This window comes from Nocardia sp. NBC_01388 (assembly GCF_045040085.1).
Taxonomy (GTDB): domain Bacteria; phylum Actinomycetota; class Actinomycetes; order Mycobacteriales; family Mycobacteriaceae; genus Nocardia.
In genome coordinates this window covers 8,006,253-8,466,367 of the sequence record NZ_CP109553.1, presented here as the reverse complement: position 1 = coordinate 8,466,367, position 460,115 = coordinate 8,006,253, and the positions used below count along the sequence as shown (strand labels likewise).

Here is a 460,115-nt window from a genome sequence, read left to right as displayed (position 1 = left end):
CGCGGGGGCGGGGACGAAGCGTTCCGCCGTCAATCCAGCGCGGCCGGCATAGCCTCGGGCGACTCCCGGACCGGTCACATACAGTTCGCCGACGACGCCGATCGGCACCGGGCGCAGCCAGCGATCCAGCACCAGCAGGCCCGCACCGGGTACGGGATCGCCCAGCCCCGAATTCTTTCCGGGGACAAGGGCTTTCGTATAGGTGACGGCCACTGTCGTCTCGCTGGGGCCATACGAGTTCAGGAGATCGCGACCGATCCCGAAGCGCGCCACGATATCCGGAGGCGTGGGTTCACCGCCCGAGGACACCGCGCGCACCCCGTCCAGCGCATCCGGTTCCAGGGTGGACAGCACCGCCGGGGTGGAGCAGACCTGGGTGATCCCGTGCTCGCGCACCAGCGTTGCCAGCTCGGCGCCGAGGATCGGATCCGCCTCGGCCACCACGAGTGTGGCGCCCGAGGCGAAGGCCATCAGCCATTCCAGGACGGCGGCATCGAAACTCGGGTTCAGGCACTGCAGCACCCGTGAGCCGGGAGCGACTCGATACGAATCCACTATTGCCGCAGCCAGACCCGAGAGACCGGCATGGGTCACCACAACACCCTTGGGCACACCCGTGGAACCGGAGGTGAATACGACGTAGGCCGGATTCGACAGCCGCGGACGGCCTGGCAGGTCGGTAGCGTCCAACGGCTCGGACGACAGCGCGGCCCAGGCTGTATCGGACAGCAGGTCATCAAGGGCGATCCACCGCACCGCATCCGGAAGATCAGCGACGGCGCCAGCGGTCAACCCCAGCCGGGCTTCACATTCAGCGGCTATGCGCGCCACCCGATCACCAGGCATTCCGGTGCCGAGCGGCACGAAGGCCGCGCCGATCTTGGCCACCGCCCAGAGCGCAACCACCGCTTCAACGGATCGCGGAAGTACCAGCAGCACAGTCGATTCCGGACCTATTCGAGCCGAGGACCCAGCACTCCGCAGCAGCCTGCGCGCCAGCCGATTCGACAGTTCATCCAATTCGCCATAGCTCAGCGACCCACCAGTCCCGACAACTGCCATCGCATCCCGGCCCGCACGCCGCAGTCCCGCCTGCAGAATTTCCGGCAGCACTTGCGGTTCCGGCGCCCGCGCACCATGGGAACCCGCAAGAACCCCCCGCTCGTCCGCAGTGCAGTACGCCAACTCCGCCAGCGGCGTATCGACCTCGGCCCCGAACAACGAATCCAGCAGCGCCAGGAACCGCCGATGATGTCGCCCGAGCGAATCCTCTTCATACAGACGAGGATTCGCCGCGAAGTCGACATGAATCGGCGCACCAGCGCCGTGCTGATAGAAGTTGACGAACAAATCCTCGATCGGCCCGGACGTCAGCACATGCAGACTCGACCGCACCCCCGCGAAGTCGATGCCCACCGGAAACAGCATGATATTGATAACCGGCCCGACAAACCCCCGCCCGACCTTCGGCTGCCCCTCGGCACCCGCCCCCTGCTCAGCGGCAACGAACTCCGGCCCACCGGCCATCCCGTGCTCACTCACCCGAGACTCGCCGGCACCCGGCTCCGCCGCGCAATCCCCCGAAGGCCCTTGCCCAACCCCGTCTGATTCGGCAGTGTTCCGCACAGCCGCCCCCTGCTCGACAGCACCCGGCTCGGCCGCGCAATCGCCCGCAGGCCCTTGCTCAACCGTCTCCGACGCGGCAGCGCTGCGTCCGACAGCACCCGGCTCCGCAGCACCCCGACCCGCATCCTCGGCCTCGGCCTCGACAAGGCTCTGCTCCGCAGCGCCCCAGTGCATGTCCTCGGCGCGGAATCGCTGGTGCCGCAAGGCTCCAGAGGCAGCGACGCGGACCGCGTCCAGGACTTCGCCGACCGTGCCGGTGCGCGGCACCCGTACCCGCAGCGGCACCACATTCGCGATCATGCCGCCGGAGCGGCGGAGCAGTGCGGTGGTTCGGCCGGAGACCGGCAGGCTCAGGACCACGTCCTCGGTGGTGGTGAGGCGGGCGTAGTACAGCGCGACTGCCGCCATCACGACCGTGGCCGAACTGGCGTCGAAGCGGTGGGCCGCGTTCTCCAGGCGCGTGGCGGCGCCCGCGTCCAGCTGGGCGCGAGCTTCCCTTCCCAGTGCGCATGCGGGGGCGGTGGCGGACACAAGGCTGCAGCGCGGGGGCATGCCGGTGGTCACTTCGCGCCAGTACCGCTCGTCGGTCGCGAAGCGGCTCGACTCGCGGTACGTCATTTCGGCCTCGTGCACCACGAGCAGTGATGCGGCGGTTCCAGCGGGGGCGGGCTCGTGGCGGACGGCGGCGTTGTAGAGCTCGGCGACGCGGTACAGCATGGTCACCGAGCCGAACCCGTCGATGAGGATGTGGTGGCCGCGGGTGAACCACAGGTGGTGGTCGTCGCCGACCCGGATCACCGTGGAGATTCCGGCGTGGGCGCCGAGCAGATCGATCGGCGCGGCGACATCGGCGCGCATCCACTCCAGTGCGGCCGCAATGGGTTCCGGTTTGTCCCGGAAGTCCAGGAATCCCACCGCGGGCACCAGACCCGGATCGACCACCTGATACGGCTGATCGTCGATCTCCGCCAGTCGCAGTACGCCGGAACCGAATTCGCGCCCGGCGACCAGTGCGGCGCTCCGCAGCGCGGCGAGATCCAGTGGCCCGCGCATCTCGATGTATTGCGCCTCCGAGAGCGGCACGCTCGGATCCAGTTGCTGCGCATACCACATGCCGAGTTGCGCCGGAGAGAGCGGAAAAACCGTGGCGGTCTGTTCCGCCGCTGATTCGCGCGTCATAACGCCTCATCGAGTCGAACACGGTCAGAAAGGAGAACGGGCGTCCTCCGGCTGTTCGTGATAGGCCGGAACCCAGTTATCGGGGCGAGCTGTCAACCGCCCCACCATGACTGCGCGTACATGTGCGGGCAGCCCAGGTGCGAACTTGCGCACATAAGCATTCATCCATTCCGGTCGGTTCAATAGGAATGGGAAATCAGTTGTCATCATGGATCGAACGACCAGCATCGGCATCGGCGCATCCAAAGGCCGAAAGTCCTTGTTCCACAGGCCCGGCTGATCGCAGCCCGGGTAGAATTGTCCGAGCATCGCACCGCGTTCCACGAATCTGGTCTTGAATTCCAGGTGCATCTCATCGATCAGCGACAAGTCGGCCAGATTCGGGAACACGGTTATCAACGCGCGCAAGACCGATGTGGAACTGCCGTTCCCCGTAGGCAATTCGGAATAAACCTCAAGTGCGTCCTCGATAATTGCGCACAGCCACTCGGGCCGCGGCCGTGCGGACGGAACCTGCGCGATCCACAGCAGATCCCGCCGCATCGACGGTCGTACATACGGGCACACGGGCCCGTCTCTTCCCAGCTCATCACAGGGCTGGGTCAGGAAGGATTCCGCCCAGGATCGGAAGGCCACCGTCGTAGACTCGGCGACAGGACAGGATGATCCGGAATCCCCCAATGAGATCCATTGCAGCCCCGAGCGGGGGCCGATAAAACGCTCGCTCATGACTCACCTCGGCAGATCGAGCACAGCGGCAGTCGCCGTTGCCCAATACATATAAATATGCACCGATCGGGAGCCGTTAACACGAGTAGTGCGATACCTGAATTATTAATCAACGCCCGGATTTTCAGGGGCAACCGAATAAAGAAAAGACCGGTCAGGCATTGACCGGTCCTCTCGGAGTGTCTGGGGTCAGGCGCCGATGAGGCGTGCTGCCAGGTAACCCTCTACTTGATCGAGAGCAATGCGCTCCTGAGCCATGGAGTCGCGCTCACGCACGGTGACCGCATGATCCTCGAGAGTGTCGAAGTCCACCGTGATACAGAACGGCGTACCGACCTCGTCCTGACGGCGATAACGGCGGCCGATGGCGCCGGCATCGTCGAACTCGACATTCCAATTCTTACGCAACTGAGTGGCGAGATCCTTCGCCTTGGGCGAAAGATCCGCATTGCGCGAGAGCGGCAGCACCGCGGCCTTGACCGGAGCCAGACGGCGATCCAGGCGCAGCGTGGTGCGATCCTCCAGCCCGCCCTTGGCGGTCGGAACCTGCTCCACGTGATACGCGTCCACCAGGAAGGCCATCAGAGAACGGGTCAGACCGGCCGCCGGCTCGATCACGTACGGCGTGTAGCGCTCGCCGGTGGTCTGATCGAAGTAGCTCAGATCCTGGCCCGAATGCTCGGAGTGGGTCTTCAGGTCGAAGTCGGTGCGGTTGGCGACACCCTCGAGCTCGCCCCACTCACTCCCCTGGAAGCGGAAGCGGTACTCGATATCCACCGTGCGGGTGGAGTAGTGCGAGAGCTTCTCCTTCGGGTGCTCGTACAGCCGCAGGTTCTCCGGATCGATGCCCAGATCCGTGTACCAGGCCAGGCGCGTGTCGATCCAGTACTGGTGCCACTGCTCGTCCTCGCCCGGCTTGACGAAGAACTCCATCTCCATCTGCTCGAACTCGCGCGTGCGGAAAATGAAGTTGCCGGGGGAGATCTCGTTGCGGAAGCTCTTGCCCATCTGGGCGATACCGAACGGCGGCTTCTTGCGCGCGGTGGTCTCGACGTTCTTGTAATTGACGAAGATGCCCTGCGCGGTCTCCGGGCGCAGGTAGTGCATGCCGTCTTCGGTCTCGACCGGGCCCAGGTAGGTCTTGAGCATCATGTTGAAGTCACGCGGCTCGGTCCACTTGCCGACGGTGCCGCAGTCGGGGCACACGATGAGCTCCATGGACACCGCATCCGGGTCCTCGATGCCCTTGTGCTTCTCGGCGTACGCCTCCTGCAGGTGATCCTGACGATGCCGCTTATGGCAGTTCAGGCATTCCACCAGCGGATCGTTGAACACCGCGACATGACCCGAAGCCACCCACACCTGACGCGGCAGGATGATCGACGAGTCGAGGCCGACCACATCCTCACGGCTGGTGACCATCGAACGCCACCACTGCCGCTTGATGTTCTCCTTGAGCTCGACTCCCAGCGGGCCGTAATCCCACGCCGATTTGGTGCCGCCGTAGATCTCACCGCTCGGGTACACGAGACCCCGGCGCTTGGCGAGGTTGGCGACGGTGTCCACCTTCGACTTGGGTGCCACTGAAGAAATCTCCATCCGGTCCGGAAAACTACAAGGGACGTCCTCAAGCCTATCGGTACGGAGCGAGCCGTTTTACGCCGGGAGCAGGGCCTGCCGCTGCCCCCACTATTCGGGGATCCACCCGGCACCCCCACCGCGAGATAGTGGAATTGCGACCGGTCGGATACGCCGATGTCGACGGGCTGTCGCGGCGTAGACGAGCTGGACCGCGGGGGTCGCTGCCATGCACGGGTTTCCGACCGATCTATCGGACGACAACTGGGCGAAGCGTGTCGAGCGACGCGAGCTCCGGCGCCTGCGGTGGCGCAGGCTTCTCCCCTGGATGGGCATACCCGCGGTGCTGGCGGTGCTGATCACCGCCGCCCTGCTGCATCACCCGCACTCGAACACCCTGAACGTGAACATCCCCCTGACGTCCGCCGCGCCGCCGGCCTTCCAGGTGGACCAGGCCCGGCCCTTCGACAACACGCCCGCCGCGAACTGGGCCTCCGGCGCCGCGGGCATCGTGCTGCCCGCCGCCGCACCGATCGGCCGGTACTCGGCCGCGCAGGTGGAGTCGGCCATGACCCGCGCGCAACAGCTCATCGTGCTCGAGCGACTGGATCCGCATGTGCTGGAGACCGGTGACGCCGAGCCGGTGCTGGCACTGCTGGCGCCCGGGCAGGTCGCCGAGCTGCGGCCGAAACTGACGCCGGGCAATGAGAGCCAGAACTGGTGGGTCACCGCGAAGATCGCGCCCGGATTCCGGCTGCTGCCGGCCGCGCCGCGCATCAACGGTGACATGTCGCCCGCTCTCGACAAGGACGGCGAGCTGACGATCAAGACCAATTACATTGTGGCCTATGCCTTCTCGGCCCCGGATCCGAGCGCGGTGCATGATCCGATGGACATCATCGTGGTGGCGCGGCAGGAGACCGAGTACACCCTCATCGACGATTCCGGCTATGACGCCGCATCGCAGGGCATGTGGTTCGGCGAGATCAACGCCTTCACCTATGCCGGGGATTGCGCCTGGTTCCGGAAGGGGTTCCTGGCGCCCTCACTGGGTGAAGCCGGCGTGGGGCCGGCTGTGCGACCGACCGAACAGTACTTCGACCCGACCATTCCGCTGCCCACCGAACACGATTGCTGACGCGCCGCGCCCGACTCCACCGCGCGCCCATTTGACATGCATATGCTTGCATATAAGAATGGCATCGGTTTCCAATAAGGAGTTGGTTCGATGACCACGGACAGCGGTGCCCCCCTGCGGCGCTCCCGCGTCGCGACCGAGGCACCAGCCGCGATTCCGCACGACCCGTACCCGTACCGGTCGCCCATGCCGCCGATCGTGCCCTCGCGCACCATTCTGGACTCGGCGGGCGAGCTGCTGCGCGCACTGGCCGCACCGGTGCGCATCGCCATCGTGCTGCAGCTGCGGGAGTCGCCGCGCTGCGTGCACGAGCTGGTCGATACGCTCGGCGTGACCCAGCCGCTGATCAGCCAGCATCTGCGGATCCTCAAGTCCGCGGGCGTGGTGCGCGGTGAACGCACCGGGCGCGAAGTGATCTACGAACTGGTCGACGAGCATCTGGCGCACATCGTCATCGATGCCGTCGCACATGCCGAGGAAGGGTGATCGTGGGAACAACCGAGAAGACGGTCGGCGTCCGCAGCACCCGCCAGCGCAGCGCCATCGCCGCCCTGCTCACCGATATCGACGAATTCCGCTCCGCCCAGGAACTGCACGATGAGCTGCGCCGTCGCGGCGAGGGCATCGGACTGACCACCGTCTACCGCACGCTGCAATCGCTGGCCGAGGCCGGTCTGGTCGACGTATTGCGTACCGACTCAGGCGAATCGGTGTACCGGCAGTGCTCCACCGGACATCACCACCACCTGGTCTGCCGCAACTGCGGAAGCACCGTGGAGGTCGAGGGGCCGACCGTCGAAGCCTGGGCCGACTCCGTCGCCGCCGAGCACGGGTTCACCGATATCAGCCACACCATGGAGATTTTCGGCACCTGCCGAAACTGCTCCAGCCGCAACGGCTGACGCCCGAAAACAGCCCGATGTCCAAGGTTCGGGACAACCCGGACATCGAGCTGTCATCTTGTTGCGAACGGATATTCGTTTTAGTTTTGGGCCATGCCCAGAGTCAGCGAAGAACACCTCGAACGACGCAGACTACAAATTCTCGACGCCGCGCAAATGTGCTTCGCCCGCAAGGGAATTCACACCACCACCATGCAGGATGTGTTCGCCGAATCCGGCCTCTCCGCGGGTGCGGTGTACCGCTACTTCAAATCCAAGGACGATCTCATCGCGGCCCTCACCAGCGAGGCGACCGTCGATCTGCGCGCCGCCCTGAGTGAAGCCGTCTACAGCGATCCGCTGCCCACACCGGCGGAACTGGTGCGCTCCATTACCGAAACGATCGTCCGCCTCAGTGGCGCCAGCGGGCCGGTGCGCGTCATTCCGCAGGCCTGGGCACTGGCCCTGACCGACGCCAATATCGGCGACTACGTCCGCACCAGCATCAGCGGTATCCGGCGCCTGTGGATCGACTATGCCATTCGCATGCGCGATATCGGCTGGCTGCCGATCGATGCCGATACCGAGGCGGTGGGCAAGGCCTTCCTCGGGCTGCTTCCCGGTTTCATACTGCAGCACCTGATCCTGGGCGATACCGATCCGGAATCCTTCAGCCGCGGTGTGGCACAGCTGCTGCCCGCCTACGGGCCGATCAGCGTGGTCCCCGAAATCTCGCCCAACTGAACAGGATTCGGCTGGGCGAGATTCGTCAGGGCAGTACCAAACCCTGCCGGGCACGGCCCGCGCCCGAGAGCACCAGCAGCAGCATGGTGGCGAGCGCCTCATCCTCCAACCCGGCGGCCGGGAAGGTGTAGCGCAGGATGATGTCGGCCAGCTTGTCGTGGCCGACAATGGTGATCGAGCCGAACTGCAGTGCGGCATTGCGCTCGGCAACCCGCTTGTGCAACTGCGGTTTCAGCGGTCGGTCCCAGGCCAGCACGCAGGTCAGGGTCAGCACGTCCAGGCCGGGGGCCAGGTTCACGCCGCGCAGGGAGCACAGCGAACCGTCGAATTCGAAACCGAGGCCGCCGCCCTCCTCGACGCGGACGTTCACCTCGTAGCGGGCCAGTGCGGCGCCGGCACGCGCCTGCAGGTCCTCCGCCGGGGACAGTTCGTCGCTCACTTCGCGCCACCGAAACGGCGGTCGCGCTTGGCGTACTCGAGGCAGGCGGCCCAGAGATTGCGGCGGTCGAAATCGGGAAACAACGTTGTCTGGAAAACGAATTCGGCGTATGCCGACTGCCACATCAGGAAGTTCGAGGTGCGAAACTCACCCGACGGGCGCAGGAACAGATCCACATCCGGCATATCCGGCTCGTCCAGGTAGCGGGCGACCGTCGCCTCGTTGACCTTCTCCGGATCGATCTCACCCCGGGCCACCCGGCGCGCGATTTCCCTTGCGGCATCGGCGATCTCGGCGCGACCACCGTAGTTGACACACATGGTCAGGGTCATCACCGTATTGTCCTGGGTGAGTTCCTCCGCGACCTCGAGCTCCTTGATCACGCTGCGCCACAGGCGCGGTCGCCGCCCCGCCCAGCGCACCCGCACACCCATCTCGTGCATCTCGTCGCGACGGCGGCGGATCACATCGCGATTGAATCCCATGAGGAACTTGACCTCATCCGGGCTGCGCCGCCAATTCTCGGTGGAGAAGGCGTACGCCGACAGCCACTTCACGCCGATTTCGATACAACCCTCGACGGTGTCCATGAGGACCGCCTCGCCGCGCTCGTGCCCCGCGGTGCGCGGCAGACCCTGCTCCTGCGCCCAGCGGCCGTTGCCGTCCATCACCAGGGCCACATGCCTGGGTACGAACTCCAGGGGAATCTCCGGCGGCGTGGCGCCGGAGGGATGCGGCGAGGGCGGACGCACCGTGCGCTGGGCTGCGGAAGGCTTGCGAGTACCGATCACGCCCCCCATCCTGCCCGACGCTCCGCACCGCTCGACCACGCCCACGGAATTCGCGCAGCATCTCCACAAATCACCCCGGTTGGGGCCGACCGCACAGCCCGTGTCACTACCGAACAAACCGTCATCGGCGCTGTTCGGTAGCGAAGGACTCTGCGTGATCGCTCGGGTCAGGAGACCGGCCAGGTGTCGAGGTAGGCGCGGTAGGAGCCGAAGGGCAGGGAGGCGTCGTAGACGAGGTCGCCCGAGGGGGTGAATTCCGAGATGCGCGGGACCATGCCCCAGCTGACCAGTGTATTGCCGTTCGGGAGGGCTTGGGCATTGCCCATGGCGAAGGTCGTCAGCTTTTCCGGATGCTGCTGATTGCGGACCAAGGTGGCCTGCTTGGCAACCGGATCGATGTGGATCCACTCGACGCTGGAGGGACCGCGCGACTCCAGGCCGTCGGAATTGTTGTTGAACAGCCGCAGGGTGGAGGCGTCGCTGAACTCGGCGTCGTGCTGGAAGGCGAATTCGATATCCGGGCTCGCGGTGAGGGTCGGATTCTTGCCGCCGAGCTGCCAGAGGATCGTGCCGGTGTGCGGGTCGATATCGTAGACCGCCGCCGTATTACGCAGTGAGACAACCAGATTGCCCGATGGATCGAGGCTGATGGAATTCATGTGGTATGGGTCGTACACATCGCCGCCCAGTTTGCCGGGCGTCTCGGAATCGGCCAGCGGCACATGCTCGGCCGCACTCCAGTGCGAGATCTCCTTACCCGTCGCGACGTCCATCACCACGGCGACGGTGTCGAACATCTTGCCGTCCTGCGGGCCGCCGATAGCTGTGAGATCGGCATTCACCTGCGGATAGGACGTCAGCAGGGCGCGACCGTCCGGGGTCAGCCGGAATTCGTGCACATCCGCGCCCGCTCCACCCGGATCCACCGTGGTGATGACATTGAAGTTCTCGTCCGCGATCACGCCTACACCCGACCCGTGCCCGGCCACGGTGCTGCCCTGCCACCAGGTGAGCACCTTGCGGCCCTGATAGATCTGGCTGCGGAAGTTCGAAACATCCTGTCCCGCAGGCGGAGTGAAGCGCTTGATCTCCCTGCCCGAGCGATCGGCGATCACATTCGCCGGCTGCCCGCCCGGCAGCGCCTGCGCGATGGTCCCCAGTCCGGGCACCAGCGCCGCCGCGCTCACACCGCTGGTGTAGTAGATGTAGCCGTCGGCGATCCCGGGCTGCTGCACCTTGACCGTGTAGGCCGGCCCGCCGAACGGCAGGCTCGGCAGCACCGGATCGGCCGCCGCGGGAACAGCGGCGACAACGGCGGCGAGAGCGCAGACGGCGAGTGGAACCGGCAGGCGGCGAAGCGCGCCGCGCGAGGACTGTCGAACACGGGAGACCAACACGCATTGAACTTTAGGCTCGCTAATGTTCGCAGTCGCTGTATCGAATCTCACTGATCCTGAAGTACCGGCGAGTATCACTCAACGAGACTCTCAGGGCGAAAACGAAAAAGCGGCCAACTCACGCACAAGCCTGGAAGAAATCTCGAGCACAAGCCTGTACCGGATTCAGCTGACCGCGGCGGATTCCACTGCCTCATGGGGGCGGGTGCGTTCGATCAACGGCAGGGTGCGGAGTTGGCGTTCCAGGTGCCACTGCAGGTGGGCGGCGATGAGACCGCTGGCCTGGCGGCGCATATTGTCCGGAATCGCCTGTACGCCGGACCAATCGCCGCGGTTGAGGGCGCTCATATGTTCCAGGACGCCGACCATGGGGGTGGCGGAGCCGGGGGGACGGCAGTGGACGCAGACCGCGCCGCCTGCGGCTACATGGAAGGCGCGGTGCGGGCCGGGGGTGGCGCAGCGGGCGCATTCGTCGAGCGAGGGGGGCCAGCCGGAGAAACCCATGGCGCGCAAGAGAAATGCGTCCAGGATCAGCTCGTGCGGGCGATGGCCGAGGGCGATGGCGCGCAGCGCGCCCGCGGTGAGGGTGTGCAGGCGGGGCGCGGGGGCGCGCTCCTCACCGGCGAGGCGTTCGGCGGTTTCCAGCACCGCGCAGGCGGTGGTGTAGCGGCCGTAATCGGCGACGATATCGGAGGCGAAGGCCTCCACGGTGTGCACCTGGGTGACAACGTCGAGATTGCGGCCGGGGTGTAGCTGCACATCGATATAGGCGAAGGGTTCCAGCCGCGCACCGAATTTGGATCTGGTCCGGCGCACCCCCTTGGCGACCGCGCGCACCAAACCGTGCTGGCGGGTGAGCAGCGTGACAATACGGTCGGCCTCGCCCAGCTTGTGCTGGCGAACCACTACCGCATGGTCTCTGTACAACTGCACCGCAACAGTCTCGCACGCCCTCCCGACCGATTGCGCACGCATCGCTCGCGTCGCCGAAACCGTTGTTCGTGAGGTCAGCGACATGTCCGAATACCGCTGGTCATACCCGGGCGGGGCGCTCACCGGCTACTCCGGCGGACCGGAACACAAGCAGCGCCTGCTCGAACTCGAGCAGGTACTGCTGCCCGTGTGAATGCGCGGCGCCTTCCGATAGCACCTCACTGGACGTGTGACCAGAATCGCGCTACGTTTCCCAGCGAACGGCAGGGAGACGGGACTCAGCATGACGACGGCGGCGGTAAACGAACTCGGGCTGGCGCAACTCGCGGCAGCATTGACACAGGGGAAGATCACCTCGGTAGCGGCGACGACCGCCGCGCTCGATGCGATCGACGCAAGTCAGGCCGGGCTCAACGCATTTCGGATAGTGCGGCGCGAACAGGCGCTGATCGAAGCCGCCGACGCCGACCGCCGGCTCGCCGCCGGGGAGCGCGCGCCGCTGCTCGGAGTGCCGCTGGCCATCAAGGACGATACCGATATCGCCGGTAGCCCAACGGCTTTCGGATGCGGCGGCGACTTCCCGGTGAAAACCGAAGACGCCGAATCGGTTCGGCGACTGCGCGCCGCAGGTGCGGTGATCGTCGGCAAGACCAATACCTGCGAGCTGGGGCAGCTGCCGTTCACCAGTGCGGAGGCCTTCGGGCACACCAGGAATCCGTGGAGCGCCGAGCACACGCCGGGCGGCTCGTCCGGTGGTTCCGCGGCGGCCGTCGCGGCCGGATTGGTGCCTGCCGCACTGGGTTCCGACGGTGCGGGCTCCGTGCGCATCCCCGCGGCCTGGAACAATCTGGTGGGCATCAAGCCGCAGCGCGGGCGCATTTCCACCTGGCCGCTGCCCGAGGCGTTCTACGGCCTCACCGTGAACGGGCCGCTGGCGCGCACCGTCGCCGATGCCGCGCTGCTGCTGGACGCCGCCGCCGGACCGCATCAGGGCGATCTGCATACGCCGCCCGCCGTGCGCGTCTCCGAGGCGATCGGCCGTGATCCGGGACGGCTGCGCATCGCGCTCTCGCTGCGAACTCCGTTCACCGCCATCAAGACCGAGCTCGATCGCGAGGTACAGGCGCGGGTGCACGCGACCGCCGATGCCCTTCGCCGCCTCGGCCACGAGGTCACCATCGCCGATCTGCACTACGGCGTACTGCTCGGTGCGACCTTCCTGCCCCGCTCCATGGTCGGCATCCGCGAGGTCCTGAACCGCATGCCCGGAGCCGAGGTCGACCCGCGCACCACACACAATGCGCTCACCGGCCGTATCCTCTCCCCCGCGCTCTTCGCCGCCCGCCGGGCAGAACCCTTGCTGCGCAAGCGAATCGGCCGCTTCTTCAACGACTACGACGTAGTCCTGGCCCCCACCACCGCCACCCCGCCGCCCGGCGTCCACGACATCGACAACATCAGCTCCTGGGCCACGGATCAGCTCATCACCACCGCCTGCCCCTACACCTGGCCCTGGAACGTCCTCGGCTGGCCCTCGATCAACGTCCCCGCGGGCTTCACCGCCACCGGCCTCCCGGTCGGAGCCCAACTCATGGGCCCCGCCAACTCCGAACCCCTACTCGTCTCCGTCGCAGCCCAACTCGAAGCCGAACTCGAGTGGCACAAGCACCGCCCGACGCCCTGGTGGACCCCCGCCGCCTGACCCACCCCAGCGCATAAGCCACCCCAGCGCATGACCCACCCCAGCGCATGAGTCACCCCGTCGCCTGAGTCACCCCGTCGCATGACCCACCCCAGCGCATGACCCACCCCAGCGCATGACCCACCCCAGCGCATGAGTCACCCCAGCGCATGGGTCACCCCGTCGCCTGAGTCACCCCGTCGCCTGAGTCACCCCGTCGCTTGACCCACCCAGCGCACGCATGACCCACCCAGCGCACGCATGACCCACCCAGCGCATGACCCACCCCAGCGCGTGGGTCACCCCGTCGCATGACCCACCCAGCGCATGGGTCACCCCGTCGTATGAGTCACCCCGTCATCCCGGCGCGCTTTTGGCCGGGATCCAGACCCGATGTGGCTCAGCCGAGTTGGGTGGATCCCGGCCGAAAGCATGCCGGGATGACGGGGACTCCCCGGGGGTGACGGAGGTTCCGGAGGGGTTCCGGACCTCCCGCGGAGCTAGAAGCCGAGCTTGCCGAGCTGTTTGGGGTCGCGCTGCCAGTCCTTGGCTACCTTGACGTGCAGGTGCAGGAAGATGCGGGTGCCGAGGATCTTTTCGATCTGCAGGCGGGCGTTGGTGCCGATCTCCTTGAGGCGGGCGCCGCCGCGGCCGATGATGATGGCCTTCTGGCTGGGGCGTTCCACGTAGAGCAGGGCGTGCACGTCGAGCATGCCCTCGTGGGTGCGGGTGCCGTCGGTGTCGGTGTCCTCGTTCTCCTCGCGCTCGAGCACGTCCTCGATCACGACCGCGAGGGAGTGCGGGAGTTCGTTGTCCAGGCCCTCGAGCGCGGCTTCGCGAATGAGCTCGGCCATGAGGGTTTCCTCGGGCTCGTCGGTGAGGTCGCCGTCGGGGTAGAAGGCCGGGCCCTCGGCCATCTGCGAGGCGATGACGTCGACCAGAACCTCGACCTGCTCACCCTTGACCGCCGAGACCGGCACGATTTCCGAGGCCGGGCCGAGCAGTTCGGAGAGCGCGATGAGCTTGGCCGCGAGCTGATCCCGGCTCACCTTGTCGATCTTGGTGAGCACGCCCATGAGCTTGGTCTTGGGCGCCATCAGGCGGATCTGCTCCACGATCCAGCGGTCGCCGGGGCCGATCTTCTCGTCCGCCGGAATGCACAGCGCGATCACATCGACCTCGGTGTACGTATCGCGCACCAGATCGTTGAGCCGCTGCCCGAGCAGCGTGCGCGGCCGGTGCAGACCGGGGGTGTCCACCAGAATGAGCTGCGCGTGCTCGCGGTGCACAATGCCGCGAATGGTGTGCCGGGTGGTCTGCGGGCGCGAGGAGGTGATGGCGATCTTCTGCCCCACCATGGCATTGGTCAGCGTGGACTTGCCGGTATTCGGCCGTCCCACGAAACATACGAAGCCCGAACGGAATACGTCTTTACTGCTGCTCACTCGAATACCTCCGACTCGGATTCCAGATCGAAGCCCTCGGGGATTCCGGGCCGCGTTGCCGGATCGCCCTCGACCGGCCCCTCCACTACCTCGAATACCGCGCCCTTGGCATCGGTGAAAACGATCCGCGCCGCCGCCGACACCTCGCGCACCGCGGGGACACCGGGATCGGAGAACCGGCCCGCCACCACCACCGCGGCCTCGAAACCCTCTGCGCCACTGGAGATCGCGGCCGCCACCGCCGCCTGCAGGGCGGTCAGCCTCAGACTCGCCAGACCCACCTCACCGGCGGCGTAGGTGCGCCCATCGGTATCGCGCACCGCCGCGCCCGCGCTGCCGCCGGTGCGGCCCATCGCGCCGCGCGCGAGGACCAACAGCTTGTTGTCCTCGGCATCCAGATCAGTCATCGGTCTCTCCATCTTCCAGTGCGCCGTCCGGCTTACCTTCGGCCGCTTCGTTTTTGGTCTTCTCCGGGGCCCGCCGCACCACGACCGTGTGCACCCGCACCCGGCCGCGCGCGTCCGAGCCGCCCTCACCGCGCAATTGCAATCCGTGGATCACGGCCTTGGAACCCGGCAGCGGCACGCGGCCCAGCGCGTGCGCGAGCAGGCCGCCGACGGTATCGACATCTTCGTCGTCGATCTCCAGGCCGAACAGATCACCGAGGTCCTCGACCGGAAGTCGCGCCGAGACACGGTATTTCCCGTGCCCGATCTCCTCGACCGGCGCGGTCTCATCGGTGTCGTACTCATCGGCGATCTCGCCGACGATCTCCTCCAGCACATCCTCGATGGTGACCAGCCCGGCAATGCCGCCGTACTCGTCCACCAGCACCGCCATGTGGTTGCGGACGCGCTGCATTTCGTCGAGCAGCGCATCCAGCGGCTTGGAGTCCGGTACGAAGATCGCCGGTCGCATGACCTCGCGCACATGTACCTTCTTGGCCCGATCCGCATACGGGACAAGGTCTTTCAGATACACGACACCGAGAATGTCGTCGACGTTCTCCCCCACCACCGGAATTCGCGAATGACCGGAACGCACCGCCAGCGACATCGCCTGCGCCGCAGTCTTGTCCGACTCGATCCACACCATCTCGGTGCGCGGCACCATGACCGCGCGGGCGGCCGTCTCGCCGAGTTCGAACACCGACTGGATCATGCGGCGTTCCTCGGCATCCACCACGCCGCGTTCACCGGCGAGATCAACGACCTCACGCAGCTCGATCTCGGAAGCGAAGGGGCCGTTGCGAAATCCCCTACCGGGAGTGATCGCATTACCGACCAGAATCAACAGGCGGCTGATCGGGCCGAGCAGCGTGCCGATGGCCTGCAGCGGCAGTGAGGCGCCCAGCGCCAGCGAATACGCGTGCTGGCGGCCCAGCGTGCGCGGCCCGACACCGATGACCAGATAGTCCACCAGCACCATGACGGCCGCGGTCACCACCAGCGCCGTCACCTCGGGCAGCCAATCCATGAGCACCGCCGCCAGCAGCACCGTCGAGGTGATCTCGCACAGCACGCGCAGCAGCACCATGAGATTCACATAGCGCGGCCGATCGGCGATGATGCGGGCCAAGCGCGCCGCACCCGTCCGATCGGCCCGGACCAGATCGTCCACCCGCGCAGGGGAAATCGTATTCAACGCCGAATCCAGCGCGGCGAACGAACCGCCGGCGGGCACCAAAATTATCGCCAGCAGTAAGAGGACGAACGAATTCACGCGGGATCCAGTGGATCACCGGGTGCGGTGAATCCGGTCTTCCCCAGCAGTTGCGCATCACGCTGTGCATCACGTTCGGCGAGCTCGGCGCGGTGCTGCGCCTCGCGCAGGCTCTCGTACCAGCCTTCGAGCAGCGAGGCCTGCAGCGCGAACATTTCCTTCTCCTCCTCCGGCTCGGCATGGTCGTAGCCGAGCAGGTGGAGGACGCCGTGCACGGTCAGCAGGGCGAGTTCGTGGCCCATGGCATGGCCTGCCTTCTCGGCCTGCTGCGCCGCGAATTCGGGGCACAGCACGATATCCCCGAGCATGGACGGGCCGGGCTCGGCGGCGTCGGGACGCCCGCCGGGCTCCAGCTCGTCCATGGGGAAGGACATGACATCGGTCGGACCCGGCAGGTCCATCCAGCGCATGTGCAGGTCTGCCATGGTGTCGAGATCGACCAGCACCATCGACAGCTCGGCGGCCGAATGCACATCCATCTGACCGATCGCGAACCGCGCGACGCTGATCAGTTCCTCTTCGGATACTTCGATACCCGATTCGTTGGCGATCTCGATACTCACCCGCTCAGCCTATCGGCCGAGCTCAGTGGCGCCCCTCCCGGCTCGCTGCACGCCGCTGCGCCCGGTTGCCCGGATAGTGGGCGACCTGCGGGCGGGTGTCGTTCTCGTAGCGGTCGTAGGCGTCGACGATCTCCCCGACCAGTCGGTGACGAACCACATCACTGCTGGTCAGATAGGAGATCGCAATATCGTCGACATCGGTGAGGATCTCGGTGGCCGCCCGGAGCCCGGAGCGGGCACCGGTGGGTAGGTCCACCTGACTGACATCGCCGGTCACCACCATTTTGGAGCCGAAGCCCAAGCGGGTGAGGAACATCTTCATCTGCTCGGCGGTGGTGTTCTGCGCCTCGTCGAGAATGATGAACGCGTCATTGAGCGAACGACCGCGCATGTACGCCAGCGGCGCGACCTCGATGACACCCGCGGCCATCAGCTTCGGAATGGCCTCGGGATCCATCATGTCGTGCAGGGCGTCGTAGAGCGGGCGCAGATACGGGTCGATCTTGTCGTTCAGCGTGCCGGGCAGGAAGCCCAGCCGCTCACCCGCCTCGACCGCCGGCCGCGTCAGAATGATGCGGCTGACCTGTTTGGCCTGCAATGCCTGCACGGCCTTGGCCATCGCGAGGTACGTCTTACCGGTACCGGCCGGGCCGACGCCGAACACGATGGTGTGCTTGTCGATGGCATCGACATAGTGCTTCTGGTTCAACGTCTTCGGGCGAATGGTCTTACCGCGCCGGGACAGGATGTCGAGGCTCAGCACCTCCGCCGGGGAGTCCGAGGAACCCTCGGTGAGCATGGAATACGTGTGCCGCACGGCTTCCGGCGTGACCACCTTGTTGCGGGCCGTCAGCGCCACCAACTGGGCGATGACACGTTCCGCGAGGGCGATATCGGCAGGTCTGCCGGTGAGTGTGACGGAGTTGCCGCGCACATGGATGTCGGCGTCGAGCAGCCGCTCGAGTTCACGCAGGTTCTCATCGGCCGAACCCAGGAAGCCGAATACCGACTCCGGTTCCAATTCGATGCTGGAACGAACGGTCCGGCCCGCCGGTCCGGACCCATTGTCGCCGACACCGATGCCGGCAGTAGGGGCACTCTGGTCGCCGATTTCGCCTGGTGTTCTCAAAAGTCGCTATGGCCTGCTTCCCGGTCTCGAGCACTACCTCTTTGAGGGAAGTTTACCGCCGACCACCGACACCGCCCAGTGAATAGATCGCTACCAGCTGCGGTGACACGAGACCGTCGCGCCCTCGCGGCCTGGGCGTTATTCGATTCCGGGCCGTACCCGGGCCCAGTCGAAGGTGAAATCCCGGAACCGGCGCACCGCCTCGGACGGCGTCGCGGAGGTCGACCAGACCAGGCCGACCTCGCGCATCGGCTCCGGATCGGCGAGCGGGATCAGCGCGGGATCCGGTTGCGGGCCGCCCATCGGCGGGTACTCCAGCGGCAGAATCGACACTCCGAGACCCACTGCGACCAGGCCCGCGATGGTGTCCAGATTGCTGCATTCGAAACCGATGCGGGGGCGGAAATCGGCTGCGGCACAAAGCTCGTCGAGAACGCGGCGCATACCGAATCCCGGGTGCATGGCGATGAATTCGGCGTCCGCGACCTCCGCGAGGCGTACCTGCCGCCGGGTTGCGAGGCGATGGTCGGGCGGTACGGCGAGCGCCAGCCGCTGCCGCAGCAGCGGCCGCCAGCCCACCCCGGCAGCGGACGGTCTCGGAGACACCAGCCCGAGATCGGCGGTGCCGTCCAGGACCGCGGCGGTCACCACATCGGCGGCGTCCTGGTTCAGCGTGAAGGTGATGCGTCCGGAGAGGCGGCGAAAGCCCGCGATGAGTTCGGGCACCACCCGCGCACCCAGGGAATGCTGGAAGGCCAGGCGAACCACACCCCTGGCGGGATTGGACAGATCGGCGAGTTCGCCTGCGGCGGCATCGAGTTCAGCCTGGGCGCGGCGGGCGTGCTCATAGTAGACACGGCCGAACTCGTTGAGGGTCAGGCGTTTTCCGTGCCGGTCGAAGAGCAGGACGCCGAGGCGGCGTTCCAGGCGGGCCAGCATGCGAGAGAGCGTCGGCTGCGTCAGATGCAGGCGCTCGGCGGCGGCTCCGACGCGTTCGAGCTCGGCGAGCGTGAGGAACCAGTGCAGATCATCACTCGCCACCGCGGCGCCCCCCTCCGATAACCCCGAAACCGTCCGCACCTCGTTGGCCGACCCGGGCTTGACCATGTTGATCGTCACTCGCCGCGGTCGGCCCCGCGCTGATACCTCCACTAATACCGCCAACGCATCAGTTCTGCAATCATTATGCATTTCCTTTCGAAGCACTGCGCGCTCATGCTCGGGATATGACCACCGCGGCCGCTCTCGCCCCTGCCGACACCGCTGCGCACGAACGCCGGATCACGGTCGCGCTCTTCGCCGCCGGGCTGACCACCTTCGCCTCGATGTACAGCGCACAGGCGCTACTGCCGAGTCTGTCGGCGGCATTCGGTGCGACACCGGCGCGCGCGGCCCTGGCGGTATCGCTGACCACCGGACTGCTGGCGGTCACGATCTTGCCGATGAGCGTGCTGTCGAATCGATTCGGCCGGACTCGGATGATGATCGGCTCGGCGATGGCCGCAAGTGCGATCGGGCTGCTGCTGCCCTTCAGTCCCTCGCTGGGAGTGCTGCTGGCCGGGCGGGCGGTGCAGGGAGTCGCGCTGGCCGGGGTGCCCGCGGTGGCGATGGCATATCTGGCCGAGGAGATCGGCGCGGCCGGGCTGGGCGCGGCCATGGGCGTCTACGTCGCGGGCACCACGGTGGGCGGGCTGGCCGGGCGGCTCATCCCGGCCTTCACCCTCGAAGTGGGGTCGTGGCGCTGGGGTCAGGCCACCGTCGCGGTGGCGGCGGCGCTCTGCGCGGGGATATTCGTGCGAATGCTGCCGCCGTCGCGCCGATTCAGCGCCCGGCCGCTCGATATCCGCACGCTCACCGCCGATTTCGCGGGGCACCTGCGGGATCGCACGCTGCTGCCGCTGTTCGCGCTGGCGTTCGTCATGATGGGCGGCTTCGTCTCGATCTACAACTTCCTCGGCTACCGGCTGACCCGTGATCCATTCGGATTGTCCGCCGCCACCGTGGGATTGGTGTTCGTGCTCTACCTGGCGGGTACCGTCACCTCCGCCGCGGCGGGCCGGATGACCGACCGATACGGGCGGTCCCGGGTGTTCGGGGTGGCTCTCGCCGTGATGGGCGTCGGCGTAGCGCTCACGCTGCCCGATTCCCTGCCGATCATCCTGCTCGGCGTATTGCTCTGCACCGCAGGCTTCTTCGCCATTCACGCGGTGGCCAGCGGCTGGGTCGGCAGCGCGGCCACCGGCAATCGCGCCGCCGCCTCGGCGCTGTACCTGTTCGCCTACTACCTCGGGAGCTCGATTGCCGGAGGGGCGGGCGGGATCGCTTACGGCCACTACGGCTGGACCGGACTCAGCCTCTACGTCGCGGTCCTGCTCGTACTCGCGGCCACGCTTGTGGGAGTGCTGGTCACCCGATCCCGCGCGACCAGCGCCGCCGAAAGAGCGCGCGACTGAACAAGTTCCGCGAACCGGGGCAACCAGCGCGGGGCCAAGCCCTACCAGCGCGGCGTCAAGGCCGACCAGCACAGAGCCAAGCCCTACCAGCGCGGGGTCAGGGCACCGAGCGCGCCGAGCGCGACGGCCGCCGCGGTGGAGGTGCGCAGGACGGTCGGGCCGAGCAGCACGATATCCGCGCCCGCCTCGGCCAGTGCCTTCAGTTCGGAATCGTCGAGGCCACCTTCGGGGCCGACAATGAGCACAACCTCGGCCACGTCCTCGAAGGACAGCTCGGTGAAGCGTCCCGCTCCGGATTCGTGCAGGGCGGCGACAATTGCGCCGCCGGACTTGGCTTCTCGTACCAGCGCCACCAGATCACGGGTGCTGTGCAGATCCGCCACATCGGGGATATACGCGCGACGGGACTGCCGGGCAGCCGCCTTCGCGGTGGCACGCCATTTCTCGACGGCCTTGTGCGCCTTGTTCTCCCAGTTGGAGACACAGCGCGAAGCCTGCCACGGAACGATGGCGTCGGCCCCGGCCTCGGTCATGAGTTCGACCGCGAGTTCGGAGCGGTCGGACTTCGGCAGCGCCTGCACCACGGTCACCTGCGGGGTCGCCGGGGCTGCGACCCGGCGATCGAGGACCTTCAGTTCGAGGCGATCCTTCTGGGCCGCAATCACTTCCGAATCGGCGAGAATCCCGTGCCCGTCCGAGAGCGTGATCGGCTCGCCGACCCGGATGCGCCGGACGGTCGCCGCATGGCGACCCTCCGGGCCGTCGAGGACGGCGGTGGCACCCGGTTCGGGGATCTCGTCGAGGTAGAAGACGGTGGCGGCCAACGGATCAGCGTCCGCTGAAGGATGCTCGCAGCCGCGCGAACAACCCGCTGTTGTGCTCGGACTGGGTCGAGAGCACCTCGGTACGCTCGTTCGGGCGCATGGCCTTGTACTTGCGCATGAGATCGGACTGCTTGGAGTCCATCTTGGTCGGCACCACGATATCGAGGTGCGAGATCAGATCTCCGCGCGAATTGGCGCGCAGCTTGGGCATACCGTGGCCGCGCAGCACCGAGACCTCGCCCGGCTGGGTGCCGGCCGGAATGGTGAGCTCGACCGGGCCGTCGAGGATGGTGTCGATGACGACCGTGGTGCCCAGCGCCGCATCCACCACGGGAACCCGGATGGTGCAGTGCAGATCATCACTGTCGCGCACGAAGGTGTCGTGCGGCTGCTCCACGATCTCCACGTAGAGGTCGCCGGCGGGACCGCCGCCGGGGCCGACCTCACCCTGTGCGGCCAGGCGCACCCGCATACCGCTCGCGACACCGGCCGGAATCGGCGCGGCGATCTCGCGGCGGGCGCGCACGCGGCCGTCGCCGCCGCACTTGCGGCAGGGATCCGGAATGGTCTCGCCCGCGCCGCGGCAGGTGGGGCACGGCCGCGAGGTCATGACCTGCCCGAGGAACGAGCGCTGCACCGTCTGCACTTCACCCGCGCCGCCGCAGGTTTCACAGCGGACGGGCTTGGAGTTGCCATTGGTGCCCGCGCCCACGCACACATCGCAGATGATGGCGGTGTCCACGGTCAGGTGCTTGGTGACACCGACCGCGCACTCCTGCAGCGAGAGGCGGGTGCGCAGCAGCGAATCCGCTCCCGGCTGCACCCGGCCGCGTGGTTTGCGCGGGTTGGAGGTGTTCATCCCGCCGAAGAAGGCCTCGAACACGTCGCCCAGACCGCCGAAACCGGCGCCGGAGAATCCGCCGCCACCGCCGCCGGACTCCATGGGGTCACCGCCGAGGTCGACGATGCGCCGCTTCTCCGCATCGGTCAGCACCTCGTAGGCCGTCGACACCTCGCGGAATCGCTCCTGCGCCTCCGGTTCCGGGTTGACGTCGGGATGCAGTTCACGCGCCAGCTTTCGATAGGCGCGCTTGATCTCCTGGTCGGTCGCGTTGCGTGCGACGCCGAGCAGTGCGTAATAGTCCCGTGCCACTTGTGCTCTCTAGTCCGTTTCGTCTCTCCGCTTGCTCACCGTTCGGCGAGCACCTCACCGATATACCGGGCCACGGCCGCCACCGAGGCGATGGTCCCCGGATAGTCCATGCGGGTCGGGCCCAGCACCCCCATACCTCCAAGAACGGTACCGGGCATCCCGTATCCGGTGGACACCACCGCCGTTCCGCGCATCTGTTCGACCTTGGTCTCCTCCCCGATCTGCACGGTGACCGTACCCGGCTGCTGGGCCGCTGCCAGCAACTTCAGCACGATCACCTGCTCTTCGAGGGCCTCCAGCACCACGCGTAGCGAGCCCGGAAATCCGTTCCCGGCGAAGTCGCCGGCATTGCGTGTGAGGTTCGAGGTGCCGCCGAGCACCAGTCGTTCCTCGGGGTGTTCGACGAGCGTCTCCACGAGCAGTGTGGAGACCCGCACGAGGACGTCACGCAGCCGGGCGGGCGAATGCTCCGGTAGTTCGGCCACCGAGGCGGAGGCGGCGGACAGACGCTTACCCTCCATGGCCTTGCCGAGCATGCCGCGCAGGGCGGCCAGATCCTCTTCGCCGATCACATTGCCGAGATCGACCAGGCGCTGATCGACCCGGCCGCTGTCGGTGATGACGACCAGCAGCAGGCGTGCGGGATTGAGCGCGACCACCTCGATGTGCCGGACCGTGGAGGCCGAGACCGTCGGGTACTGCACCATGGCGACCTGCCGGGTCAGCTGTGCGAGCAAGCGCACACCCCGGCGCAGCACATCGTCGAGATCGACGCCGCTCTCCAGGAACTCCATGATCGCCCGCCGCTCGGCATTCGAGAGCGGCTTGACCTCGGAGATGTGATCGACGAACTGCCGGTAGCCCTTATCGGTGGGGATGCGACCGGAACTGGTGTGCGGCTGGGCGATATAGCCCTCGGCCTCGAGCACCGCCATGTCATTGCGCACAGTCGCGCTGGACACGCCCAGATTGTGCCGCTCCACCAGGGTTTTGGACCCTATCGGCTCCTTGGTCGATATGTAGTCCGCGACGATCGCCCGCAGGACCTCGAGCCGTCGCTGCTCCGTGGTCGCCATCGGCCCCACCTCCTCGCTCGCCGTCGGGTTCCACCGCGCAGGCCTGTGGGGCATATTCGCAGGAATTCCCGGATGTTCCCGCCAGTTTAGTTGGCCGTTCGCACATTGCCTGTACGCCGCCGCTCAGCTGCGGGCCGAGGGCGGGCGTCAGGCGAGCAGATCGGTGAAGAAGGAGCGGATATCGGCGGTCAGCAGATCGGGGGTCTGCATGGCGGCGAAGTGGCCGCCGGTGTCGAACTCGGTCCAGCGCACGATGGTATTGAGCTGTTCGGCGAAGCGGCGGATGGCCATATCGCCGGCGAAATTGGCGACCGCGGTCGGAACCCGCGAGTGGGTCGGCTGATTCGGGGAGTGTAGTGATTCGTAGTACAGCTGCGCGGACGAGCCGCCGGTCTCGGTGAACCAGTAGATCGAGATTCCGGCCAGCATGTGATCCCGATCCAGCCGATCCTCGAGCGTGCCCGCGGCGCCGGTCCAGGCGTGGAACTTCTCCACTATCCAAGCCAGCTGCCCGGCCGGGGAATCGTTGAGGGCGAAGGCGAGGGTATGCGGACGGGTGCCCTGAATCTGGTAGTAGCCGCCGCCCTCGGAGAGGAATTCGCCTATGAGCGTGAGCTTTTCGCGTTCCGGCTCGGTGAGGGTGGCGGCGGCGTCCGCGGGCAGCTGGCCGTGCGGGATGAAGCCCCAGGTGGCGGCATTGACGTGCACGCCGATCACGCGGTCGGCATCGAGGCGGCCCAGATCGGGGCCGATGAACGCGCCGAAGTCGCCGCCCTGCACGCCGTAGCGCGGATAGCCCAGGCGGCGCATGAGTTCCGCGTAGGCGAGCGCGATGCGCGGGCTGTCCCAGCCCGGATCCGGTGCGGGACCGGAGAATCCGAAGTTCGGATGCGAGGGAATGATGAGATCGAAAGCGGGACCGCCGTCCTCGGGATCGGTGAGCGGTTCGATCACCTCGAGGAACTCCAGCACCGAACTCGGCCAGCCGTGCAGCATGAGCAGCGGGGTGGCGCCAGAGCGGTGAGATCTGATGTGCAGGAAATGAATTCGGGTGCCGTCGATCACCGTCGTGTACTGGGGATAGGAATTGAGCCGTTTCTCCCAGGCGAGCCAGTCGAAGCGCTGCGCCCAATAGTGCGCCAGGTCCCGCAGATATTCTACCGGTACCCCGCGCGCCCAGCCGACACCGGAAACCTGTGCGGGCCAGCGTGTTTCACTCAACCGTCGGCGGAGATCCCGCAGTCGATCCTGCGAGATCTCGACCCGAAATGGAACAATATCCTCGTCGAACATAGCGATGGACAGCAGCGTAACCCCGCACTCCGGCACCCGTGGGGGATTACCGAACGCGCTCAGGTGAGCAGGGTGCGCACCACCGCGTCGGCCAGCAGTCGCCCGCGATCGGTCAGGATCAGGCGCTCGTCCTGTCGCAGCGCCAAACCGTCGGCGACCACGCGCCCCGCGGCCACGCGGCCATCGGCATCCAAGTCGCCGAGGGGCAATCCGGTCCGCAACCGAGCGGTGAGCATGACGCGCTCGGTATAGCGTTCCGCATCGGTGAGCTCCTCCCACCCCGCCGCCGGCAATCCGCCGTCCGCAACCCGATCCGCATAGCGCGCAGGGTGTTTCACGTTCCACCAGCGCACCCCGCCGATATGACTGTGCGCACCCGGCCCGGCCCCGAGCCAGTCGCCGCCGTCCCAGTACCCGAGGTTGTGCCGGCAGCGCGCACTGTCGTTCGCGGCCCAGTTCGAGACCTCGTACCAGCCCAGCCCCGCCGCCTCCAGCCGCGCATCGATGCGCTCGTAGCGCGCGGCCAGCACATCATCATCCGGAGCGGGCAGCTCACCGCGCCGCACCCGCCGCGCCAGCGCGGTGCCGTCCTCGACGATCAGCGAATACGCGGAGACGTGATCGACCCCCGCCGCCAGCACCGCATCCAAACTGGCATCCAGATCCCCGTCCCGCTCCCCCGGAGTCCCATAGATCAGATCCAGATTCACATGCTCGAACCCCGCCGCCCGCGCCTCCTGCGCCGCCGCGACCGCCCGCCCCGGCGTATGCGTGCGATCGAGCACCTTCAGCACATGCGCCGCCGCCGACTGCATCCCCAGCGACACCCGCGTGAACCCACCCTCGAGCAGCCGCTCGAAGAACTCCGGCGACGTCGACTCCGGATTCGACTCGGTCGTCACCTCGGCATCAGCGGCCACCGTGAAGTTGTCCCGCACCGCACTCATGACATTCGCCAGCCCGTCCCCGCCGAGCAGTGACGGCGTACCCCCACCCACAAAAATGGTCTGCACCGGCGGCGTAGCAGTCGGAAACGCCTCGAACTGCGCGGCGGCCGTCGCCAATTCACCGCGCAGCGCCTCGAACCAGGACTGCGGCGACGCCGAGGTACCCAGCTCCCCCGCCGTATAGGTGTTGAAGTCGCAGTACCCGCACCGGGTGGCACAGAACGGCACGTGGATGTAGATCCCGAACGCCCCGCCCCCGAAGTCGCGCAGCACCGGCGTCAGCTGGTCCGCGGTGGCGGGGTCGGCGATCATTTCCATCCCTCCAGTGTGACGAGTCGCGCCCATCACACCGCATGCGCCTCGACCGTGCGGCGTCTGCGCTCGGTCCCGGCCGATCCGTACGACGTTGTCCACCGCCCCCGGAGATCTCCCCGGAAACACGCTGATCACGAGAACTCCACGCCACGAGAACCGCACGCGTGCGGGAGATCACAAAGCTTCATACTCGAAACGCACTGCACGACATGGCAGATCGATGTCCGGTGCTCTAGCCCTCTCTCCCGAAGGGGAATCCTCATGGGGAGAGATCGTATGAATCTGCTTGTCGTACAAACACGTCCAAGCAAGGTGCGGGAGATCGGCGCAATCGCACTCACGATCGCGGCGGTGGGCGCACTCGCCGGATGCGGTGGCGGCGACAGCGGTGGCGGCATCGCCGAGAGCCCGGACCAGGGCCAAATGGAGTCGAATCTGCGTGCGGTGATGGCCGCGAAGAACCCGAACGACGTCTCGGACAAGTTCTGCGGCCAGTTCGGCACTCTGCTCAAATCGCTGCCAGCGGAAATGATGAGCAATGCTCGGCAGTCGGCTTCAGCTCACCGGCATGGACAAGATCGAATACGTTATGGTGCGCGCTCGCGTGCAGGATCTGAAGAAGAACAAGCAGGTTGTCGGCGAACAGTATCGACGTCGAATCCGAGTACATCCCAAGGGGTTTCATCGAGAATCCGGACTGGATGCGCGCCTTGGAAACCACCAGCGCATAGGGCGATACGACCGGAACGAAGGGGGTCGGGCCGTCGAACTTCGTGGATCGGCACGAATTCGGCGCCTCGGCGGTGAACGAAGGTCGGTCGCGCCGGACGTGTGTGCCGACTGCCGTCACGAGACTCAGGGGCAAGCCATCTATCGGCCACGCGAGGGTCCGAGGGGGCGGTGGAAGACCCCGCGAGGGCTCGAGGTCAAATGTCCAAGATCGAATCGGTCGTGATCTATGAGACCTGTCACAAATCGGGCGTGGTATCCAGGGGATTTCCCTTGAAAGTCCGGAAAATATCGGCGGACGGTCGGAACAGCCTGTCTGAGGTGGCACAATAGGCTCCATGACAGGACTCGGAGTGCGACTCGTGGCGCGGCGCCACGTCGACTTCAAGCGTGTCTGCAGCGCGAGCTGTCTGCCCGGAAGCCTCCGGTAGATCAGCTCCCCCTTCTTCCCGGATCGACGTCCTTCTTCGACGCCGAACTCGCCGGTTCGCTGATATCGGAGGCGTGAGTCAGCCCCTCTCGCCTGCCCGCAAGACCTTCAGGAGCGACCCCTATGACGTCGAGCACCGACGCCGACAGTTCCGGATCAGCTCGTCCCGCCCGGCCGCAACGGCCTGAAGCGGAACGACGCGTGCGTCCGGATCGCCCCCGTTCGGACGCGCCCGCCGCGCCCCGCGAGCGCACCGGAAAGCCGGTGCAGCGCCGTTCGGAAGGGCAGTGGGCGCTCGGCTACCGCGAGCCGCTCAATGCGAACGAGCAGAGCAAGAAGGACGACAACCCGCTCAATGTGCGCGCGCGCATCGAGAACATCTACTCGAAGCAGGGTTTCGACTCGATCGACAAGGGCGATCTGCGTGGCCGCATGCGCTGGTGGGGTCTGTACACCCAGCGTGAACAGGGCTACGACGGCACCTTCACCGGCGATGAGAACATCGATATTCTCGAGGCCCGGTACTTCATGATGCGGGTGCGCTGCGACGCCGGCGCGCTGAGCGCACAGCAGTTGCGCACGCTCGGGCAGATCTCCACCGAGTTCGGCCGCGATACCGCAGATCTGTCGGACCGCGAGAATGTGCAGTTCCACTGGATCGAGATCGAGAACGTGCCGGAGATCTGGCGGCGGCTCGAAGCGGTCGGCCTGCAGACCACCGAGGCCTGCGGCGACTGCCCGCGCGTGGTGCTCGGCTCGCCGCTCGCCGGTGAATCCCTCGGCGAGGTGCTCGATCCGACTCCGGCCATCGACCAGATCGTCGAGCGCTATATCGGCAAGAAGGAGTACTCCAACCTGCCGCGCAAGTTCAAGACCGCCATCTCCGGTCAGCAGGATGTGGTGCACGAGATCAATGACATCGCCTTCGTCGGTGTCGAGCATCCCGAGCACGGGCCCGGCCTGGACCTGTGGGTCGGCGGCGGTCTGTCCACCAATCCGATGCTGGCGCAACGGGTCGGCGCGTGGGTGCCGCTCGACGAGGTGCCGGATGTGTGGGAGGCCGTGGTCTCGCTCTTCCGCGATTACGGGTACCGCCGCCTGCGCACCAAGGCGCGGTTGAAGTTCCTGGTCAAGGATTGGGGCATCGAGAAGTTCCGCGAGGTGCTCGAGACCGAGTACCTGAAGCGCAAGCTGATCGACGGTCCCGCACCGGAGAAGCCGGAGCGTCCCATCGACCACATCGGTGTGCAGAAGCTGCGCAACGGTCTCAATGCCGTCGGCTTCTCCCCCATCGCCGGCCGCGTCTCGGGCACCATCCTGAGCAAGGTCGCCGACATTGTGGAATCGATCGGCTCCGACCGGATTCGGTTCACCCCGTATCAGAAGCTCATCGTGCTCGACGTGCCCGACGACAAGGTCGAATGGCTCATCGAGGAGCTGAAACCGCTGGGCCTGCACGGGCGTCCGTCGCAGTGGCGGCGGAATCTGCTGGCGTGCAGCGGTATCGAGTTCTGCAAGCTGTCCTTCACCGAGACCCGCAAACGGTCCCAGGTGCTGGCGCCGGAGCTCGAGCAGCGGCTGGCCGATATCAATGCCCAGCTCGATGTTCCCATCACCATCAATATCAATGGCTGCCCGAACTCCTGCGGCCGTTCGCAGATCGCGGATATCGGCTTCAAGGGCATGCTCGTCGACGATGGCGAGGGGAATCAGATCGAGGGGTTCCAGGTTCACCTCGGTGGCAGCCTCGGACTCGACAGCGGCTTCGGCCGCAAGCTGCGTCAGCACAAGGTGACAAGCACCGAGCTCGGCGATTACATCGAGCGCGTCGTGCGCAACTTCGTCAAGAACCGTGACGAGAGTGAGCGTTTCGCGGTGTGGGCTGTCCGCGCCGATGAAGCAGACCTGCGGTAGTTGGAGGAGACAGCAATGACCACAACCAAACTCGCTGAAGCAGACCTGCGCGCACTCGCGGAGCGGGGCGCGGCCGAACTCGGGCCGGACGCCACCGCGCAGCAGCTGCTGCAGTGGACCGAGGAGAACTTCGGCGCCAATTACATTGTCGCCTCGAATATGCAGGACGCGGTGCTGGTGCAGCTGGCCGCGCAGGTGCATCCGGGTGTGGATGTGCTGTTCCTGGATACCGGCTACCACTTCGCCGAGACCATCGGCACGCGGGACGCGGTCGAAATGGTGTACGGCGTGAACATCGTGAATGTGCAGCCGGAAAACACTGTGACGCAGCAGGATCAGCTGCTGGGCAAGGATCTGTTCGCCCGCGATGCCGCCGAATGCTGCCGCCTGCGCAAGGTGGTGCCGCTGGGTAGGTCGTTGCAGCCGTACAACGCCTGGGTCACCGGCATCCGCCGCGTGGAGGCCCCCACCCGCGCCAATGCGCCCCTGATCTCCTATGACGAGGGCTTCGGGCTGGTGAAGATCAATCCGATCGCCGCCTGGTCCGACGATGAGATGGCCGCGTACATCGAGGCCAATGGCACTCTCGTCAATCCCCTTGTGGAGGAGGGATATCCGTCCATCGGTTGCGCTCCGTGCACACGGAAGCCGGAACCGGGATCCGATCCGCGAAGCGGCCGCTGGGCCGGCCTCGCCAAGACCGAATGCGGGTTGCACGCCTCATGACAATCGCAGAGACCGACTCCGACGTCCTGGCCTCGCTCGAAGAGTTCGACACTCTCGCGGCGCTGGAGAGCGAATCCATCCACATCTTCCGCGAGGTCGCGGGCGAGTTCGAGCGACCGGTGATCCTGTTCTCCGGCGGCAAGGACTCCACGGTGCTGCTGCACCTGGCGCTGAAGGCGTTCTGGCCTGCGCCGCTGCCCTTTTCGCTGCTGCATGTGGACACCGGGCACAATCTCGACGAGGTGCTCGCCTTCCGCGATCATGTGGTGCAGAAGTACGGCCTGCGGCTGCACGTCGCCTCCGTCGAGGAGTACCTCGCCGACGGACGGCTGACCGAGCGGCCGGACGGCATTCGCAATCCGCTGCAGACCGTGCCGCTGCTGGACGGCATTGCCGAGCACCGCTTCGACGCGGTCTTCGGCGGCGCCCGCCGCGATGAGGAGCGTTCGCGCGCCAAGGAGCGCATCTTCTCGCTGCGCGACGGGTTCGGACGCTGGGATCCCAAGCGGCAGCGGCCGGAACTGTGGAACCTGTACAACGGCAAGCACGCTCCGGGTGAGCATGTGCGCGTGTTCCCGCTCTCCAACTGGACCGAGCTGGATATCTGGCGCTACATCGCCCGCGAGGACATCGAGCTGGCCAGCATCTACTACGCGCACCAGCGCCCGGTGTACCAGCGCGACGGCATGTGGATGACGCCCGGCGTGTGGGGCGGCCCGGCCGAGGGCGAGGAGCTGTCGGTCAAGTCGGTGCGCTACCGCACCGTCGGCGACGGATCCACCACCGGCGCAATCATTTCCGATGCGGCCGACAACGAGGCGATTCTCGCCGAGGTGGCGGCCTCCCGGCTCACCGAACGCGGCGCGACCCGTGGAGACGATCGAGTCTCCGAGGCCGCCATGGAAGATCGCAAGCGAGAGGGCTACTTCTGATGTCCGACCTACTCAGACTGGCCACCGCCGGCAGTGTCGACGACGGCAAGTCCACCCTGGTCGGACGTCTGCTGTACGACACGAAATCGGTGCTGGCCGACCAGATCGACGCGGTCACCCGCGCCTCGGTCGACAAGGGGCTGTCCACTCCGGACCTGTCGCTGCTCGTCGACGGCCTGCGCGCCGAGCGCGAGCAGGGCATCACCATCGATGTGGCGTACCGCTACTTCGCCACGCCCGCACGGTCTTTCGTGCTCGCCGATACCCCGGGGCATGTGCAGTACACCCGGAACACGGTGTCGGGCGCATCGACCGCGCAGCTGGTGATCCTGCTCGTGGATGCCCGCAAGGGTGTCATCGAGCAGACTCGCCGCCATGCCGCCGTGATGGCGCTGCTGGGCGTGCCGAAGCTGGTGCTCGCCGTGAACAAGATCGACCTGGTCGATGATCCGGCCGGGGTGTTCGCGCGCATCGTCGCCGAATTCTCGGAGCTGACAGCCAAACTCGGCTGGGCGCCGGAGGATGTGGTGGAGATTCCGGTCTCCGCGCTGCACGGTGACAATGTCGCCTCGCGCTCGGCGAATACGCCGTACTACACCGGTCCGTCGCTGATCGAGCACCTGGAGTCGGTGCCCGCGGATGCCGACAGCACCCGCCACGAGGTCGGCCTGCGCTTCCCGGTGCAGTACGTGATCCGGCCGCGCACCGCCGAATACCCGGACTACCGCGGTTATGCCGGTCAGGTCGCGGCGGGCACCGTGCGCAAGGGCGACGCGGTCGTCGTCCTGCCGTCCGGTACCCGCACCACCATCGAGCGCATCGACACCCCCAATGGTGAACTGGCGTACGCACAGCCGGGCCGCAGCGTGACGCTGATCCTGGCCGACAATGTGGACGTCTCCCGAGGCGACACCATCGTGGCCGCCGAGGACGCGCCCGAGCCGATCGACGCGTTCGACGCCACCGTGTGCTGGCTGGGCGACAAGCCGCTGCGCCCCGGCGCCCGCCTGCTGCTCAAGCACGGCGCCCGCACCACGCAGGCCATTGTCGGCGCTCTGATCGAACGCTTCGACGAACAGCGCCTGGCCGCCGACCCGAACCCGGAATCGCTGGCGCTCAATGACATCGGGCGCATCGCCATCCGCGTCGCCGAACCCATTGCCGCCGACGATTACAGCGTCAACCGCTACACCGGCAGCTTCCTGCTGATCGACCCCGCGGGCGGCAACACCCTGGCCGCCGGCCTGGTCGGCGACGCACTGACCAAGGTCGAAGTCGGGGCCTGAGATGAATTCGCCTGTCCGCGGCGCTGTTCCAGCGGCCCCGCCGCCGGTCGCGCCGCCACAGGCGAACCTTCCGGCCGGCGTGGTCGCGAATGCCGTGGCCGCGCGGCCGAGCGACCGCCCGAGCGTCGGCGCCCAGGCAAACGGCTTCGCGGAGCAATCGGCGAACATACTTCTCGCCGCCCGCCGGACGGCTGTGGTCGACCCCGGCCGAGACATCGCGAGCGATACGTTCGCCATCACCCAGGCCGCAAGTGGATGTGCTGCCGCGGCGAACCGGTCCGCAGACGGCTCCGGCACTGCGGCAGCGTTTTCCGCCGGCCGTGCAGCACCGCCTGCACCTGCTACGAGCCGGATTGGCGGCCCGCGGCCGGCACTCATCGCGGTGGCGCACGGCAGCCGGGATCCGCGGTCGGCGGCGACCATGTACGCCGTGGTGGAGCAATTGGCTGCCGCGCGGCCGGATCTGGATGTGCGGCTGGCATTCCTGGATTTGAATGCGCCGTCGGTGGATCAGGTCGTGGATGCGGTTGCCGCCGAAGGGCATTCGCACGCGGTGGTGGTTCCACTGCTACTGGGCAGCGCCTTTCACGCCCGCGTGGACCTGCCCGGCATGCTGGCAGCCGCCCGCGCCCGGCATCCCCGGATGCAGCTGACGCAGGCCGATGTACTCGGGGCCGATACGCGAGTGATCGCGGCCCTGCGTGATCGAGTGCGGGAGTCCCTGGCCGTCTCCTCGTTGGGCCAGGTCTTCCCGGCTCGTTCACGACTGGGCATCGCCATGGCCGCGGTAGGTTCCTCCTCCGCGACGGCCAATGCGCGCACCGCACAGATCGCGCGACAACTCGCGGCCATCACCGGCCTGCCCGCCGAGATCTGCTTCGCCACCACCGCACCCAGCCTGCCCGAAGCGGTTTCCGCACTCCGCGCACGCGGTGCGGACCACATCCTGGTCGCACCCTGGTTCCTGGCCCCCGGCCTACTCACCGACCGCCTCGAAGCAGCCGCACCCAGCCTCGTGCACGCTCCCACCATCGGCGCCCACCCCCTCCTGACCGATGTCATCCTGGACCGCTACATCGCAGCTTCGGCACTACCGCTGAAGCTCTCGGCCTGACGCGGGACTACCCATCGATCGGCCGCCACTGCCGGGCCGATCGGCGCCTCAACCGCCGGCCTGAGCGTTCATGAATCGATTCGGGGCGGCGGTTTTGCCGTGCCAGCGGGGTCCGTGACCGTATATGCCGGGTCGCGCCGTGGCCGAAGGTCATCGATCAATGCGCAGCACCGAGATCCCGGCCATCCGGCGCCGCGCCGCCCGATAGGCTGGGCCGATGATCAAGGCTGTGGTGTTCGATGTGGGCGAGACGCTGATCGACGAGACGCGGATCTGGAGCCGATGGGCCGACCGGCTCGGAATTCCCGGCTTCGCGCTACTCGGAGTGATCGGCGGCATGGCGGCTACCGGGCGGCCGCTGACCGACGCCTTCGAACTACTGCTGCCCGGAGTGGATCTGGACAGGGAGCAGGTCAGCTGGGCCATGGACGAGCCCGAAAGCCTGCGCAACAATTTCGACGCCGACGACCTGTACCCGGATGTGCGGCGCGCCCTGGCCGGGCTGCGGGAGCGTGGGCTCAAGGTGATCATCGCGGGTAATCAACCGCCGCAGGCCAAAACGGCGCTGGAGAAGATGAATCTCCCCGTGGACGCGATCTACACCTCCGCGGAATGGGATCTGGAGAAGCCCGATCCCAAGTTCTTCCTGAAGGTCGCCGAGGTGGCGGGCGTCCCCGCCGGCGAGATCTGCTACGTCGGCGACCGAGTCGACAATGATGTGCTGCCCGCCAGTGGCGCCGGCATGATTCCGGTACTGATTCGCCGCGGCCCCTGGGGCTACCTGCACGCGGAGTTGCCGCAGAGCGCCTACAGCATCGTGGTCGACAGCCTGGACGCCCTCGCCGATCTGATCGCCCCGGTCTGACTTTCGCCGGCCACCGCCCGCGGCTACGCCACCCGCTGCCCCGCGACCAGGAACTGGCGGCGGGGGCTACCCGCGCAATGCCGCCACCATTTCCTGGTGATCTTGAAGTACGCGCGGCGCGGTGATGTGCCGCAGCGGATTCCGGCTATCGCCGGGGTGTTACGGAAAGGACCTGGCCCACCCTGCGCCTGGGCACTGAGCGCGGGGTGGGCCGGTCCGTTCGACGTCGGGGTGGGGGTTCGAGGGGATTCCACACCCACCCGCGTCGCCGTCTTCTATCGGGAAAGCTGCGTAGGTTGCCGGGGCACTGGGTAAGTGAGGTCGGCGGCCGTCATGACTCGGCCCGGCCGGAGCGTGTACTCGGCGCGGGTCGCTGGCCTCTGATGCACAGGAGTTGTAGTCGGCGGCGGGTCGCATAGTCGTTCGGGTCCACTCGTTTGGCCGCGAGTTCCGACCACGAGCCGCCCCCGCCACCCGACCGCTCATGTGTCGGCCCGCTAGCGATGACCATCACCGCCTCCGACCGCATGGTCTCCGCCGCGAAGGGCGCCGCCACCGCCACCGCAGGATTGCACATGGCTCGCCCGGCTAGCGATGGCCGCCACCGCCGCCGTGGCCTCCGCCACCACCGGCGCCGTGGCCCGCACCGCCGCCTCCGCCGCCTCCGGCACCACCGCCAGCGCCTCCTCCTGCACCACCACCGGAAGCTGCTCCACCGTGCGCAGCACCACCACCGGTCGCACCGCCACCGCCTGACGTGCCACCGCCGCCGGAACTCGCGCCTCCACCGGAAGTTGCTCCGCCGCCAGCGGTTCCGCCACCGGACGCGCCGCCACCCGACGTCGCTCCACCACCGGACGCGCCGCCACCCGAGGTCGCTCCACCACCGGACGCGCCGCCACCCGAGGTCGCTCCGCCACCGGTCGCGCCGCCACCGGTCGCGCCGCCACCGGACGTTGCTCCACCACCGGAAGTCGCTCCACCACCGGTGTTTCCGCCGCCAGCCGTTGAACCGCCGGATGTCGAACCGCCGCTGGTTCCGCCTCCCGTCGTGGATCCTCCTCCGGTGGTGCCACCCCCTGTTGTGGTACCACCGCCGGAAGTTGTTCCGCCGCCAGTGGTTCCGCCGCCGGTCGCGGAGCCGCCGGTGGTCCCGCCGCCGGTAGATGCCCCGGAAGTCGTTCCGCCAGTGGTCGCGCCACCTGTGGTCGTGCCACCCGTGGTCGCGCCACCGCCGGTAGTCGTTCCACCACCGACGATCCCGCCATCGCCGGGAGTTGTTCCGCCGGAAGAGGTTTCACCACCGGTGCCACCCGCGGCGGTGCCGCCGGGTGCTGTCGTTCCGCCGCCCGTGCCGTCACCGGGCTTGGTCCCACCGTCCGTGGTGCCACCGCCGGTGGTCGTGCCGCCTGTCGTTGTGCCGGGACTTGCCGGGGCGGTTCCGCCGGAATCCGTTCCGCCGGGTGCGGTTCCGGGTGCACCACCGGGCGCGGTCCCCGGTGCGCCCGGGTTGGACTGTCCGGGCTGCGGTGCGCTGTTGCCGGGCTGCGCGGGTGGTCCGGGGAGGGTCCGGGGCAGGCTGACCGACGGGATCTGCCCCGGGTAGGCGCCCAGGGCGAAGGGCGAGGCGAAGGGCAGCGGATTGATGAACTGCGCGGGGTTGGCGTAAGTCGGAATATCCTCTACCACACGGGTTTCGCAATGCCCGCCCGGACCGGCGTCCACGGGGTGACCAGCAGTCCAGTTCTGAGTCACGGTGGCAGGCATCGGGCCGTAGCTGGTGACTACGGCCGCGGTGACCACCCGATGCACGCGGACCATTCCGGCGGGCGCGGCGGTAGCGTCTTCGAGCACCAGGACATCGCCCGAGCCGAGCGCCGGCCCGCCCGCATCGGCGCCGGGAGCCGACTGCAAGGTGGGCGGTCCCGCCACGGGCCCGCCGAGCACGGTGGCCGCAGACATGGCGAGCGCGGAAGCGACTGCGGCGCCGGAGAATACCGCCGCCCGGGGCGCATACCTGCCGATGGCGGAGCCGCTGTCGACGCTGCGGAAGGCCGCGATGGCCGCGCCGACCGCGATGGTATGCGCGGGATCGGGCGACATGATGACGGGCCGCCCCAGATCGGCGAGCACCCGCGCCACCTCGATCGGCCGGGACGCGCCGCCGATGAGCAGCACCCGGTCGATGTCCTCCATGGCCAGCCCGGTCTGATGCACGCAGGCCCGCACCACCCGTAGCGAATTGCGAATATGCCAGCTGCGCAATCGATTCGTATCGGCGGCCGAGACCACCGACGACACCGGCTGCGCCGCATCGGGCGCGATACTGCGGGCGTATCGCGCCAGCAGCGCACCGAGCGGCCGCCCGCCGTAGTCATAGGAGCGTTCGGCGTAGCCGAGAATGCCGCGTTCCTCGCGATCGGCCTCGGTGCGCACCACCGCGACGTCGAGGCAGTTGCCCCCCAGGTCGTAGACGAGGGTGATGCCGGAACTGGAGATGCCGTACTCGTTGTCCAGCCATTCCACCGCCGCAACGGATTCCGGCATGAGCATGACGTCCGCCGCGCCCGACCAGTCCAGCGCCCGGCGCAGCCGCGTCACATGCTTCTCGGTGTAGCAGGCGGGATAGGTCGTCACCGCCGGCGCTTCGGGGGCATTGGTTTCGATGAACCCGTTCACCACCGCCGCGATCAGATCGGCCGGTGACCAGATACGCCCGCCGATAACCACCGGGTCCGGATCGGCGGTGAGATCGGCGAAATCGGTGACCACGGGCGCGAAGCGAGGAATGCCTCCGATGCGAGCTCCGCCCGCGCTGTCGAACGTCACCGCGGTCCGGCGAACCCGAACGGCCGGCCGGTTCGAACCACCGGCAGCAGTTGCCCATACGGAGTTCACTGTGCCGATGCTCATGCCAAATCCAACAGTCATCGCTATCCCGTCAACGCACCGAGACCACGGCCTCACAGGCGTACCAACCATGTGGACGCGGTCGTTTACCAAACAGCTGGTTCAGGTTAACTGGCACATGCCGGATGTGAATATCGAATCCGGAGAAAAGATTTCGCGTCCAGTAGCGAAGTTGGCGAATCTACTGGTCAGGCAAGTTATGTATCAAGATCGAATCGGACTGGACGCCAAGAGAGTTCAAAAACAGGGATGCCGTAGCTACAGTGCAGCGAACGACTAATTCATACCAACCGGTCGCTGACTAGTGTCCGGAAAAGAAAACCGCAACGTCAGTTCGAATGCCTGGATTGCCGATCACTGGTCGGTTGCTGCTGCCGAGTTCCCCACCCGCAGCGCCTCATCGACCGCGATTCAGACTCAAATCGTTCCCACTACCAGACATGTCGTACTGGACAAACGCAGCATTACAACTCGCACAACACAATCCGCACACAAAGAAAAAACCGCCCCGTATGACCTGAGGTCATACGGGGCGGTCGGTAGGTTTACTGCGGGCTAGCGGCCGCGCACCAGCAGCGGCAGTCGCCGTCGCGGCTTGGTCACCGCACCGCCGCGAATCGCGTGCGGCTGACGCTCACCGACCAGTCGGTCGAATTCGTGTGCGCCACGACCCGGTTCGCCCAACCGGCCCGCATTGAAGTCGTCGACCAGCTGCCGCACCGTCTCTTGCGCACAGGACTTATTGGTCCCGATGAAACCGGTCGGCCCGCGCTTGATCCAGCCGGTCACATACGCACCCGGCACCACGGCGCCACCGGAGACCTCCAGCACCCGCCCGTCGAGATTCGGGATCACACTGGTCTTCTCATCGAACGGCAGACCCGCGAGCGGCACACCGCGATACCCGACGGAGGTCAGCACGAGCCCGGTCTCCAAAACCTCGGTGCCGGTGGTGGCCTCGGCCCGCACCACACCGTCGGCGCCGGTGACCAGCTCATTGCGCACCACCTCGACACCGGTCACATGGTCCACGCCGAGGAAGGCGGTGGGCGAGGACAGGTATCGGAAGACGATCCGCTTACGCGCTCCGACCGGCCGATCGGCCAACCCGCGCAACAGCTTCAGCTTCTGCTCGACCTTGAGCGGCATACTCGCCTCGGTCTCCGGGATCTCGCCCTCGACCACGATGTCCACATCCGCCCCGAGCAGACCGACGAATTCCGGCACGGTGAAGGCGGATTCGGCCGGACCGCGCCGGCCGAGCACGACCACTTCCTCGATCTTGCTGCGGCGCAGAGCAGTCAGCGCGCGCGGCGAAATATCCGTACCGGCCAGCAGTTCTGGGTCGGTGGTGAGAATGCGCGCCACGTCCAGGGCCACATTGCCGTTGCCGACAATCACCACCCGCTGCTGCGACAGATCGAAGTACCGACCGGCATGATCGGGATGCCCGTTGTACCAGGCCACGAACTCGGTGGCGGAGACACTGCCGGGCAACCCCTCCCCCGCGATGCCGAGCTTGCGATCACTCGACGCACCGACGGCGTAGATCACCGCGTGGTGATGCGCCAGCAGCTCGTCGTGCGAAATATGTTCCCCGACATTCACATTCAGATACGACCCGAAACCGTGCTGCGCGGAGATCACCTCGAACAGCTCGCCGACCTGCCGCGTGCTGGTGTGATCCGGTGCGACACCGAAGCGGGCCAGACCGTACGGCGTGGCCAGCCGATCGAAGACGGTCACCGAAACCCCGTGCTGCGTCAGCAGTTCATCGGCCGCGTACATGGCCGACGGACCGGATCCGACGATCGCCACCCGCAGCGGCTCGCGCCCGGGCTTGACCTCCGCCGCCGGAATCGGCTGCGCCAGCAGCGGTCGCGGCCGCTCCTCGCGGTAGAAGTCGGCATTGATCTCGATGAAGGGCAGCTGCGCATCGGTCAGCTTCTTCGTCGAGGTGATGGCGTCCACCGGGCAGGCGGTCGCGCACGCGCCGCAGTCCACGCAGGCCTGCGGGTCCACGAACAGCATCTCCGCCGTCCGGAAATCCGGCTCATCGGGCGTGGGATGGATGCAGTTGACCGGGCATGCGTAGACGCAAGACGCGTCACTGCAACACGATTGGGTGACTACGTACGGCACTGTACGTCCCCTGTCCTAGGCGGCTTTGCCGGAGCGGATCGGCTCCGAGCGGTAACGCGAGGCGGTGCCGGCAATGCCGAGCATCTTCCACACCCGCTTGGAGATCGGGTTCATCAGGCCGATCTCGCTCGCCAGCGCGCGCACGTCGATGAAGTAATCGCTGAAGGCCTGCTTGGCATCCTTGGAGCCGTAGAACAGCTCCTTGCGCACCTGCTCCGGCACATCGAACTCATCGAAGAACGCCTTCGGCGGCGTGACGATGGAACGGCCCAGGATGAACATGACGATCGGCATGGCGATCGACAGCACCACCCGGCTGGGCAGATTCTTCTCCGGCACATGGCGCTTGAGGAATTCGTGCGCGAACGAGATGTGGCGCGCCTCCTCCGCGACGTGAATCGCCATGACGCCGCGCATGATCGGGTGCACCTCCTCGCCCGAACGCAGGATCTGCTTCTGGATGTGGTCGATCGGCTCCTCGCCGGCGAGCACGGCCATGAAGAACAGGTTCGGGAACAGCACCGCGACGGGTACGGCGACCTGACGGAACTGCCGCACCAGCGGACCCATACCGGGCACGTCGGCGCCGATGCGGTTCACCATCTCCTGGAACATCAGGGTGTGGTTGAGCTCTTCGGACATCTCGTGCGTGCAGTACCGGAATTCCGGATCACCGTTCGCGAGACCGAAGGTGTGGTTCACCATGCCGCTGATCAGAATCGACTCGAACTGCAGGCCGACCTTGGCCACATTGGCCTGGCGGTACTTGCCGACCTCGATCTTCTGCTCCTCGGAGAGGGCGAGATACCAGGGGTGGCGGCCGATGGTGTCGGCGGAAGCGGGCAGAATCCAGCGCTCGGGCTTCGCGTTCGGATCGAAGTCCGGGTTCTCCCAGTCGATGTCCTCGTACGGATCGAAGCTCTTGTTGACCGATCCCTCGGAAAGCAGCAGCAGCTTCTGCGCGTATTCGAGAGCTTCGGCAACTACGGGGTCATCGACGTGGGTCGCGGTCGGAGACATCGTCGTCACCTCTCCTCTTCCAGCATTGGCGTTATCTGTATCTAATGGTTACACCAAACTGGAGAAGCGTCAACCAGTGCTAGCAAGATGCTTGCACGTGTTGCGCCGCCCCGATCTATGATCGAGGGCAAACCGGCCGGTAACCGGCCGGATTACAGGGCCGCCACCCGGGTGACGCGCCGGAACAGATCAGCTAGCACATGATGGCGATGCGCCACGGAATCCTGTGACCGCGCCGCCTGCCGGGCCACAATGGCCGCACCGTCGGCGATCGTGCGCTCCGGATCGGGCGCCACGCTCACCGGGCGGGCCAGCTCTTCGGCCAGCACATCCGCCACCTCCGGCGGGCGGGCCGCACCGCCGACCACCAGCACCCGATCGACATCGGCCATGGTGACATCGGCAATGCGCAGGCATTTGTAGACCAGCCGCAGCGAACTGCGCACATGTTCGGTGCGCAGCGCCCCCGTATCGGAATCGGAGCTCACCCGGGAGATCACCGGCGCATCCGAGGCATTGCGCAAGCATTTGGCGACCATGCCGCCGAAGGCCCGGCCACCGAAGTCGGCGGAGTGCAACGGCAATCCCACGATCGGATTGCTGGGCGCGCCCGCGCCCACCCGCACCAGCGTCACATCGAGACCGGAACCGCCGAGGTCGTAGACGAGCGCCAGCCCCGGCATGAGCGGATCGCGCTGCGCCGCCAGCCAAGCGGCCGCGGCCACCGGTTCGGACAGCAGCCGCACACTCGGCAGCCCGACACCGTCGAGCGCGGTGCGCAGGTCGTTCACCAGGATCTCGGAGTACCCGGCCGGATAGGTCACCGTAATAGCGGTGTCCGCCTTAGTGTCCTGCCCGGCCGGAGCCTTCCCCAGCACCTCCTCGATCACGCTGTTGGCCACGGTGGCAACAAGATCCGCAGCCGACAGCGCTCGGTGACCGACCCGCGCGACCGGCGCCCCGCGCTGGGTCAGGTCGGCGAATTCGGTAATGACCCGCCCGTGCCGCGGAATGCGGCCTACCCGGGCAGTACCGGAACTGTCGAAGGTGAGGGTGGTGCGCCAGGTTGTGGGCGGAGGGGCACCGCGGCGAGCCGCTGATTGGGCACCGCGGCGAGCCGCTGATTGGGCACCGCGGCGAGCCGACCGATCGGCGGCCGTCACGCACACCGTATTCACCGTGCCGATACTCAAACCCACACCGAACGCCATCACATCCACCTCGATCGACCAGTCGATCCGCGCGGCCGCACTGTCGTCAGCCGTCGTGACCCGACCCGGGATTCATGCAACTCCTGCGCCGAATGCTTGCCAACCACCGGACACGAGGTTGTCCGCACGTGCACCTCCCGCCGCGCACAACCACGCCTGCCAGGCCGGGGACCGCGGACACCCAGCCGGCCACATCGATCGCGAAGTGTTTGCCCGACTTCGGTACTTCGCGAGACACGAGGCCGGAGATACCGGTCGGACGGAAGTGATCGGGAGAGACGAAAATCGCCCCCGCACCGGATGATCCGGAGCGGGGGCGATTCGGTGGAACTGTGCCGCCCGGACTACTTGGCGGCGGTCGGCAGCAGCGAGGTACTCAGCGCGGACACCACGGTGTAGGCCAGGTTGACCAGATCCGAGGTGACACCGTTCTGCCCCATGAGCATCTTGGCCAGCGGGCCGAACATCTTCACAACGGACTGCACCAGACCGCTCATCGATTCGACATCCAAGGCATCGGTCGACTTGGAATTCTTATCGGTGGTGGACGGAGCTTGCGCACCCGGAGCAGCTTGCGCACCCGGAGCCGTCTGAGCACCCGGACTCGTGATCCCTGGATTGGGAATCGCGCCCGGATTGGACTGCGGCAGTTGCGGTGCCGAATAGCCCGGCCCCTTGGGTTCGATCGGGGCGGCAATGGGCCGCACCCCACCCGGAAGACCGGCGGACGCATTGCTGACCTTGAACGGCGCACCCGGAACCGGCGGTACCGCGGGCTGCGCGCCCGGCTGCGCGGACTGACCCGGCAGGGCCACCTGCGGCTGCACCGGACCCTCCGGCGTGGTTGTCGGAGCGACAGTCGGCGCCGGTGCCGGAGCCGCTTGCGGCGGAGCCGGATCCGGCGATGTGGTCGGCGCCGGAGATCCCGACGGGACCGGCTGCGGCGCGACCGGAGCCACGGCGCCCTGCGGCACCGGCGGCTGTGTGGTCGGAACCACGGTCGGCTCCGGGCTCTGCGGCGCGGCCTGCGCCCCGCCCTGCGGCAGCGCCTGCGGACGGACATCGTTCGCCGACGGCATCTGCAATTGCGCGGGCTGTGCGGGCACCGGTGCGGCCGGCGCGACTGCCTGTTCGGCACTGTTCGGCGGGATCGCGACGCCGAGCAGATACGACACCACACCGGTGGTGATGGTGACCGCGTGCCGCAGCTGACCCTCCTGCGATTCCAGCAGGGCCGCATCCTCGGCATTGGCGCCGTTGCCCATTTCGAGGAAGACATCCGGCACGGTGGTCAGTGCCGGTCCGGCGATATCGGCGCGCGTCTGCAGTCCGTCGACCGCACCGTTGTAGGTGGCGACCGGGAATCCGGCCTGCGCGTAGGCATCCCGCATGGCCTTGCTGGCCGCCAGGCCCGCGCCGGACTGGACCTCATTGGCCTTGGAGTCGGCGATCGGAAGCTGCGGGACGATCAGGTGGAAGCCGCGCGCATCGGCGGCGGCGCTGTCGGCGTGAATGCTGACAGCGATGTCGGCGCCGGATTGGTTTGCGGCACGGGCACGTTCATCGACGCATCCGCCCCAGCCGATGTCGTCGGGGCGGCTCATGACGACGTGAGCCCCGAGTCCCTCCAGCGAGGTGCGCACCAATTGCGAGACATCCCAGTTGATGGTGTGTTCGGCGATTCCGTGCAGGCTGGTCATGCCGGTGGTCTGGCATGCCTTGGTGCCGCCGCGGCCGTCGTTCACCTGCTTGGCGACATCCTGATTGTGGTTGGGGCCCTGATGACCCGGGTCCAGGAAGACAGTTTTCCCGGCCAGCCGTTGTGGCAGGTCCGGCAAAACGGGCGATGCGAGAGTTGTCGCCGGGATCAACCCGGCCACTGTCGAAAATGCCGCGGCCGTTACGGCGGTGAAGATACCGGCCTTGACCATGTTCGGCTTCATACGCGGCGGCGCTCCCTGGGCACGGGGCGCCCCTCCCTTCCCACTAGTAACACCAAACCCAGCAGTTCACTGTGGCCCCACAGCTATCATCTGGCAAGCATGGTCATCAAACTGTTACTTGTGGTCAGACGCCCAATATGCATGTGTCGAACCTGTTTTCGACACCCTGGGCAATGACAGAGCTTCGCCACCGTGCGTGGACCGGGGGATCTGCGATCAGAGCTGGTCCGGCCGCACGGAGACGACCGTTCGAATCCGGGTCGCGCTAGCCCGACACGACCGCGTCGCCCTCGACATGCACGGCCCGGGCATCGAGCGCACGCGGTGCGGGCCCGCCGGCGACACTGCCGTCGAGATGGAAGGTGCTGCCGTGGCACGGGCATTTGATCAGCCCGTCGGTGACCTCGCTGACCTTGCAGCCGAGGTGGGTGCAGGTGGAGGAGAACCCGGCGAAGGCGCCGGCGCTCGCCTGGGTGATCACCGTGTCACCCTTGATGACTCCGCCGCCGACCGGCACCTCGGCGGTCTTGGCCAGCTCCGCGCTGCCGTCCTGCTTCTGGTCCGCAAGTCCGTTCGGCTTGTTCCGCACTCCGTTCGGAGCCGCTGATGCCTTGTCACTGACGCTGTTACTGCTACAGGCCACCGCGGTCAGCGCGGTGGCGGCCACTCCGGTCACGACCAGCGCTGTCCGGCGATCCAGCCGGAAGTCGCCGGGCGCCACATGCTGTTCGGTCATGGGCTCACTCCTCGATCGAGGCGGACGAGTGCCGTCCACACACCTTGTGTGACGTGGCAGCCACGCCGGAGGTTCACTAGGCGCTGAGGGGCAGGCGGCGCAGCGAGCGCAGGGCGTAGTGCACGCGGGTCTTGACCGTGCCGACGGGGATGCCCAGATCGGCGGCCACGTCCTGGTAGGCGCGGTCGCGCAGGATGACCTGGACAACGGCGTCGCGCTGCGGTCCGGGCAGGTGGGCGAGGAGTTCGGAGACCAGGAGACCGTCGGCGAGCCGGTCGGTGAAGTCGGGTCCGGCGCAGCGGCCCTCGGCGATATCGGTGATTTCGTCCCAGTTGGCGTCGCCGGGCCGGGCCGTGCGCACCCGGGAGATATCGGTGAGGATATTGCGCTCGATGGTGAGCAGCCAGGTGCGGACGCTGCCGCGGGCCGGGTCGTAGCTGGCGCAGGCCTTCCAGGCCCGCAGCAGAGTCTCCTGAACCGCGTGTTCGGCGAGTCCGGTATCGCCGAGCCGGCGCAGGGCCCGCCAGTGCAGCAGCGCCTTGTCAGAGGTGAGGACGTCGGAAAGACCGGAGTCGGTACAGAGCCGGGCGCAGTCGGTGGCGCAGGTGAGCGGGCCGGTACCGGCGCCGTCCGCGAGCGGGCGAAGACTTCTCATATCTGAATATCGTCGGCGGGGGCAAGAAGAGCATCGAAGTTCGAGACCGATTTCCAGCGACAAATCGCACAATCGAAACCGGTTTGTACGCAATCAATTACGCGGAACGCCCGAAACGGACGCCCGATTTCTGATAGACCCCTCCCGGGAGATAGCGGGGATCGCCCAGACCGTGCGCGTTCGCGAGGCCGCGCCGATTCAGTGAGTTCGAGGAGGGAACACTGTGCGTGCACGCGCGCTCGTGACCGCGGGGGCCATAACTTCCGCACTGTTAATGTCCATGTCCGGAACGGCCGCCGCCACCCCGGCGAACCAGATCCCGGGCGATGGCCTCTACCTGGTGAATGTCGATATCCAGCCGGGTAACTACGTCTCCGACGGCACCGGCAATGCGGACGCCTGTTTCTGGCGGCGGCTGTGGCATGTGCAGACCGATACCGATTACAACGATCCGAACTACTACGTCATCGCCAGCGACTTCACCCGCCAGCATCCCCTGCATATCGTTATCAAAGCTACCGATGTCGCATTCCGCACCGATAACTGCGGCGCCTGGCGACCGGATCCCAATCCATTGAGCACCGGCTCGTCTTAGTGACAATTGTCAATTCATTGCACACGCTCCAACCGAAAACAGCCTCCGAGCAGCGGTAGTCTCATGGTAGTCTGAAGCGTGGCAATCGAGTGGTACTTTGCGCTGGCTCAGGTACTGACCCGCGCCGGGATCGACATCGACGACGTTCTCGATCTGGTGAATGCCTGGCTGGCCGGCGAACGCCCGGTTTGGCTGCGGCCCGCGGACGACCGCGCTACAGGTATCCGGTACGTGGTGCTGTGGGCACGCACCGGAGAGCGTCGTCCGCTCGCGGTCCTGGCTCGCGTCATGGGCCCGGATCTCTACATCTGCGGCGCAAACTACCTACGCCCCGAACAGGTCACCGAATTCGAGAAATGGGAGGCGACCCGCAATGACTGACCCGTACCCCACCAACGCCGACGATATGAACGCCATCATGGATCGACTGAACTACCGCGACGACCAACCGGTGGACGTGCCGGTCCAGACCGGCCAGGATACCGGGGCTGACCTCGTCCCGCGATCCATCAAACTGCCTGGCGAGCTCGACACCCGATGCAAGGCTCGCGCGTTGCGGCTCGGGATGAGCCAGAGCGCCTACATCCGCTCGTTGATCGAACGCGACCTGGCCCAAGACGAACAGCATGATCGTCCGGTGATGTGGTCGGATCTGGCGCGGATAGTCACCGAGCTAGGCCGTACCGCGTGACTGCCGCCCGCGGGACAAGGACGCGAATGGCCTGAAATACCATCCGGGTGCGGCGGCCGCACCGCTAGCATCGGCCCGATGGCGAAGTTCACCACCTGGGACGGCTTACAGCTCAACTACCGCGTGTGGGAGGGCGAGGGCAGGCCCGTTGTGCTGCAGCACGGCGTGGTCGCCGACACCAATGCGAATTGGATGAGCGTGGGCATCGTGGCGGCGCTGCAGGCCGCCGGGCATCACATCATCTCGCTCGATGCGCGCGGGCACGGGCGCTCGGAGAAGCCGCACGATCCGGCGCGCTACTCCTGGCAGGCCATGACCGCGGATATGCGGTCGCTCTTCGACGAGCTAGGGCTGGATGAGGTTGCGCTGGTCGGATATTCGATGGGCGGGATCATCTCGATCCTGGTGGCGCAGGCCGATGATCGGGTCAAGCGGCTGGCGGTGGGCGGCATCGGGTCCGGCGTGGTGGACTGCGGCGGAATCGATTGGCGCGTCATCGAAGCCGCCGATATCGCCGCCGCCATGACGGGCGACGGGTCCACGGCCGCACCGCAGGCGCAGATGTTCCGGATGCTGGCGGACGTGCTGGGCACCGATCGCGAGGCGATCGCCGCACTGGCGGCGGGCCTGAACGAGGCGCCGATCAAGACCGTCGCCGATATCACGATCCCCACCCTGGTGGTCGCCGGTGACGCCGATCCGTTCGCGGCCGAACCGCAGCGGCTGGCGGCCGCGTTCCCGGACGCGCACCTGGTGACGGTGCCCGGCGATCACCTGGTGGCCACCGCCGATCCCGGTTTCGCGGCGGCCCTGGTGGAGTTCCTGCGCTGAGCCGCAACAGCTCTGGACGCGGCGGTCAGTACTGGCGGCGGTGGGGCACGAACTCCAGCGTGAGCAGCGCGACCGCCGCGATCAGCACCTCACGCCAGCGGATCAGGACGAAGCGCTGATCGGCGAAGGCGTTGAATTTACGCAGGAACCGGTACAGCGATTCCAGGCGGATGAGCGGATCACCGAGTCGCACAGCCATATACGCCGCCTGCCCGAGCCGCGAGCGCCCCTTCTCCGCGAAGAGTTCCGGAAAAGCCGCGAAGGCCAGCGAGATTCGGGTGATGCCGCGCGCGCGGGCGTACTCGACGAGGTCGACGATCATGCGTTCGTCGAGCCCGTTGGGTGCGTCCTTGCGCCGCCACGGGACGTCCAGGCTGAACTCGCGGCCGTCGCCGGAGACGCCGTAGCGCTGGAATCCGGCGACCTGGCCGTCGGCGTCGCGGGCCATGACCACCAGCATTCCCGGATGCCGTCCGTCGAGCAGGTGGTCGAGGATCATGGAGAAACCGCGGGTCTGCCGCCCGTGTCCCCATTCGTCGACAATGGCGAGCAGCGTTTCCCGCTGCGGTTCGGTGAGCGCGGCCTCCGGAATCACCTCGGTGGTGACACCGAAGTTGCGCGTGCGGCTGACCGCCTGGCGCAGATTGCGGAAGTGCCGTCCCACCATGTCGAATTTGTCGACCTCGATCACCACGTCGCGTCCGATCGGGACGGCGCGCAGGCCGCGGTGCCCGAGGGCGCGGTGCTGCCAGATCTCGGTGAGTTCCGGGCTCGCGCCCAGTACCGCGATGCGCCAGCCGTGATCACTGGCGAATTCCGAGAATTCGGTGACCAATTCGCGGAATCTGCCCTTGTCACCGATGGGATCGCCCGCGACGACGGCAATGCCCAGCCGGGTCCGGTAGGCGACGGCCGCGGAGGAGTCGGCATTGAAGAAGTAGCTCTTGGACGAGTGCAGCGCGAAGGGCGCGACCGGATCGTCCGTGCTGCGCCGCACCAGTTCGGTCACGCGCGGCAGCTGCTCGGGTTGCGGCTTGCTGTTCTGCGGAGCCATCAGGATCAGCCCGGTCGCGGCGAGGAAGACGAAGCCCACACCGGCGTGGTCGGTGCGGTAGCTGAAGTTCGCGATCACCAGCACGACGGCGGCCGCGGTGAGATGCGGGAGCGTGAGGGGACGCCGCAGGTACAGCCCGCGCGCCACGAACAGTCCGGCAATGGAGACCGCCACGAACCAGCCGTGGTCGTTGCCCTCACTGGACGCGCGTTCGGCCGCCCAGGTCAGCACCAGGCTGGCCAGCACCAATGCACCTATGAGCGGGACGCGGGTGCCCGGTCCGGCGGTGAAAACGGTCTCTCGATAAGCGGTCAGGCCGGAGGTCCGCACCGCCATATTCTCATCAGACATGCCGCTTCCTTTGCTTGCTATGCGGCCCGCTCACCAGTCGTCTCCCCATGGTGATCCTCCTCGGTCCCTCTCAACACACTATGCGGGAGAGACGATTCGAAGCACGCGGTTATTCCGGCCATCCCCGCCACGGGCTCTCGAGTACGGGGTCGGTAATGCCTCCGGGGCAGGCCAGAGCGGGTGCGTCCCAACCAGCGAGACGCGATCCCGCGGCGTAGGCGGAGTGCAGGAAATCCAGGGTCGCGCCCACCGGATCGGCGCTGCGCCGGGCCGCGTCGTAGGCGTAGTAGGCGGCGTGCGCGGAACCGGACGGCACCCAGCGAGCCTCCGGCGGTTGCAATGGAAGTTCGGTCAGCCCTTCGGGTTCCGGTGCGGTGTAGGAGTAGAAGGTGGGTTCGGGCACCTTGCTGTCGCCGAACCAGAATCCGGCGCTGATCTCCTCGCGCGAATACGCTTCGCGCGTCACCGGATCCACGCTGGCGGGCAGCTCGATCTTGCGATCGGAGAAACGCTGCACCGCCAGATCGAAGGTGTGCCAGAAGAGTTGGACCGGGCTGATCTTGCCCGAATAGGTGGCGCTGAACTCTTCGAGAATGCGGGCCACCTGGCTGGTGACGTGGAACGCGCGCTGCGCGGCGACCGGGTCGTAGTGGTGGTGCTCCTCGTCCTCGGCAAAGGGGCGGCCGTGGTCGGGCAGATCGTAGGGCGTGGGATGCGCGATCGTGACCTCGATGCCCAGATTGTCCAGAGCCCGCATGACCTCGCCGTAGAAGCTCGCCACCGACTGGCCGCCGAGCGGGATCTCCTCCTGCGTGCCGCGATCGCTGGAGATCCGCAGCACGTGATCGAAGAAATCGAAGTCGCAGGTGAACACGGGACCGTCGGTAGCGGTGCCCAGCGGCACGGTGGACCATCCGCGCGCGGTGACGCGGTAGGTCATATGCCACCAGTGATTGCGGCGGATGCCTTTGGCCAGGGCCACCTTGCCGACGATCTGCACGAACCGGTGCAGCGTCTCTTTGGTCGGCCGCCACGCGTCGAGCGGCAGCGCGGGCAGCGCCTCCCCCGTCGCCGGGCCCAGCGTGCTGGTTCCCGCGGACTCGCCCATGTCCCTACCCACTTTCGTCGAGACGTTCGTGTTCGAGGCCGGCAGTGCGGGCGGCCGGTATGTGGCAGCCGCCGCAAAGCCTACTCAGCTACTGATTAGCTATAACATCCGTACGCCGATCGCCCCGTACCCGGTCCCCGCCGAGCAGCTGCGCGAAGGGCACCGGATCGTCGTACGGATCGGCGGTCACGCGCCCCGGGCGCAGTGCCACCAGATCGGCGAATTCTCCTGCCGCACGCAGAATTCTGTCACTCAGTCCGGTGTCCGCGCCGGAACTTCCGGACCCCCAATCCTCGGATGCGGCATACACCGACGTCGGCGCCACCACCGCACGCAGATAGGCGAAGAGCGGCCGGACCGCGTGCTCGAGCGCAAGTGAATGCCGTGCGGTGCCACCGGTGGCCGCGATGAGCACCGGCTTCCCGATGAGCGAATCCGGTTCCAGCACATCGAAGAAGGTCTTGAACAGACCGCTGTAGGAGGCATTGAAGATGGGGGTGACCGCGATGATCCCGTCCGCGGTCACCACCTTGTCGACCGCCTCCCGCAGGGCGCCGGCCGCGAATCCGGTGACCAGGTTGTCGGCGAGGCCGTGGGCGTGATCGCGCAGCTCGACAATGTCGAATTCGAGCTCCGTGCCGGTCAGTGCCGCCTCGGTGGCAGCGATCAGGCGATCGGCCAGCAACCGGGTCGACGAGGGCTGCGAGAGCCCTGCGGAGACCACCGCGATACGGGTCATGCCTGCACCTCCGAGGTGTCGGCTGTGGCATCGGCATTCCGCGCGGCCAGCAGCGCGGCGTGGGTGGGACCGTCCGGCACATGCGCCGGACGCAGGGCGTCGAATTCCTTGCGCAGCACGGGAACTACTTCCTCGCCGAGCAGATCCAACTGCTCGAGCACGGTCTGCAGCGGCAGTCCGGCGTGATCCATCAGGAACAGCTGGCGCTGGTAGTCGCCGAAGTGCTCGCGGAAGGTCAGCGTCTTGTCGATGACCTGCTGCGGGCTGCCGACGGTCAGCGGCGTCTGGTCCATGAAGTCCTCCAGCGACGGCCCGTGCCCGTAGACGGGGGCATTGTCGAAGAAGGGCCGGAATTCGCGAATGGCGTCCTGCGAGTTCTTGCGCATGAAGACCTGCCCGCCCAGCCCGACGACGGCCTGGTCGGCGGAGCCGTGGCCGTAGTGCTCGTAGCGGCGGCGGTAGAGCTCGATGAGCCGCTGGAAGTGCCCGGTCGGCCAGAAGATGTTGTTGGCGAAGAAGCCGTCACCGTAGTAGGCGGCCTGCTCGGCGATCTCCGGACTGCGGATGGACCCGTGCCAGACGAACGGCGCGACGCCGTCGAGCGGGCGCGGGGTGGCGGTGAAGCCCTGCAGCGGGGTGCGGAAATTGCCCTGCCAGTCCACCACGTCCTCGCGCCAGAGCCGGTGCAACAGCGCGTAGTTCTCGACGGCCAGCGGAATCCCGTCGCGAATGTCCTTGCCGAACCACGGATAGACGGGTCCGGTATTGCCGCGGCCCAGCATGAGATCGACCCGGCCGTCGGCCAGGTGCTGCAGCATGGCGAAGTCCTCGGCGATCTTCACCGGATCGTTGGTGGTGATGAGCGTGGTCGCGGTGGACAGGATGAGGCGCTCGGTGCTCGCGGCGATATAGCCGAGCATGGTGGTCGGCGAGGAGGGCACGAACGGCGGATTGTGGTGCTCACCGGTGGCGAAGACGTCGAGGCCGACCTCTTCGGCCTTGCGGGCGATGGCGACCATGGCCTTGATGCGCTCGGCCTCGGTCGGTGACCGGCCGGTTGTCGGGTCGGCGGTGACGTCGCCGACGCTGAAAATTCCGAACTGCACGGGGACCTCCTGGGCTCACACCCATTTTGGTGGATATGTCAACCTAATGAACACGGACCCCCGCGACCCTATTCCGCCGGGGTGACCCAGCCCACCCCATGGCTATGATCACACGCAACCAACCTGCGACAACAACGAAACACACAGTAGTGCAATATGTTTCAAGTTAAGCTGAACATTCCCCGCGCAACGCCGGAAAAACCAGGGACCAGGGGGTAGATCCGAATGGCGGACACGAGCGTCGGTACGGCATATGCCGTCGTCGTCACCGCGGTCAGCGACCCGATGCAGGTGGAGGGTCTCGAATGGGAGCGGGCGGTGGAATATCTGCCCAGTCTGGATTCACAGGCCATGCAGAGCTGGGTCCGCGCACAGGAGGCCACGGGTGTGGCAGTGCGGCACGGCGTGGTCATTCCCGGCCCGCAGCGCCGGGTCGCACCACGACATCCGTACCGGGAGGTGTGCGTGCCGCCCGCGGAGTATCAGCTCTTCAGCGCGGCGGTGCGGCACCGACCGGAACCGGCGCTGCGCGCCTAGCCGACCGGCGCACCGCCGCCGGTCGCACAGACGAAACGGGGCCCTGCCGGACGGTCGGCGGCAGGGCCCCGCATTCGCAATTCGCCGCGCAGGCGCGAGACGCGCCGCGAATTACGTTGTGCTACTGGTCTTTACGGTGTGACGATGGCGAAGTTCGGGTCCGGCTTGCCGAAGAGCCCCTTCATCTGGGCGAGCACGGCGGCATTGCCGTCGATCTTGATATCGCCCTTGGCGACCGCGGCCTTCATATCTCCGCCGCCGATCATGTTCTGAATGAATCCGCCGCGAGTGAGCGTGACGGTCGCATCGGGCGCGGCCAAACCGTCATTGGGCCAGCGGTCGTAGTGCACCAGCACGCCGTTGCGCAGTTCGGAGCGGTGCACCTTGTCGTTCTGGTCACTGAACTTCCAGTCGGTGACCACGTGCACATCCCAGGCCTTGGGCCCGTCGACGAACAGTGAGATGGCGTCGAACGCCTGATCCACGGTGAGCGCGGCGAGCAGGCCCTTGGAATTGGCCGAGGTGGGTGTGCCGAAGGAGCCGTTGCGCAGCTCGTACGCGCCGGAGAGGTAGAAATTGCGCCAGGTGGCGTTCTCGGAGCCATAGCCAAGCTGCTCGAAAGCGCTGGCCTGCAGGTCTTTTGCCTTCTTGTTGCCGTCGTCGGCGAAGATCGCGTAGTTGAGCAGCTGCACGGCCCAGCGGTAATCGGCGTCGTCGTAGGCCTTCTTCGCCTTCTTCAGCACCTCGCTCGCGCCGCCCATGGCATCGACGTGCCGCTTGGCATTGTCGACCGGCGGATGCTCCCACAGGTGCGCCGGATTGCCGTCGAACCAGCCCATGTAGCGCTGGTAGATGGCCTTCACATTGTGGCTGACGCTGCCGTAGTAACCGTGTGAGTACCAAGCCTTTTCGATCTCCGGCGGCATCTGCATGGCCTCGGCGATCTCGCTGCCCACCATGCCGGTATTGAGCATGCGCAGCGTCTGGTCATTGAGGTAGCCGTACAGATCCCGTTGTGCGGAAAGGTATTCGACGATCTTGTCGGTGCCCCAGAGCGGCCAGTGGTGCGAGGAGAACACCACATCGGACTGGCGTGCATAGAGATTGATGGATTCGGTCAGGTACTTCGACCACACATGCGGATCGCGCACCAGCGCACCGCGCAGCGTGAGCAGATTGTGCAGGGTGTGCGTGGCGTTCTCGGCCATGCAGAGAATACGGCGATCGGGGAAGTAGAAGTTCATCTCCGACGGCGCCTCGGTGCCCGGGGTCAGCTGGAACACCATGCGCACGCCGTCGATGACGTGCTCCTCACCCGTGGTGTTGATGCTGAGGGTCGGGTCGATGAGGGTGGTGGTGCCGACCGAGGTGGTCTGGCCCAGGCCCGCGCCGATCTGCCCCTTCGGCCCGCGCGGCAATGCGGCGCCGTACATATAGGCGGCGCGGCGCGCCATGGCGGTGCCGGCGTAGATGTTCTCGGCGACCGCGTGTTCGAGGAATCCGGAGGGCGCGACCACTGGACACCGGCCCGCGTCGACATCCTCGCGAGTAGTCACACCCAGCGAACCGCCGAAGTGATCGACATGCGCGTGGGTGTAGATCAATCCGGTGACCGGCTTGTTGCCGCGATGCGCGCGGTACAGCGCGAGCCCGGCGGCGGCGGTCTCATTGGAGATGAGCGGGTCGATGACGATGACACCGGTCTGCCCCTCGATGAGCGTCATATTCGACAGGTCGAGACCGCGGATCTGATAGAAACCGGGCGCGATTTCGTACAGGCCCTGCTTGACGGTGAGCTGCGATTGCCGCCACAGGCTGGGATTGGCCGAGGACGGGCAGGTGCCCTGCAGGAAGTTGTAGGAGTCGGTGTCCCAGACCACCTTGCCCTTGTCATCCTTGATGACCCCCGGCTGCAGCGCCTCGATGAAACCGCGGTCGGCATCGGCGAAGTCGGTGGTGTCGGAGAACGGCATGGTCTCGGTGACCTTTTTGTTCGCCGCGGTGATGGCATCGGCAGGATCGGTCTGTGTGGTGGACGGGTTCACCTCGTCCGAGGTGCCGCAGGCGGTCAGTGCGCCGCCGGCGCCGACCGCCGCCAGCGCCGCCGCGCCGACGCCGAGCATGCCGCGCCGGGACACCCTGGGTCCGGGATTCTCCGGCTGCTGCCCACCGTCATTCCGATTGCCGTCGACCACGTCGATCTCCTGCCTCTTCCGACCGAACGCCCCGCAAGCTAGTCAAGCAGACGTTAGCCACAGGTTCGCCCATGTATTGATAAAGATTCATTCGCGGCCCTGATGACGCATTCCGATGCGCAACCGATGTTTGCCGTCCATGGACACTCTAATCACTATTGCAGTTAGACTGCAATAGCAGGGTTGGAAATCTCTCGGGCCCCATAGACCGCCGGGAGGCGCTGTGATCGGATGCAGACATGAGTGACGGCACCGCACAACCCGTGAGTGACGCCCCCACAGCACCTTCGGGTGATGCCCCTGCGGCGCGCCGGCGCCGGCGCAATCCGGAGCAGACCCGCAGGGTGATCATCGACGCCCTGCTGGCGGCTATCAAGGACGGCAAATTCCTGCCGACCGCAAAGGACATCGCCGAACGCGCGGGCGTTTCCGAGCGCAGCATCTTCGTCCATTTCCCGGGCCGCGACGATCTGCGCATCGCCGCGGTCGAGGCACAGTCGGAGTACGTGGAAACCCTTATCGCCGCACCGGATCCGCAGCTCCCCCTGGACACACGCATCGACGCCGTCCTCGCGCAGAGCGAGGCGATCTTTGCGGCACAACGCAATCCACGACTGCTCGGCCTACTGGAATCCCAATCGATTCCGGTGCTCGACGAGCGCATGCGAACAACCGACGGACGCACCCGCGACGGCCTGGCCCGCACCTTCGCCACCGAGTTGAATCGCGCCGGCAGCACGGATACCGAATTGCTGGATCTGATCGAGGCCACGGTGGGCTGGGCGTATCGGCACCAGCTGGTCGATCGGCGCGGCCTCACCCAGCAGGCGGCCTCCCGGGCGGTCGCACGAGCACTGCGAGCCCTGCTGGCCGGTAAGGACTCCGGCACCGCCTAGCCATCCCGGACACACCGAGACCGCCGATCCATCAGGACCGGCGGTTGACGATGGCGACCTACATCGAGCCCCACGCCTGCAGCAGGTAGGTGATCTGCGCGAGCGTCGAGGTAATGGTGTTCGCCAGGTCGAGGGTGGCCGAACCCAGATTGATGATCGGGAAATTCATTGCGGGATCCTCGCTTTCGTTCGATCACATTGCACCTACACCGTAGAAACAGGAGCAATCGGACAGCAAGCCTTTCAGGACACACTGTTCAGTCAATAAATTCCCTGGTTGATCCCCTTGTTTTGCGGCGAAGCATGAGATACGGACTGAAAGACTATGACCTGACGCACAGAATGGCCATCGGCCAGCAAATCCATCGCCTCATTGATTTCGGCCAGTTCGATGCGCGCCGAAATGAGCCGCTCGACAGGTAGCCTGCCCGCTCGCCACAGCTGTTCGTAGCGCGGAATATCGCGGGCCGGGACCGCCGAGCCCAGATAGCTGCCGACAATGGTGCGAGCCTCGGCGGTCAGGCTCAACGGCGGCAGGGTGATGGTCGCGGACGGCGCGGGCAGCCCGACGGTGACGGTGGTGCCACCGGGAGCCGTAGCCGCATAGGCGGTTTCGAGGGCGGCGGGATGACCGGCGCATTCGATGACATAGCGCACCCGGGCTCCTTCGGCGCGGACCTGCTCCGGGGTATAGGTCTCGGTCGCGCCCAATTCCCGCGCCGTGGCGAGCTTCTCCGGCATCCGGTCCACACCGATAATGCGTTCCACACCGATGGCTTTCGCGGTGATCAGAGCGGCCATACCGACCCCGCCCAGTCCGACGACCATAAGGCTGTCCTGCGGGCGGGGTCGCGCCACATTCAGCACCGCCCCGCCGCCGGTCAGCACCGCACAGCCGAAGAGCGCGGCGACCTCGGGCGGCACATCGAGGCCGACCGGCACCACCGACGCCCGATCCACGATCGCATGGCTGGCGAAGCCGGAAACACCCAGATGGTGGTGCACCCGGCTGCCGCCGCGGGACAGATGCCCCGCATGATGCAGCAGTTCACCGGCATTATTGGTGCGCGTACCCGCCGAACAGGGCAGTTGCCCGTCCCGATCGCAGGCCTCGCAGTCCTCGCAGCGTGGCAGGAAGGACATGACAACCCGCTGTCCCGCAAGGAGATCCGAGACCCGCTCGCCGACGGAGACCACCCGCCCCGCCGCCTCGTGCCCGAGCAGCATGGGCACCGGCCGCTGCCGATTGCCGTCCACCACACTCAGATCCGAGTGACACACTCCGGCCGCCTCGATGGCGACGAGCACCTCGGTCGGCCCGGGATCACCGAGCTCCAACTCGCACACGGTGATCGGCCGGGATTCCGCGAAGGGGCGGGAGCGTCCGATCTCCTCGAGCACCGCGCCGGTGATGCGCATCAGATCTCGACCATCTGGTGATCGCCGACAGCATTGCCCAGGCGGCGCAGATGAGCACTGGAGTCGCCGAGCGTGTGCTCGATGGCGGTCAGCCGCGCGGTGTAGTGGCCGACCGGGTATTCGGCGGTCATGCCGATACCGCCGTGCAGCTGGATGGCTTCCTGCCCGATATGCCTGGCGGAGCGCCCGATTCGCAGTTTGGCGCGGGAGGCGACCACCGGATCGGTAATGCCGTCGGCGAGGGACATGGACGCGTACATGCTCATACCGCGTGCCAGTTCCAGCGAGACGTACATATCGGCGGCGCGCTGGGTCAGCGTCTGGAAGGAACGCAGCGGAACGCCGAATTGCTTGCGGCTCTTCAGGTATTCCGACGTCAGGCGCAGCGCCTCCTCCATGGCCCCGACCGCTTCGGCGCACAGCGCGGCCTGCGCTGCCGCCAGCGCGGCCTCGATCACATCGGTGGCATCGCACACCTCGCCCAGCGGTTCGGCTCGCACACCCCCGAATTCGATATCCGCGCCGCGCAGTCCGTCATGGGTGGCGTAGGTCGTGCGCCGCACGCCGGGGTGGGCCGGGTCGACCAGGAACAGGCCGATGCCGCGTTCCGCACCGAATTCGCCGGGCAATGCCGCACTGACAATGAGCAGATCGGCGCAATCACCGTGCGGCACCGCATGTTTTCGGCCGGCCAGCGTCCAGCCGTCGCCGCGCTGGATCACCTGGGCGCCGACCTCGTTGGACGGCCAGCGCACACCTGGTTCGGCATGTGCGAGGGCCAGCCGTAGATCGCCCTCGGCCACCTTGGGCAGCAGCTCCTTTCGCTGGGCATCCGCGCCGAGCCGGGCAATGAGCCCGCCCGGCAGCAGCGCGCAGTCCAGGAGCGGCTCCGGCGCGAGGCGGCGGCCCAGCTCGGTGAGCACCAGCATGGCCTCGATGGGTCCGGCGCCCATACCGCCGTCTTCCTCGGCGAAGGTCAGACCCAGCAGCCCGACCTCGGCAAAAGTGCTCCACAGCTGTGGATCCCAGCCGAGTTCGGTGCCGGTGACCTCGCGACGGCGCTCCGGGGTGTAGCTGCGGGCCAGCACGGCGCGCACCGTATCGCGCAGCATCTCCTGTTCGGTGGTCAGCTCGAAATCCATGGCGGGCCTCACAATCCGAGGATCGTCGAGGCGATGATGCTGCGCTGCACCTCGTTCGATCCTCCGTAGATCGATGTCTTGCGATAGTTCAGATAGGTGGCGGTGCTGCGGCGTGCCCAATCCGGCTGCGCGGGGTCTTCGACGGGCAGCGAATCCGGCCCGGCGATATCCACCAGAAGTTCGGTGACGGCCTGCTGCAGTTCGGTGCCGCGCAGTTTGAGAATCGAGGAGACCGGGTTCGGCTTACCGTCCGCCGGGGCGGCGGCGACCCGCAGCTGCACCAATTCCAGTGCCAGCAGCTCGTTTTCGAGTTCGGCGACGCGGGTGGCGAAGACCTGATCCTCCAGCAGTGTCCGATCCCCCAGCCGGACCTGCCTGGCATGTTCCTTGGCCAGCCACAGCCGGACCTTCCTCTGGCCGACGGCGGTTATGCCGGTGCGTTCGTTGCCGAGCAGGAATTTGGCGTAGGTCCAGCCCTGATTCTCCTGGCCGACAAGGTTTTCCGCGGGCACCCGGACGTTGTCCAGGAAGACCTCGTTGACCTCGTAGCCGCCGTCGATGAGCTCGATGGGCCGCACGGTGACGCCCGGCGTCTCGAGCGGGAACAGCAGCATGGAGATGCCGGCCTGCTTCTTGGGCGCGTCCGGATCGGTGCGCACCAGGCAGAACATCCAGTCGGCGGACTGGGCGGCGGTGGTCCAGGTCTTCTGCCCGTTCACCACATAGCTGTCGCCGTCGCGGACCGCGGTGGTGCGCAGCGAGGCCAGATCGGAACCGGCTTCCGGCTCGGAAAAGCCCTGGCACCACCAGATATCGAGATTCGCGGTGGGCGGCAGGAAGCGTTCCTTCATGGCCTGCGTTCCGAAGTGCGCGATGACCGGGCCGATCATGTTCGCATTGAAGGTGAGCGGTTCGGGGACCGAGGCGAGCTGCATCTCGTCGTGCCAGATGTGCCGCTGGATGGGCGTCCAGTCCCGCCCGCCCCATTCCACCGGCCAGTTCGGGACCGCCAGCCGGTGCGCGTTCAGGATGCGCTGCGTGGTGACGAAATCGTCCCTGCTCAGCTCCTGTCCGTGCCGGGCCCGGTTCCGGATGCCGGCCGGGATTTCGCTCCGGTAGAACGCGCGCAGCTCGTCACGAAACGCGAGCTCGTCCTCGGTGAGCGCCAATTTCATGCGTTGACCTCCAGTGCAGTGTTCGTCGCGGAATATGATACACAGAGACTCTGATGTCTCAAATAGCCGCCGTAGACTCGATGGCTACAGGAAGGTGCCCCATGCCGGACCAGAACTACATCGGTGACCTCACGACCATCGGCGTCGGCGAATTGATCGCCCACCGACATCGCGAGGGCAGCGCGCCGAAGCAGCGCACCGACGGTCACCGGCTCGCACTGGTCATCGAGGGCGGATCCTCCCGCGGCGCGTTCTCGCACGGAATGGCAATGGCCATAGAGGAACTCGGCGTGCTCTCGTGCTTCGACGCCGTGTACGGCGCATCGGCCGGCGCCCTCAACGGTGCGTGGCTGCTGTGCGGGCGGGCCATGGAATCCGAGCGCGCTTGGCATCCCGAGGTGATCAATCGGGTCATCTCCCCCGTGCGCGCCCTGCGCGGCGGCCCGGTGGTCGATACCCGTTATCTGGTGCACACGGTGTACGAGCGGATCGTGCCGATGGATTTCCCCGCCATCCTGGCCAATCCGGTCACCTTCCATCCCATCGCGACCGATGCCGATACCGGCGAAGCGGTCGATCTGCATTCCGAACTCAGCGATGGCACCGCGGTACAGGCCGCGCTGCGCGCCTCGACCTGCCTGCCGATCCTGGCCGGGCGGCCGGTGCATCTCGGCGCACGACGCTTCGTCGATGCCGGACTCTCCGAATCCGTGCCCATCCGTACCGCTTTGGCGCAGGGGGCGACCCGCGTGCTGGTGCTGCGGACCCGGCGCGCGGACGAACCCATGCGCACGCCTTCGTCCTTGGAGAACCGGGTGGTGGCGCGCTTCCTGGCCCGGCACGCGCCGGGCACCGTGGAACCGTGGCGGACCCGGAGGCAACAGCACGTGCGGGACGAGGAGGACTTCGCCACCGATCCGGCCGTGCTGCAGATCCGCCCGCCGCACAACGCACCCGATATCGGCCGGGTCGACCGCGATCCGCTGATACTGCGGGAGGCGCTGGCGCTGGGCCGGGTGGTGACCGCGCGAACGCTGTCGGCGTACCTGGCCCCTATGCTTTCGGCGTGACGCGCGTGGAGGGAACCAGGACACCGGGGCGACCGGCATCGGCCAGTCGCGACGATGTACTGAAGGCCGCCATCACCATGTTCCTGGCCGGCAAGCGGGTCGACGTGAATGCCATTGCGGCACAGCTCGGTGTCGGCCGGGCCAGTATCTACCGCTGGTTCGGCTCCCGCGACGGACTGCTCGGCGCGGCCATCGCCGGTCAGCTGGAGCGCATGGTCGGCGCGGCCGATCGGCGCTGCCGCAGCAGCGGGGGGCGGCGGCTCAACGACGTGCTCGACCACACCATTCACTGGCTGGTCGAAGACGATTCGCTGCGAACGTATTTCGACAATGAGTCCACCGCCGCGCTGCGCTTGATCACCCGTAGCGACGGGGTTGTGCATCAGGCGGCGGTGGCGATTGTCGAGCAGCTGATCGAGCAGGCGCAGGAGCAGGGCTACCGGCCGCCGATCGAGCGAAATACCCTGGCCTACGCCCTGGTCCGGCTCTGGGAAGCGTTCCTCTACAACGATGCCGTCGCGGGATTCCGGGGCGATGTGGAGCGCTTGCAACAGGTGCAGGCCGCGCTGCTACGCGCTTGAGCCTGCCACCGCCGCATGCGAACCCGGGTGCTGATCGAGGGAGCGCCGCACCCAGAGCCAGCTGGCCGCGAGCATGACCACCAGCGCCGGCTTACCGAGAATCAGTGCGACGGAACCGAGTAGCACCACCTGGTTCCCGACATACAACGGCACCATGACCACCAGGTGCAATGCCCAGAATACGAACCAGGCCAGAGTCACCCTGCGGTGCAGGCGAATTCGCTGCCGCGGGTCGGCATGCGCGGCAGGTTCGAGCCCCACCTTCCGGCTGATCCAGTGCGACAGCGGGCGACCGCCGAGCAAGGTGAGGCCGAAGGCGAGCGTGCCCGCGGCGCAGATGATCAGGTCCGGCAGATAGAACCCGCGCCCCTCACCGGTAAGCCCGACGAAGAGCGAGAACACCACCACGACGGCGACCGAAATGGCCACCACCTTGACCGAATCGCCACGCAGCAGCCGGTAGCCTGCGACCGCGCAGGCCACCACCAGTGCGATGAGCACGCCGATCTTGGCATCGACCGCGGCGTAGCCGATCAGGAAGCCGACCGCCGGCGCGGCACCGTCGACGAGGTGCCCGAGACCGCCGAGGGCACGGAACTTGCCCCACATCTCGGCGGCGCCCGAGCGCTGGCCGATGTGGACCGAATGATCGATGGACTCCACTATCACTCCTAGTCCTGAGGGTGAAGAGCTAATGATCAGCAAAAGCGATTACATCGAGCCCCAAGACTGCAGCAGGTAGGTCATATTGGCGAGCGTCGAGGTGATCGTGCTCGCGAGGTCGAGGGTGGCCGAGCCGAGATTGATAATCGGGAAGTTCATGAGGTCCTGCTTTCTCATCGAGTTACTATTGCAGTCTGACTGTAATAAGCTCGGCGCCGTTGGGCAATACCGATATGGCCCGGTTCGCTACTTCCGATTTCCGTGAGCCAGGACACACGCCTCGACCGAGGAGCGATGGTTCGCTCGCTCAGCGAATCCATGGCTAAGCTCCGGTGGCATTGCCATCCGGACAGATGAAGGAGCGCGACGTGCAGGATCGACTCCCCACCACTCCCCGTTTCTCGCGCCGCTGGGTGCTGGGCATGGGGACCGCCGCCGTGGCGGGACTGGCCCTCACCGCCTGCAGCTCGAACGACGACAAGTCCACGACGGCCTCCACCACGGCGTCGAGTGATCCCAAAGCCGTTGCCGCCGATGCCTATACGTTCGGGTATCCGCTGGTGCTCATGGATGCCACCCGCGCGTCGGGCGGCGCCGTCAACCAGTTCGCGAATGCCGTCCACCTGCCCACACCGGACGACAAGCAGGTGGTGCGACTGAATCTGGACACCCTCTACTCGCAGGCCTGGCTGGATCTGGCCGCCGAACCGCTGGTGCTGCAGGTGCCCGGCATGGAAGCCGACCGGTACTGGCTCATGCAGGTGCTCGACGCCTGGACCAATACCCGCCACAATCCGAGCAGCGTCAGCCCGAAGGTCGCCGCAGGTACCGAGACGCCGCCGTTCACCTACCTGGTGACCGGACCGGACTGGCACGGGCCGGTGCCGAACGGCATGACACAGCTGCCCGTGCCGACGAACATCTCCTGGGTGATCGGACGTATCCAGGTCAATGGCGAAGCGGATGTCGACCGGGTGCGCGCCCTGCAGGATGAGCTGAAGCTGGTACCGCTGAGCGCCTGGCTGCGCGGTGAGACCGACTCCCCCGGCCGGGTGTACGCGGTGGACCAGTCCGCACCCCCGCCGCCCAAGCAGGTGGCGGCCATGGACGGGCCGGCCTTCTTCGACAAGATGTGCGCACTCATGGCCGCCGAGCCGCCCGCGCCGGAAGATGCTCCGGCACTCGAGCGTTTCGCCAAGATCGGCATCAAACCCGGCGCGACCGTGGACAACCTTTCCGCCGACCTACTGAATGCCGGTGTCACCCAGGCGAAATCGCAGGTCACCCAGTTCAATGACCCGCAGTCGAAGAACGAGAACGGCTGGAAGTTCTCCACCGATCTCGGCGCCTACGGCACCAACTACGCCCTGCGGGCCATCACCGCCGTTCAAGCCCTCGGCGCGAACCTGGCCGAAGACGCGGTGTACCCCAGCCTCTTCGGCACCGCCGACAAGAACGGGCAACCCCAGCGCTTCCGCCTGCACTTCCCCGCCGGCCAACTCCCGCCGGTAGCCGCCTTCTGGTCCATCACCGCCTACGACGGCGACAGCTACCTGGTACCGAATACCGCCGACGTCTACGCCGTCGGCCACCAGATCCCCCCGGTTTCCAATCCCGACGGCTCGGTCGATATCGCCGTCCAGAGCGAAGACCCGGGTACCACTGTCCCCCAGGGCAATTGGCTCCCCATCCCCTCAACCGGCAAATTCTCCCTGAGCATGCGCCTCTACGCCCCGAAGAAGCAGGCCCTCGACGGCGACTGGCAACCCCCGGCCCTCGACACCGTCAGCTGACGCACCCCGCACTCAGTCGCGGTTGGGGAGGTGTAATCGCTTGAGAGACAGGGCATTCAAGGCGACTATGACGCTGGAGCCGGACATGGAGAGGGCGGCGATCTCCGGGCGGAGGGTCCAGCCCAGGAACGGTTCGAAGACGCCGGCGGCGATGGGCAGGGCGATGGTGTTGTAACCGACTGCCCAGGCCAGGTTCTGATGCATTTTGCGGAGGGTGCCGCGGCCGATGCGGAGGGCGGTGGGCACGTCCAGGGGGTCCGAACGCATGAGGACCAGGTCGGCGGTCTCGATGGCGACATCGGTACCGGCGCCGATGGCAATGCCGAGGTCGGCGCGGGCCAGGGCGGGAGCGTCATTGACACCGTCGCCGACCATGGCGACTTTCTTTCCGCCGGACTGCAATTCGGCGATTTTATCGGCCTTGTCGCCGGGCAGCACCTCGGCAATCACGGTATCGATACCGAGTTCGGCGGCAATGCGCTCGGCGGTGGCCCGGTTGTCACCGGTGAGCATGACGACCTCGACGCCCATATCGTGCAGATCCTGCACCGCCTTCGCCGAAGTCTCGCGGACCGCGTCCGCAATGCCGATGACCGCGGCCGCCTTACCGTCCACCGCCGCGAGGACTGCGGTCTGACCTCCGGCCGCTACCCGATCACGCGCAGTAGCCAAGTCGCCCAGCGCGATTCCCTCACGCTCGAGCAGCCGGCGATTGCCGACCACCACGCGGCGGCCGTTCACGGTGGCAATCGCACCGTGCCCGGGAATGTTCTCGAAGTCCTGTGCCCGTTGACCATTCGCGCCGTGCCCCTCGGCATAGCGCACGACCGCCGCGGCCAGCGGATGCTCGGATTCGCGTTCCACCGCCGCCAGCAGGGGAATCAGCTCGGCGGTGGTGACCACCCCGTCGGTGACGATTTCGGTGACCTCCGGCTCACCCTTGGTGAGGGTGCCGGTCTTGTCCATGACCACGGTCTGGATTCGCGCCGCACTCTCCAGCGCCATCGCATTCTTGAACAGCACACCACGTTTCGCGCCCAGCCCGGTGCCGACCATGATCGCGGTCGGAGTGGCCAGTCCCAGCGCGTCGGGGCAGGTGATGACCACGACGGTAATGGCGAACAGCATGGCCTTGGCGAAGGTGGCCCCGGCCAGCAGCCACACCACGAGAGTCAGTGCGCCACCGATCAATGCGACCAGCACCAGCCAGAAGGCCGCGCGGTCGGCCAGTTTCTGGCCCGGCGCCTTCGAACTCTGAGCCTCCCGAACCAGATTCACGATCTGCGCCAGGGCGGTATCGGCGCCGACCTTGGTGGCCCGCACCCGCAGTACGCCGTTCTCGTTGAGCGTCGCGCCGATGACCGTCGCGCCCGGATCCTTGTGCACCGGCAGGCTTTCGCCGGTAACCATGGATTCGTCGACTTCACTCTCGCCCTCGAGCACCTCACCGTCGACGGCGATCTTGGACCCCGGGCGCACCAGCAGCACATCGCCGACAATCACGTCGGCCGTGGGGATTTCGACCTCCTGCCCGTCCCGGATCACCACGGCGTGCGGCGGTGCGAGATCGAGCAGCGCGCGAATGGCGTCGTTGGCCCCGCCGCGCGCCCGCATCTCGAACCAGTGCCCGAGCAGGACGAAGGTGGCCAGCATGGTGGAGGCCTCGTAGAACACCTCACCGCCGCCGGTCAGGGTGATGGCGAGGGAGTACAGCCAGCCCGCGCCGATGCCGACCGCGACCAGCACCATCATGTCGAGCGTGCGCGCCTTCAGCGCGGCCACCGCACCGGTGAAGAAGATGGCCGAGGAGTAGAAGATCACCGGCAGGCTCAGAATCAGCGCCCAGATGTCCTGCCGCAGCCCGAACGGGGTCTGCAGATCCAGCCCGAACATATCCTTCGCCATCGGCGACCAGAACATCACCAGCAGCGAGAAGACCAGCGCGACCAGGAATCTATTGCGCATGTCCTTGGCCATCTCGTCCATGGACATGCCGCCGTGCCCGGCGTGACCCATGGCGGCGTGACCCATGGCGGCATGGCCCATGTCCGCATGCGTGGTGTCGGCCATCGCGGCGTGATCCATGGCGGAGTGATCCATCTCGGCGTGACCACTATGCCCGTTCTTCTGGTCCATTCCCTGACCATATACCCTCTGGGGGTATGTGGCCAGTGGATGTGGCGGGCGAGCCACGCGGTAACCGGGATACGTCCTATCGAATGCCCGGCGTCGCGGGATCGGTTCCGAAGCAGCCGACGATGTAGCAGCCGGGCGGCCAATCCGACACCGGGGGCGCCAGCGGTTTGTCGAGGCAGGTCAGCAACCCGCAGCCGGGATAGGCCATGGGCCCCAGACCCAGCGCGGCGAGAGTCGCGTCCGGATTGGAGATCATGGGATCGGACAGGCTGATATCCGGCCCTGCCACATAGGGCCCCGGATCGGGCAGCACCGGATCCCGGAAGGCGGCGGTCAGCGCGCGCATCGCCTCATGCGGGAAGCTCACCGAACCACCGGGCACCGTCACCCCGGTCCAGCTGATCAGCAGGCCCAGGCTCGGCACAATGGTGTTGTCCTGCCGCATCATTCCCGACATCTGCACGGCGTCGGCGGGCATGCCGGGGAAGATCGACCCGCAGTCCGGGCCGTTGACCACGAACAGGAAGCCGTAGCAGTCGTTGGCGGCGATCGGCGTGGTGGCCTGGGTCAGATAGTCGGCGGAAATCACCTGTGTGCCATGCCAATTCCCATGGTTGGCAACCAGGAGTCCGAGCTTGACGAAGTCATCGGGCGGCAGCACCAGATGCGCGTAACCATAGGTGTTGTTGCTGCGATCCCGCGCCCAGTGATAATCGGTGCGCTCGATCCCCAAGGGCTCGAAGAGTTTTCGCTGCGCGAACGCCTGAAAGTCCTCCGCCACCGCCTGCTGCACCACATAGGCCAGCAGGTCGACGGCCCGCTGGCTGTACTGCCACTGGGTGCCCTGCGGGTGCACGATGGGCATGGCCAGCGCCTGCGCCACCACATTCGGATCGAGCTGCACCAGCCCGGTGACCCCCTCCGAGGCCACCGCCACCTCCATACCGGAGGTCTCGGTCAGCAGGCTGCGCACGGTGATCGCGCGATGCGCCGAATCCCCCAGCCCCGCAGGCAGATACCTGTCGATCGGATCATCGATGCGCAATCGCCCCGCATCCACCGCCAGCCCCGCCACCATGGACACCACACTCTTGGTGCTGCTCCACAGATTCCACGGCATCCCGCCCGCGCGTTGATTGTTCGGCCCGCTCGCCACCAGGCAGTTGTTCCGATACACCGAGACCGTGAACCGCGAAGGATCGGCCACGAACCCCATCGCCTGCTGCAAACGCTGCGAATCCAGCCCCACCGCTTCGGGTGCCGCGGTCTCCGGCGTTCGGCCGGAGCTGACCGCACACTGCTGCGGCTCCGCCGGATCGGCCCGCACGCCGGGCGCACCGACCAGCAGCATTGCGGCGGCGACGACCGTCACAATACCGACCGTCCAAGTCCGAATCACACCAAACCACCTCTCCCGAAGTCCCATTCGAGACATCGGCAGGTAGAGCGGTTCGTTATCTTTCCGTGACCCCCGAATTATCGGGGCGGAACTTCCAGGGGCGCACTACAGCGACACTCCCGCTATCGCCGCGGCGGTAAACAGCGGCCTCCCACCGGTTCCCCGTGTTGCGCACCCGCCCGGGCATACGATATGAAGCTGACGATACGTGGTCCGGGGGTTTCGGGCGCGTGCGTACGTAGTCCGCTCAGCCGCAAAGGAATCGCCCGACCATGGCCGCACCGGTCGTCTTCACCAGCTCCTATTACGACGAGTCCAATGACAATGGGTTCCAGTGGGAGTTCCGCTGCGATCGCTGCAGCACCGCCTACAAATCACCCTTCGAACAGAACTACCTCTCGCGCGGGCGCGGCGCGCTGCGCGTGGTGCGAGATCTGCTCGGCGACCACTTCAGTTCGATCACCAAGGTGTCCAACGCCGCCGAGGACTTCTCCAATACCTGGGGTGGCGGCTCGGCCTCGGCCACCAAGGACAAGGCGTTCAACAACGCGGTCGCTCACGTCAAGGACGACTTCCGGCTGTGCAGCGGCTGCGGGTCCTGGGTGTGCGCCCGCATCTGCTGGAACGACCATGTCAGCCAGTGCACCCGCTGTTCGCCTCTGGTCGCCAATCAGATCGCGCAGGCGCAGGCCGAGGCGCGCGGTTCGCAGATCCGCGATGCCGCGCACCAGCAGAATTGGACGCAGAACCAGGATCTGTCCACACCGGCCCGGGTCACCTGCCCGACCTGCGGAACCACCACCACGGGTGGTCGCTTCTGCGGCACCTGCGGCACCGGTCTCGATATGCGCGCGCACTGCACGGGCTGCGGGCACCAACTCCAGGTGGGCACGGCCTTCTGCTCGAACTGCGGTCAGTCGCAGTAACTTCGGGCCCGCATGAGAATGCCCCGTCCGGTCCTCTGGGACCGGACGGGGCCTTTCAGGTAGCGCTCGTTACCCGGCGGAGCCGGTGTTGAACGGAACCGGGAACGGGATGCCCTGGTTCCAGTCGCCCGGGTTGTTCCAGTCGTGGTCGTGGTGATCCCAGTCATGGTGATCGCCATGATGATCCCAATCGTGGTGGTGCCAATCGTGGTGGTGCCAATCGACATCGGTGGCGCTGGGCACGGTGGCATCGGCCGAGGCCGGAATGGCCAGCGCCGTAAGCGGCACCGCGGCGAGGACACCCGCGAACGCAACGCGGACAGCGATCTTTCGGGTCCCGGACGTCCTCATCAGGTTGGAGAGCATCGGAATTCCTTTCTCTCTAGCGATGAATCGCAGCAATACGATTCATTCACCTATCGAACGAGGTATTCCTCGAGGACCCATCCGAGAAGCCTGGCAAGACCCTGGGAATCCGGCTGGCCGGGACGCCGTTTTCTCAGGCGAGCTTCTGCAGCGCCGGCGGCTTCCAGGTGCCGTCGATGACCTTCTGGTCGGGTGCGTAGAGCCGCAGGGTGAGCGAGAACCGGCCCGAGGCCGGGATGGGCAGCCAGTTGCCGGGTGGTACGGCGGTGCCCGGATCCGCGTTCTGCACAGTGATATCCACCGAACCGTCGGCGTTCTTCACCACCGGAGTCTGATGGCCGATCGCGTAGATGCCGGCCGGATTGTCGATGAGGAAACTGTCGGCGTCGTATGCGGTGATCGACCAGAAGGCACGGGCCGGCGGCAGCTGACCGTCCGGGAAGTGCAGGGTGTAGCGAATCGGCGTGCCATTGTCGTCGGCGGTGCTGAAGACGGTCGGGTAGACGGCATCCTTGGCCAGGTTCGCGCCCAGGCCCTGCAGGGCGATATTGGCGCGCAGCAGGTAATCGGTGTCGTAGGCGCCGACATTGGTGGCGAAATCCCAGCCGTTCTCATCCTTCATCTGCGGATTCCGGTAATTGGCGATGGTCGTCTTGGCCGCGGCTTCACCGGCGTTCAGCACATCGGCGGAGACCTTGTCCGCCGTGCCGCCGGGAGCCACGCCGATCTTGGCGAATCGCTCCATGGCCGGGGCGTCTGCCGCGGCGGGCGGATCGGCGACCATGAGTTCGTTCAACTTGGCGAAGAAGGCCGGGCCGTCCAGCTGCGCGACCTGCTGGGACGGATTGACCGACTTGTCACTCGGGGCCGCCGGCGGCGGATTGTCATGATTTCCGCTCTGCCACTGGCTCAGCGGCACCAGCTTCATCTGGCTCTGAACAGCTTTCACATTCTCGACATCGCCGGGCCCATTGACCTGTACGCGGCCCAGCAGCCATGCGGTATCGGTCGGCATGGCCAGCGGGGTGACGTCGTCCGGCAGCGTGCCCGTCCAGCCCGGTCCGGTGATCGCGTAGGTGAAGGGACCGGTCTTCGCGCCCGAGCGCAGCTGCGGGTCGACGCTGCCGGGGTCCTGCTTCGTATTGGACCAGGCATCCAGGAACTGCATGAGCCAGTACCGGTTCGGGTCCATCTCGGGCACCTGGAGGATCACAGGCTCGTTCTTCACATCCAGCCAGGCCTGCGAGTAGAAGGTGTCCAGATTCAACCGGACCACCTGCCGGTCGGCGGGGGTCGGCAGGCTGTCGGCGTGATCGAAGTGATTGGCCGCCGCCGCCGAGGCGCGGGTGGCGTCCATCAGGACCAGCGGATAGCCGAAGGTGAAGGCATCGGCCGCAATGTCTTTCGGATCGTCCGAGGCCGCGGCGGTCGAGGTTGCCGAACTATCGCTCGATGACGAATCCGTACCGCAGGCGCTCAATCCCACTGCGGCCAGGACCACGGAAAGCGTGACCGCTGTTGCTCCCGCCCATGCCTGTCGAGAACCCATGCTGCGAATAGTCATCAGACTCCTTGCCTCAGTGCGACTGGCGCGACACGATCACGAGCGTCGACAGTTTGCCAGCAGCATGCTGGGGCAGTGAGCCGACACTCCACGCTGGCATGATCGGTCAGGAGCGGCCTCACCCGAAGCGGGTGAATTCGCCTCCGGGAGCTCAGGGGGCGTCGCAGTCCAGGAGCGTCAGCGCGATCGAGCACAGCGGCGGTGCGAGGCCGGGCAGCGCGGCCGGTCCGACTGTCTGCATGCATTCCCGAATGCGGTCGTCGATACCGCCGATGAGGAAGTCGTAGACCACCTCCGGCAGCTGCCCGCTGAGCTCGCCCTGCTGCACGGCGAGTTCCCGCGCCGCGCGCATGCGATCGGCGAACACCGTCATCAGACGCCTGCGGTATCCGGCCAGCGGCGGACCCGCGATGAGCGCCTCCACATGCAGCGCCCGCGCTATGGCCGGCTCCTCCGCGAGAATGTCGAAGTACGCGGTGAGCGAGGTGCAGACGAGCTGGCGCCAATCCAGTTGGCCCGCAGCCTTGATCGCGGCGGTGAGCCGCCCGTTCGCCACTTCGACGACCGTTTCGAAGGCCGCGGCGAAGCATTCCTCCTTCGAGTCGAACAACTCGTAGAAGGTGCGGCGGGAGATCTTGGCCCGCGCCACCAGATCCGCGACAGTAACCGGGTGATAGCCGGATTCGGCCACCGCGTCGAGCATGGCGATGAACAGGCGCCCGCGCTGCGATTCGGCTACCTCTGCGCGCGTCAACCGGTGCGGGCCGCGAGGCAACCGGTCGTCGGGAACTGACACCTTCACCTCGACACGATAGCAACCGTGAACTGCGCGATTGTCATGCCACGCCACCCGTAATGAGAACCGGCCCAGTCGTTTTCCTTGCTCTCGATAGTGGGGAACGTTACGGTACCCGATAGATGGTGAGGTACAGCACTGTTTTTATTCACCTCTATAGCGGGTGTCCAACGAAGGGCTGGTCGGGTTTCGATGAGGTTGTTCGCACGATTAGGGGCAGCAAGCGCTGCCGCGGTCGTCGCCACACTGGCGCTGACCACACTGACGGTTCCGGCGGCCCATGCCGATCCGCCGGACAATGACCCCGCCGCCGCGTGGACGGCCGCACAGGACGGGCCGCCGCAGTATCCGGGCGTGCATGTCGACTGGGATGTCCCGATCACCATGAGCGACGGAACCGTCCTGAAGTCCAATGTGTATCGGCCGATGGATGCGGCCGGTCACATTGTGGACACCCCGCTGCCGACCATCGTCAATATGACCCCGTACACGAAACTCGCGTACATGCTGCTGGATTCGGCCGTCTCGATCCCCGGCCTGTTCGACGGCGTCACCGACCTGATCAACCGATTCGATCTGTTCAACCTCAATGGCACACCGCTGTCCAGCCTCGGCGATCAGATCAAGGTCCTGTCCGGAGGCGGGGGACGCGTGGTCGCGGCCGACCGCCATCTGATCCAGAGCGGGTACACCGAGATAGTCGCCGATGTCCGCGGCACCGGATTCTCCGAGGGCGTCTGGCCGGTCTTCGGTGAACGCGAACAGCAGGACACCGCCGAAATCGCGCAGTGGGCAGCGAATCAGCCGTGGTCCGACGGCAAGATCGGACTGGCGGGCGTCTCCAATGGCGGCATCAGCGCACTGCAGGGCGCCGAACAGCAGCCCGAATCGGTGAAGGCGGTGTTCTCCGTCGTTCCCGGCAGCGATCTGCTCCGCGATACCGTCGCGCCCGGTGGTGGATTCGATATCGGGTTCGTCCCGTTCTGGCTGCTCGCCGTCAATACGGCCAAGTGGTTGCCGGATCTGTCCTCGATCGCCACCGGCAACTTCGATTGGAAGTGGCTCGCCGACCGGGTTTCCAGCCCCATCACATTCATCGACACCCTGCTGCGCGCCCTCGTCGTGCCGTCGGTCGACGCGATACCCGCTGATATGAAACAGCTTCTGGATCCCCACGGCCCGTTCCGGTCCGGGATCACCGGACATCCCGATCGGATCACCGCGCCGACCTTCATCGTCGGCGGCTGGCACGATATCTTCAATAACTCGGAATCGACTGCCTACAACGCGATTCCGCTGCCGGCCGATCAGAAGAAGCTGCTGATGGGCGATTGGTACCACGTCACGCTCGGTTCCGGACTGGGTGTCGCCGGTGCGCCGCCGCGCCTGGACGTTCTGCAGCATGCCTGGTTCGACAAGTGGCTCAAGGGAATCGACAACGGTATCGATGCGTACAGCCCGACGACCCTGTTCCAGCAGGGTGGCGGGTGGACCAGCAGCGACCGGTACCCGCGTGCCGGAATGACGTACGCACGCCAGTACCTGTCGGCCGATTCGAGCGGTACCGCGGGCACGGTCGTGCACGATGGATCACTCAGTGCGACAGCCCCTTCGGAGCCGACGACGCTGACCGTCTCGCCCGGCCTGTCCACCGTGTGCTCTCGGGACGGAGCACAGGGCACCGCGGGGGTCCTGGGCATCATCGATGCCTGCGGCAAGGATTCCCGGCTCGCCGAGGTCGCGGCGCTCACGTTCACCGGACAACCCGTCGGCGCGCCCACCGCCATCTCCGGATCGGTGAACGTGCACTTGAACACCGTCCTGGACGCGACCGACGGATACTGGTCGGCCACGCTCAATGATGTTGCGCCCGACGGGCAGTCGACCGTACTGACCACCGGACAGCTCACCGCGTCACTGCGCAAGCTCGACGAGGACAAGAGCAAGAAGTCGCCCAATGGCGATTACACCGCCCCCTTCCCGACCCTCACACTGGAGGATCGGCAGGCCATCGTGCCCGGCGAGCCCACCACACTCGAGGTGGGACTGGAGCCGACCGATGCGGTGCTGCAACCGGGTCACCGGCTGCGCGTCGATATCTACGCCGCCAATTTCCCCAAGGGCATGATGATTCCCGCCCTGCTGCTGGAATCACAGCTCCGGCCACAGCACCTGGTTCTCGACCCCGCCGCACCCAGCTGGGTGAATGTGCCTTCCAGCACGACGTTCTGACGGCTCGCGCCCCGCATCAATGCCCGCTGAGCTGTCAGCGGGCATCGATGCTGTCAGCGGGCATCGACTGTCGCGAAGGCGGCCCAGACGAGCGGTGAGTGCTCGATACCGCCGGTGGCACGCCAGGCCGCCAAGCGGGTCCGCTGCCAATCATTGAGCGCCGCAACAGGATCTGTCTGCTCGTGGGCGGCATCGATGGCGCACACCGCCTCCTGTAGCGGACGGCATTCCGGCCCCGCACCGCCCATCCGCTGGAAAGCCAGATCTGTGGGCAGTGCCCAGCGTCCCGCCGTGACGAGTTCCGCACCGCCGGTGAGCATTGCGGCGACCAGGCCGAGCGCCTCACCGAACCGCAGATCGCCGCCGCTTTCACAGGCGATCAGTGCCACCCGGCTCGGAATCGGCCACAATTGCGGGCCGCTGCGCGGTTCGGCGGACAGCGTATAGGTGCCCAGCAGCAGATCCCGCGCCGAGAGCGGCCGGTGATCACGCTGCGCGGGTGCGAATCCCACGGTGTCGGCCGTGCACGCCAGATGCATGGTGGCGGACTCGCTCTGCCCGGAGGACGGAGGCGCCGCCGTCACATGCCCCACGTACAGCAGTCGCGCCGCACCGGCACGCAGTACCTCGCCGAGCCACACCCGATCCACATCGGTGCGCCGGAACGCGGTGACCGGATCACTCACCTTCGGCACCAATCGATCCCGCGCCGCGAGAGCGGCGACCAGGGCCGCCAGCGGCGCGTCCGCAGCTATCCGCCCGAGTACCGAGCCCAGCGCGGAATCGGCCCGGAATCCCGGCACCCGGGGATCGAGCACGGCGACCACCGGCTGCTCCCGGGTCTGCGCCCAGGACCGCGCCACCCGCGCCGGCGCATGCACAATGCCCGGCGGCGCAAGCAGACTCACCTCGGCGATCTCCACCAGCCGCAGCCCCGGATCCGGCGCCAGCAACTCCCACGGAATCTGCGCCACCCGCGGCGAAGGCTGAATCCGCAATCGCGGCCGCACGCCCCGCACATGCAGCTCGTACAGCGCCACCGCCAGCTGATACGGCAGAAATGTCGCCGAAAGCACCTGCGCCAAGATGTTTTCCGCCTCGTAGGACGCCAATTCCCCACTGGTGAGCGCTGCTTCGAGCCCACCCCCCACCCCCGGCGCCGGCAGCGCCCCGGCGAACCGCAGCACCGCCTTCTCCACCTGCGCCTCGGGAACCACCCCCACACCCCCGGGCGCATCGTGATCGACCCACCGCCACGTCAGATACAAATCCCCCGCGTCCGCCATCCGCACATACGCGGTCGGCTGCACCCCTGTCATGCCCGAACCTCTCGTCCGACAGCGGATACCGTCGCTTCGAACCGCTCATACCGCTGACGGCCTGCCGCCATCCATCCCGATGGATGTCCGCCCCCTGTCACGCACCAGCGACGCACTCTTCGCGACGATTGCGGCCGTAGCGCTGCTCGCATACCCCGGCCGCGCGCGCGATCCGGCCGTTCCGCGACAAATGTTCCGGCCCGCGTCATGCCTGGACGACCCGATCGTCGCGGATGCGGCGGCCGTAGCGCTGCTCGCATACCCCGGCCGCGCGCGCGATCCGGCCGTTCCGCGACGAATGTTCCGGCCCGCGTCATGCCTGGACGACCCGATCGTCGCGGATGCGGCGGCCGTAGCGCTCTTCGGCGGCGGCTATCCAGCCGGCGAGGGCTATGTGGCCGTCGGGGGCGACCGCGACCTGTGGGGGCGGGGTGACCGGGAGCCCGGCGCCGGCGGCGACCGAGGCGAGGGCGGTGCCGAGTTGGAGGGCGTCGTTCACCGGGGCGGAGCTGGCGGGTGGCGGGGCGAGCGGGTCCAGGGTGTCGAGGGGGAGGCGGGGCGGGGCGGCGGAGAGCCTGCCGATATCGAGGGTGGTTCCCGCGCAGGCGGTTTCGATGAGGTCGGCGACCAGCTGGGCGTCACCGGAGAGGTAGGCGTAGCGGAAGGCCAGGCGCAGGGCCGGATCGGCCATGCGGCGGTTCCAGGTTTCGCGCTGTGCGCCGTCGGGGAGTTCGTAGCGGACCGCGTCGAGGGCGAGGGCCGCGGGGATGGCCAGGTCCACGGCTTGGGCGAGCAGGCCGGGCAGCGAATCGATGAGCGGTTCCGCCAATCCCGCGTGCCAGTAATCCAATTGGGCGCACAGCAGACCCAGGCCGTGTTCGGCATAGGTGCTGCGGGCGGCGGCCAATTCGGCTTCGCCCTCCTCCAGCCGTCCGGTGGCGAAGGCGACGGTCGCCAGCCGGGTCCGCACATCGGCGGCATCCACCACCGCACCGGATTCGTCGAAACGCTGCAGCGCCTGCCGGTATCGGGTGACCGCCAGCTCAGGCTGGTCCCGGTCCTCGGCAATGAAACCCATGACCTTCCAGCCGATTCCGGCGCGATGCGCATATCCGGCCGCCTCGAAATACTCCTGCGCGGTGATCAGCAGTCGCTCCGCATCATCGAAACGGCTGGAGCGCGTGTACATCACGGCGAGGTTCTGCCGGGTCTCGGCGACACCGTCGTGATCGGCCGCGGCCTCGAAGGCGACCAGCGCCTGACCCGCGAAATCCTCGGCCAGCTCCCAGCGCCCCGTCTCGAAATGCGCGGTCGCCAGATTCATCAGCGAATGCCCGACCTGCCCGGGCGCGAAATGAATTGCGGCATCGAGTGATTCATTGGCCAGCTCGATCCCGCGCGCCCACTGCTGCCGATGCAGCGCCACCGCGGTCAAGGACACCAGACAGGCGTACCGCAGCTCACCGGGCGCGGTATCGGCGCTCAGCAATTCGCGCGCCTGCTCCAGCGCCTCCTGCGCACCGTCCAGATCACCCAGGCGCTGCAGGGCCTGGGACAGATTGATCAGCGCGGCCGGCCGCATCCGCGGCGCCTCCGGACCCATCAGTCCCAGCGCGTCCCGGAAGCGCACCACCGCACCGGCGTGATCACCCAATTGATCTGCCACACAAGCGGCATTGACCATGGCGCACACCTGGATATCCCCGGTCTCGGTGCGCACGGCATCCTCGAAGATCCGCAGCGCCTCCCCCAGTTCACCGCGCGCCATCGCCTCGGCCCCGGCGCGCAGTACCGCGGATTCGTCGGCGGCCCCCCGGCCGGTTGTGCTCACCAACTCAGAAGTCCGAATCGTCGGCGGCGGCGGCGATCTCGGCGAGCAGCGGGGCATCGGGCGCCCCGTCGACCGAGCCCGGAACGGCGGTGCGCCGCAGGCGCTCCACCGCGAACGCACGAATCCGCTGCCGCATTTCGGCGGAATCGGAGCCGGGGTTCACTCCGAACCCGGGAACGTGAATATCCACGTGCACATTCGGATCCGCGCCGGCCACGGCGAGTTCGCCGACCCAGGCGCCGCCCTCGGCGCGTAGTGCGATCTCCCCCACGCCCGCACCGGTATCGATACGCGCCCACGGCCGCAGATGCGCGGGCACGCCGGCGGGAACTCCCGGGGCCGCCACCGCGCTGACCGCCACGATCGTCGAACCCGCCTCCCGAACCGCCTGCCAGGACACCGCCCGCTCGGACGCATCCACCAGCCCGGGCGGGCACCGCCGCCAATCCCAGCCGCCGACCCCGCGCGCCAGCACCAGCCCATCGGGTGTCTTCTCACCCGCAGCCAATGCGTAATCCGCAGCCCGCAAACGAGTTTCGACCATCTCGGCCACCACCGGAACCAGAGCGTCCGCGCCATCCACCAGCGATTCGCACTCCAGCGTGAGCGCCGCGATATCGCGCTCCAGCAGTCCCGCATCGAGCGGCGCGATCCCATCCAGCGTCGAGGCGGGCCACCATCGAGCCGCCCAGTGCGCGTACGCGAGTCGCCAGGCGCTCACCGCCAGCGCCGGTAGCGCGGGCGCGGCAGTCGCCTCGCCGGCCTGGTCCCGATCGAGAGCGAGCGCGATCGGCGCGCCGTACATGGCCCACACCCACTCCTGCGCAAGCTCCAGATCGTCGATCACCGCCGCCGGAACCGATTGCCCGGCAAGCACACTCCAGCTCAGATAGCCACCCGCGACCTCGAGCACCATGGTGTCCACCTCGGCCGCCGCATCGAGCACCGTCGCGGCGCCGTCGGGCACAATGCCGCTCAGCCCGCCCCCGTAGCGCCGGATCTGCAATGCCGAGCCGCTCATCCCACCCTCGATTCCAGGTCATCGAGTTCGGCCGCGACCGCTGTCGCCGCCAAGGCCCGCTTCACCCGCATACGGTGATCGAGAATCACCGAGCGCGCCACGCCATCGAGCAGATCCCACAGCTCATCCGGCGCGTACACCGGCATTTCCCGCACATCGCGCCCGTGCAGCCGTGGCCACAGCCGGCGCAGATACGGCCGCCAGGGCACCTGGAGATCGGCCGCGATACCCGCCAGCGGTCCCGCCGGCGCATCCGGACGCACCACCATCCTACGAGCCTGCAGGACGTAAGCTTCCCGCTGCCAACGCCCATTGATCACCCGCACGGCGCCCGCCGTCGCGACGGCCCGGGCCTCGTCGATGGGCCGCAGCTGAATGGCGAGTACGGTGCCCGCGGCGGCGGTGACCCGCAGCGATTCGTCCAGCAGCGCCCACGGCGCGCAGGCCCGGGCGATCTCGGCGTCCACCAGCTCCGGAATCGGCGGCAGGTCGGCGCGTTCGCTGGCGGCCTGTAGCACGGTGAAGACCCGCTCGTGAATGGTGCGGTCGAACGGCAGGCCCAGGCTCGCCTTCGAGGCCGATTCCCCCACCCGCGGCGGCTGCGGCAGCGGATGCGTGGTCAGCCCCAATTCCGCTGCCGCACCGCCATTTTCCTCCCGCCACAGCCGAATCCCGCTGTGCGTTCCCATGGACGCCGCCACCAGATCGTCGATATCGACGTCCTTACCGCCGTCACCGAGCCGCGCCGCCGCGCAGCCATCGAGCAGTTCGGCCAGCGCCTGCCCGTGGTCGGGGGTGGCCGTGAGCGGCCGCCGCCGCCAGGCCGTCCCGATCAGCTCGCTCACCTCGCGCGCCCGCGCCGGATCGGTCAGATACTCCTTCAGTGCCTGGGTGGTGCGCCCGGCGGTCAGATCGTGGATCTCCCGCAGGGCGGCCTCGGCCGCGGCCCCGTCCCGCGCGGCGTTCGGCATGCCCGAGACGGTCGCCAGCTCGAAGCAGCGCTGGAAGTACAGATCCTGCGCATTGCCCTCGGTGATGCGCAGCGCCCGCCGGGTCTGCTTGAGCAGGTTGAACCAGGCGGCGGTGGCCCGCAGGACATCGGCGGCGGCGTGGACGCGGGTTGCCAGCAGTACCGCCCCGTCGGCGGTCAGGATCGTGCCCGCACACAGCGGATGCTGCACCGGGCGAATGACCAGCGGATCCAGAATCAACTTCACGGTGCGGCGCAGCGGACCGCCATTCGGCCCGCTCAAGGCTTCGACACCGGCCAGCCGGCGCCAGACCTCATCAAGCACCATTGCCCGCGGCTGTCGCATTCGGGCAGGTTAGCGGAGTTTCCCCTACTCTCGCGCGCTGAAAGTTGGTATCGGTAGGGCGTGGGGTGCTTCCTACGGTTCTCTCATCGGCTCCGACAGCGAACCGAACCAGAGAACAAGGAACCACCATGAACACCAAGTCGATTCGCCTGACCACCGCCGCCCTCGCCGCGACCGCCGCGACCGCGATGCTGGTCACCGGTTGCAGTAGCAACTCCAGCAGCTCACCCTCCTCCTCGGCGGCCCCCACCACGTCGGCCTCCGCAGCCACCTCGGCCGCACCCGGCACCGCCGCTCCCGCCGGAAAGTCCAGCGCCTCCGTCGACGGCAATGCCCTGACCGCCGACTTCACCACCACCTGCGCCAAGCAGGGCGGCACCCTGGCCCTGGCACTGACCGATACCGGCAATTCCACCTACGGCCAGCTCAGCGTGAGCGCCGCCATCGCCGGCGACAACACCGTGCAGGCGGTCGGCATCGCCGGCTCCAAGGGCGGCCAGAACGGTATGCCGTACGCGGTCGGCTACGGCAACGGCGCTCCCGGCGGCTCCGCCACGGTCACCAAGAGCGGCGATACCTATCACGTCACCGGTGAGGGTGTCGGCGCCCCCGACCTCACCAATCCGACTGCCGGAGTCAAGAACTCGAAGTTCGACATCACCTTCGCCTGCTCCAGCATCGTCGGCGGCTGATCCCGCGCAACGGCGATTGCACCCGCCCCGCTCATGCCGCTCCGGGCATGAGCGGGACTCATACTTCCTGCCCAGCAATTGATTTCGAGGAAATCATGAAGACTCCGATCCGTATTGCCGCCGCCGCGTTCCTGGTGCTGTCGGTCGCCTACTACCTGTGGCACGGCCTCACCTCCGATGACTTTCTCCCCTGGGTCGGCTGGCAGATGGGACTCCCGATCGCCGCCCTCACCATCGTCCCCATCGTTCTCGCCTTCACCGGTGACAGCATCATGTCGGCCCTGACCGGCAACAACAGCTCAGAGTTCCGGCACGGCCTGATCGGCCTCGGCACCGTCGAATCGGTGCGCAATACCGGCGTCTCCCTCAATGAGCAGCCGCAGGTGCGCATCGACTTCCGCGTCGAGGGCGTCGACGGCAAAACCTTCCCCGCCTACGCCAAGATGATCGTGCCGTTCACCGAACTGGCCCTGCTGCGCACCGGCGTGGTACTGCCCGTCCGCTACCTGCCCGACCGCCCCGGCCGCGTGGAGATCGACCTCTCCGGCAACAGCGCCGCAGCGCAGGATGCCATGAACCAGGCCATGATTCGCAAGGGCATCACCACCGAGGCCAAGCTGAACATCGCCCGCAACGGCATCCTCGCCCAGGCCGTCGTGCGCGCGCTCTCGGTCCCCGGTGAAATCCGCGACGGCCACCCCCGCCTGGACCTGACCCTGATCGTCACCCGCCCGGACGGCAGCAACTTCGAGGCCCGCACCGAAAAGTTCCTGCCCCCGGCCCAGGTCGGCCTCGTCCAGATCGGCCGGGTGGTGCAGGTGCACTACCTCCCCCAGAACGAACAGGACCTCGTCATCTCGCTGCCGGTCGATACCGGAGCCTGAGGGCAGTGACCGATAACCGAAAAGCACAGCGCCGCAGGCCGAGAGCCTGCGGCGTTCCTGCGTATCGGCCGGAGGCCGTCAGTGTGCCGTTCTGCGGTCGAAGACCTGAGGTCGAGCAACGCGCAGCGCGATGGCTATGGCCCAATGACATCGGCGGCGGCTGCGCCAGACCTGAGTGTCGAGCGACACGCCCCTGATTCCTCGCACACGCGTGGCGGTCCGCCGGCTATCAGCGCACCGCGGAACTGAGGCCTGGGTCACTCTGAAACCGGAGGCAAGCGACATCACATTCGGCGGATGGCGGGGAATCAGCGGGCTTGAGCTATGGTTGTAGCCGTCGAGTAGCGATCTTGCATACTCCACTCCGTCGTGGATGTCTTTTCTTCGCGTCGGCCACGCAGCGAGGTCAGCAAGTGCGGACGACAGTCCGGCACGCCCCTGCGATTCACCCCGATGCTCGAAAGGCACCAGGAACCTTTATGACGACTCCCTCATCCAGCCCCACCACGTCTTTCGCCGCTCTCGGCGTACGCAAAGAAATCGTCGCCGCGCTGGCCAAGGGCGGTATTACCGCACCGATGCCGATTCAGGCCGCCACGCTGGTCGACGTACTCGCCGGCCACGATGTGCTGGGCCGCGGCCGCACCGGTAGCGGTAAGACGCTGGCCTTCTCCATTCCGCTGGTCGAGCGGCTCGCCGGCGGCACCGGAGGCGCTCGCCGCCCGGGCCGCCCGGTCGGTCTGATTCTTGCCCCGACCCGTGAGCTGGCGACTCAGATCGCCACCGCCATCGAGCCGATGGCCAAGGCCACCGGGCTGACGGTGACCACCATTTTCGGCGGCGTCCCGCAGAACCGCCAGGCCAAGGCCCTCAAGGCCGGTGTCGACATTGTCGTCGCCTGCCCCGGTCGCCTCGAAGACCTGATGAAGCAGCGTCTGGTATCGCTGGACGGGGTGCGGATCGCCGTGCTCGACGAGGCCGACCACATGGCCGACCTCGGCTTCCTCCCCGGCGTCACCCGGATTCTCGCGGCGACCCCCGCCGACGGGCAGCGTCTGCTGTTCTCGGCCACGCTCGACAATGGCGTGGACAAGCTGGTCAAGCGGTTCATGCGGAACCCGCTGACGCACAGCGTCGATTCGGCCGATTCGCATGTCCCGGATATGACCCACCACGTCTTCGAGACCAATGGCGCCGATGCCAAGCGCGATCTGGTCTATGCCCTGGCTTCCGGGGCGGGTCGCCGAATCCTGTTCATGCGCACCAAGCATCACGCGCGCCGGCTCGCCAAGCAGCTGACCGCCGCGGGCATTCCGGCGACCGATCTGCACGGCAACCTCTCGCAGGCGGCCCGCGATCGCAACCTGGCAGCCTTCTCCGCGGGCACCGCCCGGGTCCTGGTCGCCACCGACGTCGCCGCCCGCGGTGTGCACGTCGATGACGTCCAGCTGGTCGTGCACGTGGATCCGCCCGCGGAACACAAGGCTTACCTGCACCGTTCGGGCCGTACCGCCCGCGCCGGCAGCTCCGGCGATGTGGTCACGGTGGTCCTGCCCGAGCAGCGCAAGGATGTCGCCATCCTGCTGCGCAAGGCCGGCATCAATGTCGAGCCGCAGCGCGTGACCGCGCACTCCCCCTCCGTGGCGGAGCTGGTCGGCCCCGTCGCCGCCCTCGTAACACCCTCCGCCGCATCCCTTTCCGATGACCGCATCGACAACCCGCGCCGCGCGGACAGCCGTCGTGGCGCGTCCGGTGGTCAGGGCGCCCGCCCGCAGCGGGCCCGCACCCCGGGTGCCGGAGCGTCGCGTGGCACCGGCAACGGCGCGGTACGTGGCACGGGCGCCGGAAACGGCCGCAGTGGTGGTACCGCCGCCGCACGCAGCGCCAATGGCGCTGAGCGCCGTGGTGTCAGCGGGGGCCGCGGCTCCGGCTACGACCGTGGCGCGAGCGCCCCGAGTACCTACTCCACCAGCACGGGCGATGACCGCGCGAGCAGTGGAACCTCCGCTCGCAATGCCGGTTCCACCGGAAACGCACCTCGCGGCGCCAGCGCTGCCGGCACCGCCACTCGCGGCGCCGACCGCGCCCATGCCGCACCTGCTCGCCGCCGCGCCTCCCGCCCCCAGGCGGCCGCGTCCCGCGATCAGTCCGCCTCCCCGCGCACCGGTCGCCGCTGACACCAGCGCCCGACCCGCGGTACTGAAACCGGCCGCCCCTCAACAGGGGCGGCCGGTTCGCGTTTGCGCATACCACCCGCCATCCCGGCACCAGCTCGTCAGGTCGACACCAGCCCGTCATCCCGGCGCGTTGTTGGCCGGGATCCATACGGGCTGCGCTCCAGCGGTTTCAGCGGATCCTGGCCAAAAGCATGCTGGGATGGCGGGGGGGTTACTGCGAGGCGCGGCGTTCGTCGAAGTAGGGCTGCAGGTAGGGCGCGAGGGCGTGTGCGAGGTTGGGGAGGGGCATGCTCTGGAGGCAGATTTCCCCGGGTCCGGTGAGTGCCACGAGCAGGAAGCCGTCACCGCCGAAGAGCTTGTTCCGAATGCCGGGCACCGTGGTCATCTTGAATTGCACGCTCTGGTCGAACATTCCGACATGCCCGGGATGCACCAGCATGGTCTGACCTTTTTCGAGCGTGTAGCGGGTCAGCTCGCCGGAGAGCTCGATCCAGGACCGGCCCTCGCCTTCCAAGCGCTGTAGCTGGAAACCGGTGCCGCCGAACAGCCCGCCGCTGAACCGCTGCTGCAGTGCGAGACTCACATGCACGCCGGGCTGACTGGCCAGCCACCCGTGCCGATGCACCAGAACGCTGCGCTGCGGCGCGATATCGACCGGAATGATGTGACCGGGCAGTTTGGCCGCGAAGGCCACCAGCCCTGTCCCGTCGTTCGCCTGATACCTGGTCACCAGCAGTCCGCCGCCGCCCGCGGCCCGCTTCACGGCTTTCAGCAGCCCGCCGCTACCGGTGCTCGCGGTCTGCGACATGGCGATATTCGTTGTCATCCAGGACAATTCGCCGTGCGGGGTGATCACGGCCTCCCCGGGCTCCAGCTGGATCTCCAGCACCGGGAGGGTACTGCCCCTGACATCTGCCCGCATATCCCGCTCCCCGGCCGCATCGCACTCACCCGAACGCCAGCATACGGCCGCTGCCCCGCCTGCGCCGCGGCCCGAATTCCGATCACCGGGCATTCCCGGATTCGGCGTCGTACAGTGGCGATGGTCGTCATCGGAAGGGCAGGAACCGTGCAACCGAATACCGGATCACCGCTGGAACCGACCGCGAGTGAACGCCTGTCCCATGCGGGGCGGATCTTCACCTCGGACCTGTCGGTCAATGAGTTCGCGCTGCTGCACGGTGCGGGCTTCGAGCCGATCGACCTGGTCATGGGCGTTTCGGTCTATCACGTCGGTTTCCAGTTCACCGGTATCCGCCAGCAGCAGGAGCTGACGGTGCTCACCGAGGCCACCTATCGGGCGCGCTGGAATGCCATGTCGCGCATGCAGGCCGAGGCCGACGCACTGCACGCGGACGGCATTGTCGGGGTGCGGTTGCAGTGGCGTCATGTTGGCGCCGAAGCCAGTCATCTGGAGTTCATCGCCGTCGGCACCGCGGTCCGCTTCACCGGCGAGCCGGGTAAGTTCCGCCGCCCCAACGGCCAGGCCTTCACCAGTCATCTCTCCGGTCAGGACATGGTCACGCTGCTGCGTTCCGGCTTCGCGCCGGTGGCGTTCGTGATGGGCAATTGCGTATTCCACATCGCCGTACAGGGTTTCATGCAGTCGCTGCGCCAGATCGGCAACAATGTCGAGATGCCGCAGTGGACCCAGGGCAGCTATCAAGCTCGCGAACTGGCCATGTCGCGCATGCAGGCCGAGGCGGAGCGTGACGGCGGGGCCGGTGTGACCGGGGTGGAGTTCCGGATCGAGAACTACGCCTGGGGCGCGCACACGGTGGAGTTCTACACGGCGGGAACCGCGGTGCGCCGCATCGGCAGCGGCGAGACCATCACCCCGCAATTCGTGCTCCCCATGGACGGCTAGCCGATGACCCTTCCCGGATTCGATCCGGAGCGCGCCGCCGGTGTCATCGGTTCCGCGCTGCACGGTCCCGGCGGTGTCGGCCTGGTCTTCACGGTGTTCGCCGGGGTGCCGGGCGCGGTCCGCACACCGGCGCGGCGCGGGATGTTCCGCTCCGAACCCGAACGCCTGCAGCTGGGTAGCTGGCGCTACGAGGTCACCGGCGATCAGCGCATCCGTGCCGCGCACGTGGTCAACGGCATCGTGCTCGCCGAGGACGTGCTGACCGCGGCCGCGGTCGGACCACATGTGGCGCGGGCGCTCGCGGATCTGGTCGCGGGTTTCGGCCCGCCGGTACTGCCACAGATCGCCGCGGCGCTGGAAGTTCTGGAAACAGCGGGCTGAAACACAGTTCGGCCGATTCCGGCTATTCGCCGGTGATTTCGCCGCACCATTGCACGATGCACACCTCCGACACCGTTCTCATGCCGCGATTCATCCTCTCGCGCGCGGCAGCGGCGGGTATCGACCCGAACCGGCTGGCGCGCGAGGCGGGGATGCCGACCTGGCTACTGGCCGACAACAAGTCCCGAACCCCCAGCGACTATTACCCGCGGCTGTGGGAACTACTCGAACGTGAAGTGGGCGACCCGAATACGACGCTGCGAATGGTCGGCACCTACCGCGTCGGGGAGCTGGGCCTGTTCGACTATCTGATCTCCACCGCCGATACCCTCGGTGAGGGCCTGGCGGTGGTGGGCCCCTACGTCGGCGCGGTGAGCACGAATTTCCGGATGGACCCGGGCGAGCAGACCGAGACCGAGGCGACCTTCGATCTGCATATGATCAATGCCGAAGGACGCGGCCGGGAGCTGGCCGTGCAGTCCTCACTCGGCATTCTGGTATCGCGCATCCGCCAGGTGACCGGACTGCCCGTCAACCCGGTGCGCATGACGTTCCGGCAGCGGGCGCCGCAGGAGCACAGCGCTTTCGTCGAGCACTTCGGTACCACCCGGCTGGATTTCGGTGCGCCGGTCGACAGCATGACCTACCGGCTCACCGACTTCGAACTGCCGCAGGTCACCGCCGATCCCATGCTGGCCGCGGTGCTGCGCCGGTACGCGGCGAGTGCACCGCCGCCGCCCCCGCACGCCACCGAATGGCCGGACCGGGTGGCCACCGAGCTGCGGCGGGAGCTGCGTCACGGCGAGCCGTCGCTGGATCAGGTGGCGCGCAGGCTCTTCACCAGTCCGCGCACCTTGCAACGACGCCTGGCCGATTCGGGGACGACCTGGCGGCTGGAAGTGGACCGGGCGCGCAAGCGGCAGTCGGAGATGCTCGGCGTCACCGACGATCCGCACGCCGACGCCGAACAGCATTGAGACCGCCACTATCCGGTGAGTTCCGCCGGTGAGTACCCGCTCGGATCGAGCCGACAGCATTCTCATGGCGAGGTTCGTCCTGCGGCGAGCCGCGCGGGCGGGACTCGATCCCGACCGCCTGGCGCAGCGAGCCGGAGTGCCCGGCTGGTCCGGCGGCGGTGAGCGGGACCGGGTCTCCAGCCGGCACTGCCTGCGGCTGTGGGAGTTGCTGGAACAGGAGTCGAACGATCCGGATATCGCGCTGCGCTCCGCCACCGGCACGGACGGTGAGCTCGGTCTGCTGGAGTATCTGTTCCTCGCCGCACCGACTCTCGGTGCGGCGCTGGATGATTGCCTGCGCCTGTCCGGATCGCTCACCACCAGCTACGGCATGCGCATCACCGACCGCAGCGATCGGGAGGTCACCTATGAGCTGCAGTTGCTGGTGGAGGAGGGCCGCGGCCGCGAGTTGACCGTGCATGCGGCCTTCGCCTTGCTGCTGGGCCGGGCTCGTACGGCCACCGGCTGCCGCGTGGATCCGGTACGGGTGACATTCCGGCAGCGCGCACCCGATTCGCGGCTCGCATTCGACGAGTTGTTCGGCACTGCGGCAGTCGATTTCGGGGCGATGAGCGACAGCTTCACCCTGGGTGCGGCCGACCTGGCACTGCCGCTGCGGACCGCCGATCCCGATCTGTCCGCCGTCCTGCACGGCTATGCGGCCACCCTGCCCACGACGCCGCCGTTTCCCCCGACGTGGGCCGACCGCTTGGCGGAAGCACTCGACGCGGCCCTGGCGCAGGGCACGGCCACCCTCGAAGCCATTGCGCGCGAACTTCATACCTCGCCGCGCTCACTGCAGCGCCGGCTGGCCGAGTCCGGAACGAGTTGGCGTCGCGAGCTCGATCGAGCCCGCCGCCGGCGCCTGGATCGCGCCGGGCCGGTCCCGCGCGCCGCGCAGGCGGAGATCCTCGGCTACTCCGACGCCGCCAGTCTCCGCCGTGCCATTCAGCGCTGGCAGGAGCCCGGCCGGAGCTGAAAACTCCCCTGCGAGAGCGCATTCCAGCACCCTCACAGCAAAGTTTGGCGTGTTGCCGACCGAGTTGGCGCTTTCGGTCCTCCCCCGTACCCATGCCCCGAATGAAACTGAATGGAAACGTTTTCGGCCCGGTACTTCGATTGGAGCTCTCCCATGCCCCACAGCGCAGCATCCGCCACCGTCTATGTCATCACCGCACTCGAGGCCACCGGCGCCGCCACCCGCAATGATTTCGATATTCCGGCCATTGTCACAACCACCTACAGCGTCACCGACACCTGGGATTTCGACAGCGTCGACCCGACGATCTTCTGGAATATCGCCGCCACGTTCATCAACCAGTAGAACGGTGGCACGATTGAGGTGTGAAGCGCGACGTCTCCGTACATCTCGACGTCAAAGTCCATGCCTCGACCGTCCTCGAATTCCAGATTGCCGTCGCCCGGCAGCCGGGAATCGAGCTGAACGAATCACTGGTGTTCGAACTCGACGGCGCCACGCTGCAGCCGCAGGAGGTCCTGGGCCCGCACGGCACCCGGATACACGTAATACACAGTGACGCAGGGAATCTGCACGCGTACTACAGCGCGACAGTGTTCGGCGCGGCGGCGCCGGAACCCGTCACCGACTACGACCGCTCGATCTACCTGCGCCCGAGCCGATTCATCGACTCGGATAAGATGCTCGGCTTTGCCGCAGCCGAATTCGGCTGCGGCATAGACGATCCGGAGATGCCGGCCCGAGTCTCGGCCTGGGTGGCCCGGCGCATCTGCTACGCGCCCGGCAGCAGCCTTCCCAGCGATGGCGCGGTGGAGACGCTGCTGTCGGGAACCGGTGTGTGCCGGGACTTCTCCCATCTGGTGGTGGCCCTGCTGCGCGCCATCGGCGTGCCCGCCCGCGTCGCATCGGTCTACCCGCCCGGCTGCTTCCCCATGGATTTCCATTCGGTCCCGGAGGCCTATGTGCGCGGCGCCTGGCAGGTCTTCGATCCCACCGGCCTGGCCCCGCGCACCAGCATGGTCCGAATCGCCACCGGCAGAGACGCTTCCGATATCGCCTTCCTCGGCAATCACGGCGGCGACATCACCGTCAACGGCCTCTGGGTCAAGGCCTTCATCGACGGCCCCCTACCCCGCGACGATTTCAGCCAACCGGCCACCCTCTGGTGAGCGGCTGGTTCCGGCGCCGCGGCTGATACCGAAGCCGACCACCACGGTGCTGATCGCCAGCACCGTGGCGCTGACCAGGAAGGCCAGCCGGAAACCCTGTGTCAGTGCGGTTTCGGGCCGCATGCCCGCCGCCATGAGTGCGGAACTGTGGCGGATCGCCAGCGCGCCGAACACCCCGAGCCCGAGCGCGCCACCGAGTTGCTGCGTGGTGGCGACCAGTCCGGAGGCGAGACCCGTAATGTCCTCCCGGGACCGTTGCTGGAGGACCACGAACGCGACCAGCAGCGCCACACCCGCCGCCATGCGGAGGGCAGTGGTGACGCCGGAAGTCCTTCCGCTGTCGATCAATCCGAGGTCGAGCACCGCGATCGCGGCTGTGATCAAGGCTGCTCCCAGACCGTCGATCCGAGCCGGGGCATTCCCGTGGGGTCGCCGGTCCGGGATGAGCTGCGGTACGACGACCAGTGCGGCGATCGCCACCGGAACATTGATCAGAAAGCACCAGCGCCACGACGCGTACTCGGTGAGCAACCCGGAGAGCACCACACCGAGCGTCGCCGCGAAGCCGCCGAGCCCGGCCCAAGCCCCCAGAGCGCGGCTGCGCGCATGAGCCCGCACCAGGCCCACCCTTGACGGTGATCGGTTCGGCCAGTTGGCGTACGGCCTTGGCCTGCACCGGTGTCACAAGGTTCCGGCGCTGGAGAATCTCGACGCCCAGCAGCGACGCGACCTGTACGCCACACTGCGGCAAGCGCTTTCGACCTGACCGCGGCAGTACTCGGTCGGTCGGTGCGGCTCAGTCGGCGTCGTGCGCGGACTCGTACTCGCTCTCGAACGAGCGCTCGCGGCGGCGTTCGCGCACCTTCCATACGATGAGCGCCACCACCACGATGACGACGGCCGCGATGGCGGCGTCGCGCCCCACGGTCTTCGCGACCTTCTCATAGGACTGTCCGGCAACAAATCCGAGCACCACGAATGCCGTGCCCCAGACAATGCCGCCGAGTGCGTTGAAGGCGAGGAAACGGCGGTAGGGCATCTTGGAGGTGCCGGCGAGTGCGGGCATCATGGCGCGGAAGAAGGCCACGAAGCGGCCCAGGAAGACGGCCCAGCCGCCGCGGCGGGCCAGGAAGTCCTGGGCCTGGTCCAGCCGGCCGCGGTGCCGATCCAGGATGGAGACCTGCAGTAGGCGCGGGCCCACCCGCTTGCCGATCTCGTACCCGACACTGTCGCCGAGGATCGCCGCGACCACCACGAGCAGGATCATCGCCCACAGGTACACGTGCCCCTGACTGGCAGCGACCCCGCCGAGCACCGCGGCGGTCTCCCCGGGCACCACGAATCCGACGAATATCGCGTCCTCGACGAATACCAGCGCCGTGACGATGAGGTACACCCACACCGGGGCGATATCCAGGATCCGGTGCAGCAGCGAGTTCATGACCGCAACGGTACCCAGTACCCGGCGACCCTCCTCGCCCGCAGCCGACTCACTCGGCCGGTTGCGGGCGCTGCGCCCCGGGCCAGCCGCCGCTGGTGGCCGCGTACACGGCCAGCGCCACCATATAGAGCACGAGCGCCACGATCGGCTGCACCAGCCCGATGAGCGCGATCACGTCGAACGCGATGAATCCGATCCACGCCAAACGGCTGTGCACACGCACGAATTCGGCATCGTGTCCCGGCTTGAACAGCGTCGTATCACGCCGCAGCGCCACCCACATGATCAGCCAGGCCATTGCCTGCACCGCGGCGACCACACCGTAGAAGGCGGTCGCGACGCGTGCGTTCCAGGGGTCGCCATCGATATGGTGCGCCAGTGCCGTGGTCGGAAACGGCAGGAAGCCCACACAGAGCAGCAGCAGCATATTGCCCCACTGCAGCAGCGAATCCACATGCTGGATACGGGCGAAGAAATTGTGATGGCACACCCAGATGACCCCGACCGTCGCGAACGAGGCCACATACGCGAAGTAACTCGGCCACAGCGACAGCAACTGATGCAGCAGATTCTCATGACCGTCCTCCGGCAGCCGAATCTCGAGCACCAGCAGCGTGATCGCAATGGCCATCACACCATCGCTGAATGTCTCCACTCGCGCGGGCGTCCACCGGGTACGAACTTCGGCGTGGTCTGTCTCGGCCGTCGAGCGCGGAAACTGCATCGTCGAATTATGGTCGATGATCACCAACCCTGAACATGCCATTTCGAAGCTGCCGAGGGTGCGATCGGCCGTCCGCAACGGATACCGATTCTCCGGACCGGAAAACACTCCCCAGCAGCGTCTTTCGCCCTGCTACCCACCGGAGTGGGACGGCGCGGACATTCCGGACTTCATACGATGCGGCGGTGGCCTGGTTCCAGCCCGGCCACGCGGGGTGCCGGGCTGGAGCCGAGCTGTGGCGCGGTGGCGGTTCGGAGCGGGTTGGTGGTGATCTTCGACAAAGATCTCCAGGGGGTGCGATGATGCTGGTCGGAGATCATGGCCGCTTCGCGATCGAGTACGAGCTCGATCGCCTGCCCGGCGGCTCCGCGGGACTAGGACCGGGGCTGGGACACTGGATGTTCGGTCGAATTCGGTGGTGGTGTGGCGGTGAGAAGATCGGTCGGTATCAGCCGAACACCGCGATCAGAGCTGTGGCGGCCGCGGCCGAACGCATACTGCTGTGCGATAGCGCCCGCCGCAGTCCGGCATTGATGGCGCTGCCCGCGCCCGAGGTGGCACATATCGTCACCGCGGCCCTCTTCGCCGACGACGATCGCTCCGATGAGCAGATCGCGGCGGACGGCGCGCGGTACTGGCCGTTCTTCGTAGGTCCGCGCACCGAATCCTTCGAGCCGTGGGACATTTTCGTAGTCGAGGACGATCTGGCCGCCAGACTCATCTGGGGCCAGGCGGGTCTGCCGGAAGTCCGCGAACGCGGTCTGCGTCGCGGTGAATTCGCCGGGGTCCTACGGGATTTTCTGGGCACACTGGAGTGGGGTGATCGGCAATGACCGGATCGAAGCCGGTATCGACCTCCCGCCTGGCGCGGGGTTCCAAGCTGGGCGCCGTGGTTGCCGTGCAGGCGGTGCGCAAACGCCGCACCAAGCTGTCCATGATCGGCCGTTCCGCCGAGGTCCGGGCGCGGATGGCCGATGAATCGGTGCTGCGCCTGGCCGAACAGCTGGTAGGCGTGTTCGGTGAGATGAAGGGCCTGGCAATGAAACTCGGGCAGCTGCTGTCGCTGCTCGATCTGGAGCTGGTGCCGCCCCGGCAGCGCGAGGAATTCCAGCGCCGCCTGGCGGTGCTGTTCGACCATGCGCCCAGCGTCGAATTCGATGCCATGCGCGAGGTCATCGAGGAGGACCTCGGCGCACCCCTGCGGCAATTGTTCGCCGATTTCGATCCGGAGCCGATTGCCGCCGCCTCGATCGGACAGGTCTATCGCGCAACACTTTTCGACGGCACCGAGGTCGCGGTGAAGGTCCAGTACCCCGGCATCGATCTGGCGGTGCGCGCGGATCTGCGGAACCTGGGGCTGCTGCGCGTCATGCTGCAGCAGGTCGCACTGCCGGGCTTCACGCTCGCGGTGCTCGACGAGCTGCGCACCAATTTCGAGAAGGAGCTGGACTACACCGTCGAGGCGAATACCCAGCACCATGTGGCGACCATGTACGCCGGCCACCCGTTCATCACTGTGCCGCAAGCCTTTCCAGAGCTGAGCAGCCGCCGCGTCCTGGTCACCGAATACTCCCCCGGCATCGACTTCGACGCCATGCGACAGCTCCCCGGTGCCGAACGCGATCGCATCGGCGAGATCATCTACCGGTTCTATGTGGGTTCCCTGTTCGAGCTCGCCGAGTTCTGCGGTGATCCGCATCCGGGCAATGTGCTGCTGCGCGCCGACGGCCGCGTGGTCTTCCTCGATTTCGGCCTGTACAAGCGCATGGCCCCGGAGCACATAGCTTTCGAGGCCACCTGCCTGCGCGCCGCAGCGGAGGATCAGTACGACGAGCTGTTCCGTCTCATGATCGAGCGCGGCGTCATCGACGAGCACTCCGCCGTGACCGCCGAGGAGTGCTACAACTACGTGCTCTCGGCGGCCGAATGGTGTCTGGTCGACGAGGAACTCCCGATCACCCCCGAACTGGCCTCCGGCGCCTTCCTGCACGCCATCGACCCGCGCATCACCGAATTCGACGGGATGCGGCGGCAGAACCTGCCGCCGGAGCATCTGTTCTCGCGCCGCGTCGACTTCTGGACCTGCGCCACGCTGGGCCAGCTGCGCGCCACCGCGAACTGGCACCACATCGCCCGCGAGTGGATCAACGGTGCGGACCCGATCACCGAATTGGGTCTGCAGCACCGGGATTGGAAGATCCGCCGCCAGACCGAGACCACTACCTAGCGGTATCGGGCACCGGCAGATCCCGCCAGACACGGCGCTTCTTCCAGCGCACCTGGATCTCGCGCACCAGCCGGGTCGCATCGACATACGACACCACCGCATCCTGCGGCGCGCTGAATTCCCAGAGCGCGCCGAGCTTGTCGAGCAGTTCGGCCTGGCCGGGACGTTCGCCGATCTCCCGGAAGGTGGCCAGCAATTGCTGCACCAGATCGGCGGCCCCGGCATAGTCGCCGGCCTTGTACCGGACCAGCCCCAGCCCCATGAAGGCGTACACCTCGCCGAGGCGGTCGCCGATCTCGCGGAACAGTGCGGGCGCCTGTTCCACCAGTTCCGCGGCACCGGCGAGATCACCCGCCTGATAGCGCAGCAAACCCAGGCCGATGAACGAATACGCCTGGCTGACACGATCATTGATATCGCGGAAGATCTCCACCGCCTGTTCGGCGAGCTGGGTCGCGGCGGCGAAGTCACCGGTCGAATTCCGCAGAATGCTCAGGCCGCCCAGTCCGAAGGCATGTCCGAAGCGGTCACCGATCTCCTGATAGATGGTCAGCGCCTCCTGCACCAGCTCATCGGTTCCCGCCGCATCGCCGGTGGCGAAGCGCAATCGGCCCAGACTGCTCAGGGCGTAGGCCTCACCGACCCGATCACCGATCCCGCGAAAGATGTCCAAGGCCAACTGCACTCGCTGCACCGCACCGGGCAGATCACCCGCCGCGTATTCCAGTCGCCCGAGACTGCACAGCGCGTACGCCTCACCGACCCGATCACCGATCTCCCGGAAGATCACCAGCGCCCGCCGCATGCGATCGCCCGCACGGTCGTATTCACCACCGGCATAGCGCACCAGCCCCAGCACGATCAGCGTGTAAGCCTGCCCGACCCGATCGCCGATCTCGGTGAAGATGGCCAGTCCCTGCTCCATCCGATCGGCCGCGCCCGCGTAGTCGCCGGTCGAATACTGCACCAGGCTCAGGTCATTGACGGTGTACGCCTGCCCGACCCGATCGCCGATTTCGGCGAAGATGGCCAGTGCGGGCTCCATGCGCCCGGCCGCGCCGGGCAGATCGCCGGTGGCATGCCGCAGCCGGCCGAGACTGCAGAGGGCGTACGCCGCCCCCAGCCGATCACCGACATCCCGATAGATCGCCAGCGCCTGCCGCACCAGCTCGGCCGCATCGGGATAGTCACCGGTCGCGAAGCGCACCGAGACCAGATCCTCGAGCGCGTTCGCCTCGGTGAAGCGATCGCCGATATCCCGGTAGATGGCCAGCGCCTCCTCCACCAGCTGCACCGCGCCCGGGTAGTCGCCGGTCGAATACCGCAGCACGCCCAGCTCATTGAGCGCATGGGCCTCGCCGAAGCGATCACCGATCTCCCGGAAGAAGCCCAGAGCCTGCCGCAGCAGTTCCGCCGTCCCCGGATAGTCACCCGTCGAGTAGCGCACCACGCCGAGCCCGATGAGGGCGTACGCCTGCCCGCGCCGATCGCCGCTTTCCTGATAGATCGCCAGCGCCTGCCGCACCAGATCCGCCGTCCCCGGATAGTCACCGGTCGCATATCCCAGGCGTCCCAGGCTGCTCAGCGCGCGGGCCTGTCCGATCCGGTCCCCGATCTCCTGATAGATCGCCAGTGCCTGCCGCACCAGATCCGCGGTCCCCGGATAGTCACCGGTCGCGTATCGGACCATGCCCAGATCGCTCAGCGCATCGGCCGCGCCGACCAGATCACCGCTGTGTTCGGCAATGGTGGCCGCGCGCCGATGCAGTTTGATGGCCAGCGGCCAGGGCCCGTCCAGCCGCAGCAGCCCGGACAGCACGCTGGTCAGCCCGACCACCCGGGCCGACTGATGCTGGGAGGCAGCGTATTCCAGACAGCCGAGCAGATTGCCCCGCTCGGCCCGCAGCCACGCCAGCGCCTGCGCCCGATCGGAGAAATGCGGTGCGCCGGTATCGGCCGCCGGGCGCAATTGCCCGGCCAGATAGCGGTCCGCACCCTCACCGAGGTGCTGGTAGTGATCCAGCAGCCGCTCCACGACCTCGCGCCGGTCCTCCACCGGATCGGCCGCGACGAGCGCGACCGCGTACTCCCGCAGCAGATCGTGCATCCGATAGCGCCCGCCCGCCGGTTCGTCCAGCAGGTGATCGGTGAAGAGCGCGTCCAGCTCTCGCCGCGCGGCGCTCACCGGAATACTGTCCAGCACCGCGGTGGCGTGCGTATCGATATCGGGACCCGGATGCAGGCTCAGGCGGCGGAACAGGCGCTGCCGCTCCGGCGGCAGATCACGATAGGACATGGTGAAGGCCGCGTAGACGGCCCGCTCCCCCGCCTCGAGCTCGCTGAGTCGATCCTGTGCCGTCGCGACATCCGCGGCCATACCGGTAATGGTCCAGGAGGCGTGATGCGCCAGGCGACTGGCGAGCAGCACGATGGCCAGCGGCAGATATCCGCACAGCCGGACGATTTCGGCGACCGCCGGGCGTTCCGCCGGACCGGGTGTGCGGCGCGCGAGCGTGCAGAACAATTCGCCGGCCTTCGCCGGATCCAGGGTGTCCAGTGCGAAGGGCTGGGAACCGTCCAGTGCCACCAGTCGCCGCCGGCTGGTGATCAGCGTCAGGCAGCCGGGACCGTTGGGCAGCAGCGGCTCCACCTGTGCGTGATCCAGGGCGTCGTCCAGCACCAGCAGAATTCGCTTGCCCGCCAGTCGATCTCGCCACATGCTGCGGCGATTGTCGAGGCTGTCGGGAATGCTGCGGGGGTCCGTGCCCAGATCGGTGAGCAGCCCGGCCAGGACATCGGCGGGTTTCGCGGTGACATGCCCCGGGGTGTGCGCATGCAGATTGACGAAGAAGCGGCCGTCCGGAAACTGGTCCGCGAGCCGGTGCGCGGCCCGAGTTGCCAAGGCGGTCTTGCCGATTCCGGGCATACCGTCGATGGTGTGGATGGACACCACCCGCTCGGCCCCGGCGACCGCGAGAATGCGCTGCAGTTCGTCCTCGCGGCCGATCAGTGTGCCCACATCACGCGGGAGGGTGTCGGTCAGGGTGAGGCGCGGCGGGATCGCCTGCTGCGGGACCGGCGCGGCCACCGATCCGGCGCCGGCCTCCACCAGGGCATCCTCCCAGAGCCGTTGCCAGGCAACAACATTCAACTGCACCCCGGCGACCTGATCGCGCTTCTGCTGCGTGAGATAGATCAGCGTCGCCAGCACCGGTTCCAGTGAGGAGAACTTGGCCGGCACATTCTTCCCGGACCGCCAGTCACTGAGCCGCTGGATCGTCGGCGTTCCCTGCGTGCGGCGCATGCGGACCTTGGTCATCCGCACCACCTGGTCCAGCGTCGGATTTCCCGCCGCCTCGAACAGTTCCGACAACCGCTGTGCGAACAATTCCCGTGCCGAGACGGACTTTCCCTGTGCGCCCGCGCGGGCCGATAGTGCCACGCAAACAGGCTAACCGCGCTGATCATCCACGGGAATGGCCTGGACCGTTCCGCTGCCCTACATCCTTTGTGCCCGTTGCTTTTTCAACGGTTGCCACCGTGTAGCCGAAGTCGTGATCATCATGTGACGACAATCACCCGGTTAACAGTGGGGCACTCCAGGAAGATTTCATTGCGAATAATCCGTCCGGAAGCTCCGGGCGACGCGCACTGAGATTATTGATCTTCTGGGAGGCAGCGTGCGATCGATCATGAAACCGTCGGTTGAGGTGGGGCGAAAGCGCCGTATTTGCACCAGCATCGGCGCAGCGATGCTCATCGGCACATCCGCACTATTACTTACCGCGTGCAATGACAAGGACACCAAGGCGGGCCCGACCTCGGAGGCCGCGGCGCCGATGGGCACCGGCCAGCCGGGGGAAACCACCGCCGCCGCCAATGGTCAGGCCACGGTTCGCACCGTCGGCAAGACCGGCTGGTACGACGGCTTCGACATCACGGTGGACAAGGCGACCATCGTGCCGGACCAGTACGGCGGGGCCAAGGTGCGGATCGACCTCACCTACAAGAACAACACCACCGACAACAAGACGCTGAGCGAAAACCCGTACCTGCAGGTCGGCAAGGAGGTCGATGCGGGGGCGAGCTTCGATAATCCGACCGTGCCCGGAAAGGGTTCGGCCGCAGGTGATATCACCACCTCGGTGCAGAAATTGGGCGATGCCCAGCACCTGCTCGATACCATTTCGGTGGTATACGGTCAGGCCGCGGACAACCAGACCACCATTCCGCTGCAGGCCGACGGCAAGGTGGACAGCATTGCGCCGAAGACCCTCGACGTGAATGGCACGCTGGTTCAGGATCAGACCACCATCCAAATCACCGGCGGCACACTATCTCCCAGTTACACCAAGAACGAGCACGGCAAGATGGATCTCGCGCTGCATATCAAGATCATTGGCGGGACCGGGATTTCGGATGGCGGGCTGAATATCTTCACCGAATATTTCAGCGTCAAAACACCGGACGGCCAGTCCCTCACGGCCGATGATCGCTCGCCGATCAATGAGTTGCTCGCACGGAGCCAAACCATCGACAATGCCAAGGATTTCGTCGATTTTGTGGTCCCCGCCCCGGGCCCCGGCACCTACGTGGTGGCCTACGACGCCACGAAGGGTGCGAGCACGGCGCCGACGTTCCCCTTCACCGTCAGCTGATTCGGCAGTCGCCCCTCGTATGAAGTACAGTCAAACTGCACAGTTTAACTGTACTTCTGTTCGGGCGGAGGCGCCCATGACGGACGAACTGATCGCCTGTGAACTAACGGTAGCCGGGCAGAGTCGCACCTTCAGCATGCGACCGCCGCGCGATCCGGACGCACCGCTGGTGCTGGTGCTGCACGGCAATCAGCCGGGGGTCGCCGGGCGAATCATGCACGAGTGGACCAGTTTCGCCGCACACGGCCACACCTGGCCGAGCACGTCGGTGCCGCCGGAGTGGGTGAACAGCCCGGACGCGGACAACACCCGGGAGTTCGACGCCGCCGTGAAGATCTACCGCTTCGCGCGGCCCCTGCTCGCTCCCGCAGACGCACGAAAACTGTGAAAACCGCTCTATCCCAGGGAGTTTCTCTTGGCCATCATCGGAAAGCTGCTCAAGAACCGGCGCGCGGGCGAGGACGGATTGGCATCGAATCTGCCTGGTCTGGCCGGAGGCAAGACCTTCGAGCTCACCAGTCCCGACTTCGCGCACGAGAGCGTGCTCGACAAGATCCACGCGTCGAAGCGGGTCGGCGGCCAGGACCTCTCCCCCGCGCTGGCCTGGTCCGGACTTCCCGGTGACGCGGCCCAGCTGCTGCTGGTCATCGAAGATCCCGATGCGCCGACCGGTCTGCCCTTCGTGCACTGCGTCGCACTGCTGGACCTGGCGCTCACCGCACTGCCGCAGGGCTCGCTGCACGCCGACACCACGACACCCGGTGTGCGGGTGCTCCGCTCCGGAATGGGTCGCGGCTATCAGGGTCCAGCACCGATCAAAGGGCATGGCCCACACCGCTACACCTTCCAGCTCTTCGCCCTGACCACCCCGATCACGGAGGTCGCCGGCAAGTCCCCGGAGTCCGCCAAGCCCCGCGACGTCCTCGCCACCGCCGAAGCCAATGCACAAGCCCGAATCGACGGCTTCTACGAACGGCGCTGACCCGGCCTGCACATCCACCTACCCAACCGCCCTCTCCGCTCGAGCTGATCGGTCACACCAGCCGATCTCTCGTGCATGAAAGCCGCTCTCCCGCAAAGGAAGCCGCTGGTGAATCATGCGCGGGACTCGGAATCGTGCACGAGGCATAGGCGACTCGGTGCGGTGGCTAGGCCGCCACGACGAGCTGATCCGGAGCGGAATCCGTTGCGACAGTGGGACGCCGCAGCACGGTGACGGCGACGACCAGCGCGGTGGCCAGCAGTCCGGCGGCCACCGCGAAGGCCAGCCGGTAACCGCCGGTCAGTGCCGCCACCTCGGAAGCGCCTGCGGCCAGCTGATTTCCGGTGCGCGACGCGGCGGTGAAGACCGCATTCCCGGTCACGAACATTTTCTTGCGCCCGATCAGGTCACCGAACCGCCCGGCCGGCAGCAGTAGACCGCCGAACGCGATCAGATAGGCATTGACGGTCCAGCTCAACCCGGCGGGCGTGAACCCCAGATCACGCTGGATCGCGGGCATCGCCACGGTCACGATACTGCCGTCGCAGAATCGTCATCAGCGCGGCGGCCGAGAGCACCGCGAGGGCAATACGTTTGGACACGGTCATGGTCTTCTCCTGTTCGAACCCACAAGAGAGACCGTACTAGATAGTTTTGTTGCAGATAATCGCCAACGGACTATTGCCGCGCCCGCCGTGCCGTAGACGCCTCCGCCGCAGTCGAAAGATGACCGTCCACCAGGCGATTCAGCGCCTTCAGCAGAATCTCGCGCTCCCGCACGGGCAGTGCTTCGAGCGCCTCCCGGTGGACGCCGTCGACGATTTTCGCGCTGCGTCCGGCGAGTTCCGCGCCCTTCGGAGTGACCGCGACAATCCGCGCGCGCCGGTCCGTGCTGGACGGCCGGCGCTCGGCCAGCCCCGCCTTCTCCAGCGCGTCCACGGTCACCACCATGGTGGTCTTGTCCATATCCCCCAGCTCAGCGAGCTGCGCCTGCGTGCGCTCATCCTCGAGCGCGTGCACCAGCACACAGTGCATCCGCGCCGTCAGTCCGACCTCCGCGAGCGCCGCCGCCATCCGGGTGCGCAGCACATGACTGGTGTGGTCGAGCAGATACGACAGGTCCGGTTCGGTACGCGCGGGCGCCAATGCGGTCATGCCGCCATCATAGTTTTGTTGCAGATAATCTGCATTGACCTCTATACGACGGTGAAGGAGGTACTACGCCCGCGTGCGTCGAGCCGCCCGTCACCCCAGCTCGCACTGCCGTAGGCATCGATCTCGATGGCATACTCACCGGCGGTCAGCGCCTCTGACAGTTGGAGCGATGTCGCAGGGTGCCGGTCCACTATGTCGAGATAGATCCGCTGCGGCTCAGTTCCCAAGGCCACCAGGAAGATTCGTGCGTACTCGAGCTTCTTGCAGTGCGCACCCGAGACCGTATCCGGCGACCAGCTGACAACGAGTGATCGCGGTGCCGCAGCGGAGAATTCGATGGCGACTCGCAGTGCCGCCGTTCCCCCGAGCCCTGCCCGACAGCTCACGACCGCCTCCTCGAGTAGCTACTGCCGCCCAGCCTCCACAATACGTCCCGCCTGCGCCTGAGCGATGATGGCGGAGCCCATCCAGCGGCGGAGATATCGGCGGAGATCGGCATCGCTGCGCGGCGGATTGCCCGGGGCGATGAAGAACGACTGCATGGTTCGCAGCAGGTATTCGACGAGTTCGTGCAGCGATTCATCGTCGTAGCCGTAGTGCTCCCAATCGACGTCGAAGCGCCGGATCATGGTCATGCCGAAGGCCTGCGCCTCTTCCGAGGTGATGCCTTCGGGATGGACGCTGGAGTAGGTGGCCGAGAGCAGAATGCCCAGGTGCGGGGTCCGGTGCACCTGCGTCAGGGTGTAGACCACGGCTTCGGTCATGGCTTCGACCGGATCTTCCATCCCCTTCACCTGCTGCGTCAGCCGATCCAGGTAGCCGTCGACCGAGGCGATCGCCGAGGCGCGCATGAGCGCATCCGCGCTCGGGAAGTACCGGTACACCGTCTGACGGATGACGCCCAGGGATTCGGCGACATCGGCAATGCTGATTTCCGAGCCGGTGCGGCCGATCAATTCGACTGCGGCAGCGACGATTCGACGCGATGCCTCGTCATCGGTCTCCGGCGGACTGCCGCCCCACCCGCGCCTTCTTGCCACTGCGCCGACGCTACCAGGGGGTTGTCACCACTTCGTCGTATGCCTCGCCGATCGAGGCAATCATACACTTGTACGTTGCGCTGTATGTTTGTATGTTGACCTGATGACTGATCTGGTTGTGCGGAAGATGAATTTCGCCTTCGAGGACTACGACGTCCCCTTCCTCTGGAACGAGGAGAATCCGGCCTTTTCGAGCATGGCCAATGCCGTCTCGTTCCTGGCCATCGGCTTCGAGAAGATGATCGTGCAGCTGATCACGCAGCTGAAGCCCGTGATCACCGATCCCGAAGTCGCCGAGGAAGCCGATGCCTTCATGCGGCAGGAGGGGCAGCACTCCACCGCCCACCGCCAGCATGTGCGCGGGCTGATCCGAAGCCATCCGGGGCTGCAGGAAACGCTGGATGAGGTCATCGGCGAATTCGACCGGCTCACCGCGAATACGTCGCCGAACTATCGGCTGGCCTACACCGCCGATCTGGAGGCGACGTTCACCTCGGTGTTCAAGCTGATGCTCGACAATGAGGCAGCCCTTTTCCGGCCCGGCGACGATCGCGTCGCCTCCCTGTTCATCTGGCACTTCGTCGAGGAGGTCGAGCATCGCAGTTCCGCGCTCATCATCTTCGATTCCGTTGTCGGCAGCGATCTCTACCGGATGCGCATGGCTCCATCGATCTTCAAGCATGTGCTGAAGGTCGTCGCGATCGCCTGTGCGGGCTTCAATAAGCATGTGCCGCTGGAAGATCGGAAGGTCGACGCGGAGGCCATGTTCGCCAAGTACCGGAACAAGCAGCACCTGCGCAGATGGCTGCCCGGCCTGACACCGCAGAACACCGGCCCGATGCTGCGCGCGTTCGACGCTCTCCCCCTCGGCGAGCAGCTCATCGCACTGCGCGGCATCATTCGCAGCCAATTGCCGAAACACAATCCCGCACACGAGAAACTGCCGGCCCTGGCGGATGTGTGGTTCAAGCGCTACGACGCCGGATACGACGTCTCGCGCTGGTACACCGCGGATGCGAAGGTGCAGTGATGTCCGACCATTGCGCACCCACCTTCGACCAGCTGGCGAAGTCGCTCGGGTTCTCCTGTCAGCAGGCCGGTGGACTCGTCGAGTTCCGAAATCCGTTCGGGCTGGAGAACTGGACCCTGCCGGTGCTCGAATGCACCGTCATACTCGGCGCGATCCTGGCGCTCGTGCTCGCCATCGTGCGCCTGCGCCGCGGTGATCCCACCAACCTGGTGCTCTGGTTCGGCGCCACCGCATACCTTTTCATCATCGAGCCGCCGCTGTACTTCCCCGCGGCGTTCGGCATCAGCGGTCACGTCGACACCATGTTCGCGCACAATGTGTTCACGGTGGACTTCCTCTGGGGCCGCCTGCCGCTGTACATCGTGGCGATCTACCCGTTCATGGCCACGGTGGCATACGAAATCGTCCGAATGCTAGGCGTTTTCAAGCAATACGGCGCCTTCGTCGGCGCAGTCTGCGTCGGCTTCGTCCACCACGCCTTCTACGAGATCTTCGACCATCTCGGCCCCCAACTCCGCTGGTGGGAATGGTCCACCGAGAACTCCCTGAACCAGCCCTTCTTCGATTCGGTCCCCCTCCCGAGCGTGGTGGTATTCGCCGCCCTGTGGCCGATGTCCCTGGCCTTCTGCGTCTACTGGTTCGCCGGCCGCCACGCAGACCGAGGCCGCAGCTTCACCGGCCTCCAATTAGTCTGGCGCACAATAGTAATCGGCCTACTGGCCTCCCTGGGCACCTTCATCCTGCCCGTCCCCGCCACCATCGCGGGCTCATTCAGCACCACAGCCGGCGGCTTCCTCTACGCTGCGGAACTGATCATCCTCAGCGTCGTAGCCGCCACAGTCCTGTTCCGCCAATGGCAACGCCTGCGCCAAGCCCCCGCAGACACCGCCCACTACACAAACAACCTCATCCGCTACTACAGCGCGGCCTACCTGGCCGTCTTCGCATTGCTCTGGGCCACAGCCCTACCCGACTTCTTCAACGCAGTCGACGGCAAAACCTCCAACGGCGACCCCATAGGCAACCTCTGGTACACCCTGGCCTGCTTCGCAGTAGCAATTCTCTGCGTGATCGCCACATTCACCGTCCAGCACAAGGCAACCCGAACAACCCCCGCCCTAGCCACAGTCTGACGCCACACAAGATCCGGCCTGAGCGGTCAAAGTTCGCACTCAGAATGCATTTATTGCCGCCCTGAGAAGGTTTGCGACCGCTCAGGCCGGACCAATCGAGCAACCACAGAATGTGCCCGGTTCGACGGTGGGCGCCCAAGGTGGATCATTCGACTTTACCGTTGTGCGAGAGAACATTTTATGTCTTCAGAGGCAGGCCGATAGCTTCGGATTCATGGAATGGAGCTATCTTGCGGTAGAAGAACTTTCGGCCGCGTTGCGGGCCGGCGAAGTGACCTCGGTGGAACTGACCGAGGAGGCGATCGCCCGTATCGAGCGCGACGACCAGGTGATCAACGCGATCTGCGTGCCGGACTTCGATCGTGCACGGGCCGCCGCGCGCCGCGCCGACGAGGCGCTCGCCCGCGGCGAGGAGCGGCCGCTGCTCGGTATTCCGGTGACGGTCAAGGAGTGCTACAACATCGCCGGACTGCCCACGACCTGGGGCATGCCGCTGCAGCGAGACTTTGTCCCGACCGAGGATGCGGTACAGGTGTCGCGACTGAAGGATGCCGGGGCGGTGCTGCTCGGGAAGACCAATGTGCCGTTGGGGCTGCAGGATATTCAGAGCTTCAACGAGATCTACGGCACCACCAATAATCCGTGGGATCACGATCGCACGTCGGGTGGGTCCTCCGGCGGTTCGGCGGCGGCCCTGGCGTCCGGATTCGGCGCGCTGTCCATCGGCTCCGACATCGCCGGATCGCTGCGCACCCCCGCGCATTTCTGTGGCATCTACGCGCACAAGCCGACACTCGGGCTGGTGGCGAACCGCGGTATGGTCGCGCCGCCGGCACCGGCATTACCGGTCGAACTCGACCTCGCCGTCGTCGGTCCGATGGCGCGCACCGCCCGCGACCTCACTCTGCTGCTCGACGTGATGGCCGGACCGGACCCGCTGACCTACGGCGTCGCCTTCGATCTGGCGCTGCCGCCCGCGCGCCACGAGCGGCTTTCCGACTTCAATATCCTTGTCCTCGAGGATCATCCGCTCATTCCCACCGGGTCCGCCGTGCGGGCGGGCGTCAACCGGGTGGCCGACGCGCTTGTCGACGGCGGCGCCCGCGTCGAACGGCACAGTCCGCTGCTGCCCGATCTGACCGAGGCCGCGACGCTCTACACGCAATTGATGTTCGCGAGCTCCATTGCGCGTTTTCCCGTCGAATCGTACGAGCAGCTACAGACCCGCGCCGCCGGACTGAGCGCAGACGATCAGAGTCTCGATGCGACTCGGTTGCGCGCCATGGTGTTCAGCCTCCGCGACTGGCTCGAGGCGAACAACCGTCGCGAACTCCACCGCCACGGCTGGCGGCAACTGTTCGCCGAGTTCGATGCCGTGGTGTGCCCGATCACGCCGACTCCCGCGTTCCCGCACGACCACAACGCCAATCCGCTGGAACGCCGGATCGACATCGACGGTGTCGAGTACCCGTACTTCGACCAGCTGGTGTGGGCCGGTGTGGCGACCATGCCCGGCCTGCCCGCCACCGCCATACCGGCGGGCCGGTCCCCCGAGGGCCTGCCGGTGGGAGTGCAACTCATCGGACCGATGTTCGAGGACCGCACCCCGCTGCGTCTGGCCGAACTGCTCGAGCAGAGGATCGGCGGCTTCCAGGCACCGGAACAGGGCCTCCCGCGCGGCCCGGAACGGTAGTCGGAAGATCAACGGGCAGTAGCCATCCGGCCTCCTCGAAACAGATTCCGTACCGCTTCACCCCTCCAGCCGCTCGCGAATCCGGTGTCAGGACAGTTTCGCCTCGGGTGCGAACGCCGGCAGCTTCTCGAGACTGCTGCGCACGGCCTCGGCGCCGTACTCGAACATCTGCCGCTCGTAGTCGTCGACCGCGCTGAGCAGATCCTGGCGGCCTTCGCCGGCCTGAACGCGAATCCGGTGTCAGGACAGTTTCGCTTCGGGTGCGAACGCCGGCAGCTTCTCGAGACTGCTGCGCACGGCCTCGGCGCCGTACTCGAACATCTGCCGCTCGTAGTCCTCGACCGCGCTGAGCAGATCCTGGCGGCCTTCGCCGGCCTGAATCAGGCAGCGGCGCAACAGGTCTGCATCGCGCAATGCGGTGTTCGCACCGTTGCCGCCGGTTGGGGAAGTGGCGTGGATCGCATCGCCGAGCAGTGTGACCGGGCCGGACGCCCAGCGCGCACCGGGCTTGACCACCCGGATGGACAGCAGTGCGCTGTTGTCGAGATCGGCCTGCTCGATCAGCGCGCGTAGCTCCGGATGCCAACCTTCCATCCTGGACAGCACGGCGTCCTGCGCGGTCAGATCCTCCAGCGAGCCGTTCGGCGGCAGGATCATCGCCCAGCGCACGTAGTCACCGATATCGGGCAGCGTGACTTCGGGGGCCAGCTGTTCGGCGGCCTGCTTCGGCGGGGTGCGGAAGCGCATCGCGCCGAGCAGCAGGCTGACGCCGTCGCCTGCGATCTTCGAGCCGTAGGCCTTGGACAGGCTCGCGAACTCGTCGGTCAGCGGGGTGCGGCCGATGACGAACCGGACGCCGGTGTCGGTCGGGATGGTCTGCGGCGACAGCACGCCGCGGACCGCGGAGGTGACGCCGTCCGCACCGACGAGCAGGTCCGCGATGGCCGGGTCGCGGTGGGCGAACCGGGCTTCAACCTTGCCGTCGGCCAGCAGGTCGTAGCCGGTCAGCGCGGCATCGGTGTGCACGGTGAGGCCGGTCAGCAGCAGGTGTCGCAGCACCTGCCGATCGACGACGATGCCGGTCCGGCCCGCGCCGAGTTTGCCGATCTCGTTCAGCTGCGGGTCCAGGATCAGCTGCTCGGCGGAGGCTTCCATGACGATCTCGTCCAGCAGCGGGTGCCAGCGCGTCGGCAGGCAGTCGCGCACCGCCTGGAAACCGATCTGGTTCAGCACGAGCCGGTAGCCCTGGAACCGGGCGACGATCCCCGGGTCGCGTTCGAAAACCTCGGCCTCGAATCCGGCTCCACGCAGACCCTGCGCGAGAGCCAGACCACCCAGGCCGGCTCCGATAACGGAAACTCGCATCACACACCTCCGGGACATCGCGACGAACTTAGTTCGTTATTGATGAACTAAGTTCTATCGAACGAACTAAGTTCGTGTCAAGCTATAGTTGTCGCCATGCCCGCCGATCCCCGCCAACGCCGCGCAGCTCGCCACGCCCAACCCGCGACGGACGCCGCCGCACCGGCGCCACGCAAGAAGCCGATCACCGTCCAGCGGATCACCGATGCCGCCCTGGAAGTCGTCGCCACCGAGGGGTATGACGCGCTGACCATCCGCCGGGTCGCCGCCGTGCTCGGCACCGGTCCGTCGTCGCTGTACGCGCATATCGTCAACAAGGACGATATCGATGATCTGCTGATCGGCAGGCTCTACTCCGAAGTCGTTCTCCCCGAACCGGACTCGACCGTCTGGCGCGAGCAGCTACTCGAGGTATACACGCAGATCCGCGACCTCTACCTGAGATATCCGGGAATCTCGCGCGCCGCTCTGGCCATGGTGTCGACCAACCTGGAAACGCTACGCGTCGGCGAAGGAATCCTGGCGATCCTGCTCGCGGGCGGCATCGAACCGAAGACGGCCGGCTGGGCCCGAGACGCGCTATCCCTCTACGTCAGCGCCTATGCGCTGGAGCAGTCACTGGTCCAGCAACGGCGCCAACACCAGGACCAGGAATGGGTGCTCAGCCACGAGGAGCTACTGGACCGCTTCACCGCCCTGCCCGCCGAGAAATTCCCCCAAACCCGACGCCACGCCGCCGACCTGATCTCCGGCACCGGACAAGACCGCTTCGACTTCACCCTCGGCCTACTCACGAACAATCTCCGGCCGGCATCCGACTGACCCGCGGCGTGGGCTGAAATCCCTTCAGGCGCCCGTGATCGACCGCCTGCGCCGCCACGGCGCCGCACTCGTGGGCACGGTTGCTCGATACGAAGACATCTACCGGTACTGCTACGTGCGCGGCCCCGACGGCGTCATGATCGGACTGGTCGAGGAACTCCGCTGAACGACACTCCTCGCCGCGAGGCTCCCGGGTGATCCTTTGAGGTCATGACCCGGGTAGTGCCGTCCGGAAGGCGTTGAGGGTGGCCGCTTCTGGGGTTCGGTCCAGTATTGCGAAAGTGATCTCGCCGAAGTGCCCGTCGAACCGCCCACCGTCGGCCAGCAGTGCGAGGAAGACACCGGCCACCAACCCCGGGTCGTTGCCGTACGCGCCGCAGCCCCAGGCGCCCAGCACCACACGCCGGTAGCCGGCGGCTGTTTCGAGAATGCGCTCGGCGCGGGCGGCCAGCACCGCGGGAATTCGATACGCCTCGCTCGGCTGCTCCTGCACGATCACGTTGGTCCGGGGCGCCGGGCAGGTGAGGAAGCCGACCTCGTAGGGACTGTCGAGCAGGATGCCCGTGTCGTCGCGGAAGACGGGCACGGCGGGAGACAGGATCACGCGGTCGCTGTAGAACGGGTCCGGTGTGCTGCGGTGATACTCGTAGTACTGCGGCACTGCCAACAGGGTGTTGTACAGCGCCGAGGCGCGGCACAGGGCCTCTTCTTGAGTGCGAGCGCCGGCGAGGTAGTGGCCGCCGGGATTGCGAGCGGATGCGAAATTCAGGACGGCGACCGGCTCCGGATCGGTGTCGAGCATTCGGCGCGCCGCGGCGAGGCTGCTCTCCGCGGTCACCGTGATGACGGTGGTGGCCTCGCTGCGGGTGATGACCGGGACCGGGTCGGGACCGTACATCCGGGTGCCCTGAACGGCGGCGTGCACCTTCGATGTCAACGACACATAGTGGCCACCGGCCGTCCGGTAACCACCGGCTGCGATGATCCGCTCGTTGTCGGCGGCAATGGCTCGCAGTTGTTCGGTCACGCCCACGATGCTCTCACGGCTCGAGACGCACCGGGCATCACCGCCGGACCCCACACCCGAAGACCAACGGGCTCAGTTGATCTCGGACGCGCGAGAGCACTGAACGGCGCACCCGGTTCAATGGACTCAGTGAGCCGAGGGGTGTGGTTTGATGACGGGGTGATGTTGATGACGCAGTCGTGGTGGCCGGAGTTCCAGCGGCCCTGACCTGCGTTTGTGTCGGCCGCCGCGTATAACGGCCGATACGTCATGGTTCCTTCGGCCGAAGTGCGGAGGTGGCCTCGAATCGAAAGGGTTTGAGGTTCATGTCTTTACAGGAAGTCCGCGGGCAGATCGACGCGATCGATGCCCGGATCGTTGAATTGCTCGGTGCGCGACAGCAATTGGTTTTGCGTGCCGCCGTGTTCAAGCGCAATGAGGACGAGGTCCGCGCACCGGCGCGGCGCGCGCAAATGATGGTTCGCCTGCGCGAGCTTGCAGTCGAGCACGCCGTCGAACCGCTCCTCGTCGAGCAGGTGTACACAACGCTGATCGACGGCTTCATCGAAATCGAACAGCGCCGGCACACTGCACACACCGAGTCGGGATCGGCCACGGACCGACACTGAGACCGCGCCCCTCCGGCGAACCGCACACAGCAGGACCGCCTGAACTGCACCGCCGCAACCCACGTGGGCCGAAGTGGCCCTGCGGCGCGCCGAATACCAACTGACCGAAGACAATCCGTCGGCAACCGTGTTCGAATGGGCCGAGTTCGCCTATAAGGTCCGGTCCGCCACAGCGAAGGCTAGTTTCCCGGCTGTACCGAGCTGCGTTGCTCGGCGATCCGGCGGCGGATCTCATCCCACGACATGGGTAGTTCGCCGGCCGGCGCGGTGAAGTAGACGAAGGTGGCTTCCTTCATGACCTTTCGCTTGCGCTCGACCGTCGACCTGTGCGGCTCGGCGCCCGCGTAGGCGTAGATGGCCGCCTTGTCGGTCCACGCCGAATAGGTCCAGAAGGTGCCCTTCAGGATCTCCGCCTTCAAGGCGACACCCAGTGCTCCCGGGGAACGTCGCGCCTGCCGCCACAGCGCCAGTGAAGCGATCAGGAAGGCGGGTGCGTTGAGCGGGGACTTGACCTCGAGGCGAGAGGCCATGCATTGCACCTCGGGTGCGCTGGGCGTGCCGACTGTCATCCACGGAATCGTGGGCATGGGCCACTCTTTCGATAGAAGGGGGGCGGATCACCGACCGCCCCTACAATACTCCACAGTGGAATGAATCTTGTCAACAGCAAGTTGCATCCGACCGAGCTCGTCGGCCTGAGTGTCAGTGCGGCCGAGCCGGACTGGGAGGAATGCGATCTCTGCGACGAATCGCAGTATCCGCGAACGCTGCGGACGATCTTCGAGGGCCGACAAGGATCTCATCGGCTTCTGGGCCGGATAGCCGCGTACGGACTACGCCGACTCTTGCCGGGGCAGCAGTATCGCGCGCCCGGTCGCCAGTAGCGGCTGCAGGTTCTGACCATCCGGCAGATCGAGGTAGGCCGGGCGGGCACGACGCCAGCGGGTGTGGCCGGGCTGCCGACTCATGACTGCGATCCTCCCGTTGGTGGTCACCACCGTGACGCATTCGGGGCCGCAGCCGCGGCGCTGCCCGCGACATCCTTCCAAACTCCAGCCGACCAGCGTGATCGATTGCGCCCGGCCAGGCATTCCGGGCTGAAAATGCTCCGCCGGCCGGATCCCCGCGTGGGCGAGTTCGGCGATGAACGCGGCGATCTCAGCTCGGATTTTGACCCGGCCTCTGTGCGGGCGGGGGTTTTGGGGCGAGGCGAGATCGGCTGACATATCGGCTCTTTCGGTGAGGCACTCCGAAACAGGGGTGTGGGATGGATTTGCCCCGCCACGATCGAGTCGAAACCGCCCGGGCGCAACCTCCATCGACGTCCACCGGCGCAGCTGTCGGAACAGCGCATTCGGGCAAGGGTCAGGGGTGGGGCGGGAACTGGCCGTTGGCGGTGATGGTGGTGCCGTTGAGGGTGAAGGTGACGACGCCGGGGCCACCCTGGGGGCAGCACATCGGATCGCTGCCGACCGTCCAGTGGTAGGTGAGCGAGATGCTGGTGCGGGTGTGGGCGGTCAGCATGGTGAACATGTACGGGTCGGAGGTGGTGGTGCCGAGGTAGGTGCCGCCGGTGAACAGCAGGACCTGCGTGTAGGGGTGATTGGTGTTGGTGTCGGCCATCATCCAGGACAGCAGGCCGTCGCAGCCGGAGCTGATCGGATCGTTGCTGGTCTGCCCGACGGACCAGGTGCCGATGGGTGCGGCGGGGAGCTTGGCCAGGGCGGATTGCGCGAGGGCGGAATTCGGGTCGAAGCACAGTCCGTTGGCGCTGCCGTTCGGGGCGCTGCGCTGCTGCGCGACGGGGGCCACGGCGCTGGCCGGCTGCGAGGTCGTGGAGGTTGGTGAGCAACCCGTCGCGATCATCGTGACGGCCGCCGCGAGGACACCGATCGCCGCCGGCCGGACTGTGCTGAAGATGCTTCGAGTGCGCGCCACGTGATAGAGATCGCGGCGGTTGCCGATTGTGTTAGCGCAGGTAGAAGGTTCGCGAATACCGGGGGTCGCGGATTCGGGGTGCGGTGTCGTTGAATCGTCTGCGCGTACGGCGGTTTCGCCGACCGGTGAATGAACGGAGACGGATATGACAGGGCGTTTCGATGGCCGGGTCGCAGTGGTGACCGGAGCCTCGTCCGGCCTGGGACAGGCAGTAGCGCAGTCCCTGCAGGCGGACGGGGCGAAGGTGTTCGGCGTCGGACGCGATAGGGAACGCCTGGGCGCCACTCTCGACGGCCCCGAAACCGCCTGGCTGGCAGCCGATCTCACCGATCCCGCCGCGAGCGCCGCGGTGATCGAAGCCTGCGTCGAGCGTTTCGGCGGAATCGACATCCTGATCAATGCCGCGGGTGCCCACACCATGCGTCACACCGCGCAGACCACCGACGCCGACTGGCACCACGACCTCGCCATCAACCTCAACGCCCCCTTCTTCCTCTCCCGTGCCGCCCTCCCCCACCTGCTCGAACGACAGGGCAACATAGTCAATGTCGCCTCCATCGCGGGCCTCGAAGGCCAGGCCTACTCGGCCGCCTACTGCGCCGCCAAACACGGCCTCATCGGCCTCACCCGCGCCATGGCCCTGGAATTCGACAGCCGCGGCATCCGCATCAACGTCGTCTGCCCCGGCGGCATGACCACCCCCCTCCTACAGAACTTCACCTTCCCCGAAGACCCCGACTACACCCTCATCATGAAAACCGCCGCCGCCCGCGGCCTCATGGACCCCACCCAGGTAGCCAACGTCATCACCTTCCTCTGCTCCCCCGAAGCCTCCGCCGTCCACGGCGCCGTCTACACCGTCGACAACGGCAAAATGGCCCTCTGAAGCCGCGAGTCTCAGATCGCGAAGCGGGCGATAGCTACGAAGGCCGCGAGTAGTGGCAGGACTATTCGGTCAGGAGTAGCCGGGGAGGTAGTGGTAGCCCGGGATTCGCTTCTGGCCGTTGCAATTCGGGCATACCAGACGCTTCGGCATTCCACTGGGGTAGCGCTCTGTGTCCGAGTGGACATAGCCCCATCCGGAACAGAGGTCACAGGGGACGATGCCCTCGACACGGCGGACCTGGCCGGTGGCGTTGCAGGTTTGGCAGTGGCCCAGGGGTTTGTAGATGTAGCCGTTTCCGAAGCAGGCGCCGCAACGGACCGGGCGGGTCACCCACTGGGCGGAGGTTTCGAAACCTTCTTGGGTGGCGTACTCGCTCCAGCCCCGTCCATCACACTCACCGCATGGTCCCGAGAGTGTGCGGTGACCCGCCCCGTTGCAGTCCGGGCACTTCATCGAGCTACTAGGCGCTGCCGAATGCACCGAGGATCGCGTTGGCGGCACCGTTGCCGAGACCCCAACCGAGACCATTGACCAAGCTGTTGGCAAACATCTGAATCAAGTTATCCATATCGCTCCATAGCCTTTCGATCCGAAATCTTCGCCGTCATCCTACGCCGAGAACAACGAGTAGATCGGTCTGTTCATGCCGGAGGAAAATTGAACGACCCTTGATCCAGCTGCGGCACAACGGATTCGATCTATTGCACGGTGGTGAAGGTCGCCATCATGGCCATATCCTCGTGCTCCAGATTGTGGCAGTGCAGAACGAACCGCCCCGCATAGTCGGTGAACCGAATAGCGACTTCGGCCACCTCGGTAGCCGCCAGATTGAGGGTGTCCTTCCAGCCCACATCGGTCGCATGCGGCAAATTGCCATTGCGGGAGAGCACCTGGAACTGATTGAGGTGCACATGGATCGGATGATTGAGATCGGTGCTGAACCGCCAGATCTCCACCTCCCCCAGCTTCGGCTCGGCGATGACCTCGTCGACGGCGTACGCACGGCCGTTGATCGTCCAGCCGACCATGCCGCCGACATCGCCGCGGCGAAAGTCGAACAGGCGGGTGCGCACCGCGGCCGCCCGGTCCAGCCGATCGATCGGAACGAGCGCGTCCGGGACCATCGAGGGATCATCGGCGCGCTCCCCCACCACAAAGCGCATGACCTGCGCGGTCTTTCCGGAGCCGAGATCATTGTGAACGGTCACCTGATCGCCCGGTGCGCAACCGGAGAAGTCCACGACCACATCGAAGCGCTCACCAGGCGCGATATCCAACGCCGAAAGATGTTGTGCGCGTTCCAGCAGACCACCGTCGGATCCGATCTGCACGAACCCGCCGGCCCGGCCACCGGGTGAATCGATACGCAGCCGATAGACTCGGGCATTGGACGCATTGAGCAACCGCAGCCGGTAGCGCGCACCCGCAATCCGATGCACCGGCCACGGCACGCCATTGACGAGAACGACATCGCCGAGCACACCCTGCACGTACTTCCCTGTCACACCGGGCTTTTCCATCATCGCCGGGTCCAGCGCCGGATACATGAGCGACCCGTCCGCACGGAACGCCCGATCGGTGATCATCAGCGGCAGATCACGCTCCCCGGAGGGCAGCCGCAACCGGTTCTCCGCCTCGTCCACGATGAGATGGAATCCGGCCAGCCCGTGCCATACCGATGCGCCGGTGAAATCCATCCGATGGTCGTGGTACCACAGCGTGGCCGCCGGCTGCCGCGCCGGATATTCGTAATCACGTTCGCCGGTCATGGTCCGCGCCAGCGAATCACGCTGCATACCAGCCATATCGGCCATTGAATCCGAGCCGGCCGGATACAGCAGATCAGTGGGATAGCCGTCGGAATCGTGCGGCACATGGCCGCCGTGCAGATGGACGACGGTCGGGACGGGCAGCTCATTGCGATGAGTGACAACCGTGCGCCTGCCGCGCGCCGAGACGAGCGTCGGACCGGGAAAAGTCCCGTTGTAGCTCAAAATCGGTGTGGCATAACCGGGCAGGATCTGCGCCATCGCCCGGCGCTGGGTAATGCGGTAGTAGTCCGTATCCGCGTCCCGGCGCTCCGGCGCCAGCACCGCGGGCACCACAAGCGACCGCGTGAACGGTTCGGGCAGTGCCACTTCCGAGGTGAGCTGCGCGCCGACGGTCGCGCTGTCACCGGCGAACCTGAAGCCCGCGGCCACACCCGCCGCGCCCACCACACCGAGCGCCCCGGCCAGCCGGAAGACGTCCCGGCGGCTCATCGCATTCATCTGTCCCCCAGCGCATCAGCGCCGACCAGCACCGGAGTACGCCACGCCTGCACGAGCAGTGCCAGCAACCCGGCGATAATGAGCACACCGAGCGGGACATGTATCGCCAGAATCGCCTTGTGCCCCAGCATGATCTCGATACCGCAGGCCAGGGTGAGTCCCAGACTCGTCCAGAAGGTCCACGAGAGCGCCCCGCGCCGCCAGGCCACCGCGAACGCAATGGTCTCCAGTAGTGAGATGCCCCCGAGAATGAGCCCGTTGAGCGAATGCGCGTCCAGCGCACGGTAACTGCCGGACATGAAGCGCCCCGCGAACATGGCCTGCGTCAGTCCGTCCACCCCGGCGAGCAGCGTCAGCCCGCGCAGCATCCAGTGCAGCGTCCGGTTCATCACGCGCTCTTCCGAGCGGTGAGCAGCCATGACGGGATCGAGGCGGGGCCGCGTCCGGGCAGCGATCCCAGCATCTCGCCGCGGCGCAGCACCTCGATAGCCCAGCCGGTGGCGAACGCTTCGCGCAGTTCGGCTTCGGTAATGCGGCGCGGTCCCGGTCCAGGCGGTGCCGCATCGCTGACCGCCAGGATATGCACTGCTCCAGCGGAATTCGTCACCCGGCGCAGGGCTGCGACATAGCGAACTCGATCCGGTCCGGTGAAGGTGTGGAACAGACCGGAGTCGAGAACGGTGTCGAAACTGTCCTCGTAGCTGGTGAATTCACGGGCATCGGCGGAGTCGAACTCGGCCCGGATGCCCAGTCGCGTCGCCTTCGCCCGGGCATTCGCAATGGCGGTAGCCGCGAAATCCAGTCCGGTGACGTCATATCCGCGGCCCGCGAGATACAGCGCGTTCTCGCCGGTACCGCAGCCGGCGTCCAGCACCCGGCCGCGGATCCGGCCGGTATCGGCCAGTTCGACCACCAGCGGCTGCGGCTGACCGATATCCCAGCCGGCGGCCGAGATGACGGCCCCGGTCGGTGGTTGCGAACGATAGACGGATTCGAAGTACTCCCCGGCTTCCGGCTGCTGTGGACCTGTCATGGCCATCCTCCCGACGCCCCGGCGCACACCGGGATCCAGATAGTTCATATTTAAGAACTATTCAGAAGTTTGAAGTTGTAGAGTGACCCTGTCAAGGACGGATTTTCGAGAGCACAGGGGAGGACGGGTGGCCGAGCCACAACCGGTCAGCGCCGAGGACCGCAGCCGATTGCAGGCGGTCGTGCCGATGATCTCCAGCTATCTGCGGCGCGCACACGGCGATATGCCCCCCGCGCTGCGCGATGCCTTCGAGGCCAATGGGCTCGGCCCCCGGCACGGCGCCGCGCTGGTCTACGCCCTGTCCGCCGGCCCGGTCGGCGTCGGCGATCTGGCGCGCCGGCTGGGCATCGGGCTGACCAATGCCAGCCAGCTCACCGGCGACCTGTCCCGCGCGGGCTGGCTGCGCCGCGACAGCGATCCGGCCGACCATCGCCGGACCCTGCTGTCGGTTCCGGAGGAGCACCGCGCGGATGTCGCGGAATTCGTCGGCCGCAGGTCCGAACCCCTGATGCGCGCCATGGCCCGCCTGACCACGGAGGAGCGCGCGGCCTTCCTCGCGGGCCTCACCGCCTGGGTGGACGAACTCAGCAGCTGAGCAGCAACCCGCGCGAGCCCTCAGTTTGCGGAGATCTCACGTGAAAGTATCGCTGGGATAACGGAATAGGTATGTTGTGGGCTACGGTCGGTCGTATTTGCGTAAGTGCGCCTGACCTTGGTGTAGCCGACAGGATTGACGAAACCCCTATGGCCGTGATGTTTCTCTGGATACTAGTTCCCCTACTTGTGCTCGCCGTCGCCGCGAATGCCTATACCGCGGTGCGTTTGCGCGCGGAGCGGACCCGCGCCAATGATCTGACCGCGCGGGTGCGGGGCTGGGAGCAATTGCTCGAACAGCTTGTCCGCAAGACGCTGCCGTCGGTCGCCGAGTCGATCCGCCGCCCCGGATTGCCGCTGACCGCTCTGGAAGTGCCACCGAGCCTGGAAGATTCGGCGCTGCCCCCGCTGGTGTGGCAGGGCGTGGAATACCATGCGGACGATCTCCGACTGCTCTGCGCGGAAGCCGCGGATCAGGGCAAACGGCAGATCGAGGCGGAGGCCCGGCTCGCAATCGCCAACGCGGAGCAGGCCGTTCGCGCCGAGATGCAGACCGTGCGCGACGCCGCGCAGGGCGCCTCGCGCGATGTGACCGGCGCCGCCGTGCGCTCGTTCGGCACCTCGGTGGTCAGCCTCGGCGCCGACGTCGGCAAGGTGGTCAGCGCCGCCCTGCGCGAGCATCGGGACGACGCGGTGTACGAAACCCTCATCCGCATCGACCACAGTGTGCAGCAGATGATCCGGCAGGCGCAGTCCTATGTGATCGTCAGCGGCGGCCTGCCCGGACGCCGGTGGCCGCAGCAGTCGGTGACCGATGTGGTCGGCGGCGCCACCGGGCGCGTGCGCGACTACCTGCGGGTGCGTTCCACCCAGGCCGATCGGGTGGTGGCCAGCCGCGTGGTGGAGCCGCTGGTGCACACCGTGGCGACGCTGCTGGACAATGCGCTGCGCTATTCGCCGCCGACCTCGTTCGTCGATATCAGTTTCCAGGAAGGTCACCACGGCGTGACAATCCTCATCGACGATGCCGGTGTGCGCATGAGCCCGGAGCAGTTGGAGGATGCCCGCCAGGTCCTCGCGGGCGAGCGCTCGATCGATATTCTCGAGCTCGGCCCGGCGCCGAAGATCGGCTTCCCCAGTATCGCGGCGCTGGTGCGCCGCTACGGATTCAGCGTCTACATCGACGGCCCGAATATGTACGGCGGTGTGCGGGCGATGGTGTACATCCCCGAATCCCTGCTCATGGCACCGCAAGAAGTCAAGGAGGAGCCCGCGGCGACGACGACAGCAGTGTTCCCCGTGGAAGAACCCGCAGCCGACAATGCCGAGATCGCCGCGGCGCTCACCGCGAGCGGACTGGCGAAACGGCGGCGGCGCACCGTGGTTCAGCCGGGGGTGCAGCAATCCTCCACCCCCGCACCGACTCTCCAACTCGCTCGACCCGATATCGCAGTGGCGTGGCGCAGCGGTTCGGTCAGCGGCCGCGTCGCCGCCGCCGAAGCCGACCAGACCGAAGGGATGAACTCGTGAACTCACCGACAGCGACCGGCCCGCACAATGCGGCGCCGTCCGCGAGCCCGGCCGACAGCTCCAACCGGCTCGGCTGGATGCTTTCGGACCTAGATATCCCGGGGGTGCGGTTCGCCGTACTGCTGTCCGAGGACGGCCTGCGAATCGCGCATTCGGGCAATATCACCCGGGACAATGCCGAGCGCTTCGCCGCGGCCGCGTCCGGGCTGCGCTCGCTGGGTAAGGCGCTCGGTGAATTCTGCGGCGGCCCGCACGACAATGTGCGCCAGAACGTCACCGAGTACGACGACGGCATGATCTTCATTACCGCCGCCGGCGACGGTGCGGTCATCGGTGTGTCGGCGACCGTCGAGGTCGATGTGGCGCTGGTCGCGCACCGGCTCAACGAGCTCGCCGCGCGGGTCGGGCACGAGCTCGGCGCTGTGCCGCGCGGCGGCGCTCTGACATGACCGGGCCGCGACGTGATCCCGATCTGGTCCGGGCGTACGTACGCACCGGCGGACGTTCGCGTCCGACACGCCTTTTGGACCTCGTCACCGTGATCGTCGCCGCCGATGTCCCGCTACAGGGCGGGACTCCCGACGGACGCCGCATCCTCGCGCTGTGCCGCAGTGCGCTGTCACTCGCCGAGGTCGCGGCGCATCTCGATCTGCCGCCCTCGGTGGTGAAGATCGTCGTCGCCGACCTGCTCGACAGCGGTCACCTGATAACCCGGACGCCTGCGCACACCATGCCGGACGTCAGCTTGCTGGAAGAGGTACTGAATGGGCTTCGCGCCCTTGCGGTCTGAGTCGGATCGACCGCAATTACAGCCCCCGGGTGTCGAATATCTGCCGCCCACCGTGACCAAATCGGTAAAACTCTTGGTGGCGGGGAGTTTCGGCGTCGGCAAGACCACCTTCGTCGGCAGCGTCTCGGAGATCAAGCCGCTGCGCACCGAGGAGACGATCACCGAGGCCAGTGTCGGCGTCGACGATCTGGCGGGCCTGCGGGAGAAGACGACCACCACGGTCGCCATGGACTTCGGCCGCATCACCCTCAACCCCCAACTGGCCCTGTACCTTTTCGGCACTCCAGGCCAGCGGCGCTTCATTCCGCTGTGGGAGGAGCTGGCCATCGGAGCGCTCGGCGCGCTGGTGCTCGTCGATACCCGCCGGATCGAACAATCCGACGAGGTGCTGTCGGTGCTCGAACAGCGCGCGGTGCCGTATGCGGTGGCGGTCAACGAATTCGAGGGCGCGAAGCGGTATCCGCTCGCCGAGATCCGCGACGCCCTCGACCTCGCCGAGGGCACGCCCCTGACCGCCCTGGACGCACGCGATCGGCGTACGTGCGTGCAGTCGCTCATCACACTCGTCGAGTTCTTGTTTCAATCTCGTCAGGAGTCACAGCTTTGACCACTTCGACCGGACCGTCGACCCTTGTCGAGGGGACGCGCTTCCCGCTGTACTCCGCCGAATTCGCGGCCGACCCGCACGGCTGCTATCGCGAATTGCGCCGCCGCTACGGCTCGCTGGCACCGGTGGAGCTGGCGCCCGGAGTGGCAGCCACGCTCGTGATCGGCTATCACGATGCGGTGCGGATCCTGAACGATCCGGATCATTTCCCGGCCGATCCGCGCATCTGGCAGGAGACGATTCCCGCGGACTGCCCGGTGCGGCCCATGATGGAGTGGTACCCGAATGTGCTGCGCAATGCGGGTGCGGCGCACTGGCGGTACCGGCAGGCGAATGTCAGCGCCATCGACGGGGTGGACCTGCACGGTCTGCACGCCATCGTGGGGCGCGAAGCCATTCCGCTGATCAATTCGTTCTGCGAGAGCGGCGAGGTCGAGCTGATCAGTCAGTACGCGTTCCCGCTCGTCTTCGCCGGTCTCAATGAAATGCTCGGCTGCCCACCGGCCATCGGGCAGCGGGTGGCCCAGGGTATGGCCGCCCTGTTCGATTCGGTCGACGAGAAGGCCGAACAGGGCATGGTGATGCTCAGCGGTGCACTGCTGGAGCTGATCGAGCTCAAGAAACGCGAACCCGGCGACGATATGGTGACCCGGCTGCTGCAGCACGACGCCGGACTCGACGACACCGAGATGCTCGCCAACATCATCAGTCTGTACGGCGCCGGGCTGGAGCCGCAGCAGAATCTCATCATCAATACGCTGCGGCTGATCCTCACCGACGATCGGTTCGCCGGCGACGTGCTGGGCGGAAGCCTTTCCACGCGTGACGCTTTGGACGAGGTGCTGTTCAACGACCCGCCGGTGGCGAACTTCTCCACCTCCTTCCCGCGGCAGCCGATGCTGATCGGCGACACCTGGCTGCCGGCGCACCAGCCGGTACTCATCAGCCTCGCCGCCTGCAATAACGACCCCGCGATCGGCGGCGGTGAACGCATCGGCAACCGCTCCCACCTGGCCTGGAGCCTCGGACCGCATGCCTGCCCGGCCAAGTCGGTGGCCTCGCTGGTGGCGCAGGAGGCGATCGACCAACTGCTCGACGCTTTGCCCGAGCTGCGTCTCGCCGTTCCGGTTGATGAATTATCTTGGCGTCCAGGGCCTTTCCACCGCGCGCTGGCAGCGCTGCCGGTGGTCTTCCCCGCGTGCCCGCCGTTGAATGTGAAGTAGGAGAACAGCAGTGACGATCGAACCCCTGGCGCTGGACCTCACCGGCGTCGACATTCAAGGCGAGAATGCCCGTATCCGCGCGCGCGGACCGGTGACCCTGATCGAGCTCATGGGCGTGCCGGCGTGGTCGGTGACCGATGCCGACGTACTCAAGCGGCTGCTGGCCGATCCGCGGGTGTCCAAGGATCCGGCGCAGCACTGGGCGGCCTTCGGCAATGGCGAGGTCACCCCCGAGTGGCCGCTGTTCCCGTGGGTGGCGGCGACCAATATGTTCACCGCCTACGGCGCGGACCACCGGCGCCTGCGCAAGCTGGTGTCGCCGGCCTTCACCAATCGCCGGACCCTGGCGCTGCGCCCGCGCATCGAGGAGTTGGTGACCGACCTGCTGGACCGGCTGGCCGCGACCCCCGCGGGCGAAACCGTGGACCTGCGTGAGGGTTTCGCCTATCCGGTGCCGATCCAGGTGCTCACCGAGCTGATGGGCGTGCCGGACGATCGCGAGCCCGCGCTGCGCACCTGTGTGGCCCGGTTCTTCGATACCGAGATCTCGCCGGAGGCCGCCGGGGCCAACTACCTCGAAATGTTCGGGCTCATCGAGGAACTCGTGGCCTTCCGCCGCGACAACCCCGGCGAGGATATGACCAGCGTGCTGATCAATACCCGCGATGAGGACGGCGAACGGCTGACCGAGAAGGAGATGGTCGATACGCTCATGCTGGTCATCAACGCCGGTCACGAGACCACGGTCAATCTGCTCGATCAGGCGATCTTCGCGCTGCTCACCCATCCCGAGCAGCTCGCCGCCGTGCGCGCGGGCGAGGTCAGCTGGGACGACGTGATCGAGGAGACCCTGCGGTACGAATCGCCCGTCGCTCATCTGCCGCTGCGCTATGCCGTGGAGGACATCGAGATCGACGGTATTCGAATCCCCAAGGGCGAGGCCATCCTCGCCTCGTATGCCGCTGCCGGGCGTGATCCGAAGATCCACGGCGACACCGCCGACTCCTTCGATATCACCCGGGTGGACAAGGATCACGTGGCCTTCGGACACGGTGTGCACCACTGCATCGGCGCTCCCCTGGCCCGGCTCGAGGCGAGCATTGCTCTCCCTGCGCTGTTCGCCCGCTTCCCGGAGCTGCGACTGGCCGGTGATCCCGCAGACGTAGCTCCTGTCATCGGCTTCATCTCCAACGGGCATCGCGAACTCCCCGTACGCCTCACCGCGGAGTAATCCAGCCCAGCGACCGGCTCGGGCCCGGCAGCTGCCGGGCCCGAGCCGGTTCGGCGACTCGATGCCCTATCCCAGTAGGACTTTCAGGGCCTTTATCCCGGTAGGACTTTCAGGCCGAGGGTGAAGGCGAGGGTGATCGCCTGATCCGGATCGATCACCGCGCGCGCCACCTCCGCGTTGTACGGATCCAGCGCCGAGATATCGCTGCCGCGCAGGTCCGCATCGGAGAAGTCCGACTTCGTCAGCCACGCGCCGGAGAGATCGATCTACGATTCCCGAGTTCGCTCATACGAGAACCGTAGCGACAGCCACCGACCAACATTCGAGATGGAAAGGGACCCGCTGTTCCCGTCCAGTGCGGGCGCTGGACGAGTGCTAGCCGATCGGCAGCGCGCTCAGGACCGGGTCGTAGGCCCAGTTCAGCATGCGCTCGGCGTCTTCCTTCGCGGCTACGCCGCTGCCCGGTGAGCTGTGCAGGACCACGCCGATCAGCGGTATTCCGGCCCGCACCGTCTCGAACAGCAGGCAGGCTCCCGCGGCGTCGGTGGAGCCGGTCTTGATGCCGATGGTGCCCGGGTATTCGCGCAGCAGCAGGTTCGTGGTCCGCCAGACGTGATCGCGATTGCCCGGGCCGGCGGGCAGATGATAGTCCCGCGTTCCCGCGACCTCACGGAACATCGGCAGGTTCATCGCGCGCAGACCGAGGGCCAGCAGGTCCGCGGGCGTGGAGTAGGTGGAGTAGTCGTCCGGGTTCGGCAGTCCGCTGGGATCGGCGAAATTGGTTGCCATCATGCCCATTTCCCGCGCCGTGCCGTTCATCTTGGCAATGAACCCGTCCTGGCCCGGCCCATACCCCTCGGCCAGCGTATAGGCGGCATCGCAGCCCGACGGCAGCACCATCGCGAAGAGCAACTGTCGCGTGGTGAGCACCTCACCGGGCGCCAGCCCCGCAGTGCTCCCGTCATACCTGGCGCAGTAGGCAGCACTCTCCGGCGGCACCGTGATCGTCCGTTCGAGGTCGCCCGCATTGATCACCACCAACGCCGTCATCACCTTCGCGATACTGGCGATCGGCACCGGCGTAGTCGCCTGTCGCGACCACAGCACCGTCCCGACGACCCCGTCGGCCAAAGCCGCCCCCGGCGCCTGCACCCCATCCGGCTCGGCAGTCGGCCAGGGCAATTGAGCGCTCGCTACCGGCGCAGCCGTGACGCCATGACTGACCGCCATTACCAGCGCCCCCGCAACGCTGACCTGCAACAATCGGGCAAATGTCCGCATGGCGACATTGTGCCTTCAACCCCCGCCAACCAGCCGGATTTCCCCGCCCGAATCACCGCGCCGCATCAGAAGCCGGCGGTGCCGCCCCACCGTGGCCTCGTCGAGCGAGGGAGAGTGCGCTCACTGGAGACATGCCACGTTCGAACCTCGAACCGGCCGACAGCACCTGACAAGTCGATCCGAACACCCGTGGAGATAGGCCCGGCTCCGTTCGGCAGGCCCGGCGCACCGATTGCTGGCATATACCGTGCGCCAGTTCGGCCTGATTCCCACCCGTACCGGAACTCTCGCGGTAGCTCTTGCCGCACAACCGGATTCGGGGACGTTCGACGATGCCGCGACGGCACCGTCCAAGATGGCGGTGGTGCTCGCCGAGAATGCCGGCGAGCTCACCGGCGGTCACTGCTCGTGACGCGCCGGACCGAGAACGTCGTCAGTGCATGCCGGACGAGGCCGTCAGTGCATACCGGACGAGGCGCGCAGGCGCTGCATGACCTCCGGCTCGGGATGGTATTCGACGCGATAGCGCTCCGGGTGAATACCCTCGACAGGCCGCAAATCAACTGCGGCAGCGAGTATTTCCCAGGAGACGCCGAAGGTCTCGCCGGTCTCGACATTGGTGAGCGTGACATTGTGCGCCCGGGGCAGCAGGGTCGGAACCGCATCCGTCCACGGGGTGAAAGTCATCTCGGTGCCGTCCTGCTGACGCGCGTGCATGAGCTTCGCGGCCCGGTCCTCGGTCAGGTCCGCATCCAGGTCGGCGCGCAGGTGCTCGTACTGCTGCCCGTACACCGAGGCGGCCAATGTCGATTCCGCGGAACGGATCTCGCGCCAGGCCTGGTGATCACGCGACACCCGATACGGGATCAGCCGCCCGTCGTCGTCCACGGTGTACGGCACCGGCGACACCTCCCGGACCGCATCGTCGAACAGCTGCCGCGCCAGCTGCACCAGGCGCACCACGTGCTGCTCCGAGAATTCGGCGCCGATCAGCACACCGACGTTCTGCGCGATGAAAACTATCGGCCGCGCACCGGCTTTCGCGCCGATACCGGCCAGCCAGCCGTCCACCAGGGGCAGCGATCCGGCATACATATCGCCGTCGTTGTCCGGGATATGCAGTATCCCGGCCTTCGAACCGGGGTCGTAACCGGCAACGGTGTCGAGCGCCGCACCGGCGAGATTGCCACGCGCGGTGGCGAATACGGTGTCGGCGTCGACACCCCACTCCTCGAGATCGCTCGGCCCGACCCGCTTCATGGCGGTCGGCTGATCGATGACCACCGTCTCGATCAGGCACGGCAGAATCGGCCGCCACAGCGTGTGGTCCGCGATCCGCATGCCCTCCATCCGCTGATCGAGTTGGCCCGCCTGGCGGATCAGCGGGCGCAGGCACGGGGCGGCCGCCGCCCAGCCGTCGGGCAATTCGGCGGCGCCGAGCGACGGGGTCATCGTGAGGAAATCCGACAGCATGCGCTCGGTGTCCTCGGCGGAGGCCCCACGACAGCGTTTGAACACGGTGGTCAGATTGATCCGGCCGCGCTCACCGTCATGGGTCCGATAACTGATTTCGAAGGCCGCGGCATCGAAATCCGCTGCCACCACGGTGCTCTGACCGCGCACCACAGCCAACGCCCGCGCACCGAACTGCTTACGATTCGAACCGAAAACCCCACCCAGAAAACTCACGCGCCGGAATCTACGCGATACCACCGACCGGCGCAGAGCAATAGCGGCGTCAGCTGATGGTCGTGGAGGTGCCCAGGGTGAAGGTGTGGCCGTGCGAGGAACAGGTCAGCCCGGCGCCGCGCGGCTGACCGCCGAGGCAGCTCGCGCCCGCGTAGTCGAATCGGGTTCCGGCATAGACATTCCCGTCGGGCCGGGGCACATCGGTCAGCCAGCGGCTGCCCGGCTGCCCGTGCTGACCGCCGAGCCCGAAGGTCGGATGTGCGGGCAGGAACGATCCGTCGATGACGATATCGCTGATCGGCACGATGCCCCACAGCTTGTTGCCGGGAGCGAGATCGCAGCCCACATTGCCGTCGGCGGTGATCGCGCAGTTGTTCACGCCCAGCCAGCCCGAGAAATACAGGGTGTCGCCGACCATGAAGTCGGCATTGTTCGCTTCGATAACCCCGGAATCGGCGGCGGCCACACCATTGCCGGCCAGGGTCACGCCCACAGCGGCAATAGCGGCCCACAGAAATTTACGAGTCATGGTCGCCCACTCTATGGCAACCATGAAAAACCGAAAAACGGTACTACACAATCGAATCCGTATCAGATTCGACTCCTCGGCGAATGCCCCGGATTGCCGGGGCAAGTCCTCACACTCCCCTGATGACCAAGACCACGCCCAGCGGCAAACCAGTGGCGCACAGGCGACCGATCGACCTCGAATCCGGGCCAGCTATCGGACAGAGAATTGGCTACTGTTCGCCTCTATCCCAGCGCCCGTGTCCGTGCAACAGTGGTGCACTACAGCGGGATCGGATAGAACCGGGAAGTCGAACCATGATGTACGTGCTATGGGTCTTCCTACCCGGCGCCGCGCTCGCCTCGTGTATCGCGGGGCATGTCTGGCGCTACCGGACCGATAGGTTCCTCGGCTACCTTTACTGTCCGCGCGCCGATCGGGGACAGCAGTTCGGGAGCGTGGCCTTCCGGCTCGGGGCCGCGGGGATGTTCGCGGCTCGAATCGCCGAAGTGCTGCTGGCCGGACCACATTCACGCACCACCGGCAATGCCCACCTGCTCCTCTCGGCACTGCAGATCATCGCCGTCCCGCTCGCGGTGATCGGCGCCGGTGTCATCCTGATCCCGCCGTTGATCTCCGCCGAGGCCCGCCCCCGGATCACTCCGATCGACCGCATCACCATTCCGGTGGTCGTCGCCGCCCTGCTCTCCTCGGTCCTGATCACCTTCGACCCCTACTCCACCAACGACCGATATCGCACCGCGGAAACGCTTTTCACCTGGTGCCGCTCGCTGGTGGCACTGCATCCCAACCCCGGGGTCATGGCGCACGCACCCGCCATCTACCAGGCGCGCGGCCTGATAGTCATGCTGCTGCTGGCCATTTGGCCCTACACCCGGCTGGCCGGGATCTTCAGCATCCCGCTGCTGCGCCTACTGCGACGCATCGGCCGATCAGCGCAATCGTGGCAGGTCGCGATGCCGAGGCGGCTGCGGCAGTCCGTGTGAGCCGGCATTCCGTATGAGCGCCAAGATCACTGCGCGCGGTACACAACGATTCCAGGAGTCGTCCGCACGTAGTCGCTGAACGACGAGTCGACCACCTTGTTGTTCGCCGACAGCGAGGACGCATTGCGGAAGACCGGGCCGGCGGGAGTCGAGACGAAGATCCCCACGTGCGTGACATCCAGGCCGGGCTGGTCCGCGTACGCGCCGATGTAATCACCGGTGCGGAGCTGTCCGATGACATTGCCGTCCACGGCAGAGCTGGGAATGTAGGTGATTCCCCGGGCCACCACCGGCAGCCCCGGCAGGTAGTTGCTGCCGTCGGACTTCTCATTGAGGTTCTTGTCCACCGTCACCGCGGCGGGACTCAGGGACCCGGTGATATCGGCCGCGGCGATGCGCGGGGCATAGGCCCAATCGCTGAAGAAGTGTTTGCGGTGCAGGAAGTCGACCTGCCCGTCCCGGTACCGCGTCTGAATCAGGTTCGCCACGAACTGATCCCGATCGGCAGATCGGCTGAGCGCCTCCACATAGTCGAGATAGGTGAAGCAATCCACCCCCCGGAAGTCGATGACCAGCTGTTCGGGCTGGCTCGCCGAGCCGATGAGCATATCCGCGGTGTAGGGCGTGCCCAGGAACTGCCGGGACAGCAGCTCGACCAGGTCGCCCTTGCTCGCACCGCTGGTGCGCGCCGCCAGCAGCTCGTCGATCTTCCGCGAGGTGAAGTCATCGATATTCGTCGTGTTCGGTGTGGCCAGCGCGGCGGGCAGGATCGATGCCATCCCGCACATCACAGCCAGCATAACGAGCAGTACCCGAGCAATTCTGCGCAAGACGCCTCCTCAAGGTGAACACGTCGATCGTTGCACACTCCGATCGCCATCTGCCTGAACCGCCCGATCCCGGCACTTCCGCACCGACCGGCCTTGGCGACTCATGGCCGAACGGTGTTCATATTGACCGTTCATCGGCCCGTCACACCGGGGGTTGACACGCGTGCAGCATCTGACCATTCTGAACCTTGTTCAAAATGAACCGCGCTCCATGGCTGTCAACGAATGAATGAGGGTCAACGATGACGTCTCTCCCGTCACCGCCCACGCAACATCCACTGGTTCATCACCCGATCGCGCGGGGGCTCGCCCACCTCGTCGGTCCGCGCGGTCTGCGCGGCGACAGCCGGCTGCGGTCGGAGGTTGCCGGGAAGGTCGTTGTCATCACCGGCGCCTCCTTCGGTGTCGGCGCGGCGACCGCACGACTGTTCGCGGCGGCGGGCGCGACCGTGGTGCTCGGCGCGCGCAGTATGGACGCGCTGCGCGAGCTGGCCGCGGAGATCGACAGGGCCGGCGGTATCGCGCGGGTCTACCCGCTGGATCTGACCAGCGAGCAGTCGGTGACCGAGTTCGCGGCATCGGTCCTGTCCGACCACGGCCACGTCGACCACCTGATTCACAATGCGGGCAAGTCATTACGCCGTTCCATCCACCTGTCCTACGACCGCCCCAAGGATCTCGCGGCGACCACCGGCGCGAACTACCTCGGCCCGATGCGCCTGACGCTCGCGCTGCTGCCCGGTATGCGCGAGCGCGGCAGCGGGCACATCGTGAACATGTCCACGGTCGGCGTGATGTTTCCGATTGTGCCGAAATGGGGCTTCTATCTGTCCTCGAAGCTGGCGTTCGACTGCTGGATGCGAGCGGTCGGCATGGAGGCCCGCGTCGACGGGGTCACCCTCACCACCGTGTACGGCGGATTGATGCATACCCGGATGAGCGCGCCCAGTCGATGGATGCGAACCCTGCCGGGCCAGACGCCCGAGGACGCCGCGCGCGTGATCGCCCGTGCGGCGGTGCGGAAACCACGCACCCTGACACCGATCTACGGGCACCCGTCGGCCATCCTGTCCGCGGTCGCGCGCACCCCGCTCGAGGTGCTGATCGGCTTCGTCTACAGCCACCTCGGCGATACCAGGGAATCGCTCGCGCGGGTGCACACCAGCGCTCCCGATGCCGGGGAGGTCAGCAGCCATGTTCAGTGACCGTGGTGCTGCGCAGCCGTGGCGGGCCGCGATATCGGCACTGCTCAACTCCGGTCTGCTCGGACCGCCCACGCCCGCCCAGGCGACCCGAATTGTGCGCGGGCTGTGGCGATTCGGGCCGACACCGGCCTCCCTGCTCGCCACCTCCGCCGCCCGATATCCGGCCCGGATCGCGGTCATCGACGATGCCGGGACGATCACCTATGCCGAATTGCAGGCCAGAGCCGAAGCGATTGCCGCCGGACTGCATGCCGTTGCGCACGAACCCCGGTCGGTGGGCATCCTGTGCCGCAATCACCGGGGCTTCATCGAAGCCACCGCTGCCGCAGCACAATTGGGCTGTGAACTGATCTTCGTCAATACCGAGCTGCCCGCGGCCCAGCTCAGCGCCGTGCTGCGGCGGCACGGTCCGGACATCCTCATTGCCGATGACGAGTACGACGATGCGATCGCGGCATCGGATTTCGCCGGATCGCATATTCACGCCTGGCGCGACGGGCAACCCGCAACGTCGTGTCCGAGTCTGGATTCCCTTGCCGCCGAGCGGCATCCGCGCCCACCGCGGGTGCGCAGCAGCGTGGGCGTCACACTGCTCACCTCCGGAACCACGGGACTGGCCAAAGGTGTTCCCCGCTCGGTGAATCTGCGATCCATCCTCGAAATGGGCGCCAGCGCAATGGGTATCACCCGCTTGCGGTCCGGGGATACGATCTGGGTAGGGCCGCCCTTCTTCCACGGCTTCGGCCTGGTGGCCATGTTCGGCGGTATCAGCCTCGGCGCAACCGTGGTGTGCCGACGCCGATTCCAGGTGCAGCAGATGCTCGACGATATCCGCACCCATCGCGCCGATGCTCTCATCGCGGTACCGGTGATGTTGCAGCGATTACTGCGCGTACCCCTCGAACAGCGGCAGGACATGTCATCGCTGCGGGTCGTGATGACCGGGGCGTCGCCGATCAGTCCGGCCACCATCTCCGAATTCACCACGGCCTTCGGCCCGATCCTGATCAACGGGTACGGCTCGACGGAGGCCGGGATCGTCTCCATCGCCACCCCGGCCGATCTGATCGAGGCGCCGGGCACGCTCGGCAGGCCCGCGATCGGCGTCTCCGCCCGGGTGCTGCGCCCCGACCATACCGATGCGGCGGTCGGCGAAATCGGGTCGATCTTCATCCGCAGCGGGTTCGTCTACAGCGGTTACTCCCCCGACCCGCAGACGGCGGTGCCAGCGAAAATCGTTGTGCACGACCATGTCGACACCGGCGACAAGGGCCATTTCGACAGGCACGGCCGGCTCTATATCGACGGCCGCAGCGATGACATGATCGTCTCCGGCGGGGAGAACGTGTTCCCCGGTGAAGTCGAGAACGCGCTCGCCGCCCATCCCGCGTTCACCGATGTGGTGGTGATCGGCATGCCCGATCCCGAGTACGGGCAGATTCTCAAGGCCTTCCTGGTGCTGCACGAGAACACGCCGCAGCCCAGCGTCGAAGATCTGAAAACCCATGTCCGCCAACGTCTGGAGCGCTACAAGGTGCCCAAGGAGTTCGAATTCGTTGCCGAGATCCCCCGCAATGCCAGCGGCAAGATCCTGCGGAATCAACTCCGATGACCTGGGTGCCGCGGCGGTTTGACAAGCTCCGCGGCACGCCAGCATTCTGAACCGTCCAGTGATGAGCGGCATTTCGAAAGGCGGGCGATGGCGACCAAATGGGGTGACCGGGACAGCCGCCGCCGGGACATTGTGGCCGCGGGCCGGCAGCGGCTGACCGAAGCCGGTTATGCGGCACTGCAAATGCGGGATGTCGCCCGGGTCGCCGGTATCAGCACGGCCACGCTCTACACCTATTTCGCGAACAAGGAAGCGCTGTTCGCCATGCTCTACGCCGAACGCCTCGACGAGCTCTCCGCCGAGATCGGACCGGCCTGCGAATCGGTCAACGATATGGAGGAGCTGTTCGCGACCGTCGCCACCGCGTATCTGCCCGTGTATCAGGTGTTCGGGCGCGAACTCAATATCTGGGTGCTCATCGCGGGCGAATCCGGTCTGGACCCGGAGGCCGCGATCGCGCTGGCGGGTTCGGCGGGACGACTACTGGGCACGCTCGGCACCACGGTGGGCAGGCTGGCCCGCGAACAGCTCGACGTGCCCGAGGACGAACTCGGGCTGGTGCTGCCGCTGGCCTGGTCCACCATTACCGGCCTGGCCGATCACTTCACCTCCGTGCGGCAGACGCTGCACCCGTACACCTGGGATCAGCTGGTCCGGTTCACCGCGCGCACCTTCATTCGCGGACTGAGCCGGACGGCGGCGGATATTCAGCCGGGCGGGTAGCCCTCGGCCCGGCGAAACGCCGACCGGTCCGCAACGCCTGGAACGCCTGGCGCGGATACGTTGGTATTCGTGGAAGATCGACGGGTAGTCGGCGAGGTTCGCCGGGGGGACGATGCGGAGGCGTTCGACGAGCTGCGGCCGCTGCTGTTCACCATCGCCTACGAGATGCTCGGCAGCGCGGCCGATGCCGAAGATGTGTTGCAGGACAGCTATCTTCGCTGGCGCGAGACCGATCCGGAAACCGTGGAGAATACGCGCGGCTATCTGACGCAGATCGTTACGCGGCAGTCGCTCAACCGATTACGGTCGCTGCGGCGTCGGCGCGAGGACTATATGGGCGCGTGGCTGCCCGAACCGATCCGCATGGAGCACGACGCCAGTCATGATGTGCTGCTTGCCGAATCGGTGTCCATGGCCATGCTGCTGGTACTGGAGACACTCGGTCCGACCGAGCGGGCGGTCTTCGTGCTGTCGGAAGTATTCGGCCACAGCCTGGTCGAGGTCGCCGGCATGATCGGCAAATCCGATACCACCGTGCGCCAGATAGCGCACCGGGCCCGGGAACATGTTCGGGCCCGCCGCAAGCGCTTTCAACCCGACAGCGATACCAGCCGGGCGGTAATCAGCCAGTTCGTGCGGGCCGCCGATACCGGTGATGTGCAGACCCTGATGGATGTGCTGGCGCCGGACGTCGTGCAGATCTCCGACGGCGGCGGAAAGGTCCATGCCGCGCTCCGCCCGATCAGCGGCGCCGCGCAGGTGGCCAATTTCCTCATCCGCCTGGCCCGGACCAGCATGGCGGATATGCGCGCCGAATTCGGCATCTTCAATGCACTGCCCGCGGTCCTGTTGCGATCCGCCGACGGGCGGCTCGATTCCGTCCTCATGGTCGAGTTGACCAATGACCGCATCACGACGCTGTATGCGGTCCGCAACCCCGACAAACTGCATTCGACCGATACCGTGCGCACCCTGCGGCGTGACGGAGACCACAGGTGATCGAATGTCACGGTCGGGAAGCGGGCGGTGTCTCAGGGGTATGGAAACAATCACCGTCGAACGTGTCATCGCCGCCCCGATCGAGCAGGTCTTCGATTGGTGCGCAACAACAACGAACTATGAGCGCACCCGCTGGGTGCTGCGCTGCACCCTGACCCACCCCGGCCAGGACGCGCCGTACGGCGTCGGCGCGATCCGCGTGCACACCTGGCTGATCGGGCGCTTCGACGAGCGGGTCACCCGCTACGACCCGCCCCGCTCCTTCGACTACGTCGTCGACCGCAGCTTCCCCCCGGCCCGGCACAAGATCGGAACCATGACCTTCACGACGGTCCCGACCGGCACCAAGGTGGTCTGGTCGACCACCGTCGAAATGGCGATACCTGTCGGCACCGCCTTCGCCACCCACTGGATCAGCCGACCGGTCATCAGCCACGTCTTCGGCCGAATCCTGCGCGCCTGCGCCGCGGATCTCGAAACGTCGAGGACCCCGGACACCTCGCAGCGGTCTACCGGCAGCGCCCGGTAGGACAGCGCCGGAACTCGGTCGACGCCACGATGGATGATTCGTCCGCGGCCAGCCGGTGGCCGCCGTCTGCTACATGAAGGACGATTCCTTTGTGAGACCGAGGGATTCGTCGCCGCCGGTGATGATCGGCTGGCAGTTGCCGTAGCCGATCGCGCCGGAGGAATCGGTGACGCGAATGACGGTGTCGCGGATCTGGTGGAGCCGGCGGGCGGCCTCGTAGGTGGAGCAGTCGGGGATGCGTTCGCCGTCGATGTGCTGCTGGGGGCCGCGCCAGGATCCGTGGTGCCGGCCGTCGAGGCCGAAGTCGAGATCCAGTCGTCGAACGAGGTGCGCACACCGTCGACGCTCACCCAGCCGGAGGCGGTGCCGATCTGGTGGTAGCGCACCAGATCCGACATCACGCGGTAGCCGCGCCGCATATGGGTGCGGTCCTCCAGCTGCGCGGGCAGGGCGGCCTCGAACAGCCAGTCGAAAGCTATGGGCTGGCAGTCGTTTTCGTCGAGGCGGAACCGAATCTTGCGCAGCGGCTCGATGATCTCGTAGTGGATCGGCCCGATCGAGGTCAGTTCCGGGTCGGGCGCCAGCGTGCGGCTGCCACGCACGGTGATCTGCTCGACGCCCTGCGAGATACCCGCACACGCGTCGAGCACATTGCGATTCTTGTACTGCCCCAGGCCGAAACCGAGCTGCCGCGAACCGTCCGGCGCGCACGCCATGGCGCACACCTTCTCGGTCCAGGCCAGGTCACTGGTGGCCACCGTGGCGACGGTATCGGCGATCTGATGATTGAAGCCTTCATCGGCGGGGCCGAGCGGTCCGATCGGATTCATCCACAGGACGTAACGCACTCCGCGGGCAGGCGTGAAGTAGCGGTCCCGGCCAGCGGACGCCGCGCGATCAGGAAGCCGTAGGCCAGCACGGCGAGGAACACCAGGACGTGAGAGTTCTCCAGGATCGGCTCGCTGTGCCAGGGCTTGGGGAGCAGGAAAATGCCTACGGACACATAGTTTTCGCCCCAGTGGTAGGCCCAGGCGCCGGTCGAGACGAACAGCAGGGCGGCCGCGATCCACCAGCGCGGGTTCGACTGAGCCCGGTGCACGAGGTGCACCAGCAGGGGGACGAACCACACCCAGTGGTGGCCCCAGGAGAACGGGGATACCGCGCAGGCGGTCATACCCGCGATGGTCACGGCCAGCAGCCGCTCACCGCGGCGGTGCAGTGCGGCGGTGAGGGCCAGGCTCGCGATCGCGACCAGGCCGGTCAGCACGACCCACAGCCACAGCGGAGACGCGCCGTCGGTCAGGTGTGCGAGGAGACCGCGAATCGATTGATTGGCCGGATTGGTATCGGGCGCAATGCGATCGGACTGGAAGAACGTCGAGAACCAGTACTGGTGCGAATCTTCGGGCAGGACGATCCAGGCCAGCGCGATGGAGCCGAGCAGTACCGCTGCGGCAATGCAGGCCGAACGCCATTGGCGCAGAGCGAGATACTGCGCGATGAAGTAGGCCGGGACGAGTTTGACCCCCGCTGCCACACCGACGCCGATGCCGCGCAGTCGGCCGTTGTCGGGGCGCGAGAAGTCCCAGAGCACCAGCAGCATGAGCACCAGATTGATCTGGCCGTAGAACAGCGTGGTGCGCACCGGCTCGAGGAAGAGGCAGGTAATCGCAAGCAGCGCACTGATTCCCGCCAGTCGGCCGGTGATGCGGTATCCGAGGGTGCGCCAGCACAGCAGCACACAGCCGTAGAGCACCGCCACGTTCAGCAGCAGTGAGGAGTAGGTGAGCCAGGTCCAGGGCACCACGACAATCGGCAGAAAAACCAGTGCCGAGAACGGCGTATAGGTATACAGCAGCCCGAAGAAGGTCGACTCCGTATACAGCGGCCGCCCCTCCAGTACCCGGTCCCCGCCATCCCGGTACACGTGCGCGTCCAACCCGCCGGCGAGAATCCCACCCGACTCGTTCAACCACGGATCAACCGTGGCGAACACCAGCACCAACGCCACCACCGCACTCACCGACAGCACGAAAACCGTTGACACCGAACATCTGAACTCCCGCAACCCCACTCTCCACACGGGTCTTTACCTTACGTAAAGAACTCGCTGGGTCATGACCCCGAAACTCGGGGTGCCGGGTATGACGGTCTCTCAACTGGTGCGGATCCGCAGTCCCGGATTCTCCGCGACGATATCGGCGACCGCTTGGGCGGTCATGGTGACCTGCGGCACCAGCGGTAGCAGCTGTGTGATGAAGGGGGCGACCTGCTCGAGGCGTTGCGGGCCGATCTGCCGCAGAATGCGCCCGAGATCGATCGGAGGTGCGGGCGAGCCCGGGGTGCCGAGCACTCCCGGCTTGTCATCGGAGAATCCCGGTTCGCTGCTCACGCCGCCCTCGCTGACGAGGCCCATGGCCAGAGTTCCGGAGATGAGCGCGCCGCCGCTGTCGCCGGGCAGGGCAAGTGCGGTGTGCTGGAATCGGATCGGTGGCCGCAGCGGATCGGGCTGATCCACGGCGGTGATCACACCGCAGGTGTATCCGGTGGTGACACCCGACTTACACACCGGAGCGCCGACAACCGGAATCCCGACGCCGGTCACCGCGATCGCGGAGGCGCCGACCGGCCCTCGAACCAGATTGTTGTCGAACGAGTCCCGCGCAGCGTCGTCCAAACGAACAATCGAATAGTCACGGGTCCCGTCGACGACCGACTTGCCGAAGGAACCGAGACGCTCGCCGAGCTTGCGGTCAGGCAAGAGCTGATATGCCTTCTGATCGCTGATATTCGGCTCGTCCGCGAGCGCCAGCAAATTACAGTGCCCCGCCGTGAGCGCCACCGATGTGCCATCACCAGCCGCCGCATTGAACGCCCAGGAGCACAGACTCCCCTTCAGATTCGAACTCAGCGGCACCCCCTCTGGTCGCGCGACAGCGATATATCCATCACCGCCCGCACTCTCGCCGAGGTCAGCAGCGTCCGAAAGCCCGGAAATCCGCTGGTCGATCCGATCCGCACGTGGATCCCACTGCGCCGCAGCGGCATCCGCCAAGTGAAACCCGTTCTGCCGAGCCGCAATGCGAACGTCATCGTGGCCGGGCTCCACCGAGACCACTCCCCCACCACCAGAATCGAGCCAGACTCCCCCCAACGCCCCGGCAGACCGCCTGTTCTGCTCCGCCGCGAACAACCCCAGCCGCTGAGCCACCTCAGCCCGCCGCACATACTCCCCCGGCGACAGTCCCAAATCACGCCCGACCGCCGCACCCAGCGCCGCAGGCAAACCCACCTCCGGCACAGCCTCCCCACCCGCCGAACCGACCGCCGGCGTGGACAAAACCAGAGTGAACAGAGCAACAACCGCACTGTGACACATCATGTTTTTGACCTTCACACCTACGAAAGTACTGCGCCAACCTTGAGTAGTGGCGATTTACCAGTCGGTCCGGCCGCGTCGAAGAGCGGCTGGGTCACGCTAAAGCCGCACTGCTATCGCCCCCCGAAGGCATACGCAGCAACCAATTCAGCCACCAACCCCACAGTCTCCATACCGGTCATTATCGATGGCTCTGGATGCCCGCGGCCGGTCGCCCCGTTGTGTAACCGCGGATACGCAGTGGGTGTTGTCGCGGTGGCAGAACTCTTCTCCGAACGGGGCCAGTATCGGTCTCAGACCGAACGCCGGCCGGATGCCAAACGGACGGCGAGCGTGGACGCAGCAGAAAATGCCGAGACGCTCACCTCGAGCCGGGCTCAGCTCGAAGTCCTGCGCGCCGCGAATCCCGGCATCGACCGCATGCTCACCGCCACCCTGGTCGAACAGGTGCGGCGGCTCTCCGCGAATGTGCGGGAGGCACTGTCTCTTCCGGTCGAGGCGCGGGTGGTGCGCCGACTCGCCAACCTCGCCCGCATCTACGGCGGACCCGCGCCGATCGCCGAAATCCGGCTCACCCAGGACGATTTGGCCTCGATGGCCGGCACCGCCCGGGTCACCGCCAACCGAGTGCTCCGCGATCTGGCGCAGCGCGGCATCGTGGCGCTGCGGCGCGGGCGGATCATTGTCACCGATCGCGCCGGGCTGCTTGTCGCGGCCAACCCCCAGTACTAATCCGAATTCCTCTATCCGCGGCCCATTCTCGGACGACAATCGTGATGTTCCAGGAAATTCCCAGGAGGACACCATGATTCGCAAGATCGCAGCGGCGGCGGCCATCACCACCACACTCCTCGGAGCCGGCGCGGGCATCGCGCAGGCCGAAACACCTGCGGCCGAACCCGTTGCCGTGCAGCCGGTCGCCGCGGGAATGACACAGTCACTCGCCGGCGAGCAGGTCGGCACGGTGGTCGGGACGGTCATCGGCGTCGGTGCGGGCGCAGTCGTGGGCGGCGCCATCGGATGCGTCGTCGTAGTACCCGTCTGCCCCGCCACCACGATCATCGGTATCGGTATCGGCGGCGTGGCGGGCGGCGCTATCGGCGCCAGTCTCGGGGCCGGCGCCGGAGCAGCTCTCGGCGCGCAGATCCCGGGTTAGGCATCCCGCGACTTCTCATGGCTCGAGGCATCCGGTGGGGCGTCGAGCCGGGTGCGCCGGGTGCCGAACAGGAACAGGGCTACCAGTAGGACGCTGAACCAGACGTAGGTGTTGCCGATGATGTGCTGCCAAGGGGTCCAGTGGGATGCACGGTGTTCACCGTCGGGGAGCCAATTCTGCGGGCCGATCACGAAGATCGCGGCGGTGATCGCGATGACCAGGTACCAGCCTGCGGCTCGGCGCCAGGGTAGTCGGGTGGCGTAGCCGACCATTGCCAGGAGGGCGGGGGCAATCCAGATCCAGTGGTGTGACCACGAGATCGGGGAGACCAGGAGTGTGAAGACGGCGTTGATCGCCAGGGCCAGGGGCGGGAAGTCCGCGGCGCGGCGCATGGCGGGCAGCACCAGTGCGAGCAGGGCGGCGCTCAGTACCAGCCACAGGATCGTGAGCAGTGGCTTGTGGATTTCGAGTCGAGCCAGCACGGCTTGAATCGACTGGTTGGTGTGGAATGCCGAACCGCTGAGGCCGGACACATTGCCCAATCCGCCGAACCAGTACTTCATCGACGCGTGCGGCAGGACGGCAAAGGTGAGGGCGGTTGCCACGGCGCCGGTGATAGCGGCGGTGACAGCGGCCTTGTAGTCACGGCGGATCAGGAAGAAGAGGATGAACGCGGCGGGGGTCAGTTTCACCGCAGCGGCGATACCGATCAGCATGCCGCGCCGCCACGTCGGCTTCTCCGCCAGACAGTCGGCCACCACCAGCACCATCAGCAGCAGATTGACCTGGCCGAAATCCAGCGTCGAGTGCGTCGGCTCCAGCAGTAGGCCCAGCGGCGTGGCACAGGCGGCCACCCACAGCCCGAGGCGCCGGCGGCTCTCCCCCGGCCACACCCGCCGCGCCACCAGATAGAAGGAGACCGCCAGCGCGGCCACGGAGGTCACAAAGAATGCGATACGAGCCGCATCCCAGGGCATCAGCGCGAACGGCGCGAGCACCAGCGCGGCGAACGGCGGATAGATGAACGGCAGCCCGATCCCGATGGTGGTCTGCGGCAACTGCCCGTACATATCCCCGCCGTGCCACAGCGCCTGCACGCCCAGCCGATACACCTGCAGGTCTATGAACCCACCTGTGATCTTCTTGAACGGCCACACCGGCAGCATGAGACACAGGGCGGTCAAGCCCACACAAAACGCCGGAACCAGCCACATCACTCGCCCTAAACGGCGGTCCAGCGACTTCGGCACATCAACAGCGGTAGAACTCGTCATCCGCGACTACTTTATCGGCGTCCTCGGCGGGGGTCACACCCGCACCGACCGGGCCCTCCGATGAGGGATCGAGGCCTGGTCGCAGCCGCGGGCGCGAGGGGTCTGGGATCGTCGGACAAAAGGCGGCCACGGTCGCCGATGACCGGTCACCGGTCGTCGAGAATCGTGCCCGCCCGTCCTGCTGCCTCGGGCATATATGTGACTCGGCCTGAGCGGTCGAAGATCGCACCTGGACGGCAAATTTTGACGCCGTGAAGGGGTCTTTGACCGCTCAGGCCGGATGCGCGCCGGAAAGATTCTCTCGCACAGGAAAAATACCCGTGTGCCTCGTCTCGGCGCCGGCTGCCGGACGAGGCACACGGTTTAGTTGTTGTTCTGGAACAGCAGCTTTCCGAGCATGGAGCCGATGGCGTGGCCGGAGCCGGCGGCGCTGCCCGAGCCGAAATCGCTGATCTCGGAGTTCTGCTGAGTGTTGTCGATCGGCTGCAGTTGCACGTCGGCGCCTGCGGTGCCCGCGGTGCTCACGAGGGCGGCGGCGATGGCGGCCGTGCCCAGGGCCGTGCGGACGAGTGCGCTCTTGGTGTTCATGGTTCCTCCCCGTGCCGCCGGTGGGCGGCAAAAACGATCTTGACGCAAGGGATCATGCACTGCCACAACGCTTCTACACAAGCCTTGATTCAGGTCGTGAGCGGGCGAGTCTTGACTTGCCTGAATCAAGATGGTTCGATCTGAATCATCATGGTTCCAGTAAATCAGCCGACACAGGGCGCGACCGAGGCGGCAGCACCTGCCGCGAATTCGGTTGCGTACCAGTCGCGTCCGCGCCAGCAGTTGGCCGCGGAGCTGCGTCGGCTGCGGGACCTGGCCGGAATTTCAGGAAGGGAGCTCGCCAAACGAGTCGGAATCAGTCAGTCGACGTTGTCTCGGATCGAAGCGGGCACCGTTGTTCCACCGCTACCGCAGGTGCTCGAATGGGCCAAAGCGGTTGGGGCGGACGCGGATTGTCAGCAGTCGTTACACGCTCTCACTGAAGCGGCACACTCACCCGAGGTGCATGACTGGGCGGCCTCGCTCGCGGAGCGCCCGCATCTACAGGACGATGTGCGGGCATTCGAAGAGGACGCGCACGTGGTGCGGAACTTCCAGCCCACGCTGGTGCCCGGACTGCTGCAGACCGCCGACTACGCCCGCCGGGTGTTCGCCACTTTCGATCCGCCGTATTCGCCGGACGCTCTGACGGCCGCGCTCGCCGCGCGCCTGCATCGCCAGCGTGTGCTGTACGACCCCGCGAAACGCTTCGAATTCCTGATTACCGAAGCGGCCCTGCGCTTTCGGCCCGGACCGCATCGCATACTGCTCGCCCAGCTGGACCGCATCATCTCGATCGAGACCCTCGATACGGTCGTCATCGGGGTGATTCCGCAGGACATCGAGGCGAGCACCACGATCCCGCACGGATTTGTCATCTACGAGAACGAGGACCACGCGCTGGCCTCCGCGGAACCTATTCCGGGAAGCATGGTCACGCGCGGCCCCGAACTTGTCGATGCCCATCGCCGACGCTGGGTGGCTTTGACTCGAATGGCTTTGTTCGACACCGATTCCCGAGAATTTCTCGCGGAACTCCGGGACGAAATTCACCACATCACAACCCATTGACCAGATTCCAGCGGCCGTCGAGGGGTCGGCCGCATGTGGGGGTGGTGGTGTCGCAGCGAATTCGCTGCGACACCACCAACACATCAGTCGACGAAATCGAAATTGAATTCGCCGGCCCGCACACCTGATACGAACGCTTTCCACTCGGATCTCGTGAACCACAGCGTCGGGCTGTGCCGATCCTTGGAATCACGCAGTGCGATCTGACCTTCGTGGTACGCGACCTCGACACAATCGCCGCCGCCGTAACTGAAGCTGCTCTTGGCGAACTTCGGCCCGCGACGCTCTCCGCGAATCATATTGCAGCTCATAGCATTCATTCCTTCCCCCCGAGGGTCACTCCCCATGACCCTTCTGGTGAATCACGTACGACACACACAGTGCTATCCGAACCACCGGCCGCGCAACTGAATTCGGCCGGGCCCGCCCGCCGGTGGATCGAAATGCTCATAAGGGCAACCTTACGGCGACCCACCGACAAACTGCCGTGCCGACGGAGCCACCACCACCCCTCCGGCCGGACCGATAAATGAGTCGCGTCGGCTCCGGCCGGCGAACGATACTCTGCGGGTGGAGAAGAAGGACCCGGCCCCCGCTTTCTGGGGCACCGGTCGGTGTTAACGTTTTGCTCAAAGGTGCCCGAGCAGGGGTTTCGGGCGGTGATGCGTCGAAGCATGTTGGACCGCAGGTGATTACGCGGATCGGTACGGATGCCGCTACGCAACGAGGGCTGATACGGGTCGATGTGCGGCTTGCGTACGAACGGTCGCAGTGCCGAACTCGAGGGGCTCTCATGCGGACCGAATCACTGATTGTCGCCTGCGTCGCGGCGGGCATCGCCTGGGCCGCCAGCGGCTGCGATCCGAACTCCACACCGGGGTCGATGTCGACCACCACTCCGGCGGCCCAAACCTCGCGGGCTCCAGGCCAACCCGGGCAGCCCGCTCAACCGGGGCAACCCACCCAGCCGGGGCAGGCGACCCAGCCCGGCGGCAGCACCTCCGAAGCCGGCGCCGCGCCCGTGACCGGAGGTCCCGTCGCCGACCCGACGACTGCCGCCGACACCGCAACTCCCAAGTGCGTGACCGCACAGCTCAACCTGGACAAGGGAATCGGCGGCCCGGTCGGAGGTGACTGGTTCCTGAAGTTCATCAACAACAGCTCGCGAACCTGTGTACTGCAAGGATTCCCGGGTGTCTCGCAGACCAACGGGCCCAGCGGTGACCCGGTCGGCGAGCCCGCCGAACGAGACCAGAGCCCGCAGGCGCCCAGCGCCGCCCCCGTCACCCTCGCACCGGGCGGGGCAGCCCGATTCGAGTTCATCAGCTACCCCAAGCAGATCAACGATTGCGCCGCCCTGCGCACCAGCACCCTGCGCGTCTACCCGCCCGACAACACCGAATCGCTATGGCTGCCCTGGGACAACCTGATCTGCCCGAGCCCGCAGCGCATGCTCGTCGTGCGAGCGATCACGCCCATGTAGGCCTGCCGTCCACCTCCGTGGCGGCGGCCGTTAATCTTCCACGGCACCGAATTCACCCCGACGGCTACGGCTGCCGCGAGGAGGACGGCCGCAGAGATCATGCGCTGCGCGGGCGGGCGAGGACGGTGGGCTCGACCCGTCCGCGTAGCGTCACCGATTCGCCGAGTTGCCAGTGTGCTGCCTCCTCCGCATCCGCATCGGTGACGGTCGCGGCGGAGGCCAGCAGTCGGCTCGTATCGTTTTTGGCGAGTTCACACAAGCGTGCGGCCTCGTTGACCGCGTCGCCGATCACTGTGAACTCGTAGCGGCGCCGGGCACCGATATTGCCCGCTACGACGCGCCCTGCGGCGACGCCGATACCTGCGGTGATGTCCGAGCCGGAAGTGCTCGAGCGGTGCTGGATCGAGCGAGCGCAGGCCAGCGCTGCGCTTTCGGCGCAGCGGAGCTGCACGGGTGCACCGAAGATCGCAAGGGCCGCATCGCCTTCGAATTTGTTGAGCAGTCCGCCGTGCTGTTCGACTTCGTCGACGACGAGGTCGAAAAAGCGGTTCAGGATCTCGACGACCTCGGTGGCCGGCCGAGTCGCGGTCATGGTGGTCGAACCGATGATGTCTATGAAAAGTGCGGCCGCCAAGCACTCTTCACCGCCGAGCTCCGAGTCCTGGGTGATGGCCGCCTCGGCGACATCGTGTCCGACGTGCCTGCCGAACAGATCCTGAATTCGATCGCGATCTCGCACCTGCCGCACCATCCGATTGAAGCCGTTCTGAAGCTCACCCAGCTCGGTTCCGTCGTACACGGTGACTTGTGCTTCGAGGTCGCCGTCCTCGACCTGGTGCAGTGCTCGACGTACGCCCCGGATCGGTGCCAGCGCGGCCGACAGTGCCTGGGTCATCAACAGCATGCCGAAGACGAGTGTCGCTGCCCCGAGGGTCAGGACGCAGGTGGCGAGGCGGGTGGTGGTCACCGACCGTTCGAGCAGGGCCAGTACCGCCACGGTCATCGACAGCGTCACCGGCGCTCCGGTTCCGAGTATCCAGGCCAGCACCGAGCGTCCGAAGACGCCGATCCCCTGGTGCCGCCGGGACACCGCTGCGTCCAGCACCCGTGCGGTCACCGGTCGCAATGCGAACTCGGCGGCCAGGAAACTGTTCGCGCACACGACGATTGCGGTGAAACCGATGCCGAGCATCACCTTCGCGATCAGTTCCCGGTCGGTGTGCCCGTACAGGGGCGTCATCACGACCAGGCATCCGAGCCACAGGGCCGCCTCCACGATGACCAGGTGCATCGGTACCGCCGTCGTCGCGGCTTGTTCGAACTCGTCGGGTACCCGATCGGGATCGATCGCCCACTGCAGTGTTCGCAGGCACCAGCGGGTGCCCCAGACGATACCGATCACGACTGCCAGGGCGGCGTACAGCGGGAACACCACAAAATTCAGGGTCAGCAATTCCCTGGTGAACAGCGCGGGCCCCGGCAGCACGAACCCGACCAGAACAACGACCATCGCAATGCCGAAACAGTTTGTGACCACGATCGAGCTGGTCAGCAGCAGTTGGATTCGGATGCGCCGGACGCCGGACTGCTCTGCCGTCGTTCCCAGCAGCCGCGAGCCCCATGGTGTCGGATCTGGTGCCACACGGGCGACGTTGAGGTCGACCATGGATTGCAGCGTACGCCTGGCTACCTTCTGGAACAGCGTCCAGGTGACGGCTGCCACACCGCGGGCGTGTCAGCGCCTGAGGCGCTGCGCAGGGCCTGCAGGGGTCCGCGCGAAACCGGCCCGAACGGATACCCGCCGGGCCGGAACTATGAAAGTGTTTCAGGGGCAGAGTATTTCACCGACTGCCCTGGCTGTCGCGCCTCAGGGGGTGACGATGGGGAAGTCCACATCCGCGGTATCGAGCAGACCTGCGAGGGTGGCGAGCACCTTCGGATCCCCTTCGACACCCACGCCGTCGAGTCCCTTGCCCGCCAGCACACCCAGCAACTGCGGCTTGGTGAGGGTCAGCGTGAGGTCCGCGGCACCGTGATGAGGTGCGTCCTTCGTTGCGGTTCGATGGGTCAGCGCACCGTTCGACATGGTCAGGCGCACCGTCTCGGCGTCGTCGGTGACCTTCCAGTCCATGATGAAACCGGTCTTCGCGGCCTTCGGGCCGTTCACCCGCACGGCCATGGAATCGATGAGCATCTCGACGGTCAATGCCATCGCCATTTCCGGGTTCGCGGTGTCGATCGCGGTGTGCACCACACCCTTTCGCAGTTCCATCGCGCCGGAGAGGTAGAAATTGCGCCACGGCCCGTTCTCCGCGCCCTGACCCAGCTTGTCGTAGACCGCGGCGAGGGTCTCCTTCGCCTCGCCATTGCCGGGCTCGGCGAAGATGGCGTGGTTGAGAAGTGTTGCGGCGAAACGCAAGTCACCGCTGTCGATATAGCTCTTCGCCTTGGTGATCACCGCGTCCACGCCGCCGTAGTCCACGACGTAGCGCTTGGCCTGCTCGACGGGCGGGTGCTCCCACAGGTGTGCGGGGTTGCCGTCGAACCAGCCCATGTAGCGCTGGTAGATCGCCTTGACATTGTGGCTGATCGAACCGTAATAGCCACGGTTGGCCCACCTGCTGTCCAGTGCCTCGGGCAGTTCGAAGGACTCGGCGATCTCGGGGCCGGTGAGTCCGCTGTTGAGCATGCGCAGCGTCTGATCGTGCAGGTACGCGTACATGTCACGCTGGCCGGCCAGCAGGTCGACGAAGCGCTCCCTGCCCCATACCGGCCAGTGATGCGAGGCGAAGGAGACGTCGATCTTGTCGGCGAACATGGCGATGGCTTCGTCGAGGTAGCGCGCCCAGATGCGCGAATCGCGAACCACGGCGCCGCGCAGGGTGAGGATGTTGTGCATATTGTGAGTCACGTTCTCGGCCATACACATTGCGCGCTTGTCCGGGAACAGGAAGTTCATCTCCGAGGGCGCCTCGGTGCCCGGGGTGAGCTGGAAGACAATCCGCACACCGTCGACCGTTTCCTCCTGACCGGTACGGGTGACATCCACGGTCGGCGGGATCAGCGTGATGGTGCCGGTCGAGGTGGTCATGCCCAGGCCGCAACCGATCTGGGAGTCCGGTCCCTTCGGCAGATTCGCTCCGTACATGTACGCGGCGCGACGGGTCATTGCCGTTCCGGCATAGACGTTCTCACTCACCGCATGCTCGAGGAAACCCGACGGAGCGATCACCGGGACCTCGGCATGTCCGTGCGGGAGGACACCGCGCGCGCCACCGAAGTGATCACCGTGCGAGTGGGTGTAGATCAGCCCCGTCACGGGACGGTCCCCGCGATGCTCGCGGTACAGCGCCAGCGCGGCGGCGGCCGTCTCGGCCGAGATCAGCGGATCGATGACGATGACGCCGGTGTCGCCCTCGATAATCGTCATATTCGACAGATCGAGGTTGCGCACCTGGTAGATGCCGTCGGTCACCTCGAACAGGCCCTGCTTATTGCTGAGCTGGCCCTGGCGCCACAGACTCGGGTTCGCGGTCGGAGGGCATTCGCCGTCCAGGAAGCTGTACGCGTCGCCGTCCCAGATGACTTTCCCGTCCGCCATGGTGATGACGGCCGGTGACAGTGCGGCGATGAACCCGCGCTCGGCATCGTCGAAGTCGGTCCGGTCCTTGTAATCCAGCGACATGTCCGCTCCCTCTTCGTTTCGTCCTGATTTACCCCGATCGTTCTCGCAGCAGAGCGCCGCCGCCTCACCCGACACGGATGATTTCCATTCCGGATTCATCACTCGGCGTTCACGTCGGCCTACTGTCCGAACAGCACGAGACCCCGCGATCGATGCAGTTCACCCCTGACGTGTGAGGACGAAAGCGACTCGGCAAGGGAATGTGATTCGACGACTTCTCTGCCCGCAAAACAACAGATCCTGGCCGTGAAACAACAGATTGCGGAGCGAACAATGACAGCTGATACGCCCGACCTGCTGAAGCGGGCGCGGACGAAGCTCGGCCGCCCGAGTAAATCGGATGTCACCGCCGGAATGGCGACCGGCCTTTTCAGCATTCCCGAGGGCATGGCCTATGCGTCGATCGCGGGCTTCAACCCGGTCATGGGCCTGTACGCCGGTGTCGTGCCGCCCATTCTGGGCTCGCTCACCTCTTCGACCGTACTGATGGTCACCACTCTCACCAGCGCGATAGCGCTGACCGGCCAATCCGCGCTGTCGGACGCCGGGCTCGACCCGCAGGACGGCGGCAATATCGCCGCGCTCGGGATCATGGTCGGCGCGATCATGCTGATCATGGGACTGCTGCGACTGGGCGTGGTGCTCAGCTTCGTCTCCAACGCGGTGATGATCGGTTTCTCCACGGGCATCGCCCTGCAGATCGTCACCGGTGTTTTCAAGGACGCCACCGGGTACAAGCCCGGCGGCCACAACAAGCTGGTGCAGCTGTGGAACTGGCTGGCGGGCATCTCGCACTGGCAGGCCACCACCACCTGGGTGGCCATCGCGACCATCGCGGTGTGGGCCATCGCCCGCGCCATACCGAAACTGAGCTCACTGGCGCTGCTGGTCGCCATGGTCGTGGTCAGTATCGCGGTCGCCGTCATGAGTCTCGATGTCGAGTTCGTGGGCGATATCTCGCACATTCCGGGCGCGCTGCCGAGCCTCTCGATCCCCAACCTGGATGCCGTTCCGCACCTGCTGCCGGGCGCACTGGCCGTCGCGATGGTGGCGCTGGCGCAGGCCGCCGGTGTCGCGCCGTCCATGCCCAATCCCGACGGCAGCCGCTCGAATATGAACTCCGACTTCGTCTCTCAGGGAGTCGCCAATATCGGCGGCGGGCTGTTCCAAGCCCTCCCGGCGGGCGGCTCGCTCTCGCGGACGGGCGTCGCGAGCAGCGTGGGCGCGAAAACCCGCTGGGCCGGCGTGATTTCAGGTGTCTTCCTCGCTCTCGTGGTGCTGACGTGCGCGAGTCTGGCCGAGCGCATTCCGGTTCCGGTGATCGGCGGGCTCATCCTGGTCGTCGGTGGCGAGCTGATCTTCGGGAAATTCAAGGACATCGCCCTGGTCTGGAACACCTCGAAACTGTCGGCCGCGGCCATGATCGCCACCTTCGCCGCGACCACCCAATTGCCGTTGCAGCAGGCGATCGTCATCGGCGCGCTGCTGTCGCTGCTGCTGTTCTGCGTGCAAGCCACGCACGGCACCGAGCTGACCTCCCTCGAACGCGACGAGGACGGCGCGTGGACCATCGCCGATGTTCCCGCGACGCTGCCCTCGAACACGGTGACCGTCGTCAACTACGACGGATCGAGCTTCTTCGCCGAACTACCCCGCCTCGAGGCCGCCATGCCGGATTCGACGGGGGCCCGCAATCCGGTCCTGGTCCTGGTCCTGCGCACCATGCCCGACATCCCGTCCTCGGCAATCCTGAAACTGTTCCGGCGCTATGCCGACACCCTGAAAAGCCAAGGTGGACAACTCATCCTGGCGGGCGTGCGCCCGGCTCAAATGCAGGCCATGAATCGCACCGGCATCACCGACCTTCTCGGCCGGGACAACATCATCCCGGCGACATCGGAGCTGCTGGGCCCCCTCGATATCGCCCTGCGACGGGGACAAGAGCTGATCGACCAGGGAGAGCAGTGAATCAGATGGGTTCAGTCATCGGAGATCTACTCCCACTGGCCGTCGGTGTGGCCATATCGCCCATCCCGATCGTGGCCGTCATCCTGATGTTGCTCTCGCGCAATGCTTCCGGCGCGGGTACGGGTTTCGCCACCGGCTGGGTGGTGGGGCTCCTCATCGCTACGGGCGTCTTCCTGCTGCTGTCGGGATCGATCGATAACTCGCACAGTTCGGATCCGAAACCCGCGGTGTCGTGGGTTCGGATCGCACTCGGTGTGCTGCTGCTGGCGCTGGCGGTCAAACAGTGGCGCAGCCGCACGGACACCTCGGCACCGGGATGGATGCAGGCGCTGGACAGCGTCACCTTCGTCAAGGCGGCCGGGCTGGGCTTCGCGCTGTCTGCGGTGAATCCGAAGAATCTGCTGCTCTGCGTCTCCGCGGGCGTCGCCATCGGTACCGGTGGCCTGTCGGGGCCGGCCGAGGTGGGGGCAGTGCTGATCTACACAGCGCTCGCGGCGACAACCGTGCTCGTTCCGGCCATCGGATACCGGCTCGCCGCCGACCGGGTGCGCGGCAGCTTGGAATCGCTGAAGAACTGGCTTCAGGCGAACAACCATATGGTGATGGCAATAGTGATGCTCGTCATGGGCGCGGTCGTTCTCGGCAAGGGGATCGGCGGACTCTGAGACATCCCCTCCCTGCCGAAACGCAGTGCGCCCCCATCTTTTCGGATGGGGACGCACTGCGGTAACGGCTGATGCGTTATTACATCGAGCCCCAGGACTGGAGCAGATAGGTGATATTGGCCAAGGTCGAGGTCACTACATCGGCAAGATTGATGACCGCGGAACCGAGATCGATAATGGGGAAATTCATGAGATACCTCGCTGCTGGTGGTCATATATGACAGCGGGTGCGAAGGACAACAACCCGCGGAATGCGATTCAAAGTCTGGATCGAGCGTCCAGTTCGCGCCTCACCCATCGCGGGTGAAACGTCACCATGGTGTGATCCGACCGGCAAGTATCAGCCGAATCTCACCTGCGCGGAGTTTCTCAAAGTGTTGCTGCCGCCGTCTAGGCTCGTATACGGGACAACGGCCGACCGTGTGAGCGGGCCATTGATTCCCTACGATAACTTCCGGCTCGAGCGTCGGAATTTCGGTCGGGACAGCACAGGAGGCATGGTGATCACGCCGCAGGAGTTCGCGTCGAAAGTGGTGTCCAACAGCACTGACAAGCGATCTGCCGGGCTTCCCTCCCTGTCGTTCCGGCCGATCGATCGACCCGTTCTGCTCGACCGCATCGACCTCGCGATCGCCATGCCCCAGACTCGTGTGCTGATGATTTGCGGAGCTGCCGGTAGCGGCAAAACGGTCCTACTCGCGGACTGGGTGAGCCGCGCGGGCTCGGCACAACCGGGCGCCGAGGTGTGCTGGCTGACGATTACCGAGGACATGGACCAGGGCCACCGGCTCTGGAACGCCCTGCGTGCACGCCTCGCCGTTCCCGATGCCCCGCGTCCCGGGCTCCTCGCGCCGCTCGCCGATGCGGTGGAACTGGTCGACACACTCACCGACCGCGCCGCGCCCGTCGTCCTGGTGATCGACGACGCGCATCTGCTCACCGATCCGATCGCGCTGGCCGGTCTCGAGCACTTCCTGCTCAACGCCCCGACTACGGTCACCACGATCATCGCGGCCCGCTTCGATCCGCCCATTCGCTGGCACAGCCTCGAACTCACCGGACAGCTCGAACGTGTGCCGGCCGCGGAACTCGCGATGACGCAGGAGCAGGTCGCGCAGGTCTGCCGACAGCACCTGCCCAACCTCACCCCCGAGGAACTGCGCACAGTCACTGACCTGACCCGCGGCTGGGCGGCCCTGGTCCGGATCACCGCCATCTACCTCGCTGCGAGCAATAGAGACCGCGCGACCGCGCTCACCGCGCTGGCCCGGCCGGCACAGGCGGTCTCCGATTTCATCGTCGGCGAACTCATCGACACCCTGAGTCCGCAGCTGCGACTCTTCTTGACCTACACCAGCATTCCCGAATCTTTCACCGAACAGCTGGCCGACGAACTGGTCGGCGGCGGAGCAGTACACCGGCTGTACGAACTCGACCGGATCAATTTCCCCTGCACGCACGAGTTGCGCGGTGACGACCTGTGGTTCAGCTACCACCCGATGCTGCGGTCCTATCTGCGCGCCGAGGCCAATCGGCTCGGCAATCGGATGCTGTCCGACCTGCATCTGCGCACCGCGGAGTGGTTGCGGTCGGCTGATCAGCCGCTCACGGCCCTGCCGCATCTGCTCGACGGACCGGGTGAAAGCCATCTGCGATGTTTCCTCGCCGACTCCGCACTGGACCTCGTGCTGCGGGGGCGCGGCGGTGATCTGTTCGCCACGCTGCATCGTCTGCGGCCTGAGATCGCGGACGATCCGTTCATCTGGCTGCTGCGCGGAGCCGACGCACTGCTCTACGGCGACGCGACCGACGCGTTGACGATTCTCGATATGGCGGCTGTCCGGCGCACGAACCGGACGTCGTTCGTACCGGATTCCTGGATCGAGGCGCTGAGCGCGGCGACCGCCGCCTACACCGCGGTCATGACCGGCTCGGCGCCCGAGCGCGTCGTGATTCCGAATCCGCTCCCGCTCACCGGCGAGGCCGGAATCGATTGCTACACAATGATTCAGTTCGCTTTCGTGAAACTCGCCCAGGGTGATGTGGCGGACGGCGAGGAGCTGCTGCACTCGGCGCTGGTACTGGCCGAGCACGGCCCCGGCGGGGCTCGGCTCATCGTGCAGGCGGTGACCCGGCTGGCGACGGCCGCCGGAATCCGCGGCGATATCACCTCGATGCAGGAGTGCTCGGAAAGAGCCGTGGCCATCGCGACCGAGAACGCCGTGCCCGGCAACCCCGATATCACGCTCGCACTGACCATGTCCGCGCTGGCGTCCTACCTGCAGGGCGAGGATCCCGCGCCCGCGCAGGTGGCGGCGGCGCTGGCGGTGCATCCCCGGCAGGACGGCTCCTCCGGCCCGGTCGCGGGCTGGCACGCATTCGTACTGGGCCATCTACTGCAACTCGAGCAGTCGGCCGACATATCCGGCGCTGTCGACGCACTGCGGCACAGCCTCCTGGAATTGCTCGAACGTCAGGCCGTACCGCTGATGAGCGGAGGGCTCGTCCCGCACGCGGTGTGGGCGCTGCTGCGGGCGCACGAACCTCGCACGGCCACACTGCTCGTCGAGCGGGCACGGCAGGTGTTGGGCGATACCGACGACATCGTCGTGGCCCGCGCCGCCCTCGCGCTCACCGCGAACAGTCCCATCGCCACGCGATCGATGGTGCTGCCGCTCATCCGGTCCGACAATGCCGACCGCCCGATCAGCACCATCACCGCATGGCTGCTGCACGCGGTATCGCACATCGATGCGCCGATGAAGGCGCGCGAGGGGCTGGAGAACGCGCTGCGGCTCGCCGCACGAGACCGGCTGATCCGGCCCTTCCTGGATATTCCGCAGGTCCTGCACCTCCTGGATTCGTTTGCCGGGCAACTCGGCCGTCACGATGTGTTCGCCGAGATCGTGCGCCGGCATCCCAAGGCGCGGCGCGACACCGCGCATCACACGCTGACCACCACCGAGGTGACGGTGCTTCGACTATTGCCCTCGGGTCGAACCGTGCAGCAGATCGCCGATGACCTGGGCGTCTCGATCAATACTGTGAAGACGCATCTACGGGGCATTTACGCGAAGTTGGGAACCAATACCCGTGGCGACGCCGTGGGCCGCGCCCGCTTCACCGGACTGATCTGAACCCGTCTGATCTGCGCTTTTCACCCCCAGCGGATGAGGTCCGTCGCGGGGCATCGCGAAATACTCGTTACAGATGACAGTGCTGACACCTGGGCAGACGACCGAGTTTCGACAGGCAGCGAGGTGGTGAGAATGCTCCCGATGCGATACCAGTTCATTATCGAAGGCGAGCTGTCGGACCGGGCGCTGTCCGCGTTCCCCGAACTCGCCACTACCCGCCGACTGCCCGGCACCACCGTGCTGTTCGGCCCCGTCGACGATTCGACCGTATTGCGCGGCATGCTGAGCCGCATCGACAATCTGGGACTCACGCTGCTGGAAATGAGCAGACTGCCCGATTGAGTGATCCTGGAAATCACCCTCCGCGTGTGAGGACACCGTCCGCACGATCAGCGACAGTCAGGCCATGCTGATCCGAGCGAGTCGTCGTGGGTAACGCAATCGGACAGGTCATCGACCACGGAGTCGGAATCGCGATCAGCCCGGCGGCCCTGGTGGCGATGATCGTTATCCTGACGAGCCGGCGCGGCAGGCCGAACGGTCTCGCATTCGCACTCGGCTGGAGCACGGCCATCGGCGTCACGGTCGCGGCGCTCATCGTTTTCAACGGCTACGCGGCGGCCCACCGGGACGGCACGGTCAATCCATGGGTGTTCTGGGTCAAGGGCGCGCTCGGAATCGCGCTGCTACTGCTCGCGGCCCGCCAGTTCCGGCTCAGCCTCGGACGATCACCACGAGTTGTGTTGCCCGCCAGACTGAGAGACGTCAACGGCCTCACTCCGCAGGCGTGTCTGCTCCTCGGTGCGACGATCGCTCTGGCGAATCCGAAGAACGTCACCCAGATCATCTCGGCATCCGTCACCGTCGCCGGAGTCACCCCCGGCCACGGCGAGAGAGCAGTCGCAGCAGCGGTGTTCGTGGCCATCGCATCGCTATGTGTCTTGATTCCGCTGACCCTGCACCTCGCCGACGACAGCCGTGCGTCCGCGACCCTGCGTGCATGGCGGCGCTGGACCGACCGGAACAATTCCGCGATCATGGCGGTCCTGTTCCTGGTCCTGGGCGCCCGATCGCTGGGGGCCGCGATCAGCGGCCTCGCTTGATCTCGTGCCATGCCACCTTCGGTGGAGCTGACGGACCAGCATACGAACGCGCGGTGCTAGTGGACGGGCCGGACATCATGATCCGTGCGGTGGGTACCTGACCGGGCTCGGTCGGCGGCGTCCGATGATCGCGATCACTCCATGTGCCCGACCACAACGAATCACCCGCGGAGCAAATCGCCAACTCATCGACAACGCTCCAGCAAGGCAGCTGTTCCAGTGTCGGCAAGAAGCGCACGATTGTAACGGCAGAACGCGCACAATGCTTGCGGCAGACCGCGCACATCGCTTGCGGCAGAACGCGCATGAACTGTGCGGCAGAACGCGCACAGCATATGCAATAATGCTGCGATGACCTCATCCTTCTCGTCATCGCCGATTGGTCGGATTCTTCCCCGCCATGCCCACTCAGCGGTGCATGAAGCGCTTGTAGATACTCGTGTCGTCCTGGTCAACGGGGCTCGCCAATGCGGAAAGAGCACACTGGTCGCCCGGATAGGCAGGGAGATCGGCGCGACCTGGCGGAGCCTCGACAAGCCGGAGACCCGGCAGGCAGCCGGCTACGACCCCACTCAGTTCGTCCTCGACGATTCCCTTCTGATCATCGACGAGGTCCAGCGAGTACCGGAGCTGCTGTTGGCGATCAAGGAGACTGTCGACGCTGATGGACGACCCGGCCGGTTCCTGCTCACCGGTTCGGCTCACGTCATGGCGCTCCGGAGCGTTCCGGACGCCCTTCCCGGACGCATGGAGACGATCGAACTCTGGCCACTCTCCCAAGGCGAAATCGACGGCGCACCAGACAGATTCGTCGATTGCGCCTTCGAACGCGGACCACAGCTACGGCACGATGGGACCGAGAACCGCGATGACTACATCGAACGGATCGCACGCGGGGGCTTCCCCGAAGCCGTTGCACGAGAAGGCAAACGGCGATCCCGATTCTTCTCCTCCTACGTCGCCGATCTGATCAACCGAGACGTCATGCAACTGTCCGAAATCGGACGAACCGCGGAGATGTTCACCCTGACCAACCTCGTCGCAGCCAGATCCGGTCAACTCCTGGTACCCGGCACCCTCGGCAACGAACTCGGTCTTCCTAAGGACACCGTCGCCCGTTACCTCCGCCTCCTGGAGGAAGTTTTCCTGATCAAGCGCATCCCTGCTTGGTCGCGGAACCTGACCACCCGGGCCGTCGCAACCTCCAAGGTATTCATGGTCGATTCTGGTATCGCCACATATTTGTGCGGTGCCGACGCACGCGCGCTGCGGGCCGTGAACGGCCCGCTCGGCCCACTGCTGGAGGGTTTCGTAGCCGCCGAACTCGCTCGCCAGCTCACCTGGTCCGATCAGGAAGCCCGCATGTTCCACTACCGCACCCGCGACAACGTCGAAGTCGACATCATTCTCGAGAACAACCGACGAGAGGTGATCGCCATCGAGGTGAAAGCCGCCGCCACGGTCAAGAGCGAGGATTTCCGCGGTCTCCGCCACCTCGCAGAACGTCTGGGCGACAACCTCCTCGCCGGATACGTGCTCTACACCGGCACCGAAACCCTCCCGTTCGGACCGAAATTCCGTGCCCTGCCGGTCAGCGCCCTGTGGAACGCACGACCATGATCGCCTCGAACAACGCCAAGTTCGATCATTTCCCGGACCGCCCCCGCGCACAGTTCGACCGACGCGAATCCTCCGTCTCCGGTTCGCGCACTGTCACGAAAAAGCGAGAGCCGCAGGCAATTGACCTGCGGCTTTGCCGTTTTGTGGAGCTGACGGACCAGCATACGAACCGTGCGGTGCCGGTCGAGGGGCCAGACGTGGTCATCCGGCCCGTGAATACCCGGCAAACAACGGGATCGCGACGGCCGGTTGGCGTACAATCTAGTCTGTCTAGACAGACTAGAACGAAAGGGAGCCGAACCGATGAGCTGGCAGATTCAGGAAGCCAAGCAGCGCTTCAGCGAGCTGCTCCGGAGCGTCACCACTGACGGCCCACAGGTGGTGACCCGGCACGGCGAGGCGATCGCAGTGGTGATCGATATTGCCGAATACCGAAGGCTCCGTGGCGAAGTCGCCGATTTCAAGGACTTCCTACGCGCTGGTCCGAGTCTCGAGGATCTCGATCTGACCCGCAGCCGCGAAACACCGCGCGAGATTGATTGGACGGCCTGACTTGGGCTTTCTACTCGACACCAACATCGTGTCCGAACTACGCAAGAAGAACCCCAACCCCAAGGTGCTGGCCTGGTACGAGGGAGTGCACTCCCATCAACTCCATCTCAGTGCCATCACCCTCGGCGAAATCCGGTTGGGTATCGAGCGTCTGCGCGTCCGGGACGCGCCGCAGGCCGAGATCCTCGAATCGTGGCTCGGCACCCTGCGCACCACTTATCGCGATCGTATTGTCTCCGTCGACGCGGACGTCGCCGAGGAATGGGCTCGAATGAACGTCCCCAAGACCGTCCCGATACTGGACGGACTGCTCGCCGCTACCGCCAAGGTGCACGAGTGGACTTTCGTCACCCGCAATGTCGCGGACGTGGCCGGCACAGGCATATCCGTACTCAACCCATTCGACTGATGCGGGATGGACTCGTGCCTATCGCGCTGCGACCGAATCCAGCAACGCCGCAATCACACTCGGCTGCGGATGTCGGCGGTTCAGTCACCCCACGGGCAGCGCAAGGCACCCGTCAGGTTCGCGCATTGCCGGAGATACAACAGAGCCGCAGGTTGATCACCTGCGGCTCTGCGATTCTGTGGACCTGACGGACCAGCATACGAACCAGGCGGTGCCGGTCGACGGGCCGGACATCACGGTTCGCGCGGTCGGCACCCGGCCACAGGTCGGCGGTGATACCCGATGACGGCCACAGGGACAGCACGTCCGCGGCGGCGCGTATGGGTCGGCAGGAGCTCGGTGCCCGAGAGTCGCCACCTCGGTGCTCCCTCTGAATGCCATTCCTCAGTCCTGGCGATCCGAATCGCGGAACATGGGCACGTGGATATGGAAGCTTCCATCAAATGGACTCTTGATTGGATCCGGGAACACGGCTACGACCCGTTCGTCGAGGACGCCATGGAGCTGATCCATACGGTTCGCCTTGGCACCGTTAGCGAGGCCGAGCTACATACTCGGGCCCGCGAGTTCACGATCGAGTGCCAACTTCGGAACGTCGTGTACGAGGTTGCGGACGAGGCAGACGCCTTGATAGAGACCGCATTCGACGAATCGGAATGACGACCACTGAGGACGTGATCGCCTGGTGCCCCGCTACCGTCCAGCACCAGTGGCGAGACGACCGCGACAGAGGGCGGCGCGGTATTCACGGGCCTGCTCTACAGTTCGCGGACGGTGGAACCCGATGACCCAGAATGTTCCACGACCGCGCAACCCGAAGACCACTGGTGGGCCCAGCCTTGCATCGCCGATGGTTGCCGGCGGTTCAGTCGCCCTGGAGCAGGAGTCGGAACGACCGATGAGTGGGCGTCAATGGCCGAACGGCGCGAAAGTCCTTCTCGTCCAACGTCAGCATGTCGTTGGTGAGGTAGCGCTCGGCGAGCACGACATTGACCGCGTCGGCCAGGTCGAGCCGGAGGCCGCGATACTGTTCGATGATCTTCTGGGCGATCCGAAGGTCGTCGCGGTCGACGACTGGGACGAGCACCGCACCCTCCTCTGCCGAGGTGAGCAGGTCGTTGAGTACGAGATCGGCTGTGCGGCGATCTTTTCCGAATCGCGCGATGAGCAGATGATCGATTTCGTCGAGGACGAGTGGCGAGACGACAGCGACGGAGGTGGCGAGGTATTCCCGCGCTTTCTCGTGCAGTTCCGCAGCGCGGTCGTAAGCGGCGATGATGGCCGAGGTATCGGCGATAAAGAAGCTCACTCGCCGTATGCCTCGCCGAGCGCGTCCTCAGTGTTGGCAGCGAACCCAGGATCGCCGGAATCGAACGACGGCCATGGGCGGGTGCGGCGGACGCTGTGCGCCCGCAACAGTACGAGGTCGATTCCCTCTCGAATGAGGTCGGCCTCCGATCGCCCGGTCGTTTCGGCTGCCTCTTTCAGACGGCCGGCCTGCTCGGGATCGAGGTACACGCTCGTCTTGGCCTTCATGAACGTAGGGTACCGCGTAGGGCACCTACATGGTTCGCGCATTGCAAGAAAAACAGCAAAGCCGCAGGTCATTGACCTGCGGCTTTACTGTCTTGTGGAGCTAAGGGGATTCGAACCCCTGACCCCCACACTGCCAGTGTGGTGCGCTACCAGCTGCGCCATAGCCCCGTGCTCGTTAGGCGAGCGACTGGATGAAGTTACCGAGGGAGGGGCGGGAACTGCAAATCGGGTGGGTGGGCGACACGCCTGGGTGGCAGGGCCTTTGGGGTGGCGGTTTCGGTGAGGATGGCGGCATGGGTCGGGTGCTGCGGGAGCGTGCGGGGGTTTTGGGGTGGGGGGCGGTTGTGATGGGTGGGCTGTTTCTCCTGCTTACCTGGCAGGTTTGGGGGGCGGGGTGGGCGGTTGATGGGGATGTGGGGGTGTGGGATTGGTTTGTGGGGCATCGGTCGGCGGGGTGGACGACCTTGGTTCGGGAGTACACGTTTTTCGGGGATCCGGGGCGGGCCAGCCTGATTGCGATCGTGGTCGCGGGGGTTGCCTGGTGGCGGAGGCGGAGTTTCGGGGTGGCTCTGCTGGTTGTGGCAACCGTGCTGATTGCTACGGGATTGAGCACTCTCACCAAATATTTGGTCGGGAGGGAGCGGCCGCCGGTGGCGATGCGGTTGGTGGGGGCGATGCATCCGTCGTATCCGTCGGGGCATGCGACTGCTACGACGGCATTGGTCGGGGTGACGCTGCTGGTGTATCTCGGATCGCGGCCGACGCGGGGGCGGGCTTGGGGCGCAGCGGTACTGGCCGCGGTGCTGGTGGTTGCCATGTGTGCGACGCGGTTGTATCTGGGCGTGCACTGGTTCACCGATGTGGTCGGCGGGGTGTTGCTGGCGGCTGCGGTTGTGTTGTGTGCGGGAGTTGTGCAGATCCGGTGGCAAGTTGGTAACGAACCGACTCCCTGTTCACTGAATCCCCAGTAGGGCAAGGAAATATGGGGAGGCGCTCGCGCGTGGCGCGCGTACACTCGGCGGTGATTTGGAGTCCGCCGGGCTTGGAGGGATCGCACGCGCTTGAGGCTGATCAATGGCCGTTACGAGCTACGGGAACTCGTCGGCAGAGGGGGAATGGCCGAGGTCTGGGACGCGTGGGACAGACAGTTGCGTCGCCGGGTCGCGGTCAAGGTGCTCGATTCCGGGAGTCTGCTACCGCTGGAACAGGATGAACGGATTCAGCAGGAACGGTTCGAGCGCGAGGCGCATATTGCCGCGCAGATGAACTGCGCGAATATCGTCACGGTGCACGATGCCGGCGTTTTCGTCGAAAACCGCAGGCGCTACCCGTTCTTGGTGATGGAGTTCATTCCGGGCGAGAACCTACGCCAGCATCTCCGTCATCCGGAGAACTGGTCGCTACCGAGCCTGCTCAGAATTCTCACCGATGCTCTCAGCGGCCTCGTATACGCGCACTCCAAGCAGGTGGTGCACCGGGATATCAAGCCCGAGAACATTATGATCGGCCCGGACGGCACGGCGAAACTCGCCGATTTCGGTATCGCGATCGAGATGCGCGAGCACATCCAGCGCCTCACCCAGGCCCAGCGCGCACTGGGCACCCAGCACTATTCGGCTCCGGAGTATCTGCACCACGGGCAGATCACCCACCTCAGCGACGTGTACTCCTTCGCCGTGGTCTGCGCCGAGATACTCCCCCGCGCCTACGGCCCCGCCGGAATTCCGGATGACCTCAAAGTTGTACTGGATCGGTCACTTTCCCCGGATCCGGCGCAGCGGCACCGATCGGCGGCGGAATTCCAGCACTATTTCTGCGAGGCGCTCGAACGCGTATCGAACGCCACCCGGACCACCCGGCCCGGAACGGTCCCGGACCAGCTGCGACAGTCCCAGACCTCGGTGCTGACTCCCGGCGCGCTCCGTGAGCCGGGGCTGGAAACCGCTGACCCGCTGCTGTATTCGTCGACCTGGAATTTCTTCCTGATTCCCGCGCTGGCCTCCCGGCAGCGGCTGCTCGCCGGATTGGCCAGGGACGATTACCGCTATGTCGCCGCCCTGTTCGGGGTCGCCGCGACGGCCGGAATCGCGCTCGGCGGACTGGTTTTCCTACTGCTCGCCTGGCTGCTCGTGCAGGTCGGGAAGTTCGTGTGAGGTGAGGTAGTGAGAAATCGACAGGCGGGGATGGCATGGCAGCGGTACGTGTATCCGGGATCGCGTGCGTCGCACTGGCTTTGGACGGCCTTCCGGGTGGGCGTGGTGTTCTTCGCGGGCACGATCGCGATATTCACCCTGGCGGTGCTCACGTGAGGTACCCGGCGTGAGAACCGTCTGCCTGAACTGCCTCAACGAATTCACCTACGACCGCGAGCGCAATCGCTGGTACACCGTGATCCGCCAGCGCAACGGCGGTCACGCCAAGCAGATCGAAACCTATTTCGACAAGCTGAATCTGCGCTGCCCGAACGGATGTGAGATCGATCCGGTCATTCTCGACCATCCGACGAAGGTGATCGGATTCGTCGGCGAATCGGCGTCCTCCAAGAGCCATCTGATCGTATCCATGATCCATTCGATGATGAACGATCCGAAGCTGGCCGCGCGGTTCTCCTTCATCGTCTCGCCCAAATCGGCGAGCCTCTGGACCGCCCTGGAGGCCCGCCTGCTGGACCGGCGTGCGCTCGACGCCACCGGGCCTCGGCGTATGGCCCTGGAGCCGACCCGTCACCTCGACGGCATCTCCACTTCGACACAGCGGCAGACGCAGGGTCATACCTGGGCCGGGCTGGAGCAGCGCAAACCCATTCTGGTGACGGTGTATTCGGTGCACACCGCGAGCGCCGTCAATCTCGCGTTCGTCGATGTGGCGGGTGAGGATATCGCCGACGGTGCGGTCGCCGCGCGGGTGAGTCCGCATCTGGCGGTGGCCGATTTCCTGTGGTTCGTGGTGCCGTCCACGCTGAACAAGCAGTATCTGGCGCTCATGCGGGAGCAGGCCGATCCCGATAATCAGGAGAGCCTGGCCAATACCGTCGAACACTCGCAGACCGTCGGGCGCACCACGCTCATGATCGATCAGATCGCCAAGCTCTGGCGGGCGGCCAACAGCTACCCGATCCAACTGCCGATCGAACCGCCACGGGTACATGTCTCGACCATTGTCGCCAAGACCGATCTGCTGTCGCTCATCGATCTGCCGGAACTGAATATAGTTGCGCCACCAGCGAATTGGTCGGACAGCCCGGTGAGCAGCAATGGTGCGGGCAACTCCTACGATCCGGTGCAGATCGTGCAGCGCAGTGAGATCACCAGAAATCTGGTGCGGCGGCTGTTCCCGGCCGTCGATTCGGCGCTGTCCATCCGCTTCCCCTGGAATATGTACTTCCCGGTGTCGGCGGTGGGTTGCGGAAAGCGCGGCAATGGCACGTATCCGGTGTTCAAACCCTACGGTGCGGCCGATCCGGTGGTCTACATGCTGGACATGATCGAGGAGCTACGGGCCTACCGATGACAGGATTTCCGCAACTGCTGTGTGGGTGGGCACTGGTCAATCTCGAATCCTCGGGGGCCGGAGTCGGTGTCGTAGCGCGGTCCGGAAACTGGCCTGCCGCACTGGGTTCGACGGTGCGCGAGCTCGGATCGCTGGTGACGCTGCCCGACGGCGAGTATTCGGCGACGCCCGAATCGTTCGTACTGGAATTCCGGATTGCCCGGGGGCTGGCTGTCGCGGGTCTGAAGACGCCGTCGGAGGTTCGGCCGGGCACCTGCGTCACGCATCTGATCGCGGGTGAACGTGGTGCGCTGGACGGGATTACGGCGCTACGGCTGCACGAGTCCGGCGAATTGCTGACCTCCTTGAACGGGTCGGTATCGCCGACCGAGCACTGGCCGCTCGCCGATCCGGCGCCGGAAACCGATGAGCGGATCTTCGCCGCGGAGACGCTGGCCGCGCTCGCGGACCCGTGGCTACCGGCGCTCGTCGGCGCGGTGCTCGCACATCTCGCCGGGCAGGGGCCGGGCGTCACCCTGCACGTCGCCGGCCCCCGGGACGCGGTCACCATGCTGCAGGCGCTGTACGGGATACTTCCGCGAGATACCTTGCGGGAGTTGACATTCTCCACCGGCCCCGGACAGCCGTCCGAAGCCCCGTCGATCGTGACCGTGATCGGCCGGGACACCCCGGCACCCGATCGCGTCACCATCAACCCGGACAGCTCCACCGAAGAATCCGCGGACACCTACCCGAATCTCGGCCGGACCATTGTCGAACACCGCCGCGCCGGCGTGGTGCTGCCCGCCGAACTCGCGACGGTGCACGACATCCGGCAGTGGTGTTATCAACAGCATCTGCGCACCGTCGATCCCGCACTGCTCGACGATGCCCAACTGGTGCAGGTGATCACCGATCCGGGGCTGGCGCCGGAGTGGTTCGACAATACGACGGTCGCCCGGCGCGCGATTCGTCTGGCTCTCGACAAGACCGCTGTCACAACGGCATTGGTGCAGCTGGATCATCTGCCGAGCGTGCGCACCGCCTTCGAACAGACGCTGATCGAATGTGTCATGAACGACAATCGCCGCCGCAACCGCGCGACACAGGTCGCCCATCAGCTCGGCTTCGATATCAGCGCGGTCGTGACCGCCTCGGCCTTTCAGCGACTCGAGACCGGCACGCTCACCGCGAGCGATGCGAAAACCGTATGGCCGCAACTACAGCACGACTGGAGCACCGGCGAGACCGCCGATCGGAGTCTGGTCGTCGAACGGCTGCACCAGCATCGCGCCCTGCGCGAGTTCACCATCGGATCCCGTGATCGCGCCCTGGTGTACGAAACAGTGCGCGCCGAGATCAATGATCCGGCCGTGCACACCGGCAGCAGTCAGCTGCTGCGCAGCGCCATGTACACCCATCTGCCGATCGTCGCGCAGCTCATGGTGAACGCGTCCTGCACCAGCCGGGACCGCTACCTGCTCGACCAGCTCATGGCGTGCGCACCCGCGGATCGCCTGGCGCCGTTGATCACCGAGTGCATGCGCTATGCGGGTGTGGACGCCTTCGAACTCATGAAGGCCGTCACCATCGTGCGGTCGGAGCCTGCCGAACTGGTCGAAGCGCTGCAGCCGGCGTGGGCGTCGCTGCGGCGCACCCTCGGCCTGCCGGAAGCGGTGGAGAGCCTGACGGTGCTCGAGGCCGAGCAGCCGGAGCCCGCACGTTCCCGGCTGCGCCACAGCATGTTCCAGCGCAGCCGGAACCGAGGCCACTGGACGAAGACCGAGGTGTCCGGCATCATCCACGCCGCCGCCGACGACCCCCTGGTGATCGAGGAGAACTTCGAGATCCTGCGCGCGGCAATCGATTCCGATATGGAATTCGTCGCGGTCTGCATGGCGGGGCGCTCCGCCACCGCCGAGGGCGAGGTGGTGCTGCACCAGATCCTCGGCTGCACCTCACGCGAACAACTACCCGCCCTCATCACCGCCTGCGCCCAGCAGCGCGATCTCGAACCGCTGACACTGCTGCGCGCGATCTGCGCACTCGAACCGGCTCCGGACGCGCTGGCCGCCATGCTCTCCGGCGGATGGCCCCATCTGCGCACCCACCTCGACCTACCCCGCCGCATCGCCAACCTGGTGAGCCTGGACCCCACCGCGGCCCATCCCCCGCGACTACAACCACTCGATCGCCCGAAAAAGGCGCGGCGCAACCCGTTCGGACGCTAGCGCGGCTCAGGCCCGCAGCACTGCCGCACTGTCATTCCGGCATGCTTGCGGCCGGAATCCACCGAAACCTGTTGGAACGTGGCCTGTGTGAATCCCGGCCAAAGCGCGCCAGGATGACGAGGGTGATATCGCGCCGGGACGACGAGAGTGACCTCACGCAGGAACGACGGTGACCTCACGCCGGGACGACGAGAGTGACCTCACGCAGGAACGACGGTGACCTCACGCCGGGACGACGAGAGTGACCTCACGCAGGAACGACGGTGACCTCACGCCGGGACGACGAGAGTGACCTCACGCAGGAACGACGGTGACCTCACGCCGGGACGACGACGGTGACCTCACGCCCCGATGACGGCGGTGACGCGCCAGAACGGCGGGGCGGTATCACGTATGCGGGGATGCCGCTCAACAGCCGGCGGGGCGGGGGCGGCCGGCGCGGCGGCTGCGGCGGCGGGGTGCGCTGTCGAGCAACGGTGACAGCGGGCCGTCGTACCCGGTGGCGATCAATCGGACTGTGGCGTGGAACTTTTCGACGAACCGCTCGGCGGTATCGCGGTCGAAGAGAGCGGTCGGGTAGAGGAAGGGGCCGTTGATGCCGGTGGGGGCGCCGGTGTGGTCGTAGTGCTCGGTCAGGCCGAATTCCAGGTCGTGTTTGGCGCGCACAACGCCGGTCGGGACCTCGGTCACCGTCAGGCCGCGACCGGTCACCGCTCCGGGCGGATCGGCCTCGGCGCGCTGCAGGATGAGGGTGGCCTGGAAGAGCGGATGGCTCGGGTCCTGCGGGAGGCAGCGCAGCAGCCGGGGATTGGAGGTGTCCGGATTCGCGAAGGCGGCCAGCGCAACCCGGCGCACCTGCTCGAGCAGTTCGGTCATATCGGCGGCGCGGTCCAGGCGGATGCGCATGAGGACGTCGTCGGCCAGATTGCCGACGATATCCGCGAGCAGGGGATCATCACGGCCGGAGACGGCGGTCGCCACCGTGACATCCGAGGATTTCGCGAAGGCCGCGACACTCACCGCGAAGGCGGTCTGGAGCATCATGAAGACACTCGAACCCACCCGCCGGGCGCGGCACAGCAGATCACGATGCACATCGGCGTCGAACTGCACCTGGACGAGATCCCCGGCGGCCTCGCGTCGGACCGAAGACGTTCTGTCATAGGGCAATTCGAGCGGCATCGGCCGGCCGACCAGATTATTGGCCCAGTACCGCAGCTGAGTGCTGGCGCGGCTGCACGGATCCTCGTACGCGCCCAGGTACTCGTGCTTCCACAGCGTGTAGTCGATGTAGTCGACCGGCAGCGGCGGCCAGGCGGGCGCCTGCCGCGCGGTCCGGGCGCCGTACGCGGTGACCAGATCCCGCAGCAGCGGCCCGATCGAGGCGCCGTCCAGGGAGATGTGGTGCACCACCAGAGCCAGCACCATATCCCGCGCGCCGAGCCGGTAGACGCGGGCCCGGATCGGCACCTCGGTGGCGAGATCGAAGGCGTCGCCGCTGAATTCGGCGAGCCGCTCGGTGAGCTCGCCCGCGAAACTGTCCACGACGGCCACCTCGATCCGCGCCACATCGGCGTCCATCACCACCTGGATGGGTCCGTGCGCGGTGGCCGGATAGCAGGTGCGCAGCGGTGCGTGCCGCCGCATCACATCGTCGATGGCGGCGATCAGCGCACCGATATTTACCGCCTGTCCACGAATGCGAAACGCGCGAGCAACATTCCAGTCAGCTGAGTAGCCTGCGGCGGCCGCATGCCACATACGTTCCTGCGCCGGAGCCAGCGGGATTCTCGGTGCGCGTCGCATGTGCCGCAAAGGCTTCGGCTCTGCGATGATTTGCAGGAATTCAGCGACGTCAGCGGGTTTACGACGCACCACCGGGCTCGTCCGGGCAGCAACCGGTGGGGACATCGACGCCGTCCTCTCAGCTGCCACGCATGCAGATCACCGCCGCCCCATAAATCCGGCAGCACTGCAGGACGACAGTCCGGCCACCGTAGCAAAGCCGAGGCTATTCTGGGCGGTCAGAAAAGAGACACAGACCACTAGCAGATGAACGTTTAGCGAGGGACCGTCACCGCGATATCGTCACGCACCGGACCGCCGCGCGGACCCGCGCCCCTGCCGACACGATCGCCGCGCACGATTTCGTCTGTGGTGCACAGAATCTGCTGCGATTTCAGGGACGAGCCACTGCCCGAGAGAAGAATGTGCGCACCGTCGGCCGGCACGACCTCGATCCCGGGCACCGGGCATGTCCATCGCATTCGGATTTTGCGAAATTCTTGCGCAGGTCGATGCTCGCGGTGCCCGGGAGCCTTGATCAGCGCAGGGTGACGGTGGTCGGCAGGCTTGCGAACCCGCGGTTGTTCGAGGAGTGGATGCGGCGCAGGCCGGATTCGTCGATCTCGAAGTCGGAGACGGCGGCGGCAATCTCCTGCAGGGCGATACGCAGTTCCAGCAGTGCCAGATTCGAGCCGAGGCAGTGGTGGCGGCCGCTGCCGAAGACCAGGGAGTCGCTGGTATCGCGATCCAGATCGAAGGCGTCCGGATCGGCGAACACCTCCGGATCACGATTGGCCGAACCGGTGAGCAGCAGCATGCGGGCGCCGGCCGGGATATCCGTGCCGTGCAGCGAAATATCCTCGGTGGTGGTGCGCAGCGCGCTCTGCGTCGACGGATCCCAGCGCATGGCCTCGTCGATCCAGTCCTCGGTGCGCCCGTCCAGGGCGAGACGGCGCTGATCGGGGTGAAGCCAGGCCGCATGCCAGGCATTGCCGAAGGTCAGCATGGCGGTCTCGATACCGGCGCCGACCAGCAGGATGAGGACGCCGACAATCTCCTCCGGCGTGAGCCGGTCATCACCGTCGGCGGCATCGAGCAGCCCGGAGAGCAGATCGTCGCGGCGCTCCTTACTGCGTTCGATGGTGAGCTCGGTGTAGTAGCCGACCAGCGCGCCGATGGCCTGCATGGCCTCGGGCCGCAGATCGGCAGACTCCTCATCGGTGTACATGATCTCCATGCCGAGCTTGCGAATCATTTCGCGATCGGCCTGGGGCACGCCGACCAGTTCGGAGATCACATCGGTCGGGAACGGCCCGGCGAAATCGGTCATGAGATCGAAGCTGCGGCGTTCGAGCAGCGGGTCCAGTACGCCGCGCGCGATCTCCTGTAGTCGCGGGGCCAGCGACTGCACCCGATGGGCGGTGAAGGCACGGGTCACCAGACCGCGCAGCCGCGTGTGCTTGGGCGGATCCATGGCGACGAAGGAGAAGAAGCGTTCCGCCTGCGGCCCCCAGAAGGCGGGCTCCATCCGCAGCCCGTTCACGCTGGAGAAACGCTCCGAATCCCGGAGCGCGGCCTGCACGTCGGCATGCCTGGAGAGCGCCCAGAAGTCGTCGGTATCGTTCCGGTAGACGGGAGCCTCGGTACGCAGCCTGGCATAGTGGGGATACGGATCGGCGTGAATTTCGAAGTCGTATGGGCTGTAGCGCGACATGAGCAAACACTAATCGAATTGGATTGGGAGCGTAGTGAACTCGGAATCGGCAGCGGAGCGCATCGACACCACCAAACCGCATCCGGCCCGGCGTTACGACTATTGGCTGGGTGGTAAGGACAATTACGCCGCCGACCGCGAGTCCGCCGACGCGGTGGCCGAGGCCTTCCCGACCGTCCGGCTGGCCGCGGTGGAGAACCGCAACTTCCTGCGCCGGGTGACCGCGTACCTGACCGCCGAAACGGGTATCCGCCAGTTCCTGGATATCGGCGCGGGCCTGCCCACCGCGGGCAATGTGCACGAGATCGCCCAGGGCATCGCCCCCGAATCGCGCATTGTCTACGTGGACAACGACCCCATCGTGCTGGTGCACGCGCGCACCCTGCTCGACAGCGCCCCCGAGGGCGCGACCGCCTATCTGGACGCGGACCTGCGCGATCCGGCGCACATCCTGTCCCATCCGGATCTGCTGGCCACCCTGGATCTGAACAAGCCGGTGGCGCTGATGCTGGTCGCCATCATGCACTTCTTCACCGATGAGACCCGCCCCTACGAACTGGTGCGCACACTCTGCGACGCACTGCCGCCGGGCAGCCACCTGGTCATGTCGCATGCCACCAACGACTACCTCGACGATGAGGATGTGGCCCGCACGCGCGAGGCCAATCAGCGCAGCGGAGTTCCCTTCCAGCTCCGCTCGAGCGCCGAGTTCGCGAAATTCTTCTCCGGATTCGACATGGTCGCGCCGGGCATCACCTCGGTGACGGCGTGGCGGCCGGACGAGTGGCGGCCACATCCGCGCGCGGAGGCCGTCTCCATGCTCGGCGGCGTCGCGCACATCTCTTAGCTCAGCGCCCGTCTCATGGCTCAGCGCACATCTCTTAGCTCAGCGCCCGTCTCATGGCTCAGCGCCCGTCTCATGGCTCAGCGCCCGCCTCATGGCTCAGCGCCCGCCTCCTGACTCAGCGCCCGCCTCCTGACTCAGCGCCCGCCTCCTGACTCAGCGCCCGCCTCCTGACTCAGCGCCCGCCTCCTGACTCAGCGCCCGCCTCCTGACTCAGAGCCTGCCGACGTCCTTCAGTACCCGCCGGGCCTGTGCGAACAGCATGCCGACATTCACGGTCTTGCGGCAGACGACCACGATGACCACATCTTCGCGACTCTCGGTGCGTACGAACAGGTGGGTCAGGTTATCGCTGTTGACCAGAATCTCCTGGAAATAGTGCCGGTCCAAGCGGACGCCGCGGCGCTCCTTCCAAATGTCCTCGATCATCACCACATTGCGGCCCTGGAACAGATCCAGGGTGGCCGCGGCGAGCAGATCGAGCACCTCCTGTGGATGATTGTCGACGGTCTCGACTGCCAGCAGCATTCCGGTGGTCATATCGATCGCACCGGCGGCCAGGCACTCCGGGACTTCCGAGCGCAGGGTCTTGACCAGAACTCCGATGCGGTCGGACAGACTTCCGGGACCTGTCGCGTTCGAGGTATTCATGGTGTCCTTTCTGATTTCCGCACGATGGCGGTCCGTTGATAACCACGGGTGGCGGGCTGCGGCGGGCGCGGCGGCAGCGTGTCATTGATGCCGCTGGCCCCGCGGTGGCGGCGCGGCAGCATCGATCTGGCCGCACCGGAGTGCGCGGTCTCGGCGGCCGGGGGCTGCGCGCGCTCCGGGGCGGCAATGCCGATGAGGTCGGCGTCGAGCATGCGGACGACCTCCACGGTCACCGCATACAGGCTGCGGCACAGCAGCATTGCGATATCCCGGCAACTGCGGCGGCCGTTCACCCAGAGCAGGATCTCCTGCCGCTGCGCGCTGCCGGGGGCCTCGAGCTCACTGCCGGGGCCGCTGAGCACCGCGCGGCCGCTGTCGGTGAGCACCAGGTGATTGCGATGCGGAGATACCCGGCCGTGCGCCAGCGCGGTCAGCCGCCTATCGGTCTCCAACAGCAATCGGGCCGGTTCGACGCCGGGTTCGCAGGTGTCCGGCTGCCCGGCCGGTTCGGGCAGGTCGTGCCAGCTGCACCCGGCGACCCAACCGGCGGTAATGGCGAAGGCGCCGTCGAGCGCCGCCATCAGGACGACCACCCGCATATCGGCCGCCCCGGCACAGCTGCGCCCGGGCCGGGAAAGTAGTTCGCGCACACCGGGTGCACCGGGCGAATCGACCGTGACAATGTGGCCCAGCCGGAAATGCAGATCTCCGCCCGGTTCACCGGACACACGCAATAGTCCGGTATGTCCGGATGTCGCGGCATTCAGCAATTCCCGCACCAATTCTCGGGTGGATTCCCTACCGAGCGCCGGCAATGCCCCGGACTCGACGAGAGGCCCCGTTGTCATGGTGGAACTCCTGAGAAAATTCAGCACGAATAGCGAAAAGCGCACGCCTGGTATGCATTAAGACGGTGACCCATATCGTGCTGAGTTACCGCGTGCTGGATATCCTGACAGTCCAGCAGTTTTGGAGCAACGGAATCCGGTGAATTGGTTACCAAAGTCCCATGGCGGGAGCGTCAACCGGGGTTACGGCAAAGTTTGCGGAAAAGCCTTGTCCAGCAACAAATACCGCCCGGTCGAATTATCGACCGGGCGGTAAATGGAACAAATAGGACAGTGTCGAACAAATGAGATAGCGCGCTTCAGGCGCTATCGCTCAGTGGTCGCGCTCGACCACACAATCCGCGAGTTGCAAAAGATCCTTCGCACGCCCGCCGTATCCGGAGATACGCGATTTGGCCGCCCGCACATGGCGGATCGATTCGGCCTGCGCCCAGCGCCTGCCACCGGCCCGCGCGATGAGATCGGCTGCGCGCACCGCGGACTGACCGTCCAGCGGCTCGCCCGAGCAGTACAGCTCGGCGAATTCGCGGCCGGCGGCGGTGCCCGATTCGAGCGCCACCACCACCGGCAGACTTCGCTTGTGCCGCAGCAGATCATTGCCGACCGGCTTACCGGTACGCGCCGGATCGCCCCAGATGCCCATGAGATCGTCCACCAGCTGGAATGCCACGCCCAGTTCGCGGCCGAAGTGATCCATGGCCTCGACCTCGTCCGGCCGGGCGCCGGCGCAGAGCGCACCCATGGCACAGGCGCAGCCGAGCAGCGCACCGGTCTTGTGCTGCAGGGTCTCCAGGCATTCGTCCAGTGTCACTTCGGTTTTCGTCTCTGCGGCACAGTCGGAATGCTGACCCAGGCACAGTTCGATGACGGCCTCCTCCAGCCGGGCGATACCGCTCAGCGCCGCGACCGGAGCGCCCGCGAGGGTCCAGATCGCCAAGCCGTGCATGGCATCACCGGCGAGCACCGCATCGTCGATGCCCCAGACCCGCCACACCGTGGGCCGGCCGCGCCGCATCTCATCGCCGTCCATCACGTCGTCGTGGATGAGCGTGAAGTTGTGCACCAGTTCGATGGCGGCCGCGGCATGCACGGCCCCTGTCGACCACTCCGAATCCACCCGCTTACCGGCGGCCCGCGCGGAGGCCAGCACCAGCGCGGGCCGCAGCCCCTTACCCGATTCGGCGACCGCCGCGACACCGGCGGCATTCCACCAGCCCAGGTGATACCCGATCGGAAGCCGTAGCTCCGCGGGCAGCGTATCCACCGCCGCCCGCAGCAGCGGTTTCGTCAATTGGTGTGCGCGAGTGAGGATCTGCGCCGCCCCGTCGCCCCCTTCCCAGGGCGTTCCGGTGTCGAATGCGGGATCCGCCGCTGCCGACGAAGTCATGGCCACCTCCGGTTACTCTTGGAAAACGTTGTCGCCGAATGAATCTCGTGGTCAACGAGTCGGGGATTCCTGGGGAGAAGGGCGAGGGGATCGCTCGGGGTGCGGGGCAACCAGCGGGGACCACGTGCAGGCCTTCATGCTCGGGCCCTCCCACTGGACGGATTGCACTGCTTACTGCACCACCATGATCGGAATCACATTCATGGTAAAGGCCCATTGGCTGTTAGCCAACACCTCGCAATCTCCCCAGACCGACCAGTACCTGCACGAGCGACCACCGGAGAGCGCATCGAGATAGCCTGAACCGGACGTGGCACCGGCCCCGCAACGGCGGAAGCCACCGCTCCGGCGGCACATCGTTGCGCCGCACACCCTTCCGGGTGTATTGCACAGCAACCGACATTCAGGAGGCTCGACACATGTCCGATTCCGCACTCGACCGCGCCGCGATTTTGCGGCGTGTCGGCGCGCACCGCGCCGTTCGCGTGATTGTCGCCGGGGGCGGCACAGGCGGGCACACCTATCCGGCGGTGGCGGCCGTGCGCGCGCTGCGCGATCTCGTCGCGGAGGCGGGCGCGACGGCGACGGTGCTGTGGGTCGGTACACCGGACAGTCTCGAGCAGCGGGTGGCCGCCGAGAACGAGATCCAGTTCACCGGCATCAAGGCCGGGAAGCTGCGACGGGATCGCAATCCGCTGCGCATGCTCAATGCCGCCAATGCCAAGGACGCGGTGCGCGTGCCGTTGAGCGTGCTCACGGCCCAGTCGGTCGTGCGGCGATTTCGCCCCGACGCGGTGCTGTGCACCGGCGGTTATGTCTGCGCGCCCATCGGCATGGCCGCGGCGCTGCGGCGACGGCCGCTGGTGATCCACGAGCAGACCACCGGCATCGGAAAGGCCAATCAGCTACTGGCCCGCGCGGCGGATCGCATTGCACTCAGCTCCGAAGCCTCCGTGGCGCTGCTGCCCGCGAAGGCTCGCGCCCGAGCGCTGGTCACCGGCAATCCCATTCGGCCCGAACTCGCTACCGGCGATGCCAAAGCCGCTGCGCCCGCACTGGAATGGACCGGCTACTCCCCCGAGCTGCCGACCGTCTACGTCACCGGTGGCGCACAGGGCGCAGTGCAGATCAACGACCTCATCGCGGAGATCCTGCCGGAGCTGCTGACCGTCGCCAATGTGATCCACCAGTGCGGACGGCGCTCCTACGATCAGGCGCGCGAGCGCACCGCCGCGCTGCCGGCCGAACTGCGCGACCGCTATCTGGTCCGCGATTTCCTCGGCGCCGAACTCCCCGATGTGCTCGCACTGGCCGATGTGGTCGTATCACGCTCCGGCGCAGGCACTCTCGCCGAACTGACCACCCTCGGCAAGCCCGCGGTCCTGATCCCCTATCCGCATTCCGTCGGCGGTGAGCAGATCCGCAATGCCCGCATTCTCGCCGAGCAGGGTGCGGCCCGGGCGCTCATCGGCGACGAGGCCACCGCCCCCGGACTGCGCACCGCGCTGTTCGAGCTGCTCACCGAAACCGATTCGCGCACCGCGGTTTCCGCCGCCGCCCGCGCCATGGGCCATCCCGACGCAGCGGAGCAACTCGCGCTGGCCGTGCTCGACCTCGCCACCCGCTGACACAACCCGCTCAGCTTCACGCAGTCCCAGCACGCTGACAGTCCCAGCTCGGCGGATCCGCTGACGATGAACAGTCAGTCGCACGGCAGCGGATTCGGCGCGCCCGACCGTGGTCGACTCCAGCTTCGGGTGCTGAACCGACTGCCGCTGAGGGGAATTCGACGGGCCGCCCGCCGAATCGATCAGCCTCCGAGGATCAGGCAGCTGCTTGTGGCGGTGGCGAGCAGGGTGCCTTCGGCGTCGCGAACATCCGCCTCGGCGAAGGCAACTCGTCTGCCCGGCTTGGTGACCCACCCGCGCACGAGTAGTTCACCGGTGTGAGCGTGGATGGGGCGCAGGTAGGTCACCTTGATCTCGATCGAGGTGTAGCCGACGTTCGCGGCCAGCGTCGTGTGCACGGCGCAGCCCGCCGCGGAATCGAGCAGGGTGCAGGCGACGCCGCCGTGCACCATGCCGATCGGGTTGTACATCGATTCGTCCGGGGTACAGGCGAAGACGACCTCACCGAAGCTCGCGCTCACCGCGCGCATGCCCAGCAGTCCGCCGATGGGTGCGCCCGGGATTTCGCCGTTCACCATGGCGGTGAGGTACTCCAGCCCGGTACGACCGGGGGCGGCCTCGAGCGAGACCTTCGGGTCGTGCCAGTACACGGTCTTGCTGCGCGGTTCACCCCAGGAGGCGGGGGCGGTGGCCGGTACGGTCGAGATCGTCATGAGGCCGACCCTAACACCCTGAGTTCATAATGTGAATGCAGATATACTCTGCGCATGGCACGGAACTGTTCGGTGGCGGCCGCACTACAGGTGATCGGCGAGCAATGGGCGCTGCTCGCCCTGCGCGAAGTATTTATGGGCGTACGCCGATTCGACGCCATCCAGGAGGCCACCGGTGCGCCGCGCGCCGTACTCGTCCGCAGGTTGCGCACCCTCGTCGAGGCCGGCGTGCTGGAACTGCACGACTATCGGGAACCCGGCTCCCGCACCCGGCAGGAGTACCGCCTCACCGAAGTGGGCCGGGAACTACAACCGGTCATCACCGCACTCATGCAGTGGGGGGACAAACATCTCGCCGGACCCGGCGGACCGCCGCTGTCGGTCCTGCACGCCGACTGCGGCGCACCCGTGCGCGCGGTACTCTGCTGCGCCGACGGACACCAGCTAGCCGATACCGGGTGGGAGATAAGTCCGGTTGTCAATCGGCAAAACCCGTCGGGGGCAATACCTTCCGGCGCGTCGCTCAAACAGTGATGTTCACAACCAACCGATCGGCCCGAGAGCGGGTAGTGTCGGAGACGTCAGCAAGTACTCGGCTATTCCAGAGTTTGGAGATGCCATGCAAATCCAGGTCTTCGCCGACAAGCACATCGGCGGCAGCGCGCCCCTCATCGAGCAGGCGCAGGACACCATCGGATCGATCCTGACCTATTACGCGGACCATCTCACCCGCGTCGAGGCCCACCTCACGGATGTGAACGGCCACAAGGGCGGGTCGGAAGACAAACAGTGCAATCTCGAGGCTCGGCCCAAGGGGCAGCCTCCGGTGGCGGTCCGCCACCGCGCCGCGACCGTCGAAGAGGCGTATATCGGCGCCGCCGAAAGCATGGCCCACCTGCTGGACAGCCGATTCGGCCGGCTACACCACACCAAGGGCGGGGACACCATCCGCCATATGCAGCCCGCTGAAATTTAGGGCAGGGCTGCAGAACTCAGGGCAATAAGCCCAGGCGGCGGGCTCGTACCACCGCTTCGTGCCGGGTATGCGCGCCGAGTTTGGTCATGGCACTGCGCAAGTAGCTCTTGACCGTCTCGGCGCGCAAGGAAAGCCGCAGCGCCGCTTCGATATTCGTGCAGCCCAGGGCGATCTGGGCGAGCACGTCGAGCTCCCGGGGCGCCAGCGTCACCTCCCGATCGGGGTCCGTCACACCGGACACCAAGCGCGCCAATCGCTCCGTGACGTCCCGTAATTTGTTGCGCGCCTGCGCATCCGAGACGGCGGGGGTGATACCGCGCAATTCCGCGTGCAGATCCCGGAGCTGTTCGGTGACCATCGCATCCGCACCGGACAGCAGCTGGGCCTGCGCCGCCTCGTGCGCCAGGCGCAGCCGGACCCGCCGGTCCACCTCATCGCGGATCGCGAGTTCCACGCTCAACCGGCGTCCGGCCTGCACCATTTCATCGGCGATCCGGTCCCCGATCGGACCGGACTCCCGATTCGCGACATACAGCACCGCGCGCGCCTCACCGCTCACCACCACGGGCACCGCGACCACCGCGCGCAGACCCTCACCGAGCACCGCGCCGTCGTAGTGATGCGTGATCGTCGAGGCCGATCGATAGTCCGCCACCGAGCGCGGCTTGCCCGTGGCCACCGCGCTCCCGCCCAATCCGGAGCTCGGCGCGACCGCCAGGCCCCGCATGCGGTTCGTTCGCGTTCCCACGAACTCGCTGAGCACCAGCGTGCCCGCATGCACCGCACCGCCGAAGACCACCGGCGCCTTGGACAGCGCGGCGAGCTGCCGCAGCTCGGACCGCAGTACGTCGCTGTCACGCGGACGCAGCAGCCCCTCGGGGGTCTGGCTCATCAGGTACCCCTTTCCGGGGGTAGTCGGTGCCGGAGTGTGACGTGAATCCTAGCCAAGTGAGCATGAGCATGGACCGGCTCCCGCCGGTGAGCTATTCCTTCGGGATCTGGGACGCGCCGCTGCTCGGCGATACCATCGGCACGAACCTCGACCGCACGGTCGCCCGGTTCCCGGATCGCGAGGCCCTGATCGACTACGCCACCGGCATCCGGTGGACCTATCGCGAGTTCGCCGCGCAGGTGAACGCGCTGGCGCTCGGGCTGCTGGCCACCGGGCTGGGCAAGGGCGACCGGGTCGGCATCTGGGCGCCGAGCTGCCCGCAGTGGACACTGACGCAGTACGCCGCGGCCAAGATCGGCGCGATCCTGGTGAACATCAATCCCGCGTATCGCGCACACGAGCTGCGCTATGTGCTGGAACAGGCCGGAGTTCACACGCTGATCGCCGCACCCGCCTTCAAGACCTCCGACTACAGCGCCATGATCGACGAGGTGCGGCCGGACTGCCCGGAACTGGAACGGGTGGTGCTGCTCGACAGCCCGCAGTGGCGGCGGCTGTTCGATACCGGGCGAGCGGGGGATCCGGAGCAGCTGACGCTCGCGCAGTCGGCGCTGTCGGCCGACGATCCGATCAATATCCAGTACACCTCGGGCACAACGGGATTCCCCAAGGGCGCCACCCTGAGCCATCACAATATTCTGAACAACGGCTACTTCGTCGGCGAGCTGTGCGGTTATACCGAACAGGACCGCATCTGCATTCCGGTTCCCTTCTATCATTGCTTCGGCATGGTGATGGGGAATCTGGCCGCGACCAGTCACGGTGCGGCCATGATCATTCCGGCGCCCTCCTTCGAACCGCGCGCCACCCTGGAAGCCGTTGCCGCCGAACGCTGTACGTCGCTGTACGGCGTGCCGACCATGTTCATCGCCGAGCTCGCCGATCCGGAATTCGACTCCTACGATCTGTCCTCGCTGCGCACCGGGATCATGGCCGGATCACCCTGCCCGACCGAGGTGATGAAGCAGGTCATCGATCGCATGGGCATGCGCGAGGTGAGCATCTGCTACGGCATGACCGAAACCTCGCCGGTCAGCACCCAGACCCGGGCCGGTGACACCGTCGAGCAGCGCACCGCCACCGTCGGCCGGGCCGGGCCGCATCTGGAGATCAAGATCGTCGACCCGGTCACTGGGCAGACCGTACCGCGCGGCGTCACCGGTGAGCTGTGCACCCGCGGCTACTCCGTCATGCTCGGCTACTGGAACGATCCCGGGAAGACCGCGGAGGCCATCGATTCAGCCCGCTGGATGCACACCGGCGACCTCGGCGCCATGGACGCCGACGGGTATATCGCGGTCACCGGGCGCATCAAGGACATGGTCATTCGCGGCGGCGAGAACATCTATCCGCGCGAGATCGAGGAATTCCTCTACAGCCATCCCGACATACTCGATGCCCAGGTGATCGGGGTGCCCGATGCCAAATACGGCGAAGAGCTGATGGTGTGGATTCGCATGCGCGAGAACACGACCCCGCTCACCCCCGAAACACTGCGCGAATTCTGCGCCGGACAGCTGGCCCACTACAAGATTCCCCGGTACGTGCACGTCGTGGACGAATTCCCGATGACCGTGACCGGCAAGATCCGCAAGATCGAAATGCGCGAGGTCGCCGTCCGGCTGCTCGAGCAGTCCACCGAGGAGCAGGCATGACCGAGTCGCACAGCGCCAATACCCGCGCCTACCGGACCGCCCGCGACCAGCTCGTCGCGGCCGCGACCGATTACCGCACGGCAGTGGACACCTTCGAATGGCCGCAGCTGACCGGCGTATTCAACTGGGCCACCGACTGGTTCGACGTCATCGCCCGCGGCAACGACCGCACCGCGCTGTGGATCGTCGAGCAGAACGGCGATGAGCAGCGCATCAGCTTCGACGAGATGGCCACGCGCTCGGATCGGGTGGCCACCTGGCTGGCCGGGCTCGGCGTCGGCAAGGGCGACCGGGTCGTGCTCATGCTCGGCAATCAGGCCGAACTGTGGGAGGCCATGCTGGCGGTGGCCAAGCTCGGCGCGGTCATCATGCCGACCACCGCCGCGCTCGGCCCGGAGGATCTCGCCGACCGGATCGGCCGGGGCGGTGCGGGATTCGTTCTCGTCAATGCGGCCGAAACCCCCAAGTTCGCCGAGGTGCCCGGTGACTACCTTCGAATCGCGGTGGGAGAGAAGGTATCCGGCTGGCACTCCTACTCAGATGCCGAAACCGTGGAGTCGAGCGGTCCGTTCACCGCCGTCACCGCGGTGGACGATCCGCTGCTGGTGTACTTCACCTCCGGCACCACCAGCAGGCCGAAAATGGTGCAGCACTCGCAGATCAGCTATCCGGTCGGCCATCTGACCACCATGTACTGGATCGGCGTGCGCCCCGGCGATGTCCACCTGGCCATCAGCGCACCCGGCTGGGCCAAGCATGCCTGGAGCTGCTTCTTCGCGCCGTGGCTGGCCGAGGCGACCGTATTCGTCTACAACTACGGCCGATTCGACGCCGCGGCGCTGCTGGAGCAACTGCGCCGGGCGGAGGTGAACACGTTCTGCGCGCCACCGACGGTGTGGCGCATGCTGATTCAGTCCGATCTCGGCGAGCGACCAGCCGGTCTGCGCGAAATCCTCGGCGCCGGTGAGCCTCTCAATCCGGATGTGATCGCCCAGGTCGAGAAGGCCTGGGGACTGACCATTCGTGACGGCTTCGGACAGACCGAGACCACACTGCAGGTGGGCAATATGCCGGGACAGCAGGTCAAGCCCGGTTCCATGGGCCGACCGGCCCCTGGAGTGCCGGTCATACTGGTGGACCCCCTGACCGGAGAACTCGCTGATGAGGGCGAAATCTGCCTCGACCTGGGCTACACTCCGGTCAACCTGATGACCGGATATTTGGGCGATCCGGAACGCAATGCCGCTGTCACGGCGGGGGGCTTCTACCACTCCGGTGATGTCGCCTCACGCGACGACGACGGATATATCACCTATATCGGCCGCACCGACGACGTCTTCAAGTCCTCCGACTACAAGGTGTCGCCGTTCGAGCTGGAAAGCGTGCTCATCGAGCACCCAGCCGTGGTCGAAGCAGCGGTCGTCCCGCAGCCCGACGACACTCGCCTGGCAGTGCCCAAGGCGTATGTTTCGCTCGCCGCCGGTTGGGAACCCGATCGCGAAACCGCCCGCGCCATCCTCGAATACGCCCGCGACCACCTCGCACCCTATCTGCGAGTGCGCCGCGTGGAGTTCGCCGAGCTACCGAAAACCATCTCCGGCAAGATCCGCCGCGTCGACCTGCGCCACCGCGAGGAGCAGGCACACGCGACGGGAACACCCATACCCACCGAGTACCGATACGAGGACATTCTCTCCGATCCGAAGCCGTAGTCCCTTACACCGCAACCTCATTCCGACGACCGATTGGAGCCTTGCGTGTTGCCCCACAGCGTGGAGACCGCCACCGCATACGTCATCGCCGCCCTCGAGGACAAGGGCACTGCAACGCGCGACGATTTCGACGTATCCGGCATCGTCAGCGCGACCCATCAAATCGCCGAGACGTGGGATTTCCATTCGGTGGACCGCGACCGGTTCTGGGGAATCGCCGCCACGTTCCTGAAACCGTGAACTGATCCGACTCTGCCGCTGCGCGGCAACCGGATTCGGCCGGCGCCCCCTGCAGGGACGCCGGCCGATCCCGCGGTGAATGCCCAGGCCGGGTCGTCGATCGGGCGTACACTGGAACTCTGCCTGCTATGAGTCTGTTCACCCAGCTCACGAACCGTGGCAGCTCACTGGAGAGGGCATCTGATGACGACGGTTCCTGAGCAGACGGCCCCCTTCCGGCAGCTCCCCTCCACGGCGCGCCTCCGGCCGAATAACCCTGGCGGGCACAGTCATCGAATACCCCTGCTGCGCTCGCCGTCGACAACGGGCTGACATTCACAGTCGGGGAAACGAATGCCGCCGTTCATGGACCGCAATGACGCGGGCCGGCAGTTGGCCGGACTGCTGGCGGCCTTTCGCGGCCATGATGTGGTCGTCCTCGCCCTACCCGGCGGCGGGGTCCGCGTCGCTCACGAAATCGCGGCCAGGCTGCATGTACTCCTGGATGTGGTCCTGGTGCAGCCGCTCGCCGTGGCCCGCTGCCCCGATCTCGTCTACGGGCTGCTCGGCGAAGAGCACACGCTGCTGATCGATACCGCCGCCGTGGCGCGCGGGCGGCTCGGCGATCCGGAACGCGAAGACACCGAGCTGACGCAATCGAAGATCCTGCGCCACAGCGCTTTCAGCTACCGGGGTGACTATCCGCGGGTGAGCCTGGAGAATCGCACCGTTGTCATAGTGGACGACTGCCTCACCGAGCCGGGCACGGTGCGGGACGCCTGCCGGATGGCGCGCATGCACGGAGCCATTCGCGTCGCCGTCGCCGTCCCGGTCGCGGGGCGGCAGGCGCTGAGCGGTCTGTCACCCTACGCGGACAAGATCGTCTGTCTCAATGCGCCGGCGCAATCGCCGACCGCCGGCCACTGGTATCGCGATGCCGCACCGACCACCAGCACCGACATCGCGTCGATGCTGGGTACGAATCATTCGGCCGCTGCCTCCGATTCGGCTGCCGCATCCGATTCGCCGGTGGGTTTACTGGGCTTCGACGGGGCCAGCCGGATCACGCCGGCATCCAGGTCGACGTCCATGCGCGGGCGATGGCCCTGACCGTCGCTGTCGCCACTGCCCTCGTCGTCCAGCTTCTTGCCCGGGAATAGTTCACCGATGACACCCACCCGTTCACCATAGCCCCGTGGTGGTCAGGATGGCTCCGAGCCTGCGCCGAGCGCATTCATGAGCTGCTGCTCGGTGATCGGCGGGACCGGCAGCGGATGTGCGGCCGAGGCGCGCAGGCCGTCGAAGACGAAGGCGAGATGGCGGCGCCAGGCGTCCGGGGCCAGCGTTCCCGTCGCCTCGACAATCCGGGTGTGCGCCCAGGTGATGAAGGCGATGTCCTCGAGTACCCAGTCGGCGCGCAGCACTCCGGCTTGCTGTGCGCGGGTGATGATTTCGCGCATTCTCCCATGACCGTCCTCGCGGGCGCGGGCGATGGCCGCGCTCGGGGACGAGGCAACCGCGCAGCTGGACGGGCGCACCGAGGCGGCGGTTCAAGACATTATCCGGGGCATTGCTCGCGACAGCGCCGTGGTCACCATCGCGCACCGGCTCTCCACGGTGATCGACGCCGACACCATCTGGTTGATGGAGGATGGTGCGCTGCGTGCCGACGGGACCCATGAGGAGCTGCTCGCCGGGGACGAGCTCTATCGTGAACTTGTTGCCGCGCTGCGCATTTCGGGGCCCGGCAGCAGTGCGCCCGGCACCGGTTCGGCGAGCGCGCTCAGCGCGTGAGGAATTCGTCGAGCGCGGCATTGACCAAGTCCGGAGCAGTCCAGTTCGGCGCATGGCCCGCGCCGGGAATCGTCACCACCGCACCGGCCGCGGGCAAGCCGGAAGCCAGCGCCTCGGACTTCTGCGCGGTGCTCGAACCGTCGAACTCACCGCGCAGAACCATTACCGGGCAGGTGATTTCGCCGAGGCGATCCACCAGCGACTCCCGTTCGATCAGGCAGGCCGCCGCCTGCCGGATCGCGGGCCGGTCACTGGCCGCCCACTTGGCCCGCCACGGCGCCTGATCGGCGAGTGTGCCGCCGATCAACTGGGCTGCCAGCCCGGGCGCCAACTCGTTCAGCGGCACCTCCGGATTGGTCCACGCATCGAACAGGTCGCGATAAGCCGCCTGCTCGGACGGGGTCGCCGCGCCGGCTTCGGTATCGAGCAGCAGCAGTGCGTCCGTGCGCTCCGGCGCCAGCAGTGCCGCGCGCAGTGCCACGTAGCCACCCTGCGACATGCCGGCCAGGATCGCGTGCTCGACCTCGGCGGCGTCCAGGACCGCGAGCAGGTCGCGAGCCGAATCCCAATAGGTGAAGGGAGCGTCCGGATCGGCGGTGGTGCCGCCGTGGCCGCGCGCGTCCCAGCACAGCACCCGGAAACCCCTGGATTCCAGGAACTCCACCTGCGGCGCGAACATCGACAGATCCATGAAGAATCCGTGGCCCAGTACTACGGTCGGCAGGCCTCGGCGACCGGAGTCGGTGTAGAACACGCGGGCACCACCGGTGCTGACGTACGGCATGGCGGTAGCGTAACCGCGCCGCTGTCGCGATGTCGCGACCGAAACACGGTCCGCTCAGTGCGCATTCCGGCCGCGCGAGCCGCTTGTAGTTCCGAACACCTTGGAGCGCAGGACTCTTCAGCCTTCGGTGGTCGTCCGGGAGTCGTGGTCGGCGGCGAGATGCGCGGCTACGGCCGCCTCGACCAGCTGTCGCCAGCCCGGATTGTCCTGGGTGGTCTTCTCGTCATGGAACCATCGGCAATCGGGGACAGGGCAGACGAATCGGTAGGTGCCGTAGTCGTCGATGCGACCACCGGGACTGAAGGGCCGTTCGTCCGCCGGCCTGATATCGCGGTGTTCGGCGAAGGCGCCAAGTTCGTCTCCCACCCGAGTACTCGATCACATACTGGTGCGCTGGTACCACTCACGAACCAAGCGGTACGCGATCCTGTGACCGCGGACACTTTCGAGCCCGGCGGGAGATGCGGCCCGAAAACACGAAAACCGCCCCGAGGGGACGGTTTCGGTGACGAAAACATTCGAGTGGAGCTAAGGGGATTCGAACCCCTGACCCCCACACTGCCAGTGTGGTGCGCTACCAGCTGCGCCATAGCCCCATGTTCAGTTCTTGTTCGCGAGGCGTGCCCCGCTTGCTTGAAAGAAGTTACACGACCTGCATAGAACAAACCAAATCGCCTGCACAAATGCTGGCGGCGACGATCTTCGCGGCGTAGGGTCGAACACATGTTCGATAGCGGAGAGGCGGAGGCGATGGGCGATGCGGAGCTGATCGAAGCGCTGCGACGGGCACACGGTGCGGCGGCGTTCGCGCAGGCGGCGGAGATCACGGCCATTCGGGAGGTGTATCGCCGGCATCGCGCCGGAAATGCCGAACCCGGGCCGGGCGGGATCCGGGCCGGCGAGTTCGCCGCGGCCGAAGTGGCGGTCGCGGTGCAGGTTTCCGAGGCGGTGGCGGCGGCGCTCATCGATATCGGGCTGGCGCTGGATTCACTACCGCAGACGCGGCTGGCCTTCGCGGCGGGGCGGATAGATCTGTCGCGGGTGCAGGTCATTACCGAGGCCATGCGCGGACTCGCGCGTGAGGTGCGAGAAGCCTTGGAGCCCAAGCTCATCGAGGCTGCCACCCGCTCCGATCCGAGCAGGCTGCGGCAGACGGCGCGGCGCTGGGTGATTCGCCTGGATCCCGACGGTGAACAGCGCCGGCGCGAGGCGCGCGAGTCCGACCGCGATGTGCGAATTCGCGCGGTGCACGACGGTATGGCGGTCTTCGACGGCCTGCTACCCGCCGCCGGCGCCCAAACCGTCGCCATGCGGCTGCGCGAGATGAGTCTGCAAGTGTGCGAAGACGATCCGCGCACCATGCCGCAGCGCCGCGCCGACGCACTGGTCGCACTCGCCGACGGCACCGGCCGCCTCCGCTGCGGCTGCACCCACGGTAAAAACTGCCCCCAGGCAGGCGCCCCCACCTCCCCCCGCCGTCCACTCATCCAGGTCGGCATGTCCGCCGAAACCCTCCTCGGCCTCCGCGACGACCCCGCCTTCCTCTCCGGCTTCGGCCCCGTCGACGCCGCCCTCGCCCGCACCCTCGCCGAACACGCCCGCTTCCAGGTAATCCCCGAATACTTCGCCCCCACCAGCGACGCGAACCAATCGATCGCATCCACCGCCGGCGACCCGAGCCCATCCGCCGCACCCGACCCGCGCCCATCGGCAACACCCCCCACCCGCGACCGCAATGCCTCCACAAGACCCACCCCTGACCTGAAGTCGTCGGTGACACCCGCCGACACGGACCCGAGTCCATCGATGGACACCCCTGGCGGCGACCAGACTCCTTCCGCGACGACCGCGATACCCGACCTGCTCCCATCGGCGGCACGCGCCAACGCGGACACGAATCCTTCGGCAGCGACCGCCGACAGCGACCCGAGTCCATCGACGGTGACGCGGATCGGGGGGCCGCGCTCGTCGGGGGCGCGGCGGAATCCGACTGCTCCGATGGCGCCGTGGGAACGTTCGGCCGGGCTGTACGAGGTGCCCGCAGATTCGGTTGCGCCCGAGGCGCTTCGCGCGGCGGCACGCCAGGCCGCGGGTTCCGGTGCGCCGGGCGCACATCCGGCGGGGTCGAAGCGCAATTCCGCAGCGGCGAAGGTTGAGGTATCGCCGCCGTTCTCGGCCGCTCCCCCGCGTGAGGTGCGCGCGTTCGACGGGCTGTGCCGCTTCCCCGGCTGCACCATGCCGGCCGCCGAAACCCTGCTCTCCCAGTTCGATTCGCTGCGGATGCGCCGCGCACCCCAGGCCAGCGCGGCCCCCCGCGCCGTGCTCTGCTCTCACCACCACCGCCTGAAAGCCCTGGCCGACAGCGGAAAACAACCCTGGCGCGTCTACCTCGCCGACACCGACCGCATGCGCTGGATCGACCCTTCCGGCGAATCCCACGAAACCATCCGCGAGGGTGCCCGATACCTCTTCCCCCACACCGATATCGACGCCCCCGCCAAACCACCCCACCGCCCCTACCGCCTCCCCGAAGAACCAACCCCCCTCCCCACCCCCGCAACCACCGACATCGCCTACCCCCTCGAAACCCACGTCCTACTCCACCCCCAGCTCTCCCGCTCCACCCCCGAAAACGACATCCCCACCCTCCCCGCCCGCCCCTCCCCCCGGTGAATCCCACGACCACCCCGGGCCGGCACACCCCGGCCCCCAATCCCACACCGCAACACCGCAACACCACCACGCCCCGGCCGACCTCCCTTGATTCCGAGCCGATCCGGCCGACCCATCTCGAACCAATTCGGGCGTTCGACCCCGAGCCGAACCGGTCGACCGGTCCAATTCGGCCTCAGCAGCCACACCTGGGCCGACCCAGGAAGCCAGCTCCAGGCTGCTCCGTGCACCGGATCTCACGTCGATCCGACCGATGCACCGCAGTTTCCATTCCACGAGGTCGGAGGCATGGCCAGCCCGACCCAGGAAGATCGCGACGCGAGCGCGGCCCTACGCGACCCGCACCTCGATGAGCCCCAGCCCTTCCCACCCCTGACCACGGACCCGTGCTGCCAGCTCGGTTCCCCGCCCGGGGTGCGGCTCTCCTGAGGCCCCGATGGGCCGCACCCCACCAATTCCTGCACACCCGATCCAGGGAGCCGTGACTGGCACGCGGCTCCCGCCCGGGGTGCGGCCAACCCAGCACCCCCGACAGGCCGCACCCCACCCAATTTCCTTGCCACCGTGCGATTCCACCTGCGACGCGAGCCCGCTCAGGCCCGGATTCCATGTGCGGCACGAGACCACTCAGATGCGGGCGTCCCGGCTGGCCTACATGCTGGGGAGATGGATCACAACGCGAATACTGCTGCCGGCGAAGGCACCGACCCATTGCTGCTGGAGGAGCGGCGGGCGCTGCTGCGGGAGCGGCTGGACGGATTCCGTAGGGATGTTTCGGAGCTGGCGGCGGCCTATCGGGCGCTACCCGATGCCGGACTGCTCATCGATACGCCGGGGATAGGCGCGCTCACGACGCCCCGCTATTGCATCGCCGGGGCGGCAGAGGTTTTCGATGAGGCGCTCATCGAGTTGGATGCCGCCGCTGATGCTCTCCGGCGGGCCGGTGACTACACCAGCCGGCTGCGCCGCGCAGTCATCGATGGGTGATCGGCGTGGTGGGCGCCCGTATTGACCGAACAGCCCGTGTCCAAGTCGCACACCCCCAGGTGGGGGCCGCGTGGTTCAGACACGGGCTGTGGCACTGGTCGGAGCTGGCCGATGGGCAGCGGGTGGGGCGTGTTTCGGATTACTTGGTGGCGTTGATGACCCAGTCGGATTTGTTGACGTCGATCTTCTTGTCGTTGACGAAGACCGAGGGGGTGGCTACGCGGTCGCCGGAGGCGGAGGTCAGGGCCTTCATGGCGGCTTCGGCGTGGTTGCGGGCGGAGTCGAGGCGGTCGGCGGTGGTGATGCATTTCAGGGTGTCGTCGGTGGCGCCTGCGTCTTTGGCGATGGTGGCGAGGTCCTGATTGCTGTGGTCGGGGCCGCCCTCCTCGGGCTGCTTGGTGGTGAACAGGAGGGTGTGGAATTTGGAGTAGACGGGGCCGTCACCGGCCTGGGCCACGCATTCGTTGGCGGCTACGGCGCGAGTGGAGTAGTCCTTGCTGCGCGAGCGCGAGTCCAGGAAGTTGACGAGGCGGTAGCGCACCGCGAGCTTGCCCTCGTCGACCTGCTTGGCGATCTCCTGGCCGTAGGTCTTCTCCAGCTGCCCGCAGGCGGGGCACAGTGGATCCTCGTAGACGTCAATGGTTTTGGTGGTCTGGGATTGGCCCAGCACGATCGCGCCGTCGGAGTCCATGGCCACCGTCACGCCGGGATTGTGCACCGGGCCGTATCCGTCGTCGCGTACCGCAACGCTGCCACTGTCGTTCCACTGATACAGCGCGAAGATGACCAGGGCGACCACCGCCAGCGCCACGCCGGCTAGGGCGTACGTGGTCTTGCTCGATACCGGCTGCGGGGTGTGTTTCGAAGACGGTGCGCTCACGCGCAACACTCTGCCGCACCGCCGCCGAACGCGCCCACCCACCCCCGCAACTCATATCCGGCGCGGGCGGACTGTGGCATTCGCTACGCCGGGGCCGGTTCCTTGCGGCGCAACGTTTCCGGCACCACCATCCAGGCGGCCGAGGCGGTGGCGAGAATAATGCCGGTCACCCCGAGCGCCACCCCGTAGGAAACCTGGTCGGCGAGAGTACCGATCAGATACGGCCCGAGGAAGGTGCCCAGATCCGCGGACATCTGATACCCCGCGAGCACCGGCCCACCGCGCACACCGGGGCCGACGATATCGGCCACCGCTGCCTGCAGGGCCGGGGAGAACATGCCGGAACCGATCCCCGCGATACAGGACGCGACCAGCAACCACGGGAACGTCGGCGCGAGACCCAGTCCCGCGGTACCGATCGCACAGATCAGCGTGCCCGCGATCAGGAAAGGCCTGCGGCCCAGCCGATCCGACCAGCGCCCGGACAGGAACAGCACCGACGCATTGCCCGCCGCGAAAACGGTCAGGGCGATACCCGCCAGCCCCGCATCCTCCTTCAGCACCTCCACCACGATGAGCGGCACCAAGGCCATTCGCACACCGAACACGGCCGCGCCATTACCGAAGTTCGACCACAGTGCCGCTCGATACTGCGACTTGGCCAGCCCCTCCCGGAAGGTCATGACCGCCGTACCGCTCGCGGCCTCCGGCACCGCCAGATGCGAATTCCGCAGCGCCGCAAACACGATGAAACTCGCCACCAGCAGCGCACAGCAATAGATGATGAACGGCGCCCGCAACCCCAGGAAAGACAGCGCGCCACCCACCAGCGGCCCACTGATCGAACCGATCAGAAAGCTGGTCGAGTACACCCCCGACACCCGCCCGCGCTCCAGCGGCGGCGAGATGCGGATCACCAGCGCCAGCGAGGACACCGTGAACATGGTGGACCCGATACCGCCGAGCGACCGCAATATCAGCAGCTGCCAATAGGTCTGGGCGAAGGCGCACGCACCGGTGGAGATGGCCACGATGATCAGACCGGTCAAATACACCGGCCGCTCGCCCAGCCGCTGCACCAGCCGCCCGCCCAGCGGCGCGAACAGCAACCGCATCAGGGCGAAGGCGCTGACGATGAAGGAGGCGGCCGCGACCCCGACCCCGAAGCTCCGGGCGAACTGCGGCAGCGCGGGAGCGACGAGCCCGAATCCGATGGCAATGGTGAAGGCGGCCCCCACCAGTACCCAGATCTCTACCGGCAGAGGCTTGGATCTACGCACCGGATAGTGCCTGTCCCACCATCTCTTCCGCGGCCGCCTGCACCTGCGCGAGATGCTCCGGCCCTTGGAATGATTCCGCGTAGATCTTGTACTTGTCCTCGGTGCCGGAGGGCCGGGCCGCGAACCAGGCGTTCTCGGTGGTGACCTTCACCCCGCCCAGCGCCGCGCCATTGCCGCGCGCACGGGTCTGGATTCCGGTGATGGGCTCGCCGGCGATCTCGGTCGCAGTGATCATGTCCGGCGTCAACGCCGCCAGCCGCGCCTTCTGTTCCACGGTGGCGGTGGCGTCGACCCGGTTGTAAGCCGGACTGCCGTAGCGCTTCTCGAGTTCGGAGTAGCGGGTGGACGGACTCTGCCCGGTGACGGCGGTGATCTCCGCGGCCAGCAGCGAGAGCAGAATGCCGTCCTTGTCGGTGGTCCACACGGTGCCGTCCTGGCGCAGGAACGAGGCGCCCGCGCTCTCCTCACCGCCGAATGCCAGGCTGCCGCTGAACAATCCGGGCACGAACCATTTGAACCCGACCGGCACCTCGTAGACATCGCGCCCCAGCACGCTGACCACGCGATCGATCATGGACGAGGTCACCACCGTCTTGCCGATCTTGGTCAGCGCATCCCAGCCCATCCGATTGGCGATCAGATACTCGATCGCCACAGCCAGATAGTGGTTCGGATTCATCAGGCCCGCATCGGGAGTCACGATCCCGTGCCGGTCGGCATCGGCATCATTGGCCGTGGAAATGTCGTAATCGTCGCGAATCGCGACCAGTGAGGCCATGGCGTATCGCGAGGACGGATCCATCCGAATCCGGCCGTCGGCATCGAGCGTCATGAAGCGCCAGGTCGGATCGACGAACGGATTGACCACCTCGAGTTCGAGGTCGTATCGCTGCCCGATCTCCTCCCAGTAGTCGACACTCGCGCCGCCCATGGGATCGGCGCCCAGCCGAATCCCCGCGCCGCGAATGGCATCCAGGTTCAGCACATTCGGCAGGTCGCCGACATAGCGATCGAGATAGTCGTAGCGTTCGACCTTGGTGACCAGCGCATGCGCCAGACTGGTGCGCCGCACCTCGGCGAGCCCACCGCGCAGCAGCTCGTTGGCGCGCGCGGCAATGGCATCGGTGGCGACCGTATCGGCCGGTCCGCCGTGCGGCGGATTGTATTTGAAGCCGCCGTCACGCGGCGGATTGTGCGAGGGCGTGACCACGATGCCATCGGCCTGATGCCGCGTGCCGCCGCGATTGTGGCGCAGCACGGCATGACTCAAAGCCGGTGTGGGCGTGTACCTGTCACGCGCGTCGATCATGGCTGTGACGTCATTGGCGGCGAGCACCTCGAGCGCGGTGGTCCACGCGGGCTCGGACAGCGCGTGCGTATCGCGGGCCAGATACACCGGACCGGTGATGCCGCGGGTGGCGCGATACTCCACGATGGCCTGCGTAATGGCGAGGATATGCGACTCGTTGAACGCGCAGTCGAGGCTGGAACCGCGGTGCCCGGAAGTTCCGAAGGCCACCAGCTGCGAGGGATCCTCCGGATCCGGAATCCGGCTGTAGTACGCCGTCACCAGATGCGCGATGTCCTCGAGGTCTGCGGCACGCGCCGGTCGCCCGGCTCGATCGTGCGCCATGCTCGCGGCTCCCTTCCGTATCGCCTGTGCCCGGCTGGTCATCAGCATCACGACCACACCTGCTGCCCCGGAGAGGCGTAGGTGTCCTGCCGCGCAGAGGCGTGGGTGTGCTGCCTCGGCGAAGCGATCACGACGTTCGCCACCGCATAGCTGTCAACGCCCTCCTGTACCCGTCGAACCGTTGTGCAGCCGAAGGTACTGAACGGAGTCAGCATCCGGGTGCCCAGTGGGAAGACACTATCGAATCGACTGCCCACCGCGCGATCCGACGGTTGCCGGCGTCCTTCCGTCTCATTCATCGCCTGCCCCCAATCGTCGAATCGTCGCCGTATCCCCGAAGTTGCCGAGCGCAATCGCGCCCGCTTCACGGTGTGCCCATTTCCGGCCCGATCCAAGCAGTGTACGAACTTCCGCCGCCGACGTGGAGAGGGTCGCGCGCCTGCCCCGCTCGGCACCGCCGGCGCTGGGACCCACCAGCCTCCTCTTCAGTTTGCCAAATCGTTGCCAATCGGCGTGTTGCTGAGACCGAACAGCACCCGGGAACTGCGAGGATAGTGCCGCTTGCCCGGTGTTGTCCCATCGGCCTCAGAGGAGAGCCAAGTTGGCGGTGCGGCAGTTGATCAGAAGCATGCTGGTCCGGAGCTGCGGCATTGCCGCAGCGGCGATCGCCGTGATGGCGACCGCTCCGGCGGCTCACGCGGGTGCGGTGTACCCGATCGCGGAACCCGACGGGTTCTACTATGCCCCAGGTAATCTCGGGGACAGCGCCCCCGGGGACGTCTTGCGCTCCCGCCTGATGCCGGCCAACCCCTGGCCCGGTGCGACGGTGTGGCAGTTGCTCTTCCACTCCACGAACTCATCCGGCGGGCCCATTGCCGCCGTCACCACCCTCATCGTGCCCGGCCCCGGCCCGCACCCCCTGGTCTCGTACCAGCCGTTCGTGAATTCGCTGGGCATGCAGTGCGCGCCGTCGCATGCGCTGTTCGACGGCGGACTCAAGGAATCGGGTGCGCTCGAATTGCTGCTGGCGCGTGGCTGGGCGGTTGCCGTCCCCGACCACCTGGGCCCGACCAGTGCCTACGGCGCGGCCCGGCTGGGTGGCCAGATCACCCTCGACGGCATTCGCGCCGCCGAACGCTTCGCCCCTGCGGGACTGGGTAATTCACCGGTCGGCATGGTCGGCTACTCCGGCGGCGCCATGGCCACCGGATTCGCCGCCGCGCTGGCGCCCACCTATGCGCCCGAACTGCCCATCGTCGGTTTCGCGGACGGTGGCGTACCGGTGAATCCGGGCAAGATCGCCATCGACGTCGGCGATGTCCCGCATCCGCTGTTCGGGCTCGGCTTCGCGGTCGCGGTCGGCATGGAGCGCGAGTATCCCGACGCGCTTCCGCTCGACAATGCTTTGACCCCGGCGGGTTTCGCGATGCGGGACCGGATCGCCAATTCCTGTGTGGACGACATCATCTCGGCCGGGGCCGGGCACACCATCGGTGAGATGTTCCACCGCGGCATCGAGAACGATCCGACCCTCATCGGCGCCTTCCACGACAATGCCCTCGAGATCTACCCGGGCGTCCCCCGTGTCCCCATGTACGAATGGCACGGCGGCAATGACCAGGTGCCGCTGGATCTCGCGCTCAATACGGCGGGACGCTATTGCGCGGCAGGCACTCCGGTGCAGTTCGACATCATTCCGGGCGCCGATCACGGTACGGCGATCTTCCCCGGCGCGGTCAAGGCCGTCAGCTATCTTTCGGATCGGTTCGCGGGTGTGCCGCCACCGTCCAACTGCCGCTGACGATTCGGCACCGGCTCAGCTGTAAACACCGCGGCCCCACTCATTTCGAAGAGTGGGGCCGCGGTGGTCCTTGGCCCGGAATGCACCGCACCCCACCCGCGCGAGCGGATGGGGTGCAGATTTTCCAGGCGAATCTCAGTGTGCCAGAACGGGTTCGCCCTCGGAGGGGACCGGAACCTTGTTCGGCATGATGAGTCCGGTGACGACCGCACCCACCACGAAGATCGCGGCGGCCCACCAGAACGCGGTGGTGTAGCTCTGCACCGCGGCCTCGGCCAGCGCCGCCGGTGACGCGCCATGGTCGGACACATAGTTTCCGAGGGCCGTGGCGGCCAGGGTGCTCAGCAGCGCGGTACCGATGGAACCGCCGACCTGCTGGCTGGTGTTGACCATGGCCGAGGCCACACCGGCGTCTTCGTGCTCCACCCCGGAGGTGGCGCCGATGAAGGCGGTCGACATCGCGGTACCGAGGCCGACACCCATCAGGATGAGGCTGGGCAGGATGTGGCTGGCGTACGCGGTGTCCACGCCGATCCGGGTCAGCAGCGCCATACCCAGTGCGGCGAGCAGGAATCCGGTCACCACGGTCACCCGCGGACCGACCCTCGGCACCAGCAGCGACGGCACGGTCGTGGAGGACACCACCATGCCCGCGACCATCGGCAGGAAGGCCACGCCGGTCATGATCGGCGAGAAGCCCAGCGACTGCTGCATGTAGTAGGTCAGGAACAGGAACATCGCGAACATGCCGATGCCGATGGAGAACACGGTCAGGTAGGACGCGGCCCGGGTGCGATCGAGGATCACGCGCAGCGGCAGCAGCGGATGCGCGACCCGGGTTTCCAGCCAGACGAAGACCGCCAGCAGCACCACGCCGCCGATGAGGAAGGACAGCGTCGTCGAGTTGGCCCAGCCGTCGGTCTCGGCCTTGGAGAAGCCGTACACGATGGCGAACAGGGCGGCGCTCACCGAGAGCGTGCCGGGCAGATCGAGCTTGGGCCGCTGGGTGGCGGTGTGCTTGGCGAGCAGCATGACCGCACCGACCAGCGCGATGGCGGCGAAGACCAGGTTCACGTACATGACCCAGCGCCACGAGGCCCATTCGGTCAGCGCGCCGCCGAGCAGCAGTCCGAGAGCGCCGCCGGCGCCCGCGATGGCGCCGAAGATGCCGAACGCCTTGGCGCGTTCCTTGGGTTCGGTGAAGGTCACGGTCAGCAGTGACAGTGCAGCGGGGGCAAGCAGTGCGCCGAAGACGCCCTGCGCCACACGAGCGCCGACCAGCACCTCGAAGCTACCGGCGGCACCGCCGATGGCCGAAGCGCCGGCGAAGCCGATCAGACCCACGATGAAGGTGGTCCGGCGGCCGAAAAGATCGGAGAGCCGTCCGCCGAGCAGCAGCAGGCTGCCGAAGGCGAGGGCATAGCCGGTGACCACCCATTGCCGGTCACCGTTGGAGAAGTGCAGGTCGGCCTGTGCGGCCGGCAGTGCGATGTTCACGACGGTCGCGTCGAGCACCACCATCAGCTGCGCCACGCCGAGTACGGCGAGCACCCACCAGCGCAGGGCGTGCGAGCCACGGCGACCGTCTCCGGTCGTCGGCGCGGCCACTGCCTTCTCTTTCTCGAGAGCTGTCGTCATGGTCGTTTTCCTTGTCCCCTAGGATTAGCGGAGAGGCCGTCTCCGTTTACCGGTTAAAGCTATCATCTAAACGGAGATATACCCTCCGGATAATCCCGGCCCCTGTTAGGATTACGGTGTGAATCACGTCACCACCGCGCCCCCACCGCGCCGTTTGCGCGCGGACGCCGCGCGCAATCAGCAACGCATCATCGCGGCAGCACGCGAGCTCTTCGCCGATCGCGGGCTCGAGGTCACCCTGGACGATGTGGCCGAAAGAGCGGGCGTCGGCGTCGGCACCGTCTACCGCCGGTTCGCGAACAAGCAGGAACTCATCCTGGAAGTGTTCGACGCCATGGTCACCGAGCTGGCCGCCGCGGTCGAGCTCGCCCTGCACCATCCCGACCCATGGCAGGGCCTGGTGGAACTGTTCGAATACTCCTGCCGTCATATGGCCCTGAACCGCGGCTTCGGCGAGGTCGTGCTGGAAATGCACGACAGCATGGACCGTTTCGTCTGCATGAAGGAGCGCGTGCAGCCCGGCATGCAGGCCGTCATCCGCCGCGCCAAGGAGGCGGGTGCACTGCATCCGAGCGTCGAGGCGGGCGATTTCTTCGCCATGGTGAACATGGTCGACGGCGTGGCCGGCTTCGCCCGCCCGGTCAATACCGATGTCTGGCAGCGCTATATGACCATCGTCCTCAACGGCGTCCGCGGCGACGGCGTCCCACGCCTGCCCCTCACCCAGCGCGCACTGACCGACAGCGAGGTCGAACGCGCCAAAGAAGCGATGTGCACCAGCCGGAAACGGTAGCGCTTCTCACACCTCTCGGTTTAAAGTTGGTCGCATGACCAACTCTTGGGCGAACTGGGCCGGGGATCAGGGCTGTTCTCCGGCGGCCATCGCCGACCCGGGCACGCCCGAGGAAGTCGCCGCGGTGCTGGCACGCGCCGAGGCAGCCGGGCATACCGTGCGCGTCGCCGGATCGGGACATTCCTTCACCGATACCGTGCTGACCGACGGGACGCTCATGCGCCTGAACAAGCTCGACAAGATCCTGTCCGTGGATCGGGCTGCCGGGCTGGTTCGTGTCGAGGCCGGCGCCACGCTGAACGCGGTCAGCAATGCGCTGCATCCGATGGGGCTGGCGTTTCCCAATCTCGGCGATATCGATGTGCAGTCCGTCGCGGGCGCGACGGCCACCGGCACGCACGGCACCGGGGCGAAGCTGCAGAACCTCTCCGCCGCACTGCAATCGGTGGAGCTCATGCTCGCGGACGGCAGCCGGGTCGAGCTCAACGAGCAGACCGATCCGGACGGCTGGCGCGCGGCGCGGGTGAATGTGGGCGCGCTCGGCGTGGTCACCGCCCTCACCCTGCAGATGGCGCCGTCGTTCGTGCTCGAAGGAGTGGAGAGACCGCTGCCCGTCGAGGAGGTCCTCGAGGACCTCGACACCTATGTCGATGGCAATGAGCACTTCGAGTTCTACATGTTCGCGCACAGTCCGCTGGCAATGACCAAGCGCAACAATCGGGTCCAGTTGCCGGAGCAACCGCGCGGCAAGGCCGTGGACTGGTTCTCCGACATCCTGCTCTCCAACTACACCTTCGACGCGCTGTGCAAGCTCACCCGGCGCAGTTCGAGCCTCATCCCCTATGTGCAACGCGCCGCGGCCTTCGCGGGCAGTTACCGCCGTCAGGTGGAGCGTTCCTACCGGGTCTTCGCCACCACCAGGCTCTTCCGCTTCACCGAGATGGAGTACGCCATCCCGCGCGAGCACTCCGTGGACGCGATTCGCGAGATCAAGGATCTCGCCAAGCATTTCGACACCGTCATGCCGATCGAGGTGCGGTGGGTCGCGCCCGATGACGCCTTCCTGTCCCCCGCCGGTGGCCGCGAGACCTGCTATATCGCGGTGCATCAGTACCAGGGCATGGACTACGAACCGTATTTCCGCGCCTGCGAGCGCGTTTTCGATCGATACAACGGCCGCCCGCACTGGGGTAAGCGGCACTTCCAGACCGCCGAGACGCTGAGCCGGCGCTATCCGGAGTGGGAGAAGTTCGCCGATGTCCGCAAGCGCTTCGACCCGCAGGGCCGATTCACGAATGCCTACATCGAGCGCGTGCTGGGCCCCATCGGCTGAGTTATGATCGGTTGCTGAAAGATCGCTGAGCCTGGCGATTCTGCTCGTCGAACTGTCCTGGATGTACGCCCGACCCGGGTGTGACCACACGTAGGAGGTTTCGATGTCTGATTTCAACGACAAGATCAACGATGCGACCGATCAGGCTAGGGATGCGGCGAAAGATGCTGCGGACAAGGCCGAGAGCATGGGCGATCAGATGAAGGACCGCCTCGAGCACGCGGGCGAGGACGTCAAGGAGAAGGTCGGCGGCTTCGTCGACAAGATGAAGGAAAAGCTCGGCGGCTCGAAGTAGCGGGCCGCCATGCCGACTCCTGACGAACTCGGCGATTCCGCGGAGGGTCTGGCCGATAAGGCCGGAGTCGCCGCCGGGCAACTCGCCGAACGGGCCAGCGGCGCGGCCGCCGAGCTCGCCGACCGGGCCAGCTCCGCGGCGGCCGACCTCGCCGATATGGCGAAGGCGTTCGCCGACAAGCTCAATACCGAGGATATGCAGGGCACCCTCGAACAGGTGCGCGCCAACCTCGAGCATGCGGCGCAGGACGTCATGGCGGCGGTCAACGAGATCGTGACCGCCATGAAGGACAAGGTAAGCGGCAAGTAATCGAGACAACCCCGATCCCGGGCTGCGGCCGGGATGGGGGTTGTTCCGTATCGGAGTCCGATCTCCCGCACTCGACAGAGGACACTCCACGTGAGCGCACCGAGCAAATCATCCGGCTCGACTCCCGTCCATTCGCGAGCAGCGGTGGCGCCCAGGGTGTTCTGGCCGTCGGCCATCGTAGTCACGGCATTCACGGTGTATGCCATCGTCTTTCGCGATACCGCCGCCCGGCAGGCGAAAGCGCTGCAGGACAATGTGATCGGCGGCTTCGGCTGGTACTACATCGTCATCGTCTCGCTGTTCGTGGTCTTCGCGATCTGGCTGGGTGTGGGCCGCTTCGGTGACATCCCGCTCGGCCCGGACGGCGAGCGGGCCGAATACTCGATCGGCGCTTGGCTTTCCATGCTCTTCGCCGCGGGAATGGGTATCGGCCTGGTGTTCTGGGGCGTGGCCGAACCGCTGTTCCACTACGACGATCCGCGGCCCGGTGTGGGGTCCTCGCCCGCGCAGCGCGCCGACTCCGCCATGGTGCAGACCTTCCTGCACTGGGGAATTCACCCGTGGGCGATCTATGTGGTGGTCGGCCTTGCGCTCGCGTATTCGATGCATCGCAAGGGGCATCCGGTATCCATCCGCTGGTCGCTGGAGTCCCTGCTGGGCGACCGGATTCGCGGCTGGTCCGGCGATGTCATCGATATCGTGGCGGTCATCGGCACTGTCTTCGGCGTGGCGACCTCACTGGGGCTGGGCATTCTGCAGATCTCGGCGGGCCTGAATTACCAAGAGTGGCTACATGAGCCGGGTAAGGGCCTGCAGGTGGTGCTGATCATCGTGGTCACGGCGCTGGCGACCATTTCGGTGGTGACGGGTGTGGACAAGGGCATCAAGCTCCTGTCCCAGGCGAATATGAGTGTGGCCGGATTGCTGCTGCTGTACGTACTGGTGGCCGGGCCGACGCTGTTCATCGTCAATGACCTGGTGCAGAATTTCGGCTCCTACATCCAGTCACTGCCCAAGATCAGCCTCTATACCGGCGCGACCGAGGGTCCGAGCGGTACCGCCTGGACGCAGCAGTGGACGGTTTTCTACTGGGGCTGGTGGATCTCCTGGGCGCCGTTTGTCGGCGTCTTCATCGCGCGCATCTCGCGCGGCCGCACCGTGCGCGAATTCGTGGCCGGGGTACTGCTGGTGCCGACGCTGCTGACCTTCGTCTGGTTCGCGGTCTTCGGCGGCGCGGGCCTGCATCGGGAAATGTTCGGCGGCGGCGGACTTGTCGGTCCGGACGGGCCGGACCGCGACAGCGCGCTGTTCGCCATGCTGAATACGCTGCCGGGCGGCAGCATCACCGCGGGACTGGCCATTTTGGTGATCGTGCTGTTCTTCGTCACCTCGGCAGACTCCGGCGCGCTGGTGGTGAACATGCTGTCCTCGGGCGGCAATCCGAACCCGCCGGTCTGGAGCCGGGTGTTCTGGACCTTGGCACAAGGTGCGGTAGCTATTGCGTTGCTACTTGCCAGCGGTACGGGCATTGCGGCACTCACGACACTGCAGACCGTGGCGATCCTCATCGCGCTGCCGTTCAGCGTGGTTATGTTGGCCATGTGCTGGGCACTGGTCCGCACCTTCCGGGCCGAGCAGAGTCCGGCACACCCGGACTGATCACAAACTGACCAGAATGTGACGGTGACCAATCGGGGCGTGCCATGTACCAGCGGCGGTAACGGCGCCCCCTAGACTTCGGCGCAGAAGATTACGGATTCGTCACGGATTGGATTTCCTGCGTCATGTTCAAGGGCTTCAAGAATTTTCTGATGAGGGGCAATGTCATCGACCTGGCGGTCGCGGTGGTCATGGGTACCGCCTTCACCGCCATCGTCACTTCGGTGACAAAGGGGCTGGTAGAGCCGCTGTTGGCAACGGCGGGGGGCAATAGCGAATTCGGCCTGGGCTTCCAGATCCTGGCGGACAAGCCCTCGACCTTCGTGGCGCTCGGCCCGATCATCAGCGCCGGCATCAATTTCGTGACGGTCGCGGCGGTGCTCTACTTCGTGCTGATCCTGCCGATGACGCATCTCAAGTCGCGGCTCGTCAAGCCGACCGTCAAGGCCGATCCCACCGAGCTGGAGCTGCTCGCCGAGATCCGCGATCTGCTCGCCACGCAGCGGGCCGCGAAGACCGAACAGCTCGACAACCGGTAACAGCGACTTCCGCCGCCTCCCGGGAACAGCGATAGGGTGCTAGCCAAGGCGTTGCTGGCACGTCGTGAGTACCTATTCGAGGAGGCGGGAACGTGGGTCGCATCCCACCCCGGCAGTTGGCGCAGGACCTACCCGACAGCGGCCGTGCCCCGCTACCCGGCCGCTGGGCGATGCTCGCGGTGCTGTGCGCGAGCCTGCTGCTGGTCGCCATGGACGCCACGATCCTGAATGTGGCGCTGCCGTCGCTGATCGACCATATGGATCCCAGCCCCATGCAGCAGCTGTGGATCGTCGATCTCTACGGCCTGGTGCTGGGCGGTCTGCTCATCACCTGCGGTGCGATCGGTGACCGATTCGGCCGCAAGCGCCTGTTCATCGCCGGCTTCCTGCTGTTCGGCCTGGCCTCGGTGGTCGCCGCCACCTCGCATACGCCCATGCAGTTGATCGCCGGGCGCGCCCTGCTCGGCGTCGGCGGCGCCATGGTGATGCCGTCCACGCTCTCGATCATTCGCACTATCTTCACCGACGATCACGAGCGCACCCAGGCCATCGGCATCTGGGCCTCGGTGGCGGGCGCGGGCGCGGCCATCGGGCCACTGGTCGGCGGGCATCTGGTGCAGTCCTTCGGCTGGTCCGCGGCCTTCTGGCTGAATGTGCCGGTGGTGGTGTTCACCGTGGTGGCCGGACTGTGGCTGCTGCCGGAATACCGTGCGCCTCAACACGGCAGGCTGGATTGGTTCAGCGCGTTACTGTCGGTCCTCGGCATCGTCGCACTCGCCTGGGGCATCAAGCATGTGGCGAAGGGCAATCCGGCGCCGGTCGATCTCGTGATCCTGGTCGCCGCGCTCCTGCTGCTGGGGCTGTTCACCTACCGCCAGCTGAAGTCTCCCGATCCGCTGCTGGATGTGCGGCTGTTTCGCAATCGCGCCTTCACCGCGGCGGCGCTGGCGACACTGCTGGCCATGCTCGCCATCGGCGCGGCGCTGTTCCTTATCTCGTTGTGGCTGCAGTACATTCACGGCTTCACGCCGTCGGAGGCAGGGCTGCGCACCCTGCCCGCGGCGGTCGCCATGCTGCTCGGATCGCTGTCGACGCCGTGGCTGCTGCAGCGGATCGGGGTGCGCGCCCTGATGGGCTTCGCACTGGGTGCGGTCGCCGTGGGTTTCGCGGTGCTGGCGGCCGTGCCGGACACCACCTATCCGGTGGTGGCCCTGGTGCTGTTCACCCTCGGCCTCGGTGACGGGCTCGCAATCACCACTGCCGCAGCGGTTCTGGTGTCCGCGGTGCCGCCGGAGCGGGCCGGAATGGCGGGCGCGGTGGAGGAGACCAACTACGAATTGGGCATCGGCCTGGGTGTGGCGCTGCTGGGCAGTATCCACGGCCGCCTGTTCGTCTCGCATATGACGGATCTGCCGCTGCAGGGCGAGCAGCTCGATACCGCCCGCGGTTCGGTCGGCGGTGCGGCCTATGTGGCGGATCAGGTCGGTGGACCGGCCGGAGCGCACATTCTCGAAATCGCCCAGCACGCCTACGATTCCGCCCTCACCACCACCTCGTGGATCTCCGCCGCCATGGTGGGCGCGGTGGCGGTGCTGACGGTGGTGCTGGTGCCGCGCGGTTTCACGGCCGCGTCCGCGCACTGAGTGGTGCGGGGCCGAAAAGTCGTTCGGCCCCAATCGCTCAGCCCGGAGCGTCGGTGAAGCCGACGGCGGCGTGACTGCCATCGCAGAACGGCTTGTTGCGCGATGCGCCGCAGCGGCACAGCGTCACCCGGTTCCGCACCTCGTAGTCGTCCCCGTCTGCGGCGGTGACCTGGATGCCGCCGCGCACCCACAGCGGTCCGCTGACACCCTGGGCCGGATCCTCGACCAGTGCAATGGATTTCGGAAGTTCCGGCTCCAATGCGGTGCGCTCGGCCAGATTCCAGGCGACCAGGCGACCGGACGGACAGTCCTGCGATTGCTGCCTGGTGGCGGCCGCGGCCTGTGCGCCCGGCTGTTCCACCAGATTCCAGACCTGGCCGTCGGCATCGCAGAAGCGGGCGAACGCGCACAGCTGCTGCGCGTCGGTCAGGGTGACCTCGGGGCCGTCCTGTTCGGTGGCCTGCGCGAGATACGGTGCGCGCGTGGCGACTTCGGCGCCGTCGAATCCGATCTTGGCGTGCGTGCCGTCGCAGAACGGTTTCTTGTTCGAATGGCCGCATCGGCACAGGCTGTAATTGTCGCCCGGTGTTTCGACGGGGGCACCCGCCAGCCACTCCCGCGAGGTGCCCGCGTCATCGGTGCCGATGGTCTGCGTCGCGAGCGGGACCGCGCCGGTGACGCGATACGGGCCGTTCTCGGTAACCCTGATCTGCACAGGACTACTCCACCAGCACGTCTTCCTCGGGCTTGTGCGACACGCCGAGTCGCGACAGGCCGCGCAGATCGTAACTGTGGGTGGCGATCGCACCGAGCAGCAGACCGGCGGTAAGCCCGAACAGCGTCATCCACAGACCGGTGCTCAAACCGGCTTCGAGATGTCCGTCGAAGTAGAGCAGCGAGCGCACGGCCAGGTAGATCTGGTGCATGGGTTCGAAATTCGCGAGGAACGCGATATAGCGCGGGGTCGCCTCGATGGGGATGGTGCCCGAGGAGGACGGCAGGCCCAGCACCACGAACACGATCATATTGATCAGCAGACCGGCGGTGCCGAAGGCGGCCAGCACCGACAGGCCCGTCACGCAGACCGCGATGATGGCGAGGGTGCCGTAGAGGAACAGCGGCAGCACATGTTCGATCGGCATATCGAGCAGCGTCGCGATGCCGAGGAACACGCCCGAGGAAATCGGCGCGATCACCACCGCCATGGCCCACTTCACCAGCAGGGTGCGCCAGCGCGAGATGGCCACCGGCGGTAGGTGCCTGTACCAGGGGCCGTATTCGGCGGGCACGTAGCCGAGCACATTGTCGACCATGGAGTGAATGATCATGGCCCCGCTGAATCCGATGAACAGCAGGATGAGGGTGTAGAAGAAGGCCGACAGGCCCTGGCCGGTGCCCTCGGGCAGCGGGTGGAAGGCGCTGACGCTGACGTCGATCGGCTTGGCCAGCTGCAATCGGGCCGCGCCGCTGAGTTCGGTGGGCGCCGCGCCCGGGGCGGGTTGCAGTTTCGCCTTGACCTGGGCGGTGAGCTGCGCGCCGACTGTGTCGTTGATCTGGGCCATGGCCTGATCGGTAATGCGCTGCACGATCGACGCGGAGTAGGTGCTCGCGCGCGGATTGGTGTGCACGGTGATGACGGGCCGCTCGATATCACCGGGCACCACCGAGGCCGTGGCCAGAATGGTGAGCCGTTTGGTGAAGTCGCTCGGGATGACGATTTCGCCGTAGAGGCGGCCGTCGGACAGCAGTCGCTGGGATTCGCTGATGCCGATCACCCGCAGGTCGATCTTGTCGGCCGGAATCTTCGAGGTCAGCGCGTCGGTGATCTGGTTGCCGATATTCATCGGCTTGCCGTCCAGGACGTCGCCATTGTCCTGATTCACCAGCGCGATGGGGAAATCGTGCAGGTTTTTCTCGGGATCGGAGGTGTATCCCAGGTACATCGTCCCCATCAGCGCAGCCAGCAGGGTGACCACCAGGACCGGTCCGATCCAGCCGCGCAGCGGCACACTGTTTTTCGTCATAACACTCGCAAATGTAGGCACTGACAACAAAGTAGTCAATGCCAACATCTCGGAGTGTGTCCGATATCCTGCACTGACCATGTCTCGTCATGACACCGCCGTCGCCCAGCGCTCGTACCACCACGGCGACCTCCGAGCCGAACTGCTGCGCCGCGCCGAAGCACTGCTGCGCCGCGGCGGGATCGACGGGCTCTCGCTGCGGCAGCTCGCCCGCGATACCGGCGTCTCGCACGCCGCCCCGAGCCGGCACTTCCGCGATAAGCAGGCGCTGCTGGACGCACTCGCGGTCGCGGGTTTCGAACGACTCGGCGCCTCCTTCGAAATCATCGCGGCCTCCGGAACCCTGCTGGAGCGGGTCACCGCCGTGGCGCGCGCCTATATGCGCTTCGCCATCGACAATCCGGAATTGCTGGCGGTCATGTTCGCGCGCAAGAGCCGCCAGACCCCGGCCATCGAGGCCGCGGTGGGCAAGGCGCTCGCCACGCCGTTCGCCATGATCACCGACGGCCAGGAACTCGGCGAGGTGGTGGCCGGTGACCCGCGGCGAATCTGCCTGTCCGCCATGGCGGCCCTGCAGGGGCTGGCGACCTTCGTCGGCTCGGGCTTCGTGACCGCCGAGGATGCGGACGGGCTGTTCGAGGAAACCGTGACCCACATGTTGGACGGTTTGCGTCCCCGTCGCTGAATTCCCGGCACTCCCCCGTTACCTTTGGTGCGGACCATAAGTAGAGCGCGATACACCGAAGGCAGGCAGTGAAACCCGAGGGCAGGCAGTGACCATCGAGGGCAGGCAGTACGGCGGCCGAGCCGTCACCGAGCGGAAAGCCGAACGCCGGCAGCGTTTTCTCGACGCCGCCATCCAGATCTTCGGCGACCGCGGCTACGCCAACTGCTCATTGGCCGATGTGTGCGCCGCCGCCGGCCTGTCCAAGCGCCAGTTCTACGAGGAGTTCGCCACCCGCGAAGACGTCCTCGTCGCCGCCTACGACCAAATCCAGAACGAGGCGGCCGCCGCCCTCGCCGCCGCCCTCGCCGAACTGGGCCCCGACCCCGATCCCCGCGAGACGGTCACCCTGGTCCTGTCCGCCTTCCTCGAATCGGTCGGCGCCGACCCCTACCGCGCCAAAGTCGCCTTCGTCGAGGTAGTAGGCGTCAGCCAAGCCATGGAAGAACACCGCCGCGCCCGCCGCCACGTCTGGATCGCCACCATCCGCGCCGCCCTGGAACCCCTCGCCGGCCCCGGCGCCCGCATCCGCGGCAATTCCGATATGGCAGGCAGCGCCCTGATCGGCGCCGTCAACGGCCTGGCCCACGAGTGGCTGCTGTCGGACCCCCGCCCTCCGGTCAGCGAACTCGTCGACATGCTTGTCCCCATTGCGGTTTCGCTCATAGTCAGCGACTGACACCCGCCGTGGGACAGGTCGCCGAACGCGGATAATCACGCCCGGAATCGCTTCAGGCGCCTCAGAGGCTGGGGGTGATGCCGCACCAGGCAGCAAAGCCCCGGACGGTGTCGTTGCGGCGGGAGTCTTCGCGGGCGAGGACGCGAATGGTTTCGTGGACCATGGGGTGGAAGCGGGTCAGTGACGGCGCGGTGGCCTTTGCGGTCTGGAGGGCGTCGAGGACGAGTGTGCGGTCGCCGTGCAACAGGTAGGCGCGGGCGAGGTCGATGTAGTGGTGCCCGGATCGCGAGCGCGGTGTTCCGGCAGGGATGAACATGCCATCGGCACGTTTGAGTGCCTCTCCACCGTCCATCATCTCGACGGCCAGAGATACCGACCAGATGCTTGTGTTCGTCGGGCCGAATACGAGGACTTCGTCGCGGTCATGACCGATCCGGTTGGCGGTATCGACGGCCTCAGCGAGATGGGAGTCCGCTCGATCACGAGATCCAGCACGTGCGGCGGCCAAGGCTGATTGCAGATGTAGACCACCCCAGGCGATCAGATCGCGCTCATCGCCCGCGCCGAGCACCGGCTCGAGATGAGCACGACAAAGCTCCAGGTATGTCAGCGCGGTTTTCCAATCCCCGCCGTTCGTCAGCAGGGTTGCGCGATGAAATTGGCTCGCGGCTATCCACAGCGGATCGCCACTTTCATTGGCAGCCCAGGTCATTCGGTCGACCGAGCTCGCTGCCAGATCGATGTAGCCCATCTTGTGCGCGAGGCTGCGAACGTTGTAGTACAACTCGGCCAGGAGGACGAAAGCTTGGTCGCGGTCGTATCCGGCGCTCCGGTGGACCAGGGCACGGGCCTCGGTGACCAGAGGGGGAAGTATGTCGGCGAGTTTGGGCGCTGCGGCATCCCGTCGATACTGGCGAGCCTGTACAACGTCCTTCGAGAGCCTGGCCAGCGGCCGCACTTCGATATCGTCGTCAGCCAGGTCGTATGCGGCAAGTTCATTGCGCAGCAACGCAATTGCTCCGTGCAGCTCTCGATCTTCGGCGGTTGTGGGCGGGAATGGCTGCCCGAGCAATTCGGCCGTGCTGGTGCGCAAGGCCTTTGCGCACGCCGAGATATAGGCCGGCGTCGCAGCGCGCCGACCCTGCTCGACAGCACTGATCAGGGATGTCGAGAGCGCCGTCTCCATGGACAGCCTCGCCTGTGTCCAGCCTTTCAGCTTGCGGGCCTGGGCAACTCGCTCGCCGACGCCGGTCGATTCATCGATCATCACGGCCTCAATTCAACTCGTCCCCTCGTCCCGAGAGTGCCACAAATTGTAGGAGTTCGCAGGTCCCGGCCGTAGCAATCTGGCCACACCACCTGATGCGGGTCGGGGCAGGACGGTCCCACCCGAATCCCGAGCACCGGGTGTATCCAATGACCCAAGACCGGAGGACACCGGACATGGACGCTATTCTCGCGACTGTATTTGTTGCTGCCGCCATCTTTGTCGCGGCGCTACATTCAGCGAAGGCGGATGCTGCCCGCCACCGTAGCGGCCTGTCGGTCGAGGAAATTCGCACCCGAATCACGGCGGAGCGTCAGCGCACTTTCGTTCCAGCGCGGGGGTGGTGACGATGCCTCTGCCGTCGGCTGTCGGATATCTGCGCAGCGATGTTTCGGGCGTTCACCAAAAGTGGGACGAGATCCAGATTCGCAGTACCGCTGCGCGATTGGGGTACGACCTGCGCAAAACGGTTGTCTTCAGTGCGACTACGGAGCGACCTTTGCATCGGTTACGGGTGGTTGTCGACAGACTCGGTGTCGATGCGATCGTGACGCCGAGCGTCGCACATTTCAATGCCTGCGAGGTGCCTGCCGATCTGATCTCCGTCGCAGATGTCGTCACTGTGTCACCTGAGCAGATATTCGCCCGCGTGATCACTTCAGCGGACGCGTCGGGAAGGGACATTGGAGAATGACTCAGCCACTGAGCATGACCGTCACCTGCACCCCGAATCTTGCGCAGCTACTGGGCGCTGCCGATGAAATAGCTTCTGCCAGTCAGTCTTTCCCGATCGGCACCGAGCACGTCCTGCTCGCACTGATACGCGACCCGAGCGCCATTCCCATGGACGAGCTTCGGGTGCTCGGCATGGATCCGTGCGTCCTTCTGACTCGGCTGGCCGAATGTGCGCTCCACATACGGATGGGACTCGGCGACGCGAACTATTGAACTCACCGTGCTGCGATGTCCGCGAATCTGTCGGTGCCGCACGGCAAGATTGTCGGAGCTATCCAGCGGACGGAGGGAAAGGCGGTGGGGCGACCGGTATGACAACCGAACAGACGCGGCGGCTGGAGTCCGCCATGGTCGACGGTCGGCGATGGCGGGCCGATGCCTTTCGCGCGCTCGTGGTCGACCATCCGGTGTTGGGACCGGTTGCGCGGCAGCTGGTCTGGGCGATGTTCGACGCCGAGGAGGCGGCGATCGGATCGTTCCGGATCACGAAGGACCTCGGCCTGGCCGACGTCGACGGCGCTTCTCAGGAGCTACCCGCCGATGCGTTGATCGGCGTAGCCCATCCGCTGCACCTGGAAGGCACGCTCGAGCAGTGGCGCGGACTCTTCGCCCGCGACGAATTGCGCCAGCCGTTCGACCAGTTGAATCGCGGCGTGTATCGGTTCACGCCCGAGGAAGCGGCCGCTGATGAGCTGGCTCGCTTCGTGGATCGGCGGGTGCCGACCAAGCGGATCTATGGTGTGCAGCAGCAAGGTTGGGAGTTGTCGCATACTGCCCTGTTCCGGCGGTTCACTCCGAGGCGCGAAGTGATGGTCACGCTGACGCCGGGGATTCAGGGTGGTTACCGGTATGAGGTCGAGGAGCAGCGCATTGTGGCGGTGCGGCTCCGAGGCGGGGAGTTCGGCGTGTTGGATGCCGTGACCGCCTCGGAGCTGCTGCGTCAGTTGGAGCGGCTGGCGGCGTGACGGCCGGTGCGGCGGCCGAAGAATGATCCGGAGCCGAGCTGGGTGCCGCTGGCGTAGCCCTTGCCGTCCTGGGCCAGGGTGGATCCGTTCGCGCCTGCGGCGTAGAGGCCGGGGACCGGTGAACCGTTGTCGCGCAGTACCTCTCCGTTCACCGAGGTCCACAGCCCACCGAGGGTGAAGCCGGCGTAGAGCGCCTTGCCCAGGGTCAGATCGAATGCGCCCCACGGACCGTGGTCCTGCGGCTGCAGCCATTCGACGCCCTTGTGGAAGTCCGGGTCCTCACCCTTCGCGGCATGCGTGTTGTACCGGTCGAGTGTGGATTGCAGTGCCTCATACGGAATTCCGAGTCCAGCAGCCATCTCCTCGACGGTCTCCCAGCCGTCGATGAACGGGGCGAGCGGGAAGTTCGGCCGCTCCATATGCTCCGAGTCGACAATGAGATACGCTGCCGCGCCGGGCTGTTCGAGCGCGAACGCCGAGGTACGGGAGTGGTAGGAGTCCTCGGAGACGAACCGCTTCCCCTCACGATTGACCACAATGCCGGTGAGCAGCTTGGACGGCGGATACACCGGCGCGGTCACGAATGCCTGATCCATATTCCGCGTCGCGGCGCCGGCCGAGATGCCGAGCCGGATGCCGAGTCCGTCGTCATAGGTGGTGCCCAGGACGAACGGCTTCTCGGCGAGCTGCGGCACATGCTCGGCGACCATCTCCGCATTCATGACGAACCCGCCGGCGGCGAGCACCACCGATGTCGCCCGCACCGCACCGGTTTCGCCCGGCCGCCGCCACTTCACGCCGATGATGGCGCCGTCGGCATCGGCGATCAGATTGGTCACGCCGGTCTCGTACTGCACCTCGACGCCGAGCTGGGCGGCCCGCTTGACCAGCAGTTCGATCACCAGCGCCGCGCCCTGGGTATCACCGGGCACCGGCACCTTGTGCCCGCGCGGGGCCGGCACGGCCTGCTCGCGATACGGCCAGACCTTCTCGTTGCCGGTGTACATCAGCCCCTGTGTTCCGGGCTGGATCACCGCCTTCTCCGGGTAGTAGCTGCGCTCGAATTCGAAGCCGAGCCCCTCCAGCCATTCGAAATGCGCGGTGCTGCCGTCGCAGTAGGCGCGAATCTTCTCCGGCTCGGGTTCGCGGGCCACCGCCATCAGGTACTTGTACATCTCGTCGGCCGAATCGGCGTGCCCGGTCGCCTGCTGTACCGCGGTGCCGCCACCGAGGTAGAAATGCCCGCCGGCCAGCGCCGTGGTGCCGCCGGCGACCGCCGCGCGCTCCAGCACCAGCACCCGCGCACCCTGTGCCGCGGCCTCCACCGCCGCGCAGCCGCCCGCGATGCCGAAGCCCGCCACCAGCACGTCGACTTCGGCGGTCCACTCGGTAATCGACTCCGCCGCAAGGATTTCCGGAATCTGTGTGCTCACTGCGCTTCCCTCTTGATCTGTTCGAAGAACGTCCGCATATTGATACCGACCTCCGCGAGTTCGAGGAACGGCACCCCGGCGTCACCGCCGTCCAGGTAGGCGAACCGCATCTGCCCACCCATAGTGCCCTGCTGCACCACGGGGATGCCCTGTGCGGCCGCTTCCCGCAGCGCGGCATCGAAATCGTTCGGTTCGGTGCAGATGTGGTGCAGCCCCGGCCCGCTCTGCTCCAGGAATTCGGTGTAGATCGAGGCGCCGCGCACCGGCTGGATCAGCTCCAGCTGGGTGTCTCCACTGTAGGACAGCGAGATGTGCGCCGTGAAATCCGCGGGTTCCCCACGGTAGGTCCAGGTTTCGGGCCCGAAGTGGATATCCGGCATTCGGGTCCAGCGCTGCGCCCCGAGCGCCGCGCCCAGGAACTTCTCGGTCTGCCCCACATCGGCGACCACCCAGGCGATCTGGGTGACGGGCCCCTTCGCCACGCTCATCACTGCTCCGTTCGACGTTCCCGTGGCCGCCGCCCGTTACCGGCCGCGCGCCACCCATCACCGGCAGTTAATCACAAACGCTTAAATTTGCAGCCGCATCACTCATCGCCACCCACGTCGCCCAAGGCCGTCCAACCCTGATTACCGACCCCGTAGAAGATCGCCACCAGCAGAAACAGCACCAGCGCCACCACCGGCTGCACGAACCCGATCGCCGTGCACACCGCGTAGACCACGATCCCCGGCCAGGCCCGCCACCCTTCGTGGCGCGCGAAGGCCGCATCGAATCCGGGGCGGAACATCTCCGGCCGCTTCGCCGGCCGCCACCACATGGGAGCCCACGAAGATCGTCATCAGCACCCCCACGATCCCGTACAGCGTCACCGCGGTCGCGGAATCGCGGCGCATGCCGTGCACCACATCGTCCGCGACCACCGCGGTCGGGAACGGCACGATCGAAACCCCCAGCAGCAGCATCAGATTCCACCACCGCAGCACATTGTCGATGCGGCGCAGCCGCCCGAAGAAGGTGTGGTGATTCATCGTCGCGAGCCTAATCGCACGCCGAAATATCCTCTCTCGGAACGTAATACCACCGAGTGAGGATCGGACCATACGACAAAGGCCCGGTCCATCCGGACCGGGCCTTCCTACTGTGATTCGCGCTATTCCGCGTTCTTGCGCAATCGCTTGATCGTGCGCGCACTGATCATCATCAGCGTGGTGATGGTGACCACGATCAGCACGCTGCCCAGCCAGGCCATGGTGTGCACCGGCAGCTGGTAGGCGAGCACCACGCGCAGAATCGCCTCGGCGAGCAGGCCGCCGCCCCAGAGCATCGCCAGGTTCCGGTAGCTGCGCCGCGCATTCGGATCGTTCTCGTAGGTCGAGTCCAGAATGGGCAGCCGATGCGGAGCCGAGGTGGCCATCGCCTTGCGCGCCGCCGCATAGGTCAGCGGCTTACCCAGCAGGGCGCTGATCAGGAAGGCGAGCCCGATGACGGAGGTCCCGAACGAATCTTTGATGATCATGATGCGGGGATCGCCGCTGATCAGCGAGCCGACGAGGCCGATGACGAAGACCGCGAGCACCAGCGCGGCCATGGCGTCGAGCTTCCGCGCCCGGATTGCCGGAATGCCCACCATGACCGCCGAGACGATCGCACCGGCCAGCAGGGCGATGAAATCGGAGTATCCGAGCCAGTGCAGGACGAAGTAGGCGAGCGTCGGAATCGCGACGTCCCGCAGGATCGGAGCGAGCATGCGACCGATACCCGGGCGGGCCGGCTCCGGCGACGCGGCGGACTGCCCGTGCGCTGCGGTCCCGGTGGTTTCGATGGCGGCCATTTCGGCGACTCCCCTGTTAGTTCGACTGTGCGCTACCAGAAATGACGCTACGGACGAACGGGCTCCACCAGATCTGCCAACCATCACCTCCTCGCCATGACAACTGTCATGCCGGGCAGCGAACGTCAGACGGGCGCGGACTCGGTCGTATGCACTCGATCGATCAGGGTGGTCAGCGCCCGGGGCAGGCGGCTGTCGGCGCCGAGCAGATCCAGGCCGCTCTCGGCGATGGCCTTGCTCATCACCTGGTAGGTGATCAGGCCGCGACGGGTCGGGAAGACGAGCACCCGGCGGCGGTCGGCATCGTCCACCTTGCGGTGCACCAGATTGTCGGAGATCATCGCGTCGATCAGGCGCGTGAGGCTGGCGCCGGTGAGCAGGGTCGCCTCCGCGATCTGCGACATGGAGCGCCCACCTCCCGCAGCGACGGCGCCCAGCACATGCCAACGACCGACGGAGGTTTCCCCGATGCAGGCCGCGATCGCGCGATCCAATTCCTGTGATGCCAGGCGCACCAGTCGCGCCAACTCCTCCAGCGCGGCGGGCGCAGTGCTATCGTCCACCACAGCACTATATACAACGCCGTATGGTAAAGATTCAAATGGAAATATACGGTGGTGATTTCCATGGCACCCTTGGTTTCTCGCACCGCGCGCACAACGGTGGATATCGCGCTGGTCGTTCCACTGAGCGGCCCTGCGGGCATGTTCGGGCCGTCCTCGGAGGCGTGCGCCGCACTCGCTGTCGAGGACATCAATGCGATGGGCGGCATTCTGGATCGCCCGGTGCGGCTGCATCCGATCGATTCCGGTGCGCCCCTGCCGCAATTGTCCGCGCAGATCGGCCGGATGGTCGACGGCGGTGAGATAGACGGCGTGGTCGGCTGGCATCTGTCCAATGCCCGCAAGGTCATCACACCGCAGACCGCGGGGCGAATTCCCTACGTCTACACCACTTTCTACGAGGGCGGCGAGAATTCCGACGGCGTCTACATGGTCGGCGAGACCCCCGATCAGCAGCTGTTCCCGGCATTGCGCTGGCTGCGCAGCGAATTCGGCATCCGGCGCTGGTGCGTGATCGGCAACGATTACGTGTGGCCACGCGAAACAGCCCGGGCGACAAAGGAATTCACGGCTGGCACCGATATCGATGTGGTCGGCGAAGAATACGTCCCGCTGGGCAGCAGGCGTTTCGGCCGCGCCCTCGAACTGATTCGCAACTCCCCGGCGCAGGGCGTCCTGCTGTTCATGGTCGGCGCGGACTGCGCGGCCTTCAATCGGGCCTTCGCACGCGCCGGACTGGACGACGGCAGACTGCGGCTGAGCATGATGATCGGCGAAGACGTCCTCTACGCCGGCGGACCGGACAGCACCCGCGGATTGCACACCGCCTCAGGCTATTTCGAAAGCGTGGTCTCGCCCGAGGGCATGGATTTCGGCAGCCGCTACGTACGCCGCTTCGGCACCTGCGCGCCCGCGCTGAACAATATCGGTGAATCCTGCTACGAGGGCATGCTGCTGTTCGCCTCCCTCGCCGAGGCCGCCCGCAGCCTGGATCTGCGCACCATCGAAAGACATGCCGCACAGGTCAGTTACGGCGGCCCGCGCGGTGAGGTCCGGGTGCGTGGTGCGCACACCACGCAACCGGTATTCCTCGCCGACGCCGACGCCCTGCAATTCAGCGTCCTGGCCGAGCTCGACACCTGAGACCGTGTCCCCATGGGGGCCATGGGGACACGGTCGCGATATCAGCCGACCACGGACGGCTGCTGCAGCCCGAGGCGCTCGGCATCGGTGGTGTCCCGATACGCGGCGGATTGGCACTGCTCATGGCAGTTCTTGGTGAGCGTGCAGGTCAGAGAGGAGATCGGCCCGCCGTGGAAGGGACAGTCGTGCACCATATCCGGCAGTTCATAGCGCTTGCCGTCCACCACGTCCAGCAGGGTCTGGCCCGCCCACAGCGGTTCCTTCTCGATTTCCTCGCGGAGCGGATTGGGCCGGGCCAGATAGTATTTCCCGCCCGTGGCCAGTGCGATCAGCGGTGTGAGCACCAGTGCGATGGTCAGTGCGAGATACGGCGACCACGCTTCGAGGAATGCGCCGAAGGCGCCGAAGTAGGCGGCGATCGATACCGCCGAACCCACCAGCATCGAGCCGAAACCCACCGGGTTGATCGGATACAGATACGCCCGCTTGAACTCGATATAGGGCGGGCTGATCTTCAACAACCCCTTGTTGATCACCAGATCCGCGACGATCGCGCCGATCCAGGCGATCGCCACATTCGAGTAGAACCCGAGGATCGTATTCAGCACCGTGAACATATTGGCGAGCATGAGCGTCAGCGCGATGCCGATGTGCAGCACCAGCCACACCACGCGTCCAGGATGGATGTGCAGCACCCGGCTGAAGAAGTTGGACCAGGACAGCGATCCCGAATATGCGTTGGTGACATTGATTTTGATCTGCGAGAGCAGCACCATGACGGTCGCGACGGACAGCGCCGCGGCATGGTTGTGGATCATCGACCCGTAGCTGCCCAGGAACATTTCGACCGGCTCGGTGGCCCGCGTGAAGCCCACCTGTCCGGCGATATAGAACGCGAGGAAGGCGCCGCACAGCTGCTTGGCCGCGCCGAGAATCACCCAGCCGGGCCCGGCCGACAGCACCGCCGCCCACCAGCGCAGCGGCGGCGTCTCGGATTTCTCCGGCATGAAGCGCAGGTAGTCGACCTGCTCACCGATCTGCGCGATGAGCGAAAGCGCCACGCCCGCACCGGATCCCACCGCAATCGCGCTGATGCGATCGCTGCCGCCGTTACCCGTCCACGACAGGAAGCCCTCGAAGCCGTGCGGATCGCTGATGGCGATCATGACCAGTGGCGCGGCGAACAGAATGAGCCACAGCGGCTGCGTCCAGACCTGGAATTTCGCCAGCGCCGACATGCCGTACAGCACCAGCGGAATAATGATCAGCGAGCCGATCAGATAGCCGAAGACCAGCGGTAGATGGAAGGCCAGATGCATGGCCTGCGCCATGATCGCGCCCTCCAGCGCGAAGAAGATGAAGCAGAAGCTGGCATAGATCACGCTGGTCAGGGTCGAGCCGAAGTAGCCGAAACCCGCACCGCGGGTGAGCAGATCCATGTCCAGGTTGTATTTGGCGGCGTAGTACGCGATCGGGATGCCGGTCAGGAAGATGGTCACGGCCGCCACCAGGATGGCGATCACCGCGCTGGCGGCGCCGTGGGTGACGGCGATCGAGGCGCCGATCGAATAGTCCGCCAGGTAGGCGATGCCGCCGAGGGCCGCGATGGAGCAGGCCATCGGGCTCCAGCGGCGAAAGGACTTGGGCGCGTATCGCAGTGAGTAGTCCTCGATATTGTCCTTGGCTGCCCAGTTCTGGAAGCGGGTCCAGCGGGTCGGGGGCGGCGCGGTGGGATCTACCGGCGCAGACGGGGCGGTGCTGCTCATCGGGGGTCTCCTAGCTAGAACGCCGCGGCAAGGCTGGGGGTCGCGGCGAAAACAGACGCTAGGTGGAATATTTTCAGATGACTATAATCCGAATAAAAGTTAACTCACGCGATACCGGGCTCGATCGCCGTAATACGAAGTTCACGCGCCGGTTCCGCTGCGGAGACATCCGAGCCTTTGTATCGTCTCCGTACGGAATACATTCGTTTGAAACTAAATGAGGTGAGCGTGCCCCTCTACGAGTTCCACTGCCGCGACTGCGGCAGCTTCGACCGCAGCTACTCGATGGCCGAGGTACCGGCCGCAGCGGACTGCCCCGACTGCGCGGGCGAAAGCAGGCGGCATATGGGCGGAGCCTTCGTGCGTCCCGGCTCCGCGGCCGCCCGGCTGATCGACGCGACCACCCGTACCGCGAGCGAGCCCGCGGTGGTCGCCGCCCCGGCCGGCCGCGGTGGCGCGCCCGTCACCCGGAATCCGTTGCACCGCAAGCTTCCCCGTCCCTGAATAGGAGTGCTGTCATGCCCGAGTTGCTCTTCCCCCTCGATTCCCGCAAGAAGTTCACCGAGCAGCAGTTCGTCGGCCACAACCGCTGGCATCCGGACATTCCCGCACCGGTGACCGTGAAACCCGGTGACGAGTTCCGGGTGCATGTGCGCGAATGGTTCGACGGCGCGATCCACAATGACGACAGCGCCGAGGATGTGCTGAACGCGCCGCTGAGCACCGTGCACTGCCTGTCCGGTCCGTTCGCGGTGGAGGGCGCGCAGCCCGGCGATCTCCTCATTGTCGACATCCTCGATATCGGCCCTATCCCGCAGGAGGATTCGGGCCCGCTGGCCGGTCAGGGCTGGGGCTACACCGGCATCTTCCCCACCGACAACGGCGGCGGTTTCCTCACCGAGCACTTCCCCGACGCCTACAAGGCGATCTGGGATTTCAGCGGCCACACCGCGACCTCGCGGCACGTGCCCGGCGTGAAGTTCACCGGCATCATGCATCCGGGGCTCATGGGCACCGCGCCCTCCGCCGCCCTGCTGTCCAAGTGGAATGCCCGCGAGGGCGCGCTGATCGCCACCGACCCGATGCGCGTGCCGCCGCTCGCCCTGCCGCCGGAACCCCGAGACGCGATTCTCGGTTCGCTCCGCGGAACCGAATTCGACCGTGCCGCAGCCGAAGCCGCGCGCACCGCACCGCCCCGGGAGAACGGCGGCAACCAGGACATCAAGAATTTCACCCGGGGCAGCCGCGTCTTTTACCCGGTCTTCGTGGACGGTGCCAAGCTCTCGGTCGGCGATCTGCACTTCTCGCAGGGCGACGGTGAGATCACCTTCTGCGGCGCCATCGAGATGGGCGGCTTCATCGACCTGCGCGTCGATCTGATCAAGAACGGTATGGAGCTGTACGGCGTCAGCGAGAACGCCATCTTCATGCCGGGCAACGAGGGCCCGAATTACACCGAGTTCCTGGCCTTCTCGGGCACCTCGGTCACCCTCGGCGGCGAACAGCGCTACCTGGACTCACAACTGTCCTTCGAACGCGCCTGCCTGCACGCCATCGACTACCTCACCAAGTTCGGCTACAGCCCCGAGCAGGCGTACCTGCTGCTGGGCGCCGCACCCATCGAGGGCCGCTTCTCCGGCGTCGTGGACATCCCGAATTCCTGTGCCACCGTGTATATCCCGACCGCCATCTTCGATTTCTCGATCACGCCCACGGCGGGCGGGCCGGTCGCCATCGACCCCGGTATGGGCGCACCCCGCGCCACCCGCTGACCGCGACCCTCCGGTCGGCGGCTACTCGGCCGCCGATTGGAGGGTGGCGCCCTTGGTCTCCGGGGCGCCCCAGACACAGATTCCGAAGCCGACCGCCGTCAGTCCCGCGGCGTACAGGAAGGTCGGACCCATGCCCAGGTGATGCAGCGACCAGGGCAGCAGATAGGTGCCCAGGGCCGCGCCGATGCGGCTGACCGAGGTGGCGATGCCCACGGCGGTGGCGCGAATGTGGGTGGGGAACAACTCGTTCGGATAGGTCCAGTCCAGGACGTTCGGGCCGCCGCAGAAGAACGCGTACAGGCACAGCATGACGAAGGCCAGCATGGCGGGCATGCTCGGCCAGATGCCGATGAACAGCACCGGGATGATCATCAGGCCGAAGCACCAGATAATGGTCGGGCGGCGGCCGACGGTATCGATGAGCCGCATGGCGGGCAGACAGCCGATCAGGAAGACCAGGCTGATCAGTCCGACGCCCAGGGTGTCCATCCAGGTGCCCGAGGGCATGCCGAAGGATTCCAGGATCTGCGGGCCGAAGGTCAGCATGGCGAACAGCACCGCGACCTGGCAGACGAAGAATCCGCAGCAGAACACAATGCGCTTGCGGTATTTCGGGCCGAACAGCTCCCGGAGCGAACCCTTCTGCTCGGAGTGCTTTTCGACAAGATCGTCCGGATCGACCCGCACCTGCAGGTACTTCTCCACCAGGGCCGCGGCCTTGTCGGCCTTACCGTGCTCGGCCAGCCAGCGCGGCGATTCCGGGGCGGTGCTCTGCCGGACGATCAGGAAGAACGCGCACAGCACCGCGGCGCTCGCCACCTGCCAGCGCCAGCTGCCGTTTCCGCCGAAGGTCAGCAGCAGATAGCCGACCACATAGGCCAGCACCGAACCCATGTACCAGGCGATGATCTGGAAGCCGAGCAGTTTGCCGCGCTGTTTGATCGGCAGCCACTCCCCCAGTAGCGAGGTGGCGATCGGATAGTCGGCGGCCACCGCCATACCGAGCACAAATCGCAGAATGACTATGAGCCAGGTGGATTCGGCCCAGAACGACAGGATCGAGCACAGCCCCATGACAACGAGATCGGCGGTGTACATGATCTCTCGCCCGAACCTGTCGGTGAGGATTCCGAACAGCGCACCGCCGATGAACATGCCGACCAGCGATGCCGCACCGATCAATTGGGTATCGCCGGTGCTGAGATTCAGCTCGGCGGTCATACCGATCAGCGCGGTGCCGATAATGCTGAGGATGTAGCCGTCCAGCAGCGGACCACCGGAGCAGGCGATCGACAGCCGCCGGTGGAATCCGGTGAAGGGTGCGTCATCGATAACGGTGGTCACTTCAGCCCTCCCAGAGACGACCCGGCAAACACCTTGGCACAGCGAATAATTAGCAAATGCCGCGAACCTACCCTCGCGAAGGCCCGCCGCGAGGTGCTGACACGCCGATGGCCCGGTCCACCGGGACCGGGCCATCGACATCGCGGAGGAACTGTCAGCGGGCGGATCCCGGAGTCGGCGGCAGCCCGGCTCCCCAGCCGTGGCCGGAGGCCGGCGCCGAGGTCGTGACGTGATATCGGCGACCGCCGATCCGGACCGGAAATGTTCCGGCCGGAGGGGTCCACCTGCGTTTACAAATAACAACCGCGCTACGGGTTGCGCTCCGGGATCTGCTCGAGTGCCCACTTCGCCCATTCCTGGTTCATGGCGTAGTAGCGCTCGCCCCACTCCATGGCAATGCGGCCGTAGACGGACAGATTGCTTTCGTCCCAGTCGATGCCGGCCTCGAGGCTGTGCAGGTCGTCCTGCGCCCGTGCGGTTCCGGCGCCGATCTCGGCCAGATAGGTGCGCGCCTGCGCCCGGCTGACGATGCCGAGGAAGAACACGCGCATCAGCATTTCATTGCGCGCCACCCGTTTCGGCGCGGTCTCGGTCAGCCAGTGCCGCAGTTCGGCCAGGCCTTCGTCGGTGAGGGTGTACTCCTTGCGGCCGCGCGCACCCTCGTCCGATACCGAGATCAGCGAACTGTCGGCAAGTTTGGTGAGCTCGGTGTAGATCTGGCTCTGGGTGGCCGGCCACACCGTCGCCAATGAGCTCTTGAACCGCCGCAGCAGGTCGTATCCGCTCGCTGGATGGTCGGCCAGCAGGCCGAGCAGGGCATACCTCAGGCTCATGGCGATCATCCTACATTCCACTATTGACATGTCGACCACAGACGCTCTACCTTCGACATGTCACAATAGGAATGTCACGCCGAGGAGCTTTCGACGATGTCCTACCTGCGCACCTTCGCCCCCTGGATCGTCTACGCGGTGGTCCCCGCCCAGTACTGGAAGTGGGCCGCCCTCATCGCCTTCGGCATCTCGATCGCCGGAATCATCCGCCAGACCCGTGCCGGCCAGAAGTTTGACGCACTGATCATCGATATCGGCTCCGCGGTCTTCTTCGCGGCACTGACCGTGCTGGCCTTCGCCGATCCGGACACCGCGCTGCACCCCTACACACCGGCGCTGTCCTCGGGTGTACTCGCACTGATCGCGGGAACCACACTCGCACTGCGCAATCCGTTCACCCTGGCCATCGCCAAGCAGAGCACTCCGCGCGAATTGTGGGAGCATCCGGGGTTTCTCCGGACCAATTACGTCATCACCTGGGTGTGGACCGCCAGTTTCGTCATCGGCTGCGTGGCGCTCACCGCGCTCGCGCATTCCTCCTCGGGGTTGCGCACCACCGTGCAGGTCGCGGCCTTCGCGATCCCGGTCGTCTTCACCCTCACCTATGTGGCCCGCGTGCAGGCCAAGGCACAGCAGGTGGTGAATCCGTCATGAGCATGTCCCCGCCGTATCTGACCGGAAACTATGCCCCGGTCACCGAAGAGCTGACCGCACAGGAACTTTCGGTCACGGGCCGCATTCCCCCGGAACTGTCCGGCTGGTATCTGCGCAACGGCCCCAACCCGCACGAGGCCGCCTCCAGCCACTGGTTCGTCGGCGACGGCATGGTGCACGGCGTCCGCTTGGAGGCCGGTCGCGCTGTCTCCTACCGCAATCGCTGGGTGCGCACCACCAGCTTCACCGACGGCGCCAGCCCCTACCGCGGCGACGGCACCCGCGATCTGACCGCCGGTGTGGCGAACACTCACATCATCCGGCATGCCGGGCGCGCACGCCACCATCTCCGGTAGTGCCCGAGAATCAGGCGAGGGCGGCGCACTCGTCCGCTTCGACCTGCGGACCGGCGCGAGCACCACGCACGAATTCGGCGCGGGCCGTGTTCCGGCCGAAGCCGCCTTCGCTCCCGCCGACGAAAAGCCCGGCGGCAGCGGCTATCTCATGACCTACGTGTACGACGCCGCCACCGATCGCAGCGACCTCGTCATCCTCGGCGCCACCGATCTGTCCGCGCCGCCGGTGGCCAGCGTGCACCTGCCGCGCCGTGTGCCTTACGGCTTCCACGGCAGCTGGCTGGCCGATCAGTAGCATCCGAAGGCCCGGTTCGCACGGACCGGCCTTGCTCAATCCTGCAGTGCCAGGCGCAGATCGGTGAGCCAGCGCTGCTGGGTATTGCGTGCCAGGCGGGTGTTCGAGGCATAGAGTTCGAACAGGTGCCAGGCGCCCGGAACGTTGTGGACGGTGACCGGGACACCGGCGTCCATCAACCGCCGGGCGTAGTCCAGCCCCTCGTCACGCAGCGGATCCATATCGCACACCAGCACGAAAGCCGGTGGCAGTCCGGACAGATCGGTGGCGCGGGCCGGACTGGCATAGACGGGAACGGCGGTCACGCCGGGCAGGTAGTACCGGTACGTCCGCTGTATCGCGGCGCCGTTCACGATCCGGGGATCGGTGATGCGCCGGGCCGATTCGGTGTCGTGCCGATCATCGACGGTCGGAATGTACAGCGACTGATAGGCAATGGCCGGGCCGCCGCGATCGCGCGAGAGCAAGGTCAGCGAGGCGCTCAACCCGCCGCCGGCCGATTTGCCGGTCACCGCGATGCGGGTGTCGTCGATCCCGAGTTCGTTCGCGGACTTCGCCATCCACTCCAGGGTCGCGTAGCAGTCCTCCAGACCCGCCGGATAGGGATGCTCGGGAGACAGTCGGTAGTCGACCGAAATCGCGACCGCACCAACCTCTTCCGCAATATCGATGGCGGTGCGGTCGGCCCCCGGCGCGGATGCGCCGAAGGCGAAGCTGCCGCCGTGGATGTGCAGCACACCCGGCAGCGGGCCGGTCACGCCCTTCGGCCGGTAGACGCTGATCGGAATCCGATTGCCGTCCGGGCCGTCGATCTCCAGATTGTCGATCGTCACGCGGGAGGTATCCAGGGGCAGCTGATCCATCGCGGCCTGGAAATTCCGCCTGGTCGCCGCGATATCTGCGAAGGAATCCGGCCGGTCGGGCAGGCCCGCCAGGATGTCGGCGAGTTCGGGGTGCGCGGTCACGGTGGTCATCTCTACTCCAATAGTCTCATCGATACCGTTGCAATGGTACTAACCTATAGTCTCAGTGAGATGGTGTCAATATCGGCGTCGCGCCTACTCACCTGCGCCGGGCGGATCGGCTACGTTCGGGCGATGAGGCGGGGCATTGTCGGCGTCGCTCTCGGTGCGGCGGTTCTGCTCACCGGATGCTCGATCGGCGACGCCGGGCACGTGGCAGCGCCGACGTCCAGCACGCCGCCGCCATCGACGATGTGGGCCCCGACAACGAAAATCCCGGTACCTGCACCTTGCCCGCCACTGGATTGCGATATGCGAGAACGCATTTCGGCGGTAAACGAGTATCTGGCCTCGCGGCCCGGCACCGTCGGATATGTCATCCGCGATCGCGTGGGCGGCGGAACGTTCCGCAATAACAATGCGGGCACACGCATCTGGGCGGCCTCGACCATGAAACTCGCCATGGTCGTCGATCTCTTCACCCGCGCCGACGCGGGTTCGATCAACCTCTCCGCCGCCGATCGCGACCGCATCCAGCGCATGCTGCACAGCTCGGACAATGACGCCGCCGACGCACTGTGGCAGCGCTATTCGGGCGCCGACCAGACCGTGTACAACACCGACTTCGCGCAATACGGGATGACCGACCTGCGCCCGCAGACCGACGTGCCGTACTGGGGTCTGCAGAAATGCACCGCCGATGACCTGGATCGGCTCATCGTGCACGCGCTGGCCGCATTGCCCGAGGCGGACACCGCGTATCTCGTCGAGCAGATGCAGAATGTCGACCCGGTCCAGCAGTGGGGCGTCTGGGGCGCGGGCGCGGCCGAGGAACCGGGCAATAAGGACGGCTGGTCCGAGGAGGACACCGGCTGGGTGATCAACTCCGTCGGTTTCGCCGGGCCCGGCCAGCGCTACACGCTGGCGATCATGAACTCCCTCGGCGGCGCGGGCGGGTACGACGAGGGAGTCGAAACGGTCACCCATGTGGCCGCACTGCTGCTCGCCGGCCGCTGAGGACCAGCGGTTCACGTACACCGGATGTTCATGTACCGTCCGAAGGACCTATTCAACGAGTTGCATACGAGGTGTCGATGAATTCCTTCCGACAGGCCGTGGAGGCCCGCGATCAGCAGGCCATCGAAGCGCTGCTGGCCGAGAATGTGGTGTTCACCAGCCCGGTGGCCTTCAAGCCGTACCCCGGCAAGGCGATCACCGCCGCCATCCTGCGCGCGGTCATGCGGGTCTTCGAGGACTTCCACTACGTCCGCGAGATCGCCGACAGCAATGGCCGCGACCATGCTCTCGTCTTCGAGGCCACCGTCGCCGGCAAGAAGCTGTCCGGCTGCGACTTCCTGACATTCGACGATGAGGGCAAGATCGTCGATTTCACGGTCATGGTCCGCCCGCTCTCCGGCGCCACCGCCCTCGCCGAGGCCATGGGCGCCCAGTTCGAGCAGATCCAGCAGGAAGCCATGGCCCAGATCCAGCGCGAAGCCGCTGAGGCATAAGCACTTTCGTGCGTGCTTCGCCACGAGGAAAGCCCGGTCCGGCCGGACCGGGCCTCCGCCGTTCCTGGACCGCTACGGATTTCCCGCTCCCACCGGCGAAGTCGATTACGTACCAGGTAAACCCCGGGATTCTCAGCGATCTATGAGGTACCGCTCGAGGTTGCCGGAGATCGACCCGGTGAGCTATCGGTAGCCTTGCCACACCTCCGGGGTGGGGACATGTCGCTCCGGCACGAAGGGGAGCGCAAGTGTCAGGCCGCTGCTCGGTATCGCATCGATGAGGAGGTATACGACGTGAGTTCGGTGAACGGCGTGAAGGTGGATGTGCCGACCGCGGATGGTGTCGCGGACGCCTATCTGGCGAGCCCGGCGGATGGGGCCGCCTACCCGGGTGTCCTGATGTTCATGGACGCCATCGGAATTCGTCCGCAGCTCGAAGGCATGGCACGCCGGATCGCCTCGCACGGGTATACCGTTCTGCTGCCGAATCTGTTCTATCGGCACGGGCACGCACCGCTGATCGAGCTGCCGGAATTCATCGATATGAGCAAGGCGTCGATCTTCTCGGAGATCGGCCCGATGATGGCGGCGCTGACACCGGATCTGGCCATGCGGGACGTGGGCAGCTACCTGGACTGGTTGTCGGCCTCACCGCTGACCAGCGGTGACCGGGTAGGCGTCACCGGCTACTGCATGGGCGGGCGGACGGCCCTGCTCACGGCGGAGCACTTCCCCGACCGGGTTGCCGCGGCGGCCGCGTTCCACGCGGGGCGGCTGGCCACCGATCAGCCCGACAGTCCGCACCTGCTCGCCGACCGGATCACCGCCGAACTGTATTTCGGTCACGCGGACCAGGATCCGTCGCTGCCGCCTGAGCAGATCGAGCGCCTGAACGAGGCGCTGACCGCCGCCGGAGTGACCTACCGCGCCGAGGTCTATCCCGGTGCGGGTCACGGCTACACCCAGGCCGATACCAGCCGATACGACGAGGCGGGCGACGCCCGGCACTGGGAGGAAATGCTCGCGCTCTTCGACCGCGCGCTGTGAATCCCGAAAACCCAAGGCCCCCAATCTGATCAGAATGTAGGCCTGGTTGCTCCCGTAGCGCTTCGAGCGGCAGCGTCGTAGCGACGAGCCAGCTGCGCGAACACGGTCGCGAGTTCGGCCGGGCCGACGATATCGATATCGGCGTCGAAACTGCCTATGGCAGCGGCCAATCCGGGCCATGACCACGAGCCCATAATGAGCCGGCAGCGGTTCGGGCCGAGTTCTTCGACAATGCCGTCGCGGGTGTACTGCCGGACCGCGGCGGCGGGAGCATCGAGGATTACCTCGCCTCGGCACGGCCAGCCACCGGCACCGTCAGAACCCTGAAACCTGTTGGCGACAAACGCCGCAACGTCTCCGCCGGGTAATTCGCGCGGCGTGAAACGGGGACCGGTGGGAGTACGCGGGGTGATGCGATCGGCGCGAAAAGTGCGCCAATCTTCTCGATCGAGATCCCAGGCGACGAGATACCAGCGCTCACCCCAGATGACGAGGTGATGAGGCTGTACCCGACGCGGCGGCGCATCGAATTCCGCTGGGGCATAGTCGAGACGAAGCAACTCGCAGGCGTGGATCGCGGCACCGAGCGCGAGCAGTACGCCGCTGTCCGCCTGCGGGTTCGGCCGCGCCGCAGGCCGCGCGACCGCGGTGATGTGCAGCGCGTCGATGCGGTGCCGCAGCCGCGCGGGCATGACCTGCCGTACGGTGTGCAGCGCGCGAGCCGCCGCCTCCTCGATGCCGGCGCCGGTGGTGGTGGCCAGTTGCAGGCGCGGTACGCAGCATTCGCCGGGTACTGATGCATGTCATCGCCGAGACCGCCCAGCATGCCGGGCCCGCGGATATTCTCCGCGAAGCGCTGGACGGCCAGACCTCCACATAGCGTCGACTCGTCAAGGACGCGCGCATAACCCCCTTCGTTATGCGCACGTCCTTGACGAGTCGTGCCGGTGGTCAGTTACGCAGGCGCACCGGGAGAGTGGTGAGGCCGCGGATCACATAGCTGCGGCGCCATTCGGGTTCGGCGCCGGGCGCGAGCTCGAGATCCGGGTACCGCTCGAGCAGCCGGGCAACGCCGATGGCGCCGCCCATCCGCGCCAGCGGCGCACCGACGCAGCGGTGGATGCCGTGGCCGAAAGCGAGGTGCTGATTATCGGTCCGGTCGATGTCGACCTGATGCGCATCGGCGAATCGTCGCGGGTCGCGGCCGGCTGCCGCCACCGAGATCACAATGAGCTCACCGGCGGGAATATCGATGCCCGCCAAGGTGATCGGAGCCGTCGTATAGCGGAAGGTCGTCTCGCTGGTCGGCGACCGGTACCGCAGCACCTCCTCGATGAAGTCTGGGATCCGGCCGGAATCCTCGCGCAGCGCCCCGCGAGACTTGTTGTCGGTCAACAGCGTTGCGATCGCATTCCCGATGAGGTGGGCGGTCGTCTCGAATCCGGCGACCAGCAGCAGGAACACCATGCTGATCAGTTCGCGATGGGTGAGCCGGTCCTCGCCCTCGCCCGAGGTGAGTAGCTCGGACAGCAGATCTGCTTCGGGCGCGGCAGTTTTCGCATTGACGAGCTGGTCGATATAGACGACGAACTCCTGCACCGCCGCCATGCGCACATCATTGGGATGGTCGCTGGACACCAGCATGGTCGACCAGGTCCGGAAATTGCCGCGGTCCTCGTCGGGCACGCCCAGCAGCTCGCAGATCACCGTCACCGCGAGCGGAATCGCGTAGTCCTCCAGCAGATCCAGGTCGGCAGCGCCGGTCGCCAGCCCGGCGAGCAGGGTATCGGCGACCTCCGTGATGCGGGGCTCGAGCACGCCGATCGCCCGGCTGCTGAAGGCCCGGTTGACCACCACCCGCAGCCGGGTGTGCTCCGGCGGATCGTAGAACACCAGCATGTCCTTGAACATGCTGTTGGCCAGATTGTTGCCACCGCCATTGGCAGCCAGCGCTGTTCGCGCTCCGGGAGACTTCAGGACCTTGCTGATCGCCGGTTCCATGAACGCCGCCCTGGCCGCGTCGTAATCGGTGATCAGCCAGCCGGTGCTGGAGTCGGGGAACCGGACGTAGTTCACCGGGCCCCGGGCGCGCAACCGGTCGTACGCCGCATGCGGTTCCTGATAGAAATCGGCGGTCAGCTCGAATGGCTCGGTCGCCAATCCACCTGCGGCAGACACAGTCTCGTATCCCATGACCGTGGACACTAGCAGCGGAATTCTGCCGTCGCCCGGCCCGAACCACCCCCGCCACAATATGCACCGGCAGTGCATACGATACTGGCGGCGGGCGCAGTCAGTCCGGACGGCCGATAGCAGAACAGGACATCTCGAGCACGATGCGCGACCCCGAAAACTCCACGCTGGGGCACTATCTCAGCTTCCTGCGGCAGCGCGAGGAACGGCAGCGGCACGAGACGGGCGCCCTGCCCCCGACGAAGAAATTCAGCCGGGAGCGGGCGGCCAACGAAGCCCATATCACCGCCAGCTACCTGACCAAGGTCGAGCGGGACGAGGTCGGGCAGGTCTCCGTCGAGATCCTGCGGCTGCTGACCGAGACGTACCACGCCAGCGACGACGAATGGCGATACGTCTGCGATCTGGCCGGGCATGCCGCGCCCTATCCGGCGCTGCCCGGTATGAACGAGACGCTGGACCTGCCGCCCATGGAGCAGTTCCACAGCGCGGTGACCTCGATGATGCTCACCGAGATGGATGAGGCCGCCTCCGACCTGCTGTCCTTCTACACTCCGCAGCGCCGTCTGATCGCCGCCAATCGCGCCTACTACGACACCTTTCCGACCCATGAGCCCGGCATCTACATGCTCGAATGGTCCTTCTCCGACGAGGCCAAACAGCTCATGCTCAATTGGGACGACCAGGTGGATCAGGGCGTGGCCTGGCACCGCGGCATTATCGGCCGCTACGGCCAGACCACCTGGGCCCAGGAATCGCATCGCAGGCTGTGGCAGTTCGCCGACTTCCGGCAGAAGTGGGACGAGCAGCAGGTGAGCTATGCGCGCCCGATCGTCTCCGAATCACTGCTGGCGGTGCGCGGCGGCCGCTACACCATGGTCATGGAGAACTGGCTGCTGCAGCACAATCTCCCCATCATGCGCTCGCGCGGGCGGCTGCAGCCGCTGCCCGAGTGACGTCGCGAGCCCGCGGGCGCTGCTCGCCTCCGCCGAGCTAACGCTGAGCGGAGACGAGATCGACCAGCTCAGCTCGGCGTCGAAATAGCCTGTGGCGCGTCCTCTTCCATGACCGCCTCGCCACGGGCCACCATGCCCGCCTGATCCGACAGCGTCAGCTGCGGAATGAACAGGGCGAGCACAAAGGCGATGATCGCGCCCGGAATCAGATACCAGAACCCCGGGACCAGCGCCTGCACATAGGCATCGACGATGGCATCGTGCAGACCGGTGGGCAGATGCTTGACCACCGTCGGCACCAGACTGCTCGGATCCAGGTTCGAGCCGATCACCTCCGCGCCATGTGACCGGAAGGCGTCGGTGAGCCCCTCGGTCAGGCGGTGCGTGAAGATCGAGCCGAAGACCGCAACACCGATCGCACCGCCCATCTCGCGGAAATAGTTGTTGGCACTGGTCGCGGTGCCGATCTGATCCGGCGCCACCGCGTTCTGCACCACCAGCACGATGATCTGCATGATCAGGCCCAGACCCGCGCCCATGGTGAAGAGCATGCCCCCGATGACCCACATCGAGGTGTGCGCGTTCAGCCCGGTCAGCCACAGCAGGCTGGCCAGGATGATCAGCGCGCCCACGGGCGGATACACCCGGTAGCGACCGGTTTTGGTGATCACTGCCATCGAGGCGATCAGGGTCGCCATCATGCCGACCATCATCGGGATCAGCAGCAGACCCGAGACCGCGGCGGTGGTGCCGGTGGCCATCTGCAGGTAGGTCGGCAGGAAACCGAGCGCCGCGAACATCACCAGGCCGAGAATCAGGCCGATCGCCGAGGTCAGCACGAAGGTGCGGTTGCGGAAGAGCCACAGCGGCAGCATCGGCTCCTCGGCCCGCGCCTCCACCATGATGAATGCCGCGACCGCGAGCACCAGCGCCACGATCATCGAGATGATCACCGTGGAACCCCAGGCGTACTGCTTGCCGCCCCAATCGGTGATCAGGATCAGCAGCGCGGTCGACGACGACATCAGCACCACACCGAGGTAATCGGGCCGGGTCGTGGGGCGGTGGCTGGGGATCGACAGATAGCGGAAGGCGATGACCAGCGCCGCGAGCCCGATCGGCACATTCAGCCAGAAGCACCAGCGCCAGCTGAGATCGTCGGCGAAGAAGCCGCCGAGCAGCGGGCCGGCCACCGAGGTGATGCCGAAGATCGCGCCCATGGGGGCCATGTACTTGCCGCGATCCTTGGCCGGGACCACATCCGCGATAATGGCCTGCGCCAAGATCATCAGACCACCGCCGCCGACACCCTGCAGCCCGCGGAAGGTCACGAACTCCCAGAAGCCGGTGGCCGCCGCCGCGCCGATGGAGGCGGCGGTGAAGACCGCGATCGCGAACAGGAACAGCCAGCGCCTGCCGAACAGGTCGCCGAACTTTCCGTAGATCGGCATGACGATGGTGGTCGCCAGCAGATATGCCGTTGTGGTCCAAGCCATCTGGGAGATGCCGCCGAGATCACCGACGATGGTGGGCATGGCGGTGCCCACGATCGTCTGGTCCAGGCTGGCCAGGAACATTCCCGCGATGAGCGCCGAGAAGATGAGCCAGATCCGTTTCTGGGTAAGGACAATCGGGGTCGGCGGCGCAGCAGCCGTCGCGGTCATCTCGTTCTCCTGTCTTCGGGCCGTTGGAACAGCCGAGCAGCCATAACGGATTGATCGTGTAAAGCATCGGCCAGCGATCTGGTCGGATCGGAGGCCATCGACATGGCGGCTCTCGTGGTGAGAGTCGACATGAGTCCCGCTGCGAGCGAAGCGAATTCGGGCGGCACCGCACCACCCATCCGCGCGGACAGCAGCTCACCGAGCGCCGCCTCGTGCCGGGCGCCGGCGGCGATGAAGCCCGCCAGCACCCTGGGTTCGATGGTGATGAGCCGGGTGACCAGCGAAATCCCCTCGCGCGCTTCGTCTTCCGGCTCGTACGCGGAGGCGTACAGCACCGTCAGATCATCGATCAGCACACCGCTGGGCCCACCGGCGACAAACTCCTCCTGCGATCGAAGCGTGCCGATATCACTGACCGGTCCCACCACCGCATCCATCTTCGTCTCGTAGTAGTTGAAGAAGGTGCGCGGCGAAACCCCCACCGCGTGCGCTACATCCTCCACTGTCATGGCATCTAGCCCCCGCTCGACCGCCAATCGCCGTGCGGCCAGGCACAGCTCGAGCCGTGTCCGCCGCTTCTTCTGCTCCCGCAGACCGATCGGCGCCTCGCCATGTTCTACCGGGGACATGGCGAAAATTTAGCATAAACTGCAATTTTTCAGAAACTGCAATTATTGTACCGCTGGCATACAGTGGCCCGACAGGACACTAGGAGTAGCGATATGTCAGATCTGCAGGGCCGCACGGTTGTCGTCACCGGAGCGAGCTCAGGCATCGGCGCCGCCGCCGTCGCCCGCTTCGCCGAACTCGGCGCGCGCGTCGTAGTGGTCGGCCGCTCGCCGGAAAAGACCCGCGCCGTAGCCGATTCGATCAAGGCCGAGTACCACACCGCCGACTTCAGCCGGCTCGACGACGTCCGTGCACTGGCCGAGAAGCTCCGCGATCGGCGGATCGACGTGCTGGCCAACAATGCCGGCGGCGTCTTCTCCGGCCGCCGCCTCACCCCCGACGGCCACGAAATGACCTTCCAGGTCAACTATCTCGCGCCGTTCCTGCTGACCAATCTGCTGCTGCCGTCCCTGTCCGAGGCGCAGGTGATCAATACCGGCAGCATCGCCTACCGGTTCGCCACCCTGGACCTGAACAATCTGGACGGGCTCGGCGGCCAACGCGCCTACGGCGCAGCCAAACTCGCGGTGCTGCTGTTCACCCGCGAGCTGGCGCGCCGGGAGGAGAAGCTCACCGCCACCGCCTTCCACCCCGGCGGCACGGCCACCGAGGTCATGCGCGAGGACTCCCTCCTCGGGCCCCTCATGCGCGTCGGCCGCTATTTCCTTCCGAGCGCCGAGAAGGGTGCGGCCCCGTTGATCGAGCTGGCCACGGTCGCCGACCCGGAGTCGATCAACGGCGCCTATTTCAACAAGCACCGCCGCCAGGAACCCACGCACAGGCAGGTCACCGATCCCGCTGTCGGCGAACAACTCTGGGATATCTCGGCCGAACTCACCGGACTGCCCGCCGGCTAGAACCGGTTCAGGAGTCGCGGCGGGCGCGGGCGCGGCGCTTGCCCTCGTGCATGGCCTGCACCCGGGCCACCGGAATGGTGTGGCCCTCCGCGATCAGGTCGGCGGGCAGGGTCTGTGGCGGCGGCATGAGCTCCACCCACGGGTCGCGATCGCCGAGTTCCTTTGCGGCAGTGCGGATCGTGAAGTCGCGCGGATGGATATCGGGGAGATCGGCCCAGCGCACCGGGAACGACACCGTCGCACCGGGCCGGATCCGCGGACTGTAGGCGGCGGCCACCGTCGCACCGCCCGCCCGGGTGGAGTCGAGAAAGACCCTGCCGCCGCGGTCTTCTCGAATGAAGGCCGTTGTCGCCAGCGCCGGATCCAGCCGTTCGGCGCGGGCCGCGATCGCGCGGGTCGCGGCCGCCGCATCCTCGATGCCCAGCTTTTCAACGGGCACAAAGATATGCACGCCCTTGGAGCCGCTGGTCTTCACCGCACCCGCCAGCCCATCCGCGGTCAACGCCTGGCGAATCAGCTCTGCGGCGGCCACCACTTGCTCGAACGGCCGATCAGGCGCGGGATCGATATCGAGCACGAGATGCGTTGGCCCACCGGAGTAATCAACCAGATTCTCGGCAAGCAGCAGTGTCACGTGATACTCGACGGCCCGCTGATTGCCGAACCACAGCAGCGTCCGCACATCATCACAAAGCGCATACGACACTTCACGTTTCGAGCTCCCCGCCCACACCGTCACCCGATGCACCCACTCAGGCGTGTACTTCGGCACATTCTTCTGCATGAACGGCTCCTGCCCCGGCCGCACCCGCACCACCGACAACGGCCGCCCCCGCACCCCCCGAACCAGCCGCTCCCCCACCGCCTCCAAATAATCGATGAGCTCCCCCTTGGTAGCCCCCGCCCCATCGAACAGCGGACTGTCCAGACTGCTCAACTTCAGCCCGTCCCGCACCCCATCACCCATCGGCCCACAATGCGCCCCATCCCGAATCCGGTCAACCACCACCCGGTGGTGTCGCAGGTCGCGACGGGCGCTCCAGCGGAACGGCCGTCAGTGCCCCATGCCGATCCCACCATCCACATTGATCACGGTCCCGGTGATGTAGGCGGCGCCGGGTGACAGCAGGAATGCGGTGGTGGCCGCAACCTCCTCGGGCTTCCCGAATCGCCCGAGCGGGATGGCGGCCAGTGCGGTCTCGACCATCTTCGCGCTCATCCCGGCAGCCATATCCGTCTCCGTGAAGCCGGGCGCGATGACATTGGAGGTGATTCCGCGCGAACCCAATTCGCGAGCCAGCGACCGCGCGATGCCCACCACCCCGGCCTTGGCCGCGGTGTAGTTGACCTGCCCCGGCATCCCCGACAACCCCGACGCCGACCCGATGATGACAATGCGCCCGGCCCGGTGCTTGACCATATTCCGGGTGGCGCGCTTCACCACCCGGAACACCCCGGTGAGATTGGTATCGATCACCCGGCCGAACTGCGCACTGCTCATCCGCATGATCAGGGTGTCATCGGTGATCCCCGCATTGGCGACCACGGCCTGCACCGGCCCGTCCTCGGTCTCGATGTGCGTGAACGCGGCATCCACCGAATCATCATCGGTGACATCGCATTCCACCCCGCGCACCCCTTCGGGCACAGCGGCGCCGCGATGCGTCCCCCACACCATATGCCCCTCGCTGACAAGGTGAGCCGCGATCGCGGCCCCGATCCCACGGTTGGCTCCGGTGACGAGAACACGCACGGCTGGACCTCCAAAAGCGCTGAAACCATTAGATTTTCGCGCTGAATCCTGCCATCTCGGTGGTTACAGCCGGCGGCGGCCCCACTTCCGCGACCGCAATCCGCCGCCCTGCGACTGGATGCGGGAGCTGAATCCCCCGTGGTGCAGGGACAGGGCCAGCAATCCGGCGATGACGAGAGCCACCACTCCAATAGTCGTGGCCCACTTCACGAGTTCGATCAACAGGGCGATGGCGAAAAGTACTGCGGCGACGATGGCGAACATAGTTGGGTGATACCCACAATTCGCCGGTTGCACCAGGCGTTCGGGGATGTCTCCGATTCGGTGGGCGGGGACCGATTAATTCGGTGAGTGGGCGGTGTCTGTATCTACGAGCCCGCAATGTGTGAGCACGGTCTGGGAGGACCCTATGAGCACCAAAGCACTGCCACCTGTGGTCGACGCCGATACCTGGCGGCGTGAACTCGACGCGCTGCGCGTCCGGGAGAAGGCCGCGACCCGGGAGCTCGACGCGATCGCCGCGCAGCGACGCCGACTGCCGATGGTCGAGATGCCCGATTACACCCTCGAGGGCGAGGAGGGACCGGTCCGGCTGGTGGACATCTTCGGCGACAAGCCGCAGTTGATCGTCTACAACCACATGTGGTTTCCGGGCGAGGAGTGGCAGTGCCCCGGCTGCACCGGATTGACCTCGCAATACACCCGATTGGAGTTCCTGGACAATTACGATGCCCGGTTCGTCATCGTCACCCAGGGGCCCATCGACGAGGCACTCGCGTACAAGCGGCGGGTCGGGAACAAGATGACCTGGTACTCCACGGCGAACAGCTCCTTCGGCAGCGATATCGACGCACCGCCCGGCGGCGGATTCGGCGTCAATGTCTTCCTCCGCGACGGCGACACCGTCTACCGCACCTGGCATACCAACGGCCGCGGCACCGAACAGCTCAGCCACACCTTCCCCTTGATCGACCTGCTCCCGTACGGCCGCCAGGAGGTCTGGCAGGACTCCCCCGAGGGCTGGCCGCAGTCCCCCACCTACAGCCGCTGGGGCGGTTCCAAGGAGATCGCCGCAGCGTACGGCGAACCCGGCGCCTGAATCGGCCCCGATCGGCGGGGACCAGCTACTGTCCGGCCGCCGGAAGTGGCAGGCTGGGCCCATGGCCGATGAACAAGAAGTCCCAGCCGAACAGCTAGGGGACGAAGCGACCGAATCGCCGGAAGCGGCGACCAAGCGGAAATTCCGCGAAGCTCTCGAACGGAAGAACGGCCACGCCTCAGTTGGCGGAGCCGCTCAGAACGCCGCAAAGGTACGCGGCACCCACGCCCAGGCGGGCGGTAAGCGCACCTTCCGCCGCCGCGCCGGGGGCTAGTAGTAACGACGAAGGCCCGGTCCGGCCGGACCGGGCCTTTTTTCGCGACCGCTACCGGCGTAGATTCCGATAGACGCTGCTCAGGCCGTTTCATCGACGAAGGGCTTGCGGCAATGGCTATGTGAAATCGCTGCCGAGCGGGTGCGGCGCTGATCGCGCTCACCATGATCATCAGTGCCTGCGGACCGGATCGGGACTCGAATTCGCACGAATCCGCCCCCGCACCCCAAGCCGCTCAGATCACCGATATCGTGCGCGCCAAACTGGCCTAACTCGATCTCAGCGCAGCGGTTTTCGGGGTGTGGCGCGATAAGGACCCGGTCGTCATCGGCGCGGTGGGCGATTCACCACTCGGCGTCCCCGCCACCCCCGATATGCAACTGCGAGTGGGCCAGCCGATGGAGCCGATGCTCTCCGCCGTGCTGTTTCACCTGGACGAAGCCGGTGTGCTGAAAATGGACGAGCCCATCGCCCGATAGCTGCCGAACTTCCCCGCGCCGACCGCATGACCCCGCGCAAGCTCGCCGACAGCACCTCCGGAATCTCCGACTACGTCACCAACCCAGATTTCCTGAAACGCTTCGGCGACAATCCATTCCACACCTGGACCGCCCAGGAACCGATCGACCTGGCCAATGCCCGCCCACCGCTGTTCGACCCCGGAACCAGCTTCGCCTACGCCCACAGCGATCTGGTCGTCCTCGGCGAGGTACTGCAGAAGGCCAGCGGAAAGTCATTGGGCGACTTGATCTCCCAGTACATCCTGAATCCGCTCGGCATGAAGCGGTCCAAGGTGGTGCTCGACGCCCAGATCGACGCCCCGATCCTGCACGGCTTTACCGACGAGCGAAAGATCTTCGAAGACGCCACATTCTGGAACCCCACCGCATTCCTGCACAGCGGCAATATGAACTCCACCCTCACCGACGTCGGCCGCTGGGTCCGCGCCCTCGGCAAGGGAGAACTGCTCTCCCCCAGCCAATTCCAGCAGACGATGGCCCCCTCCACCGCCGGCCTCGGCCCCCTCACCACCGCGAAATACTTCGCCTTCGGCGTCCCCCACCTGGCCGTCGTCGTCTACGCCACCCTCGGCCCCACCGCAGCCGCCGACCAGAACAACGCCATCCCGATCGGCGCCGCCATCGCCACCCTCCTCGTCTCCAACCGTCCACCACCCACTCCGTGAGCCCGAACGAGGCTTGGTGTCATGCCTCGTCGAGCTGGACAACCATGCTGCGAATGGTCGCGTAGCCGGCGAGGATCGCCACATCGGCGGCACACTGTCGCCCGATCTCGGATTCGAAGGCCACACCGAGCGCGGCCATATCGTCCCAATCGAGCATGCCGACAAGGTAATACGGCTCACCCATGACCGGTCTCGCATCCTTGCTGACCGTGTAGCGGCGCAACCCGGGCAGCTGTTTGGCGAGTGGGATGTGCACGTCCCAGTAGTGGCGTTCGAATGCCTCCACATCGACAGGCAGGTCGTACATGACCACGAATCGTGCGAGCGGCTTGTTCTGGGTGCTCATCTGTCGAACTCCTGAGGTCGCGGGGTTGTCGGCCGAGCCGAAGGACCGGCTCGCTAGTTCCGACGAACGCCGCTCCGCCGGATCGACAACACCGCAGGAGCGATTCGGTGACTACCGCAGTTGCATGGTCGCCGAGTCGGTGGCCCGGATGGCCTCGGCGAGGTCGGTGATGTCCGGTCCGCCGGGCCGTTCATCGTCGAGGATGGGTTCGCCCAGGCCGATCCTCTGCTAGATCTTCTTCATCCACTTCGGCGCCCACCAGCAGTCGTCGCCGAGGAGCTTCATGGCGCGAAGGGCGCCTCCAGCTCCGAGACGGTCCGCATCGGGACCGCGCATACCGGTCGCATCATCACCGCGGCTGCTCTCATCCTGCTCGTGGTCACCGGCGCGTTCGCCTTCTCGGATCTGGTGTTGATGCAGTACAGCGCGGCAAACGCTACGGAGTAGTCCTCTCCGAAATCGACTGGTCCATGGTGACGGTAGTGCCCACCTCCACCTCAGCTCAGAATTCACGGTTTCGTCCACGGATCGAACTGCAAGGTAGCTCAACACTTTTGCTGGTGGACCAGATTCGTTCCCTGGATACCAAGTACGTCGGGGACATGGTTGGGTACCTGACCCAGGACGATATGGAGCATTTGGAGCGCGCCATAAGGCTGCACCTCGGGCTGTAGTGATCCCACCACCCACTGGCTTGCGAGCAGCACCTCGAGCAAATGAAAAGCTCCTGACCTGATGCTTCAGGTCAGGAGCCTCGAGTGGAGCTGCCGGGAATCGAACCCGGGTCCTCCGCCGCATTTCCAGGGCTTCTCCGTGTGCAGTTCGCTACGCCTCTACTCGGATCTCTCGGTCTCGCGAACAAGCTGAGATGACGATCCCAGTCGCTGTTTGATGTCCCATCCGACTCCGCGACCGAGCCGAACAGTAAAGCCCTCTAGCTGATGCCAGTGACCGGGTCGAGGGCGAACCCGGGCTGACAGACACGCTCGGCTACTTAGGCAGCAAGAGCGTAGTCGCGCTGATTGGAATCGGCGCTTATAGGGTTGCAGCGACGCTTATACAGTGGTCTCCTGCCTGCACTGACACGCTTCCCCTGAATCAACGTACGCAGTCGAAACCGTTCAGCCCCGTCTGTGTTCACCGATTCGAGTGAACTCCCGGCTCGCACCGGGCTTCTCATACTAACACCGCTGAAACAGCGGATCATCCCATTATCCGCGCGTCACGCGGCGGGTCCTTCGACCGGCTGGGACCGGGTCCTTCGACCAGCTACGACTCAGCCGCGCATGCCCTTGATCCGCCGCCCGACCTCGCGCACGACCTCACGCTCGGCATCCCGCTTGGCCAGATCCTGCCGCTTGTCGTAGTCCTGCTTACCCTTGGCGAGCGCCAGCTCCACCTTGACCTTGCCGTCGGCGAAGTACATCGACAGCGGAACCAGCGTCAGGCTGGACTCCTTGATCTTGCCGGTCAGCTTGTCGATCTCCTTGCGGTGCAGCAGTAGCTTGCGGGTGCGCCGTGGGGAGTGGTTGGTCCACGTCCCGTGCGAGAACTCGGGCACGTGCAGACCGCGCAACCACACCTCACCGTCATCGATGGTGGCATACGCGTCCACCATCGACGCCTTACCCTCGCGCAGGCTCTTGACCTCGGTACCGACCAGCGCGATCCCCGCCTCGTAGACGTCGAGAATCGAGTAGTTGTGCCGCGCCTTGCGGTTGGTCGCGATGGCCTTGCGCCCCTTCTCCTTCATGCTCCCTCTATCGTCGCGTCGCCCGGCGCGGAAACTGGTTCCGCCCCGAGCTGTTTCCCGGGCTCCCGTGAGGGATCCGGTCGATCCGCCTGTGTCTTTCCGCGCCCCAGAGTAATTGCCGCGGGCCCCCGAATATTCCGGACCACGCGAGTCGCGGCCCCTGGTCGTTCACCTGGACTCAACGTAACGAGCGCATCCCCCTGCGCGCGAACGATTTTCCCGCAATCGCCGCACCACACAACACATGCCTGCCACCACACAGCACGCATCCGTATCGGGCAGCGCGTCCAAGGGCAGCGCGTCCAAGGGCAGCGCGTCCAAGGGCAGCGCGTCCAAGGGCAGCGCGTCCAAGGGCTGCGTGGGCGCGAAACGCGCTACGGCATCATCATGGGCGATGCGAAAAGCCCCTCGACCAATGGCTGAGGGGCTTTTTCGAAGTAGTCCCGACGGGATTTGAACCCGCGCTACCGCCTTGAGAGGGCGGCGTCCTAGGCCGCTAGACGACGGGACCAGGATGCTCACTGCGATCGAGGACCGCGGCAGCTCCGAAAGCTTATCGTGCCCGCGCCCAGCCGCCAAATCCGCTGTCTACGGCCCCGCGACATCTGCGCTACCCGCGTTGCGCGCGCCCGCCGCCCGATCGGTCAGGATCGGAATGCCGGTGTGCCGCCACCAGTGCAGCGATACGCGTCCGTCGCTCATCCCCGAGCCCACCCGGAACGACTCGACCGAGTGCTGCTCGGACTCACTGCGCACCGATACCGGGAGCTCGACGCCGGTGATCTCGGCGATGGCTTTTTCCAGCAACTGCCGGAGGTCGAATTCGCCGGCTGGGATCGGCCGACCTCGCAAGTGCTCCACCAGCGCGTCCCAGAGCCGTGGGTCACCGCGCAGACCCCATCGCTCAGGTCTGCGCTCGAGTAGCTGATCCAGGGTCTTCACAATTCGACCTTGCTCATTGGTAATCGGGCGGCAAGTCGTCCGGGTACGGCTCCTCGTCAGGCCAGGGAACGTCATCGACCGCGGGGGCAGCCGGTTTCCGGGTGGGTGCGCTGCTGGTTCGAGCAGGTGTGTCGCGTTTGGTCGCCGCCGGGGTTCGGGCGGGCGGCGGGGCTGCGACCGGATGACGTTCCGGCGCTTCACCATTTGCGGGGGCCGGCGTTGTGGCGGCCTGTCCGGCGCCGCCGGCGACAACCTCCAGGACGCCGTCACCGTATTTGGCGCGCTTGGCTTCACCGATGCCGGAGATGGTGCCGAGGTCAGCGAGTGAAGCCGGTTTGCGGGCGGCGATATCGCGCAGGGTGGCGTCGTGGAAGACGACGTAGGCGGGGACGCCGGTTTCCTTGGCGGTGGCAGCACGCCAGGCGCGCAGCCGCTCGAACAGGTCGGCATCACCGGGCGCCAGGTCGGCGGCCGGGCGGGAACCCTTGGCGGCCTTGGGTGCTCGCACGGGCTTGGTGCGTTCGGGTTCGCGGCGGAGTTTGACCTCACGGCCGTCGAACAGCACCTCGTTGGAGGAATCGGTGAGGGTGAGCACGCCGTAGTCACCGTGCACGGCGAGAAAACCCTTCGCCAGCAGCTGGCGGATCACACCGCGCCATTCGATATCGCGCAGTTCGGTGCCGATGCCGAAGACCTTGAGCTCGTGGTGGGCGTGCTGCTCCACCTTGGGATTGCGCTTGCCGATGAGGATATCGACGATATGACCCGCGCCGAAGCTCTGTCCGCGTTCACGTTTCAGCCGCAGGATGGTGGAGAGCACCTTCTGCGCGGGAACGGTGCCATCCCACGATTCGGGCGGATTGAGGCAGGTGTCGCAATTGCCGCAGGCCTCACCAGGCTGACCGAAGTAGCCCAGCAGCTGGGTGCGCCGGCATTCCACCGTCTCGCAGAGCGCGAGCATGGCATCCAGGTGCAGTTGCAGCTGACGGCGGTGCGCGGCATCGCCCTCGGAGGAATCGATCATCTTGCGCTGCTGCACAACGTCACTCAGGCCGTAGACCATCCACGCCGTGGACGACTGCCCGTCACGTCCGGCGCGACCGGTCTCCTGGTAGTACCCCTCCACCGATTTCGGCAGATCCAGGTGCGCCACGAATCGGACATCCGGTTTGTCGATACCCATGCCGAAGGCAATGGTGGCGACCACGACCAGGCCGTCCTCACGCAGGAACCGCGACTGGTTCGTCGCGCGAATCCGATTGTCCAGACCCGCGTGATACGGCACGGCCTGCACCCCGTTGGCGCTCAGAAATGCGGCCGTCTTCTCCACCGAATTGCGCGAGAGGCAGTAGACGATGCCCGCATCACCGGCATGCTCATTCTGGATGAATGCCAGCAGCTGCTGCTCCGGCCGGTTCTTGCCCTCGATGCGGTACTGGATATTGGGCCGATCGAAGCTGGCGACGAAATGCTTGGCACCCGTCAGATCCAGCCGCTCGGCGATCTCCTTGCGGGTGGCCCCGGTGGCGGTGGCGGTGAGCGCGATGCGCGGCACCTCCGGCCAGCGCTCGTGCAGCATCGACAGCGCGAGATAGTCCGGCCGGAAGTCGTGGCCCCACTGCGAAACACAGTGCGCCTCATCGATCGCGAACACCGAGATCTTCCCGCGGTCGAGCAGCTGCGCCGTGGATTCGAGCCGCAACCGCTCGGGTGCGAGATAGAGCAGATCCAGCTCCCCCGACACGAACTGCGCCTCTACGGCCCGCCGCTCATCCGGGAACTGCGTGGAGTTGAGGAAGCCCGCCCGCACCCCCACGGCATTCAACGCGTCGACCTGGTCCTGCATGAGCGCGATGAGCGGCGACACCACCACACCCACACCCGGCCGCACCAGCGCGGGGATCTGATAGCACAGCGATTTGCCGCCACCGGTCGGCATGAGCACCAGTGCGTCGCCGCCGGAGATCACCTGTTCGACGATCTCCCGCTGCGGCCCGCGAAAACTGTCGTAACCGAAGGTCTTTCGCAGAATCCGGTGCGCCGCATCACTTCCGGCGTCCTCCACGGACGTACTGCCTATGACGGTCTCGACCTCCGGTGCGCTCACGCGGGCAATCCTACGTACCGCGCCCGACACCCGTTTCCCCTTCTGCACACCTCACGCAACTTCGCACCCCCACCCGCTCCCCCGCACAGGCAAACACCTGGTCACGAAAGACGGGCAGGGGTGAGGTGTTTCACTCTCGGACGTAGTACCGCAGCGCGGCGTACGCGGTGAGCGCCGCGAAACCGATCCCGATCGGCGTGACGATCAAGGCCACCGTCGCGATGTCGTCACCGCTGATACGCGGCAGCACCTGATCATTGAACAGACTGCCCAGCGCCCGATTGATCACCAGCGGTTGCGCCACGAACAGCCCGCCGACGGCCAGCACCGAACCGACCAGCGCCGCCAGCACCGCCTCCAGCAGGAAGGGCAACTGCGTGTACCACCGCGTCGCACCGACCAGTCGCATGATGCCGACCTCGGTCTTGCGGGCCAGCGCGGCGACCTGAACCATATTGGCGATCAACAGCAGTGCCGCCAGCGCCTGCAGCGCGGCCAGGCCGAAGGCCGCATTGCGCAGTCCGACAAAGAAACTCACCAGCCGGTCCACGATGTCCATGTCATTGAGCACCGTCATGACGCCCGGCCGCTTGGCGAAATCGTCGTAGATGGACCGGTACTGGGTCACATCGGTCAGCTTCACCCGGAAGGAAGCCGGCAGTCCGTCCTTGCTCACCTCATCGGCGAGTCCGGGCTGATCCTTGAAGGTGGTCTCCTTGACCTCTTTGACCGCGTCCTGGCTGTTGACGAACTGCACGCTCGCCACATCCGCGTGGTCCTTGAGATCAGCCATGAGCGATTTGCACGGATCCTGCGTGCAATCGAGATCCGTCTTCGAGACCTGATCATCGAGGTACAGCCGGATCTCGACCCGCTGGACGTAGTAGTCCTCGATCTTGTTCGACATGCGGACCGCCAGCAGTCCGCCGCCAAGCATGCTCAGCGAGACCGCGGTGGTCAGGATCATGGCGATGGTCATGGTGATATTGCGGCGCAAGCCGGTGAAGACCTCACCGAAAAGGAATCCGAGACGCATTACCGGCCCACCCCGTAGACGCCCATCTCGTCGTCGCGCACCACACGGCCGCGATCCAGTTCCACCACGCGCCGCCGCATGGCGTCCACGATGGTGTTGTCGTGCGTGGCCATGACCACCGTGGTTCCGGTCCGGTTGATGCGTTCGAGCAGCGTCATGATGTCCGCGCTGGTTTCCGGATCGAGGTTGCCGGTGGGCTCGTCGGCGAGCAGGACCAGCGGCCGGTTCACGAACGCCCGGGCCAGGGCCACCCGCTGCTGTTCACCACCGGAGAGTTCGCTGGGCAGCCGGTCTGATTTGCCGGAGAGCCCGACCATATCGAGCGCCTCGGGCACCGCCCGATGAATGAAGGAGCGCGATTTGCCGATCACCTCCAGCGCGAAGGCGACGTTCTGGTAGACGGACTTCTGCTGCAGCAACCGGAAATCCTGGAAGACACAGCCCATCCGCTGCCGTAGCTTCGGAACTTTGCGCGCGGATAGCCTGTCTACCCGGAAATCCGCCACCCAGACCTCGCCCGTGGTGGGCTTCTCGTCCTTGAGCAGCAGGCGCATGAAAGTCGACTTACCGGAACCTGACGGTCCGATCACAAAGACGAACTCGCCTTTTCCGATGTCGACGGAGACGTTGTCGAGGGCGGGTCGCGTCGAAGTCTTATAGGACTTGGTGACGTTCCGGAGCACTATCACGGGTTGCCAGTGTAGCGAGACGCGAACGTGACCCGGCCACGCCGCGCAGATCAGCCGTTAGCGGTGTGGTGGCTCAGTTGTGCCAGAGGTGGGGTTGCTCAGCACCGAATTCACAAAGGTCGGATAGTTCGTCGCGGCGTGTGTTTCCGGTTTGACGAACGTGTACAGCACGAACGTGGCGAGCCAGACAGTGATCAGGATCGCCGTGGACTTACGTGTTTTCACTCAGACCCTCCCGACGTAGCGCCGCGGCAACTCGCACCCGCAGCTCACGCCCGACTTCGAACTGTTTGCCCGGCAAAGTCCGGGCCACCATCTTGATATTCATCTGGTTGACGGTGAGATCTTCCACGCCCATCACGCTGGGCTCGTCGAGCAGCAGCGCTTTGAGCTTGCGATCGGCGAACGCCTTCGCGCCCACCTCCCGCAGGATTTCATTGACCTTGTTGATGTCGGCGGTTGCGGGTACGGGCACGTCGATGGCGGCGCGCGCCCAATCCTTCGACAGGTTGGTCACTTTCACGATCTGACCGTTCGGCACCGTGATGACTTCACCGTCGACGCTGCGCAGTGTGGTGACGCGCAACGTGACGTCCTCGACGGTACCCTCGGCGTCACCGCTCGATCCATTGACTGCGATCCTCACCACATCGCCGAAGCCGTACTGCCTTTCGGTGATCAGGAAGAATCCGGCGAGCAGATCCTGCACGATGCGCTGGGCGCCGAAACCGATCGCGGCGCCGAGAACCGCTGCCGGCGCGACCAATCCGCCGAGCTGGAAACCCAAGCGCCGCAATACTTCCAAAGCCACCAGGAAGTACACGATGGACAGCACGACCCAGGTGATGACCTGCGCCAGCGCATGTCGATGCTTGGCCGCCTCCGACCGCACCAGCGAATCGCTGCTGCGGAAGGAGGTGTCGATCCTGCGGGTGATCCGGTCGCGCACGAAAGTCGCTGCGCGAGAAAACAACATCGCGCCGACGATCAGCAGCACGATCTCGAGACCGCTGGACCGGAACCAGTTTCCGAAATCGGCTCCGGCGCCTGCGGCGAGAATCGAACTCATATTTACCCCTGGGTAGTCGACTGCTCCCGCATACGCCAGCGGATGCCGGATTCGATGAAGGCGTCGATGTCACCGTCGAGCACAGCGGAGGGATTGTTGACCTCGTAGTTGGTCCGCAGATCCTTGACCATCTGGTACGGGTGCAGCACGTAGGAGCGCATCTGGTTGCCCCAGGACGCGCCCTCGTTGGTCTTGAGCGCGTCCATGGTGGCGCGCTCCTCCTGCCGCTTGCGCTCGAGCAGTTTGGCCTGCAGCACGCGCATGGCCGAAATCTTGTTCTGCAGCTGCGATTTCTCGTTCTGGCAGGTGACGACGATGCCGGTCGGAATGTGCGTCAGGCGCACCGCCGAGTCGGTGGTGTTGACGGACTGACCACCGGGACCCGAGGAGCGATACACGTCGACGCGGATCTCACCGTCCGGAATCTCGATGTGGTCGGTGGTCTCGACCACGGGCAGCACCTCGACCTCGGCGAAGGAGGTCTGGCGGCGGCCCTGGTTGTCGAACGGGCTGATGCGCACCAGCCGGTGCGTGCCCATCTCCACCGACAGCGTGCCGTAGGCGTAAGGCGACTTGACGGCGAAGGTGGCGGACTTGATGCCCGCTTCCTCCGCATAGGAGGTGTCGTAGATTTCGACCTGGTACTTGTGCCGCTCGGCCCAGCGCACGTACATGCGCATCAGCATCTGAGCCCAGTCGGCGGCGTCGACGCCACCGGCGCCCGAGCGAATATTGACCAGCGCTTCACGCTTATCGTATTGCCCAGACAGCAGCGTCCGAACCTCGAGCGCCTCCACATCACCGTGCAGGGCCGATCGTTCGGCGTCGGCGTCGGCGAGGGCGGACGCGCGCGCGTCACCCTCCTCGTCCTCGGCCAATTCGTAGAGCACGGGCAGATCTTCGAGCCGCTGCCGCAGCTCCTGGACCCGCCGCAGTTCGCTCTGGGCGTGCGAGAGTTCACTGGTGACGGCCTGGGCATGGTCCTGGTCATTCCACAGGTCCGGGTCCGCAGCCTGGTGTTCCAGCTCGTCGATCCGCCGAATCAGCTCGTCGATATCGAGCACCGACTCCACAGTCTTCAGAGTCGAGTCGAGTTCGGCCAGGTCAGCGGATACGTCAGGATGCACGGTTGCCAAGGCTACTACCCCGCCTCCCCGAACCTTTAGCGCACAGGTTGGGAGCCGTTGACCGTTGGCACGCGTGGTGCGGTTGGGAGCCACAACGATTTTGGGGGTACCCCGGGAGTTACCCCGACCGTTACGAAATCGGTTGTCCCGTCCCGATCGGGAAGAAAGACAAAGATCGAATAGGTGAAACGGCATGCTGCCAGGGGTAATTCAGCCCGCTACGGCGCGGAGGCTGCCCGGGTTGCGGCCGATGAGGCGGTCGAGGGCCTCGGCGGTGGCATCGTCGGCGGGGAGCTGGACGATCAGTCGCTGGTCGTCGTCGGCGGAGAGTTCGAGGGATTCGAAGGCCAGGCGGAGCAGGCCCACCTCGGGGTGGATCAGGCGATCCACGCGGCTGGCCTCCGGCAGACCGGAGATGCGGCTGAGCCGCCCGCTGAATTCCGGTCCCGCGGTGAGCGTCAGCTCGTCGACGAGCGCGGAGACGACGGGGTCCGAGCGGAAGGGGCCGACTTTCAGGTTCGCGACCACCTTGTCGGCGGTGTGCTCCCAGTCCGGATGGGCCTCGCGGGCGCGGGGATCGGTGAAGATGTACCGGGCGAAATTGGCCGGCTCACCATCGTCGAAGAGTCCGATCGGGCCCAGGAGCCGCCGGTAGCCCGCCGTGCACGCCACGATCTCGCTGGCCCGGTTGATCACGGCCGCGGGGGCGGGCTCGAGCTGGTTGAGGATGGCCAGCACCGCGGGACGCACCGCGCGGGTGGGCTGCATGCTGCCGTTGCAGGTGAAGCCGGGCGACTCCGCCTTGGCCAGCCGGTGCAGGTACACGCGTTCGGTCGAGGTCATTCCCAGCGCGTCCGAGAGCGCCGCGAGCACCGCCGAGGAGGGATGCCGGTCGCGCCCCTGTTCCAGCCGGGTGATGTATTCGACACTCACTCCGGCCAGCGTCGCGAGCTCGGATCGGCGCAGGCCGGGCGTGCGGCGACGCGCACCGGCGGGCAGGCCAACCTGTGCGGGCGGGACCGCTTCGCGCCGAATGCGCAGGAACAGGCCCAGCTCGTTATCGCTCACCTCTCGAAGGTACCAAGGGTGGCCAGCGGGAAAGTGGCCCTGCCACTACCACTCTCAGCGCGGTCTCCCTACCGGTATCGAGGCGCGGCACCGTGATGGACAGCGGCCGATCCGGTCGCCGCAATTCGTGAAGGAGACCCTCATGACCAGCACGCCTCTGCGCCTCGCGGTGATCATCGGCAGCGTCCGGGAGGGACGTTTCGGTCCCGTGGTCGCGAACTGGTTCGCCGGACAGGCACGCGAGCACGGCGCTTTCGAGGTCGATGTCATCGATCTGGCGGAGATGGAGCTGCCGCTGGCGCTGCCCGCCGTCTCGCCGCTGATGGAGCCGAATCCGGTGCGACCGGACGGCATGATCGATCTGACCGAGCGCCTGGGCGCGGCCGATGCCATTGTCATCGTCACCCCGGATATCAACCGCAGTTATCCGGCAGCGCTGAAAGCTGCCATCGACTGGCACTTCACGCAGTGGAACCGCAAGACCGTCGGCTTCGTCGGCTACAGCGGTAAGAGCGGCGGTCTGATGGCGATCGAGCACCTGCGCACGGTGCTCAATGAACTCAATGCGCACACGGTCCGCGAGTATGTGTCGTTCCCCCGCTACTTCCTGCTGTTCGGCCCGGACGGGCAGCTCGTCGAGCCCGCCGAATTCGAGCGTGCGGCCGCCGCCATGCTCGACCAATTGTTCTGGTGGGCAAGCGCTCTTACCGCCGCCCGCGAACTTCCGGTTTCCGCATAACTCGCTCAACACCGACCCCCGAGGGTGCGGGAAGTTTGCCACCGACGCGCGAGGGCTGCGGGCAACGGCTAACGTTTCCCGGGTGACCACCTACTCCAGTGATCTCGAACTCGCCTTGCGGCTGGCCGACGCGGCCGACGCCATTACTCGTGAGCGGTTCGGTGCGCTCGATCTGAAGATCGATTCGAAGCCGGATCTGACGCCGGTCTCGGATGCCGATCTGGCCGTGGAGCGCATGATTCGGGACGTATTGAGCACCGAGCGCCCGGGCGATCTGGTGCTCGGTGAGGAATTCGGCGGTGATGTCGAGTTCAACGGCCGGCAGTGGGTGATCGATCCCATCGACGGCACCAAGAATTTCGTGCGCGGCGTACCGGTGTGGGCCTCGCTCATCTCGCTGCTGGAGGACGGCGTGCCGGTGGTCGGCGTGGTGAGCGCCCCCGCACTGTCGCGGCGCTGGTGGGCGGCGGCCGGGGCGGGCGCGTGGACCAGCTTCGAGAAGTCCGAGCCGAAGGCCATTTCGGTGTCGGCGGTCGCCGAACTGGGTGCGGCCAGTCTGGCCATGTCGAGCCTGTCCGGCTGGCGGGCCATCGGCCGGCGCGCGAAGCTGATCGCGCTCACCGATGAGGTGTGGCGAGTTCGCGGGTACGGCGATTTCTTCGGCTACACCCTGCTGGCCGAGGGCGCGGTGGATATCGTCACCGAACCCGAGCTCTCGCTGTGGGATATGGCCGCGCTCGACATTCTGATCCGGGAGGCGGGCGGCACCTTCACCTCGCTGGACGGCAATCCGGGCCCGCACGGCGGTAGTGCGGTGGCCACCAATTCCCATCTGCAGGACCAGGTCCTGGCCGCGCTCGCGGCCTGAGCCCTTCGAACGAAAGAACACCCCCGCCCTGCAGGGCGGGGGTGTTCAGGTTTCGGATCACTGTGCAGGCAAGCAGTTTTCACATGTCTATACGGAATTACGCTGGGTAACCGAACTATCCGAGGTGACGGACCGCAGGCCAGGCCTCGGCCCAGGAAATTCGGAGCACACGGCACAGGTAGATGGGTTTGCCCTGTTCCGCATTGTGGATACCGAGACCGTTGTCGATGTGCCCCAGCAGTTCCGGATCAGAGCACAGTCGCCGCAACTGATCTTCGGCGATGCCCACCGTCAGCACCGGACGCCCCTCGACGGGTGGCCCCCACCACCCATAGGCATTGTGGCCACTGTGCGGCGTCGGCAGCCGGTACGCGCCGCCGAATCGCTCGATGGCCGCGGCCTCGCCGTAGTTCGCCGTGAGAATCTCGGCGTCGGGTGCGGAACGGGCACGGGCAGTGGCGATCTGGTGCACGAACGCCGGCCAGCCGATGGTCTCCCCCGCGTCGAAATTTATGGCGAGAACAGGGGAATCGCGAATCACGGAGACCGGGAGCACCGGCAGGAACAGCACAGCCGAGACCGCAGCGGACAGCAGGACCGTGAAACCCGCAGCAGCACTGCGGATTCGATGGTTCGCAAGCTTCGCTTCCAGTCCGGTCGCCCCGGCCGCGAGCAGCAGTGGATACATTCCGCCCAGATAGTAGGCCTTTCCACCGGCGACCAGATACCCCGCGAAAAGCACAACATAGGTGATCACGAACGCCCGGTAACGGGGGCGCCGCCACAACCAGTACAGGCCGAAACCCCACAGCGGCACCAGCAGTGGTCCGATCATCTCGAACTGCAGCAGCACAAAAGCGATCGGCGAATTCGACGTGCCCGATGATCCGCCGGCAATGGCCCCGCTCATTTCCCACTGCGGCCACCCATAACGCGCCTGCCACCACAGATACGGCAGTACGATCAGCCCGGAAATTCCTGTGGCGATCGGAAAGTAGCTGGTGGCAAATATTTTTCGCGGCCCGGCCGCGGCGAGCGCACCCGCGAGCACCAGCACCGGAATCGCCGCGAGCGCCTTGTTCTGCAGGCCGATCCCCACCAGCACGCCGACCGGCAGCCACCACCGCGGATCGGATTCCTCGCGCAGCAGTCGCAGTATCAGCACCGTGACGGCCGACCACACGGCCAGATCGAAAACGGTTGTCCCGAGCAGATGCCCGGTTCCCATGAGCAGCGCCGAGGCGGCGACCGCCGCGGCTGCCAGTGTCTGCCCGGCCCGTCCTGCACCTAGCTCGCGCGCGGTCCACCCGGCACACAGCGCAACGGCAACAGCGGCGGCGATTGCCGGAATCCGGAGCAGTATCAAGGAATTGGCGTCGATCGCCGCCATTCCCCGGGCGATCAGCGGTACCAGCGGTGGTTGATCCGGGTATCCCCAGTCCAGTCGCCGCCCCGCGGCCAGGAAGTACATCTCGTCGCGGTGGTAGCCGTACCTATTCGAGTATCCGGCCAGGACTGCCGCGAAAATGCTGGCTACCCAGTACATTCCGCCACTCTGCCGAACCGCGGTGAACATCGGGTGTGATCTGCTGCCTTCCGGCGCGGGGGCTGCGGTCCCCGACGCCAGATGGTGCACGGTCCGATCTCTAGGCCGAGAGGCCGAAACCGATCTGCGTCTTGCCCAGGCCGGAGCCCGTGCCGATATCGGTCTGCGGCTGAGCCGAACCGCTCTGCACCGCGGTGGTGCCGTCGGTGGAGCCCGCCTGGTACACAGAAGTGATCGGCGCGACGACCTCCGGCTGCGCCGGCTCGAGCGAGATGCCCGCGGCGCTCGCGGCGGGAGCGGCGAGGAAAAGCGCGATAGCGATCGCGCCGGTAGTACCCACCAGCGTTTTCATGTAATAGACCTCCATTTTGGTGCGAGTGTTGCGCCGACACCGTAGCCCACCTGCAAGCCGTTTGAATGGGGTTTGTTTCACTATTCGCCATGGCGCATTGGAGACGTCGGGAACCACCGCTCTGACCAGCCGATTCGACAAGCCTCGACGGCAGTTCTTACTCTGAAGTAAGATAGTCTTACTCTGGAGTAAGATTGCTGGGCAGGATCACCCTCCACACTCAAGAAAACTGGTGATTATGAGCACTCGAGACACCGCAAAGACGCGACGTCCGGATACCTCCGCCGTTGGCCTGAACCCGGTCAAGCGCGACTGGATGGGCGCAGCCATGCGGGTCATGACGACCATCACGGGGTCGGAACTCGCGGAGAAGTACAACCTGCGCAAGCCCATCGAGCGTATTACGTACGAGGGCACCAAGACCGGTTTCCGCACCCTCGGTGCCGCGACCCGCGTCTTCGAAAAGGTTGCTGGAGGCGGCGCCCCGAAGCGGCTGCCCGCCAATGAGTCCCGTAAGAAGGACTACTTCGATCTGACGCCGACCGACGAACAGCAGATGATCGTCGAGACGGTCCGCGAGTTCGCCGCCGAGATCCTCCGGCCGGCCGCCTATGACGCCGACAATGCCGCCAAGGCCCCGCGCGATCTGCTCGAGCGCGCGTCCGAGCTCGGCATCACGCTGATCAATGTGCCCGAGGAGCTGGAGGGCGCTGCCTCCGAGCGCGGCGCGGTCACCAATTCCCTTGTGGCCGAGGCGCTCGCGCACGGCGATATGGGTCTGGCGCTGCCGCTGCTGGCTCCGAGCGGTGTGGCCGTCGCCCTGTCCCAGTGGGGTACGGACGCGCAGCAGAAGACCTACCTCGCGTCCTTCGCGGGTGAGAGTGTGCCGCAGGCGTCGGTCGTCATTTCCGAGCCGCAGCCGCTGTTCGATCCGTTCGCGCTGAAGACCAAGGCCACCCGCTCGCCCAGCGGTTACCGTCTCAACGGTGTGAAGAGCCTGGTTCCGGCCGCCGGTGATGCCGAACTGTTCATCGTCGCCGCCGAGCTGGACGGCCGCCCGGCCTTCTTCATCGTCGAGTCCGACACCCAGGGCCTGATCGTCGAGGCCGATCCGAGCATGGGTCTGCGCGCCGCGGGTCTGGGTCGCCTGATCCTCGACAATGTGGCCGTATCGACCAACGCGATCCTGGGTGATGCCGAAACAGCGCAGCGCTCCGAGGATTACGCGGATGCCGTGCGGCTGGCCCGCCTGGGCTGGGCGTCGCTGGCGACCGGTACCGGTCAGGCCGTGCTGGACTACGTGATTCCGTATGTGAAGGAGCGCGAGGCGTTCGGCGAGCCGATCGCGCACCGTCAGGCGGTGGCCTTCATGGTCGCCAATATGGCCATCGAGCTCGACGGCCTGCGGCTCGTGACCCTGCGGGGTGCGTCACGCGCGGAGCAGGGTCTGTCGTTCGCTCGCGAGGCCGCGCTGGCTCGCAAGCTGGCCACCGACAAGGGCATGCAGATCGGCCTGGACGGTGTGCAGCTGCTCGGCGGCCACGGCTTCACCAAGGAGCACCCGGTGGAGCGCTGGTACCGCGATCTTCGTGCCATCGGCATTGCCGAGGGCGTCGTCCTCATCTGACCCGCACTTCTCAACGGAGAGACAACTCATGATCAATCTCGAACTCCCCAAGAAGCTCCGGGCCAGCGCCAACCAGGCCCACCAGGTCGCCGCGGAGATCTTCCGCCCGGTGTCCCGCAAGTACGACCTCGCCGAGCACGAGTACCCGGTCGAGCTGGACACCATGGCCGCCATGATCGAGGGCCTGTCCGCCTCGGGCGGCGATGTCTCCGGCGCCACCGGCGGCCGCAAGGCCGAGGGCGAAGACGATGTGCACGCCACCGAGCTGCTCGGAAACACCAACGGCGGCAATATGTCCGCGCTGCTGAACGCCCTGGAGACCTGCTGGGGCGACGCCGGCCTGATGCTGTCGATCCCGTATCAGGGTCTCGGCAATGCCGCCATCGCCGCCGTCTCCACCGATGAGCAGCTGCAGCGCTTCGGCAAGGTGTGGGCCGCCATGGCCATCACCGAACCGTCCTTCGGCTCCGACTCGGCCGCGGTCACCACCACCGCTACCCGTGACGGTGACGAGTGGGTGCTCAACGGCACCAAGATCTTCGTCACCGCCGGTTCGCGCGCCACCCACATCGTGGTGTGGGCGACGGTCGACAAGACCGCGGGCCGCGCCGCCATCAAGTCGTTCGTGGTGCCGCGGGATGCCAAGGGCCTCACCGTGTCCCGCCTCGAGCACAAGCTCGGCATCAAGGCGTCCGATACCGCCGAGATCCGTTTCGAAGACTGCCGCATCCCCGCCGACAACATCCTCGGCAGCCCGGAAGTCAACGTGGAGAAGGGTTTCGCGGGCGTCATGCAGACGTTCGACAACACCCGCCCCCTGGTTGCCGCCATGGCCGTCGGCGTCGGCCGCGCCGCCCTCGAAGAGCTCCGCAAGGTCCTCTCCGAAACCGGCATCGAAATCGACTACGACAAGCCCGCCAACAACCAGTCCGCCGCCGCGGCCGAATTCCTGCGCATGGAAGCGGATTACGAATCCGCCTACCTCCTCTCCCTCCGCGCAGCCTGGATGGCCGACAACAAGAAGCCCAACTCCCTCGAAGCATCGATGTCCAAGGCCAAAGCCGGCCGCATGGGCACCGACGTCACCCTGAAGGCCGTCGAACTGGCAGGCGCCACGGGCTACTCCCAGCGCACCCTCCTGGAAAAGTGGAGCCGCGACTCCAAGATCCTCGACATCTTCGAAGGCACCCAGCAGATCCAGCAGCTCATCGTGGCCCGCCGGGTCCTGAACCTGAGCAGCGACAAGCTGAAGTAGTAGGCAGCACAACGAGAAACCGGTGTCGGTCCATTTCTGGGTCACGCCGGTTTTTTCGTTTGGGAAGTGCGCCGACCTGTTCATGTCAACGGCCGTGCTTACTGCACCACACATCTCGGAATCGGCCGTCCGGGGCCACGGTCTATGCCTAATTCCACCGGCTCCGTCGACTTCGGAGCTCCCGACAGGTCGTATGCCGTCGGCCTAGACGGTCAAAAATCGGCCTGGCACTGCAAAAATTGCAGTCTCACCTCGAACTTTGACCGTTCAGGCCGGTTCTCATGCCTACCGGACAGCCGCTACCGTTTCCAGCCATGGGCATCTAACGGTCTGGGTCGAATTCTTCACGAGAAAGTCGGGGCGACGGAAGCGCCCCAGGTCGCGGGTGAGCGAGACCACCGCCGACGGAGTCATGTCCATCATCGAGCGGCGCCACTACCCCGGCGTAGTGTCCTCGCACGGCTGGGACTCGGGCCGCACCACCCAACGGGTCTATGCCGCAGGCGGTTTCGTCAACCCCTACGCGGGCGCGCCGTCGGAATTCGTGCAAGCCTGGCGTGATGCCCGCGTAATGCAACGCCCCACAACCGATTTCGGCTTCGGCTTCGGCTCGGACATGAACGGATTGGCCGGCCAGGGAGCCCCGGTGGGCCCCGGGGTCGTGCACTACCCCTTCACCTCCCACGACGGTGCGGTCATCTTCGACCGGGAATCCTGGGGCCAGCGCACCTTCGGTATCAATACCGACGGCACCGCGACCTACGGCACCTACGCCGACTGGCTCGAAGCGGTCCGCGTCCTCGGCGGCCCGGAAATCATGAACGACGTATTCCACGGCGCGGAGGTCTATCTTCGCCTCTGGGAGCAAGTCCGGCGATGAAAGCCGCTCGGGCCATATCTATCCGCGCGAACTCCCTGTTCCCGGCCAGCTCGGGACGGCACCGCTCCTGCCACCTCAGGCGCGGCTGATCATCGAATTCGTACACTCGTCTCATGGTGTCGCGGATGGATGGGGCGGTGCTGCCGCTGAGCCTGGTGGAGATGGCTACGCGGCATGTACGGGCCGAGGTGTTGAGTGGCGGGTTCGAACCCGGGGGCCGAATCGGCGAGGAGGCGCTGTGCGCCCGGCTGGGCACGAGCCGGGCGCCGGTGCGGGAGGCACTGCGGCTACTGGCGCAGGAGGGGCTGATCGAGCACCTGCCGCGCAGGGGATTTCGGGTCGCGGTGTGGTCGGATACCGACATCCTGCAACTGTTCGAATTGCGCCGGGTGCTGGAGCGGCACGCGATCGAGAGCGCGTTCCCGCTGGTGATGGAATGCGATCCGCTGCGGGCGGTGCGCACGGCACTCGAGGAGATGCGGGTGGCCGATGCCGCGGACGATCTGTTCGAGCGCGACAATGCCCATCGGCGCTTCCACGCCGAGATCGTGGCGCTGGCCGGAAACCGGCAGTTGGATGTGGCCTACGAGCCGATCCTGCTGAAACTACAGCTGCCGATGGCCCGCAATCTCCGTGCGGAGGCGCAGATAGCGCAGCGGCACAACGGCATCAGGCGTCATGCCGAACTCCTCGAGGCACTGGAGCGCAATGACGCGGAGCTCGCCCAGGATGCGCTCCGGCGGCACGGCGAGCTGACCTATCTGGATCTCGACACCCGCTAACACACTGGATACATTGCGGCACTCTCGGGTTCACACATTCTGTCGACAATCGACAGATGCTGAACCCAGGGCCCACGGTCGCGGAGATTCTCGCATCACACGAAAGTGGTAGCGGCTCACCGACGCACACTGCGGCGCGGGTCGCGGATGCCATAGCGGCGCGCGGCGACGACGGCACCTGGATCACACCGGTGCCACGCGAACAACTGCTGGCGGCAGCGGCGGAGATCGAGCGGCGACCCGGAGCGCGCACACTGCCGCTGTACGGCGTCCCGTTCGGGGTGAAGGACAGTATCGATGTGGCGGGGTGGCCGACCACCCTCGCCTGCCCGGACTTCGCCCATGTCGCAACGGAAACCGCGCCGGCGGTACAGCGCCTGCTGGACGCGGGCGCGCTGTTCGCCGGCAAGACGAACCTCGATCAGTTCGCGACCGGGCTGAACGGGACCCGCACCCCGTACCCGGTACCGCGAAGCGTGTTCGGCGGCGACTTGATCTCCGGCGGATCCAGTTCCGGCTCGGCGAAGGCGGTGGCGCTCGGCGAGGTGCCGTTCTGCGTCGCCACCGATACCGCCGGCTCGGGCCGAGTTCCGGCCGCGCTCAACGGAATTGTCGGCTGGAAGCCCTCGCGCGGGTTGATCAGCACGGTCGGCCTGGTGCCGGCGTGCAAATCGCTGGACTGTCTGACGCTGATGGCCACCACGGTCGAGGATCTCGACCGGGTATTCGAGGTGATCGCGGGCGTGGATCCCGGCGATCCCTGGAGCCGGGCGCGCGGTTCCCACTTCGCGGGCGGCCGCCTGCGGGTCGGCCTGCCCGCCGAGTCCGAGCTGGACTTCTTCGGCGACGAGATCTTCCAAGCCGCACACCTGGGCGTGCGGGACCGCCTGGCCCGACTCGGATTCGACTGTGCGCCAACCACACTCCGGCCGTTCCTGGATGCCGGCGAGCTGCTGTACCAGGGCCCCTGGGTCGCCGAACGCCTGGTGGAGTTCGAAACCTTCCTGGCCGAGCATCCCGATTCCATACTGCCGGTGATCCGGGAGATCCTCACCGGCGGTTTCCGATTCACCGCGGTCGATGTATTCCGCGCGCAGCAGCGACTGCAGGAGCTCAAGGCCGTGGTGGCGCGCATGTGGGCCGATTTCGACGTGATGGTGGTTCCGACCATAGGCACCACGTTCACGGTCGCGCAGGTGCAGGCCGATCCCATTCGGACGAACACCGTGCTGGGCCACTACACCCACTTCGGAAACCTGCTGGACCTCACCGCGATTGCGGTGCCCGTGGGCACCACCTCGGATGGACGCCCGCTCTCGGCCATGGTCTTCGGACCCGCGCTGGCCGATGACACGGTACTGGCGGCGGCCGCCCGAATCCTCGACGAGCCGCGCCAGCTGGTGGCGCATTCGGATATCCGGCTCGCACAGAAGGATCGAAGATGACGGCAGTTCAACATATTCCGGCGCAACCGACAGAATTCTCCTTCGGCCCGGGCACCACCGCACTGGTCGTCATCGATATGCAGCGAGACTTCCTACTACCGGGCGGCTTCGGCGAAAGCCTCGGCAATGACGTCGCACAGCTGCGCAAGGTGATCGAACCCCTGGCACATCTCATGGCCGCGGCCCGCGCGGCCGGGCTGCCGGTCATCCACACCCGTGAAGGACACCTGCCCGACCTCTCCGACTGCCCACCAGCAAAGCTGCTGCGGGGCAGCCCTTCTCAGCGCATCGGCGATCCCGGCAAGTACGGGCGCCTGCTGGTGCGCGGCGAATACGGGCACGGCATCATCGACGAACTCACACCACTGCCCGGTGAGGTGGTGATCGACAAACCCGGCAAGGGCGCGTTCTACGCCACCGAGCTGGCCCAGGTACTGGCGCAGAAATCGATCGCCTCACTGCTGGTCACGGGCGTCACCACCGAGGTGTGCGTGCACACGACGGTGCGCGAAGCCAATGACCGCGGCTACGAATGCCTCGTCGTATCCGATTGTGTCGGTTCCTATTTCGCGGAATTTCAGCGCGTCGGACTGGAGATGATCGCGGCCCAGGGCGGCATCTTCGGCTGGGTCACCGATTCCCCGGCGGTCATCGACGCACTGGCGGCCGCTCCCCCGATCACCCGCGCTCCCGCGCACACCCCGGTTTAGCGAACAGGAAATCCGATGTCCGTCGATACCAAGCTCCCCGACGAAACCAGTTCCGCCACACCACTTTCGCTGCCGTGGTGGACGCGCGGCGATACCAATGCCTTCTTCGGCCTCGCGTTCAATATCCTCGTCAACGTCCTGACCCTCACCACACTGTCCATCGCGGTTGTCAAGATCCCGAGCAGTGATGTGCTCGGCACCGTCCTGCCCGCGCTCGGCGTCGCCCTGGTGCTGGGCAATCTGTACTACATGCTGCTGGCCCGGCGCCTGGCGCGCCGCGAAGGCCGGAACACGGTGACGGCGCTGCCGTACGGGCCCAGTGTGCCGCACATGTTCATCGTGGTGTTCGTGGTCATGCTGCCGATCTATCTGAAGACCAATGATCCGATGCGCGCCTGGTCAGCAGGGCTGGCCTGGGCGTTCATGATCGGCGTCATCGTCATGATCGGCGCGTTCGTGGGCCCGTTCATTCGGAAGATCACACCGCGCGCCGCCATGCTCGGCACCCTCGCGGGTATCTCCATCACCTTCATCGCCATGCGCCCGGCCGGGCAGATGTGGGAGGCCGCGTGGATCGGGCTGCCGGTGCTCGCCATTATCCTGATCGGCTTCTTCACCGATGTGAAACTGCCGGGCAATGTGCCGATCGGCCTGGTGGCACTGCTGATGGGCACCGCGATCGGCTGGATCGGCGGCTATATGTCGGTGCCGGATGTGTCCAAGGCCGTGCACGATATCGCGCTGGGACTGCCGGATCTGCGCCTGCACCTGCTGTTCGACGGACTCAGCCATCTCGGCCCGCTGCTCGCCACCGCAATACCGCTGGGCGTCTACAACTTCACCGAAGCCATGAGCAATGTGGAGAGCGCCGCCGCGGCGGGTGACAATTACAATCTGCGGAGCGTGCTGCTGGCGGACGGTTTCGGCGCGATCATCGGCTCCGGATTCGGCTCGCCGTTCCCGCCGGCCGTCTACATCGGCCACCCCGGCTGGAAGGATGCCGGCGGGCGCACCGGTTACTCGCTGGCCAGTGGTGCGGTCATCGGATTGATGTGTCTGCTTGGTCTTTTCGGGGTGCTCGCCACGATTCTGCCCATCCCGGCCATTGTGCCGATCCTGCTGTACATCGGATTGCTCATCGGCGCGCAGGCCTTCCAGGCGGTGCCACGCCTGCACGCGGTCGCCGTGGTCGCGGCGATTCTGCCGAATCTGGCGCAGTGGGCCGTCGGCCAGATCGACAATGCGCTGAGCGCGGCGGGCACCACCGCCGACAAGGTCGGCATGGGCGCGCTCGACCAGGCCGGTGTCGTGTACAGCGGTCTGCGCACCTTCGGCGACGGCGCGGTGCTGGCGGGTCTCGTCCTCGGCACCATGGTGACTTTCATTCTCGAAAAGCGTTTCCGCGCAGCGGCCGTGGCGTCCGCCGCAGGTGCGGCGCTCGCCTTCATCGGCCTCATCCACGCCCCAGAGGTGGGCTGGGCGGCCGCACCGAAGGTCGCGCTGGGGTACCTGCTCTTCGGTGCGGTCTGTCTCGCCTGGTCCTTCGTGCCGAAGTCCGCACCCACACCGCCCGAGGAGCCGGAACCGGAGCTGTCGAGTGAATCCGAGGCAAGCCCGGTCTAGCGCCGCCGCCGCCGGCGCGGCAGACTCGAGGACGTGAATCTGATGTCAGTGGGGGGCGGGCTGTCGTGAGTACGCTTGCCCGGGGCGAGAATCGGCCGGCGCCCGCGCAACGATTGACGGTGACGGTCACCAGCTCGGCGTCGGTGGATGTCTCGGCGCTGCTGCTGGGGGCCGACGGGCGGGTGCGCTCGGACGCCGACTTCGTCTTCTTCAATCAGCCCGTCGCGCCCGGAGTCACCTATGTGCACAGGCGCGGCGCGGGCGATGTGGTCGATGTCCAGACCGGCGCGCTGCCCCGCGATGTGGACAAGGTGGTCGTGACCGCGAGCCTCGACGGCAGCGGTCCGCCCACCTTCGCCGGGGTCGGCACGCTGACGGCGACCATCGGATCCGATTCGGGCGCACTGACTTTCCCCATGAGCGGGTTGAGTACCGAGACCGCCGTGGTGTGCGTGGAGATCTACCGGCGCGGCGACGGCTGGAAGGTCCGCGCCGTCGGCCAGGGCTACGACGACGGGCTGGCCGGAATCGCCTCCGCGTTCGGCGTCAATATCGACGATGAACCCGAGGAACCGGCCGCGAGCGTGCCGCCACCGCTCGCCCCGAATTCGGCTCCGGCGTTCGCGCCGCCGCCCGGGCAGGCTGCCGCACCAGGCCGATACGCGCCACCTCCTGGCCAAGCTCCACCGCAGCCCGGCCGATACGCACCCCCTCCGCCGCAACCCGGGCAGCCGGGCCAATATGCCCCTCCCCCTGGGCAGTACGCCCCGCCGCCGGGGTCCGTCCCGCCGCCCGGCCAATTCGCGCCGCCGCCCGGAGCGCCCGGACAGGTCAATCCCGCAGCGCAGCAGCAGTATTCGCAGCCCCCCTCGTATTCGCCGCCCGCGTACTCCGCGCCGGCCGCCCCCGCATTCCCGCAAGGAGTCCAGCCCATGCAGAGTGAACTGTTCGATCCTGTTCATGCCGAGGTCAATGGCGCCGGGATTCAGAAGCAGGGCGGCAAGATGATCAAGGTCGCCGTCAATGGCGAGGTGCTGGCGCGGGCCGGGTCGATGGTCGCCTACCAGGGTGATCTGCAGTTCAAGGCGCTCGGTTCGGGCGGCATCGGGCGGGCCATACAGCAGCGGCTGACCGGTGAGGGCGTGCCGCTGATGAAGGTCACCGGGCGCGGAGATCTGTTCCTGGCCAATGGCGCGGCCGATGTGCACACCGTCGATCTGGACGGCACCGACGGTCTCACCATCAATGGCGCGAATGTGCTCGCCTTCGACCCGTCGCTGACCTACAACATCAAAATGGTCCAGGGCGCAGCCGGTTTCGCCAGCAATGCCGGACTCTTCAACTGCGTTTTCACCGGCCGCGGCCGCATTGCCATCACCACGCACGGCTCACCCGTCGTCCTGAATGTCGACCAGCCCACCTACGCCGATCCGCAGGCCGCCGTGGCCTGGTCCTCCAGCCTGCAGACCGGTATCAAACGCAATGACTCCTTCGGCTTCAGCCGCCTCATCGGCCGCAGCACCGGCGAGGGCCTGACCCTGTCCTTCTCCGGCCGCGGCTTCGTCATCGTGCAGCCCTCGGAGCAGCCGCCCGGCGGCTTCATCGGCGGCAGCGGCGGCGGCCAGGAAGCCGGCCAGAGTCCGGGTCTGCTCGGCGGCCTGCTCGGCTGATCCGAGGGGTCAGATCTCCTGGGCGGTCTGCACGGCTGACCAGAGAGGCTCGGCGCGCGCTTGGGCAGCCTGCGCGGCTGATCCGAGAGGCCCGATCTCCCGGGCCGTCGCCTCGACTGACCCGAGAGGCCCGGCACACTCGGGCAGCCTGCGCGGTTGACCCGAGCCTGCGCGGTTGACCCGAGCCCGCGCGGTTGATCCGAGCCCGCGCGGTTGACCCGAGCCCGCGCGGTTGATCCGAGAGTTCGGCAACAGCATCCGGCCGCGGCGCGCACCGAGTGGGCCCGGCCACACCATGTGCCGCTCGGCGCTGCTGCCGGGCCAGGGCGCGGCTTACGATCAAGGCATGAAGGTGCTCGGTGCGTGCCCGCTGGATTGCCCGGACGGCTGCTCCTGGGTGGTGGACGTCGAGGACGGCGTCGCGGTGGGGTTGCGGGGGAACAAGGCGCATCCGATTACGCGCGGGGCGCTGTGCGTGAAGGTGAATCGGTACCTCGAGCAGCTGAAATCCGATGAGCGGATCATGCATCCGATGCGGCGGGTCGGTAAGAAGGGCGAGGGGCGGTTCGAGCGGATCAGCTGGGACGAGGCGCTCACCGAGATCGCCGCACGGTTGACGGGGATCACCGAGGAGTTCGGCGGCGAGGCGATCTGGCCGTTCCACGGGACCGGGAGTCTGGGGTACATCCAGGGGCTGGAGGGGTTCTCCGGGCGGCGGTTCTTCAATGCGCTCGGGGCGTCGCTGCATGATCCGACGATCTGCTCGATAGCGGGCACCGTGGGGCTGAAGTACACGCTGGGCACCTCGGGCGGGATGGACCCGGAGGACTTCACCGAGTCGAAATTGATTCTGCTGTGGGGAACGAATCCGCTGACCTCGGGTCATCACGGGTGGAAGTTCATCCAGGACAGTGATGCGTACACCGTCGCCATCGATCCGGTGCGGACGCGTACCGCCGAGCGATGCGATGAGCATCTCGCACCCCTGCCCGGCACGGATGCGGCGCTGGCGCTCGGACTCATGCACATCATCGTGTCGATGGGCGCGCAGGATGACGAGTTCATCACCGAGCATACCGAGGGCTGGGACGAATTCCGTGATCGCATAGCGGAATTCACGCCGGAGCGGGTCGCCGGGATCACCGGCCTGCCGGTGGAGCGCATCATGGCGCTGGGCGAGCGCATCGCCCGCACCCGGCCCACTGCCATCCGCGCCTCGCAGGGCATGCAGCGGCACGCGGGCGGCGGTATGGCCCTGCGCGCGCTGGCCTGCCTGCCCGGGATCACCGGAGATTGGGCGATTCCCGGTGGCGGACTGCACTATTCGACGAGCGGGCACTTCGATCTGAATCTGCCCGAGTTGATGCGATTCGACCTGCTCCCCCATCCGGTGCGCACGCTGTCCATGACCCGGCTCGGCGAGGCCTTGCTGGAGGTCGACGACCCGCCGGTCAAGGCGCTTTTCGTGATCGCCGCCAATCCGGTCGGGTCCAATCCGGAGCAGCGCAAGGTGATTCGAGGACTGGAACGCGAGGATCTGTTCACCGTTGTCCTGGAACACTTCCCGACCGATACCGTCGGCTACGCGGATATCGTCCTGCCCGCCACCATGCAGCCCGAACACCTCGATGTACTCGCCGCCTACGGCAACCTCTACCTGGTCTGGAACGAACCGGCGGTCCCGCCGCCGGGCGAATGTCTCTCCACCACAGAGACTTTCCGCCGCCTGGCGCAGCAGCTGGGCCTGACCGAACCCGCACTCTACGACTCCGATGAGGAATTGGCGCGCCAGCTGCTGAAGGGCCACGACCTCGACCGCCTGCGCACCGAAGGATTCCTGAAGGTCGCCCCCCGCCCCGTCCCCACCGGCAAACTGCAATTCGTCTCCCCTCGAGCCGAAATGGCAGGCCACGACCCACTCCCCGCCTACACCCCACCCGCCGACCCCGGCGACGGACTGGTCCTGATCTCCGCCGCCTCCCACTACTTCCTCAACACCACCTTCGCCAACAACCCCGAATTGCTCCGCCGCGCAGGAGATCCCACCGTCACCCTGCACCCCGACGACGCCGCCACCCGCGCCATCACCGACGGCACCCCCGTCACCGTCTCCAACACCCGCGGCTCCTTCGAAGGCATAGCCGAACTCTCCGACCGCGTCCGCCCCGGCGTAGCTGCCACCCCCAAGGGTCGCTGGGCCAAACTCTCCGGCGGCGCCACCGTCAATGCCACCATCCCCGAACGCGATTCCGACTTCGGCGGCGGCGCCGTCTTCCACGACAACCGCGTACAGATCACCCCCCGCTGACACCCTGCCCCGAACTGGGCCGAACAGCCCCACTCCACACCACACATCACTGACAAAGCCTGCGCCGCTGAGAGACGCGATGTTCGATCCGACCAGAAGCGGGCGAGCTGATCAGTCGACGAGTCTCAGAGGTCGTCCGGTGGGGCCGACGCCCAGGCGGGCCGCCAGGTTCCGGGCACGGGGCGAGCAAGACCGAGGTGGGCGCGGAGTTCGGCGAGGGCGGGGTGCGGGTTGTCACCGCGGCTGAGGAGTGAGTGCGGGTAGACGGGGGTCGGGGTGTGGATGTCGATGCGTCGCAGGTCGTGGGAGGTGGGCCAAACCAGGCGGGTTTGCTCGCCGACGAAGGTTGCCAGTTCCGCGGAGTCCGCGAGGACGTCGAGGAGGGGTTCGATGCCGAAGTTGGGGCCGATGGCATCAACAATGATGCCGAACTCGGTGGCGAGATCGGCATAGAACAGCGCCCATTCGGTGCCGGGGACCAAGGCGGGCATCCAGATTCGATGGCCGATGAGGTCCGCCGGTGTGACCGCGCGGGCACCCGCCAGCGCGTGTCCCGGGCCGGTGAGCAGCTGAATGGGTTCGTCATAGATGGGTGTGGCGCTGATATCCGCGGGCAGCAGGGATGTACTCACGGCCCGGAACGAGGCATCGATCGCACCAGAGCGGATGGCATCGATGGCGGCAGCCGCGTCGAAGTACCGCACGACATCGAGTTCGAGCTCGGGGTGCGCACTGTGGAATTCGCGCAATAACCCCGCCGGTGCGAGGCGGCGGCCGACCACATCGACACGGAGAGCGCGGCGGCCGGGGCGCACCGAGGCCGCCGCACGCTCTTCGACCCGGAGCAGTTCGCGCGCGTGCGGCAGGAACACCCGCCCGTCGATGGTGAGCTCAGCGCCACGCGGGGTCCGATCGAACAGCCGCACGCCGAGGTCTTTCTCCAATGCGGCGACGCGCCTGGACACACCCTGCTGGGTGATCGACATATCGACGGCCGCCTCCTGGAAGCGGCCGGTATCGACGACGGCGACAAAGGTGCGCACAGCCTCGAGGTCCACGGCGCTCGACACTAGCGATACAACGCGGCGTTGTGCACCCCGCCCGAACTGTTGTTTGATTCCCAGCTCCCGGCGCGCTTTGATCGCTAGGGCCAATGCGGGGTTGTCAGGCGAGAGGTAGGGCATGGCGGGCACACGGTCGCTGGGGCGGCAGTTCGAATTGCTGTGGGGCGCTTATGCGGTCAGCACGCTGGGGACCTGGTTCGCCTTCGACGCGTTCTCCTTGATCGCGATCATCGTGCTGCATACCGGACCGACCGAGGTGTCCGTGCTGGCTGCCGCCGGGCTGGCGGTGGGCGCGCTGGTGGCGATACCGCTGGGGCCGTGGGTGGAGTTTCGGCGGAAGCGGCCGGTGATGATCGCGATGGATCTGGTGCGGTTCGCGGCGGTGCTGAGCATTCCGGTGGCCTTCGCGCTCGGCTGGTTGACCTATGCGCAGCTGCTGGTGGTGGCGATCGCGGTCGCCGCGTCCGATATCGCTTTCAAGGCGGCGTCCGGCGCATATCTGAAATCGCTGGTGCCGCAGGAAGATCTGCTCATCGCCAGCAGTCGATTCGAGGCGACGACGTGGACCGTCACCATGCTCGCGCCGCCGCTGGGCGGACTGGCGATCGGCATGTTCGGGCCGATGACGACCGTGCTGACCAATGGGGTCAGTTTTGTGTTGTCCGCCTTGGGCATTCGCGCGATCGGCGGTTCCGGGGCGCATCCGTCCGGTGGCACCGCCCCGCGGCTGCGCCTCACCGATCTGGCCGAGGGCTGGCGCTATATCCTGGCCCACCCCACCCTGCGGCCGCTCTTCTTCAATTCGATTCTGGTCGGCGGCCTGATCATGGCGACCGCACCGCTCATGGCCGTGCTCATGCTCGGGCAGCTCGGCTTCACGCCGTTCCAATACGGACTCGCCTTCGGCGCACCCTGCCTCGGCGGTCTGCTCGGCGCGCGGCTGGCGCGGCGGTTCGTCACCCGTTTCGGGCAGCGCCGGGTCCTGCTCGTCGGCGGCACCCTGCGTGCGTGCTGGTCCGTCGGATTGGCTTTTGTCCATTCGGGCACAACCGGACTCGTGCTCGTCATGGCGATCCAGTTCGGCCTGGTCGCCTGCATGGGCGTGTTCAATCCGGTGTACGTGGCCTACCGCATGGAACAGACCGAGAGCGACAGGATGGCGCGCACCCTCGCGGCGTGGTCGATCACCAGCAGCGCGACCATCGCGGCGCTGACCGCCTTGTGCGGGGTGCTCGCGGCCGTCATCGGCCCGCGCGAGACCGTCCTGCTCGCCGGAGTACTGATGCTGGCCACGCCACTGCTGCTCCCCCGCCGCATGCCCGTCGCAACCCCCGCGATCGAGCAGCCGGTGCCGCAGAACCGATCAGGCGGCAGAACCGATCAGGCCGCGGCGAACCGGACCGCGAGCTGAGTACGGCTGGCGCACGAGGTTTCCGCCAGCACCCGGGTCAGATGCTTCTTGACGGTGTCGACGCCGATGAAGAGTCGCTCGGCGATCTGACGATTGGTGAGACCTTGCGCGGCGAGGTCGGCGACTTCCCATTCCCGTGGTGTCAGTTGCCAATTCGCATGTGCGGCACGCCGGTCGCGATCGCGTTCGAGCTGCTCGATCACCAGCGGCGCGAGATGTCTGCGCAGCGCGTGCAGGACGGCCAGATCACGATCGGAGACCCGGGCAGCGTCGACCACCGCCATGCCGACGAACAGCAGCCCGGCGGAACCACCGTCCACCACCATGACAGCCTTGTCATTGATACCGGTGGGCCGCAGGAACTCCGAGACGAACGGGGAATCGGGTTCGATATCGTCGAGTCGCGCCACACCCCGGGCCAGGATGATCTCCGCGGCCCGCGGACTGCGCAGCGGATCCCGGTCCATCCAGCGCGCGTTGTACTCCGCCATGAACTCCGGCGTATACCCACTCTGCACCCCGCAGCCTTCGAGCATGGCCGCGGCGAGCGTATTACCGTGCAGCACTGCGACTCCGGTGAATCCGAACCAGTTCTGCAGTGCGTGCAGCAGCCGCTCTCGGAACTCGGGCAGATCGACCGCGTGATCCACCGACTCCAGGACGCCGATGAGACGCCGGTGGTCCTCCGCCGACAGCGCTTCTCCCTCTGGCAGCGCACGTGGGCTGCGCCGCGGGTTGGTCAGTGCGTCTGTCACAGCTCCAACTATTCCACCTTTGGGGAATACCGGGTCGGATGCGCACCCGGCATTCTTGTTATCGGCCCCGGGCACACCGCCCGGGCACAGCAGAAGAAGGTTCGACCATGAGTGCAGAGAACGCCCCGCGCCGCTGGCTGATCACCGGAGCCAACAGCGGTTTCGGTGCGGCCTTCACGCGGGCCGTGCTCGATGCCGGTGACGAGGTGATCGCCGCCGTGCGACGGCCGGAGTCCATGGCGGAAGTTGTTGCCGCGCATCCGGATCGGGTGCAGGTTCTCACGCTGGACGTGCGTGATGCGGCCGCCGCCGAACGCGCGGTGAAGGAGGCCGGACGGATCGATGTGCTGATCAACAATGCCGGATACGGAATTGTCGGCGCCATCGAGGAGGTCAGCGAGGCCGAACTGCGTGATGCCATGGAGGTCATGTTCTACGGCCCGCTGCGCCTGACCCAGCTGGTGCTGCCGCAGCTGCGCGAGCGCCGGGCCGGCGCGATCGTCCAGGTCACCAGCATGGGCGGATTCCTGTCCTTCCCGGGCGTCGGCATGTACAGCGCCGCCAAGGGTGCGCTGGAATTGGCCAGCGAGGCTCTGGCCGCCGAGGTGGCGCCGCTCGGAATTCAGGTGCTGATCGTCGAACCCGGTTCCTTCCGAACAAGTTTCGCCAAGCCTGCCGCGCTGCGTGTGAGCACCGGTCTCGCGGACTACGCCGAAACCGTCGGTGCGGTTCGGGACGGTCTGCCCGCCTCCGATCAGCAGCAGGAGGGAGATCCGGCCAAGGCGGCCGCCGCGGTCATAGCGACCGTCGGCCAGGCGAATCCGCCCCTGCGGCTGGCACTGGGCCCGGATGCGGTGGCGGCGATTCGCGGCAAACTTGCCGCGGTCGCCGCGGATCTGGATGCCACCGCGCACCTCGGTCTCAGCACCGGCGTGGACACCGCCGCGAATTGAGCGACAACGGCCCGCCGATGACTACCGGCGGGCCGTTTCTGTCCAGATCGGCTCAGGCCGCGCTACCGCTGAGCGCGGACAGGAAAGTGCTGAAGATCTGGGCGACGACGGCGAGCAACTCCACGGGGATACCTCATCAGGCTGGAAAGTGGGACACCGCAGCCTCATCTACCGGGGTGTAGAGCACATGATCCGCGGGTGAAGAGCTGGGGCCGGCCCGCAATTCAGGCGCTGGCGCTGAGCAGGTGCGTGAAAGACAGGAGCAACTGGGGAAGAACAGCGAGCAAGGACACGGGACACCTCATCACGGTTGGAAATGCAGACACCGCAGCCTCATCGATCCGGATGTACGGCATATGACCCGGATGTAAAGACTGCATACAACCGGCAACTGACCGTTCTGACCGAATTTGTGTAACAGCCATCACACCCCGCTGCTACCGTGACGCCTACCCGCCCCAGTTCGGGTGGTGGGCCGCACGTTCTTTCGGAGGTGGCTGGCATGGCCTCGGTTCTCTATTCGGCGCAGCAGCGTGTAGCACACACCCTCGAGGCCGTCAGGGCTCTGAAATCATTGCGGGACAAGGGCATCACCGATCCCCGCAAACCGATGGAGACGCTGCGCACCGCCCGCGAATCACAGGTGTTCGGACCGCCCGCCACCGCCGTCCGCCATGCCGCGCGGGTCTGGCCCGAGCGCCCGGCACTGGCGGATGAGCGCGGTGAGATGACCTATCGGGAGCTCGACGAGGCCTCCAATGCGGTGGCCCGCGGCCTGCAGCGGCTGGGCGTCAGCCCGGGCACCGTGATCGGCCTGCTCGCCCGCGATCATCGCGGCCTGCTGCTGTCCATGGTGGCGGCCGGCAAGCTCGGCGCCCGCGTGGCGCTGATGAATACCGGCTTCGCCAAACCGCAGTTCGCGCAGGTGTGTGAGCGCGAGAACGTGAAGGTCGTGCTGCACGACAGCGAATTCCTCGGACTGCTCGACGCGCTGCCCGCCGATCTGCCCCGCGTGCTCAGCTGGGTGGACGAGGGCACGCAATTGCCGGACGGCGCAACAACTCTCGACGCGCTGATCGCCGCCAATGCGAAGGCGCCGCTGCCGACGCCGAAGAAGCCGGGCGGCGTTGTCATTCTCACCAGTGGAACCACCGGCCTGCCCAAGGGCGCGCCGCGCGACAAGACCTCACCGCTGGCCACCGTGCAGGTGGTCGACCGCATCGACTTCCCGAGCCAGGGCACGATGGTCATCGTCTCGCCGATCTTCCACAGCACGGGTCTCGCGACCTGGCTGGTGGGCACCGGACTCGGCAACAAGGTGGTGCTCGCGCGGCGCTTCGACGCCGAGCGGACGCTGCGCCTGATCGCCGACCATCAGGCCGACATGCTGGTGGCGGTGCCGACCATGCTGCACCGCATGGTCGAACTGGATCCGGCCGTTCGCGACAAGTACGAGATCTCCTCGCTGAAGGCGATCGTGGTCGCGGGGTCGGCGCTCTCACCCGAGCTGAGCGTGCGCACCGCCGAAGTGTTCGGCCCCGTCCTCTACAACCTGTACGGCTCCACCGAATGCGCGGTCGCGACGGTGGCGCGGCCGGAGGATCTGGCCATCGCGCCGGGCACCGCGGGCCGCTCCCCCACCACGTGCGAGGTGGTGCTTTTCGACGAGGACGGCATGCGGATCCGCGCCAAGAACGTCACCGGGCGCATCTTCATCCGCTCCGGATCGCCGTTCAAGGGTTACACCGACGGGCGGCACAAGCAGATCATCGACGGCTATATGTCCAGCGGCGATGTCGGCCACTTCGATGATCGCGGACTGCTTTTCGTCGACGGCCGTGATGACGACATGATCGTCTCCGGCGGTGAGAACGTCTTCCCGCAGGAGGTCGAGAACCTCTTGCTGGAGCGTCCCGACATCTTCGACGCGGCGGTGGTCGGCGTCCCGGATGTCGAGTTCGGAAAACGCCTGCGCGCCTTCGTCGTTCCCGAACCCGGCGAGAAGCCCGATCCGGACGACATCAAGGCATACGTCAAAAACAATCTCGCCCGCTACAAGGTCCCCCGCGACGTCATCTTCCTCGACGACCTCCCCCGCAACGCCACCGGCAAACTCCTCCGCCGCGTCCTCGTGGAGTACGAAGCGCCCGCCCACCCCTGACCACACTCACCGCGTCCGGACGGCGAACTCCAGCCCTCAACCCCAACCTCTCGCCCTCCTTCCGCCTGTGCGGAGCGGGGGGTTCCGGTTCGCGGACAGTCCCGCGGCGACACGAGGGCAATCGTGTTGTCCCCGCCACGACCGGGGCGGCCTATGTGATACCAGCGGTACCAGAGACCTCGGCCACACACGCGTGTTACTGCTTGGTAGGGTTGGGTTTGCACTGGATCTCGAGGTTGCGGTCCGATCGCCGCTCGTCACGGCAGGGGATCGCGGAAGGTTGTACCCATGTCATTAGCCCTTCCGTCGGCAGGCACGGTTTTTCGCAAGGCTGGTGATACGGCGCTCAGCGTCAACGCCATGTTGCGAGGGGGACTTTTCAATCCGCTGCGACCCGACCAAGCGGTGCGCTCAGCGATCAATGTGCTGAAGTTCGGCCCGTTCGCGGGCGCGGTCGTCCATGCGGCCAATACCAATCCGAAGTCCTCCGCCATTGTCGATGAGCGCGGCGAGATGACCTTCGAGCAGCTCGATCAGCAGTCCTCCGCCTTCGCGCGCGGTCTCGCGGCGCAGGGCCTGGGCCCGGGCGATGTGATCGGCGTACTGGCCCGCGACCACCGCGGCATGGTGCTCTCCCTCGTGGCCGCAGGCAAGCTCGGCGTGCGCGCGGTGCTGATGAACACCGGTTTCGCCAAGCCGCAGTTCACCGATGTGGCGGCGCGCGAGAAGGTCAAGGCGGTGCTGCACGACAGCGAGTTCTTCGACCTCATGAGCGCCATTCCGGCCGAGATCCCGCGCATCCTCACCTGGGTGGACGAGAAGGACGATGCCGACCCGTCGATCCCGACCATCGAATCGGTCTCGGCCGGGCAGTCCACCGCATCCCTGACTCCGCCGGAGAAGCCGGGCGGCATGGTGATTCTGACCAGCGGTACCACCGGCACCCCGAAGGGCGCGCCCCGCGATAAGGTCAGCCCCTTCATCACCGCGCAGTTCCTGGATCGAATCCCGTTGCCGCGCAACAGCACCGTGGTCATGGCCGCGCCGATCTTCCACGCCACCGGCCTGTCCCAGTTCACACTGTCGATCGCGCTGGGCAACCGAGTTGTGTTCCAGCAGCGCCGCTTCGATCCGGAGCAGACCCTCGCGAACATCCAGAAGTACCGGGCGCAGGGCCTGGTCGTGGTACCCACCATGCTGCAGCGCCTGCTCGATCTGCCCGCGGAGACCCTCGCCAAGTACCAGCCGAGCGAGACCCTGCGGGTGATCTTCGCCGCCGGCAGCGCCATTCCGCCGGACGTGGTGACCCGCACCCTCGACTACTTCGGCGACAGCCTCTACAACGTCTACGGCTCGACCGAGTGCGCGATCATGACCGTCGCCATCCCCTCGGAGCTGCGCAAGGCGCCGACCACCGCGGGCAAGGCCCCGGTCGGCATTCGCATCGCGCTCTACGACGAGAACCGCAAGCGCATTACCGCGCCGAACGTGACCGGCACGATCTTCATCGAGAACAGCCACTCGTTCAAGCAGTACACCGACGGCCGCACCAAGGAGTACGTGGACGGCCTGATGTCCAGCGGCGATGTCGGCCACTTCGACACCGACGGACTGCTGTTCATCGACGGCCGCGATGACGACATGATCATCTCCGGCGGCGAGAACGTCTTCCCGCAGGAGGTCGAGAACCTGCTCTCCAACCGGCACGACGTGCTGGAGGCCGCCGTGGTCGGCGTCGAGGACCGCGACTTCGGAAAGCGCCTGCGCGCCATCGTCGTTCCGGGCCCGGACTCCAAGCGGGATGTGCAGGAGATCAAGGACTACGTGAAGGAGAACCTGGCGCGCTACAAGGTGCCGCGCGAAGTCATCTTCCTCGATGAGCTGCCGCGCAATGCCACGGGCAAGCTGCTGCGCAAGCCGCTCATCGAAATGGCTGTTCCCACCGAGTAATTCCACCGCATCGTTACGCGAGTACGAGGCCGGAAAATCGGCGGCGCATTCTCGGTTATTATCAGCACGTGAGTTTCGAGTCCGGCCGGTCCACGGCGCATATACGCAGCGACGCTGCGTTATTGCGCGGTGGATCGGCCGGTTCGCTTTCCGGGGCGCTCGCGGTCGCGGTGCACGGCTGGGTTTCCGGGGCCGCGCCGCTGGAGTCCAGCGCCTTGACGCTGCTGGTCGCGGCCTCCGCCGCCGTGGGTGCGCTGGTCGCCGGTATCGGCGCGCTGCGCACCACCTGGCTCGGGCTGGTGGTCGCCCTGATCGGCGGTCAGTTGCTAGGGCACTTCAGCATGATGTGGGGTTCGCCCGGTAGCGCCGGCCACCACCATCACCATGCGTCGATGTGGAGTCCGGCGATGCTGGCCGCGCACTTCACCGCGGCCTGTGTGGCCGCGGTGGTCATTCTGGGCGCGGAAGCCGCATATCGCATCGCCGGCACCGTATTGGCCTGGGCCACGCCCGTTCTCATCACACTTCCGGTGCTCTCCGGACCACCGGCACTGCCGATCGCCCATCGCGATCGGGTCGTGCTGCGCATTCTCGCGGCCGACGCCTTCCGGACCCGCGGTCCGCCCGCTTTCGTTCGAGTCTGATTTCTTCCCTTACCCAGCACGGACATGCGCGTCTGTGTGAGTTCGCCGTATTCGGCGTACCCGGGTTTTCCTCGAACATCAGAAAGACCGCCGGTGACTATCACTGAGAGCGGTGCCGCAGACGCGGCACCGCCTATTAATCCTGCCCGGAATTCGGAATCGCCCCCGACAAAGGAGTCGACAACTAAACGCAATGCCGCCAATGCCTTTCAGGCCTTGCTGCTGCGACTGCATTTCTATGCCGGTGTATTCGTCGCACCGTTCATCCTCATTGCCGCGGTGACCGGTGCGCTCTATGCGGTGGCTCCCACCCTGGAGTCGTTCACCGACAGCCATCTGCTGCACACCGATTCGACCGGTCCGGCGAAACCGCTGTCGCAGCAGATCGCCGCGGGTACGGCCGCGCTGGGCCAGGATCTGCCGCTGATCGCGGTCGCTCCGGCACAGGGCACCGGCGAGACCACCCGGATCATCTTCAGCGATCCGACGCTGGGTGATTCACAGCGTCGCGCCGTATTCATCGATCCGGTCACAGCGCAGCCGCTCGGCGACAGTGTCGTGTACGGCAGTTCGGGCGCGCTGCCCACCCGCACCTGGATCGATGAGCTGCACCGGGATCTGCATCTCGGGGATTTCGGACGCTACTACAGCGAGATCGCCGCATCGTGGTTGTGGCTGATCGCGCTGGCCGGTCTGGTGCTGTGGTTCCGGCGGGTGCGGGCCCGGCGGGAACGCCGTTCCGCGGGCTGGCTGGTGCGGCCGGATCGTTCGCGGCCCCGCGCCCGCACGCTGAATTGGCATGCGGTCGTGGGCATGTGGATCCTGCCGGTGCTGCTCCTGCTGTCGGTGACCGGTATGACCTGGTCGAAGTACGCCGGTGACCACGTCGACAAGCTGCGCTCGGAAATGAGCTGGACGACGCCCGCGGTCAGCGCGACGCTGCCCGGGTCCACCGGTCCCGCCATGCCCATGGGCGGCGAGCATGCCGATCACATGGGTGGCGGCATGCCCGCCGCCGCACCGACGGAAAATAAGGCCGCGCTGGTCGACACCGTCTTCGCGGTGGCTCGCGCCAATGGTCTGGAAGGTCCGCTGGAGATCAGCGTTCCGGCCGCGGACGGCACCGCCTTCGTCGCGAAGGAATTGCGCCGCCCGGGTGTACTGACCACGGATTCGATTGCGGTGAACGGTAGTACGGGCGTGGTCACCGACACGCTGCGGTATTCGGACTGGCCGCTCATGGCGAAGCTGACCAACTGGGGCATCCAGTTCCATATGGGTCTGATGTTCGGACTGCTCAATCAGCTACTGCTGCTGGCGATCATGGTCGGTCTGCTCACCGTGGTGGTGCGCGGCTATCTCATGTGGTGGCGGCGCCGCCCGACCAAGGAGGCGGGCAAGGTGACGCTGGGCCGCGCCCCGCGCCGCGGTGCACTGCGGCAGACGCCGCTGATCGTCCTGGTTCCATTCGCGGTGGCAGCCGCGACAGTGGGCTGGTTCGCGCCCATGATCGGGATTCCGCTGCTCGGATTCCTGTTCGTGGATGTGCTGGCGGGGCTGGCAGCCCGCCGCCGCGCGACCGCCTAAAAGAGTCGAATTCCACTGCGCGACACGGCCTTCTGGCCGTGCCGCCAGTTCTTCAAACCCTCTTGCCGGTCCCGGCGGTCGGGATCGGCTCACTCGTGCAGAACCTGACCTGCACTGACACAAGGATTCACCCCCTGATGAAGATCAACAAGGTCGCTGCTTCCGTCGTCTTCATGTCAAGCGTGCTTGGCATCACCGCTGGAACCGCACAGGCGGCCCCCGCCGCCGGCACCACTGCGATCAACTACGCCGCAACCACTTCCGAGACGAACACCGTCATCCGGACCGACACCGGCTCCCTGGTCGTGGAAGACGACGTATTCAAAATCAAAGCGGCCAACGGCGCCACCGTCGCCGGCACCGAATTGCACTTCCGCGTAGACGAATTCGTCTACCCGATCGCCGCCGAGATCCACGACCGCGTAGCGACGCTCACCCCCCGGTTCGATCCCGCCCACGCCGTCTACCAGCCGGTCGCCCTCCCCTTCGAGGACAAGGCCCCCTGGAAGAACGAGTACGAACGTGAACAGGCCGCCTGGAACCGCATGACCAGCACCACGGGTACCGGCGCCACCATAGGCACCCTGGTAGGCGGCATCGGCGGCGCGGCGATCGGCTGCGTCATCGGCGCGATCACACTCGCCACCATCACCGGGATCCTCACCGCCATGTTCGGCGCCCTGGGCGGCGCGGCAGTCGGCTGCATCGTCGGCATGAGCGTCGTCGGCTTCCTCGGCACCCTCGCCGGCCAGCTCCTGATCACCGCCCCGGTGGCGATTCTCGCTGCCGCACAGTACTTCACGACGATCAATCAGCCGTTCAACCCGGCCGCCGCCAAGTAGGCACCGGCAATACAACGTTCCCGCCCGGTCACCCCGGGCGGGAACTCCCCGTGTTGGATGCTCTACTGCCCCAGTCGGATTGCCGTCAGGGCCTGGTGAGTAGTTCGATGACGGCTTTGGCTTCCTCCGGGGTGGGGGTGGGCAGGGTGTCGCGGCCGTGGATGAGGCCGATGCCGAGGTAGACCATTGCGCCGGCGCGGATGCGGGCCTGGGTGGCGTCGAAGCCGAGATCGATCATGGTTTTGTTGACGATCTCCAGGATTCGGCGTTCGAGGGCGGTGACTGCGGCGGCCACCTTGGCGTCGCTGCGGGCCCATTCCCGGACGGACGCTTCGACGGCCCAGGTTCGGGCATCGACCAGGATGGCCGTCATATTCTCTATTCGGCTTTCGACCGGAATCGAATCGACGGCGCCGAGTGCGCGGATGGTCTCACTCTGCACGGCGCTCCAGCGATCGGCCATGGCTTCGCGAAGTTGGTCGATATCGTCGAAGTGCCAGTAGAAGCTGCCCTTGGTAACGCCGAGTTCCTCGCAGAGCCGCGGGATTCGGAGGGCGCCGACACCTTCACGAGCGAGCATTGCCAGCGCGCCGTCGACCCAGTCGTCGTAGGACAGTCGCGGTGCGCGCCCTCGAATCACTCGCTGGCTTTGCGCCTTCTTCGACCGCTGCCGGTCGCGGCTGCCAGGGTCGTCGGTGAGCGTCACACACTGATGGTAAGCCGCGCGCGGGTCTTCCGAGTGCGCCGCCGTCGATTTACATTCTTCTAGGTACCGTTCTCCATACTTTTTGGTATGGTCCCCCGGTGGGTGTGCGATGAGGCCACCGGAAATGGACGCGAATATGGATCGGCAGATCGCTCGGCGGCTGCTCTTGCGCGGTGCCGGCGTGGGTGCACTGGGCGCCGCGATGTGGCGGATCGCCCCGGCCGTCGCCGATCCGCCACTCCCGTCGGGGGCCGACAACCCGCTGCTGTTCCACTCACCCCCGGTCGAACCGTTCGTCGACGAGCTACCGCGGCTACCGGTCCTGCGCGGCAGCGAACTCGACCTGGTCGCCTCGACGACCTCGCATCGATTCCACCGCGACCTTCCCGAGTCGCCGGCGTTCGGCTACAACGACCTGTCCTACCTCGGCCCCGTCATCGAGCATCGGACCGGTGCGCCATTGACGGTCACCTTCTCCAATCGCCTTGGCGCACACCCGCTTGCCGCCGATATCGACATGTCGGTGCATGGCGCACAGGAGAGCTACCGCACCGATCCGCCGAGTTCACTGCATCTGCACGGCGGCGTCACCCCACCCGAAAGTGACGGCAACCCAGAACAATTGGTGTTTCCCGGGCAAGACCTCGTGCACCGATATCCGCTGCGCCAGGATGCCGGACAGCTGTGGTACCACGATCACGCGATGGGCATCACCCGTGCGAACGTCTACGCCGGGCTGGCCGGGGTGCTGCTGTTGCGCGACGACTTCGACACCGGTGAACACGACAATCCCGCCGGACTGCCGGCCGGAGAGTACGAGATCCCGCTGGTGCTGCAGGAGAAGCTGTTCGCCGCGGACGGTCACCAGAGCATCCGATCCACCGCCGTGGTGCCCCAGGGTAGTTGGGAGGGCGGTGGCGTCGGCGACATCGGCGTCGTCAACGGGAAGATCTGGCCGCGGCTGGCGGTGGACCGCGGGCTCTACCGGTTCCGGACCCTGAATGCCGCTTCGTACAGCGTGTGGAATCTGCACTTCAGCAATGGAATGCGATTCTGGGTGATCGGCACCGAGCACGGGTTGCTGGATTCGCCGGTGCCGGTGCGAAGTCTGCGGCTCGCACCGGGCGAGCGGGTCGATCTGCTGGTCGATTTCTCCGGGCTCGCCCCGGACGAAACCGTCGAACTGTGCAATGACGAGCAGCCGCCATTCCAGGCTGCAGTCCTCGGCGAAGTGGCGATGCCGGTGTTCTGCCGATTCCGCGCCCTGCAGAGCGCCGGGTTCACCGGACCGGTGCCGGAGCGGCTGCGCGGCGGGCCGGGTCAGCCGGACGCACTTCCGGACCTGCTGACGCCCAGCACAATTCGCACGGTGACCGTCAGCCAGCCGTACGAGCTGCGGCTACCGCCCGCGATCATGTCGCTGAACAACCTCACCTACGCCAGTCCCGATATCGAGATGCCGCGCCAGGGCACCGTCGAGCAGTGGAACATCGTCAACATCACCCCGGATCCCCACCCGATTCATATCCACCTGGTGACCTTCCGAATTCTCGGCCGTGCACCCCTGCGCACCGTGGACTACCAACTGGCGAACCCACAACCGGCGCTCGGCGTGAAATGGACGCCCTCGGCCGAGAGCTTTCTCGCCGGACCCGAGCGACCACCGGCACCGTGGGAAGCCGGGCGAAAAGACATCGTGCGCGTCGACGGGGGCACGGTGACTCGCATCATCGTGTACTTCCCGACCGCCGAGGAACTCGGTTTCGACCCGGACGCGACCTTCCCTCGACCAGGAATGTCCCTGTCCCCCAGCCACTCCGGGCAGGACGGGATGCAGGCCGCACACGGATCGATGCCGCACACCGACCTACAGGGCTATGTGTGGCACTGCCATCTACTCGATCACGAAGATCACGACATGATGCTGCGGTATCGGCTGGTGCGCGCCTGATGCCGATCGAAAATTGAAGGAGAGTCCGACCATGTCAGTGCAAGCATCACCGCAGGCGCCTGGTGACGACGGGTCACCGGTGCGGACCCCGACCGCGTTCCGATACTGGGAAATGCTGCGCTCACCGAATGTTCGGCGGGCGCGGCGGATCGTCAAAACCCTCACCGGCGGTGAGCTTTTCCCGACCGACAGCCAGGCGCGGGCATTGTGCGAAGACCTCTTCTCGGGTGATCCGGTCGCCGAGCGGTTCGTCGACGAGGTCATACACGGCGAGATCGGCGCACAGCGGGGCCGGCAATTGCTCGAGGCGGCATTGACGGAGGGGATCGACTCGATTCCGGAGGCGCCGGAATCGATGCGGGCTCTGTTCGCGGAGTTCGAAACCGTCCCGGAGTGGGTTCGGCCCGAACTCGTCGAACAGGGCGCGGCGATCTGGCGGCGTTGGGGCACCATGCTTTTCAGCTTCGCCGGCGCTGAAACCCTGGAGATGTACACCGAAGCCGCAGTAGCGACCCCCCTCTCACTGGCCGGTGGTTATGCCGGCGACAGTGCGCTGCGCCGATTCCTGGAAACCTGCCGATTCTGGATCGACGTATCGCGCCCCGGGGCACTGTTCACGCCCGGATCGAGCGGGCGCGCAACAGCATTGAAGGTCCGAGTCATGCATGTGTCGATCCGGGCGCGCGTCGCCGGGCATCCCGAATGGGATACCGGCACCTGGGGACTGCCCATCAGCCAGACCTATCAGATGCTCACGCTGCTGGGTGGCAGTGTCACTCCCGGGCTGGGACTGTGGGCCTTGGGATATCAGACCACGCCCTCGGAAATCCGTGCGCTGCTGCACTTTCAGAAGTACCTCGGCTATCTCCTCGGCGTCCGGATGCAGTGGTATCCGGAATCGGTGATCGACTCCCTCCGGGTGCTGGCCATGACGATCATCTCGCGGTCCTACGACGCGGGCCGGCACGGCGCCGAACTCATCGAGTCCTACCCGCGCGCCTTCGCTCCCCGCGACGGCCACCGCGGGCTGGTCCGCCTGCGGGAGGTCTACAACTTCCGCATCAATTCCGTCTATGCCGCCATGTACATGGCGCCGCGCACCCGCAGCCGCTACAACATGCCGCCCGCATTCCCCTGGCTTCTCATCCCCCTCGCACGGTTCCCGCTGATCACCGCGATGGAGGTGGCTCGACGACTGTTCCCGCCGTTCGCCCGCGTCCACGAGGAACTCATGGTTCGCCATCGCGAGAACTGGTATCGAGCCCAAATGCAGGGCCGTGAAGCCGAATTCGATGCCAGCGGCGCACTGCGACGCTGACCGTCCCCGAGAACTGGAAGAGCGCTATGACTACCACCGACATAGTCGAAGTATGGAATGGTCCCGGTCGCCGGGACGGGCACCTGACAACTGTGGAACCGCACCACAACGGTTTTCATCCCGCGTCGAGCAAACTCGCGTTCGAGCACTGGTATTTCGACGCTCACCTCGACAGCGGTCACGTTGTGGTCGGATTCCTCACCAAGCGCCGGCCGGAGGATCTGCCCGGCGCGCGCCCCTGGGTCGAGATGATCGTCTACCACCCCGACGGCACGCGGCGACAGGTGAGCAAGCGGTATCCGAAGGCCGCGGCATCGTTCTCCACCGATGCTTTCGACGTTCGCATCGGCGCGAATACCGCCCGCACCGAATTCCCCGACACCGGTCTGCCGGTGCACCATGTGCACCTCGCCGAGGGCGATCTGGTGTTCGATCTGCACTTCCACAATGAGACACCCAGCTGGATGCCGGGGAAGGGCGAAACCCGCTTCGGTGCGACCGACAGTTTCGGCTGGGTGGTCGCCGCGCCGCGCGCCCGCGTGACCGGGACCATCCAACTCGACGGCAAGACACTCACGGTCACCGGTCGTGGCTATGCCGACCACAATTGGGGCGTCGGCGATATGAAGAAGGTCATCGAACGCTGGCACTGGGGGCGGCTGTATGTGGAGGAGTACTCACTGCTGTTCGCGAGCGTGCTGACCCAGCCACAGCACGGTTCCCATGACATCGCCCCGCTGATGCTCGCACAGGACGCCGACATCATTCTCTCGACCGGCGAAACCGTGCTGACCGAGGGCCCGGCGCTGTTCGACTCGACTGCCGGGCGCGAATATCCGCAATGGCTGGAACTGCATGTCCCCGGTCAGCTCGAGCTGCGCCTGACCGTAGAGTCCGTCATTCACGCCCACGATTTCATCGACGACTTCCCCATCGCGCGAACCCGATTGATCAAACCCCTGGTGCATCGCCTGCTCGGCCACCCGGCGTATTTCCGCTTCGAATCCGCTGTCGAGTTGACCGTGCACACCGACAACGGCCCGCAGCGCCGCACCGGCACGACACTGCATGAATTGGTCGCACTGACCTGACCGGCACAGCCGACTCCGCAATCGACTATCCGAGCAATTGCCAGTGCAGCGCCCAGGGCAGGAGGGCGCAGCCGGTGAGCAGGAGGATGGCCAGCTGGGCGCGGGATATCGCGTCGATGCGATTGCGATTGCGCCACCACGTCAGCGCGAGGACGGCGACCGCGAAAAGTACTGTGGCCGAGAGTATGTGGACCACCAGCCATTGCAGGGGCTGACCGACAACAATGACTGAGGGAGGGCGCTGGGCCCCGGTAGCGAGAACCCACTCCACGCATGCCACGCCGCCGAGCACTGTTGCCGGCCCGAGCGCCGACACCGAGCGGGCGGCCCAGCACACACTGGATGGTCGTCGAGTATCACTGCGCCGCAATAGCATTCGCACAGCATCGGAGAGCGGGTAGGCGGCGAAGCCGATCAGCAGGAACACCAGGGCGGCGTATTCGCAGGCGGGGCGGCCTTCGGGGGCACGGCTGAGAGAGGTTTACGGCGGGGCGGGGGCGGCGCTCCAGGCCGGTGGATGGCCATCGGCAACCGCGTGGATCCAGTCGGTGATCACGTCGGCGTAGCCGGGGCCGAGCTCCCCCAGCGGCTTGCCGTCGAATACGGCGCCGCCGATGCTGTCGAATCCATCGGTGGTGCGGTGGCCGTTGTGGCCGGCCCCTGGCACGAAACGGGTGGTGACGGAGTGGTTTCCGGCGCGGGCCAGTTCGCGCTGGAAGATTTCGGCGCTCTCTGCGGCGGGCACCTTCACATCATGTTCGCCCAGAGTGCGAGTACCGGCGCACGGACCCGCGCCAGGACCGGCGCCGGATCGAAATTCGCCTCCGGGAACAGGCCGGTGCCATTGATGAACTGGGCTCCGGGACCGGCGACCGTGGCGGGTAGGGAGCCGGTAATTCCCTGGTGTGCCAGTCGATTTCGCAGTGACCAGGTCTGCGTCCGCAGTGGGGTGCGGCCGGAACCGCCGATGGTCACCACGAAGGCGATCTCGGGCGAGCGGGCGGCGGCCAGCGGCGCTACCCAGCCGCCTTCGCTGAAGCCCCACAGGCCGACCGCTGCTGGATCCACATCCGTGCGGGCGCGCAGCAGCGCCACCCCGGCAAGCGCGTCGTCAGCCAGTAGCGAGAAGTCCCGGTGGATGGTGGAGTAGCCGATCGTTCGTTTGTCGAACACCAGGGTGGTCACACCCGCGCGGCAGTACTACTCGGCGGGAGCCGGACTACTCATCGTCGTCCTCAGCGGCGATCAACTCCACCACCGGGCGCAGCCGGACCCAGGCGAAGAACAGGATGCCGACGACGGTCATGCCGACTCCGGCCCACAGGTTCACGTCTATCCCACCGGTTTTCGCGCGCTGGAAATCGGTGGAATAGGCCAAGCCGACCACTATGAGGATCACCCCGTAGCAGGCGAGCAGGCCGCCGACGATGGTGCGAATATCGAAAAGCATTTGACGCCTTCCTATCCGACGAACACATTGAGGAGAATGACAAGGACCAGCGCGATACCGGCCAGCAGGCCGGGGCGCTGGTACCAGGGCAGGGAGTCGGCGTCCGCGTCGGTGCGCATGGCCTTGGGAGTTTCGGAGTAGACCAGGCCGACGAGCTCGGCGGCCGGTTTGGGCTGCGATACCTGCGTGACCGCAACGCTCACAACAACATCCAGTACAAATGCCACGGCCGCGGCGACAAAACTCACGCCCTGACCGGACAGTTCGAAGACGTGCGCCTTGCTCATCACGAAGACCACGATCGCGGCGGCGGTACCGGTCACCAGGCCGATCCAGCCCGCCGCGGGCGTCATGCGCTTCCAGAACATGCCGAGAATGAAGGTAGCGAAGAGCGGCGCGTTGAAGAAGCTGAACAGCGTCTGCAGGTAATCCATCATGTTGGAGAAATTGCCTGCGATGAAGGCGGTTCCGATCGCGCCCAGCGTCGCGCCAACCGTCGCCAGCCGCCCCACCGTGAGGTAGTAGTGATCCGGGCGATCGCGCTTCACATACCGCTGCCACAGGTCGTAGCTGAAGACGGTATTGAACGCCGAGACATTGGCGGCCATGCCCGCCATGAACGCCGCCAGCAGGCCGGCCAGCCCCACGCCGAGGAGACCGTTGGGCAGCACATCCTTCATGAGGTAGAGCAGGGCCTGGTTGTAGGTGGCATCACCTTTGTAGTCCGGATTCGTTTTGAGCTCGGTCATCTGGGGCACCAGGACCGCGCTGATCATGCCCGGAATCACCACGATGAACGGGATGAACATCTTCGGGTACGCGCCGATGATCGGCGTGCGCTGCGCGGCGGAGATGGAGTGCGTGGCCAGTGCGCGCTGCACCTCGACGAAGTTGGTGGTCCAGTAGCCGAAGGAGAGCACGAACCCGAGTCCGAACACGATGCCGATCACCGAGGCGACATTGTTGCCGAACCCGGTGAGTTCATTGCCCGGCCAGGCGTGCAGTTGCTCCGCGCCGCCCGGACCCGCGGTCACCTTCTCGCGCAACCCGTCCCAGCCGCCGACCTTGTGCAGGCCCACAATGGTCAGCGGCAGCAGCGCCGCCACGATGACGAAGAACTGCAGCACCTCGTTGTAGATGGCGGCCGACAATCCGCCCAGGGTGATGTAGGACAGCACGATGGCCGCCGCAGCCAGCACCGATATCCACAGCGGCCAGCCCAGCAGCACATTCACAATGGAACCGAGCAGGTAGAGGTTCACCCCGGCGATGAGCACCTGCGCCACAGCGAAACTCAGGGCATTGACCAGGTGCGCGCCCGGGCCGAAGCGCCGCAGCATGAACTCCGGAACGCTGCGCACCTTGGAGCCGTAGTAGAACGGCATCATCACAATGCCCAGGAAAAGCATGGCCGGAACAGCGCCGATCCAGAAGTAGTGCATGGTCGGCATGCCGTACTCGGCGCCATTGGCGGACATGCCCATGATCTCGACCGCGCCCAGATTCGCGGAGATGAAAGCCAGCCCGGTCACCCACGCGGGTAGCGAGCGTCCGGACAGGAAGAAGTCGAGGCTGGTGGAGACCCGCCGGCGGGCCAGCAGTCCGATGCCCAGTACAAAGACGAAATACAGTGCTACCAGGGCATAGTCGATCGGGTCGGCACCCAGTCGCAGTTGCCCCGATGCCACGGCAGCGAGCTGCCTCGATGCCCCCGTAGCGAGCTGCCTCGATGCCCCGGCAGCGAGCTGCTCCGAAGGCACTGCGGCCTCGGGCAGGCTGGCGTCGAACGGCATACGGCTCTCCTGTCGAGAAGATCACGAGATGACGCGGGCACGACTGATAGCGCGCAATACTAGCCGGGCGTTCGCTCACGACCAGTAGGCGCGGTTGAATTGTGATACGTGTCCGTGAATCACCAGGTCCAGTGTGGTACTTCGCGAAGCGGATGAAGTTGCTCATCAGTTTCCGCTTGTGAGTTCTGCTGCGCGACGTGCGAGCCGAACTCGACGTGCTGACGGACCGCCTCGCGGAACTTCTCGTCCTGCGGGAGCCCGGCGACGTCCAGGGCCTCCAGGTAGACCTCGACAAAACGCTGCCGCTGCGCATCGGTGATGTGCAGGCCGCGGTGCACGTTGATGATGTATTCGAAACCCAGCTCACGCGTGAAACGTCCTGGGCCGCCGAATGATTCGGCGGTGAACCAGGTCAGATGGTCGACATGGGTGGGCTGGCGCACCGGAAACAGCTCCCGCAGAATCGGATCTGCCAGCGCCTTCTCGTAGAAGATCTCTTCCAGTGCATGTAGGGCCTCGTCGCCGCCGGCGAACTCGTACAGACTTTCCATGGCTCGCTCGTTCCTGGTGTGCGAGTGGATCGTTCCGATAACAGGCTAAACCCGGACGGCGGCGAGCGTGCGCTTTACGACGTCGGATTTGCGCTATTCAATGTCGGATTTGCGCAATCGCTGTCGGATCTACGCTATTCAATACGGCGCGCGCCCGCCGCGGGTGTCACCGCGAAGGTGCGGGGGGTATCAAAACTCCTGCGGGCGAAAGCATCTCGCACTGCCGCGGCGGTGGCCGCGGCCCGAGCGCGATCGACCAGCGCGATCACACTGCCGCCGAAGCCGCCGCCCACCATGCGGGCCCCGTAGGCGCCGGCCACCAGCGCGGCGGCCACCGCGGTATCGAGTTGCGGCGCCGAGACCTCGAAATCGTCACGGAGGGAAGCATGTCCGGCGCTGAGCACCGGACCGATCGCGCGCGGATCGGCGCCGCCGCGCAATTCTTCGGCAACCCGAAGCACCCGGGCGTTTTCGGTGATCACGTGTCGCGCGCGCCTGCGCAGCACCGGATCGGCGAGGCGCTTGATATCGGCGAGACCGGTGACGTCCCGCAGGAACGGCACACCCAGTTCCGCAGCGGCCGCGGCACATTCGGTCCGGCGCTGCGCGTACTCCCCGTCCATCAGATGATGCGGGCTGCCGGTGTCGAACACCAGCAGCTGCAGATCGAAACGGTCCAGGTCGAAGGGGATCTGCTGGTATTCGCGGGTGCGCACATCCAGGAAGAGCACGTGCCCGGCGGTGCAGAGCATGGACGCGGACTGGTCCAGTACGCCCGTCGGCACGCCGACGTAGACGTTCTCCGCGGTACGCGCGATATCGATGATCTCGGCGGCGGGAACGCTCGGCGCGAACAGATCACGCAGTGCGATGGCCACCGAACACGACAGCGCCGCCGAGGAAGACAGGCCCGCGCCGAGGGGAACGGTGCTGTCCAGTTCGAGCTCGACGCCGCGCACCTCGTGCCCGCGGCGTTCGAATTCCCGGATCACACCGAGTGGATAGTGCGCCCAGGTGGGCAGTTCCGACCAGCCGGTAGCGCCCAGATCGGCCATGGTGACGGCCACTTCGTCGAGGGGAGCCTGCAGCGATCGCAGCCGCACCGTGCCGGCCGGGCGCACCGCGGCGGTGCAGATGGTACCGAGCGGCAGGGCCAGCGGCAGCACAAAACCGTCGTTGTAGTCGGTGTGCTCGCCGATCAGATTGACCCGGCCGGGCGCGAACCAGCGGCCCACCCTCGATTCCGAGAAAGATCCAGGCACCTCAGCTCCCGTCCGGAGTCGTGCAGGTCGTTCGGTTCGATCAGCAGCGAGCATATAGAGTCGCGCGGTCCGCGATCCTGCGGGTTCGCCGGACTCATGTACGCGATGCGACATTTCGTGCCATGATCGACTCGGTTGCCCAGATTTCGATGGCAGCGCCTCTCCCCCGTGGATACTGCCGCCGCCGGCTGGGACCTATGCTCTAACAGCAACACTCGGTTCATGATCGCTGCATTCGTGACCCACGAATGCCTCTCGCGTGGGGCTATCTCTCCGCTCGATGCGTGGCGGTCATGATTCGAAGCACAGCATGCGCACTGGGGACGGAGCGGACGAGGGGGGCTGGTGGAAACAGACGAAAAACCGGCCGGTCAGTCCGGTCGACGGTTCCGAGTCTGTTGGCGTTCGACGCTGTTCAGTTGTGGCGTATTGATTCTCGCACTGCCCCTGGTCGTCGATTCTCGGCGGCTCGCCCTCGCCACCCTGATCGCCTCGGTCACCATCAGCGTGGTCATGATCGGAGTGGGTGTCCGCCAGTATCAGCCCCGCCGGCCGCTGCCCTGGTATCTACTGTCCGCGTCCGCCGTGCAATTCACCATCGGCACCGCACTGCGGCAGACCACCGATTGGCACCGCCACCCCTTCGACGATCTGTTCACCCTCGGCGGCTACTGCTGCATCGGCGCCGCGGCCGTACTCTGGCTGCGCCCGCGGCAGAACAGCACCGATCACGATCTGCTGCTGGACTCCGGCCTCATCGGACTGGGCGCGGCCCTGCTGTCCTGGACCTTTCTCATCTCGCCGATCCTGCACCGGGCGCACACCTTCAACTTCAGCACGCTCATCGCGGTCATCTATCCGGTGGTGGATGCCCTGCTGCTGACCGTGGTCGCGCATTCGGTGGTGACCTCGGCGCGCTCGGAGACCTCGCTGCGGCTGGTGTATCTGGCCATGCTGGTAATCCTCGCCGGGGACCTCGCCTGCAATCTGGAAACGGCCGGGACGGCCGAGCTGGGACGCCAAATCCAGCTCATGCCACTGCAACTCGCGTACACGCTGATCGGTGCGGCGGCCATGCATCCGACCATGGTGGTGCTCGGCAGCCCGCGCGATATCCACGCGCACCGCTCGCGCCAGCGCGCCAGCATCATCGCCATAGTCATGATCGTGGCCGCGCTGGTGCCGGTGGTCGGCTCCAGCCTGGACATGATGGATCGGGTGGTCGTCTCCTCGCTCTTCGCGCTACTACTAGCCGGGGTCCTGCTACGCAGCGAACGCGCCATCGAACGCAGCGCCCGCAGCGAGCGGCGCGCGCAGTATCAGGCAGACCACGACATGCTCACCGGACTGCTGAACCGCGCCGCCCTGCTGCGGGCGCTGCATCGTAATCGGGACCGGTGGGGCGATCAGCCCCTCGCCCTGCTGTTCATCGATCTGGACGGCTTCAAACGGGTCAATGACAACTACGGGCACGCGGTCGGCGATGAGCTGATCGCCAATGCGGCAGCCCGCATTCGGCGCATGATCCGCCGCGATGACGCGGCCGCCCGCTACGGCGGCGACGAATTCGTGGTGCTCGCGCCGCTGAGCCGCCAGCAGGCGCTGCTGCTGGCGGAACGACTGCTGGCCTCACTCGGTGAACCGTTCGAGCTCAGCGCCGCGGAGGTGCGCATCGCCGCCAGTATCGGCATTGCCTGCAGCGGACCGCGCAGCGCCGATATCACCGTGTACGAGCTTCTGCGCGAAGCGGATTCGGCCATGTACCACGCGAAGGAATACTCGCTGGGGTACGTTTTTCATGCTGATCTCAGGCACGGACACCCGGAGTCCGGGCCGCGCACTTGGCACCGGGAGTCTGCGGTCTGACATCGTATTCGCTGTCACCGCACGGATATTCGGGTCCATCATGCAGTTCTGCGCACTCCGGTACCAGCTGAGCACCACCATTGCGACGGGCGCGGCCATAGTCGCGCTCGGCGCTGCGGGAGTCGCCGGTGCGGCTCCGCCCGAGCTCGGCGCCTCGCCCGGCCTCTCCTTCACCGCACCCGCCGACTCCGACGGCGCACCACCCGGCACGGCCATCGCACTGGGCACGGGTTCGTCCTCGCTGTCGGCCAATCCGGGGTCGGCCTCCGGGCTGGCCTCCGGTTCGAGCTCGCTCCAATCGGATTCCGCCGCAGGCGGTCCTCCGGGAACCGGATCGGGCAACCCGACCTCGAGCTCATCGAATTTCGGGAACAAGCTCGGCACCTTCGGGCCGAACCTGGCGGCGGGCATCGAAAATCTCATGCGCGCCCTGGGTTTTCGGCCGGGCGCGGTGCCGAGCCTGCCCGGATGCCCAGAAGCCGGGCAGACCCCGCATCTACGCGGTCTACCCGGCTACGATTCGCTGCTGGACCCCGGCGGAACCGGAGTCTCCTGCAGCTGAGGGTGGAAGAGCTGAGGGTCGAAACTCCTACGGCCGCAGACTCTCTCCTACGGCCGCAGATTAACCGGCCAGCTCGTCGAGCAGCTTGCGGGCATTCTCCAATTCGGCCTGCAACTGCTCGACCTTGGCACGCTGCGTCAGTCGCACGGCCTCCAGGATCGAGTCGACGACCTCGGCGACCTCGGGGTGCAGCAGCTTGGCTGCCTGCGAGACTGCCGAACCCGGTACTGCGAGACCACGAATGGTGCGCTTCTTGCCATTGACGACATCGAGCGTCCACTCGCCATCGGTGGTGCCGTTGAGCGTCACCGTGACCTCGACCGTTTTGGGCTTCTTGGCGGCGGAGGCATTGGCAGCCGCATTGCGCGCGGGGCGCGAGGTGGCGGCGGGCTTCGGCGCACCGGGCTTACCGGCCTCCGACGCGGCCGCGGCGGAATCGGTGGAAGCCTGCGGCGTATCGGTTTTCACCGGTGTATCGGTTTTCACAATGGGAGCAGGCGGAGTGATCGGCGGGGCGGCCGGTACGGCTGCGGGCGACGGCATCGTCACGGTGGAGTCCTTCCTGGTTGCCGTTTTCTGCTTTGCGCCGGCCGCGGCTTGCGGCCGGGCCGGTTTGGTCAGGGTCACCTCGGTGGGACCGAACGAAAGCACATCTTTGGAACCGGTGGGCTTCACCTGCAGGAAATCACCCTCGGATGGATCACCGAGGGAGATCACCTTGCCGGAACGGCCTTCCGGTACTCCGACCGCTGCCGCCGTGAACCACACCGCCGGCGGACGGCCTGCATCGATCTGCTCGGCAATGTGCCGAATCTCGGTCTCTGACAAGGGCTGTGGCTTGGTGCTACGGGACGACATGGGACTCTCCGGGCGGACGGTGGGACATCAGCGTGCACAGAGCATGCCCCATGGCACCGACAAATCCACATCCGAAGAATTCGCACCGCCACCGACGCACTGGTCAGCGAACGTTCAGCTTCCGACAGGTGCGGCCCACCGAGCATGGCCGGCGGGTCCGATCGTAGGCGCTGTACCCCTGCTGTGCGCAACTTTCCGGGCGCTCACAGTTGTTCGACACCGCGCAGCACGCAGCGGACCGACTGCGGCCGGGTGACCGGATCGAGCACGGTCTCGGTGGTGAAGTCCTGGGTACCTCCCGGCGCCACCAGTATCTCGGTGCTGGTGCGTTCCAGCACTGCCGATTCCGGCGTCATGAAACTGATCACCACCAGATACCGGTGTTCGATCTGATCCCGGTTGCTCACCACCGCGGTGGCCTCCCAACCGGACAGGGTGCCCTCACAGCCGGTGACGAATGCGCTGCGCTGCATCTCGGCGGTGGTGTGCTGCAAATCCGCTCTATCGGCGGTATCGACCGCTGCCTTCGGTTCGCTCGAACGGCCGCAGCCCGAAAGCAGAGCCGCACATCCGCAGATGACACCGACGAGCCTCAGGTAGGGGGCGATCATGAATCTCCCTTTCCACCGCGCACTTCTGTGCAATATCTCAGCTGTGAAGCGTCCCAGCCGCCCCCCGCAACACACCGTTGCCGCTAATTAGCCGCGCGCAGAGATTACCGCAGTTGAAGGGCGTGTCTTGATATCACGCCAGGCGTGTCGCCCTCAGCTCGCGCCCAGCACCTCCAGCACCCGGCGGGCCTGATAGTCCGCACCCAGCTGGTTCGGATGGAAGGGTACGGCCAAGCCGACGGGATTGCCGGAGAACGGCACCAAGCCCTCGACCCAGCGCGTGCCGACGGGCCGGCAGGCATCGTGACCCGCACTGCCGTCGTAGGTGTCGACGAATTCGACTCCGGTGGTGGACGCGACCTGCCCGAGCATGGTGTGCAGTTCGAGCAGCTTGCTGCCCAGCCAGATGGCGTCCGGATCCGAGATCGGAATGGTGGGGAAGCAGCCGCCGGTGAGGCCGATGCCCTCGAAGTAGTCGAGCAGCAGAATGCGGGCGTGCGGGGAACGGGCCTGGATGCCCCGGACCGTATCGACCACGCGTGTTCGGGCGCGGGCGATATTCAGCGACATCTGGTCCACACCGCCGACGACCATCTTGTCCAGACAGGGTGTCGCCGCCGGATCCGGGGTCACGCAGGTCTGCACGGTCGCGGCCAAATCCGCGTCATTGCCGCCGATTTCGAGGGTCACCAGATCGGTGGCGGCGGTGAGGCGGTCGAACTGCGGCGGATTGGTACCCAGCGGGCCGCTCTGCTCGGCGGTCATATTCGCGGTGACGGCCCCGCCACAGGTGGCATCGCGGAACACCGGGACCGCGAGTGCCGCCGCGACCTGCTTGGCGTAGTTGTGCGCACTCTGCACACAGTTCGCCGGCGTGAAGGCGGTGGTGATCTGACTCAGCGTGGCATCGGCGGCCCACGAATCACCCAGTGCCACATACTCGGCGACGCCCGGCCCGGGAGCGTCATCATCGGCCGCATACGCCGATCCGGCCGGTAGTACCGCCGCCATCGCGGCGGCCGTCAGTAATGCGCGCGAGAACTTCATCGTTGTCTCTCCCCGGGCCCCGACCCTGTGGATTCGAACTGGACCAGCGTCCAGTGGCGAACCTAACAGCAGCTCAGGGCTTTTGCCCGGCGAAATCGGAAATTCCCCTCGGGCCGGAAATCCGCGCTACACCCGATCCACCGATTCCACCCGCTCGTAGCCGAGCAGCACATCGTGCGCCACTTCACCGTCGACCACCGTGACGCGGCTGAAGACCGGCGGATATCCGCGCGCCATCACCGTGTAGCGGCCGTCGGCCAGATCAGGCACCACATAGTGACCGGTGTCGTCGGTGCGAGTGACGGCGATCAGATCACCGCCCTCGTCGAGCACCGTGATCTGCGCGTCCGGAACCGCGTATCCGGCCTCGGTGCTCGCCGAGCCGGCCAGCACCGCGCGTGGCAGCAATTCCACATCGTGGCGCAGCATTCCGGTATCGGGCACGGTCAGCGTCGATGCGGCGGGCCGCATATGCTCGGCCACCACCACCAGGGTGTAGGTGCCCGCCAGCACGCCGCGGCAGACGTACCCGCCGTCGGCGGTGGTGACGGCACAGCCGATGACATCGCCGAAGGCATCGGTAAGGGTGACCGTGGCATCGGCCAGCGGCGCACCCCGGCCCGCCGAACGCACCACGCCCGAGACCTCGCCCGAACCGATGAGCGCGATATCCAGCTGCTGCGGGCGGCGGCCGACGGTGATGGTGACCGCGGAGGGCTGGTATCCGCTCGCCGAGACGATCAGCACGTACCCGCCCGCACGCGGCACCCCGATCTGATAGCCGCCGTCGGCGGTGCCGATGGCACGCGAAACCTGGTGTCCCCGCTGATTGATCAGCGTCAGCACGGCATCGGGAATCGAGTGGCCGTCCTCGCGGTGCACACATCCGGAGATAGCCAGACCGGCCGGCTCGATGATCCGCAGTTCCGGCTCCGGCTCCGGCTCCGGCTCGGGTTCAGGTTCGGGCTGCGGCTCCGGTTCCGGTTCCGGCTCAGGCTCGGGTTCCGGCAGCGCCTCGACCACCACGGGGGCCGGACTGTCCTGCAGCGGAATCTCTTTCATGAACATGAGCACCACGGCGGCCACCACCGCAACAGCCGCGGCGACATAGAACACGCCGCTCATGGCATCGGTGAAGCCGATCAGAATGGGCACCCGCAGCTCATCGGGGAGCGCGGCGATCCCGGTGGTATTGCTCTGGATTCGGCCCAGCTGCGCGGCATCGAAGCCGTCCGGCAGGCGGCCGCCGAAGGCGTGCAGAATCCGGTGCGGCAGCAGATTGAACAGGATGGTCAGGAAGACCGCCACCCCCAGCGTGCCGCCCATCTGGCGGAAGAAGGTTGCCGAGGCGGTCGAGACGCCCATATCCGAACGCGGACCGGCATTCTGGGCCGCGATGACGAGCGTCTGCATACAGCCGCCCAGGCCGAAACCGATGATGCCGCAGTACAGCAGCGGCTGCCACATCGCGCTGTCGTAGTGCACGCGGGCGAAGAGCACCGAACCGATCGCGATGACCATCGAACCCGCCACCGGCAGCATCTTGTAGCGCCCGGTGAACTTGGTGATCAGCCCGGCCAATTGCGCGCCGACCATGATGCCCACCACCAGCGGCAGCATGAACAATCCGGCCCGAGTCGGCGAGTATCCGCGCACTACTTGGAAATACAGCGGCACCAGGACGATCGCGCCGAACATGGCAACGCCCACAATGAAACCGCCGATAATGGCAATACTGAAGGTGCCGCTGGTGAAGAGCCGCAGCGGAATCAGCGCGGCATCCTTCATGAGCAGTTCCACAATGACGAACAGCACCAGCCCGGCCGCCGCGATGCCGTAGCAGGCCAGTGCGCGATGGGAGCTCCAGCCCCAATCCCGGCCCTGCTGGGCGATGATGAGCAGTGGCACGGTGGCAATGGTCAGGGTGATCGCGCCCAGCCAGTCGGTGCGATAGTCGCGCCGCGGGAACGGCACATTCAGCACCTTGGCGACCACCAGCATGGCGAGCACGCCGATGGGCACGTTCACCAGGAACACCCACCGCCAGCCCTCCAGCCCGAGCAGGTGGTCGGCATTGGAGAGCCAGCCGCCCAGGACCGGGCCGAGCACGGTGGCGATACCGAAGCACATCATGAAATAGCCCTGGTAGCGCACCCTTTCGCGGGGCGGCACGATATCGCCGATAATCGTGAAGGCCAGCGACATGAGCCCGCCCGCGCCGATGCCCTGCGCCGCACGAAATCCCGCGAGCTGATACATGCTGGTGGCGAAGGTGCAGGCCACCGAGCCGAGCACGAAGACCCCGATGGCGATGAGATAGCAGGGTTTTCGGCCGTAGATATCGGCGAGCTTGCCGTACAGCGGGGTGCTGATGGTGGCGGTGATGAGGTAGGCCGTGGTGGCCCAGGCCTGCTGGTCGAAGCCGTGCAGGCTATTGGCGATTCGAACGATCGCCACGCTCACAATGTTCTGGTCCAGGGCGGCCAGGAATACGCCCAGTAGGAGACCGGACAAAATGGTCATAATCTGCCGATGTGAGAGTTCCGCTCTCGCATCGGAATCCAGAGCCGGCGGGATAACCCGCGGCTTGGTCATGGTATTCGTCATGTTTGGGGCCCTTGTCGGATTTCGGGTGTCCGTATAGGTGCGGTGCTACTCGAAAAGACCTCGCCATGAAGCAATTCGGGCAGCGTACTCCTGGCGATACGGACCCTTACGACACACCCCCGATATGAGGCGGTTACCCCTCCACTTGTGCGTACAGCGGAATTCCGGTGTGGAAGAAGCGAATGAGCTGACCGATGCGCACACTGTGGTCGGCGCAGCGCCCGAAGTGGTGCGCGAGCATGGCGATATCGATGGCCATGGCGCTGCCGTGCGGCCAGCCGGCATCGGAGGCGGCGTCGGCGACCTGCGCCCGCAATCGGTCCAGCGTCTCGTCACGCGGCACCAGTATCCGATCCCGTGGCGGGTTCTGGGCGGCAATGACTCTCACCACGGTCCCCGCCATATCGGCTACGGCGCCGGAGATTTCCGCGAGCATCTCGCTGAGGGGTTGCAGGGCAACCGGTTCCGGATAGCGGCGGACCACCACATCGGCCACCCGGCTCAGCGCGGCCGCGACGCCCAGGAGATCGTCGGCGATCTGGATGGCGGTCACCACGTGGCGCAAATCACGCGCCACGGGCGCTTCGAGAGCCAGCAGGATGACCGATCGGTCCTCGCATTTGGCGTGCTCGATCTGCACCTGCTCCTCGAGCGCGAACACCTCGTAGGCCGCAGTGAGGTCACTGCCCACCAGCGCCACCGAGGCACGCTCGGCCGACTCATGCGCCAACCGCGCCATATGCGCCAACTCGTCGGTCAGCGCCATGAGCTCGATGGAGAATTTCGTTCGCACTCGCATATCTTGTCCGCCCGCCCACACAACTGCACAATATCGCGGCAAAAGCATTCCCTCCGAATGCGTCTCGGCCACGTCATCGAAAAATAACCAACCGACCAGTCGTATTGATGACGCGGTGATGTCCAGACGTCGAATTCGATTCACCGGATGTTCGTTCGCCGGGATGCTATAGACGGCGGTTCGACCCGGTGCGTCGGGAGAGAAAAACCGCGCGCCTTACCCGACACTGGACCGATGGCCGCCCATCCCGCTGCTTCCGAGCAGAACGACGAGACGGTCGAGAGCACCGCCTCCGACGGCACCCACTCAGGCAGCACCGCGCGATCCGGGGACGCGCCGCCGCCCGAGAGCCGGATGCCGGTATGGCTGCCCCGCGCCATGGTGATGGCGCTGGCCCTGCTCGGGCTGTTCGAGCTCGCCAATTGGGCTGCACACGAACTGATCGGCATCGCCATCATGATGACGGTCGCGTTCTTCATCTCGCTGGCCATGGAACCGGCCGTGGACGGGATGGCCGCGCGCGGCGTCAATCGGGGACTCGCGACCGCGATCGTCTTCATCATCGTGTTCGCCTGCACCATCGGATTCCTCGTCACGCTCGGCATCCTGATGGTGGAGACGGTCGGGAATGTGCTCGACGAGTTGCCGCGCCTGCTGGAGGAATTGGTCAGCTGGGTCAACCACACGTTCCATCAGAATTTCACCGTGGACCAGCTGCGCGATCGGCTGTTCAAGGACTCCGACGTGATCAGCTCGTATGCCGAGCGGGCGGCCAATAACGTATGGGGACTGTCGAATACCGTGCTCGGCGGCTTCGCCCGGATCGTCACCATCGCGCTGTTCAGCGTCTACATGACCGCGGACGGACCCAAGCTGCGCCGCTCACTGTGCTCACTGCTGCCGCCGGCGAAGCAGGGCGCGGTGCTGCACGCCTGGGATCTGGCGATCGACAAGACCGGCGGATATCTCTACTCACGGGCATTGCTCGCCGTCATCTCCGCGCTCACGCACGGCGCGTTTCTCTGGATCCTGGGGATTCCGAACGCCTTTGCGCTCGGGATCTGGTTCGGCGTCATTGCCTCCTTTGTCCCGACCATCGGCACGTACATCGCGGGCATTCTGCCGATTCTGGTGGCGCTCACCATCAAACCGATCGATGCCGTGTGGATCGTCATCTTCGTGGTGGTCTACCAGTGGCTCCAGGATTATGTGCTGCAGCCGCGCATCACCGCCCGAACGGTCGATGTGAACCCGGCGGTGGCGCTGCTGTCGGTCATTGTGGGCGGGGCGCTGCTGGGGGCTGTGGGCGCGCTGCTGGCCATTCCGGCGACCGCCACGCTGCAGGCGTTCCTGAGCGAGTACGTGAAGCGCTATGAGGTCAATGAGGATCCGCGGATCGAACGCGCCGGCGGCAAGGCGCGCAAGAAACGTTAGGCGGGTGCGGGCTCCGGGATTTCGGTGCGGGACCGCGCGGTGCCCAGGATCGACCCCAGGATCACCAGCGGGAAGCCGATGGCCATTCCCGTGGTCAGCGGCTCGTGCAGCAGGCTCACGCCGATGAGCAGGGCCACGGCCGGATTGATGTAGGTGATGACGGTGGCGCGGGCCGGGCCGACCTCGCCGATGAGCGCGAAGAACACCACGAAAGCCAGTGCGGTGCAGAGCAGGCCCAGCCCGACCACCGACCAGCTGGCAGCGGCCGGATAGTGCGCGGGCAGGCGCAGCATCGCGAACGGCAGGTAGATGACGGCGGCGAACACCAGCGTGGCGGTTACCACGCCGATGGGTGGGAGACCGGTGAGCTTGCGGGAGATGATGATCGGGCCGAGCGCGTAGCCGACCACGCTGATGGCGATCGCGCCGAGCGCACCCATATTCGAGACATCGATATCAAGGCCGACCAGCGTGGCCACACCGGCGAAGCCGATCAGCAGGCCGATGATGCGGCGGGTGTCGAGGCGCTCGTGGCCGCCCGCGGTCACCAGGACAATGGCGATCAGCGGGACCGCCGCGATCAGCAGGCCGACCGTGGAACTGGTCAGCGCCTTCTCGGCCTGACCGATGAGCAGCCAGGGCCCGGTGATCTCGACGAGGGTGTAGACCAGCAGCCAGCGCCACTGCCGCAGGACGGGCAGGAAGACCTTGGTGTACAGGGCAATAGGCAGCAGCACGAGCGCGCCGAGGGCGGTGCGGCCGAAGGCCACCACCACCGGATCGAAGTCGCCGACCGCGACCCGGATCATGGCGTACGGGACGCCCCAGATGACGCCCATACCCAGGAACAATGCCCAACCACGCCGGCTCATGACGGCACTCCTTCCGATCGCCCCGGAGCGTATGCGAACACTCCGACACGGGAACGCCGCCGCTACCCGCATCCATCCCGCGGGGTCAGTCGAACCATTCCGGATCGCCGGCCGCGATGAATCCGGTGAGCACCGTCTGATCCTGGAATGCCTCCTGCAGTAGGAGACCCAGTTGCCGCAGCGCCTCCGCATCGGTCCCGTAGGCGACGAACGTGCCCGCCTCCGGGTCGAAATTGATGCGCTCGGCGAGTTCGGGGGCGCGCAGGCTCACAGCGGACTGGGCGACACCGGCCCAGCCGTAACCATTGCCCTCGTACCCGGCCTCGGTGAAGTTCTCCTCCAACTCGACCATGTGGTTGTCCGAGAGCATGAGGCAGTAGTTGCCGGGGTTGTGGTCGTACTCGAAAAAGACCAGGGGTGCGAAGGTTTCACGATCAGTCACAGCGCGGACGGTACCGACCGGCCCTGACAAGCGCATGCAGTGCACACACCCGGGGCCGTCAGCTGCGGGTTCGCCACAGGCGAGGCACTAGAGTCCGAGCATGACGACATCGGATACCGCGGTGAGCACTGCCGGCGCCGACACCGCCGAGGAGGGCCGAGCGGTCCGCAAGCAAGTGCCGCGGACGAGCTTGGGCCAGTGGGAACCAGCGGCCGATCGGATCGATCCGATCGAGGTGCTGGAGCGGCAGGCGGCCACCCGGGTGCCGGAGCTGGTGCGAATTCGATACGCGCGCATGGCCGCCGGGCAATTCCCGTTCTACCGGGGCGCACCCGCGATCTTGGCCGCCGATCTCGCGGCCGGGCCGAATACCGGGCTCACCGTCCAGCTGTGCGGTGACGCGCATCTGTCGAACTTCGGGTTGTTCGCCTCGCCCGAGCGCTCACTCATCTTCGATATCAACGACTTCGACGAAACCCTCCCCGGGCCGTTCGAATGGGATGTGAAACGGTTGGTAGCGAGTGTCGCCGTCGCGGCGCGCGCCAATGGCTGCGACGACGACGAGGCGAGCGAGGCCGGTGCCGCCGCGGCCACCGCCTACCGCGAGACCATGAACCGGCTGGCCGGGATCGGCGATACCGAGGTCTGGTACGAGCGAGTCGATGCCGAGCAGGTCGCCGAGCTGCTGAGCCCGAAGGACCGCAAGCGCACCGAAAAGGTGATCAGCAAGGCGAAGTCGCGCACCAGTCTGCAGGCGCTCGACAAACTCACCGAGCCCGGACCTGATGGCACGCCGCGCATCAAACAGGATCCGCCGCTGGTCATGACTGTTCCCAATACCGAACTGGCGGACCTGGATTCGGTGCTGATCGACTATGGCAATACATTGCCGGAGGAGCGGCGCGTTCTGCTGAATCGCTACCAATTGCGGGATATCGCTATGAAGGTCGTCGGAGTGGGCAGTGTCGGCACCCGCTGCTTCATCGCTCTGCTCACCGGCCGCGCCACCGGCGATCCGCTGTTTCTGCAAGTGAAGCAGGCCGAAGAATCGGTGCTCGCGCAATACCTGCGCTCCAGTGTCTTCCGGCATCAGGGCCACCGCGTAGTGCACGGCCAGCGCCTCACCCAGGCCGCCAGCGGTATCTTCCTGGGCTGGGCCACCGGCCCCGACGGCAACTTCTACTACTGGCGTCAGCTCCGAGATATGAAGGGCTCGTTGACAATCGACGATATGTCTTTCGCTGAACTCCGCCAATACGCTACCCTCTGCGGCCAGACCCTGGCCCGCGGCCACGCCCGCTCCGGCGATCGCGTCGCCATATCCGCCTACCTGGGCACCAATGACGTATTCGACCGTGCCATGGGCGAATTCGCCCTCGCGTACGCCAATCAAACCCTCACCGACTACGACACCCTCCAGGCCGCAATCAAATCCGGCCGGATAGACGCCGCCACCGACTGAGGTTGCAGGGGCGGTCGCAACGTCAGGTGGCGGCAGCAGCGTCAAGCGGCAGCAGCGTCAAGCAGCGGCTTTGAAGCGGCAGGGGGAAGTGGCGGTTCGGGTGCGGAAGAATCTGGCGAAGTTCGCGGTGTCGTCGAAGCCGAGGCGGCGGGCACATTCGGTGGCGGTCAGGTCGCCGTGGACCAGTAGGCGTTTGGCTTCGAGGATTACGCGATCGTCTATGAACTGTTTGGCGCTCATGCCGGCGGCGGCGTGGGACGCTCGGCTCAGGGTGCGGGCGGAGTAGCCGAGTTCGCTTGCATACCAGGAGAGTTCGCGGGATTCGTGGTGATGGTCCTCAACGGCGCGGGCGAAGGCGTCGAAGACTTCGCCGGTGGCGCGGAAATGCTGTCCGGCTCGCGTTCGCAGGAGGATCACCTCCAGTAGGTTGCGGAGGATCCTGGCCGAGTCGGGGAGGGGGTCGACCTCGACCGCGGCGTATTCGCTTCGGAGGTGCTCGATTGCCTCGGTGATGAGGGGTGTGGTCTTCGACATCGGGGAGACCAGCATCCCCGGTGGATCGGCGCCGATGATCGCCGTGGAGACGAATTCCGGGCGGAGCAGGACGAGGCTGCCCTGGACGTCGGTGATGTCGTCCCAGCGATGGGTCCAGCCCGGGCGTATCCACGCCAGGTCGCCCGCACCGAAGGGGTGTGCCGCGAAGTCGACCCGCAATCGGCCGTTGCCGTCGGTACAGCTCGCCAGTACATGGAAGTCAGCCCTGATCACCGGGGAGGACTCGGTGCCCGCGCGCATGGTGCGCAGCTCGTCGAAGGTCAGTATCTCGAGGCCCAGGGCAGATAGCGCACCGGACTCATACCGCATCGGCAGGATCTGCCGGTCGTGTCCATTTTTGACCGTCATCAGTCATGAATGTACCTCGTCGGGATCGCGCTTTCCGAATAGCGTCGACATAGAGCGAAAGAGAGGTCGACACCATGACCATCAAGACTGAAACTATTGCGGTACAGGGTGGTTCACTGGAAATCCAGCTGCAACCCGGTGATCCCGAGGTACCGACACTGATCTTCCTGCACTACTGGGGCGGCTCCCACCGCACCTGGCGCCCGCTGATCGGGGAACTGAATTGGGCAGGCCCGGTGGTAACTTATGACCATCGCGGCTGGGGCCGATCCCGGGACCTTCCCGGCCCCTACGAAATAGACCAGCTGACAGACGATCTGGAGCGCATAGTCACCGAACTCGGTGCGCGCCAGTACGTCCTGATCGGCCACTCGATGGGCGGAAAAGTCGTGCAGCTCTTCGCCGCCCGCAGGCCCGCAGGATTGATCGGCGTCATATTGATCGCCCCGGCTCCCGCGCACCCGGCCATCAGCGAGCCGGAGCAGCAGGGACTCTCACACGCCTACGACAGCGAAGACACCATCACAGCAGCCGTCACCCACGTACTCACCCACCACCCACTCCCCCCTGACCTGCAAGCCCAGGTAGTGACCGACAGCCTCGCCACCACCCCACCCGCCCGCTCCGCCTGGCCCCTACATTCGATCGCCCAAGACATCACCACAACCGTGGCCTCCATAACAGCGCCCGTCCTGATCCTCGCAGGCGAACACGACCAGGTAGACCCACCCGCAACACTTCTCGAACACCTCCTCCCCCACCTCCCCACCGCCGAACTCGAAACACTCCCCGAAACAGGCCACCTCTCCCCCCTGGAAATCCCCACCACCCTCGCCACCCGCTTACACAAGTTCCTCAGCGAAAAAGTAAGTCCCGCAACCTCCTAACTCCCAATCGGCCATCACAAAGACCGCCGGGAGGCGGGCATTGACAGACAGTAGCGGGGGACGTTCAGCGCTCGAGCACCAGCCGTCTTCGTCGTTATGTTCTGTCTCGAGAACGCAACCACAGCCGGTCGACCGAGCTGGCACCGCAGCCAGCCCTCCCAACTGCGGAAGGTAGCCCGGGTACCCCTCCCAACGCGCCCAGCACGGCCATCTCGGGCTTTGCCCGCACCCTCTCGCTGATCAACCCTGCCCGGGATGCAAGAAACCCAGGTGCACCGACCGTTTCGGCATAGAAGCCGTCGGCTGCTGGGAATGGAACAGCGGGTGTCTCTGCGGCACAGCGGTTATGGGGTCTGTGCCGCGCGGACACCTGCTGTGCGGTCGGGAAGGGCTGGGCGGTGCCCGGCTTGAGGGGGATTCGAGGCCGAGATGAGGCCGGTGCACCTGGGTTGCGTGCGTCGAGAGGCGGTGGTGGGTCACCGGGGTGCGGGCAGGGCCCGGGATGGCCGTGCTGGTGGCGTCGGGAGAGGTACCCGGTTTACCTTCCGCGGTTACCGGGAGACCCTGCGGTACCAGCAGAGTCGACCGGCTGTGGTCCGGTTTCAGAGACGAAACCCGAAAAGACAAAACCCGAAAGACCAAGAACCCGAAGACCGAGAACCCGAAATACCCTCCCGCACAACGACCTGTAGCACCGACAGGCAAAAGCCCGGCGGTGGAACAGGTGTTTGGCGGGTAGGTGACGGCCTATTGCCGGTAGTGCTGCCATTCTCGTTCGTTGCGGGCCCGGATCCGTGCCAGCGCAGCAGCTTTCAGCTCCAACGGATGATGCAGGTGGTTGACCTGTGGTTCCCCGGTCGGGTTGATGTGCGGGGGCCCGATCCATCCGGTCCGCCCCGCGAACTGCGAGTCCGGTCCCATGACCACGGTTTTCCATCCTCCGGGCCCGTCGTGCACTTGGGCATGGCAGTGATCGCATGCGAGGGTGAGGTTGTCGATATCGGTGGGCCCACCCTGGGCCCATTCGGTGATGTGGTGCACCGCGCACATCGTCGCCGGGGCGTCACACCCGGGCCGGGTACAGCCTTTTTCGGAGGCGATGAGCGCCAGTCGTTGAGCGGGGCCGGCCAGCCGGGGAATCCGGTCGGCACCGAAGGTTCGCGGACCGAACACCAAACACGCGGGCCGAGTGCCTGCGCCGAGGCTCACCGACCCAGACTTACGCTCGGTGCACCGCTCGGTACCCGAGGAGTGGGAGTCGCGGTCTGAGGTGACCGAGCGGGACTCACCCTCGATGCCGCTCTCGATACCCGAGGAACTGCGGAGGTGCTCCAGATCCGCCGACCGCTCACCCCGACCCAGATACAGGGGCAACCCCACCGGATTCAACACCGCCAGATACTTGTTCGACTGCACCGCCAACTCCAAGGCTTCCGGGATCGACACGATCCCACCCGAGGCGGTCGTGGCCACACCGGCTTCGGCTTCCAGATCGGACACGCTCATCGTCACGATCACCGACACCGGCAACCCCCGATGCTTACCCAGCTTGGCCGGGCCACCGAACTCCGGACGCAAAAACGCCAGCAACGCATCATGATTACGCTGCGCCGGAGAACGCGTATCACGCTCGACACACGCCGCCAACTCCTGTGCGCTGAGCTTGTGGTCCGACACCCACGGACTCTGCGGGTCCTTCGGGTTGCACATACCGGGGCGGGCGAGCTTGGCGAACATCGGCTCGAGGACCGACCGCAGCTTGCGGTTGATCTCCCCGTTCCACGGCGACATCCCATCAGCACGCTCGGCCCCGAGGGTCAGCCCGCGCATCCGGTCCCGATCCGCCTCCGAACTCAACGAACCATCCGGATCCAAACCCGCGAGCAGCACTTCCCCCATGACGGGCAACCCTTCCGGGTAACCGGTGGGCGCGAACTCGGTCAACTGCAACTCCGTGGCCTCACGCACATCGGCGTCGAGGCTGCCGGGCAAACGGTTCATCACCGTCATGATCCGACGCACATGATCCACACCGATCACCCCCTCACGATGCGCGGCAGCCACATGCGCAAGGGTCGGTTCGAGTTCCACACCCGAGACGATGCGCGGACCGGTCTCCACCGCGAGACCCACCCGGGACGCAGCATCAGCGCGGGAGATACCCAAGGTTTGACGCAGGAACACCTTCGCAGACGCAACACCACCACGCTGAGCCAACCCACGGCTGGTGGTCTCCACCACGAACCGGGTCTGCACGGCTTCGAGCTTGCGTTTACACGTTTCCACTTCCCGCATCACCGCGATGAATTCATCATCCTGCAACGGAACCAGGCAAGCGTTCAGGAGGTGATCGACCGCCACCGACAGTGCACGGGCACTGCCGGTATTCGCGGATTCTCCCCCTGAATTCATACCCCTATCCTACCGCCGCACCATAGGCCAGGAAAGGCGAATCATGTTGTGATATAAGAATATTCAGACCGACGGACCGACCAGCCTCTTTCGCACCTCTTGCTCTTTTCCGTCTTGTTCTTTTGCCGTTTTCTCTCCTTCTCGTCCAGGCATCTTTATCTCTTGTACCTCGCTCTCTTGTTTCTCTAGAACGGGACCACAGCCAGCCTTCCCGCCGGAAGCCTGGCCCCGCCTCCCAGGCCGGCGGCAGCGTAAGCCGGGTACGACTCCCAGGCTTCTCACACCTCTTCCCGGTCTTGCATGCCACCACCGAACCAACACCGTTGCTAGTATCCGAAAGCGTGACCTTGGTGCTCAGCCGAAGACAGCCGCCCGACGATCAACCACTGGATTCCCAAGTCGAGCAACAAAATTCTGCCCGATTATGGCGAATTGTCGCGATCGTTGCGGGTATTTTCGGTGCGCTACTGGCGGTGGCAGTGCCACTGCTCCCAGTTCAGCAGCAGCAAGCGTCGTTCTCTTGGCCGCAAGGCGGACAGGCAACAGGCGCGACGTCGCCATTGGTGTCATATTCACCGGTCAGCACGAATATCGACGTCCCCTGTGCCGCAATTTCCGCGCTGGGACCTCGTGGCGGGAACCTACTCTCGACCGTCCCGCCCGCATCCGGACAGGCATGGCATTACGGCCTGAATGTGCTTGTCGCTCCCGCTGACGCCGGTAACCGACTCCAGGTGGTGCTGCGCGACAAAGTGCTCGTCGATACCGCCGTTGCCGACCTGCCCCAGGGCTGTCAGGTATCGATCGCCTCCGACAGTGCCCGCACCACCGTGAATGTCAGCGGCGCCGCTCCGGTCGTGCAGGATGGCGACCACCGGCCCCAATTGGTAGGCGTATTCACCGGCCTCACCGGCAGCGCACCCGCGGGAATGCGGGCCGACGTGGTGATCGACTCCCGCTTCACCACCTCCCCCACAGCCCTGAAGCTGGCTGCGATCATCGGCGCTCTGGCCGCGACAGCATTGGCGCTGTTCGCATTGCACAGGCTCGACGGCCTGGACGGTCGCCGTAATCGCCGAGTGCTGCCGCACGGCTGGTGGCGGCCGCGGGCGGTGGACAGCGTGGTTATCGCGATCCTGGTCCTCTGGTACTTCATCGGGGTCGGGACCGCCGACGACGGATACATCTTCGGTATGGCACGAACAGCCGGGCACGCAGGGTATCTGGCGAACTACTTCGCCTACTTCGGTGTGCCCGAGACACCGATCGGGATTCCCTACGACAATGTTTTCGAGCTGCTGTCGCGGATTTCGCCGGCGAGCATTGTGGTGCGACTACCGGAATTGGTCTTCGGCATTGTGTGCTGGCTGCTGATCAGCCGTGAGGTGGTGCCGCGGCTCGGTGTCGGCGCACGGCGGGAGCGGGCCGCGATCTGGGCCGGTGGGCTGGTGTTCCTGGCTTTCTGGCTGCCCTACAACAATGGTATGCGGCCCGAACCCGCGGTCGCGCTGGGCGTATTGCTGGTGTGGGTCTCGATGGAACGCGCGCTCGCGACCCGTCGCCTCGCTCCCGCTGCACTCGCTTTGATTCCGGCGGCGCTGGCGGTGGTCACGAACCCGGCGGGCCTGATCTGCTTCGCGGCGCTGCTGGCCGGGGCTCGACCGCTGGTGCAGATCATCGTCGAGCGGGCACGCAAGGTCGGATACACGGCATTGATCGCCCCGGCTGCCGCCACCGGACTGGCGATTCTCGCGATCGTCTTCGCGGGCCAGCCGATCGCCGAAGTCAGCGCTATGAGCCAGGCGCACAATGTGGTCGGCCCGGATATGCCGTGGTACGACGAGTCGCTGGTCTATCAGGATCTCTTCCAGGCCACCCCGGACGGCTCGATGGCGCGCCGGTTCGCCATGCTGATCATGTTCCTGGCCTTGGCATTGTCGGTGCTGGCGCTGCTGCGCGGCAGCGGGCGGATTCCCGGTCTCGCGGCCGGACCCACTCGGCGCATTGTGGGGACCACGCTGGCCGCGCTGCCGCTGATGGTGCTCTCACCGACAAAGTTCACCCATCATCTGGGGGTATTCGCGGGGCTCGCCGGTGTGGTCGCGGTTGTGGCGGCTGTTGCGGCGGGGCCGAGAGTCATGCGGTCGCCGCGCAATCGGGCGCTCTTCGCGGCCGCCGTGTTCGCCGTGCTGGCAGTGTCGTTCTCGAGTTCGAACGGCTGGTGGTATGTGGCCAGTTATCGAATTCCCTGGTGGGACAAGCCGATATCGGTGCACGGCATCGCGGCGGGCACGGTTCTGCTGGCTGTCGCGGTGCTGCTGGTCGGAGTTGCGGGGTGGCTGCACATTCGGGAACCCTTCCGCCGCACCGAGTATCGGCCGCGACGGCGCATTCCGATTCTGACGATTGCCGCGGCGCTGGTGGTGACCTTCGAGTTGGCCTCCTTCGTCAAAGCCGGAGTCGAGCAGTATCCGGCGTATTCGCTGGCGAAGTCGAATCTGGCCGCGCTGGCCGGCAAACCGTGTGGGCTGGCGAACGATGTGCTGGTCGAGCCTGATCCGAATGCGGGGATGCTGCAACCTGTTTCGGGAGATCCCGCAACCACCCTGGGCACGGCGGCCAGCGGCTTCACTCCCAATGGCGTCAATCTCACCGACCTGACTCCGGACGCCTCGGACGCGGCCTCCGCTTCCGTCGGCCAATCCCTCGGCAGTGCGGGCACCACCACCAAGGCCGGGACCAAGGACAACAGCGCTGAGCATGGGGGCGCGGGGGCGCACGGCAGCACGGTTCCGCTGCCCTTCGGATTGAATCCGGCCACCACACCGGTACTCGGCAGCTACGGCAGCCCGGGCGCCACGAAAACACTCACCTCCGGCTGGTACCGCCTGCCCGCCCCGGACGCGCACGGCGATCGGGGCCGGATCATCGCCATCGCCGCCGCCGGGCGCATCGCCTCGACCGATATCGACAATCTGCCGGTGCCCGGTCAGAGCGTCCAGGTCGAATACGGCGCGACCACCGGCACTGACGTGCAGCCGCTCGGACGCGTCACACCCGATGACGTGAGTGTGCTCCAGCCGTCCTGGCGGAACCTGCGAGTTCCCCTGCAGCAGTTGCCGTCTCAGGCGACGGCCGTGCGGATTGTCGCCACCGTCGACAGCTCCGATCCACAGCAGTGGGTGGCGGTGACCCCGCCACGGGTTCCGCAGTTGCGCACCCTCGACGACCTGGTCGGCCACACCACCCCGGTCCTGCTGGATTGGCTTGTCGGCCTGCAGTTCCCGTGCCAGCAGCCGATGCTGCACCGCTACGGGGTCGCCGATACCCCCGGGTACCGCATTCTGCCCGACCTTTCCGGCGCGACCATGACCAGCAATTGGGAAAGTCACACCTCCGGCGGGCCTCTCGGTTACATCGGCCTGGTGTCCCGTGCCGATGTGCTGCCGTCCTATCTGGCGGATGATTGGAAACGCGATTGGGGCGAAATCGAACGGCTCGTCCCGTTCGATCCGAGCGCGTCCCCGGCACGGCTCGACACCGTCACCGTGCAGCGTTCGGCCCGGTGGACTCCGGGACCGCTGAATTTCGGTATCCGGTAGGCGGGACAGCGCGGTACGTATTCGGGCGGGCGTACTGCGCTGTGCGGCCATATCGGCAAGGATGTTCGCAACAACGGTGTAAGGGCGATGGTCGAAATGCTTGTCGAACGGCTGCGGCCTTTTCACTCCTCGGTTTTCGGGGAGATTTCACAGCTGGCGGTGGTGCACGGGGCAATCGACCTCGGGCAGGGTTTCCCCGATTACGGGGGTCCGCAGGCGATGCTGGATATTGCCCGGGCGGCCATCGCCGACGGGATGAACCAGTATCCGCCGTCGAATGGGCAACCCGGATTGCGGGAAGCCATCGTGACCGAGCACGCGGAGCGCGTCGGCAGCGATTACGACGTGGAGACCGAAGTGCTGGTCACCTCGGGCGCCACCGAGGCCCTGACCGCCGCCATCCTCGGGCTGGTGGAACCGAGCGATGAAGTGGTCCTCATCGAACCGTTCTACGACTCCTACGCGGCCGCGGTGGCAATGGTGGGAGCGACTCGGCGCACGGTGGCAATGGTTCCCGACGGTGACGGATTCACGCTCGATCTCGATGAATTGCGGCGGGCGATCACACCGCGGACCAGGTTACTGGTGGTGAATTCGCCGCACAATCCGACAGGTTCGCTATTGACCGTGCAGGATTTGCACACCATTGCCGAATTGGCTTGTGCGCGAGATTTTCTGGTGGTGGCCGACGAGGTCTACGAGCATCTGGCCTTCGATCCGCATCCGCATGTATCGATCGCCTCGCTGCCGGGAATGCGGGAGCGGACGATTGTGGTGTCCAGTGCGGCAAAGACCTTCAATGTCACCGGTTGGCGGATCGGCTGGGCGCTCGGGCCGGCGGAATTGATCGAGGCGGTCCACGCGGCCAAGCAGTATCTGGCCTTTGTCGCCGCGGCGCCGTTCCAGCCCGCTATCGCGTATGCGCTCGAATATGAGCGGGAGTGGGTGGCGGCCAGTCGGATCGAGCTCCAGCGCAAGTATCAGCTGCTCTCGAGCGCGCTGGACGATCTCGGTTTCGACGTGAAGCGCAGTGCGGGTGGCTATTTCGTCTGCGCGGATATCGGTTCGGACGGTACGGCGTTCTGCCGGGAGCTACCGGCTCGCGTGGGAGTCGCGGCGATTCCGGTGTCGGCGCTGGCCGACCGATCGGACTGGAACACGCTGGTGCGCTTCGCCTATTGCAAACAGGATGCGACGCTGCACGAAGCGATTTCGCGGTTGAAGCGGCTCTGAGCGAGTATCAGCCGACCGGACCGGTTCCCAGCGCCACCTGTCCCTGCTGTGCTCCCGATTGCGGATCGGTCCACTTGAAAGTGACCCGGTCGCCGGGCTTGTACGAATCCATGCTGTTGGTCAGCGCCGTGGCGGAATCGATGCGGTTGCCGTCGGCAGCGGTGATCACGTCACCGGCCGCCAGACCCAGCTGCGCAGCCGGGCCGCCGCTGACCACCTGCTGCACAACGGCTCCCACGCCATCGGAGGTACTGACGGAGACGCCGAGGAACGGTGTGGCACCGATGTGCACGGTGGCCGACCTATTGCCCGAATCGATATCGTGAGCGATCGAGAGCGCCTGATTGATCGGGATGGCGAAGCCCTGCCCGCCGCCACTCTGCGCACCACCGCGCTGCATGCGGAAGCGGTAGTTGGTCGATGCGGCGGTATCCATGCCGATGACCTGACCGGAGCTGTCGATCAGCGGGCCACCGGAGTCGCCGGGCTGAATGTTCGCCGCGATCTGGATGAGCCCCTGCAGCTGCTCGGAGCTGCCGCTCGACTCGTCACTGGCGGTGATCGTCTGTCCCAGCGCGGTGACCCGGCCCGCCGCCACGCTCGGCTGTCCGGTGCCGCCCGCATTGCCCACGCCCGCGATCTGCTCGCCCACCGTGGCGGAGTCCGAATTGCCGATCGGCGCGGTCTGCAGGCCGGAGGCTCCCGAGAGCTTGAGCACGGCCACATCCTGGGAGCGGTCGTATCCCACCACGGTCGCGGGGTAGGTCTGCCCATTGCCGAGATCGGTGACCGAGATATCGGTCGCGCCCGTCACCACGTGATTGTTGGTGAGTATCTCGCCGTCCGAGGTGAGCACGATGCCGGTGCCGGCGGTTTCGGCGCCCTGCATCCCCAACTCCGAGTTCACATTCACCAATCCGGGGATCACACCCTGCACCGCGGTATCCATCGCAGCCGCATTGGGTTGGGTGGCAGCGGTTTTCGAGTTGCCGACCGGCTGCACGAGCGGAGCGGGCCATCCGGCCTTCCCAGCGGCCGGCTGCGCGTGCTGGGCACCAAGCCCGAAACCCATGGTGCCGAGCCCGACCGCGCCCACACCGACCGCTGCCGCAGCAGCGAGCGCGAGCACCGCCGTCCGGCCGCGATGCGGCGATCGCGGTGGTTGCGGCGGGAGGGGTTGCCCGTACCGGGGCCACTGCTGCGGGTCATCTGGTCGCTGCGCGCTCATGTTTCCAGGAAACCCCGCGGACCTGAGAAGTCGCTGACTGTCAGGTTGCGCTTTGCTGACAGTGCTCGTCCGGAGGCAGACCGCGGCACCGGGCACGGGTGGGGGTCCGACAGCAGGGACCCCCACCGGATGGCGTCGCCGACCGGGCGAAATCATGCGGAACCCCGGCTGCTGTCGACCGTTGCCCGGTCTTCCCCTCCTCCGTTCCGACCGAGAAACGTGTTTTCGATAACTCTGCGCGGGGGCTCATTCGCCCGGCGTTCGAAAGCCTGTCTCGCACAGTAGGTTCCATCGCTGCAGCGGCTCTACCTTTTTCCTGCCCGTTCGCGGTCGTTTTCTGCCCGCCGGACATGCCCGCCGTCTGCTTGTAGGCTTGCCGTGGTGCGCGAAAAGGGCGGTGTGATCGATGCGGAATACGGGAAAGAGACCTTCTCGCTTCCCCGGCACCCGCAGATTCCGCGAGGCCTATCGAGAGCACTGCGGGCAGACCACGGCCCAGATGTGCGAACAGCTTTTCGGCACCCGATCGCCACGTGACAGGCGTCCCGTGAACGGCAGGTCGCAATGACTTCGGCGCGTGAGGTTCCCGACCCCTCCTCCGCCTTCAGCGCCACCCGCCAGTGGGTTCCCTCCCGCGGCCTGTCCAACGGGCTCAATGCCCACGCCTGGGGAATCCTGGCCGACTTGAGCGAATCACAGGTCTACAGAGTGCTTTTCGCCCTGACCGACGCGGGAATCGCGGGCTACGTCCTCCCGGTGCGCGCGACGACCAAGCTGGAGCCCAGCGATCCCGAGATCGTATGGCGACTCTGGGTCGGCAGCCAGCGGTACGGCGCAGCCCAGGATCTGCTGATGGAGCTGCTCCGCTACGGCCGCGAGCGACGCCGCCCGCCCCCGGTTCCGGTTCCGGGCCGCCGCCGCCGAATGCGGGTGCGCCTGATTCGCAAGTCATCGTAGTTCCGTGCCCCGGAGTTCAATTGCATCACCGGCTGCCGCGGAATATGCTGCCCGCCAACGCGAAACGGCCCGGAACCTATTGGTTCCGGGCCCCTGAGCAGCAGTGGAGCTAGATTGAGATCGTGTCTTCACGGCCAATCCGCCCCTGCTGGAACACGAACTGATCAAACTCGCCGCTCTCTCACAAACCCGGCCGCCGCCCTGGAGCGCCGCGGTGTCGAGCCCCGGACCGCACGGCTGGCCGATTTCGGATGTTCGAGAGACGTTGGTGGCTAACCGATCAGCGGTTGGCCGCCATTCGTTCGGGCAACCTGATTGATCCGTTAGCCGCGCACCACGGGCAGGGCTTCAGGCACTCGGTGTGAGGACAGTGCGGTCGAAGGGGCCACCATGGGTTGCGGCGTGCGCGACCGCGTCGTTGACCTGGTCGAGGTCGAACCGGGTGACGTGTTCGGGGGTGAGGTCCAGCGCACCCGAGGCGATGAGGCGGATCATGCCCACGTTCGCGGTGCGTGGATACATCCACTGCCCGCGGATGGTCAGCGAGTTGCGCATGATCCACGGGTAGGGCAGAGCGAGGTCCGCGCCGCCGAGCATGCCGACGCCGCCCATCAACACGACCCGCCCGTACTCACGCACCGTCATGGCTGCCGCCTGGGTAATCGCGCTGGGCGCTTGCGGCGGCAGGAGATCGAGGACGAGGTCGATCGGGCCGTCGGCGGCGGCGCTCATCGCAGCGCGGTCGGTATCGTCGTGTCCAGTGAGCTCGACCGGGCTCACCCGCGGGCCGAACCGATCGGCGAGCAGGTCGAGCACGGCCCGGTTACGTCCCGGGGCCACCACGTGCCCGGCACCCATGGCGAGCGCTACCGCTACCGCGCTGCTGCCGAGATTGCCGGTCGCCCCACTGATCAACACCGTCTCGCCGGCCTCGAGTCCACCGGCCAGCAAGCCGCCATAGGGAATGGTGTACACGCCGAGAGCCGACCACCGTGCCGGATCGGCTGCGGCCTGTGCGGGTAAGGGAATGGTGTACACGCCGAGAGCCGACCACCGTGCCGGATCGGCTGCGGCCTGTGCGGGTAGCGGATACACATTCTCTGTGGGCACCCGCATGAGCTCGGCGAAAGGTCCGTCGTGCAGGTACCGGGCCAGTTGTGCACCGCCGGGACCACGAGAACTCCACCCCTGCAATGTGATGTCCGGTGTCAGGGCATCGTCGCGGGCTCGTACCGTCGAGTCGCACCAGACCAGGTCCCCCACGTGCAGCTTGGTCGCATCCGGACCCACGCGGGCTATTCGGCCGATGCCGCCGACCCCGGGTACGACGGGCGGTTCGAGTGGATAGCGCCGTTCGCCGCTGAACACCTCCGCCGCGTACGGAGGCACACAGGTCGCCAAGACCTCGACCAGTACCTCACCGCCGCCGGTTTCCGGATCGGGCACGTCGTGCACCGTGAGCGGTGAACCGAACTCGGTCAATGTCGCTGCGCGCATGGGGAGCCTTTCTGTTCGCTTTCCACCACGCTAGGCAGGACAAGGGCATGCGGGAAGCGAGGATTCGGCATCTCTGGTATGCGTAATAGGCATGGACGTGTCGAGCGCGAATCTTGGGTGCTCTGCCAGATCGCCGAATCAGGCAGCTTCACCGCCGCCGCCGAACGGCTGGGCTACACACAGTCGGCGGTCTCCCGCCAGGCGATCGCCCTCGAGCGCAGCGCCGGCGTCACCCTGTTCGAACGACGGCCCGACGGGGTACAGCTCACTCGGCCCGGACTGACACTGTTGCGTTATGCCCGAACGATTCTGGCGTCGGTCGACGCGGCAGCACGTGACCTGAACGGCGATGCTCCCCCCGCGAAGGTGGTGCGACTGGGGTTGTTCCTGAGCGCCGGAGCGGTGATCCTGCCCATCGCGCTCGCCCGGCTTGCCGCGGTCGCGCCACAGGTCCGGGTCACCACCCGCGAAGGCACCACTCCCAGCTTGACTCGGGCATTGCGCATCGGCTCGATCGACATCGCCGTACTGTCCTCGCGTCCACCGCACCGGCCACCGGACAGCGAGTCACCACGCCTGCACATCACCACAGTCCAGGACACCGAACTTCTCGTAGCGGCGTCGGCCACCGGCACGTTCGCGGGCCGCACGTGGGTGCATGTCGACGAACTGGAAGACGCATCCTGGATCGCCGCCGCTTCGTCGAGCGCGGAACCACTGCTCGGCGTCTGGCCCGGTTTGCCAGGGCGAGCGCGCATCGTGCACAGTGCTCGCGACTGGCTGACGAAATTGCATTTGGTCGCCGGTGGATTCGGTGTGACCACCGTTCCGGAAAGTATGTCGCCGGCTTTTCCACCCGGTGTCATCGGTTTACGAGTCCAGGGGGCACCACCGGAAATCCGCCGGGTTCTCGTGGCCCGGCTCCCCGGCGCCGCCACACCCGCGATCACGACAGTCACCCAGGCGATCACATCGATCGTCGGGCAGTGACGACCGCCGACTCGCCAACTGCCGCTATTCAAGCAAACGCGACCGACAACCGACCGTTCCCGCTGCCCTGCCCATTGGTCTTGGATCATGCTGTGACCGAGCCGAATTCGGTGATGACCAGGATCGACGGATCGACGTCACCAGACCTGCTAGCGGGAATCACCCACCCACACAAGACAAATGGGTGCTTCGGCCGGGACGACTTCCATGTCCACTTCGACCACAGGCAAGTCACCCGCGCAGCGCGCCCACCGACCGGACCACGCACCGGCCGATCTAGGTTGGGTCCGAGCCGGGCGGTAGTCCCGCTGATCGTCATCTGCCAGTGTTCGGTGGCGGGACGGGTAGTCGCACCGTGACGCAGAGGCCCCCCGCGGCCCGGGGGGTAAGGGTGAGGGTTCCGTCGTGTGCTTGGGCGATGCTCTTGACAATGGCCAGGCCGAGGCCGAGGCCTGCGTGATCACTGCGGATGCGTTCGGTGCCGCGCCGGAACGGTTCGGAGAGTGTCGAGACGAGCTGTGGAGTGAGTTTGTCGCCGGTGTTCTCGACAGTGAGCGTGACGGACGCTGGACTGATGGAGGTGTCGACCTGCACGCTGCCGTGTTCGGGGAGGTTGTGGACGATGGCGTTGTGCAGGAGATTCGTGGCCATCTGCAGCAAGAGAGCGGATGAGCCGATGGTGGGGCTGATTTCCCCAGAGTTATCGATGGTGACCCCGTGCTTCTCCGCGAGGGGGAGGAGTGTTTCGGTGGCTTCTTCCGCTACAAGGGACAAGTCGACGTGTTCCCAGGTGAAGGACCGCTGGTCGGCACGGCTGAGTAGGAGCAATGCCTCGGTGAGTTCGATCGCTCGGGCGTTGACGGCGCGGAGACGTTCGGTGAGCTCGTCGTTGCCGCGGTCCGGATCCTTGCGGGCGACGTCGAGAAGGGTCTGGGTGATCGCCAGTGGGGTGCGTAGTTCGTGTGAAGCGTTGGCTGCGAACCGCTGTTGTTCGGCGACATGTGCTTCCAGCCGTTCGAGCATGACGTCGAAGCTGTCGGCGAGTTCGCGGAACTCGTCGCTGCGGCCTAGCAGCCGGATTCGGTGGGACAGCGATCCGTTCGTGGCCAGCCGTGTGGCCTCTGTGATGCGATTCAGCGGGGCTAGCATGCGTCCGGCGAGAATCCACCCGCCCAGGAGACCGAACACCAGCAGGAACGCCAGCACCGCGGCTGTCGCTGTACCGAAGATGACCGGGCCGAAGTTGTGTGAGTTGAAGACGCGCGGGAGATTGGAGAGGCTGGGAGCGAAATTACTGGCGGGCCCGCCTCGCAGCAGGAACGCCCACACAGCAGCGAGCAGCAGAGTACCTGCGAGTATGAGGAATCCGGCGTAGCTGAGGGTGAGTTTGAGGCGAACGCTCAATCCAGGCGCCCTATCCATGAGCCGCTCCTTCTCACGCGGTGTCGATGCAATAGCCGACGCCGGCCACGGTCGCGATGATCCAGGGTTCGCCGAGGCGTTTGCGCAGCGCCGAGACGGTGATGCGCACGGCGTTGGTGAACGGGTCGGCGTTCTCATCCCACGCCCGCTCGAGGAGCTCCTCGGCGCTGATGACACCGCCTTCGGCAGTGATGAGGACTTCGAGCACGGCGAACTGTTTCCGGGTGAGCGCGACGTAGCGGCCGTCGCGGTGAACCTCGCGGCGGAACGGGTCCAGACGCAGACCGGCGATCTCCCGCACGGGCGGCCTATTACGGACGCGCCTGCGGTCGAGCGCTCTGAGGCGGAGCACGAGTTCTCGAAGTTCGAACGGCTTGGTGAGGTAGTCATCGGCGCCGAGTTCGAACCCGGTGGCTTTGTCGTCGAGCCGGTCAGCGGCGGTAAGCATCAGGATCGGCATGCCGCTACCGGAAGCGACAACGCGTTTGGCGATCTCGTCACCGGAGGGGCCGGGAATGTCGCGGTCGAGGACGGCGATGTCGTAAGCGTTGATGCTCAGCAGTTCCAGAGCGGTGTCGCCGTCACCGGCGATATCGGCCGCGATCGCTTCCAGACGCAGACCATCGCGGATGGCCTCTGCCATGAACGGCTCGTCCTCGACCACCAACACGCGCATGCTCTGGATGCTACGAGCCCGCGCATATCGTCGGCATACCAAAAACCGCATACGCGCCGACAACACCACACTGCCTTGACTGACACCATGCGTCACACAACCGCGATACGAACAAGGTCCTCCAGGACTCACAGGCCGACCGGCGGCGGCCTGGTCACCGTCACGGCTGCGATCCGCACACGATCCGAGGATGCCGAAGTGACCGGCGCTGCCGGTCGAGCCGGTCCCGAGCCGGTGCGGTGGAAACCGCCCGCCCGCATCGCGTTCCGATTCTGCTTCCTGTACTTCGGCTTGTACTGCTTACTCACTCCGCCGATCGTCTGGGTGCTGACCGGATGGTTCGGCCGCCGGCTGGGCTCCGGCGCGCAGTACTGGCATATCCGGAAATCGCAGCCCGCCCTGAATTGGGTGGGCCACCACCTATTCGGTACTACCGCACAGCTGTATTCGAACGGCGCCGGTGACCAGACCATCTTCTGGGTACTGTTGTTCTGCATTCTGGTCGTGGCGGTGGCCGGGACAGCGGTGTGGTCGGTGCTGGACCGGCACCGCACCCAATATCGAACACTCGCAGGCTGGTATCTCCTCGCCATCCGGCTGTTACTGGCCGGCCAGATGTTGAGCTTCGGCTTCGCCAAGGCGATTCCGACGCAGATGCCCCAACCGTCGCTGACCACGCTGCTGACCAAGTACGGCGACCTCACACCGATGGCCGTGCTGTGGGCGCAGGTAGGTATGTCGAGACCGTACGAGATGTTGCTCGGCGCCGCGGAAATCACTGCGGCGATCTTGCTGTTCATTCCGCGGACCGCGCTGCTCGGCGCGCTGCTGACCCTGATCGACACGCTGCAGATCGGCGTGCTGAACATGACCTTCGATGTGCCGGAGAAGATTTCGTCCACGCACCTTCTGTTGATGTCGTTGGTGCTGCTCGCGCCCGACGCACGACGGCTGGCGCGAGTATTGCTGCTCAACCGCACCACCGGCCCTTCCGCCGTGCCGCATCCGTTCCACACCACGAGATCTCGCCGTATAGCGGCGCTGGCGCAGGTCGCGCTCGGCATCTGGATTGCGGTGGCGCTGGTGCTCGGCGGCTGGCATGCCTGGCGTGGTGGTGGGCCCGATCGCCCCAAACCTCCGCTGTACGGCATCTGGTCGGTGTCGCAATACACCCGCGACGGCCAGTCGGTGCCGCCGCTGACCACCGACGAAACCCGTTGGAAAACGGTGGTGTTCGATTATCCGAATATGGTTACCTACCAGCTGATGGACGACACCCTGGTGACCGTTCCCGCCGACGTAGACGCCGCCGCCCATAGAATCCGGATGATTGCGGGGACGCAGCAATCCGGATCGGCGGCCACACCCGGCCGCACTCAGAATCCGTTGGCCGCACTCATCTTCCAGCAACCCGCTCCCGACAAAGCCGTGCTGACCGGCGAACTGGATGGCCACCAGGTGACACTTGCACTCGACCGGATCGACCCAAACAGCTTCCCGCAGCGAAGCACAACCTTTCACTGGGTGCAGAACAGTCCGCATTTCTAGCCACCCGCACTTAGTTAGATTGTGCGGTAGGCCTTTTCGTTCCGGCTGGCCGGTTCGCCCGTCCCGGCATAGGGGTCGATCACGAACGCCATGTAGACGAACGTGCCCGTCACCAAACTTGCGGTCCGAGCCGGGCCGAGACCGCAGTGATCGCGGCCCAATCGCGGTCGAATCGTCACGGTGATCGGCGACCAGCCAGATCACCTTGGCCTTGGTCGCTTCGTCGTAATTGGCGGGCACGATCTGCCGCCAATTACATGCTGGGACGCCGCGAAACCCCTGCGACGGCACCGCACCCATGACACTGAGTTTGGCTAACGATGCCGAACGTGATGCCAAATCAACGCGAAAACGGCCCGGAACCATAGGTTCCGGGCCGTTCTGCCTAGTAGCGGGGACAGGATTTGAACCTGCGACCTCTGGGTTATGAGCCCAGCGAGCTACCGAGCTGCTCCACCCCGCGTCGGGTAAACAGAACAGTACACGGAGGTGGCGGATACACCAAAACGGCTGCGGACCTCGGTGGTTCGGTGTGCCGCCACGGCTGGGTGGCGGAGGGATTGATAGCGTCAGGGCGATATGTCCCCTACCGATTCCCGAAGCACGCTGCCCATTCAGCGGGTGCGGGCGATTGTCGAGTTGGCGCAGCGGCGCGGCTGGGATGTGACGGGCATGCTGGACGATGCCGGGATTGCTCCGGAGCTGTTGGCGGAGGGGCGATCTCGGGTCACCCTCGAGCAGGTCGTGGAGATGGTGCAGCGGCTGTGGCGGGTCACCGATGACGAATTGCTCGGGCTGGGGCTGCATCCGATGCCGCGCGGCACGCTGCGGCTGGTGTGCTTCGGGCTGGTCGGGGCCTCGACACTGGGCGGGGCGATTCGCCGGTTCGAGAGTTTCCGCCGGTCGCTGCCGGGTTTACCTCCCATCACCCTGATCGAGCACGACGGTGAAGCGCGGGTGATCTTCGATATCAGCGAGGTCAGCCAGCCGGTCGGCATTGTCATCGACACCATGCTGACGATTACGCATCGGTTCATCGCCTGGGCGATCGGCGGGCGGCTGCGGCTGCGCCGGGTCGAGGTGCCGTATCCCCGGGACCCGGAGGTCGATGATTACGAGTTGATTTTCGGTGCGCCCGTGGTCTTTTCGGCGCCGGCGCCGATGCTGGTCTTCGATGCCGCGCTCTTGGATCGGCCGACCACGCGCACCGAGGACGAGCTGCTCGTCTTCCTGCGCAATGCCCCGGCCGGTGTTCTCGGCCCGCGCGACTATTCGGTATCGCTCGCCTCGCGGGTCCGGCGCATTCTCGAACAGGGACTCACCGGCGCGTGGCCGAGCATCGAGGATATTGCCGCCGCACTGTCCATGAGCCCGCAAACGCTGCGGCGCAAGCTGCGTGAGGAACACACCTCGCCCCGCGAGATCCGGGAACACATTCTGCGGGACGCCGCCATCGCCAGTCTGGTGCGCGGCGACGAGACCGTGTCCGCGCTGTCACGACGACTCGGCTTCTCGGAGCCGAGCGCCTTCTCCCGGGCCTTCCGGCGCTGGACCGGGAGCGCACCGGGCTCCTACCAACGCTGACGCTCGAGCATTCCGGTCAAGAAGTCGAGCGAGCCGGTCATAGGCGTACCGGACAAATCGCCATACCGTCACGGCAGAGCCGATTAGAACAGAGGAGTTCACTCGTGGCCCTGCACCGCTCGCCGTGGATGGATGAGGACCTGGACGCGCTGTCCGATCTGGCGCGCAAGTTCTTCGAGAAGGAATGCGCCCCCAATGAGGACCGGTGGGCGCGCCAGCACCATGTCGACCGCGAACTCTGGAACCGCGCAGGCGAATTGGGCCTGCTGTGCCTCAGCATTCCCGAGGAGTACGGCGGTGGTGGCGGCACCTTCGCGCATGAGGCCGTCGTGCTGACCGAACAGGTTCGCGGCCTGTCCCCCAGCCTCGGCAATCCCGTGCACAGCGGGATCGTCGCGCACTATGTGAACGCGTACGGCACCGAGGCGCAGAAGCAGCACTACCTGCCGAAGATGGCGTCCGGCGAACTGGTCGGCGCGATCGCCATGACCGAACCCGGCACCGGCTCCGACCTGCAGGGCATCAAGACCAAGGCGGTCAAGGACGGCGACGACTACGTCCTCAATGGCGCCAAGACCTTCATCACCAACGGCTATCTCGCCGACCTGGTGATCGTGGCCTGCAAGACCTCCGAGGGCAAGGGCGCCGACACCGTCTCGCTGGTGCTGGTGGAGACCGAGCGCGAGGGTTTCCGCCGCGGCCGCAATCTGGAGAAGATCGGCCAGCACGGGCAGGACACCTGTGAGCTGTTCTTCGACAATGTCCGTGTGCCGCAGTCGAATCTGCTCGGCACCGCCGAGGGCATCGGATTCATCCAGCTCATGCAGCAGCTGCCGCAGGAGCGCCTCATTCTGGCCGTGATCGCCGCGGCCGCCATCGAGAAGACCGTCGAGGTCACCCTCGCCTACACCAAGGAGCGCGAAGCCTTCGGCAAGCCGATCTTCGCCTTCCAGAACACCCAGTTCACGCTGGCCGAATGCGACACCATCAAGACCATCGCCTGGAGCTTCACCGACGACTGCGTCAATAAGCACCTGCGCGGTGAACTCGACGTCCCCACGGCCGCCAAGGCCAAATGGTGGCTCACCGAACAGCAGTGCAAGGTCGCCGACGAATGTCTGCAGCTCTTCGGCGGCTACGGCTATATGGCCGAATACCCGATCTCCCGGATGTACGCCGACGCCCGCATCCAGAAGATCTACGGCGGCACCAACGAGATCATGAAGCTGATCATCGGCCGCACGCTCTAACCAGCACCGGCAATAGGGCGGCCCCGGAGAAATTCTCTCCGGGGCCGTCCCTGTGCAACGGCAGCACCGGCCTGGGCCGCCGTAGACTCGGCATCATGCGAATCGCCATTATCGGAGGGCATGGTCAGATCGCCTTGCAGCTCACGCGCTTGCTCAGTGAGCGCGGGAATGTGGTGCAGGCCGTCATTCGGAACCCGGCGCACGCGGGGGATGTGGAGGCAGTGGGCGGGCAGCCCGTTGTGCTGGATCTCGAGGGGCCGGGGGCGGATGAACTCGCCGCGGCGCTGAGTGGTGTGGACGCGGTGGTGTTCGCGGCGGGGGCTGGGCCGGGCAGTGGTGTGGAGCGCAAGTACACCGTTGATCGGGACGGGTCGGTGCGGCTGGCCGAGGCTGCGGAAAAGGCCGGGGTGCGGCGGTTCTTGCAGATCTCCACCATGGGCGCGGGGAGGCCTGCTGCCGGGGGCGATGAGCAGTGGGTTGCCTATATCGATGCGAAGACGCAGGCGGAGAACGACCTTCGAGCTCGGGACCTCGAGTGGACCATTCTGCGGCCGGGACGGCTCACCAACGAGTCCGCGACGGGAAAGGTGCTGCTCGCGGAAAGTGTTGCCGCCGGCAGCGTGCCGCGCGCCGATGTGGCGGCGGTCCTCGCCGAGTTGCTGATCACCGGAAACGCGGCCGGCCGGGTTCTCGAATTGATCAGTGGGGATACCCCGGTCGAGGCGGCGGTCGCCGCCATCGCCGACTGACACAGCTGCCGAAACAGCCTCGGCCACAGCGGAAATGCAGCAGTGCCCGGCGACGATCAGCGCACCGGGCCCCACGCACCGCTGACGGATTCAGAGCAGGATGGTTGGGTCCGCGCGATCCGGACTCTGCGGGGGAGCTCACCTGAAGCGTGAAAACAGCTCCCGGAGAACAACTCCGGGAGCCGCCATCACCGCCCGCCGAGACTGGCCGCGGCCTCGTCGCCGACGTACGCCCCCCCAGAGTCGGCGGTACGGGCCCTCCGTTGTGAGCAGGTCGGCGTGGCGGCCGGTCTGCAACAGGCGGCCCTCGCCGACAACGACGATCATGTCGGCGTCCGCGGCGGTGGCCAGGCGGTGCGCCACGACAATGGTGGTGCGTCCTGCGGTCAGCAGATCCACGGAGGCGCGGACGCGGGCGTCGGTCGCCAGATCCAGTGAGGCGGTGGCCTTGTCGAGAATGAGGATGTCCGGGTTCCACCAATGGCGCACGCGCCAGCGCGAGCAGCTGACGCTGGCCGCCGAGAGGCTGTCACCGTGCGCGCCGATCTGCCGCAGGAGCCCTTCCTGTTCGGCGATGTCACAGCGCATCGGGATCGACGCCACCATCGCGCTCGCCTTCGGATTTGTCGGCTGCGGATTGCTCGGCCTGTCCACCAGCAGCGCGCAGACCCGGTATCCGGTCTACGCCGCCTGGCTCATTGTCACCGGAGTCGGTGTGACACCGGCACTTCCGACTCTCTCGGGCGCCATCGCCGGATCGCTGCCGCCCGCACAGGCCGGGGTCGGCGCGGGATTGCAGACCACCACCCGGGAATTCGGCAGCGCCCTCGGCGTAGCCGTCATCGGCACGGTGCTCACCGCGCGATTTGCCGCCGCGCTACCGCAGGACGTCCGCGCCGGCCACAATCCGCACACCGTCGCCCAGGCCCTGGCCACCGCGCCCGGACGCAGCCGCGACATCATCACCGCCTTCATAACGGCGGCGGACGCCGGACTGCGGGTGGTCGGGGTGACCGTGCTCGTCCTCGGCGCGCTCGTGCTGCTGCAATCGCTGCTCTCGCGGCGCGGCAGCACCGCATAGACGGCCCTGCTCAGTGGTGGCACTGTCCGCCCTTGCGACGGCATTCCCCGTCGCAAGGGCGGTCGCGGAGGCTCAGGCCCGGCGCAGGGCGAGGACCGGGATCGTACGGATGCCCTCGGTCTTGACGGCGTATTCGGCGAAACCCGGGTAGCGGCGCGCCTGCTCGGCGTAGATCGTATTCCGTTCGGGGCCGGTCACTTCCGCGACAGTGACCAGGTACTGCTCGGTGCCCACCTCGACCTCGGCCTTCCCGGCGGTGGTGAGGTTGTAGTACCAGTCGGGGTTGGTCGGAGCGCCGGCCTTGGAGGCGAACACGTAGATGGTGGCCGAATCCTGCTCGTCCTGCATGTACATCATCGGGCTGACAGTTTTGCGGCCGGACTTGCGGCCGACATGATGCACCAGCACCATCGGCGCACCCTCGAACGGACCGCCCACCCGGCCCTCATTGGCTCGGAACTCGGCAACGATATCGGCATTCCAGTCACTCATGCCGTGCTTCCTCCTGGTCTCGACGGATAGGCCGAGTAGAGCCTATGACGCCGCCGGAAATCTCGGCTGTCAGGCGGTGCGTGCCATCGAAGGAGAGTCCAGCTCGGTGAATTGCGACGGTCTTCGAGTCAGACAGTGAGTGCGGCCCGGATGCCGCGGTGATCGGAGCCGGGCAGCTCGACCGTGTGCACCTCGTGCGTGAGGGCGTCACGCACGAGGATGTGATCAATGGCAATGGCGGCCGGATACCAGCGATCGGCGGCATATGAATAGCGGAATAACACGCGGTCCATAGAGCGCAATTGCTGTGACCCACCCCAGAATTCATTGAGAATTGCCGGGGAACAGGCATTATTCGCGATCACTCCAACTTGCCATTCGATCGCTATAACCGCTCGGCACGCCGGTGCGCGTGGCTGGCAATGTGCCTAGAGTTCAAGAAGTTTCATTGAATCGAGCGCTTATCTGTTGCAATTTCCTGGCCACTTTCAGCCTTCAGGAGAAGTGGAAAGTTTTGTGCCGCAATGAAGACACCTCATCGCGGTGGCGGATACCCGGATACCCGGATATCCGGCGGAATTTAGCGGCTGCTGACCCGCCTGGCGAGCCGTTCCGCGAGCGGCGCCTCGACGAGTTCCTCTGCGCCGGGCCGCATTCCGGCGATACACAGCGCCAGATGCCGCTTCCACGCGGTATCGGTGACGCCGCGGGTTGTTTCGATCACGCCGCGCATGGCCCAGAACTGCACCTCGATATCGGTGTCGGTGAGATCCGCGCGAATGCGGCCCGCCGCTTTGGCCGCGATCAGCAATTCGGTCATGATGCGCCAGTACTCGGCCTTGAGCGCCTTGGTCTCCTCATCACTCCACAGGCGCGGCAGACAACCGCGCTGCGAGGCGATGACTTCGCCTGTCCCGTAGAGCAACTGCTCCAGCCCGCGACCGTCGGTACGGTCGCGGGCCGTCTTCGCGATGGCCACCAGATCGTCCATCAGCTTGCGGACCAGCGCACTGATCAGCGCTTCCTTCGTGGGAAACCGGCGGTAGAGGGTGCCCATCCCGACACCGGCTACCCGCGCGATCTCATCGACACTCGCATCCATCCCGGATTCGGTGAAGACCCGCTCGGCCGCGTCCAGGAGCCGCTGCCGATTCTGCGCGGCATCCCGGCGCAGCACCTTGGGCTCATTCGGATTCATCGCCGACTACGGTACCGCCCGCGATCAGCGCCAACTCACCGTGTGCGAGCTCAGCCGGCTCCTCGAGCTGCGACTGCTGGTTCCGCTTGATCGCGGGAATGAACAGTGCGGCGAAGGCGCCCAGGACAACTGCGATGCCGAGCATGACGAACCCGTTGGTGTATCCGGACTCCTTCGGCAGGCCCGAAGGCGCGGCCCCACTGCTCACCACACTGGCCATGAAGGCGGCGCCGAGCGAACCGCCGATGGTCCGAATATTGGCGTTCATCCCGCTGGCGACACCGGTCTGCGCCGGAGATACCGCGGCGACAACAACATTGGACATGGCCGAGAAGGCCAGACCGAATCCGACGCCGACGATGGCCATCGCGATATAGATGTCGATCTCGTACTGGTGCAGGAACGCCAGCATGAAGTACCCCACCGCACCGATCAGCGATCCCACGAACAGCACGTTCTTGGAACCGAAGCGCGCGGCCATCGGCCCGGAGGCCAGACCGAGCAGGAACATTCCGATGGTCATGGGCAGCAGCATCAGTCCCGACTGGGTCACCGAGGCGCCGAAACCGTAGCCGGCCGAGGTCGGCGTCTGCAGGAACTGGGGCAGGAAGCCGAAGTTCGCGTACATGCCGACACCCATCAGCAGCGCCACCAGGTTCGCCGCCCACACCGTGCGAATCCGCATCATCCTCATATCGATGAGCGGATTGGACGAGCGAGCCTCCGCGATCACCCAGATGACCAGGATGACCACCGCGGCCGCCAGCAGCCCGAGCACCTTGAACGAGCCCCAGCCCCAGCTCGGCGCCTGACTCACGGACAGCAGCAGCGCGACCAGCCACCCGGAAAGCAATAGCGCGGTCGCCCAATTCACCTTGCCCTCATTGCGAATCCGCGATTCCGGGACCAGGAAGTAGGCGGCCACCGCACCGATGGTGATCATGATCAGCGGGATCCAGAACAGCCAGTGGTAGCTGAGCACATCGACGATCGGACCGGCGAACACGATCCCGAGTCCCGCGCCCACCGCGGTCAGGGCGGCAATGATGCCGACCGCGCCGGGCACCTTGTCCCTGGGGAATTCGTCCCGAATGATGCCGAATGCCAAGGGCAGCACACCACCACCGACACCCTGGATCACCCGCGCCACGATCATGACGGACAGGCTCGTGGCCAGCGCGGCGAGCAGCGAGCCCGCCCCCAGCGCGACAAGCGCGATCACGAACAGCCGCTTCTTACCGTGCATGTCCCCGAGGCGGCCCATGATCGGCGTGAAGATCGACGCAGACAACAAATAGGCCGTCAGCACCCACGTGACATTGGTCTGACTGGTACCCAGCGACTCCTGAATGGTCGGCAGCACCGGCATCACCAGCGACTGCAACAGCGCATAAGCACCCACACCGAGCGCAAGAACTCCGAACGTCACCCGATAGTGCGCTCGACGGGCGGTTTCCATATTCAACTCCTCGCCGAACCGGAGGGCAGACTCCGGATACGGCAAAAAAATAGCATCTCAAGCGGAGGGTCCGCTCCGCATAGGAGGTGGATCACAACGTCACGGGCATTGCATGAATCCCGACAGCACACGGGGCTCGCCAGGAGAACCGGTGTCCGGCAACAAGATCGAGGCGGCACTCGGCAATGTACGACCGAAGTCCCGGTCGCCCCGAGTCGCTCACCAAAGCCAACGACAACGGCCCCGGAACCATTGGTTCCGAGGCCGTTCCGTGTAGTAGCGGGGACAGGATTTGAACCTGCGACCTCTGGGTTATGAGCCAACAAGTACCCGTCCCACACGGTCCCCCCGCGTTCAAGGGAATCCATTCTGTGCTGGTCAGCGGGGTTTCGTTCGTCCGTGCTGTCCGCGTCGTATCACCCGGCCCGCTGGATTTCGCCGTATCCGGTTGCCAAATCCGTTGCCAATTCGGCGGATTCGGGGGGCGAAGCTGGACGCGTTCCTTCGTACGCCTGGATGAAGCCACACTGACAACGGTAGCTACCGCGACCGATCCTAAATCGCCTTCAGCAGCGCGATGCCGGTGTGCGGCTCTAACTGCGCGGCTCCGTTGTAGTGCGCGGAATTCGGGACTGTGCAGCCGATCCGCACTACAGGAACCGGCCGGGCCGCCAAGCGCATACGGAGCGGGCGGGCGGCGGCTGGATACAGCCGTTTGGGCGGGCATGAACGCTCTGCCTCATCACCACGGTCAATGCCTGATCTACAGGAAATGATCTGTGCCGGTCAGCGAAGCGGACTGCCAAGCCGTGAACAACGTGACTGAGGCCATGTCGGCTAAGGCCGCTACAACACCAGCGCCACCCGGCAAGGTCGTCTGCGATCAATCTGTGAGCCGACGGAGTCTGGCGAGGAACCCATCGATTTCGGCGAGCTCGGGAGCTTCAGGCCCTCGGTAGCGTCTCATCGCATTACGGAGGACGACTGCAGCGGCTTGTGCCTGATGGAACCGTTCAGCCCCAGCTTCCAACCGCATGATCTGGGCGAGGGCGTCGAGATGCCGATCGACAGCTCCCTGGTCATACGCGTCCGGCTCCCACCGCACGTGGTCATCGAACGCGGCGAGGGCCGCCGTGGACTCACCAATCTCCATGCGACACTGGGCCTCGTAGTACCGGCACTCCTGAATCGTCGCGTCGGCAGCGTCGTACCGACCCTCCCGTGCCGCCCCGACCCGCTCGAAGAGCGCAGCCGCGTCGCGGAAGGATCCACCCAGAAAGTACACATGGGCGAGCGCTAGGCTCAGTTCCTCGACCGCAACGTCATCGCCCGCGCGCGCCAGAGATTCGCTCAGTAGGTCTGCGGCCTGCGCGAACTGTCCCTCGCCGGTGAGCTTCGCCGCCCGGTCGACCACCTCATTGAATTCATCATTGGTCAGCGGCCTGCCCGTGACACGAGGCTGCGCGGAGGCGCGGGTGTCTGCCCGGGCGCGGTGGGTCCAACCCCCGAAGGGGCGAGTAATCGGTCGGCAAGGGTCCAGATCCCGACCATCCGATGCCAGCAGCGGCGAATTCCCCGTCGGGGTACCTTCGAGCGCAAAGGGGAGCAGTGCCTCGTAGACGGCCGCCGCCGCGGGCCGCCGCTCAGACTCCTTTGCCAACATGGCCAGAAGTAGTCGCTCGATCGCTTTGGGCACATCACGGCGCAGCGCCCTGACAGACGGCGGATCGGTGGCCACATGGTGCCATAGGTGGGAACGATCATCTGAAGCGGTGAAGGGCGTGCGCCCGGTGAGCAGCTCGTAAAGCACACAGGCAAGGGCGTAGACGTCCGCGGCAGGGCCGACTGTGTTGGCAAGACACTGCTCGGGCGAGATGTACGCGGGGGTGCCCACCGTCATGCCCTCTTGCGTGAGATGGGGGTTGGTTCCTGAGCCGAGGAGCGCGGCGACTCCGAAGTCAAGCACTTTGACCACCCCGCCAGGGGTAAGCATCAGATTCGCCGGTTTGATGTCGCGGTGCACAATATCCCGGCGGTGGACCTCGTCCAGGACGGAGGCGATCTGCGTGCCGATTGCTGCCGCCCAAGCGACGGGCAGTGGCTCGTAGTCGTAGTCAGTGTCCGAGATCAACGTCGAGATCTCGCGTCCCACGAGCAACTGCATGACGACATATAGCTGACCGGTCTCGTCATCGACGCCCGCGTCATAGACAGCTGGGATCCCGGGATGGTCATGAAGATCAGCGGTGGTACGGACTTCGCGGAGGAAACGCTGGCGCCGGATCTCCAGCGCCTCCTCCTGTCCAACTCGCGGAACCGTCGGCTGCTCGACCCGCATCAGCTTGACTGCGACGCGCCGGTCTAGTCGTTCGTCGTACGCCTGCCAGACATCACCCATGCCTCCGGAGCCAATCGGCTCTTTGAACCGGTAACGGCCGGCGAGCACTCTCGCCGGTTCTGCCCCGCTCTGCGCTGGCGTCACGTCCCCCATCGGCTTCCCTCTCAGTGCGAGCGATGCGCTGATCGCGTGTCAAGACTACGGCGTCGGAGGCTCTACACGCCGATGGACGCCGCTCTTGAGCTGGGCAACGCGCTCGGCAGTCGTCTGCCGGTCCGCCTCCCGCCGCGCCGGGCGACGGATGAGGTTGTACGACTGCGCCGTCGCAACCTTCTTGAACAGACGATTGATATCGTCGTCGTCGAAATAGCGGACCATCAAGGCGTCGTTGGACTGTGCCTGCCTGATGACAAAGCTGTCCATGTCCTTGGCAAGTTCGCGACCGTAAGTCTCCGAATCTTGGGCCAAAGCCAGCTGCTGCATGTCTGGATCCTCGGCGATGGTCACGACGAGCTGTCCGAGCAGAATCTGGTCTGCAGTGGTGAGCCCCGCCCCGTGCTCCTCGTTCAACTCGTCGATGATTTCCATGAGAGGTCGTTCCTGGACCTCCTGCGCGGCGCCGGCAGCCTCCGCCACCAGTCCAGGCAATACCTGCGCGCCGGGAGCTCCCAGCTTCAATTCTGGGGTGCCCGTTTGCTGCACCCGCAGGTGGCTGGGCACGGTCTCCCCTATGTCGGCGGCGGCTGTTCCGGCTCGCCGGGGCAGCCGCCTCAGCAGGAATCGCCCATACTGGAAGAGCCGTTCGAGCTCAGGGCTGTCGAAGCCAATGACATGGGACAGCCAGCCATACGCCTTGACGTACGAATCAAGCGCCCGCCGGAACTCCTCGGCCTTGTTCGGTTCCTGAGCGACCAGCGTGTTGAAGCGATCCACGGCCGGGGCGGTGTAGTGATACAGCTTGGCGTGCGCCGTCCTGACCTGTTCCTCGCTGGCCCGGCCATCGTCGAGAGCCTCGAAGTACGCCTTGACGAGGGCGTCCATTTCGGACTCGACGAGCAGCTGGTAGGCCATGACCTCGTCCTGTCGGTCGAAGAGCAGGTTGGGATCGGTGATCGGGGTCAGCGAGGCCCCGTAGTACTTCTTGAAGGCATCGAGGATCACGTCGGACTTGTTGGCGAAGTCCAGAACGAACAGGTCCTCCTGAGACTTGAGCGGATGGGTGCGGTTCAGTCGGGAGAGCGTCTGCACGGCGGCTACACCGGCCAAGGGCTTATCGACATACATCGTCGTCAACAGCGGCTGGTCGAAGCCAGTCTGGTACTTCTCGGCCACAACCAGGATGCGGAACTCCCGTTTAGGTACGGTCGGAGCGCTCGGATCGTCTGCGCGTACATAGCCGAACCGGTCGGACAACTCCTTTTCCGCAAAGCCATTGAGCTTGGGCTCGGTGTATTCGATGTCGCCGATCTTTACCGTGCCTGAGAAGGCGACGAGAGTGCCGTAGTCAGTCAGACCTCGCTCCTCAATATGACTGCGGATGGCCTGGTAGAGACGCACGGCATGCTCACGACTAGGGGTGACCACCATGGCTCGGGCTCGCCCGCCGAGCTTGGCCGCGCTGTGGGATCGGAAATGGTCCACGATGACCTTCGCGCGCGAGGCCATCGAGGCGTCTGACAGCAGGGCTGCACGAACAAGCTTGGCGCGGGCCTTGCGCGGGTCCACCTGCCGCTCAGCCTCCTCGGCCGCCGCTCGCTGCAGCTTGAAATAGGTAGCCCAGGTGGCGTACGTGCCCAGGACATCCAGAATGAAGCCCTCCTCGATGGCCTGGTGCATCGAGTACACGTGAAACGGTCCGTACTCATCACTGTCAGGAATTGGGATACCGAAGAGATGGAGCGTCTTAGGCTTGGGCGTGGCAGTGAACGCAAAGAACGACATATTCGGCTGCTGACCGCGTGCCAGAGCCTCGGCGGTGAGCGGGTCGCCGTCTTCATCGACGGTGTGTGCGCCCAATGCCTTCTTCACCGCCGCCGAGCCATCGCCACCCTGGGAGGAGTGAGCCTCATCGATGATCACGGCATAGCGCAGGGCACCAAGACCACCAACCTTCCTCAAGATGTACGGGAACTTCTGGAGCGTGGTGATTACGATCCGAGCCGTGGACCCGGTAAGAGCCTCGGCGAGCTGGGCGGAATCCTCGTCGATCCGCCGCACCACGCCAGGAGTATGGGTGAACTGGTAGATAGTGTCCTGGAGTTGCTTGTCCAGAACGCGGCGATCGGTAATGACAATCACCTTGTCGAAAACAGGCTCGTTGGTACTCAGACCCTTGGCGCGGACAGGCTCCCCCAGATGCGCCGGATCCTCCGGGGTATGGAGCGACGACAGCCGGTGCGCGAGCCAGGCGATGGTGTTGGACTTGCCGGAACCCGCTGAGTGCTGGATCAGGTAGTTCTCCCCGGCACCGTGCTGAGCTGCGTGTGCGGTGAGCTGCCGCACCGCGTCCCACTGGTGGAACCGAGGGAAAATCAGGGGCTGGGTGTGAGCGCTGCCCGGACGATGTGAGGGTGACTTTCCAGCCTTCGCCTGTGTGTCTTCGATGTGAAGGTAGCGCTCAAGTAGTTCCAGCCAGTTGTCTCGCGCCCAGACCTGCTCCCACAGGTAGGAAACCGGGTACGTCTCGTCGGTTTCGGTACGGCCAGGGTTCCCCGCGCCTCCAATTTTTCCAGGCCCGCCGGAACCCATATTGAATGGCAGGAAACGTGTCTTCGCTCCCTCCAGCCTGGTCGTCAGAAACGCCAGTGTCGGATCTATGGCAAAGTGCACCAGGGTTCGCTTGGCGAAAAAGAGCTCCTTCGGATCGCGGCTGCGGTACTGGCGAATCGCGTCCTCCGCAGTTTGTGGGTGCCCGGTGGTGTGGTTCTTTAGCTCGGCGGAGGCCAGCGGCAGACCGTTCAGAAAAAAGGCCACGTCGACAGACTTGGTGGATGGCTTCGCGGAGAAGTGGAACTGCCTCACAATGATGAGTCTGTTGGCGTTGTAGGCGTCGAGCGCCCCGACAGCCAGGGTATGCGCGGGCCTGAAGAATGCCAGCTTGAACTTGATCCGCTGATCAACAACGCCGCGGCGGAGCACATCGAGGACACCGCGAGAGTCGATCTGCTGCGCAATCCGCTTGGCGAATCGCAGGATCGGGTGTTCCTCACCGACGCCGTACTCCGCTTTGAGCTGCAACCAAGCGTCGTTCTGAGTCTTCTTGAGAAAGGCTTCGAGCTCAGCGGTTTCGATGCCAAATGCGTGGTTGTAAGCTTTGGCCCGCCCACGCTCCCATCCATTTGCGACGAGGCCTTCCTCGACGGCGATTTCAAAGGCTGTCTCGTCGTCTACACGGCGCGAGCGCCGAGTCGGGGTCACAGTAGGGTTCCTCCTTCGGGCGACGGGCGGGGACTAGAGCGAAGTAGGGCGGGTTGGACAGCGTCACGCGGTGGTTGCGAGGCGAGTGGTGGTCAAACCTTCAGCTGACCGGTCACGGCTGCGGTAACGAGTGCCTGTCGGCGTTCATGAAGAAGGTTTAGCTGGTGGTTAATCTTGGAACGTAGATGATCGACTTGACGCAGAGTTTGATCCACGCGAGCCACGACCTCTTTTTGAGTTGCGAGACTAGCGAGCGGAATGGGCCATTCCTTCACTTCTTCGAATCGAATATTCGCCATTGATTGCGAGGCGCCATTTGATGCTGCAGAAGATATAGCGCGCACGCGACTGCCGCGAGCAATCAATGCAACATAGCGCGGATCGAGAGCTGAATCAACCCGAATCCGAAAGATCTTATCAGAGAGCAAAAGCTTTCGACGCACCGCTGGGACAACGGCGGTTGATCCAACCAGTTCGGGAGTATTGGCGCGAGTGATCAAAAGATCCCCTTCGCGTACTTCACTGCGAATATTAGGCGCTTCACCTTCCGGTAGCCGCTTATTCTGGTCGGGAAAGAATTTCCCCGGCCTTAGACAGCTTACCTTCAATACTCCCCATTCGCCATCTTCTGCCGGAGCTGCATCACACTGCGGACTGGACCCTTGATCCATTCCGACAATGAATCGACGGAAGGGTTGATTCCCAACGCTCTGAATTAACTCATCGATGACGATATCCAGCAGCGCAGAGTCGCGCTCCTCTAGCCTTGACAGAAATTCCCGTTGCGTGTCCACTAGACGGTCAATGTAGGCCGTCTCGATGTCTAGGAAGTCCGCAATCCGATGCTGCTCTCGCACCAGTGGGACTGGCAACTGAATATCTCGCGCCCCCTCAAGATTTACCCGAGCACGCGTCGATCCACGAGTAAGTGAAGCCACTTGATCCGACACGAAAGACGAGCTCAGTGCCCATGCCGCATATCGATTAGTAAGACGTTCCTCATCGAGCCGAACCCGGAAACAATCTGCCTTTACGATCGCGGGACCCAGATGGTCAGGTGCCACACAGGCACGTCCGACAGGATGGTTACCGTCCCCGAGTCCAGCGATAATCAGATCGCCAGAAAGAACCTGGTGCCGCTGGAGCTTCTTGAAGTACTCCAAAGGGATATAAGCAGCATCCATGTCCTTGAATCGGGCAGATCCAATATTCCCCAAACGGATTACCCTGGCACCTTCATCGGAATAATGACTACTAGTCAATGAGCTACCAAACGGACCGTCCGTCATTTCTAAGATAAAGCGACGCAGAGGAAACTGCTGGTAGCGAACTCCGTCCATGATGGTCATTCAGTCACCTCACCAAGTAGCGTCTGGATCTCCGCCGCAAGCGACTTCAATTCCGCATCAATCTCTACAAGCGGGCGTGGTGGCTGGTACACGTAAAAGTGACGCGTGAAGGGAATCTCGTAGCCAATCTTGTAGCGCTCGGTCGTCTTGGTCTTCGGATTTTTTAGTTCAGCGATCCATGCATCCCTGGCATGTGGCTTCACCTCTGCCTCCAGGTACTCGTCGATATCCTGCTCCAGGGGCACGTTCTCAGAGTCGCGAAGCTCAGAATCATGTTCTGGCTGCTTACCCTTCAAGTACTGCACCTCCCCGTGAGGGTCCCGTACGCCAACTGCCTCTCGCAGCACCTTCTGAAAAGGGGCCGCAGACGGCCAAAACAAGCCCGCCGCGCTGACGGCCTGATGCAGGGCGTCCCACGCTTTGGCCTTCGTAAGCCATACTTCGCCGATTACCGGTTTGAGCGCGTCTGCGAACTCCCGCTGGCGCTTCGCCAGTTCCTTGGGGTCGGTCGTCGTATCGCCGAGAACCTTCCCGAGAGCAGCGGACTCGGCCAGCTCACCCAGTGTGTCCTCGGTGACCTCGAACCGGAGCTTGAGAGGGCGGTCAATGGTGATGCGCTTGTAGCCGTACTGCTCGTTGCGGAGGATCTTTATCTTGGGATTGTCGGGGTGGTTTTGGTCCGCGGCGATCTGCTCGGCGTCGCGGTACATGGCGCAGATGTGGCGGATTTGCTCCTCTGAGATTTCCTTACGCTTTGCGCCGAGCGATTTCCGGCGCTTGACCCACTCAACTCGCGCGTCCAGAAGAACAACCTTGCCCTTCCGGTGTTTAGGCTTGCGATTAGAGAGGATCCAGATGTAAGTAGAGATGCCTGTGTTGTAAAATAGCTGGTCAGGCAGGCCAACGACTGCCTCCAGGTAGTCCTGTTCGAGAATCCAGCGCCTGATCTCAGACTCCCCCGAGCCTGCGCCGCCGGTGAACATCGGTGAGCTGTTGAAAACAATCGCGACGCGCGAGCCGCCGACCAGCTCACCCTTCTCATTCCTCGTCAGCGGCTTCATCTTGTGGAGCATGTGCTGGAGGAACAGGAAGGAGCCGTCGTTGATGCGAGGCAGTCCAGCCCCGAAGCGGCCGTCGTGACCCCTCCCCTCGTATTCCGCCTTCACCGCCTTTTCCGACTTCGTCCACTCAACTCCGAAGGGCGGGTTGGCGAGCATGTAGGTAAACTTTGCGCCTTCGAACCAGTCGCCGGTGAAAGAGTTCCCGAAGCGGATGTTGTCCGCCGCATGCCCCTTGAGGAGCATGTCCGAGCGGCAGATGGCGTACGACTCCGCGTTGATCTCCTGCCCATACAGGTTGACCCTCGTGTCAGGGTTGAGGTCCTTGATGTGTTCCTCGGCCGCCGCGAGCATGCCACCGGTGCCACAGGCCGGGTCGAGGATGTCGATGACCTGTCCAGGGCGGACAAACACCTCGTCGTCGGGCCCCAGCAGCAGTTCGACCATCAGCTTGACGACTTCACGCGGGGTGAAATGTTCACCGGCGGTCTCGTTCGAGGCGTCCGCAAACTTGCGGATCAGCTCTTCGAAGACGTATCCCATGTCGTGGTTGCTGACCCGCTGCGGACTGAGGTCGATCTCCGAGAACCTCTGCACCACCTCATACAGCAGACTGGCGTCGTTCAGTCGCTCGATCTGGACGTGGAAGTCATAGCGGTCGATGATCTCGGTGGCTTCTGGGGAGAAACCCCGGATGAAGTCCTTGAGATTCATATAGACGTTCTTGTCGTCGCCGCCGATGGTCTTGAAGTCCTGTTTTGAGACGTTGTAGAACGGCAGGTCGGCCACGGCCCGGAGCAGCGCATGTGGGTCATCCCCTGTATACGAGGCAGCACGGTCCCGAACCGCCTGGCGCGTGCCCTTCTCCTCCAATACGCAGTCGAGTCGGCGTAGCACGGTGAGCGGCAGGATGACCTTGGCGTATTCGGATCGTTTGTAGTCCCCACGCAACAGGTCGGCCACCGACCAGATGAAGTCGGCCAGTTCCTGATTGGTGTTGCTCACTTGCCACCCTCTCGTATCGCGTCCGGCGCGAGAGCGCCGTTGGTCAGTCCGTCGTAGGCCAGTCGGGCGGCCTTGTCGCTCATCTTGGCAACTTCCTGAATCCTTCGCTCAAACTCCCCCAACTCGCGGAAGACCCCCCCGTACCGACGCTGTTGTTCGATGTCCATCTGCGGCAACTGAGCGCCGCGCAAATCGGCGCGGTAGGTTCCTGTGCTGGAAGTAGTGCGGCGGGTGTTGTTCGCGCTGCGGAGGAATCCGCGCAGATAGTCGGTGTCTAGTTGGTCGCTGGTCGATATAGCCTCTGGGCCCTCCGTACCTACCAGCCCCGCCTGGACGAGATCGCTGACGTCTACGACGGGCAGCTCGTCCGTCTTCCCGAGACCAGGACCGGGAGGCAGGGTCGGGAGCAGTGCGGCAAGTTCGCGTAATTGCCGTTCGAGCGCCGTGCGCAGCACTGCGTACTCCGAGGGATAGTCGGGCGGGGCGGCGGTGACATATGTCGTGGGGCTGAGGTCGACGTCTTCGCCAAGCAGATTTATCAGCGGCACGTCGGCGGATTGGTCCGGAGCTGAGTCGAGACTGCCATCGGGGTCGTTTGCCGTGAGGTCAACCATACGCACGGAACGGACTTCGTCGCCTGGCATGGCAGGGCGGCGGAGTTCCCATAGAAGTAGCGGCAGATTGTGGCTAGCCGCCATGCCGGCGGGGAGAGCGGTAACCGAAACAAGGATGCCTCGGCGTACCAGTTCGGAGCGAATGCGGCGGCCGCTTCTGCGGTAGGCGGCGGACGGCGGCAACGCGATGAGAGTGCGGCCGCCAGGCGCGGTGTGGAAGTAGCAGTGTTGGAGCCAGGCAAGGTCACTCTCTGCGCGCGGCGGGACGCCGAGTTCCCAGCGCGGGTCGAGCAACAAATCCTCGCGCCCCCAGTCGGGCTGGCCCGAGGGCGGGTCACAAACAACGAGTTGAGCTCGCAGGTCCGGGAGCCGGTCATTGCGGAGCGAGTTCCCGGTCTCCAATCGGGTCTTGAGACCGTCGGTGAAGCCAGCACGCAACCGTGCCAGACGCATCTGATCGGGGTTGATGTCTTGGCCAGCGAGCAGGGTTGTACGAGGACCTTGCACGGCGAGCAGAACGGAGCCGATGCCGCAGGAGGGGTCGTACACCGAACCGTCTACCAGGCCAGCGAAGTGGACGAACACGCGGATGAGCCGGGGTGAGGAAACGGCCTGGGCGCCGCTTCGACCGACCGAGGCGACGTACCGGCTAATCAGGTCCTCGAAGAGCTGTGGTGCGGATCGCTCGGAAACGAGCCGGTCAATAATGTTTGACATCTCATCAGGCAGGGCCCCGGACTGGATCTCACCTTCGCTCAGCGTGGAGCCGATCCGGACGAGTGCGGCGGCCAAATCGTCCCCGTGAGCCGAGCGCATGGACTGCCAGAGGGCGACTTCTGGTGAGACACCCCGTCCCTTGAGCTGGCCCGCAAGCCATGTCTCGACAGCGGAAAGCGAAAACAGCGGACCGGCGGCCGTTCCGCCCACCGGTGCAGGGAAATCGTCGTGGCGGCGGCGCCAGTTTGCGACGGCAGCCCTGGTCACGCCTGCGAGTCGCGCGATCTGCGCGGCCGTAACCACGGGCGCTGGAGCCGTTCCCTCGTCAGACATGAAAGCAAGAGTACACGGATCGACCACTTCAAACTCTTGTGAACCTGTTGACAGTGCTAACGCGTTTCTGTCACGATCTTGCGGTCACCGCAGTGAGCGCTCGCTCTACCTAATGCCCATCGCCCTGACCGCTCCACCGGTCGGCCTTCCGCGAAGCCACTCGCACGAGTCTGGCCCTCGACGAACTTCGTTCTCTCCGCCCGACCCCGTTCCCTCATCGACTTGTGTCTATGAAAGGTGACCCATGGCCCGCCGAAAGAAGCCTCCCACCACCCACAAGGCATCCTTGTACCGCGTGAGGACCCCGGAAGGGCCTGCCCTTGATCTACATGGCGTCGTCGCCGAGCACTATCTGACCCGCGACGGATTCACGGCCGTCCCCTTCGACCACGACGGTCTTCAGGGCCTATTGGTCACGGGCACCATCGCCAGAGGCCGTACCAACTGGTGCGAGGTCGCCGCATCCCTCACCGGCCTCGACACTCATGAGGAGAACCGCACGGCTGCTGGTCTATTGATTGTCCGCACCCAGCGATTCGTCTATGCCCTCACATACGGCATGGGCCATCTCATGATCGAATCGGCCCGATTGGATTCTGGCTTCGGCCTGGCGTTCGCTATCCGCTGCCTCGACGAGAACAGCATTACTCTTGTACGCCACCACCTCATGGACGCTCGTGGCCGCACCGACGAAAACACCGCGACCCGCGGCGAACACATCCGAGGCTTCGGCATCGAACGGTTCGGTGACATCGTCAGCAAGATCACCGGATCCGTCTCTGACATCGCCCTCACCTACACCCAGGACGGCAGCCGCTCCGCACGAATCACAGGTAGCGACAACTCCGTCAAACTCCCCCTTGCGCGCACCCCCGCAGAGCTCCTGAGCGACCTTCACGCCATCGAGAACGTTTGCGACCGGCCGGAACCGCTACCCGGTTTCGACCTCGTCGCCCGCGTCCGACCCCTCAGTGGCAGGGGCAAGACCGAACTCGTACAGCACCTCGACGCCAAGCTTGACGAGATGCTTGGCGATTCGGACGCGCCGCGTATGGCCCTGAGCGCGCCGAGTGAATGCCTGGATCATTTCGGTTTCGCCGATACCTTCACCATCTCCAAGGGCGCGACAACACTAGCCTTCGAAGAGCTCGAACTGGATCACCTCATAGCCCTCGTTCGTGACCTGCCTGCCGGAAGTCGCCTGAAGTCGCTCAAGGACACACGAATTCAAATGTTCAGTGACCTAGCTGCCGAAGAGCCGATCAGCCGCAAGGTCGCAGCGCACCGCTGGTTGACAGCCGAAGTCGTCGAAGCTCCAGCCCACTACTTCTACTGGCAGGGCGTCTGGTATGAGGTCGGCGAAGAGTACCTCAACGCCATCGAGGACGGTATCCAAGAACTCCTCGATCGCCCCACCAAAGTCGTCCTGCCGCCGTGGCCCAAGGGTAAGGACGAGGGCTGGTACAACGAGCAGGCCGCGAAGCAGCCCGGATACACGCTGCTCGACAAGAAGACCGTACGAACCAAAAAGTTCAGGGGCGGCGGGCTAGAGATCTGCGACCTCCTCGGCCCAGGCGGCCAGCTTATCCACGTTAAGAAGGCGGACAAAAGCACCGCCGACCTCAATCACCTCTTCGCTCAGGGCCGTGTCTCCGTCGAGACGCTCCGCTACGACGCACAAGTACGCGAGAAGTTCCTGGACCTACTCACAGAGACGCACTCACACAGCGGCACGGTCGTGGATGCACTCAGCGCACCGACCGTTGTCTTCGCGATCCTCCTCAAGGGCGGGAGGCCTATCACTGTCGACTCCCTTTTCGCCTTCGCCCAGGTCTCACTCCTCCAAGCGGCCACCGCGCTCCAAGGAATGGGCGCCACGGTCGAAATCGTTGCAATCAGACGCTGAGGGACGTCGATTTGAATCCCACGGCATGTCCGGAGACTAGGGCCTGTCCGGTAGATCGTGCTGGGTCAGGTCGTGTAGCTAGATGATGACCGTGGCTGCGTCGATGGTGGCGAGGTAGACGTAGTCACGCTTGTCGTATCTGGTAGCGACGGCGCGAAATGCCTTGAGCTTGTTGGCGCAACGCTCCACCACGTTGCGTTGCCGGTAGCCGAAGGCGTCGAAGGCCAAGGGCCGCCCGCCGTAGCGGCCTTTGGCTTTGCGTCGGCGTAGCGCGTCACGTTGTTCCGGAATGATCGCCCCGACATGGTGCCGCCTCGCCCACCTGCGGATCACGGGATTGGAAATACGCCTTGTCCGCCAACAGAACTCGTGGCCTGGATCGTGGTCGCCCACCGCCGCTGTGTCTGATCGCGATATCGTCCATGACCTACTCGAACATTCTGGATTCGTGACGTTGCCTGGGACTTGTCGCCCGAGCCAGCGGGCGGCAACGCAGGTCGGCGGCCAGATGGATCTTGGTCGTCCACCCGCCCCCTGACTTGCCCAGAGCCTCACGGCCATCGGGGTCCTCGCGGGTCATCGGCCGACTTTTGGGTCGTGACCGGCCGGTGGTTTCCGACGTGTTCCGGCGGCGTGCTGGTGAGCTCGCACGATCGTGGCGTCCACCGCGACCGTGAGTGCGGGGCCCTCGCTGGTGTCAGCGTCGATGCGCAGAGCTGCCGCGATATCCCGCCAGGTGCCATCGGCGGCCCAGCGGCGACGCCGCTCGTAGACGGTCTTCCAGTTGCCGTAGAGTTCGGGCAGGTCACGCCACGGCACCGAGGTCCGCACCCGGAACAAGATCCCATTGACCACCGTGCGGTGATCGGCCCACCGATGCCCCTGCCGCGGCTGCGGCGGTATCAACGGCTCCAGCAACGCCCACTGCTCATCGGTCAGTTCATGACGCCGAATCATGTTTGGGCGGATACCCATACCCGCACAACATCTACCGGACAGGCCCTAGCCCCCGGGGGAGATGGCTTCAGTCCATGCTGAGCTGGTTATCTCCTGCAACACTTTGCCGCGCACGGCAGGTAGGAGACTGTCGAATATCGGCTGGTCACCGCTGGTAGCGTGTAGCGGTGCTCTCCAGCCCCGCTACCTCAGATACTCGCGACGCCAGCAGTGAGGCGTCGTGGATCGCGCGTACCGCCGATGCCGTGATCGAGCACGCGAAACAGACCGGCGCGACCAAGCTGGTGTGCGCGTCCGGTATCAGCCCTTCCGGCGACATCCACCTCGGCAACCTACGCGAGGCGATGACCGCGCACCTGGTCGCCGAGGAGCTCCTCTCCCGAGGTCTGGACGCGATTCACCACCACTCGTGGGATGACTACGACCGGTTCCGGAAGGTGCCAGCTGGAGTGCCGAAGCAGTGGGCCGAGCATGTCGGCAAGCCCCTGGCCTCGGTCCCGGATCCGGCTGGGGAGTTCGAGTCGTATGCGTTGCGGCACATGACGAGGTTCACCGATGCGCTGGAACGTCTGGGTGTCCGTATGCGGGAGGTGCGGCAGTCCGCCGCATACCCCGCTGGCAGCTACAACTCCCAGGTTCGCGTGGCGTTGGACCGCCGCGGCGAGATTTTCGACATTCTGGAGACGTTCCAAACTGAAGGCCGCCATGAGACTCCCGTCGAGGAGCGCCGCGCCGCCTACTACCCGTACAAGCCGTATTGCGAAGTCTGCGGCAAAGATTCGACGGACGTGACCGGTTGGGACGGCACCACCGTCACGTACACGTGCCGGTGCGGCCACGGCGGCGGCCACAGCCTCTCTGACGGCAGTCACCCTTCCGGGAAGCTGGTCTGGAAGGTGGACTGGCCGATGCGCTGGGCGTTCGAAGGCGTTCAGTTCGAGCCTGCAGGTGAGGACCACCACGCTCCGACCAGCTCGTTCGCGTCCGGCCGAATCATCATCCAGGCGCTCTATGACGCCGAAGCCCCATCGACGGCGGTGTACTCGTTCGTTCGGCCCGCCGGTGGCGGCGGCAAGCTGTCGAGCAGCGCAGGCGGAGCAGCGACGCCCGACACGATCCTGGAGATTCTCGAACCGCCGATGGTGCGGTGGCTGTACGCTCGCCGCCTCCCCTCAAACGGATTCACCATCGACTTGTCCCCTTCGGCCATCGTCCGGCTCTACGACGAATGGGACCGCTACAGCGCGAAAGTTGCTGCGGGACAGGCATCTCCGGTGGAGACGCATCTGCACGAGTTGTGCGTACGGACTCACGTCGGCGCGGTCGAGCAGTCAGCTCGACCGGTATCGTTCCGACTGTTGTCCGCCCTCGTCGATATCACCGCCGGGAACACTGCTCAGATCGCCCGACTGCTCCGCGAACAACTCACCGCCGAAGGCACCGATCAAGACCTGCCCGAAACCGACGGAGCGCTTCTGGCCGAGCTGGAGCCGCGCTTGGGCAACGCGATCCGATACACCGAGTCCTTGCCCGAGGGCGAGCGAACTATCGTCCGAACGAACTTCAATGCCGACGCTTGGAGTGGGCTCGACACCGCCACTCGTGATGGTGTCGCGCTTCTCGTGGACCGGATGGGCGAGAACTGGACGCTGTCCGACCTCACGACCATGGTGTACGCGGTACCGAAGCTAATGGTCGGGTTGCCTGCCGATGCCGAACCGACGCCGGAATTGAAGAAACAGCAGCGTACTTTTTTCAAGGCGCTCTATCAGCTGCTGGTTTCTCGTGATACCGGTCCGCGGCTGCCGACTCTCCTGCTCTCGCTGGGCTCGGACCGCGCACGAATGCTGCTCACACCCAACTGATATCAAGCGGCTGTAGCTGACGCGGCGATTTCCCAACGCCGCAAGTTAGCGGAGTGTCGGCGCACCGAGTAAGCCGACTTCGGTGGGGCGATTCAGGGTGGCATATCTGCTGCAGAGGTGCCGTGACCCGCGCATAATCCCCTCGTGGGGCAGGCGCTTCGTGAACTCGATCCTCGATCGTCGGCTGCTGCCGCGTTCGGTGCCGAGCTGCGTGATCGAAGGACCAGATCCCATCAGTCCTTGAGCGGGCTCGGCAAGGCTGTACTTGTCAGCGGTGACTTGATCGGAAAGATCGAGAAGGCGCAGCGCCGACCGCATCCGGATCTCGTGCGGCGGCTCGATGAGGTACTTGGTGCGCAAGGCGAATTGGTACGCCTCGCTGCGGATTTCATCGATATCTCTGACGGTTCACAGCCTCCGGAGCTGGACTCATTTACGCCGGATGTAGCCGCTGAACGGTTACGGAATCTGATCGGTCAGGTCCGGAGCGCGGACCACACCATGGCAGCGGATCGGCTGGACGAGGTGGTCGGCTATGCCCGAGCCGCCGAAACCTTCGCACCGAAAGTCGCAGTCGGCCAACGGGCAACGCTGCTGCGCACAGTGGCCGAAGCTCAGCAACTAGCGGGGTGGATGATGTTCGATCGCGGCCAACGTAGAAGGGCCGAGTCCCTGTTCACTGACGCGCGTACATCGGCGGAACGCGCGGGAGCCCTCGATCTCGTCGCGTATATCGGTGGACCCAACGCGGCATTCATGAGCACGTGGACTGGTAATCCGCCTCAGGGCGCGGAGCAGGCTTATGGTGCGCTGGCGTGGGCGTCTCGCAGTGGCAATCGGCGTCTGGTGGCGTTCGTCGCGACCATCGCCGCGCGGGCACATGCCAGGATGGGCGAGGCCGACCTCTGTCGGCGAATGCTGTCCACAGCCGAATCCGAGCTTGCGTGTCATCGAGCAGAGGAGTCGGATCCCGACTGGCTCGCGGTCTTCGATGCGGGGGCACTGGCGGGACATCGCGGGTCGTGTCTGCTAGATCTTGGGGAGCCTCGACAGGCGGTAGCGGCCCTCGAAGAGCAGGCGGGAGCTGGGCCGACTGGATTTGTCAGGAACAACATCATTTGGCAGCTCGAGCGCGCCGAGGCCAACCTACGTCTTGGCAAGATCGACGATGCCGTTGTCGGGATCGAACGAACGCTCGATTACGCGGAGCACGGGCCGATCACCCCGCGCGTGGCCCGCGTCTTCCGGTCAGTCGATCGGAAGCTCCGAACGACAGTCCACGCCGACGCCAGTCTCGGCGACACGCGTGAGCGGCTCCATGGCCTCATCGTGGCGTGCGGGTGAGCGGATAAGTCGCCCAACGTAATTCGACTTGCGTCGAGGTTCGCGTCACGACGAGCAACTCACCTTGTAGACGTCCTGCGGCAGCACGGAAGCGCCCTGGACCCTCAGCCATGAAGTGTGTATCGGTGGCAGTGGGATTGGACGCCAGGTGAGCGTGCAAGCCGTCGCGGCACCACCGCAGGACTATCTCGTCTGATTCGGACCACCAGATGCCGAGCAGATCTCGTACGTCTTCCGGGCACGCAGGTGCGGGCCGCCACACCGATGTCGGCGGCTCGCCTCGGCCAGCGATCGCATCGAGCGCTACCTCCGCGGCCAGGTCGCTGAGCGAAATGCCGCGGGTGACGTTGGTGAGCGCAGCGACCACAGTGCGGCTGCGCCGGTCGACACTCAAGGCCGACTGGAATCCCGGCATCGCCCCGGTGTGCCCACCGAGTACATGATCTCCGTGCCGGTCGAGGATGAGCCCGAGTCCCCATCCCCGCTTCCAGGTCTGGGTATCGACCATGATTTGCAAGGTATGCATGGCGTCGATGACGGCGGGCGGCACGACGGTCGGTTCTCCCCCGCACAACGCGAATCCCCACTTCAGCAAATCTGCTGGGGTGGACCACATTTGACCACCGGCCCCGGCGGTGGCCTGGTCCATGACCGGCTCTCTGGGGGCGCTGTCGGTGTATGGATCAAGACGGTATCCGAGAACCGCATCGGTTGAGGGTGTCCAGCCGGTGCGGGTCAGGTCGAGGGGTTCGAGGAAGGTTCGCTCGATCGTTGTCTCGTACGGCTGGTCGGTGACCTGCTCGATGATCTGCCCGATGACCGCGTACCCGAGATTGGAGTAGTGCCATCGTTGTCCTGGTTCGGCGACGAGTTCGACGCGACCGAAGGCATCGAGAAGTTCGCTTTTCGACGGCCCCTGCATGCTCTCCCACATGTCGACAGGGACTTCACGTTGCAGTCCGCTGCTGTGCGAGAGCAGCATCCGTAGTGGCAGGTGATCGAACGGAGTTCCGGGCAGGTACCGCCCGACCGGAGCGTCGAGATCCAGGGTGCCCCGTCGGCACAGCAATACCGTGATGGCGGCGGTGAAGGTCTTGGTGATCGAGCCGATCCGATAGCGGCTGTCGATACTGGCCGGCACGAGGTTCTTCAGATCGGCGAACCCCGCTGATGCTTCTGCGAGCAGTACTCCGCCGACTCCTGCGGCGACAGTCAGGCTGGGCAAATGGTTGGCGCTCTGTTCCTGCGCGACGCGAGCTGCCAGTTTGGACTGGAAGTCGGTGTCCATAAGCCCCTTTCCGTCATCGACCAGCATCTCATACGGCCGTGAACTGTTGGATGCGGACAGATTCTTTGTCCGCATCGCTGGGCTTCCGCGGGAGCATCACCTCGGTACACGCTGGAAGCCCACAGTGCACAACGTGCCGGGCAGTTGTTTCGAACCAGAAGCTCAACCGCGCCGCCAACTCAACGAATGCACGACCGCGACGAAATTCGTTGATTGGCAATGAGTTTAGCCCTCGCCGAGGCAATCACCGGGAATGCGGAGAACACCTGGGCAAGGTCGTCTGGTTCGGAACGCGACGCTGCCGGGGCACGGTGACACGACCGGAAGGGAGAACATGACATGACAACAACCACCCCCGCCTCGCTAACCGGCGACAGTGCTTTCAGAGCCGTTCCACGTATGGTGCGGCCGACGCTGCTGGCCACTTTCGCGAAAGCCGAACTCGTGAAGGATGTTCCGGACATCGACCCCCACATCCACTCATCGCAGGGCAGCTGACCGGGACACGGAGGGTCAGGTATGCGGTATAACACGCTGGGCTTGCACATAACGAACAGGTGCCCGCTGACCTGCGCCCACTGCATCACCGACTCGTCCCCCCGTGCTCGGGGGGACCTGTCGTGGGAGCAGGTGGAGGCGGCGGTACGGTCAGCGGCCCCGTACGTGGACGGGGTATGCGTCACCGGCGGGGAGCCGATGCTGCTGCCCGAGCTGGCGATGGCGAGCATCGAGCTCACTCGTTCGCTGGGCCTGCGGTCCTCGATGGTGACATCCGGCTACTGGGCACGCGACGACTACAAGACAACCGAGATCGTCAGGCGACTCACGGCGGCGGGCCTGGACAAGCTGGCAGTGAGTTTCGACCAATACCACTTGGTCCAGCCGACTGCCCCCTACGTCGGTGAGAGCACCTTGCACCATCTGTTGTCGGCCGCCAGCGGCACCGATCTGGAGATGGTGGTGCAGTACTGCGGTCCCCAGGATCATGACGCCTACGACATAGCCGTGAAATCTGCGCGCCGATTCGGCGCACGATTCGAGGCAGCCGAGGTACTGCCATTCGGACGCGGAATACAGCTGGCACGCCGACGCGGTGCGACGGTGGATGACGTTCCTGAGACGGCGTGCGGTGTGGTCGGGCGGCCCGTCCTCACTCCAGAGGGTGACTTGTACACATGCTGCGGTCCTGCGCGTGGTGCATCCGAGGATTCCCCACTGCGGCTTTCGCTCGACCGGGCCGATGTCGGCGGTGCTCTGGCGGTTGCGTCACGCGATCCGATCATCAACGCGTTGTATGTGCGCGGGCCACGCCGAATGTTCGACATGTTGAGCGGGCCTGCGCGACACCGGATTTCGGCGAATCTTCTCAATGGGTCGATGTGCGCGCTGTGCCGCGCCATCACCGACGATCCGGGTGCGGTCGTCGAGCTGCGTGCCACCTTAGCGCCACTGGCGATGCAATTGGTCGCCCAAGCGGGCGTGGTTCACGTACGCGCCGGTGACCGGCACAAGCCCGCAACAGCTTTCACGGAATCCGAGGAGACCGAGTGCCGTCGATAGCCCTGGTACAGACCAAGAACGGCCGTGATCCCCGTGCCGATATCGAACCCATGACACGTGCGATGCTCGACCGATCGCCTCTCTGGCAAATCGAGCACAATTCGTCCGCCGCCGTGGCGGTCGGCGCGGATTGCGTTGACACCGGCTCCGGCAACCTCCATATCTTGCCGAACGGCACGGTGGTCGCTGTGTCTGCGTCGCCGTGGGTTGCGGCAAAGGTTGCAGGCACGCTCAATGGCCTCGACCCTACTGTCACCCAACGTCCGGACCTCATGGCCAGCGCGCTCGGCGTGATCACGGGCGACGCGCACTGTGTCGCGATGATGCCCAACGGCGGACTGGTCGTCTATCGGTCACCGATGGCGACCCGACCCTTGTTCTACAGTCACGGCGGCGGTCTCGTGCGAGTGTCGTCGACCATCCGCGGATTGAGAGCAGCCGACCCAAAGACCTCAGTCGATCGGGTGGGGCTGGCGGCATATCTGGTGCCTCCCCTGTGTGATCGGACAGGGTCGGCGTGGGCAGGAGTGCGGCGTCTGCCGCCAGGCCACGCCCTCATCGTGCACGCGGGCGGAGCGATATCGACTCGGGAGGTCGGATCCGTCGAGACCGCCGATACACACCGGCTGCCTCGCGCTGAGCTGGTCGAGGAATTCCGCACGCGCTTGCTGACGGCGTTGAGGCGCTGCGGGACCGGTCACGATGCTGTCCTGCTGTCGGGCGGCATCGACTCCGCCTCCTTAGCAGCAGCCGCAACCGTTGGCCTGCAATCCATGCCTCGCGGGTTCGCGCTCACCTACAGCACACCCACCTTCGAAGCCTGCGACGAACGCCGCTACGTCGACGCCGTGGAGGTAGCGACCGGCATGCGCGTAGTGCGGCTACCGGCCGACGATCTGCTGCCGCTATGCGCCGAGCACCCGTTCAGCGATGAGCCGGAGGCATGGACATACGCCGCACGGAACTGGGCAATGCTCCGGCTTATTGCCTGCAACACGGAACCGGTGGGCTCGATCTTCGCCGGGGAGGGCGGCGACGAACTCCTGCTGGGGCAGGTGTTCGCTGTCGCGGACCGGCGAGCACTCGGTGACACGGAAGCCGCAGAGACCGAAATTGGAACCTTCCCCGACCCAGCGGGCGCGGGCGCGGTCGTGCAGGCACTTCTGGACGGTGTCTACGAGCGACGCGGGAGTCGGGTGCAACGTGCCCTCCGAGACATTCCGCCCTGGCTGACGGCGGAATACCGAGAACAATGCGGCCTGATCGACCGACTCGCCGACAACTACCCGAACCTGACCGAGCCGGGCCGCTTCACCGAAGCGTATTCGCGAACACTGGTGGGTGAGGCGGGCGCCGCCGGCCGCGTGCACTGCGGCGGCTGGTGGGAAGACACCGCACGGCGCGCAGGCGTAACCGTCACCTACCCATTCCTGGATCCCGATCTCGCAGCGTGGACATGGGCACTGCCACCGGAATTGTTCCGCGACAGAGGAATCGAGAAGGTTGTACTGCGTGACGCACTGCCAGAGCTGCCTGCGACAGTGGCGGCGCGTCGCGACAAAGCAGACGCGCGGGTACTGATGCGCGCCGGGCTGGAACGTGCGGCCGACACCATCCGCGCGGTCGCCGACGGTGGGCCGCTGGCCGATTCGGGGGTGATAAACACGGCAGGGTTACTGATGGCGGTCGACGACTACGTGGCGGGACGAACCTCGGCACACGGACCAGCACTGTGGGCAACAGTAGCCGTCGACTCGTGGCTCACGCATATAGGAGGTGCACTGCGATGACACAACAACCAGTCACGGCCAGCAAGAAAGACCCGGACACATACCCGAAAGCGGTTGCAGCACAATACAGTTGCACCGGTGACACTTGGGTGCTGGTACCCGATGGCGAAAATGGAACCGTCGCAGTCGTCGATGACGTCGCCTACCGAGTGTGGGCGTTGTGCGACGGCACCCGCACCTCGGAGCAGATCACAGACCTTGTGTCGCGAACCATCGGAAATCCCATCTCAGGGACAACCGAATTCGTAGAACAACTACATCGCGTGGGCCTGGTCACCGTTCTGGAGTATCCAACAATGCAAATCGCTCTTGGATCCCCCGGCGAGACGTGAGGCTCGGCGGCCCAGGGTATTTCGGCACTGGACCACCACGTGGGACTGCTTACGCCGGTCGGTCGAACTGCCGGTCGCAGACGCCCTTCAGGAACGCATCCCATTCGTCTGAAGTGTAGTCCAAAACTTCGTCGGGGCCCGCGATCGATGCTCCCCCGTCCTTGTGCACTGTCACGGCCAGCTCACCCAGCTGCCCGGAATTGCCACCGAGGGCAAGCTCAAGAAACTGGGTCCAGTGCGCGGCCGGGATCGTCACCAAGGGCTGAATCTCGGCTGGCCCAACGTACTTGCTGTCTCGGATCAGGACGATGTCCTCGTGATGAGCGATCTCGACGCAGCTTTGGTTCGCTCCGCTGTAGGTGGATTTGAAGAATTCGGTGCTCACGTTTGCCCTATCTGACTTGCGATGCGATCGATGAGCTGCAGGGAGTCGTCCCCACTCAGGGCGATCGCCCTGGCCTGCTCATACAGGTACTGCAATGCGTCCACTTTGCGGGCGTCTTCGGTGAGTTCTCCGTAGATGGCAGTCTCCAACCAGCCTACGGTCGGGAGCCGTGCGCTTTGGAAGTCCAGGAGATGGAACGTCGCCGCATTCAGTCCGGCGAGCGCGTCGCCGGCCTCGAATGGGATCACCCGCAGGTCGATAGTGTTGGAACGATCCGCGGCGAGGTTTCGCAAGTACAGCAGCTGCTGTTTGTGCACCTGCGGACCTCCTACCTGGCACATCAGCACAGCCTGACCGATAACCACGGACAGTTGCAAAGGATCCGGCGGATCGAGACGACGTTGACGGTCCAGCCGCGCCCGCACTCGCTGCTCGGCTTCCGTGGGCCTGGTCGCTGCCGTCGATCGCATGAGGGCCCGCGTGTAGTCCTCGATCTGCAGAAGGCCGGGCACCACACTGTTTTCGAAGGTCCTGATGGCGTGAGCTCCCGCTTCGAGCCCGTACAACCGCATCAGCGATTCGCCGAACAGCGCGCTGTACGCAGCGAAGGGTGCGCGCTCTTTCGCCATGTCCCGCAGGGTCAGCAGCTCGCGTCGATCGTCGTCATCGAACTCCAGCAAGTCGAGGGTCTTCTCAAGCAGTTCGCGCGGGAACAGGAACTTGCCGACAGTCACACTCGACCAGTACTGCGGCGTGATGCCAAGCGCTTTGGCGATCGCCCCGCCCTTCAGGCCGTGGCGTTCAACCTGCTCGCGGATGCGAAGGCGCAACTCCCAATCCGCTACGACCGGCGATGTCGAGGCCACGAGCACTCCCTTCCTTAAGGGGGAACTTCTCGCCACACCCTACTACAAACGTGCGCACGATCATGATTCCATATCGGACTATTTATTTTACTAAAATGACGTCGTATGATCTGTATCACTATTTGCGTTCTGACTCGCGAAAGCGTTGCCGAAGGGGAGCTGTAGTGATGGCGATACAGGTAGCCGGGGCGCTGATAACCAGCGACCAAACGAACCATTCAGCGCGATCGGTCGGGCAAGGCGGATGGGTGGTGTCGTGGCTGCCTGGCCGAACCATCACCGCAGAACAGGCAGTGGCGGCGATGCAGCTGGCCGAAGCCGTCGGCGGATTGATGGCCCTGGCCCGAATGTTGGGACTCCCGCCGTGCGAAGCCATCGGCAAAGCGATGCTCGAAGTCCGTCTGGTCGATGCCTGGACGGTGCCGGTACTCACGGACCAGGCACAGGTCAGGGGCATGTAATGACTGGAGCGACAACCGAGCGACGACCGTGGGCCTACGCGCTGCTTCGCACCGACAAGTCCGAACGAATTGAGTCCGTCGAATCTCGGCGCATCGGCGATCTTGCCGAGCGCCTCGGATTCGAGTTGCGCGGAGTCCACGCCGCCAACTCCGATGCTGACTTTGCCCCGCTGTTCGCCAGCTTCGAACTGTCCGGGATAACCGCGCTGCTGGTGCCGTCCGTCCTACATATGACCGGCTGGATGGACGTCGTGCGACACCACGTCGACGTGTGGACCCTCGACCCGCCGGGGCGATGGCCTCGTCACTCCACGCCGGGAATCACGACCGCGTTTCTCCCCGGCATGGGCGGCAATCGATGACACCGCACCCAATGCTGCATCTACACCTGGAGTTCGGCCCGCTCGTCGCCGATTTTCGAGGGGGCGCGGAGCAGGTCGCGGAAGTCGCCACTGAGCTCTCCGCTACCGGCCTGGCGGTGACCGTGACCGTTGACGACCGCGTCGAGCCGGGGATGCCGAAACTGCCCTACTCGTGGCTCTGGGACGACCCCGGCCGGACGTGCACCGATTCCGAACCGCTCAGCGAGACGGACCGCACATCGATATCGCAGACCACGCGGACCGGCCCCGATCGGAGCCGGTCCGCTCTGTTTTCCGAGGTAGATCCACGAAGAGGAGGCTTGTGATGGCTACGCTCGTGATGTTCCTAACCGGGGTGGGTGTCGGCGGGTGTCTGGTGTGGGCGCTGGTGTCGTACACGGCGCTGAACCCCGTGTCGTCGACGCTGCCGGAGGATTCGGTGCCGGTTCAGCGCATCCTGGCCCGGCTCGAACGCGAGGGTCTCAGCACCGCGTCCTCGCACGCAGTGGTGGCTGCTGGGCGGCGACATTCCGGAGGTCGGCCGCGGGCCGCGCTGTAGTCCCTTCCCTGTATCTCGAAGACGGAACTTGCTATGTCAGCTCCCACACCCACGTCCTCCCACATGTTTGTCCACGCAGACGGTCCGCTGGCCGAGTTCCTGTGTCACGTAGAGCTATTGGGCTTAACTCCCACTCGCGCAGAGATCTTGCACGCCCTGCACGACGACCATCCTCACGACGCTTGCTTGGTCGTGACGGCAACTGAACTCCACTTGCCTTGACTACCAAGCCGATCCGCCGGAACCAACGAATATTCCCGCTCGAAAGATCGGTCACAGTATGTTGCCGCAACGTAAGCCTTTGACCCCGACGTTGCCGATCGCCGTCGGCTATATCAACAGTCACCGAATCCCCGATGGTGTGACAGTGGAGGCGATTGGCTGGCCCCTGCGTGCGTGGGCCTCCGAGTTCGGATACGCCTGGGGTGGAACGTATCTCGCTCAGTCATCCGATGAGGAGGCCGTTGCCGCATTGACCCGTCGTGCCAGGGCGGACACAGGGGTCGAGATCGTGGTGGTCCCCAGCGCGGACCACTTCCCGGCTGACCAGTGCATGATTCTCGCGGGCAGGCGATGCGTTCAGGTGGTCACCGTACGTCGATGACCGATGACGAACTGCGCGACCATATGTATGCAGAGCAATTCGCGCACCGCGAGAGCAGCCAACCGTTGCCCGGTACTCAGTCGCGCTTCGGGCAACGGCTTAGCTCACCGCAGACTCAGGCAGCCCAGTCGTACGGAATTGGCCCCGTATTGCGGTGTCCTGCAACCTTTTCCAGAACGAGTACATCCTCGTGCGCAATCAACTGAACAGGAAGACCGGCCGCGCGCTTCTTGGTGATCAGGTCACGCTGGAAGAAGCTGCTGTGAGCGATGAGCTCGCCTTCACCAACCCTCCCGAGCAACGCCACGCAGCGTTCGACCGGTTCGAGTCCGGCCAACGCCGCACAGGTGAGTAGGTGCGACGGTAGGTCGACCAGTTCGGTGTGTTCGCGCCAGGGGCGGGCGGTAATGACGATATGGCCGCCGGGGCGCAGGTAGGTGGCGCAGGCGGTGAGGATGCGAGTGAAGCCGGACAGCAGCCGTCCGAGTCCGACGTTGGCGAGGTTGCCGCGATCGAGCGCGGAGCCGTAGCGGTAGTCCGTCTTGTGGACGCCTTGACCGGGGATGACCTTTACTTGGCCGTGAGTGGCGGCGCCGTACGGCGGTGAGGTGATGATCAGGTCGACGGTGCCGACGTGGTGAGCGGGCAGCGTCGTGGAGAGTTTGCGGGCGTCGCCGGTGTAGACAGTGGCGTCCTGGTCGCATCCCGCGCTGCGGGCGAGTTCGATGTTGGCGCGGGCGATCTCGGCCCATCGCGCTTCGTATTCGTTGCCGAGGGCTCGGCGGCCGAGGTGGAGGGCTTCGACAAGAGTGGTACCGATCCCGCACATGGGGTCGAAGACGAGGTCGCCGGGCTGGGTGTAGTGGGTGATGGCGTGGGCGGCGATTGCGGGCAGCATTTTCGCTGGGTGGGCGGTGCTGTCGGGGTGGTAGCGGCCTTTGCGTTGCGCGGCGGGGGCCTGCTGCGCGGTCGCCCACACCGTGGACGGGGCGGGAACCGGCCCGGATGCGGGGTTCGGTGCGGCGTGAGTGGTCATGGGGATTCCTCGCTGAGGTCGGTGGGCTGAAAGTGGGCGGGTCAGGCGGCGTGGTCGAGGGTGCTGGCGGAGTGCCTGGCTTCGGGGTTGAGGAAGACCGAAATATCGAGGTGTCCGTTGAGATGACGGCCGGCGGACTCGGCGGGACCTTCGGTGGTGGTGACGGTGTCGCCGTCGAGCGGAACGGAAACGACGTGCGACAGGTAGAGCAGGTCGGCGGCTTGGGCTGCGGCCACGATGGAACCTGTGGGGTCGATCAGGCGGCCTCGGGAGTCGTGGTTGTGGCGGGAAATCACCGCCAGGACTCCGCCTGCGCAGAGTTTCTCGGCCGCCCCGAAGGTCAGGCGGGCGAGAGTATCGGTGTCGACGGGGCCGGGTATCGGGGGAAGCAGGCTCGCCACGATCAGATCGGCGGGATCCTCGGCCTGGGGAGTGGCAAGCAGGCTCGCCGCGGTTCTGGCTGCGTTCGGGGAAAGGTGACGGCGTAGTTCGGTGACCAGGGGTTCAACCACCCGGGGAGCGAGAGCTTCCTGCTGCGGTGTCAGTGCGGCGAGGAGGAAGTACCCCTTGGGTTTCATGAATTCGCGGATTGCGCGTGCGAGCACCGGCAGCGGCCCGTATCCGGTGACGGTCAAAGGCGCGAGTCCGGCATTCCAGATGCTGGTGGGAATGGGTGCCGACAGCGCGGTCGAGCGACGGCGGCGAGGCTGGGATTCGGTCATGAGAGACGCTCCTTCGAGGCGTGCAGAAATTGCGTTTTCGTGACCGCAGTTGCCAAGGACCCCCCGCTTTGCGACAAGCAGCGTAGGCAAGTTTCGTTCATGCACCCGAGCGAGCTTTCGAAATGAACTGATCCGAGTAGACATCCGAATCGGCTAATGAACAGACTCGGAAAACTTTCTCTCGAATCTTTCGGTGCCGCTTTGATCAGCCTTGTAGACCGCAGTTGGTTAGCGCCCGGTTAGTGCCGCCATACGCACACAACGCCTGGTAGAGCACATCCCTCAGTCTCCGAGCCTTCTGCCGACACCCTCGCTTCAACAGCGGATTTGCCCGCCTGACGGAGGTCATTCGGTGATGTTCCGGGGGTTGTTTGGTGGCCTTTTGGTGGCGGTCGTCTTGTGTCCTCGCTGAGTCGGATTTGTTCGATCTCACCCAGGAGACGAGTGGTTATGAATACACGGGATGAAATGCACAACTCGCGGGGATACGTAACTTCCTCACCGTTGGCGGTGGTGCGATCGGCCTTCGACGCGACAGCCGCCGATCCGGTCGGATTGCCGCCGGAATGTGTGATCGCGTTAGGCGGCCCGGTTGCCAGTTGGAGCCGATTGCGGGAGACGTTGTGCGATCCCGGATTGTCGCTGACGGCAGTCGACACTATCTGGATATGGCTGGTGCGCCGTGCCCGGCAGGACGCGGGCGCGCTGCAGTGTGCGGGCGTCGCGCTGCCGATGCTCACAGCAATGGCGCGCCGTGTCGGTGGCCGGACCTTCCGGGTTGCGCACGACGCCGAGTCGCACGTGCTGGCCGCGTTCCTGTCGGCGCTGGGCCGAGTGGATCTCGAGCGACCTGGGGTGTGGCCTCGATTGCGGTGGGCTGCGTTCGTCGGTGGTCGTGCGTGGCTACGACACGAGGTGGCCACGGCGTCACCGACTCTGGGCCTGACCACAGTGGGCGAACCTCGCCAGTCCGCAGGGCAGGTCGCTAACGCCCAACCCGGACATCCGGAGCTGCTGTTGGTGCAGGCGGTCGCTGAAGGCGTACTCGATGCGGATTCTGCGGGGTTGATCGCGGCCACTCGATTGCAGGCCCAATCCCTGACCGCGGTGGCCGCCGAGATCGGTGTGCCCTATAAGCGGCTCGAGAAGCGCCGATCACGCGCCGAAGCCCGGCTGGCGCAGTGGCTGCGTCAGCGGCTCGCTGATCAGCACAGTGATCACGGCAGCGCAGTCGAGCAGCACGCCATGGACACAGCGGCCCGCACCCGCGCCGGTGGCGCGCACCGTCCTCTCGGTGCGGTGTCGCAAACGGGGGTGCCGCTGGCAACTACACGGCGCGCGAGGACCACCCCGATCCCCGCACTTCCCACTCCTGTGGAGGTGAACCGCCGATGCGCGTAACCCCTGTTCTCCCCTTCTCCCAGCCCCGTGGCCGGACACATCCAACCCGGCCCAGCAAGGGCATCGCCCGCACGTTGGTGTGCGCCGTCGCGCTGGGATGCGCGCTGACGTACGCGTCCGGATCCGCTGGCGCAGAGCCGGTTTCGGTGCTCGCAGTGGCCGGATCGTTCCAGGAAGTTCTCGATAACCTGCGCAACTGGCTGATCGGGATCCTCGCCACGATCGCCACGGTCTGTCTGACCATCGGCGGCACCCGCTATCTGATCTGCTCCGGAGACCCCGGCGAGGTCGAACGCGCCAAGGTCGCACTCAAGGCCGCCTGCATCGGATATGCGCTCGCGATGCTGGCTCCGCTGGTGGTGGCGGTCTTGAAGCAGATCGTGGGCGGCTGAGATGGCCGCCGCGATCCGCTCCGGTCCACCACGGACCCCTCGCGTACTAGTCCTCGTGCTGGTGGGGTTGGCCGCGATCATGGTGTGGGGCGGTGGGATTGGCGCAGCCGAACCCACCACGCCCGCACCACCGCTACCCGTGCCCACCGCGCCGCCGACATCGGCCCCGACGACGTCCGGGGTACCCGCGCCCACACGGCAACCCGCCCCGCAGCCCGGCAACCCTGGGGGATCTAGCGGCTCGGGTAGCACCAGCAGCGACGACTGCGGGATAAGCGATCTCACCGCGTGCGTGAACAACGCGATCGACAGCTTCTTTCGAACCCTGGTCGACTCCGCACTGAACCCGCTGATGGACCTACTCTCCACAACCCTGCTGACCACTCCCGATCCAAGTTCTCTGCCTCAGATCGGGGTGCTGTGGAACTCCTCGTGGCAGTTGGTGCTCGCCATGTACGGGCTCGTGGTGATCGCGGCCGGCATCCTGCTCATGCTCCACGAGACCCTGCAAACCCGCTGGGGCTGGCGCGAGATCTTGCCTCGCCTTGTCGGCGGGTTCATCGCGGGTGCGATGAGCATGGTCCTCGCCACGGAGGCAATCCGCTTCGCCAACGGCCTCGCCACGGCGATTGCCGGAGATGAGGTGTCCACCAACACTGCCTCTTCGGCGTTCAAGTCGATGCTGCAAGTCGGCGGACCCACCACCTCTATTCCCCTGTTCACCGTCTTCTTGCTCCAGGCGCTGGCCATCGTGTTGGTGATCTTGTTCATCACCTACGTCATTCGAGTCGCGGTCACCGTCGTGCTCATCGTCTCCGCACCTCTGGCGATGATGTGTTACGCGCTGCCCGCCACCGAAGGCGTCGCCCGTTGGTGGTGGCGTGCGTTCTCTGCCTGCCTGGCTATCCAGGTCGTGCAATCAATGGTGTTGATCACCGGGCTGAAAGTCTTTCTCTCCCCGGGTGGTTGGTGGTTTTTCGGCCCCACCAAGACCGGCCTGACGAACGTGATCGTCGCGCTCGCCTTGGGGTGGGTCCTGATGAAGACCCCGTTCTGGCTGATGTCCGCGCTCAAGATCAGCCCCGGACACGGGATGGTGTCGTCGATCGTGCGCGGGTTTATCGCCTACAAGACCATGGGTGTGCTCAAAGGTGGGGGCAAGACCGCCGCCGCGGCCCCTCGGTCGAAGAAGGGCAAACCGTCCGGCTCTCCGACGCCCCCGCCCAACCCGTACGCGAACGTCCGCGCTACCAGGAGCGGGCAGCTAATGCTGCCGCTGACCGGGGTCAAGCGTGTGCCGCCCAAGGCCGCGCCTCCGACCCCGATCCCGCACGCCGCATCGGTCCCCCTCGCCGCACCGCAAGGGACTCAGCTGATGTTGCCGCTGCCGCAATTCCACGGCGGGGTCAACCTCGGCCCCACTCCGCAACTGGGCCGAAACGGCCAATACCAGCTGCCCATCCCCGTCCAGCGTGTCCCCAAACCGGCTGCGCCACCGGCAACTGCGCCGGTTCCGAGGCCGCTGCCCGGCACGCGAAGCCCGCAGCCCAAGCAGTTGTCCTTCGACTACACCGTGCCGACCACGCGGGATCCCTATGACGGGAACCGACCCACACGCAGCGGCCAGTACCCGCTACCGATCGAGGTCCGTCGCGTGCGGCCCGATCCTCAACCCCGTACCGCCACGCCTCCGCCGCCGCGCAAGTCGTCACCGCCTCCGGCCCCTCCCCCGCAGGTCTATGGCCCGCCCAGGCCGCCTTTCCTCCGCTCGGCTGCTGTCCCTCCTGACGGACGGCAACTGCATCTGCCCCTTCCTGATTTGCCCGTCCGCCGCCGTAATCGCCGCACTCCCAGGAGCTCGAAATGACTGTCACCGCACGCATTCCCGCTGATGTCGATCGCCGCGACAAGCTGATCGGCCCGTTCACCGCCCGCCAACTCGCGATCCTCGCCGCCACCGCCCTGACGCTGTATGTGGGCTGGCTGCTGACCCGCACCGTCATCGCTCCGCCGGTCTTCGTCGCCGCTTCGGTTCCGGTCGGCGCGCTGGTCACCGGCCTGGTACTCACCACCCGCGACGGCTTCTCCGGTGATCAATTGCTGGTCGCCGCGATCCGTCACCGGCTGCGCCCGCACCGCCTCGTCGCCGCTCCACACGGACTGCCCTCGGCTCCCGGCTGGCTCACTGCCCGCGCCTCCAGCAGGCCGAAATCGGCTGCGCAGCAACCCATCACGCCCACCACGGCGAATCTGCCGCAGGCCGTCAGCGCCAGCGGTGAGGTCGGGATCGTGGACCTCGGATCTGACGGGGTGGCTGCGGTCGCCTTGGCGGGAACGGTGAACCTGGCGCTGCGTACCCAGTCCGAGCAGGCCGCACTGGTGGCCCAGCTCGGCGGCTGGTTGCACACTCTGCGCCAGCCGGTGCAGATCCTTATCCGTGCCACCCGTCTGGACCTGACCGGGCGCATCACCGCCCTGCGCGACTCCGCGAGGGAGATGTCGCCGGAGTTGGCCGAGGTCACCCGCGACCACGCGGCGTTCTTGAGCACGCTGGCCACCGGTGAGGATCTGCTGCACCGGCAGGTGCTGCTGGTCTGGCGCGAACCGCTGTCCGGTGCCGGTGCCGCCGCACCAGGGCTGGCCGGACCGTCGGCGCGCACAATCGCCGGTTCCCTGCTGCCGAGCCGCCGCCGCGCGGCGCGCGAAGTCTCGGCCGCCGCGCGCCGGGCCGCCGAGACCAGACTGCTGCGTCGCCTCGGTGAAGCCACCGACATGCTGGCCCCGCTCGGGATCAGCGTCACCGCCCTCGACGACGCGCAGGCCACCGCGATCCTGGTCTCGGCCACCAACCCGGGCAGCCTGGTCCCGCATTCGGCCGATATCGCCGCACCCGACGCGGTCATCACCAGCGAGTCCAGCGCGTCGAGCGATACCGTCACCGACCTCGGTCACGAGGAGACCAGGATGGTCGCCGACGTACAGGCGCAACGGAATCTGTTGCGGCGCATCCGTTTCGGATCGCGTTCACCGTTCACCCCGCAGTCGTTGACCCGAGGGTCACGTCATGTCGAGGTCGGTTCGGATTGGGTGAGCACGCTCGCGGTCACCGGTTATCCGCGTGAGGTGGTCGGCGGGTGGCTTGCTCCGTTGCTCGCTCATCCCGGCCGGGTGGATCTCGCCCTGCATATCGAGCCGATCGACCCGACGACCGCCGCGAACCGGCTGCGCCGCCAGCAAGCGCGGCTGGAGTCCTCACGCCGACACAACGCCAGTTATGGACTGTTGGCCGATGAGGTGCTCGATGTCGCCGCCGAAGACGCCGCCGATCTGTCGGCGCGCGTGGCCCGCGGCGAGGGCCGACTGTTTCGGGTCAGTCTCTATCTGAGCGTGCATGCGAACTCCGAAACCGAACTGGCAGAAGAAGTTGCCGCGGTCCGCGCGTTGGCGGCCAGCCTGCTCATCGACACCAGCCACCTCACCTACCGGGCAATCCCCGCATGGACAGCGACGCTGCCGGTGGGCTTGGACCCGGTGAAGGTGGGCCGCACCTTCGACACCGATGCGCTCGCGGCGGCGTTCCCGTTCACCTCCCCACAGTTGCCGGTCGCCGACCCGGTCTCGGCGCATCGTCCCGACGGTGTGCTCTACGGTCGCGACGCGGCGTCGGGGTTGGTGTTCTGGGATCGGTTCTCCGAGGACATCCACAACCACAATGCGGTGATCCTCGGCCGCTCCGGTGCGGGCAAGTCCTATCTGGTGAAGTCGGAGTTGCTGCGCTCGTTGCAGCGCGGCATCGAGGTCATCGTCATCGACCCCGAGGACGAATATCGGCGCCTGGCCGAAGCAGTCTCCGGCACCATCCTCGGATTGGGCGTGCCCGGGGTACGGCTCAACCCGTTCGATCTCGAACTGCACGTGCGAGCAGACGGCCGCCGCAGCGCCCCCGCCGACGCGCTGACGCGACGCAAGCTGTTCCTGCACACCGTGATCCGAGTGCTGATCGGTGAGCAGACGCCCGCGCAGCGTGCGGTGCTCGACACCGCGCTGACGGCCACGTATGCCGCTGTCGGGATCACCGAGGACGCCACCACCTGGACACGCCCCGCTCCGACGCTGGGTGTGCTGGCCGAACAGCTGCGCGTGTGCGGCAGCAGTGTCGGTGTCGAACTGGCACAAGCACTCTCACCGTTCGTGTCCGGTGGCGCGTTCGCCGGACTGATCGACGGGGACACCACGACCGCGCCCGAAGGCGGGCTGGTGGTGTTCTCGCTGCGGGAGCTGCCCGACGAGTTGAAATCCCTGGGCACACTGCTGGCTTTGGATGTCACCTGGCGGCGGGTGTCCAACCCGGGCACGCGGCGTCCGCGCTTGGTCGTGGTGGACGAGGCGTGGTGGATGATCCGCCAGGATGCGGGCGGCGAGTTCCTGTTCCGTGCAGCCAAGGCATTCCGCAAGTACTGGACCGGCCTGACCGTGGCGACCCAGGATTGCGCCGATGTCCTGGGCAGCGAGTTGGGGCGCGCGATCATCGCCAACGCCGCCACGCAGATCCTGCTGCGCCAGGCCCCGCAAGCCATCGACGAGGTCGCGGCCGCGTTCGCGCTCTCGGAGGGCGAAAAGCAGTTCCTGCTCGCCGCCGATCGCGGGCAGGGCCTGTTGGCGGTCGGTGTCGATCGCACGGTGTTCGCTTCGCTGGCTTCGGATTTCGAGGATTCGCTGATCACGACGACGCCGCAGCTGACCACCCTGGGCGAGGACTCAGATACCGATGTCGTGCTCTCCGTTGAGAAGACCGAGGCCCCGATGCCGGCCGACCTCGACGGCTTCGACAGTGACGAGGCACTACTCGCCGAGGAGGACAGCGTCATCGTCCTCGATGCACCGGAAGCCGCTGCCTGATGTCCGCGCCGTCGAATCCGTCGCTCCCCGACCTCGGCTGGCTCGGGCACCTGTTCACCGAACCCGGCCGGTTCGGGGCGCGGGTAACTGAGCTGGCCGCGTGGGCGCTCACGGGTGCGCACCCGATCGTGGCGGCTGTGATCGCCACCGGCGTGCTCGCCGCGGGCATGGGGGTACGGCGGATTCGGCGGGCTCGGCTCGCCACCGGGGCACGGCAGGTGCGGATCCTGTGCCCGCCGTCGGTGTCCCCGGAGGCGGCCGGGGTGTTGTGGGCGCACCTGATCGGCCTGTTGCGCCCGCGCTGGAAGCAGCTGCTGTTTGGGCAGCCCCATCTGAGCTTCGAATACCAGGTCACCGGCGGCGAAGGGGTCACGCTCAGCCTGTGGGTGCCCGCCACGATCCCACCCGGGCTGATCGAGCGCGCCGTCGCGTCGGCGTGGCCGGGCGCGCGCACCGATACCCGCGAGGTCGCCGACCTGCCTGTGCCGATCCCCGCTACCGGGTTCGTGCAAGTTCTGGCGGGAGGCAAGTTGCGGCTGGGGCGACCCGAGGGCCTGCCTATCCGCAGCGACTACGACGGCGGGGATATCGCGCGGGAGTTGCTCACCGCCGCAGCCGATCTCGACCCCGGCCAATCGGTGTGCGTGCAGATCCTGGCGCGGCCGGTCACCGGCGCCCGGGTGCGACGCGCGCTGACCGGCGGCCGGAGCGGGGCCACCGCCTTCGCGGCGCGGGTGGTGCGTGGAGTGTTGCGCGAGGTGCTCGACTTCCTCACGCCCGGCGTGGGAACACGCCGGTCCCGCTACCAGAGTGCGGTGTCCGCCGATCGGCAGGCTCGCATGGAGGACACCACCCAGGCGCGGGCGACGATCACCAAAGTCCGTGGCGGACAGTACGAGACGCTCATCCGCTACGCCGCCGCCGTGACCGTGCCCGTGCCCGCGCACGCGAACTCCGACACCTTCGCGGCGGCAACGGCGATCGCGCGGGGCCGCGCGCATGCGGTGGCGGCGGTGTTCGGAGCGTGTGCCGATCACAACTTCTATCGCCGCCGCTACCACCTGCGCCTGACTCCCGCCCTGTTCGGGCGGTGGCTCGGACGCGGGGACCTCTTGTCGGTGACGGAACTGGCGGGAATCGCACACCTTCCATTCGACCCGTCGGTGCCGGGCCTGGCGCGCGCGGGTGCCGCCGCCGTAGCCCCGTCGGTGGCGATCCCGGTCGGCGGCGCGCACGCCAAGCCGCTCGGTGTCGCCGACACTGCCACCGGTCGGCCAGTCGCGCTACCGGTCGCCGACGCCCGCCACCACCTGCAGGTCATCGGCGCGACCGGTGTCGGCAAATCCACCCTGCTCGCCCATCTGATCCTCGATGACGCCGACGCCGGGCGCGGACAGGTAGTGATCGACCCCAAAGGCGACCTCATCACCGACGTCCTGACCCGACTACCGCGGCGACTCGCGGACAAGGTCGTGCTCTTCGACGCCGACTCCACACGTCGACCACCGTGCATCAATCCACTCGACACCACCGCCGAGGGCCTCGATTTGGCAGTGGAGAACCTGGCCGCGATCTTCTCCCGCATCTATTCGCGCTGGTGGGGTCCGCGCACCGACGACGTGCTACGCGCGTCGCTGCGCACGCTGTGCGCACGGCCCGGCACGGCCACGCTGGTGGACCTGGTGAAGCTGCTGACGGGGGAATCCAACGTCGATCGGATCGCCCGCGAAGTCACCGACCCGGTGCTGCGCGGCTTCTGGGCCTCCTACAGCAGCCTGTCCGACGCCGGGCGCGCGCAGATCGTCGCCCCATTGCTCAACAAACTCCGCGCCTTCCTGTTGCGGCCGTTCGTACGCGAGGCGATCGCGGCCGGCGAATCCACCCTCGACCTCGCCGACGTGCTCGACCACGGCGGCATCTGCCTGGCACGGCTACCCAAAGGTGTTCTCGGCGAAGAAACTACGCGCCTGGTCGGGTCGCTGCTGGTGGCCCGCACCTGGCAGACCACCACCGCCCGCGCCAGCACCGCGCCCTCGGCCCGCCCGGACGCCTCACTGGTCTTGGACGAGGCACACAACTTCCTGCACATGGCCACCTCGATCGAGGACATGCTCGCCGAAGCCCGCGGCCTACACCTGTCGCTCGTGCTGGCACACCAGAACCTCGGCCAGCTCCCACGCGAACTGCGCGAAGGCATCTCGGCCAACGCGAGAAACAAAATCATCTTCTCCGCCTCCCCCGAAGACGCCCGCGACCTCGCCCGGCACACCAGCCCCGCGCTCGGTGAACACGACCTGACCCACCTCGACGTCCATCACGCCGCCGCCCGACTGCTCGTGGCCGGGCAACAGAGCCCACCGTTCACCTTCACCACCCGCGCCCTGCCCGACCCTGTCCCCGGACGCGCCCGCGAGATCCGCCTAGCCGCCAACACGGTGCGCGAGAAGCCCTCCCCCGCAACAGATCCGGTGTCTGAGCCGACCGACTCCGCACCGTCTCCGGACGCCGACCCCCGCCTGTCCTGACCGCGCCGCACGCGCGCGCTCGAACCGACTGCGCCGCAACCTCATTCGCTGACACCTCAGGAGTTCTGTGATGATCCCCGACCCGACTCGTCAACCGGCACTGCGGCATCCGTCGCGCGCGATGGCCCACGCCCAGCTCGCCGAACGCCTCACCGAACGCGACCGCTGGATGCTGCGCATGTGCCACGAGCATCGCGTGCTGACCACCGGCCAGTTCACCGCGCTGGCGTTCTCCTCGGTCAACTTCGCCCGCCGCCGCCTGGCCCAGCTGCATAACTACGGCGCGCTCGAAAAGTTCCGGCCGCTGCGCACCAGCGGCAGCGCCCCCGCCCACTGGGTCCTGGGCCCCGCTGGAGCCGCCGTGCTCGCCGCCGAGGCCGGGGTGGAGGTCCACGATCTCGGATACCGGCCCGACCGTGCGCTCGCGATCGCCCACAGCCTGCACCTGGCCCACACGCTCGGCGTCGTCGAATGGTTCACCGCCCTCGCCACCACCTCCGGCGCCGACAACGCGGCCCTGCTGGCGTGGTGGTCGGAGCACCGCTGCCGCGCGCTCTGGGGTGATCTGACCCGACCCGACGGGTACGGTCGCTACGCCCGCGGCGAGACCGCACTGGACTTCTTCCTCGAATTCGACCTCGGCAGCATGGCTTTGGCCACGGTCGCCGCCAAGCTGCACTGCTACGCCGAACTCGCCCGCACCAGCGCCGTCATCACCCCCGTTCTGTTCTGGGTGCCCACCGCCGCACGGGAGGTCAGTGCACGAAAGGCGTTGCACGACATCTGGACCGGGCTCGCCGACCCCGACGCGGTACCGGTCGCGACCGCCGCCGCAGATCTCCTCGCCCCGGCGCATCCCAGTCCCGCGCAGCGGGTCTGGCTACCGCTGACGGCCACCGGTGGTGAACGTGTGCGCTTGGACCAGCTCGCTTCGAGCTGGCCGCGTGTCACCTCGGCACCCGCGACCGTGCCGACCCCACCGGCGACCCGTCACGCCGTGCTGGTTCCGCCGCCACCGCTACCCCCGGCGCAGACGGGTGATCGGTGATGCTCGCGCGGATGCTCGCCGTGGGCGGGGTGAGCGTGGTGTTCACCTCGGTCGTGATCGCGGCCGTGGTCACCACCGTCACGGTGGCCAGCCACACCCCGACCGCCGCGCCGAGTGCAGGTTCGGGCAGCGCGCCGAGTCAGGAAGCGGTCTCGGATATCCCGCCGACCATGCTGGTGCTCTATCAGCGGGCAGCGACCGCGTGCCCGGGTCTGGACTGGAGTGTGCTGGCCGGTATCGGGGAAGTCGAGACCGACCACGGACGCTCCACCTTGCCGGGAGTCAGTTCCGGGGAGAACTTCGCCGGAGCCGCCGGGCCGATGCAGTTCCTCGCTCCGACTTTCGATTCGGTGGCCTCGCGTCACCCGATGCCGGCCGATGGCGCGAGTCCGCCGTCGCGCTACAACCCTGCCGACGCGGTCTACGCCGCCGCCTACTACCTCTGCGACTCCGGTGCCCCCGGCGATGTGTACTCGGCGATCTTCAGCTACAACCACGCCGACTGGTACGTGAAAGAAGTCCTCGACCAGGCCACCGCCTACCGCAGCCAAGCCCCCACCGGCACAGGCGATTGCGGCAGCGTACGCGGCACCGATCGTGCCTCGCTCGTACTGGCCTTCGCCTGTTCGCAGCTCGGGCAACCCTATGTGTGGGGCGGTGACGGCCCCCAGGTCAACGGCGGCTGGGACTGTTCCGGGTTGACCAAGGCCGCCTACGCCGCCGTCGGGCTCAGCCTGCCACGGACCGCCGCCGATCAGTACCATGCCGGGCCGGTCATCCCTGAAAGTGCTTTGCGTGCAGGTGATCTCGTCTTCTATGGCACGGCCGACAATATTCACCATGTCGGCTTGTATCTCGGAGGCGGGAAGATCGTCAATGCTCCGACCTTCGACGTTCCTGTCCAAGTGCAGGATTTGCATTATTCGGGCGATGACTATTTCGGCGCGACTTCGCCACTCACCGTACCCAATGCGGCCTCCGGTGATCCCGCACAGTGAATTCCTCTCCAGGCCAATACTCTTCGAAAGGTCGCGGCCGATGCCGAAAAGCAATCGCAAGACCCTGAGCGCGCTCGCGGACTACAGCTATCTCACGCCGGGAGCTCGAATGTTCAGCCCCTGCATCGAACAAGTCGAAATTCCTCTCACCACTCCCACCTCATGCACTCACGAAGACACCCTCTGTGCCGAGTGCGTCGATCAATGGCGAGCCGATCACCTTTTCTGCGAACGACTTCCGTGGGAACGCCGCCACCGCAGCGAATAACACAACGTCATGGCAATTGCCAGCCGACCGCTCGTGTCGCCGTACCGGACCGGAATTCGATCCGCGCGAAATCGGACACCGGGGCCGATTCGTGAACGCTGTCCGGCCGGTAGTCGCCGGAACCGAATATGCCGAATACGCTGCGCTGCAATTCCGTACATCCGTCTTGTTTCGAATTCCGCTTGACATCACCGCATGTACGGAGCGTCCATGGTCGTGTCACCCCGCGAACCCCGGCAGCGCACCGGGCGGGGCCGATACGTCCCGGCCGGGACATGACATCCGCTTTTCCCGTTTTCGCACCGATTTCCGAAAGGGGACCGTCATGTCCACCACCACCACGCCCGCGACCGCCACCACCCGCACCCCGTCCGAAGACGCCCTGTGGGCCGCGCTGGATGCCCACCCCGGCTCCACCACCCACGAGCTGGCCCAATTCAGCTCTGTCGCCAAAACCAGCGCCCGCAAGCTCCTCGCCGCGTGGGCCGAAGACGGACTCGTCACCCGCGACGACACCGGCACCGACTCCGCGCACCGGTGGACGATCGCCGCGACCGATGCCGACACGGAGGCCGAAACCGACTCCGCGGCAACCGAGACCGTGACGGCCGAGAGTGCTGCGCCGGTGGACTCGAGCACCGAACCCGCACCGGCCACCGAAGCGGCGGCCCCGTCCGAGGCCGACCCGGCACCGGCCGCCACCGACGCCAATCCCCCGGCCGCCACCGCTACCCCCGTCCCGGCCGCCGCCGCTGACACCGTGCAGGAAGCGCCGAACCCCGGCTCGGCGACCTCGCCCGCACCGGCCGCCCCCGCGCAGGCCGGTGCGCAGCCTGCCAGCGAGGCGGCCTCGGCTCCGACCGAAGACACCCCCGCGCCCACGCCCGGGGTGTGCCCGACCTGCGGGCAGAAGGTGAAGAAGTCCCAGGGCACGCAGCCCGGCGCGCTGCGCGGGATGGTCGAGGACTGGCTGCGTGAGCACCCCGACCAGGAGGCCACCCCCGGCCAGATCTCCAAGGAGATCAACCGCTCCTCCGGCGCGATCGTCAACGCCCTGTTCGCCTTGGTCGGTAAGGGCATCGCGTTCGAGACCTGCGAGCGCCCCCACAAGTTCACGCTCCACCCCGACCAGAAGGCCGCCCAGGAGGCCGAGCAGACGACCGCCCCGGCGAACTAACCCCGCCGCGCCCCTGATGCCCGGTGGCCCGGACCCCGTGTCCGTGCCACCGGGCACCCGCGCGTCCGCCCTGGCCGACACGGGGAGGGTGCCGCGAAAGAATCTCTGCTCTCGATGTCGAAAAACACTCCCGCAGAAGCAGTTGCCGTGCGCGAGGGCCATCCGGCCCCGCGCACGGTTCGACTTCTCCGGAGGCACACCTCATGCGTACCCACCGCTCCCGCTCCCGCCGCCCCGCTGCGCCGTCCCGCCGTCGCGGGCGGACACCGGCCCGTATCACCGCCGCCGCCACCGTCACGGCCCTGCTGGCGGGCACCGCCACCGCCGCCGCGATCGCGACCGGCACCGCCACCGCCGCCCCGGCATGCGCGCCGGTCACCGCGATCATGGTCCCCGGCACCGGCGAAACCAACACCACCGCCAACCCCGCCCAACCCGTAGGGCTACTGGCCACCCTGGGCAACGGCCTGGCCGCCCGCTACGGCGGCGACGTCGACCTCCGCTATCTGCCCTACCCCGCCGCCGCAGCCCCCTACGCCAGCTCGCAATCCGCGGGCGTGCAGTCACTTTCGGGCCTGCTGGGTGGATTGTGCTCCGATACCCGAGTCGTGCTCGCCGGGTACTCCCAGGGCGCCGACGTCGCAGGCGACGTCGCCTCCGCCATCGGCACCGGCTCCTCCACGATCACGGCCTCACGGGTCGCGGCAGTCGCGCTGATCGCCGACCCCCGCCGCGACTCGGCCACTCCGCAGCTGGGCACCAGCACCGACGGGCAAGGCGTATCCGGCCCTCGCACAAAAGGATTCGGCTCGCTCGCCGATCGAGTCCGCACCGTATGCGCCTCCGGTGACCTCTATTGCGCGACCTCGGATCAATCGTCGCCGGCATGGAGCGCACTCGGGCGCGCCTTCACCGGCGAAGGCCAGGACAGCACGCCCGCGGCGAGCACATCCTCCGGCGGTGATCTCGACGCGGCGACCGTGGCCCAACAGGTCGTCGTCGTGGCCAGCGGCCTCGCGTCGTTCGCCTCCGGCGTCCCGACTCTGCTTGGTGACCTCGCCGCGCTACCCGGAGCAGTGCTGGCGGGCAATATCCCTGAGGCACACCGGCTCTCCGGCGAGATCAACACCGCGTTCAGCCCGCTCGTGGGGCTCGCCGACCAAGCCGACCTCGGCCTGGTCGCCCGCGCCTTGGAGCTGGCCGCACCGATGGACTCGTCCGGCACCACCGCGATCGCGGCACAGATAGTCGCCATTATGGCACGCACCGACCTTTCCCGCGTCGCGACCGATATCGGCTCCGCGCAGGAGATCGCGTGGCGCGCAACCGAAAAGCTCGCCGGGGGTGACGTCCTTGGCGCGGGTCTCGAGCTGGTCGGCATGGTGCCCGTCGCCGCCGACCTCGCCGCCACCGCCGCACAGGCCCTGACCGGCACCAGCGGCTCGGGTTCGTCGCTGGCCTCGGCGCTGACCAGCAACCCGGACACCAGCGGCGTGCTCTCGGATCTGGCACGCCAGGGCACCGACGCGGCCCGCTTCTACACCTCCGGTGTCCACCAGACCGGCTACGACACCTACCTGCCCACCGTGCTCGATTGGCTCACCACCCAGATCGACCACACCAAGTAGTGCTGAGCACCGAACACATCGCGGGGTAGGCAACCTAGGTTTCCTACCCCGCAACTTATTGCTTCAATGACGCGGCGTCGAGACCTTCAGCGCCCCTTTGCCTGTTTCTTCTTGATGAGCGTGCAGGCGAGGATAGGCCGATCTACCAAGAAGAAACCTTCCAAGCTATCAACTGGCAAGCGAGTAAATTGAGCCGGACTCGGCATTTCAAGCCCCGCCAGAACGGCCGCATCATGTAGAGAGTCGAAGAGTGCCGCGCTCGCTGGCAGTCTAATTCTGCCAGGCATGCCGCCGCCAGTTGATTCGCTGACACAACATCCGCCGGTGGTGTTCGAAGGGAAATGCTGACACCTAGGACAAAGCGCCAGGTGGAGATGCGCGTTCCGATCAACCATCTCAGCTGCGAATACCGTGCGGACATGCGATAATGGAATTACTTCTTCCATCTTGAAGTCGAGAGTCTCGCCATCTGGCAGATCTGGCGCATAGATAAGCGCCGTTTCGTTACGGATATAAAGCATCTCCCCCTTGGGCGAGATGGTCGCCATAAAAGCCCGCTGTTCTAACGCGCACTCTGGACACCGAAATCTCCAGCTGCGCGTTCTGGGCTTTTCGCTCACAAATGCAGTTTGTGCCTCTATTTGCGAATTCTGAAAGTTATTTATTTGCGTATTGTGGTTACCAATCGCTCCGATATTTGCCCCGCTAGCCTGCAGCTCGGACCGATCAGCCGGTCGCGGGTCGGATGCCGACGAATCACTGTCACCGTCCATATGGTCTGGCCCGTTCATACAGATCACCCTGCCGTAACCACCGGAAAATAGATCGCAATCCTGAGTCAGTTTCCGGCAGGTGGCGCACCGAAGTTGTTGTGCTGTTGCGCGTGGTCACCGATAGCACCGATGTTTGACCCCTTCGCGTCGACCACAATCTGCTTGGGCTGAGCGTCGCTAGAATCTGCCAAGTCCAACAACTTTCTGGCCGCTAAAACGACGTCGTCGTCGCCGCCGACTCCCGTCTCGCGCAGCACCGCAGTCAAGGGCGCTTCCCAGGTCTCCGGATCGTCCGCATGCTTGGCCACAACGAGTTCAGCCGCAGGGTTGCCTGCAATCCGACCTGCGAGCGCATTCTTCAACAGCTGGTACGCGTCGGCCACTGCAGCCGAGGCGGTCTCGCCGGCACCTTTCAAGACTCCAGCGGCCAATGCTGCCACTATCAACTGTACTGAATCCACAGCTTCCACCCCACAAGTCTGCCGAGTCAGAAGGAGTGCCTTCCGACTACGAACTTCCCATTTCAGACTCGATACTATGCCCAGATCAGCTGTGTGACACCAGAAGTGGCGGAGGCGATGGGGAGCATCCCCGAACCATCGCCGCAAGTCGGTCTAGCTGACCAGCGAGGTGCTGACGCCTTTGACGACACGGAATACCGCCCGTGGGCCAGTTCGGTAGACCGGGGCGGGGCCGCCCGCCGGTGCGCGCGGTGCGGCCGGTGATCATCCGCGCCACGGCGGCCCGGCCCGCCGCCGGTGCGCGCCCGGCACCGCATCACCGAACACCGGCCGCCGACCAAACGGGGGCCTGATCGCATCGACAGCGGCGCGGGGTAGGGAGATTCGAATCTCCCTACCCCGCGCCGCTGTTCGGCATTCGCTGCCCGGTCCGGCCGGGCTGTACGGCGGTGCTGGTTCGCCCGCTACACGCCAGGTGGGGGTGCCCGTCTACCGGGCACCCCCACCTGATCAGCGGGCTACGGCTTCGCGGCGCGGTCTTTGGCGACGATCGCGGCGACAATCGGGTCGGGCAGATCCCGTGCGCGCAGGGCGGCGGCGCGCAGGGCGGCGGTGGTGTGCGTGTCGGCGGGCACGCGCGGGAACGGGGCGACCTGCCCGCCCGGGGTGGGCAGGATGGCGTGCTGGATGTAGGCGGGCCGGGGTTGGCCGGTCTCGTCGCGCCCGGCCGGAACGATCACCACGTACCGGAGGTCGGGGGTGTTCACCACGATCCGCCCGCCGCTGTCGCAGTCGTGCCAATCGCACGGCGGTGCCGACGCCGCCATTTTGAACACCCGCGCCGCGATAGCGGTATCGGACGCGGAAGGGGTCGCGGCGGGTGCCGGTTCGGTGGCGTGGTGCTGTGGTGCCGGGTGGCTGGTCATGTCGGCTTCCTCGATTCGTCTGTGCCGGTATGGATTTCGGGTCTGCGCGGGGCGCGCACTGGTCGGCGCGCGCCCCTCCCAGGGGTTGATCAGGCGGCGGCGTTCGTGGTGCGGGTGCGGCGCACCCGCGCGGGGGTGATGGCGTCGGGCGCGTCAGCCGCCTTGGTGTTCTTGGCGGCGGGCTTCGCCTTGCCGGTCACCGGGGCCTTGGCCGCGCCGCCGGTCTTCGCCGGGCTGGCCGCCTTGGCGGTCTTGCCCGTGCTGGTGGCCTTGGCGGTCTTGGCCGTGCCCGTGGCGTTCGTGGCGGGCTTGGCCGTGTCGGCGGTGGCCTTCACGGTGGCGGCGCGGGAGGGGGCCGGGGCGGCTGTCGCGGGGGCTGCCTTCTTGCGGGCGGCGGCCTTCGGCTTGACGGTGGCGGGCGCGGGGGCCGGGATGGGGGCATCGGTCCGCGCGGGGGCCGGTTCGGGCGCGGTCGCCGGGGCGGGGTTCACCGGTTCCGGCGCGGTGTCAGCGGCGGCGGCCGGAGTGGGGGTAGGGATCACACGGGGTGCCGGTTCGATCGAGGCGGGCGCGGCCGTTGCGAGCCACGCGGGGAGGGCGGACACGGCCGGGGCGGGCGGTGCGGGGTGGGCGGACACGGCCGGGGCGGCGGTGCGCGTCAGAGCGGCCTTGGCAATGCCGAAGGCGCGGATGGCGGCGCGCACGGTGGCGGCGGTGATCAGCACCAGGGCGGCGGCGGTGAGCACCAGGGCGAAGGCGGTGTGCGCCACGGTCAGCTTCGCGGCGGCGAAGGCGGGGGTGAGGGCGTGCCGCGTGACGGTCATGCGGCGGCGCGGGGTGACCGGGCGGCAGGGCGCGGTGGTTGCGCGCCGGGCCGCAACGGTCGCCGGGGCGGGCGCGGTGGGCTTGGTGCGGCGGCGCGGCGCGGTGGCCGTGGTGGCGGCCGTGGCGGCGTGCGCGGTGGTGGCGGTGGCGCGGTAGCGGCGGGGCGCGGCCTGGGTCTGTTCGGCGTTGCCGTTGCGCACCAACACCTCGAGGGCGTTGCCGATCGCGCCGCTGGACCGGCCGGTGATGTTCGCGATTTCGCGGGGGCCGTATTCGGTGCCGGAATTGTTGGCCAGCACCTGTGCGACCATGCGCCGCAGTTCGCCGTTGCCCAATCGCGGGGTGGTGTTGGTAGTCATTTCGGGACTCCTTTTCAGAATGATCGAATTCGGGTCGCCACACATATCGGGCGGAGTGCGGAATTCGATTTCGATGGGGTTCGATTTCCCCGGGTGCCATTCGAAGCTAGCTCTGCGCGACCGCGAAACACAAGCGATCTCGGCAACTTTTTTCACCCAATCTTCGCAGGTCAGGGCCCCAAACAAGCAAGCAAGGAATGGAATGCGCCTCGCGGCCGGCCGAGGGTCGAGGATGCAACGAGGCGAGAGGTAAGCACTAAGCAAATAGACGCGGCACGATAGTCGACAGGGTTCGGCCTATCAACAATATGGATAGGCCCGATAGACGCCCGAGCGATAGAACGAAACGACCGCAGCCGCCCACCCGATGTCTTCATGCTCCTACCGGGGGTAGGGACCCTGGGCGAGACGGTGACGAGAAAGAGGCCACTGACCAGGGACTGTACGACGGCGCAGGGGTGGCGACTTGACTGACACCCCGACCAGGACACCCAACAACACCCCGAACAACACCCCGAACAGACCGCTAGTCGAGTTCACCAGCCACCAGAGCCTCACGCCGTCGAAGATTCCATCTTTACCCATACCTCGAGAGCCACATGCGTCGAGCACTGCGCTCCTCGACACAAGACCGCAGGTTGCGAACCGAAATACCGCATCTCTCACCGATAGCACCATTCCCGGTGCGCAATTTAATTCCAGCGCTACCGAATTGCAGACCCGGACGACACACCGGCTGTATTTGAAATGTTATTAACTTCGAGTCAAACGCTAATCGACCCAAAGAACGCACTGGACGCAATTTACATCAGGCCGTATCCGTATCGATCCAGGGCGAACTCCGAACGCCATTGATAGCTCCGGCCATCATTGCAAAACATGACTTCACACCCGACCGTGTCGTATTTATTTCGCCTTGGTTGAGCGAATTTCGTCTCGCCGATTTTTGACGGCGCGCATTCGGGTGTGGGGTGGGTGTAGCTGGTGTGCAAGGTCGCGGGTATCTCGGCTGGGCTTTTCGCCGATGCTGGCGAGTCGTCGGGTGAGCAGGGCCAAGGTGTCGGCGATGGCATGGTGTTCGCCGAGGCGGGCGTGCAGACGCATCATGTCGCGGTAGAGGTGCTCGTTGTGAGGGTCGATGCCCACGCCGGTGCTGAGCAGATGCAGTGTGGCGTGTGGATCGTCAGTGACCAGGATCTGCGCGAGCGCCCCCACGGCGGCTAGTGCCTCTCGGCGGGCGTGCTGTCGGATCGGTTCGAGCCAGTCGGCCTCGAGGTCTGCGGCCAGTGTCCCCGCCGCGGCCAGGCCGATGATGCGCTCACAGGCGGTACGGCGGTCGGCTTCGGTCACCGCGCGGCGGTGGCTGGTCAGAGCACCGGTGAAGGCGGTGTAGTCGGTGGTGACGCGCGTGGGGTCGAGGTGATAACGGCCCGAATCGTAGAGCACGATCTGGTCTGCGGTGCCTGCGCTGGCGGCGGCGAAGGCGGCACGGATGCGGCCGAGTGCTGTGTGGAGTGCGTTGGTCGGCCTATGGGGGCATTGGTGGCTCCACAGGGTGTCGATCAGCTGCGCGCGGGTCAGCCCAGCTGGGTGCAGGGCCAGCAGGGCAAGTAGCTCGCGACTGCGCCTCTGCAACCGGACGGTGACCTCCGCTCCCGAACCTTGTCGGTCAGAAGCGGCGCAGGAGGCCCGCCATGTCACACGCAGCGGCCCGAACAGCGACACCGTGACCATAGAGGCCGGATCGCCCGTTTCTCGCGTCAGCGTGGCGCAGGGCGCGAGAACCGCATTCGACTGCGTACCAAGGGTTTCAGAGCACCTGAGCGACTCGACAGTGGTGGGCAGCGGCGCGGCAATCGACGCTGACACCGGCGGATGCGGCCGATGGGTAACCGGTCGAGACTCGGCACGGCCGACAGCGGCGTGGTTGACCGGGTAGACGCGGGGTACCTGGTCGCGGGCGAAGCGGAGTCGGCTTGCGCGCCGCCAGGGACTCCACACCCGAGCGACCGGAGCCGCAATGCGGGCACGCACGTTGATGGCTAGAGGACGGACTGCGGCAATACTGCTGCGCCCCAGCGGGATCAGGCCGTAGAGCAGGGATGCGGCGGCCGATTCGTCGTAGGGGAGCCAGCCGAACACTTCGGCAGCGACACCAAGGGGTGCCGGGCGCGGGTCACCCACCAACACAACGACCGCGCGCGGGTAGCGGGCCGTCAGTTCACCGACGCCGCGCAGCGCGGCCAGATCGCCGGTACGAGCCACCAGCACCAGCAGGGCGGCGTGGGTAAGCAGCGGCGCCGCCGCCGAGTCGGCCTGGACCAGACCACAGTCGGCGATCACGACCGACTCCCGCGCCAGGACGCGGTCACAGGAGATCGGGGTGGTCAGCGCCTCGGCGACTGCTTCCGGAGCGGTGGGAGCGGCCAGGTACGCGATGCCGCTGGGGTGGCGTTGCAAATGCGCTTCGAGGTCGGTGGCGGTGAGGGTGCCGGTCTCGTCGGCCGCCGCGGTGAGGCTGGCGAGTCCCCGCTCAGGATCTCCGCCACAACGCTCGGCGAGGCAGCCTCCGCGTGGATCGGCTTCCAGCACGATCACCCGTTCGGGGCCGGGCCACAGTGCGGCGATCGCCAGGGCGGCTGTGCTCGCTCCCGATCCCGGTGCGAGTCCTGCGACTGCGATCAACATCCTCACCACCACTTTCCTACCTACAGGATTGCTTCTAGATTCTTTGCTGGACAACAGGTTCGGACGATCGCGGCTATCACAGGTGCGTGATGGCGGTGATCAGCGTGCTGTGGTCGGCATCGTCGGTCGAGATGCGTTGCCGCCACAGGTTCTTCGTGCCGTCTGTGCGCGTTTCGGCTACCTCGACCGCGTAGAGGCCGTGGTCGAGTGTGGTGATGTGCGCACAGTAGGTCGTCGCCGCCGGGATCGAGTCGATCCCGGCCTGAATCTGAGGTGCCTGCGGAATCGCGGCGGAGGCGGCCACCACCTCCCGCGCCCGGCGTGCGTCGCGAGCGAGGTAATAGGCGGCCTCGAACACTTCGATCGCCGCAGACCCGCCCTCGGCATGTACTCCCCGTGCCCCGGCGACCACCGCGGCGAGCTGACGCTCGCGGGCAGCCGAGACACATCCGGCAGCGTTGCCGCTGTTCACCAAACCAGAGACCGACGACGACTGCCACACCACCGCCGACGCCGAAGACCCATCGCCAGAACCAGACTCGTGAGCGTGGCCGTTGTCCGCGAGTGCGGCGATCCCCATGATCGACACTGCAACGACTGCGCCCGCGCTGGCCAATGCCATGAGGCGGGAAGGGCGACCACTGGCGACGAAGGGCGGCCAGTTCTGCATCGGTTCCCCAGCATGGCGACCGTCGTGGGAGGTTGCGGCATCGACGGCGAACCAGTGAGCCAAACCTGGTGCAGCCGAGGTCGGTTCGGTGTCGAGGAGGATCTCCGGCACGTCGGGATGGTCGATTTCGTCGCTCATGACAGGCCGTCCTCGCCCCACACCGGCAACTGCGCCAGCATCTGCCACGGATCGGGGTCTACTTGCGCGGCGACGGTGTCGATCAGCGTGTCGGCCACATCGGCGGCGACCGGCATCAACGCTTGCGGATCGAGCGCGACCTCCTGCACCCACCCGAGTTCAGCTGGCTGCGGCACGGCATCACCGCCCTCGGTGCCCAGGAGCTGGTCGACGTCCGGGATCTGCAGGCCGCTCTCACCGAGGACGGTCGCGGCTTGGTCGGTGAGGTAGTCGTTCCACTGCTGTTCGTGAGCAGCAATAGGCTCGGGCATCCACTCCGGGCGCGCGACGCTCACCGCACCGACCCGCACCACTTCAGCAGGCGGCGCTGCGATCTCGGTGTAGCGAGGACTCTGGGGTCCCTGCATGGTCGGCGCAGGTGCGTGCTCGGCCTGTGCTGGGGCCGAAGGTCCGTGGACCGGTAACGACTGCGAGTGGCTCGATAGCGGCTCATAAGAAGGCGGATTCGATACCGAAGGCTGAGCGATGACCTCAACGTTGGGTGAGGGTGTCGTGTTCGCTGAGGGTGCTTTGCCGTTCGAGGTGGCCGGCGTGGCCGGAGGCGGCGCGGCACTCAGGCCGGGCTGTCCGGCCGAGGGTGGATTGGAGATCAGTCCGGGCTGTCCGGTCGGAGGCGCTCCCGTCGCGTACGGGCCGCACAGCAACGTGGCCGCCAGCGCGCAGACCGCGATCAATAGGCGCGGCCGGGCACCGACGGCCTGTGCGCGCCGATGCGGTACCCGGGCACGATGGGGCCGTGTTGGCCCCGGCCGTGTCACCGCAGGCACTACACCGGCCAGCGCGCGCCCCCGCAATGCGGTCCACAACGCGCCTTCCCGCAGCGCCCGAACATGTATTGCATGGACGCGAATTCCCTTGGCGTCCAGGTATTCACAAAGCACCTCGACTCGTCCATCGACGGGTGCCTCCATCCGAGACGGGGCGACCGCGATAATGACCGCAGTGTCAGCTCCCGATCGCACACGCTCAGCGATTTCGGAGTCCAGATGGGTGGTCCACTCGCACTCGAGGATGTGCCCCTCGTACATCCACACCACCCAAATGCCCACCGCTGCAACGGAATCAGCAGCCTCGCGGGTCGCGGCCACCAATGCTTGCGCCTGTACTGACATCGAACGCTTACGCATTGACCAGCTCATTGCACACCTCCGGATTGAGCCCGCGCGACATCATCAGCGCAGGAGTCGACCACTGGGCAAGCGTCATCGACGCATGCCGGGCATGGTTCATGCGCACAGCACGGGAACTGGGTAATTACTGCATTAATACGAATCGCGCCCGGCTCGCCCTCCCCGTAAGGAATGGGACGCATGACCGATGCGCTCATCACAGCTGCCACCGCAGACTGTGGAAACGTCGCCTTCACCTCAAACAAGCTTAGGAAAGACGATCTGATTGTTGCCTTCAGCCTCCGAGCCTACGAGCCACCCTGGTGGATGTAACTCGAAAATTGCTCCTCACCTGAAGTCTCTCCACGATATCCCCCGACTGTGACCTGTGCAACATTCGAGCCCAAGATTGGCTTCTGACCTGGCAAAAGATGCAATCCAGGGGCCGTTGTTGTCACCAGTCATCAATGGCCAACTCCGGGAGCTCTGACTGTATCGAAGCCGATCAACCGCCATTCCGGTATTTACGGGAAAATATGGTCCACTCGCCGGGGCCTGAAGAGAATTTCCTGGTCACACGTTCTGTGTTGCCTGATTTGCCCGAAGCTGATGATTTGCGGACTAAACTTGAAGATTGCAGTCCGATGGCCATGGGCTCTTAACGGTTCGATACGAACCGCGCCGCAGTACCGAACACCGGGGGCCGTGAGTTCCCCCGGTGACAGGGGAGGTCGGTGCGGAGAAGGAGTCGATTGACCATGGCCAGTCCACAACGTTCTCCTAGTGATTCCAGCAATAACAAACGCCTCCCCCGCCATCTTTCCCCGGCGCGGCCGTCTTCGATGCCGGCCGCGAGATCCGAGAACAAAGCAGGCCGCACAGAACTGCCTCGTTCCGGGGTGACACGCTCACCCAAACAGAACGCCGCGACACGGGGCTGGGTGGTGATCGAAACCCTCACCGGTAACCGCGACGAAGCCACCCTCGTCCTCAACCACGAAGGGCCCCGGGCGTTCTCGAAGCTGGCGCGAGCCAGCCTCCCCCGCAACCTCGTTGAGGTCCTCGTCAGGGAATGCCTCGATAACGGCGGCAACAACTACAAGGGCTCCATCGACAACCAGGACCGCATGTTCCGTATCTCGGCCATCCCCGTACGAGGGCCTGCCTCCGACGACATCTTCGCTGTCTCGCTGTTCTCAGCAGGCCCGCTCGAGCCACTGCCCAAACCCCCGGTAGTCGGCACCGTCGAATGGACACCGTCGGGGCTGCTCATCACCAATCCAGCCGCCGAGTACCTGCTTCGCCCTCCCAACGAGCTGCCGGGTGGGCGAACCATTCCCGAATTGTTGGCGAGCTTCGACCGTTGGGAGCCACGCGCGGAGTTCCTCGACATGTTCAACTTCGTCGGGACACCCGCCAGTCAGTGGGTCGGCACCGCCGCCAAACGCTACGAGGACGGCACACAACACCAATTCCACATCACGGCCCGCGCGGTCGGTGCCGGAGACAAGCGGCGTGTACGGGCGGTGGTCTGTGACATCAGCGCCACCAGCACCAGCCACGACACCGACATAGCAGTAGCCGCGCTGCGCGCTGTCCCGATCTTCCCAGGCCACGCCCTAGCGTTGGTGGATCTCAAAAGCGCTTTCGTGCACGAATGGCTTGCCGAGGAACACAGCCCGCTGGCCGGGTGGCGACACCATCACCCCCTCTATGACCTCGACGGCCGCAACCGCGTAGCGCTCACCTGCCAAGAACTCGCCAGCGGCACCCGCGACCGCGCTCTCATCACCGCCCGAGTCCGATTCACTGCAACCGATGACTGGACCGAGGTCACTGGAGCCTGGACCCGCATCCCATCCGCGGACGGCCGCCCCCAAGCCATCCTCGACATCACCCCCAACCCCAACCCGCCCCCGCCGATCAAAGGCTGCGACGTCTGCTACGACATCACCCACCCCTGACAAGATGCGGAACTGAACTGATGAAGAAGCCTGAGTTCGAGGAAATTCGGCAGTGCGTGCTGGCCCCTGTGGGGTGGCAGCAGAAGCTCGCCTGGGTCGCCGTGGACGAACAAGGCAACGCCTTGTCAGTGTTCGCCGTGCTCCAGATCAGCAAGGACGGACCGCTGCGAGTGAAAGACGCTGCGCTTTACACCACTCCATCGAGGCGGGGAGAGAAGCTGGCCAAACGCCTGTTAATTCGTGCACGTGATGACCTCGCCGCCAAGTCACCGTCGGTACCTCTGCAGTGGAGCGGTATTGCAACGCCGGATGGATACTGGCTGGTCCAGTCGTTCGGGTTCAGCATCGAACCCGAGGAGTCCGACAGGCTGGGTGCGCTTCTCGATGAAAAGCTCGCTAACAATCCTGACGACGAACGTCTGCGTTCGTATGCGCGGCTCCGCGAGGAACACGGTGGGCAGCTACCCTACGAGCCGCTCAGGCCGGAGTTGGCGGATCGGGACGGTCTGAAAACGCTCCACGATGCCGCCGAGGTCCTGCAACTTCAGGTGGTCGAGGAGGGCTAGGCGGCACTCCGCACTATCGGCCAACTCAGCCTGACCCATCGGCAACGCTGACGCACTCACCTCATGCTAGAAATGGCTGTGCCGCATCGCGACTCGACACTGCGGCGGATTTGCCTGAAGGACAACCGACCTCAGTAGACGGCACGACTAATCGCAGAACGAATGCAAGATCGTGCGGGCGTGATCGACGAACAGCAGATGCCCCGCGCCCGGTACCTCGTGGTACTTGCTGTCAGGGATCATGTCGGCCAGCCTGCGGCCGTTTTGAACCGGCATGTTGCCGTCCGCATCCCCGTGCCAAATCTCCACGGGCACAGTGATATCGGTGAGATCAAATCCCCACGGTCGAGAAAACAGCAGCTGGAAGTCGAGTGCCACGCCCCGGCTGCCTGTAGTGAATGCAGTTCTGATGTTCTCGCCGAGCTGACTCCGCAGCCGGTCGTCTTTGTCGACCCGGGCGCGATCGGCCGGTGACATCTTCTTGATCATCGCGTCCACTCCGCGCTGAGTACGCACCGCCTTCGAAAGCCGAGCCGACACTGGGCGCGCCAACCAGGGAAAGCGCCGCAAGATCATCAGTCCCGCAGCGGGTTTCACCCCACCGGAGTCTTCGGCTGCAGGCCCGGCATCGAACGGAACCATCGAGCTAACCGCGATCGCTTTACTGACCCGTTGGGGCATCTGGCAGGCACTCGCCAGTGCGTAGGGAACTCCGCCACTGGCACCCAGCACCCCAAAACGATCGAACTGGAACCTGTCAGCGATCGCGGCCACGGTGTCAGCGAAGTCGACGACCCGCTCCCGCGATGCCAGTTCCGACATGCCCATTCCTGGCCGGTCGATCGCAATCAAGCGCACGCCAACCTCGGCCGCGGGGACATCAGCGAAAGCTACCCCCTCGACATGAGAACCCGGTGCCCCATGAAATGCCAGCACCGGAAAGCCGTCCCGATCGCCGCACTCCATCCCGCCCACCGTCGCGCCCTGCCACGTCATCGTCCATGGTGTAGGTGACATCACATCAGCAGAATAGGTACTAGCGAATCATCAGCACGCGAAAACAGCGGACTCTGTCCGTTTTGCCTCACGATGCATTGCGAAGTGCAGCAACAGATCAACTGACCACTTGATTTACGCCCACCCACTACGCGAGTTTTCGCAGTTATCGCCACCCTTAGATACCTTTGGCTACTTGATGGCGATCACTAGCGAAGCTGCGCCCTTCAGCAGGAAGCTATGCGCTGCTGGGGGGGGTTCGTCCGTTAGAGCAACCGGCCCTGCCGCCCTAGGGATGAACTATCCACAGCCCGTGAGGACTTCCGTTGTTCCATCGAGTGGCAACCCCGCCGGTCCAGCTCAGCGGCGATCTCTCGGTCTACGCCCTCGAGCTGGGATTCCGCGAATGCGGATTCTTCGACGGTTGTCGCCGCATCGAGGTCTTCCAGGATCTCCGCCAGGTCCCGCCTTAGCGCGGACAGCCTCTCATCTGCGGCCTGAGCGCGTAGACGTTCAACTTCGTCGTCGGCCATGGGAGTGAACCTACTAGTCTTTGCCCGGCCTGAAGAAGCGGCTCAACGCCTTGATGACTCCCGCTGGCCGGCATATGGGTGCACCACTACTCAGCCACCAGCTGCCCGCCGGGTAGCGATCCGCGAAACTGTGCACTGTTCAGCTCTGGAGCCAGATTTCGTAGCAACGGAGCATGTCGCTTATCCGATACTGCTGCTTCCATACCTCCGGATCTTCCGGATCCAAGCCAGCATCCTCCAGAGCCTCACGATCGATACCGTCGTCCATACGTCCTTGGACGGTGCTGTGCCCCTTCGGGTTCCGCTCGGCGAATCCACGCACGTACGTGTTGTCCCGTCCGTCGCGCCGGAATAGGACTGAAGAACCCTGGGTGGCAGTGGCCAAGCCTCAAGCGTCACTCTTACCTTTCAAATCCGCTCGATCAGCTGACGCCGAAACCCCCTGCACTCCAGACGATCTGCTGGAATTCATCCGGCGAGAACGGCCGTCGAGCGTCGATGCCACGTTCAAGCGGGCGTGGCCAGTAGCAGACGCCGCAGCGATGACAGTAGAAGGCCGAACTCCACAGTGCCTGTGCGGCGGGCAGGCCGCGCGCGATGCGCGCGTTCTCACGCGATCGATGCCTCAGCACGAGAAACGAAGCCAACGCCGGGAGCGCGAAGGGCAGCGTCAAAAAGCTACCGAGCACAAGCAGGGTTCTCATCGGTGACGTCGCCTGCGCGGTCGAGGGTTGGAGATGGGTCGCAGCGGCTACTGCAATGCCAAACATGATTAGCGCGGCGATCAGTAAGAGGATCCCGCAGGTTGCCGGGCCTGTCACCGAACGGGGAGCAGGCGCAGGTCTGGTTGCCGCGGCGAGCATGCTGGTTTGAGCGCTCGTTGACCTTGCCGAGCCGATAACGGGAACAACGCCGCCTGACAGGCCGATCCCTAGACCGGTATACGTGCTCGTCCCGCTCACCGTCGCTGTGCCGGTCGCAGCGATCGCGGGCATGCTCTGTACTGAGTCGACTCGTTCGCAGATCGGGCACGAGTTGTCGTTGTTCATGTGCGTTCCCCAATGCTCCGGTTGTGTATTTCACTGGCACCGAACCGACTTCCGTCCAGCCGCGTCACTGGACGGATTGGTGAAGCTCACGGGATCTGGTCCGGACGGAAAACGCACCGAACCGACCGTCGTACACATCATTGACAGCCCGCCCCCGATTGGGGTCAAGATTCTCCAACTCAACACCCGCAGGCAGGAATCTCACCGTCGACTTCGACGAACAGGCAGGCGAAATCTGTCAGTCCAATGTCGCAAAGCGGGGGTCGGGATGCAGTGCACAGGTGCCAGGATCCTCTGTGATCACCCACCGCCCGTCGGGAGTGACCGATGACTACACCACGACGCCGACGGCACGCACCCGCCGCGCCTATTGGCCCGCGTCCGGCATCGTGCGCGCCGAACGGCCCATGTCGCGCCATGCCCTGCCGCTGGCCGATTCCGATACCGCACAACGGCGACTGAAGTAGTCAAGGCGAGCTGCAATGGGCCGTCTGACGAGCCTTCTCGAGCGTTGTTCGAAGCTCCGCAGCCAGACCCTGCCCAACCGGACCGCTTGTGCGCCGTCACGCTCCGAATCGCGCACACCATAGCGCCAAACTCTGCGCGATTGTCGAGATTCGTTCTCGCACAAGGCGCTTGACCCAACGAACGCAATGGAGGGTCCATATCCGTTCGTGTCGGGCAATCCGATTCGCATTAGTCAAGGAGCCCCGTAATGGACGAAATCGAACTGAAGACCACCGCCAGTGATGTGTGGGAGGTGTTACCGCTACTGCTCCCGATCCCTCGCGCGGCGACGCTGCTAGGGATCAGCCGATCTGCCGCTTACCGGCTGGTCGCGTCGAGCGAACTGCCGACGAAGAGGATGGGTGGACGCGTGTATGTGGTCACCGCTCGGCTGCGGGCGCTGCTCGAATCCGAGCCCGCCGATCTCGGGAAGGCGGCGTAATGAAGGGGCATGTCCGCAAGCGGGGCAAGACCTGGTACTACCAGTTCCGTCTGCCGGAGAAGGGCCTGGACGGGAGCGAGCCGACCGAAACCAAGGGCGGCTTCCCGACTGAGAAGGCGGCGTGGGAGGCGTGCCGCATCGCCATGGCGGCTGTGGAGGGCGGCAAGCACGTCAAGAAGGCGAAAACGACCGTGGAGTCCTTCTTGCTGGAGTGGCTGCCCGCGATCGAGATGATCGTGGATGCCACCACCTACGACAACTGGCAGGCGCTGGCGAAGGCGTACGCCATTCCCCGGCTGGGGCCCACCGAACTGCAGAAGCTGACCACTCCGATGCTGGTGAAGTTCTACACGCAACTGCTGATCGACGGACGCATCAAGCCCGACAACAACATGCGCATGTACGAGTTCTGGGTGAAAGCGACGAGCCGTGGACGCGAACCCACACCCGCTCAAGTCGTCACTGCCTGTGGAGTAACCATTCACGCGGCACGCTCAGCGGTGCGTCGTTTCAAGGACGGGCGCATCCCAACTCCGAAGCCAGCAGGGCTGGCACCGAAGACCGTGCGCAACACCCACATCATGCTTCACCGCGCCCTAACAGACGCGGTCGCTTGGAAGTATGTGGTGGGCAATCCCGCTGAGAAGGCCAAGCCCCCGCGCGTGCCGCGCAGCAGGCGGCCCGTGTGGACGCCCGAACAGGCAGCCGCGTTCATGAACAGCATCCGCTACGACCGCTTCTATGCCCTGTACCTACTGGAGCTGTCGACCGGGCTGCGACGTGCAGAGATCTGCGGAATCCGCTGGCCCTCACTAGATCTCGATACCGGAGTGCTGTCGGTGCACGAGAGCCGCGTCGTCGTGGCAGGCCACGCTCAAGATGCTCAGGTCAAGACCGACGACTCCGCCCGCATGATCGCACTCGACACCGACACAGTGGAGGCCCTCAAGCAATGGAAAGCGGTCCAGAACGCCGAACGCCCGTTGTACGGAAACGACTATAAGAAGACCGGGCTCGTCTTCACTTGGGAGAACGGCAGCGCCGTGCACCCGGACACGATCCGGGAACGCTTCAAGCGCCTGGCCGCCCGCGCCGGGCTGCCCGAGATCCGCTTCTACGACCTGCGCCACACCTACGTCACCGGAGCACTGATCGCAGGAGTCAGCCCGAAAGTGGTGAGCCAGCGCGTCGGTCACGCCGACGTCGCCTTCACCATGAAGACCTACCAGCACGTGCTGCCCGGCCAGGACGAAGACGCTGCCGCCCGCGCCGCCACCCACCTGCTGGGCGGACACCACGAACACCGTGGGACGTCACGCGACAGGTGACACTTAGTTTGGCTAACGTTGCCAAATCCGTTGCCAATCCAACGAAAAACGGCCCCGAAACCAGTGGTTTCGGGGCCGTTTTCCCTAGTAGCGGGGACAGGATTTGAACCTGCGACCTCTGGGTTATGAGCCCAGCGAGCTACCGAGCTGCTCCACCCCGCGTCGGTGTGAGGATGACGTTACCTCGGGGTAGGGGGAAACTCCAAAACGCGGGGCGGGGAGGGGGTCAGGCGGCTTGGGGGCGGATGCCTCCGGAGGCCAGGGTGAGGATGTCTTTATTGCCGTCGGCCCAGGTGGGGGTCATGACTATGTCGTTGATGCGCCAGGTGCCGGCGATGCGGGTCAGGCCGAAGCGGTAGGTGCCGCCGAGGGTCCAGCGGGGGTTGCCGAGGGGGTTGGCCAGGATGTGGACAGCCTGGAAGACGGCGGTGAGGACGGCGGTGTCGCCGTCTACGGTCACCAGGTGGTTGCCGAGCAGGTGCTGGGTGGCGTCGAGGGCGCCGAGCAGGCGGGACCAGTCGGCCTGGATCTGACCGGGGGTGGCATGGGACGGGTCGCCGCCCCAGACGGCGGTGTAGTCGAGGCGGACCGAGTCCGCGAAGACGGAGGGGAAGGTCTCCCAGTCGCGAATGTCGATGTACCACATCATGGCGGTGGCGGTGTCGATCACGTCGGCGCGATCCTGTGCGGAAGTCATTGTGTTCTCCTGTGATTCGGGTTAGCTGACGGGAAGCAGGTTGTGGTCGGCGAAGACTCGGCGGGCGACGCCCATGGCGGCTAGTACGCGAGGGAATCCGGCGTACGGAAGCGCCTGGATGACGGCCTCGACGAGTTCGGTGGAGGTCAGTCCGATATTGAGGGCGGTGATGAGGTGGGCTTCCACTTGCGGTTCGGTGGCGCCGAGGCCGATGAGGACGCCGAGAATGACCAGTTCCCGGCGTCCGGCATCGAGTCCGGGACGGGCATTGATATCGCCGTAGGCGAATTCGACGGCGAATCTGTGCAGGTCGGGCGCTATGTCGGCCAGGGAGTCGTACACCCGCTGCCGGGCAGTGGTCGGTCCGCCGAGCTCGGCCAGCCGGGCCGCTCCTGTGTCGTACCGTTCGTTCATGGGTATGAGATTGCCTGTCGCACAACGGGCTACCCAGACCTCCGTTGTTCCAGGTACTCCCAGGGCCAGGCTCGCGGTGCTCGGGCAGACTGGACGGCATGGCAGAACGCAATCCGCTGGGGGAATTTCTTCAGTCGCGCCGGGCTCGCATCAGTCCCGAGCAGGTCGGACTGCGGGCCGGGGCGTCCGGACGGACGCGGCGGCGGGTCGCTGGGCTGCGGCGTGAGGAGCTCGCTCAGTTGGCGGGGATCAGCGTCGAGTACTACCAGCGGCTCGAACAGGGCCGGGCCAATCACCCTTCCGACGAGGTGCTGGACTCGATTGCCGAGGTGCTGCGCCTCGACGACACCGAGCGCGGTTATCTGCGCAGGCTCGCGAACCCGCCGCGGGCTCGGGAGCGGCGCAGCGCGCCCACCGCGGTGCGGCCGCAACTGCGGCGGATGCTCGACCTCGTCGACAAGGTGCCGGCGGTGATCATTACCGATCGTTTCGATGTGCTCGCGGCCAATCTGCTGGCCCGGCGATTGTTCGAACCGATCTCGAATATCTTGCACGACAACGGAAATCTGGCCCGAGCGTTATTTCTCGAGCCGGCCGCCCGCGAGTTCTATGTGGAATGGGAGGACGTGGCCGCCGCCACCGTCGCCGCCTTGCGATTGGCGGCGGGCAACCACCCCGAAGACGCGGAGTTGACCGCACTGATCGACGAATTATCTACCGGCAGCACAGTATTCGACCAACTGTGGGCCGACGGTGATGTCGCCGTGCGCACGTACGGCGCGAAGAACTTCCGGCATCCGGCCGTCGGCGTGCTGACGCTCAACTACGAGAATCTGGAACTGCCCGGCGATCTGCGGCAACGACTGGTCACCCTCAGCCCGGACGCCGCGACCGCGACCGAGGCGGCCCTGCAGGTGCTGGGCTCCGAGACCTACATCAGCCGCTGAATCACCGGCGGCACGCCGGGCAGCGGGCGGGCATCCACGACCAATGCCGTGGTGTTGTCGCGGCCACCGCCGTCGAGCGCGGTCTGCACCAGTGCCGTCGCGGCCTGGCTCGCCGAGCCCTCCTCGGCGAGAAAGGATTTGATGTCCGCCATTTCGAGGCGCTTGCCCACGCCGTCGGAGCAGAGCAGCAGTCGCCCCGAGCTGGTGCCGGTGACCGCGTGGCCGATATCCTCCGGCCGCACGGTCCGCGCGGAAGTGGTGACCAGATGGCCCATTCCGGGCATCGGCACATGTCCGCGGGCCCGGAAGTATTCGGCCACAGTGTGATCGGTGGTGAGCAGATGCAGTACCCGGCCGTTCCAGCGGTAGGCGCGACAATCACCCACCCAGGCGATATCGCACGGCCCGTCCGGCTGTCCGTCGGCAGGCAGCACCGCGACGACGAGCACGCTGTCGGCGGCCGCATCCGGCAGTTCGCGCAGCAATTCCGCCTGCGCCGCAAGGATTCCGGCGCGTGCACCCTGTGTCACCGCCACCCGGGCCGCCACCCGCGCGACGATCCGCGCCGCCCGAGCGGCCGCGAGATGGTCACCGACCCCGTCCGCCACGACAAACGCGGCCCGCCCGGTCTGGCGATCGGTAACGGTGGCAACCGCGTCCGCGTTGATATTACGTAGGCCGATCCGGCTCACCGCCGCTCCCGCGACGGTGACGAATCGAACCTCTTCGTCAGGATGGGCGGGCACTGCGGCGGATCCGATCTCGAGGGCTGCGGTGTACATGGCCCGACCTCCTGGGACTCGGCCTAAGGGGGTGCTGCCAACCAGCACTCCTCCATTCAACGGCCGAAACCCGTGTACTACTCCTGAATCACCTGTGCGATTGCTGTGTTTACCTGCGTCGATAACGATCAGATCGCGGTCTGGGCGACCACGAAGATGCGGCGGAACGGCAGCCAGGTGCTGCCGTCGGCCTGCTCCGGGTAGGCGGTGCGCAACAGCGGGGCCAGCTCGGTGCGGAATTCCTGCCACGCCGCATCGTCGAGGACGTCACGCACGGGGGTCAGCGCGGTCCCGGTGACCCATTCCAGAACCGGGTCCGCGCCGGTGAGTCGCTGCAGGTAGGTGGTCTCCCAGGCATCGACCGTGCAGCCCGCCGCGGCCAGCACCCGTGCATAGCCCTCCGGATCGAGGACGGCGCGCGGCTCCAGAAGGTTTGCCGGAGCCAGCTTTTCGCGCCACCGCGGCCGCGCCGCGAGGGTGCGGATGGCGAGATGGGAAGGCGCGTCGAAGTTTCCGGGCACCTGGAAGGCCAGCCACGCCCCAGCGGGCAGGTCGCGCGCCCAGGCCGACAGCAACTCCTGATGGCCGGGCACCCACTGCAACACCGCATTCGACACCACCACATCGGCATCCGCGCCGGGCCGCCAGTCGCGCACATCGCCGAGCACGGCATCGATCCCCCGAGCCCGCGCGGCCGCCACCATCTCCGGGGACGAATCCGAGGCCTCCAGGGCGGCCTCCGGCCAGCGCTCCGCGAGCGACACGGTGAGATTGCCGGGCCCGCAGCCCAGATCCACCACGCGGCGCGGCTTCTCGGCCCGCACCCGGGTCACCAGATCGAAGAACGGCCGCGCCCGATGATCATCGAAGGCCAGATACTGCTGCGGATCCCACATGGCTGCTCCATCCCTGGTCACACCAACCGAGCCTGCATATCGCACTGCCAACGGTAATCGGGCGGCCACAGATACAGCGATGGCCCTCGAAGAAGTTCTTCGAGGGCCATCGCTGTTAGTAGCGGGGACAGGATTTGAACCTGCGACCTCTGGGTTATGAGCCCAGCGAGCTACCGAGCTGCTCCACCCCGCGTCGGTGAAAACAACATTACACACGGCTCCGCGTGAGTGCCAAATCGGCTGGTCAGAAGCGGTTCGGCGGGTTACGAAGTCGATCATGGAGCAGGTCGCGGCGGAGGCGCTGACCGTCCGGACGGTGCGGAAGCGGAGGTTTGGGGGTGAAAATCCTCCGCCTCACAACCGTTTCTCCGCGCGTCCCCCGGTTTCGGGGCCCGAAAACGTGACCGGCCCCACAATTTGCGCGTGACTTGAATCACATCACGGGCATATAACAGACCGATCGGGATATCGAAATGCAGCATAGCCAACCTGCATGAATGGCGTTTTACCGGTTATTCGCTTCATGCAATTCCGAAGTTATCAAGAGTTACCAAGACGTGATCTGCCGAGATTTCCTCGTTACCGTCGTACTCGGCCCGGATCAAACCTGAGATGGGCACCGAACCGAACCGCCGCACGCCGGAGACCCTGTCCCGCGGTTAGGTACCCAGAGCCCCTGGGGACAGGGACACGGCACAGCAACTCGCCGGGTCGGTAGGCGCAGGGAGGGACAAACGATGAAACAGAACCGGAAGATCAACTCCCGCACCATCGGCCTGCTGGCCGTCACAGGCGCAATTGTTGCCGTCCCGTTCGGCTTCTCCGCAACCGCCTCCGCGGCCGGTCACGACTGGGACGGCGTTGCCCAGTGCGAGAGCGGCGGCAACTGGGGAATCGCCACCGGCAACGGCTACTACGGCGGGCTGCAGTTCACGCAGAGCACCTGGGCCGCCAATGGCGGCACCGGCTCCCCCAGCAGTGCCAGCAAGGCAGAGCAGGTCCGAGTGGCCGAGAACGTGCTCGCCACCCAGGGCGCCGGCGCCTGGCCGGTCTGCGGCAAGTACCTGCGCAGCGGCTACTCCGAGCCCGAGCCCGAGGCCGCCCCGGAGGCTATCGCTCCCGCCCCCGCTCCGCTCCCCAACGACCGCCAGGCCGCGATCGATCAGGCCAAGAGCGTCGCCGGTGGCCTCGCTCAGCAGTTCGGCGTTCAGGACCAGTTCAACCAGGTCCTGGATCAGAACTCCGCGCTGATCGAGTCCTGGGGCCGCTGAAGTCCCGACTTCTTCCCCATCTCGGAAGTAGCGATATGCGCTGCCGTCAACGATGACGGCAGCGCATTTCTCTGTAGGCACAACCCGTTGGCATGATACGCCGACTACCACTGTGCAGCACAGTGTTTCGGCTATCCGCTGATGAACTCGACCCGGTGCGCGGTCGCCCAGTCCGCGAAGCTGCGCGGCGGACGACCGGTGACCGCTTCGACCGAGGGATGCACCACCGAGGTGAACGACTCCAAAGCCGTTGCGCACAAGGACATTATGGCGTCGGCCAGATCGGGCGACACCCCGAAGCCGAGCAGCGCCGTATGCGCCTCGGCGGCCGAGATCTCCTCATAGCGCAGCGGACGGCCGAGCACCTGCGCGAGGATGCCGGTCTGCTCCCCCGGCGCCAGCGCCCGCGGGCCGCTGAGCGTGTAAACCTTTCCGGCATGGCCGGTTTCGGTCAGCGCCGCCACGGCGACGGCGGCAATGTCCTCGGGATCGACCACGGCGATGCGGCCCTGCCCGTACGGGGGCGCGGACGGTATCGACGGCCCGGATGCCCGGGGCCCAGTGCAGCGCATTGGACATGAATCCCAACGGGTGCACCATGGTCCAGTCGATACAGCTCGCGTGCACCGCCTGCTCACCGGCGCGGTGCCAGGCCGGAATCGGGTCCGTCGCGGCATCGTCACCGGCGCGCCCGGAGGAGAGCTTCACCAGGTGGCGGACGCCGGCGCGGGTCGCGGCGGCGGCGACATTGCCGTCGTGCACCGGGATTTCGGGGCCCAGCAGCGAAAGCTGCGGCCGCACGAGGAGAGCACCACCCGGCGCGCCGAATCAGCCACGGATGACCTGCTTTTCGCGGCCCTGCGCACCGACGGGCGCGCCGGGCCGGCACAGCCGGCCGAGGCCACCGGATTGTCGCAATCCACTGTGGCGCGGCATATTTCGGGGCTGCGGTCCGAAGGCGCACTCTACTTCGATGTCGATGTCGACGACCGGTTCTTCGGTGTCACCACCCGGGCCATGCTGTGGGCCTCGGTCGCGCCCGGCAAGCTCGACGGGGTCGCCGAAGCCCTTGCGCGGCATGAGGAACTGGCGTTCCTGGCCGCGACCACCGGCAGCACCAACCTCATCGCCGAGACACTCTGCCCCGACCCGGCGAGTCTGCACACCTATCTCACGAAGAAGCTGGGCGCCTTCGACGCGATCCGCACGCTGGAGACGACCCCGGTCCTGGCGACGGTGAAATCCACATCGCAGCCGCCGCTGTTGCGATCCCGGCCGGCGCGATAGCACAGGGTCGCGACGGCAAAAGGCGCTGCCGTCCGGTGGACGGCAGCGCCTTTCATTGGGCAGCAGGGCTTTTCAAGCCCGGATGATTACGGTCCCGCCGTCTGGTAGGCGTTCACGGCCGTCTGCAGATTCTCCAATGCCTTGCCCAGGGAGCCCAGGTCGCCCGACTTCTGGGCGTCCTGCACCGCCTTGAGCGCATCGTTGAGCTGCTTGACCGCGGCATCCTTACTCGCCGAACCCGTCGAACCAGTCGGCGGCGCGACTGTGCCCTGGTTCGGCGGAGCGACCGTCTGATTGGGCGGTGTCACAGTCTGATTCGGCAGATCGGTGGCCGCACTGCCGGTGCCGGGCAAGACCTGATCCAGCGCCTCCTTGACCGTCGAGCCGTAACCGACCTTGTCGCGATAACTCGCCAGCACCTTCACCAGCTGCGGGAAGGACGGGGCGTTGGGGCCGCCGGTATTTCGTTCCAGATACCACGGCTCCACATAGAGGATGCCGCCGTCACCGATCGGCAGGGTCAGCAGATTGCCGTATTTGATCTTGTTGACATTGCCACCGGTCAGCAGGTTCCGGTCGCGTGAGACTTGATCATTGGTCGTCATCGACGTCTGGGTCTGACCCGGGCCGGGCGTCTGTGAATCCGGGGGTAATTTCAGCACCGTCAACTTGCCGTAGTTGTCCGGATCAGAATGCGCCTGGATATAGGCGGACAGGAAGTTCCGCTTATAGCCCACCATGACACTGGTCAGACTGAACTCGGGTTTACCCGTCTTGGGGTCACCCACCAGCACGTAGTACGGCGGTTGATGCGCACCGCTGGCCGCGCCCTCCTGCGTCGGATCATTGGGCACCGACCAGAAGGCGTTGTTGGTGAAGAACTCTCGCGGATCGTCCACGTGATACGTCGCGAGCATCTCGCGCTGCACCTTGAACAGATCCTCCGGATAGCGGAAGTGCGCCCGCAGTTCGGGACTGATGGCACTCTCCGGCTTCACGGTATTCGGGAACACACCGCTCCACGCCTTCAGCACCGGATCGGTCTTGTCGAACTGGTACAGCGTGACGGTGCCGTCGTAGGCATCGACGGTCGCCTTCACCGAATTACGGATGTAGGAGACCTCCTTACGCGGCAGCAGCCGGCCGGTGGTCTGGTCGATGCTGTCCTCCACCACGCCGTCCAGCGAGGTGCGCTGCGCGTACGGGTAGTTGTCCAGCGTGGTGTAACCGTCCACGATCCAGAGCATGCGGCCGTTGACCACCGCCGGGTACGCATCGCCGTCGGTGGTCAGCCACGGCGCCACCTGCTGGACGCGATCACGCGGATTGCGATTGAAGATGATCTTCGAATCCGAGCCGATCGCACCCGAGAACAGAATGTTCCGCTCGGCGTACTTGGCCGCGAACGCGAATCGGTTGAACCAGTTGCCGATCGGCACACCGCCCGCACCGGAATAGGTGTACTGACCGGTGGGAGTGTCGTACTCCCGCGGCGCCTGGTTGTTGCCACCGACGATGGCGTAGTCCGCGTCGGTCTTGGAGATCAACTCGCCGTAGTAGATACGCGGCTGGTCGAGCTTGATGGCTTCCTTGTCCTTCGGCGTGAACAGGTCGCTCACCGTGGACAGATCACCCAGATTGAAGGTCGGATAGCCGTAGCCGCCACCGGAATCACTGCCGGCCGCCGCCTGCGCCGCCGCGGTGTCCTTGGGCGGAGCCACATTCACCTGGTTCGCCGGAGAGGCCACGAAACCATTGCCGTGCGTGTAGACGGTGTGCTTGTTGATCCAGTCGGTCTGGTTGCCGGACAGGTTCTGCGGCTGCAGCTCTCGGGCCGCCACAATGTAATCGCCCATCTGACCATTGATGGTGTAGCGGTCGATATCGAGCGGATCCGGGAAGCCGTAGAAGTTCTGCAGCTGCTGATTGCGCTGGATGAAGGTCTGCGTCAACAGGTTCGGATCCAGCAGCCGGATATTCTTGATCGTCGCCTGATCGGCGGGGACCATGAGCGGCTGCTTGGTCACCGGGTCGGTGGTGGCCTCACCCTTGTAGTCCTGGTACTCCACCTTGTCCGGTGTGAGTCCGTACGCATCACGGGTGGCCGCGATATTGCGCTGGATATACGCGCTCTCCTTGGTGGCCGCGTTCGGGCGCACCGAGAACTGCTCCACCAGCAGCGGCCAGACCGCGCCGACCAGCACCGAGGACAGCACCAGCAGCGCCGCCGCCATGGCCGGAATCCGCAAGTCGCGCAACACCACTCCGGCGAAGAACGCGAGCGCGCAGATCACCGCGATGGAGAGCAGAATCAGTTTGGCGGGCAGCACCGCATTGATATCGGTGTAGGAACCACCACTGAAGGTCGGCTCCTTACGGGTGCTCGACAGCAGGGCGTACCGATCGAACCAGTACGCAATCGCCTTGAGCAGCACGAACAGTCCCGCCAGTACCGCCAGCTGGACGCGCGCCGCCGTACTCAACGTGCCTTCGCGACCGGCCAGGCGCAGACCGCCGAACACGTAGTGCGTCACCAGATTCGCGAAGAACGCGATCACCACGGCGACGAACAGCCAGTTCAACACCATGCGATAGAACGGCAGATCGAAGGTGTAGAAGCCGATGTCCAGATGGAACTGCGGGTCCTGCACGCCGAACTTGCCGCCGTGCAGGAACAGCTGCACCGTTGCCCAGCTCGACTGCGCCACCAGACCCGACAGCACACCGATCACCAGCGGAATCCCGATGCCGAACAGGCGGAGCCGACCCATCACGGTGGTGCGATAGCGCGCGATCGGATCGCCGGGTCCGGACACCGGCACGAACACCGGACGCGACCGGTACGCCAGTAGTAGCGACACCCAGATGATCACGCCGACCACGAGGGCGACCACCAGGAAAAGAACAACTCGGGTCAACAGCACCCGAGTGAAAACACCACGGAAACCGACCTCTCCGAACCACAACCAGTTCGTATAGGCGTCGGTGAGCCGAGGCCCGACCAATAACAAGGCAGCCAATACCAGCGCTGTCACCAGCAGTATTCGGCTGCGGCGTGACAGCGAAGGTAAGCCTGTCGGGGGGCGCATGCCCACGATGCCACTCTCCCAGGGTCTGGCAGGCCCGCGCCGGAAATACCGGTCGGTACACCGCAGTCCGATGATGCGAGTTGGTCCCGGGGGACCGTTCGCGCCCCACTCTACGTAAATCGCCCCCGTTCCCGCCCAACACCCGCACTCGAGACTTTCGGAAGCCGATGCGAGGATTGTCGGGTGAACCCTGAGCAGTGGGCCGCATCCGCCCTGTACCGGTGCATCCGTGAAGTCGCCGAGTACGCCGACGGCGAAGGCTGGGACCGTCCGCCGCAGATGTTCGCGCTGGTACCGACCGTCGACCTGGTAGCCGCCGAACCTTCGCTGCTGGATCAGGTCGACTCCGAGGACGCCCTGACTCCCATTGCGCAGGAGCCGTTCCCGGAGGACATCAACGGTGACCATCCGCGCGCGCTCGACGAATTTCTCGCCACCACAAGCTGGCCGTCGGCCGTCGAAGGCTGTGTTCTGGTGCAGCAGATCGTGGTGCTGCCGCCGGATGCCGAGCAGACCCTCGACGACGCCATCGCGCCACTGCTCGCCGATCCCGACGCCGCCGACTCGGCCGGGCGCCAGGCCGCGGTGACACACCCGGAGCGCCGCGACGCGCGTCTGTTCGTCGGCGTGCTCCGCGACGGCACCTCGCTGTCGCTGCTGCAGGTACGGCCCGCCGAACACGAGGAAGACCCCTTCGGCGACCTCGAGCTGCGCACTGCGCCGAACCTCGCGCCGAACCTGGTCGAGGCCGTGCGGCAGACGCTCGACAACGAGCCGGACGACTGACGGCACACGCGGAACGACATCGCGCCCGCTGCCATCAGGCAGCGGGCGCGACTCTTGTTTCCGGACAGCTGTGTCCGGCCGCAGCTGTATCTCGCTGCGGCCGGGACGTCTAGCTACAGCTCGGGACGTCCTTGCCGGCATTGAGGTCGTCCAGGGATTGCACTGCGGCGGCGAGGTTTTCGACCTTGACCAGGCGCAGGCCGTCGGGGGTGCGCTGGGCGGCCTCGCCGCAGTTGGCGGCGGGGACCAGGAAGGTCTGCGCGCCGGCCTCGCGGGCGGCGATCATCTTGTACTGGATGCCGCCGATCGGGCCGACCTTGCCGTCGGGGTCGATGGTGCCGGTGCCCGCGATGAACTTGCCGCCGCTCAACTCGCCGGGCGTGAGCTTGTCGATGAGGGCGAGGGTGAACATGAGTCCCGCCGACGGACCGCCGATCTCGGCCAGGTTGAAGTCGGCTTCGAGCGTGCCGGCGGCGTACTCGCCCGGCGTGATGCCGAGGTAGCCCTTGCTGGAATCGTCCGGACGCGCACCGAGGGTGATCTCGGCGGTCTGCTCGGCCCCATCGCGGCGGAACACCACCGGAATCGCACTGCCGGGCTTGGCGCCCGATACCGCCGACACCACATCCTGGGAGTTCGCGATCGGCTTACCGGCGACACTCACCAATTCATCACCCTTGCGCAGGACATCCTTGGCGGGACCGTCCTCGGTGACCGCGCGCAAACGCACCACCGTCGGCATCTTCAAGAAATGCAATGCGGCCAATTCGGCATTGTCTTCGGAGTCCTTGAAGTCCTGCTGATTGCTTTTGTCTATCTCGTCACGCGACACCCCGGGCGGATACACCTCGGCACGCGGAACCAGACCGTGCTGACCATCCGCCCAGAGGCCGAACGCCTCGAAGATATTCAGCTGGTCGCGAACGGAGACCGTCGTCATATTCAGATTGCCGGTGGTCGGGTCCAGGGGTGCGCCACGCACCTCTACCACCTCTTTTCCATTCACCTCGCCCAGCGTATTGAAGGTCGGACCAGGTCCGAGCGCCACAAACGGGACGGTGACAACGCTGCCTGCGATCCCGAGCGCCAGAATCGGGATCAAGGCAGCGAGCAGGGTGAATATCCGACGGTTCACGCGGCCAAGGGTACTGGTGATGCACTCGAATGCCGCGCTCCGCTCTGCGGTTCGCCCCATCCGCGGCTCCAGTACCGTAGTAGGCATGAGTGACATTCCGTTCGGATTCTCGAATCGTGACGACGACCCGGAGCGCAAGCCCGGTGACGAGTCCAGCGGTTCTGGTGCGAACAACCCGTTCGGATTCGGTGGTCCGGGCGGCGGCGGATTCGATCCCTCGCAACTGGGGCAGATGCTGAGTCAGCTGGGTCAGATGTTCACCAGTATGAGTCAGCCGGGCGGCCAATCCGGTCCGGTCAATTACGACCTCGCCAAACGACTGGCCCGGCAGCAGCTCGGTTCGAGCGTCACGCCCGTCACCGACGGCGCCCAGCGCGCCGTCGCCGATGCCGCGCACCTCGCCGAACTGTGGCTCGATCCGGTGACCACGCTGCCCGCGGGCGCCACCAAGACCGTCGCCTGGACGGCCAACGACTGGATCGAGGAGACGCTGCCCACCTGGAAGCGGCTCTGCGATCCGGTGGCCGAACAGGTTTCCGGCATGTGGACCGCGACCCTGCCCGAGGAGGCCAAGGAACTCGCGGCGCCCATGATGGGCATGCTCGGCCAGATGGGCGGGCTCGCCTTCGGTTCGCAGCTGGGCTCGGCCCTGGGCCAGCTCGCCAAGGAGGTGCTGACCTCCACCGATATCGGCCTGCCGCTCGGCCCCGCGGGCACCGCGGCGCTGTTGCCCACGGCCATTGCCGAATTCAGCGCCGGGTTGGAGCAGCCGGAGAGCGAGATCCTGGTCTATCTCGCCTCGCGCGAGGCCGCGCATCAGCGGCTGTTCGCCCATGTGCCGTGGTTGCGGCAGCAGGTGCTGGGCGCGGTCGAGGACTATGCACGCGGTATCAAGATGGACTTCTCGGCCATCGAGCAGGCCGCGGCGGGGCTCGATCCCATGACGCTGGCGCAGGATCCGTCGAAGCTGGAGGAGCTGCTGGCGCAGGGCACCTTCGAACCGCAGACCACGCCCGAACAGCAGGCCGCGCTCGATCGCCTGGAGACCCTGCTCGCGCTCATCGAGGGCTGGGTGGAGACCGTGGTGACCGATGCGGTCGGCGACCGTTTGCCCGGTGCGGGCGCGCTCGCCGAAACGCTGCGCCGCCGCCGGGCGACCGGCGGTCCGGCGGAGCAGACCTTCGCAACCCTGGTCGGGCTGGAATTGCGGCCGCGCAAGGTGCGCGAGGCGGCCACCCTGTGGCGGCGACTGACCACCGATGCCGGGGTCGAGAAGCGCGACGGGATCTGGGCGCATCCGGATCTGCTGCCGGACTCCTCCGATCTGGACGCGCCGGCCGCGTTCATCGACACCGTGCTGGGCGGCGGGACAACGGCTTTCGACGATCCGATGGCGCAGCTGGCCGAGACCGAGGCACGCGAGCGCGCGGCCAAGGAGTCCATGGACAAGGCCGACAGCGACCGGGCCGAGTCGGACGATAAGCCGGACGAGGACGAGGGCGACAAACCCGCCTCCTGAACGCCTCGATCGGGTTGTCCACACGGTTCGCCGCAGTGCAAAACCCGTTTGGGCTACTTGTGGATAACCCGTGAAAGCGCTGGTGGTTAAGCGTTTTCACGGGTTGTTTCGTTTTCGGGGGCGCGCAGACTGCTGTTATGACGACGCTGCCACGTACACACGGACCGATGCTGCATCCGCGAATCGCGGTGCTGCGGCGGTGTAATGGGCTGGTGCAGTTGGGCTGGGATCCCGGGCATGCCGTGGTGCTGCGGCCGCCGGGCCCCGCGGAGGCCGTGCCCGCGCTGCTGCGACTGCTGGACGGGGTGCGCACCCGGTCCGAGATCCTTTCGCACGCCGGGGAATTGGGGTTCGACGCCGGGACCACCCGGACGCTGCTGGACGAGATGGCCGCCGCCGGGCTATTGGCCCGGGAGGGCACCGGCTCGCGCTTGCGCACTGTGCGGGTGCACGGGCGCGGGCCGCTGTCGGACGCGCTGATCGACGGTCTGCGGCGAATCGGCTTGCGGCCCAGTCATTCCGCTCCCGGCCACCCCGCCACGCAGCGCACCGTGGCCGCCACACAGCGCACCGCGCCTCCCGATCTGGTGGTGCTCGCCGATGCGCTGGTGCCCGATCCGGCGCTGGTCGCCGAGCTCATGCGACGCCGAATTCCGCATCTGCAGGTGCGCATTCGGGACGGTCGCGGTGTGATCGGCCCGCTGGTGCTGCCCGGCGCCACCAGCTGCCTGCGCTGCGCCGATCTGCACCGCTGTGATCATGATCCGGACTGGCCGCACCTGTGTGCCCAGCTGCTGGACCGCGTGGGTCACCTCTCCCCCGCCGGCATCGCGGCTACGGCGGCCTTGGCCCTCGGCGAGGTCGAGACCATCGCGTACGGCCGCGACGATCAGGCGCCCGCCACCCTGAACTCGACGCTGGAAGTGGATCTGGACTCACACCACCTCGAGTTCCGGCCCTGGTCGGTGCATCCGCACTGCGGTTGCACCGATGCCGCCGACGATGGCCAGGAGGCTGCCGGTACGCCTCTCGCAACCGAAATACCCTCCGCCGACGCCGATCCCGTAGCGCTGGGCAATAGCCGGGAGGAGTTGCTGTGACGGATCCCACTCACGCCCTGGACCCGCGATTACAGCTGATTCCCATGGCGAACCGTCTGGGACATCGGCATGATGGGAGCGTGTCAGAGATTGTGAGCAAGCGCTCTTCCCGCAATGCCAAGTTGGCGAAGATTCCACTCGGCATCGCAGGGCGGGCAGCCGTGGGATTCGGCCGCAAACTGGCCGGGGGCGATAAGCAGGAAATCAATGCGGAACTCAACCAGAAGGCCGCCGAACAACTGTTCGCGGTCCTGGGTGAGCTCAAGGGTGGGGCGATGAAATTCGGGCAGGCGCTGTCCGTGTTCGAAGCGGCCGTGCCCGAAGAGTTCGGCGAGCATTACCGCGAAGCCCTCACAAAGTTGCAGTCAGCGGCCCCGCCCATGCCGACCGCCGCCGTCCACCGGCAACTCGACCAGCAGCTCGGAACCGGCTGGCGGCAACGCTTCCGGGAATTCGACGACAATCCCACCGCCTCGGCCAGTATCGGACAGGTACACAAGGCCGAATGGTCCGACGGCCGCATTGTGGCGGTGAAGGTGCAGTACCCGGGCGCCGACGAGGCCCTGCGCGCCGACCTCAAGACGCTCAATCGCATGGCCGGCATGATGGGCGCGATCATTCCCGGCGCCGATGTGAAGCCGATCCTGGCCGAGATCAGCGAGCGCACCGAGGAGGAACTCGACTATCGCATCGAGGGCGGGCATCAGCGCCAGTTCGCCAAGGCCTTCGAGGGCCATCCGCGCTTCCTGGTGCCGAAGGTGGTGGCCAGCGCCCCCAAGGTGATCGTCACCGAGTGGCTCGACAATGCCACCCCGGTCGCCAAGGTCATCTCGCACGGTATGGAGGATCCGGCGGGCACGCTGGAGCAGCGCAATAGCGTCGCCGCACTGATGGGTGAATTCCATTTCTCCTCACCGACGATCGCGGGGCTGCTGCACGCCGATCCGCACCCCGGCAATTTCATGGTGATGCCGGACGGCCGCCTCGCCGTCATCGACTACGGCGCCTGCGCACCGCTGCCCAATGGTTTCCCGCCCATTCTGGGTCAGATGGTGGCGCTGGCCGTCGAGGAGCGCTTCGACGAGCTGACCGAGCTGATGACCACCAATGGCTGGGTCATTCCGGGAAAGACGGTGAGCCACCAGGAGATCCAGGATTACCTGCGGCCCTTCACCGACCCCATCAAGACCGAGACCTTCCACTTCACCCGCAAGTGGATGCAGCGCGTGGCCGGTAAGGCCACCGACCTCACCAATCAAGACATGATGAAAACCGCTCGCGCCCTGCAACTTCCGGCCGAGTACGTGATGATCTTCCGGGTGCTCGGCGGATCCATCGGCATCTGCGCCCAGCTCGATGCCGAACTGCCCTTCATGAAGCTCATGCAGGATTGGGTCCCCGGCTACAAGGAATACCGCACCGCAAGCTGAAATACCGCGCTGCACAGCGGCTTACCGCGACCCCAGACGCGCTGTGCCCCCCGGAACGCAAAACGACCCGCTTACAAAGAAGTAAGCGGGTCGTATGCGTTCTTTTTCACCCCCGGCCGTCAGGCCTGTCATGCCACCGCGACCTTGCGCGGGCGACCACGCGGGCGCTTGCGGGCAATGACCGCACCCTGGTCGAAGATCTCGCCGCCCCACACTCCCCAGGGCTCGGCGCGATCGATGGCGGCGGACAGGCAGCCCTGCCGGATCGGGCAGCTGGCGCAGAGCACCTTCGCCTCTTCCAGCTGGGCGGGGTTCTCGGCGAACCAGAGATCGGGATTACCGTCTCGACAAGGCAGGGTCATGGTGACGCCCCGACGGATACGGGGGGTCGAGGCCACGTTGTTGCGGCATGTCACGCGGTCACGGATAACCGTGGTGGACACGTCGTTCTCCTTCAGCTCGTGCAGCGGTCGTCTTGTGGAAGACGTTGCGTTGTATTTCGCGAAACCGGTGCCGTGGCTGGTGCCGATAAAACTATGGCCACGGTTTCGCTCTGAGGCGATCCGTGGCCAGAAGGTCCGGGGAGTGGTCCCCTACCCGAGTCGACTTCGGTGTCGACTCCTGATCACGGTCGCTGGGTGGATATCGCGGAGGCGGGCTGCCCGCAGATCGGCCGGGTTGATTCCCGATTCGACTGCGTGCGTGCCGGGAGCCGCTGCTGCGACTACCGGGTGCCAGCCACCGCTGGGCTTGTCCTGCTTCATGACGATCGTCTGTGCCGCTTGGGTTTCGGTTGCAAAACCCTGAAGACCAAGATCGCCATTACCGCCGGACAGACGAATCCCCTGCATAGCGAGGATCCCCCGGGAGGCCGACAGGACGGAGACGACGGGGGTCGTCACCAAATAGCCGGTGCTACCGGTAGCGGTGATGTTCACGATGCCGTTCATGTTCTTGTTGCCTCCCGTCCTGCGCTCGTAGCCGATAGATGTCGCATGCACGCGAGGATGTCCTCCCGGGTGCATGCGAACCACATTAGGTACATATACGGATGCACACAACTTATTTTTGACCAGCAGTTTTGCGGGCTTGCGCTCAGCTGTTTCTGCGGGCTCGAATGATGGCCAGGACGTCCGCGCCGTAGGTCTGCAGCTTCTTGGCGCCGATGCCGGGGATGGCGACCAGGCCGCCGTCATCGGCGGGACGCTGTTCGGCGATGGCGGTGAGGGTGGTATCGCTGAAGACGACGAAGTGCGGCAGTGAGAGCTCATCCGCCTTCTCCTTGCGCCAATCCTTGAGGGCGTTCAGCAGCTCGGTGTCGATATCCGCGGGGCAGCGGGAGCAGCGGCCGAGCATGGTCGCCTGGGTATTGAGCAGCGGGCGGCCGCAGACCCGGCAGGTCGGGTGCACGCGCTTGGGGCCCCGGCGATCGGTGGTGTGCTGGGCGATGCGGGAGGCCGGTGAATCATCGGGGACCAGGCCGTTGAGGAAGCGGGAGCGGCGGCGGACCTTGCGACCGCCCTCCGAACGTGCCAGCGCCCAGGACAATTGGAGATGTACGCGGGCCCGGGTGACGCCGACGTAGAGCAGGCGGCGCTCCTCTTCGAGCGCGGCCTCATCGGAAACCGTTCCGTCCGAACCGAGTACGTGCTGGATCGGCAGGGTGCCGTCGGCGAGGCCGACCAGGAAGACGGCGTCCCACTCCAGACCCTTGGCGGCGTGCAGCGAGGCCAGCGTGACGCCCTGCACGGTCGGTGGGTGGCGAGCCTCGGCGCGGGCGGCGAGCTCGCGCAGCAGGGCGGGCAGATCCAGTTCGGGTTCGTGGCCGGCCAGCTCCTCGGTGAGCGCCACCAGGGCCACCAGCGCGGACCAGCGTTCGCGGGCCTGGACACCGACGGGTTCCTCATTGGTGAGGCCGAGGCGGGCCAGAACCGCACGCACGAGGGTGACGAGCTCCGCGCCGCGGGCATCGGGCAGGTCGTCGCGGGCACCGGCCTTGCGCAGCTCCTGAACGGCCTGCCGCACATCGGGGCGATTGAAGAAGCCTTCGCCGCCACGCACCTGATACGGAATGCCCGCCTCGGTGAGCGCCTGCTCGTACGCCTCGGACTGGGCATTGATGCGGTAGAGAATCGCGATCTCGGAAGCCGGGGTGCCCTTCTCCAGCAGGGCGGCAATGGCTTTCGCGGCGGCGGCGGCCTCGGCGGGCTCATCGTCGTATTCGGCGAAGCTCGGTTCGGGGCCTTCGGGCCGCTGGCCGATCAATTGCAACCGGGTTCCGGCAATACGACCGCGCGCGGCGCCGATCACCCGATTGGCCAGCGAGACGACCTGCGGGGTGGAGCGGTAGTCACGTTCCAGGCGGATGACGGTGGCGTCGGGGAAGCGGCGGGAGAAATCCAGCAGGAAGGCCGGGCTGGCGCCGGTGAAGGAGTAGATGGTCTGGTTGGCGTCGCCGACCACGGTCAGATCGTCGCGATCGCCGAGCCAGGCGTCGAGCACACGCTGCTGCAGCGGTGTGACGTCCTGATATTCGTCGACGACGAAGCTGCGGTAGCGGCCGCGGAACTCCTCGGCGACCGAGGCGTAATCCTCGAGCGCGGCGGCGGTGTGCAGCAGTAGATCGTCGAAGTCCAGCAGGATGCCGTCCGAGGTGGCCTTGGCCGATTCGTAGCCGGCGTAGACGGCGGCGACCTTCGATGCCTCGAAGGGGGCGTCGCGTTGCAGCCGCGCGACCGCGGCGGCGTAATCCTCCGGTGCGATGAGTGAGCCCTTGGCCCATTCGATTTCACCGGTCAGATCGCGCAGGGTTTCGGTGTCGGTGCCCAGCCCGGCCCGGCCCGCGGCCTGGGCCACCACCGGGAACTTGCGGTCGAGCAGCTTCCACGGCACATCGCCGACCACCTGCGGCCAGAAGTAGCGCAGCTGCCGCAGCGCCGCAGCGTGGAAGGTACGGGCCTGCACCTGTCCGGCCTCACCGCCCAGCCCGAGCGCCCGCAGCCGATTGCGCAGCTCCCCCGCGGCCCGGGCCGTGAAGGTCACCGCCAGCACCTGATCGGCGCGCACATGCCCGGCGGACACCAGATGCGCGATGCGATGGGTGATGGTCCGGGTCTTGCCCGTACCCGCTCCCGCCAGCACGCATACCGGCCCGCGCGGTGCGCGCACCGCGGCCGCCTGCTCGGCATCGAGTTCGTCGAGCCGGAGTTTGGCCTGCTGGGCTGAGGCGGCAGTCACGCGCACCATCATGACAGTGCCGTTGCTCGGATCCTTGGGGAGTCTCAGCATTTCCGGCCTTTCGCCCGGGAAGGTCCGTACCGGTATCACCGCAACCCGCAGGGCTCGGTGCCCTGATGACGGTCTCTCGTTTCATCCCGCGAGCGCGGGGTTTCACCACCAGCCCGCCCACCCGTCGGACAGCGACGAGTGGTGGCGCGAGTCTTACGGTCGGCTCCACGAGGTTTCAGCGCTGACGCGCCCAGGTCTGCGGCCACTCCGCTACCTGCCGTGCACCGCGCCGCGAGTGCGGCGAGGTTGTGTGCGGCGAGGTTGTGTGCGGCGTTGACGTCACGATCAAGTACCAGCGGACAATCATCGCAGTCGAACACTCGGACATGCAGCGGCAGTTTGGCTTTCACCGCACCACAGCCCGAGCAGGTCTTCGAGGACGCAAACCAGCGGTCGGCAACAAACACGGTACTGCCGCCCCACCCCGCCTTATAGGTGAGTTGCCGTCGGATCTCGCCGAACCCGGCATCGGCGGCTCGCGCGGCACCGCAGTGCGAGCGCAGCGCGTGGTCCTGGCCGGCGTTCGGGTCGAGGGCGTACCGGTAAGCCTGCACTACACAACCTGGTTGCGGCTCAAACCTTTTCATGGTGCCACCTCCCCGATGTCCACCCGTCGCGGCCTACGGCGCGACAGCTACCGCCGCGCACCCGAATGTATGTTCGAAGTGTAGCGCGAATGATCACCGAATCGCGTCCGAATTCTCATGTGATCTGCACGTATTCAGAGTCGATCACGCAGCCGGCGCAATGCGACAGCGAAGGCGGGGATGTTCTCCCCCAGCGGGGCGAAGAACTCCCGGTCGCAGCTTTCGACAGCGATATTGGCCCGATTCACCAGGGCCACACCGGTTTCCGTCGGCACGAGCGATTTGGCACGGCGATCGTGCGGGTGGTCGCGGCGTTCGATCAGTCCCTTGTTCTCCAGGACGCGCAGCACCTGGGAGGTCATCATGGGGTCGGTCGCGGCCTGGGCGGCCAGATCGCGCTGCATGACCGGCTCACCGCCGGCATGGCCGGTGAGCCAGGTCAGTGCGGCCAGCAGTACGAACTGGACGTGGGTCAGATCGAAGGGGTCCAGTGCCGCCCGCTGCGCGGCCTGCCAGCGGTTGGTCACCTGCCAGAGCAAGAAGCCCGGACTTTCCTCGGCGCCGAAATCTGAGTGCAGCAACTGCTCGGGTTCGCTGCTCTCACCGTGCGCCGTCACTCGCCGACCATAGCGCGGGAGATGGCGGCGAAATCGTGGGCGGTCAGTTCGATCAGGCCGCGGCGCAGCACGATCCCCCAGTTGGGTGTGCTGGTCAGGTCGAGTTCGCTGCGGAGCGAGTCGATAGGCACCTGCTCGGCGCTGCGGTCGTAGTCGACCGCGCGCCGCCAGGGGCGGAAGCAACCACCCTGATCCTCGGCCTGCCAGACGGGCTGGTCGGCGATGATTCCGAGGGCGGTGAAAGCCTTCAGCACCTCACCCTCGCGCATACCGGTCCGGGGCGAGTAGTAGACGAATCCGTCGCCGGGCCGCATACGTTCCACCGGGGCGCGTTTGCCGTGATTGGCCTGTGCGATACCGAGTTCCACACCGCGCCGCACGTGATCGCGGGAGACGACGGCGAGCCAGTACTTACTCATGCCCGCACCGCCTCGGCCGCGGCGACCAGCGCGTTCAGGTCGGGCTGAGCGGACTTGGCGAGATCGGCGCCCATGATCTTGGTCCAGAACCAGCGCAGCGGGCCGTCGATGCTGACGGTGACCGAAACGGTGGTGCGCTCGCCGGTGGTGACCTTGTGGGCGAAGGTGAGGCGGCCGCCGATGAGCTTGGAGACATCGACGAATTCGGTATCGGTGAGCTTCTCGACGATGAACGGAACCTTGGGTCCGCCCTTGGGCTTGAGGGTGCCGGTGGCGCCCTGGACGAACGGGCCGTCGAGCCGCACCCATTCGGTATCCTGGTTCCATTCGGACCAGGTGGCCATATCGCCCCACTTCTCGAAGAAGACAGCGGGAGCGGCGGTTGAAGTGGCGGTGGCAGTTGCGATCGTGTTCATGGATTTAGTATGCGCGCATACTAAATCCATGTCAACCCCTGACCTCGATCATCTTCGGGCCGGGGGAACACGATCACCGGGGGACGTGTTGCACAGTCCGTGACTGCAACGGACCTGACCATGTACTCGACCACCTGGTGTGGCTACTGCCGACGCCTCCGGACCCAACTCGACGAGGCCGGCATCACCTATACGGTGATCGATATCGAAGAGAATCCGGCTGCCGCCGAGTTCGTGGGCAGCGTCAACAATGGGAACCACGTGGTGCCGACCATCAAGTACAGCGATGGTTCGACCGCCACCAATCCCAGCCTCAAGCAGGTCAAGCAGGCCCTCGCCAGCATCAGCTGAGCCGCAGCGAAAATAGCCGCACATCCGAGGGGTGTGCGGCTTCTTCTCGTCCCGGATCAGCCTGCGGCAGCCCAGGATTCGACGATGGTGCGGGCAATGGAGATCGAGCCCGGCAGCAGCAGGCGGGCATCGGTCTTCGCGCCGCCCCAGGCGCCGGCCGCGAGCGCCTCGCGGACCTCGGCGCGGGTGAACCAGTGCGCCTCGACGATCTCGCCGTCGTGGAAGGTCACCGGCTGCTCCGGATCGGCGACGGCGGAAAAGCCGAGCATGAGCGAGCGGGGGAACGGCCACGGCTGGCTGCCCAGATAGGTGATATCGCGGACATCGACGCCGACCTCCTCGCGCAGTTCGCGCTCGACACAGCGTTCCAGCGATTCACCGGCCTCCACGAAACCGGCCAGCAGCGAGAACAGGCCCTCGGGCCAGGTGTGCTGACGGCCGAGCAGGACACGGTCGGCGCCGTCGTGAATGAGGCAGATGATGGCCGGGTCGATCCGCGGGAACTCTTCGTGGCCGGATTCGCTGGTGCGCGACCAGCCGCCATTGGTGATCGTGGTGGGGGTGCCGTCGCCGGCGCTGAAGTGCGCCTTGTCGTGCCAGTTCAGCAGGGCGATGGCGGTGGAGAGCAGGCCGGTGCCGAAATCGTCGAGCTCCAGGGTGGCGCCGTAGGCGCGCAGGTCCGAGAGCGAGCCCTCGATGGTGTTGTCGCGCACCGCCCACAGGTGCAGGTCGCCGTCCACACCCAGGAAGACGGCGTCGGGGGCCGGTTCGGCGGCGAGGGTAGTGGCCGATTCCAGCACGACCGTATTGCCCTCGACGCGAACCTGGCCGCGTTTGTTCATCCGTAGCAGCTTGGCCTGCGGCCAGCCCTCTTTCAGTGCTTGCTCATCGGCGCGAAGGTGTTCCGCCCGATCGAGAGTGGTACGGGAAAGAATCGGGACCGCATTCAGCTGGAACTCAGGCACGGTGTCTATCTTGCCCTTCGCTGTGCCCAGAACTGGTTCGGGGCGCTCAGGATTGGACGCGGCGCAGGTAGAGGAGTTTGTCGCCGGTTTCGAGGGCATCGGTTTCCGGATCGCCGACACGGATGAGAACGCCCGCCCGGACCACGCCGAGGACGATATCGCGGAGGTGGCGGGGTGAACCGCCGATCTCCTCGGGATCGACCTCTCGCTCGGAGATGGCGAAACCGGCTTCGGGGGTGAGCAGGTCCTCGATCATCTCCACAACGCTCGGGGTGGTGGTGGCGATGCCGAGCAGCCGGCCCGCGGTCTCGGAGGAGACCACCACCGAGTCGGCGCCGGATTGCCGCAGCAGATGGGTGTTCTCGGCCTCGCGGACGGCGGCGGAGATGCGCGCCTTCGGGTTGATCTCGCGGGCGGTGAGAGTCACCAGGACGGCGGTGTCGTCGCGATTGGCCGCGACCACCACCGCGGACGCACGCGCGACGCCCGCCAGGTGCAGTACATCGGATCTGGTGGCCGAGCCGAGCACCGTCACCAGTCCGGCATTGGCGGCGGCCTCGAGCACCACGGGATCGGTATCGACGACCACGATATTGGAGGCCTGCACGCCGTCGCCGAGCATGGCGTCGATCGCGGTGCGGCCCTTGGTGCCGTAGCCGACGACCACGGTGTGATTACGCACGCTGTGCCTCCATCGCTGAATCTTGAAAGCCTGCCGGGATCGTTCGGTGAGTACGGCCAGCGTGGTGCCGACCAGAACGATGAGGAAGAGGATCCGCAGCGGGGTGACCACGAGAATATTGATGAGCCGCGCGGTGGGGGTGACCGGTGTGATGTCGCCGTAGCCGGTGGTCGACAGCGAGACCGTCGCGTAGTACGCGGAGTCCAGCAGCGACATGCGCTCGCGGGCATTGTCGTGATAGCCGTCGCGGCCGAAGTACACCACCGCGGTGGCGACGGCCAGCAGCAGCACCGCCATACCCAGTCGCCGCACCAGCGCCTGCCAGGGGCTGGCCTGCGCGGTCGGCACTCGCAGAATGCCGACCAGCGCGAAATCCGGGCGGTCGGTGAGATGCGCCAAACCCCTCGAAGAATCACCGAACACGCGAATCACCAGCCATTTCGGGGACGTCTTCCTGCGGCACAGGTCCGGAGCGTACCTGCCTGCCGTCCACAACGGTGTGTCGGTCGCGGGCGCGTCGCGACTACCGAATCAGGTCCGGGGGCAGGGATTCCGGATCCGGCGGGGGCTCGAAGTCGGGCGGGGATTCGACCTCCGGGCGTGCGGGGGTGGTCGCCTCGAACGGGAATTCCGGCGGGAAGTTCTCCTCCGGCGGCGGTTCCGGATCGGGGGGCCGCGACGAATCCGGCTGGCGTCGAAGCGAATCGACGTCCACGTGCGGGAGCGCCTCCGAGTCGGCGCCGCGGCGGCCGGGTGCGCTGCGCGGTTTCGGGGCGGGCTCAGGTTCGGCGACAACGCGCCTCGGGGCCGCGGTGGTGATGAGATTCGCGAGCTCCTCCGGGCCCGCGAGGTGCTCGGGGGCGATGGTGCGGAGGGTGCGGACATAGTGGAACGCGGCGGTGGTGCGGGCGAGTACGTCGGATTCCGGGGCGCCGGTGCGGGCGGCCTCGAGGCGGGCCCAGGCGAGGCGGTAGACGGCGAGCTGGATGGCGACCGAATCCTCCTCGGCGGCAGTGGGTTCACCGCCGGTCTTCCAGTCGACGACGATCCAGGTGTCGTCGGGTTGCCGGAAGACGGCATCCACGCGGCCGCGAATCACGGTGCCGGCCAGTGAGGTTTCGAAGGAGACCTCGACCTCGACCGGATTGCGGTCGGCCCACGGGGAGGCGAGGAAGGCCTCCTGCAGGCGGACAAGTTCGGCGTCATTGTCGGAGGTATCGGCCGCACCCGGCAGTTCGTCGAAGCCGAGCAACCGGCCCGCACCGAACCAGCGTTGCAGCCAGGCGTGGAAGGCGGTGCCGCGGCGGGTGAACGGGCTCGGCGGGTACGGCAGCGGACGGCGCAGGCGGGCAGCGAGTTTCGCGGGATCGGAGCGCAGGTCCACCAGGGAGGTGGCGGCGAGCTGGCCGGGGAGTTCGACCTCGCGGATCGCCTGATCGGCAGCGAGGTGCTCGGCGATCAGGGCGTCGACATCCGAGGCCCAGCCCTCGGGGTCGTCCGGGTCGCCCTCCGGATCTGCTGCGCCGCCGTCGAATTCGGCTGCATTGTCGAACTCATCGGATTCGGTCAGCCCGAAGTCGAATTCGATCTGCTCGGGCCGGGATTCGACGTGCAGCGCGGTGAGGGCCGTCTTGACCAGTGCCGCACCCTCTTCCACCGATTCCCGGCGGGCGCCGAGCGGGTCGCGAGGCCAGGAGGCGGTGAGCGGGTTATCGGTGAAGGGGTTGGCGGTATCGGGCACGGGCGGATCGTCCCAGCGGTCGATGCGCACACCGCGGGAGAGCGCGGAGCCGGGGATTTCGGTGGCCTGCTTCAGTTCCAGCAGGAAGTCGGAGGGGCCCTTGGGTTTTGCGCCCGTCTCCGCCCAGTGGTGGGCGGAGACGAAGAGCGCGCGCTCCGTGCGGGTGAGGGCCACATAGAAGAGGCGGCGGTCTTCGTCCAGGCGGCGGCGGCCGAGGGCCTTCTTGTGCGATTCGAGAGCGCGTTCCAGATCGGCGCGATCATAGATATCGTCGAGGCTCAGGACGGGGACGCCATCGCCCGCGCCCTCCGATTGCCGGTCACCGCGCAGGTGGGTGGGGAGTTCGGCGAGTGCGCCCATCCAGGTGGTGGTGCCGGTGCCCGAGGGGAAGGTGCCGTCCACCACGTGCGGGACGGCCACCACCTCCCACTCCAGGCCCTTGGCGGCGTGCACGGTGAGCACCTGCACCCGATCGTGCGCCACCTCGACTTCGCCGGGCTCCAGACCGTTCTCGACTTCCTCTGCGGCGGAGAGGAAGTCGAGCAGACCGCTGAGGGAGGAGCGGTAGTCGGCGGAGTATCCGGCGACCACATCGGCGAAGGCGTCGAGATGTTCGCGCCCGGCCGCGGCGACCGCGCGCCGGGCCTGGGTCTCCACGCCGACGCCGATGGTGCGCTCCACATCGGCGACCAGTTCGGCGAGGGGTTGTCCGCCGCGCTCACGCAGCGCGCCGAGCTCCTGGCCGAGCACCGCGATGCGCGCATAGCCGGTCGCCGAATACTGTTCTGCCGCACCGGGATCGGCGATGGCATCGCCGAGTCCCGCGCGTTCGGCGGGCTCCGGGGCGACTTCCCGCAGAGCCGCGTCCAGCCCGGCTGTATCGGTGATATCCGCCGATTGGCCGGGCGGGCGGCGAATGGAGAGTTCGCGGGCGCGGCGGGACAGTGCGGCGATATCGGCGACGCCGATGCGCCAGCGGGCACCGGTGAGAATACGCATGGCCGCGCCACCGGCGGCGGGATCGGCGATCAGGCGCAGTGTCGCAACGATATCCGCGACCTCGGGCGTGTGCAGCAGCCCGCCCAGGCCGACGATCTCCACCGGCAGACCCTGCTCGCGCAGGGCTTCCGCCAGCGGTGCGGCATCGGCATTGCGCCGCACCAGCACCGCCGAGGTGGGCGGTTCCGATCCGGCGTCCGCCGCCGCCTCCCATTCGGCCTTGATCCGCTCGGCCACCCAAACCCGTTCATCCGCAACGGTATCCGTGAGCGCCAGGGCCACCAGCCCCGGTGTCGCGCCCGGTCGCGGCCGCAGCGCGTCCACGGTGACACCACCGCCCGCGGCCGCCGCGATTCGCAATGGATCCGCCACCAGATTCGCCAGATCCAATGCCTCCGGTGGATTTCGCCAGCTGGTCATGAGCGGCAGGATCGGCGCGGGAACCCCTGGCGCACTGGGAAAGTCGGTAGCGAAGCGCGGCAGATTGGCCGCCGACGCACCGCGCCATCCGTAGATCGACTGCATAGGGTCGCCGACGGCCGTCACCGCGAGCGGTCCGGGCTGGACTTCGGTGCGTTGTCCGGCGAATGCCTCACCCGCCACTCCTCCCGCGCGCGGGGGAACTGCGTCTTCGTCAGAGACAGCTCGATTCGACTGCGCCGCTTGGTCCCCAGCTGACGCCGATCGCTGCTCGCGTACTGCCTCGCCCTCGGAGTCGGCAGGCGGCGCGGTGTGCACGCCGCCGAAGAGGGCGGACAGCAGGATGCGCTGGGAGTGGCCCGTGTCCTGGTATTCGTCGAGTAGGACGAGGCGGAAGCGGGTGCGTTCGGCGACGCTGACTTCGGCGTGCAGGGCGGCGAGCCGCGCGGCGAGGGACATTTGGGCGCCGAAGTCCAAGGCGCCGCGGCGGCGCAGCTCCTCCGCGAGACGCTCGACCAGCGGGAGCAGGGAGACGCGTTCGTGCTGGGTGTCGACGAGATCGGTGAGAGTCTTCTTGGGGCCGCCCTTCTGGCGTGGGCCAGCGGGGAGTGTGTAGATCAGCCGCTCCAATTCCACATGGGCGGTGGCCAATTGGCGGGGTTCCACCAGGTGTTCGGCGAGTTGACCGGAGAGGGCCAGCACCGCTTCGGTGACCGAGACGGGGCTGCGGTCGGTCTCCAGGTCGCCGTCCCAGGTGGAGACGACGCGGTAGGCCAGCTGCCACAGCTGGGTCTGGGTGAGCAGGGTGGCGGTGGGTTCGACGGGCAGCAGCAGGCCGTATTCGGTGAGCAGGCGGCCGGCGTAGGAGTGGTAGGTGCTGATCTCCGGTTCGGAGCCGGTGAGCAGTCCGCGCAGGCGACCGGTGGGGTCGATATCGCGCAGTAGCGGTGCGCCCGCCAATCGGGACAGCCGCGTGCGGATTCGAGTTGTCAACTGCTGTGCGGCTTTTCGGGTGAAGGTGAGGCCCAGTACCTGTTCGGGTTCGACCAGGCCGTTGGCGACCATCCACACCACACGTGCTGCCATGGTCTCGGTTTTTCCCGCGCCGGCACCGGCGACGACCAGGGTCGGTCCGGCCGGGGCCTCGATGACGGCGGCCTGTTCGTCGGTGGGGGGCGGCAGGCCCAGCGCATCGGCGAGTTGACGAGCAGTGATGCTCACTCGTCGGTCACCTGGCGTCCGGTGTCCTGGACGGGGCAGCTGCCCGCGACCTTGCAGTGGCGGCAGCCCTCATTGCGCATGGCCAGATAGCTGGGACCGGTCGAGGAAGCCGCGGCATCGTGGATCACGCCGCGCCACAGCTCGATTCCGCCGTCGTCGAGTGCCGGCTGCATGCGTTCGGTGGCCGCGCCGTCCCGGGCGCTGGGTTTGGCCACGTAGACCAGGCGAGCGCCGCCGGGTTCGCCGTCGCCGAGTGCGCCCGCGGCGGCCGCTACCTGATAGGTGGCCAGCTGCGCGTGTTCCTCGGCCGCCTGCTTGGTGATCGGCGTCTTGCCGGTCTTCACATCGACGATGACGAAGCGGCCCATGGCATCTCGTTCGAGGCGATCCATGCGCCCGCTGATCCGCACCGGGAGTTCGCCGGGTGTACGGGCGGGCAGGATGCAGTCCACCGGCACCTCGACGCCGATGGAGGTGAGTTCGTCGCGAGTATTGCGCAGCCAGGCCAGGAAGGTATCGACCATGGTTTCGGTGCGGCGCAATTCGGCTCGGGAGTACCAGTTCTCGCCGTCGCGCGCGGTGGGATCGACCTTTTTCCAGGCCTTGACCAGCGCGACTTTGACCTGGGCCTCGGTGACCTGACCGGCGAGCGCCTGCACCAGCGTGTGCACAAGATTGCCCTTGAGGGCGTGCGGATTCTCGCCGTCGCTGCCGCCGTGGCGTTCCAGCGCCCAGCGCAGCGGGCAGGTCTTGAGCTGCTCCACCGTGGAGGGCGAGAGCGCGACCGAACCGTCCTCGCTGTTCCAGAGCGGACTTTCGGAGGAGAGTTCGGCGGTGCCGTACCAGTCGTCCGGGTGCGCACCGCGCACCCCGGCCCGGGCCAGCCGGGCAAGCTGGCGGGCGGCTCGGGAGCGGCGCTCCGGCGTCGTCTCGGGATCGCATGCGGCACTGCGCAATTCGGCAATCAGCGTATGCATGGCCAGGGCGCGGCCGGGATCGACCGGCGGCGGGATGCGGCCGGGCTGCCCGTCGGCCGCATCGGCGTCGAGTTCGGCGAGGAAGCGGGAGGGCACCAGATCCTGGTCGCCGGTGACGGATTCGACCGCCGTCACCAGCAGGGAGCGGCGCGCCCGGCTGCACGCCACCAGCAGCAGCCGCCGCTCTTCCGCGAGCAGCGGGGCGGCGCGGCTCACCTTCTCACCTGTATCACCCACTCCGGCAAGCAGATCCACCAGATCCTCGACACCGAGCAGGGTGCCGCGCGGGCGCAGATTGGGCCAGATGCCCTCCTGCACCGCGGCCACGGTGACGGTGTCCCACTCACGGCCCGCGGCGGCGTGCGCACTGCAGATGGTGACCGCTTCGCCCGGATCGGTATGCGGCGCATTGTCCTGCGGAATCACCTGCTGCTCCAGGTATTCCACAAAACCCTCGATCGTGGCATGCGGCAGCCGGTCCACATACGCCGCGGCAGCCTCGAACAACCCGACGACCGCATCGAGATCGCGGTCGGCCTGCAGACCGACCGCTCCCCCGCGCTCGGACTGCCCGACCCAGCGCCGCTCCAGGGTCGACCCGGTCCACAACCCCCACAGCGTGTCCTCCAGCCCGCCCCCGTCCCCGCGCACCGTCCGCGCCCGCCCCAGCGCCTTCAGCACCCGCCGCAACGGCGCGGCCTCCACCTCGGTGAGCCGCTCGAGCAGCACCCGATTCCCCGCCCCCACCAACAGATCCCGCAGAATCTCCGCCGATGACCGATCCAGATCCGCGAAGCGATCAGCATCCGCACCATCGCCGTCGAGAGCCGCGGCGGAACGGCCGGTACTGCGGCGCGCCTCGTCTCCCGCTGTAGTGGCGACCGGCGTCGGCACGGCAGCACCGGAGTCCGCGGCAGGTTCGATGCGACCGGAGCCGCCGTCACCGGCGGGCGAGTCGGTGGCCGCCACCGAGTCGTTCGGTGCGCTCACCGAGAACGAGCCGTCGCTGTCGGTGGCGTCCGCTACCTTCGAATCCATAGTCGTATAGCGCTCGCTCGCAAGGTAATCGGCGGATCGGGTGGGCTCGTCGCCGTCACGATCCTCCGGGGCGCGGTCGGGGTAGCCGAGTTCGAGGACGGTGCGGCGAATGCCGCGACGGAGGCGGCGCAGGCTGATCTGGTCGGCGCCGCCGAGGGGGCCGGCGAGGAGGTCGAGGGCGTCGTCGGCGGTGAAGGGGATGGGGCGGGGGTGGCGGACGCGGGTGGGGTCGCCGGCGGTGACGGCGCGCAGGGCGAGCAAGGCCCAGGCGGCGCCCCGGCGGCGGGCGAGGGGGACGTCGGCGGGGGGCTGGCGGACGGGCACACCTGCGGCCAGCAGGGCGCGGCGCAGGGGGGCCAGGGAGAGCGGGACGGAGCGGACGATGACGGCCATATTCGACCAGGGGACACCGTGGGTGAGGTGGGCGCGGCGCAGGTGGTCGGCGATGAGGGCGGCCTCCTTGGCCGGGGTGGTGAGCACCTGCACGCGCACCTCACCCTCGAATGGCGCATCGTCCCAGAGGATCTCGTCACCGGACCGCACATCCCACTCGCCCCTGCCGTCCCGGCCGAGTGGCGCGATCACACCCGCCCGGTCTGCCTGAACCGTCGCGCCGACCTGACCGTTCGATGCGTCGGTATCCGGTGGGGCGACATCGCGCAGGAAATTCGCGGCGTCCCGGGCTCCGGGGCGGATGCGGTGGCGGCCGGTACCCGGGAGGCGGGAGGTGATGCGGGAGACGACCTCCTGGATGCCGGTGGCGGATCGGTGGTTGTGGCGCAGGATGATTCGGCGGTCGGCGGGGGCGTCGGGGTCCGCGGCGAAGCGGGCGTCGGCGCCGCGGAAGGTGAAGACGGACTGGTCGGGGTCGGCGGCGATCACCGTGGTGGCCGCGCCGCTGCCGATGGCTCGAACAAGTTGGGCCGCAAGGGGATCCAGGTGCTGGGCATCGTCGACGAGGACGGTGCGCAGCCGATCGCGCTCGGCGGCCAGCAGTTCGGCGTCGATCAGCAGGGCGTCGAGGGCCGCGCCGACCAGTTCGGCGGCATCGAGGGCGGGCGCACTGGCCTCCGGTACGTCCATGCCGACCGACCAGCGCAGCAGCATGATCTGCTCGTAGCGTTCGTGGAACCGCCCGGCGGCGATCCATTCCGGATGCCCGTGCTGATGGCCGAGCCGGATGAGGTCCTCGGGCCCGAGTCCACGTTCGGTGGCGCGCAGCATGAGATCCCGCAACTGCTCAGCGAATCCAGCGGCGGGCAGTGCGGGATGCAAGCGCTCCGGCCAGTCCGGCGCCTCGTCGGCGAGTTCGCCGCGCAACATTTCCCGAATGACAATGTCCTGCTCGGAGCCGGTAAGCAGGCGTGGAGGCGGATTGCCGTGAGTGGCCGACACGGTGCGCAGGAGACCGAAGGCATAGGAGTGCAGGGTGCGCACCAATGGGCCGCGAGTGGCACCTGGTACCCCACCCAGCAATGGATCGGCCTCGGCAATTCGGACAGTAATGGCATTGCGCACCGCGGTGGCGGCCCGTTTCGAATAGGTGAGCACCAGCACCGATTCCGGATCAGCCCCGGCCAGAATGCGTTCGGCCGCGATATCGACCAGCAGGGCGGTCTTGCCCGCGCCCGGACCGCCGAGCACCTGCCACGGCCGCCAGCCGGGATCGATGCCGGGGTCGTCGAACAGCGGCCGGAGGGCGGCATCCCACTCCCGGAGGTGGGAGGCTGCCTCGGCACGGCGCACCAATTGCACCGAGCTATCCGATCGCATCACGTCGGCTATTTCAACAGACCGCCCCGACACGTTCCATTTGCCATGTGTTGGCCGTGCCGCCGGTCACAGCGGGCACGCCCGCTGTGGAGCTGCGGCGCGGTCCGCCGGTGGGTGGAGCCCCGCGCCGGCGAGGCAGCAGAATGGTCGGGGTGTCCGATCTTCATATTCATCATTTCGGTCCTTCGACCGGCCCGGTTGTGCTGGCGCTGCACGGCTTGACCGGGCACGGTAAACGCTGGCAGGCACTGGCTGAGCAGCAGCTGCCCGATGTGCGGATTATTGCGCCGGATCTGCGGGGGCACGGGAGGTCGACCGGCGTGCCGCCGTGGGATTTCGAAACGATCGTCGCGGACCTGGTGGCGGCGCTGGCGGCACGGACCGGCGAACCGGTGGTGGTGCTCGGGCATTCGTTCGGCGCGGCGGCCGCCGTGCATCTGGCGCACCGGCATCCCGAACTGGTGCGCGCGCTGGTCCTGCTGGATCCGGCGATCGGCCTGGCGCCGGAGCTCATGCTGCGGATCGCGGATTCCAATCTGGCGCACCCGGATTACGCGAGCCTGGAGAACGCCCGGTTCGACAAGCTGGAGACCGCCTGGGCGGATGTGGACCCGCGGGTGCTCGAGGCCGAGCTGGCCGAGCATCTGGTGCCCACCGCGGACGGCCGGCTGGCCTGGCGCACGACCCTGCCCGCGATCATTTCGTACTGGGGTCAGCTGGCCCGCGATTTCGTGCTGCCGCCGCCGGAACTGCGCACGATCCTGGTGCAGGCGATGAAGGTGCAGCCGCCCTTCGTGACCCCGGCCTTCCGCGCGGCGCTCACGGCGCAGCTGGGCGACCGTCTGACCGTGCACGAATTCGACTGCGATCACATGGTGGCGCAGGAACTGCCCGCCGACACCGCCGCTCTCGTCCGCGCCGTGCTCTGAACCGCCACCCCCGAGGAGCCCGCCCATGCCCACCTCCGATGCCGAAGTCGAGCGAGTCCGCGAGCTGGTGGCGGCCATTCCGCCCGGCCGGGTCGCCACCTACGGCGATATCGCCGCCGCCGCGGGTCTGTCCACGCCCCGCACCGTCGGCTGGATCATGCGCACCGATTCCGCGGATCTGCCGTGGCATCGGGTATTGCGTGCAAATGGCACGCCCGCACCACATTTGGCGCACCGGCAATTGGGTCAACTCGCCGCGGAGGGCTGCCCGGTTCTCGGCGATCGGGTGGACCTGCGGCGCGCCCGATTTCATTTCGACTCGCCGGACTGACCGCCGACCTGGGCCGACAGGCGGATTCGGTTCCGCGAAACCCGGTACGCGGCACCCCGGGCGGCGGCTACCGTGGAAACCATGTCCACCCGTCTGGCCTGCGTGGTGTTCGATGCCGTCGAGCCCAGGAGCGTCTCCCGCTTCTGGGCCGAACTCCTGGGCTGGGAGGTGGCACTCGATCGTCCCGACGGGGTCGATGTCGCCGCATCCGACCCGGACGGACTGGATGTGGCGCTGACCTTCCTCCCCGCCCGCCGGTCCAAGGCGGCGAAGAACCGCATCCACCTCGATCTGTCCAGCCGATCGCTGGATCATCAACGCGTACAGGTGGATCGGGCGCTGTCCCTGGGCGCGCGCCGGATCGATATCGGGCAGGGCGCGGTGCCGTGGGCGGTACTGGCCGATCCGGAAGGCAATGAATTCTGCGTGCTCGAGCCACGTGAGCACTATGTGGATACCGGGTCGGTGGCGGCGATCGTGGTGGATACCGAGAATCCCCTGCGCCTGGCACAGTTCTGGTCGAAGGCCGCGGGCTGGCCCGTCACGCACGACAGTGCCCGCTATGCGGGAATCCGTTCGGCCACGGGTCAGGGTCCGTGGCTGGAATTCCTCCGCACACCCGAAGCGCTCGGCGAGCGCAGTCGCCTTCATCTGGATCTCATCGCTTTCCCCAGCGATGACCCCGTGGAAGAAGCCGCCCGACTACAAGCCGCGGGCGCGTTTCCGATCAGTCCCGAATCTCCCCCGGCCAATGCACCGGCGGTGGTGCTGGCGGATCCGGAAACCAACGAATTCTGTCTGCTGCAAGCAGCATCCGGCTGATTACGGTCCCCCGCTGATACCCACTGCGCGGTATCAGGCCGCCCCGCGTTCGTACCGGCGCCGTTCCCGCGGCGACATTCCGCCCCAGATGCCGAAACGCTGATCATGCGTCAGCGCATAATCCAGGCATTCGCGCCGCACCTCACAGGATGAGCAGACTCGTTTGGCCTCGCGAGTGGAACCGCCCTTGTCCGGAAAGAACGCCTCCGGATCGGTCTGGGTGCACAGGGCCTGCTGATGCCAGGACTCCGGTTCGGATTCGTCGCGGCGCGTGATGGTTTCGAACATCGCATCGAAATTGGTGAAAAGCATTTTCACGTCGTTCACCCTCTTCATAAACGGATTGATTCTGAATACACAAGACCCGAAAACTGACGGGTCAGCAGTCGCCGCTGACCGCGGCCAGGCGGGCCTGCTCACCGGTGAGGAAGATGCGGCGCGCGTGCACCGCGGCCGGCGCCGACGACCAGGGCGCGAGGGCCGTGGTGAACATGAGTTCGCACCACGAAAGCGCCGGGGCGTCTCCGAGCGAGAGCGTATTGAGCAGTGACAATTCGGTATCGGAATCGTTCCAGGCGGCGAACAGCCAGGTGCCGTCCAACCGGGCCAGGAATTCCTCGGCGTCCTCCGGCACTCCGAGGGGTGCGTCGACGGCAAGATGAACAACCGCGGTAATGGCATGGCGCATACGAGCATCCAGGCCCACTCCGTCGTGCAGCAGCAAACCCTCGAGCGAATCGCGAAGTACCGCCCCATGATCGGTCCGGAAGTCGCGGCGAGCGGCAGTAGTGACGTCGAACATTATTTTCCTCCCTATCGAATAAGCGCTTGTCCCAAAAGCGCCATCGCCTGATTTAAAAGGCCGAACGGTCGACTTGTCCAGTTTTAAGGACATCTGGGGCAAACCCCTAGCAGTACTGACACTGGCCAGTGTTGGTACCCGTCGGGAACAGCACCGAAGGGTGCCCGGCACCACGTGGGCAAACATTAGCCCGATACGGGTTTCGCCCTTTACGGTCTGACCATGCCTTATGTGCAATCAGGTGCGGCCACAGTTCATTTCGTCACCAGCGACATCGCTGGGCCGACACTTCTCCTCATCCATGGATTTCTGATGGACGAATCGATGTTCGAACCGATGCGCGAACCTCTGGCAGCTGCCGGGATCAATCTCGTAACGATTGATGCGCGATGCCACGGGCGCACTCAGTCACCGGATGGCGAACAGTTCACCTACTGGGATATGGCGGCCGACGCACTGGCGGTTATGGATGAATTGGGGATTCGAAAAGCAGTCATAGGCGGTATGAGTCAGGGCGGATTCACCGCACTGCGACTGGCACTGCTGGCGCCCGAGCGGGTGCGCGGATTGGCGCTCATCGATACCGAGGCAGGGGACTGCAGCCCGGCCGAACTCGCCTTCTACCGCACCTTTTTCGAACGCTGGTGCAGTTCGGAGCCGATGGCGCCGCTGGTCGCGGAATTGGCGCCGCAGCTGATCGGCGGCAGCGATCCGCGCCTGTGGCGGGCTTGGACCAGCCGCTGGTACTCCTCCGATCGGCAGTCCATCCTCCCGGCCGCGCGCTGCCTGATGGAGCGCCGTTCGGTAGTGCACCGGCTATCGGAAATCACCGCGCCGACACTGGTGATCCGGGGCAGTCACGACGGCACCAGCACCGCGCAGAAATCCGATGCGCTGGCCGCCGGACTCGCGAATGCCGATGGGGTGGTGACCATTCCGGGCGCCGGGCACGGCGCCGCGTGGACGCATCCGGAAGTGGTGGCGCCCCTCCTGATTCGACTGGTGCGGCGGGCTACGGCGCGGCACGAGAACAACCTGACGCACGCGCCGGCGCATCCGTGGTTGCAGGGGCGTTCCACACCCGGAATTCATGCCGCACGATGACCGGAATTCGATCCCGGCCTAATCCTCCGTGCCGTTGCGCAGATGGCCGGGATCGAGCAGCACGCCGGTATCGGAACACCAGGTCGGAATACCGAGGAAGATCTGGATCTGGCTGGGATATGCCGCGCAGAAGACGCTGAAGAGCTGTACCGCGATTGCGCGGCAGCGGCCGGTGGGGACGTCGTTCAGATGCATGATGGCGCGCGGACGGCCATATGCGGCAATGCCCTCGTCCCATAATTCGCGAAAAAGTCCGAAACGTCCGAGTTCGGCGAGAAATCCGGCGGACCAGCCGGTGTCACCGGAGCTGGCGATGAGTCCGCGCAGCCAATGCACGGTCACCCGGACCTCCTCCTCCCACTCCAGCATGACCTCGCGGGAGAGCTCGTTGCCCAGCAGCCAGCGCAGAATATTCACATCCTGCTCGAGCCCCGGGAAGGCTTGCGAGTAACTGCTGTTGCAGGCCAGCACATTCCAGCGGGTGTCCACATACGCGGCGAGATTGGGTTCGTGCAGTTCGAGCGCGCGGCGCATGTCATCGGTGATTTCGCCGCGCAGTTGCTGCACCGTGGGAAAATCGCTGACACCGAGACCGGCCAGATCGAGCAGATGCCGGCGTTCCACCACCGACAGCGGGTCTATTCGGTCCAGATATCGGACCAGTGCGTCGACCACCTCGCGGGTGGGATGGCCGCGGTCGCCCTTCTCCAAATGACTGATGTAGCTGGCGCTGACTCCGGCGTTGAAGGCGAGTCTTTCGCGTGATACCCCCCTGGCGTCGCGGAGCTTGCGCAGCAGGAGACCGAATGTCGGCGGTTTCAGCTCTTCGAAGTCTCGATCAGTTTTCACGCCCAGCACCACGCCGTTCCCTCTCCACAAACATTCAGCAAACCAACCTTCATCAGTCCGGTACCCACCTGTTCCGGAGAGCGGGACCCGCTGTAACGCCTGCCGTGAACTGTGACGAATCCGCTGGAACGCCCGCAGCTCTGGCTCCGGATACTGCCATATGCGATTGTTCAGAAGTTCAAAACATGATCATTTCTACTATGTGTCGTGGTGCATCGCACAACTTCGCATACATGAGCAATTGCTTAGCAAGCAGTGGATTCGGCATGCCGGAGACCACGTTCGCGGCCTCGAATCAGCCAGCCACTACGATCTTCAACCATGATCACCATCGCGCCCGTCTTCGCCTCGTGACGACCGTCGACGCGATTGTGCTGGCCGGTGGACGGGCCAGCCGGATGGGCGGCGCCGACAAGCCCGCAATAGTGGTCGGCGGCCGATCAATGCTGGATGCGGCGATTTCCGCGGTCGCCGCGTGCGCGCGCACAGTCGTCGTCGGACCGCATCGGCCCGAGCTGCCGCCGGAAATCCTTCAGGCACAGGAGGTACCGGCCGGGGCCGGTCCGGTGGCCGCGATCGCGGCCGGACTCGCAAGGCTGCGGGACGGCGAATTTCCGGCCGAACGCATTGTGGTGCTGGCCGCGGACATGCCATTTATCACAGTTGCTGCCATCGACGAACTACTCATGCACGCAAGAGAATCCGGCGTTGACGCGGTATTCGCCGCGGATGCCTCGGGCCGGCCGCAATATCTGGTCGGGGTCTGGCGGCGCTCCGCTCTGATCGCGGCGCTGAATCAGCTTGATTCCCCGGTCAATCGGCCGATGAAGGCACTCGTACCTACCGATACCGCACTCGTGCCTGTGGCCGGGGTCGACGATTGCGATACACCCGACGATGTACAGCACGCCCGAGCGACAGCGAGTCGCTCCGCCACGCCGCTGTCCCTCGCGGAGGCGCGGGATGCGCTGCGGCGGAATATCTCCCGAATGCAGGTGCGTCGGGTGCCGGTGCCCGGGGCCCGGGGTGCGGCGCTGGCCGAGCCGTTGTGCGCGGCCGAGGCACTGCCGCGTTTCGATGTATCCGCCATGGACGGGTACGCGGTGCGCGGCCCCGGCCCGTGGCAGGTGCGCCGCGATATCGGCTTCGCGGGCGGACAGCGGCCGGCGGGTCTGCAGGACGGCGAGGCGGTGCGCATTGCGACCGGTGCGCACGTGCCCGACGGCACCGGCTCGGTGGTGCGGGACGAATTCGTGCGGGTGGCGGATGAGGGGCGACTATATCGCCTGGCGGACACTCCGATTCGTGATGATGTGCGCCACCGCGGCGAGGACTGGAATCCCGGCGACGAGGTCGCCCCGGCGGGCACGCCGGTGACCGCCGCACTGATCTCGGTGGCCGCCAGCGCCGAGGTGACGACCGCCGCGGTGCGCGGACCGGTGCGGGCGCGAATCGTCATGACCGGCGACGAAATTCGTAGCGAGGGCCCGCTGCATCTGGGCCAGACCAGGGATTCCGTCGGCCCGGTGCTGCCGGATCTGCTCGCCTGGCACGGTATCGGCACGATGGATCGAGTGCACCTGCGCGACACCGAGAATGCCTTCGACGAGGTGTTCGCCGCCGCCGGTGCATGCGATCTGCTCATTATCGTCGGCGCGACGGGCGGCGGCGCCGCCGATCAATTGCGCGCCGCGCTGGACCGGGCCGATGCCCGCATGCTGCTGCACCGGCTGCGGCTGCGCCCCGGCGGTTCCACGGTCGCCGCCCAATTGGCTTCCGGCCCGGTGATTCTCGGGCTCCCGGGCAATCCGTACGCGGCCGTGGCAACGCTACTGGCGCTCGTTACCGCCGTCGTCGAGGGTCTCACCGGCAGCACGCCCGCACGCGTGCAGCGGGGGCCGCTGGTGAACGCGGGCGAAATCTCCGGCACCGCACCGCGAATCGTCCCGGCGCGGATGCGTGCGGAGGGCGGCTGGATCGGTGACGCGCATATTCGCACGGCACATCTGGCCGGGTTGCTCGATCGCGACGGTCTGGTCATCGTCCCGGCGGATGCTCTCGACGGCGCGCTTGTCGAATTCATCCCGCTCCCTCGCTGACGGGATTGTCCGGAGGCTTTGCCGGAGTGCTCTACTCCTCCGGCGACTGGATTGACTGGGGCGCTTGCCAATCCGCTACGTAGTTCACCGATGCGCGACGGGTTCACAGACAGGCTGTCGAGTTCACCGATGCGCTGTCGAGTTCACCGGTGCGGTACTCGGGGATTGTCAGCCGCCCAGTCCGAGAATGGCCAGTAGATGGCCGGGATAGGCGCCACTGTCCAGGCGGCCGGTTTGCGCGAAGACCCGGCGGCGCAGCCCGGTGACCGGGTTCCGCAGATCCAGCGTCCACACATGCGGGGCGAAGGCGACGCCGCCTTCGGACCAGGCCTGCCGGAATTTCGGGAATTGGCCGAGTTCCTGGATGAGATCGGTGAATCCACCGACATTGCCGGAGCGGCCGATCAATCCGCGCATCCAGCGGACGGCCTGGCGTACATCGGCATCCCAATTCACCATGACCCGGGCTGCCAGCTCATTGCTGAAGAACCAGCGGAGCATATTGCCGTCCTCGATGAGACCGGGGAAAGCATCCGCCCAACTGTCGTTCCAGGCCAGCACATTGGCGCGCGTGTCGATATACGCGGCCAGGTTCGGGCGGTGCATGGTGAGCACGCGCAGCAGCTCCGGGGTAAGGGCGCCGCGCAGTTCGTCCACGGTCGGAACGGTTTCCGCGGTGCCGACCCCGGCCAGATCCGTGAGCTGGCGGCGGTCGGCGGCGGTCAGCGGGTCGAGGCGATCCAGATAGCGGGTGAGTGCCTCGACCACCTCGCGGGTCGGGTTTCCGCGATCGCCTTTCTCCAAATGCGTTATGTAGCTGGCACTCACGCCCGCATTGAATGCCAGTCGTTCGCGGGAAACACCGCGACCGTCACGTAAACGGCGCAGCAGATTTCCGAAAGTGGGTGCCTCGAGCTCCCTGGAATCACGTCCGCATGCCGCATCGGCGACCACCGCAGTCCTCCTTCGACTTGCCCGGCGCGCGGCGTCGAGAGTAGGACGCCGCCGGGTATTCCCCCTTCCGGTGGATGCTTGCACAAATCGTCCGAATGGCAGGTACAGCGAACTATCCCTGTTTGTATATGTCACCGATCCTGTTCGGAATTCCTCACGCCCCCAGTGCGAGTGGCGCCGGGTCCGCCACCGATTCACGACTGCGCGCCTGCTCCGGATCGGGTGCGGGAACGGCTTCCAGCTATCCCACAGGTGCATTCGTCGATGATGACAGCGCACACGGTATGGATCGCCTCGATACCGCAGGCCAGCCGGGAACCCGGCTACCGCATGCGTATCTCGCGCCCGGCCGATCGACACTCGACCTGATAGGCACCGAATTCGCGCTCCTCGTCGGCCCCTCCGGAGCGGCTCGGCGCGCGGCCGCAGCTGACGCGCCGTGCGTGATCGTGCACGAGATCCCCGAGACTTATTGCGAGACAGTGAACCTCACAATCGAGGGTGCACTCCTGGTGCGCCCCGATCAGAGAGTCGCGTGGCGGGCGCCGCAGCCGCCCGCCGATCCCGCGCGCGCACTGTCACTCACACTCGGCCACGCCGCACACCCTCGACAGTCTTCGCGATCCGGCGAGCACGCGTCTCCGGCCGCTTCGCCTCACTGACGGCCTTGATGTGCTCGCGGCGACGTGAATAGGACAGCGCGTCGAACGCCCCGCGAACTTCCGCGTCCGCCAGGGCCGCGGCGAGGTCGCCGGGCACCTCCACCGTGCGCTCGGCGGTATCGCGCTCCACGGTGACCGCCACCGTATCGCCGGGGCCCTTCCCCAGGTCGGCCCGAAGGGACTTCAGCACCCCTAGGCATGGGCCGTCACCCATGGACATGATCGACCCGGTGTACGGAATACCGTCGAAGGTGACCTGCACGGGGATGCGGCCGCCGCCGCCGAGCGCGTCGAGGATCGCGGCGGGAACGGGAATATACGCACCGCCGCCGTCTGCGGCGTGGATCGAGCCCTCGAATCGATGCATGCGAGCACACTATTCGAGACATCCTGGAGAGGGCAGGATATTCCTCCGCGATTTCCCGGCAATCCATATCGCCCGAAAAATGTGTTAACAAATGTAAAGCGCGGGAGAACCGACCGTTTCCAAAGCATCACCGAGAGCAGCCGGGACGTCGTCGAATTAAGCGCCCCGCACCGCATTGAAGTGAATCACCGCAGGTCACGCCCGAATAGTAAGGATAGTGCCGCTACCACCCGGTGACCGTCAGGTTGCCGCGATCTCACAGCTCACAAACGCCCCAAGCGCACTGTGAGAGAACCGTTTTGCTGGCCGCGCGGACGTCCCTACAGTCGAGCCAGCAGCCCGATTCTTCTCTCTCGATGGGGGCGTCATGCCTGATACGCGCACCGGATCAACCTCCGGCGATGCACTGCTTCGATTGGGAAAGTACTTCAATCGCGGTGAGGTTTCCGCAGACCTGCGCACCCTGCATCAGGTGGGCGGGCGCGAAGCGGACGAGTTCTACCGGGATCGGTGGTCGCACGACAAGGTGGTGCGCTCCACCCACGGTGTGAACTGCACCGGATCGTGCTCGTGGAAGATCTACGTCAAAGACGGTGTGATCACCTGGGAGTCGCAGCAGACCGATTACCCGTCGGTGGGCGCGGACAAGCCGGAGTACGAGCCGCGCGGCTGCCCGCGCGGTGCGTCGTTCTCCTGGTACACGTATTCCCCGGCGCGCATTCGGTATCCGTACGTGCGCGGCGTGCTGCTGGAGATGTACCGGGAAGCCAAAGAGCTGCTGAAGGATCCGGTGCTGGCGTGGGAATCGATCGTCGAGGATCCCGGCAAGGCCGAGACGTACAAGTCCGCGCGCGGTAAGGGCGGATTCGTCCGGGCCGAGTGGTGGGAGGCCTCCGAAATGGCCGCTGCCGCACACGTTCACACGATCAAGAAGTACGGTCCGGACCGGGTCGCGGGCTTCTCCCCCATTCCCGCGATGTCGATGGTCAGCCATGCCGTCGGCGCGCGCTTCATCTCTCTCATCGGCGGCTCCATGCTGTCGTTCTACGACTGGTACGCCGACCTGCCGGTGGCCTCCCCGCAGGTGTTCGGTGACCAGACCGATGTGCCGGAATCGGCGGACTGGTTCGACGCCGGATACCTCATCATGTGGGGCTCCAATGTCCCGGTCACCCGAACCCCGGACGCGCACTACATGACCGAGGCCCGGTACCGCGGCCAGAAGGTCGTGGTGGTCTCCCCCGACTACGCCGACAACACCAAGTTCGCCGACGAATGGGTGCCCGCCCGCCCCGGCACCGATGCCGCCCTCGCCATGGCCATGGGGCATGTGGTGCTCAAGGAATTCTTCGTCGACAGGTCGACCGCGTACTTCGACAACTACATCAAGCGCTACACCGATCTGCCCTACCTCGTCACCCTCGACGAGAGGAACGGCGTCTGCGTACCCGGCAAGTTCCTCACCGCCGCCGACCTGGGCCGTACCGGCGAGGCGGTGGAGTTCCAGCCCGTACTGCTGGATGCCGGCGGAAAACCGCACGTGCCCAACGGATCCCTGGGGCATCGCTTCACCGAGGCGGGCAAGGGGCACTGGAATCTCGATCTGGGGGACGTCGATCCCCTGCTGACCCTGCACGGCCGCACCGATGATGCTGCGGCCGTGCAGTTTCCACGCTTCGACGGACCGGCCTCGGATGTGCTCACCCGTGGCGTCCCCACGACTGTTGTTGCAGGCAAACGAGTTACGACGGTGTTCGATCTTTTACTCGCCCAATACGGCGTGGCACGTCCCGGCCTGCCCGGCAGCTGGCCGACGGGATACGACGACCCGAACGAACCGTACACCCCGGCCTGGCAGGAAACGATCACCGGCGTTCCCGCCAAGCAGGCCGAACGCATCGGCCGCGAATTCGCCGACAATGCCGAACGTTCGAACGGCCGGTCCATGATTCTCATGGGCGCGGGCACCAACCACTGGTTCCACTCCGACCAGATCTACCGCGCCTTCTTCACTTTGACGCTGCTCACCGGCTGTCAGGGCGTGAACGGCGGCGGCTGGGCGCATTACGTGGGCCAGGAGAAGTGCCGTCCGGTAACCGGCTGGTCCACACTGGCTTTCGCCGCCGACTGGCAGCGCTCCCCGCGGCAGATGCAGGGCACCGTCTTCTGGTACCTCACCAATGATCAGTGGCGGTACGACCCGTTCACCTCGGAGACCTTCTCCTCCCCGCTGGGCAGGGGCAGCTTCGCGGGCCGGACGGCGGCCGACAATATCGCGCTCGCAACACGGTTGGGCTGGATGCCGTCCTATCCGACGCTCGATCGCAATCCGCTCGACCTGGCCGATGAGGCCGAGGCATCGGGTAAGAGCGCGGCCGACCATGTGGTCGACGGCCTCAAATCCGGCGAGCTGCGATTCGCCTGCGAGGACCCGGACGCGCCCGAGAACTTCCCGCGAGTGCTGACGGTCTGGCGGGCCAATCTGCTCGGCTCCTCCGGCAAGGGCAATGAGTACTTCCATAAACACCTGCTCGGCGCGGACTCCAACCTGCAGACCGCCGAGGCCGCCGGCGTGCGGCCGCAGGAGCTGGAATGGCGCGATCAGGCCGCCACCGGAAAGCTGGATCTGCTGCTGTCGCTGGACTTCCGGATGACCAGCACCACCATGTTCTCCGATATCGTGCTGCCCGCCGCCACCTGGTACGAGAAGCACGATCTGTCCTCCACCGATATGCATCCGTTCGTGCACGCCTTCTCGCCGGCGATTTCGCCGCCGTGGGAGACCCGGACCGATTTCGAGGCATTCCATCGCATCGCCCGCGGCTTCTCCTGGCTGGCGGAGAAGCATCTCGGTGTCCGCAAGGACATTGTGCTGGTGCCGCTGCAGCACGACACCGCCGATGCGCTGGCCCAGGCGAGCGGGCGGGTCCTCGACTGGAAGAAGGGCGAATGCGAGCCCATCCCCGGTAAGACCATGCCGAAAATCATTGTGGTCGAACGTGACTATCCGAAGATCGCGGAGAAGATGGCCGCGCTCGGGCCACTCGTCGAACAGCTCGGCCTGACCACCAAGGGTGTCACCACCTATCCCGATGCCGAGGTGGAGTACCTGAAGGGCATGAACGGGACGGTGGTCTCCGGTATCGCGCAGGGGCGGCCGTCGCTGGCCAAGGACACCCACGCGGCGGAAGCCATTCTGGCACTTTCGGGTACCACCAACGGCCGGCTCGCGGTGGAGGGCTTCGAGGCGCTGGAAAAGCGCACCGGAACGAAGCTGGCGGATCTGGCGGCCGAGCACGAGGGGAAGCGAATCACGTTCGCGGACACCCAAGCTCGTCCCGTTCCGGTGATCACCTCGCCGGAATGGTCCGGCAGTGAAACCGGTGGCCGCCGGTACTCGCCGTTCACCATCAATACCGAGCGGCTCAAGCCCTGGCACACGCTGACCGGGCGGCAGCACTTCTACCTCGATCACGATTGGATGATCGAGCTCGGCGAGCAGCTGCCGATCTACCGTCCGCCACTGGATATGTCGGCGCTGTTCAGTGAACCCGGTATCGGCAAGGTGACCGAGAACGGGGTGACGGTACGATATCTGACGCCGCACTCGAAGTGGTCGATCCACTCCGCGTACCAGGACAACCTGCACATGCTCACGCTCTCGCGCGGCGGGCAGGCCATCTGGATGTCGGAGGTCGATGCCGCCAAAATCGGTGTGGCCGACAATGATTGGATCGAGGCCGTAAACCGCAATGGTGTGGTCGTGGCGCGGGCGATCGTATCGCACCGCATGCCCGAGGGCACGGTGTTCATGTACCACGCCCAGGACCGCACGGTGAATGTCCCGCGCATCGAGGGGCCGGCGGCGGCCTCGAACGGTAAGGGCGCCGATCAGCCGGACGACTTCAAAGGCCGGGGCAAACGCGGTGGCATCCACAATGCGCTGACCCGCATCATGATCAAGCCCTCGCATCTCATCGGCGGGTACGCCCAGCAGTCCTTCGCCCTGAACTACCACGGGCCCACCGGAAATCAGCGCGACGAGGTCACCACCATTCGTAGGCGCTCGCAGGAAGTGGAGTACTGACATGCGTGTCATGGCGCAACTGTCGATGGTCATGAACCTCGACAAATGCATCGGCTGCCACACCTGCAGCGTCACCTGCAAGCAGGCGTGGACCAATCGCGGCGGAACCGAGTACATGTGGTTCAACAATGTGGAAACCCGTCCGGGACAAGGGTATCCGCGCCGCTACGAGGACCAGGAGAAGTGGAAGGGCGGCTGGGTTCGCAACCGGCGCGGCAAGCTGTCGCTCAAGTCCGGGTCGCGGATGCAGCGGCTGCTCAATATCTTCGCGAATCCGGACCTGCCCACCGTGTCGGACTACTACGACCCGTGGAGCTACGACTACGAAAACCTGCTGTCCGCACCGCAGATGGACACCAGCCCGGTCGCGCGGCCAAAATCGCTGATCACCGGCAAGGACACCAAGGTCACCTGGGGACCGAACTGGGACGATTCGCTCGGCTCCGGGCCCGAGCAGGTCGGTAAGGATCCGCTGCTGGCCAAACTGTCCGAGCAGGTGAAGCTCGAATTCGAGCAGACCTTCATGTTCTATCTGCCACGCATCTGCGAACACTGTCTGAATCCCTCCTGCGCGGCGGCGTGCCCGTCGGGTGCGATCTACAAGCGGTCCGAAGACGGCATCGTGCTGGTGGATCAGGACAAATGCCGGGGCTGGCGGCAATGCGTCACCGGATGTCCGTACAAGAAGATCTACTTCAACCACAAGACGGGCAAAGCGGAGAAGTGCACCTTCTGCTACCCGCGCGTGGAGGTCGGCATCCCGACCGTGTGCTCGGAAACCTGTGTCGGGCGGCTGCGCTATATCGGGGTCATGCTGTACGACGCCGACGCGGTACTGGAGGCGGCGTCGGTCGAGAATGATGAGGACCTGTATCCGGCGCAGCTGGGGGTCTTCCTCAATCCCCACGATCCACGGGTGGTCGCCGAAGCCGAGCGGGCCGGTATCTCGCCGGAATGGATTGCCGCAGCTCAGGATTCGCCCTGCTACAAATTGATCGTCGATTACAAGATCGCACTGCCGCTGCATCCGGAATACCGGACCATGCCCATGGTCTGGTACGTGCCGCCACTGTCGCCGGTGGTGGATGTGCTCTCGGAGACCGGGCACGACGGTGAGAACCACGCCAACCTGTTCGGTGCGATCGACGCGCTGCGAATTCCCCTGGAGTACCTGGCCGAGCTGTTCACCGCCGGTGATGTCGGGCCGGTGCGGGACTCACTGCAACGTCTGGCCGGAATGCGATCGTTCATGCGGTCGATCAATCTCGGGCAGGAACCCGATATGAGCATTCCGGATGCGCTGGGGCTGGAACCGGAGGAGATCGAAGCGATGTACCGGCTGCTCGCCATCGCCAAGTACGAGCACCGGTATGTGATTCCGTCAGGTGCGACTTCCCGTGCCCACGAACTGGATTCGCTCGCCACCGGATGTTCGCTCGATACCGATGGCGGGCCCGGTATGACGGCATTCGATGTCGTGGCCGAGAAATTCCATCTCACGGACAGCAATATCGCTGCGCCGGAGCAGAAGTCGGCTCGGATCAACCTGCTGAACTGGGATGGGAAGAGCGCCGACGGGCTGATACCCGCCCGCGCGGACAATGCCCACAACGGCAATGTCGACGCCCACAACGGCAATGGCAATACCCCCGAGCCGGAGACTCCCCAGCCGAGCGGTGCAGTGCGATGAGTCTGCTGAAGATCCGCAAACGCCCCGAGCCCACCGTTCAGTTGTCGGACCGGGATCGGCGACTGGTGTGGCGGCTGGCCGCCCTGCTGCTGGACTATCCGAGCGCCGCGCTACTGGCCACTCTCGACGATTTATCCGGTGCCGCAGCGGAATTGCCCGACACCATTCGGCCGTTCCTGGAACCGATCCTCACCCACCTGCGTACCGGCAACCCCATCGCTCTGGCCCAGGAGTACGTCGAGACCTTCGATATGCGCCGCCGCGCCGCTCTGCACCTGACCTTCTACGCCTACGGTGACACTCGCAAACGCGGTATGGCCCTGCTGCGCTTCAAGCACGCCTACCGGCACGGCGGCGTAGAACTCGGCGATGAGGAACTCCCCGATCACCTGCCGGTGCTGCTGGAATTCGCGGCCACCGTCGACCCGGTCGGCGGCGAACGCCTGCTCGGCGAGCACGTCCCGGTACTGGAACTGCTGCGACTGTCGTTGTCCGACAATGATTCCCCCTACTCCGGCATCCTCGCCGCCGTCACCGCCACCATGCCCCCGCTCACCACCGCGGACCGCCGGCGCATTGCCGAGCTGGCCGCCGAGGGCCCGCCGGACGAAGAGGTCGGCCTGGATCCCTTCGCGATGGACCCGATCACCTTCGCCGGAACGGACAGCCGCCGATGACCTCCACCGTGTGGATGACACTTCCCTATATCGCCTTCACCTCGTTCCTGCTCGGCCATCTCTGGCGCTATCGGAACGATCAGTTCGGCTGGACCACCAGGTCCTCGCAGATCTACGAGTCGCGGCTGCTGCGCCTGGGCAGTCCGCTGTTCCACTTCGGCATGCTCGGCGTCATCGGCGGTCATGTGCTGGGCGTGCTCGTCCCCGAATCGTGGACCGATGCCGTCGGCATCTCCGAGCACCTCTATCACGTGGTCGCCGTATCCGCCGGAACCGTCGCTGGCGTCGCCGTCATCGCGGGCATCGCCATCCTGCTGTACCGGCGGGTCACCGTGACCGCCGTCCGTATGGCCACCACCCGCAACGATCTGCTCATGTACGTACTGCTCGCCGGCGCGCTCGTCACCGGCCTGCTCAATACCCTCGGCAGCAATCTGCTGTGGGGCACCTACAACTACCGCGAAACCGTCTCCCCCTGGTTCCGCAGCCTCTTCACCCTGCACCCGCATCCGGACCTCATGGTCGGCACGCCCTGGACCTTCCAGGTGCACGGCCTCATCGTGCTGACCCTGATCGGCGTCTGGCCCTACACCCGCCTGGTCCACATGTTCAGCGCCCCCGTCGGCTATTTGGTCCGCCCCTACATCGTCTATCGCAGCAAGGAAACCAACGCCACGGACAAACGCCGCTTCGCCAAGGCCTGGGAATCGCCCGCCGTACCACGCCGCTGACGACGGCCGCAGCCCCATTTCATTTCTATAACCATCCGCACCCCGTAGGGTGAGGGTATATAGGCGGAGTTGACCCGAGTCATTCGGATACGGCAACCCGACGCAGCCCCGGGAAGTTTTCTATGACCTCGGCACGACAGACGATCCTTGTTGAAGAGCAGAGCGAATTCGGCGCCGCACGCGCTGCCGAGAAAGCCGCGACCATCAAGCAGAACGCCATGGCCACCCGCACAGTCGCAGGTCACGCCCTGGATGTAGCCGACTGCGAATACCTCCTGCAGATGCTCGGCCTGGACGCGGGCAGCAAAGAGGAATAGCCCTCCCGCCCGATCTGCACGACCTCCGGAACGGCCGTGCGCCGGAACGACCGCCGGCCATCAGCTGCTGCTGATGACCGGCGTTGACGTGGCGAGAGTGACGGCGATCAGCCGCCGGCGAGCTTGGCCAGGTTGGGGAAGTTGCTTATTTCCCAGCCGCCGTCTACCACCAGCTCGGTGCCGGTGATGTAGGACGCGTCGTCGCTGGCCAGGAACAGGCAGGGAGCCGCTATCTGTGCGGCGGTGGCCGCCGCGCCCATCGGGATGCGGTCGAGGAACATCTGCTTGGCCGGTTCGTAGCCCATGACGGCGGCGGTCAGCGGGGTGTCCACCAGGCCGGGCAGGACCGAGTTCACGCGGATGCGGTGCTGCGCCAGCTCGAGGGCGGCGTTCTTGCTGAACATGACCACACCCGCTTTGCCGGTGGAGTACGGGCTGCCGCCGGGCATCGGGACTCGGCCGTCCAGTGACGAGACATTGACGATGGCGCCGCCGCCGCTCTCGCGCATCAGGCGGGCCTCGTGTTTGGTGCAGAGGAAGACGCTCTTCTGCACCAGGTCGATGGTGAAGTCCCAGTCGGCCTCCGCGAGATCGGTCACGGCACCGATGCGGGAGCCGCCCGCCACATTGAAAGCCACCTCGAGCCGGCCGAAACGCGTTGCGGCGACTTCGATTCCGGCGGCGACCTGAGCCTCCACCGTCACATCCGCCACCACCGGCACGAAGGCGTCGCCGAGTTCGGCGGCCTTCTTCCGCAATCCGGCCTCATCGATGTCGAGACCGACCACATTCGCACCCTCGGCGACCAGCGCCTCGGCGATGGCCGCGGCGATACCCGAGGCCGCGCCCGTCACCACGGCGGTCTTACCGCCGAATCTGCCTGTGCTCATTATGAACTCCTCTTTCAGCGTCGACCGGCGCGCAGGAACTGCCCGGTGCGCTCTTTGCCTAGTGCCGGGGATTTGTCACCCAGGCCGAATACGTATTCACCGTTCACCAGGACGGCGGTAATGGTGTCGTCATTGCGATTGACCATGCGGGAGAGATTGCCGAACTCCGGAATCGGGTTCTCCGCGTAGGCATCCAGGCTCTCGTCCAGATGCGCCGGATCGAGCACGACCACATCGGCGCGGTCACCCACGCGCAGGTGCCCGGCATCCAGGTCGTACCAGTCGGCCAGTTCACCGGTGACGCGGTGCACGGCATGCTCCACGCTCATGAACGGCCGCCCGTCCTGCTGCGCGCGATGCACGCGCTTCAGCAGCCGCAGCCCGAAGTTGTAGAAGGCCATATTGCGCAGGTGCGCCCCGGCATCCGAGAAGCCCAGTTGCACACTGGGATCGGCGGCCAGTCTGTCCAGCACCTCGGGCCGGTGATTGGAGATGGTGGTGCGCCAGCGCACCTTCGGCCCGTACTCCACCACCAGGTCCAGGAAGGCGTCCACCGGATGCACACCGCCGCGATCCACGCCGACCTGACCGAAGGTCTTGCCGATCACGCTCGCATCGGGGCATTCGGTGATCTCGGCATCGAAGAAGTCGCGATGCCAGACCCGCGGGCCCCACTTCTTGTCGTAATCCTTGCGGAAGGTGCGCCGGTAGCTCTCGTCTGCCAGCAGCGCGCGCCGCTGCTCGAGCTGGTTCGACAGGTGCAGAGCCGCTGCGCCGGAACCGAATTCCTCGAACACCGGCAGATCGATACCGTCGGAGTACACCTCGAACGGCACCGGCAGATGCTGCCAGCGGAAGTCGCCGCCGAGCCGGTTGAGCACCTTGCCGATGAGCGGGAAGATCTGCACCACACCGGGAATCGCCTTGATATCGGCGGCCGAGAGCAGGCTCACCTTCAGATTCGGCCGGAAGATGCCGAGGCTGCTGGCGGCCATGGCGACCAGACTCTGTGGCCGGGCCACATCCGGACCGCCCTGCAGCGTCCGCTTGCGGTCGCGCAGTATGCGATTGAGCCGGCGACGCTCCTTGGGCTTGGCATAGGTCGAGGGCAGAGTGCGCGAACGGCACACCTCACCGTCGAGCTTGTCGAAGAGCAGCTGCTGCGAGGACATGCCGACGAAGCCCGCGTCGAGGGCCTCACTGAGCTTGTGCTCCATGGCCTTCAGCTCAGCCTCGGTGGGAACCACATCCGGCCGGGTGGCGCGCTCCAGCCCCATCTGCGCGGCGCGAATATCCGAATGCCCGATGAAGGCAGCGAGATTCGCGCCCAGCGGCAGTGATTCCAGTGCGGCCACATAGCTGTGCGCGCTGTTCCACGTCTTCAGGCCGTCGATCGCCGCCACCACATGCTTGCGCGGAATCGCCTCCACCCGGCCGAACAGATCGCCCGCATCGGTACCGCCCACGTGCACGGTGGAGAGCGAGCAGGAGCCCAGCAGAATGGTGGTGACGCCGTGCCGCAGCGATTCCGACAGCGTGGGATCCAGCAGCACCTCCACGTCGTAGTGGGTGTGGATATCGAGCATGCCCGGCAGCACCCACTGCCCGGCGGCGTCGATCACTCGCGCACAGCCGGTTTCGTCGAGCGCGTCGGTGGTGACAGTCGCGATCCGGCCGTCCCGAATGCCGATATTGCGAATGGCCGACGGCGCTCCGGTGCCGTCGAACCAGCGCCCGCCCTTGATGATGGTCTCGTACACGGTCTTCACTCCCCGAGGGACAGGTCGCGGCGCAGCACCTTGCCGGTCGCATTGCGCGGCAACGCATCAGCGGTGATGAGCCAGCGGGCGGGCACCTTGAAATAGGCCAGCCGCTGCGCCACATGGTCGCGCAGCTCATCCTCGGTGACCGAATCCGGATCCGCGACAACAACAATGGCCGCGACCTCCTGACCGAGGTCCTCGTGCGGAACGCCGATGATGGCCGATTCCTGGACCAGCGGATGCGCGTCGAGCGCGTTCTCGATCTCGGTCGGGTACACGTTCTCACCGCCGCGCAGAATGAGATCCGAACGGCGACCGGCCATTTGCAGCACACCGGCGGAGACGAAGCCGAAGTCGCCGGTGCGCAACCAGCGGTTCGCATCGATCGACGCGGCGGTGGCCGCCTCGTCGTTCCAGTAGCCGAGCATGACATACGGACTGCGGATGCAGATCTCGCCCTCCACACCGTCGGGCACGACATTGCCCTCCGGATCCCGGATTTCGACGGCGACCGCAATGATGGGACGCCCCACCGCTTCCGGATTGGCCAGCAGATCCGCCGGCGCCGCGATAGTGGCGGCGGTACCGCTCTCCGTGCAGCCGTAGCTGGTGGTCAAGGCGACCTGCGCCACCGGGAGCCGCTCGCGCAACCGCTGCTGCAGTGCGGGCGAGGACGGCGCGGCATTGAGCGAGAAGCCCGACAGCGAGGACAGGTCGTACTTGGTGAGATCGGCGTCGAGCAGGCGGCTGGCCATGGTCGGCACCGCACCCCAGTTGGTGATGCGCTCGGATTCGATGAGCCCCAGGATTTTGTCGGCGTCGAAGCCGCCGGACGGGAAGATCACCGCATCACCGGTGTTCAGGCGCGGCACCGCGAGATTGTGCAGGCTCGCGATATGGAACAGCGGTGAGGTGGTGAGGAAGCGGCGGCTGGTCGGCGAACCGTCCCACGGCAGCCCGCGGAAGCCCGCCATCAGCGCATCGGTGAAACGGTGATAGTCCGCGACCGCCACCATGTTCCGGTGCGAATGCACCACGCCCTTGGGACGGCCGGTGGTGCCGCTGGTGTAGAGGATGCACGCCGGATCATCCTCTGCCACAGTCGTTACCGGGTACTCCCCCGCGTATTCCGCGACCAGGGCGGGCAGATCCTGCTCCATGGTGATGACCGGCACCCGCGCGCCCGCATCGGCCAGCGCCTGCGCCCGCTTGGCATCGGCGATCACCACCACCGGCTCGGTATGCTCGAGACCGTAGTCGATCTCCAGCGGCGCCCACCAGGCGTTGTAGCCGACCGGAATCGCGCCCAGCCGCTGCGCCGCCCAGAAGGTCAGCACCCACTCCGGGCGATTGGCGGCCAGAATGCCGATGCGGTCGCCCTTGCCGATGCCGTAGCGCTGCTGCAGCGCCGCCGCCAGCGCGCCCGCCGCCTCGTAATGCTCGGCGAAGGTCATGTGCCTATCGGCACTGACCAGGTAGTCGCGGTCGCCGAGAGCGCGGGAGGCCTCCAGTAGCTCCAGCAGGGAGCGACGGCGATTGTGAAAGACCGGGATCTGCGCACCCAGCACCTCCTCCATCGTCATCTCGAATGGCCCGCCTGGACCGGTGAGACCGGCGGCGACCTGCGCGGCCAGTGCCTGGAGATCAATGGCTTTCGTCATCAGATGTTTGGCGCGGATACCCTCGTTCGCGAGGAGAGGAAGCGCCGTCCTCCGTTCTGTGTCGGTGGTCGCGGCTAGAGTTTTCCGCTGTGGATGAGGTCGTGCGGTACAGCTTTCGCTTGCGGCCCGGCCGCACAGCGGAGTCTGTTCTGCTGGCCGAGTGGCATCGCTGCCGGTACCTGTGGAACGAGGCTGTCAATCAGCACAAGGCGGGGAACAAGCCGACCTTCGGCAAGCTCAGCAAGCTTCTGACCAAGGCACGCTCGTGCAGCGCATGGTTGCGGGAGGGTTCGCAGGTCGCGCAGCAGCAGACGCCGCGGACCTACGCACAAGCGCTCGGTCGATCGTTCACCGTCAAGGGACGGGGGCGGCCGAAGTTCAAGCCGCGCAAGACGACCCAGGTGTCGTTGGAGTACACGCGCCGCGGATTCAGCATCAAAGACGGGCGTCTGGTGCTGGCGAAAGGTGTCAGTATCCCGGTGGTGTGGTCGCGGGAGTTGCCATCTGATCCGACCAGTGTTCGGGTGACCCAGGATTCGCTCGGAGGATGGCACGCCTCGTTCGTCGTCCGCCGCACGATTGAACCCGCGGCCACTGCTGTGGACGGTATCGGCATCGACTGGGGAGTGAGTGTCACCGCCACCTCGACCGACCCCGCGTTCGATCTGCCGTATCTGGGGCATCGCAAACGCTGCGCGGCGGAACTGGCTCGGGAGCAACGCAAGGTGGCCCGACGGCACGTCAAACGCGGCCCACAGTCGCGCGGAGACAATCGGGCCACGCGTACTGCGGCGAAGCTTCACAAGAAAGCGGCCCGACAAACCCAACACGATTCGCTGGTGTGGGCGAAAGGTGTTGTCGACAACCATGAGTTGATCGCGGTGGAGGATTTCAAGCCGACGTTTCTGGCGAAGTCCACGATGGCGCGCAAAGCCGCGGATGCGGCGATCGGTGCGGCGAAGCGGGAGTTGATCGGGCGTGGTGTGCGGGCTGGCCGGAGGGTGGTGTTGGTGCAGCCCGCCTATATGAGCATGACGTGTTCGAGTTGTTTCGCGAGAGCCAAGCAGCGACTTGCACTCGGAGAACGAACCTTCCGATGCCACCGCTGCGGATTTACCGCCGACCGGGATTGGAACGCTGCCAGAGTGATTCTGGCTGTGGCAGAGCGTGGCCACACACGTGTCGACGACGTAAGACAATCGGATCACCTCCCTCGGGCGGATGGTTCGGATGCGGTCTGAGCGTGAAATCCCCTGCCTTCAGGCCGGGGAAGCATTAAGAATCAAATCCTCGAATCTCGTACCGCTGCGAAGGCTGCCCTCAGATAGGCGTCGGCGCGATCGGAGCCGATCAGGCCGGGCGCCATTCGGTTCATGGTGTAGGCGAAGGTGACCCGGTGATCCAGGTCGTTGACGACCATGGATCCGCCCAGTCCGCCCCACCAGCACACCCGGCCGTCCGGGACCTGCGGCGCCGTCTCCGGCTTCGGCAGACCGTAGCCGATGCCGAAGCGCAGCGGTAGCAGGATGGCCAGATCGACGCCGTCGACCTGCTGATCGAAAATCAGATCGATCGTCTTCTCCGACAGGAACTTCCGGCCGCTCAACTCCCCGCCATTGCTGATGAGCGACTGCACCCGGGCCACCGAGCGGGCATTGCCGTGGCCGTTCATGCCGCCGAGCTCCGCCTGCCGCCACCCGGGGGTGGAGCACATGTCGAAGTCCAGCAGCGGCTGGAACAGCGTCTTGAACATGACGCTGTCCTGCGGCAGCAGCGACTGATCGAACTCCGGGTACTCGGGCGGAACGATGGTGGCGATGCGCTCGAAATGCTCTGCGCCGGTGCCGATGTGGAAATCGGCACCGAGCGGACCAGCCAGCTCCTCGGCGAAGAACCGGCCCAGCGTGCGGCCGTCGATCCGGCGGATGAGCTCGCCGATCAGATGCCCGTAGTTGAGCGCGTGATATCCCGACGCCGTGCCCGGCTCCCACCAGGGCGGCTGCTGCGCCAGGCGCGCCGTCGAGGATTCGAGCTCGTAGATATCGGGAATCTCGATCGGCGCTTCCCAGCCGGAGACCCCGGAGGTGTGCGAAAGCAATTGCCGCACTTCGATATCGGCCTTGCCATTGGCCGCGAACTCCGGCCAGTAGTGCGCCACCTTCTGGTAGACGTCCAGCTCACCGCGATCGACCAGCAGCAGCGCGCTCAGCGCCGTCATGGTTTTGGTGATGGAGAAGCTGTTCACCAGGGTGTCCGCACGCCAGCGCGTGGTCCGCTCCGGATCGGCGTAACCGCCCCAGAGATCGACCACCGGATCGCCGTTCACCGTCACACAGAGTGCGCCGCCGAGTTCGGCCCCGGACTCCACCTGTTCGGTGAAAGCCGCACGGACCGCAGCGAATTCGTCGGCACAGAATCCAGCCACAGTGCTCATTCCGTTCCGCCCCTCTCTCAGACTCTGGCCGAGGCGCGCGCCGGCACCGGCAGTGCGTGCCCGCGATCGGCGGCCCGCTTGGCTCCGCGCGCCATTTCGCGCTGCAGATCGCGGACGTACGGCTCGAATTCGATCTGGATGGTGTGCCGGGGCGAGTCGTAGTACGTCCCGCTGCGCAGGGCTTCGGCCGCGGCCATGGTCTCGCGCATCTCCGCCGGGGACGGCAGCGCGTAATTGCCGGACAGGTAGGCGGCCACCAGCTTCGACTGCTGCTCAGCGAAGTTCACCAGGGTCGGCAGGGGCTGTGCGAGGCCCATATAGAACAGATTGTGCACGCCGGGCTTGATCATCTGCCGGTACAGCGGGAGCATATTGCGCGCATCGGGCAGCAGCGCCGGGTCGGAGAAGAACGGGAAGCTGATGTGATAGCCGGTGGCGCACACCACCACATCCACCTCCTCGACGCTGCCGTCGGCGAAGTGCACATTCTTACCGTCGAGACGGGTGATGGCGGGCTTGAACACCACATCACCGCAACCGGCTCGGTGCAGGAATTCCTCGCTCGCCGACGGATGCGCCTCGAACGGCAGGTGATCCGGCTTCGGCAGGCCGTAATCCTCCATGAAGCCGCGATTCTTGACCACGAAGCGCTGTTTGAGCTTGAGCCCCAGCTTCTTCGGCATCCAGGAGGGCATGGAGGCCTTGTCGCCGACCTTGCCGTTCACGTACTTCGGCAGCACCCACACGCCGCGGCGGGCGGAGAGGAAGAATTTCGAGGCGATGAACTTCTGCGACAGTTCGGAGGCGATATCCAGCCCCGAATTGCCCATGCCGACAACCACAACGCGCTTGCCGCGCATATCGATCGGATCGAACGGATCGTTGTAGGCGTGCGAATGCATGAGCACACCGTCGAATTCACCCGGATAGTCCGGCATCCGCGGGTCCCAGTGGTGACCGTTGCAGACGAGCAGCGCGTCATAGGTTTCGGTGCGACCGGTATCGGTGGTGATCTCCCACAGACCCTGGGCGTCGCGCTCGGCCGAGATCACCTTGGTGTTCAGGATGATTCGATCGCCGATGCCGAAGTGCTCGACATAGTCCTTGAAGTACTGGTGCAGTTGCGTGTGGTGCGGGAAGTCCGGCCACTCGTCGGGGGCCGGGAAGTCCTCGAACGCCAGGCGGAACTTCGAGGTGTCGATGTGCAGGCTCTGATAGCAGGCCGACATGCCGTTCGGGTTCTTGAAGTACCAATTGCCGCCCACCTGATCGGAGGCTTCGTAGCAATCGAAGGGGATGCCGTATTCGGCGAGGCGCTTTGCGGTGGTGATGCCGGACGGGCCGGCGCCGATGACGCACACCCTGGGCAACTCACGGGTTTCCAATTCACTCTCCTGCTTCGGCGGTGGGTCACATTGCCCGGCCGGACGTGATGTGACACACACGCTAGCATTCGCTAGACACCGTGTCTAGTGAATGAACAAACGTCTATCATCGTGGTGGAAAGCCCTGACAGACGTAGACTCGAGCATCGGAAAAGGCCGCCGTACGGGCGCCTTTCGCTCACCCGAACCAAGGCGGCCAGCACCCATGCAGACCGAACCGGCCATTGATCCCGCCCAGCCCGCGGGAGTGACCACCCGGCGCACCTCCCTGCGCGACGAGCAGAAACGACTCACCCGCAGCCGTCTGATCGAGGCGGCCAAGGGGCTGTTCACCACCCAGGGATACGCACCGGTACGGGTGGACGACATCGCCGCGGCGGTCGGTTGCAGCCGCGCGACCTTCTATCTGCATTTCACCGGCAAACCGGATGTGCTGCGCGCCATCGCCGAACAGGGGGCGCTGCCGAGCGTCCAGTACTTCTACGAAGACCTCGATCATGTGCTCGACACCGGCTCGCGCGAGGAGTTCGCAGCCTGGATGCGGCGGTCCATCGACTGGTTCCAGGAGTACAAGGATCTGCTGCCCGCCTGGGACGAGGCGACGGCGCTGGAACCGGAGTTCCGGGAGGTGGCGCGCGAGGGCATTCTCGCGGTGCCGAATGTGATGACCTCGTACCTGTCGCGCTGGCCGGACGATCAGCAGGACGAGGCGCGGCTGCGGATAGAGCTGCTGGTGGCGCAGCTGGAGCGGTTCTTCACGCGCTGGGCCATGCAGGGGACGATCGATGTGTCCGCCGATCAGGCCGCGACCGTGCTGACCGATATCTGGTTCCCGGCGCTGCACACGCCCGGCGCCTGAACCGATTTCGGCGAGCCGGGCAAATTTCTGGCGGACTCGGTTCGGCTTTCTGGTGGACTCAGTTCGGCGCAAATGTGGTGCGCGCTTGTTTCAATTCCCAGAAGGCGCGTAATGCCACGATTTTCCCGGCCGAGTTCACCCGATAGGTGAAGACTCCGTCGACCTCGACGAGGCGGCCGCCGCGCGCACTGCGAATGGTGCCGACGAAGGCGACCTCATCGCCGCAGGCATAGGAATCGGCGAGGCGGAAGTCGATGCTGCTGTCGGCAATCGCCATATCCCAGAAGGCCGCGATGGCCTCGGGACCGGCATGGCCGTCCCCCACCGGGTCGTACGGAGAGATACCGATCGGGTCCTCCACCCGGGCCTCCGGCGCGAACAAGGCCAGCCATTCTGCCTTGCGCCTGCCGCGCACCGCAGCCTGCGAGGCGAGACCGGCACGGCGAGCGGGATGTTCGGCATCGAGCATGCCGCCATCCTCGGCTCGCCGTGAACGGCGGTCACCCATCAGTTCCGGTCAGTGGTCACCCACCGGGTAGATCAGTGCGCGGCCGCGGAACCCGTCCAGCCGAACCCGGTGCCGGGCGCGGCCGGATCATTGGCGTTGACCTGCTGGCTGCATGCTTCGTCCGAGAGGCCGGAAGCCTTGCACGCGGTCCACGGGTCGTACAGACCGGAGACGGCCGATGCGGTGGACGCGGTGGCGAAAGACCCTGCGGCACAGGCGACAATCAGACCGGCGGTGACGACAAGCTTCTTCAACAGAAAACCCTCCGAGCGCAATGGAATTTGATTTGCACATTGCCACGGCAATGCGGAAACCACCAAACACCCGGTAATTTCGGCGATTCGGTCAGGCGACGCGAACGGCCGCAAGAGTATCCGCCGCGGTGCGATAGCGATCCACCAGCAACCGAACAACGGCGGGATGCACGCCGATCGGTTCGGCCACCCCGTCCGCACCCGCCGCATGCAGGCGCTCGTGGAACAACCCGTGCGCCAGCAGGTACGAGGCGATGAATACGCGCCGCGCACCCGCCGCACGCGCCCGGGCCACCACCTCCGGAACCCGGGGCTCACCGGTGGCGATATATGCCAACCGGACCGGCGCCGCGATCTGCTCGGCGAGCAGATCGGCCGCCCGCCGCACATCCTCCCGCGCCCGGGAATCCGACGATCCGGCGGCAGCGAACACCACCGCATCCCCCGGACGCCACCCCGCCGCCCGCAACCGCATGCGCATGACCGCCGCCAGCGCCGGATCCGGACCCATCGCACGGGTGACCGCGACCGCCGTATGGGCACTCGCTGCCACCTCTCGCGGCACATCCTGATACACGTGGTATCCCGACGCCAGAAAGGCCGGAATCACCACGGCGGGAACGGCTTCCAGATCCCGCAACACCTCGGCAGGTGAAGGCCCGAGCACATCCACAAATGCCGTACGCACCCGCGGCGCAGCTGCGGCCGTACCGAAATCGGTCACGGACCTCGCACCGGACACCACGTCCGGTGCGAGGTCCGCACGCGACGATGCCGATGCGGCCCCGAACGCGGCACCGGCACCTGTCTCCGGGAGCGACGCGGCGACGAACTCTGCTGTGCCACCGGCAAACTCAGAACCCAGCTCCCGCGCCACGGCTTCGGCCAGCGCGGCGATCATCTCCACGCCGCGCGTGCTCCTGGTGCCATGAGCCACCAGCACCAGCGCCGGGCTGCTCACCAGACCTCCGCAACGGGCGCGGGCCGAGTGGCCCGCACCGGCACCCCGGAACCACCCACCGGCGGCTGTGCACCGCTGTGCGGCACAGTCGCCGGCCGCGCCGGAACACCCTGGCGGACAGCGGCATCGGGTGCGGAGCCGACCGGTTGGGACGAGCCGGGAGTTTGATATCCGAGTGCCGACTCCGGCGAGCGCACCGGCACTCCGGAACCAGCCGCCGGCGATGTGCCGGTGTGCGGCGCGTTCACCGGGCGTGCCGGAAATCCTTGGCGGGCAGCGGCACTGGAGGCGGGAACGTGTTCTGTCGGGCGGGGTGTGCCGGCAGGCGCGGGCGGGAAGGCCGCGCGCGCCGTTCCGCCGGTGGGCGGTTCGGCGGGGCGGACCGTAACCGGGTATCGGGAGGGGATGTCCTGGCGGGTGCCGAGGCCGGAGGTGCGGTTCGGGAACTGCTGGCGGACAGCGGGGCTCGGGACGATCGGGCGCGGGTTGTCGATGCACTCGGCCGGGTCGAGGGCGAGGCGGTAGCCGCGTTTCACGACGGTCTGGATGGCCTTGGGGCTGCCGAGGCCTGCGCGGAGGCGGGCGATGGCGGTTTCCACGGCGTGGGTGTCGTCGCCACCGCCGGGGAGGGCGGCGAGCAGATCCTCACGGGAGACGACGCGGCCGGGCTGGCGGGCCAGGCAGCGCATGAGAGCCATGGGGGCGGGGGCCAGCTGACGCACCTCGCCGTCCACGACGACGCAGCTGCCGCGGACGCTCAGAATATGTCCGGCGGCCTGAATTCGATTGGCGCGGCGGGGAAGTTCCTCGGCCACATGGCGGGCCAGCGCACCCAGGCGGGCACGGCCGGGCATGGTCGTGGCCACCCCGAGCTCCTCCAGCGGCGCGGCGGTGATGGGACCGACACAGGCCGCGAGCACCCGGCCGCGCAGGGCGTGCAGTACCGCCTCGAGCAGACCGGTTTCCTTGGCACGCATGAGAAGTGACGCCACAGCGGGAGCGCTGGTGAAGGTGACGCAGTCGATGCCGGCGGTCACGATGGCCTCGATGAGGCGGTCCATCGGGGTGCGATCGTGCGGCGGAGTCCAGCGGTACACCGGCACCGGAACCACATCGGCTCCGGCACAGCGCAATACCTCGCAGAAGTCCGGTACGGGCTCCCACTCGGTGGTGGCGCCGTGCAGCTGCACGGCGATCCGTACGCCCTCGACCCCCTGGGCGAGTAGATGATCGAGCACCTCGGCAGAGGACTCCGAGGCCGGCGACCATTCCTCGCGCAGCTCGGCGGCGCGAATGGCGCCCTTGGCCTTCGGCCCGCGGGCCAGCACACGAGTGGCGGCCAGGGTGGCGCGCAGGTCTTCGGCCAGGCCCCAGCCCTCCGCCGCCTCCATCCAGCCCCGGAAACCGATACCGGTGGTGGCGACGGTGATCTGCGGCGGTTCGGCGACCAGCTGGCGCGTCACCCGTTCCAGCTCATTGTCATCGGCCAACGGGATGATCCGAATGGCCGGAGCCATAACGATATTCGCGCCACGACGGGTGAGCAGCGTGCCGAGCTCGTCGGCCCGCCGCGCTGCCGTGATACCAACGGTGAAACCGGCGAGCGGAGTGCCCGCGTCGGGCTCTGTCATGCCGTACCGCCGTCGAACGATCCAGGACCGTCGGCGAAGTGCATGGGCTCGTTGGACAGCGAGACCACGCCGTCCACCACCTGCACCGCGTATACCGGAAGCGAGACACCCGAATCGTCCAGGCAGCTACCGTCGAGAAATGAGAAACTCTGCTTGAGCAGCGGGGACGCCACCACCGGAACACCGCCGCGATCGCCGACGATGCCGCGTGACATCACCGCGGCCCGGCCGAACGGATCGATATTGCCTACGGCATACAGCGTGCCGTCGTCGGTCAGGAACAGGGCCGCCTGGCGGCCACCCTTCAGAAGCACCGCCACGCCGCGGCCGGGAATCAGGTAATCCAGTCGGCAAGCTCGGGTCCAGCCACTGAGGCTGGTCACGGTGCCGGGTGTGTCGATCACGGTCATCGGTACTCTCCTCCGAACGTCCTCACCTATTGGTACCGACGTCCTGTTTCCGTGCGGTTAAGCAGTCATTTCCCATGCGTGGCAGCGGCAAAGTCGCCGGTCACAGCGGTGAGCGTCTGGTCACAGTGGCGATACCGCACCGTATTCAGAGCACCTGGCGGGCCGGAAGCTCCGGAACACCCAGCAATACGGGCACCTTGCGCTCGCCGCTGTCGTCGAAGCCGATGGTCGGATCGGACTCCTCCGGCGCATTCACGAAAGTGACGAAGCGTGAGAGCTTCTCCTCATCGTCGAGCACGGCCGCCCACTCGTCCCGGTAGCCCGCGACATGGCGCTTCATGGCCGCTTCCAGATCCTCGGCAATGCCCAGGCTGTCCTCGCAGACCACCTGCTTCACGTAGTCGATACCGCCCTCGAGGGCCTCCTGCCAGGGCGCGGTGCGCTGCAGGCGATCCGCGGTGCGGATGTAGAACATCAGGTAGCGGTCGATGTAGCGGATGAGCGTCTCGTCGTCGAGGGCTCCGGCCAAGAGCACCGCATGCTTCGGGGTGAGACCGCCATTGCCTCCGACGTAGAGGTTCCAGCCGTTCTCGGTGGCGATGACGCCGACATCCTTGCCGCGCGCCTCCGCGCACTCCCGGGCGCATCCGGAAACGCCCAGCTTCAGCTTGTGCGGCGAGCGCAAGCCGCGGTAGCGCTTTTCGAGCAGTACCGCCATGCCGACCGAATCCTGCTGGCCGTAGCGGCACCAGGTGGAGCCGACGCAGCTCTTCACCGTGCGCAGCGATTTGCCGTACGCGTGACCGGATTCCATGCCCACCTCGACCAGGCGCTTCCAGATCAGCGGCAGCTGCTCCACCCGCGCACCGAACAGGTCGATGCGCTGACCGCCGGTGACCTTCACGTACAGGCCGAAATCCTTGGCGACCTGACCGATGGTGATGAGCTGATCGGCGGTGACCTCACCGCCGGGCATGCGCGGCACCACCGAATAGGTGCCGTTCTTCTGCAGATTCGCCAGGAAGTGGTCATTGGTGTCCTGCAGCGAGGCCTGCTCGCCGTCGAGGATGTGATCGCTGGAGGTAGACGCCAGGATGGAGGCGACGGTCGGCTTGCAGATATCGCAGCCGGATCCGGTGCCGTACTTGGTGATCAGCGCGGAGAAGGTGCGCACGCCGGTGGACTGGACGATGTGGAACAGCTCGGCCCGAGACTGCGTGAAGTGCTCGCACAGCGCCTTCGACTGCGCCACGCCCGACTGCTCCAGCAGCTTCTTGAGCATGGGAACACAACCGCCGCAGGAGGTTCCGGCGTTGGTGCAGCTCTTGACGGCCGGCACATCGCAGGCGCCCTCGGCGATCGCGCCGCAGATGGCGCCCTTGGTCACATTGTTGCAGGAGCAGATCTGCGCATCGTCGGGCAGTGCGTCCGCGCCCAATTCCGCACCGGCCGGGGAGATGAGCGCGGCGGGTTCGGCCGGGAGCGGGCGGCCCACCAGCGGGCGCAGTGCCGAGTACTGGGCGGCATCGCCGACCAGAATGCCGCCGAGCAGCGTCTTGGCATCATCGGAGACAACAAGTTTCGCGTAGGTGCCCTTGGCGGCATCGTGCAGCACCACAGAGAGCGCGCCCTCGGTCTTGGCGTGCGCGTCGCCGAAGCTGGCCACGTCCACACCGAGCAGCTTCAGTTTGGTGGACATATCCGCGCCAGGGAATTCGCCTGCGCCGCCGAGCAATCGGTCCGCGACGACCTCCGCGGTGCTGTAACCCGGTGCGACCAGGCCATAGCAGACGCCCTCCACCGCGGCGACCTCACCGATGGCGTAGATGCTGGGATCAGAGGTCCGCAGCCCGAGATCGGTGATGACGCCGCCGCGCGGCCCGACCTCCAGCCCGGCCTCGCGGGCGATCTCGTCCCGCGGGCGCACACCGGCGGCGAAAACCACCATGGCGGTGCGCAATTCGGTGCCGTCCGAGAGGGTGACGTTAAGGCGCTCGGAAAGCGGTGCGTCCGTGACTGTTTCGATGGTCGAGGTGCCGACGCCGGTGTGCACGTGCAGACCCAGTTCGGTGACCAGCTGCGCCAGGATCGCGCCGCCGCCCTCATCGATCTGGGCGGGCATGAGCCAGTTGTTGTACTCGACGACGTGCGGGGTCATGCCCAGCAGGCGCAGTGCGTTGGCGGCCTCCAAGCCGAGCAGACCACCACCGACCACCACGCCGACCGCACCCGGACCGGCCGCCTCGGCGGTAGCGCGAATGCCGTCGAGGTCCGCGAGCGTGCGGTAGACGAAGCATTCGGGGGTGTCGTGACCCGGCACCGGCGGCACCCAGGCGTACGAACCGGTGGCGAGAACCAGTGCGTCGTAACCGATTACGTCGCCTGTGGAGGTGGTGACCTTGCGTGCGGCCTTGTCCACGCTGTCGGCGCGCACGCCCAGGCGCACCTGCACCTGCGCGTCGCCCTCGTAGGTATTGCCCGGCAGCGCTAGCGCGGAGGTCTCCCAGAGGCCCACGTAAGACGAGAGACCGACGCGGTCGTAAGCGGCGAGCGGCTCCTCGCTCAGCACGATGACCTGCCAGGTATTCGCCTCGTCGCGCGAGCGCAGGGCCTCCACGAAACGGTGTCCCACCATGCCGTGGCCGACGACAACCGCTGTCTTGTGTCCGACTGTGTGCGTCATGACAGTCCTTTCGAGAAAGATGCGAGTCAGGCCCGGGCAGACGTGGTGGACGTGGAATCGGTCTCTGCGGCTTCGGCTTTCAGCACCAGAGCCTCGGCCTCGACAACCACTCCGGGGTCCGCGGGAGCCAGTGCTCGCAGGCTCGGACGGCGCATGAAGACCATCCAGCAGACCGCCCCGCAGAGCACATAGAAGGCCATGAACACCCAGAAGGCGGTGGTAGCGGACTGGGTGGACGCGTAGGAGGAGCGCAGCACCAGGTTGATTCCGACGCCGCCCAGCGCGCCGATGGCGCCGACGAAACCGATGAGCGCACCGGAGCTGTTCTGCGCCCAGGCCGCCCGGGCCGCCGAATCACCGGGCAGGCTACGGGATTTCGCCTCGAACACCGATGGGATGAGCTTGGTGACCGCGCCGTTGCCGAAACCGGAGATGACGAACAGTGTGGTGAATCCGATGATCAGCGCCACCAGCACACCACCCTTCGGGCTGCCGGTGCTGTCGCCCATGGTGCTGGCGACGGCCACCACCGCGGCCGCCGCGGTCATGGCGACGAAGGTGTACAGCGTGACCTTGCTGCCGCCGACACGGTCGGCCCACTTACCGCCGTACGGACGTGCCAGCGAACCGAGCAGCGGTCCGACGAAGGCGATCTGCGCGGCATGCAGCGCGGCGGCAGCGGCGGTCGCGCCGCCTGCCTTGAAGCTGATCTGCAGCACCTGACCGAAGGCGAAGCTGTAGCCGATGAACGAACCGAAGGTGCCGATGTACAGGAACGCGATCGCCCACGACTGCGGTACCCGCAGCGCCTTGAGCATGTAGGACAGATCGGCCTTCTGGTTCTTGACATTGTCCATGTTCAGGGCCGCACCCAGCGCCGCGACCACGATGAGCGCCAGGTACACCAGGCAGACCGCCGAAGCGTTGCCGTACGCACTGCCGAGGGTCGCGATGACCACCAGGCCGACCACCTGGATGACCGGCACACCGATATTGCCGCCGCCGGCGTTCATGCCCAGCGCCCAGCCCTTGAGCCGCTGCGGGTAGAAAACATTGATATTCGACATCGACGAGGAGAAATTCCCGCCGCCCAGACCCGCGAAGGCCGCGATGATCAGGAACGTCGTATACGAGGTGCCGGGCTTGTTGATGAAGTACAGGGTCAGCAGGACCGGCACCAGCAGTGCCAGCGCGCTGACAATGGTCCAGTTGCGACCGCCGAACTTCGCGGTGGCGACGGTGTACGGAATCCGCATGATGCCGCCGACCAGGGTGGGCACCGCGCCCAGGAAGAATTTGCCCGCTGTATCGATATGGAAGACGGCGGTCGGCATGAACAGCACCATGACCGACCAGATCGACCACACCGAGAATCCGACGTGCTCGGCGAAGACCGACCAGATCAGATTGCGGCGCGCGATGTTCTTACCACCGGCCTCCCAGGCATCGACATCCTCGGCGTCCCAGTGCTCGATGTCGTGATTGCGCGTCAGCATCTTCCCGGCCCTCCTGAAATCTGAATGACTTCAAGGTAGGAAACCGGTATTGCCGCAATGCTGCGCCGAATGACCGCATGATCAACGGTTGCTCACGTTTCCCGGGACCACTCGGTGAGAACCGAAGCTTTGTTTCGAGCATATGACGCAACAGTTTCCGCGCGTCACGAACACCCCAACCCCGCGAATACCGACCGTGAGGTGAGAGTGTCGCCACACAGCATGGCGAATAGCTCACCGGTCGGCAACTCGGGAAGTGAATTCGCCGAATTCGCTCAGTGCCAGGTGTCTTCGAGCATGCGCGGCTTGCAGGCCAGCCAGGCGCCCGCGAGCAGCACCAGCACCGCGACCACCAGCAGCGCGAACGGCGCCAGCCAGCCGCCGGTCATCGAATGCAGCGCGCCGAAGAGCACCGGACCCAGGCAGGCCACGGCATAGCCGACGCCCTGGGTGAAGCCCGACAGTGCGGCCGAACCGGCGGAGGTGCGGGTGCGCAGATTGATCAGGGTCAGCGCCATCGGGAAAGTCGACGGGCCCAGGCCCAGCAGCAGCACCCACACCAGCGGCGCGGCCATCGGGGCGATCAGCAGCCCGGCGAAGCCCGCGAAGAAGAAACCGGCGCACGCGATGACCACCGGGAACGGATTCGCCATGCGGCCCACCACAATCGGTGCGCTGAGCGCAGCGACCAAGCCGATGAGCGCGAAGATGCCGACCATGCTGCCGCCGAAGGAGGCGCTCGCACCGGCGTCGGAGAAGATCTTCGGCATCCAGGTGAACATGGAGTAGGTGATCAGCGAGGTCATGCCGAACATCAGGGCCATGCCCCAGGCCAGCGAGGACTTCCACACCCGGCCCGTGGATTCGACCGCGTCGGCGGGCATTTCGGTGCTGTCCGCCCGGGCGTGATCACGGCGGATGCGCAGCACGCCCAGCCACGGCAGCATGGCGATGAGCGGCAGAATCGCCCACAGCCCCAGCGAGATCCGCCACCCGTGCGCCTGCGCGATCGGCACCGCCACCAGGGCGGGGACCACCGTGCCCAGCTGCACCATGACGATGTAGACCGAGCTCAGCAGTGCCAGGCGATCGGAGAAGTACCGCTTGACCAGTGGCGGGATCACCACATTGCCGATGCCCATACCGGTCAGGGCCAGCGCCGAGAACACCAGCAGTTCCCAGGTGTCGGGGACCACCGCGCGAATCGCGGATCCGGCGGCGGTCATGCCCATGGCGACCAGCGCCGTGGTCTCGAGGCCCAGCCGCCGGGAAAGAATGGGGGTGAGCAGCCCGGCGGCGGCGAACATGGCGGTCGGGATCATGCCGAAGACGCCGACAGCCGCGGTGCCGTACCCGATATCCGTGCCGATCCGGTCGGCCAGCGGGGTGAATGCGGTGACCGCGATGCGCAGGGTGAGTGCGGACATGATGATCGCGGCGAGTACCAGGAGTCGCCCCTCGACGAGGGAGCGCTTGCGGATCACCCGGTCGACGACGACCTCCTGCGGTCGGGCAGCAGAACGGCCCCCGGCGGGGGCCGTCTCGTCGTGCAGCGTCTCGGCACTCAGCGTCACAGTCACCACAAAATCATAGGATGACCCGATGATGTGATGCAAAGAATGTGAGGCACGGTACGCTGACTCCCGTGCAACCAGTCCGACGCACCAGCCTCATCGCCCAGGTCACCGAGCAGCTGCGTGCCGAAATCCGTTCCGGCCGTTGGTCGGTCGGCTCGCGTATCCCCACCGAGCCGGAGCTGACCGAACTCACCGGCACCGGCCGCAATACCGTCCGCGAGGCCGTCCAGGCGCTCGTGCACGCGGGCATGCTCGAACGCAGGCAGGGTTCCGGGACCTATGTGATCTCCACCTCAACGCTGGGCGGCACCCTCGCCGAATACTTCGCCGACGCCCAGCAGCGCGACATCCTCGAATTGCGGCAGGCCCTGGACACCACCGCCGCCGCCCTCGCCGCCCAGCGCCGCGACGCCGGCGATATCGCCGACCTCGAACGACTGCTCGAGGATCGCCGGGCCACCTGGGACGACAATTTCGACGCCGCCATCGAGGCGGATGTGCAGCTGCACCGCGCCATCGTGGTCGCCAGCCACAATGCGGTATACCTCGAGTTCTACGACTCGCTGCTGCCCATCATCGAGGCCGTCATCCGCTCCCGCTCCGAAAAGGCGGGGGCGGCCTACCATGACGAACACGCCGAACTGGTGCGCGCCGTCGTCGACGGCGACCCGGAAGGCGCTGCGCGCGCGGCCAATTGCTTCCTCAGCTCACTGATCGCCGAATTTCCGGACGCACGATAAATCTTCCGGGTAACCGAAAGGTCACCGCGTGCATCACCGGAAGGTGAGCCGGAATTACCTCTGACGTCACCGGAAAACCCCTGTGCGTAACCAGTACTTCGTACGGTGAACGCGACCGCAGGGACCTTCTCCCGGAACGCATTCCGGGAGAACACCTGAACGAGACCGGTGAGGATCGCCAGGCGATGAGGGCGGTCGGTAGTGCGAGAGGAACACTGCAGATGGCAACGGTAGAGGCGCCGGAGTTCACTTTCCGATATCAGCAACGAGGCCGGTGGATCGATCACTGGGAGCCGGACAATAACGAATTCTGGGAGAACGGCGGGCGGCAAACCGCCCGCAAGAATCTGATCTTCTCGGTATTCGCAGAAAATCTCGGGTTCAGCATCTGGGTTATCTGGGCAAGCGTTGTCACGGCCATGGGCTCGGCCGGATTCCACTTCATGACCGGACCCAGCGCGGTCAGCAACGCGCTGCTGCTCACCTCCACCCCCACCCTGGTCGGTGCGGCCCTGCGCATTCCGTACACCTTCGCCATCCCGCGGTTCGGCGGGCGAGCCTTCACCGTGTTCAGCGCCGGCATGCTGCTGGTGCCCACCCTCGGCCTGGCCTGGTTCATCAACCAGCCGCAGACGCCGATGTGGGTCTTCATGGTGCTGGCCGCACTGGCGGGTGTCGGCGGCGGCAACTTCTCCTCGTCGATGGCCAATATCAACTTCTTCTTCCCGGAAGGGAAAAAGGGTGCGGCCCTGGGCATCAACGCGGCGGGCGGCAATCTCGGCGTCGCGCAGACCCAGCTGTTCGTACCGCTGATCATCACCCTCGGCACGCACATCATGGCCAAGAATCCGGGCGGCTTCCGCTTCGGCATCACACTCGCGGTGCTCATGTGGATTCCGTTCATCCTCATCGCCATGTTCGGCGCGCTGCGCTATATGGATTCGCTCTCCGGCGCGAAATCCGATGGGACGTCGTACAAATCGGCGCTGGGCAATCCGCACACCTGGGTGATGGCAGTGCTCTATGTCGGCACCTTCGGATCCTTCATCGGCTACTCCTTCGCCTTCCCGACCCTGCTGAAGGCCAACTTCCCGGAGCTCGCCAAGATCGGCTGGATGGGGACGCTCGGCAATCTCGCCTTCCTGGGCGCACTCGTCGGATCGATGAGCCGGCCCTTCGGCGGCTGGGTGTCGGACAAGCTGAGCGGGGCCAGGATCACCCTCTGCGTATTCGGCGGGATGGCGATCGCGACACTGCTGATCATGATGTCGCTGTCGGCGAAAAGCTTTCCGCTGTACCTGATTTCGTTCCTGCTGCTGTTCGCGCTCTCCGGGGTCGGCAATGGTTCGACCTATCGGATGATTCCGATGATCTTCACTGCGGAGGCGCGCCGCCGGGCCTCGGAGACCGGACAGGACATCGGCGCCGCGCTGATCTCGGCCAAGCGGCAGGCGGGGGCGGCCATCGGCGTCATCGGGGCGGTCGGGGCCGCGGGCGGCTGGGTGCTGCAGCAGGCCCTGCGGCTCTCGGGCCTGCACTACGGCAATATGAATCCCGCCTTCTGGGGTTACGTTGTCGCGTATCTCGCCATGGGCGGGCTGACCTGGTGGTTCTACCTGCGCTCATCGTTCGCCACCGGCCGCGCACCGTCGCTGGCACACGCCAACGTGTAGTACTTCACTCGAAAACGACTGTTGCGCCGAGCAATTCGCTCGGCGCAACAGTTGTTTTTGCGGATTCGCCTACAGCAGCAGGCGGATTCGATCGGCGGTGCGGCCCAGGCCCGGGAAGGCCTCCGGCGTCGAGCGAGGGTGCAGGGCGTGTACCGCGAGGCGGAACATGACCGCGCGCACCAGCATTTGCGGCCATTCGGGCAGACTCCCCCAGCGCTCCAGCAGTCCGTCGTCGGCGCCGCCCCAGGACAGGGCGTCGACCACGATCACCGCCGCGGCCCAGGGGGCGGGCCGCCAGTACGGGGTGATGTCGGTGAGGCCGGGCGCGAGCCCGCCGCCGGTGAACAACACGGTGCCGAAGAGATCGCCGTGCACCAGCTGCGGCGGTGTCGCCACCGGCTTGCGCAGGGTCGAGAGCTGCGTGATCAGGTGCAGGCTGCGGTCACCGTCGGGTGAGGTGGCGGGCAGCATGCCGCCGACCTTGAGGCTGCGCAGCGGCACCGCCTCCCAGGCGGCGCGGTCGGCGGCAGCGAAAACATCCACATCCACCCACGGCGCGACCGGCGCCTGCGCCAGGAAGCGCGGGCGCTCCAGCTGCTGGGTCACCTTGTGTAGTCGCAGCGACAGCGACACCACCTCGTCGTGCCGCGGTTCCGGCACGCCGTCCAGATAGGTGTCACCGCGCCAGCCGGAGACGACATATCGACCGTCGGTGGCGCGCACGGGCCGCGCCAGGCGCAGCCCGTCGACTCGCAGCGTCTCACGCACCTTGGCCGACCACGCGGCACGCGCATGATCGGTCACCGGGCTCAGCACCACATCGCCGCAACGCCAGCCGCCGTCCCAGTTCCCCAGCGGAACCGGCGCGACTTCGCGCAACCCGAAGGTTGAGCGCACGTGCTCGGGAGGTTCCACAGCAGTCATGGTCACGCGGCGTACGCTACCGCCGCAAGAGAGGCCGAATCGGATGCCGCGCCGGGCGACCGTTCGGTCTGCTTGACTGCGGCACGGGACCTTCGGACGGCGTTATGGCCCTTCGCCATTCCGGCAAACTCCGGGCAGGATCACCCGGTGGCCGAGTTGGTCACCGTGGATCCCTGCCGAAAGCATGCCGGAAGGGCAGGACGTGGCAGCCCGGAAGGCGGTCGGAGCAACCTGCGGGTCGAGCAGCCCGGGGACGGATGATCAGTAGACCGGGAGGGAGGGGTCCACCTGGTTGGCCCAGGCGATGATGCCGCCCTGCAGGTGGGTGGCGTCGGAGAAGCCCGCGTTCTTGAGTGCGGCAAGCGCTTCCGCGGAACGGATACCGGTCTTGCAGTGCAGCACGATCGGGCGGTTCTGAGGGAGTTCGGCCAGCGCCTCACCGGTGAGGATGCGGTCCTTGGGGATCAGGGTCGCGCCCTCGATGCGGACGATGTCCCATTCGACGGGCTCGCGCACATCGATGATGGCCACATCCTTGCCCGCGTCGAGCATGTCCTTGAGCTCGCGGGCGGTGATGGTGGAACCGATGGCCGCCAGCTGACCCTCTTCGGACACCACACCGCAGAAGGCGTCGTAGTCGATGAGTTCGGTGATCGGCTGCCGCTCGGGATCGCGGCGCAACTTGATGGTCCGGTAGGTCATATCGAGTGCGTCGTACACCATGAGCCGGCCCAGCAGCGGGTCACCGATACCGGTGAGCAGCTTGATCGCCTCGGTCACCATGATCGAGCCGATGGACGCGCACAGCACGCCCAGTACGCCGCCCTCGGCGCAGGACGGGACCATGCCCGGCGGCGGCGCTTCCGGGTACAGATCGCGGTAATTGAGACCGCGACCGTCGGGGGCGTCCTCCCAGAACACCGAGACCTGGCCCTCGAACCGGTAGATCGAACCCCATACATAGGGCTTGTGCGCGAGTACCGCGGCGTCGTTGACCAGGTAGCGGGTGGCGAAGTTGTCGGTGCCGTCCACGATCAGGTCGTACTGCTCGAACAGCTCGATGGCGTTCTCGGGTTCGAGGCGAATCTTGTGCAGCCGCACGGTGATTCCGGAATTGATCTCCAGAATCGAATCCCGCGCGCTGTCGGCCTTGGACCGGCCGATATCGGATTCGCCGTGAATGATCTGCCGCTGCAGATTGGAGGCGTCCACCTCGTCGAATTCGACGATGCCGAGCGTGCCCACACCGGCGGCCGCCAGATACAGCAGGGCCGGGGAACCGAGGCCACCGGCGCCGATGACCAGCACCCGGGCATTCTTCAAACGTTTCTGACCGTCCACCCCGAGATCCGGAATGATCAGGTGGCGGCTGTAGCGGGCGACCTCGTCCTTGGTCAGCTCCGCGGCCGGCTCCACCAGGGGCGGCAGGGACTGATGCGATGCTGTCACGCTTGCGGACTCCTCAATCGAATTCGCCGACTACTCGCGGCCACACGTGCAACACCGAGGACCGGACCGTTCTTCCCAGCCTAGGTCGCACCACCCGAGCCGATCCGCCCGGCCCAGCCTGCCGCCGCGCCGGCGGCCCCGGCCTAACCGCGCGGGTAGGGCCAGGGGTTGAAGCGGCACTTCTTGCCGTCCATGGGCACGACGCCCGCCGGGTCCAGGGTGGCGATGTCGTTGTTGCGGGTGCCGAAGGTCTGCTGCATCATCACCGGGGCCAGACCGCCGTCGGTCTCGCAGGGCTGATGTTCGTGGTAGCCGATGGCGTGGCCGACCTCGTGGTTGATCTGGTACTGCCGGTACGAGCCGACGTCACCCTCGAAGGCCAGTGCGCCGCGCACCCAGCGCACCTCCGAGAGCACCACGCGGCCGAGATCGGTGTTGTAGCAGGAGGAGTCGATGGGGATTTCGAATCCGCAGGCCTTGCGCGTGGTGTCGCGCGAGGTGAGCGAGATGCGGAAATCCGGAGTGCCGTTGTCGATGCGGCGGAAGCCGAAGCGCGAATCATGGGTCCAGCTCTTGGGATTCGACAGCGTGGCATCGACCATATGGCCGATCGCGTCGTCGCCGCCGAGGCTCGAGGTGTCCACGCCGTCCTCGATCTCCACCGTGTAGGAGAAGACGTGCTCGGAACCGGTGCCCACCTGAGCGGTGCTGCCGGGCACCACATGCCAAGCGCCCGTACCGGTATCGGTGTACGGGCCGCCGCCGGGCACCGCGCCGGTGGGCAGATCGGCGGCGAACTTGCCGTCGCCCTTGGGCGCACCGCCGATGATTCCGGCGGGCTTGTCGGTGTGATCGCTCAGTCGGCCGAAGCCGGGCAGATCGGCGACGCTGTCCGGGCCGCTGCGGAAGGCGTCCACCGCCACCAGCACCGTGATCGCCAGCAGCACCGGCAGCGCGTAGGCGCGCCAGCCGTAGGTGGAGACGAAGCGGCCCAGGCCGCTCTGCTTCTTGCCCTCGCGGTCCGGGCGCTCGCGGGTGCGGGCATCATCGGGCGTCGAGGTCGGATCCCAGCTGGCCCGCAGCGGTTCGTGCGGGAGCGGCAGGCGGTCGCCGATGGTCGCCGGGAGTCCGGACGGCGCGGACTGCGGTGCGTCGCTCGCGTCGTACAGACCGAGCGGATCGTAAATCGGGCCGGTCGGTCTGCCTTTTCGTTTCGATGCACTCTTCGAGCCACCGGAAACCGCTGGGCGTGGCGCACCGGCTGCTACGGGTCGGCGTGAATCGCGCCCGCCGGAGTATCTGCCCCCATCGTCGGTCACGCTCATCAGACTCTCACAGAGCGTGCGGACACGGTCGGGTGCCGTCGCGCAGACAGCGACAGATCTCACAAATCGGGACAAGTGCTTCCCATTTGTGACCGGGCTCGCATAATCAACCCAGCACGCGCAGCGGCCGCGACAACGGTCATCACCGCGCGTATCGACAAATATCCAGTGCGGATCGCCAACATCCAGCACACCAATATTCGGAACCTGGATCAGCGCGGACCCCTCGAGCGAGTATCGTTCGAGGGATACCCGGTGACATCCTTTCCGCCGGTAATCGACTGGGAGATCGGAAAATGACTGACCTCGTGGACCGGATGACCGCTCACCGCACGTCATCCGAGGCTACGGCGCCGACAAAGCGCGGCACCCGACTGCCCCGCGAGGCCCGTCGCGCACAGTTGCTGGCCGCTGCGGGTGAGGTTTTCGTCCTCCGCGGCTACCACGCCGCCGGTATGGACGAGATCTCGCAGTGTGCAGGCGTCAGCAAACCCGTGCTGTACCAGCACTTCTCGAGCAAACTCGAGCTGTATCTGGCCGTGCTGCAGAACTATGTCGACGCCCTCGTGTCGAGCGTGCGCCAGGCGCTGCGCTCCACCACCGAAAACCGGTTCCGCGTCCGCGCGGCCGTGCAGGCGTACTTCGACTTCGTCGATCACGAAACCCAGGGCTTCCGACTGGTATTCGAATCGGACCTCACCAATGAGCCGCAGGTGCAGCGGCGGGTGGAGCAGGCCACCGAAGCGTGTGTGGACGCGGTCTTCGACCTCGTCGCCCACGACTCCGGTCTGGACCCGTACCGCGCCCGCGTACTCGCGGTCGGCCTGGTAGGCGCCAGCCAGTTCAGTGCCCGCTACTGGCTGGAGGCCGATCGGCCGATCCCCAAGGACGAGGCCGTGGACACCACGGTCGCGCTCTGCTGGGGTGGTCTCTCGCATATCCCGCTGCACCCGATCGACTGAGCAGGCCCTCGAGTAGTTCGCAGGGCACGCGGAGCAGTTCGCAGGGCACACGTTCGCTCAGAGCGCAGGGCGGTCTCTGCCGCGCCCCCGTGCGGCTGCACTAGCCTTGGCGTCGACAGCACAGGACTCTAGGTTCGGAGGTTGGCCGTGGAGGTCAAGATCGGTATTTCGGATAGCCCACGTGAGCTGATCATCAATAGCTCGCAGACGCCCGCCGAGGTGGAGGCACTGGTTTCCGGTGCGCTGCAGGGCGAGAGCGGCGTCGTGGCGCTGACCGACGAGAAGGGCCGCAAGTTCCTGATCCAGGCCAACAAGGTCGCGTATGTCGAGATCGGTGCTGCGGCTGCCGGCCGGGTCGGCTTCGCCGCCGTCTGAGTGAGCAGTAAGACAATTGCCCCGCTGAGAATCTCAGCGGGGCAAGTTGTTTCGCAAGTTCTGGGTAACTCCGGGGGTACGGGCGAAAGTGCGCCGCCTGCCATCCGCCGGTCCGCAACGCTAGTCCTCCGGCACTATCTGGCCGGCAAAAGGTGCGGAGAGGCGGGTCAGCCTTAACCCAGGCCCAGGACGCGCATGCGCTCGGCGTGGCTGTCCTGCATGTGCTCGAAGAGCACGGCGATACCGTTCAGATCACCGGTCGCGGTGAGCACCAGTTCGGTCAGCTCGTCACGTTGCGCCATGACGTACTGCGCCTGGGTGATCGCCTCACCGAGCAGGCGGCGACCCCACAGCGTGAGCCGGTCGCGCTCGGAGCGATTCTGCTCGACCGCGGTGCGCACCTCTTCGATGACGAATTCCGAATCGCTGGTCTCGGCCAGCACATCACGCACCACATCGGCGACCTCGGGGGCCAGGGCGCCGGCGATCTCGGTATAGAAGTCGGCGGCGATACCGTCACCGACATAGAACTTGACCATCGACTCCAACCAGGTGGAGGGGTCGGTGGAGGCGTGATAGGCGTCCAGCGCGCGGACGAACGGGGCCATGGCGTCGAATACCTCGGCGCCGCGGGCGGCGAGCGCCAGTTCGAGCGTCTCGAAATGGCCCATTTCATTGGCGGCCATCTTGGCGACGGCGACCTTGCCGCGCAGTGAGGGCGAAAGTTTCGCCTCTTCGGCCAGACGATAGAAGGCGGAGATCTCACCGTAGGCGAGAACCGCGAAAAGGTCGGTGACTCCGGGGTGACTGGCGGCGACCCGGTCGTCGGCCGATTCCGACGCGGCGCCCAGCGCAGTAGACGAGTTTGCTCCCATGGCCACCACCCTAGTCCGCGATCCTGAACGCCAATCACCCATCGGTGAGACATTGCGCGGCGTACGCTCAAAATGTTCGTAAGTCCTTGCGCCACTTGCAATTTCATGATCATACCGGCCCTGTGCCGGCTCGGCGCCCGGGGCTACCGGTACGAAACCCTCCGGTGGGGAGAACTCCATGCCAACCGCAATTCAAAATCTGATCGTCCTGGGCGACAGCCTCTCGGATATCGGCATCAAACGCGAAGCGCCCAGCGGAATGTTCGCCCGCGCGGCGGGCATGATGCGCACCAATGAGGTCGGTCGCTATAGCGACGGTAAGAACTGGGCCGATTTCCTGGTCGAATGGATGGGCGGCGAATCGCTCATCCGCGAGGACAGGAAGAGGACCGAGGAGGCGACCGCGCCGCATCGGACACTGAGCGACAGCTCAGTGGTACTGGGCACCCACACCGGAAATCTCGCGCCGGTGCGCTATGCCAACTACGCGGAGGGCGGCGCCATCGCGGCCTCGGACTGGAAACCGAAGGCCGGAGCGCTCGGATATCTGAAAGATCAAGTCGCCGAATACATCAAGGCTCGCCGGGCGCTGATGGCCCCCACCAAGGCGGTCATGGCCGGCACCGCGCAGGACCAATTCACCGGGCCGACGCTCCACATCATCTGGATCGGGCTCAATGACCTCATCACCGCGGAGCGGCCGGTTCCGGACAATCTGTCCGGCCGGGTGGACAAACCCGGCACCGGCGTCGGGCCGCTGATCGAGGAGATCTACCAGTTGGTCAATTCCATCCCGAACTCGTTCCCGACGAATCCCGGCAACGAGCACTTCATTCTCATCGACCTGCCCAGCCCCCTGGTGTCGGTGCGCTTCCAGGACAAGGCTGCCGACAAGGGCGATGCCGCGGTGGAGAAGGCGGTGAAGAACGTCGCCAAATTCAACGACGCCCTCGGCTATCTGGCGACGCACTGGCCGCCGCCCGGCCCCGGCCCCCACGACGGACCCGGCGCGACGCCCGGCAATATCTCGCTGGTGCGCATGTCCGATTGGATGCAGGTCGTCGCGGACGGTGCGACCACCTTCCAACTCACCCCGCTGGCACAGGAGCACGGGCCGGTGCCCTATCTCGGGATGCGCGATGACACTCCCGCGGCCCTGCGCCGCGCCCTCACCACCAGCGATCTCGCTCACCCCACGCAGGCGGTGTACGAACTCATCGCCCGGCAGATCACCGATGTGCTGGTCGCCAACTACACGCTCGGCAAATTGAACCGCCAGTCCTGGCCCGAAAGACGGCCTTTCCCAACGGTTCCCGGGATTTGAGACAACCGACTCAGTGGGGTTTCAGGGGCTCAGCCCCTGAAACCCACACCTCACTGAGCGAGGTCGCGCAGGAACTTGTCCAGGTAGGTCCAGGTGGTGTCGCGGGCCGAGAGGAGGCCGAGGTGGGAGCCGGGTGCGGTCTCGTAGCGTACCTGCGGTGATCCGGTCAGCGTGGTCAGGCCGTGCTCCACCGCCGCGGCCGGGGTGATCACATCGGTCGGCCCGCCGACCAGCAGCACCGGCACGGTGACATCGGCGAGGGCGATGGTGCGATCACCGAAATGCACTACGCCCTTGCCGATGTCGTTGTTCAACATGAACCGGCCCCACAGCTGGTTGTAGAACCGGCCCGGATATCCGGGCAGCGAATTCTGGAACCGGTCGATGGTCTCCATCCGCGCCAGCGTCGCGGTGTCGGTCAGATTGCTCGCAATGAAGAAGGGGCGCTTGAGTTCTCGGTCCCAGGCGGTGGCGCGGTAGGCGATGCGGGTCAGCTGCGCGGAGACGCCGCCGGTGGCACGAATGGCGGCGGTGGCGGTGCGGCCGCCGTCCAGCCGGGCCAGCGCGCGCAGTTCCCGCACGCCGACCATGTGGTCGTAGCTCAGCGGGGCGCCGACGGCGGTGATGGAACGGATGGGCAGCGTCGGATCCGCGGCGGCGGTCAGCAGCGCCAGGACGCCGCCGATGGACCAGCCCACCAGATCGACCGCGCGCCCGCCGCGATCGGCGGATACCTGGCGGATGGACTCGGGCAGGATGTCGTCGATCCAGTCCTCGAAGCCCATGCGGCGGTCCTCGAAGGTGATATCGCCGTAATCGACCAGGTAGGTGGCCCGGCCGGTATCGCGCAGGAAGCGCGCCATGCTCTGGTCGGGGCGCAGATCGAAGCAGAAGGCGGGTGCGGCCAGCGGCGGCACCAGCAGTACGGCAGGATCGTCGGCGCCGGCCGGGCCGTCCGCGTCCAGACCGTCGTAGCGGCGCAACTCGCGATGCGGTGCGACCGATACCACCGTCGACGGGGTGGGTTCGGGGTCACCGATGCCGGTGCCGAAGGTCAGGGCCCACGCATTGCGCGCGGCGGTGCTCACGGTGTCTGCCAGGCTCACCCGCACAACTTCGCACATGCTGCTACAGCTTGTAACACCTATGTGAGCAATCCAACTGTCGACCAGGCGGGGTATGCTCGGCTTGCGGGCCAATTGCGGTGCGGCGCAATCCTTAACGCGGGTGCGAAGTTCCGCCGCGGGCGGCGGCGATATGCCGCAATCGCGCCTACCAGCGATATACCGCTGCGCAATTGCGGTGGCGGAAAAAGGGGCGAAGACCGTATCACGCTACAATCTCCGCAGACAACGGAAATTTTCGCTCGAACGAGTTTGCCGGATACACCGTGAACCGGTGCTCGGGCGGCCGTAGTCCACGGAAAATGTGCGCGCACTCCGATCCGCAACATTGTCCGCCGCGCAGGTCGATGCCAGTCCGAATCACACCGGATGGGTATCCCGCAGCGGCGACAGAAACCCGGATCAAGTGGTCGTCGCGGACCGACCGGTCCGCCCCACCTCGTGCGCGCGAGACGCGATAAAACGAGGAAGGCACGAACCCTGAGCAAGATCACCGTAGAGCAGGAGCCGGGCGTGGCTGACACGCTACTGACGGCGGAGCTCGACGAAACCCACACTGCCCCCACCTTCGCCGAACTGGGTGTCAACCCGCAGATCGTGCGCGCCCTGAGCGAAATGGGCATCGACCGCACCTTCGCCATCCAGGAACTCACCCTGCCGCTCGCGCTGGCCGGTGAGGACCTCATCGGTCAGGCCCGTACCGGCATGGGCAAGACCTTCGGCTTCGGCGTGCCGCTGCTGCACCGCATCGGCTCCGGGACCTCGGGCACCATTCCGCTCGACGGCACCCCGCGCGCGCTGATCATCGTGCCGACGCGTGAGCTGTGCATGCAGGTCACCTCCGATCTGGAGAACGCCAGCAAGTACGCCACGTCGCCGGACGGCACCCCGCTGCGGGTGACCTCCATCTACGGCGGCCGCCCGTACGACACCCAGATCGCCGCGCTGCGCGCCGGCGTCGATGTGGTCGTCGGCACCCCGGGACGACTGCTGGATCTGGCCGAACAGCAGCATCTGATTCTGGGCAAGGTCCAGGTCCTGGTGCTGGACGAGGCCGACGAAATGCTCGACCTGGGCTTCCTGCCCGATATCGAGCGCATTCTCAATATGGTTCCGGACCAGCGGCAGACCATGCTGTTCTCGGCCACCATGCCGGGGCCGATCATCACCCTGGCGCGCACATTCCTGAACCGGCCCACCCACATTCGGGCCGAGGAGCCGCACGACGCGACGATCACCGACCGCATCACGCAGTTCGCCTACCGGGCACACGCTCTCGACAAGAGCGAACTCGTCGCCCGCATCCTGCAGGCCGAAACCCGCGGCGCCACCATGATTTTCGCCCGCACCAAGCGCACCGCGCAGAAGGTGGCCGACGATCTGGCCGAGCGCGGCTTCTCGGTCGGCGCGGTACACGGCGACCTCGGGCAGGTGCAGCGCGAGAAGGCGCTGAAGAAGTTCCGCGAGGGCAAGGTCGACGTGCTCGTCGCCACCGATGTCGCCGCGCGCGGTATCGATATCGACGATGTCACGCACGTGATCAACTACCAGTGCCCCGAGGACGAGAAGACCTACGTGCACCGCATCGGCCGTACCGGCCGCGCGGGACGCAGCGGCGTGGCCGTCACCTTCGTCGACTGGGACGAGCTCAAGCGCTGGGCCTCCATCGACCAGGCGCTCAAGCTCGGCATGCCCGAGCCGGTGGAGACGTACTCCAGCTCCAAGCACCTGTTCGAGGAACTCGGCATTCCCGCCGGCACCACCGGCATTGTGCGCAAGCGCCCGGTCGTGCGGGAAGAGGACGCCGTGGTCGTGGAGCGCGAGAGCCGCGCACCGCGCAACCGCAATCGCAAGCGCACCCGTGGGGCGCGCGCCGGTGAGCCCGGCTTCGAGGTCAATAGCAGCGAGGCTGATTCGACTGCGTCCGAAGGCAATTCGGGCAATGCCGAGGGTTCCTCGGAGCGGCCGGGCCGTCGTCGCCGCCGTCGCGGACGCGGTGGCGCGGACAATGCCGCCGTGGCCGGTAATGACGTCGTGACCGTCGCCGGAAACGGTGCGGCCCCGGCCGATGCCGCCCAGGCAGTCGCCGATTCCGGTCGTGTAGTCGCCGATTCCTCCCAGGCAGTCGCCAATGGCGCTGAGGCAGTTGCTGATTCCGGCGAGTCGGTCACTCATGCCGCTCCGGCTTCGGACACCGACGCACCGAGGACCGAGGGCCGCCGCAGGCGCAATCGGCGCGGACGCGGACGCGGCCAGGCCGACAGCAATGGCGCGAGCAGTAACGGCCCGGGCAGCCATGCCGAGGTTTCGGACCATGCCGTCGCGGATTCCGGCAGCGCGGTTTCGGACCGCACCGCCGAGGTCCCGGCAGCCGCTGTCACCGAATCCAACAGCACGGCAATCGCTTTCAGCGATGCGGAGCAGAGCCAGGCGGCAGTCGCCGACTCCGCCGAGCCCGCCGCCCGCTCCACTCGCAGCCGTACCCGCCGCCGGGGCTCGGACGAGACCGCGAACACCACGGGCAGCACCAACGGTTCGGTCCACGCGAGCGCCGACTCGGTGACCACCGCCGTTCCGGCCGTCACCAACGCTGTGGCCGAGGCCGCACCGGAGGCACCCGCCACCAACGGTTCGCCCATCGCAACCGAGGGCACTTCGGAACCCACGAAGCGCACTCGCACCCGGCGCACCAAGGCGACGACCGAAACCGGCAACGGCTCGGCCGACGCCACAGGCGATTCGCCGACCACCGAGACCACAGTGAATTCGACTGCGGCCTCAGTGGATTCGGCCCAGGCAATCGCACCGGCGAAGCGCACCCGTGGCGCCGGCAAGACGGCGACTCCGGCAGGAAGCGATGAGGCTGTCGCAGCACACACCGCGACCACCGAACCGGCAGTCACCGCCGATGTCGCAGGCGAAGCAGTCCAGAGCAGCGGACGTACTCGCGGACGTACCACCAAGGCTGCCGCCAGCGCGGCAAATGTCTCCGCAACGTCGGCCACGCCCGCTGTCAGCTCCTCCGCTGCGGCTGACGTGACCGCTGAAGTGGCTGCGCCTGCTGTCAGCTCCCCCGCTGCGGCCGACGTGACCGCTGAAATGGCTGCGCCTGCTGTCAGCTCCCCCGCTGCGGCCGAGGTGACCGTTGAAGTGGCTGCGCCTGCTGTCAGCTCCCCCGCTGCGGCTGACGTGACCGCTGAAGTGGCTGCTCCGGTGCAGCGCGCGGGCCGACGCCGGGCCAGTCGCCCGGCACTCGCCCCCGGCGATGTGGTTACCGATACCGCTGCTGCCGCACCCGGTTCCGCCGATGCGGCCGTCACGACGGAAGCCGTGAGCGAGCCGGTCAAGACCACGGGTCGGCGGCGCGCCAGCCGCCCGGCTCAGGCTCCCAGCGAGGCTGTGAACGGATCCGCCACTGCCGCAAGCAGTTCCGTGGAATCCGCCGCCACAGTCGCTGCAGCTGCCCCGGCCAAGGGCCGCCGCCGGGCGACCTCGGCTCCGGCCGCTGCGGTCGACGGATCAGCCGCTGCGACAAACGGTTCCGTCGAACCCGTCGCGGTGGTCGCTACCGGTGAATCCGCTCCCGCCAAGGGTCGCCGCCGGGCGACGTCGGCTCCGGTCGCTGAATCCGCTGCTGCGGCACAGGGTTCCGGCGAGCTCGGGACTGCCGCTGTCTCAGAGGGTGCGCCCAAGCGCACTCGCCAGAGCGCTAAGGCAACTGCCGAGTCTGTCCTCGACCCGAGTCCTGTTGCGGCCGAACCCGCGAAGCGGGCTGGTCGTACCAAGGCTGCCGCTACGGCCGAGGTTTCCGAAACCGTTGCGGTCGAGCCTGCCAAGGCCACCACGCGCAAGAAGGCCGGCAAAGCCGTCGCCGAGGTTGTTGCGGCTGAGCCGGTGAAGGCTGCCGGACGTAAGAAGGCTGCGGCGGGGGTCGCGAGCGACACGACTACCGAAGCCGTGGCTGCCGATGCGGTGCGGGGTGCCGGACGCAAGCGGGCCGCCAAGGCTGACGCCGTCACCGAAGCTGTTGCCGCCGCGCCTGCCAAGGCTGCCGGTGGCAAGAAGGCCGGAAAGGCCGCGGGCGATACCGCAGCCGTTGCGGCGGAGCCGGCGAAGGCGAGCGCTCGGAAGAAGAGCGGCAAGGCGGCTCCGGTTGCCGAAGTTGCGGTCGAGGCCGAACCGGTCAAGGCGAGTGCACGCAAGAAGGCCGGTAAGGCTGCCGACGCTGCCGCCGAGGCGGAGGCTGCCAAGGCTCCGGCGCGGAAGCGGGCGGCTCGCACGGTCGCCACGGCGGATGTCGAGGCGGTGCACGCGGTGGCCGATTCGGCTGCGGCGGGCAACGGCTCGGGCGACGGTGAGACCGCTGCCAAGCGGCCGCGGCGGCGCAAGGCCGAGGTGAACGGCGAATCCTCCGGGGCCGCAACCGACACCGCTGTCGCCGCCTCGGCGTAGCGGCACGAATCGGCTAGTCTCGCTGTCGTGCTCGCACCAGAGCGGCGAAAGCGCGCCGATATTCTGACCGCTGTCGCGATCGTCGCCCTGGTGGCGATCGCGACAGCGGTGGTCGGCTGGCGCAGCGATGTGCGCCACAGCACATCGGTGACCACAGACCGGACCCTCTCCGCACCACCCACTCCCGAGCAGCTCCCCAAGGGCGTGCGCGAGCTTTGGCATGCGCCGGATGCGGCGACCGCCCGCGCGATCGCCGTGGGCGGGGTCGCGGTCACCGCCGACGGCGGTGATGTGATCGGCCGCGATCCGCAGACCGGGCAGCAGGTGTGGAAGTACCACCGCGATATGCCGCTGTGCGCCATGGAATCCCAGTTCGGCACGGTCATCGCCACCTATCGGGATGATCGCGGCTGCAGCCAGACCACCATGCTCAATGCGGAGACCGGCGCCCGGCTCGCCGCCCGGTCCAGCTATATGGACGAGTCCATCAAGTTGTCCGTGGACGGCACCTATGCCCTGGCGCAGGGCAGCGACCGGCTCGAGATGTGGCGTTCGGATCTGGTGCGTACCCTCGAATACGGCAGGGTCGACGCCCCGGTCAATCCCCGCACGCAACCACGCACCGGCTGCACCCTGCTCTCGGCGTCCTCGGCGCCGAGCCGCCTCGCGGTCCTGGAGCGCTGCCCCAATGACGGTGCGGACCGGCTCACCATTCTCAATCCCGCGCCGAAGGACTCCACCACCCCCGAGGAGTACGGCTCACACGTACTGACCGAGCCCGGCGGCGCGGTCGACGGTGCGCGCGTACTCGCGGTGTCCGACAGCCGAATCGCGCTCTACCTGCCCGGAACAGGCGCCACCGCACCGCAATTGGCGATCTACGATGTGTCGGGTAATTCCATTGCCACGCACCAGCTTTCCGCGCCGCTGTCGGACAAGGCTTCGGTCAGCCATCTGAGTTCCGCGTTCTTCATCTATACCGGCGAGAATCTGATCGCGCTGAATGCCACCACATTCGATCCGCTGTGGGGTGTGCAGCACGTACTCGGCACTCCCACACTCCTTTCCGGCCAGCTCCTGGTTCCGGTTCCGGACGGCCTGGCCGCGCTGGATCCCACCACCGGTGCGCAGACGAACCGGATCTCGGTGCAGCGCAGCGATTATCACAATGAACCCATTTCGCTGGCCGCCGTCGGTCCGACCATTCTCGAACAGCGCGGCACCGAGCTCTACGCGCTCGGCGTCGGATAGCCGCATACCGCCCGACTGCTCCCGGCGCAGACGCCGCCGCGCCCCTTTCCGTGCGCCGGTGCCGGAGTCGCGAGGATTGTCAGGCATGATCGACTCGTGTCCGCACACGATTTTCGGCTGATATTGCTACGACATGGCGAAACCGAGTGGTCGGCTTCGCGCCAGCACACGGGGCGCACCGATATTCCGCTGACGCCCAACGGGGAGGAACAGGCCCTCGCTGCCGGGAAATTGCTGGCCGGTCTGGATCTGCACGATCCACTGGTATTCAGCAGCCCGCGCCAACGTGCCACCCGCACCGCCGAATTGGCCGGTTTGACCGGGGTGCACATCGACAATGATCTGGCCGAATGGGACTACGGCGAATACGAGGGCCTGACCACGCCGGAGATCCAGAAAATGGCGCCCGGCTGGACCATCTGGACCGGCGTCACCCCCGAGGGCGAGGACGCCGGACAGGTGCGCACACGCGCGGATCGGGTGCTGGCCTCGGTGCTGCCGGAGCTCGCGAATCGCGATGTGGTGCTGGTCGGGCACGGGCACTTCTCGCGGGTGCTGATCGCCCGCTGGGCGGAATTCGACGTGACCGAGGGCCGCAGGTTCTTCCTGTCCACGGCCGCGATCACCGTGCTCGGCTACGACTACCAGGCGCGAACTGTGCTCGCGCACAACCTGACCGCACAGTTGGAAGGACCTCGGAGATGATTCGCCGCGCCACCCCCGCCGATATCCCCGCGCTGGTGGAGCTCGTCTATGACCTCGCCGACTACGAGAAGCTGCGCGAGGAGTGCACCCTCACCGCCGAGCAGCTCGAGACCGCCCTGTTCGGCCCGAACCCGGCCGTCTTCGCACACGTCGCCGAGGGCCCGGGCGAGATGGGTGTGGCCGGCTGCGCCATCTGGTTCCTGAACTACAGCACCTGGACCGGCGTGCACGGCATCTACCTGGAGGATCTGTTCGTCAAGCCGGAGACGCGCGGGCTCGGACTCGGCCGCGATCTGCTCGCCGCGCTGGCCCGCGAGGCCGTCGAACAGGGCTACAGCCGGGTCGATTGGTCGGTGCTGGACTGGAATACGCCGTCCATCGACTTCTACAAGGCCCTCGGCGCGGTGCCCCAGGACGAGTGGACCGGGTTCCGCCTGGCAGGCAACGCGCTGAGCCGCCTGGCCGCGCACGCCGACGACTGACCCGATCGAGACCCTCGGACAGGATCGAGCGTCCACAGGGCCGCTACGGAGCGTTCAGGGTGCTACACGCACCGTTCCCGGACGCTCGTCCTATTCCGGGGGAAGGTCGTACCCGGCGGCCATCCACCGATTGGACGCGGGCGCGAACAACAGCACCAGCCCGGCGATGGCGACCGCGGCGAACGGAACCGCGAGATCGAAGCGGTCCGAGGTGACCATGAACCAGGAGACGCCGAGCAGCAGCAGCTGCGTGATCACCGCGATGGCCCGGCCCCAGCGACGACCGCGCCACAGCCCCAGACCCGCCGCGAGCACCGCACCGCCGACGATCACCGCGTATCCCGCGGTGAGATAGCTGTTCTTGGCACTGTGCGCCGACCCGGTCACACCCATCACCGCGAAGACGATCCCCGAGATCACAGCGGCCGCACCCTGCACGGCCACCAGCACACCTGCCGCCCGGACCGTCGTCGGCGCCACCTCGGTTGTCGGCGCCACGTTCTGCTCGCCGGAGTTCTGCTCAGCCACGCGCCCAGCCTACGACCGTGCGTCGTTCTCGAGCCCACCCGCACTCCCCATGAATTTCGAGAACCAACACCCCAGGGCTCGTGGCCCGCTGTGGTTCGCGGCCCGCCTCATGGTTCGCGGCCCGCCTCATGGTTCGCGGCCCGCCTCATGGTTCGTGGCCCGCCTCATGGTTCGTGGCCCGCCTCATGGTTCGTGGCCCGCCTCATGGTTCGTGGCCCGCCTCATGGTTCGTGGCCCGCCTCATGGTTCGCGGCCCGCCTCATGGTTCGCGGCCCGCCTCATGGTTCGCGGCCCGCCTCATGGTTCGCGGCCCGCCTCATGGTTCGTGGCCCGCCTCATGGTTCGTGGCCCGCCTCATGGTTCGTGGCCCGCCTCATGGTTCGTGGCCCGCCTCATGGTTCGTGGCCCGCCTCATGGTTCGTGGCCCGCCTCATGGTTCGTGGCCCGTCTCGTTCTGGACTGAGTGGAGCGGGGGAGCGAAGCGGAGGAGCGGAGGGAGGGAAGAACGAGACTCCCAGGGCCACGAACCCGCCGCAGCGAAGCGGAGGCAATTAAACACAGTGCAAGATAGACACCGTGCGAACGCTGCTGATCGTGAATCCCAATGCCACCTCGACCACTCCGGCGACTCGCGATCTGCTCGCTCACGCACTGGAAAGCCGCACGCAGCTGACCGTTGTGCACACCGAACGGCGTGGGCACGCCGCCGAACTCGCGAGCTGGGCCGCGGACACTCGGATGGACCTGATCGTGGTGCACGGCGGCGACGGCACGGTGAACGAGACCATCAACGGCTTCCTGCCGCTGCCCGATGCGCCGCAGCGCGAATGGCTCCCGCGACTGGGCATCATTCCGGGTGGTTCGGCGAATGTGTTCGCCCGCTCGCTCGGCATCGAACAGGATCCGGTGACCGCCACCAATCAGCTCATCGATCTGCTGGCGGCAGAGACGGATCGGCGCATCGGCCTCGGCCTCGCCGACGACCGCTGGTTCACCTTCAGCGCCGGTGTGGGCCTGGACGCCGATGTGTGCGAGGCCATCGATGCCAAGCGCGCCAACGGGAAAGCTGCTACACCCGCACGTTATCTGCGCACCACGGTCCGGCAGTTCTTCAAGGCCGCGCGCAGTCTTCCCCAGGTGCGCTTGGAGATTCCGGGTCACGAACCGGTCACGGATGTGCACTACGCATTCGTGACCAACACCAGCCCGTGGACGTATCTGGACAACACTCCGGTCCGGACCAACCCGGCGACCACCTTCGAATCCGGTCTCGGGGTGTTTGCCATGCGCACCATGGGGATCGTGCCCACCCTGCTGATTGCCCGCCAGTTGCTGGCAACGGATGGAAACCCCAAGGGCCACAAATTATTTCGCGAAGACGACGTGCCCTCGGTACGCGTCGTGGCCACCGAACCCCTCGGGCTGCAAATCGATGGCGACTTCATTGGTCGGCGCAACATGGTGAATTTCACAGCCGCAACGGATATCCTCGATGTGGTCGCGCCGAAGCCCTAGACGGCTCGACACACCTGAGAAACCTTGCGGTTGCGCTGCGAAAACCCGCACGACCGAGTACAAATGGTTCGGCAGGCCCGCCTTGCAGGGGCCTTACAGCGTGAGCTTCCCCACGGTGCACTAGGTATCTATTGACATCTACGGTGTTCGTGAAAGCATTCACAAGCAACCGTGCGGAAACATTCGAGACGCACAAGTGAACGGACCACAAACCCGAGGGGCAGAGCCATGCGGCACGCCCTAGCAAAGGAGCAGAGGAATGGACTGGCGCCACAATGCCATCTGTCGCGACGAGGACCCTGAGCTGTTTTTCCCGGTGGGTAACAGTGGTCCTGCGCTCGCGCAGATTGCTGATGCCAAGCTGGTCTGCGCTCGCTGCCCCGTCACCGCCGATTGCCTGTCCTGGGCCCTGAAGTCCGGACAGGACGCTGGCGTGTGGGGTGGGATGAGCGAAGACGAACGTCGTGCACTGAAGCGTCGCAACGCTCGAACGCGTACCCGCACCGTCGTCTAATCAGCTGGACGACTGGCGCTACGGCCGATCAGCCTTACGGCCATAGCGCAATTCAGCCCGGCACCGCATGGTGCCGGGCTTCTGTGTCTGTACCGCCTCCGGTACCGCCTCCCCGAACCTTTAGCGCACGGCTGAGAGCCGTTATCTGTTATGTACGCGTAGTGCGGTTGGGTACATAGCCAATTTTGGGGGTACCCCGGGAGTTACCGGGAACTCACGAGATCAGTTGTTGCGTGTTGTGACAAGAACAATCCCGGTGAATAGGTTTAGGGCTTTATTCAGGACATATCTTCAGCGGGCGGAGCGGCGGCCGAGTGGGACGCGCAGGACCGCGTCGGTGCCGATGTCGGCGCCGGGGTGCAGGCCGATGGAGCCGCCGAGTTCGGCGGTGACCAAGGTGCGGACAATTTGCAGGCCCAGGCGGTCCGAGGCTTCCAGACTGAAACCGTCGGGCAGGCCGCGGCCGTCATCGCTGATGATCACGTCCAGCCAGCGCGCGGAGCGCTCGGAACGGATGGTGACGGTACCGTTCTCACCCGCGTCGAAGGCGTGCTCGATGGCGTTCTGCACCAATTCGGTGAGCACCATGACCAGGGGGGTGGCGCGTTCGGCGGAGAAGACCCCCAGCGAGCCGGCGCGGCGGACCTTGATGCGCGCGGTGTGCACCGTGGCCACATCGGCCATTATCGGCAGCAGGCGGTCGACCACCTCGTCGAGATCGACCTCCTCGTCGACCGACATGGACAGCATTTCGTGAACCGACGCAATGGAAGTCACGCGGCGGACCGATTCGGTGAGCGCCAGTCTGGCCTCTTCGTTCTCGGTGCGGCGGGCCTGTAACCGCAGCAGCGCGGCGACCGTCTGCAGGTTGTTCTTCACCCGGTGGTGGATCTCACGAATCGTCGCATCCTTGGACAGCAGTGCGCGATCGCGGCGCTTCACCTCGGTCACATCGCGGACCAGCACCGCCGCCCCGCCGAGGTTGCCGTTCGGGCGCAGCACCAGGGTGCGCAGCAGGACCGTCGCCCCGCGCGCCTCGACTTCCATTCGGCGCCCGGCCTTTCCAGCCAGGGCGGCCTGGATATCGCCGACCACCTCCTGCGCGTCGAACGGATCGGTGATCAGCGATCGGGTGGTGAGCGCCAGATCCTGTCCGACCAGATCGTTCTGTAATCCCATGCGGTGGTAGGCCGAAAGCGCGTTCGGGCTGGCGTAGACCACGATGCCGTCGGTGTCCAGGCGGATGAAACCGTCACCGGCCCTTGGGCTGGAGTGCGAACCGGTGCGATCCTCCAGCGTCGGCCAGGTGCCGTCATTGACCATCTGGCACAGATCGTCGGAGGCCGCCATGTACGCGATCTCCAAGCTGGAGCGCATCTTTCGGCGCTGCACATCGGTATCGCGACCGAGAATGGCGATCACATCGTCACCGACCCGCACCGGAATCGCCTCGCGAATCGCGTGCACCGGCTGCGGGTGATAGACGCCGGAGACCTCCGAATCGGTGTCCACCCGCACGATGTCATTCGTTTGCAGGGCCTCGAAGATCTGCGGGTGCATCTCCTTGGTCGCCAGCGACCCGACCAGATCCTCCGGGTGCACGGTGGGCGCGGTGGTGGGGCGAGCCTGTGCGACGCACACCACTTCGGCGCCGTCGGCTATCGGGCCGGTCCCCACCCAGAGCAGCAAATCCGCGAAGGACAGGTCGGCAAGCAATTGCCAATCCCCCACCACGCGTTGAAGATGATCGACGGCGGCACCCGGTAGGTCGGTGTGCTCAGCCAGTAGATCGCTCAGTGTCGACATTCACCCTCGCTCCTCGATACCCACAACACTGGGTATCTTCCCACGCCCCCATGTTCGTGGCCCGTCTCGTTCTGGACCGAGTGGAGCGGGGGAGCGAAGCGGAGGAGCGGAGGGAGGGAAGAACGAGACTCCCAGGGCCACGAACCCGCCGCAGCGAAGCGGAGGCAGAAAATACAGTCAGCTGATGACGGCGATCAGGTCGTCCTTCTGGATGACATCGCCGGGCTTGACGTTGATGGAGGCGACGGTGCCCTCCGCCTCGGCCACGACCGGGATCTCCATCTTCATCGACTCGAGGATCACCAGGGTGTCGCCCTCCTTCACCTGATCGCCCACATTCGCGACGATCTGGTAGACGGTGGACACCATCTCCGCGAGCACTTCCTCGGCCATGAGGCTCCTTGTTTCCGTTGACCCGTATCCGATGAAGGTACAGACAACCACACATGAAAGAATGCCATGAACAGAAGGGAGACTACCCATGGGTAAGCGTGGCCGTAAGAAGCGCAGCCGGAAGAAGAACGCAGCCAACCACGGCAAGCGTCCGAACGCCTGAGTTGAAGAGCACTAGCTCCAAAAGCACTGAGCGGCACCACTTCCCAGTAGGGAAGTGTGCCGCTCAAGCTATTTCTACGGAACGTGACGACTGATTTCGTGAGGTCCGGGTAACTCCCCGGGTACCCCCGAAATCGGGGTGGCGCCTGATCGCCGGCACGCGTGCGTGACCGGCGACGGCACTCAGTCGGGCGCTGAAGTATCGGGCGGGCGGGGGAGCGTGAAGGTGGTCCGGATTTCCATCGTCAGCCGGGCGCGCAGGGAGTCGGGGGCGCGCTCGCCGCCGCATTTGCGGTTGAGCAGGGATTTGAGCTTCTCCTCGAGGCCGTAGGCCTCGATGCAGGGCGAGCAGCGGTTGATGTGCTCTTGGAGACGGGCCTTGATGGTCTCGTCGCATTCGTTGTCCAGGAGCAGCCACACGTCGGCGAGCACCGCCGTGCAGTCCATGTCCATCTCGTCGCTCACTGGGTGACCTCCTGACGCGTATCGCTGCCCCGGTTGAATCCGCGTTCCCGGGCCACGTCGGCGAGTAGGCCCTTGAGCTGCTTACGGCCGCGGTGCAGGCGGGACATGACGGTTCCGATGGGGGTTCCCATGATCTCGGCGATTTCCTTGTAGGGGAAGCCCTCCACGTCGGCGTAATACACCGCCATCCGGAATTCCTCCGGTAGCTCCTGTAGAGCCCGCTTGATGTCGTCGTCGGGCAGGGCCTCGAGCGCCTCCATCTCGGCCGAGCGCAAACCCTGTGAGGTGTGCTCTGCGGTGGCGGCCAGCTGCCAGTCGCTGATCTCGTCGGTCGGATACTGCGCGGGCTGGCGCTGCTTCTTCCGATACGAGTTGATGTAGGTATTGGTGAGGATGCGGTACAGCCAGGCCCGCAGATTGGTGCCCTCGCGGAAGGAGCGGAAGCCCTGGTACGCCTTGGCGAAGGTCTCCTGGACCAGATCCTCGGCATCGGCCGGGTTGCGGGTCATGCGCAGGGCCGCGCCGTAGAGCTGATCGAGCAGCGGCAGTGCGTCGCGCTCGAATCGGCGGGTCAGTTCCTGGGGGGTCTCCGTGCTGCGCGCACGTTCCGTGCCGCCGTCCGTGCCGTTGTCGCCGGCCTGGATGGTCTCGGCAGTATCCGAGTCGTCATCGGGCAGGCGAACGACCATGTCGTCGTCGCTCGTCACGTTGTTCCCTTCGATCGCCGTAGCAATTGAATCTACCGCGAGCGGGGTGAGCGCCGGGAAACCGGCAGGGTGCGGCACCAGGCGCACCGGTCGTTCCTCGACCAGAACGGTCACCGACTCCTCCTTCGTGATGGGATACAACGCGCAACCGCAGGCTGTTCGGCTTTCGCGTAACGCGTATGGCGTGCAACAGGCCGAATGGTCGCCGTGTTCCCAGGGCGGGCGAAAACCGGTGTCTTGACAGGTGCGGCGCTGTTTAGGGTGGGCGCATGGCAGCTTCGACCCCGGCGATCAAGGCACTGGTGCAGGCGAAGGTGGAGCACCGGGTGCACGCCTATCCGCACGATCCGCGCAGTGACTCCTACGGCGCGGAGGCCGTCGAGGCGCTCGCGGCGGAGCTCGGGGTGAGTGCGGAGCAGATCTTCAAGACGCTGGTGATCGAGCTCGGTTCGGGCGGGCTCGCGGTGGCGGTGCTGCCGGTTCCGGCCAAGCTTTCGCTCAAGGCGGCGGCCGCGGCGCTCGGTGAGGGCAAGGCCGTGATGGCCGACAAGGCGAAGGCGGAACGCACGACCGGCTATGTGCTGGGCGGGATTTCACCGCTCGGGCAGAAGAAGCGGCTGCCGACCGTCCTCGACGAATCCGCACTGGAGTTCGATCGGGTGCTGTGCAGCGCGGGTAAGCGCGGGCTGGAGATCGAGCTCGCGCCGGCCGAGCTGGTACGGCTGACCAGCGCCGTCACCGCCGCTATCGCAGTGAGCTGAGACACCACCCGGAAAAAATAACTTGCCAAGGAACAACCATCTCCACATACTTGCTGAGTACAACTAGTTGATTGCTACAAGCAGTTGTTGAATGCAAGGAGGTGGACCCGTGACCGATGACCAGGCGCAACCAAGTTGCCCCGTCACCGACGACCTGGCCGACACCGTCGCCACCCAGATCATTCGTTTGCACAGACTGCGGGATCGCGCCAATGCGCAGATCGCCGCCGCCACCAACGGCGAGGTCGAACCCGCCGCGTTCGCCATCCTGTTCAAGCTGATCCACAACGGGCCGATGCGTTCCGGAGCCCTCGCCGAGGCGCTCTTCTCGGATGCCTCGACCATCAGCCGGCAGGCCGCGAATCTGGTGAAACGCGGTTTCATCGAACGCCGCGCCGATCCCGCCGACGGCCGGGTCAGCATGCTGGCCGTCACCGCCGCGGGGCACGACGTAGCCGCCGAGATCCGCCTGCGGCGCAACGAGACGCTGCACGAGATCATGGCCGACTGGACCCCTGACGAGCAGGAATCGTTCGTCACCCTGCTGAGCAGGTTCGTCGACGGCTACGAGCACGCCCGCAGTCTCAAGATGGCTGCCCTCTACCCCAAGGGCGCATCCAAGATTCTTCCGAAAATCGAGTCCCCAGAGAGTAATTCGTGACCACTACAGCAGAAGTGGAACCGCAGTCCACCGCCGGTTTCACACACAAACAAATCATGGTCGTGCTCAGCGGCCTGCTCCTCGGCATGCTGCTCGGCGCGCTCGACCAGACGATCGTGTCGACCTCGATCCGCACCATTGCCGATGACCTGCAGGGTTATTCGATGCAGGCGTGGGTCACGACCGCGTACCTGATCACCGCGACCCTCTCCACTCCCCTGTACGGCAAGCTCTCGGATATGTACGGCCGCAAGCCGTTCTATCTGGCGGCCATCTCGATCTTCGTGGCCGGTTCGCTGCTGTGCGCCTTCGCCTCGTCGATGTACGAGCTGGCGGCCTTCCGGGCCTTCCAGGGTCTGGGCGCGGGCGGTCTGATGTCGCTGGCGCTGACCATCCTCGGCGATATGGTCGGGCCGCGTGAGCGCGCTCGCTACCAGGGTTACTTCCTGGCCGTGTTCGGTACCTCCAGCGTGGCCGGCCCGGTTCTGGGCGGCATCATCTCCGGTCAGAACGAGATCCTGGGGATCACCGGCTGGCGCTGGGTGTTCCTGGTGAACGTGCCGCTGGGCATCATCGCGCTGGCCGTCGTGTCCCGCGTGCTGAAGCTGCCCAAGGTGCAGCGCTCCAAGGCCACCGTCGACTGGTTCGGCGTGCTCACCATGGCCATCGGACTGGTGCCGCTGCTGGTGGTCGCGGAACAGGGCCGCATCTGGGGCTGGAGCAGCACGAACTCCATCATCTGCTACGTGATCGGCGCCCTGGGCCTGATCGGATTCATCGCGGTGCAGGCCAAACTCGGTGATGCCGCACTGATTCCGCTGCGCATGTTCAGGAACTCGACCTTCGCACTCGGCGTGGCCATCTCGATCGTGGTGGGCTCGGCCATGTTCGGCGGTATGACCATGCTGCCGCAGTACCTGCAGGTGGTGCGCGGCTCCAGTCCGACGCTCGCCGGTATGCAGATGCTGCCGCTGGTGGTCGGCATGATGGCGGCCTCGATCTTCGCCGGTCAGACCATCTCTCGCACCGGGCGGTACAAGATCTTCCCGCCGCTGGGCGCGGGTCTGCTGGTACTCGGCCTGTTCATGCTGCACTTCATCGGCGCGGACACCCCGCTGTACGTGGCCATGCTGTTCATGCTGATCGTCGGCCTGGGCCTGGGCAATCTGATGCAGCCGCTGACGCTGGCGATTCAGAACGCGCTGCCGCCGCAGGATATGGGCGTGTCCACCGCGGCCGCGACCTTCTTCCGGCAGATCGGCGGCACTCTGGGTGTGGCGGTGTTCCTGTCGATCATGTTCTCGCAGATCGGGCCGAACA

At 66.2% G+C, this 460,115-nt stretch carries 423 protein-coding genes, 7 tRNA genes, 1 other RNA gene and 9 pseudogenes (2 of these 440 cut by a window edge); 216 read left to right on the top strand and 224 right to left on the bottom strand.

The annotated features are described in order from the left end of the window. The 3 genes from OG716_RS40010 to OG716_RS40000 form a co-directional block, all read right to left on the bottom strand. Positions 1–2,805, bottom strand: the 5' end (the start) of a protein-coding gene (locus tag OG716_RS40010; protein WP_405135373.1) for an amino acid adenylation domain-containing protein. Its footprint begins 11,814 nt before the window's first position; the window shows 2,805 of its 14,619 coding nt (coding positions 1–2,805); its start codon is at positions 2,803–2,805; its stop codon lies beyond the left edge, outside the window. Positions 2,806–2,829: 24 nt separating this feature from the next. After that, positions 2,830–3,534: a DUF6875 domain-containing protein gene (locus OG716_RS40005; RefSeq protein WP_405135372.1), complete on the bottom strand. Its 705-nt coding sequence runs from the start codon at positions 3,532–3,534 to the stop codon at positions 2,830–2,832. Positions 3,535–3,723: 189 nt separating this feature from the next. After that, the gene (locus OG716_RS40000; protein WP_405135371.1) at positions 3,724–5,118 is read right to left on the bottom strand and encodes a glycine--tRNA ligase; all 1,395 of its coding nucleotides are present in this window, start codon (positions 5,116–5,118) and stop codon (positions 3,724–3,726) included. Between the two features lie 322 nt (positions 5,119–5,440). Between OG716_RS40000 and OG716_RS39995 the strand changes: the two genes are divergently transcribed. The 4 genes from OG716_RS39995 (at position 5,441) to OG716_RS39980 (ending at position 7,875) form a co-directional block, all read left to right on the top strand. Beyond that, on the top strand, positions 5,441–6,250 hold the full coding sequence (locus OG716_RS39995; RefSeq protein WP_405135370.1) for a hypothetical protein: 810 nt from the start codon (positions 5,441–5,443) through the stop codon (positions 6,248–6,250). Between the two features lie 186 nt (positions 6,251–6,436). After that, positions 6,437–6,736 carry a metalloregulator ArsR/SmtB family transcription factor gene (locus OG716_RS39990; RefSeq protein WP_297613800.1) on the top strand — a complete coding sequence of 100 codons (300 nt, stop codon included), beginning with the start codon at positions 6,437–6,439 and terminating at the stop codon, positions 6,734–6,736. Between the two features lie 2 nt (positions 6,737–6,738). Then, complete coding sequence (locus OG716_RS39985; protein WP_405135369.1) at positions 6,739–7,152, top strand: Fur family transcriptional regulator; 414 nt, start codon at positions 6,739–6,741, stop codon at positions 7,150–7,152. 93 nt (positions 7,153–7,245) lie between these two features. After that, on the top strand, positions 7,246–7,875 hold the full coding sequence (locus tag OG716_RS39980; RefSeq protein ID WP_405135368.1) for a TetR/AcrR family transcriptional regulator: 630 nt from the start codon (positions 7,246–7,248) through the stop codon (positions 7,873–7,875). Between the two features lie 25 nt (positions 7,876–7,900). Here the strand turns inward: OG716_RS39980 and OG716_RS39975 are convergent, their stop codons facing one another. The 4 genes from OG716_RS39975 to recO all read right to left on the bottom strand — a co-directional run bounded on the left by OG716_RS39975 (position 7,901) and on the right by recO (position 11,435). Next, positions 7,901–8,314 carry a hypothetical protein gene (locus OG716_RS39975; RefSeq protein ID WP_405135367.1) on the bottom strand — a complete coding sequence of 138 codons (414 nt, stop codon included), beginning with the start codon at positions 8,312–8,314 and terminating at the stop codon, positions 7,901–7,903. Beyond that, the gene (locus tag OG716_RS39970; protein WP_405135366.1) at positions 8,311–9,114 is read right to left on the bottom strand and encodes an isoprenyl transferase; all 804 of its coding nucleotides are present in this window, start codon (positions 9,112–9,114) and stop codon (positions 8,311–8,313) included. The genes OG716_RS39975 and OG716_RS39970 overlap by 4 nt, the downstream gene beginning before the upstream one ends. 158 nt (positions 9,115–9,272) lie before the next feature. Then, positions 9,273–10,502 carry an arylsulfotransferase family protein gene (locus OG716_RS39965; protein WP_405135365.1) on the bottom strand — a complete coding sequence of 410 codons (1,230 nt, stop codon included), beginning with the start codon at positions 10,500–10,502 and terminating at the stop codon, positions 9,273–9,275. Between the two features lie 165 nt (positions 10,503–10,667). Beyond that, positions 10,668–11,435, bottom strand: coding sequence for a DNA repair protein RecO (gene recO / locus OG716_RS39960; RefSeq protein ID WP_327141439.1), 768 nt, complete (start codon positions 11,433–11,435; stop codon positions 10,668–10,670). A 283-nt stretch (positions 11,436–11,718) separates the two neighbouring features. Here recO and OG716_RS39955 point away from each other — a divergent pair, with 283 nt between their 5' ends. Continuing rightward, positions 11,719–13,137 (top strand): amidase, encoded by a 1,419-nt coding sequence (locus OG716_RS39955; protein WP_405135364.1) that lies wholly within the window; start codon positions 11,719–11,721, stop codon positions 13,135–13,137. Between the two features lie 479 nt (positions 13,138–13,616). Here the strand turns inward: OG716_RS39955 and era are convergent, their stop codons facing one another. From era to OG716_RS39925, 6 genes are all read right to left on the bottom strand, one after another. Continuing rightward, on the bottom strand, positions 13,617–14,561 hold the full coding sequence (gene era, locus OG716_RS39950) for a GTPase Era (protein WP_327141442.1): 945 nt from the start codon (positions 14,559–14,561) through the stop codon (positions 13,617–13,619). Then, positions 14,558–14,968 carry a cytidine deaminase gene (locus OG716_RS39945; protein ID WP_405135363.1) on the bottom strand — a complete coding sequence of 137 codons (411 nt, stop codon included), beginning with the start codon at positions 14,966–14,968 and terminating at the stop codon, positions 14,558–14,560. Before OG716_RS39945 ends, era begins: the two co-directional genes overlap by 4 nt. Then, complete coding sequence (locus OG716_RS39940) at positions 14,961–16,283, bottom strand: hemolysin family protein (protein ID WP_405135362.1); 1,323 nt, start codon at positions 16,281–16,283, stop codon at positions 14,961–14,963. Before OG716_RS39940 ends, OG716_RS39945 begins: the two co-directional genes overlap by 8 nt. Then, positions 16,280–16,846, bottom strand: coding sequence for an rRNA maturation RNase YbeY (gene ybeY, locus OG716_RS39935; protein WP_327141445.1), 567 nt, complete (start codon positions 16,844–16,846; stop codon positions 16,280–16,282). Before ybeY ends, OG716_RS39940 begins: the two co-directional genes overlap by 4 nt. Before the next feature lie 22 nt (positions 16,847–16,868). Continuing rightward, complete coding sequence (locus OG716_RS39930; RefSeq protein WP_405140253.1) at positions 16,869–17,927, bottom strand: PhoH family protein; 1,059 nt, start codon at positions 17,925–17,927, stop codon at positions 16,869–16,871. Between the two features lie 186 nt (positions 17,928–18,113). Beyond that, entirely contained in the window at positions 18,114–19,016 is a 903-nt protein-coding gene (locus OG716_RS39925) for a LysR family transcriptional regulator (RefSeq protein ID WP_405135361.1), read from the bottom strand. A 185-nt stretch (positions 19,017–19,201) separates the two neighbouring features. On the opposite strand from OG716_RS39925, the gene OG716_RS39920 reads away from it, so the two are divergent. After that, positions 19,202–20,428: an MFS transporter gene (locus tag OG716_RS39920; protein ID WP_405135360.1), complete on the top strand. Its 1,227-nt coding sequence runs from the start codon at positions 19,202–19,204 to the stop codon at positions 20,426–20,428. 83 nt (positions 20,429–20,511) lie between these two features. Here OG716_RS39920 and OG716_RS39915 read toward each other — a convergent pair whose 3' ends face one another. The 6 genes from OG716_RS39915 to OG716_RS39890 all read right to left on the bottom strand — a co-directional run bounded on the left by OG716_RS39915 (position 20,512) and on the right by OG716_RS39890 (position 26,886). Then, the gene (locus OG716_RS39915) at positions 20,512–21,252 is read right to left on the bottom strand and encodes a 16S rRNA (uracil(1498)-N(3))-methyltransferase (protein ID WP_405135359.1); all 741 of its coding nucleotides are present in this window, start codon (positions 21,250–21,252) and stop codon (positions 20,512–20,514) included. 4 nt (positions 21,253–21,256) lie between these two features. Further along, positions 21,257–22,405: a molecular chaperone DnaJ gene (gene dnaJ / locus OG716_RS39910; protein ID WP_327141449.1), complete on the bottom strand. Its 1,149-nt coding sequence runs from the start codon at positions 22,403–22,405 to the stop codon at positions 21,257–21,259. 35 nt (positions 22,406–22,440) lie between these two features. Further along, positions 22,441–23,481, bottom strand: a complete 1,041-nt coding sequence (gene hrcA, locus OG716_RS39905) for a heat-inducible transcriptional repressor HrcA (protein WP_405135358.1) — start codon at positions 23,479–23,481, stop codon at positions 22,441–22,443. 147 nt (positions 23,482–23,628) lie between these two features. Then, positions 23,629–24,774: an epoxide hydrolase family protein gene (locus OG716_RS39900; protein ID WP_405135357.1), complete on the bottom strand. Its 1,146-nt coding sequence runs from the start codon at positions 24,772–24,774 to the stop codon at positions 23,629–23,631. A gap of 59 nt (positions 24,775–24,833) precedes the next feature. Continuing rightward, positions 24,834–26,033, bottom strand: coding sequence for a radical SAM family heme chaperone HemW (gene hemW, locus OG716_RS39895; protein WP_405140251.1), 1,200 nt, complete (start codon positions 26,031–26,033; stop codon positions 24,834–24,836). Between the two features lie 511 nt (positions 26,034–26,544). Then, the gene (locus OG716_RS39890) at positions 26,545–26,886 is read right to left on the bottom strand and encodes a hypothetical protein (RefSeq protein WP_405135356.1); all 342 of its coding nucleotides are present in this window, start codon (positions 26,884–26,886) and stop codon (positions 26,545–26,547) included. Between the two features lie 217 nt (positions 26,887–27,103). Between OG716_RS39890 and OG716_RS39885 the strand changes: the two genes are divergently transcribed. The 7 genes from OG716_RS39885 (at position 27,104) to OG716_RS39855 (ending at position 34,032) form a co-directional block, all read left to right on the top strand. Next, positions 27,104–27,196, top strand: coding sequence for an Ms4527A family Cys-rich leader peptide (locus OG716_RS39885; protein WP_354835468.1), 93 nt, complete (start codon positions 27,104–27,106; stop codon positions 27,194–27,196). Positions 27,197–27,318: 122 nt separating this feature from the next. Further along, a complete protein-coding gene (locus tag OG716_RS39880; protein WP_405135355.1) occupies positions 27,319–29,109 on the top strand; it encodes a nitrite/sulfite reductase in 1,791 nt (596 codons plus the stop codon). Between the two features lie 15 nt (positions 29,110–29,124). Further along, positions 29,125–29,835, top strand: coding sequence for a phosphoadenylyl-sulfate reductase (locus OG716_RS39875; protein WP_405135354.1), 711 nt, complete (start codon positions 29,125–29,127; stop codon positions 29,833–29,835). Then, complete coding sequence (cysD, locus tag OG716_RS39870; RefSeq protein ID WP_355127172.1) at positions 29,832–30,767, top strand: sulfate adenylyltransferase subunit CysD; 936 nt, start codon at positions 29,832–29,834, stop codon at positions 30,765–30,767. Before OG716_RS39875 ends, cysD begins: the two co-directional genes overlap by 4 nt. After that, complete coding sequence (locus OG716_RS39865; protein ID WP_405135353.1) at positions 30,767–32,053, top strand: sulfate adenylyltransferase subunit 1; 1,287 nt, start codon at positions 30,767–30,769, stop codon at positions 32,051–32,053. Before cysD ends, OG716_RS39865 begins: the two co-directional genes overlap by 1 nt. Positions 32,054–32,405: 352 nt before the next feature. Next, positions 32,406–33,167 carry a sirohydrochlorin chelatase gene (locus OG716_RS39860; protein ID WP_405140249.1) on the top strand — a complete coding sequence of 254 codons (762 nt, stop codon included), beginning with the start codon at positions 32,406–32,408 and terminating at the stop codon, positions 33,165–33,167. A 217-nt stretch (positions 33,168–33,384) separates the two neighbouring features. Then, entirely contained in the window at positions 33,385–34,032 is a 648-nt protein-coding gene (locus OG716_RS39855) for an HAD family hydrolase (protein ID WP_355127175.1), read from the top strand. 588 nt (positions 34,033–34,620) lie between these two features. Here OG716_RS39855 and OG716_RS39850 read toward each other — a convergent pair. The 7 genes from OG716_RS39850 to OG716_RS39820 form a co-directional block, all read right to left on the bottom strand. Next, the gene (locus OG716_RS39850) at positions 34,621–36,945 is read right to left on the bottom strand and encodes an Hsp70 family protein (protein ID WP_405135352.1); all 2,325 of its coding nucleotides are present in this window, start codon (positions 36,943–36,945) and stop codon (positions 34,621–34,623) included. A gap of 552 nt (positions 36,946–37,497) precedes the next feature. Beyond that, positions 37,498–39,084: an FAD-dependent oxidoreductase gene (locus tag OG716_RS39845; RefSeq protein ID WP_405135351.1), complete on the bottom strand. Its 1,587-nt coding sequence runs from the start codon at positions 39,082–39,084 to the stop codon at positions 37,498–37,500. A gap of 15 nt (positions 39,085–39,099) precedes the next feature. Then, positions 39,100–40,104, bottom strand: coding sequence for a diiron oxygenase (locus OG716_RS39840; RefSeq protein ID WP_405135350.1), 1,005 nt, complete (start codon positions 40,102–40,104; stop codon positions 39,100–39,102). 152 nt (positions 40,105–40,256) lie between these two features. Further along, on the bottom strand, positions 40,257–41,315 hold the full coding sequence (locus tag OG716_RS39835) for an Hsp70 family protein (RefSeq protein WP_405135349.1): 1,059 nt from the start codon (positions 41,313–41,315) through the stop codon (positions 40,257–40,259). Positions 41,316–41,659: 344 nt separating this feature from the next. Next, positions 41,660–43,258 (bottom strand): N-acetylmuramoyl-L-alanine amidase, encoded by a 1,599-nt coding sequence (locus OG716_RS39830; RefSeq protein WP_405135348.1) that lies wholly within the window; start codon positions 43,256–43,258, stop codon positions 41,660–41,662. Between the two features lie 265 nt (positions 43,259–43,523). After that, positions 43,524–43,994 carry a Rieske (2Fe-2S) protein gene (locus tag OG716_RS39825; protein ID WP_405135347.1) on the bottom strand — a complete coding sequence of 157 codons (471 nt, stop codon included), beginning with the start codon at positions 43,992–43,994 and terminating at the stop codon, positions 43,524–43,526. A 76-nt stretch (positions 43,995–44,070) separates the two neighbouring features. Next, positions 44,071–44,649: a sigma-70 family RNA polymerase sigma factor gene (locus tag OG716_RS39820; RefSeq protein ID WP_405135346.1), complete on the bottom strand. Its 579-nt coding sequence runs from the start codon at positions 44,647–44,649 to the stop codon at positions 44,071–44,073. 280 nt (positions 44,650–44,929) lie between these two features. Here OG716_RS39820 and OG716_RS39815 point away from each other — a divergent pair, with 280 nt between their 5' ends. The 4 genes from OG716_RS39815 to OG716_RS39800 all read left to right on the top strand — a co-directional run bounded on the left by OG716_RS39815 (position 44,930) and on the right by OG716_RS39800 (position 46,766). Further along, on the top strand, positions 44,930–45,244 hold the full coding sequence (locus OG716_RS39815) for a hypothetical protein (RefSeq protein WP_405135345.1): 315 nt from the start codon (positions 44,930–44,932) through the stop codon (positions 45,242–45,244). Between the two features lie 78 nt (positions 45,245–45,322). Then, the gene (locus tag OG716_RS39810; RefSeq protein ID WP_405135344.1) at positions 45,323–45,625 is read left to right on the top strand and encodes a hypothetical protein; all 303 of its coding nucleotides are present in this window, start codon (positions 45,323–45,325) and stop codon (positions 45,623–45,625) included. Continuing rightward, positions 45,618–45,935 (top strand): hypothetical protein, encoded by a 318-nt coding sequence (locus OG716_RS39805; protein ID WP_405135343.1) that lies wholly within the window; start codon positions 45,618–45,620, stop codon positions 45,933–45,935. The genes OG716_RS39810 and OG716_RS39805 overlap by 8 nt, the downstream gene beginning before the upstream one ends. Positions 45,936–46,013: 78 nt before the next feature. Beyond that, entirely contained in the window at positions 46,014–46,766 is a 753-nt protein-coding gene (locus OG716_RS39800; protein WP_405135342.1) for an alpha/beta fold hydrolase, read from the top strand. A 25-nt stretch (positions 46,767–46,791) separates the two neighbouring features. On the opposite strand, the gene OG716_RS39795 is transcribed toward OG716_RS39800, so the two are convergent. The 4 genes from OG716_RS39795 to OG716_RS39780 all read right to left on the bottom strand — a co-directional run bounded on the left by OG716_RS39795 (position 46,792) and on the right by OG716_RS39780 (position 51,124). After that, positions 46,792–48,171, bottom strand: a complete 1,380-nt coding sequence (locus tag OG716_RS39795; protein WP_405135341.1) for a bifunctional lysylphosphatidylglycerol flippase/synthetase MprF — start codon at positions 48,169–48,171, stop codon at positions 46,792–46,794. 109 nt (positions 48,172–48,280) lie between these two features. Next, positions 48,281–49,279 (bottom strand): DUF5996 family protein, encoded by a 999-nt coding sequence (locus OG716_RS39790; protein ID WP_405135340.1) that lies wholly within the window; start codon positions 49,277–49,279, stop codon positions 48,281–48,283. An 88-nt stretch (positions 49,280–49,367) separates the two neighbouring features. After that, positions 49,368–50,018: an FMN reductase gene (locus OG716_RS39785; protein ID WP_405135339.1), complete on the bottom strand. Its 651-nt coding sequence runs from the start codon at positions 50,016–50,018 to the stop codon at positions 49,368–49,370. After that, positions 50,015–51,124, bottom strand: a complete 1,110-nt coding sequence (locus OG716_RS39780) for an LLM class flavin-dependent oxidoreductase (RefSeq protein ID WP_405135338.1) — start codon at positions 51,122–51,124, stop codon at positions 50,015–50,017. Before OG716_RS39780 ends, OG716_RS39785 begins: the two co-directional genes overlap by 4 nt. 225 nt (positions 51,125–51,349) lie before the next feature. On the opposite strand from OG716_RS39780, the gene OG716_RS39775 reads away from it, so the two are divergent. Further along, entirely contained in the window at positions 51,350–51,661 is a 312-nt protein-coding gene (locus OG716_RS39775) for a hypothetical protein (protein WP_355127187.1), read from the top strand. A 131-nt stretch (positions 51,662–51,792) separates the two neighbouring features. Here the strand turns inward: OG716_RS39775 and OG716_RS39770 are convergent, their stop codons facing one another. Beyond that, complete coding sequence (locus OG716_RS39770) at positions 51,793–53,634, bottom strand: alkyl/aryl-sulfatase (protein WP_405140247.1); 1,842 nt, start codon at positions 53,632–53,634, stop codon at positions 51,793–51,795. Positions 53,635–54,095: 461 nt separating this feature from the next. On the opposite strand from OG716_RS39770, the gene OG716_RS39765 reads away from it, so the two are divergent. Continuing rightward, complete coding sequence (locus OG716_RS39765) at positions 54,096–54,752, top strand: TetR/AcrR family transcriptional regulator (protein WP_405135337.1); 657 nt, start codon at positions 54,096–54,098, stop codon at positions 54,750–54,752. Between the two features lie 261 nt (positions 54,753–55,013). Here the strand turns inward: OG716_RS39765 and OG716_RS39760 are convergent, their stop codons facing one another. The 3 genes from OG716_RS39760 to OG716_RS39750 are packed head-to-tail and all read right to left on the bottom strand — an operon-like array spanning position 55,014 to position 58,488. Continuing rightward, positions 55,014–56,171 carry a zinc-binding dehydrogenase gene (locus OG716_RS39760; protein ID WP_405135336.1) on the bottom strand — a complete coding sequence of 386 codons (1,158 nt, stop codon included), beginning with the start codon at positions 56,169–56,171 and terminating at the stop codon, positions 55,014–55,016. Beyond that, positions 56,171–57,313, bottom strand: a complete 1,143-nt coding sequence (locus OG716_RS39755; RefSeq protein WP_405135335.1) for an acyl-CoA dehydrogenase family protein — start codon at positions 57,311–57,313, stop codon at positions 56,171–56,173. Before OG716_RS39755 ends, OG716_RS39760 begins: the two co-directional genes overlap by 1 nt. Positions 57,314–57,321: 8 nt before the next feature. After that, complete coding sequence (locus OG716_RS39750; RefSeq protein ID WP_405135334.1) at positions 57,322–58,488, bottom strand: acyl-CoA dehydrogenase family protein; 1,167 nt, start codon at positions 58,486–58,488, stop codon at positions 57,322–57,324. 101 nt (positions 58,489–58,589) lie between these two features. On the opposite strand from OG716_RS39750, the gene OG716_RS39745 reads away from it, so the two are divergent. Both OG716_RS39745 and OG716_RS39740 read left to right on the top strand, forming a co-directional pair. Further along, positions 58,590–59,558: a patatin family protein gene (locus OG716_RS39745; RefSeq protein WP_405135333.1), complete on the top strand. Its 969-nt coding sequence runs from the start codon at positions 58,590–58,592 to the stop codon at positions 59,556–59,558. Then, positions 59,555–60,139, top strand: coding sequence for a QsdR family transcriptional regulator (locus tag OG716_RS39740; RefSeq protein WP_405135332.1), 585 nt, complete (start codon positions 59,555–59,557; stop codon positions 60,137–60,139). The genes OG716_RS39745 and OG716_RS39740 overlap by 4 nt, the downstream gene beginning before the upstream one ends. On the opposite strand, the gene OG716_RS39735 is transcribed toward OG716_RS39740, so the two are convergent. Beyond that, a complete protein-coding gene (locus OG716_RS39735; protein WP_405135331.1) occupies positions 60,128–60,802 on the bottom strand; it encodes a DUF3159 domain-containing protein in 675 nt (224 codons plus the stop codon). The two genes, OG716_RS39740 and OG716_RS39735, sit on opposite strands and share 12 nt — an antisense overlap. 48 nt (positions 60,803–60,850) lie before the next feature. Continuing rightward, positions 60,851–60,979, bottom strand: coding sequence for a hypothetical protein (locus OG716_RS39730; protein ID WP_405135330.1), 129 nt, complete (start codon positions 60,977–60,979; stop codon positions 60,851–60,853). A gap of 191 nt (positions 60,980–61,170) precedes the next feature. On the opposite strand from OG716_RS39730, the gene OG716_RS39725 reads away from it, so the two are divergent. Then, entirely contained in the window at positions 61,171–62,595 is a 1,425-nt protein-coding gene (locus OG716_RS39725; RefSeq protein ID WP_405135329.1) for a DUF1254 domain-containing protein, read from the top strand. Positions 62,596–62,607: 12 nt separating this feature from the next. On the opposite strand, the gene OG716_RS39720 is transcribed toward OG716_RS39725, so the two are convergent. After that, positions 62,608–64,875 (bottom strand): heavy metal translocating P-type ATPase, encoded by a 2,268-nt coding sequence (locus OG716_RS39720; protein ID WP_405140245.1) that lies wholly within the window; start codon positions 64,873–64,875, stop codon positions 62,608–62,610. Then, a complete protein-coding gene (locus OG716_RS39715) occupies positions 64,808–66,130 on the bottom strand; it encodes a serine hydrolase domain-containing protein (protein ID WP_405135328.1) in 1,323 nt (440 codons plus the stop codon). Before OG716_RS39715 ends, OG716_RS39720 begins: the two co-directional genes overlap by 68 nt. Before the next feature lie 272 nt (positions 66,131–66,402). Here OG716_RS39715 and OG716_RS39710 point away from each other — a divergent pair, with 272 nt between their 5' ends. Continuing rightward, entirely contained in the window at positions 66,403–67,056 is a 654-nt protein-coding gene (locus tag OG716_RS39710) for a double zinc ribbon domain-containing protein (RefSeq protein ID WP_355127194.1), read from the top strand. Positions 67,057–67,125: 69 nt separating this feature from the next. Here the strand turns inward: OG716_RS39710 and OG716_RS39705 are convergent, their stop codons facing one another. The 3 genes from OG716_RS39705 to OG716_RS39695 form a co-directional block, all read right to left on the bottom strand. Continuing rightward, on the bottom strand, positions 67,126–67,422 hold the full coding sequence (locus tag OG716_RS39705) for a hypothetical protein (RefSeq protein WP_405135327.1): 297 nt from the start codon (positions 67,420–67,422) through the stop codon (positions 67,126–67,128). A gap of 133 nt (positions 67,423–67,555) precedes the next feature. After that, positions 67,556–68,986, bottom strand: a complete 1,431-nt coding sequence (locus tag OG716_RS39700) for a DUF1254 domain-containing protein (RefSeq protein ID WP_405135326.1) — start codon at positions 68,984–68,986, stop codon at positions 67,556–67,558. Positions 68,987–69,137: 151 nt separating this feature from the next. Beyond that, positions 69,138–69,788 carry a TetR/AcrR family transcriptional regulator gene (locus OG716_RS39695; RefSeq protein ID WP_355127196.1) on the bottom strand — a complete coding sequence of 217 codons (651 nt, stop codon included), beginning with the start codon at positions 69,786–69,788 and terminating at the stop codon, positions 69,138–69,140. A 186-nt stretch (positions 69,789–69,974) separates the two neighbouring features. On the opposite strand from OG716_RS39695, the gene OG716_RS39690 reads away from it, so the two are divergent. Continuing rightward, positions 69,975–72,014, top strand: a complete 2,040-nt coding sequence (locus OG716_RS39690) for a CocE/NonD family hydrolase (protein WP_405135325.1) — start codon at positions 69,975–69,977, stop codon at positions 72,012–72,014. 53 nt (positions 72,015–72,067) lie between these two features. Here OG716_RS39690 and OG716_RS39685 read toward each other — a convergent pair whose 3' ends face one another. The 4 genes from OG716_RS39685 to OG716_RS39670 form a co-directional block, all read right to left on the bottom strand. Then, positions 72,068–73,333: a CHAT domain-containing protein gene (locus OG716_RS39685; protein ID WP_405135324.1), complete on the bottom strand. Its 1,266-nt coding sequence runs from the start codon at positions 73,331–73,333 to the stop codon at positions 72,068–72,070. A gap of 313 nt (positions 73,334–73,646) precedes the next feature. Continuing rightward, positions 73,647–75,101 carry a tetratricopeptide repeat protein gene (locus tag OG716_RS39680; RefSeq protein WP_405140243.1) on the bottom strand — a complete coding sequence of 485 codons (1,455 nt, stop codon included), beginning with the start codon at positions 75,099–75,101 and terminating at the stop codon, positions 73,647–73,649. Between the two features lie 67 nt (positions 75,102–75,168). Then, the gene (locus OG716_RS39675) at positions 75,169–76,185 is read right to left on the bottom strand and encodes a hypothetical protein (protein WP_405135323.1); all 1,017 of its coding nucleotides are present in this window, start codon (positions 76,183–76,185) and stop codon (positions 75,169–75,171) included. After that, positions 76,182–77,483: a hypothetical protein gene (locus OG716_RS39670; RefSeq protein WP_405140241.1), complete on the bottom strand. Its 1,302-nt coding sequence runs from the start codon at positions 77,481–77,483 to the stop codon at positions 76,182–76,184. Before OG716_RS39670 ends, OG716_RS39675 begins: the two co-directional genes overlap by 4 nt. A gap of 146 nt (positions 77,484–77,629) precedes the next feature. Between OG716_RS39670 and OG716_RS39665 the strand changes: the two genes are divergently transcribed. The 3 genes from OG716_RS39665 (at position 77,630) to OG716_RS39655 (ending at position 81,254) form a co-directional block, all read left to right on the top strand. Next, positions 77,630–78,193, top strand: coding sequence for a lipoprotein LpqH (locus OG716_RS39665; protein ID WP_405135322.1), 564 nt, complete (start codon positions 77,630–77,632; stop codon positions 78,191–78,193). Between the two features lie 95 nt (positions 78,194–78,288). Beyond that, entirely contained in the window at positions 78,289–79,077 is a 789-nt protein-coding gene (locus OG716_RS39660; RefSeq protein WP_405135321.1) for a hypothetical protein, read from the top strand. A 479-nt stretch (positions 79,078–79,556) separates the two neighbouring features. After that, positions 79,557–81,254, top strand: coding sequence for a DEAD/DEAH box helicase (locus tag OG716_RS39655; RefSeq protein WP_405135320.1), 1,698 nt, complete (start codon positions 79,557–79,559; stop codon positions 81,252–81,254). Between the two features lie 211 nt (positions 81,255–81,465). On the opposite strand, the gene OG716_RS39650 is transcribed toward OG716_RS39655, so the two are convergent. Next, positions 81,466–82,176 carry a TIGR00266 family protein gene (locus tag OG716_RS39650; protein WP_405135319.1) on the bottom strand — a complete coding sequence of 237 codons (711 nt, stop codon included), beginning with the start codon at positions 82,174–82,176 and terminating at the stop codon, positions 81,466–81,468. 147 nt (positions 82,177–82,323) lie between these two features. On the opposite strand from OG716_RS39650, the gene OG716_RS39645 reads away from it, so the two are divergent. From OG716_RS39645 to OG716_RS39620, 6 genes are all read left to right on the top strand, one after another. Further along, positions 82,324–83,121, top strand: a complete 798-nt coding sequence (locus tag OG716_RS39645; protein ID WP_405135318.1) for a heavy metal-binding domain-containing protein — start codon at positions 82,324–82,326, stop codon at positions 83,119–83,121. Between the two features lie 3 nt (positions 83,122–83,124). Continuing rightward, positions 83,125–83,502: a DUF5073 family protein gene (locus OG716_RS39640; RefSeq protein WP_327141504.1), complete on the top strand. Its 378-nt coding sequence runs from the start codon at positions 83,125–83,127 to the stop codon at positions 83,500–83,502. A gap of 56 nt (positions 83,503–83,558) precedes the next feature. Then, positions 83,559–84,479 (top strand): AraC family transcriptional regulator ligand-binding domain-containing protein, encoded by a 921-nt coding sequence (locus OG716_RS39635; protein ID WP_405135317.1) that lies wholly within the window; start codon positions 83,559–83,561, stop codon positions 84,477–84,479. 64 nt (positions 84,480–84,543) lie between these two features. Next, a complete protein-coding gene (locus tag OG716_RS39630) occupies positions 84,544–85,497 on the top strand; it encodes an AraC family transcriptional regulator ligand-binding domain-containing protein (protein ID WP_405135316.1) in 954 nt (317 codons plus the stop codon). Between the two features lie 153 nt (positions 85,498–85,650). Further along, positions 85,651–85,842 carry a hypothetical protein gene (locus tag OG716_RS39625; protein WP_297613687.1) on the top strand — a complete coding sequence of 64 codons (192 nt, stop codon included), beginning with the start codon at positions 85,651–85,653 and terminating at the stop codon, positions 85,840–85,842. A 20-nt stretch (positions 85,843–85,862) separates the two neighbouring features. Continuing rightward, entirely contained in the window at positions 85,863–86,666 is an 804-nt protein-coding gene (locus OG716_RS39620; RefSeq protein WP_405135315.1) for a transglutaminase family protein, read from the top strand. Here OG716_RS39620 and OG716_RS39615 read toward each other — a convergent pair. The 3 genes and pseudogenes from OG716_RS39615 to OG716_RS39605 form a co-directional block, all read right to left on the bottom strand. Beyond that, positions 86,625–87,305, bottom strand: a pseudogene (locus tag OG716_RS39615) (MFS transporter); the annotation flags it as partial. The gene OG716_RS39620 and the pseudogene OG716_RS39615 sit on opposite strands and share 42 nt — an antisense overlap. A 157-nt stretch (positions 87,306–87,462) precedes the next feature. Next, positions 87,463–88,107: a DedA family protein gene (locus OG716_RS39610; RefSeq protein ID WP_355127220.1), complete on the bottom strand. Its 645-nt coding sequence runs from the start codon at positions 88,105–88,107 to the stop codon at positions 87,463–87,465. Positions 88,108–88,156: 49 nt separating this feature from the next. After that, positions 88,157–88,831, bottom strand: a complete 675-nt coding sequence (locus tag OG716_RS39605) for a TMEM175 family protein (RefSeq protein ID WP_405135314.1) — start codon at positions 88,829–88,831, stop codon at positions 88,157–88,159. 299 nt (positions 88,832–89,130) lie between these two features. Between OG716_RS39605 and OG716_RS39600 the strand changes: the two genes are divergently transcribed. Then, entirely contained in the window at positions 89,131–89,664 is a 534-nt protein-coding gene (locus tag OG716_RS39600) for an Imm42 family immunity protein (protein ID WP_405135313.1), read from the top strand. Next, positions 89,661–91,058: an ABC1 kinase family protein gene (locus OG716_RS39595; protein ID WP_405135312.1), complete on the top strand. Its 1,398-nt coding sequence runs from the start codon at positions 89,661–89,663 to the stop codon at positions 91,056–91,058. The genes OG716_RS39600 and OG716_RS39595 overlap by 4 nt, the downstream gene beginning before the upstream one ends. Here the strand turns inward: OG716_RS39595 and OG716_RS39590 are convergent. Then, a complete protein-coding gene (locus OG716_RS39590; RefSeq protein WP_405135311.1) occupies positions 91,051–94,500 on the bottom strand; it encodes a tetratricopeptide repeat protein in 3,450 nt (1,149 codons plus the stop codon). The two genes, OG716_RS39595 and OG716_RS39590, sit on opposite strands and share 8 nt — an antisense overlap. Positions 94,501–94,750: 250 nt before the next feature. Here OG716_RS39590 and OG716_RS39585 point away from each other — a divergent pair, with 250 nt between their 5' ends. The 3 genes from OG716_RS39585 to OG716_RS39575 all read left to right on the top strand — a co-directional run bounded on the left by OG716_RS39585 (position 94,751) and on the right by OG716_RS39575 (position 96,698). Next, positions 94,751–95,716 (top strand): hypothetical protein, encoded by a 966-nt coding sequence (locus tag OG716_RS39585; RefSeq protein WP_405135310.1) that lies wholly within the window; start codon positions 94,751–94,753, stop codon positions 95,714–95,716. Between the two features lie 76 nt (positions 95,717–95,792). Further along, the gene (locus tag OG716_RS39580; protein ID WP_405135309.1) at positions 95,793–96,104 is read left to right on the top strand and encodes a hypothetical protein; all 312 of its coding nucleotides are present in this window, start codon (positions 95,793–95,795) and stop codon (positions 96,102–96,104) included. A gap of 27 nt (positions 96,105–96,131) precedes the next feature. Then, positions 96,132–96,698: a YbhB/YbcL family Raf kinase inhibitor-like protein gene (locus OG716_RS39575; protein ID WP_405135308.1), complete on the top strand. Its 567-nt coding sequence runs from the start codon at positions 96,132–96,134 to the stop codon at positions 96,696–96,698. A gap of 166 nt (positions 96,699–96,864) precedes the next feature. Here the strand turns inward: OG716_RS39575 and OG716_RS39570 are convergent, their stop codons facing one another. The 4 genes from OG716_RS39570 to OG716_RS39555 form a co-directional block, all read right to left on the bottom strand. Then, positions 96,865–97,218, bottom strand: a complete 354-nt coding sequence (locus OG716_RS39570) for an MFS transporter (protein WP_405135307.1) — start codon at positions 97,216–97,218, stop codon at positions 96,865–96,867. 158 nt (positions 97,219–97,376) lie between these two features. After that, entirely contained in the window at positions 97,377–97,853 is a 477-nt protein-coding gene (locus tag OG716_RS39565; protein WP_405135306.1) for a MarR family winged helix-turn-helix transcriptional regulator, read from the bottom strand. Between the two features lie 41 nt (positions 97,854–97,894). Continuing rightward, positions 97,895–98,239, bottom strand: coding sequence for a hypothetical protein (locus OG716_RS39560; protein ID WP_405135305.1), 345 nt, complete (start codon positions 98,237–98,239; stop codon positions 97,895–97,897). Between the two features lie 18 nt (positions 98,240–98,257). Beyond that, entirely contained in the window at positions 98,258–98,893 is a 636-nt protein-coding gene (locus tag OG716_RS39555; protein WP_405135304.1) for a TetR/AcrR family transcriptional regulator, read from the bottom strand. A gap of 103 nt (positions 98,894–98,996) precedes the next feature. On the opposite strand from OG716_RS39555, the gene OG716_RS39550 reads away from it, so the two are divergent. The 3 genes from OG716_RS39550 (at position 98,997) to OG716_RS39540 (ending at position 102,749) form a co-directional block, all read left to right on the top strand. Continuing rightward, positions 98,997–99,923, top strand: a complete 927-nt coding sequence (locus tag OG716_RS39550) for a metal-dependent hydrolase (protein WP_327141519.1) — start codon at positions 98,997–98,999, stop codon at positions 99,921–99,923. Continuing rightward, positions 99,923–101,056 carry a hypothetical protein gene (locus tag OG716_RS39545; protein ID WP_405135303.1) on the top strand — a complete coding sequence of 378 codons (1,134 nt, stop codon included), beginning with the start codon at positions 99,923–99,925 and terminating at the stop codon, positions 101,054–101,056. Before OG716_RS39550 ends, OG716_RS39545 begins: the two co-directional genes overlap by 1 nt. A gap of 214 nt (positions 101,057–101,270) precedes the next feature. Beyond that, the gene (locus OG716_RS39540; protein ID WP_405135302.1) at positions 101,271–102,749 is read left to right on the top strand and encodes an amidase; all 1,479 of its coding nucleotides are present in this window, start codon (positions 101,271–101,273) and stop codon (positions 102,747–102,749) included. Positions 102,750–102,989: 240 nt separating this feature from the next. On the opposite strand, the gene OG716_RS39535 is transcribed toward OG716_RS39540, so the two are convergent. Continuing rightward, the gene (locus tag OG716_RS39535; protein ID WP_405135301.1) at positions 102,990–104,114 is read right to left on the bottom strand and encodes an FAD-dependent oxidoreductase; all 1,125 of its coding nucleotides are present in this window, start codon (positions 104,112–104,114) and stop codon (positions 102,990–102,992) included. Positions 104,115–104,210: 96 nt separating this feature from the next. Here OG716_RS39535 and OG716_RS39530 point away from each other — a divergent pair, with 96 nt between their 5' ends. Further along, positions 104,211–104,936: a TetR/AcrR family transcriptional regulator gene (locus OG716_RS39530; RefSeq protein ID WP_405135300.1), complete on the top strand. Its 726-nt coding sequence runs from the start codon at positions 104,211–104,213 to the stop codon at positions 104,934–104,936. Between the two features lie 34 nt (positions 104,937–104,970). Next, entirely contained in the window at positions 104,971–105,102 is a 132-nt protein-coding gene (locus OG716_RS39525) for a hypothetical protein (RefSeq protein ID WP_405135299.1), read from the top strand. Positions 105,103–105,144: 42 nt separating this feature from the next. Here the strand turns inward: OG716_RS39525 and OG716_RS39520 are convergent, their stop codons facing one another. Continuing rightward, positions 105,145–105,963, bottom strand: a complete 819-nt coding sequence (locus OG716_RS39520; RefSeq protein WP_405135298.1) for a TIGR02452 family protein — start codon at positions 105,961–105,963, stop codon at positions 105,145–105,147. Positions 105,964–106,268: 305 nt separating this feature from the next. Between OG716_RS39520 and OG716_RS39515 the strand changes: the two genes are divergently transcribed. Next, positions 106,269–106,571 carry a chorismate mutase gene (locus OG716_RS39515; protein ID WP_405140239.1) on the top strand — a complete coding sequence of 101 codons (303 nt, stop codon included), beginning with the start codon at positions 106,269–106,271 and terminating at the stop codon, positions 106,569–106,571. A gap of 179 nt (positions 106,572–106,750) precedes the next feature. Here the strand turns inward: OG716_RS39515 and OG716_RS39510 are convergent, their stop codons facing one another. The 3 genes from OG716_RS39510 to OG716_RS39500 all read right to left on the bottom strand — a co-directional run bounded on the left by OG716_RS39510 (position 106,751) and on the right by OG716_RS39500 (position 108,509). Beyond that, positions 106,751–107,158, bottom strand: coding sequence for a hypothetical protein (locus tag OG716_RS39510; RefSeq protein ID WP_405135297.1), 408 nt, complete (start codon positions 107,156–107,158; stop codon positions 106,751–106,753). A 246-nt stretch (positions 107,159–107,404) separates the two neighbouring features. Continuing rightward, entirely contained in the window at positions 107,405–107,539 is a 135-nt protein-coding gene (locus OG716_RS39505; protein ID WP_405135296.1) for a hypothetical protein, read from the bottom strand. 397 nt (positions 107,540–107,936) lie between these two features. Next, positions 107,937–108,509: an LppP/LprE family lipoprotein gene (locus OG716_RS39500; protein WP_405135295.1), complete on the bottom strand. Its 573-nt coding sequence runs from the start codon at positions 108,507–108,509 to the stop codon at positions 107,937–107,939. A 145-nt stretch (positions 108,510–108,654) separates the two neighbouring features. On the opposite strand from OG716_RS39500, the gene OG716_RS39495 reads away from it, so the two are divergent. After that, entirely contained in the window at positions 108,655–109,395 is a 741-nt protein-coding gene (locus OG716_RS39495) for an SDR family NAD(P)-dependent oxidoreductase (RefSeq protein ID WP_405135294.1), read from the top strand. Between the two features lie 698 nt (positions 109,396–110,093). Here the strand turns inward: OG716_RS39495 and OG716_RS39490 are convergent. From OG716_RS39490 to OG716_RS39480, 3 genes are read right to left on the bottom strand one after another with little or no spacing between them, the layout of a single operon-like run. After that, positions 110,094–111,656, bottom strand: a complete 1,563-nt coding sequence (locus tag OG716_RS39490; RefSeq protein WP_405135293.1) for a multicopper oxidase family protein — start codon at positions 111,654–111,656, stop codon at positions 110,094–110,096. A gap of 5 nt (positions 111,657–111,661) precedes the next feature. After that, positions 111,662–112,054, bottom strand: coding sequence for a hypothetical protein (locus OG716_RS39485; protein WP_405135292.1), 393 nt, complete (start codon positions 112,052–112,054; stop codon positions 111,662–111,664). After that, positions 112,054–112,698, bottom strand: coding sequence for a class I SAM-dependent methyltransferase (locus OG716_RS39480; protein ID WP_405135291.1), 645 nt, complete (start codon positions 112,696–112,698; stop codon positions 112,054–112,056). Before OG716_RS39480 ends, OG716_RS39485 begins: the two co-directional genes overlap by 1 nt. 127 nt (positions 112,699–112,825) lie before the next feature. Between OG716_RS39480 and OG716_RS39475 the strand changes: the two genes are divergently transcribed. The 7 genes from OG716_RS39475 (at position 112,826) to OG716_RS39445 (ending at position 118,673) form a co-directional block, all read left to right on the top strand. Beyond that, positions 112,826–113,293, top strand: a complete 468-nt coding sequence (locus OG716_RS39475; RefSeq protein ID WP_405135290.1) for a MarR family winged helix-turn-helix transcriptional regulator — start codon at positions 112,826–112,828, stop codon at positions 113,291–113,293. A 149-nt stretch (positions 113,294–113,442) separates the two neighbouring features. Continuing rightward, the gene (locus tag OG716_RS39470) at positions 113,443–114,822 is read left to right on the top strand and encodes a sensor histidine kinase (RefSeq protein ID WP_405135289.1); all 1,380 of its coding nucleotides are present in this window, start codon (positions 113,443–113,445) and stop codon (positions 114,820–114,822) included. 77 nt (positions 114,823–114,899) lie between these two features. Continuing rightward, positions 114,900–115,271: a roadblock/LC7 domain-containing protein gene (locus tag OG716_RS39465; protein ID WP_327146683.1), complete on the top strand. Its 372-nt coding sequence runs from the start codon at positions 114,900–114,902 to the stop codon at positions 115,269–115,271. Beyond that, the gene (locus tag OG716_RS39460) at positions 115,268–115,612 is read left to right on the top strand and encodes a DUF742 domain-containing protein (RefSeq protein ID WP_327141545.1); all 345 of its coding nucleotides are present in this window, start codon (positions 115,268–115,270) and stop codon (positions 115,610–115,612) included. The genes OG716_RS39465 and OG716_RS39460 overlap by 4 nt, the downstream gene beginning before the upstream one ends. Before the next feature lie 52 nt (positions 115,613–115,664). Then, complete coding sequence (locus tag OG716_RS39455) at positions 115,665–116,219, top strand: GTP-binding protein (RefSeq protein WP_405135288.1); 555 nt, start codon at positions 115,665–115,667, stop codon at positions 116,217–116,219. Beyond that, positions 116,216–117,442 (top strand): cytochrome P450, encoded by a 1,227-nt coding sequence (locus OG716_RS39450; RefSeq protein ID WP_405135287.1) that lies wholly within the window; start codon positions 116,216–116,218, stop codon positions 117,440–117,442. The genes OG716_RS39455 and OG716_RS39450 overlap by 4 nt, the downstream gene beginning before the upstream one ends. 10 nt (positions 117,443–117,452) lie before the next feature. Continuing rightward, positions 117,453–118,673, top strand: a complete 1,221-nt coding sequence (locus tag OG716_RS39445) for a cytochrome P450 (protein ID WP_405135286.1) — start codon at positions 117,453–117,455, stop codon at positions 118,671–118,673. Between the two features lie 92 nt (positions 118,674–118,765). Here the strand turns inward: OG716_RS39445 and OG716_RS39440 are convergent, their stop codons facing one another. Next, positions 118,766–118,939: a pentapeptide repeat-containing protein gene (locus OG716_RS39440; RefSeq protein WP_405140236.1), complete on the bottom strand. Its 174-nt coding sequence runs from the start codon at positions 118,937–118,939 to the stop codon at positions 118,766–118,768. 109 nt (positions 118,940–119,048) lie between these two features. Beyond that, positions 119,049–119,954 (bottom strand): D-alanyl-D-alanine carboxypeptidase family protein, encoded by a 906-nt coding sequence (locus OG716_RS39435; protein WP_405135285.1) that lies wholly within the window; start codon positions 119,952–119,954, stop codon positions 119,049–119,051. A 232-nt stretch (positions 119,955–120,186) separates the two neighbouring features. On the opposite strand from OG716_RS39435, the gene OG716_RS39430 reads away from it, so the two are divergent. After that, positions 120,187–120,366: a hypothetical protein gene (locus OG716_RS39430; RefSeq protein WP_405135284.1), complete on the top strand. Its 180-nt coding sequence runs from the start codon at positions 120,187–120,189 to the stop codon at positions 120,364–120,366. Positions 120,367–120,410: 44 nt separating this feature from the next. On the opposite strand, the gene OG716_RS39425 is transcribed toward OG716_RS39430, so the two are convergent. After that, positions 120,411–121,643: a hypothetical protein gene (locus OG716_RS39425; RefSeq protein WP_405135283.1), complete on the bottom strand. Its 1,233-nt coding sequence runs from the start codon at positions 121,641–121,643 to the stop codon at positions 120,411–120,413. A gap of 49 nt (positions 121,644–121,692) precedes the next feature. Continuing rightward, complete coding sequence (locus OG716_RS39420) at positions 121,693–122,172, bottom strand: hypothetical protein (RefSeq protein ID WP_405135282.1); 480 nt, start codon at positions 122,170–122,172, stop codon at positions 121,693–121,695. Between the two features lie 296 nt (positions 122,173–122,468). On the opposite strand from OG716_RS39420, the gene OG716_RS39415 reads away from it, so the two are divergent. After that, positions 122,469–123,158, top strand: coding sequence for a respiratory nitrate reductase subunit gamma (locus OG716_RS39415; RefSeq protein WP_405135281.1), 690 nt, complete (start codon positions 122,469–122,471; stop codon positions 123,156–123,158). Positions 123,159–123,184: 26 nt separating this feature from the next. Here OG716_RS39415 and OG716_RS39410 read toward each other — a convergent pair whose 3' ends face one another. Further along, positions 123,185–123,937, bottom strand: a complete 753-nt coding sequence (locus tag OG716_RS39410; protein WP_405135280.1) for a DUF1460 domain-containing protein — start codon at positions 123,935–123,937, stop codon at positions 123,185–123,187. Between the two features lie 293 nt (positions 123,938–124,230). Between OG716_RS39410 and OG716_RS39405 the strand changes: the two genes are divergently transcribed. From OG716_RS39405 to OG716_RS39380, 6 genes are all read left to right on the top strand, one after another. Continuing rightward, on the top strand, positions 124,231–125,193 hold the full coding sequence (locus tag OG716_RS39405) for an SDR family NAD(P)-dependent oxidoreductase (RefSeq protein WP_405135279.1): 963 nt from the start codon (positions 124,231–124,233) through the stop codon (positions 125,191–125,193). Continuing rightward, the gene (locus tag OG716_RS39400; RefSeq protein WP_405135278.1) at positions 125,183–126,805 is read left to right on the top strand and encodes an AMP-binding protein; all 1,623 of its coding nucleotides are present in this window, start codon (positions 125,183–125,185) and stop codon (positions 126,803–126,805) included. Before OG716_RS39405 ends, OG716_RS39400 begins: the two co-directional genes overlap by 11 nt. A gap of 87 nt (positions 126,806–126,892) precedes the next feature. Continuing rightward, positions 126,893–127,528, top strand: a complete 636-nt coding sequence (locus OG716_RS39395; RefSeq protein ID WP_405135277.1) for a TetR/AcrR family transcriptional regulator — start codon at positions 126,893–126,895, stop codon at positions 127,526–127,528. A 69-nt stretch (positions 127,529–127,597) separates the two neighbouring features. Further along, positions 127,598–128,527 (top strand): RNA polymerase sigma-70 factor, encoded by a 930-nt coding sequence (locus OG716_RS39390; protein WP_405135276.1) that lies wholly within the window; start codon positions 127,598–127,600, stop codon positions 128,525–128,527. A gap of 40 nt (positions 128,528–128,567) precedes the next feature. Further along, positions 128,568–129,056, top strand: a complete 489-nt coding sequence (locus tag OG716_RS39385; protein ID WP_405135275.1) for an SRPBCC family protein — start codon at positions 128,568–128,570, stop codon at positions 129,054–129,056. A gap of 33 nt (positions 129,057–129,089) precedes the next feature. After that, a complete protein-coding gene (locus OG716_RS39380) occupies positions 129,090–129,437 on the top strand; it encodes a hypothetical protein (RefSeq protein ID WP_405135274.1) in 348 nt (115 codons plus the stop codon). Positions 129,438–129,882: 445 nt separating this feature from the next. Here the strand turns inward: OG716_RS39380 and OG716_RS39375 are convergent, their stop codons facing one another. Further along, complete coding sequence (locus tag OG716_RS39375) at positions 129,883–131,103, bottom strand: glycosyltransferase 87 family protein (protein ID WP_405135273.1); 1,221 nt, start codon at positions 131,101–131,103, stop codon at positions 129,883–129,885. A gap of 108 nt (positions 131,104–131,211) precedes the next feature. After that, entirely contained in the window at positions 131,212–132,396 is a 1,185-nt protein-coding gene (locus OG716_RS39370) for a S1 family peptidase (RefSeq protein ID WP_405135272.1), read from the bottom strand. Positions 132,397–132,768: 372 nt separating this feature from the next. Here OG716_RS39370 and OG716_RS39365 point away from each other — a divergent pair, with 372 nt between their 5' ends. Both OG716_RS39365 and OG716_RS39360 read left to right on the top strand, forming a co-directional pair. Continuing rightward, positions 132,769–133,167, top strand: coding sequence for a Crp/Fnr family transcriptional regulator (locus OG716_RS39365; protein WP_405135271.1), 399 nt, complete (start codon positions 132,769–132,771; stop codon positions 133,165–133,167). Positions 133,168–133,240: 73 nt separating this feature from the next. After that, the gene (locus tag OG716_RS39360) at positions 133,241–133,591 is read left to right on the top strand and encodes a hypothetical protein (protein ID WP_405135270.1); all 351 of its coding nucleotides are present in this window, start codon (positions 133,241–133,243) and stop codon (positions 133,589–133,591) included. On the opposite strand, the gene OG716_RS39355 is transcribed toward OG716_RS39360, so the two are convergent. Further along, on the bottom strand, positions 133,588–134,781 hold the full coding sequence (locus tag OG716_RS39355; RefSeq protein WP_405135269.1) for a glycosyltransferase 87 family protein: 1,194 nt from the start codon (positions 134,779–134,781) through the stop codon (positions 133,588–133,590). The two genes, OG716_RS39360 and OG716_RS39355, sit on opposite strands and share 4 nt — an antisense overlap. Before the next feature lie 447 nt (positions 134,782–135,228). Further along, complete coding sequence (locus OG716_RS39350) at positions 135,229–135,453, bottom strand: hypothetical protein (protein ID WP_405135268.1); 225 nt, start codon at positions 135,451–135,453, stop codon at positions 135,229–135,231. Between the two features lie 150 nt (positions 135,454–135,603). Here OG716_RS39350 and OG716_RS39345 point away from each other — a divergent pair. Together OG716_RS39345 and OG716_RS39340 are read left to right on the top strand one after the other, a co-directional pair. Continuing rightward, a pseudogene (locus tag OG716_RS39345) lies at positions 135,604–135,855 on the top strand (helix-turn-helix domain-containing protein); the annotation flags it as partial. Positions 135,856–135,915: 60 nt separating this feature from the next. Continuing rightward, the gene (locus OG716_RS39340; protein WP_405140234.1) at positions 135,916–136,524 is read left to right on the top strand and encodes a DUF5753 domain-containing protein; all 609 of its coding nucleotides are present in this window, start codon (positions 135,916–135,918) and stop codon (positions 136,522–136,524) included. Positions 136,525–136,607: 83 nt separating this feature from the next. Here the strand turns inward: OG716_RS39340 and OG716_RS39335 are convergent, their stop codons facing one another. Then, positions 136,608–136,835 (bottom strand): DUF397 domain-containing protein, encoded by a 228-nt coding sequence (locus OG716_RS39335; RefSeq protein WP_405135267.1) that lies wholly within the window; start codon positions 136,833–136,835, stop codon positions 136,608–136,610. A 482-nt stretch (positions 136,836–137,317) separates the two neighbouring features. Between OG716_RS39335 and OG716_RS39330 the strand changes: the two genes are divergently transcribed. Then, positions 137,318–138,007, top strand: a complete 690-nt coding sequence (locus tag OG716_RS39330) for a DUF4232 domain-containing protein (RefSeq protein ID WP_405135266.1) — start codon at positions 137,318–137,320, stop codon at positions 138,005–138,007. A gap of 97 nt (positions 138,008–138,104) precedes the next feature. On the opposite strand, the gene OG716_RS39325 is transcribed toward OG716_RS39330, so the two are convergent. After that, positions 138,105–139,673: an adenylate/guanylate cyclase domain-containing protein gene (locus tag OG716_RS39325; RefSeq protein ID WP_405135265.1), complete on the bottom strand. Its 1,569-nt coding sequence runs from the start codon at positions 139,671–139,673 to the stop codon at positions 138,105–138,107. A 201-nt stretch (positions 139,674–139,874) separates the two neighbouring features. Beyond that, positions 139,875–141,692: an alkyl/aryl-sulfatase gene (locus OG716_RS39320; RefSeq protein WP_405135264.1), complete on the bottom strand. Its 1,818-nt coding sequence runs from the start codon at positions 141,690–141,692 to the stop codon at positions 139,875–139,877. Positions 141,693–141,965: 273 nt separating this feature from the next. Here OG716_RS39320 and OG716_RS39315 point away from each other — a divergent pair, with 273 nt between their 5' ends. The 9 genes from OG716_RS39315 (at position 141,966) to OG716_RS39275 (ending at position 151,806) form a co-directional block, all read left to right on the top strand. Then, complete coding sequence (locus tag OG716_RS39315) at positions 141,966–143,660, top strand: SulP family inorganic anion transporter (protein ID WP_405135263.1); 1,695 nt, start codon at positions 141,966–141,968, stop codon at positions 143,658–143,660. Between the two features lie 5 nt (positions 143,661–143,665). Next, the gene (locus OG716_RS39310) at positions 143,666–144,325 is read left to right on the top strand and encodes a GAP family protein (RefSeq protein WP_405135262.1); all 660 of its coding nucleotides are present in this window, start codon (positions 143,666–143,668) and stop codon (positions 144,323–144,325) included. A gap of 500 nt (positions 144,326–144,825) precedes the next feature. Continuing rightward, entirely contained in the window at positions 144,826–147,462 is a 2,637-nt protein-coding gene (locus OG716_RS39305) for a LuxR C-terminal-related transcriptional regulator (RefSeq protein ID WP_405135261.1), read from the top strand. 132 nt (positions 147,463–147,594) lie between these two features. Further along, positions 147,595–147,804 carry a hypothetical protein gene (locus OG716_RS39300; RefSeq protein ID WP_405135260.1) on the top strand — a complete coding sequence of 70 codons (210 nt, stop codon included), beginning with the start codon at positions 147,595–147,597 and terminating at the stop codon, positions 147,802–147,804. Between the two features lie 86 nt (positions 147,805–147,890). Further along, positions 147,891–148,565, top strand: coding sequence for a GAP family protein (locus OG716_RS39295; protein ID WP_405135259.1), 675 nt, complete (start codon positions 147,891–147,893; stop codon positions 148,563–148,565). 414 nt (positions 148,566–148,979) lie between these two features. Further along, the gene (locus OG716_RS39290; RefSeq protein WP_405135258.1) at positions 148,980–150,185 is read left to right on the top strand and encodes an ATP-binding protein; all 1,206 of its coding nucleotides are present in this window, start codon (positions 148,980–148,982) and stop codon (positions 150,183–150,185) included. A gap of 303 nt (positions 150,186–150,488) precedes the next feature. Beyond that, entirely contained in the window at positions 150,489–150,737 is a 249-nt protein-coding gene (locus tag OG716_RS39285; RefSeq protein WP_405135257.1) for a type II toxin-antitoxin system Phd/YefM family antitoxin, read from the top strand. Next, complete coding sequence (locus OG716_RS39280) at positions 150,721–151,146, top strand: type II toxin-antitoxin system VapC family toxin (protein WP_405135256.1); 426 nt, start codon at positions 150,721–150,723, stop codon at positions 151,144–151,146. Before OG716_RS39285 ends, OG716_RS39280 begins: the two co-directional genes overlap by 17 nt. A 420-nt stretch (positions 151,147–151,566) precedes the next feature. After that, positions 151,567–151,806 (top strand): hypothetical protein, encoded by a 240-nt coding sequence (locus tag OG716_RS39275; protein WP_405135255.1) that lies wholly within the window; start codon positions 151,567–151,569, stop codon positions 151,804–151,806. A gap of 205 nt (positions 151,807–152,011) precedes the next feature. On the opposite strand, the gene OG716_RS39270 is transcribed toward OG716_RS39275, so the two are convergent. The 3 genes from OG716_RS39270 to OG716_RS39260 form a co-directional block, all read right to left on the bottom strand. Then, positions 152,012–152,455 (bottom strand): PIN domain-containing protein, encoded by a 444-nt coding sequence (locus OG716_RS39270; protein WP_405135254.1) that lies wholly within the window; start codon positions 152,453–152,455, stop codon positions 152,012–152,014. Then, positions 152,452–152,682 (bottom strand): ribbon-helix-helix domain-containing protein, encoded by a 231-nt coding sequence (locus OG716_RS39265; protein ID WP_405135253.1) that lies wholly within the window; start codon positions 152,680–152,682, stop codon positions 152,452–152,454. The genes OG716_RS39270 and OG716_RS39265 overlap by 4 nt, the downstream gene beginning before the upstream one ends. A gap of 95 nt (positions 152,683–152,777) precedes the next feature. Further along, a tRNA-Ala gene (locus tag OG716_RS39260) sits at positions 152,778–152,850 on the bottom strand. A 23-nt stretch (positions 152,851–152,873) separates the two neighbouring features. On the opposite strand from OG716_RS39260, the gene OG716_RS39255 reads away from it, so the two are divergent. The 5 genes from OG716_RS39255 (at position 152,874) to OG716_RS39235 (ending at position 158,402) form a co-directional block, all read left to right on the top strand. Next, positions 152,874–153,653, top strand: coding sequence for a phosphatase PAP2 family protein (locus OG716_RS39255; RefSeq protein ID WP_405135252.1), 780 nt, complete (start codon positions 152,874–152,876; stop codon positions 153,651–153,653). Positions 153,654–153,743: 90 nt separating this feature from the next. Beyond that, complete coding sequence (locus OG716_RS39250) at positions 153,744–154,835, top strand: serine/threonine-protein kinase (RefSeq protein ID WP_405135251.1); 1,092 nt, start codon at positions 153,744–153,746, stop codon at positions 154,833–154,835. Positions 154,836–154,844: 9 nt separating this feature from the next. Then, complete coding sequence (locus tag OG716_RS39245) at positions 154,845–154,991, top strand: hypothetical protein (protein ID WP_405135250.1); 147 nt, start codon at positions 154,845–154,847, stop codon at positions 154,989–154,991. A gap of 10 nt (positions 154,992–155,001) precedes the next feature. Beyond that, positions 155,002–156,192 carry a hypothetical protein gene (locus OG716_RS39240; protein WP_405135249.1) on the top strand — a complete coding sequence of 397 codons (1,191 nt, stop codon included), beginning with the start codon at positions 155,002–155,004 and terminating at the stop codon, positions 156,190–156,192. Continuing rightward, positions 156,189–158,402, top strand: coding sequence for a hypothetical protein (locus OG716_RS39235; RefSeq protein WP_405135248.1), 2,214 nt, complete (start codon positions 156,189–156,191; stop codon positions 158,400–158,402). Before OG716_RS39240 ends, OG716_RS39235 begins: the two co-directional genes overlap by 4 nt. A 408-nt stretch (positions 158,403–158,810) precedes the next feature. Here OG716_RS39235 and OG716_RS39230 read toward each other — a convergent pair whose 3' ends face one another. From OG716_RS39230 to OG716_RS39220, 3 genes are all read right to left on the bottom strand, one after another. Further along, positions 158,811–160,313, bottom strand: coding sequence for a condensation domain-containing protein (locus tag OG716_RS39230; RefSeq protein ID WP_405135247.1), 1,503 nt, complete (start codon positions 160,311–160,313; stop codon positions 158,811–158,813). 149 nt (positions 160,314–160,462) lie between these two features. After that, positions 160,463–160,651: a hypothetical protein gene (locus tag OG716_RS39225; protein ID WP_405135246.1), complete on the bottom strand. Its 189-nt coding sequence runs from the start codon at positions 160,649–160,651 to the stop codon at positions 160,463–160,465. Positions 160,652–160,725: 74 nt separating this feature from the next. Next, positions 160,726–161,901: a cytochrome P450 gene (locus tag OG716_RS39220; RefSeq protein WP_405135245.1), complete on the bottom strand. Its 1,176-nt coding sequence runs from the start codon at positions 161,899–161,901 to the stop codon at positions 160,726–160,728. 34 nt (positions 161,902–161,935) lie between these two features. Here OG716_RS39220 and OG716_RS39215 point away from each other — a divergent pair, with 34 nt between their 5' ends. Beyond that, positions 161,936–162,748, top strand: a complete 813-nt coding sequence (locus tag OG716_RS39215; protein ID WP_405135244.1) for an SAM-dependent methyltransferase — start codon at positions 161,936–161,938, stop codon at positions 162,746–162,748. A gap of 210 nt (positions 162,749–162,958) precedes the next feature. Here the strand turns inward: OG716_RS39215 and OG716_RS39210 are convergent, their stop codons facing one another. From OG716_RS39210 to OG716_RS39200, 3 genes are all read right to left on the bottom strand, one after another. Further along, positions 162,959–163,396 (bottom strand): hypothetical protein, encoded by a 438-nt coding sequence (locus OG716_RS39210; protein WP_297614430.1) that lies wholly within the window; start codon positions 163,394–163,396, stop codon positions 162,959–162,961. Further along, positions 163,393–164,244, bottom strand: a complete 852-nt coding sequence (locus tag OG716_RS39205) for a hypothetical protein (RefSeq protein WP_405135243.1) — start codon at positions 164,242–164,244, stop codon at positions 163,393–163,395. Before OG716_RS39205 ends, OG716_RS39210 begins: the two co-directional genes overlap by 4 nt. A gap of 313 nt (positions 164,245–164,557) precedes the next feature. Then, positions 164,558–165,631: a polyprenyl synthetase family protein gene (locus OG716_RS39200; protein ID WP_405135242.1), complete on the bottom strand. Its 1,074-nt coding sequence runs from the start codon at positions 165,629–165,631 to the stop codon at positions 164,558–164,560. A 419-nt stretch (positions 165,632–166,050) separates the two neighbouring features. Here OG716_RS39200 and OG716_RS39195 point away from each other — a divergent pair, with 419 nt between their 5' ends. Next, positions 166,051–167,259: a UDP-N-acetylglucosamine--N-acetylmuramyl-(pentapeptide) pyrophosphoryl-undecaprenol N-acetylglucosamine transferase gene (locus tag OG716_RS39195; protein WP_405135241.1), complete on the top strand. Its 1,209-nt coding sequence runs from the start codon at positions 166,051–166,053 to the stop codon at positions 167,257–167,259. A 182-nt stretch (positions 167,260–167,441) separates the two neighbouring features. On the opposite strand, the gene OG716_RS39190 is transcribed toward OG716_RS39195, so the two are convergent. After that, complete coding sequence (locus OG716_RS39190; protein ID WP_405135240.1) at positions 167,442–167,972, bottom strand: PaaI family thioesterase; 531 nt, start codon at positions 167,970–167,972, stop codon at positions 167,442–167,444. Positions 167,973–168,026: 54 nt separating this feature from the next. Here OG716_RS39190 and OG716_RS39185 point away from each other — a divergent pair, with 54 nt between their 5' ends. Together OG716_RS39185 and OG716_RS39180 are read left to right on the top strand one after the other, a co-directional pair. Beyond that, positions 168,027–168,506: a winged helix-turn-helix transcriptional regulator gene (locus OG716_RS39185; RefSeq protein WP_405135239.1), complete on the top strand. Its 480-nt coding sequence runs from the start codon at positions 168,027–168,029 to the stop codon at positions 168,504–168,506. A gap of 85 nt (positions 168,507–168,591) precedes the next feature. After that, positions 168,592–168,948 (top strand): ribosomal subunit interface protein, encoded by a 357-nt coding sequence (locus OG716_RS39180; RefSeq protein WP_355118492.1) that lies wholly within the window; start codon positions 168,592–168,594, stop codon positions 168,946–168,948. Between the two features lie 16 nt (positions 168,949–168,964). On the opposite strand, the gene OG716_RS39175 is transcribed toward OG716_RS39180, so the two are convergent. Beyond that, a complete protein-coding gene (locus OG716_RS39175) occupies positions 168,965–169,840 on the bottom strand; it encodes a response regulator transcription factor (RefSeq protein WP_405135238.1) in 876 nt (291 codons plus the stop codon). A 62-nt stretch (positions 169,841–169,902) separates the two neighbouring features. Between OG716_RS39175 and OG716_RS39170 the strand changes: the two genes are divergently transcribed. From OG716_RS39170 to OG716_RS39155, 4 genes are all read left to right on the top strand, one after another. Beyond that, the gene (locus OG716_RS39170; RefSeq protein ID WP_405135237.1) at positions 169,903–171,555 is read left to right on the top strand and encodes an AMP-binding protein; all 1,653 of its coding nucleotides are present in this window, start codon (positions 169,903–169,905) and stop codon (positions 171,553–171,555) included. Then, positions 171,552–173,267, top strand: coding sequence for an AMP-binding protein (locus OG716_RS39165; RefSeq protein WP_405135236.1), 1,716 nt, complete (start codon positions 171,552–171,554; stop codon positions 173,265–173,267). Before OG716_RS39170 ends, OG716_RS39165 begins: the two co-directional genes overlap by 4 nt. A gap of 45 nt (positions 173,268–173,312) precedes the next feature. Continuing rightward, a complete protein-coding gene (locus tag OG716_RS39160; RefSeq protein ID WP_297614420.1) occupies positions 173,313–173,507 on the top strand; it encodes a hypothetical protein in 195 nt (64 codons plus the stop codon). Between the two features lie 333 nt (positions 173,508–173,840). After that, positions 173,841–174,596: a phosphoribosyltransferase gene (locus tag OG716_RS39155; RefSeq protein ID WP_405135235.1), complete on the top strand. Its 756-nt coding sequence runs from the start codon at positions 173,841–173,843 to the stop codon at positions 174,594–174,596. A gap of 92 nt (positions 174,597–174,688) precedes the next feature. Here OG716_RS39155 and OG716_RS39150 read toward each other — a convergent pair whose 3' ends face one another. Next, entirely contained in the window at positions 174,689–174,946 is a 258-nt protein-coding gene (locus tag OG716_RS39150) for a hypothetical protein (protein ID WP_405135234.1), read from the bottom strand. Between the two features lie 31 nt (positions 174,947–174,977). On the opposite strand from OG716_RS39150, the gene OG716_RS39145 reads away from it, so the two are divergent. Continuing rightward, the gene (locus OG716_RS39145) at positions 174,978–175,280 is read left to right on the top strand and encodes a hypothetical protein (RefSeq protein WP_405135233.1); all 303 of its coding nucleotides are present in this window, start codon (positions 174,978–174,980) and stop codon (positions 175,278–175,280) included. On the opposite strand, the gene OG716_RS39140 is transcribed toward OG716_RS39145, so the two are convergent. From OG716_RS39140 to OG716_RS39130, 3 genes are all read right to left on the bottom strand, one after another. After that, the gene (locus OG716_RS39140; protein ID WP_405135232.1) at positions 175,270–176,064 is read right to left on the bottom strand and encodes an alpha/beta fold hydrolase; all 795 of its coding nucleotides are present in this window, start codon (positions 176,062–176,064) and stop codon (positions 175,270–175,272) included. The two genes, OG716_RS39145 and OG716_RS39140, sit on opposite strands and share 11 nt — an antisense overlap. A 117-nt stretch (positions 176,065–176,181) precedes the next feature. Next, the gene (locus OG716_RS39135) at positions 176,182–176,430 is read right to left on the bottom strand and encodes a hypothetical protein (RefSeq protein WP_405135231.1); all 249 of its coding nucleotides are present in this window, start codon (positions 176,428–176,430) and stop codon (positions 176,182–176,184) included. 157 nt (positions 176,431–176,587) lie between these two features. Continuing rightward, positions 176,588–176,660: transfer RNA gene (locus tag OG716_RS39130), tRNA-Ala, on the bottom strand. Between the two features lie 127 nt (positions 176,661–176,787). On the opposite strand from OG716_RS39130, the gene OG716_RS39125 reads away from it, so the two are divergent. Both OG716_RS39125 and OG716_RS39120 read left to right on the top strand, forming a co-directional pair. Further along, the gene (locus tag OG716_RS39125; RefSeq protein ID WP_405135230.1) at positions 176,788–178,737 is read left to right on the top strand and encodes a DUF222 domain-containing protein; all 1,950 of its coding nucleotides are present in this window, start codon (positions 176,788–176,790) and stop codon (positions 178,735–178,737) included. Between the two features lie 666 nt (positions 178,738–179,403). Beyond that, complete coding sequence (locus tag OG716_RS39120) at positions 179,404–179,724, top strand: hypothetical protein (protein ID WP_405135229.1); 321 nt, start codon at positions 179,404–179,406, stop codon at positions 179,722–179,724. Between the two features lie 139 nt (positions 179,725–179,863). Here OG716_RS39120 and OG716_RS39115 read toward each other — a convergent pair whose 3' ends face one another. The 3 genes from OG716_RS39115 to pgm form a co-directional block, all read right to left on the bottom strand. Then, on the bottom strand, positions 179,864–180,604 hold the full coding sequence (locus OG716_RS39115; protein ID WP_405135228.1) for a DsbA family protein: 741 nt from the start codon (positions 180,602–180,604) through the stop codon (positions 179,864–179,866). A gap of 83 nt (positions 180,605–180,687) precedes the next feature. After that, the gene (locus OG716_RS39110; protein ID WP_405135227.1) at positions 180,688–181,884 is read right to left on the bottom strand and encodes an MFS transporter; all 1,197 of its coding nucleotides are present in this window, start codon (positions 181,882–181,884) and stop codon (positions 180,688–180,690) included. After that, positions 181,877–183,517, bottom strand: coding sequence for a phosphoglucomutase (alpha-D-glucose-1,6-bisphosphate-dependent) (gene pgm, locus OG716_RS39105; protein WP_405135226.1), 1,641 nt, complete (start codon positions 183,515–183,517; stop codon positions 181,877–181,879). The genes OG716_RS39110 and pgm overlap by 8 nt, the downstream gene beginning before the upstream one ends. A 607-nt stretch (positions 183,518–184,124) precedes the next feature. On the opposite strand from pgm, the gene OG716_RS39100 reads away from it, so the two are divergent. After that, positions 184,125–185,318, top strand: coding sequence for a lipase family protein (locus OG716_RS39100; protein WP_327146686.1), 1,194 nt, complete (start codon positions 184,125–184,127; stop codon positions 185,316–185,318). Positions 185,319–185,453: 135 nt separating this feature from the next. On the opposite strand, the gene OG716_RS39095 is transcribed toward OG716_RS39100, so the two are convergent. Then, positions 185,454–186,956 carry an MFS transporter gene (locus OG716_RS39095; RefSeq protein WP_327141606.1) on the bottom strand — a complete coding sequence of 501 codons (1,503 nt, stop codon included), beginning with the start codon at positions 186,954–186,956 and terminating at the stop codon, positions 185,454–185,456. Positions 186,957–187,074: 118 nt separating this feature from the next. Here OG716_RS39095 and OG716_RS39090 point away from each other — a divergent pair, with 118 nt between their 5' ends. The 7 genes from OG716_RS39090 (at position 187,075) to OG716_RS39060 (ending at position 193,527) form a co-directional block, all read left to right on the top strand. Then, positions 187,075–187,749, top strand: coding sequence for a helix-turn-helix domain-containing protein (locus OG716_RS39090; RefSeq protein WP_355118520.1), 675 nt, complete (start codon positions 187,075–187,077; stop codon positions 187,747–187,749). Positions 187,750–187,783: 34 nt separating this feature from the next. Continuing rightward, the gene (locus tag OG716_RS39085) at positions 187,784–189,082 is read left to right on the top strand and encodes a D-arabinono-1,4-lactone oxidase (RefSeq protein WP_405135225.1); all 1,299 of its coding nucleotides are present in this window, start codon (positions 187,784–187,786) and stop codon (positions 189,080–189,082) included. 103 nt (positions 189,083–189,185) lie between these two features. Then, complete coding sequence (locus OG716_RS39080) at positions 189,186–189,377, top strand: hypothetical protein (RefSeq protein ID WP_405135224.1); 192 nt, start codon at positions 189,186–189,188, stop codon at positions 189,375–189,377. A gap of 9 nt (positions 189,378–189,386) precedes the next feature. After that, a complete protein-coding gene (locus OG716_RS39075) occupies positions 189,387–189,686 on the top strand; it encodes a hypothetical protein (protein ID WP_355118526.1) in 300 nt (99 codons plus the stop codon). 90 nt (positions 189,687–189,776) lie between these two features. Beyond that, positions 189,777–191,345, top strand: coding sequence for a BCCT family transporter (locus OG716_RS39070; protein ID WP_405135223.1), 1,569 nt, complete (start codon positions 189,777–189,779; stop codon positions 191,343–191,345). Between the two features lie 152 nt (positions 191,346–191,497). Continuing rightward, the gene (locus tag OG716_RS39065; RefSeq protein ID WP_405135222.1) at positions 191,498–191,884 is read left to right on the top strand and encodes an MscL family protein; all 387 of its coding nucleotides are present in this window, start codon (positions 191,498–191,500) and stop codon (positions 191,882–191,884) included. Positions 191,885–191,976: 92 nt separating this feature from the next. Further along, positions 191,977–193,527, top strand: coding sequence for an MFS transporter (locus OG716_RS39060; RefSeq protein WP_405135221.1), 1,551 nt, complete (start codon positions 191,977–191,979; stop codon positions 193,525–193,527). A 37-nt stretch (positions 193,528–193,564) separates the two neighbouring features. Here the strand turns inward: OG716_RS39060 and OG716_RS39055 are convergent, their stop codons facing one another. After that, complete coding sequence (locus OG716_RS39055) at positions 193,565–194,242, bottom strand: CDGSH iron-sulfur domain-containing protein (protein ID WP_405135220.1); 678 nt, start codon at positions 194,240–194,242, stop codon at positions 193,565–193,567. A 4-nt stretch (positions 194,243–194,246) separates the two neighbouring features. Then, on the bottom strand, positions 194,247–195,551 hold the full coding sequence (locus OG716_RS39050; protein WP_405135219.1) for a DUF3533 domain-containing protein: 1,305 nt from the start codon (positions 195,549–195,551) through the stop codon (positions 194,247–194,249). A gap of 79 nt (positions 195,552–195,630) precedes the next feature. Between OG716_RS39050 and OG716_RS39045 the strand changes: the two genes are divergently transcribed. Both OG716_RS39045 and OG716_RS39040 read left to right on the top strand, forming a co-directional pair. Then, complete coding sequence (locus tag OG716_RS39045) at positions 195,631–196,236, top strand: TetR/AcrR family transcriptional regulator (RefSeq protein WP_405135218.1); 606 nt, start codon at positions 195,631–195,633, stop codon at positions 196,234–196,236. Positions 196,237–196,324: 88 nt separating this feature from the next. Continuing rightward, positions 196,325–196,954 carry a TetR/AcrR family transcriptional regulator gene (locus tag OG716_RS39040; RefSeq protein ID WP_405135217.1) on the top strand — a complete coding sequence of 210 codons (630 nt, stop codon included), beginning with the start codon at positions 196,325–196,327 and terminating at the stop codon, positions 196,952–196,954. A 61-nt stretch (positions 196,955–197,015) separates the two neighbouring features. Here OG716_RS39040 and OG716_RS39035 read toward each other — a convergent pair whose 3' ends face one another. Further along, the gene (locus tag OG716_RS39035) at positions 197,016–198,221 is read right to left on the bottom strand and encodes a helix-turn-helix domain-containing protein (protein WP_405135216.1); all 1,206 of its coding nucleotides are present in this window, start codon (positions 198,219–198,221) and stop codon (positions 197,016–197,018) included. 349 nt (positions 198,222–198,570) lie between these two features. On the opposite strand from OG716_RS39035, the gene OG716_RS39030 reads away from it, so the two are divergent. The 3 genes from OG716_RS39030 to OG716_RS39020 are packed head-to-tail and all read left to right on the top strand — an operon-like array spanning position 198,571 to position 199,921. After that, complete coding sequence (locus OG716_RS39030) at positions 198,571–198,915, top strand: hypothetical protein (RefSeq protein WP_405135215.1); 345 nt, start codon at positions 198,571–198,573, stop codon at positions 198,913–198,915. Continuing rightward, positions 198,912–199,169, top strand: a complete 258-nt coding sequence (locus OG716_RS39025) for a Clp protease N-terminal domain-containing protein (protein WP_405135214.1) — start codon at positions 198,912–198,914, stop codon at positions 199,167–199,169. The genes OG716_RS39030 and OG716_RS39025 overlap by 4 nt, the downstream gene beginning before the upstream one ends. Further along, positions 199,124–199,921, top strand: coding sequence for a DUF4132 domain-containing protein (locus OG716_RS39020; protein ID WP_405135213.1), 798 nt, complete (start codon positions 199,124–199,126; stop codon positions 199,919–199,921). Before OG716_RS39025 ends, OG716_RS39020 begins: the two co-directional genes overlap by 46 nt. Here OG716_RS39020 and OG716_RS39015 read toward each other — a convergent pair. From OG716_RS39015 to OG716_RS38995, 5 genes are all read right to left on the bottom strand, one after another. After that, entirely contained in the window at positions 199,897–201,354 is a 1,458-nt protein-coding gene (locus OG716_RS39015) for an FAD-binding protein (RefSeq protein WP_405135212.1), read from the bottom strand. The genes OG716_RS39020 and OG716_RS39015 overlap by 25 nt on opposite strands. Beyond that, positions 201,351–201,842, bottom strand: coding sequence for a VOC family protein (locus OG716_RS39010; RefSeq protein WP_405135211.1), 492 nt, complete (start codon positions 201,840–201,842; stop codon positions 201,351–201,353). The genes OG716_RS39015 and OG716_RS39010 overlap by 4 nt, the downstream gene beginning before the upstream one ends. 141 nt (positions 201,843–201,983) lie before the next feature. After that, positions 201,984–202,385, bottom strand: coding sequence for a hypothetical protein (locus tag OG716_RS39005; protein WP_405135210.1), 402 nt, complete (start codon positions 202,383–202,385; stop codon positions 201,984–201,986). 122 nt (positions 202,386–202,507) lie between these two features. After that, positions 202,508–203,188 carry a VC0807 family protein gene (locus OG716_RS39000; RefSeq protein WP_405135209.1) on the bottom strand — a complete coding sequence of 227 codons (681 nt, stop codon included), beginning with the start codon at positions 203,186–203,188 and terminating at the stop codon, positions 202,508–202,510. Between the two features lie 125 nt (positions 203,189–203,313). Then, positions 203,314–203,751, bottom strand: a complete 438-nt coding sequence (locus tag OG716_RS38995) for a MarR family winged helix-turn-helix transcriptional regulator (RefSeq protein WP_405135208.1) — start codon at positions 203,749–203,751, stop codon at positions 203,314–203,316. 63 nt (positions 203,752–203,814) lie between these two features. On the opposite strand from OG716_RS38995, the gene OG716_RS38990 reads away from it, so the two are divergent. Beyond that, entirely contained in the window at positions 203,815–204,894 is a 1,080-nt protein-coding gene (locus tag OG716_RS38990) for a substrate-binding domain-containing protein (protein ID WP_355118551.1), read from the top strand. Between the two features lie 41 nt (positions 204,895–204,935). Here OG716_RS38990 and OG716_RS38985 read toward each other — a convergent pair whose 3' ends face one another. Beyond that, complete coding sequence (locus OG716_RS38985; RefSeq protein ID WP_405135207.1) at positions 204,936–206,660, bottom strand: purine-cytosine permease family protein; 1,725 nt, start codon at positions 206,658–206,660, stop codon at positions 204,936–204,938. Positions 206,661–206,882: 222 nt separating this feature from the next. Between OG716_RS38985 and OG716_RS38980 the strand changes: the two genes are divergently transcribed. Continuing rightward, positions 206,883–207,164: an FmdB family zinc ribbon protein gene (locus tag OG716_RS38980; protein WP_405135206.1), complete on the top strand. Its 282-nt coding sequence runs from the start codon at positions 206,883–206,885 to the stop codon at positions 207,162–207,164. 14 nt (positions 207,165–207,178) lie between these two features. Then, positions 207,179–208,432: a formamidase gene (gene fmdA / locus OG716_RS38975; RefSeq protein ID WP_405135205.1), complete on the top strand. Its 1,254-nt coding sequence runs from the start codon at positions 207,179–207,181 to the stop codon at positions 208,430–208,432. Positions 208,433–208,453: 21 nt separating this feature from the next. Here the strand turns inward: fmdA and OG716_RS38970 are convergent, their stop codons facing one another. Further along, positions 208,454–209,776, bottom strand: a complete 1,323-nt coding sequence (locus OG716_RS38970) for an MFS transporter (RefSeq protein ID WP_405135204.1) — start codon at positions 209,774–209,776, stop codon at positions 208,454–208,456. Positions 209,777–210,084: 308 nt separating this feature from the next. Next, positions 210,085–210,609, bottom strand: coding sequence for a PadR family transcriptional regulator (locus tag OG716_RS38965; RefSeq protein WP_405135203.1), 525 nt, complete (start codon positions 210,607–210,609; stop codon positions 210,085–210,087). Positions 210,610–210,705: 96 nt separating this feature from the next. Here OG716_RS38965 and OG716_RS38960 point away from each other — a divergent pair, with 96 nt between their 5' ends. The 3 genes and pseudogenes from OG716_RS38960 to OG716_RS38950 all read left to right on the top strand — a co-directional run bounded on the left by OG716_RS38960 (position 210,706) and on the right by OG716_RS38950 (position 211,914). Further along, on the top strand, positions 210,706–211,263 hold the full coding sequence (locus OG716_RS38960; protein WP_405135202.1) for a hypothetical protein: 558 nt from the start codon (positions 210,706–210,708) through the stop codon (positions 211,261–211,263). Beyond that, positions 211,260–211,598: pseudogene (locus OG716_RS38955) on the top strand (carotenoid oxygenase family protein); the annotation flags it as partial. The gene OG716_RS38960 and the pseudogene OG716_RS38955, both read left to right, overlap by 4 nt. Beyond that, on the top strand, positions 211,588–211,914 hold the full coding sequence (locus OG716_RS38950) for a carotenoid oxygenase family protein (protein ID WP_405135201.1): 327 nt from the start codon (positions 211,588–211,590) through the stop codon (positions 211,912–211,914). The pseudogene OG716_RS38955 and the gene OG716_RS38950, both read left to right, overlap by 11 nt. A gap of 35 nt (positions 211,915–211,949) precedes the next feature. On the opposite strand, the gene OG716_RS38945 is transcribed toward OG716_RS38950, so the two are convergent. After that, positions 211,950–212,888: an alpha/beta hydrolase gene (locus tag OG716_RS38945; protein ID WP_405135200.1), complete on the bottom strand. Its 939-nt coding sequence runs from the start codon at positions 212,886–212,888 to the stop codon at positions 211,950–211,952. Between the two features lie 300 nt (positions 212,889–213,188). Here OG716_RS38945 and OG716_RS38940 point away from each other — a divergent pair, with 300 nt between their 5' ends. From OG716_RS38940 to OG716_RS38930, 3 genes are all read left to right on the top strand, one after another. Further along, complete coding sequence (locus tag OG716_RS38940; RefSeq protein WP_405135199.1) at positions 213,189–213,893, top strand: tat pathway signal sequence; 705 nt, start codon at positions 213,189–213,191, stop codon at positions 213,891–213,893. 77 nt (positions 213,894–213,970) lie between these two features. Continuing rightward, the gene (locus tag OG716_RS38935) at positions 213,971–214,387 is read left to right on the top strand and encodes a nuclear transport factor 2 family protein (protein ID WP_405135198.1); all 417 of its coding nucleotides are present in this window, start codon (positions 213,971–213,973) and stop codon (positions 214,385–214,387) included. 294 nt (positions 214,388–214,681) lie between these two features. Further along, complete coding sequence (locus OG716_RS38930; RefSeq protein WP_405135197.1) at positions 214,682–215,434, top strand: dienelactone hydrolase family protein; 753 nt, start codon at positions 214,682–214,684, stop codon at positions 215,432–215,434. A 29-nt stretch (positions 215,435–215,463) separates the two neighbouring features. On the opposite strand, the gene OG716_RS38925 is transcribed toward OG716_RS38930, so the two are convergent. After that, positions 215,464–216,126 carry a helix-turn-helix transcriptional regulator gene (locus OG716_RS38925; protein WP_405135196.1) on the bottom strand — a complete coding sequence of 221 codons (663 nt, stop codon included), beginning with the start codon at positions 216,124–216,126 and terminating at the stop codon, positions 215,464–215,466. 83 nt (positions 216,127–216,209) lie between these two features. Here OG716_RS38925 and OG716_RS38920 point away from each other — a divergent pair. Beyond that, positions 216,210–216,314: pseudogene (locus OG716_RS38920) on the top strand (DUF664 domain-containing protein); the annotation flags it as partial. Between the two features lie 71 nt (positions 216,315–216,385). On the opposite strand, the gene OG716_RS38915 reads toward OG716_RS38920, so the two are convergent. Continuing rightward, complete coding sequence (locus OG716_RS38915) at positions 216,386–217,627, bottom strand: cytochrome P450 (protein ID WP_405135195.1); 1,242 nt, start codon at positions 217,625–217,627, stop codon at positions 216,386–216,388. Positions 217,628–217,770: 143 nt separating this feature from the next. On the opposite strand from OG716_RS38915, the gene OG716_RS38910 reads away from it, so the two are divergent. Next, positions 217,771–218,583, top strand: coding sequence for a helix-turn-helix domain-containing protein (locus tag OG716_RS38910; RefSeq protein WP_405135194.1), 813 nt, complete (start codon positions 217,771–217,773; stop codon positions 218,581–218,583). A 68-nt stretch (positions 218,584–218,651) separates the two neighbouring features. Here the strand turns inward: OG716_RS38910 and OG716_RS38905 are convergent, their stop codons facing one another. Next, positions 218,652–220,247 carry a DHA2 family efflux MFS transporter permease subunit gene (locus OG716_RS38905; protein ID WP_405135193.1) on the bottom strand — a complete coding sequence of 532 codons (1,596 nt, stop codon included), beginning with the start codon at positions 220,245–220,247 and terminating at the stop codon, positions 218,652–218,654. Beyond that, positions 220,244–220,876 (bottom strand): helix-turn-helix domain-containing protein, encoded by a 633-nt coding sequence (locus tag OG716_RS38900; RefSeq protein WP_355118587.1) that lies wholly within the window; start codon positions 220,874–220,876, stop codon positions 220,244–220,246. Before OG716_RS38900 ends, OG716_RS38905 begins: the two co-directional genes overlap by 4 nt. Before the next feature lie 93 nt (positions 220,877–220,969). Between OG716_RS38900 and OG716_RS38895 the strand changes: the two genes are divergently transcribed. After that, positions 220,970–221,773: an SDR family NAD(P)-dependent oxidoreductase gene (locus OG716_RS38895; protein WP_405135192.1), complete on the top strand. Its 804-nt coding sequence runs from the start codon at positions 220,970–220,972 to the stop codon at positions 221,771–221,773. A gap of 7 nt (positions 221,774–221,780) precedes the next feature. Here the strand turns inward: OG716_RS38895 and OG716_RS38890 are convergent, their stop codons facing one another. From OG716_RS38890 to OG716_RS38880, 3 genes are all read right to left on the bottom strand, one after another. Then, positions 221,781–222,740 (bottom strand): DNA polymerase domain-containing protein, encoded by a 960-nt coding sequence (locus tag OG716_RS38890; RefSeq protein WP_405135191.1) that lies wholly within the window; start codon positions 222,738–222,740, stop codon positions 221,781–221,783. Between the two features lie 87 nt (positions 222,741–222,827). Continuing rightward, positions 222,828–223,526, bottom strand: coding sequence for a 3-oxoacyl-ACP reductase FabG (fabG, locus tag OG716_RS38885; RefSeq protein ID WP_405135190.1), 699 nt, complete (start codon positions 223,524–223,526; stop codon positions 222,828–222,830). 63 nt (positions 223,527–223,589) lie between these two features. Beyond that, positions 223,590–223,790, bottom strand: a complete 201-nt coding sequence (locus OG716_RS38880; protein WP_327141649.1) for a hypothetical protein — start codon at positions 223,788–223,790, stop codon at positions 223,590–223,592. 145 nt (positions 223,791–223,935) lie between these two features. On the opposite strand from OG716_RS38880, the gene OG716_RS38875 reads away from it, so the two are divergent. From OG716_RS38875 to OG716_RS38865, 3 genes and pseudogenes are all read left to right on the top strand, one after another. After that, the gene (locus tag OG716_RS38875; RefSeq protein ID WP_405135189.1) at positions 223,936–224,625 is read left to right on the top strand and encodes a DUF899 domain-containing protein; all 690 of its coding nucleotides are present in this window, start codon (positions 223,936–223,938) and stop codon (positions 224,623–224,625) included. A gap of 61 nt (positions 224,626–224,686) precedes the next feature. Further along, on the top strand, positions 224,687–224,899 hold the full coding sequence (locus tag OG716_RS38870) for a DUF5302 domain-containing protein (RefSeq protein WP_355118599.1): 213 nt from the start codon (positions 224,687–224,689) through the stop codon (positions 224,897–224,899). 164 nt (positions 224,900–225,063) lie between these two features. Further along, positions 225,064–226,085: pseudogene (locus OG716_RS38865) on the top strand (serine hydrolase domain-containing protein). Between the two features lie 19 nt (positions 226,086–226,104). Here the strand turns inward: OG716_RS38865 and OG716_RS38860 are convergent. Then, on the bottom strand, positions 226,105–226,431 hold the full coding sequence (locus tag OG716_RS38860; protein ID WP_405135188.1) for an EthD family reductase: 327 nt from the start codon (positions 226,429–226,431) through the stop codon (positions 226,105–226,107). 120 nt (positions 226,432–226,551) lie between these two features. Here OG716_RS38860 and OG716_RS38855 point away from each other — a divergent pair, with 120 nt between their 5' ends. Beyond that, positions 226,552–226,878 carry a hypothetical protein gene (locus OG716_RS38855; RefSeq protein WP_405140294.1) on the top strand — a complete coding sequence of 109 codons (327 nt, stop codon included), beginning with the start codon at positions 226,552–226,554 and terminating at the stop codon, positions 226,876–226,878. Between the two features lie 23 nt (positions 226,879–226,901). Then, a complete protein-coding gene (locus tag OG716_RS38850; RefSeq protein WP_405135187.1) occupies positions 226,902–227,105 on the top strand; it encodes a type II toxin-antitoxin system PemK/MazF family toxin in 204 nt (67 codons plus the stop codon). Positions 227,106–227,187: 82 nt separating this feature from the next. Here the strand turns inward: OG716_RS38850 and ssrA are convergent. The 10 genes from ssrA to OG716_RS38800 form a co-directional block, all read right to left on the bottom strand. After that, positions 227,188–227,560, bottom strand: a transfer-messenger RNA (tmRNA) gene (gene ssrA, locus OG716_RS38845). 147 nt (positions 227,561–227,707) lie between these two features. Continuing rightward, positions 227,708–228,184: an SsrA-binding protein SmpB gene (gene smpB / locus OG716_RS38840; RefSeq protein WP_297614304.1), complete on the bottom strand. Its 477-nt coding sequence runs from the start codon at positions 228,182–228,184 to the stop codon at positions 227,708–227,710. Between the two features lie 438 nt (positions 228,185–228,622). After that, positions 228,623–228,695, bottom strand: a tRNA-Glu gene (locus tag OG716_RS38835). A 77-nt stretch (positions 228,696–228,772) separates the two neighbouring features. Continuing rightward, the gene (locus OG716_RS38830; protein ID WP_405135186.1) at positions 228,773–229,126 is read right to left on the bottom strand and encodes a hypothetical protein; all 354 of its coding nucleotides are present in this window, start codon (positions 229,124–229,126) and stop codon (positions 228,773–228,775) included. Between the two features lie 13 nt (positions 229,127–229,139). Beyond that, positions 229,140–231,233, bottom strand: coding sequence for a DNA helicase RecQ (gene recQ, locus OG716_RS38825; RefSeq protein WP_405135185.1), 2,094 nt, complete (start codon positions 231,231–231,233; stop codon positions 229,140–229,142). Between the two features lie 130 nt (positions 231,234–231,363). After that, positions 231,364–232,269, bottom strand: a complete 906-nt coding sequence (gene ftsX / locus OG716_RS38820) for a permease-like cell division protein FtsX (RefSeq protein ID WP_405135184.1) — start codon at positions 232,267–232,269, stop codon at positions 231,364–231,366. Next, the gene (gene ftsE, locus OG716_RS38815; RefSeq protein WP_297614300.1) at positions 232,269–232,958 is read right to left on the bottom strand and encodes a cell division ATP-binding protein FtsE; all 690 of its coding nucleotides are present in this window, start codon (positions 232,956–232,958) and stop codon (positions 232,269–232,271) included. Before ftsE ends, ftsX begins: the two co-directional genes overlap by 1 nt. A gap of 211 nt (positions 232,959–233,169) precedes the next feature. Beyond that, positions 233,170–234,027 carry a mechanosensitive ion channel family protein gene (locus OG716_RS38810; protein WP_405135183.1) on the bottom strand — a complete coding sequence of 286 codons (858 nt, stop codon included), beginning with the start codon at positions 234,025–234,027 and terminating at the stop codon, positions 233,170–233,172. 2 nt (positions 234,028–234,029) lie between these two features. After that, positions 234,030–235,154: a peptide chain release factor 2 gene (gene prfB / locus OG716_RS38805; protein ID WP_297614296.1), complete on the bottom strand. Its 1,125-nt coding sequence runs from the start codon at positions 235,152–235,154 to the stop codon at positions 234,030–234,032. Positions 235,155–235,364: 210 nt separating this feature from the next. After that, entirely contained in the window at positions 235,365–236,222 is an 858-nt protein-coding gene (locus OG716_RS38800) for a helix-turn-helix domain-containing protein (RefSeq protein ID WP_405135182.1), read from the bottom strand. Positions 236,223–236,364: 142 nt separating this feature from the next. On the opposite strand from OG716_RS38800, the gene OG716_RS38795 reads away from it, so the two are divergent. After that, on the top strand, positions 236,365–236,961 hold the full coding sequence (locus OG716_RS38795; RefSeq protein WP_405135181.1) for an NADPH-dependent FMN reductase: 597 nt from the start codon (positions 236,365–236,367) through the stop codon (positions 236,959–236,961). Between the two features lie 82 nt (positions 236,962–237,043). Further along, positions 237,044–237,829 carry a histidinol-phosphatase gene (hisN, locus tag OG716_RS38790; protein ID WP_405135180.1) on the top strand — a complete coding sequence of 262 codons (786 nt, stop codon included), beginning with the start codon at positions 237,044–237,046 and terminating at the stop codon, positions 237,827–237,829. A gap of 115 nt (positions 237,830–237,944) precedes the next feature. Here hisN and OG716_RS38785 read toward each other — a convergent pair whose 3' ends face one another. Both OG716_RS38785 and OG716_RS38780 read right to left on the bottom strand, forming a co-directional pair. After that, positions 237,945–239,375, bottom strand: coding sequence for a glycosyltransferase family 39 protein (locus OG716_RS38785; RefSeq protein WP_405135179.1), 1,431 nt, complete (start codon positions 239,373–239,375; stop codon positions 237,945–237,947). Positions 239,376–239,475: 100 nt separating this feature from the next. Further along, positions 239,476–239,727: a hypothetical protein gene (locus OG716_RS38780; protein WP_355118622.1), complete on the bottom strand. Its 252-nt coding sequence runs from the start codon at positions 239,725–239,727 to the stop codon at positions 239,476–239,478. A gap of 232 nt (positions 239,728–239,959) precedes the next feature. On the opposite strand from OG716_RS38780, the gene OG716_RS38775 reads away from it, so the two are divergent. The 9 genes from OG716_RS38775 (at position 239,960) to OG716_RS38735 (ending at position 252,027) form a co-directional block, all read left to right on the top strand. Then, positions 239,960–241,354 (top strand): acyl-CoA dehydrogenase family protein, encoded by a 1,395-nt coding sequence (locus OG716_RS38775; protein ID WP_405135178.1) that lies wholly within the window; start codon positions 239,960–239,962, stop codon positions 241,352–241,354. A 28-nt stretch (positions 241,355–241,382) separates the two neighbouring features. Further along, on the top strand, positions 241,383–242,609 hold the full coding sequence (locus OG716_RS38770; protein WP_405135177.1) for an acyl-CoA dehydrogenase family protein: 1,227 nt from the start codon (positions 241,383–241,385) through the stop codon (positions 242,607–242,609). A 385-nt stretch (positions 242,610–242,994) separates the two neighbouring features. After that, entirely contained in the window at positions 242,995–243,489 is a 495-nt protein-coding gene (locus OG716_RS38765) for a hypothetical protein (RefSeq protein WP_405135176.1), read from the top strand. A gap of 113 nt (positions 243,490–243,602) precedes the next feature. Next, entirely contained in the window at positions 243,603–244,271 is a 669-nt protein-coding gene (locus tag OG716_RS38760) for a GntR family transcriptional regulator (protein ID WP_405135175.1), read from the top strand. A 56-nt stretch (positions 244,272–244,327) separates the two neighbouring features. Next, positions 244,328–245,716, top strand: a complete 1,389-nt coding sequence (locus tag OG716_RS38755; protein ID WP_405135174.1) for an allophanate hydrolase — start codon at positions 244,328–244,330, stop codon at positions 245,714–245,716. Continuing rightward, positions 245,713–246,426 carry a cysteine hydrolase family protein gene (locus tag OG716_RS38750; protein ID WP_405135173.1) on the top strand — a complete coding sequence of 238 codons (714 nt, stop codon included), beginning with the start codon at positions 245,713–245,715 and terminating at the stop codon, positions 246,424–246,426. The genes OG716_RS38755 and OG716_RS38750 overlap by 4 nt, the downstream gene beginning before the upstream one ends. Positions 246,427–246,441: 15 nt before the next feature. Beyond that, on the top strand, positions 246,442–248,049 hold the full coding sequence (locus OG716_RS38745; protein WP_405135172.1) for a regulator: 1,608 nt from the start codon (positions 246,442–246,444) through the stop codon (positions 248,047–248,049). A gap of 65 nt (positions 248,050–248,114) precedes the next feature. Beyond that, positions 248,115–249,719, top strand: a complete 1,605-nt coding sequence (locus tag OG716_RS38740) for an AIM24 family protein (protein ID WP_405135171.1) — start codon at positions 248,115–248,117, stop codon at positions 249,717–249,719. 346 nt (positions 249,720–250,065) lie between these two features. Next, positions 250,066–252,027 (top strand): molybdopterin-dependent oxidoreductase, encoded by a 1,962-nt coding sequence (locus OG716_RS38735; protein WP_405135170.1) that lies wholly within the window; start codon positions 250,066–250,068, stop codon positions 252,025–252,027. A 125-nt stretch (positions 252,028–252,152) separates the two neighbouring features. Here OG716_RS38735 and OG716_RS38730 read toward each other — a convergent pair whose 3' ends face one another. Next, positions 252,153–253,085 (bottom strand): LysR family transcriptional regulator, encoded by a 933-nt coding sequence (locus OG716_RS38730; protein WP_405135169.1) that lies wholly within the window; start codon positions 253,083–253,085, stop codon positions 252,153–252,155. Between the two features lie 124 nt (positions 253,086–253,209). Here OG716_RS38730 and OG716_RS38725 point away from each other — a divergent pair, with 124 nt between their 5' ends. Next, positions 253,210–254,502, top strand: coding sequence for an MFS transporter (locus OG716_RS38725; RefSeq protein WP_405135168.1), 1,293 nt, complete (start codon positions 253,210–253,212; stop codon positions 254,500–254,502). Here the strand turns inward: OG716_RS38725 and OG716_RS38720 are convergent. Beyond that, complete coding sequence (locus tag OG716_RS38720; protein ID WP_405135167.1) at positions 254,472–255,257, bottom strand: LuxR C-terminal-related transcriptional regulator; 786 nt, start codon at positions 255,255–255,257, stop codon at positions 254,472–254,474. The two genes, OG716_RS38725 and OG716_RS38720, sit on opposite strands and share 31 nt — an antisense overlap. Before the next feature lie 107 nt (positions 255,258–255,364). Between OG716_RS38720 and OG716_RS38715 the strand changes: the two genes are divergently transcribed. The 6 genes from OG716_RS38715 (at position 255,365) to OG716_RS38690 (ending at position 263,394) form a co-directional block, all read left to right on the top strand. Next, the gene (locus OG716_RS38715; RefSeq protein WP_405135166.1) at positions 255,365–256,210 is read left to right on the top strand and encodes an SDR family NAD(P)-dependent oxidoreductase; all 846 of its coding nucleotides are present in this window, start codon (positions 255,365–255,367) and stop codon (positions 256,208–256,210) included. Positions 256,211–256,712: 502 nt separating this feature from the next. Next, a complete protein-coding gene (locus OG716_RS38710; protein ID WP_405135165.1) occupies positions 256,713–258,371 on the top strand; it encodes an acyl-CoA synthetase in 1,659 nt (552 codons plus the stop codon). Positions 258,372–258,659: 288 nt separating this feature from the next. Then, positions 258,660–260,321 carry an acyl-CoA synthetase gene (locus OG716_RS38705; RefSeq protein WP_405135164.1) on the top strand — a complete coding sequence of 554 codons (1,662 nt, stop codon included), beginning with the start codon at positions 258,660–258,662 and terminating at the stop codon, positions 260,319–260,321. Positions 260,322–260,389: 68 nt separating this feature from the next. Next, entirely contained in the window at positions 260,390–260,965 is a 576-nt protein-coding gene (locus OG716_RS38700) for a hypothetical protein (protein ID WP_355118655.1), read from the top strand. Between the two features lie 93 nt (positions 260,966–261,058). Continuing rightward, the gene (locus OG716_RS38695) at positions 261,059–262,552 is read left to right on the top strand and encodes a PepSY-associated TM helix domain-containing protein (protein ID WP_405135163.1); all 1,494 of its coding nucleotides are present in this window, start codon (positions 261,059–261,061) and stop codon (positions 262,550–262,552) included. A gap of 137 nt (positions 262,553–262,689) precedes the next feature. Continuing rightward, complete coding sequence (locus OG716_RS38690; RefSeq protein ID WP_405135162.1) at positions 262,690–263,394, top strand: hypothetical protein; 705 nt, start codon at positions 262,690–262,692, stop codon at positions 263,392–263,394. An 85-nt stretch (positions 263,395–263,479) separates the two neighbouring features. Here the strand turns inward: OG716_RS38690 and OG716_RS38685 are convergent, their stop codons facing one another. Continuing rightward, positions 263,480–264,100 carry a TetR/AcrR family transcriptional regulator gene (locus OG716_RS38685; protein ID WP_405135161.1) on the bottom strand — a complete coding sequence of 207 codons (621 nt, stop codon included), beginning with the start codon at positions 264,098–264,100 and terminating at the stop codon, positions 263,480–263,482. Between the two features lie 109 nt (positions 264,101–264,209). Here OG716_RS38685 and OG716_RS38680 point away from each other — a divergent pair, with 109 nt between their 5' ends. The 3 genes from OG716_RS38680 to OG716_RS38670 are packed head-to-tail and all read left to right on the top strand — an operon-like array spanning position 264,210 to position 268,460. Beyond that, positions 264,210–266,051, top strand: a complete 1,842-nt coding sequence (locus OG716_RS38680; RefSeq protein ID WP_405135160.1) for a multicopper oxidase family protein — start codon at positions 264,210–264,212, stop codon at positions 266,049–266,051. A gap of 31 nt (positions 266,052–266,082) precedes the next feature. Continuing rightward, positions 266,083–267,369, top strand: a complete 1,287-nt coding sequence (locus OG716_RS38675; RefSeq protein WP_405135159.1) for an oxygenase MpaB family protein — start codon at positions 266,083–266,085, stop codon at positions 267,367–267,369. 26 nt (positions 267,370–267,395) lie between these two features. Continuing rightward, the gene (locus OG716_RS38670; RefSeq protein WP_405135158.1) at positions 267,396–268,460 is read left to right on the top strand and encodes a lipocalin-like domain-containing protein; all 1,065 of its coding nucleotides are present in this window, start codon (positions 267,396–267,398) and stop codon (positions 268,458–268,460) included. A 25-nt stretch (positions 268,461–268,485) separates the two neighbouring features. On the opposite strand, the gene OG716_RS38665 is transcribed toward OG716_RS38670, so the two are convergent. From OG716_RS38665 to galK, 7 genes are all read right to left on the bottom strand, one after another. After that, complete coding sequence (locus tag OG716_RS38665; protein WP_405135157.1) at positions 268,486–268,887, bottom strand: hypothetical protein; 402 nt, start codon at positions 268,885–268,887, stop codon at positions 268,486–268,488. Positions 268,888–268,941: 54 nt separating this feature from the next. Next, positions 268,942–269,205 (bottom strand): hypothetical protein, encoded by a 264-nt coding sequence (locus tag OG716_RS38660; RefSeq protein WP_405135156.1) that lies wholly within the window; start codon positions 269,203–269,205, stop codon positions 268,942–268,944. A 2-nt stretch (positions 269,206–269,207) separates the two neighbouring features. Then, positions 269,208–269,645: an alpha/beta hydrolase family protein gene (locus tag OG716_RS38655; RefSeq protein WP_405135155.1), complete on the bottom strand. Its 438-nt coding sequence runs from the start codon at positions 269,643–269,645 to the stop codon at positions 269,208–269,210. A gap of 34 nt (positions 269,646–269,679) precedes the next feature. Further along, entirely contained in the window at positions 269,680–269,910 is a 231-nt protein-coding gene (locus OG716_RS38650) for a hypothetical protein (RefSeq protein WP_355118673.1), read from the bottom strand. Positions 269,911–269,921: 11 nt separating this feature from the next. Then, positions 269,922–271,703, bottom strand: coding sequence for a sodium:solute symporter family protein (locus OG716_RS38645; protein ID WP_405135154.1), 1,782 nt, complete (start codon positions 271,701–271,703; stop codon positions 269,922–269,924). Positions 271,704–271,822: 119 nt separating this feature from the next. Continuing rightward, on the bottom strand, positions 271,823–272,254 hold the full coding sequence (locus OG716_RS38640) for a group II truncated hemoglobin (protein WP_355118676.1): 432 nt from the start codon (positions 272,252–272,254) through the stop codon (positions 271,823–271,825). Positions 272,255–272,388: 134 nt separating this feature from the next. Then, on the bottom strand, positions 272,389–273,516 hold the full coding sequence (galK, locus tag OG716_RS38635) for a galactokinase (protein WP_405135153.1): 1,128 nt from the start codon (positions 273,514–273,516) through the stop codon (positions 272,389–272,391). 345 nt (positions 273,517–273,861) lie between these two features. On the opposite strand from galK, the gene OG716_RS38630 reads away from it, so the two are divergent. Further along, positions 273,862–275,382, top strand: a complete 1,521-nt coding sequence (locus tag OG716_RS38630) for a diguanylate cyclase domain-containing protein (RefSeq protein WP_405135152.1) — start codon at positions 273,862–273,864, stop codon at positions 275,380–275,382. Positions 275,383–275,422: 40 nt separating this feature from the next. After that, a complete protein-coding gene (locus OG716_RS38625) occupies positions 275,423–275,944 on the top strand; it encodes a hypothetical protein (RefSeq protein WP_405135151.1) in 522 nt (173 codons plus the stop codon). A gap of 60 nt (positions 275,945–276,004) precedes the next feature. On the opposite strand, the gene OG716_RS38620 is transcribed toward OG716_RS38625, so the two are convergent. From OG716_RS38620 to OG716_RS38600, 5 genes are all read right to left on the bottom strand, one after another. Beyond that, on the bottom strand, positions 276,005–276,802 hold the full coding sequence (locus tag OG716_RS38620) for a DUF6319 family protein (protein WP_355118683.1): 798 nt from the start codon (positions 276,800–276,802) through the stop codon (positions 276,005–276,007). Between the two features lie 203 nt (positions 276,803–277,005). Beyond that, positions 277,006–277,413 carry a hypothetical protein gene (locus OG716_RS38615; RefSeq protein WP_405135150.1) on the bottom strand — a complete coding sequence of 136 codons (408 nt, stop codon included), beginning with the start codon at positions 277,411–277,413 and terminating at the stop codon, positions 277,006–277,008. A gap of 153 nt (positions 277,414–277,566) precedes the next feature. Then, positions 277,567–278,460 carry an SGNH/GDSL hydrolase family protein gene (locus OG716_RS38610; protein WP_405135149.1) on the bottom strand — a complete coding sequence of 298 codons (894 nt, stop codon included), beginning with the start codon at positions 278,458–278,460 and terminating at the stop codon, positions 277,567–277,569. A 126-nt stretch (positions 278,461–278,586) separates the two neighbouring features. Beyond that, positions 278,587–281,067, bottom strand: a complete 2,481-nt coding sequence (locus OG716_RS38605) for an MFS transporter (RefSeq protein WP_405135148.1) — start codon at positions 281,065–281,067, stop codon at positions 278,587–278,589. Positions 281,068–281,200: 133 nt separating this feature from the next. After that, on the bottom strand, positions 281,201–281,860 hold the full coding sequence (locus OG716_RS38600) for a phosphate signaling complex PhoU family protein (RefSeq protein WP_405135147.1): 660 nt from the start codon (positions 281,858–281,860) through the stop codon (positions 281,201–281,203). Positions 281,861–282,100: 240 nt separating this feature from the next. Between OG716_RS38600 and OG716_RS38595 the strand changes: the two genes are divergently transcribed. Beyond that, positions 282,101–283,300, top strand: a complete 1,200-nt coding sequence (locus OG716_RS38595) for an AI-2E family transporter (protein ID WP_405135146.1) — start codon at positions 282,101–282,103, stop codon at positions 283,298–283,300. Here the strand turns inward: OG716_RS38595 and OG716_RS38590 are convergent. Together OG716_RS38590 and OG716_RS38585 are read right to left on the bottom strand one after the other, a co-directional pair. After that, positions 283,297–284,172, bottom strand: a complete 876-nt coding sequence (locus OG716_RS38590) for a DMT family transporter (protein ID WP_405135145.1) — start codon at positions 284,170–284,172, stop codon at positions 283,297–283,299. The genes OG716_RS38595 and OG716_RS38590 overlap by 4 nt on opposite strands. A gap of 85 nt (positions 284,173–284,257) precedes the next feature. Next, entirely contained in the window at positions 284,258–284,614 is a 357-nt protein-coding gene (locus OG716_RS38585) for an immunity 51 family protein (RefSeq protein WP_297621924.1), read from the bottom strand. 100 nt (positions 284,615–284,714) lie between these two features. Here OG716_RS38585 and OG716_RS38580 point away from each other — a divergent pair, with 100 nt between their 5' ends. Continuing rightward, on the top strand, positions 284,715–286,076 hold the full coding sequence (locus OG716_RS38580) for a DUF2252 domain-containing protein (RefSeq protein ID WP_405135144.1): 1,362 nt from the start codon (positions 284,715–284,717) through the stop codon (positions 286,074–286,076). A 57-nt stretch (positions 286,077–286,133) separates the two neighbouring features. Here OG716_RS38580 and OG716_RS38575 read toward each other — a convergent pair whose 3' ends face one another. Then, complete coding sequence (locus OG716_RS38575) at positions 286,134–286,979, bottom strand: helix-turn-helix domain-containing protein (protein ID WP_405135143.1); 846 nt, start codon at positions 286,977–286,979, stop codon at positions 286,134–286,136. A gap of 74 nt (positions 286,980–287,053) precedes the next feature. Between OG716_RS38575 and OG716_RS38570 the strand changes: the two genes are divergently transcribed. Continuing rightward, entirely contained in the window at positions 287,054–287,866 is an 813-nt protein-coding gene (locus OG716_RS38570) for an alpha/beta fold hydrolase (protein WP_405135142.1), read from the top strand. 747 nt (positions 287,867–288,613) lie between these two features. Here the strand turns inward: OG716_RS38570 and OG716_RS38565 are convergent. Beyond that, entirely contained in the window at positions 288,614–290,278 is a 1,665-nt protein-coding gene (locus OG716_RS38565; protein ID WP_405135141.1) for a DUF222 domain-containing protein, read from the bottom strand. A 350-nt stretch (positions 290,279–290,628) separates the two neighbouring features. Between OG716_RS38565 and OG716_RS38560 the strand changes: the two genes are divergently transcribed. Further along, positions 290,629–293,880: an arabinosyltransferase domain-containing protein gene (locus tag OG716_RS38560; protein ID WP_405140232.1), complete on the top strand. Its 3,252-nt coding sequence runs from the start codon at positions 290,629–290,631 to the stop codon at positions 293,878–293,880. 87 nt (positions 293,881–293,967) lie between these two features. Beyond that, complete coding sequence (locus OG716_RS38555; protein WP_405135140.1) at positions 293,968–295,113, top strand: pyridoxal phosphate-dependent aminotransferase; 1,146 nt, start codon at positions 293,968–293,970, stop codon at positions 295,111–295,113. Positions 295,114–295,120: 7 nt separating this feature from the next. Here the strand turns inward: OG716_RS38555 and OG716_RS38550 are convergent, their stop codons facing one another. Beyond that, positions 295,121–296,185, bottom strand: a complete 1,065-nt coding sequence (locus OG716_RS38550; protein WP_405140230.1) for a S1C family serine protease — start codon at positions 296,183–296,185, stop codon at positions 295,121–295,123. A 720-nt stretch (positions 296,186–296,905) separates the two neighbouring features. On the opposite strand from OG716_RS38550, the gene OG716_RS38545 reads away from it, so the two are divergent. Then, on the top strand, positions 296,906–297,298 hold the full coding sequence (locus tag OG716_RS38545) for a hypothetical protein (RefSeq protein WP_405135139.1): 393 nt from the start codon (positions 296,906–296,908) through the stop codon (positions 297,296–297,298). 348 nt (positions 297,299–297,646) lie between these two features. Here the strand turns inward: OG716_RS38545 and OG716_RS38540 are convergent, their stop codons facing one another. Then, positions 297,647–298,795, bottom strand: a complete 1,149-nt coding sequence (locus OG716_RS38540) for an alcohol dehydrogenase catalytic domain-containing protein (RefSeq protein ID WP_405135138.1) — start codon at positions 298,793–298,795, stop codon at positions 297,647–297,649. Positions 298,796–298,873: 78 nt separating this feature from the next. Between OG716_RS38540 and OG716_RS38535 the strand changes: the two genes are divergently transcribed. Further along, positions 298,874–299,785, top strand: a complete 912-nt coding sequence (locus tag OG716_RS38535) for a LysR family transcriptional regulator (protein ID WP_405135137.1) — start codon at positions 298,874–298,876, stop codon at positions 299,783–299,785. A 315-nt stretch (positions 299,786–300,100) separates the two neighbouring features. On the opposite strand, the gene OG716_RS38530 is transcribed toward OG716_RS38535, so the two are convergent. Together OG716_RS38530 and OG716_RS38525 are read right to left on the bottom strand one after the other, a co-directional pair. Next, the gene (locus OG716_RS38530) at positions 300,101–301,207 is read right to left on the bottom strand and encodes an ATP-binding protein (protein WP_405135136.1); all 1,107 of its coding nucleotides are present in this window, start codon (positions 301,205–301,207) and stop codon (positions 300,101–300,103) included. Positions 301,208–301,220: 13 nt separating this feature from the next. After that, on the bottom strand, positions 301,221–301,883 hold the full coding sequence (locus OG716_RS38525; RefSeq protein ID WP_405135135.1) for a response regulator transcription factor: 663 nt from the start codon (positions 301,881–301,883) through the stop codon (positions 301,221–301,223). A gap of 198 nt (positions 301,884–302,081) precedes the next feature. Between OG716_RS38525 and OG716_RS38520 the strand changes: the two genes are divergently transcribed. Then, entirely contained in the window at positions 302,082–303,431 is a 1,350-nt protein-coding gene (locus OG716_RS38520) for a DoxX family protein (RefSeq protein ID WP_405135134.1), read from the top strand. A 389-nt stretch (positions 303,432–303,820) separates the two neighbouring features. On the opposite strand, the gene OG716_RS38515 is transcribed toward OG716_RS38520, so the two are convergent. After that, positions 303,821–303,894, bottom strand: a tRNA-Met gene (locus OG716_RS38515). 116 nt (positions 303,895–304,010) lie between these two features. On the opposite strand from OG716_RS38515, the gene OG716_RS38510 reads away from it, so the two are divergent. The 3 genes from OG716_RS38510 to OG716_RS38500 all read left to right on the top strand — a co-directional run bounded on the left by OG716_RS38510 (position 304,011) and on the right by OG716_RS38500 (position 307,014). Then, a complete protein-coding gene (locus tag OG716_RS38510) occupies positions 304,011–305,015 on the top strand; it encodes an AraC family transcriptional regulator (protein ID WP_405135133.1) in 1,005 nt (334 codons plus the stop codon). Positions 305,016–305,143: 128 nt separating this feature from the next. After that, positions 305,144–306,265 (top strand): acyl-CoA dehydrogenase family protein, encoded by a 1,122-nt coding sequence (locus OG716_RS38505; RefSeq protein ID WP_355119773.1) that lies wholly within the window; start codon positions 305,144–305,146, stop codon positions 306,263–306,265. Positions 306,266–306,360: 95 nt separating this feature from the next. After that, on the top strand, positions 306,361–307,014 hold the full coding sequence (locus OG716_RS38500) for an SDR family oxidoreductase (RefSeq protein WP_405135132.1): 654 nt from the start codon (positions 306,361–306,363) through the stop codon (positions 307,012–307,014). Between the two features lie 138 nt (positions 307,015–307,152). Here the strand turns inward: OG716_RS38500 and OG716_RS38495 are convergent, their stop codons facing one another. Further along, positions 307,153–307,602: a hypothetical protein gene (locus OG716_RS38495; protein ID WP_405135131.1), complete on the bottom strand. Its 450-nt coding sequence runs from the start codon at positions 307,600–307,602 to the stop codon at positions 307,153–307,155. Here OG716_RS38495 and OG716_RS38490 point away from each other — a divergent pair. Then, a complete protein-coding gene (locus OG716_RS38490) occupies positions 307,589–308,095 on the top strand; it encodes a hypothetical protein (protein ID WP_405135130.1) in 507 nt (168 codons plus the stop codon). The two genes, OG716_RS38495 and OG716_RS38490, sit on opposite strands and share 14 nt — an antisense overlap. 72 nt (positions 308,096–308,167) lie before the next feature. On the opposite strand, the gene OG716_RS38485 is transcribed toward OG716_RS38490, so the two are convergent. The 10 genes from OG716_RS38485 to OG716_RS38440 form a co-directional block, all read right to left on the bottom strand. Continuing rightward, positions 308,168–308,587, bottom strand: a complete 420-nt coding sequence (locus OG716_RS38485; protein WP_405135129.1) for a nitroreductase/quinone reductase family protein — start codon at positions 308,585–308,587, stop codon at positions 308,168–308,170. 128 nt (positions 308,588–308,715) lie between these two features. Beyond that, a complete protein-coding gene (locus OG716_RS38480; RefSeq protein WP_405135128.1) occupies positions 308,716–308,880 on the bottom strand; it encodes a hypothetical protein in 165 nt (54 codons plus the stop codon). Positions 308,881–309,167: 287 nt separating this feature from the next. Beyond that, a complete protein-coding gene (locus tag OG716_RS38475) occupies positions 309,168–309,785 on the bottom strand; it encodes a TetR/AcrR family transcriptional regulator (protein ID WP_405135127.1) in 618 nt (205 codons plus the stop codon). Next, a complete protein-coding gene (locus tag OG716_RS38470; RefSeq protein ID WP_405135126.1) occupies positions 309,772–311,244 on the bottom strand; it encodes an MFS transporter in 1,473 nt (490 codons plus the stop codon). Before OG716_RS38470 ends, OG716_RS38475 begins: the two co-directional genes overlap by 14 nt. Positions 311,245–311,521: 277 nt before the next feature. After that, positions 311,522–311,597 (bottom strand) — tRNA-Met (locus tag OG716_RS38465). Between the two features lie 530 nt (positions 311,598–312,127). After that, positions 312,128–313,735 carry a protein kinase domain-containing protein gene (locus OG716_RS38460; RefSeq protein ID WP_405135125.1) on the bottom strand — a complete coding sequence of 536 codons (1,608 nt, stop codon included), beginning with the start codon at positions 313,733–313,735 and terminating at the stop codon, positions 312,128–312,130. 45 nt (positions 313,736–313,780) lie between these two features. Beyond that, positions 313,781–316,999, bottom strand: a complete 3,219-nt coding sequence (locus OG716_RS38455; RefSeq protein ID WP_405135124.1) for a type I restriction endonuclease subunit R — start codon at positions 316,997–316,999, stop codon at positions 313,781–313,783. 92 nt (positions 317,000–317,091) lie between these two features. Then, positions 317,092–318,348 carry a restriction endonuclease subunit S gene (locus tag OG716_RS38450; protein ID WP_405135123.1) on the bottom strand — a complete coding sequence of 419 codons (1,257 nt, stop codon included), beginning with the start codon at positions 318,346–318,348 and terminating at the stop codon, positions 317,092–317,094. After that, positions 318,345–320,411, bottom strand: a complete 2,067-nt coding sequence (locus OG716_RS38445; protein WP_405135122.1) for an N-6 DNA methylase — start codon at positions 320,409–320,411, stop codon at positions 318,345–318,347. Before OG716_RS38445 ends, OG716_RS38450 begins: the two co-directional genes overlap by 4 nt. Continuing rightward, the gene (locus OG716_RS38440) at positions 320,408–322,075 is read right to left on the bottom strand and encodes a class I SAM-dependent DNA methyltransferase (RefSeq protein WP_405135121.1); all 1,668 of its coding nucleotides are present in this window, start codon (positions 322,073–322,075) and stop codon (positions 320,408–320,410) included. Before OG716_RS38440 ends, OG716_RS38445 begins: the two co-directional genes overlap by 4 nt. A gap of 295 nt (positions 322,076–322,370) precedes the next feature. On the opposite strand from OG716_RS38440, the gene OG716_RS38435 reads away from it, so the two are divergent. Further along, entirely contained in the window at positions 322,371–323,981 is a 1,611-nt protein-coding gene (locus OG716_RS38435; protein WP_405135120.1) for a DUF6119 family protein, read from the top strand. 78 nt (positions 323,982–324,059) lie between these two features. Here OG716_RS38435 and OG716_RS38430 read toward each other — a convergent pair. Then, positions 324,060–324,935, bottom strand: a pseudogene (locus OG716_RS38430) (IS5 family transposase). A 170-nt stretch (positions 324,936–325,105) separates the two neighbouring features. Between OG716_RS38430 and lysS the strand changes: the two are divergent. Both lysS and OG716_RS38420 read left to right on the top strand, forming a co-directional pair. Further along, the gene (gene lysS, locus OG716_RS38425; protein WP_405135119.1) at positions 325,106–326,803 is read left to right on the top strand and encodes a lysine--tRNA ligase; all 1,698 of its coding nucleotides are present in this window, start codon (positions 325,106–325,108) and stop codon (positions 326,801–326,803) included. Between the two features lie 144 nt (positions 326,804–326,947). Next, positions 326,948–328,147, top strand: a complete 1,200-nt coding sequence (locus OG716_RS38420; protein WP_405135118.1) for a helix-turn-helix domain-containing protein — start codon at positions 326,948–326,950, stop codon at positions 328,145–328,147. On the opposite strand, the gene OG716_RS38415 is transcribed toward OG716_RS38420, so the two are convergent. Further along, entirely contained in the window at positions 328,128–329,510 is a 1,383-nt protein-coding gene (locus OG716_RS38415; protein ID WP_405135117.1) for a serine hydrolase domain-containing protein, read from the bottom strand. The genes OG716_RS38420 and OG716_RS38415 overlap by 20 nt on opposite strands. Positions 329,511–329,774: 264 nt before the next feature. Between OG716_RS38415 and OG716_RS38410 the strand changes: the two genes are divergently transcribed. Beyond that, on the top strand, positions 329,775–329,933 hold the full coding sequence (locus OG716_RS38410; RefSeq protein WP_405135116.1) for a hypothetical protein: 159 nt from the start codon (positions 329,775–329,777) through the stop codon (positions 329,931–329,933). 21 nt (positions 329,934–329,954) lie between these two features. After that, positions 329,955–330,290, top strand: a pseudogene (locus OG716_RS38405) (radical SAM protein); the annotation flags it as partial. 585 nt (positions 330,291–330,875) lie between these two features. Here the strand turns inward: OG716_RS38405 and cas5 are convergent. Further along, positions 330,876–331,052 (bottom strand): CRISPR-associated protein Cas5, encoded by a 177-nt coding sequence (gene cas5, locus OG716_RS38400; protein ID WP_405135115.1) that lies wholly within the window; start codon positions 331,050–331,052, stop codon positions 330,876–330,878. Between cas5 and OG716_RS38395 the strand changes: the two genes are divergently transcribed. Together OG716_RS38395 and OG716_RS38390 are read left to right on the top strand one after the other, a co-directional pair. After that, positions 331,046–332,785, top strand: a complete 1,740-nt coding sequence (locus tag OG716_RS38395) for an asparagine synthase-related protein (protein WP_405135114.1) — start codon at positions 331,046–331,048, stop codon at positions 332,783–332,785. The two genes, cas5 and OG716_RS38395, sit on opposite strands and share 7 nt — an antisense overlap. Further along, complete coding sequence (locus OG716_RS38390) at positions 332,782–333,117, top strand: PqqD family protein (RefSeq protein ID WP_405135113.1); 336 nt, start codon at positions 332,782–332,784, stop codon at positions 333,115–333,117. The genes OG716_RS38395 and OG716_RS38390 overlap by 4 nt, the downstream gene beginning before the upstream one ends. A gap of 49 nt (positions 333,118–333,166) precedes the next feature. On the opposite strand, the gene OG716_RS38385 is transcribed toward OG716_RS38390, so the two are convergent. After that, the gene (locus tag OG716_RS38385; protein WP_405135112.1) at positions 333,167–333,502 is read right to left on the bottom strand and encodes a DUF397 domain-containing protein; all 336 of its coding nucleotides are present in this window, start codon (positions 333,500–333,502) and stop codon (positions 333,167–333,169) included. Beyond that, entirely contained in the window at positions 333,499–334,368 is an 870-nt protein-coding gene (locus OG716_RS38380) for a DUF5753 domain-containing protein (protein WP_405135111.1), read from the bottom strand. Before OG716_RS38380 ends, OG716_RS38385 begins: the two co-directional genes overlap by 4 nt. 167 nt (positions 334,369–334,535) lie before the next feature. On the opposite strand from OG716_RS38380, the gene OG716_RS38375 reads away from it, so the two are divergent. The 3 genes from OG716_RS38375 to OG716_RS38365 all read left to right on the top strand — a co-directional run bounded on the left by OG716_RS38375 (position 334,536) and on the right by OG716_RS38365 (position 335,750). Then, positions 334,536–334,829 carry a hypothetical protein gene (locus tag OG716_RS38375; RefSeq protein ID WP_405135110.1) on the top strand — a complete coding sequence of 98 codons (294 nt, stop codon included), beginning with the start codon at positions 334,536–334,538 and terminating at the stop codon, positions 334,827–334,829. After that, entirely contained in the window at positions 334,829–335,191 is a 363-nt protein-coding gene (locus OG716_RS38370; protein WP_405135109.1) for a hypothetical protein, read from the top strand. Before OG716_RS38375 ends, OG716_RS38370 begins: the two co-directional genes overlap by 1 nt. Before the next feature lie 325 nt (positions 335,192–335,516). Further along, positions 335,517–335,750 (top strand): hypothetical protein, encoded by a 234-nt coding sequence (locus OG716_RS38365; protein WP_405135108.1) that lies wholly within the window; start codon positions 335,517–335,519, stop codon positions 335,748–335,750. Between the two features lie 719 nt (positions 335,751–336,469). Here the strand turns inward: OG716_RS38365 and OG716_RS38360 are convergent. Together OG716_RS38360 and OG716_RS38355 are read right to left on the bottom strand one after the other, a co-directional pair. Then, the gene (locus OG716_RS38360; RefSeq protein WP_405135107.1) at positions 336,470–337,390 is read right to left on the bottom strand and encodes a TRM11 family SAM-dependent methyltransferase; all 921 of its coding nucleotides are present in this window, start codon (positions 337,388–337,390) and stop codon (positions 336,470–336,472) included. Between the two features lie 41 nt (positions 337,391–337,431). Next, a complete protein-coding gene (locus tag OG716_RS38355) occupies positions 337,432–338,112 on the bottom strand; it encodes a hypothetical protein (RefSeq protein WP_405135106.1) in 681 nt (226 codons plus the stop codon). Positions 338,113–338,562: 450 nt separating this feature from the next. Between OG716_RS38355 and OG716_RS38350 the strand changes: the two genes are divergently transcribed. From OG716_RS38350 to OG716_RS38310, 9 genes are all read left to right on the top strand, one after another. After that, positions 338,563–339,513, top strand: a complete 951-nt coding sequence (locus OG716_RS38350; protein ID WP_405135105.1) for a hypothetical protein — start codon at positions 338,563–338,565, stop codon at positions 339,511–339,513. Continuing rightward, a complete protein-coding gene (locus OG716_RS38345; protein WP_405135104.1) occupies positions 339,504–339,905 on the top strand; it encodes a pilin in 402 nt (133 codons plus the stop codon). The genes OG716_RS38350 and OG716_RS38345 overlap by 10 nt, the downstream gene beginning before the upstream one ends. A 292-nt stretch (positions 339,906–340,197) precedes the next feature. After that, the gene (locus OG716_RS38340) at positions 340,198–341,772 is read left to right on the top strand and encodes a conjugal transfer protein TrbL family protein (RefSeq protein WP_405135103.1); all 1,575 of its coding nucleotides are present in this window, start codon (positions 340,198–340,200) and stop codon (positions 341,770–341,772) included. Next, positions 341,769–344,804 (top strand): PrgI family mobile element protein, encoded by a 3,036-nt coding sequence (locus OG716_RS38335; protein ID WP_405135102.1) that lies wholly within the window; start codon positions 341,769–341,771, stop codon positions 344,802–344,804. The genes OG716_RS38340 and OG716_RS38335 overlap by 4 nt, the downstream gene beginning before the upstream one ends. Next, the gene (locus OG716_RS38330) at positions 344,804–347,329 is read left to right on the top strand and encodes a TraM recognition domain-containing protein (RefSeq protein WP_405135101.1); all 2,526 of its coding nucleotides are present in this window, start codon (positions 344,804–344,806) and stop codon (positions 347,327–347,329) included. The genes OG716_RS38335 and OG716_RS38330 overlap by 1 nt, the downstream gene beginning before the upstream one ends. A 70-nt stretch (positions 347,330–347,399) precedes the next feature. After that, positions 347,400–348,377, top strand: a complete 978-nt coding sequence (locus OG716_RS38325) for a replication-relaxation family protein (RefSeq protein ID WP_405135100.1) — start codon at positions 347,400–347,402, stop codon at positions 348,375–348,377. Further along, positions 348,377–349,375 carry an NlpC/P60 family protein gene (locus OG716_RS38320; RefSeq protein ID WP_405135099.1) on the top strand — a complete coding sequence of 333 codons (999 nt, stop codon included), beginning with the start codon at positions 348,377–348,379 and terminating at the stop codon, positions 349,373–349,375. Before OG716_RS38325 ends, OG716_RS38320 begins: the two co-directional genes overlap by 1 nt. A gap of 593 nt (positions 349,376–349,968) precedes the next feature. Then, on the top strand, positions 349,969–350,820 hold the full coding sequence (locus OG716_RS38315) for a MarR family transcriptional regulator (protein ID WP_405135098.1): 852 nt from the start codon (positions 349,969–349,971) through the stop codon (positions 350,818–350,820). Between the two features lie 203 nt (positions 350,821–351,023). Further along, positions 351,024–352,448, top strand: a complete 1,425-nt coding sequence (locus OG716_RS38310; RefSeq protein ID WP_405135097.1) for a cutinase family protein — start codon at positions 351,024–351,026, stop codon at positions 352,446–352,448. A gap of 86 nt (positions 352,449–352,534) precedes the next feature. Here the strand turns inward: OG716_RS38310 and OG716_RS38305 are convergent, their stop codons facing one another. The 7 genes from OG716_RS38305 to OG716_RS38275 all read right to left on the bottom strand — a co-directional run bounded on the left by OG716_RS38305 (position 352,535) and on the right by OG716_RS38275 (position 359,695). Continuing rightward, positions 352,535–353,239, bottom strand: a complete 705-nt coding sequence (locus tag OG716_RS38305; RefSeq protein WP_405135096.1) for a hypothetical protein — start codon at positions 353,237–353,239, stop codon at positions 352,535–352,537. A gap of 47 nt (positions 353,240–353,286) precedes the next feature. Beyond that, on the bottom strand, positions 353,287–353,691 hold the full coding sequence (locus OG716_RS38300) for a hypothetical protein (protein ID WP_405135095.1): 405 nt from the start codon (positions 353,689–353,691) through the stop codon (positions 353,287–353,289). A 509-nt stretch (positions 353,692–354,200) separates the two neighbouring features. After that, positions 354,201–354,608: a hypothetical protein gene (locus tag OG716_RS38295; RefSeq protein WP_405135094.1), complete on the bottom strand. Its 408-nt coding sequence runs from the start codon at positions 354,606–354,608 to the stop codon at positions 354,201–354,203. 89 nt (positions 354,609–354,697) lie between these two features. Then, positions 354,698–355,792, bottom strand: a complete 1,095-nt coding sequence (locus tag OG716_RS38290; protein WP_405135093.1) for a hypothetical protein — start codon at positions 355,790–355,792, stop codon at positions 354,698–354,700. Positions 355,793–356,698: 906 nt separating this feature from the next. After that, positions 356,699–358,480 (bottom strand): hypothetical protein, encoded by a 1,782-nt coding sequence (locus tag OG716_RS38285; protein ID WP_405135092.1) that lies wholly within the window; start codon positions 358,478–358,480, stop codon positions 356,699–356,701. Between the two features lie 76 nt (positions 358,481–358,556). After that, positions 358,557–359,288, bottom strand: a complete 732-nt coding sequence (locus OG716_RS38280; RefSeq protein WP_405135091.1) for a hypothetical protein — start codon at positions 359,286–359,288, stop codon at positions 358,557–358,559. Beyond that, positions 359,285–359,695 carry a hypothetical protein gene (locus OG716_RS38275; RefSeq protein WP_405135090.1) on the bottom strand — a complete coding sequence of 137 codons (411 nt, stop codon included), beginning with the start codon at positions 359,693–359,695 and terminating at the stop codon, positions 359,285–359,287. Before OG716_RS38275 ends, OG716_RS38280 begins: the two co-directional genes overlap by 4 nt. Before the next feature lie 1,661 nt (positions 359,696–361,356). On the opposite strand from OG716_RS38275, the gene OG716_RS38270 reads away from it, so the two are divergent. Together OG716_RS38270 and OG716_RS38265 are read left to right on the top strand one after the other, a co-directional pair. After that, entirely contained in the window at positions 361,357–362,421 is a 1,065-nt protein-coding gene (locus tag OG716_RS38270) for a hypothetical protein (protein ID WP_405135089.1), read from the top strand. A gap of 20 nt (positions 362,422–362,441) precedes the next feature. Next, the gene (locus OG716_RS38265; protein ID WP_405135088.1) at positions 362,442–362,987 is read left to right on the top strand and encodes a hypothetical protein; all 546 of its coding nucleotides are present in this window, start codon (positions 362,442–362,444) and stop codon (positions 362,985–362,987) included. A 147-nt stretch (positions 362,988–363,134) separates the two neighbouring features. Here OG716_RS38265 and OG716_RS38260 read toward each other — a convergent pair whose 3' ends face one another. Further along, positions 363,135–363,983 carry an alpha/beta fold hydrolase gene (locus OG716_RS38260; RefSeq protein ID WP_405135087.1) on the bottom strand — a complete coding sequence of 283 codons (849 nt, stop codon included), beginning with the start codon at positions 363,981–363,983 and terminating at the stop codon, positions 363,135–363,137. Between the two features lie 338 nt (positions 363,984–364,321). Between OG716_RS38260 and OG716_RS38255 the strand changes: the two genes are divergently transcribed. Further along, the gene (locus OG716_RS38255; protein WP_405135086.1) at positions 364,322–364,456 is read left to right on the top strand and encodes a hypothetical protein; all 135 of its coding nucleotides are present in this window, start codon (positions 364,322–364,324) and stop codon (positions 364,454–364,456) included. Between the two features lie 482 nt (positions 364,457–364,938). On the opposite strand, the gene OG716_RS38250 is transcribed toward OG716_RS38255, so the two are convergent. Further along, entirely contained in the window at positions 364,939–365,565 is a 627-nt protein-coding gene (locus tag OG716_RS38250; RefSeq protein WP_405135085.1) for a hypothetical protein, read from the bottom strand. A gap of 296 nt (positions 365,566–365,861) precedes the next feature. Here OG716_RS38250 and OG716_RS38245 point away from each other — a divergent pair, with 296 nt between their 5' ends. The 3 genes from OG716_RS38245 (at position 365,862) to OG716_RS38235 (ending at position 367,842) form a co-directional block, all read left to right on the top strand. Beyond that, entirely contained in the window at positions 365,862–366,032 is a 171-nt protein-coding gene (locus OG716_RS38245) for a hypothetical protein (protein WP_405135084.1), read from the top strand. A 248-nt stretch (positions 366,033–366,280) separates the two neighbouring features. Further along, positions 366,281–366,514 (top strand): helix-turn-helix domain-containing protein, encoded by a 234-nt coding sequence (locus tag OG716_RS38240; RefSeq protein WP_405135083.1) that lies wholly within the window; start codon positions 366,281–366,283, stop codon positions 366,512–366,514. Next, positions 366,514–367,842 (top strand): tyrosine-type recombinase/integrase, encoded by a 1,329-nt coding sequence (locus OG716_RS38235; protein WP_405135082.1) that lies wholly within the window; start codon positions 366,514–366,516, stop codon positions 367,840–367,842. Before OG716_RS38240 ends, OG716_RS38235 begins: the two co-directional genes overlap by 1 nt. 88 nt (positions 367,843–367,930) lie before the next feature. Here the strand turns inward: OG716_RS38235 and OG716_RS38230 are convergent. The 3 genes from OG716_RS38230 to OG716_RS38220 all read right to left on the bottom strand — a co-directional run bounded on the left by OG716_RS38230 (position 367,931) and on the right by OG716_RS38220 (position 368,953). Then, positions 367,931–368,004 (bottom strand) — tRNA-Met (locus OG716_RS38230). A 64-nt stretch (positions 368,005–368,068) separates the two neighbouring features. Continuing rightward, positions 368,069–368,539, bottom strand: coding sequence for a nuclear transport factor 2 family protein (locus OG716_RS38225; protein WP_405135081.1), 471 nt, complete (start codon positions 368,537–368,539; stop codon positions 368,069–368,071). 21 nt (positions 368,540–368,560) lie between these two features. Continuing rightward, a complete protein-coding gene (locus tag OG716_RS38220) occupies positions 368,561–368,953 on the bottom strand; it encodes a carboxymuconolactone decarboxylase family protein (protein WP_405135080.1) in 393 nt (130 codons plus the stop codon). Positions 368,954–369,051: 98 nt separating this feature from the next. Between OG716_RS38220 and OG716_RS38215 the strand changes: the two genes are divergently transcribed. Continuing rightward, positions 369,052–369,900 (top strand): helix-turn-helix domain-containing protein, encoded by an 849-nt coding sequence (locus tag OG716_RS38215; protein ID WP_405135079.1) that lies wholly within the window; start codon positions 369,052–369,054, stop codon positions 369,898–369,900. Here OG716_RS38215 and OG716_RS38210 read toward each other — a convergent pair. The 3 genes from OG716_RS38210 to OG716_RS38200 form a co-directional block, all read right to left on the bottom strand. Further along, a complete protein-coding gene (locus OG716_RS38210) occupies positions 369,885–370,682 on the bottom strand; it encodes a PP2C family protein-serine/threonine phosphatase (RefSeq protein WP_405135078.1) in 798 nt (265 codons plus the stop codon). The genes OG716_RS38215 and OG716_RS38210 overlap by 16 nt on opposite strands. 128 nt (positions 370,683–370,810) lie before the next feature. Then, positions 370,811–371,599 carry a trans-aconitate 2-methyltransferase gene (locus OG716_RS38205; RefSeq protein ID WP_405135077.1) on the bottom strand — a complete coding sequence of 263 codons (789 nt, stop codon included), beginning with the start codon at positions 371,597–371,599 and terminating at the stop codon, positions 370,811–370,813. Positions 371,600–371,697: 98 nt separating this feature from the next. Next, positions 371,698–371,771: transfer RNA gene (locus tag OG716_RS38200), tRNA-Met, on the bottom strand. Between the two features lie 544 nt (positions 371,772–372,315). Here OG716_RS38200 and OG716_RS38195 point away from each other — a divergent pair. After that, entirely contained in the window at positions 372,316–372,849 is a 534-nt protein-coding gene (locus OG716_RS38195; RefSeq protein ID WP_355118797.1) for a transglycosylase family protein, read from the top strand. Between the two features lie 131 nt (positions 372,850–372,980). Here OG716_RS38195 and OG716_RS38190 read toward each other — a convergent pair whose 3' ends face one another. Then, positions 372,981–373,421, bottom strand: a complete 441-nt coding sequence (locus OG716_RS38190; protein ID WP_405135076.1) for a hypothetical protein — start codon at positions 373,419–373,421, stop codon at positions 372,981–372,983. Positions 373,422–373,560: 139 nt separating this feature from the next. Here OG716_RS38190 and OG716_RS38185 point away from each other — a divergent pair, with 139 nt between their 5' ends. Then, positions 373,561–374,136, top strand: a complete 576-nt coding sequence (locus OG716_RS38185; RefSeq protein ID WP_405135075.1) for an Lrp/AsnC family transcriptional regulator — start codon at positions 373,561–373,563, stop codon at positions 374,134–374,136. An 86-nt stretch (positions 374,137–374,222) separates the two neighbouring features. Here OG716_RS38185 and OG716_RS38180 read toward each other — a convergent pair whose 3' ends face one another. Then, entirely contained in the window at positions 374,223–377,231 is a 3,009-nt protein-coding gene (locus tag OG716_RS38180; protein WP_405135074.1) for a UPF0182 family protein, read from the bottom strand. Positions 377,232–377,408: 177 nt separating this feature from the next. Between OG716_RS38180 and OG716_RS38175 the strand changes: the two genes are divergently transcribed. Then, positions 377,409–378,011 (top strand): PPA1309 family protein, encoded by a 603-nt coding sequence (locus OG716_RS38175; protein ID WP_327141752.1) that lies wholly within the window; start codon positions 377,409–377,411, stop codon positions 378,009–378,011. 109 nt (positions 378,012–378,120) lie between these two features. Here OG716_RS38175 and OG716_RS38170 read toward each other — a convergent pair whose 3' ends face one another. Then, positions 378,121–379,146 carry a PDZ domain-containing protein gene (locus OG716_RS38170; RefSeq protein WP_405135073.1) on the bottom strand — a complete coding sequence of 342 codons (1,026 nt, stop codon included), beginning with the start codon at positions 379,144–379,146 and terminating at the stop codon, positions 378,121–378,123. 85 nt (positions 379,147–379,231) lie between these two features. On the opposite strand from OG716_RS38170, the gene OG716_RS38165 reads away from it, so the two are divergent. The 3 genes from OG716_RS38165 to OG716_RS38155 all read left to right on the top strand — a co-directional run bounded on the left by OG716_RS38165 (position 379,232) and on the right by OG716_RS38155 (position 383,195). After that, positions 379,232–380,665, top strand: a complete 1,434-nt coding sequence (locus OG716_RS38165; protein WP_405135072.1) for a zinc-dependent metalloprotease — start codon at positions 379,232–379,234, stop codon at positions 380,663–380,665. Between the two features lie 167 nt (positions 380,666–380,832). Then, entirely contained in the window at positions 380,833–381,765 is a 933-nt protein-coding gene (locus tag OG716_RS38160; protein WP_405135071.1) for a TOMM precursor leader peptide-binding protein, read from the top strand. 44 nt (positions 381,766–381,809) lie between these two features. Beyond that, the gene (locus OG716_RS38155) at positions 381,810–383,195 is read left to right on the top strand and encodes an ABC1 kinase family protein (protein ID WP_405140227.1); all 1,386 of its coding nucleotides are present in this window, start codon (positions 381,810–381,812) and stop codon (positions 383,193–383,195) included. A gap of 128 nt (positions 383,196–383,323) precedes the next feature. On the opposite strand, the gene OG716_RS38150 is transcribed toward OG716_RS38155, so the two are convergent. The 7 genes from OG716_RS38150 to OG716_RS38120 form a co-directional block, all read right to left on the bottom strand. Beyond that, a complete protein-coding gene (locus OG716_RS38150; protein ID WP_297612622.1) occupies positions 383,324–383,611 on the bottom strand; it encodes a WhiB family transcriptional regulator in 288 nt (95 codons plus the stop codon). A 177-nt stretch (positions 383,612–383,788) separates the two neighbouring features. Further along, on the bottom strand, positions 383,789–384,145 hold the full coding sequence (locus tag OG716_RS38145; RefSeq protein ID WP_405135070.1) for a hypothetical protein: 357 nt from the start codon (positions 384,143–384,145) through the stop codon (positions 383,789–383,791). 145 nt (positions 384,146–384,290) lie between these two features. Then, complete coding sequence (locus OG716_RS38140) at positions 384,291–386,441, bottom strand: ATP-dependent DNA helicase UvrD2 (RefSeq protein ID WP_405140225.1); 2,151 nt, start codon at positions 386,439–386,441, stop codon at positions 384,291–384,293. Positions 386,442–386,518: 77 nt separating this feature from the next. After that, positions 386,519–387,070 carry a zinc ribbon domain-containing protein gene (locus OG716_RS38135; RefSeq protein WP_405135069.1) on the bottom strand — a complete coding sequence of 184 codons (552 nt, stop codon included), beginning with the start codon at positions 387,068–387,070 and terminating at the stop codon, positions 386,519–386,521. 134 nt (positions 387,071–387,204) lie between these two features. Beyond that, positions 387,205–387,687, bottom strand: a complete 483-nt coding sequence (locus tag OG716_RS38130) for a MarR family winged helix-turn-helix transcriptional regulator (protein ID WP_405135068.1) — start codon at positions 387,685–387,687, stop codon at positions 387,205–387,207. After that, positions 387,684–388,106: an EVE domain-containing protein gene (locus tag OG716_RS38125; RefSeq protein WP_405135067.1), complete on the bottom strand. Its 423-nt coding sequence runs from the start codon at positions 388,104–388,106 to the stop codon at positions 387,684–387,686. The genes OG716_RS38130 and OG716_RS38125 overlap by 4 nt, the downstream gene beginning before the upstream one ends. Continuing rightward, positions 388,103–388,522, bottom strand: a complete 420-nt coding sequence (locus OG716_RS38120; protein ID WP_405135066.1) for a hypothetical protein — start codon at positions 388,520–388,522, stop codon at positions 388,103–388,105. Before OG716_RS38120 ends, OG716_RS38125 begins: the two co-directional genes overlap by 4 nt. A 99-nt stretch (positions 388,523–388,621) precedes the next feature. Here OG716_RS38120 and OG716_RS38115 point away from each other — a divergent pair, with 99 nt between their 5' ends. Next, positions 388,622–388,873 carry a mycoredoxin gene (locus tag OG716_RS38115; protein WP_327141760.1) on the top strand — a complete coding sequence of 84 codons (252 nt, stop codon included), beginning with the start codon at positions 388,622–388,624 and terminating at the stop codon, positions 388,871–388,873. Positions 388,874–388,929: 56 nt separating this feature from the next. Here the strand turns inward: OG716_RS38115 and nudC are convergent, their stop codons facing one another. From nudC to OG716_RS38095, 4 genes are all read right to left on the bottom strand, one after another. Next, entirely contained in the window at positions 388,930–389,838 is a 909-nt protein-coding gene (nudC, locus tag OG716_RS38110) for an NAD(+) diphosphatase (protein ID WP_405135065.1), read from the bottom strand. A 46-nt stretch (positions 389,839–389,884) separates the two neighbouring features. After that, complete coding sequence (locus tag OG716_RS38105; protein ID WP_405135064.1) at positions 389,885–390,943, bottom strand: potassium channel family protein; 1,059 nt, start codon at positions 390,941–390,943, stop codon at positions 389,885–389,887. Between the two features lie 100 nt (positions 390,944–391,043). Then, positions 391,044–394,901: an ATP-dependent helicase gene (locus tag OG716_RS38100; protein ID WP_405135063.1), complete on the bottom strand. Its 3,858-nt coding sequence runs from the start codon at positions 394,899–394,901 to the stop codon at positions 391,044–391,046. Beyond that, entirely contained in the window at positions 394,898–398,689 is a 3,792-nt protein-coding gene (locus OG716_RS38095) for a PD-(D/E)XK nuclease family protein (protein ID WP_405140223.1), read from the bottom strand. The genes OG716_RS38100 and OG716_RS38095 overlap by 4 nt, the downstream gene beginning before the upstream one ends. A 143-nt stretch (positions 398,690–398,832) precedes the next feature. Between OG716_RS38095 and OG716_RS38090 the strand changes: the two genes are divergently transcribed. From OG716_RS38090 to OG716_RS38080, 3 genes are all read left to right on the top strand, one after another. After that, complete coding sequence (locus tag OG716_RS38090; protein ID WP_405135062.1) at positions 398,833–399,618, top strand: alpha/beta fold hydrolase; 786 nt, start codon at positions 398,833–398,835, stop codon at positions 399,616–399,618. A 25-nt stretch (positions 399,619–399,643) separates the two neighbouring features. After that, positions 399,644–399,949: an MGMT family protein gene (locus OG716_RS38085; RefSeq protein ID WP_355118831.1), complete on the top strand. Its 306-nt coding sequence runs from the start codon at positions 399,644–399,646 to the stop codon at positions 399,947–399,949. Positions 399,950–400,030: 81 nt separating this feature from the next. After that, the gene (locus tag OG716_RS38080; RefSeq protein ID WP_355118833.1) at positions 400,031–400,771 is read left to right on the top strand and encodes a VOC family protein; all 741 of its coding nucleotides are present in this window, start codon (positions 400,031–400,033) and stop codon (positions 400,769–400,771) included. A gap of 33 nt (positions 400,772–400,804) precedes the next feature. Here the strand turns inward: OG716_RS38080 and OG716_RS38075 are convergent, their stop codons facing one another. Then, positions 400,805–401,107, bottom strand: coding sequence for a WhiB family transcriptional regulator (locus OG716_RS38075; RefSeq protein WP_405135061.1), 303 nt, complete (start codon positions 401,105–401,107; stop codon positions 400,805–400,807). Between the two features lie 43 nt (positions 401,108–401,150). Then, the gene (locus tag OG716_RS38070; protein WP_355118834.1) at positions 401,151–401,573 is read right to left on the bottom strand and encodes a hypothetical protein; all 423 of its coding nucleotides are present in this window, start codon (positions 401,571–401,573) and stop codon (positions 401,151–401,153) included. A gap of 222 nt (positions 401,574–401,795) precedes the next feature. Here OG716_RS38070 and OG716_RS38065 point away from each other — a divergent pair, with 222 nt between their 5' ends. Continuing rightward, positions 401,796–402,677 carry an alpha/beta fold hydrolase gene (locus OG716_RS38065; protein WP_405135060.1) on the top strand — a complete coding sequence of 294 codons (882 nt, stop codon included), beginning with the start codon at positions 401,796–401,798 and terminating at the stop codon, positions 402,675–402,677. A gap of 18 nt (positions 402,678–402,695) precedes the next feature. On the opposite strand, the gene OG716_RS38060 is transcribed toward OG716_RS38065, so the two are convergent. Further along, complete coding sequence (locus OG716_RS38060; RefSeq protein ID WP_355118838.1) at positions 402,696–403,526, bottom strand: helix-turn-helix domain-containing protein; 831 nt, start codon at positions 403,524–403,526, stop codon at positions 402,696–402,698. Between the two features lie 266 nt (positions 403,527–403,792). Here OG716_RS38060 and OG716_RS38055 point away from each other — a divergent pair, with 266 nt between their 5' ends. Further along, complete coding sequence (locus OG716_RS38055; RefSeq protein ID WP_405135059.1) at positions 403,793–405,625, top strand: NTP transferase domain-containing protein; 1,833 nt, start codon at positions 403,793–403,795, stop codon at positions 405,623–405,625. A 168-nt stretch (positions 405,626–405,793) separates the two neighbouring features. Here the strand turns inward: OG716_RS38055 and OG716_RS38050 are convergent, their stop codons facing one another. Next, complete coding sequence (locus tag OG716_RS38050) at positions 405,794–406,579, bottom strand: helix-turn-helix transcriptional regulator (protein ID WP_405135058.1); 786 nt, start codon at positions 406,577–406,579, stop codon at positions 405,794–405,796. A gap of 74 nt (positions 406,580–406,653) precedes the next feature. Here OG716_RS38050 and OG716_RS38045 point away from each other — a divergent pair, with 74 nt between their 5' ends. Then, positions 406,654–407,241, top strand: a complete 588-nt coding sequence (locus tag OG716_RS38045; protein WP_405135057.1) for a hypothetical protein — start codon at positions 406,654–406,656, stop codon at positions 407,239–407,241. Here the strand turns inward: OG716_RS38045 and OG716_RS38040 are convergent. Next, positions 407,162–407,608: a YdeI/OmpD-associated family protein gene (locus OG716_RS38040; RefSeq protein ID WP_405135056.1), complete on the bottom strand. Its 447-nt coding sequence runs from the start codon at positions 407,606–407,608 to the stop codon at positions 407,162–407,164. The two genes, OG716_RS38045 and OG716_RS38040, sit on opposite strands and share 80 nt — an antisense overlap. A 367-nt stretch (positions 407,609–407,975) precedes the next feature. Between OG716_RS38040 and OG716_RS38035 the strand changes: the two genes are divergently transcribed. The 5 genes from OG716_RS38035 (at position 407,976) to OG716_RS38015 (ending at position 415,110) form a co-directional block, all read left to right on the top strand. After that, positions 407,976–411,695 carry a nitrate reductase subunit alpha gene (locus tag OG716_RS38035; protein WP_405135055.1) on the top strand — a complete coding sequence of 1,240 codons (3,720 nt, stop codon included), beginning with the start codon at positions 407,976–407,978 and terminating at the stop codon, positions 411,693–411,695. 10 nt (positions 411,696–411,705) lie between these two features. Further along, positions 411,706–413,385, top strand: a complete 1,680-nt coding sequence (gene narH / locus OG716_RS38030; protein ID WP_405140221.1) for a nitrate reductase subunit beta — start codon at positions 411,706–411,708, stop codon at positions 413,383–413,385. Beyond that, positions 413,382–414,062, top strand: a complete 681-nt coding sequence (gene narJ / locus OG716_RS38025) for a nitrate reductase molybdenum cofactor assembly chaperone (protein ID WP_405135054.1) — start codon at positions 413,382–413,384, stop codon at positions 414,060–414,062. Before narH ends, narJ begins: the two co-directional genes overlap by 4 nt. Then, the gene (gene narI / locus OG716_RS38020) at positions 414,059–414,793 is read left to right on the top strand and encodes a respiratory nitrate reductase subunit gamma (protein ID WP_405135053.1); all 735 of its coding nucleotides are present in this window, start codon (positions 414,059–414,061) and stop codon (positions 414,791–414,793) included. The genes narJ and narI overlap by 4 nt, the downstream gene beginning before the upstream one ends. A 122-nt stretch (positions 414,794–414,915) precedes the next feature. After that, positions 414,916–415,110 (top strand): hypothetical protein, encoded by a 195-nt coding sequence (locus OG716_RS38015; protein ID WP_327141779.1) that lies wholly within the window; start codon positions 414,916–414,918, stop codon positions 415,108–415,110. 107 nt (positions 415,111–415,217) lie between these two features. Here OG716_RS38015 and OG716_RS38010 read toward each other — a convergent pair whose 3' ends face one another. From OG716_RS38010 to OG716_RS38000, 3 genes are read right to left on the bottom strand one after another with little or no spacing between them, the layout of a single operon-like run. Further along, positions 415,218–416,000: an SDR family NAD(P)-dependent oxidoreductase gene (locus OG716_RS38010; protein WP_405135052.1), complete on the bottom strand. Its 783-nt coding sequence runs from the start codon at positions 415,998–416,000 to the stop codon at positions 415,218–415,220. A gap of 14 nt (positions 416,001–416,014) precedes the next feature. Beyond that, on the bottom strand, positions 416,015–417,760 hold the full coding sequence (locus tag OG716_RS38005; protein WP_405135051.1) for an amidohydrolase family protein: 1,746 nt from the start codon (positions 417,758–417,760) through the stop codon (positions 416,015–416,017). Between the two features lie 5 nt (positions 417,761–417,765). After that, the gene (locus tag OG716_RS38000; protein ID WP_405135050.1) at positions 417,766–419,424 is read right to left on the bottom strand and encodes a class I adenylate-forming enzyme family protein; all 1,659 of its coding nucleotides are present in this window, start codon (positions 419,422–419,424) and stop codon (positions 417,766–417,768) included. 89 nt (positions 419,425–419,513) lie between these two features. Here OG716_RS38000 and OG716_RS37995 point away from each other — a divergent pair, with 89 nt between their 5' ends. After that, the gene (locus OG716_RS37995; protein ID WP_405135049.1) at positions 419,514–420,665 is read left to right on the top strand and encodes an RNA-guided endonuclease InsQ/TnpB family protein; all 1,152 of its coding nucleotides are present in this window, start codon (positions 419,514–419,516) and stop codon (positions 420,663–420,665) included. Between the two features lie 41 nt (positions 420,666–420,706). On the opposite strand, the gene OG716_RS37990 is transcribed toward OG716_RS37995, so the two are convergent. Together OG716_RS37990 and OG716_RS37985 are read right to left on the bottom strand one after the other, a co-directional pair. Then, the gene (locus tag OG716_RS37990; protein ID WP_405135048.1) at positions 420,707–421,858 is read right to left on the bottom strand and encodes a serine hydrolase domain-containing protein; all 1,152 of its coding nucleotides are present in this window, start codon (positions 421,856–421,858) and stop codon (positions 420,707–420,709) included. A 17-nt stretch (positions 421,859–421,875) separates the two neighbouring features. Next, a complete protein-coding gene (locus OG716_RS37985; RefSeq protein ID WP_405135047.1) occupies positions 421,876–423,243 on the bottom strand; it encodes a flavin-containing monooxygenase in 1,368 nt (455 codons plus the stop codon). Positions 423,244–423,448: 205 nt separating this feature from the next. Here OG716_RS37985 and OG716_RS37980 point away from each other — a divergent pair, with 205 nt between their 5' ends. After that, a complete protein-coding gene (locus OG716_RS37980) occupies positions 423,449–424,102 on the top strand; it encodes a TetR/AcrR family transcriptional regulator (protein WP_405135046.1) in 654 nt (217 codons plus the stop codon). Positions 424,103–424,160: 58 nt separating this feature from the next. Here the strand turns inward: OG716_RS37980 and OG716_RS37975 are convergent, their stop codons facing one another. The 8 genes and pseudogenes from OG716_RS37975 to OG716_RS37940 form a co-directional block, all read right to left on the bottom strand. Beyond that, positions 424,161–424,571: a nuclear transport factor 2 family protein gene (locus tag OG716_RS37975; protein WP_405135045.1), complete on the bottom strand. Its 411-nt coding sequence runs from the start codon at positions 424,569–424,571 to the stop codon at positions 424,161–424,163. A 71-nt stretch (positions 424,572–424,642) separates the two neighbouring features. Further along, the gene (locus tag OG716_RS37970) at positions 424,643–424,864 is read right to left on the bottom strand and encodes a hypothetical protein (protein WP_297612875.1); all 222 of its coding nucleotides are present in this window, start codon (positions 424,862–424,864) and stop codon (positions 424,643–424,645) included. Positions 424,865–424,955: 91 nt separating this feature from the next. Next, positions 424,956–425,825 carry a sirohydrochlorin chelatase gene (locus OG716_RS37965; protein WP_405135044.1) on the bottom strand — a complete coding sequence of 290 codons (870 nt, stop codon included), beginning with the start codon at positions 425,823–425,825 and terminating at the stop codon, positions 424,956–424,958. A 485-nt stretch (positions 425,826–426,310) separates the two neighbouring features. Beyond that, positions 426,311–427,456 (bottom strand): annotated as a pseudogene (locus OG716_RS37960) (uroporphyrinogen-III synthase); the annotation flags it as partial. Beyond that, positions 427,453–427,866, bottom strand: coding sequence for a nitrite reductase small subunit NirD (gene nirD, locus OG716_RS37955; RefSeq protein WP_405135043.1), 414 nt, complete (start codon positions 427,864–427,866; stop codon positions 427,453–427,455). The gene nirD and the pseudogene OG716_RS37960, both read right to left, overlap by 4 nt. Before the next feature lie 145 nt (positions 427,867–428,011). Then, positions 428,012–430,549 (bottom strand): nitrite reductase large subunit NirB, encoded by a 2,538-nt coding sequence (gene nirB / locus OG716_RS37950; protein ID WP_405135042.1) that lies wholly within the window; start codon positions 430,547–430,549, stop codon positions 428,012–428,014. Positions 430,550–430,575: 26 nt separating this feature from the next. Next, positions 430,576–432,045 carry a nitrate/nitrite transporter gene (locus OG716_RS37945; protein ID WP_405135041.1) on the bottom strand — a complete coding sequence of 490 codons (1,470 nt, stop codon included), beginning with the start codon at positions 432,043–432,045 and terminating at the stop codon, positions 430,576–430,578. Positions 432,046–432,320: 275 nt separating this feature from the next. Beyond that, positions 432,321–433,472, bottom strand: coding sequence for an MFS transporter (locus OG716_RS37940; protein ID WP_405140219.1), 1,152 nt, complete (start codon positions 433,470–433,472; stop codon positions 432,321–432,323). Between the two features lie 218 nt (positions 433,473–433,690). Here OG716_RS37940 and OG716_RS37935 point away from each other — a divergent pair, with 218 nt between their 5' ends. Together OG716_RS37935 and OG716_RS37930 are read left to right on the top strand one after the other, a co-directional pair. Beyond that, positions 433,691–434,362 carry a FadR/GntR family transcriptional regulator gene (locus OG716_RS37935; protein ID WP_405135040.1) on the top strand — a complete coding sequence of 224 codons (672 nt, stop codon included), beginning with the start codon at positions 433,691–433,693 and terminating at the stop codon, positions 434,360–434,362. A gap of 221 nt (positions 434,363–434,583) precedes the next feature. Continuing rightward, complete coding sequence (locus OG716_RS37930) at positions 434,584–436,035, top strand: MFS transporter (RefSeq protein WP_405135039.1); 1,452 nt, start codon at positions 434,584–434,586, stop codon at positions 436,033–436,035. Between the two features lie 69 nt (positions 436,036–436,104). Here OG716_RS37930 and OG716_RS37925 read toward each other — a convergent pair whose 3' ends face one another. The 3 genes from OG716_RS37925 to OG716_RS37915 all read right to left on the bottom strand — a co-directional run bounded on the left by OG716_RS37925 (position 436,105) and on the right by OG716_RS37915 (position 439,733). Continuing rightward, positions 436,105–436,959, bottom strand: a complete 855-nt coding sequence (locus OG716_RS37925; RefSeq protein WP_405140217.1) for a TIGR02569 family protein — start codon at positions 436,957–436,959, stop codon at positions 436,105–436,107. A 261-nt stretch (positions 436,960–437,220) separates the two neighbouring features. Continuing rightward, complete coding sequence (moeZ, locus tag OG716_RS37920; RefSeq protein WP_327141794.1) at positions 437,221–438,408, bottom strand: adenylyltransferase/sulfurtransferase MoeZ; 1,188 nt, start codon at positions 438,406–438,408, stop codon at positions 437,221–437,223. Positions 438,409–438,551: 143 nt separating this feature from the next. After that, positions 438,552–439,733, bottom strand: a complete 1,182-nt coding sequence (locus OG716_RS37915; protein WP_405135038.1) for a DUF3152 domain-containing protein — start codon at positions 439,731–439,733, stop codon at positions 438,552–438,554. Positions 439,734–440,029: 296 nt separating this feature from the next. Between OG716_RS37915 and OG716_RS37910 the strand changes: the two genes are divergently transcribed. Together OG716_RS37910 and OG716_RS37905 are read left to right on the top strand one after the other, a co-directional pair. Further along, positions 440,030–440,695: a TetR/AcrR family transcriptional regulator gene (locus OG716_RS37910; RefSeq protein ID WP_297612854.1), complete on the top strand. Its 666-nt coding sequence runs from the start codon at positions 440,030–440,032 to the stop codon at positions 440,693–440,695. Positions 440,696–440,842: 147 nt separating this feature from the next. Continuing rightward, positions 440,843–441,070, top strand: a complete 228-nt coding sequence (locus OG716_RS37905; protein WP_327141798.1) for a DUF3107 domain-containing protein — start codon at positions 440,843–440,845, stop codon at positions 441,068–441,070. 173 nt (positions 441,071–441,243) lie between these two features. On the opposite strand, the gene OG716_RS37900 is transcribed toward OG716_RS37905, so the two are convergent. Continuing rightward, entirely contained in the window at positions 441,244–441,945 is a 702-nt protein-coding gene (locus OG716_RS37900) for a ferritin-like fold-containing protein (RefSeq protein ID WP_405135037.1), read from the bottom strand. Between the two features lie 178 nt (positions 441,946–442,123). Between OG716_RS37900 and OG716_RS37895 the strand changes: the two genes are divergently transcribed. Next, a complete protein-coding gene (locus OG716_RS37895; protein ID WP_405135036.1) occupies positions 442,124–443,269 on the top strand; it encodes an SGNH/GDSL hydrolase family protein in 1,146 nt (381 codons plus the stop codon). 50 nt (positions 443,270–443,319) lie between these two features. On the opposite strand, the gene OG716_RS37890 is transcribed toward OG716_RS37895, so the two are convergent. Further along, complete coding sequence (locus OG716_RS37890; RefSeq protein WP_405135035.1) at positions 443,320–444,393, bottom strand: alpha/beta fold hydrolase; 1,074 nt, start codon at positions 444,391–444,393, stop codon at positions 443,320–443,322. 513 nt (positions 444,394–444,906) lie between these two features. On the opposite strand from OG716_RS37890, the pseudogene OG716_RS37885 reads away from it, so the two are divergent. From OG716_RS37885 to OG716_RS37870, 4 genes and pseudogenes are all read left to right on the top strand, one after another. Next, a pseudogene (locus tag OG716_RS37885) lies at positions 444,907–446,439 on the top strand (DEAD/DEAH box helicase); the annotation flags it as partial. Positions 446,440–448,872: 2,433 nt separating this feature from the next. Beyond that, on the top strand, positions 448,873–450,096 hold the full coding sequence (locus tag OG716_RS37880) for a hypothetical protein (RefSeq protein WP_405135034.1): 1,224 nt from the start codon (positions 448,873–448,875) through the stop codon (positions 450,094–450,096). Between the two features lie 96 nt (positions 450,097–450,192). After that, entirely contained in the window at positions 450,193–450,801 is a 609-nt protein-coding gene (locus tag OG716_RS37875) for an acid phosphatase (RefSeq protein WP_405135033.1), read from the top strand. Further along, a complete protein-coding gene (locus OG716_RS37870) occupies positions 450,798–451,283 on the top strand; it encodes a GNAT family N-acetyltransferase (protein ID WP_355118892.1) in 486 nt (161 codons plus the stop codon). The genes OG716_RS37875 and OG716_RS37870 overlap by 4 nt, the downstream gene beginning before the upstream one ends. A gap of 90 nt (positions 451,284–451,373) precedes the next feature. Here the strand turns inward: OG716_RS37870 and OG716_RS37865 are convergent, their stop codons facing one another. Continuing rightward, entirely contained in the window at positions 451,374–451,811 is a 438-nt protein-coding gene (locus OG716_RS37865) for a hypothetical protein (protein ID WP_405135032.1), read from the bottom strand. A 576-nt stretch (positions 451,812–452,387) separates the two neighbouring features. Between OG716_RS37865 and OG716_RS37860 the strand changes: the two genes are divergently transcribed. Beyond that, a complete protein-coding gene (locus tag OG716_RS37860) occupies positions 452,388–453,326 on the top strand; it encodes a diacylglycerol kinase family protein (RefSeq protein ID WP_355118896.1) in 939 nt (312 codons plus the stop codon). Positions 453,327–453,585: 259 nt separating this feature from the next. After that, positions 453,586–453,840, top strand: coding sequence for a WhiB family transcriptional regulator (locus OG716_RS37855; RefSeq protein ID WP_067659745.1), 255 nt, complete (start codon positions 453,586–453,588; stop codon positions 453,838–453,840). A 291-nt stretch (positions 453,841–454,131) separates the two neighbouring features. On the opposite strand, the gene OG716_RS37850 is transcribed toward OG716_RS37855, so the two are convergent. Then, complete coding sequence (locus OG716_RS37850) at positions 454,132–455,646, bottom strand: sensor histidine kinase (RefSeq protein WP_405135031.1); 1,515 nt, start codon at positions 455,644–455,646, stop codon at positions 454,132–454,134. 177 nt (positions 455,647–455,823) lie between these two features. Continuing rightward, on the bottom strand, positions 455,824–456,039 hold the full coding sequence (locus OG716_RS37845) for a biotin/lipoyl-binding carrier protein (RefSeq protein ID WP_405135030.1): 216 nt from the start codon (positions 456,037–456,039) through the stop codon (positions 455,824–455,826). 88 nt (positions 456,040–456,127) lie between these two features. On the opposite strand from OG716_RS37845, the gene OG716_RS37840 reads away from it, so the two are divergent. Then, on the top strand, positions 456,128–456,202 hold the full coding sequence (locus tag OG716_RS37840) for a 50S ribosomal protein bL37 (RefSeq protein ID WP_371865352.1): 75 nt from the start codon (positions 456,128–456,130) through the stop codon (positions 456,200–456,202). 182 nt (positions 456,203–456,384) lie between these two features. Here OG716_RS37840 and rsrA read toward each other — a convergent pair whose 3' ends face one another. Both rsrA and OG716_RS37830 read right to left on the bottom strand, forming a co-directional pair. Further along, entirely contained in the window at positions 456,385–456,654 is a 270-nt protein-coding gene (rsrA, locus tag OG716_RS37835) for a mycothiol system anti-sigma-R factor (RefSeq protein WP_405140214.1), read from the bottom strand. An 8-nt stretch (positions 456,655–456,662) separates the two neighbouring features. After that, positions 456,663–457,487, bottom strand: coding sequence for a sigma-70 family RNA polymerase sigma factor (locus tag OG716_RS37830; protein ID WP_405135029.1), 825 nt, complete (start codon positions 457,485–457,487; stop codon positions 456,663–456,665). 155 nt (positions 457,488–457,642) lie between these two features. Between OG716_RS37830 and ybaK the strand changes: the two genes are divergently transcribed. The 3 genes from ybaK to OG716_RS37815 all read left to right on the top strand — a co-directional run. Then, the gene (ybaK, locus tag OG716_RS37825) at positions 457,643–458,134 is read left to right on the top strand and encodes a Cys-tRNA(Pro) deacylase (RefSeq protein WP_405135028.1); all 492 of its coding nucleotides are present in this window, start codon (positions 457,643–457,645) and stop codon (positions 458,132–458,134) included. A 109-nt stretch (positions 458,135–458,243) separates the two neighbouring features. After that, positions 458,244–458,795: a MarR family winged helix-turn-helix transcriptional regulator gene (locus OG716_RS37820; RefSeq protein ID WP_405135027.1), complete on the top strand. Its 552-nt coding sequence runs from the start codon at positions 458,244–458,246 to the stop codon at positions 458,793–458,795. Between the two features lie 56 nt (positions 458,796–458,851). Continuing rightward, a protein-coding gene (locus OG716_RS37815; protein ID WP_405140212.1) for an MDR family MFS transporter crosses the window boundary here: on the top strand, positions 458,852–460,115 show its 5' portion. The gene runs 365 nt beyond the window's last position; only the first 1,264 of its 1,629 coding nucleotides appear in the window; the start codon lies at positions 458,852–458,854; the stop codon falls past the right edge of the window.

What these genes read in the sequence shown, in the direction of transcription:
- OG716_RS40005 (WP_405135372.1), bottom strand. Translation starts at nt 3,534, where the DNA reads ATGAGCGAGCGTTTTATCGGCCCCCGCTCGGGGCTGCAATGGATCTCA.
- OG716_RS39995 (WP_405135370.1), top strand. Translation starts at nt 5,441, where the DNA reads ATGGGCATACCCGCGGTGCTGGCGGTGCTGATCACCGCCGCCCTGCTG.
- OG716_RS39990 (WP_297613800.1), top strand. Translation starts at nt 6,437, where the DNA reads ATGCCGCCGATCGTGCCCTCGCGCACCATTCTGGACTCGGCGGGCGAG.
- OG716_RS39980 (WP_405135368.1), top strand. Translation starts at nt 7,246, where the DNA reads ATGCCCAGAGTCAGCGAAGAACACCTCGAACGACGCAGACTACAAATT.
- OG716_RS39970 (WP_405135366.1), bottom strand. Translation starts at nt 9,114, where the DNA reads ATGGGGGGCGTGATCGGTACTCGCAAGCCTTCCGCAGCCCAGCGCACG.
- OG716_RS39955 (WP_405135364.1), top strand. Translation starts at nt 11,719, where the DNA reads ATGACGACGGCGGCGGTAAACGAACTCGGGCTGGCGCAACTCGCGGCA.
- OG716_RS39945 (WP_405135363.1), bottom strand. Translation starts at nt 14,968, where the DNA reads ATGACTGATCTGGATGCCGAGGACAACAAGCTGTTGGTCCTCGCGCGC.
- OG716_RS39920 (WP_405135360.1), top strand. Translation starts at nt 19,202, where the DNA reads ATGACCACCGCGGCCGCTCTCGCCCCTGCCGACACCGCTGCGCACGAA.
- hrcA (WP_405135358.1), bottom strand. Translation starts at nt 23,481, where the DNA reads ATGGCGACCACGGAGCAGCGACGGCTCGAGGTCCTGCGGGCGATCGTC.
- OG716_RS39900 (WP_405135357.1), bottom strand. Translation starts at nt 24,774, where the DNA reads ATGTTCGACGAGGATATTGTTCCATTTCGGGTCGAGATCTCGCAGGAT.
- hemW (WP_405140251.1), bottom strand. Translation starts at nt 26,033, where the DNA reads ATGATCGCCGACCCCGCCACCGCGGACCAGCTGACGCCGGTGCTGCGC.
- OG716_RS39885 (WP_354835468.1), top strand. Translation starts at nt 27,104, where the DNA reads ATGACAGGACTCGGAGTGCGACTCGTGGCGCGGCGCCACGTCGACTTC.
- OG716_RS39880 (WP_405135355.1), top strand. Translation starts at nt 27,319, where the DNA reads ATGACGTCGAGCACCGACGCCGACAGTTCCGGATCAGCTCGTCCCGCC.
- OG716_RS39875 (WP_405135354.1), top strand. Translation starts at nt 29,125, where the DNA reads ATGACCACAACCAAACTCGCTGAAGCAGACCTGCGCGCACTCGCGGAG.
- cysD (WP_355127172.1), top strand. Translation starts at nt 29,832, where the DNA reads ATGACAATCGCAGAGACCGACTCCGACGTCCTGGCCTCGCTCGAAGAG.
- OG716_RS39865 (WP_405135353.1), top strand. Translation starts at nt 30,767, where the DNA reads ATGTCCGACCTACTCAGACTGGCCACCGCCGGCAGTGTCGACGACGGC.
- OG716_RS39855 (WP_355127175.1), top strand. Translation starts at nt 33,385, where the DNA reads ATGATCAAGGCTGTGGTGTTCGATGTGGGCGAGACGCTGATCGACGAG.
- OG716_RS39850 (WP_405135352.1), bottom strand. Translation starts at nt 36,945, where the DNA reads ATGAGCATCGGCACAGTGAACTCCGTATGGGCAACTGCTGCCGGTGGT.
- OG716_RS39840 (WP_405135350.1), bottom strand. Translation starts at nt 40,104, where the DNA reads ATGTCTCCGACCGCGACCCACGTCGATGACCCCGTAGTTGCCGAAGCT.
- OG716_RS39835 (WP_405135349.1), bottom strand. Translation starts at nt 41,315, where the DNA reads ATGGCGTTCGGTGTGGGTTTGAGTATCGGCACGGTGAATACGGTGTGC.
- OG716_RS39830 (WP_405135348.1), bottom strand. Translation starts at nt 43,258, where the DNA reads ATGAAGCCGAACATGGTCAAGGCCGGTATCTTCACCGCCGTAACGGCC.
- OG716_RS39825 (WP_405135347.1), bottom strand. Translation starts at nt 43,994, where the DNA reads ATGACCGAACAGCATGTGGCGCCCGGCGACTTCCGGCTGGATCGCCGG.
- OG716_RS39820 (WP_405135346.1), bottom strand. Translation starts at nt 44,649, where the DNA reads ATGAGAAGTCTTCGCCCGCTCGCGGACGGCGCCGGTACCGGCCCGCTC.
- OG716_RS39815 (WP_405135345.1), top strand. Translation starts at nt 44,930, where the DNA reads ATGTCCGGAACGGCCGCCGCCACCCCGGCGAACCAGATCCCGGGCGAT.
- OG716_RS39805 (WP_405135343.1), top strand. Translation starts at nt 45,618, where the DNA reads ATGACTGACCCGTACCCCACCAACGCCGACGATATGAACGCCATCATG.
- OG716_RS39800 (WP_405135342.1), top strand. Translation starts at nt 46,014, where the DNA reads ATGGCGAAGTTCACCACCTGGGACGGCTTACAGCTCAACTACCGCGTG.
- OG716_RS39795 (WP_405135341.1), bottom strand. Translation starts at nt 48,171, where the DNA reads ATGTCTGATGAGAATATGGCGGTGCGGACCTCCGGCCTGACCGCTTAT.
- OG716_RS39790 (WP_405135340.1), bottom strand. Translation starts at nt 49,279, where the DNA reads ATGGGCGAGTCCGCGGGAACCAGCACGCTGGGCCCGGCGACGGGGGAG.
- OG716_RS39785 (WP_405135339.1), bottom strand. Translation starts at nt 50,018, where the DNA reads ATGACCCGTATCGCGGTGGTCTCCGCAGGGCTCTCGCAGCCCTCGTCG.
- OG716_RS39775 (WP_355127187.1), top strand. Translation starts at nt 51,350, where the DNA reads ATGGCGGACACGAGCGTCGGTACGGCATATGCCGTCGTCGTCACCGCG.
- OG716_RS39770 (WP_405140247.1), bottom strand. Translation starts at nt 53,634, where the DNA reads ATGCCGTTCTCCGACACCACCGACTTCGCCGATGCCGACCGCGGTTTC.
- OG716_RS39765 (WP_405135337.1), top strand. Translation starts at nt 54,096, where the DNA reads ATGAGTGACGGCACCGCACAACCCGTGAGTGACGCCCCCACAGCACCT.
- OG716_RS39760 (WP_405135336.1), bottom strand. Translation starts at nt 56,171, where the DNA reads ATGCGCATCACCGGCGCGGTGCTCGAGGAGATCGGACGCTCCCGCCCC.
- OG716_RS39755 (WP_405135335.1), bottom strand. Translation starts at nt 57,313, where the DNA reads ATGGATTTCGAGCTGACCACCGAACAGGAGATGCTGCGCGATACGGTG.
- OG716_RS39750 (WP_405135334.1), bottom strand. Translation starts at nt 58,488, where the DNA reads ATGAAATTGGCGCTCACCGAGGACGAGCTCGCGTTTCGTGACGAGCTG.
- OG716_RS39745 (WP_405135333.1), top strand. Translation starts at nt 58,590, where the DNA reads ATGCCGGACCAGAACTACATCGGTGACCTCACGACCATCGGCGTCGGC.
- OG716_RS39730 (WP_405135330.1), bottom strand. Translation starts at nt 60,979, where the DNA reads ATGAGAAAGCAGGACCTCATGAACTTCCCGATTATCAATCTCGGCTCG.
- OG716_RS39710 (WP_355127194.1), top strand. Translation starts at nt 66,403, where the DNA reads ATGGCCGCACCGGTCGTCTTCACCAGCTCCTATTACGACGAGTCCAAT.
- OG716_RS39705 (WP_405135327.1), bottom strand. Translation starts at nt 67,422, where the DNA reads ATGCTCTCCAACCTGATGAGGACGTCCGGGACCCGAAAGATCGCTGTC.
- OG716_RS39700 (WP_405135326.1), bottom strand. Translation starts at nt 68,986, where the DNA reads ATGACTATTCGCAGCATGGGTTCTCGACAGGCATGGGCGGGAGCAACA.
- OG716_RS39690 (WP_405135325.1), top strand. Translation starts at nt 69,975, where the DNA reads ATGAGGTTGTTCGCACGATTAGGGGCAGCAAGCGCTGCCGCGGTCGTC.
- OG716_RS39685 (WP_405135324.1), bottom strand. Translation starts at nt 73,333, where the DNA reads ATGACAGGGGTGCAGCCGACCGCGTATGTGCGGATGGCGGACGCGGGG.
- OG716_RS39680 (WP_405140243.1), bottom strand. Translation starts at nt 75,101, where the DNA reads ATGGCGCGCGGTGAACTGGGGGAGGCGCTGCGGATCTTCGAGGATGCC.
- OG716_RS39675 (WP_405135323.1), bottom strand. Translation starts at nt 76,185, where the DNA reads ATGAGCGGCTCGGCATTGCAGATCCGGCGCTACGGGGGCGGGCTGAGC.
- OG716_RS39670 (WP_405140241.1), bottom strand. Translation starts at nt 77,483, where the DNA reads ATGGTGCTTGATGAGGTCTGGCGCCGGCTGGCCGGTGTCGAAGCCTTG.
- OG716_RS39665 (WP_405135322.1), top strand. Translation starts at nt 77,630, where the DNA reads ATGAACACCAAGTCGATTCGCCTGACCACCGCCGCCCTCGCCGCGACC.
- OG716_RS39660 (WP_405135321.1), top strand. Translation starts at nt 78,289, where the DNA reads ATGAAGACTCCGATCCGTATTGCCGCCGCCGCGTTCCTGGTGCTGTCG.
- OG716_RS39655 (WP_405135320.1), top strand. Translation starts at nt 79,557, where the DNA reads ATGACGACTCCCTCATCCAGCCCCACCACGTCTTTCGCCGCTCTCGGC.
- OG716_RS39650 (WP_405135319.1), bottom strand. Translation starts at nt 82,176, where the DNA reads ATGCGGGCAGATGTCAGGGGCAGTACCCTCCCGGTGCTGGAGATCCAG.
- OG716_RS39640 (WP_327141504.1), top strand. Translation starts at nt 83,125, where the DNA reads ATGACCCTTCCCGGATTCGATCCGGAGCGCGCCGCCGGTGTCATCGGT.
- OG716_RS39635 (WP_405135317.1), top strand. Translation starts at nt 83,559, where the DNA reads ATGCACACCTCCGACACCGTTCTCATGCCGCGATTCATCCTCTCGCGC.
- OG716_RS39630 (WP_405135316.1), top strand. Translation starts at nt 84,544, where the DNA reads ATGGCGAGGTTCGTCCTGCGGCGAGCCGCGCGGGCGGGACTCGATCCC.
- OG716_RS39625 (WP_297613687.1), top strand. Translation starts at nt 85,651, where the DNA reads ATGCCCCACAGCGCAGCATCCGCCACCGTCTATGTCATCACCGCACTC.
- OG716_RS39610 (WP_355127220.1), bottom strand. Translation starts at nt 88,107, where the DNA reads ATGAACTCGCTGCTGCACCGGATCCTGGATATCGCCCCGGTGTGGGTG.
- OG716_RS39605 (WP_405135314.1), bottom strand. Translation starts at nt 88,831, where the DNA reads ATGCAGTTTCCGCGCTCGACGGCCGAGACAGACCACGCCGAAGTTCGT.
- OG716_RS39600 (WP_405135313.1), top strand. Translation starts at nt 89,131, where the DNA reads ATGATGCTGGTCGGAGATCATGGCCGCTTCGCGATCGAGTACGAGCTC.
- OG716_RS39595 (WP_405135312.1), top strand. Translation starts at nt 89,661, where the DNA reads ATGACCGGATCGAAGCCGGTATCGACCTCCCGCCTGGCGCGGGGTTCC.
- OG716_RS39585 (WP_405135310.1), top strand. Translation starts at nt 94,751, where the DNA reads ATGAAACCGTCGGTTGAGGTGGGGCGAAAGCGCCGTATTTGCACCAGC.
- OG716_RS39580 (WP_405135309.1), top strand. Translation starts at nt 95,793, where the DNA reads ATGACGGACGAACTGATCGCCTGTGAACTAACGGTAGCCGGGCAGAGT.
- OG716_RS39570 (WP_405135307.1), bottom strand. Translation starts at nt 97,218, where the DNA reads ATGCCCGCGATCCAGCGTGATCTGGGGTTCACGCCCGCCGGGTTGAGC.
- OG716_RS39565 (WP_405135306.1), bottom strand. Translation starts at nt 97,853, where the DNA reads ATGACCGCATTGGCGCCCGCGCGTACCGAACCGGACCTGTCGTATCTG.
- OG716_RS39550 (WP_327141519.1), top strand. Translation starts at nt 98,997, where the DNA reads ATGACTGATCTGGTTGTGCGGAAGATGAATTTCGCCTTCGAGGACTAC.
- OG716_RS39545 (WP_405135303.1), top strand. Translation starts at nt 99,923, where the DNA reads ATGTCCGACCATTGCGCACCCACCTTCGACCAGCTGGCGAAGTCGCTC.
- OG716_RS39540 (WP_405135302.1), top strand. Translation starts at nt 101,271, where the DNA reads ATGGAATGGAGCTATCTTGCGGTAGAAGAACTTTCGGCCGCGTTGCGG.
- OG716_RS39535 (WP_405135301.1), bottom strand. Translation starts at nt 104,114, where the DNA reads ATGCGAGTTTCCGTTATCGGAGCCGGCCTGGGTGGTCTGGCTCTCGCG.
- OG716_RS39530 (WP_405135300.1), top strand. Translation starts at nt 104,211, where the DNA reads ATGCCCGCCGATCCCCGCCAACGCCGCGCAGCTCGCCACGCCCAACCC.
- OG716_RS39515 (WP_405140239.1), top strand. Translation starts at nt 106,269, where the DNA reads ATGTCTTTACAGGAAGTCCGCGGGCAGATCGACGCGATCGATGCCCGG.
- OG716_RS39510 (WP_405135297.1), bottom strand. Translation starts at nt 107,158, where the DNA reads ATGCCCACGATTCCGTGGATGACAGTCGGCACGCCCAGCGCACCCGAG.
- OG716_RS39505 (WP_405135296.1), bottom strand. Translation starts at nt 107,539, where the DNA reads ATGAGTCGGCAGCCCGGCCACACCCGCTGGCGTCGTGCCCGCCCGGCC.
- OG716_RS39495 (WP_405135294.1), top strand. Translation starts at nt 108,655, where the DNA reads ATGACAGGGCGTTTCGATGGCCGGGTCGCAGTGGTGACCGGAGCCTCG.
- OG716_RS39490 (WP_405135293.1), bottom strand. Translation starts at nt 111,656, where the DNA reads ATGAGCCGCCGGGACGTCTTCCGGCTGGCCGGGGCGCTCGGTGTGGTG.
- OG716_RS39485 (WP_405135292.1), bottom strand. Translation starts at nt 112,054, where the DNA reads ATGAACCGGACGCTGCACTGGATGCTGCGCGGGCTGACGCTGCTCGCC.
- OG716_RS39480 (WP_405135291.1), bottom strand. Translation starts at nt 112,698, where the DNA reads ATGACAGGTCCACAGCAGCCGGAAGCCGGGGAGTACTTCGAATCCGTC.
- OG716_RS39470 (WP_405135289.1), top strand. Translation starts at nt 113,443, where the DNA reads ATGGCCGTGATGTTTCTCTGGATACTAGTTCCCCTACTTGTGCTCGCC.
- OG716_RS39465 (WP_327146683.1), top strand. Translation starts at nt 114,900, where the DNA reads ATGCTTTCGGACCTAGATATCCCGGGGGTGCGGTTCGCCGTACTGCTG.
- OG716_RS39460 (WP_327141545.1), top strand. Translation starts at nt 115,268, where the DNA reads ATGACCGGGCCGCGACGTGATCCCGATCTGGTCCGGGCGTACGTACGC.
- OG716_RS39435 (WP_405135285.1), bottom strand. Translation starts at nt 119,954, where the DNA reads ATGCGGACATTTGCCCGATTGTTGCAGGTCAGCGTTGCGGGGGCGCTG.
- OG716_RS39420 (WP_405135282.1), bottom strand. Translation starts at nt 122,172, where the DNA reads ATGACTCGTAAATTTCTGTGGGCCGCTATTGCCGCTGTGGGCGTGACC.
- OG716_RS39415 (WP_405135281.1), top strand. Translation starts at nt 122,469, where the DNA reads ATGATGTACGTGCTATGGGTCTTCCTACCCGGCGCCGCGCTCGCCTCG.
- OG716_RS39410 (WP_405135280.1), bottom strand. Translation starts at nt 123,937, where the DNA reads ATGGCATCGATCCTGCCCGCCGCGCTGGCCACACCGAACACGACGAAT.
- OG716_RS39405 (WP_405135279.1), top strand. Translation starts at nt 124,231, where the DNA reads ATGACGTCTCTCCCGTCACCGCCCACGCAACATCCACTGGTTCATCAC.
- OG716_RS39400 (WP_405135278.1), top strand. Translation starts at nt 125,183, where the DNA reads ATGTTCAGTGACCGTGGTGCTGCGCAGCCGTGGCGGGCCGCGATATCG.
- OG716_RS39395 (WP_405135277.1), top strand. Translation starts at nt 126,893, where the DNA reads ATGGCGACCAAATGGGGTGACCGGGACAGCCGCCGCCGGGACATTGTG.
- OG716_RS39385 (WP_405135275.1), top strand. Translation starts at nt 128,568, where the DNA reads ATGGAAACAATCACCGTCGAACGTGTCATCGCCGCCCCGATCGAGCAG.
- OG716_RS39380 (WP_405135274.1), top strand. Translation starts at nt 129,090, where the DNA reads ATGATTCGTCCGCGGCCAGCCGGTGGCCGCCGTCTGCTACATGAAGGA.
- OG716_RS39360 (WP_405135270.1), top strand. Translation starts at nt 133,241, where the DNA reads ATGATTCGCAAGATCGCAGCGGCGGCGGCCATCACCACCACACTCCTC.
- OG716_RS39350 (WP_405135268.1), bottom strand. Translation starts at nt 135,453, where the DNA reads ATGAACACCAAGAGCGCACTCGTCCGCACGGCCCTGGGCACGGCCGCC.
- OG716_RS39335 (WP_405135267.1), bottom strand. Translation starts at nt 136,835, where the DNA reads ATGAGCTGCAATATGATTCGCGGAGAGCGTCGCGGGCCGAAGTTCGCC.
- OG716_RS39330 (WP_405135266.1), top strand. Translation starts at nt 137,318, where the DNA reads ATGCGGACCGAATCACTGATTGTCGCCTGCGTCGCGGCGGGCATCGCC.
- OG716_RS39325 (WP_405135265.1), bottom strand. Translation starts at nt 139,673, where the DNA reads ATGGTCGACCTCAACGTCGCCCGTGTGGCACCAGATCCGACACCATGG.
- OG716_RS39320 (WP_405135264.1), bottom strand. Translation starts at nt 141,692, where the DNA reads ATGTCGCTGGATTACAAGGACCGGACCGACTTCGACGATGCCGAGCGC.
- OG716_RS39315 (WP_405135263.1), top strand. Translation starts at nt 141,966, where the DNA reads ATGACAGCTGATACGCCCGACCTGCTGAAGCGGGCGCGGACGAAGCTC.
- OG716_RS39310 (WP_405135262.1), top strand. Translation starts at nt 143,666, where the DNA reads ATGGGTTCAGTCATCGGAGATCTACTCCCACTGGCCGTCGGTGTGGCC.
- OG716_RS39300 (WP_405135260.1), top strand. Translation starts at nt 147,595, where the DNA reads ATGCTCCCGATGCGATACCAGTTCATTATCGAAGGCGAGCTGTCGGAC.
- OG716_RS39285 (WP_405135257.1), top strand. Translation starts at nt 150,489, where the DNA reads ATGAGCTGGCAGATTCAGGAAGCCAAGCAGCGCTTCAGCGAGCTGCTC.
- OG716_RS39265 (WP_405135253.1), bottom strand. Translation starts at nt 152,682, where the DNA reads ATGAAGGCCAAGACGAGCGTGTACCTCGATCCCGAGCAGGCCGGCCGT.
- OG716_RS39255 (WP_405135252.1), top strand. Translation starts at nt 152,874, where the DNA reads ATGAAGTTACCGAGGGAGGGGCGGGAACTGCAAATCGGGTGGGTGGGC.
- OG716_RS39235 (WP_405135248.1), top strand. Translation starts at nt 156,189, where the DNA reads ATGACAGGATTTCCGCAACTGCTGTGTGGGTGGGCACTGGTCAATCTC.
- OG716_RS39230 (WP_405135247.1), bottom strand. Translation starts at nt 160,313, where the DNA reads ATGTCCCCACCGGTTGCTGCCCGGACGAGCCCGGTGGTGCGTCGTAAA.
- OG716_RS39220 (WP_405135245.1), bottom strand. Translation starts at nt 161,901, where the DNA reads ATGTCGCGCTACAGCCCATACGACTTCGAAATTCACGCCGATCCGTAT.
- OG716_RS39210 (WP_297614430.1), bottom strand. Translation starts at nt 163,396, where the DNA reads ATGAATACCTCGAACGCGACAGGTCCCGGAAGTCTGTCCGACCGCATC.
- OG716_RS39205 (WP_405135243.1), bottom strand. Translation starts at nt 164,244, where the DNA reads ATGACAACGGGGCCTCTCGTCGAGTCCGGGGCATTGCCGGCGCTCGGT.
- OG716_RS39200 (WP_405135242.1), bottom strand. Translation starts at nt 165,631, where the DNA reads ATGACTTCGTCGGCAGCGGCGGATCCCGCATTCGACACCGGAACGCCC.
- OG716_RS39195 (WP_405135241.1), top strand. Translation starts at nt 166,051, where the DNA reads ATGTCCGATTCCGCACTCGACCGCGCCGCGATTTTGCGGCGTGTCGGC.
- OG716_RS39190 (WP_405135240.1), bottom strand. Translation starts at nt 167,972, where the DNA reads ATGACGATCTCGACCGTACCGGCCACCGCCCCCGCCTCCTGGGGTGAA.
- OG716_RS39185 (WP_405135239.1), top strand. Translation starts at nt 168,027, where the DNA reads ATGGCACGGAACTGTTCGGTGGCGGCCGCACTACAGGTGATCGGCGAG.
- OG716_RS39180 (WP_355118492.1), top strand. Translation starts at nt 168,592, where the DNA reads ATGCAAATCCAGGTCTTCGCCGACAAGCACATCGGCGGCAGCGCGCCC.
- OG716_RS39175 (WP_405135238.1), bottom strand. Translation starts at nt 169,840, where the DNA reads ATGAGCCAGACCCCCGAGGGGCTGCTGCGTCCGCGTGACAGCGACGTA.
- OG716_RS39170 (WP_405135237.1), top strand. Translation starts at nt 169,903, where the DNA reads ATGAGCATGGACCGGCTCCCGCCGGTGAGCTATTCCTTCGGGATCTGG.
- OG716_RS39165 (WP_405135236.1), top strand. Translation starts at nt 171,552, where the DNA reads ATGACCGAGTCGCACAGCGCCAATACCCGCGCCTACCGGACCGCCCGC.
- OG716_RS39155 (WP_405135235.1), top strand. Translation starts at nt 173,841, where the DNA reads ATGCCGCCGTTCATGGACCGCAATGACGCGGGCCGGCAGTTGGCCGGA.
- OG716_RS39150 (WP_405135234.1), bottom strand. Translation starts at nt 174,946, where the DNA reads ATGCGCGAAATCATCACCCGCGCACAGCAAGCCGGAGTGCTGCGCGCC.
- OG716_RS39145 (WP_405135233.1), top strand. Translation starts at nt 174,978, where the DNA reads ATGGCCGCGCTCGGGGACGAGGCAACCGCGCAGCTGGACGGGCGCACC.
- OG716_RS39140 (WP_405135232.1), bottom strand. Translation starts at nt 176,064, where the DNA reads ATGCCGTACGTCAGCACCGGTGGTGCCCGCGTGTTCTACACCGACTCC.
- OG716_RS39125 (WP_405135230.1), top strand. Translation starts at nt 176,788, where the DNA reads ATGTTCGATAGCGGAGAGGCGGAGGCGATGGGCGATGCGGAGCTGATC.
- OG716_RS39120 (WP_405135229.1), top strand. Translation starts at nt 179,404, where the DNA reads ATGGATCACAACGCGAATACTGCTGCCGGCGAAGGCACCGACCCATTG.
- pgm (WP_405135226.1), bottom strand. Translation starts at nt 183,517, where the DNA reads ATGGCGCACGATCGAGCCGGGCGACCGGCGCGTGCCGCAGACCTCGAG.
- OG716_RS39095 (WP_327141606.1), bottom strand. Translation starts at nt 186,956, where the DNA reads ATGACGACAGCTCTCGAGAAAGAGAAGGCAGTGGCCGCGCCGACGACC.
- OG716_RS39085 (WP_405135225.1), top strand. Translation starts at nt 187,784, where the DNA reads ATGACCAACTCTTGGGCGAACTGGGCCGGGGATCAGGGCTGTTCTCCG.
- OG716_RS39080 (WP_405135224.1), top strand. Translation starts at nt 189,186, where the DNA reads ATGTCTGATTTCAACGACAAGATCAACGATGCGACCGATCAGGCTAGG.
- OG716_RS39075 (WP_355118526.1), top strand. Translation starts at nt 189,387, where the DNA reads ATGCCGACTCCTGACGAACTCGGCGATTCCGCGGAGGGTCTGGCCGAT.
- OG716_RS39065 (WP_405135222.1), top strand. Translation starts at nt 191,498, where the DNA reads ATGAGGGGCAATGTCATCGACCTGGCGGTCGCGGTGGTCATGGGTACC.
- OG716_RS39050 (WP_405135219.1), bottom strand. Translation starts at nt 195,551, where the DNA reads ATGACGAAAAACAGTGTGCCGCTGCGCGGCTGGATCGGACCGGTCCTG.
- OG716_RS39045 (WP_405135218.1), top strand. Translation starts at nt 195,631, where the DNA reads ATGTCTCGTCATGACACCGCCGTCGCCCAGCGCTCGTACCACCACGGC.
- OG716_RS39035 (WP_405135216.1), bottom strand. Translation starts at nt 198,221, where the DNA reads ATGATCGATGAATCGACCGGCGTCGGCGAGCGAGTTGCCCAGGCCCGC.
- OG716_RS39030 (WP_405135215.1), top strand. Translation starts at nt 198,571, where the DNA reads ATGCCTCTGCCGTCGGCTGTCGGATATCTGCGCAGCGATGTTTCGGGC.
- OG716_RS39025 (WP_405135214.1), top strand. Translation starts at nt 198,912, where the DNA reads ATGACTCAGCCACTGAGCATGACCGTCACCTGCACCCCGAATCTTGCG.
- OG716_RS39020 (WP_405135213.1), top strand. Translation starts at nt 199,124, where the DNA reads ATGTGCGCTCCACATACGGATGGGACTCGGCGACGCGAACTATTGAAC.
- OG716_RS39010 (WP_405135211.1), bottom strand. Translation starts at nt 201,842, where the DNA reads ATGAGCGTGGCGAAGGGGCCCGTCACCCAGATCGCCTGGGTGGTCGCC.
- OG716_RS39005 (WP_405135210.1), bottom strand. Translation starts at nt 202,385, where the DNA reads ATGAATCACCACACCTTCTTCGGGCGGCTGCGCCGCATCGACAATGTG.
- OG716_RS39000 (WP_405135209.1), bottom strand. Translation starts at nt 203,188, where the DNA reads ATGGCCGCCATCGAAACCACCGGGACCGCAGCGCACGGGCAGTCCGCC.
- OG716_RS38990 (WP_355118551.1), top strand. Translation starts at nt 203,815, where the DNA reads ATGGCACCCTTGGTTTCTCGCACCGCGCGCACAACGGTGGATATCGCG.
- OG716_RS38985 (WP_405135207.1), bottom strand. Translation starts at nt 206,660, where the DNA reads ATGAGCAGCACCGCCCCGTCTGCGCCGGTAGATCCCACCGCGCCGCCC.
- fmdA (WP_405135205.1), top strand. Translation starts at nt 207,179, where the DNA reads ATGCCCGAGTTGCTCTTCCCCCTCGATTCCCGCAAGAAGTTCACCGAG.
- OG716_RS38965 (WP_405135203.1), bottom strand. Translation starts at nt 210,609, where the DNA reads ATGAGCCTGAGGTATGCCCTGCTCGGCCTGCTGGCCGACCATCCAGCG.
- OG716_RS38960 (WP_405135202.1), top strand. Translation starts at nt 210,706, where the DNA reads ATGTCCTACCTGCGCACCTTCGCCCCCTGGATCGTCTACGCGGTGGTC.
- OG716_RS38950 (WP_405135201.1), top strand. Translation starts at nt 211,588, where the DNA reads ATGCCGGGCGCGCACGCCACCATCTCCGGTAGTGCCCGAGAATCAGGC.
- OG716_RS38945 (WP_405135200.1), bottom strand. Translation starts at nt 212,888, where the DNA reads ATGACCACCGTGACCGCGCACCCCGAACTCGCCGACATCCTGGCGGGC.
- OG716_RS38940 (WP_405135199.1), top strand. Translation starts at nt 213,189, where the DNA reads ATGCGAGAACGCATTTCGGCGGTAAACGAGTATCTGGCCTCGCGGCCC.
- OG716_RS38935 (WP_405135198.1), top strand. Translation starts at nt 213,971, where the DNA reads ATGAATTCCTTCCGACAGGCCGTGGAGGCCCGCGATCAGCAGGCCATC.
- OG716_RS38925 (WP_405135196.1), bottom strand. Translation starts at nt 216,126, where the DNA reads ATGCCCGCGCGGCTGCGGCACCGCATCGACGCGCTGCACATCACCGCG.
- OG716_RS38915 (WP_405135195.1), bottom strand. Translation starts at nt 217,627, where the DNA reads ATGGGATACGAGACTGTGTCTGCCGCAGGTGGATTGGCGACCGAGCCA.
- OG716_RS38910 (WP_405135194.1), top strand. Translation starts at nt 217,771, where the DNA reads ATGCGCGACCCCGAAAACTCCACGCTGGGGCACTATCTCAGCTTCCTG.
- OG716_RS38905 (WP_405135193.1), bottom strand. Translation starts at nt 220,247, where the DNA reads ATGACCGCGACGGCTGCTGCGCCGCCGACCCCGATTGTCCTTACCCAG.
- OG716_RS38900 (WP_355118587.1), bottom strand. Translation starts at nt 220,876, where the DNA reads ATGTCCCCGGTAGAACATGGCGAGGCGCCGATCGGTCTGCGGGAGCAG.
- OG716_RS38895 (WP_405135192.1), top strand. Translation starts at nt 220,970, where the DNA reads ATGTCAGATCTGCAGGGCCGCACGGTTGTCGTCACCGGAGCGAGCTCA.
- OG716_RS38890 (WP_405135191.1), bottom strand. Translation starts at nt 222,740, where the DNA reads ATGGGTGATGGGGTGCGGGACGGGCTGAAGTTGAGCAGTCTGGACAGT.
- OG716_RS38880 (WP_327141649.1), bottom strand. Translation starts at nt 223,790, where the DNA reads ATGTTCGCCATCGTCGCCGCAGTACTTTTCGCCATCGCCCTGTTGATC.
- OG716_RS38875 (WP_405135189.1), top strand. Translation starts at nt 223,936, where the DNA reads ATGAGCACCAAAGCACTGCCACCTGTGGTCGACGCCGATACCTGGCGG.
- OG716_RS38870 (WP_355118599.1), top strand. Translation starts at nt 224,687, where the DNA reads ATGGCCGATGAACAAGAAGTCCCAGCCGAACAGCTAGGGGACGAAGCG.
- OG716_RS38860 (WP_405135188.1), bottom strand. Translation starts at nt 226,431, where the DNA reads ATGAGCACCCAGAACAAGCCGCTCGCACGATTCGTGGTCATGTACGAC.
- OG716_RS38850 (WP_405135187.1), top strand. Translation starts at nt 226,902, where the DNA reads ATGGTGACGGTAGTGCCCACCTCCACCTCAGCTCAGAATTCACGGTTT.
- smpB (WP_297614304.1), bottom strand. Translation starts at nt 228,184, where the DNA reads ATGAAGGAGAAGGGGCGCAAGGCCATCGCGACCAACCGCAAGGCGCGG.
- ftsX (WP_405135184.1), bottom strand. Translation starts at nt 232,269, where the DNA reads ATGCGTCTCGGATTCCTTTTCGGTGAGGTCTTCACCGGCTTGCGCCGC.
- OG716_RS38810 (WP_405135183.1), bottom strand. Translation starts at nt 234,027, where the DNA reads ATGAGTTCGATTCTCGCCGCAGGCGCCGGAGCCGATTTCGGAAACTGG.
- OG716_RS38795 (WP_405135181.1), top strand. Translation starts at nt 236,365, where the DNA reads ATGACCAGCACGCCTCTGCGCCTCGCGGTGATCATCGGCAGCGTCCGG.
- OG716_RS38785 (WP_405135179.1), bottom strand. Translation starts at nt 239,375, where the DNA reads ATGTACTGGGTAGCCAGCATTTTCGCGGCAGTCCTGGCCGGATACTCG.
- OG716_RS38780 (WP_355118622.1), bottom strand. Translation starts at nt 239,727, where the DNA reads ATGAAAACGCTGGTGGGTACTACCGGCGCGATCGCTATCGCGCTTTTC.
- OG716_RS38770 (WP_405135177.1), top strand. Translation starts at nt 241,383, where the DNA reads ATGATCAATCTCGAACTCCCCAAGAAGCTCCGGGCCAGCGCCAACCAG.
- OG716_RS38760 (WP_405135175.1), top strand. Translation starts at nt 243,603, where the DNA reads ATGGTGTCGCGGATGGATGGGGCGGTGCTGCCGCTGAGCCTGGTGGAG.
- OG716_RS38755 (WP_405135174.1), top strand. Translation starts at nt 244,328, where the DNA reads ATGCTGAACCCAGGGCCCACGGTCGCGGAGATTCTCGCATCACACGAA.
- OG716_RS38750 (WP_405135173.1), top strand. Translation starts at nt 245,713, where the DNA reads ATGACGGCAGTTCAACATATTCCGGCGCAACCGACAGAATTCTCCTTC.
- OG716_RS38745 (WP_405135172.1), top strand. Translation starts at nt 246,442, where the DNA reads ATGTCCGTCGATACCAAGCTCCCCGACGAAACCAGTTCCGCCACACCA.
- OG716_RS38735 (WP_405135170.1), top strand. Translation starts at nt 250,066, where the DNA reads ATGAAGGTGCTCGGTGCGTGCCCGCTGGATTGCCCGGACGGCTGCTCC.
- OG716_RS38725 (WP_405135168.1), top strand. Translation starts at nt 253,210, where the DNA reads ATGGCGGGCACACGGTCGCTGGGGCGGCAGTTCGAATTGCTGTGGGGC.
- OG716_RS38715 (WP_405135166.1), top strand. Translation starts at nt 255,365, where the DNA reads ATGAGTGCAGAGAACGCCCCGCGCCGCTGGCTGATCACCGGAGCCAAC.
- OG716_RS38710 (WP_405135165.1), top strand. Translation starts at nt 256,713, where the DNA reads ATGGCCTCGGTTCTCTATTCGGCGCAGCAGCGTGTAGCACACACCCTC.
- OG716_RS38705 (WP_405135164.1), top strand. Translation starts at nt 258,660, where the DNA reads ATGTCATTAGCCCTTCCGTCGGCAGGCACGGTTTTTCGCAAGGCTGGT.
- OG716_RS38690 (WP_405135162.1), top strand. Translation starts at nt 262,690, where the DNA reads ATGAAGATCAACAAGGTCGCTGCTTCCGTCGTCTTCATGTCAAGCGTG.
- OG716_RS38680 (WP_405135160.1), top strand. Translation starts at nt 264,210, where the DNA reads ATGAGGCCACCGGAAATGGACGCGAATATGGATCGGCAGATCGCTCGG.
- OG716_RS38675 (WP_405135159.1), top strand. Translation starts at nt 266,083, where the DNA reads ATGTCAGTGCAAGCATCACCGCAGGCGCCTGGTGACGACGGGTCACCG.
- OG716_RS38670 (WP_405135158.1), top strand. Translation starts at nt 267,396, where the DNA reads ATGACTACCACCGACATAGTCGAAGTATGGAATGGTCCCGGTCGCCGG.
- OG716_RS38650 (WP_355118673.1), bottom strand. Translation starts at nt 269,910, where the DNA reads ATGCTTTTCGATATTCGCACCATCGTCGGCGGCCTGCTCGCCTGCTAC.
- OG716_RS38645 (WP_405135154.1), bottom strand. Translation starts at nt 271,703, where the DNA reads ATGCCGTTCGACGCCAGCCTGCCCGAGGCCGCAGTGCCTTCGGAGCAG.
- OG716_RS38640 (WP_355118676.1), bottom strand. Translation starts at nt 272,254, where the DNA reads ATGGAAAGTCTGTACGAGTTCGCCGGCGGCGACGAGGCCCTACATGCA.
- OG716_RS38625 (WP_405135151.1), top strand. Translation starts at nt 275,423, where the DNA reads ATGCAGTTCTGCGCACTCCGGTACCAGCTGAGCACCACCATTGCGACG.
- OG716_RS38620 (WP_355118683.1), bottom strand. Translation starts at nt 276,802, where the DNA reads ATGTCGTCCCGTAGCACCAAGCCACAGCCCTTGTCAGAGACCGAGATT.
- OG716_RS38615 (WP_405135150.1), bottom strand. Translation starts at nt 277,413, where the DNA reads ATGATCGCCCCCTACCTGAGGCTCGTCGGTGTCATCTGCGGATGTGCG.
- OG716_RS38610 (WP_405135149.1), bottom strand. Translation starts at nt 278,460, where the DNA reads ATGAAGTTCTCGCGCGCATTACTGACGGCCGCCGCGATGGCGGCGGTA.
- OG716_RS38605 (WP_405135148.1), bottom strand. Translation starts at nt 281,067, where the DNA reads ATGACGAATACCATGACCAAGCCGCGGGTTATCCCGCCGGCTCTGGAT.
- OG716_RS38595 (WP_405135146.1), top strand. Translation starts at nt 282,101, where the DNA reads ATGGCCGCCCATCCCGCTGCTTCCGAGCAGAACGACGAGACGGTCGAG.
- OG716_RS38590 (WP_405135145.1), bottom strand. Translation starts at nt 284,172, where the DNA reads ATGAGCCGGCGTGGTTGGGCATTGTTCCTGGGTATGGGCGTCATCTGG.
- OG716_RS38580 (WP_405135144.1), top strand. Translation starts at nt 284,715, where the DNA reads ATGACGACATCGGATACCGCGGTGAGCACTGCCGGCGCCGACACCGCC.
- OG716_RS38575 (WP_405135143.1), bottom strand. Translation starts at nt 286,979, where the DNA reads ATGACGGTCAAAAATGGACACGACCGGCAGATCCTGCCGATGCGGTAT.
- OG716_RS38570 (WP_405135142.1), top strand. Translation starts at nt 287,054, where the DNA reads ATGACCATCAAGACTGAAACTATTGCGGTACAGGGTGGTTCACTGGAA.
- OG716_RS38565 (WP_405135141.1), bottom strand. Translation starts at nt 290,278, where the DNA reads ATGAATTCAGGGGGAGAATCCGCGAATACCGGCAGTGCCCGTGCACTG.
- OG716_RS38555 (WP_405135140.1), top strand. Translation starts at nt 293,968, where the DNA reads ATGGTCGAAATGCTTGTCGAACGGCTGCGGCCTTTTCACTCCTCGGTT.
- OG716_RS38550 (WP_405140230.1), bottom strand. Translation starts at nt 296,185, where the DNA reads ATGGGTTTCGGGCTTGGTGCCCAGCACGCGCAGCCGGCCGCTGGGAAG.
- OG716_RS38545 (WP_405135139.1), top strand. Translation starts at nt 296,906, where the DNA reads ATGACTTCGGCGCGTGAGGTTCCCGACCCCTCCTCCGCCTTCAGCGCC.
- OG716_RS38540 (WP_405135138.1), bottom strand. Translation starts at nt 298,795, where the DNA reads ATGCGCGCAGCGACATTGACCGAGTTCGGTTCACCGCTCACGGTGCAC.
- OG716_RS38535 (WP_405135137.1), top strand. Translation starts at nt 298,874, where the DNA reads ATGCGTAATAGGCATGGACGTGTCGAGCGCGAATCTTGGGTGCTCTGC.
- OG716_RS38530 (WP_405135136.1), bottom strand. Translation starts at nt 301,207, where the DNA reads ATGGATAGGGCGCCTGGATTGAGCGTTCGCCTCAAACTCACCCTCAGC.
- OG716_RS38525 (WP_405135135.1), bottom strand. Translation starts at nt 301,883, where the DNA reads ATGCGCGTGTTGGTGGTCGAGGACGAGCCGTTCATGGCAGAGGCCATC.
- OG716_RS38510 (WP_405135133.1), top strand. Translation starts at nt 304,011, where the DNA reads ATGTCCCCTACCGATTCCCGAAGCACGCTGCCCATTCAGCGGGTGCGG.
- OG716_RS38505 (WP_355119773.1), top strand. Translation starts at nt 305,144, where the DNA reads ATGGATGAGGACCTGGACGCGCTGTCCGATCTGGCGCGCAAGTTCTTC.
- OG716_RS38500 (WP_405135132.1), top strand. Translation starts at nt 306,361, where the DNA reads ATGCGAATCGCCATTATCGGAGGGCATGGTCAGATCGCCTTGCAGCTC.
- OG716_RS38490 (WP_405135130.1), top strand. Translation starts at nt 307,589, where the DNA reads ATGTCACAGCGCATCGGGATCGACGCCACCATCGCGCTCGCCTTCGGA.
- OG716_RS38495 (WP_405135131.1), bottom strand. Translation starts at nt 307,602, where the DNA reads ATGCGCTGTGACATCGCCGAACAGGAAGGGCTCCTGCGGCAGATCGGC.
- OG716_RS38485 (WP_405135129.1), bottom strand. Translation starts at nt 308,587, where the DNA reads ATGAGTGACTGGAATGCCGATATCGTTGCCGAGTTCCGAGCCAATGAG.
- OG716_RS38480 (WP_405135128.1), bottom strand. Translation starts at nt 308,880, where the DNA reads ATGGACCGCGTGTTATTCCGCTATTCATATGCCGCCGATCGCTGGTAT.
- OG716_RS38475 (WP_405135127.1), bottom strand. Translation starts at nt 309,785, where the DNA reads ATGAATCCGAATGAGCCCAAGGTGCTGCGCCGGGATGCCGCGCAGAAT.
- OG716_RS38470 (WP_405135126.1), bottom strand. Translation starts at nt 311,244, where the DNA reads ATGGAAACCGCCCGTCGAGCGCACTATCGGGTGACGTTCGGAGTTCTT.
- OG716_RS38460 (WP_405135125.1), bottom strand. Translation starts at nt 313,735, where the DNA reads ATGGGGGACGTGACGCCAGCGCAGAGCGGGGCAGAACCGGCGAGAGTG.
- OG716_RS38450 (WP_405135123.1), bottom strand. Translation starts at nt 318,348, where the DNA reads ATGACCATCATGGACGGAGTTCGCTACCAGCAGTTTCCTCTGCGTCGC.
- OG716_RS38440 (WP_405135121.1), bottom strand. Translation starts at nt 322,075, where the DNA reads ATGTCTGACGAGGGAACGGCTCCAGCGCCCGTGGTTACGGCCGCGCAG.
- OG716_RS38415 (WP_405135117.1), bottom strand. Translation starts at nt 329,510, where the DNA reads ATGCGGACAAAGAATCTGTCCGCATCCAACAGTTCACGGCCGTATGAG.
- OG716_RS38410 (WP_405135116.1), top strand. Translation starts at nt 329,775, where the DNA reads ATGACAACAACCACCCCCGCCTCGCTAACCGGCGACAGTGCTTTCAGA.
- OG716_RS38395 (WP_405135114.1), top strand. Translation starts at nt 331,046, where the DNA reads ATGACACGTGCGATGCTCGACCGATCGCCTCTCTGGCAAATCGAGCAC.
- OG716_RS38390 (WP_405135113.1), top strand. Translation starts at nt 332,782, where the DNA reads ATGACACAACAACCAGTCACGGCCAGCAAGAAAGACCCGGACACATAC.
- OG716_RS38375 (WP_405135110.1), top strand. Translation starts at nt 334,536, where the DNA reads ATGGCGATACAGGTAGCCGGGGCGCTGATAACCAGCGACCAAACGAAC.
- OG716_RS38370 (WP_405135109.1), top strand. Translation starts at nt 334,829, where the DNA reads ATGACTGGAGCGACAACCGAGCGACGACCGTGGGCCTACGCGCTGCTT.
- OG716_RS38365 (WP_405135108.1), top strand. Translation starts at nt 335,517, where the DNA reads ATGGCTACGCTCGTGATGTTCCTAACCGGGGTGGGTGTCGGCGGGTGT.
- OG716_RS38360 (WP_405135107.1), bottom strand. Translation starts at nt 337,390, where the DNA reads ATGACCACTCACGCCGCACCGAACCCCGCATCCGGGCCGGTTCCCGCC.
- OG716_RS38355 (WP_405135106.1), bottom strand. Translation starts at nt 338,112, where the DNA reads ATGACCGAATCCCAGCCTCGCCGCCGTCGCTCGACCGCGCTGTCGGCA.
- OG716_RS38350 (WP_405135105.1), top strand. Translation starts at nt 338,563, where the DNA reads ATGAATACACGGGATGAAATGCACAACTCGCGGGGATACGTAACTTCC.
- OG716_RS38345 (WP_405135104.1), top strand. Translation starts at nt 339,504, where the DNA reads ATGCGCGTAACCCCTGTTCTCCCCTTCTCCCAGCCCCGTGGCCGGACA.
- OG716_RS38335 (WP_405135102.1), top strand. Translation starts at nt 341,769, where the DNA reads ATGACTGTCACCGCACGCATTCCCGCTGATGTCGATCGCCGCGACAAG.
- OG716_RS38330 (WP_405135101.1), top strand. Translation starts at nt 344,804, where the DNA reads ATGTCCGCGCCGTCGAATCCGTCGCTCCCCGACCTCGGCTGGCTCGGG.
- OG716_RS38325 (WP_405135100.1), top strand. Translation starts at nt 347,400, where the DNA reads ATGATCCCCGACCCGACTCGTCAACCGGCACTGCGGCATCCGTCGCGC.
- OG716_RS38320 (WP_405135099.1), top strand. Translation starts at nt 348,377, where the DNA reads ATGCTCGCGCGGATGCTCGCCGTGGGCGGGGTGAGCGTGGTGTTCACC.
- OG716_RS38315 (WP_405135098.1), top strand. Translation starts at nt 349,969, where the DNA reads ATGTCCACCACCACCACGCCCGCGACCGCCACCACCCGCACCCCGTCC.
- OG716_RS38310 (WP_405135097.1), top strand. Translation starts at nt 351,024, where the DNA reads ATGCGTACCCACCGCTCCCGCTCCCGCCGCCCCGCTGCGCCGTCCCGC.
- OG716_RS38305 (WP_405135096.1), bottom strand. Translation starts at nt 353,239, where the DNA reads ATGAACGGGCCAGACCATATGGACGGTGACAGTGATTCGTCGGCATCC.
- OG716_RS38295 (WP_405135094.1), bottom strand. Translation starts at nt 354,608, where the DNA reads ATGACCAGCCACCCGGCACCACAGCACCACGCCACCGAACCGGCACCC.
- OG716_RS38290 (WP_405135093.1), bottom strand. Translation starts at nt 355,792, where the DNA reads ATGACTACCAACACCACCCCGCGATTGGGCAACGGCGAACTGCGGCGC.
- OG716_RS38285 (WP_405135092.1), bottom strand. Translation starts at nt 358,480, where the DNA reads ATGTTGATCGCAGTCGCAGGACTCGCACCGGGATCGGGAGCGAGCACA.
- OG716_RS38280 (WP_405135091.1), bottom strand. Translation starts at nt 359,288, where the DNA reads ATGAGCGACGAAATCGACCATCCCGACGTGCCGGAGATCCTCCTCGAC.
- OG716_RS38275 (WP_405135090.1), bottom strand. Translation starts at nt 359,695, where the DNA reads ATGCAGGGACCCCAGAGTCCTCGCTACACCGAGATCGCAGCGCCGCCT.
- OG716_RS38265 (WP_405135088.1), top strand. Translation starts at nt 362,442, where the DNA reads ATGAAGAAGCCTGAGTTCGAGGAAATTCGGCAGTGCGTGCTGGCCCCT.
- OG716_RS38260 (WP_405135087.1), bottom strand. Translation starts at nt 363,983, where the DNA reads ATGACGTGGCAGGGCGCGACGGTGGGCGGGATGGAGTGCGGCGATCGG.
- OG716_RS38250 (WP_405135085.1), bottom strand. Translation starts at nt 365,565, where the DNA reads ATGAACAACGACAACTCGTGCCCGATCTGCGAACGAGTCGACTCAGTA.
- OG716_RS38240 (WP_405135083.1), top strand. Translation starts at nt 366,281, where the DNA reads ATGGACGAAATCGAACTGAAGACCACCGCCAGTGATGTGTGGGAGGTG.
- OG716_RS38235 (WP_405135082.1), top strand. Translation starts at nt 366,514, where the DNA reads ATGAAGGGGCATGTCCGCAAGCGGGGCAAGACCTGGTACTACCAGTTC.
- OG716_RS38225 (WP_405135081.1), bottom strand. Translation starts at nt 368,539, where the DNA reads ATGACTTCCGCACAGGATCGCGCCGACGTGATCGACACCGCCACCGCC.
- OG716_RS38220 (WP_405135080.1), bottom strand. Translation starts at nt 368,953, where the DNA reads ATGAACGAACGGTACGACACAGGAGCGGCCCGGCTGGCCGAGCTCGGC.
- OG716_RS38215 (WP_405135079.1), top strand. Translation starts at nt 369,052, where the DNA reads ATGGCAGAACGCAATCCGCTGGGGGAATTTCTTCAGTCGCGCCGGGCT.
- OG716_RS38210 (WP_405135078.1), bottom strand. Translation starts at nt 370,682, where the DNA reads ATGTACACCGCAGCCCTCGAGATCGGATCCGCCGCAGTGCCCGCCCAT.
- OG716_RS38195 (WP_355118797.1), top strand. Translation starts at nt 372,316, where the DNA reads ATGAAACAGAACCGGAAGATCAACTCCCGCACCATCGGCCTGCTGGCC.
- OG716_RS38190 (WP_405135076.1), bottom strand. Translation starts at nt 373,421, where the DNA reads ATGCGCTGCACTGGGCCCCGGGCATCCGGGCCGTCGATACCGTCCGCG.
- OG716_RS38165 (WP_405135072.1), top strand. Translation starts at nt 379,232, where the DNA reads ATGAGTGACATTCCGTTCGGATTCTCGAATCGTGACGACGACCCGGAG.
- OG716_RS38160 (WP_405135071.1), top strand. Translation starts at nt 380,833, where the DNA reads ATGCTGCATCCGCGAATCGCGGTGCTGCGGCGGTGTAATGGGCTGGTG.
- OG716_RS38155 (WP_405140227.1), top strand. Translation starts at nt 381,810, where the DNA reads ATGGCGAACCGTCTGGGACATCGGCATGATGGGAGCGTGTCAGAGATT.
- OG716_RS38145 (WP_405135070.1), bottom strand. Translation starts at nt 384,145, where the DNA reads ATGAACGGCATCGTGAACATCACCGCTACCGGTAGCACCGGCTATTTG.
- OG716_RS38140 (WP_405140225.1), bottom strand. Translation starts at nt 386,441, where the DNA reads ATGGTGCGCGTGACTGCCGCCTCAGCCCAGCAGGCCAAACTCCGGCTC.
- OG716_RS38135 (WP_405135069.1), bottom strand. Translation starts at nt 387,070, where the DNA reads ATGAAAAGGTTTGAGCCGCAACCAGGTTGTGTAGTGCAGGCTTACCGG.
- OG716_RS38125 (WP_405135067.1), bottom strand. Translation starts at nt 388,106, where the DNA reads ATGAGTAAGTACTGGCTCGCCGTCGTCTCCCGCGATCACGTGCGGCGC.
- OG716_RS38120 (WP_405135066.1), bottom strand. Translation starts at nt 388,522, where the DNA reads ATGAACACGATCGCAACTGCCACCGCCACTTCAACCGCCGCTCCCGCT.
- OG716_RS38095 (WP_405140223.1), bottom strand. Translation starts at nt 398,689, where the DNA reads ATGCGATCGGATAGCTCGGTGCAATTGGTGCGCCGTGCCGAGGCAGCC.
- OG716_RS38090 (WP_405135062.1), top strand. Translation starts at nt 398,833, where the DNA reads ATGGTCGGGGTGTCCGATCTTCATATTCATCATTTCGGTCCTTCGACC.
- OG716_RS38085 (WP_355118831.1), top strand. Translation starts at nt 399,644, where the DNA reads ATGCCCACCTCCGATGCCGAAGTCGAGCGAGTCCGCGAGCTGGTGGCG.
- OG716_RS38080 (WP_355118833.1), top strand. Translation starts at nt 400,031, where the DNA reads ATGTCCACCCGTCTGGCCTGCGTGGTGTTCGATGCCGTCGAGCCCAGG.
- OG716_RS38075 (WP_405135061.1), bottom strand. Translation starts at nt 401,107, where the DNA reads ATGAAGAGGGTGAACGACGTGAAAATGCTTTTCACCAATTTCGATGCG.
- OG716_RS38070 (WP_355118834.1), bottom strand. Translation starts at nt 401,573, where the DNA reads ATGTTCGACGTCACTACTGCCGCTCGCCGCGACTTCCGGACCGATCAT.
- OG716_RS38065 (WP_405135060.1), top strand. Translation starts at nt 401,796, where the DNA reads ATGCCTTATGTGCAATCAGGTGCGGCCACAGTTCATTTCGTCACCAGC.
- OG716_RS38055 (WP_405135059.1), top strand. Translation starts at nt 403,793, where the DNA reads ATGCCGGAGACCACGTTCGCGGCCTCGAATCAGCCAGCCACTACGATC.
- OG716_RS38045 (WP_405135057.1), top strand. Translation starts at nt 406,654, where the DNA reads ATGCTTGCACAAATCGTCCGAATGGCAGGTACAGCGAACTATCCCTGT.
- OG716_RS38040 (WP_405135056.1), bottom strand. Translation starts at nt 407,608, where the DNA reads ATGCATCGATTCGAGGGCTCGATCCACGCCGCAGACGGCGGCGGTGCG.
- OG716_RS38035 (WP_405135055.1), top strand. Translation starts at nt 407,976, where the DNA reads ATGCCTGATACGCGCACCGGATCAACCTCCGGCGATGCACTGCTTCGA.
- narH (WP_405140221.1), top strand. Translation starts at nt 411,706, where the DNA reads ATGGCGCAACTGTCGATGGTCATGAACCTCGACAAATGCATCGGCTGC.
- narJ (WP_405135054.1), top strand. Translation starts at nt 413,382, where the DNA reads ATGAGTCTGCTGAAGATCCGCAAACGCCCCGAGCCCACCGTTCAGTTG.
- narI (WP_405135053.1), top strand. Translation starts at nt 414,059, where the DNA reads ATGACCTCCACCGTGTGGATGACACTTCCCTATATCGCCTTCACCTCG.
- OG716_RS38015 (WP_327141779.1), top strand. Translation starts at nt 414,916, where the DNA reads ATGACCTCGGCACGACAGACGATCCTTGTTGAAGAGCAGAGCGAATTC.
- OG716_RS38010 (WP_405135052.1), bottom strand. Translation starts at nt 416,000, where the DNA reads ATGAGCACAGGCAGATTCGGCGGTAAGACCGCCGTGGTGACGGGCGCG.
- OG716_RS38000 (WP_405135050.1), bottom strand. Translation starts at nt 419,424, where the DNA reads ATGACGAAAGCCATTGATCTCCAGGCACTGGCCGCGCAGGTCGCCGCC.
- OG716_RS37990 (WP_405135048.1), bottom strand. Translation starts at nt 421,858, where the DNA reads ATGAGCACTGTGGCTGGATTCTGTGCCGACGAATTCGCTGCGGTCCGT.
- OG716_RS37980 (WP_405135046.1), top strand. Translation starts at nt 423,449, where the DNA reads ATGCAGACCGAACCGGCCATTGATCCCGCCCAGCCCGCGGGAGTGACC.
- OG716_RS37975 (WP_405135045.1), bottom strand. Translation starts at nt 424,571, where the DNA reads ATGCTCGATGCCGAACATCCCGCTCGCCGTGCCGGTCTCGCCTCGCAG.
- nirD (WP_405135043.1), bottom strand. Translation starts at nt 427,866, where the DNA reads ATGACCGTGATCGACACACCCGGCACCGTGACCAGCCTCAGTGGCTGG.
- nirB (WP_405135042.1), bottom strand. Translation starts at nt 430,549, where the DNA reads ATGACGCACACAGTCGGACACAAGACAGCGGTTGTCGTCGGCCACGGC.
- OG716_RS37945 (WP_405135041.1), bottom strand. Translation starts at nt 432,045, where the DNA reads ATGCTGACGCGCAATCACGACATCGAGCACTGGGACGCCGAGGATGTC.
- OG716_RS37940 (WP_405140219.1), bottom strand. Translation starts at nt 433,472, where the DNA reads ATGTCCGCACTCACCCTGCGCATCGCGGTCACCGCATTCACCCCGCTG.
- OG716_RS37930 (WP_405135039.1), top strand. Translation starts at nt 434,584, where the DNA reads ATGGCAACGGTAGAGGCGCCGGAGTTCACTTTCCGATATCAGCAACGA.
- OG716_RS37925 (WP_405140217.1), bottom strand. Translation starts at nt 436,959, where the DNA reads ATGACTGCTGTGGAACCTCCCGAGCACGTGCGCTCAACCTTCGGGTTG.
- OG716_RS37915 (WP_405135038.1), bottom strand. Translation starts at nt 439,733, where the DNA reads ATGAGCGTGACCGACGATGGGGGCAGATACTCCGGCGGGCGCGATTCA.
- OG716_RS37910 (WP_297612854.1), top strand. Translation starts at nt 440,030, where the DNA reads ATGACTGACCTCGTGGACCGGATGACCGCTCACCGCACGTCATCCGAG.
- OG716_RS37900 (WP_405135037.1), bottom strand. Translation starts at nt 441,945, where the DNA reads ATGGGAGCAAACTCGTCTACTGCGCTGGGCGCCGCGTCGGAATCGGCC.
- OG716_RS37895 (WP_405135036.1), top strand. Translation starts at nt 442,124, where the DNA reads ATGCCAACCGCAATTCAAAATCTGATCGTCCTGGGCGACAGCCTCTCG.
- OG716_RS37890 (WP_405135035.1), bottom strand. Translation starts at nt 444,393, where the DNA reads ATGTGCGAAGTTGTGCGGGTGAGCCTGGCAGACACCGTGAGCACCGCC.
- OG716_RS37870 (WP_355118892.1), top strand. Translation starts at nt 450,798, where the DNA reads ATGATTCGCCGCGCCACCCCCGCCGATATCCCCGCGCTGGTGGAGCTC.
- OG716_RS37855 (WP_067659745.1), top strand. Translation starts at nt 453,586, where the DNA reads ATGGACTGGCGCCACAATGCCATCTGTCGCGACGAGGACCCTGAGCTG.
- OG716_RS37850 (WP_405135031.1), bottom strand. Translation starts at nt 455,646, where the DNA reads ATGTCGACACTGAGCGATCTACTGGCTGAGCACACCGACCTACCGGGT.
- OG716_RS37845 (WP_405135030.1), bottom strand. Translation starts at nt 456,039, where the DNA reads ATGGCCGAGGAAGTGCTCGCGGAGATGGTGTCCACCGTCTACCAGATC.
- rsrA (WP_405140214.1), bottom strand. Translation starts at nt 456,654, where the DNA reads ATGGACATGGACTGCACGGCGGTGCTCGCCGACGTGTGGCTGCTCCTG.
- ybaK (WP_405135028.1), top strand. Translation starts at nt 457,643, where the DNA reads ATGGCAGCTTCGACCCCGGCGATCAAGGCACTGGTGCAGGCGAAGGTG.